A 461,373-nucleotide genomic window follows, 5' to 3' on the forward strand; every position below is an offset into this window, starting at 1 on the left:
GTTTTATTTCGCATCCGAGATCGGGGCGCTTCTGGCGTTGCCGGGAATGACGGCCGAGATCGATCCGGTGGCGCTGGATCAGATATTCACCTTCTGGTTCCCGTTGCCGCCGCGCACCGCCTTTCGCGGCATTCACGAATTGCCGCCCGGTCATCTGATGATCCTGCGCGATGGCGCGTCCACGGTACGGCGCTGGTGGCAACTTTCCTATCCTGACGGCAAGGACGCAGCACCGCCGGCAAGCCTTGGCGCGCAGGTGGAAGAGCTGACGGCGCTTCTGGCCGACGCAACGCGGATCAGGCTTCGCGCCGATGTGCCTGTCGGCTCCTATCTGTCCGGCGGGCTCGATTCCTCCCTCGTTTCTGCCCTGGCTGCGCAAAGCGTTAGCCGAGGCCTGCGCACATTTTCGCTGGCCTTCGAAAGTGCGGAGCACGACGAAAGTATCTGGCAGAAAACAATGAGCCAGCATCTTGGCGTCGCATCCGAAACCACGGAGTGCTCAACTGCGGACATAGCGCAATACATGCCTGAGGTCATGGAGCACGTGCAGACGCCCATTCTTCGCACAGCACCGGTGCCGCTTTACCTGCTTTCCCGGCATGTGCGCGAACGGGGAATGAAGGTGGTGCTGACCGGTGAAGGTGCTGATGAGCTGTTCGCTGGCTACGATATTTTCCGCGAAGCGCGGGTACGGCGCTTTTGCAGCCGCCAGCCGCAATCGGCTCGCCGGCCGAAACTGTTCCAGCGGCTTTATCCCTACCTTCCGGGGCTGAAACAGCAGACGCCGGATTATCTGGCACGCTTCTTCTCCTTCGGCGCAGAAGCCACCGACGAACCGCTGTTTTCCCATCGGCCGCGCTTGCGCTCTACGGCGGCGGCGAAAATCTTCTTTTCAGCGGAATTGAAAGCGCAGCTTGGCGACTACGACGCTGCGGCCGATCTTGCCGCGCAGTTGCCGGAGGATTTCCGCCGCTGGCATCCGCTTCATCAGGCGCAGTACCTCGAGACAGCATTTCTCTTGCCCGGCTATATTCTGTCCAGTCAGGGAGACCGGGTCATGATGGCAAATGGAGTGGAAGGCCGGTTTCCGTTCCTCGATCCCCGTGTGGTGGACTTTGCCGCAGCGCTCCATCCCGAGGCGAAACTGCGCGGTCTGAAGGAAAAGTATATCCTCAAACAGGCTGCAGCCGAGCTGGTGCCCGATGCGATCTTATACCGACCCAAGCAGCCCTATCGCGCGCCCGACGCAGAAGCCTTCGCGGATGCCGGCTATCTCGAAACCGTACTTTCTACCGGTCAAGTGAGGACCACCGGCCTGTTCAATGCCCAGGCGGTGGAAAAGCTGACAACCAAGGTGCGGCAAAAACAGGCGACCGGCTTTCGCGACAACGCCGCCTTCGTCGGCATACTCTCGACCCAGCTTCTGCATGCTGCCACGACCCAGAATTCCACAATGTCATCGCAAAAAATCGAAGGAAGCTCCAAATGACCAATGAAAGCACCGGCATGAAAGCCGAAATTCGCGGTTTCATCATCGAAAACTTTCTGTTCGGTGACGAAAGCCGGCCGTTTGGCGACGATCTTTCGTTGATCGACAATGACATGGTCGATTCCACGGGAATCCTCGAATTGGTGAGCTTCATCGAGGAACGCTACGGCGTCCGCGTTGCCGACGGCGATATCGTACCGGCCAACCTCGATACGATCGACAACATCGCCGCTTTCATCGGTCGCAAGCAGACCGCCTGAAATTTCGGGAAGCGCCAATTGCGTATCGACCACTACCTGCATCGAAGTGCGGAGCGCCATGCCGGCAAGACGGCGCTGGTGGCCGGTGAGACGCGCCTGAGTTACGGCGAACTCAAGACGATGAGCGAGGCTTTCGCCACTGCTCTGATAGCGCGAGGCGCAAACCCGGGAGACCGTGTCGTCCTTGTGCTGGACAATGGCTGGCGCATGGCGGTTGCGGTTTTCGGTTGCTGGATGGCGGGCGCTGTTGCCTGCCCCATCAACCCATCGTCCAAGGCCGCACGCCTTTCGCAAATTCTGGACAGTTGTACGCCCTTTGCGGTGGTTGCCGAGGCCCGGCTGGAAAAGGTCGTTTCGGATGCGGCCGGTTCTTCTCCGTTGTTGCGCATCGTTTCCGGCGCGCCAAACCCAACGGCCGATGGTGTCGATTTTGACGCGATGCTCGAGGAACCGATAGGCGCGCTGCCGCAAAACCTGCTCGATACCGATCTGGCAGTAATCATCTATACATCTGGCTCCACCGGCGAGCCAAAGGGCGTGATGCTGGCGCATGATAACATGGATGCGGCCGTCCGTTCGATTACCTCGTATCTCGGCAATAGGCCGGAAGATATTCTGCTCGGCGTATTGCCGCTTTCGTTCGGATATGGCCTGAACCAGCTGCTTTCCAGCGTTTTCGTCGGCGGTACGCTGGTGATCGAGAAATCCTTCGCCTATCCGCATCTGATTTTCGAGCGTATCCGCGACGAGCGGATCACGGGCTTCGCGCTGGTGCCGACCATGCTGTCCATCATGATGCAGACGCGCGATCTGTCGCCGGCGCTGTTTGAAAGCCTGCGCTACGTCACCGCTGCCGCTGCACCCCTGTCGCCCACCCATAGCGACTGGCTGCGGACCTTTCTGCCGCATGTGCACCTGTTTTGCATGTATGGCCAGACGGAGTGTACCCGTATCAGCTTTCTGCCGCCGGAAGACCTCGACAGGAAACGCGGTTCTGTCGGCATCGCCATTCCGGGCACTGCCATCGCGGTGGTGAACGAGGACGGAGACAGCCTGTTGCCCGCAGAGGTCGGCGAACTCGTGGTCAGCGGGCCGCACGTCATGCGTGGTTATTGGCGCAACGAGGCTGCCACAGCGCGCGCGCTGCGCGTTGATGCCGCAACGGGCCGGACGCGTCTTCACACCGGCGACCTGTTTACCTGCGATGCCGAGGGTTATCTCACCTTCGTTGCCCGCAAGGACGATATCATCAAGTCGCGTGGCGAAAAGGTTGCGCCGCAGGCGGTCGAGGCCGTTCTGCAAGCCATGCCGGGCGTCTCGGACGCATTGGTCGTCGGCGTTGCGCATGAGGTTTTCGGTCAGGCGGTGAAGGCGATCGTGATCGCATCCGACGAGGCGATCACCGCAAAAGACGTCATGCGCTACTGCGCTCTGCACCTCGAAACCCACATGGTGCCAACACTGGTTGAATTTCGCGATTTCCTGCCGACGACGGATACCGGCAAGGTCAGTCGTCGCCTCGCTGCTCAAGATACGGAGAACAATCGATGACGAACAATGCACAAAGCCTGCCTTTCTCGCCGCTTGAACTTGATGCGGCGGCGGAGGTAGAGCGTATCGCCGAAAAAATCCGCCAGTCGCTTCGTTTCAACCTGCGCAAGCGTGGGCTGGTGCTCGGCATTTCCGGCGGTATCGATTCCAGCGTCTGCGCCGCACTTGCCGTTCACGCGCTCGGGGCAGCAAATGTTATTGGCCTGTTCATGCCGGAAAACGATTCCGACCCGGAAAGCCTGCGCTTGGGGCAGGCTTTGGCGACGAAGCTGGGTATGGACTGCGTGCTGGAAGATATCGGCCCTTCGCTTGCCGCCATGGGTTGTTATGAAAGGCGCGATGGCTTCATCCGCGAGGTTGTCCCTGAATACGGGCCTGGCTGGGCCTCGAAGATCGTCTTCGACAACGCCATGAGCACCGGCGCCTATAATATTTCCTCGCTGGTCGTCCGTTCGCCATCGGGCGAAACGCGCAAGGTTCGCCTCTCCGCAAAAGCCTATCTCGGCATCGTTGCGGCGACGAATATGAAGCAGCGCACGCGCAAGCAGTTCGAATATTATCACGCCGACCGCCTGAACTTCGCGGTGCTCGGAACCCCGAACCGCCTGGAGTATGACCAGGGCTTCTTCGTCAAGAACGGCGACGGCGCTGCCGACATCAAGCCGATCGCCCATCTTTACAAATCACAGGTCTATCAACTCGCGGCCCATCTCGGCGTCCCGCAGGAAATCCGCTCCCGCCCGCCGACAACGGACACCTATTCCATGCCGCAGACGCAGGAAGAGTTCTATTTCGCGCTTCCTTACGACAAGATGGATATCTGCCTCTACGGTCTGGAACACAGCATGCCTGCAACCGAGATCGCCACGGCGACCGGGTTGACGGAGGACAATGTCCGGTTCGTCTGGACCGATATCGCCGCCAAGCGAAAGGTTGCGCACTATCTGCACCACGCCCCTATCCATTTCCATGAGGGCGCTCAGGCGAAATCCTGAAATTGTTCCAAGCGGCGCCGGCCTGGGCGATCAGGCTGGCGTATGAAACAAACCTCGATATGAATATGTAGCCGCGCCCGCCAGCAGGAGAGCTGTGAAAGCGGTATGCGGGCGGCAATTACATTTGTTAGTCAAGGCGTTAGGATTGGCAGTGCTTCGCCACCATTCAGTCCGCTGCGAATTCGCACGCCAACAGGGTCTTGTCGCCAAGTGCCGCACCTTCGCGCGCCACAATGGAGACTTTTCCCGGCCCAGCCAGACCTTCAGGCGGCTGCTGGTCCTGCGGAAGCTGCCGGGCATAACCCTTGCTCGATGTACCCATCAGGTCTGAAGTTTCTGGTTTCAAATCATATTTCGCTGCCAGAGCATCGGCACGCTGGCCCTTGATCAAAACACCGACTGCACCATTGGCGAAGAAGACTTCGTCACTCTCAAACCCATCGCGGCCGATCTGGTTCGGAAGCTTATAGATAGCCGCACCCAAAGACGATGTGTCGGCCTTTGCAAGTTTTTCGGCGGCATCATAAATTTCGGTCGCCGATGTCATCGAATAGGGCGGATTGCACAGGGCCGCATCATAGAATGCGGGATCGATTTCGGCAGCCAAAGCGCTACCGGCATGAAGCGCAGTAATGGCTACGGACATTACGACGGTGCCGCGAAGGAAAGGTGTGAATGCAAACATTGGCGTCCCTTAGAATTTGCCTGTCGTCCGTTTGAAGAGATTGCGTCAGGCTTTGCCATTCCTTGGAGCACCATAATTCACGCCCTGTCGATATACGCGAAGCGTTTTCCCCAGCTCGCCAGAACAAAACTCGTCATCCGACCGCAAGGAAAGCGGGGCGGAAGACGGCATTTCCATAGCGGGAATGAAAATGCTCTGTTGTTGCTAGCCCGGCCGATTCAATACAGTTTGGCCGGCTTCGTGTTTGACAATCCGCAGCATGGGCTGCCCGCCCATCTCGGCGGATTCAAACCGGGCAAGAAGGTCGAATGAGGTTACGGCTTCGCCCGCCTTGAAGCACTTTCCGTGGACGGCGAGATGTCCAAGCCCAAATACGGCAAGAAGAGCCTCCGTCGGGTTATCCGACGACGTGTCGAAGAGCAAATTCGTTTGGCCGAAATGCTCGAGACCCGTAGTCCAGGCTCTGGTCGCGCCGTTCTCCCGGATCACGAAGGCGCCATAGGTAAGCATTGTTGCTGTCTGTTGCGGCTGATCCAGGTGACTGTTGGCGTAGCTCAGACAGTCGTCGAGATCGGTGCGGCCGACGATGAGGTCTAGATAATGCAACACAACGGCGCGCATCGGTGCAAGCTTGTGAATGCCGAGCAGGGTCATGGCGATCTCGTTATGTGCCACTGTGGGGTCGTCGTCATCCGCCACGATCATCAGTTTGAATTTCGCCTGATGGGTCGCACGGCACAGGTCATCATGCGCAGCTTTTGCATTGATGCAGAACGTGTTCGTCCAGTCGACTTCGACCCGCGCTACCGCAGGATAGTGAGCAGGAATTGCCAGCGTTCCCACCGCCTCGGGAATGCCAACGAAGACGCGGGTTCCGCCGCGAAAGCCGTCAAAGACGCCTTCGCTCTCCAGTTGCTCACATTCGTACCCTTCAAGGCCCCAGGCTTCGATCAGCGCCTCAGCCGACAGGGTGGGCAAATCGTCAAAATAGAGTGTTGCCGAAAAATATTGAACATTGTCGCTTGTCACTACGATAACCTCATATTTCCGCTGCACTAGTCCGGCCGTTTTCACAGGCGGCGATAGCCCATCTAGTCGATTTTTGCGACAATATGATTTGCGCCGTCGTCAGAGCGATTATTCACTGATGGCTCAGAACGGTAACCGTTCGAGATGATCCCGATGTGCCCATGTCAACACGACACAGTTCGCCCGTACAGGTCGACGATTGGCAAAAAACGGTCTGGTGGCTTTGCAGTCCCGCTTTATGCGGCAGCGCCAAGAAGTTCCGCCTGACGACGGATCGCAGTCTCGATCACATGCCACAGTGTTTCCGCAGCGGAGCGCATGCCGAGGATGGCAAGGCGGTCCGGCGCGCGCCGGATGACGAAAACGCTCATATGTTCCATGCCTGTGCGCGTGGCGGTCCCTTGCCCGAATACCGAGGGATCGAGGTTCACCAGCTTCTGCATGAGCGCGACAATCGGCGCCTCGCCTGCGTCGCTCTCGATTTCGAAGGCGACGAAGCCATCGGTCTGTTCCGTCACGGAACAGGAAGGGCAAAGGCTCGTGAGTTCTGCGGCGAAATCCGTTTCGGCCCGGTCTGCGGCCTCAATCAGCCATTGGCCCGGCCCCGTCCAAAAAGCTGAAACCGGGCCTTGCTGGACCCATTTTCCGGGACCCGGCAAGGTGAGGTCAAAGGGCACCGGTTCTTTGACGTTGCGGCGCAGGCTGAGCGATGCGAGGGCAAGCCCCGAATTTTCCTCAAGTCGCAACGTGCCATGGCGGGCGCGCCGCGAAGTTTGCGCGCCGAGTGCGGTTGTCGGCTTCAAATCAGGCACGGAGTCTCTCTCCCTCAGGGTCGATGAAATGGGGCGAGACCACACGCAATTCGACCGACTGTCCCTGCAAGGGGTTGGCCGCGACGATGATCTCTCCGATACGGTTTGCACCATCGGCAAGGAAACCAAGACCGATGCTGAAACCGAGGTTGGGCGAATAGCAGGCGGATGTGATCCAGCCTTGATCGGTCTCGGTATTCTGGCTGGCGCCGCGGGTAAACAGATGTGAACCTGACACCACAGGGTCCGTTGCCGCAAGCGGCTGCAGGCCGACGAGCACCCGGCTTTCGCCGACAAGCCCTTCGCGGCGAGTCATGACGGTACCAATCGCGTCTTTCTTGGCCGAAACCATCCTGCCCATGCCCAGCATCTGCGCCGTCGTCTGGCCGTTCAACTCGTTTCCGGCAGCATGGCCTTTTTCGATACGCATGACACCAAGCGCTTCCGTCCCGTAGGCGGTGGCTCCAAGATCCGCACCGATCTCCATCAGCCGGGACATCAGGGCATTACCGTAGCGGGCGGGGACTGCAATCTCGTAAGCAAGTTCCCCTGAAAACGAGATCCGGAACAGCCGTGCTCGCAATCCCCCGCAAACCGTCAGTTCGGCGCAGGCCATGAAGGGAAAGGCTGCGTTGGAAAGGTCGAAACCATCGACAATGCGTTCGATAAGGCGGCGGGCGTTCGGACCAGCGACTGCGAGCTGTGCCCAGGCATCCGTTGCCGAGATCAATTGCACATCCAATTCCGGCCACAGGCATTGGCGGGCGAATTCCATGTGACGATAGACCGGGCCGGCCTGGGCCGTGGTCGTGGTGACGATATAATGATCCTCACCCAGACGGGCACAGGTGCCGTCATCATAGGCGTGGCCGTCTTCCCGCAGCATCAGGCCGTAACGGACCATGCCGACCTTGAGGCTCTTCATTGCATTGCAGTAGAGACGGTCGAGAAATTCAGCCGCATCGGCGCCCTGAACATCCACCTTGCCAAGCGTCGTCACATCGCAGATGCCGACGCCCTTTCGGGTGGCCCGAACCTCGCGGTCGACGGATTGCCGCCAATGGGTCTCCCCGGCTTGAGGGAAATATTGGGCACGCATCCATTGACCGACTTCGACGAAAACGGCGCCATGTGCTTCAGCCCAGGCATGGCTGGGTGTCAGGCGGCGCGGACGGAAATGTGCGCCGGTGTCGCCGCCGCCGAGTACCGCCATCGAAACCGGCGTATAGGGAGGGCGAAAAATCGTCGTACCCGTATCCGGTATCGATTTGCCCGTCAGTTCGGACATGATTGCCAAAGCGGTGGCATTCGATGTCTTGCCCTGGTCAGTTGCCATACCAAGCGTGGTCCAGCGCTTGAGATGCTCGATGGGCCGCATGTTTTCCTGATGGGCGAGCTTGATGTCCTTGACCGTGACGTCGTTCTGGAAATCGACCCAGGCGCGCCCTTTCCCCGGCACATGCCACAGGGGCTTGATGCCGATTTGCGTATCCTCGGCCTCCGGCAGGGCTGGCCTGGATGCGGCAATCCCCATTTGCTCCAGAGCCGTTATGGCAGCGGATGCACCGGAGACCAGCGCCGCCCCTGTGCTGCCTTTGCCGGCCGCCGCCCCTGCAACGAGCATATGCGAGGGTACGTCGCCGGGCAGGAATGCCTGTAGCCCGTCATCCCATAACGGGCGACCGCGCTGGTACGATGTAAGATGAACATTGGGGTTCCAGCCCCCGGAGATACCAAGCGCACCGCAATCGATGGTTTCGTCATAGCCATCCTTGCGGACAGCGATGGAAACCAACCCCAGCCTGCCTTTGCTGCCGGTAACTGTCGCCCCCGCAATCAGGCGGTATTCCGCAAGCGCCCGCGCATCCGGGCGCGGATCGATGACTGCGGCGATCTCGACACCTTTCGCAGCCAGGTCGACAGCGGTCCGATGGCCGTCATCGTTATTGGTGAAGATTGCGACCCTGCCTGCCGTACTGACTGCCCAACGATTGGCATAGGCACGCAGCGAACCGGCAAGCATGATCCCCGGCCGGTCGTTATTTTTAAACGGGATATGCCTCTCTGTCGCCCCGGCGGCAAGCACCGTGCGCTTTGCAGTGATGCGCCAGAGGGACTGGCGTACGCCCTTTGGTGCGGCAAGATGGTCGGAAACCCGCTCGACCGCACCGAATATGCCATGGTCGAATGAGCCGAAAACCGTGGTGCGGCGCATGACGCGCAGGTTCGGCAGGGTTGAAAACTCCGCCTCTAGCGTTCCGATCCAGTCGGTTGCAGGGGCGCCGTCGAGCAGGTGGCTCTCTGCAAGCAGGCGACCTCCGAGGCGATTGTCCTCGTCCGCCAGAATAACCTTGGCACCGGCACGCGCCGCAGTCAGGGCAGCAGCCAGACCGGCGGCTCCGGCGCCGATGACCAGCAGATCGCAGTGAAGGAACCCCTTGTCGTAACTGTCGGGGTCCGGTTTCATCGACAGGCTTCCAAGTCCCGCAGCTTTGCGAATGGCGGGCTCATAGAGCTTTTCCCAGAATGCCTTCGGCCACATGAACGTTTTGTAGTAAAAGCCTGCGGTCAGGAAATCGGCAAACAGATCATTGATCGCAAGGGCATCGAAAGCCAGGGACGGCCAGCGGTTCTGGCTTTTCGCCTCCAGCCCGTCGAACAGTTCGACCGTCGTGGCGCGGGTATTCGGCTCCAGCCGCGATCCCGTGCGCAATTCGACCAGCGCATTCGGCTCTTCTGAGCCGGCAGAGATCACGCCTCTGGGGCGATGATATTTGAAGCTGCGCCCCATCAGGCGGACATCGTTTGCCAGAAGTGCCGAGGCGAGCGTGTCGCCGGGATGCCCCTGATAATTCTTTCCATCGAAGGTGAAATGCAGCACCTTGCTGCGGTCGATCAAGCCGTCCTTCAGTCTCATGCTTCATCTGCCTTCTGACGGAGCGCTACCTCGTTTGCGAGCTCCGCTCCGAGGATTTCATGGGTGACGGTGTTTCGCGTGACCACGAGCCAGCTGCGATCACCCTGTTCGTGAAACCACAGTTCCCGATGCAGGCCGGCGGGATTGTCACGCAGATAGACATAATCGTTGAAGTCTTTCGCAGCACTCTCGGCCATTCCGTCCGGGCGACGCAACAGGGCGGCATCGCCGAGATAGGTGAATTCCTGAGCGTCGCGCGGCCCGAGCAGTGGGTGAGGGATCAGCATTGTTCAAGCCTCAGTGAAGGTTCGGTTGGGCGCCGGCGCCCTTTTCGTCGATGACATAGCCCTTTTCGAACCGGTCGAGCCGGTAGGCCTTGGCCGTATCATGCGGGGTATCCGTGGCCAGCAGATGAGCGAATGCATAGCCGCTGGCCGGCGTCGCCTTGAAGCCGCCGTAACACCAGCCGGCATTGAGATAGAGGCCCTTCACCGGCGTGTGGTCGATGATCGGTGAACCGTCCATCGACATATCCATGATGCCGCCCCAGATGCGCAGCAGGCGCGCCCGGCCGATCATCGGCATCAGCGCCATGCCGCCCTCGGCGACATCTTCGATGACGGGCAGATTGCCGCGCTGGGCATAGGAATTATAGCCGTCGATATCACCACCGAAGACCAGGCCACCCTTGTCGGACTGGCTGACGTAGAAATGGCCTGCTCCGAAGGTTATGACGCCGGGTATGGTCGGCTTCAGCCCTTCCGAAACGAAGGCTTGCAGCACATGGCTTTCAATCGGCAGACGCATGCCCGCCATGGCCATGACGCGGCCGGTCGATCCCGCCACGGCGACGCCTACCTTTCCGGCACCGATGTAGCCACGGCTGGTTTCCACGCCCTTGATCGTTCCATCCTCGATGCGAAATCCCCGGACTTCGCAGTTCTGGATAAGATCGACCCCTGCCAGATCGGCGCCGCGCGCGTAACCCCAGGCAACGCCATCGTGGCGGGCAGTTCCAGCGCGGCGCTGGTAAAGGCCGCCCTTGATCGGAAAGCGTGCATTGTCGAAATTGAGAAACGGGATCATGGCGCGGAGATCGTCTTGCGCTAGCAGTTGCGCGTCCGCACCGGCCAGCAGCATGGCGTTGCCGCGACGGCGGTAGGCATCGCGCTGCGCGTCGGTGTGGAACAGGTTCACAATGCCGCGCTGGCTTACCATCGCATTGAAATTGAATTCCTGTTCAAGCCCTTCCCAGAGTTTCATTGAAAATTCGTAGAATGGCTCGTTTCCGGGCAGCAGATAGTTTGAGCGGATGATCGTGGTGTTGCGCCCAATGTTTCCCGATCCCAGCCAGCCTTTTTCCAGAACGGCGATCCGCGACTTGGAAAAGGTTTTGGCTAGATAGTAGGCCGTTGCAAGTCCATGACCGCCACCGCCAACAATGATGAAATCGTAATGAGGTTGCGGATCGGGGTTCCGCCACAGTGGGTGCCAGCCCTTGTGGCCGGTCAGGGCCTGTTTGAAAACCTGGAGAGCCGAATAGCGCAAATCTGTGTTCCTCGAAAACAGGGCGGTTGTCCAAGTTTATAGCGCGATACCGGACGATTTTTTTATCCGTGACGGACGCATTATTGTCCAATTTGGCCAATTCGGCTAAGCTTGTCCTGGGGATTGTCTTGGAGCAGGTCATGCACGCCGAAGGGTCGATGTCGATCGGGTTCATACTCATTGAGGGTTATGCGCTGATGTCGTTGGCTGCGGCGGTTGAGCCGCTGCGCGCGGCCAATCACCTTGCCGGCAAAACGCTCTACCATTGCCGGTTTTATTCGGCGAATGGCGGGTTTGGCGCATCCACGTCAGGCGGAGGTTTTGATACCGCGCCCGTTTCGCGGGCTTTGTCTGAGAAGCTGGATCTGGTCTTCATCGTCGCGGGCGGAAATCCCATGCTCTATGAAGATCCGGCACTTGTGCGAAACCTGCGCACGCTCAACCAGCGGGGTGTCAAGCTCGGAGGCATTTCCGGCGGCGCGGCGATCCTTGCCAAATCCGGTCTGATGACGGGCAGACGTTTTACCGTTCACTGGACCCACATCGATCCGCTTAGTGAATATGCCAGCGATCTCCTGATCGAGCGTGCGCTCTACGTCATCGATCGCGATCGTTACACTTGCGCGGGCGGCGTTGCCGCCATTGACATGATGGGGGCTTTTATTGCGAAAGACCATGGTTCTGCCTTCGCGCGCGATGTCAGCGAATGGTTCATACATCCGCGTTTGAGAACGGCCGATGAGCCTCAGTTGGGCCGCGCCGGCCAACGTTTCAACGTCCACCACCCGGTACTCGAAGCTGCCATTGAACTCATGGCGACCCATGTTGCGGATCCCCTGTCGCCGGAGCAGCTGGGCCAATTGTGCGGCAGCAGTATTCGCCAGCTCCACCGCCTGTTTTCCAGCCATTTCGACCAGTCCATGATGTCTTTTTACCGTGGTCTTCGGCTGGCAAAGGCGGATGAGCTGCTGCAGCAGACCTCGCTTTCGATCGTTGACGTGGCCTTGCTGACGGGGTTCTCGACCGCTGCCCATTTCACCCGTTGCTACACCCAGAAATACGCCGTCCCGCCCAGCAGAAGGCGTCGTGCCGGGAGAGATTTCGAGCAGCCGTCCGATGGTACCTGACGCCCTACCGGAACAGCGTGCGGTTTTTGCGGTGACACTTCGGCAAGGCAGTGCGTCATGCCTTTCGTGAAAGGGCCGTTTCGCGCTCCGCATCATGGATCAAGCCCATGATACCCTCGCTCATATCGGCATAGACGCCATTGTTTTCGACCACGCCTTTAACCCGATAGCGGTCCATGACAACAATGCGGTCGGCCACTGCCACCATCTCCGGCATGTCACTGGTAATGACGAGAATGGCGGTGCCGCTGTCTGCAAGCTCGCGCAGCAGATCGTGCAGATAGGCCTTGGTCTTGATGTCGATGCCAACAGAAGGTTCGTCTACGATCAGCAGCTTCACGTCGGCGGCAAGCCACTTGGCGACGCTGATCTTCTGCTGGTTGCCGCCGGAAAGATTACCCACGGTCTGGCTCAGGCTCGGCGTCTTCACCTCAAGTTTCTGCAGGAAAGGGGTGACCGCCGCACGGATGCGGCTGTCGGAAAGCACGCCGAATGCGTTTGAGAGCTTGCGCCAGATGGGAACGCCCGCATTGGCGAGAACGGAATGCTGGAGAATGAGGCCGTCACCCTTGCGGTCCTCGCTGACATAACCGACGCCGTATTCGTGGATGGCTTCGGCAACGGAGCGGATGCGGGCCGGGCGATCTTCGATCCGGACTTCGCCTTCCGTGACGGCGAATTTACCCATGATCGATTTTGCCAATTCGGTGCGCCCCGCGCCCACCAGCCCGTAAAGGCCGACGATTTCACCCTTGCGCACGGAAAGACTGACATCGCGATGGCCGATTGCGGTAGAGACACCTTTGAGTTCAAGCACCAGCGGATTGTGCTCGACCGCGCGTTTGCGCCAGCCACCGCCGCCTTCGGCACGGCCAATCATCAGGCGCACCAGGTCCTGGCGTCCGAGACCTTCCATAGACCGGCTTTCGCAGGCGTTTTCGCCATCTCGCAGAACCGTTACCCGGTCGCAGATATCCAGAACCTCTTCCAGCTTGTGGCTGACGAAGACAAGGCTTGCGCCATCATCGCGCAGGCGGCGCAGAATGCGGAAGAGGTTGTCCGTTTCGCTCGGGGTCAGCGATGTCGTGGGTTCGTCGAGCAAAAGAACCCGGCTTTGCAGGGAAAGCGCCTTCGCAATTTCCACGAGCTGCATTTGCGCGACGGAAAGCTCGGATACCGGCATCGCCGGATCGACTTCCAGATTGAGAGCCTGCAGCCAGCGGCGTGCGTCGCGGTTCAGCGCGGCGTAGTCGATGGGTTTGAGATAGTGCGCCCCAAGCTTTTCCATGTGGATATTCTCGGCAATCGAGAAGCGCGGGATGAGGTTGCGTTCCTGATGGACGACACCGATGCCGCGGGCAATGGCCTCGCGCGGGTTGCCGAAGCGTACTTCCTGCCCATCGACAAGGATCTGGCCGCTGCTCTGATGGTGGACGCCGGTAATGACCTTGATCAACGTCGATTTGCCGGCGCCGTTCTCACCCAGCAACGCGTGGATCGATCCCGGCTCCAGCGAAAGATTGACGCCCTTGAGCGCCCGAACGCCGGGAAACACTTTTTCGATGTTGCGCGCCTGAAAAACAGGTTGCTTGTCCATGATGTCAGGCCTTTCCTGTCTTTTTGCCGAGATGCGTTTCGCGCAGGCGGTTGATGCCGACGGCGGCGAGGATCATTGCGCCAAGCACCACCTGCACGAGGAACGGATCGATGGAGAACAGCACGAGTGCCTGCGTGATGATGGCGACGATGACGACGCCGAGCAGGGTCGCCCCGACGCTGACATGCCCGCCAGCCAGTACGGCACCGCCGATAACGGGTGCGGCAAAGGACAGGATGAGCCAGTCATCGCCAATGGAAGGCTGGCCGATCTGCAGGCGGGATACGAGCAGAATGCCGGCGACCGACGCCAGAAGGCCGGAAATGCCGTGCGCCACAATCATTGTCGTGCGGATCGAAATGCCGGAAAGCTCTGCCGCATGGCTGTTGCCGCCAATGGCAAGGATGAAGCGGCCTATCGGCTGGCGGCGCAGCATGAACCACAGCGCGAATGCGATGATGATGGTGGGTGCTGCGAGCCACGGAACTGGGCCGACGAGCAGCGCCGAGCCGAAGGCTTTCACCGATTCCGGCACGCCGTAGAACGGCTCCGCCCGGGTGATGCCAAGGTTGATACCCTTGTAGATCGACAGCGTCGCCAGTGTGATGACGAAGGCGGAAATGCCGGTGATGGCAATCAGCAGACCGTTGAGCATGCCGCAGACAACACCGATCAGCACCGCGGCAATGGCGGCCACCGGTGCCGGAAACCCCCAGACCTGCATCAGTCCCGCAAAGGAGATTGCCGCCAGTCCGCCGATTGCGCCCACGGACAGGTTCATCTGGCCAATGGCAATGATGATCATCTGGGAAAAGGCGATGAGCGCATTGACCGCAATTGCAAGAAGCAGAATCTGGATGTTGAAGGAAGAGAGGAAGTTGGGGCTGAAGCTGCGGATAAGCGCGATTGCCAGCGCCGTGACCAATAGGGGGCCGAACCAGTCGGTTCTGGCAAGGCGTAGAAGGGTGTTGTCGGTCTTCATCGTCCAGTCCTCAAGCCAGGTTGCGTCGGGCGAGATAGCTTCGCCGCGCCTTGTCCATCAAAACCGCTAGCAACAGCAGCAGGCCGAGAAATGTCTGGACCCAGAATTCACCGAGCTGAAGCAGCAGCAGGCCGCTGGTGAGCATGGTGACCAAAAGTGCGCCAAGACAGGTGCCGAGCACCGAAACTTTGCCGCCCTGCAAAAGCGTGCCACCGAGAACCGGGCCGAGAAAAGCTGGCAGAAGCCAGTCCTGCCCAAGCTGGCCTGCCATGGAAGGAATGGCGGCGCCCGTGCGCGTCACCAGCATCAGGGCGGCGAGTGCTGCAAGCAGGCCCGACAGCACGTGACAGGCAATGAAGATACGGTCGACCCGAATGCCGGAAAGTTCCGCCGCTTCCGGGCGCGCGCCTGCCGCCAGCATTTCGCGGCCAAGAACGGTGCGCCGGTAGAGAAAGGACAGGGCGAGCGCCGTTGCAAGCGTGACGAGAAGCAGCGGCGAGAAATAGGTCGCGAGCTTCATTTTTCCGAAGGCTGCGAAGATCGGCGGTAGGCCACGGTAGGCCTCGGCGCGCGTCAGGAAGATCATCACGCCGAAAAAGATGCTCATGGTGGCAAGCGTGATGATGAAGCTGTGCAGCCCCGTGCGGATGACGGTCCAGCCATTGACGAAACCGAGCGACGCGCCGGTGGAGAGACCGCCAATGAGGGCGAGCGGCCACGGCACGCCAAGCACCTCGATCAGATAACCACAGGCCATGGCCGCCGAGACGCCGATCGCTCCAACGGCAAGATTAAGGCCGCCGGTCACGATCACCGCCATCATCGACAGGCCGATCATGATGTTGATCGCGGCACTGCGACCAAGCGTGAACAGATTGAAAGGCGAAAGGAAGCCGCTGGCCGCGACGCCGAAAATGACGGCGAAGACGACGATCAGCAGAATGAGGCCGAATTCATTGGTCAGAAAAAAGCGGCCTTGCGAAAGGCTGGACCCCATTCGTCTGTCGCCCTCCTGCGAGCCCTTTGTGAGCAAAGTATCGTTCACGGTCATGAAACTGTCCCGGTATTGGTTCGCCCGAAGCGCCTGCGCGGGTCGCCTGGTCATTGCGCTGCCGCCTGAAAGAATATTTTCTGGCGGGGCAGATTGCAGGGCGCGGTCGTTTGCCGCCCGGCAATCGCTCGAGGCATGATTAGTTGCAGCTCAGATAGGTCGTATCGAAGTTGGTGAGCAGCTTTTTGGTCTCGGCGCGCATGGCATCGATGTAGTTGTCCACCTTGGCGGCATCGACATAGGCGGTGCCGGAATCGATGAACTTGGTCGTCAGCGCATTGGATTTGAACGGCGCATCTTCCTTCACCTTGCAGCCGGCCTGAAGTTTGCTCAGTGCAAACGCGCCGATATAACCCTGGCCATAGGGGTTCTGAAGCATCGTGCCGTCGACGAAACCGTCCTTGATCGCTTTCAGCACGACTTCGTCGTGGTCGATGCCGACCATGTGGATGCGCTTGTCGCCGATCTTGCGCAGTGCGTTGGAGGCAACGACCGCAGGAACCCAGGCTGTGGTCACGATGCCGTCCACTTCGGAAGCGTGGGCGGCCAGGTAGGCGCTGATCTTTTCTTCCGCCGGTTCCGGCGCGTCGATATCGGCGATGACCTGAACGACCTCGGCGCCGGCTTCGTCAGCTGCCTTTTTCACGGCATCGATACGAAGCTGGGTGTTGGGGTCAACAAGGAAGCCGGTGAAATGGGCGATGCGTTTTTTGCCCGTTCCCATCGCCTTGATCAGCTCCTTGGTGCCGAGATAAGCGGAATTACCGGTGTCGGTACCAAGGCAGAAGGCGGCGGGCGAGGGGTCCTTGAAGCATCCGGCGCCAGCAATCACATTCGCGCCGTTGCCGGTCAGTTCCTCTGCTGTCGAGACCGCGCCGACGGGATCGCCTGGGAAAATCAGGAAGCCGTTATAACCCTGGCTCAGAAGGCTTTCGAGAAGCTGGTTCTGCTGTGCCAGTTCCCACTTTTGCGGCACCTTATAGTCGGCGCCAGCCAGGCCGAAGTCCTTGGCCGCGTCCTTGCCGGCCTGTTCCCAGGCGGCGAAATAAGGGTGCGGACCGCCCGGAACGAGGGCGATCTTGCTGGCGTCCGCCGCCTGCGCGACACCGCACGCTCCCGCGCCGATGATTGCGGCAGCGACGAGGCTGCGCATGAAATACGTCATGTTTTTCTCCTCCATGAAACGGCCTGCTCCTTAAAAAAAGCGACTGGAACCTCCCTTAATCGCTCTTTCTCCCAACAGCCGACTTGCGTAAGCGCCATGGACACTAGTATACTTGTATCCAAGTAGCAATGAGATTTTCACGACCGCCTTTTGAAGGGGAGCGTTCATGACGAAAAACACCACTGCCGGTTTCACTGGGCGCGGCGCTCATCAAGAGGCCCCCGGCTCCGGAATCGAAAGCGTGGAGCTTGTGGTCAATCGTTATGGCTCGGTTGCCGATCAGGTTCATGCGGCGTTGCGTCAGGCGATCGTCGAGGTCCGCCTAGCGCCCGGGGCACCGATCAGTGAAAACTCGATCTGCCGTCAGTTTTCGGTGTCGCGCACCCCGGTGCGTGCCGCGATCCAGCGCCTGTCGGAAGAGGGTCTTGTGGACGTCTATCCGCAACTCGGCAGCTTTGTTGCGCCGATCAGGCTTGGCGAAATTCAGGACAGCCATTTTATCCGCCGTTCACTCGAAGTGGCTTTGCTGCGCGAAGTCGCGCCGAAGTGGACGAAAGAAATGAGCCGTACGATGCGCGACGTCATCGCCGAGCAGGAAAGAGTGATTGCCGCCAACGACGCATCCGGCTTCTTCCATGCCGACGAGGCGTTTCATCGCCTGCTTGGCACGTTTTCCGGTCGCGAAGGTGTCTGGCAGGCGATCCTTGCCGCCAAGGTGACCCTGTCGCGGTTCCATCGTTATTGGGCAAAGCCGGAACGATTGCCCGCCGTCATCGAAGAGCATCTGGCAGTCGTGGATGCTCTCGACCGTGGCGATGCCGAAGGTGCGGAAAAGGCGCTGGTGACGCATCTGGATATGGTTTTCGTGATCTACGAACAGTTGCCTGAAGAAGAGCGGAAGCATTTGTCCATTTGATAGTGGACGTGGAGGAGACAGAATGGAACTGAAACACAAGACGGCGCTCGTGACAGGCGCTTGTGGCGGCATCGGCCGTGCCGTGGTTGCGGCGCTGGTCGCGCAAGGGGCGAGGGTAATCGCCTTCGATCGCGACATCGAAGCTGTTGCGGCGCTTGCGGAGGGGTTTGGCGGTGCTTGTGATCCCGTCGCTGTCGATCTCGGCGATGCGACGGCGCTGCAGGCCGTCATGAAAGATGTCGCCAACCGTTTCGAGGTCATAGACATTCTCGTCAACAATGCCGGTGTGCTGTCGCCGCACAAGCTAGGAGCGACCACGCTTGATGACTGGCACAGGCTGATGGCCGTCAATCTCGATGCCGCCCTGCTGCTGACGCAGGCCGTCGTTCCCGCCATGAAGGAAAACCGCTGGGGGCGGCTGATCAACATCTCGTCCTATGCCTGGAAGTCCGGCGGCCTGACGGCGGGCACGGCCTATTCGGTCTCGAAATCGGCGCTGGTGGGCCTCACTTACTCGTCCGCTCGCGAACTTGCCCCTTTCGGCGTCACCGCCAATGCAGTCGCGCCGGCCTATGTGGTTTCGCCGATGATCATGGAGCAACTGTCAGAGGAAGACCGCCAGCGCCAGCTTGCAGCCATTCCGGTCGGGCGGTTCTGCCAGCCGGAAGAGGTGGCCCATACAGTAGGTTTCCTCGCCTCGCCGCTGTCCGGCTTCATGACCGGCACGGTCGTTGACATGAATGGCGGCCTGCAATTCGGCTGAGATACGGAGATAAATAACCATGACAGAACGCCTCTCGTCCCTTGCGTTGCAGCATCTGCCAAACGACGTCCTTTTGCCCGCCTATGATCGCAAAGCGGTGACACCGGGCATCGTGCATCTTGGCGTTGGCGCTTTTCACCGCGCCCATCAGGCCGTCTTCATCGATGATTGCCTGGCGCGGGGCGAAAGCGGCTGGGGCATTGTCGCTGCCTCGCTGCGCAGCCCCGATACTCGCGATGCCATCGCGCCGCAGGACAATCTCTATACATTCTGCCTGCGTGACGGTGAAAACGAAACGCTGCGGATTGTCGGTTCAATCCTCGAGACCATCGTCGCTCCTGAGGATCCGGAGCGGCTGCTGCAAGCCATGACCGATCCGCGGGTCAGAATCGTCACGTTGACGGTCACGGAAAAGGGTTACCTCGCCGATTTGTCGGCGGGCACGCTTCTTCGTGACCATCCCGATGTCGTTCATGATCTGGCGCATCCGCAAAAGCCGCGCTCCGCGCTCGGTTTTCTGCTGGAAGCGACAAGACGCCGGCGGGCCGCCGCGGCTGTGCCGCTGACTTTGCTCTCCTGCGACAATCTTCCGTCCAACGGTCGCATCCTGCACCGTCTTCTGGTGGAGATGGCTGGTCTCACCGATAATGATCTCGCTGCCTTCATCGCGGAAAATCTCTCCTGCCCCTGCGTCATGGTGGACCGCATCGTGCCCGCCACCACCGCAACTGACCGCGAGCGTGTGACGGCGCGTCTCGGCTGCGAGGATGCCTGGCCGGTAATTGCGGAACCCTACTTCCGCTGGGTAATCGAGGATCGCTTTCCGCACGGTCGCCCCGGCATCGAGCTGTCAGGTGCCGAAATCGTTGATGAGGTCGAGCCGTATGAGCATATGAAGCTCAGGATGCTGAATGGCGCTCACACCGCCATGGCCGCAATCGGTCAATGCAGCGGGCTTGAGACGATCTCCGATATCTATGCCGATGCGCGTGTACGCGGTTACGTCGACCGTTACTGGCGGGAGGTTGGTTCGACATTGAGCCCGGCCGTCAGTGGTCCGGATTACGTTGCCGGTCTGCGCCAGCGTTTCGCCAACCCCGCCCTTCGTCATCGCGCCGCCCAGATCGCCTCTGACGCTTCACAGAAAGTGCCGCAACGCATTCTCGCGCCGCTTGCGGAGCTGCGTGCCGCAGGCGCGCCGCATACGGCCGCTCTTTTTGCGGTTGCGATGTGGATACGGTCCTGCGCAGCGCTGAACGAGCGGGGAGAGGCAATTGTCATGGCCGATCCGGCATTTTCCGAATGGAGTGCACCCACCGGCAACGGCGAAGAGCAGGACGCGGTCATCGACCGGTTTTTAACATTCCGTCGCGTCTTCGGGCCTGAATGGCAGGCGGATGAGGCATTCGTAACGGCGCTTCGGGCGGCCTATCGCGACATCGTCCAATACGGCGCGCTCGGCGCCATCGAACGGCATTTTTCGGAGGAGTAGAATATGAAGGAAACCTGGCGCTGGTTCGGTGAATCGGACCCCATCACCTTGCAGCATGTGCGGCAGACCGGCGCCAGCGGCGTTGTAACGGCGCTGCACCAGATCCCCGACGGCACGGCGTGGCCGGCCGAAGAGATCGCCAAACGCAAGGCGATGATCGAGGCGGCCGGCTTGGAATGGAGTGTCTGCGAATCCATTCCGATGGAACAGTCCATCAAGCGCGGCGATGCCGATGCGCCGAAGGCGATTGCGCGCTGGAAAGATACACTCTCCCGTCTCGGTCACGCGGGCGTTCCCGTCGTCTGCTACAATTTCATGCCGGTGGTGGACTGGACACGCACGAACCTGCGCTGGCAGGCACGCAATACCGGATTGGCGCTGCGCTTCGAAATGGCGGATTTCGTCGCCTATGACGTCTTCATCCTGAAGCGTGTTCTTGCTGCTGAAAATTACGATCCTGCCCTCGTGGCGCGAGCCGAAAAGCGTTTTGCGCAAATGAGCGAAGATGACCAGTCGCTTCTCGAGCGTAACATCATCGCCGGCCTGCCGGGCGGCGCCCTGGTGCAGACGCGCGAATCCATCGCCGCTCTGATTGCTTCGTTCGATGGCATCGACAGCGCGACCATGCAGGGCAATCTTCTGGCCTTTCTGAGAGAGGTCGTGCCGGTGGCGGAAGAGGTGGGGGTGCATCTCGGCATCCACCCTGATGATCCACCGTTCTCCCTGTTCGGCCTGCCGCGCGTTGTCTCGACACCTGCAGATATTCGCGCCATCCTCTCGGCCGTTGAAAGCCCGAACAATGGCATCACCCTTTGTACCGGCTCATACGGCGCCCGTAGCGACAATGATCTTGTGGCGATGGCACGGGAGTTCGCGTCTCGCATCAATTTCGCCCATCTTCGGAATGTGACCGTTGAAGCGGATGGTTCCTTCTTTGAGGACGATCATCTGGATGGCGGAACGGACATGATTGGAGTCATCGAGGCATTGTTGCGCGAGGAGCGGGCCGCCGCCAAGGCTGGCCGCCGCACCAATATTCCAATGCGGCCTGACCACGGCCATCTGCTGGGTGATGACATCACCAAAAAGACCAATCCCGGATATTCCTACATTGGCCGCATGAAGGGGCTCGGCGAACTCCGCGGCGTCATCCGCACCATTGAGCGCCAGCTTCGCCGCGAGGAGGGTACCGCATGAAAACCCGCAAACTTGGTCGCACGGCGCTGTCGCTGAGCGAACTTTCCTTCGGCGCGGCCGGTATCGGTAATCTCTATCGCAGCGTCAGCCGCGAAGATGCGATGGAGACGTTGCAAGCCGCCTGGGACGCCGGCATCCGCTATTTCGATACCGCACCCTATTACGGGCAGGGCCTTTCCGAACGCCGCCTCGGGGATTTTCTTCAGGGGAAACCACGCGACGAATTCGTGCTGTCCACCAAGGTCGGGCGGATCCTGAAACCGGCTGAAGCGGGCGTGACACCAGATTACGGTTTTGTCGATGCACTGCCTTTCGTGGTGGAATACGACTACAGCTATGATGGCATCATGCGCTCGCATGAACTGAGCCTCGCCCGGCTTGGTCTCGGTTCAGTGGATATTCTCTATGTCCACGACCTGGAGGAGACCACGCTTGGGGAAGAGGCCTATCGCCATCATTTCAGGATATTCACCGAAAGCGGCATCGAGGCCCTGCACGAGTTGAAGGCGACAGGCCGGATCGGCGCGTTCGGTCTTGGCGTGAATGAGGTTCCGGCTTGTCTGAACCTCATGGAGATAGACGAGATCGACTGCATTCTTCTGGCGGGTCGTTATACGCTGCTCGACCGGTCGGCTGCAGCAAAGCTGCTGGGGCGTTGTGCGGAAACCGGCACCTCGCTCGTCATCGGCGGCGTCTTCAACTCTGGCATTCTTGCGACGGGGGCAAGGCCGGGTGCGACTTTCAACTATAGTGAAGCAGCAGCAGATGTCATGGAGCGGGTGCGCGCCATGGAGGTCCACGCTGCCGGGCACGGGGTTGCACTTGCGGCCGCTGCCCTGCATTTTCCGCTACAAAATGCCGATGTCGCAAGTGTCCTGATCGGCACCGCAAAACCGGACAGCCTTTTGCGCAACCTGTCTATTTTCGAAACGGCCGTGCCGGATGCCGCCTGGGCGGGTTTCGACGCGCTCGCCCTCGAAAATTAACTGCAACGACAGGGAGGAGGACGCCATGGATCTGATCGATACCCACCAGCATCTGATCTTGCGAGGCAAGCTCGGTTATGCCTGGACACGAGGGGAGCCCAGCCTTGCGGGAAGCTTCACCCAGGCTGATTACGCAGCGCTTGTCGAGGGATGTGGCGTAGTGGGTACGATCTTCATGGAAAGCGGGGTGGATGACGGCGACTATCAGGCTGAGGCTCGCCTCATCGCCAGCATGATCGGCGAGGGTGCCTTGCCGATGTTCGGCCAGATCGCCAGTTGCCGACCGGAAACGGATAATGGTTTCGAAGCCTGGCTGGAGGAGTGCCGCCACCTCAACGTGGTCGGTTTCCGGCGCATTCTCCACGTTATGCCCGACGACCTTAGCCGCGAGGAAAATTACCGACGAAACGTGCGCACGATTGGAAAGGCCGGATGGCCGGTCGATCTGTGTTTTCATTCCCGCCAGCTTGCCATTGCCGCCGAACTTGTCGGGGCCTGCCCCGATGTGCGCTTCATGCTCGACCATTGCGGCACGCCGGACATTGCCGGAAACGATTTTCGGGAGTGGAGTGGGCGTATGGCCGACTTGGCGACGCTGCCCAATCTCTTCGTCAAACTCTCCGGCATCACCGCCTATTGTGCACCGGGATGCGCGACGCTGGAAAGCGTGACACCCTATGTGGAAACCGTGCTCAACCTGTTCGGACCTGAGAGAATGGTCTGGGGCGGCGACTGGCCGGTGGTCGATCTCGGCTCGGGTCTACCGGAATGGATCGGTATGACGAGTGAGCTTCTTTCAACGCTCTCGCCCGACGAGCAGGCATCGATCGGCCACCGCAATGCCAGACTGTTTTATTTGGCGACATAGCTTGCAGCTTTTCATGCCGATTGTGCATTGCGTCGGCCGGATATGCCAAGAAGCGCGCCGGCGCGCGCTTCATACGCCTGTGCTTTACTCGGCTGGCTGCGCTACGGTTGTCGTCGCAGAGCGGTTGGTCTCTCCAGAAAGGCTGCGCTGACCGAGGCTGATAATGGTGACTGTCGACAGGGTGGCGGCAATCGATACCCAGAAGCCGTTGCTCGGGCCGAAATTATCGATCACCCAGCCGGAAATAAAGGCGCCGAGCGCCATGCCGATACCGATGCCGGTCATCACCCAGGTCACGCCTTCCGTCAGCATCGATTCCGGCACGCGGCGCTCGATCAGGCCAAATGCCGTGATGAAGATGGGAGAGATTGCAACGCCGCTGAGGAATACGGCGAAGGCAAGCAGGGAAACTGTCGTGCTTGCAAAGAGGAGCGGCAGCGCGGTGAGCGCAAGGACGCTGACGGCGATCAGCAATTGCCTTTGCAGCGGCATTTTGGGGTTGATCGCGCCCAGAAGCAGGCCGACGACAAACGAACCGATGGCATAGACGCCGATGACGAGGCTGGCAGCTTCCGGTTGACCGAGTTCTTTGGTGATGGCAACGGCACTTACCTCGGCTGTGGCGAAAGTCGAGCCTACGAAGATCAGGGCGACCGTGATGATCTGGACCGAACGCAGCCGGATAGCCGAATGTTGCCTGCTGCCACTTTCAACCGCGCGTACCTTGGGTTCGGTCGATCGTTGCAACAGGAAGGCAAAGGTACCGAGTGCCAGCGAGGCGGTGCTGATCATCATACCTGCTTCCGGAAAGAGTGAGACCGCGAGACCGACGGAGAGCGAGGCGCCGGCGATGTAGACAAGTTCGTCGGCGGCGGATTCAAACGCAAAAGCAGTGTTCAGCTCAGGCCGGTCACGGAAGATTTCCGTCCAGCGGGCGCGCATCATCGCGGGAATACTCGGCATGGCCGCGGCGAGGAAGGCCGAAAGAAAGAGCGTCCATGCAGGCCATCTCTGGTTGGTCGCGATAATCAGGATAGCAAAGGCGATGACCGATATGATGGTGGCCGGGACAAGGACGCTGCTCTGGCCCTTGCGGTCCACCAATCGGGAAATCTGCGGCGCAACCGCGGCATTGGTCAGCGCGAAGGTGGCCGAGACCGCACCGGCAAGCCAATATTCACCATGGGTCTGGGAAAGCATGGCGACGATGCCGATCGGTGCCATCGCAATCGGAAGACGGGCAAAGAAGCCTGCGGCGGAAAAGCCTTTGGCGCCCGGAGCCCGGAAAATTTCTCTATATGGATTAGACATCGGGATGCACCTTGTTTAGGGAGTACCCACCACAAACATACGTGGCGTATGCAAATGAAATAATTGCATACGTCGCGTATGTCAACTAGTATACGCGGCGTATGTAGAATTCGGAGAAAAAATGCGCAAACCTCGCAGTGAAATGATTGCCGAGACGCGGGCGAAGCTTCTGGTCGCTGGCCGCAAGGCATTTGGCAGCATCGGCTATGCCGAAGCTTCGATGGACGACTTCACTGCCGAAGCAGGGCTGACCCGCGGCGCGCTCTATCACCATTTTGGCGACAAGAAAGGCCTGCTGCTGGCGGTTGTGGGTGAGATCGACGCCGAGATGACGAAAAGGCTCTGTGACATCTCGTCTAGGGCCGCGACGCGTTGGGAGGGTTTCGTTGAGGAAAATGTCGGTTACATTCTCATGGCTCTGGAGCCGGAAATCCAGCGGATCATGTTCCGTGATGGGCCAGCCGTTCTCGGCGACCCTTCACGCTGGCCAAATGCCAACGGCTGTATCTCGGCCGTTGCGCGAAGTCTCGATGCGCTGAAGCAGGAAGGGACGATCGTCGACATTGATCCGGAGGCCTGTGCGCGTTTCATCAATGCGGCGAGCAGCAGTGCAGCCCAGTGGATCGCGAATTCCGACGACCCCGAAACGACCTCGAAACGCGCCGTCGACAGTTTCCGCACCTTTCTGGAAGGGCTGAGGATCACACGCTGATCCGCTTGTCGCCGGTTCTGCGTACACATCAGTGTCAATCTCGTTCCGGCTGAGTGGGTAACCCTGAGCCGGCGATATTCCCTGCAGCGCGCTGAGCGAATCGTGCTGTCTCTCTCCCCCGTAGACTCGTTAACGCGCCAGGGATGATAAGAAATTGCCGGCCCATCGATACAGTTTTTCCTCGTTGAAGAAAAACCGGCCGATCCGGCTGATTTCTGTTTACTTTTGTCGAAATTGCATCGCATCACGCTGTTTGAATTCGCTGTAAGGCCTTTCGCAAACTACGGAGGATGAGATGAAAGCACTGGTGCTGGAAGAAAAAGGAAAGCTCTCGCTCAGGGAGTTCGACATTCCCGGCAAGCTCGGACCCAAGGATGTGCGCATCCGTACCCATACCGTCGGGATTTGCGGCTCGGACGTCCATTATTACACCCATGGCAAAATCGGCCATTTCGTTGTGCATGCGCCGATGGTGCTGGGCCATGAAGCTTCCGGAACGGTAATCGAGACCGGTGCCGAGGTTGCGCATCTGAAGCCGGGTGATCGCGTCTGCATGGAGCCGGGCATTCCCGATCCGACCTCGCGCGCCTCCAAACTTGGCATTTACAATGTTGATCCGGCCGTCAGCTTCTGGGCAACGCCACCCATTCACGGTTGCCTGACACCGGAAGTCATTCATCCCGCCGCCTTTACATACAAGTTGCCCGACAACGTTTCCTTTGCCGAAGGCGCCATGGTGGAACCCTTCGCCATCGGGATGCAGGCAGCACTCAGGGCGCGTATTCAGCCCGGCGATGTTGCCATCGTGACGGGTGCCGGTCCGATCGGCATGATGGTTGCGCTGGCGGCGCTAGCCGGCGGTTGCGCAAAGGTTATCGTTGCCGATCTTGCCCAGCCGAAGCTGGATATCATCGCAGCCTATGACGGCATCGAGACCGTCAACATCCGCGAACGTGACCTGTCGCAGGCCGTGGCTGATGCGACGGATGGCTGGGGTTGCGATGTCGTTTTCGAATGCTCTGGCGCCGCACCCGCCGTGCTCGGTATGGCGAAACTCGCACGTCCCGGCGGCGCCATCGTCCTCGTCGGTATGCCGGTCGATCCGGTGCCGGTTGATATCGTCGGCTTGCAGGCAAAAGAGCTGCGGGTGGAGACGGTTTTCCGCTACGCCAATGTGTATGACCGTGCGGTCGCTCTCATCGCGTCCGGCAAGGTCGATCTGAAGCCGCTGATCTCCGCGACCATTCCCTTCGAAGACAGCATTGCCGGTTTTGACCGTGCGGTGGAGGCAAGGGAAACGGACGTGAAGCTGCAAATTCTGATGCCGCAATAATCCCTTCCGGCAAGCCGCCTGCCGATGCAGGGGCGTCAAAAACCCTTCGGAAAAGTATAAGCTCGACCTGCCGGTGATCGGCGGGTCGAGCTTTAAAAAATCATCACATCGATCTTTAAGATGCGCATTTTCTGGGCGTATGGCGTACAACTGCGCGAAAAAATGGGCGCAACCGCTGGCTTAGTTGTCGGACGATGCACGGCACTCTTCAATTTCTGACAAAAAACAGTCAAAAAAGTATCAGTAATTTCCCCGGTATGATGTGGAAGTAAACGTGCCGCAGGCCATATGCTCCCCATCAACGCCTGGGACGAGCCATAAAGAGGAATGGCTTTGCTCCGCGAATACGGCGGACGTGACCGATGGGAGGAAACATCGATGCAGCCCGATCTGGAACTGGTACATATCCGCAAGGGCGAATCCTTCGCCGCCTGGCGGCATGGCTATCCGTTCCGCACCGTGCGCTGGCATTACCATCCCGAATATGAAATTCATCTGGTCGTGGCGACGTCAGGCACGTTCTACATTGGCGATTTCGTCGGTCGCTTCGGCCCGGGCCAGCTAATCATGACTGGCCCAAATCTCCCTCAAAACTGGATCAGCGAGATCGAGCCGGACGAGATCGTTCCCACGCGCTCTCTCGTCATCCAGTTTCCGGAAGCTTTTATCGAGGATGCCTGCGCTTCCATGTCCGAGATGGAGGTAGTTCGCGCCCTTCTGGACCGCAGCCGCCGCGGCATTCTGTTCGACGATGAGACCAGCGATCGCGTTCGCCCGCTGATACTGCGTTTGATCGAGGCGCAGGGGTTGAAGCGTCTTGCGATTTTTTGGGAAATTCTCGATCTGCTGGTCAATGCGCCGGCGCCCGAGGTGCTGGCGAGCCTGAGCTACGAGCTGGACCTGACGGGCATCGGCGATAGCGGCATCAACCGCGCCTTGTCGCATCTGCGCCAGCACCTGACCGAACAGGTCGAGGAAATCGATCTGGCCGACATGGTTGGCCAGAGCCAGAGTGCCTTCTCCCGTGCCTTCAAGCGACATACGGGAACGACTTTGGTGCGCTATCGCAATCAGCTGCGCATCGATCTGGCCTGCCAGATGCTTCTGGTGGATCAGGACGTGAAGGTGGCGGAAGTCTGCTACGACGTGGGCTTTTCAAACCTTTCGAATTTCAACAGGCATTTCCTGAAGCTGAAGGGAATGTCGCCATCGAGGTTTCGTACGGTATTCGCGGCCCAGAAGGCAGCGGTCATGGCGGATTAAACCAAGATACATCGCGATTTTTCACCAATTCGGGCAGAGGACTGTCCGGAAACGGGCTCTTATTGCCCAGATTTTCCAAACGGGAGGAAGTTACTATGAGAATGAAATCCAAGTTCCTGATGGCATCGGCCGCACTTGCAATGATGGCCGCTCCGGCATTGGCACAGGACAAGCTGAAAATCGGCATGACGTTCCAGGAACTGAACAACCCCTATTTCGTGTCCATGCAGGAAGCGCTGAAGGAAGCCGCGGCAAGCATCGGCGCTGATGTTGTCGTCACCGACGCCGGCCACGATGTGGCAAAGCAGATTTCCGACGTGGAAGACATGCTGCAGCAGAAGATCGACATCCTGCTTCTGAACCCGACCGACAGCGCCGGCATCGAAGCCGCCGTGCACGCTGCCAAAGCTGCCGGCGTGATTGTCGTTGCTGTCGACGCCAACGCAAACGGCCCGGTCGACACCTTCGTCGGCTCGAAGAACCGTGACGCAGGCTACAAGTCTTGCAAGCATCTCGGTGATGCGCTCGGCGGCAAGGGTGAAGTCGCAATCCTCGACGGTATCCCGGTCGTGCCGATCCTGCAGCGCGTCGAAGGCTGCAAGGCAGCGCTTGCCGAATTTGCCGACATCAAGCTTGTCGACACGCAGAATGGTCGTCAGGACCGCTCCGTTGCGCTCGGCGTCGTTGAAAACATGATCCAGTCCCGTCCGAACCTCGCCGGTATCTTCTCGGTGAATGATGGCGGCGCAATGGGTGCCCTCGCTGCGATCCAGGGCTCCGGCAAGGACATCAAGCTGACCTCGGTTGATGGTGCTCCCGAAGCTGTGAAGGCAATTGCCGACGGCGGCCCTTTCATCGAAACGACCGCGCAGTTCCCGCGTGACCAGGTGCGCGTTGGCCTTGCCATGGCGCTTGCCCAGAAGTGGGGCGCCCGCGTCGTTCCGAAGGAAGTGCCGATCGACGTCATGGTCGTTGACAGCAAGAACGCCGGCGACTTCAGCTGGTAAGAATTCCTCCCCAGGTCCCGTCCCCGCCTCGTGTGGGGGCGGGACATGTCCCGACCATCGAGGAGGGTAAAATGCTGGAACTGAATGGAATAAGAAAAAGCTTCGGCAAGATCGAGGTCCTGCGCGGCGTTGACCTGCAGGCGCGCGCCGGCGAGGTGCATGCGCTTCTGGGAGAGAACGGCGCTGGCAAGTCGACATTGATGAAAATCCTGTGCGGCATTTTGCAGCCCTCGGAGGGCACGATCCGCATTGACGGAAAGGACCGCCGCTTCGCCAATTACGACGAGGCGATTGCCGCCGGTATCGGCATCGTGTTTCAGGAATTCAGCCTGATCCCCTATCTCGATGCGGTTGAAAACATGTTTCTGGCACGCGAAATCCGCGGACCGCTGCGCCTGCTGAACAAGCGCGCGATGCGTAAACGTGCCGCCGAAATCATGAGCCGTCTGGCCGTGGACGTTCCGCTCGATGTGCCGGTGCACCGCCTTTCCGTTGCCCAGCAGCAATTCGTGGAAATTGCCAAGGCGCTTTCACTCGATGCCCGTATTCTCGTTCTCGATGAGCCGACTGCGACGCTTACCCCGTCCGAGACCGAGCATCTCTTCAAGGTCATGCGCGAGCTGCGGCGTCAGGGTGTCGCTATCATCTTCATTTCCCATCATCTCGAGGAAATATTCGAGATCTGCGACCGCATCACCGTCCTGCGTGATGGCGAACTCATCGGCTCCTGCCTCACCTCTGACGTCGATAATGACCGTCTGGTGGAGATGATGGTCGGCCGGCGCATCGAGGCCAATTTTCCGCCCAAACCGAAGATCGATACAGCTGCGCGCAACGTGATCGAGGTCGAAGAGCTTCAACTGAAAAAAGGCGGGCCGGTCTCGCGCTTTACCCTGCGGCAGGGTGAGATACTCGGTTTTGCCGGGCTTGTCGGTTCCGGGCGCACGGAAACGGTGCTGGCCATGCTTGGCGCGCATTCCGCTTCGCGCCGCAAGATCAAGGTCGATGGCGTCGAGACCCGCTTTTCCGGCCCGGATGAGGCGCTGATGCGCGGCATTGGCCTGCTGCCGGAAAGCCGCAAGGAAGAGGGTCTGATCACCAGTTTCTCCATCCTGCAGAACATCTCCCTCAACAACTATCGCAAGTACCAGAAGGCTCACTGGTTTATCGACCTGAAAAAAGAGCTGGAGCACACGAAAAAGGCGATGGCGCAGGTTCAGGTCAAGGCACAGGGACCCTATGCCCGCGTGGACACGCTGTCCGGTGGAAACCAGCAGAAGATCGTTATCGCCCGCTGGCTGAACCATGACATGCGCGTCCTGATCTTCGACGAACCGACGCGCGGCATCGATGTCGGCGCGAAGGCGGAAATCTATGCGCTGATGCGCGAATTCGCAGCCAAGGGCTATTCGATCATCATGATCTCTTCGGAGCTGCCGGAAGTGATCGGCATGTCGGACCGCGTCTGCGTGTTCCGCTCCGGGGGCATCGTCGCCACCGTCGAGGGCGCAGACATCAATTCAGAAACAATAATGACAAACGCCACCACCGGGAGGGTTGAACATGTCGCTTGATGCAAATACCGGCATTGCCGAAAAGACGAGCGGTTTCGGCCTTGGCAGCATGCTGCGCTCGCCTCTCGCCCTGCCTCTGGCGGGCCTGATTGTCGTATCGATCCTGATGGGTCTTGCGAGCGACAATTTCTTCAGCGTGAACAACATCATGAACGTGCTGCGACAGGTTTCAGTCGTGGGCATTCTGGCCGTGGGCATGACATTCGTCATCCTCACAGGCGGCATCGACCTGTCGGTCGGCGCGGTCATGGCGCTTGTCGGCACGCTGTCTGCAGGCCTGATGGTGAATACCGGCCTGCCTGCGTCGCTCGCCTTGCCGGCCGGGCTGTTCATCGGACTTGGCATCGGTATCTTCAACGGAGCACTTGTCGCCTGGGGCAAGATGCCGGCCATCATCGTCACGCTTGCGACGATGGGAATGGCGCGCGGTCTCGGCCTCATCTACTCCGGCGGTTATCCCGTCAGCGGCATTCCGAGCTGGATTTCCTGGTTTGGCGTCGGCCGCGTTGGCGTCGTGCCGGTGCCTGTTATCATCATGGTGGTGATTTACGCCGTGGCCTGGGTGCTTTTGCAGCGTACGGCTTTCGGTCGTCACGTCTATGCACTCGGCGGCAACGAGCTGGCCGCGCGCCTCTCCGGCGTCAAGACCCGGCGCGTCAAGCTTGCCGTCTATGGTATCTCAGGCGTGACGGCAGCGCTTGCAGCTCTCATTCTGACCGGCCGGCTTATGAGCGGACAGCCCAATGCGGGTGTCGGTTTCGAGCTGGATGCCATTGCGGCCGTGGTTCTCGGCGGCACGGCGATTGCCGGCGGACGCGGGCTCATTCTTGGTACCCTTATCGGCGCGGTGCTGCTCGGCATCCTGAATAACGGCCTCAATCTCATGGGTATCAACCCTTATCTGCAGGATGTCATCAAGGGCGGCATCATTCTGCTCGCCATCTATATCGGGCGCGACTGGCGTTGAGCCCACACGTCATATCTTCAAAGAAGCAGGAGAATTAAATGTCTGAATTGCTGCAAGGCAAGATCGCGGTCATCACCGGCGCCGCGTCCGGTATTGGCCTCGCCACCACCGAGGCGCTACTGGAAAACGGTGCAACCGTCGTCATGGTCGACTGGAACGAGAAAGCCCTGAATGAACTTGTCGGTAAACTCGGCAAGCGCGCCATCGCGCAGGTCACGAACCTTCTGGATGCAGACAGCTGCAATGCCATGATCCCGGAAATCCTTGAGAAGGTCGATCACATCGATATTCTCTACTGCAACGCAGGCACTTATATTGGTGGCGATCTCACCGAAACCACGCCGGAAGCCATCGACAAGATGTTGAACCTCAACGTCAATGCCGTGATGAAGAATGTACAGGCCGTCGTGCCGCACATGTCGGAGCGCAAGACCGGCGACATCATCGTCACTTGCTCGATCGCCGGACATTTCCCGACCTATTGGGAGCCGGTCTATTCGGGTTCGAAATGGGCGATCACCAGCTTCGTGCAGGGCATGCGTCGCCAGATGATCCCGCATGGTGTGCGCGTCGCGCAGGTCTCTCCCGGCCCGGTCGTCTCGGCCCTTCTGGCAGACTGGCCGGAAGAAAATCTTCGCAAGGCCAAGGAATCGGGTAGCCTCATCGACGCGAGTGAAGTGGCCGATGCGGTGGTTTACATGCTGACCCGCAAGCGCACCGTCACCATCCGCGACATGCTGGTGCTGCCCACCAACTTCGACCGCGTTTAAACTACACTCCCAAGGAGTATCGCAAATGGCTTCCTACCTGATTGGCGTCGATGTCGGTACCGGCTCTGCCCGTGCCGGTGTCTTTGATGTGGCGGGCAGGCTTCTCGCCACCGCCAAGCGCCCGATCACGATGCATCGCGAAGACGGCGGCATAGCCGAACAATCGAGTGGTGAGGTTTGGAAAGCCGTTTGCGACAGCGTGCGGGAAAGTGTCTCGCGCGCCGGCATAGATCCCGCAGCCGTGGTTGGCATCGGTTTCGATGCCACCTGCTCGCTCGTGGTGCGCGGGCCTGAGGATGAGACCCTTCCGGTCGGCGCGCCGGATCATCCAGAGCGCGATATCATCGTCTGGATGGATCACCGCGCCGTCGAACAGGCGGAGCGGATCAATGCGGGCGAACATGCCGTTCTGAAATATGTCGGTGGCCGGATTTCCCCGGAAATGCAGACGCCCAAGCTGCTCTGGCTTCGCGAAAACAGGCCGGATATCTATGCGCGCGCCGAGCACTTCTTTGACCTGACGGACTTCCTGACCTGGAAAGCCTCAGGCGCGCTCGATCGTTCCGCGTGCACGGTTACCTGCAAGTGGACTTATCTCGCCCATGAGGAACGTTGGGATGCGGAATATTTCACCCGCATCGGGCTTGGCGATCTGGCGGAGCAGGGATTCCGCCGTATCGGTGAAAGCGTCGTTCATCCAGGCACGGCGCTGGGTAATGGTTTGACCGATGAAGCCGCAAAAGCCATGGGGCTGGTTGCTGGAACCGCCGTTGCCGCCGGTCTGATCGATGCGCATGCCGGGGGTGTCGGCACGGTGGCTGCGGGCGGCGACGCTTCGCGGTGCCTCGGTTACGTCTTTGGTACCTCTTCCTGTACCATGACAACCACCTCGGAGCCGGCTTTCGTGCCGGGTGTTTGGGGTCCCTATTATTCCGCCATGGTTCCCGGCGCATGGCTCAATGAAGGCGGCCAATCCGCCGCCGGTGCGGCCATTGATTATCTGGTGCAATTGCACCCGGCATTTTCAGAGGCAAAGGCGCTTTCCGAAAAAGAAGGCAAGTCATTACCTGCATGGCTTGCCGACCGTGCACTAGCTTTGGCCACGTCTGCTTCCGCTGCCGTGAAGATTGCCGAGAATTTTCACGTGGTGCCGGAGTTCCTCGGCAACCGCGCGCCCTTCGCCGATCCTCATGCCCGTGCCGTCATTGCCGGTTACGGCACCGAGACGGGGGTGGATTCGCTTGTCGCGCTTTACGTGGCGGGGCTTCTCGGCCTCGGTTACGGGCTTCGCCAGATCATCGAGACGCAGGCGCGTCATGGCGCTCCCGTGGAAACGATCAGTGTCAGCGGCGGCGCGGGCGCGCATCCGCTTGCCAGACAATTGCTGGCGGATGCGACGGGGCTTTCGGTTGAACTCACTGAATGCGAGGAGCCGGTGCTTCTGGGATCGGCGATGCTCGGCGCGGTTGCTGCCAAGGCCTATCCCGACCTGATTTCCGCAATGCCCGCCATGTCGCGTATTGCCAAATATTCGGCACCGGACGCTGCATTCAGCCAAGTGCACCAGTCACGCTACGACGCGTTTCTGGCACTGCAGAATGCGGCGCGCGCCATTCGTTCCGCAAACCATTCCTGAAGCGCCACAAGCTTCCATCGTCCGGCCGTTTTGGCCGCAAAATAAAGAGGATTCCATGCAGTTTTCCGGAAAATCCGTCATCATCACCGGCGCAGGCAAGGGCATCGGCCGTGCCTGCGCTATCCTGATGGCCGCGCGCGGTGCTGAGGTCGTGGCAATCAGCCGGACCCAGTCCGATCTCGACAGCCTGAAAAGCGAAATCGGCGGACGCTCGATCCGTGTCGATCTCGCAGATGTGGCGTCGACGCGGGCCGCGATGGTCGAGGCGGGTCCTTGCGATTTTCTCATCAACAGCGCCGGCATCAACGTGCTCGAAAGCGTGCTTGATATGAGCGACGAAGGTTATGAGGCTGTACTGGGCATCAATCTGCGTGCCGCGCTCGTCACCTGCCAGGAATTCGCCCGTGCCCGTGTCGCAAAGGGTGGCGGCGGCGCAATCGTCAACATCACGTCAATTGCCGGTCATCGCGGTTTTCAGGATCATCTCTGCTACGCGGCCTCGAAAGCGGGGCTTGAAGGCGCAACCCGCGTTCTTGCCAAGGAACTCGGGCCGCACGGCATCCGTGTCAACGCCGTGGCGCCGACCATCACGCTGACTGAACTGGCTGCCGAAGCATGGAACGATCCGGCCAAGAGCACACCAATGATGGTTCGCCATCCTCTGCAGCGCTTTGCCGAGGCCGAAGACGTGGCACAGAGCATCGCACTGCTTCTGTCAGATGATAGCAGCATGATTTCCGGCGCGGTGTTGCCTATCGATGGCGGGTTCCTCGCCGTCTGACGTTTAAGGGATGCGCGGGTGCAAATGCATCGCCGCGCATCCTGTTCCAGGACTGGATATCCGCTCAGGTCAGATCCGGATGTCTGCCAACCAGCTGGTTGCGTTTTGCCTGAAGAATTTCCTTCTGTTCTTCAAGTTTGAGCAATTCGTCGTCTATCTCATCGACGCTTTTCTCGATGTGCAGATATTGCTCTGCAAGAAGCGACTTCGCTTCCTTTCGGCTAGACGCATTCGGCGTGTCGCCATAAAGCGGCCGGTTGGCGGTTTCCTTGAGGAAAAATGTCGTCACAATGCCAAAGATGGCCGCGACCATGAGATAGTAGGCCGGCATATAGATATTTTCCGTTACCTCCACCAACCATGCGGTGAGTGTCGGCGTGAGCCCGGCAACGATGATCGAGATATTAAACGCGATAGCCAGCGCGCTGTAGCGGATGCGGGCCGGGAAAAGGGCCGGGAGGGTGGATGCCATGATCCCGATCAGGCAGTTGAGTGCGACCGCCAGGATGAGCAGGCCGAAGAAAATCTGAACAACCTGTCCGCTGGCGATGAGATGAAATGCCGGCAGTGAAAGAAACAGGATCGCCGTGCTGCCAACCGCCAGAAACGGCCTGCGTCCGATCCGGTCGCTCAAAAGCCCGATGGCGGGCTGGACGAACAGCATGCCAACCATAACCGCGATGATGATGAGGACGCCATGGTCCTCGCTGTAATTCAGCGTCTTCGACAGATATGTCGGCATGTAAGTGAGCAGCATGTAATAGGTGACGTTGGTCACGAGGACCATGCCTATGCATATTGCCAGCGAGCGGGAATGTTGGCTCACGATCTCGGCGATGGGAACCATGGGGCGCTCTTTCAGCGACTGCCGGTCTTCTTCTTCAGAGCGCTGCAGGCGTTCGGTGAAGGCTGGTGTTTCTTCTGCCGCGTGGCGCAGATAAAGCCCGATCAGCCCGAGGGGTGCCGCCAGAAAGAACGGAATGCGCCAGCCCCAGTCGAGGAACTTGTCTTCACCCATCGCGGTGCTGAGCAGCACGACGAGCCCCGCGCCAAGCACGAAGCCGGCGATGGAGCCGAAGTCGAGCCAGCTTCCAAGGTAACCGCGCTTCCGGTCAGGCGCGTATTCCGCCACGAAAATGGCCGCACCGGTATATTCGCCGCCAACGGAAAACCCTTGGGCAAGCTTGCATAACAGCAACAGAATGGGTGCCCATATGCCGATGGTGGCATAACCGGGGATGAGGCCGATACAGAAGGTGCTCGCGGCCATGATGATGATTGTCAGGGAGAGGACTTTTTGACGCCCGAATTTGTCGCCCATGGCGCCGAAAAATACGCCCCCCAATGGGCGGATGAGGAAGGGGACGGAGAAGGTTGCGAGCGCCGCCACCGTTTGAACGGCGGGTGACGCGTCAGGGAAGAAGACCTTGCCGACGGCATAGGCGACGAAGCCGTAAACGCCGAAGTCGAACCACTCCATCGCGTTACCGAGAGCGGCTGCCGTAACTGCTTTTTTGACCTTCTCGTCATCGATAACGGTGACGTCGTCGATGCTCAGCGGAGTGGCCTGTATCTGGTTGTTCAATCACTGTCCCCCTGAACTGCATTGCGCCCGAATTTTTTGAGCGCCAAGAAAATGCTTGATACGCTTAAGCGTTCCATCGGTCGGCAGAACAATCGGGCCTTAGCTCATCTCATGGGGAGTATGGGCGGGGTCGCCCGACAGGAGAAAAAAACGCCCGGCTGGTAGCCGGGCGTTTTTTAAAGATTAGTGGTGGTGCTCAGGCATTTCCTTGAGCTGATCCTTGGTCCACGAGGTAATCGCGTGGACATCGCCGTCTTCATCGCGCATGAAATCGAGATCGCTGAGCGGTACTGCGACGGGCTTTGCGCCGATGCCGAGAAAGCCGCCGACGTCGATGATCGCGGTGCTTGCCGCGCCGACGCCATGGACGTGATCGACCTTGCCGACCTTGTGGTCATCTGCGCCATAAACTGTTGCACCTTCCAGAACCGACGGGGTCAGTTCGGTTTCAACGAGGCGTACGTGATTGGCATGATCCATTTTTCTTCCTCCTGCTTGGGTTGCGATATGGAAACTCCCGCAGTGCAAAACCGTTCCATCGCGTCTGGGGATTTTGGGCTAAACCGGTTGTCTGAACGCTTAGGGGACTGGTATGAACTCCAGCGGACCGCCCGCCGCAAAATCACGCTTGAAAAGATTGAACACGTGTGCAATATGAACGCGTGTTCAATCTTTTGAGAGATGGTTATTCCGCATGGACCTGATGCCTTATCCGGATACGTTGGCAGCCCGTGCCGAACTGTGCCGCAGCGTTATTCTTTCCGCCGGGGAATTGGTGCTGAAAGGCTTTCAGGGCGAGGCGACACGCAGCTTCTCAATGAAGGGCCCGCAGGACTTTCTGACGGTGACGGATGCAGCCTCCGAAGCGCATATTCGCGGCGCGATCTCGACCTGCTTTCCTAAGGACAGTTTTTTCGGCGAGGAGGGCGGCGGTGTGATCGGTGATCGCGTCTGGGTCGTTGATCCCGTGGACGGCACCGCAAATTTCGCCCGCGGCATTCCGCACTTCTGCATCTCCATCGCCTATGTCGAAAACCGGCAAACCGAAATCGGCGCTATCTATAATCCGGCTCTGAATGAACTTTATTTCGCCCGACGCGGCGAGGGGGCAACGCGTAACGGGCAGCCGATCCAGGTTGCGCAGACGGAACGTTTCGATGCGGCCTCAATCGAAATGGGCTGGTCGACCCGCATCGCGAATGCCACCTATCTTGATGTCGTCAAGAACCTGCTCGATATGGGCACCAATGTGCGCCGCGCCGGTTCCGGTGCGCTGGCGCTTGCCTATGTGGCCGATGGCCGCTCCGATGCCTATCTCGAATTGCACATGAATTCATGGGATTGTCTTGCGGGACTGCTACTCGTCAGCGAAGCTGGCGGCGACGTCTGCCCTTTCCTGGAGATCGGTAGTCTTGAAGATGGCGGGCCGGTGCTGGCCGCAGCCAGCGGTGTTGCAAGCGGCGTCAGCCGGGCATCGAAGATACCTTTGGCAGAGCGGCAGCCTTCGGATCGGCAGCGGGCCGTATCGGCCTGAGTTTAGACGAGCGCCTGTCCGTGAAGGGTGCTTGGTGCATGTGGAGGAATGAGATGGATGGACCCGTTTATGCCCGGCCTGCGATCAGCCTGATTGCGGAAGGGCTCGGCCCGCGTAACGTTGCGCTCTATATCGGCGGCAGCGATGGTGCGAGCGACCTTGGGCTCCTTCACCGGCACGGCATTAACACCGTCGTCAACTGCGCCGTCAATCTGGATATCAATCTCGTGCAGGCGTCGGCGGAAGATGGCGACAGGTGCGCGGTGGGGTATGGCGATATCCGTTATTATAAGCTCGGTCTTATCGACGGCGAAGGCAGTCCGGACACGATGATGCTGGGGGCCTATTATATTCTCGACGGCGCATTGCGGCAGACCATGCCGAAACGCGAAACCTATCCGTTCCCCGATGGCGGCAATGTGCTCGTCAATTGCCGCAGCGGCCGCAGCCGCTCGGTATCGCTGGTCGCGCTTTTCCTGCACAAGCAGCAGCCGCATCTTTACCCTAACCTCGACGATGCACTGGCTGTGATCCGCACGAAGCGGGAATTGCGGCCGGACGAATGGTTCGAGACACCGAAACCGATGCTTTATGCTGCTGCCCGCCGCGCTTCCGACTGGATCGATATGGTCGAAGGCAGAAAGACTGTCCAACCATGCTGAAACGCACGCTTCCTTCCGTCGCCGTCATTGCCGACGCCCATTTCCATGACACGGCGGCCGATTTCGGTTTTCCCGGCATAGAGGTCGATGGAGAACGCATCACCATGCGTAGCTGGTCGGATACACGCGAATCCACCCGTGTTTTCAACGAAAGCGCCGATGCGCTGCATGCTGCACTCGAAGAAGTGCGGCAGCGGGGCATTCGCCATGTGGTGCTGCTTGGCGACTATACCGACGACGGCCAGCGCGCGACATCCGAAACGCTGAAGGGTATTCTGGAGCGTCATCGTGATACCCATGGCACCGCCTTTTATGCGCTGCCCGGCAACCACGATATTTTCGGCCCGCGTGGCCGACATCATACCAAGGAGTTTCTGACGGAGAACGGCAAATGCCTTTCCGTTTCAAGCGATGCGCGGCGGGCCGGTGATCGGGTGGTGATCAGCGACCGGATGTATTGCGAAGGCTACCCCGTTGGCCTTGGCCCGATGGCGGCTTTCGGATATTTCCGCCAGCCGGACTATCTGCATTGGGAAACACCGTTCGGGCTTTCCGATGCGACGGAAGATCGTCTCTACGAGGTGCGTTCCCCCGATGGCACCAATATCTACCGGCTGATGGACGCATCTTATCTGGTTGAGCCGGAGCCGGGCCTCTGGCTGCTCATGATCGACGCCAATATTTTCGAACCGCTTGACGGCACTTTCGAGACGGGTGAGGAAGCGGCTTTCACCGACAGTACCTCTGGCGGCTGGAATGCGCTTTTGCGCTGCAAGCCCTTCATCATCGACTGGATTGCCGATGTGCGCGAAAGAGCGCAGGCGCTCGGCAAGACTTTGCTCGGCTTTTCGCACTATCCGGCGCTCGATCCCTTCGATGGCGCAAGCGGTGCCGAAAGTGCGCTGTTCGGCGAAACCAACGTGGTGCGTCGCACGCCGCGCAAGGCGGTTGAGGATGCGCTGGTTGAGGCGGGGCTCCAAGTCCATTTCAGCGGACATCTGCATGTGGAAGGCGTAACCCGGCGTGGGGAAGGGGAAACCTCGCTCACCAATATCGCCGTGCCGTCTCTGGTTGCCTTTCCACCCGCCTTCAAGGTCGTTCATCCCCAGCAGCACGAGATTTCCGTCGAGACGGTGGAAATGGCCGCGCTGCCGATAAACCGCCGCATTTGCCGGGGGTATGCGCAGGAAATGGCACTTGCGGGCGAGGATGAGGACCGCGCATTTGCGGCCGGCAATTATGGTGATTTCCTGCTTGGCCACAAACGCGCGCTTATCAGGCATCGTTATTTCACCAAGGAGTGGCCAGCCGGGATCGTGTCGGCGATTGCGGATAAAACCATATCCGAGGTTATCGGCCTGCTTGGTGAAAAAAGCCTTGCCTCGCATGATGTCGGGCTTTCCTCCGATCTGCCGATGTTCGAGCTTATTGCTGACTGGTATTGCCTGCGTCAAAGCGCGGGTCTGGCGCTTGTCCATATCGCGCCTCAACGGCTTTCCCTTTACCGGATGCTGGCGAAGCGGTTCGGCCGTGAGCCCGATCACCACGACGGTTCGGTTAAGAGTTTTATCGAAATCTTCTTCGGTGCCCTTGGGCTGTTTCTCGACCGTGCCGAAGGCGGTTTGCGGCATCTGGAGCTCCGTCTCACACCGCAACTCCAATCCGTTGCGGTGTGATCCGTAGGTTTTTCGACGCAATCCGCGATGTCAACGGGGCAGTTCAACGTCCCCTCGGGGAAGAGTGGCGGCAAGCAGGACAGGCGAGGTGATCTAGTGGAATCGGTCGTTGTCAGCATCAATCTGTTCGGCGCGGTGGCGCTGCTGCTTTTCGGCCTTGGGCAGATCAAGGACGGAATGTCGCGTGCCTTCGGCGCCAAGCTTCGCATCGGGCTTGCCGCCGGTACACGGGGTGGGTTTCGCTCCTTCATCGCCGGTCTCGTGGCGACGATCGCCCTGCAGAGTTCGACAGCCACGGCGCTGATGGTTGCCTCCTTCGTTGAAAAAGACTTGATCGCACCGGCGATGGCGCAAATCGTGCTGCTCGGCGCGAATGTGGGTACTGCGACGACCGCGTGGATTGTCGCACTCGGTCTTGGCTGGCTGTCGCCGATGCTGATCCTTGCCGGTGTCATTCTATTGCGTGGAAAGTCGGTGCAGCGGCAGGGTGCGGGTGCCGCCCTTGCCGGTGTCGGCCTGATGCTGCTTTCCCTGCATCTTCTTTCTGCGGCGACGGATCCGATCCGGCAGTCGCCGGCGCTTAACCTCTTCATTTCCATGCTCGGCAATGCCTGGCCGGTCGCGTTGATCTTTTCCGCGGTGCTGGCCGTGCTGGCATCATCGAGCCTTGCCATCGTCGTCCTCATCCTGTCACTTGCGGCAAGCGGCGGCATTGAAACAAGCCTCGTTATCGTGCTGGTACTCGGCGCCAATCTCGGCGGCGCGGTTCCGCCGGTGCTTGCGACGTTGAAGGCGCCGGTCGCGGCGCGCCGGGTGGCGCTTGGCAACCTCATCGTCCGGACCACCGGCTGTGTCGCAGCCCTGCCTCTTGCCGGATACGGCGCGGCACTGCTCGACATGTCGCCTTTCTCGCACGCCAATCTAGCGGTCGATGCGCATCTCCTTTTCAATCTTGCTGTTGCTGCGATCGCATGGCCGCTATCGCCTTTGTTGCTGCGGATGACGACCGCGCTGCTGCCGGAAAAAGAGGGAGTCGAAAGCCGCCGCAGCTATCTCGACAGTCATGATCTGGGTCAACCGGTTGCGGCGCTTGCCGGTGCAAGCCGCGAGGTCATGCTGGTTGGTGACCTGATCGAGCGCATGCTGCGTCAGGCGAATGACGCCATGCGCGACAGCGATCTTTCCAAACTCAATGATATCAGTACGCTGGAAGGCCGGGTCGATAGTATCCAGCATGCCATCAAGGTCTATGTCTCAAAGGTGGGCCAGGACGGTTTGTGCCAGAAGGATCAGCGACGTGCGATGGATATCGTTGAATATGCCATCAATCTCGAACATATCGGCGATATCATCGAGAAGGGCATCCGCCCGGAAATCGCCAAGAAGATCAATCTTGGCCTCAGGTTTTCCGATGATGGCAAAAGCGAGCTGGAACGTCTATTCTCCATCACGCTCGACAATATCCGCATGGCGCAATCCGTTTTCGCCACCCGCAATGCCGACCTTGCCCGTCGGCTGGTGGAGGTGAAGGAAGACGTGCGCCGGCTGGAAAAACAGTCATCGGAGCGACATCTCCAGCGCCTGCGCGACGGCCTGACTGACAGCATCCAGACAAGCTCAGTGCATCTCGACATGCTGCGCGATCTGAAGCGCATCAACGCCCATATCGCCGCCGTCGCACATCCGATCCTCGATGAAAGCGGTCTCCTGATCGAAAGCCGGATCAAGCAGGCGGGTTGAAGCCATGCCAGTAAAACGGCGCTGTGGTTTTTGCCCGGGAGTGGGCTTCTAGCGCGCGGTGATCCTTTCGACCATCTCAACGGGCACGACCTGAAGCCGGGTCTCGGGCTCGTCGCTGTCGAGGGCGGTCAGGACCTTCTCGGTCAGCGCGTCAAAGGATTGGGCAACGGTCGTCAGCTGATAGCTTTTCCAGCCCGCCTGCGGAATATCGTCGAAACCGACAATCGACAGGTCTTCAGGAATTCGGCGGCCCATCTCTAGCCTTGCTGCATCCATGAAGCCGAGTGCCAGCAGATCGGTCACGCAGAAGGCGCCGTCTATTGTCTTGTCCGTCAGCAACTCGCAGCCTGCCTGATAGCCGCTGTCATAACTCGTCGGACCGCCCGACCATGGAACGACCTCGATACCCTCGATGCTCATGCGCTGGGTGAAAGCGCCGGCGCGGCGCAGCTGTGCCGGTGTCTGGCTGCCGCTGGAAACGACCGCGACCTTCCGGCATTTAGCCGCCACAAGCCGCATGGCGGCGAGATCGGCGCCGTGGGAATCGTCGCTCAGCACCATGTTCGTATCGGTCCGGTCGAGGCGCTGGTTGATGAGGATGAGGCGCACGCCATTGGCAATGCATTCGTCGACAATCGAGGCTGGCGGCTCGCCGGAGAGTACGACGATGGCCTGGGCGCGAAACTCGAAAAGCAGTTCGATCAGCGGCGCGATATCCTTGCGTGCATCGGCCGCATTCAGCAGCAGGCATTGCAAGCCGCGACGCAGAAGGCCGATGCTGAGGAGGTCGAGCTGTTTTGAAATAAACGGCGAGCTGAGATTGGCACCGACCACCCCGATGAGATTGGATCGGTCATTGTTGAGGCCCTGGGCCAGACGGTTGACGCGGTAGCCAAGCTCATGCGCGGCTTTCAACACCTTGCGCCGGACGGCCTTCGATACGCTGCCGCCGGGGGTGAATGTGCGCGAGACGGCGGAGCGCGAGACACCAGCCTTTTTCGCCACCTCTTCGGCCGTCACGAACCCTCTCGCCATTCAACTTCCCCGTTGCAAAACCTCATGTCTGATATCACAGGCCATAAGGGCCGACTATTCCAATCGAAATATTTCAGGTGCGAAGCGCTCTTGCTGATGGAAGGCGGTTCTCGCTTTCGCCGGCAAATATATCGTCCTTTCCATTTTCATTCTGCGGGAAAAAATGACTGCTTGTGCGTCGATAAGAAAATTTGCAAAACACGTTCAATAAAACCATTTAAAAACAATGGCATATATCAATGATCACGTGTGCATTTTTTCGTTGACAAAATGCCGTTTAGGATGGATCATGCATTCCAAGGTTAAGCGCTATATGGAATATTTATTCCACGTTTTGCTTGCCGGCGATGTTTCCGGGAGGAGCTGGATCATCGTTGCTCGCGGGCCTGATGTGCCCGCTGCTGAAGCATTGACGCATTGCTCATGTTCGACGCACGCGCCGCCTGTTCCGCAGGTTGCGCGCAGGCAGATGCTTGCCGGCGTGTCGGAGCAATGTTGCGGCCATATGGGGAGGAATAATGGCTCTTTTAAGCGAATCAACGAAGGCGGAGGCACTGGGGCGTCCCCCGGCGACCGCGCCTTCGGCATGGCAGGCCTGGCGATATCGCCTCAAGGTCGCGCTCAGGGAGCCGACGACGCTCATCGGCGTGCTGACGGCGTTACTTTTCACCTATCTGATCGTCGTTCCGATCATCTCTATCGTTCTGGATGCCGTCCGTGTCCAGTTCGGCCACGAACGGCGTCTTGGCAAGGATGTCGGTGACCTCACGCTCTATTATCTCGACAGGGCGTTCTTCTCGCCCGTCGCAACGGATCTTTTCTGGCATCCGCTCTTCAACACGCTCACCGTCGCTTTGGGGGCGATTGCGCTTTCGCTTGTTATCGGCACGGTGCTTGCCTGGCTTATCAGCCGCACGGACATGTTCGGTCGCCGCTGGTTCGCGACCGCGCTGATCGTGCCCTACATGCTGCCCGCATGGACCTTCGCTCTCGCCTGGACGACGCTGTTCAAGAACCGCACCGTTGGCGGCCAGCCCGGCTGGTTCGAGGCGATGGGCCTGACACCGCCGGACTGGGTGGCCTATGGGCGCTTCCCGATCACCATCATCCTTGCCCTGCATTATACACCTTTCGTTATCCTGCTGTTCGGCTCGGCGCTGCGCCGCTTCGACTCGCAGCTGGAGGATTCGGCCCGCATTCTCGGCGCTCATCGTTATCAGGTGGCTTTGCAGGTCATCCTGCCCTTGATGCGCCCGGCGCTGCTCTCTTCCATGGTGCTGATCTTTGCAAAGTGCCTCGGCGAATTCGGCGTACCCTATGTTCTCGGGCTTCCCGTGAAGTTCGAAGTCCTCTCGACATCGCTGTTCCGCAGCATCGCCTCGCGCCAGACCGGCGTTGCCGGTGTCGTTGCGGCCTCGATCATGCTCATCGGCATCATCACGCTGATGATCGATGCCCGCCTGGTTCGCGAAGCCCGCCGTTTCGTGACGATCGGCTCGAAGGGGTCGATGAACCGGCAAAGCCGCCTCGGCAAAATGCGTCTTCCGGCAACGGGCTTTGCGGCCGCTGTCTTCATTCTCAGCGTCGGCCTGCCTTTGCTGACCCTCGCTCTCTCGACCGTCATGAAGATGCCGGCCAAATTCACGTTCGACAATTTCACGCTCGATTACTGGATTGGCAGCAATCTCAACACGGTGGCCTTGCAGACCGGCGTTCTTTTAAGCCCCGATCTATGGGCAGCCGCGAAGAACACCATGATGATCGTTGGTCTTGCCTCGCTCACATCTGGCGTCCTCGGCCTTCTGGTCGGGTATGTCGTCATCCGCACGCCGGTGCGCGCCCTGTCGGTCTATCTGCGTCAGGTCACGTTCCTGCCCTATCTCGTGCCCGGCATCGCCTTTGCCGCCGCCTATCTCTCGCTCTTTGCGGTTCCGCGCGGGCCGATGCCGGCGCTCTACGGCACGGTGACGATCCTTATCCTCGCACTGATTGCCGACCAGATGCCCTATGCCTCGCGCGCCGGTATCTCGGCCATGACACAGCTTGGAAAGGACCCGGAAGAGGCAGCACAGATTGCCGGTGCCGGCTGGTTCCGCCGCATGGTCTCGATCGTCATCCCGATCCAGAAGGGATCGCTGGTGACGGGGGTTCTCCTGCCCTTCATCTCGGGCATCAAGGGCTTGAGCCTGTTCGTGATCCTCGCGGTGCCGAGCACGGATGTTCTGACCACCTATTCGCTGCGGCTGGTCGACTACCACTATACGCAGGCCGCAAACGCCGTGGTGCTGATCATCGCTGGCATTGCCTATTTCGGTACCCTGTTGGCCCAGAAGCTGACCCGCACAAATCTTGCAGAAGGACTTGGAAGCTGATGCCTACCATCAACCTGCGCGGGGCGCAGAAGAACTACGGCGTGAATTCCGCAAATGCGGTTTCCGATCTCGATCTTGAAATCCGCGACGGCGAATTCATGTGCCTGCTTGGCCCTTCCGGCTGCGGCAAGACCACGACGCTGCGCATGATCGCGGGTCTTGAAAACCTCTCCGGCGGTGAAATCCGTGTCGGCGACAGGGTGATAGATTCCGTCAATGACGGCATATTCGTGCCGCCGGAAAAGCGCGAAATGGGGCTCGTCTTCCAGAGCTACGCGCTCTGGCCACATCTGACCATCGAGCGCAACACCGATTTCGGCCTGCGCCTGCGCAAGCTGCCGAAAGCCGAGCGGGAGGCCCGCGTCGAGCGCGTCATGCAGGCGCTCGACATTGCCAAGTACCGCGACCGTTATCCGTCACAGCTTTCCGGTGGGCAGCAGCAGCGTGTGGCGCTGGCCCGCATGCTTGCCGTCAATCCCGGTGTGCTGCTTCTGGATGAGCCGCTGTCCAACCTCGATGCCCGGCTGCGGCTGGAAATGCGCGCCGAGCTGAAGCGGCTGCACAAGGAGTTCAAGACCACCATCGTCTTCGTGACGCATGACCAGTGGGAGGCAATGACACTTGCAACGACAATCGCCGTCATGAACGAGGGCACGCTCCAGCAGATGGGTACGCCGAACGATATCTACGACCGTCCGGCCAACCGCTTCGTCGCCGAATTCGTCGGCAGTCCGCCGATCAATATTCTGACCTTCGGCCAGCCCGGCGTGTCTGATATCGCCGACAATGCGGAGGCTTATTTTGCAACGCGCTATCCGCAGTTGCGCGGCATCGCCTCGGTCGGCATGCGGCCGGAGGCGATGGGTTACACGGCAAGGTCTGAGGATGTGCCGCAGGGCAGCCTTTTCGGTGAAATGACGGTGACCGGCGTGCTTCCGACGGGCGGCAGCTGGATTCTCGAATTGAGGAGCGAGAACCACACGCTGTTCCTGACAACCCATGCCCTGCCGCGCGTCGATAGTGGCGACCGTGTGTTTTTCCACGTGCCTCCCGACGCCCTGCATGTGTTCGACGCAAAAGGGCAACGGATTACGGAAGCGGACGCCGTGCTGAGGAGCAGTAGCTACAACTGACAACGACGAAAAGACTGACAATCGCTTGCTGAAGGAGGAGCAGTATGAAGCGGAAAATGACGGGCGGCCTTAGCCGTCTCCTGTGTGCAACGGCAATTCTGGCAACGTTTGGCGGCGTGGCGAAGGCGGGGGAGCCTTTCGACCTCAACGCCCTGATCGAGGCTGCCAAAAAGGAAAAGCCGATCACCGTCTATGACAGCACGGGCAAGATCGTGGAAATGGCGAAGAATTTCGCCAAGAAGTATGGCGTGGGCGCGGAGGGTGCGAAGGTAAAGGCAACAGCGCAGCTGGAGATGGTCATCCGCGAGGCGCGGGCCAACAATATTCAGGGTGACGTCTCGATCATAAGCGATGCCCCGGCGGCGATGGCACAGCTTATTCCAATGGGCTTTGTCGAAAGCTGGTTGCCGCCGGATCTCGCTGGCAATATTCCGCCAGAATATCAGGATCCGCTGACCGTCGTCACCAGCGCCAATGTCTGGGCCTACAATACCGAGCTTTTCGACAAATGCCCGGTTTCCAATATCTGGGAACTGACCGACCCGAAGTGGAAGGGTAAGGTGGCTATGCAGGATCCGCTCGGCAAGGCATCCTATGTCGACTGGTTCAACCAGATGGCTAAGCATGGCGATGGAGAGGTGAAGGCGGCCTATAAGGCGCTTTACGGCAAGGACCTCGAGACCGCAGAGTCAAGCGCGACAGCGGCCTGGGTCAAGGCACTTGCCGCCAACGCGCCGCTGCTGACCGATGCCGATGCAGCGGCGGCGGAAGCCGTTGGCACGCCTGGCCAGAAGCAGCCCTTCATGGGCCTCATCAGCTCGGCGAAGTTTCGCGATAATGCCGACAAGGGCATGAAACTCGGCCTCTGCAAGGAGCTGAAGCCGTGGATCGGCTGGCTTTATCCAGGTGTCGGCCTGATCACCAAGGGCACGGATAGCCCCAATGCTGCAAAGCTCTTCATTCACTACGTCATGACTGCTGAAGGCATCGCGCCGCAGGCGATCGACGGCAAGATGTCCACCAACAAAGACGTGAAACTGCCCGCCGACGAACCTTCGGGTATCGGCGCCGTGCTCGACCGCGTTCTGCCCTACAGCATGGCCAGCAGCCTGGAAGACTGGGATGCGCGCGAAACCTGGCAGGACTTCTGGCGCGTGAATTACAAGAAATAACGGGGGGACCGACACAGTGAATATCATGACCAAGAACCGATATGGTGGCGAGCGGCGGCGGCGGATGGCGGCTTCAGCTCTTTCCCTCATCTTCTCGCTGGCGCTTGGCGGTGCTGCCCACGCGCAGGACGCCTTTAATCTCGATGCGCTCATCGACGCCGCGAAGAAGGAAAAACCGATCACCGTTTATGCGGTGACCGGCAAGATCGTCGACACCGCACAGGCCTTCACCGCCAAATATGGCGTGCAGGCAAGCGGCAAGAAAGTGAACGAGGCAACTCAGGTCGAGTTGATGATCCGCGAACATCGCGCCGGCAATGTCGTCGGCGATGTCAGCGTCGCAACGGATGTCGCCTCCGCAATGGGGGAACTTCTGCCGGAAGGCATTGCCACCAGCTGGTCGCCACCGGATATGGAAAGCGATATTCCGCAAAAGCTGCGCGATCCGCTCGTGGTCGTTTCGGATCCGCATGTGTGGACCTACAATACCGAGAAATACGACAAATGCCCGGTCACCAACATCTGGCAGCTGACGGAGCCGCGTTGGAAGGGCAAGCTTGCCATGCTCGATCTCTTCGACAAGCCGCTTTATGCCGACTGGTTCAACCAGATCGAAACCCATCATGATGCCGATGTCGCCAAGGCCTATGAGGAGCTCTACGGCAAGAAGCTGGAAACGGGTGAAAAAAGCGCGACGGCTGCCTGGGTGAAGGCCTTTGCCGAGAACGCTCCCCTGCTGACGGACTCGAGCACAGTTGCCGATGCGGCGGGCGCTCCGGGACAGACCGATCCCTTTTTCGTCATCACCTCGGCGGCGAAATACCGCGATAATGAGGCCAAGGGGCTGAAGCTCGGTCTTTGCAGCGGTGTCAAACCGTTTTCCGGGTTCCTCTATCCCGGCTTCGGCCTGATTGCCGGGCAGACCAAAAGCCCGAATGCTGCAAAGCTCTTCCTTCACTATCTGATGACGGAAGAGGGCATCGCGCCGCAGACGGTCGATGGCAAAATCTCCGGCAACACGAAAATCGGTCTGCCGGCGGACGAACCATCGCGGGTAGCCGATCATCTCGACGAGTTGATGGCCTTTGATGCCGCAACGGCGGCCGACGACCTCGACAAGCGCGAAGGCTGGCAGGATTTCTGGCGTGTGAACTACAAAAAATAACGGCAGGGCAGGCGCGAGCCTGCCTTGCCTTTTCCTTGGGAGGGGAACGATGAGAAGAAGCAGATTTTTACCGATGACGGCGATAGCCATCGCCGTTGCAGGCTTATCCGCAATGGGGGCTGCAGCCGAAGAAACCTTCGATCTCGATGCGATCTTGGCGGCGGCGAAGCAGGAGAAGCCGATCAATATCTACGACAGCACCGGCAAGATCGTGGAGATGGCCGACAAGTTCAGCGCCAAATACGGGTTAAAGGCGACAGGCGTGAAGGTTTCCGCCAACAGCCAGCTGGAAATGATCATCCGTGAAAGCCAGTCCGGCAATGTGCAGGGCGACGTGGTGCTGATCACCGATGCGCCATCGGCGCTCGCGCAGCTTCTGCCGGCGGGTTTTGTCGAGAATTACCTGCCGGGCGACATGGTTGCGAAAATCCCGGCGCAGTTCCAGAACCCGCTGGCAATCTCCACCAACGCCAATGTCTGGGCTTACAATACGGAAGCCTATGATAAATGCCCGGTGACCAACATCTGGGAACTGACCGAGCCGAAATGGAAAGGCAAGGTCGCCATGGTCGATCCCTTGAGCAAGAGCACCTATACGGACTGGTTCAACCAGCTCGAAGCCCACGGCAACGAGAAGGTGGCGGCCGCCTACAAGGCGCATTTTGGCAAAGATATCGAAGAAGATGCGGCCGCAGCCTGGATCAAGGCGCTGGCGCAGAACGGCCCGCTTGCCACTGATGGCGATGACCCGGTGGCAGAGGCCGTCGGCGCACCCGGCCAGAAGCAGCCCTTCTTCGGCCTGCTCAGCTCTGCCAAGTTCCGCGACAATGCCGACAAGGGCTACAAGCTTGGCCTCTGCACTGGTCTCGATCCCTGGGTCGGCTGGACCTACATCAAGCTTGGGCTCATCGCCTCCAAGACCAAAAGTCCGAACATGGCGAAACTCTTCGTCCACTACATCCTGACGGAAGAGGGCATCGCACCACAGATGAAGGACGGCAAGCTGCCGACCAATATCGACATCAAGATGCCGGCTGACGAGCCGTCGGGGCTGATGAAGGTTGCCGACAGGCTGATGGGTTACGAGTCCGCCACCGGCCTCAACGATTTCGATCGTCGCGAGGAATGGCAGGATGTCTGGCGCGTCAACTACAGGAAATAATCCAGGCTGGCGCGGTCCTGCCGCGCCGGTCCCTCCTTTGCGAAAAAAATAGACTGGATATGCCGATGCAAAGCCCTTCTTCGACTGAAAACAAATCTGGAAATGAGGAGGCGCTTTCCCGCTCGGTGCGGCTGATGAAAATCGCCGAAGCGGCGGCGCGTGCCGTGCGCGATCCGCTGCTGGTGGCGTTCCGCTCTGATATGGCGGTGGATTACAAGGTCGATCTCCACGACATCGTCACCATTCACGACAAACGCGCCGAAGCCGCGATCCGCGCCGTCATTCTCGAACGGGAGCCGAATTCGGCGATCATGGGCGAAGAGGGTGGGCAGATCGGCAACGGCGAGGTGCAATGGTATGTCGATCCGATTGACGGCACGGCGAATTTTGCCCGTGGCCTTGCCTTCTGGTGCGTATCGATTGCCGCCGTCATCGGTGGGGAAGCCGTTGCCGGCGTGGTGTACGACCCCGTGACTGACCAGATGTTTTCCGCCGACCTCGAGGCTTCTTATCTCAACGGCGACAGGCTGCGCTCCCGCAGCGTTGCAGATGAAACCCGGGCGACGCTTATCACGGGCTATCCGGTCTCGCGTGATTTCCGGCTGGATGGGCGGGATGCGGCGCTTTCCAATTTCGGTGCGCTTGTCGAGACCTTCTCGACGCTGCGCCGGCCCGGCAGCGCTGCCCTCAGCATCGCGCATGTGGCGGCTGGCTGGACAGATGCTGCTGCGGGCTTCGGCGTCAACGCCTGGGATGTGGCAGCAGCCATCCTCATTCTCAAGAATGCCGGGGGAACATACGAGCCGCTGACCTTGGGGAAGGTGGCGGAGGGGTCGGCCGATTTTCTCTGCCCCGGCTATATCGCCACGGGCGAGGGGGCGAATTACCAGACATTGCAGCGGGTGGCGCGATCCATATCCGCAAGCCGCATAGCCAGGGCAGCGATCCCGCCAAGCCAGACGGCTGCAAACGCCTGAACAAGCAAGGACATGACGGCCGCCACATCGGCGCCGATGGAGACAAGACATGCCGCAACCGGAAAAGACCCTATCTCGCGAACAGGAAACCGGCGAATTGCCGAAGCTCAGCCGCATCTATGAGCGGCATCCTCTTTATGGCGTCGATCTCTTCATTTCAGGTAAGGAAGGCGCCAGCGATCTGAAGCTTCTGCGTGAAAACGGCATCACCACCGTCGTCAATTGCGCCGTCAATCTCGACTTCAACTTCGTGGAGCAGCCGCAGATCGTTTCCGATCATGAAGGCAGCGTCTATGGACCCGGCGAAATACGTTATTACAAGATCGGCCTGATCGACGGCGATGGAAATCCCGATACCCAGATGGTTGCGGCCCATTACATCCTGCGGGCGGCGCTCGAACAGATATTGCCCGACAAGCCGTCCTATCCCCGGCGCGAGCGCGGCAGCGTGTTGATCAATTGCCGCGGCGGCCGCTCGCGTTCCGTCGCCGTTGTTGCGCTCTTTCTGCATATGACGCTGCCGGTGGAATTCCCGACGCTCGACGATGCCATCAGCTTCGTACGCGTGAAGCGTGAGCTGCCTGAAAACGAATGGTACAAGGCGCCGAAACCGGTGCTTGCGGAAGCAGCCCGCCGCGCCGCCGGCTGGATTACCACGATCGATGCCGCCCACTAGAGCGGAGGACGGTTTTCACCGCTCGGCCGCTTCCTCGGTGATGCAAATGTGGAGACGTGCCGTGGCTTGCACGTCACGTCGCCATTTCGAAACGGGTTCGGGATTTTTCAGCTCACGCCTCGGGAAGCGTGGTGTTCCAGACCCGGACCTTTTCAATGTTTCTGTCCGAGCAGGAAACGATCTCGAACTCGAACCCGTCGCCGGAAACACGTTCGCCGATCTCGGGAAGGCGATTTAGCCGCCAGAGGATGTAGCCGGCGACGGTGGAGTAACGATCGTCCTCGTCCACCAGATCGATATCCAGCAGATAGGATACCCGTCTGACGTCGACAGCGCCGTCCAGCAGCCAGGAACCGTCCTCTGCCCGTTCCGAAATCTGCGATTCCTCGCCCTCATCCGGAAATTCGCCGGCGATAGCCTCGAGAATGTCGTTAGGCGTCGTTATTCCCTGAAGCGTGCCGTATTCGTCGACGATGACGGCCATCTGGAGCGGGGATTTGCGCAGCTGCTCCATGACCTGCAACGCGGTGGCGCTTTCATGCACGACGAGGGGTTGGCGCAGCGAGCGCTCTAGGTTCAATTTGCCGTCATGCAGAAGATCGCGCAGCAAGTCCCTTGTTGCGGCGACACCGAGGAACGAATCCAGCTTGCCCTGCGCGAGCATCAGGCGGGAATGGTCGAGTTCCAGCAGGCGGTTCCTTAGCGTATCGTGGTCGGCGTCGACATCGAGCCAGTCGATTTCCGTCCGTGGCGTCATGATTGATACAACGGGGCGCTCGGCAAGCGTAAGGACACCGCGGATCATGTCCTTTTCCTCGGATTTGAACAGGTCGCTTCGTGCCGCCTGTGCCGCGATGACCTCGGCTGTCTCGCCAAGGGAACGTTCTTCGCCGACACGACCGCCCAGAAGCCGCAGAATGGCATCGGACGTCCGCTCGCGCATATCACCGGCGGTGATGCGTTTTTCGCGATTGCGCCTGCCAATCTGGTTTGCCGCCTCGATGAGCACGGAAAAGCCGATTGCGGCATAGAGGTAACCCTTGGGAAGGTGGAATCCGAAGCCTTCGACGATCAGGCTGAAACCGATCATCAACAAGAAGCCGAGGCAGAGAATGACCACGGTGGGGTGTTTCGACACGAAGCTCATCAGCGGCTTCGATGCTGCCATCATCACGGCCATGGCCACGCAGACGGCGGTAATCATCACCCAGAGATTGTTGACCATGCCGACGGCGGTGATGACGCTGTCGAGCGAGAACACGGCATCAAGCACGACGATCTGCACGATCACCTGCCAGAAGACGGCATGGACGACCTTGCCCTGTTTTGGCTTATGCGCGCCCTCCAGCCGTTCGTGCAGTTCCATCGTTCCCTTGGCGAGCAGGAACGCACCACCGAGAATGAGGATGAGGTCGCGCCCGGAGAAGGAGAAGTCCGCGACCTGAAATAGCGGCCGCGTCAACGTCACGATCCATGAAATCGAAAACAGCAGCAGGATACGCATGACAAGCGCCAGCGACAGACCGACAATCCGCGCCTTGTGGCGTTGATGCGGCGGCAGCTTGTCGGCGAGGATCGCGATGAAAACGAGGTTGTCGATGCCGAGGACGACTTCGAGGACGATAAGGGTAACGAGGCCGATCCAGATATTTGGATCTGCGAGGAATTCCATGGTCAGGGGCCTTTATGGGAACGGGCGCGAACGCAAAAAACCCCGGACTGAACATCCGAGGTTGAAACCCGTTTCGTTGAAGAAAACAAGAAAGGACGAGGCTGGCTTCGCTTTACGCAAGCCAGCCTCGTTCGGTGTCGACTATCGTCGGTACTGTCGCCTTCGTCAGGCATATCGCGGAATTATCCCACTATCAGTCAATTCTTGTGCACGTGGCAGTAGCAGATTCCGGGCGGTCGGGGAAGCGTTTTGCGTGCATCATCCTTTGCGAGGCGGATTTGCAATCCTCCCTGCAAGGGCATTATCGCGTTTTTTCGCCGATATCCGAGGTGGTTCGCTTGTCAATGGCCTTGCCATCGAGGATGCCTCTCAGAACGTCGAGGCGCTCGTTGATAAGCCATCCATAGTAGTTTTCAACCGGCAGCAGGTTCTTTGCGCCTGCATCCACGGCCGTCCGCAGGCGTTCGGCGCGACGCCGGGGTTGGCCGACATTGTAGAGGGTGGCGGTGATGCCGGGATTGCCGGAAATGTCGAAGCCTTTTTCCCTGTAGGCATCGATGGAATCTCGAAGGATAGCGGCGATGTAGATGATGCTCCGGTCAGGATCCATGACGTCGCGGTAAATCTCTTTCGGCCTGTCGGCGGAGAGTTTCGGCAGACCACTGGTTCTGTTTACGAGATCGGTAACCTGCAGCGCCGTCAACGGGCTGATCTGGCCAAGACCAAAGGTCTGTCCGGCATAGAAGGGCTGGAAGAAGGCCCGCTGGAACGAAATCGCTTCATAGCTCACGCCATCGACGACCTTGCCGCGGAAACTTGCATCCCAAACGATATCGCGGCAGCTCCATTGCTCGGATGTCGTGGCAAGCGTCGCGCAGGAGCGGAATTCCGGACGCTCGAGAAACGTCTTCAGGGCAACGCCCTGATAGCTGAATTTTATATCGAGTTCCGCATAGGAAATGGCCTTGACGTAATATGTCTGCAGGCGGTCCACGGCGGTGACGTTGAAAGTGTGTTCGCCAACGATAGCGCCGACGATATGGATCGGGTCGATGCCATAGGCCGCTCCCGCCTTCCTGATCTTGCCAAGTAGACCGGGTTCACTGTTTAGAAGATCGACCGTCTTGCGGAATTTTTCCTCATAGGTCGTGGAAAACGCCCTGGTCCTGATCGCCGAGGCCTGAGGTATTTCCGGCTGTTGGGCGGAGCGGTTTCCGGGAGGTACGACGACCATCTGCTGCGCTGCGGCATTTGAGGGCAGGCAGGCCAGTGCCAGAATGACAGCGGCCGCGCGGGTGGTCTTCGCAAACAGGCTCATGCAGCGTTCTCTAATATGTGGATTACTATTGCGTGACGGCCTCTTCATAGGCAGGCCGCCCCGGCGTGGCAAGTTCCCGCTGCTCACTTTACCGTTGCTGACCGTTCAGATGCCGTGGCTACCCCGGCGTTATCCCAGTCAACGCCGCTCCTTGTCGGGACCATCGGGAGCGGAATTATCGGGTTCGTTAAAAGTCGAGCATTTTGTTTCATGTGAACTCAAATCGCCACCGGTAGGTCATGTCGTCAGGAGACGAACATGACCCATCTCATCAAATTGCTGCAAGCATGTTTCATTCTGGCCGTCGCGGGTTTCGCTGCGCCGGTACAGGCGTCTCCTTCGATGCAGACTGGCAAGTTCACGTCGCAGCCCATCGGGCATTACGATTTCTGCAAGCGGCATACGGATGAATGTCAGCCGGTCAAGGAAATGCCGCCGCTCAGTCTTACGCCTGATGTCTGGGCTACCCTTGTTTCGATCAACAGCGCAGTCAATATCGAAATCGACCAGCGTTCCGACATGGAAGTGTGGGGTTACGAGGACTATTGGGAGTATCCCTATAACGGCGCGGGAGACTGCGAGGACCTCACGCTGGAGAAACGGAAACGGCTTATGGATGCCGGTTTCCCGGTTTCCGATCTGCTGATCACCGTCGTCCGCGACGAAAAAGGCGATGGCCATGCCATCCTCACGGTAAGAACGGACCGCGGAGATTTCATCCTCGACAATATGAAATCGAAGATCTTTCGCTGGGACGAAACGCCCTATACCTATCTCAAGCGTCAATCCACGGAGCATGCCGGTCGATGGGTCGATATTGAAGGTTCCGGTTCGCCTGCCATCGCCGCCCGCGAGGTTGGCCGGGCCACCGCCACCTCCGCAACCACGCGCCGCAACATCCTCGACATCATCATGGGGCGCTGAAGCTTTCGCCTCGTGCGGATCGGAAAGCCCCGAAGGGCCGTCCGGTCCGGATATGCCCCATGGTTCGTTTCACCGGCCTCCGAGGCCGGCTCCGGTTTCTTCATCAAACAAATGCAGGTCGGTCGGGTTGATGTCGAGGCCGACGACTTCGCCGCTCCTGACCTCACTGCGTCCCTGTATAGCGATGACCACTTCGGTCGATGTGCCAAGGGTGAGGAAGGTGGCCGAACCTGTGGTTTCCACGGCCGAAACAGGTAACGTCAGCGCCGCGCCGGTTGCGGTTCGCGGCCGGATGTGTTCCGGCCTGATACCAACGATGACACGCTTGCCGGGCGATAAGGGAGCCGGGTTTTTGATGGACTGCTGCGGCTCGCCTTCACTGAAACGCAGCTGAAGCGCCGCGCCGTCCGGGCTGACCGTTGCCGGAATGAAATTCATTGCCGGTGAACCGATGAAGCCAGCAACAAAACGATTGACCGGGCGGTCGTATAATTCCAGTGGCGTGCCCTGCTGTTCGATCACGCCGTCGCGCATGACGACGACGTGATCCGCCATCGTCATCGCCTCTATCTGGTCATGGGTGACATAGACCGAGGTGGCGTGCAAGCGGTCGTGCAACGCTCGGATTTCCTTGCGCATGTGCACACGCAGGGCCGCGTCTAGATTGGAGAGCGGTTCGTCGAACAGGAATGCCTGCGGGTTGCGGATGATCGCGCGGCTCATCGCCACACGCTGGCGCTGCCCGCCGGAAAGTTCGCGCGGATAGCGCTTCATCAGCTTTGACAGGCCTGTGGTGGCTGCAACCTCCTCTGCCGCCTTGCGGGCCTCTGATTTTGCCACGCCGCGCATGCGCAGCGAGTAGGTCAGGTTCTCCTCCACCGTCATGTGCGGATAGAGCGCATAGGACTGGAACACCATCGCCACATCGCGCTTGCGCGGCGGCACACCGTTCATCAACGTGCCTGCAATGCGCATGTCGCCGCTCGATATGGTTTCCAGCCCCGCCAGCGAACGCAGCAAAGTGGACTTTCCGCAACCGGACGGGCCGACGAGGGCGACGAAGGTGCCCTTCTTGATGGAAAGATGGATGTTCTTCAGCGCGTGAAAGGCACCGTAATATTTGTTTACGCCGGAAAGTTCGATCTGAAGGGTCATTTTAACGCTCCCGATGTCAGGCCGGAAACGATGCGGCGCTGCAAGAGAATGAACAGGGCAAGAATGGGCGTCACATACATGGTCGCATAGGCCATGATGTTGTTCCATTCGCTGGTGTTGGGGCCCATGAAGGAATTGAGGCCGACACTGGCAGGCTGCAATTCAGCCGCCTGGATCATCGATTTCGAATAGACGAATTCCCCGAATGCCTGCATGAATATGAGAATGGCGCTGACGAGAATGCCGTTTCTGGCAAGCGGCAGCACGATATTGAAGAAGGCGCCGACGCGGGAATTGCCGTCCACAAGCGCTGCCTCTTCCAGCTCCTGCGGCACCGCCATGAAGGTTGCGCGCACCAGCACCACGAAGAAGGGCATGCTTTTCGCCGCAATGGCGAGAATGACCGACAGGCGGGGATAATCCAGCAGACCCACTTGCGAGAAGCCGACAAAGATCGGCGTAATCATCAGGGATGCCGGCAGAACCTGCAGCATGAGGATGAGGAAGAGGCCGATATCAACCCAGACGTTGCGATAGCGCGCCAGCACATAGGCGCAGCCAACGCCAAGCACGGTGATGAGCGCCACGGCACTTGAAGCGATGAGCACCGAATTCCACAGATAACGGCCCATATTGCGGCTTTCCCAGACATAGGCATAGGTCTGCCATTGCGGATCGGCCGGCCAGAAGCCCGGCGGGTTCGCAAACATCTCCGAGCCGCTTTTCAGCGAGGTCAGATACATCCAGTAGAGCGGAAAGAGATAGATGACGGCAAGCACGATGGCGATTGCCAGCATCAACCGGTTGCGGGTCGTGATACTCATCCGCGCACCTCATGCCGTGTCGAGCGCACATAAACGACGGAAGCCAGCATGACGAAAACGATCATGATGACGGAGATCGTCGCGCCCTTGCCGAAATCATATTGCCGGAACGAAAGATCCCAGGCCCAATATTGCGCCACGTTGGAACTGTTGTTGGGGCCGCCATCGGTGATGGCGGCGAAAAGATCGAACTGCTGAAGCGTGAAGATCAGGCCGAGCGAGATGATCGCGCCGATGGTGGAACGCATCATCGGCAGGGTGATGGTGTAAAAACGCTGCCAGGCGTTCGCGCCATCCAGCTCCGCCGCTTCGTAGAGATCGCCGGGGATGGAGGCGAGGCCGACAGAAAGAAGGATCATGTTGAACGAGGTGCCGAGCCAGATATTGGCGATGACCACGGCCCAGAGCGAAAAATTCGCGTCGGATCGCCAGAAGATATTGCCTGAGATCATGCCGCTTTCCCGCAGGAAGAAATTCAGCACGCCGAAATCGCCTGACAATATCCAGTTCCAGATCGCGCCGACGACGAGGCCGGGCATGACCCAGGAAACGAGGAACAGCCCGCGCAGCCAGGTGGCGCCGGGAAAGTTCACCCAGAAGAACAGCGCCAGACCGAAGCCGATGGCAAATTGCCCGGCAATCGAGGTGACGACAAAGGTGACGGTGTTGAAAAGGATCGGCAATGTTTCCGGTTGCCGGAACAGGTCGATATAATTCTTGAAGCCGACGAAGGGGCGCACGAAGGTGCCCAGGCTGAACATGTCGACTTCCTGAAAGCTCATGACGATGTTGTAGATGAGCGGCAGCCCCGCCATGACGAACAGGAAGCCCAAAGGAAAAGCGACAAGGATGAGGTCGAAACCACGACCGTCGCTGACGCTGGAAAACAATTTTTTCATGAAACATCCTCACAAGCTCCGATCGGGGCCGCCGCTGCATTAAGCAGCAGGCAGCCCCACCGGGAGGAACCCCTTGGATGGGGCCGGGTGAACCCGGCCGCCCGCCCAGACAGATCAGCCTTCGATCAGCTTTATCTTTTCAGCGGCCTGATCGAGTGCGGCCTTCGGCGTCATCTGACCCGACAGGGCGCCCTGGATAGCGTCCTGGATCGCCTTGGAAATCTTCGGCCATTCAGGCGAGGGACCGCGCGGCTGCGCATATTTGAGCTGCTCGATAAAGGTCTTGAGCGCTTCGTCCTTCAGCGCGTTGCCGGTGGGCGGAACGGGAATATCGGAACGCGCCGGCAATTGCCCGAAGTTCTTGAACATGTCCTTGTCCTGCGAGGCGAAAAATTCGATGGCCTTGAAGGCTTCGGCGGGATGTTTGCTCTTGGAGAAGATCGCCCAGTTATAGTCGCCCATGGCCGAAGACCGCGGCGCGTCCGGCGCCGGAACCGGCAGTAGCGTCACGCCCCAGTCGAACTTGGCGTCCTTGAGCATGCGGTCGATTTCCCAAGGACCGGAGATCGCCATGGCCGCGTTGCCGGCGTTGAAGGTGGCGGTGGAATCCCACTGGCTGCGCGTCAGCGTATCCGGCGAGGCCAGCTTTTCACTGAGAAGGGTCTTCCATGTTTCAAGCGCCTTCACCGCGCCATCGGTATTGATGTTTTTGTAGGTGGCACCGGCCATCTGCGCCCATGGCAGAAACTGGAAGGTGCCTTCCTCGTTGGCCTTGGCGCTGAAGCTGATGCCGTAAACACTCTTGGCGGGGTTGGTCAGCTTGCGGGCAGCTTCCACAAGCTCGTCCCAGGTCTGCGGCGGTTTTGCCGCATCGAGACCGGCTGCCTTGAACAGGTCCTTGTTGTAATAGAGTGCGATCGTATTCGTCGCCTTCGGAACGCCGAAATATTTGCCGTCCCAGGTTACGGATTTCAGCGGACCCGGAAAATAGTTTGCCGTCTTGATGACGTCCGACTTCGCAATCATATCCGTCACGTCAAGAAACGCGCCACGTGCGGCGAACATGGCGTGGTTTGGGTTGTCGATGGCGATGATATCGGGCGCGTTGCCGGTCGAGTAGGCGCGCATGGATTCGCTCACCACATCATCGAACTGCAATTGCCGGTATTCGATCTTGATGCCGTTATTGAGCCTGTTGAACTCGTTTACCAGGTTGGGTGCCGGCTGGATGTCCCTGTCCAGCGACCACAGGGTCAAGGTGACATCTTCCGCATGCGCCACCATCGCACCGGCGGATACGCCTGCCAGAACAAGCGCACCGGCGATCATGCATTTCGCGATACCCATAATAATCTCCTCCTCTTGGTTATCGTCTCTGCAATTACTGGAAGCCTTCTCCCAAAGGCTTCCATTCCTCAGGTGGGATCGACGACAAAATCGCCGCCCCGGCAATGTTTCAGATAGTTCAGGCCGTGTACCTGTCCCGTCATTTCCAGCGCGTCGCGATAGACGGGGTCATGCCAGCCTTCGATGTCGATCGAGCCGGACCAGCCGGCCAGGCGCAGTTCCGAAATAATGTCCGTCCAGTTGCTGTCGCCGAAGCCCGGCGTGCGCATGAAGACGAATTTTTCCTTGCCGAAAATCCCATGCTCACGAATGACATCCCAACGAATGGTCGCATCCTTGCCGTGCACGTGGAAAATCTTGTCCGCCCATTTGCGGATCTGCGGCAGCGGATCGATGAGATAAACCATCTGGTGGCAGGGTTCCCATTCGATGCCGATATTCTCGTCCGGCGTTTCGTTGAACATCAGTTCCCACGCATCCGGATTATGGGCGATGTTCCAGTCGCCGGTTTGCCAGTTGCCGTCCATGGCGCAATTTTCAAAGGCGATCTTCACGCCCTTGTCCCCTGCGCGTTTGGCAAGCTCGCTCCAGATTTCCTTGTAACGGGGCAAGCTCTCGGGCAGCGGCTTTCCGCGCAGGCGGCCGGTGAAACCGGCAACGCAGGTGGCACCGAAGTGATGAGCATTGTCGATGCAGTCTTTCCAGCCCTGCAAGGTCTGAAGGTCGATTTCCGTTTCCTCCAGCGGATTGCCGAACATGCCGAGCGTGCCGATGGTGATGTCGCGGTCACCGATCGCGTCAAGTGAACGCTTGCCAAGCTCGGCAAGGTCCTGGCCGTTGGTCGTCTGCCAGAAGAACGGTTCGAAGCTTTCGAAACCAAGATCGGCTATCTGCCCGATGCGTTCAGCCGCCTGTCCCTTGGTGGCGCTGACCATGGTGCCGATGCGTATGGATTTTGCCGGATTGCTCACGTCTGTCGGTCCTTATGCTGCGATGGAAACGCGCTGGCCGATGCGGGCGCTTTCAATCGCGCCGATCACCATTGCCAAGCTGTTGATGTTGTCGAAGGAGGCCGTTTCCGGCATCTGGCCGGTACGGATGGATTGAAGAAAAGAGAGTATGACGCTGGCGTGGCCGTGCGTATCCTTCTCGGAAATACTGTCGGAAACGTTTACGGTCTTGAATCCGCGTAGAAGACCCGGCTCTCCGCCGGCGACGGATGCGGAGAAATTGTCTTCGCCGTCCCAGAGGATCATGCCCTTGGAGCCAATCAGCCGCCAGCGGGCTTCCCAACTGGTTCTTTCGCCTTCCGCGCACCAGGAGCCGCGATAGGTGAAGACCACATCGTTGGAGAATTCGAATATGGCATTGGCGCTTGCCCCGTGGGCGTACCAGGAGCCTGCCGGATTTTTCTCCACGCAAAACACGGAGAGCGGCTTTTCATCGGCGACGAAACGCGCCGCATCGAAAGTGTGGATCGCCATGTCGAGAAGAAGAACGTTCTTCATCTCCTCGCGGAAACCGCCGAAATGGGGCCCGAGGAAAAAGTCGCAGTGAATGGCCGTCAAATCACCGATAATACCGTCTTCCACGGCCCGGCGCAGCCGTCGGATGCCGGAGATAAAACGCCGGTTTTGCACCACAGCATGAATTTTTCCGGCCTTTTCCGCCAGTTCCACCAGCTTTTCGGCTTCTTCCATCGAGGCCGCAAGCGGCTTTTCGCTGAGCACATGGCACCCGGCTGCAAGACCGGTTGCAACCACGGCATACCGTGCCTGCGGGACGACGACATCGAACAGGATGTCGGCTTTGGTCCGTGCGAGAACATCGCGGAGATCGACGCCGATGATGACGTCGGTGAGGGAGAATTCTTCGGCAAGCGCGCGTGCCGTGTCTTCGTTCAGATCGACGAAGCCGACGATCTTGATCGCGCCGAGAATGTCCGGCGTCGATTGAATGGCGCGCAGCCAGCCTTTGGCCATAGCTCCGCACCCGCATAAAACGGCATTGTATGTCATCTTCTCTCCCCGCTCTCTGGGCAAACTCCTCTTTGCGCAGAGCATCGTAAACGTTTACGACACTAGGATGATCATGTTAGATATGTCAATACCGTTATTGGGGACCCATATTTGGTACCCGGCTCAGGAGGGGGAGTGCATGAAAGGAATTCGTCAGCTTGCCGATTATCTGGAGATATCGATAGGCACCGTTTCCCGTGCCTTGAACGGCAAGCCCGACGTTAACGAGGAGACGCGGCGGCGTGTTCTGGAGGCGGCGGAAAAACTTGGCTATGTCGCAAACCAGTCAGGCCGCAGCCTCAGGCAGGGGACGACTAACGTCATCGGCCTGATGACCGGCAGCGACGCGCAGACGGTGGAGAACTCCGACAACTTCTTCATGGGAGTGACGGATGGTTTGCAAAGCGTGTTTTCCGCTCACAATCTCGATCTTATCGTTCTGCCGTGTCCGGGTGAGGAAGACCCGGACGAATATCTCAAGCGCATGGTGGCGCGCCGCATGGTGGATGCGATGATCATTTCCTCGACACGCCGTGTCGATAAGCGTGTCGATTTTTTAAAGCAGACCCGCTTGCCTTTCGTAACGCTCGGCCGCACCTCTTCCAGCGCCGATCATGCGTGGATCGATCTCGATTTCGAGGAGGTTGCGCGCAGTGCCGTCAACCGGCTCGCCGCTGCCGGTCATCGCACCATTGCGGTTGCCGCACCCGATAGCGACGTCAATCTCGGTTATGTTTTCATGGACGGGTACCGGCGCGGACTGGAGCAGAACGGCATTGCTTACGATCCTTCTCTGGTCATCCGGGCGAAATCGAGCGAGCAGGGCGGATATCACGCCGCCAGCGAGTGGCTACAGATGCGGCCGCGGCCAACCGCGCTTGTGCTGATCTATGAGTTGATGGCCCTTGGCCTTTATCGCCGTCTGGCGGAAGTGGGTCTGAAACCGGGACGGGATCTTGCGGTCATCGGTTTTCGTGATGGTCCACGCGGCCAGTTTCTCGAACCGCGATTGACCAGTTTCCGCATGTCCCTGCACGATCTCGGTGTAATGGTCGCGCAGACGCTTCTGTCTACCATGCCGGCCTATGCGCCGTTTTACCCAAATCAGGCGCGTTACTGCGTCTGGCCGATGCAGCTTGTCGCCGGAGAGAGCGACCCAGGCCCCGCATCTTTATAAGCGTGGCGTCAAAGCTTGTGGTCTCGAATGGTCGCAACGCCGAACGGATTGAATTTATATTCGTCCTCCTCATACCGCGTGTCATCGGACAGGTCGGCACGACGATCCTTCAAGGCCGCTTCAACCCCGTCGCGTGTCATTTGATCGGCGATATCGTCAATCAGCGCGGCGATCTTCAGCTGCTCGCTATTTGTTGAGGGCTGCTGCTGGTCTTTTCGGGTGAAGTGTATCTCCACGTCAGGCAATCCGACCAGATGAAAGCCGACGCTCCCCATTCCGTCGGCATCGCCGCCGATGGGCCGGCGCGCGAAGGCTAGACGGCAGGTTCTGGCGAATGCCAGGGCGTCGTTTGCGGTCGCGTTACGGCGCGACTGTTCGAAGAGTTCCTTCCACCGCTGCACGCCATGGGCAACGCCGGCGCTTTCACCCTTTACGGCAACTGCGCCACTATCGAGCATGTGGTGCACGAACATCAGGGCTTTACCGCAGGTCGCCACGGCTGTTTCCGCGGCCATTGACGGGCCAAGCACATAAAGAACCGAGCCGTGGCCTGCGACTGCCTCCTCGTCACTCTCCTGATAGGCGTCCGGCTCGACACGATCCCAGCAGACATCGAAGGAGCGTTCCATCCTGTCGTCCGGTTCATCCTGCGAATAATCCTCATCGAGACTGAAATCGCCGGCAAATTTATCGATAGCGGCGCGAGCGCTCTGCCGCAGCGCTGCCAGACCATTTTCCGGGCCAAGAAAACAAAGGACATGCCGGGGTTTGTATTCGGAGCGGGATTGGGCAACTGCCGGAAGGTTGCTCGCGGCCTTGCCGACAGACGGTCTTCCCAGCACAAGGCCACCTAAAAGCGCGAGAACGCCACGACGCTCTGAATTCATCCCATTCCCCCCACGGCTCCCCTAAACAGGATCGGGGACTTTTATACCGGTACGGGCAAGTCTGACCATATCAATTACATTGATCTATTTTTTGCAGGGCCCGACTTTTCGCAGGCGAACAGCAAAGCCTCAAGGTTGCGGCAACAACACGCCGACTGCGAATTCTTCGTCCGTTGTCGTGTGGCCAATCTGCGTTTTGCGATATTCGCTGGGGCTGAAGCCGCGCTCGGCACGAAGTGTGCGGGAAAGGTGTGGGGCGTCGCAAAACCCGGTGGCGAGCGCAATCTGGGTGATCGGGTCACGCGTGGTGCGCAGGAGGGAAAGGGCGCGGTCGAGCCGCAGCTCAAGATAGACCTTGGAGGGCGTTGCTTTCAGGTCTCCAAGGAAACGCCGTTCGAGGCTGCGTCGGCCAAGGCCGAGATCGCGCGCGAGTTCCAGCACGGTTCTCGGAACCTCGATGTTCTGCTGCATGCGCAGGATCGCCTTTCTGACCAGGGGATCGGTTGCCGTTCTGGTGCTCTGCTGGCCGGGCTGGGGTTTTTCGCCGCTGAGCGCACTGTCGATCATCATGATATTGAGGCTTTTGATGGCGGCCGACTGGCCGACATGGCGCTCCACAAGGAACGCCGCCAGATGCGCAGCACCATGGCCGCCCGAACAGGTCAGGCGGTTGCGATCTATGACGAAGAGCTGGTCGGAAACCATCTGCTCGGCGTCGAAACGGTCGAGAAAATCCTGATGGTGGAACCAGCTGACGCAGCAGCGATAACCATCCAGCAGGCCGGCTTCATGTAGAATGAAAACGCCGGTGCAGAGCCCGATAAGGGGAGTGCCCGCTGCCGCACGGTCTTTCAGGAACCGCAATGCCTCCGGCGGCAGGGCGCTGTGGTCGCTGATCAGTCCGCCGACAACAACAATATAGTCGTAATGCACGGCGTCGATGAGCCGCGTATCCGGTTGCACCTTCACACCACAGCTCGATTGCACATTGCCGAGGGTCGCCGACAGCACGGACCATTCGCACAGGATCGGCCGGGAACGATCAGCCTCATCGGCAGCAAGACGCAGCACATCGACGAAATTGGCGAAGGCCGACAGCGTGAACCGGTCGGCGAGCAGGAAGGCGACGCTGAGGCGTTTCTTGGCGCGATGAGAGCTCATGGCGCAAATATTCACGCAATCAGACGCGATTGTCCAGCCCGGCCGCTGTAAATCTCCGTAGGCTTTTGAATACCGAGAGTTCCAACCAGCAGGCCCGCTCATGACGCGTTTTAATGCCTTCAATCTCCTGCGGAATGCCCTGACCGGCCACAAGAACTGGGACGAGCAATGGCCCGACAGTCAGCCAAAAGCCGAATATGACGTGGTCATCGTTGGCGCCGGCGGCCATGGTCTGGGTGCGGCCTATTATCTGGCCAGCCAGCACGGTATCACCAATGTCGCTGTCATCGACAAGGGCTGGCTCGGCGGCGGCAATACCGGCCGCAACACGACCATCATCCGCTCCAACTATCTCTACGACGAAAGCGCGCGTCTTTACGATCACGCCGTCGATCTGTGGGAGAACTTGAGCCAGGAACTGAACTACAACGTCATGTATTCGCGGCGCGGGGTGCTGATGCTCGCCCATAATGTCCACGATGTGCAGAGCTTCAAGCGCCACATCCATTCCAACCGTTTGAACGGTGTCGACAATCGCTGGCTTACCCCGGAAGAATGCAAGGAATATTGTCCGCCGCTGAGCATATCGCCAAACGCCCGCTACCCGGTGATGGGCGGTGCGCTTCAGGAACGTGCCGGCACGGCGCGCCACGATGCGGTTGCCTGGGGTTATGCGCGCGGTGCTGCCGCCCGTGGCGTCGATATCATCCAGAATTGCCCGGTCACCGCCATTCGCCGCAACGCCGACGGGTCCGTCGCGGGTGTCGAGACGGCGCGAGGTTTCATCAAGGCAAAAAAAGTTGCGGTTTCCGCTGCCGGCCACACCTCGGTGGTCATGGATACCGCAGGCGTGCGCCTGCCGCTCGAAAGCTACCCGCTGCAGGCTCTGGTATCCGAGCCGATCAAGCCGATCTTCCCCTGCGTGGTCATGTCGAATGCGGTTCACGCCTATATCAGCCAGTCCGACAAGGGTGAGCTGGTGATCGGTTCCGGCACGGATCAATATACCTCTTATTCGCAGCGCGGCGGCCTGCCGCTGATCGAACATACGATCGCCGCCATCGTCGAAATCTTCCCGATCTTCAACCGCATGCGGATGCTGCGCAAATGGGGCGGCATTGTTGATGTCACGCCGGATCGCTCGGCCATTCTCGGCAAGACGCCGGTCGACGGGCTTTATGTGAATTGCGGCTGGGGCACGGGTGGTTTCAAGGCCACGCCGGGCGCTGCCCACACCTTCGCCTGGACCATCGCGAAAAACGAACCGCACCCGATCAACGCGCCTTTCACGCTGGAGCGTTTCCGCTCCGGCCGCCTAATCGACGAGGCCGCCGCCGCTGCCGTGGCGCACTGAGGAGCTAACCCATGCTGCTGATCCGTTGCCCCTATTGCCATGAAACGCTGCCCGAAGCCGAATTCACCTATGCCGGGCAGGCCCATGTCGTGCGCGCGGCCGACCCTTCATCTCAGAGTGATGAACAGTGGGAAGAATTCCTGTTCATCCGCGAAAACGCCAGGGGTCCGCATTTCGAGCGCTGGCGGCACCTGCATGGCTGCGGTCGCTTCTTCAATGCGGTGCGCGACACGGTGAGCGACCGTTTCCTGACGACCTATCGCGCAGGCGAGCCGCGTCCTGATCTCTCCTCCCTATCCAGCGCACCAGCCAGCTCCGAGGTGTCGAAATGAGTTCCTATCGCGTTCCCGGCCGTGGCCGGGTGGATGCCGCCCGCTCGGTAAGCTTCACCTTCGATGGGAAGACCTATCGCGGCGTAAAGGGGGATACGGTCGCCTCCGCGCTTCTCGCCAATGGCGTACATCTCATGGGCCGCTCGTTCAAATACCACCGCCCGCGCGGCCCTGTAGCGGCGGGTTCCGAGGAGCCGAATGCGCTGATCGGCACCCGCCGCGGCTCCGGCCGGTTCGAGCCAAATACCCGCGCCACGGTGCAGGAAATCTGGAGCGGGCTGGAAACCACGTCTCAGAACAAATATCCGAGCCTGAAATTCGATATCGGCGCAGTCAACGACATGGCCTATATGCTGTTTTCGGCGGGCTTTTACTACAAGACATTCATGTGGCCGAAGAGCTTCTGGAACAAGGTCTATGAGCCCTTCATCCGCGCGGCGGCCGGTCTCGGCGTCTCGCCCACGGAAGAAGACCCCGATACCTATGCCTCGCGCAACCTGCATTGCGACGTGCTGATCGTCGGCGCCGGTCCTGCGGGTCTGGCTGCGGCGCGCGCAGCGGCGGTCGATGGTCTCAAGGTCGTGCTAGTGGACGAAAATGCCGAAGCCGGCGGGACGCTGCTGTCCGAGCCGCAGGCGCAGATTGACGGCCAGCCAGCATGGAACTGGCTGGCGGACGAGTTGAAGGCGCTGAAGGAGCGCGGCGTCAGGGTCATGACCCGCACGACGGCGATTGCCTACTACCACCAGAACATGATCGGCCTTTGCGAAAAGCTGACCGACCATCTCGAAACCGTGACCAAGGACATGCCGCGTGAACGCCTGTGGCGGGTGCGGGCGCGCTATGTGGTGCTGGCGCAGGGGGCTCTCGAAAAACCGCTGGTCTTTCATGGCAACGACCGGCCGGGCGTGATGCTGGCGGGCTCCGCCCAGACCTATCTGAACCGCTATGGCGTCAAGGTCGGCAACAGGCCGGTGGTGGTGACGAGCCATGACAGCGCCTGGTATGCCGCCTTCGATCTTCATGGCGCAGGCGTGCGGGTGCAGGCCATCGTCGATACCCGTTCGAAGGTGCGCGAGGAACTGGTGAACGAGGCGCGCGCGCTCGGCATTCCGGTGCGGCTGTCGCATACCGTGACGGCGACTTCGGGCCGGTTGCGTGTGAAATCAGTCCGCGTCAATCCGGTGAATGGCTCCGCGGTCGGCGCGGGGCAGGAAATCGCCTGTGATGCGTTGCTGATGTCTGGCGGCTGGACGCCGTCGCTGCATCTGTTTTCCCACACGCAGGGCAAGATTGCGTGGGACGATCAGCGGACCACCTTCCTGCCGGCCATGACCAATGAGGATTGTGCAATTGCCGGCGCCGGGCGCGGGCTTTGGGGCATTGAAGCGGTGCTGAAGGATGGCGCCGAGCAGGGCCGGAAGATCGCTGCAGCCCTGGGCAAGACGGGCGATACCCGCGACTATGCGGTGGAGCACGACCGCACCGGCAGCGGCGTATCGCTGACGGAATTGCCGAGCGATCGCGATGCCGGCAAGGCCAAGGCCTTCGTCGATTACCAGAACGACGTGACCGCAAAGGATCTGCGGCTGGCCGTGCGCGAGGGCATGCGCTCCATCGAGCACGTCAAGCGCTACACCACCAACGGCATGGCGACCGATCAGGGCAAGATGTCCAATATCAACGGCCTCAACATCGCGGCGGAAGCGCTCGGCAAACGCCAGCCGGAAGTAGGCCTGACGACCTTCCGCCCACCCTATACGCCGACGACCTTCGGCGCTTTCGCCGGTTATCATCGCGGCCAGCATTTCGAGGTGACGCGCAAGACGCAGATCGACAGCTGGGCTGAGAAGCATGGCGCGGTTTACGAACCGGTCGGCCAATGGCGGCGCGCCTGGTACTTCCCCAAACCAGGTGAAGACATGGATGCTGCAGTCGGCCGCGAATGCCGGGCGGTGCGGCAAAGCCTCGGCATGTTCGACGCCTCGACGCTCGGCAAGATCGAGGTCGTCGGGCCGGATGCGGTCGAGTTCATGAACCGCATGTACACCAACCCGTGGTCGAAGCTCGCGCCGGGCCGCTGCCGTTACGGCCTGCTTCTGGGTGATGACGGCTTCATTCGCGACGACGGCGTCATCGGCCGCATGACCGAGGATCGCTTCCACGTCACCACCACCACCGGCGGTGCCGCGCGGGTGATGAACATGATGGAGGATTACCTCCAAACAGAATGGCCTGATCTCAACGTCTGGCTTACCTCCACCACCGAGCAATGGTCCACCATTGCGCTCAACGGCCAGAATGCGGCAAAGCTGCTCGCTCCGTTGGTCGAGGGCGTCGAGCTGACGGAAGAGGCTTTCCCGCATATGTCCTGCGCGGAATGCACGGTGGCCGGCATGCCGGCGCGGCTGTTCCGGGTGTCGTTCACCGGCGAGATCGGCTTCGAAGTCAACGTGCCCGCGCCGCTTGGCCGCAAGCTCTGGGAAATCCTGTGGGAGGCCGGCCAGCAATACGGCATCACCGCCTATGGCACGGAAACCATGCATGTGCTGCGTGCCGAAAAGGGTTACATCATCGTCGGCCAGGATACTGACGGCACGGTCACGCCCTATGATGCCGCGATGGGCTGGGCCGTGGGCAAGACCAAACCGGATTTCGTCGGCAAGCGTGGCCTCGCGCGCCCCGATCTCGTCGCCAAGGGCCGTCGTCACCTCGTCGGTCTTCTGACCGAAGACCGCTCGAAGCTGGAAGAGGGCGCGCAGATTGTCTTCGATCCGAAGCAGCCTATCCCGATGAAAATGGTCGGTCATGTCACCTCATCCTATCATTCGGATGCGGTTGGCCAGCCGATTGCGCTGGCGCTGGTCGAGGGCGGCCATGAGCGGATGGGAGAGACCGTCTATATTCCAATGCCCGAACGCACGATTGCCGCAAAAATCACCGGGATGGTCTTTGTCGATCCCGAAAACACCCGCCTGAAGATCTGACCAGGAGATGACAATGAATATGCGCGTTTCCTCCCCCGTTCCCGGCACGCTGGCCGAGAGCAAAGCAGCCCGGGTCAGCATATTGGCCGCGCAGGGGCGGCTGTCGCTGCGTGCGCGCGGCGATCTGGTGCCGCTCAATACAGCCCTTGGCCTGACCTTGCCCGACCGGATCGGCGCTCGCACTGCTGCAGGCGAAATCGAGGCCGTGCGCCTTGGCCCCGACGAATGGACGATCCTTGCTCCCGTTGGCGCGGTCGACGGGGTGATTGCGGCCTGCGCTGGCGTTTATGCCGGCCATCCGCATAGTCTCGTCGATATTTCCGGAAGGGAAGTGACGCTGGCGATCAAGGGGCCGCTCGCCGCCGAGCTTTTGACACTCGGCTGCGCCCGCGACATCGACACCATTCCGGTTGGCGAGGCCCGCAGAACGATTTTCGATGGCGTGACCGTGGTGCTGTGGCGCGATGCGCCGGATGGTTTCCGTATGGATATCTGGAACAGTTTCGCGCCGCATCTCGGCCATTTGCTTGAAACCGGCTGCAAGGAACTTGCCGCCGAAATCGCCTGATCCTTGAGGAGGAAACAATGCTCAACCGTCTGTCCCATAATGCCGTCTCGGATACGGTGATTGCCGACGCCATCGCCGAGGAACTCGATCGCCAGAAAACCCAGATTGAACTGATCGCTTCGGAAAACATCGTGTCCGCCGACGTTCTGGCGGCGCAAGGCTCCGTGCTGACCAACAAATATGCCGAAGGTTATCCCGGCAAACGCTATTATGGCGGTTGCGAATTCGTCGACAAGGTCGAGCAGGTCGCCATCGACCGGCTGAAGCAACTTTTCGGCGCGGAGTTCGCGAACGTTCAGCCACATTCCGGCGCGCAGGCCAATCAGGCGGTGTTTCTGGCACTTCTTCAGCCGGGCGACCGGATCATGGGGCTTTCGCTGGCCCATGGCGGCCACTTGACCCACGGTTCGCCGGTCACCATGTCGGGCAAGTGGTTCGATGTCGTCTCCTATGAGGTGGATGCAGAGACGCATCTGATCGATATGGAAAAGGTTCGGGCAAAGGCGATGGAAACCAGGCCGAAGCTGATCGTCGCAGGCGCCTCGGCCTATCCGCGCCAGATCGATTTCGAAGGCTTCCGCAAGATCGCCGACGAGGTTGGCGCATGGCTGATGGTCGACATGGCCCATTATGCCGGCCTGATCGCCGGCGGCAAATATCCAAACCCGGTGCCGCACGCCCATGTCGTCACCTCCACCACCCACAAGACCCTGCGCGGCCCTCGCGGCGGCGTGATTTTGACCAACGATGCCGATCTGGCAAAGAAGCTGAATTCGGCCGTCTTCCCCGGCAATCAGGGCGGCCCGCTGATGCATGTCATCGCCGCCAAGGCCGTTGCCTTCGGCGAGGCGCTGCGGCCGGACTTTGCCGACTACGCTGGTCAGGTCATCGCCAATGCACAGGCTCTGGCGCGAGTGCTGACGGATGGCGGTCTGGGGATCGTGTCTGGTGGAACCGACAGCCACATGGTTCTGGTCGATCTGCGTCCGAAGGGCGTTACCGGCAAGGTTGCCGAAATCGCTCTTGAGCGGGCAGGCCTCACCTGCAACAAGAACTCCATTCCCAACGACCCGGAAAAGCCCTTCGTCACCTCGGGCATCCGGCTCGGCAGTTCGGCCGGCACCACGCGCGGTTTTGGCGTGGCCGAATTCGAGCGGATCGGCGTGCTGATCCTGCGCGTCATCGACGCGCTGGCTGTCTGTGCCGAAGGCAATGCTGAGATTGAGGCGAACGTGCGGGCCGAGGTTGCAGCGCTGTGTGAGGCCTTCCCGATCTACGGCGCGTAACACGCTATTATCGGTCTCGTTAGCCATGATCGGGCAGGGCGGCATCACCGCCATTTTCCCGATCGCTGATCCATCAAGGGGAGCAGGATTTGACCAGCTATGTCATGAAAGTCTCGTGCCCGGCACGCAGCGGCATCGTTGCCGCCGTGTCCGGATATCTCGCGCGGTCCGGCTGCAACATCAACGACAGTTCGCAATTCACCGACCTGGAAACGGGCCGCTTTTTCATGCGGCTGAGCTTCGTTTCGGAGGAAGGGATGGAACCCGCTGCTCTCGTCGCAGGGTTCGCTTCCGTCGCCGCCGATTTCGACATGGAATACGATATCCATGATCTCTCGCGGAAAACGAAAGTCGTGATCATGGTTTCACGCTTCGGCCATTGCCTGAACGATCTACTCTATCGTTCCCACATTGGTGCATTGCCTGTGGAGATTGTCGCTGTCATCTCCAATCACCTCGAATACCAGAAGCAGGTGGTGAACGAGGATATTCCCTTTCACCACATTCGCGTCACGCCGGAGACGAAACCGGAAGCCGAGGCGGCCATACTGCAGGTGGTGCGCGATGCAGGCGCCGAACTTGTCGTGCTGGCGCGCTACATGCAGGTTCTGTCGGAACGGCTGTGCCAGGAAATGTCTGGCCGCATCATCAACATCCACCACTCCTTCCTGCCTTCCTTCAAGGGCGCAAACCCTTACAAGCAGGCCTATGAGCGCGGCGTGCGACTGATCGGCGCGACGGCCCACTACGTCACCGCTGATCTCGATGAAGGCCCGATCATCGAACAGGACACGATCCGCGTCACCCATGCCCAGAGCGGCATGGATTATGTGAGCCTCGGGAGGGACGTGGAAAGCCAGGTTCTGGCGCGCGCCATTCATGCCCATATCCATCACCGTGTCTTCCTCAACGGCAATAAGACCGTGGTGTTTCCCGCTTCGCCGGGCGAATATATGTCCGAACGAATGGGATAAGGTTGGGGCGCGGTTGCCGGAGGCCTATTCTTCCACCGGCCCCGTCCCGTCGCTTGCTTCGGGCTCCTGTGGCCGCGCGCTTCGTGTAGATGCGGGATAGGCGCCCGCCATGCTGGCGAACTGGATGTCGTTTTGCGCAAAGGCATCCTTTAACATCGAATAGGCCTTGCGGCGCACCATGGAGGATTGCCCGCCGGCGCGCAGCATCATGCCGAAACCAAGCGTCATGCCATATTCGCCGAATTGCTCGACGCCCTTCAGCTTGACGGTTTCGATCAGGAACGGTCCGAATTCCGGGTCTTCCTTCAGCGCCTTGCCGATCTCCTTGGTAATGGCCCGGACCTTGGCAATGTCAGTATCGAAGGCGACCGTGACGAGGAATTTGTCGATCGACCAGTCGCGGCTCATATTTTCGACGGCGCCGAGCGATCCGAACGGCACGGTGAAAATCGGGCCGCGATGGTGCCGCAGTTTGACCGAGCGGATGCTGAAGGATTCAACCGTGCCGCGGTAGGAACCGCTCTGGATGTATTCGCCGACGCGGAAGGCGTCGTCGATCATGTAGAACACGCCGCTGATGATATCCTTGACGAGCGTCTGCGAACCGAAACCGATGGCGATGCCGAAGATGCCGGCACTTGCGAGCAGCGGCCCGATATTGACGCCGAGTTCCGAAAGCGCCGTCATGACCGCAACCGCGGCGATGATGATGCCGAGCATGTTGCGCAGGATCGGCAGAATGGTCAAAAGCCGGTCATCTTGCGGCTGCCCCCCGCCCGGTTGGCCGCTCATCGAGTTGCCGACGGGTGTACTCAACTCCAGCCGCCGTGCGATCATCGACTTGATCGCGATCCAGAGGAGATCGGCAAGAAGCAGGATCAGCGCCCCGTGCAGGACGCCGACGACGATCGACGTCAGCAATGCGCCATCGGGCAGGGAATTCGGATGCGCGCGCACGAGGAAGATCAGCCACAGGATGGCAGTCCCGACGATTGCAAGCCGCACGCCTCGCTCGACCAGTACCGGGCGAAGATCGCTTTCCCCATAGGTGCCGATGTCGGTTGCCAGCTTTCGCGCCGCGATGCCAAGCGTCGAGGCAAGGCCGGGCAGAACCAGCGCATAAAGCCCGATCCAGAACAGGACCCCGGCGCCGGCGAGCCGCAACCCGAAGAGGATGATGAGGCCGAAGATAAGCGCGACATCGATTGACCTAGCCCGCTCCGAGCCGGGATCGCCGACCGGACGACGCCAGATCCAGATGCATGCGAGCAGGAACAGCAGGCCGACCATGGCGGAGGACAGAAGCCCAAGCGTGTCACGCGGGACATCGAGATTCTCGAGCGTCCTGAGCAACGCCCAGAAGACGCCGGCAAGGGTCAGGAGCCATGTCCAGCGGACGATCCAGAAATCGCGCCGGACATTGGCCTCGCGGCCAACGACCCGCCGCAGCAGGCCCGTGAAGGCAAAAAGCAGCGGCAACACGATGCTGGTTGCAAGCCAGGGCAGGAGAACGGCGCTCAGCAAAGGTGACCACTGGATGGCAAGGAACATGGCGGTGGCAGCAATGCCGTAGCCGAAGACGGGCAAAAGCCTCCGCGATACGACAGACGAGGCCTCCTTGCCGATATTCGCGCCGTTCCTGCGGGAGGCCTGCATCGCTATGATCCGGTTCGTGGCAATGCCGCCGGCAAGGCCCGCACCGAACAGGATGGATACGTGCAGCAAAAAGACGGCTGTACCATAGTTGCTGATCTCGTCGCAAAGCCTTCCCAGCGCCGCGATGATCTGCGTGGACATGCCGGGCAGATCCCTTGCGAGGCGGCCTAGGTGTTCGCGCCGCTTGCTTGCCCATTGGTCGAGATCGCTCAACTGGCTCTGCGGCGTCAGTTCTGGCGGCTGCTCTGTACCGGCCGCCGCAAGCTTCTGTGTGAGAAGGGCACGAACATCGTCCTGTCCCAGAAGCTGTATCAACTGGTCGACTTTCTGCTCTGTCGTCTGTTCCGTAGGAGCCGGTCTCGCTGGCGGCGGTAGTTCCTGCGCAGCTAGGCTCGCCGCGCCCAGTACGAAAACTGCGATGGCAGCCGCCATCACTCGGAAAAGGGAGGGAAGGGTGGTCATTGGTCCGCTCCACACCATCCAGGCAGATGCCGCGCATCGCGCGAGCGTGCCAGTTGCATCGCTTCCTCCACAGCGTCCTCGAAGGAATGTCGCAGCTTCTTGCCTCCCACCCGGCGGCGCAGGAAATCCGCCCAGAGGAATTCACTGAAGGGAGCGTCTATTTTGGCAAAACCGCCAGCGTCGCGAACCGCGCCGGCCAGCGCGCGGAAGGGATCGTCCTTTAGATCGACGATCCGTTTGGGAAGGTTTTCGATGGGATGGCGCACGCCATCCACGTCGAAAGGATAGACGAAGTTGCGATGGTCCATCACCGACCAGAATTCCTGCCGGTCGAGATGGGAAAGATCGGCAACGATACTGGTTAGTACATGTTTCACGCCTTCCTCATGCAAGGCTAAAGCGAGGTGGTGGTGGTCCACCAGATAAAGACGTTGTTTGTGACCAAGGACGACGGGTACCATATGGTGTCCGAGGAAGTCGGCTCCCTTTTCCTCACGGATGGCGGCCCATTGCCGCCGCTTGTCCTCCACCTCGCGCAGACCGACTGTCATCTGCGTTGGTTTGAGTGAGGTGATTTCAACCGGGGTCAGATGCGGTTCAAGATTGTGTGACATGGCTGTCCTCCCGATGCATGGCCGCCGTCACGGCATCATCGACACTGAAATTGCTGCGCGCCACCATGTCGGATCCGCCGCCAGCAAGCAGCAGATCCTGCACATGGTCGTGCATGCGCGCATAATAGACCACGATGCTGCTGCGCTGCATCGCTGCATCGAACTCCAGCAACGCATCAAGCGCGGTGGAATCCAGTTCTAATGTTTCCTCAAGGCTGACAATTGCGATGTGCAGTTCCGGCCGCGCAACGATGTATTTGGTAACGGCGGCAAGGATCGGTTCCGCATTGCCGAAGAAAAGCGGTTGTGCGGGCCGGAGAATAATCATGCCTGACACATCCTTCGCATCCGGGTGGCGTTCCATGTCGACAAAGTCGTGGCTATCGCCCAGCCGGCCAAGATGCATGACATGCGGTAGGGAAAGCCGGCGAACGAAGACGGCGAAGGAAAGGGCGACGGCGACAAGCATGCCGTTAAGCACACCGAAGGCAAGTACGCCGGCTGCGGCGGCAAGTGCCAGATAGGCGTCGTTGCCGAGCCGCCATAAACGGATGATCGGCGCGGGGTCGAGCGCATGCAGCAGCGCCACGGCGATCACGGCGGCAAGGACTGCTTCCGGGATGAAAGCGAACCAGCTGGCGGCGAGCAGGCTGAGGACGGCAAGGCCGATTGCGGCGATGGCAGAGGCAAGCCGGCTTTGCGGCCCAACCGCCTCGCTTGCTGCGCCTGCTGAAAAACCCGCACCAACCGGCATACCCTGCATGGCGGCGCTGGCGATATTGGCAAGCCCGAATGCTCTGAGTTCGCGATTGGAATCGACAATTTCGCCATGGCGAAGCGAAAAGCTTCGGATGGTGCCCCATGATTCCGCAAAGAGGATGAGGACGAGTGGCGGCGCGAAGCGGGCAACATGCGCGACATCATCAAGCGAGACCGAAAACGGGCCGGCCCATATGCCGGCAAGATCGATCTGGCCGACGACGGCGACGCCCCGACTTTGAAGGTTGAGCAGGGTCGAGATGGCAATGCCTGCCACGATGACGACGAGGCTGCCGGGAATGGCGGGGCGCCTGCGCAGGAGAAGCAGCACGGCGAGTGCCGCAACGCCGACGGCGATGCTTTCAAGGCTCCAGTCCTGCGGGCGGGAGAGAATTTGCAGGAGAATGGAAAACGGCTCGCCCGACTGCGCCTTTATCCCGAAGAGGCTCGGCAATTGCTTTATGGTGATCAGAATGGCGAGGCCGAAGGCAAAACCGCGCAGCACCGGGCGCGAGATCACACTCGACAGGGCGCCGAGCCGCGTGGCAGCCGCAAGCAGAAACAGCAGGCCCACCAGAGCGACCGTAATGGCAACGAGCAGCATCTTTTGCGCTGGTGTGACCGAGAGCGTCGCAAGCATTGCCGCCAGGATTGCGGCGGAGGAAGATGTGGGCGAGACGACCGCAAAACGGCTTTGGCCAAAAATGGCATAGACGATGCAGCCCATGATGGCGGCAAGGATGGCATGCTGGGCTGGAACGCCGGCAATCCCCGAATAGGCGATCGCTTCCGGTAACATCAGGCCGGCAATCGACAACCCCGCCACCACATCGCGCCGGTTGAGTGTCATGGGCATGGAATTGCAACCGCATGGGCGGTGATAAGGGCAAGGACAATTCCACCGGTTAAGATCACGATTCTCCACATGTTCCCGCGACGCGATGAAGGTTCACCCAATGCGCATACGAGTCAAAGTTTAAATAGCGCCCCCGAAATATTTCGGCTCTTCCGGATGTTGCTTAACGCTGGAGATCGTCCGGCAAGCAGGACGAGCGCCATTTCGGCCAGGCCGCTTCAGCCACCATACTGATCGTCCGTGACGTGCTCCATCCAGTCCACGACCTTGCCGTCTTTCACTTCCTGAAGCGCGATATGCGTCATGGCGACATCGGGTGCCGCCCCGTGCCAGTGCCTTTCGCCCGGTGCGAACCACACGGTATCGCCGGGGCGGATTTCTTCCACGGGGCCACCCTCGCGCTGCACCCTTCCAAACCCTGAAACCACGATCAGGGTCTGTCCGAGCGGGTGCGTGTGCCATGCGGTTCGCGCGCCTGGTTCGAAGGTGACCTGAGCGCCCTGAACCCGCTCTGCATCGAACGGGTTGAACAGAGGATCGATACGGACCGTGCCGGTAAACCATGCCTCGGGGCCTTTGGTTGAGGCCCGTGTTCCCGCGCGCAATATTTCCATGGTCATTCTCCTGACTGGTATCGTGTGGGGGGATTTGAAGCGGTAATGCCTCTCTTGTCCACTGGCGAGTGAAAATTCAGTCAGGCCGCATCGACCCTTGGTCACGGGTGACAGGAACCGGATCTCCGCTATGCCGAGACCCGGTTCCGCCTAAGCCAAAGCGTCAGCCGATCTGCGCGTTGTCGTCACGCTTGATGGCGATAACGGTGGAGCGCGGCAGCTTGCCTTCGCCATCCGGGAAGGGGGCGTCGGGGTGCTGGATGCCGACGAAGTGGGTACGCTTGTCGCCGGACCATGTCTGGCCGGTAACTTCGGAACCCTTCGGCGCGGTCAGGAAACGCTCGATACGGCCGGTGGCCGGATCGCCTGCCAGCATCTGGTTATTGCCCTGGCCGGCGAAGTTGCCCTCGTTGCTGTCCTCTCCGTCGGTCTGGATCCAGAGGAGACCGGTCGAATCGAACATCATGCCATCGGGCGAGTTAAACATGTTGCCTTCGTTGATGTTCGAAGAGCCGGCATAGGCATCCTTGTGAACGGTGGGGTTGCCGGCCATGCAGAACAGGTCCCATTTGAATCTGCCGTCCGCGTGATCGTCGTTTTCCGGGTACCAGCGCACGATCTGGCCGTATTCGTTCTTTTCGCGCGGGTTGGCAGCATTGATCGCCATGGCGTCGCCGCCAGCATTGGCGCGCAACTTGCCGTCTTTCATTTCGCCGCGACGGCTGTTGTTGGTAAGGGCGCAATAGGCTTCGATGGCGACCGGGTTGATGGCGACCCATTCCGGGCGGTCCATCGTTGTCGCGCCCACCTTGGAAGCGGCCTGACGCGTGAAGACGCAGATTTCATCGATCTTCATGCCTGTCGTCTCAGGCGTGAGAGCCAGCCATTCACCAGCGCCGTCGTCCGAGAACTTGGCGACGTAGAGAGTGCCTTCGTCTAGCAGTTTCGAGGTGTCGCCACCGGGCACGTAAATGCCGTTGGAGACGAATTTGTAGAGGAATTCGCCACGCTCGTCATCGCCCATGTAAACCACCACGCGGCCGTCACGCGCGATCACCACAGCGGCGTTTTCGTGCTTGATGCGGCCAAGGGCGGTGCGCTTTATCGGGGTGGAGGAGGCGTCCGAAGGATCGATCTCAACCACGTAACCGGCGCGGCGCGGCTCGTTGGGGTTCTTGGCGACATCGAAACGCGCATCGAACTTCTCATAGGCGTAACGGGTCTCGGCGACGATACCGTAGCGCTTGTAGTCATCCGGCAGCTTGAAGGTGGCATCAGTGGTGCCGAAATAGCCGTTGAAGTTTTCCTCGCAGGTGAGGTAGGTGCCCCAGGGCGTGCGGCCGGCGCCGCAATTGTTGAAGGTCCCCAGACAGTCGACACCCTTCGGATCTGCGGCGGTCTTGACGAGGTCCGAGCCTGCGGCCGGGCCGGAAAGCTTCATCGGGGTGTTGTGGTGAATACGGCGGTTGAACGGGCTGTCGAGAACGATTTCCCAGCCTCCGGTGCCTTCCGCAACTTCCATGACGGTGACGCCCTGCATGTTCTGCAGGATCTTGACGTCGTCGGCCGTTTTCGGGTTGCCCTTTTCGGCATGCGGCAGGTTGGTTTCGGGGTTTACATATTCATGGTTGACGGCGATCAGCTGGTGATTGCCGACCATGAACAGTTCCATGCCGTCAGTATTTTCGCCGAAGACCTTGTCGGAGTTTTCAACGCTGACACCCTTGGCAGGGTCGAGGTCGGGCACGTTGGAGAACAGCGGCTGGCCCCACTTGGCGACCGGCTTCCAGCTGTAGCCTTCCGGCACGTGAATGGTGTGGTCGGTCGCGGCAGCCACCGGCTTGAAGGGGAAACGGCCGGCTGCCGCTTCCTGCGCTTCCGCCGAGGTGCTGGTCATCAGGTTGCCGAGCGTGCCCATGGCTGCTGCGGCCGAACCGAAGGCAAGCACGCCACCGAGAAAGCCGCGGCGGGAAATCGCGGTCTCGACCACGCGGTCGAAATCGGTTTCGGCCGGCGGCGGGTTTTGCAGCTCGTCCCACGCATCCCAGGAAAGCTTGCTCGTATCGATGTCGGTCATATCGTATCTCCACCGTTGCATGTTTGGAATCATTCCAACACGGTGCGTACCGTTTCAGTGTTTCACACAAATGACGGGAATAACGACTTTAAATATGATCTTCACAGGAAAGGATTCTGTATTTTTCCCTTAATGCGGGAGAAGGATACGGGTGAGCAAAAAGCCTTCGAAGCGGCAGAAGTGGAAAGGAATGTCCGTTCCCTTGCGCCACTCGCCGCTGATGTCGGTCGTCAGCCGAAGGGATGCTGAACCGCACTCTTCATAGCCGGATAACTCCGCCGCCTCGAAAAAGAACGAACGTCTGACGGTCGGATAAAGCGCTTTGAACAGGCTTTCCTTGGCCGAAAAGATCAGCCCGGTCATGAAGGGATCGATGTCGTTTCCAAGACTGAGGCGTTCGTTTGCGGTCAGTACCTGCGGGGCAATATCGCGAGCTTCCTCCTCGCTCAGAAGCCTTTCGATATCGATGCCAATGCCGCAGAACCGCTCGGAAGAGCCGGCAAGCGCAATTGCCCGCTCGTGGCTGTGGGAAATCGCGCCGACCACGCCTTCGGGCCAGATAGGGGCGCGATCCTCTCCCATGCCGGGAAAGGCGGCGCGGCCGGTTAGACGGCGTATGGCTTCGGCAGCACATCTGCGCCCGGCGATAAATTCCGCCTTGCGTCTGGGCGCAGCGCGCAAAAGCTGCGGCGGCAAGGGAGGGACCTTGCCGCCGCGCCCTTCTTCGGCGCTGTAATGAAGGGTGACGCAATGACAATCGCATCTGTCGTCCGGCCAATGCCAGATGGCCTCGGGTGGATCGCCGGAAACAGCTTCGCCGTGAAACGCCGGCGCGTTGGCCATATCTGTCATCCTCATCACGCGGACCGATGCTCAGGCGGCAAGCGTGGCGCCGCCATCGACCACGATCTGCTGCATCGTCACATGGCCTGCCTGATCGGAGGCGAGGAACAGCACCGTGTCGGCGATGTCGTCCGGCCGCGCGATCTTGCCCAGCGGAATGCCGAGCTTGAACTGCTCGGGAAGACCGGCGACCAGTCGCTGTTTGCCGCTGGGATCGTTCAGCATGCCGGCCAGCATCGGCGTATCGGTGGAGCCGGGTGACACCACATTGCAGCGCACGCCATAGGGCGCGAGTTCAAGTGCTGCACAATGGCTGAGGCTGACGAGTGCGGCCTTGGAGGCACAATAGGCGAGCATGCCGATGCGCGGTACAACGGCGGCGTTGGAGGCGATGTTGACGATTGCCCCCCGCCGCTGCCGCTTGAAGACGCCGCTCCATTGCCGCAGCAGGTAGAACGGCCCCGCAGCATTGACATCCATGCAGGCGTTCCAGTCCTGCGGCGTCAGGCTTTCGCTGTCGCCGAGCCGGAGGATGCCGGCGGCGTTGACGAGAATGTCCAGCCCGCCCCATTCCTTCTCGATCGCCTTGCTCGCCGCCTCCACTGCCGCCGCGTCTGTGATGTCGAGCGTGATCTGGCGGAAGGTTGCATCGGTTGCATCGGCAATGAGGTCAAGGCCGATGACCTCGGCCCCTTCCTCGGTGAAACGCTCGGCGATGCGGCGGCCGATGCCCTGCGCGGCACCCGTCACCAGCACGCGCCGCCCGTTAAATCTGTTCTGCATCATCTTGTCCGTCCGCTCAGGCCGCGAGCCGCTTTTCTTCGATCAGCGCCCACCAGGCAGAAAGCGTCGGTACGCGGGCAAGCTCTTCGAAGCCCACGATGACGCCGCGTTCCTTCAGTTCGCCGGCAAGCTTCATCACCTGCAGCGAATCCAGCCCATAGAAGATCAGGTTCTCATCCGGGTCGATGTCGCTCTCGTCCTCCACCATTTGCAGGACGCGGGCCTTCAGCCATTCGCTGATATCGGTGGTCTCTCCCGCGCCGGCAAGGCTTTCAGTGTCGATCACCACGCCGCAGCGTGTTGCCACATATTGCAGCGCCATGCGGTGTTCGGCTTCGGAAAAATCGGCGACGGCATCACCCAGCATGAAGGGCTGAATATCCTTCATGAAGGCTTCAACAGCCGTCATCATGCAGCCGATATGGGCATAGACGCCGCCGATGATGATCTGGTCGCGGCCCCACCCCTTCATACGCTCGGCAAGGTCTGAACGCTGGAAGGCGCTGTAGCGCCATTTGGTCAGCACCACATCGTCGGGCGTCGGCGCAAGCTTGTCCACGACCTTCTGCAACTCCGGGTCGACCACGGTCAGGCCCGGTCCCCACATGTCGTTCAGAAGCGCGCGGTCGGCGGCAGGCTGATCGTGCGGCTGGGCGGTGTAGATGACCGGCACGCCGTTCTGAACCGCCCATGCCTTTACCTTTGCAAGATTGTCGATGAGGGTTGTCATCAACCTGCCGTCGGCCTCGTAGAACCGCAGGAAATAACGCTGCATGTCGTGGATGAGCAGCACGGCGCGCTTGGCGTCCGGCTGCCATTTGGTCTTGTTGGCCGGAAAGCTTGCTGCGACCGGCATCGGATAATCGGAAATGGTGGGGATCGTCATATTGACCTCGATAGTTTGGCGCATCGGCATGGGCGACACGCAATTTTCAAATGGTTGAGGCGTGCACGCTCCGTTACGCCGGGATTGGCGCTGCGAGCATGTCGCGCAGACGTTTCTTGTCGATCTTGCCGACGGCAGTAAGCGGCATGGTGTCGATGAAACGCACCCGATCCGGCAGCTTGTAATCCGCAACACCCAGACCAGAGAGATGCTGGCGGATGGTCGGTGCCTTGAGAGCGGGATTGCGGGAAACGACGAAGACGCAGCTTTTTTCACCGAGGAGTTCGTCCTGCATCGCCACCAGTGCGGCATGCGTCACATCCGGATGCCGCAGGATCAGGTTTTCCACCTCTTCCGATGCGACTTTCTCGCCGCCGCGATTGATCTGGTCTTTCACCCGGCCAACCACCCGCAGGTAACCTTCGGGCGTACGCTGAACGACATCGCCGGAATAATAAAAACCCTGGTTGTCGAAGACGCGCGCGCTGTGCTCGGCGGCGCGGTAATATCCGCGAAACGTATAGGGGCCGCGCGTCGCCAGCATGCCGGCTTCGCCTTCTGGAACGTCGTTGCCGTCCTCGTCAACGATGCGGATCTCGTCATCCGGGCTGATCGGCCGCCCTTGCGTGGTGAAGACAATATGGTCGGGATCACCGGCGCGGGTATAGTTCACCAGACCTTCCGCCATGCCGAAGACCTGCTGGAGGGCGCAACCCAGCACCTGCGGCACCTGACGCGCTAAAGCTTCAGCAAAGCTTGCGCCGCCGACCTGCAGCAGCTTGAGGGATTTCAGCCGTTCGCGATGGGCGGGCGCCACCTGTAACCACAGGGCCACGGCCGGCGGCACCAGAGGCACAATGTCGATGCCATGTTTTTCGATGAGGTCGAAGCAGGCAAGCGGCTCGGGATTGGCCGCCATTACCACGGTGCCGCCAGCGTGGAACACGCCAAGCGCACCCGGCGAACTCATGGGGTAATTATGCGCCACCGGAATGGCGCAGAGGAAACGGGTCTGCGGCGTCAGCTCGCAGATTTCCGCACTGGCCCGGGCGCTGTAGTCATAGTCGTTATGCGTGCGGGGGATCAGTTTCGGCGTTCCGGTGCTGCCGCCGGAAAGCTGGAACAATGCTACCTCATCGGCTGCCGAAGGGCCGTAATGCGGCGCATTTTCGGCGGGTGATGAGAGCCATTGTTCGAGGCTGCGCTGCGGTTCCGTCTCACCAAGCAGCAGCGTCACGGCAAGCCGCGGAGAGGTGAGCTTCAGCGCCTCCAGAAACGTGTCATTGGCAAAAAGCTCGTGGGAACGCGAGCCGATCACCAGCTTTGGCGCAATCTGTTCCGCATAGGAGGTCATTTCCAGCCGACGATGGCTGAAAAGCGCATTGACGGGTGCAGCGCCGATTTTCATCAGAGCGAAAAAGACGAGATAGAACTCCGCGATATTTGGTAATTGCACCAGTGCCGTATCGCCCCTGCCGATCCCGGCGGCAGCCAGATGCCCGGCAAGATTGGAAGATTGCCGGTCGAGATCGGCATAGGTGAAGCGGCGGTCGCCGCAGATCAGCGCGGTCGCGTCCGGCCGAAGTTCCACCTGCTGGGTGAGGATGTCGCTGAGCTGTCTGTCGATCCAGTAGCCGCGGTCGCGGTATCGGCGCGCCAGATCTTCGGGCCAGCGTTCAAATTCGATTGTCATGGTGTGTCCCTGGGAAAATTAGGCAGAAAGACCGCAGGCGTTCAGCATGGTCTTGAGCTTGGTCTGCACCTCGGCCCATTCGGATTCGGGTTCCGAGGCTTCAACGATGCCGGCGCCTGCGAACAGCCGCACGGTTTGCCGTTGCACGGTGCCGCAACGGATTGTCACCACCCACTCGCCGTTACCCTCGGCATCCGTCCAGCCGACCATGCCGGTGAACAGCCCACGCTCGAAAGGCTCGACGAAGCGAATAAGCCTGCGGGCACGCTCGGTGGGGAAACCGCAAACAGCAGGTGTGGGATGCAGCAGGCACGCGAGTTGCAGCGCATTGGTCTCGGGATCAGCAAGGCGACCCTCGATGCGCGTCGAAAGATGCCAGAGAGCGGCCGTGTTGATGAGGGAGGGCTTTTCGGGAACGTCGATTTCAGTGCAGCAAGGCGTAAGCAGCGAGCGTATATCCTCGATCACGAGGCTATGCTCGTAATGGTCTTTTTCCGAAGCCGAAAGCCGGTCTGCATTGGCCTTGTCCGCCACCGGGTCAGCCATGCGTTTTGCTGAGCCCGCGAGCGGGTTCGAGATGACTTTTTCACCCTGCTTGCGGATGAGGAGTTCGGGGCTCACGCCGATCAGATCGCCGCCATCGGGCAGCGGAATGCGGAACTGGTAACCCTCGCGGTTCTGTTTGGCGAGGCTGGCCAGCAATCTTTCGACATTGACCTCGGATGCGAAGGTCAGTTCGCGCATGACCGAAAGCACTGCCTTGCGGACATCGGAATGGCGGAAATTGACGATGGCATGCTCGACGGCGCGCTTGAAACCATTTTCATCGGGCAGGCTGTTTTGGCCGACAAGCGCTGGCATGGCCGAATCAGTCGAGATCGAAGCGGCACCCTTTGGATTCCACTCATGGTTGTTGGGGATATATAGGCAGGATGGCTCGTTGACGTCGAAGGGGATGGCGCCAATGGCGATGGGATTGTCCTGTCCGGCCCTGCGCGCCCTCTCAAAAGCGGCCTTTATCGCCTTCTGCAAAGGGCTTCCCGCGTCTTCGGCGCCATGGGCAGGAATCGTTATCCTTTCGCTAATGCCTCTGGCACGCAGTTCGCCCGAGCCAGAAGTGAACAGAAATTCTCTATCAAAATCAGTAATTTCGTCGGAATCGACGTCATTCGTCCTGAGTGCTCCCGTTTTCATGGGATGCCTCCTGTGCGAGTGGTTGACGGTGGCTTATACTTGATTATGATAATCATGTTTTGTCAATCGGTGCAAATTCACATGCTAAATTTAACCCCCATGCAGGTTGCCTACTGGGTTGGCCGAGAGGCGGACGGGATACTCGGAAAAGTTACGCCGCATCTCTATCTCGAGTTCGAAGGCAGGGGGCTGGAGGCGGAAAGACTGGCCGTCGCGGTCGAAAGGCTTTGCCGGCGTCACCCCATGCTCAGCCTCAGGATCGATGCGGAAGGGCGACAGACGGTGGACCCCGCCGGCCGGCCGCTCGGCCTCGACGTGGAGGACATGGCGTCTCTCAATGAGGAGGCGCTTGCGCACCGTCTTGCCACCAAACGTGAGGCGTGGAGCCATCGCCAGATCGATCTGCGCGTTGCCCCACCGGCGGCAGTATCGCTCAGCCTGCTGCCCGCAGGTCGCGCCAGGCTGCATTTGGATACCGACATGCTGGCCATCGATCCCGCCAGTATGCGTATCGTGCTGGAAGATCTCGCCCGCTTTTATGAAGCCGACGCGGACGAACTCGAGCCATTGGGGGATACACCACCATCGTTTTTCAGCTGGGCGGAAAGTCTTGCATCCGATCCGGAACTCAAAGCCCAGCGTGAAAGGGACCGGCTGTGGTGGCGGCAACATATTGCCGATATTCCGGAGGCACCGCCATTGCCGTTTTTGCCCGAGGACCCGTCACGCGCCGTTCACACCGATCGCCTTGCAGCAAGACTTTCTCCGGCTGAACGCAGCAGTCTGGAACGGATGGCGCGGCGCTGCGGCGTGACCACGTCGACCCTGTTGCTTGGTGTCTTTGCAATGGTGCTTTCGCAAGCGACGAATACGGAAAAGTTCCGGCTTTCCGTGCCGGCTTTCTGGCGCGCGCCGCTGGTGGAAGGGGTCGATGCCATCGTCGGCGAATTCTCCAATGTGCTCATGCTTGGCGTTGATATCCGGCCTGAGGAGAGCCTTGAGCGACTGCTTGGACGGCTGTTCGGAGAAATGAACGGGCTTCTGGCGCACCAGTCCTATCCCGGGGTCAGCGTCATGCGCGACCTTTCCCGCCTGCGCGGCGGTTTGCAGACCTCACCGGTTGTCTTTACCGCGGGTGTCGATTTGCCCGGGGGCGAGTTGTTTTCGGAAAATGTGGGGCGCGTGTTCGGCCCGATGATCCACACCGTCTCGCAGGGGCCTGGAGTTGCGCTGGATGCGCAGGTCGCAGCGCTCGATGGCGGGCTTTTGATCAACTGGGATGTGCGGCTCGATGCGCTGCCGGAAAGCTGGCTGCGAGCCCTGTTCGACGCCTATACCGCCCGTCTTCGCCACCTTGCCACCAGCCCTGATCTCGTTTCCGAGACCGTGGAGCGATTAGGCTTGCAAGCGCCTGAAGCGACAGTGCAGACAAAAGGAAAATCCATGGAACGGCCACTCTCAGCCTTGCAAAAGGCCTATCTGCTCGGTCGCGGCACCCATCTGCCGCTGAGCGGCGTGGCGATGCAGGAGTTCCGCGAATATCGCGGCAATATCGATCCGGCATTGCTTCGCTCGCGCCTCACCGCAATGGTCGAGCGGCATGAAAGCCTGCGCACCCACATCGATGAGCGGCGTCTGGTGCAGGTGGTCTCGAATGAGCCGAAGCTAAACCTTGATATTGTTGATCTTTCGCACCTGTCCGCTGCCGAAGCCGAACAGCGGATCGGCACCGTGCGGCAGGATTTCTCCCATGCCCATTTCGATCTTGCCGCTTCTCCCTGGCAGGTCACGGTCTTTCGTCTGCCGGAGGTTGCGGTGGGGGACAGCGTGGCGGTCTTCCTGCGCTTCGACGCCCTCATTCTCGACGGACGGGGAATAGCCAGCCTTGCGGCGGAACTCTTCGACGATGTCGTGCCGCCCGCATCAACCGTAGCAAACATCGCCGCGCAGCAGGATATCGCAGCGGCCCGCGCCGAAGATGCCGCCTATTGGGCGGAGAAACTTGAGGGTGCGGAAGTGCCCTCGCAACTGCCTTGGAAAGCCCCGCTCGAAACCATTGCCGTTTCGCGTTACAGCCGCCAGAGCCTGACCGTGGAAAAACAACGCTTTACCGCCTTTTCACGGATCGGCGCGAAAGAGCGGCTGTTCAAGAATTCTGCGCTGACGGCGGTAATCCTCGATGTGCTGTCGCTTTGGCTGAACGAAGGTGCCCTCGTCGTCGGCATTCCCGTCGCCCCGCAGGTGGAAGGCACCTTTGCCAATCGCTCGAGCTTCATCGCGCTCAAATGGGACGCGGCCAAGGGCGATTTTGCGGAGCGTGCCGCAGCTTTGCAAACGGATGTGCTTGAGGGCCTCAATCATCTGGCTTTTTCAGGGATCGATCTCAATCGCATCCTTCTCAACGCCAATCCCGGCGGGCTCGCCCTGCCTGTCGTCATCACCAACGGCCTCTCATGGCCGACGCTTTCGCAAGCTTCCACGCTTCGTTGGACGGACGGGCTGACCCAGACACCACAGGTGGCGTTGGATTTCCGGTTTTCGCAAAACCCGGATGGCGATCTCGTCCTCGATATCGATTATGCGGAGCAGGCGATCGATGCCGGAATGGTGGCTGGCATTCTCGGCGCCATAGAGCGTGCGATTACCGCGATCACCGCCAGCGGGACGTTTTCGATGAATTTCCGCGAGATCGTCGACCTGTCTCACTATCGGCTGAATGGCGACGAGCGGAACTTCGTCTGCCCGCCATTCCTGGAACGGATCGCCTCGCATCTTTTCGAAGGAGACGGATCGCGCACGGCCCTGATCAACGGCGAACGGCGCATCTCCTATCACGAACTTGGCGACGCGGTGGCGCGGGCGATGGCGGGCCTTAAGACGCGCGGCATTGGCCGGGGCGATGTCGTAGCGGTGTGCCTGCCGCGCAGCCCGGAGCACACGGCCGTCACGCTGGCCGCTGCACTTATCGGCGCCATTTGGGTGCCGATCGATGCGAGCTCGCCGGAAGATCGCCTGCACTATCTGCTGACCAATTGCCGCCCGGCCATCATCGTTGCCCATAGCGTTCCTGAAGGATTCGACGCTGTCGGTCCCGAGGAGCTTCTCGCAGCGCCAGCCGCCTCCGGCGTGCCCGTTAACGCGGCGGAACTGGCGGTACTTTCAGCAAGCGAAGCACCCGCTTATTACCTCTACACTTCCGGCACGACAGGCAAACCGAAATGCGTCGTGCTCTCTAACAGGGCCACGGCCAATGTCATCGACAGTACGCTTTCGGAATGGACGGTGACGGAGAATGACGTCTTTATCTCCGTTACGCCCTTGCACCACGACATGTCGGTCTTCGATGTATTCGGCGCGCTTGCCGCCGGTGCGACGCTGGTGCTGCCGGAACCCGGCGAGGAAAAGGATGCGGTCCGCTGGAACGAGTTGGTGGCCGAACACGGCGTTACGCTGTGGTGCTCGGTGCCGGCGATCCTTGAGATGCTCCTGTCCTGCCGTCGTGGCGACCAGCTCGGCTCGCTCCGGCTCGTTGCGCAGGGCGGTGATTACATCAAGCCCGTGGTCATCGAGGAGTTGCGCCGGCTGAAACCCGAGCTTCGGCTGATATCGCTGGGCGGGCCGACGGAAACGACCATCTGGAGCATCTGGCACGAGATCGTGGCAGCCGATACCACGGCGATACCCTATGGACACCCTCTACCCAGCAATCGATATTTCATCCTCAACGATCAGGGCGGCCATTGCCCGGCGGGCGTTGTCGGACGCATCCACACAGTGGGCGTGAATGTGGCGATCGGCTATCTTGAAGATGGTGCCATTACCCAGACGGATTTCGTCACGGTCAGCGATCCCGGTGGACATGCGGTGCGCGCCTTCCGCACCGGAGACCGGGGCCGTTACCGGCCGGATGGCAAGATCATGTTCGCCAGCCGCGTCAACGGTTACGTCAAGGTGCGCGGGGTGCGGGTCTCGCTGCCGGATGTGGAAAATGAACTTATCCGCCACCCCTCCATCCAGCGTGTACTGGTGGTGGATTACGGTGCCGAGCAAAAGGGGGAGGCTGCTATCGGCGTGCTTTATGTTCCGATGCCCGACCTTGAGCTTTCCACCGCCGATCTGCGCAATTTCGCCCGCAGGCATCTGCCGGAATCGCATGTGCCCGGCCGCTTTCTCAATGTGGCCGATCTGCCGCTCTCGGCTAATGGCAAGCCGGATCGCCGCCGCGCCCGCGAATTGCTGACGGCAGCGGAACCGGCAAAGGCACCTGCGGCTGCAACAATCAAAGTCGCCGATCAGGGTGATCGCCGGGTGCTGGATATCTATCTCGGCGTGCTGGGCAAAAACCCGGCAAATGTGGACACGAGCAGCGATCTGCTGGCGCTTGGCCTTTTGCCTTCGCATCTGAAAACCGTCTCGGCCGAAATTCGCAGCGCCTTCGGCGTGGAGCTTTCGCCGCAGCAACTCCTGCGTTGCCGAAACGCCAAACAGGTCAGTTCGCTTTTACCCGCTTCGGCGGCATGAGCCGCATCATTGCGGCCAAAATTACGGAAATAATTCAAGGAAAAACAGATGGCGCATATCGATCCTGCCGGCGGCTGGCTTCCCCTGACCCAGCCGCAACTCGATTTCTGGGAGGAGTTTTCCTTCCATCCCGACGAGCCGGTCTCTACCGTCGCCCATTACATCGAGCTTTCCGGTGCCGTGAACGAAGGCGCCCTGCTTGAGGCAATCAGGCGCACCGTGCGCGAATCGGAAGTTCTGTCGATCCGTTTTCGCGTCGGTGAGGATGGTGAGACGCCGCAGCAATGCTGCGATCCGCTCCACGCTCCGATGGTCGAGCTTGTCGATCTCAGTGCCCATCCCGCGCCTTTCGAGGAAGCGCTGCGGCGCATGAACGCGGATGTCGAGGCAAGGCTTGATCTTCGAACCGACAAGCTCTCCGCCCAGGTGCTTTACCGCATCGCCGACGATCGCTACCTCTGGTATATCCGAGCCCATCATATCGTCGTCGACGGTTATGGTTTGACGCTGGTGGAGCAGCGCTGCGGGCAGCTTTACGGACACTATTGCGGCAAGGGCGGGGCGGGTCCGGGTTTCCATCCTTTTCCCAGTTTTCTTGCCGAAGAGGACGCTTACCGGCAAAGCCGCCGTTTCGAAAAGGACCGCGAGTTCTGGACGGCCTATCTCGCGCCGCCGGTGGATCTGCCCGTGCTGGACAAGGATTGCGAGGATTACGGTGGCGGCGGCCTGCATGCCGATGCGGGATTGCCGGAAGGTTTCAGCACAAGACTGCAACAGATATCCAGCGCACTGGAGATAGGCTGGCCGGACGTGCTGGTGCTGCTTTCAGGCCTTTATCTTCACCGCGTATTGCCGCGCCCGGATCGCGATGTGCTGACGCTGTGGCTGCCCTTCATGAGCCGCTGGGGCAGTGTCGGCGCGCATATGCCCGCCATGCTCGTCAATATCCTGCCTTTCCATCTGACGATAGAACCGCAGGAGAGCCTTGGTAGCTTCCTTGCGCGCAATGCCGCCAATCTGCGCCGGCAACGCCTGCATGGCCGCTACCGCATCGAACAGATCGCCGCCGATCGCAACATATCAAAGGGCCGGCGGTTTTTCTTCTCACCGCTTATCAACGTCCTGCCCTTCAGCGCGCCGGTATTTGCAGGGCTTGCCGTTATCAGACACATTCTCGCCAATGGTCCAGGCGACGGGTTCAACCTGACCTTCCGTGGCGAGGATGACGGCAGTGATCTGAACCTGCATATCGACGCGGATTCCGCACTGACCGAAGCCGACGATTTCGCGCGTTACTGCGAGGAGTTGCCGCTGTTTCTGGATGCCATGCTGCGCGACGAGGCGCTGGCGGTTCCGGCCGGAGAGGTTTCCGCGGCGTTCCGTCTGGCGGTTTGAGAAGCCGGGTACTCTGCAAGAAGGCGACGGAAATCTCTCTGCCGTCACTCTGCATTTGGTCGGGAGTGACTGGGTGCGGATGTGATAAACCCGGCTCCGTTATGCAAAACCCTGCCTGATGGGGTGACATGCTCTCCTCCCACCCAACGTCATCCTTGGGCTTGTCCCAAGGATCCAGTCACGTCCAAATAAAACCAGACGTCGCAGATGCTGGCGACAGGCCCGAGCATGTCGGAAGAGAGCTTTCAGGACATTTGTCAAAAAGCAAAAACCCGGCGCCGCCACACGGAGCCGGGTTTATTGGGCAGCCTGGCCAGCACTCAGGCCAGCGTGGTCAGCACACGGCCCGAAGCGCCTGCTTCGGCGAAACGGCTGAAGACGCCGCTGGTGGTCGTGCGCAGCCGGTCGACATCCTCGGGGCCGTAACGGTCGGAGCGGTAGCTCATCAACACGCGGATGGAGCGTTCGCCACCAATCGTTTCTTCCATCACCTCGAATTGCAGCCCCAGCATGGATTCGTGCTTGTCGGGATCGATCTGGCGGAACTCGACGGCTTTGCCGTCCGGTCCTGTAAGAGTGCCGTTCAGCTTGTTCTTGGCGTGAATCTGGATGAATACCTCGAACAGATGATCTCGACCCGGTGTCATGCCAAGCGCCTCTTCGACGAGATCGATCGGGATTTCGCTGTGTTCAAGAGAGCCGTTGACCGTGTTCTTCACCGAGGAGATCAGTTCGCCGACAGTCATCTCCTCGCGGAAACGCACACGATGGGCAACGACCGTGGTGAAATAACCGATCGTATCGAAATAGCCGCTGTCGGTGCGCCCGGACGCCGATGTGCCGACCACCAAATCGCTCAACCCACCCAGATGTCGCAGCGATGCGGCGATGGCGGCATAAACGACGTTGAACAGGGAGGCGCTGTTCTGCTTGGCGATGGCGTAAAGTCCGTCGCTGACGTGTTTTTCCAGCTTGAACTCGATCCAGCCGCCCGCCGGCGCCTCGTCGTGTGCAGCATCTGTCGGCGTGCTGTTCTGTCCAGTGAGGACCAGGCCCTTCGGCGCGTCCCGCAGCATATCGGTCCAGTAGGCAAGGTGGTCGCCGTTGACGCCGGATGCCACCTGTTTTCTGGCGAATTCATGGAAGGGTGCGGGCTTGCTCGCAAAGACAGGGGCCTTGCCCGTGGCTCTTGCCCTATAGGCTTTGGTCAGCTCGTCCATCATCAGGTTCACCGACCATTCGTCCAGTACGATATGGTGGAAGAGGAAAGAGAGCACCTGGCCGCCGGTTTGCGGATTGCGCAGGAAACGCAGCCGCATCGGCAATTCACGGGCAAGGTCGAACCGCCAGGACGCTTCCGTGTGCCGGTCCACGCCTTCGCTTTCCTCGCTCGTCCAGAACCACTTGTAGCCGGGCAGGTCGTGCATCGGCACGATCTTTTGCAGAACCGTCCCATCTTCGACGTAAAAATGGGTTCGCAGGCCGGGATGACGCTCGATAATATCGAGGAATGCACATTCGAAAGCGCTCTCATCCACCGGATCGAGGAAATCGAGCGCGAAGGGGATGTTGAAAATCTCGCCGAAACCGAAGGCGGCATAGGCTTTCCAGAGCGACATCTGTGCCAGCGACAGCGGTGCCGTCAGCGAGCCGGTCGCGGTCGCTTCCGCCTGTGCAGGGGCGTCGGTTTCGAGACGCGTCGCCTGTTTTGCGAGCGATGCGGTGGTGGGATAGCTGAACAGGTCGTTGAAACGCAGCTCGATGCCGTGATTGCTCAAAAGGCGTCCGATGATGCGGGTCGCGATCAGCGAATGGCCGCCAAAATCGAAGAAATCGTCATCCGGTCCCATGTCTGGCGACGCAAGCGCTTCGCGGAATTCGGCAAGGATCGTTGCGGCAGTCTCGTCGTCGCTGGAGCGGGAGGCGGCGGGCAGGGATGCTGCAGCCTCCGGCCCTGCGGACGAGGTTTGATGCGTAATGCCGGAAAAATCCGCACCGCCTTCGAGATGGGCGATGAAACGCTCCAGCAGAAATGCCGTCGCATGCGGCGAGGCCTCCTTGCCGCCGGTCAGTTCCAGACGGATGTGGCCATCAACCGTGCTGCCGGCAGCGAGCGTCAGGCCAAGGCCGGACTGGAGAGAGGGGAGCGGCAGGCGCTCGAACCGGAGCCGCTCGACGGATGAGGTTTCAGCCGATGTTGCCAGCGTCTGAAGCGTGAAGGTGGCAACTTCGTCGTTGTGTTCGCCACGTCGGGCCAACCCAGCCAGAACGGCTTTTTCGGCCTCCTGCGGTGGCTGGCCACGTGAGATCGAGACGCGGGCGACCGCATCTGCCGGAAGCGGCAAGCCGGCCTCGCTCCCGGGTTGCAGGGGCAGGCGCAGGGTAACAGTGTCGAGATCGCCATTGGCCGCCAGAAAAAGCGCGAAACGGGCACCGGTGCGTGCCAGAAGCGCGTCCGTTGCGGCCGAACCGCCTAGCTCCAGCAGAGCGGCCGGAAGATAGACGCCGTGGCAGTGGCTCGCCGGCTTGGTCCCGTTATTTCGGAGAGAGACGACGGGCGTGCTGGAGGCCGGTCCTTGCAGCCAGGGGAGCGGAACTGGATTGACGATGGCGTTTTCGGTGATGAGTGGCGAAAGCGGCTTTGGTGCCTCGCCAGCATAGGCTGCGGCAATAGCGCCCAGCAAAATCTGCGGCGAGAGGGATTCGCCAAGCAGGCCATGCACCAGAAGCGCCAGCAGTACCTCTCCTTCGCTCAAGAGCACGATGGCCTGAAACGGCGGATCGATTTCCGCGTCGAACGGGCTTGCCTGAAGGTCGTGCAGAAGGGCCACCGCTTCGTCTTTCGATGCCGTCTGAAACAGTTGCACGAGAGATGCCGAAGGGGCCTCTACGCTCTTGGCAAGGGTGCCGTCTTCTCCAAAGGAAAACCGCACGCGCAGTTCGGGCCATGCCTCGCAAACCGTCTCCAGTGCCGATGTCAGGCGCAGAAGGTCGCTCTCGCCGCCGATGCGGTAGGTGAGAATATGCCGGAAGACCTGATCGGGGTCCTGAAACTGCTGGAACCAGACCCGCTCCTCATATTGGCTTGGCTGCGATCCGCTCCGTGGGGCTTCGTCCGCATTGTCGAAGGTTTGTTCGATGCGGCGCGCAAGCATGCGCGAATTATCTGCTGCCATGGTCCTCTCCTTGGAAGTATAATGTTGAGGTAGGTCGCGCTTGGCGGGAAAAGTTCCCTCTTGCGGGGATCAGCAGCCCGCGCGCGACTGCTCGATCAGCGCCTGCCAGGCGGCAAGCGTGGGCTGACGGGCGAGATCGTCATAGTGAAGTCGCGTGCCGGCGAGCTGCGAAAGCGGCGGGATCAGGCGCATGAGAGCGAGGGAATGAAGTCCGCAGCCGAACAGGTTGGCGTTCGGGCCGATATGTCCCACCTCATCGTCCAGAACCTTGGCAAGATGGGCTTTGAGTTCCGTCGTCGTCATGTCCGCCTCCAGCTTGCCAGCCGCCGCGATTGCCGGTTCATTCATCGAAATGATCGTGAACGCCGCTTGCCCCGCGCCGCCAGTAGCCGGAAGCGCGCGTCCATTTGGGGTTCGCGCCGTACTCGCCGATCAGGATGGCGCGCAGGTCTTTCGCCGCTTTCGATTCGCAGGCGACCCAGCTGAAGAAATCGCCCTCAGGCAGTTCAAGCGTACGCAGCGCCTCCGTCAGGGCGTCGTGATCGGCGCCGCCCGCGGCCTCCTGCGTTACCCAGATGATCGACGCGTCAGCTTTCGTGGCGAGGTCCAGGCGATCAGCCTCCGTCTCAACTTCGATCAGCGCTACGACGCGGGTGCCCTCGGGCATTTCTTCCAGTCGCCGTGCAAGGGCGGGAAGGCCGGTATCGTCGGCAATCAGCAGATGCCAGTCGAACGTGAAGGGAATGGTGAACGAGCCGCGCGGGCCTGCAATCCATGCCTTGTCACCCACCCTGGCGGATTTTGCCCAGTTGCTGGCGGGGCCATCATGGTGCGTGGCGAAATCGATGGCGAGTTCACCCTTCTCGGCATCGAAGCTGCGCGGCGTGTAATCGCGTGCGAGCGGGCGCGGCGCGCCTTCGGGAAATTCGAGGCCGTTCGGGCCGATCACCGGCAGGTTAGGTTCGGTTTCGCCGGGAAGCGGGAAGAACATCTTGACGTGGTCGTCAAAACCGAGACTGGCAAAGCCTTCAAGCTCAGGCCCGGTCAATACGATGCGCACCATGGACCGGCTGAGTTTTTCCACGCGGGCCACGTCAAGGCAGCGTAGCTTGACGGCGTAACGATGGCGTTTGGGGGTCCGGTCCGGAACGCCGGTTTCAATGCTTTGTGCAATGCTCATGTTGCTGTCTTCCCTGGGATATCGCCGATGGGGATCGGCAGTTTCGCTGTCCCGGATCGGCATGCCGGACAATCGCGCACCGGAGTTTTCGGGCGGGAGATCCGACGTCGTTGTGTCAAGATGCGCAAACCATAACAGGCGGTTCCGGCGGTCGCAATATAAGTTTCTTCAAAAACTCAAGTTTATGTCCGGCGCATGGTTTGCGCCGGAATTGCGCTTGTCGAAAAGGCGTTTAACGGCGGCCTGCCCAGCTTTCCACCGCGTCCAGCGTGTGCAGCGCGCTTGGGATGGACGGCGTCGTGACCCGGCTGGAATCGAGAAAGACGATCCGGCCGTCACGCGCCGGTTTGACGAAGCGTTCCCAGCCGGGAATGATCTTTTCAAGTGCGGCGCGCGTTCCGGCTTCGCCTCGGGCGGGGCTGTTATAGCTGTTCATCACCACCAGCAGATCCGGATTGAGCTTGCCAAAAGCCTCGGCACTGAGCGGCATCGTCAGGGTGGAACCCAGCCCACCCGACGAGGTTGCGTTGTCGATTTTCAGCCGTGCATAACCCAGATCCTCGAGCGCCTGCACCGCACCGGACATGTCGCCGACCGCGTTGATCTGGTCGGTCAGCAGAATTGCGAGATAGGTCTTGCCTTTTGCGTCTTCGCCGAGTGCTTTTTTGACGGTGGCGAGTTTCTCGTCATAGGTCTTCCGGCGCTCGGCAAAAGCGTCACTTCTGCCAACGAGACCCGAAAGATTCTCTTCGACGCTGAAGCCATAGGTGTGGCCAGTGCTTACCTTCTGCAGATAGACGGGCGCGATGGTGGAAAGCTGCTCGGCCTTGCCGCTGTCCATTTCCGTGGCGACGATCAGGTCAGGTTGCAGCGCTCTCAGCTTTTCGAGATCGATCTGACCCACCGCGCCGAAACCTTTCGGTTTCGTGCGGCCTTCACCGAGAACGGTGTCGATGAAATCAACGGCGGTTGCGAATTTGCCGTCGCTGTTGCGGCCATAGGCGCCTACCACGTTGGCGCCAAGATCCATCAGCGGCACGCCCAGCAGCGGTTCGTGCATGACGACAATGCGCTGCGGCTGCTCGGGGATGGAGACCGTGCGGCCGGCGGCATCGGTGACGGTTCGCTCTGCGGCAAGGCTGCTTCCGGCGGTCAGAAGTGCTGCAACGAGGATGGCAAATCGCATGGCATACCCTTTGTTCAATTTCTTCAGTGGCGGTTGGTTCTGCGCAGCGCCTGCAGGCGCAGCGTGAGGATGAAAAGCGGCACGCCGATCAGCGTCAGCGCAAGGCCTATCGGCATCGGCGTATCGGCCACCAGCCCACGCGAAAGCGTATCGGCGGTCACCACCAGAATGCCGCCCGTCAGCCCCGACAGGAAAAGTCTGGCGCGACCGACGGCGGGCGACACGAAGGTGGCGAGATGCGGGGCGATGACGCCGAGAAAGGTCAAGGGGCCGACAGCGGTGACGGAAGCGGAGCTGAGGATGACCGCAAAAACGATGACGAGCGGGCGCGAACGTTTGACCGTTTCGCCGAGCGCCATGGCCATCTCGTTACCGAGATCTAAAACCGCAAGCGCCCGGCCGATGAGGAAAATGCCCACAAGGCTGACCGCGAAAAGAGGCGCGAATATGAGGATGATCGGCCAGCTCGCCTGAAATAGCGAACCCGCCATCCAGTCTGCAAGCGACAGCGATGTTTCCGTTGGCGTGTAAAGCAAAAGCACTGATGAGACTGATGAAAGGGCGGATTCGATTGCGATGCCCATCAGCAGGATGGCGAGCCCGCTGGAACGTTCCCGCCCCACGAGCGCTATGAGCAGGAAAGCTACTGCAAGGCCGCCGCCGACGGCCGCAAGCGCCACCATGGTCTTGGGCGCCGTCGGCACCAGCACAAGGAGCAGCATGATGGTGGTCATTGATCCCTGGCTCAGACCGAACAGGCCGGGATCGGCAAGCGGATTGCGGGCGACCGATTGCAGCATGGCCCCGGCCAGCGCAACGCTCCATCCGGCCATAAAACCAAGCAGGATGCGCGGCAGCCGCACCGTCCACAGCGCATAGGCCTGGTCGTCGCTCAAATGCCCGCCGGTAACGCCGTGGAGAAGGTCAATGAGACCGGTCTGTGTATTTCCAAGACTAACGGAAATGGCGGCCAGCACCAACGCCAGTAGGATCAGTGCAAGGCCGGCCTTTAGGTTGCCGATGCCGATCTGCAGACCGCTCGGCAGCCGCAGGACCGCTTTGCCATCGGTGGCCAATTGCCTTTTCATGACAGCCCTCTTCATGACAGTTTATTGGCCGAAGGCGAAAGATAGAAGCGCTTGACGATGACGATGAAGACGAGGCCGCCAAGCAGGTCCATGAACAGTCCGGTATTGACCACATACGGCCTGAACAGGGTTTGCGCGCCCAGATCGGCCAGCACGCAGAGACTCGCCCCGACAAGGGATGAAGCGGGCAAAGCCAGCGTGAAATTCACCCCGACCAGCGGCCGCACCATGTGCGGAACGATGAGGCCGACGAAGCCTATGGGACCGCAGATGGCCACGGCCGAGCCAGAGGCCAGCATTGTGGCGAAAAGTGCGATCCGGGAAACGCGCGTGACGTTGACGCCGGCGGAGGCGGCTTTTTCCGCACCCAGCAGTACGAGCGTCAGCGGGCGGGCGACCGACCAGAGCATCACCATCGCAATGGCGCCAATCCACCAGAAGTCGGTGAGGCGCTCGGCATAGACGTGGTTGATATTGCCGCCGACCCAGCTCAGGAATTCGGCGCGACGTGTGGGGTTTGACAAAAGGAGGGCATTGGTGATGCCGATCAGCAGCATGGAGACAAGCGCACCGGACAGGATGAGCGACAGGCCGCGCGGATCGTTTGACCGCCCGGCCAGCCGGGCAACGAGGAAGCAGGCGCCAAAGCCGAAGCCAGCGCCGATAAGCGCGATGAGCCCCTGTATTTCGGGCGAGAAATCGAACACCAGCGCACCGGCGACCACAAAAAGCGTCGCACCGGCATTCAGGCCCAGGGTGGAGGGCGAGGCGAGAGGATTGCGGGCAAGCCCCTGCAGCACGCAGCCACTGACGGCCGTGGTGGCGCCGACATAGATCGCAATCAGTGAGCGCGGGATTTGCTGATAGAGGAGAACCGACTGTTCATAGGTTTCGGCTTCGCCATGCAGGAGCGTCGTCGCGATTTCGGCAAGTGGCAGGTCGCCAGTCATCAGCACGAAGTTGATGACGAGAACAACGGCCAGCAAGATCGCGGCGGCAAAGATCAGCATTATTTTAGATGTCATGCCGGAATGGCCTGTTCCTGCCGCTCCAGCCGCGGCACGCAGATGAGCCGCCCCTGCCGGGAAAATATGTCGGCCTCGAGATCAAAGACGTCGGCAACATTGGCTGATGTGACCGTATTCGCGACAGGCCCGGAGGCGAGAACCCGTCCGGCTTTCAGCATGATGACGTCATCGGCGAAGGTGGAGGCGAGGTTGAGATCATGCAGCACGACGATAACAGTTTTGCCGTGCCTGTCCGTCAGTTCGCGCACGAGGCTGAGGACGGCATATTGATATTTCATGTCGAGATGGTTGACCGGCTCGTCCATCAGGATCACCTCCGTGTCCTGAGCGAGCACCATGGCGATGAAGGCGCGCTGGCGCTGGCCGCCGGACAGCGTGTTGACCTGCGCCCTGGCCTTGTCTTCCAGCCCGACGGTCTTCAGCGCTTCGGCAAAAAGCGCCCGGTCGCGTTCGGATGGACCGCCGCCAAGCCCGTAACGTGCATAACCCGCAAGCTCGATCAATTCGCCAAGCGTCATATAGTCAGGGCAATGGCATTCCTGCGGCAGATAGGAGATGCGGCGGGCGAGTTCGCGGCGTCCGATCGCGCCGATCAGGCGGTCACCGAGTCTTATCCTGCCTGATGATAAAGGCACGAAACCCATGATGGTCTTCAACAGCGTCGACTTGCCACAGCCGTTGGGTCCGACCAGCGCTGTGACGCGGCTGGTTTGAAAGCGGGCAGACAGGCCCTGCAATACGGGGATGTGTCCGTAACTCGCATGAAGGTCCGTGGCATCAAGCACCGGATTACAACTCCTGTTATTCATAGGGCCATGCGGCGACTCGACGCACGTCCTACCTAAGCTGTTGAATTCACATATCGAACTTGCGAAAATCGGGTTCTGTACCGGCAAGCGCGACAGGCTGGTCTTGATGCGACACTAAACTATAGTAAAATTCTCCACAAATCGAAATTTGCCGATTCACATCGCGGATTTCGTGATGATTTTTTCATTCGAGGTGTTTCATGTCAGTCGCGCTCAAGCTTCACGTCGGCATGTCGCTGGCGCCAACCTGGCTCAGCGGCGAGGCATGGCGGCGTCAAGACAGCGGTATAGACGGGGTTTTCTCCAGCGATTATTTCGTCGATCTTGCAAAGCGCGCCGAGGCTGCGCATGTGGATTTTGTCTTCCGGCCCGACACGCTGTTTCTGCGCACTGAGGGGCTGGAGACCGGCGGCGGATTTGCGAGCATGGACCCGAACATGCTTCTGGCCGCCATCGCACGGGAGACCAGCCATGTCGGCCTGTTATCCACGGTTTCAACGACATTCCTGCCGCCTTATGTGGTTGCCCGCCAACTGCAATCGCTGAACTGGCTGAGCAATGGCCGGGCGGGATGGAACATCGTCACGGCGCTGGACGGCCACGAAAATTTCGGCCTGAAAGAAATGCCGTCGCCACAGGAGCGCTATGAACGCGCCGCCGAGTTCACGCAGGTAGTACAGCAGCTCTGGGCGAGCTTTCCCAACGAGGCGCTGAAGCTGGACAAAGAGAGCGGGCGTTTTGCCGATTCGTCGCTGGTCCAGCCAATCGCGCATGAAGGAAAGCACTTCAGCGTCAAAGGCCCGCTCAACCTGCCTGCCCATTCCAGCCGTATTCCACTGGTGCAGGCTGGAGCTTCCCCCGAGGGCCGCGATTTCGCAGCCTCTGTTGCGGATGCGGTCTTTGCCTCGACGCCGGATATGCAGGCGGCAATCGAGCTTCGGGCGGATTTACGGCAAAGAGCGGAGCGGCATGGGCGCTCACCGGATGTGGTAAAGCTGATGCCGGGTCTCAGTCTTTATCTGGCGGACACAAAGAACGAGGCGCTGGAGCTGTTTGCGGAGACCCACGCAAGGGCCAACCATGGCCGCATATTTGCATCCATTCAAAATCTGATGGGTCTTGACCTTTCCGACTGGTCGCTCACGCGGATCGTCACCCCTTCTGACTTCCCGCCGCCGCCCGAGACACCGAGAAGCCGCACCCATGCCAATCTGCTCCGCCGGCTGATCGAACGGGAAACGCTGAGCGTTGCCGAATTGTTGCGGCGACCGGAAGTGATGGGGTCGGGTCATTGGCAGATCATCGGCACGGTTGAGGATGCTTTTGAAAGCATCCGCGAATGGGTGGCGGCCGGCGCGATAGACGGCTTTGTCGCGGTGCCTGGCGGTTCGGTCGCGTCGATGCGGCTGGTGTTGGAGCGGCTGCTTCCGAGGCTCGGTGATGCCGGGCTCTTCCGCACCGCCTATTCCGGCAGCACCTTCGCCGACCACCTGGCCGGATAGGTTTACGAGCCGCCGGATTCTGCCGTCGCCTTTCCGGCCGCTTCAAGAAGCTGCTGAAAGTGCCGCTCGGTCTCGGCGGTCGCGAGGAAAGAAACGGTGGTGACGACGCAACAGATTTCGCCCTGCGCGTCGAAAACCGGGGCGGCCTTGCCGGTCAGGGCGGAGAACAGGTGTTCGTTGAGTTCCGCGCCGCCCGTCTCACGAATGGCGTGCAGGACTTTAGCGTCTGGGCGGGACCCGCGAAAGGCGGGCGGCTGCAGCTTGCGCACCGGCGCTGTCCTATCCGGTGGCAAATAAGCCTGAAAAACCAGCCCGCAGGCGCTGTTATCCAGCGGCAAAACATCCCCCAGCGCCACGGTGCTGATGGAGAAGCTGGCACTCCTGTGCCACTGCACCACGGTCGGGCCGCGATCGGTCCAGATCGCCACGCCGCAACTGGCGCCGATCTGCGAGGCCAGTGCTTTCATCTGTCGACCGGCGGTTTCAACCGGATTGATTCGTCTGAGCGCGCTGACGCCTATCGAGAGCGCGGTTGGGCCGAGGTCGTAGCTGCCGGTTGCAGGGTCCTGTGCCACCAGTCCCTCCCGCACGAGGCTTTGCAGGTAACGATGAGCTGTGGAACGGCCTGTGCCGGCGCGTTTGGCGAGTTCGCCGAGTGCAAGCGCCCCGTCCGATTTTGCCAGAAGGTCGAGAAAACGGGCAGCAATAGAGACCGACTGAATGAGGGCAGAGCGCTTCTCTCCGTCGTTTTCAGGCAGATTGTCCGGCTCGTCATCCATGGCGTCCAAGTCCTCTCCCCGATTTATGTCGTGAACATGCCTAGCGCATCCGACCGGAAATCGGAATCGATTTCTGAGCTATTTCAACGCCTTCCCCTTGAGGCGGGGAACTACACGACAACGGCCAGTCGATAAACTTTGTTGTAAATATGGCACATCCCGTTACGGAACCCTATTCGTCCACAATACGGAACGCATTCTCTATTGCGAAACGGATAACGCTTCCGTTACTTGAATATGACTTTGATACTCATGTTTATTAGGGGTGTGTTATGGGGTTTCGTTCTAGCGGCCGTTTGATGGGCGGGGTCAGCGTTTTGACGCTGGCCGCCCTGTTTGTGACGCCGGTTTTCGCCCAGGAGCAACAGGCCGAGGCCTCGGGAACGACCGTTCTCAAGCCGATTGTGGTGACCGGCGAAAAAGTCGCGCGCGACATGAAGAACACGGCGTCTTCCGTCTCGGTCAAATCCAGCGATGAACTGAAAAAGGAAAAGACCGGCGATCCAACCGTCTCAGACGCGATCAAGGACATTCCAAACGTTGTTTATACCGACAATGTCAGCGCCCCGATCATTCGCGGTCTCGACACGCAGGGCCCGAACACCGGAGCAACGGCGTTCTTCGCCGGCACCGTGCCGCGCGCCACCATCAATGTCGATGGTCACTATCTCGGTTATAACGAGTTCATCTATGGCGCGACGTCCATCTGGGATGTCGAAAGCATCGAGGTCTTCCGTGGGCCGCAGACCACATCGCAGGGCGCTAACGCCATTGCCGGCGCCATTCTCGTCAATACGAAGGACCCGACGTTTACGCCGGAAGCAAGCTATCAGGCCGAAATCGGGAATTATCACCAGAAGCGGGCGTCCTTTGCGGTCTCAGGCCCTTTGATCGAAGACGAGCTGGCGGCGCGTCTGGCAATCGATTATTCGGGTCGCGATACCTTTATCGATTACATCAATTCCGGTTTTGCCCACGCAGGCACCAACCAGGATTTCAAGGAATTCAACGCGCGTTTCAAGCTTCTGTGGGAACCGCCGGAAATTCCGGGCCTGACGACCAAGCTGACCTATTCCTATAACGCCGCCAACCGGCCGAGCCAGGAAGCGGCGTCGCGTCCTTTCGAGGATCTCAACCACGTCACCACCACCATGCCGAGCTGGAGCCAGAATACCCACACCGGTATTCTCGACATCAACTATGACTTTGAAAACGGCGTAAAACTCTTCAACCAGACGCAATTTTCCGCCTCAGACGCGCGCCGCAGGGTGGGTGTGGTCAATAATGGCGACGCCAATATCGATCAGAAGAATGTGTCCCACGAGACCCGTGTGACCTTCGGTGACCAGGAAGACGTTCTGAGTGGCGTCGCGGGCATCTATTACGCCCATACGCAGGCCGATGAAATTCTTTATCTTCTGAACCCGGCAAACAGAAGAACCCTTTCGACATTTGACGATACCAAGGACAATCTCGGCATTTTCAGCGAGTTGAGCTACCGTCTGACCGACCAGTGGACGCTTACCGGCGGCCTGCGTTACCAGACCGATCGTATTCAGCGCGCTGGCCGCTCCGTCTATTCCAACGTCGCGGTTGATTTTGACGAGACCTTTTCCGAATTGCTTCCCAAGGCCTCGCTTGCCTATGCGATCAATGATGACTGGACCGTTGGCGGCATGATCAGCCGTGGTTACAATCCCGGCGGCATATCGCTGAACATCTCGTCGGGCCAATGGTTGCCCTTCGAGAAGGAAACCATCTGGAACTACGAACTCTACACGCGCGCGAAGTTGCTGGATGACAGGCTGACGCTCAACAGCAACCTGTTCTACATGGATTACAAGAACGCCCAGTACAATATTCCGGTCGTTATCTCGTCAGGCATTACTCAATCCTACACCATCAATGCGCAGAAAGCGCATGCCTATGGTCTGGAAGTCGGCGCCGACTATCAGGTTCTCGACAATGTGACGCTGAAGGCAAGTGCCGGCGTGCTGAAGACCGAAATCGACCAGATTTCCAGCAATGCCAGCTATGCAGGCAATGAATTCGCGAAATCGCCTGGTTACATGTTCAGCATCGGGGCAAGCTGGGATGTGACCGACAAGTTCACCGTCTCGGGTCAGGTGCGTCATATCGACGGTTATTATTCCGACACGGCCAACACGGCTGCCTATGCGATCGACCCCTACACCATCGCCGATGTGCGTGCGAGCTACAAGTTCCAGGAGGAGATGGAGGTCTACGCTTACGTGAAGAACGTCTTCGACGAGCGTGCGCCGACCTATATGCAGCAGAACCGCGGCATTGGCGGCATCGAGGCCAGCATGACCGAACCGCGCATGTTCGGCATTGGTGTTAGAGGTACGTTCTAAGCGATTGCCTGACCCGGAAAAGTAAAAAAGCCTTCGAAGTGATTTTCGAAGGCCTTTTTTCATGAAGGAAATGATGCGGAGAAGGTCTTAGAAAAACGCCTGAATGCCCGTCTGCGCCCGGCCGAGGATAAGCGCGTGAACGTCGTGCGTGCCCTCGTAGGTGTTGACCGTTTCGAGGTTCTGGGCGTGGCGCATCACGTGGTACTCGATCTGGATGCCGTTGCCGCCGTGCATGTCGCGGGCCTGGCGGGCGATATCCAGCGCCTTGCCGCAATTGTTGCGCTTGATGATGGAGATCATTTCCGGCGCCATTTTGTGCTCGTCCATCAGGCGGCCGACGCGCAGCGATGCCTGGAGGCCGAGAGCGATCTCGGTCTGCATGTCGGCGAGCTTTTTCTGGTAAAGCTGCATGCCGGCCAGCGGCTTGCCGAACTGCTTGCGGTCGAGACCATATTGCAGGGCGCGGAACCAGCAATCTTCCGCAGCGCCCATCACTCCCCAGGAAATGCCGTAGCGGGCGCGGTTGAGGCAGCCGAACGGGCCTTTCAGGCCGGAAACATTCGGAAGCAGCGCATCTTCGCCCACTTCCACGCCATCCATGACGATCTCGCCTGTTATGGAGGCGCGCAGCGAAAGCTTGCCGCCGATCTTCGGTGCAGACAGACCCTTCATGCCTTTTTCCAGCACGAAGCCGCGAATCTGGTTGTCGTGGGCTTCGGATTTCGCCCAGACGACGAAGACATCGGCGATGGGCGCATTGGAAATCCACATTTTCGAACCACGCAGGCGATACCCGCCGGCGATCTTTTCGGCGCGGGTCTTCATTCCGCCCGGATCGGAGCCGGCATCCGGTTCGGTCAGGCCGAAACAGCCGATCAGCTCGCCGGAGACGAGGCCGGGCAGGTATTTCTTCTTCTGTTCGTCCGAGCCATAAGCGAAGATCGGATGGATGACGAGCGAGGACTGCACGCTCATCATCGAGCGATAACCGCTGTCGATACGCTCCACCTCGCGGGCCACGAGACCATAGGCCACGTAGCTGGCATTTGCGGCGCCATATTCTTCCGGCAGGGTGACGCCCAGAAGGCCGGTGCGGCCCATCAGGCGGAACAGTTCCGGTTCGGTGGTCTCAGAAAGATAGGCCTCGGACACACGCGGCATAAGTTCCGATTTGCCGAAGGCTGCGGCGGCGTCGCGGATCATCCGCTCGTCGTCGGTCAGTTGGTCTTCCAGCAGAAAAGGGTCCTGCCAATTGAATGCTGCGCGTTCGCTCACGTTATGCCTCCGGATTTGCTGGCCGGATTATTCGTGTTAGCCCCTGATGGCACAAGCCATGTTTACTCATTTTTGCATTACATATAGTAATGGCTCATGACGTCTCTCAGCCGCAAACTCCTGCCCTCCACCAGTGCGCTTGCCGCCTTTGATTCCGTTGCCCGGCTTGGCAGCTTTTCAGCCGCTGCCGATGAACTTGCCTTGACGCAAGGGGCGATCAGCCGTCAGGTTATGTCACTGGAAGAACAGCTTGGCGTGCGCCTGTTCGAGCGCGGCGCGCGTGGAGTGTCACTGACGACCGAGGGTGGCGCTTACGCGAAATCGATTGCCGCAGCCCTTGGCGAGATACGTGCCGCCTCGTTGCAGATCATGACCAAAACGCATGGCAATACGCTCAATCTAGCGATGCTGCCGACATTCGGCACCCGCTGGCTTCTGCCGCGCATTCCTGATTTCGTCTCCAGTCATCCGGAAATCACCATTAATTTCGCCACCCGCATCGGCCAGTTCGACTTCGAGCGTGAGCAACTGGATATGGCGATCCACATCGGGCAGGCGGATTGGCCGGGAGCGGAAAGCACCTTTCTGATGCATGAGATGGTTGCGCCGGTGTGCAGCCCCGAATTCCTGAAGGCGCATCCGGTCGAAAAAGGTGAGGATATTGCCGGCCTGCCTCTGCTGCACATGGCCTCGCGGCCGGGTGCCTGGAGCCACTGGTTCGAGAGCCTCGGCCATTCGCTTGCCTTGCCGCAGGGCATGCGGTTCGAGCAGTTTTCCAGCGTGGCGCAGGCCTGTATAGCCGGACTTGGCGTGGCTTTGATGCCGCTTTTCCTGATCGATAACGAACTGAAATCGCGGCAACTGGTGAAAGCCTACGATCATCAGGCCAAAAGCCCGAGTTCCTATTATGCGGTCGCGCCGCTATCCCGTGCCAACCACGTTCCAGTCGTGCTGTTTCGCGACTGGTTGGTACGGCAGGTGGAGGCCTATCGTGCGGCTGGCAATCTGCCACTGGAAAAATAAGCGCACTTTTTTCGGGCATTTAGAGTTCGTGCCTCGATTTTTGCCCGGTTTTGTCTCTGGCCGGACTCGACAGGGCGGTTTTGGTCGATTATCGTGATTAAACGTTTAATCAGCCCTTTCGGACCATCATGGCGTCTTCACGGCCTGCCACCAATCTGAGCGCGATAGCAGCGGCACTCGGCGTGTCAGTTGCAACCGTGTCCAATGCGCTGTCAGGCAAGGGCCGTGTTTCGCCGGAACTGGTGGAGCGCATCCGCAAGACCGCAAGCGAACTTGGTTATGTGCCGAGTTCGGCGGGCAGGGCGCTGCGCACCGGCAGGTCAGGAGTTCTCGGGCTGGTGCTGCCGGATATCGCCAATCCACTCTTCCCACAGATCGCGCAGGCCATCGAAAAGGCAGCCGTCAATGCCGGTTATGGTGTTTTGATCGCCGACTCCCGCGGCGAGATCGCCATGCAGACGGACGCCATCAACCGGCTGATCGAGCGTGGAGTGGATGGCATGGTCGTCGTTCCCCGCCGCGGCACGCGTATCGCGGATGTCGATTGCCCGGTGGCGGTGATCGACAGCCCCTCGACGCCCGGAAACACCGTAGCCGCTGACCACTGGGATGGCGGCCGGCAGATCGGCGAATATCTGGCAGCCCTCGGACACGACAAGGTGGTGCTGATCGGCAAGAACCGCGACTCAAATGTGCAGAACGACCGACTCGGCGGCATTCGCGATGGTCTGGGCAAGGCCTGCGTCACGGAAACGCTGTGGGTGGACGCCATTGAAAAGGCGGATGGTGCGGGTTGCCGTCTCGGCCTTACCGAAAAGGTGAGGGATGGTTTCACTGCCTTTGCTGCCGTATCCGACCTGCATGCGTTGCGCGCGCTCACTGAATTGCAGCGCGAGGGCATCGAGGTGCCGGAAGAGGCGAGTGTCACCGGCTTCGACGATCTGATTTTCTCCGCCGTTGTGACGCCGCCGCTGACGACGATGCGCATGGATATGCGCCGCATCGCCGATCTGGCCGTGGATGCGCTGTTGCGCGCGATCGATGGCGAGGCGGGCTTCGAAAACGGCATAGCTGCCGAGGTCACGGCAGAAATCTCGAAAGTACCGATGGCGCTGATCATGCGCGGCTCCACCGGCGAAAAAAAGCATGATGCGATTGAAGCCAAAAACACGACAGCAGGAGAACTCACACCATGAAAAAAATCATTCTTGCATCGGGCACCGCCCTGATGCTGACGATGGGTGCCGCGCAGGCGCAGGACAAGACGCTGACGATCTCGGTCTACGCCTTCGCGCAGGACGAATTCAAGGAACTGGTCTATACACCGTTCGAAAAGCAATGCGGCTGCAAGCTGGTCGTCGAGACCGGCAACAGCGTTGAGCGCCTCGCCAAGATGGAGGCCAACAAGGCCAATCCGGTGGTCGATCTCGCCATTGTTTCCATGGCGGATGCGCTTTCCGCCACCCGCAAGGACCTGATCCAGAAGATCGATGCCGCCAAGGTGCCGAATATCGGCAAGCTCTATGATATCGCCAAGGATCCGAATGGCGACGGCATGAGCGTTGGCGTCAATTTCTACGCCACGTCAATCGTTTACCGCACAGACAAGATGAAGATCGATAGCTGGGCCGATCTTTTGAAGGACGGTATCGTCGACCACGTCGCTTTCCCGAATGTCACTACCAATCAGGGCCCGCCGGCGCTTTACATGCTGGGCAAGGCCATCGGCAAGGATACGCCTGATCTTGCTGGCGCTATCGAAGCCGTGGGCGAAAAGAAGGACGATATCGTCACGTTCTACGTGAAATCGTCGCAGCTGGTGCAGCTCATGCAGCAGGAAGAAATCTGGGCCGCCCCCATCGGCCGCTTCTCCTGGGCGCCCTTTACCAAGCTCGATCTGCCGCTTGCCTGGGCAACCCCCAAGGAAGGCCAGACCGGCGGCATGAACGTGCTCGTGGTGCCAAAGGGCACGAAGAACGAAGATCTGGCGCTGCAGTTCATGGATTTCTGGCTCTCGACCGACGTTCAGAAGGCGCTGGCCGAAAAGCTCGTGGACAGCCCGACCAACAAGGAAGTCAAGGTGTCCGACGAGGTGGCGAACAATATCACCTATGGGGACGAAACCGCAAAAAGCCTGCAGCTCATTCCTTCCGCCGTGACGCTCGACAACCGTGACAAGTGGCTGTCGGAGTGGAACGCCAAGGTCGGTCAGTAAGTCCTTATCAAGGTTTGGAATGGGGCATTTAAAACGTCCGAAAGGGCGGCTCCATTCCCGGAAAAGCGGTTTGGTCGTCCCCTGACCGCTTTTCCACCTCTCAATTCCGCAAGCTGGCCCTGGCCGCTTGCAGTAACAATCGGCCGCAGGCCGTTCGGGGAATAAAGCGATGTTTCAGAACCGGGCCGAAGCGCTGGCGCTTGCCTTGCCCGCCGCTATTTTCGCGGCGGCGGTCTTTCTTGTGCCGGTCTTCATGCTCCTGTCGGAAGGCTTTCACACCACTGACGGCTGGACATTGTCCGCTTACGCCGATTTCTTCTCCGATCCGCTGAACAGGGCGGTTTTCCTGCGCACCCTGAAGCTTGGCGCGCTTGTCACCATCGTATCTGCGGTGGTGGGTTATGCGGCGGCTTTCGCCATCGTAAATCTGTCGCCGGGCGCGAAAGGACATGTCGTCAATCTGGTCGTCTTGCCGCTGATGATCTCGCCGGTTGCCCGCACCTATGCCTGGATCGTCATTCTCGGCAGAACCGGCATCGTCAACCAGGCGCTTCAGGCGGTAGGACTGAGCGATGCGCCGATCCGTATACTGTTTTCCGAAACGGCTGTTTTCATCGGCCTTCTGCAATTGTTCCTGCCATTGATGATCATTTCCCTCATCAGTGCGCTGGAGAATATGCCCAAGGATACGATCGCAGCCGCCCGCGTTCTCGGCGCAAACTGGCTGCAGGTGTTCTGGAAGGTCATCCTGCCGCTCACCAAGGAGGGGCTTGTTGTCGGCGGCACGCTGGTGTTCACCGGTTCGCTCACGGCCTATATCACGCCGGCCATTCTCGGCGGCTCCAAGGTGCTGATGCTGGAAACCCTGCTCTACCAGCAGGTGACGGTCTCCAACAATTTCGTCGCCGCCAGCGTCATCGCCTTCATCCTGATCGTCATGAGCTTTGCCGCCAATATCCTGCTGAAGCGCATCGCCACCGCAAAGAACAAGAAATGACCCGGCAGCTCTTCATTCCGCTCACGCTCCTGCTCGTTGTCGGCTTCCTGATCGGGCCGTTCCTCATCATCGTTGCGGCCTCATTTTCGGCCGGCGACACGCTCGCCTTTCCGCCGCAGGGCTTTTCACTGAAATGGATCGCGAAGGTCTTCACCGTCGAAAGTTTCCGTGAAAGCTTCGCGATGTCGATGTTCCTCGCCATCGGCGGCACATTCACGGCGCTCGTCCTCGGTATTCCCGCTTCCTACGCCATGTCGCGCTACAAGCTGCCCTTTGCGGAAACCGTGCGCACGATCGTTTCGGCGCCGATCATCGTGCCGGGTATCATCGTCGGTCTGGCGCTGCTGCGCTATTTCGTCGTGCCCTTCGGCATCGGCATCACGCTTGCCCTGTTTCTCGCGCACACGGCGCTCATCCTGCCCTATGCGGTACGGGTGGTTTCGGCCAGCCTCAACAATCTGCGTTCGGATATCGAGGAGGCGGCGGTGCTGCTCGGCTCGTCGCGGTTTGGCGCATTTTTCCGTGTGGTGCTGCCCAATATTCGCGGTGGTATCCTGTCGGCCTTCATCCTCGGTTTCGTGACGAGTTTCAATCAGGTGCCCGTGTCGCTGTTCCTGTCGGGTCCGGGCGTGCGCACGCTGCCCATCGACATGCTGGGCTACATGGAGATCGTTTTCGATCCGTCTGTCGCCGCACTCTCATCGCTGCTCGCCTTCCTTTCCATCGGCATCGTCTTCCTGGCCGAACGTTTTCTGGGGTTCTCCCGTTATGTCTGACGCAAATTACCTTTCGCTCCAAAAAGTCTCGCTCGCCTACGGCAACAGCATCGCCGTCAAGGATCTCGACCTCGATATCCGCAAGGGTGAACTTCTCGCACTGCTAGGTCCTTCCGGCTGTGGCAAGACCACCACGATGCGTGCCATTGCCGGGCTGATGCCGGTGGCGGGCGGGCGCATCGATCTCGACGGCGCCGATATCACCCGCGTCGCCGCCAACAAGCGCGCCGTGGGGCTGGTGTTTCAGTCCTATGCGCTGTTTCCGCACCTGACGGTTTACGAAAACGTCGCCTTCGGCCTCAAACTCAAGGGCATGAACGGCAAGGCGCTTGATGACAAGGTCGCCTCCGGCCTGAAGTCCGTGGGATTGTCGAACTTCGCATCGCGCAAGCCGGCCGAGCTTTCCGGCGGCCAGCAGCAGCGCGTGGCGCTGGCGCGCTCCATGGTCATGGAGCCGAAGGTGCTGCTGCTCGACGAGCCGCTCTCCAACCTTGATGCGCGCCTCAGGCTTGAAATGCGCACCGAATTGCAGCGCGTGCAGAAGGAAACCGGTGTGACGATGATCTTCGTCACCCATGACCAGATCGAGGCGCTCGCATTGGCCGACCGTATTGTCGTCATGAAGGGCGGCAAGATTGAGCAGATCGGTACACCGGAAGAGATCTACAATGCGCCGGTTTCCGCCTTCGTGGCGGATTTCGTCGGCTTTGAAAACATCTTCGCGCTGGAAGGCGGCGCGTTGAAAACCGAAAACGGCATAACACCGCTTACCGGACCAGTCCCTTCAGCATCTGGACTGGCCTGGCGGCCGCGCATGGTCACCCTTGGTTCAGGTCCTTTCCAGGGAACCGTGCGCGGCACATCCTTTGCCGGAAATACCCGTGAGTACCTGCTGGATACGCTGCTTGGTCCCATCAAGGCGGAGACCGACGCTGCGCTGACCGCCCATACGATCGGTGATACGCTCGCCTTCGACCTTCCGGTCGAAAAGGCGGCAAGCCTCAAGGTGTTTGGCTGATCATGGGTGTGTGGATCGATACTGATATGGGCTTTGACGATATCGCCGCCATCATGGTGGTGCAATCGGCAGGCCTTGCCATAGACGGCATTTCGCTGGTCTTCGGCAATGCGACGCTGGATGTTGTCTGCAGCAACGCCGCAGGCGCGGTCGCCGCCTTCGGCTGGTCCATGCCGCTCCATCAGGGCCGTGCCAAACCCGTCCTTGGCGCGCTCGAAACCGCACAATGCATTCTGGGTGACAGCGGCATTCCGACCGTCGGCCGTAGCCTGCCGGATGCCCCCGCTCTGCCGCAAAGCGACGCTTTCACTGCGCTGTGCGGCTGGCTTGAGGGGGCAGGCGAAAAGCGTATCCTCGCGCTCGGCCCGCTTACCAATATCGCCGCCCTTTGCCTTGCCCTGCCCGATCTTGCCGCGAAAATTTCCGATCTGACCTGGATGGGTGGCGGCGTGACGAGCGGCAACCACACCGCATCTGCCGAATTCAACGCCTTTGCCGATCCGGAAGCGCTGGCCATCGTGCTTTCCCACGGCCTGCCGCTGCGCATGGTCGATCTGGACGCCTGCCGCAAGGTCACCGCCTCGCCAGCCGATGTGCTGCCGATCCGAAATGCTGGCGGCAAAAACGCCGGCCTGATTGCCGACCTGCTGGAAGGTTTCATCGGCATCGCCACGAGACGCGGCAGACCGGCCATGGCGCTTTACGATCCCGTTGCCGCTGTCGGCTTCACCTCCGAGCTGCTTGGCTGGCGCCACACGCGGATCGATGTCGAGCTTCACGCGGCGTTAACGCGCGGGCGAACGGTGGTTGAGCCGCGTGCCGACAAGGTTGCCGCCTTCAACGCGCATTTCGCCGACACCGTGAATGCCGAAGCGGCAAAGGCTGCGGTTCTCGAGGCGTTGCGCCGCGAGGCTGCCCGATGAGTGCACAATCCCCGATACGCGAGCCGGTCGATCTCAACGACGATGCGCTGCGCGCCCGCGCGGTTGCCGCTGCGCGCGGCGATGCGGCTTTCGATGTTCTCATTACTGGCGGAACGCTGGTGGATGTGGTGACGGGGGAGCTTCGCGCCGCTGATATCGGCATTGTCGGTCCGCTAATCGCCAGCGTTCACGAACCGGCAAGCCGCAGCGATGCAGCGCAGCTCGTCGACGCGTCGGGCGCCTTTGTCTCGCCCGGCCTGATCGACACGCATATGCACATCGAAAGCTCGATGATAACGCCCGCTGCCTATGCGGCAGCAGTCGTTGCCCGCGGCGTCACCACTATCGTCTGGGACCCGCATGAATTCGGCAATGTCCATGGTGTCGAAGGGGTTCTCTGGGCGGCGAAATCCATCGAAAACCTGCCGCTGCGCGCCATTCTGCTTGCACCCTCCTCAGTGCCATCAGCACCGGGTCTGGAGCGCGGCGGCGCTGATTTCGATGCCGGAATTCTCGCTGATATCCTGTCGTGGCCGCAGATTGGCGGGGTTGCGGAAATCATGAACATGCGCGGCGTCATCGACCGCGATCCACGGATGAGCGGCATCGTACAGGCCGGTCTTGTCTCGGAAAAGCTGATCTGTGGCCATGCGCGCGGCCTGAAGGACGCCGATCTCAACGCCTTCATGGTGGCCGGTGTTTCTTCCGATCACGAGCTGGTCTCGGCTGAAGACCTGATGGCGAAGCTTCGGGCGGGGTTGACCATCGAGCTGCGCGGCTCGCACGATCATCTGCTGCCGGAATTTGTGGAGGCGCTGAATGCGCTCGGCCACCTGCCGCAGACGCTGACGCTCTGCACTGACGATGTTTTCCCGGACGATCTGTTGCGGGGCGGCGGGCTGGATGATGTGGTGCGCCGCCTTGTCCGTTATGGCCTGAAACCGGAATGGGCGCTGCGCGCCGCAACACTGAATGCTGCGCAAAGGCTTGGCCGTGCCGATCTCGGCCTCATCGCCGCCGGTCGCCGTGCCGATATCGTCGTTTTCGAGGATTTGAGTGGTTTTTCACCCCGTCATGTCTTGGCCGGTGGCAGGGCGGTTGCGGAAGCCGGGCATATGCTCGTCGACATTCCAGCCTGCGATGCGGCGGCGCTCGAAGGCTCGATGAAGCTGCCGCTGCGCGCAGCCGATGATTTCCGGGTTGCCTGCGAGGGCGCAAGGGTGCGCCTTGCCACCATCGACCGCCCACGCTTCACGCAATGGGGCGAGGCGGAAGCCGAGGTGAAGGATGGTTTCGTCGTTCCCCCCGAAGGCGCCACGATGATTTCCGTCACCCACCGCCACGGCAAGGCCGAGCCAGTTACCAGGACCGGCTTCCTTACCGGCTGGGGACGCTGGAACGGCGCCTTCGCCACCACCGTCTCGCATGACAGCCACAACCTCACTGTCTTCGGCGGTAATGCCGAAGACATGGCGCTGGCCGCCAATGCGGTGATTGCGACAGGCGGCGGCATGGCTGTCGCCTCTGAGGGTAAGGTGACCGCGCTTCTACCCCTGCCGCTCTCAGGCCTCGTTTCCGATGCGCCGCTTGAAGACGTAGCACAGGCTTTCGAGGAATTGCGCGCCGCTGTCGGCAAGGTGGTCGATTGGCAGCCACCCTATCTGGTCTTCAAAGCCTGCTTCGGCGCCACGCTCGCCTGCAACATCGGTCCTCACCAGACAGATATGGGCATTGCCGATGTGTTGACGGGACGGGTGATGGAAAGCCCGGTGCTTGCGGTGGTGGGGTAAACCAGGGTCGAGCGTTGCCAAAAAGCCGGCATATTGCTAAATCCAACCCCTGTTTACCTGTCGCTCTATATGGATGTTGAACATGGGTGCCTCGAAGTCATCAGATAAGTAAGCCGCAACGACGATATTTCGTTGTTGCGGCGTTCTGTCGAGCGATCCCTGTTTCTTCGGGCAGACGCCGCCAAATGTCCTCATTTGAGCGGATCAATTCTAATGTCTATTCCAACTCCCGTTTGGGGGAGATCGCTGTTGGCAGCAATGCTGCTGATGGCTCCCTTTGATATTCTCGCCTCGCTGGCCATGGATATTTACCTGCCGGTCGTCCCCATCATGCCGGAAGCCCTCGGCACGACACCGGTGGTGGTTCAACTCACGCTCACCGTTTACATGGTGATGCTCGGCCTTGGGCAAATCGTGTTTGGCCCCATCTCCGACCGCATCGGTCGCCGGCCCGTCTTGATCGGCGGTGCCCTGCTGTTCGTCGTGGCCTCGTTCTGCCTCGCAGCTGTGACAACGGCGAGCGCCTTTATCGTTTTCCGGTTCCTTCAGTCGGCTGGAGCGGCGGCGGCATTGGTCGCCACTTTCGCCACCGTTCGCGACGTCTATGCGGATCGTCCGGAAGCAACGACGATATACGGAACGTTCAGCTCCATTCTCGCATTCGTCCCGGCACTCGGTCCGATTGTCGGGGCGGTCATCGCCAATGAATTCGGCTGGCGTGCCATCTTCGTCACCCTGGGCGCGGCAGCTTTCATTGCGACGGTTGCCGCAGGGATGAACTGGAGCGAAACCCGACCGGCGACGGCAACGATGTCACGCCTATCGCCTTTGCGCATGTTGGGCAGTGGTCGCTTCTGGACCTATACGCTTGGGTTCAGCACTGCCATGGGAACGTTTTTCGTATTCTTCTCCACCGCTCCGCTCGTCATGATCGGCAGGGCAGGTCTCTCCGAGGTGGAGTTCAGCCTGGCTTTTGCAACCGTCGCAATCGCAATGATCGTTACCACCCGTTTTGCGAAGTTTTTCGTTGCCAGATGGGGTGTGCAGGGCAGTCTCGTGAGGGGCATGGCCCTGTTGTTCGTGGGGGCGTTTCTGTTCACTGCAGGTGAAGTCGGGGCGGTTCCGTCATTTTTGACGTTTATCGTACCGATGTGGGTCATGGCGGTCGGAATCGTTTTTACGGTTTCAGTCACCGCCAATGGCGCGCTGGAGGAGTTCGGGCACATGGCTGGAACAGCCGTCGCCTTCTATTTCTGCATTCAAAGTCTGTTTGTGGGAATAGCGGGCACCTTGGCTGTCGTCATTCTGCCGGGTGATGCGGCATGGCCGGTGATCGCCTATTCATCGATCATGGCCTGCCTTGTCCTGACGGCGCTATATTTGTTGAACCGCCGGAATATCTGAGCGAGAAAGCCGGGCAGCGCGTCTGCCGCTGCCCGGCTTTTCAGATTTGGGAATGCAAAAAGTGGCTTTCGGCCTTACTCCGCCGCCAGTTCCTGCTCCACCAGTGTTGCCCAGAAAGCGACGCCGGGAACGATTGCCGCGTCGTTGAAGTCGTAGGAGGTGTTGTGGTGCAGCGCGCCATCCACCGCGGGGCCGTTGCCGAGCCAGACGTAGCAGCCGGGGGCTTCGCCCGCGAAAAAGGCGAAGTCGTCGCCGGCGGTCGAGGGCGGGAAGGCGGTGCGGGATTTGTTGCCGAAGACGGTCTTGGCGGCTCGCAGCGCCCGTTTCGTCGCATCGGCATCGTTGATGACGGGCGGAATGCGGCGGATGAATTCATAGCTTGCCTCGATGCCGAACATCGCCGCCGTACCCTTGGCGAGCCTGCCGATTTCCGTTTCAAGCTGGCTGCGCACCTCAGGCGCGTAGGCGCGTGCGGTGCCGCCGATTTCGACGAGATCGGGAATGACGTTGAGCGCCTTGGGGTCACCCGCCTGCACCGAGCAGGCGCTGACGACGGCAGGTTGCAGCGGATCGACGACGCGGCCGACGATGCTTTGCAGCGAAGCGAGGAAGGTGCCCGCCGCCGTTACCGGATCGCGGCCGAGATGCGGCTTGGCGCCGTGGGTGCCGATGCCCCTGAAGGTGACGCGCCAGCTATCGGAAGAGGCAAGCTGCGGTCCTTCCACCACGGCCATTTCGTCAATGCCAAGCCCCGGCATGTTGTGCAGGCCATAAACTGCATCGCAGGGAAACAGGTCGAAAAGCCCGTCCTCAACCATTTTTTTCGCGCCGCCACGGCCTTCTTCGGCCGGCTGGAAGATGAAATGGACGGTGCCGGAAAAATCGCGGGTACTGGCGAGATAACGCGCAGCGCCCAGCAGCATGGCGGTGTGGCCGTCATGGCCGCAGGCATGCATCTTGCCGGGGAACTTCGATTTATAGGGCCGGTCGGGAATTTCCGGCATGGCCAGCGCATCCATGTCGGCGCGAAGACCGATACTGCGGGTGCCGTTGCCCACCTGCAGCGTGCCGACCACGCCGGTACCGCCAAGGCCGCGATGCACCTTCACTCCCGCCCTTTCGAGAAGATCGGCGACGATGGCGCTGGTTCTCTCCTCTTCAAAGCCCAGTTCCGGATGGGCGTGGAGATCGTGGCGAAGCTCCGTCAGGAATGGCAGGTCCTCGCCGATGCGGTCCAGCAGTCTCATGGGTAGCTTGTCCTTGAATATGGGGAAAACCCACGCCATAGGTGGGCTTGTCCGAATGCCTGTTGCTTTGTTTCCTTCTAGCTGAAAAACCCAATGAAATGAACCCGCCGCATGCCTGCGGTTGTCGAAATGCCTGATATGCCGAACGGGGATGGCGCGGATGAAAATCGCTTCCGCTTTTGCCGTCCCGCTTCTGAAAGGAAAACCGATGCCGCAATCCGCATCGCCCGCCGCATCATCCCCCGCCGCGCCGCATGAGTTCTGGCAGGATGTTCTTCCGCCCCGTTCGTTCGATACGACAGGCCCGCATTCGGCTTTCTTTCCGGCGGAGCTGGATGACGGGCGGCAGATCTGCCTGCCGATCCGGTCCTTGGCGGATGGCGAACATGCGCTCGCCTCGCTCATCGTCAATCAGGCCTCTTTTGACGTGCTGGAAGTGCTGGCCGCCGACCTGGCGGAAAAGCTTCGCCCCCTCAAGCCAGATGTCGTGATCGGCCTGCCGACTCTGGGGCTGACGCTTGCCGCAGCCGTTGCCCGTCACCTCGGCCATTCGCGATATGTGCCGCTCGGCACTTCGCGCAAATTCTGGTATCTGGAGGAACTGTCGGTGCCGATGTCCTCCATCACCACCAAGCAGGAAAAACGGCTTTACATCGATCCGCGCATGTTGCCCCTCATCGAGGGCAGGCGGGTGGCGCTGGTGGACGATGTCATCTCCAGCGGCAGCTCAATCATTTCAGGTCTTTCGCTTCTCGCCTCATCCGGCATCAAGCCGGTGGCAATCGGCGCTGCCATGCTGCAATCGGATCGCTGGGTGCAAAAAATCGCTGCTTTCGGGCCGGAATGGCCGGAGCGGGTGAGGGGTGTTTTCGCGACGCCGCTGCTGAAAAAAGCCGAAGGCGGCTGGCAGGCTTGACGTTGCGCAATTCCCGGCAAAAGGCAAGTGGTGATAATTTCATCGTTGCCTAATTTGCGTCTTGCGGAGCCGTGAGAGATCGTCCTAAGATCGTTTCTGACAGACTATAGCAGTCGGCGAAAAATGCGCCGTTTTGCTCTCGCGCGGTGTTATTCCGGCGTCTGCCCGCCCCCTTTGGTTTTGCCGCTTACTGGAATTTCTTGACATGCATGCAGTGTTCGACGGTCATAATGATGTGCTGCTTCGGTTGTGGCGCAACAGCAAGGCCGGTGGCGATCCGGTGGCTGAATTCAAGAACGGCACCCGCGAAGGCCATATCGACGGTCCGCGTGCACGTGCAGGCGGTCTCGGCGGCGGCATCTGCGCCATCTACATTCCTTCCGGCGATCTGGTCCTGCAGGAGCCGGACGCGCAGGGTCATTACGATACACCGCTTGCGGCGCCGCTCGAACGCCAGCCCTCGCTCGATATTGCGATGGAAAAGGCTGCGATCGCGCTCAGGCTTGACCGTGCCGGCGCCTGGCGCCTTTGCCGCTCGACGGCCGATATCCGCAAGGCCTTTGCCGAGGATATTTTCGCGGCCGTGCTGCACATGGAAGGCTGTGAGGCGATCGGTGCCGATCTCGATGCGCTTGAGGTTTTTTATGCCGCCGGCCTGCGCTCGCTCGGTCCGGTCTGGAGCCGGCACAATATTTTCGGTCACGGCGTTCCCTTCTCCTATCCAATGTCGCCCGATACCGCGCCCGGCCTTACCGATGCCGGTTTTGCGCTGGTCAAGGAGTGCAACCGGCTCGGCATTCTCATCGATCTCGCCCACATCACCGAAAAGGGCTTCTGGGATGTGGCGAAGACCACGAACCAGCCTTTGATCGCCAGCCATTCCAACGCACATGCGCTCACCCCCGTCGCCCGCAATCTTACTGACCGGCAGATGGATGCCATCAAGGAGAGCGGCGGTCTGGTGGGCCTCAACTACGCGGTCACCATGTTGCGGGCGGATGCGCGCGACATTGCCGACACGCCGCTTTCCGACATGGTGCGCCACATCGACTACATGGTGGAGCGTATGGGCGTCGATTGCGTGGCGCTCGGATCGGATTTCGACGGCGCGACGGTACCCGTTGGCGTTGCCGATGCCAGCGGCAACCACAATCTGGTTGCGGCGCTGAAATCGGCGGGCTACGGTGATGGAGAACTTGCTAAAATATGCCGGGAAAACTGGCTGCGCGTCCTATCCCAGGCCTGGCACGAGCCGGCCTGAAGGCAAATAAAAGCGAACTAAATCAATCTCATAACAAAAGGGGAGATCCTATGATCAAATCGCTCAACAAGTCCATGCGTATCCTCAGCACCAGCGCTGCTCTGTCGCTGATGATGCTGTCTGCGCCGCACGCTTTTGCCGCCACGCCGGCCGATACGCTGGTTGAAGGTTTCGCCATCGACGACATCATCACGCTCGATCCGGGTGAGGCATTCGAGCTGTCGGCAGCTGAAGTTACTGGCAACACCTACAGCAAGCTGGTTTCCATCGATCTCAACGACACCTCCAAGGTGATCGGCGATCTGGCCGAGAGCTGGACGACCTCTGAAGACGGTCTCACCTATACCTTCAAGCTGAAGACCGGCCTGAAATTCGCCTCCGGCAATCCGGTGACGGCAGATGATGTTGCCTTTTCCTTTGAACGTGCCATCAAGCTCGACAAGTCGCCAGCATTCCTTCTGACGCAGTTCGGTCTCAAGGGCGACAACGTCACTGAGAAGGCGAAAGCGACGGATGCCAACACCTTCGTACTGACGGTCGACAAGCCCTACGCACCAAGCTTCGTGCTGAACGTTCTGACCGCGACCGTTGCCGCAGTTGTCGACAAGAAGCTGGTAACCGAAAAGGCCAAGCCCGTCACGCCGAGCGCCGATTACAAATACGACACCGATTTCGGCAATGCGTTCCTGAAAACAGGTTATGCCGGTTCCGGCCCCTACAAGATCCTTGGCTGGAAGGCCAACGAAGCCGTCATTCTGGAGGCCAACCCCAACTATTACGGTGAGAAGCCGAAGTTGAAGCGCGTGGTCTATCGTCACATGAAGGAAAGCTCCGGCCAGCGCCTGGCGCTTGAAAACGGTGATATCGACGTTGCCCGCAACCTCGAGCCGGGTGATATGGAAGCCGTTTCCAAGAAGGAAGGCCTTGCCGTCACCTCCGCGCCCAAGGGCACCGTTTATTACTTCAGCCTCAACCAGAAGAACGAGAACCTGAAGAAGCCTGAGGTCGTCGAGGCCTTTAAATATCTCGTCGACTACGACGCGATCGGCGCGACGATCATCAAGGGCATCGGCGAAATCCACCAGACCTTCCTGCCAAAGGGCCAGCTCGGCGCGCTTGACGAGAACCCATACAAGCTCGACGTCGCCAAGGCCAAGGAACTGCTGGCGAAGGCTGGTCTGAAGGACGGCTTCACCGTGACCATGGATGTGCGCAACACGCAGCCGGTGACCGGCATTGCCGAAAGCGTACAGCAGACGCTGGCGCAGGCTGGCATCAAGCTGGAAATCATTCCCGGCGACGGCAAGCAGACGCTTACCAAGTATCGCGCCCGCACGCACGATATCTACATCGGCCAGTGGGGTTCGGACTATTTCGACCCGAACTCGAATGCCGAGACCTTCACGATCAACTACGACAACTCCGAAGAAGGCAAGAACAAGACGCTTGCCTGGCGTAACGCCTGGGACGTTCCGGAGTTGACGAAGGAAACGCAGTCGGCACTTCTGGAAAAGGATAATGCCAAGCGCGCCGCCATCTATCAGAACCTCCAGAAGGAAGTTCTCGAAAAAGGCCCGTTCGTCATCATCTTCCAGCAGACGGAAGTGGCGGGATACTCCGCGAAGCTCAAGGGCCTGAAGCTCGGCCCGAGCTTCGACACCAACTATGTCTATACGATCTCCAAGGAATGATCCGGAAGGATCGGTCTATTGAGCATCGTTGAAGCAAACAGCCGGGCGAGGCAGGGCAAACGCCGTGCCAACGCCCGCGCGAAGGCCATTCTCGGCTTCGCCGTCACCGTCATCACCACCTTTCTGGGGTTGATGGCGGTCACATTTTTCATTGGCCGCGTTGTGCCGATCGATCCCGCGCTAGCAATTGTCGGCGACCGCGCGCCTGCGCATGTGGTCGAGCGCGTGCGTGAGCAGCTCGGCCTCAACCTGCCGCTCTGGCAGCAGTTCTTCATCTATCTGAAGCAGGCGCTGTCGGGTGATTTCGGCATCTCAGTCCTCACCACCAACCCGGTGATGGAGGATATCAAGCGGGTTTTCCCGGCAACCATAGAGCTTGCCACGCTCGGCACCATCATCGGCGCCGTTTTTGGCATTCCGCTCGGCGTGCTTGCCGCGGTCAAGCGCGGCAGCTTTGCCGACCAGGTCGTGCGCGTCATCGGCCTTATCGGCTATTCCGTGCCGATTTTCTGGCTTGGCCTCCTGGCGCTCCTGGTGTTTTACGCCCGGTTGCAATGGGTCGCCTATCCCGGCCGGATGGATATCGTCTACGAATTCACCTTTACGCCGGTCACGGGTTTCTTCCTGATCGACGCGATCTGGCAACGGCAATGGGACGTATTGTGGGATCTGTTCCGCCACATCATCCTGCCCGCCTCGCTGCTCGGCTATTTTTCGCTGGCCTATATCAGCCGCATGACGCGTTCGTTCATGCTGAATGAGCTCGCCCAGGAATATATCGTTGCGGCGCGCGCCAAGGGGCTTTCGGAAACGCGCATCATCTGGTTTCACGCGCTGCGCAACGCGGCCGTGCCGCTGGTGACCGTGATTGCGCTATCTTACGCCGGTCTGCTGGAAGGTTCGGTGCTGACCGAAACCATCTTCGCGTGGCCGGGGCTCGGCCTCTACATCACCAATTCCCTGCAGAATGCGGATATGAATGCCGTTCTTGGCGGCACGATCGTGATCGGCGCCATCTTCGTCGGCATCAATCTCTTCTCCGATCTGCTTTACCGGACGCTCGACCCAAGGACGCGCAGCCGATGACGATTTCGACCGATACACTCAAACCCTACAGCCGCGAATGGCTGCTCTCCGACCGGCCTGCCTCGCGCAGGCAGGCACGGCTAGGCCGTGCCTATGTCATCTGGCGGCGCTTTTCGGAAAACCGGCTGGCGCTGCTTGGCCTCGGCATCATCATTGCGCTGCTGCTTGTCGCACTGTTCGCCAATGTGCTTGCACCACACGATCCGGTGCAGGGCGATCTGCGCAATGCCCGACTTCTGCCTCCGGGGACAGAAGGTTACCTGCTCGGCACTGACGATCAGGGGCGTGATATTCTCTCGCGCCTCATCCACGGTTCGCGGCTGACCCTGTTCGTCGTGCTGCTGGTGGCCATCATCGCCGCACCCATCGGACTCATCGTCGGCACCGTCTCGGGTTATGCCGGCGGCTGGGTGGATGCCGTTCTGATGCGCATCACCGATATTTTTCTGGCCTTTCCGAAGCTGGTTCTGGCGCTTGCGCTGGTGGCCGCACTTGGGCCGGGCATTGAAAACGCGGTGCTCGCCATCGCGGTCACCTCATGGCCGCCCTATGCGCGCATCGCGCGCGCCGAAACCATGACCTTCCGCAATTCCGATTTCATCGCGGCGGTCAAGCTCATGGGCGCGTCGCCGTTTCGCATCGTTCTGAAACACGTCATGCCACTTTGCATGTCGTCGCTCATCGTGCGTGTCACGCTCGATATGGCGGGCATCATCCTCACAGCAGCCGGTCTCGGCTTCCTTGGCCTCGGTGCACAGCCGCCGCTGCCGGAGTGGGGCGCGATGATTGCTTCCGGACGCCGTTTCATTCTCGACCAATGGTGGGTTGCCGCCATGCCGGGCATTGCGATCCTGATCGTCAGCCTCGGTTTCAACCTTCTGGGCGATGGCCTGCGCGATGCGCTGGACCCCAAGGAGGCGAACCAATGAGCGCGCCGCTTCTGACCGTCGAGAACCTGCGCGTTTCCTTTCCCACCCGCACCGGGCTGGTGGAGGCGGTGCGTGGCGTCTCGTTCACGCTAGGACGCGAACGCCTAGGCATCGTCGGCGAGTCCGGCTCCGGCAAATCGCAGACCGGCCGCGCCATCATGGGCCTGACGCCGAAAAGCGCTCGCATCGAGGCCGATGTGTTGCGCTTCGGCGATGTCGATCTTCTCAGTGCTTCGGCAAAGGAACGGCGGCTCATGCGCGGCAAGCGCCTGGCCATGATCCTGCAGGACCCGAAATATTCGTTGAACCCGGTCATGCCCATCGGCCGCCAGATCATGGAAACGCTGCGTACCCATGAAAGCATCGGTTCCGGCGAGGCGCGCCAACGCACGCTCGCCATGCTGGAGGCGGTGCAGATCCGCGATCCCGAGCGCGTGTTCGATCTTTACCCGCACGAGGTTTCCGGCGGAATGGGCCAACGCGTCATGATTGCCATGATGCTGGTCTGCGGCCCGGAACTTCTGATCGCCGATGAGCCGACTTCCGCGCTCGACGTGACGGTCCAGCTCGAAGTGCTCGATATTCTCGACAAGCTGGTTCGCGACCGCGGCATGGGGCTGATTTTCGTCAGCCACGATCTGCGGCTGGTGTCGTCTTTCTGCGACCGCGTTCTGGTCATGTATGCGGGCAAGGTCGTTGAGGAGCTCTCTTCTGCCAATCTTAAAGAGGCGAAGCATCCCTATACGCAGGGTCTTTTGAACTGCCTGCCGGAAATTGGCGGCCACCGGCATCCGCTGCCGGTTCTGGAACGCAAGGCGGAGTGGCGCGCATGAGCACGGTTCTTTCTATCAAAGACATGGTGGTCGATTTCGACGGATATATCGCGCTCGACAGCGTCAGCATCGATGTGGCCGAGGGTGAGTCCTTCGGTATCGTCGGCGAGTCCGGTTCCGGCAAGTCGACGCTGCTTCGGGCAATTGCCGGCCTCAACCATTTCGACGAAGGCTCGTTGATGGTGGCCGGTCGCTCCTATTCGGGCAAGCACCGCGACAAGAGCTTTTATAGCGATGTGCAGATGGTGTTTCAGGACCCTTACGGTTCCCTGCACCCTCGCCAGACAGTGGATGCGCTGCTGCTAGAACCACTCGTCATCCACGGTCTCGACAATCGCGAGCAACGCATCGCGCGTGCGCTTGATGAGGTGGGTCTCGGCACCGGTTTCCGCTTCCGCTATTCGCACCAGCTTTCCGGCGGTCAGCGGCAGCGTATTGCCATTGCCCGCGCGCTGATCGTCGAGCCGAAGATTCTGCTACTGGATGAGCCGACCTCGGCGCTCGACGCGTCCATTCAGGCGGAAATCCTCAATCTGCTGGAACAGGCCCGCAAGGACCGCAACCTCACCTTCGTTATGGTCAGCCACGATCTCGGCGTCATCAGCCACATGTGCGATCGCCTTGCGGTAATGAAAAGCGGCAAGGTGGTGGAAATGCTGGAGGCGGAAGCGCTGGAAAGCCGCGAGTTTACTGCGGATTATACCAGGCAGCTGCTGGTGGCGAGCGAGGGCTTCAAGCGCGCTTGAGCTGCCGCTATAGTCGGGTCAAGCCCGGCATGACGGACAGTGTCGGCCAAAACAGGGTATCCCGACCATGCAATTGCGCGCATTGATGTATTTCGACGAACTTGTCCGCACCAATTCCATGCGCGCCGCTGCCGAAAATCTGAATGTCGCGCCGACGGCAGTCAGCCGCCAGATCGAGAACCTCGAATATTATTTTGGCTCGCCTTTGGTGGAGCGTTCCAGCCGGGGCGTGAAGCTGACGGCGGCGGGGGAATTGCTGGCTGCCCGCGCCGGCAAGACGCTGCGCGAACTCGACCATGTGCACCAGCTGATCGATGACCTGAAGGGGCTTCAGCGCGGCCGGGTCACCGTTTATGCCAATGGCGCGACGGTTGCGAACCTTCTGGCGCCGGTGCTGGCGCAGTTCAGCCTCAAATATCCGCAGTTGCGCTTCGAGGTGCACATCACCAGCGCGCGCCAGGCGATGGAAGCACTGGGTGCAGCCGAAGCGGATCTGGTCGTCAGCCTTTTTGCGCCCAAGGTCTCCGGCGTGAAAGTGCGCTCGCGCACCCGTATCAGTTACGATGCTATCTTTCCGACCGGCCATGCGCTTGCCGCGCAGGCGGAAGTCTCGCTGAAAGAACTGGCCGGCCTGCCGCTTGCCCTGCCGGACAAGAGTTTCGCGGCGCGTCAGGCCTTCGATACACTGTTTGCCGATGCCGGTATCGAGCTTGATCCCGTCTTTATCACCAGTTCGCTGGAAATGCTGAAGGAACTGGTTCTGGGCCATGCCGCGGCCACGCTGTTGCCGGCCTTGTCGGTGGCGCGTGAAATTCGCAGCGGCCAGATGGTTGCTGTTCCGCTTTCCGGCAAGAAGGGCATCCACACCCAGATCGATCTCTGCGTGGCGCCCGACCGTCAACTATCCTTCGCCGCCTCTAAGCTTGCCGATTTCATCGAGCGTTTCATGCGCGAGGCGACAGCGGGGTAGGGGAATTCGTCAGCCTGGAGAATTGTCCATCCCGGTTGATTTCCATCCGTATTTCCGTGTAGCCATTTCAGCTACACGGAGCACACAAAAATCACGATTGTGTGTGCGCCTGCAACATGACACTCTTTTTGCAACGGGTGGTCTTCGAAAGGCAAAAATGCCTCGGCCGCCAGACAGGGGACAATGATGCCACGCACTTATTTTTCGCAGCCGCTGAAAGTTACGCGGCGCGCCGCGCTTGCGCTTGCACTGGGGACGGCGCTCTGGATGCCGCTTTCTATGACGGACGCCGCGGCCGCGCCGAAGACCGCCTTGACGCTGGGCATGACAGTGGAGCCGACTGGTCTCGACCCGACAATTGCGGCACCCGTCGCCATCGGTCAGGTCAGCTGGCAGAACATATTCGAAGGTCTCGTCACCATCGACCATGACGGCAAGGTGAAACCGCAGCTTGCCGAAAGCTGGGAAATTTCAGCCGATGGCAAGACCTATACGTTCAAGCTGCGCCAGGGTGTTACCTTCCACGACGGCGAGGCCTTCGATTCCTCTGTTGCGAAATTTTCGCTCGACCGGGCGCGCGGTGAAACGTCGGTAAACCCACAAAAACGCTTCTTCACCGCCATCGAGAGCATAGAAACGCCGGATGCCGCGACGCTGGTACTGAAGCTGAAGCAGCCGGCGGGCAGCCTGATCTACTGGCTCGGCTGGCCGGCCTCCGTCATGGTTGCGCCGAAGAGCGCTGACAATAACCGTACCACGCCCATCGGCACCGGCCCGTTCAAGTTCGTGAACTGGGCCAAGGGCGACAAGGTGGAATTGGAGAAGAACGCGGCCTATTGGGACAAGGCGGTGGCGGTGAAGCTTGAAAAGGCCACCTTCCGCTTCGTTTCCGATCCGCAGGCGCAGGCAGCGGCACTGAAATCCGGCGATATCGATGCCTTCCCGGAATTCGGCGCGCCGGAACTGATGACGTCCTTCGACGGCGATGCGCGTCTCGGTACCTTCGTCGGCAATACGGAACTCAAGGTCGTGGCTGGCATGAACAATGCCCGCAAACCCTTCAACGACAAGCGCGTGCGCCAGGCGCTGATGATGGCGGTGGACCGCGGCACGGTGATTGAAGGCGCATGGTCGGGTTACGGCACGGCCATCGGCAGCCACTACACGCCGAACGATCGCGGTTACATCGATACGACCGGTGTTCATTCTTACGATATAGACAAGGCAAAGGCGCTTCTTGCCGAAGCGGGTTACCCCGACGGTTTCAGCTTCACGATCAAGGCCCCGCAAATGGCCTATGCCCAGCGGACCTCGCAAATCCTCCAGGCGATGTTGGCCGAAATCGGTGTCACCATGACCATCGAGACCACGGAATTTCCGGCAAAATGGGTGGCGGATGTTTTGAAGGGCGCGGATTACGACATGACCATCGTCGCCCACGCTGAGCCGATGGATATCGATATCTACTCCCGTGATCCCTATTATTTCAACTATAAGAACCCTGCCTTCAACGAGGTCATCGCCAATGTTGAAAAAACGGCGGATGCGGCCGAGCAGGAAAAGCTGTACGGCGAAGCCCAGAAAATCCTCGCCGAAGATGTGCCGGCGCTGTTCTTGTTCGTGATGCCGAAACTCGGCGTCTGGGACAAGAAGTTGAAGGGGTTGTGGGAAAACGAACCCATTCCGTCCAATGTGCTGACGGATGTGCATTGGGAAGAGTGACGTTTGTTGTGAACGGTGAGGCGCATTCCTACCCACCACCTCATTCCTGTGCCTGTCACAGAAATCCAGCCAGCCCAAGTCGTTGGGCTGAAAGGAATCTTTCCGCCGTGCAGGCACGCTTCGGCTGGATCCCTGTGACAAGCACAGGGGTGAGGGAAGAGTGTGCGGGGATGACAATAAATCCATCCGCCACATCCCGAAACGAAACAACGCAAGGAAAGAATGCCAGATGTTAGCCGTTCTCGTCCGGCGCCTTGCAAGCCTCATCGTCACGTTGTTTGCGGTGTCGCTCATCATCTACATCATCATGGGGCTGTTGCCGGGTGATCCGGCGGCCATCATGCTCGGCACGTCGGCGAGCCCGGATACGCTTCTCGCGCTGCAAATGCAGATGGGTCTCGATCAGCCCTTGCCATTGCGTTACATCCACTGGCTTGCAGGCGTATTCCGGGGTGATCTCGGACAATCCTATACCTACGGCGTGCCGGTAGCGGGGCTTATTGTCGAGCGGCTTGCCGTCACCCTGCCGCTTGCGCTGCTCGCGGTCTGCCTGTCGGTCGCCATCGCCATTCCGCTCGGCGTCGCGGCAGCGAGAAGCCGAAACGGGCCGGTGGATTTCGCAGCCGGGCTGTTTTCCCATGTCGGCATTGCCGTTCCCGGTTTCTGGGTCGGGCTGCTGCTCATCATCGTCTTTTCCACCACGCTCGGCTGGATGCCATCAGGCGGTTTTCCCGGCTGGCGTCCGAGTTTTTCTGCCGGATTTATCGCGCTTGTGCTTCCAGCCATCGCGCTTGCGCTGTCGCAGGCAGGCGTCCTCACCCGCGTCTGCCGCTCGGCAGTACTTGAGGTAATGAACGAGGATTTCGTGCGCACCGCCCGCGCCAAGGGGCTGAGCGAGCGGGTAGCGCTGTGGCGACATGCGGTGCCGAACGCCATGATCCCCGTTGTCACCATGATCGGCCTGCAATTCACCTTCCTGATTGCCGGGGCAGTGCTGGTGGAGAATGTCTTCAACCTGCCGGGCCTCGGGCGGCTTGCCTATCAGGCGTTGACCCAGCGGGATATCGTCGTCATGCAGTCCGTCGTGCTGTTCTTCTCGGCGCTTGTCATCGTCATGAATTTTCTGGTCGATATCGCCTATCTCTTTATCGATCCAAGACTGCGGGCAGGTGCACGATGATGCGACTGATCCGCCGCCGCCCCGCTTTCGTCCTTGGCATCGCTGTCACTCTCTTTCTTGTCGCGGTTGCCCTGCTTTCGCTGGTCTGGACGCCGGTTTCTCCGACGAAGATACAGATTGCCCAGAAGCTGAAATCGCCCTTTGCCTATGGCGGGCTTGGCACCGACCATTTTGGCCGCGATGTGCTGTCCATGCTGATGGCGGGGGCATGGAATTCGCTCTCCACCTCCATCGCCGCCGTTGCCATCGGCGCGCTCATTGGCACGGCGCTTGGCGTATCGGTCGCGGCACTGCGCGGTTTCACCGAAACCCTGGTGATGCGCGCCTGCGATATCATCTTCGCCGTACCGCCGATTTTGTCGGCCATGATGCTCGGCGCGTTCATCGGTACGGGGCGGTTCACCGCCATCATCGCCATTGCCACCTTCATGGTGCCGGTCTTTGCGCGGCTGACGCTGGGTGCGGCCTTGCAGATATGGTCGCGGGAATATGTCACCGCCGCCACCAGCATCGGCCAGAACCGCGCCAAGATCACGCTGTTTCATATCGTGCCGAATATTTCCAACCAGATCATCGTGCAGGTGACCATCCAGCTCGGCCTTGCCATCCTTACCGAAGCGGGACTCTCATTCCTCGGTCTCGGCATGCCGCCGCCGGCTGCCACCTGGGGGCGGATGCTGGCCGATGCGCAGACCTATCTAGGTGCTGCACCCTGGCTTGCCATCACGCCCGGCCTTGCCATTGCGCTCGCGGTCTTCGGCCTCAATCTGCTTGGCGATGGCCTGCGCGACCTGCTGGACCCACGCGATACCAGCTGACCGCTTCAAGCCGATATCGCCCATATTATCTGTTTTCTGACGAGACGAAGCTTATGACCGATCTCATACACCTCAACACGCTCGAAATCCTGGCGCTTTACGGGCAAAAGAAGCTGTCGCCATCGGAATATTGGCAGGCGGTAGAGGCCCGTATCGACGCATTCGAGCCCACGGTGAACGCGCTTTACGCCTATGATCCCGAGGATGCCCGCAAGCAGGCGCTGGCCTCAACGACGCGCTGGCAAAAAGGTGAAACGCTCGGGCCCCTCGATGGGATTCCGGTGTCGCTGAAGGAATTGATCGCCACTAAAGGCCAGCCGGTTCCGCTTGGCACCAAAGCGGTGGAACTGGTGCCGGCCCTGGAAGACGCGCCGGTTGCGGCCCGCTGCCGCGAGGACGGCGCCATCATTTACGCCAAAACCACCTGCCCGGATTACGGCATGTTGTCATCGGGCCTTTCCAGTTTTCACAAGCTCAGCCGCAACCCGTGGGACCCGACACAGAACCCCGGCGGCTCCAGTGCCGGCGCGGCTTCTGCCGGTGCTGCGGGTTACGGCACCCTGCATATCGGCACGGATATTGGCGGCTCGGTGCGGCTACCGGCGGGGTGGACGGGGCTGTTCGGCTTCAAGCCCAGCCAGGGCCGCATACCCGTCGATCCCTATTATACCGGCCGCTGCGCCGGACCGATGACCCGCACCGTCGTCGACGCCGCCTATGCCATGGCCACGCTTTCCCGCCCGGACTGGCGCGACGGCACCGCGCTGCCGCCCAACAATATCAACTGGATGGACCTCGATATCGACGTAAAGGGCCTGAGGATCGGCCTGATGCTGGATGCCGGCTGCGGCTTGGCCCTGGACGATGAGGTGCGGGATGCTGTTGTGGCGTCCGCAAAGCTGTTCGAGGATGCAGGTGCCATCGTGGTCCCGGTCGAGCCGGTGCTGTCTCGGGACATGCTTGATGGGCTGGATGATTTCTGGCGGGCGAAATTCTGGGGCGATATGGCGGCGCTGAGTGACGAACGACGCGCGGCGATCCTTCCCTATATTCACGAATGGGCGCAGAAGGGCGCTGATGTTTCCGGCGCGCGGGCCGTTTTCGGTTTCAACCAGACCATGGAAATGCGCAAAGCCTGCGGGCGGTTGATGCAGTCGGTTGATGTGGTGATTTCACCCGTCAATCCCATCGTCTCCTATCCGGCCGACTGGGCCTCGCCCACCAACGACCCCGAGCGACCCTTCGAACATATCGCCTTCACCGTCCCTTGGAATATGTCGGAACAGCCAGCATCCTCGATCAATTGCGGTTTCTCGAAATCCGGGATGCCGATCGGCTTGCAGATCGTCGGCCCGCGTTACGCGGATCTGCTCGTGCTCAAGCTTTCCAAGGCCTTCGAGGATTGGGGCGGCGGTGTTCGGCGCTGGCCGGAGCCGCCCAAAGCGCGCTGATCGCGTCTTTATCGGCCCTGTAGTATAGCCATAATACCCGCTTCTCCACCCCTCCTGTTACGGTGCCCCGGGCATTCAAAACGGGAGGAGCAAGCATGCCGAAGAAGATTTTGATGATCACCGGCGATTTCGCCGAGGACTACGAGACCATGGTGCCGTTCCAGACGCTGCTTGCGGTTGGTCACACGGTGCATGCCGTCTGCCCCGGCAAGAAGGCTGGCCAGACGATCGCGACCGCGATCCATGATTTCGAGGGCGACCAGACCTATTCAGAAAAACGCGGCCATAATTTCGCGCTCAACGCAACTTTTGCCGATATCAAGGTCGCGGATTACGACGCGCTGGTCATTCCGGGTGGTCGCGCGCCGGAATATCTGCGGCTGAATGCGGATGTGCTTGCCGCCGTGAAGCATTTCTTCGAGGCTGACAAGCCGGTCGCGGCCGTCTGCCACGGTGCCCAATTGCTGGCGGCTGCGGGTGTCCTCAAGGGCCGCACCTGCTCGGCCTATCCGGCCTGCCGCCCCGAGGTGGAACTGGCGGGCGGTACCTATGCCGATATCGCCATCGATGTGGCGGTTACCGACGGCAAGCTGGTGACGGCGCCCGCATGGCCGGCGCATCCGGCATGGCTTTCGCAATTCATGGCGGTGCTCGGCAGATAAGGCCGGCGGAATGGGGCTTTTGCCGGTCCCGTTTCCCGTCTATCTTCTGCAGCTTGCTGAGGGAGGACACAATGTGCAAGCTTTTCATCAAGGCAGACCCGACGCTTTGGGAAAGCCATACCCGGTCTTTGCGGATCGATGGCATGGTCACCAGTGTCAGACTTGAAAACTTCTTCTGGACGACTCTGGACGAGATTTCACGCCGCGATGGCATGAACAGCGCGCAGCTCATTGCCAAGCTTTATAATGAATCGATCGATGCCGGGCATGATCTCGGCAACTTCACCTCGTTTCTACGAGTCTGCTGCGGGCGTTATCTGGCCTTGCAGCTTTCCGGCGATATTCCGGCGCGCAGCGACATTCCGATTGCTGCGCTGGATGCAGACAGCATTCTCGACGCGGAAAAGATGAATTATCACTGAGGTAAAGGGAAGGGCGCAGCCACCGCGCCCTTCGCCTCAGCTCTTAAGCGCCCTTGGATCAAGCGCATCGCGCACGGCATCGCCGATATAGTTGACGCTCAGAACCGTCAGCGAGATTGCCAGTCCAGGCCACAGCACGCGCGAGGGCGTCAGCTGCAGGAAGTTGGCGCCATCGAACAACAGTCGTCCCCAGGTCGGAAAGTCGGACGGAAAACCGAGGCCGAGGAAGGACAGCGCCGATTCCGTGATGATGGCCGAGGCGATGCCGAGCGTGGCTGAGACCATGATCGAACTCAACACATTCGGCAGGATATGGCGCAGGATAATGCGGTATTCGCGCATGCCGCTCGATTTCGCCGCCATGATAAACTCCTGGCTTTTGATCGTCAGCACGTCGCCGCGCACGATGCGTGCGGTATGCATCCAGCTGGTTACCCCGATCACGAAGACGATGAGGATGAAGATACCGGTTTCCGGCCCGAAGGCGGCACGCAGCGTATCACGGAACAGCATGAGAATGACGAGCAGCAGCGGCAGCAGCGGCAGGGCCAGGAACAGGTCCGTCAGCCGCATCAGCGGCCCGTCAAGCCTTCGGAAATAGCCTGACAGCACCCCCACCAGCGTGCCGAGAAACAGCGCCAGCAGCATGGCGGTGATGCCGACGGCAAGCGAGATGCGCCCGCCCGCCAGCACCTGCGCCAGCATGTCCTTGCCCAGATTGTCGGTGCCGAAGGGATGCGCCAGCGACGGCCACTGGTTGCGTTCCTTCACATTGATGGCATTGGGCGCGACAGTGTGGATATAGGGCCCGACATAGACCGCAAGCAAAATAAAGATGAAAACGAACAGGCCTGCCACGCCGCCCTTGTGGACCCGGAACTGTTTCCAGATATCGGCAAGTGCCGATTGCACAGGCGTGGCGGCAACGGCTGGTGCTGCGAGGGTGGCGTCAGTCATAGCGGATCCTCGGGTCGAGAATGCCGTAAAGCACGTCGGCAATCAGGTTGAAGAGCACGATAAGCACCGCGAAAATGAAGGTCAGCGTCTGCACCAGCGGAATATCCGCACCCTGAACGGCGGTGATCAGCAATTGGCCAAGCCCGTTCACACGGAAAATCTGTTCGGTAATGATGGCGCCGGAAAAGATCGTCGGCACGCCGAGTGCGATGACGGTGACGACGGGTATAAGGCTGTTGCGCAGGACGTGAACGAGCAGAACGGATTTTTCCTTCACGCCCTTGGCACGCGCGGTGCGTACATAGTCCTGATGGAGATTGTCCAGCATGGAGGCGCGCACGAAACGGCTGATCTGCGAGACGTTGTAGAGGGTCAGCACCAGAACCGGCATGAACATCTGTTTGATCTGTGCCACGAGGCTTCCCCAGTCAGTCACCTGCAGATTGGTGTCGTAGACGGAAGGGAACCATTGCAGATACGAGCTGAAGATGACGACCAGCAGCACGCCGGTGAAGAAGGTGGGAACCGAATAACCCACCATCGAGACGAAGGTGCCGATCTGATCGAAGATCGAATATTGTTTGTAGGCGGAAATGACGCCGATCGGGATCGCCAGAAGCGCGCCGAAGAGATAGGCAAGGCCGACGACCCAAAGCGTTTGCGGCATGCGCTGGATGACAAGATCGACCACCGGGCTGCGCGTTGCCCAGGACAGCACACGCATGCGGCTGCCGTCGCCGATCTGCCAGCCTGTCAGCTTCTCGAACAGGTTCAGCGGTTCATTGATGAAGAACTGCTGCAGCCACAGCATGTAACGGATGAAGAAGGGCTGGTCGAGACCGAGCGAGGCGCGGATCTGCTCGCGCACTTCGGGCGGAATGGTCAGCGGCAGGTCGCCGGTCGGATCATTCGGCGCCAGATCGAGTAGGGCGAAGATGACGAAGCTGATGACGAGCAACGTCGGTACGGCAAAGGCAAGCCGCCGGAGCGTAAAGGTAAACATCGGAAAGTCTCCAGACCGTCAGGGTCTCGCAAAACGAGCGCGGTCCCCCCGTCAGGGGCGACCGCGCATTTGCGGGTTACTTCTTGCGGGACCAGTCCGCGACGTTCCAGAGTTCCGAATCCCAGGCGTTCATGCGAACGCCTTCGAGTGTCAACGAATGCGAGGAGACGCTGCCGCGATGGATGAGCGGAATATGCGCGCCTTCTTCGGTCAGCATATCGTTCAGCTGCTTGGAAATCTCACCGCGCTTGGCAGGGTCTGCGGTCTTGGAGAGTTCGCCCACCAGCTTGTCGAATTCCGGGTTGCAATAACGCGGAATGTTCTGGCCCTGCCAGCCGTTAGCCGGAGCCGGGATCTTGTCGCATAGCCATTCCGCCAGATATTTTTCCGGGTCGGTACCGTCGAAATTGTTGGTGTACATTTCAACATCGGCGAAAAATTTCTGGAAGGTGTCGGGGCTTGCCGGATCGCCGCCGAAGAAGACGGAGGCGCTGACATTGCGCAGTTCGGAAGCAACGCCAATCTGCGACCACATGTCCTTCACCAGTTCCTGCGTGGCCTGGCGAACGGAGTTTGTGGAGGTCTGGTACAGGAAGGACAGTTTCACACCGTTCTTGGCGCGGATGCCGTCGGCGCCCTTTACCCAGCCCGCATCATCCAGCAGCTTGTTTGCGCCTTCCAGATTCTGTTTCAGGCACCAGCTGTCATTCTTGGTCGAAGCGACGGCTTCCGGAGCCGGCACGATATTGCAGGTCGGCTTGCCTGCCTCGCCGTAACCTGCCTCATCGATAATATCGCGGTCGATGGCAAGCGAGAGCGCGCGGCGCACGGCCGGGTCGGAAAGGGCCGGATGCGGGCCGCCTTCCTTGGTGGAGCGCTTGTCACCCAGCGCAGGATCGGCGTTGTACCAGTTGAGATTGATACGCTCGACCTGCGTGCCGAAGGCAGTTTCCAGCTTGCCCTTGCCGGCAGCTACCATGGTGGCCAGAATTTCCGGCTCCACCTGCATGTTCCAGGCGTAGTCGAATTCGCCGGTTTCAAGAACGGCGCGTGCAGCGGAAGCTGCATCGCCGCCGCCCTTCAGGGTAGCCGTGGCGAAGGCGGGCTTGGCCGGATCGCGATAATTGGGGTTGGCCACGAAGCTGATGACGTCGTTCGGCTTGAAATCCTTGACCACGAAGGGGCCGGTGCCGATGGGGCCGAAATTGGCGGATGTGCAGCCGGGAGCCGCAGCGCCGACGCATTTTTCAAACTGTTTCTTCTGGATGACAGGCGATTGTGCGCCAACAAATGCGGAATAGGGGTAGGGCTTCGGTTCGTTGAAGCTGATCTTGATGGTGTGGGCGTCGACCGCCTCGACGTTCTTCACGCCCTCATATTGTGCCGCCTGCGCGCAGCCGCCGTCCGGTGCGATGCAATATTTCCAGGTGAAGATGACGTCGTCAGCGGTAAAGGGCGTGCCATCAGACCATTTGACGTCGCTCTTCAGTTTCCACGTCATGCTGAGCAGATCTTTCGCGATGCCGCCATTGTCGACCGTCGGAATTTCGCTCACCAGCATCGGCACCAGCTCGCCTTTTTCGTCGTAGCGCGCCAGCGGCTCGATCACCATGGACGAGCTGTAGACTTCCTTCGTGCCAGCGGACAGATATGGGTTGAGTGTCGATACAGCCTGCCAGAAAAGAATTTTCAGTTCGCCGTCACTGCCACGCTCGGCATGGGCGGCAGAGCCTGCCATGGCCAAGGCCGCCACCGTGCTGGCAAAGAGAACGCTGCGCTTCTTCATTGTGATTTTCCCCTTTGAAGATTTTATCTGTTTGAATGTTTGACGCTTTTCCTCAACGTCATTTGCAAGTCTTTTGTTTTAAGTGTTTGACTTTGCTAACGAATATTCTTCCGTTCCCAGTGATGCTATTGTCAGTTTTTTTGAAATGCAAGCCCCAAACTCTGATTGATGAACAAAATTTGAGCCGATTGGCTTCGGGCCTATTTTTCACTCATCTAGCGAAATTCATACTTGCAAAAGCAGAAATTCCAAACGCAATATGCTTCCCGACAACCCGGCGGGGAACAAAAAAAGGAAAAATGGGAATGCCGATATTGAACCGTGTGGCCGAGATGCAGGAAGAAGTAGCCGGTTGGAGGCGCCACCTGCACGAGACGCCGGAGCTGCTCTACGACGTCTTCGAAACCTCGAAATTCGTGGCGGAGAAACTCAAATCCTTTGGATGCGATATCGTCGAAACCGGCATTGGCAAGACCGGCGTGGTGGGCATCATCAAGGGGCGGCACGGGGACGGCCCGACCATCGGTTTTCGCTCCGACATGGATGCGCTGCCGATCCTCGAAACCAGCGGCAAGCCTTGGGCTTCCAAGGTTCCGGGCAAGGCCCATTCGTGCGGCCATGACGGGCACACGGCCATGCTTTTGGGTGCGGCGCAATATCTGGCCGAGACCCGTAATTTCAAAGGGTCCGTGGCCGTCATCTTCCAGCCGGCTGAAGAGGGTGGCGCAGGGGCACTTGCCATGCTGAACGACGGCATGATGGAGAAATTCGGCATTTCCCAGGTCTATGGCATGCATAACGAGCCGGGCATTCCGGTCGGCAATTTCGCCATCCGCAAAGGTTCGACGATGGCGGCGGCGGATAGTTTCGAGATCGTCATTACCGGTAAGGGCAGCCATGCGGCGGCCCCCCATCTTTCCATCGATCCGGTTCTGACCTCGGCCTATATCATCATCGCCCTGCAATCCATCGTCTCGCGGGAAACGGACCCGTTGAAATCGCTGGTCGTCACCGTCGCCACTACCCACGGCGGCACAGCGGGCAATGTCATTCCCGGTTCGGTGACGCTGACCGGCACGGTGCGCACCCTGCTGCCGGAAACCCGCGATTTCGCCGAAAAACGGTTGAAGGAAGTGGCGACAGCCACCGCCATGGCGCATGGCGCGACGGCGGAGGTGAGATACGATCGCGGTTATCCCGTTACTTTCAACCACAATGACGAAACCGAATTCGCAACCAGCGTGGCGGCAGGTGTGGCAGGCGCAAACGCCGTCAACACCAATCCCAACCCGCATATGGGCGCGGAAGATTTTTCCTACATGCTGGAAGCACGCCCCGGCGCCTTCATCTTCATCGGTAACGGCGACACGGCCGGGCTGCACAATGCCGCCTATGACTTCAACGACGAGGCCCTGCCTTACGGCATCAGCTACTGGGTCTCGATGGCCGAAACCGCGCTTGCTGCGTAAGACATCCGGCGGCCTTCACGGCCGCCTTTCGCTTTTCAGGAGATCGGCATGCTTTTGGCGGCAACATCCATGGAACAGACCGGCGGTTCGGTAAGTCCGGTTCTTTCGGTTCAAAATCTGACCACGTCCTTCCGCGTTGATGGCGGCTGGAAATCGGTGGTCCGCAATATGAGTTTCGACATTGCGCCCCGCGAGACGGTGGCGATCGTTGGCGAAAGCGGCTCGGGCAAAAGCGTGACGTCGCTGTCGATCATGCGGCTTCTCGATAAGAAAACGAGCCGCATCGAGGGTAAGGTCATGCTCGGCGGGCGCGATTTGCTGGCACTTCCGGAAGAGGAGATGCGCAAGGTTCGTGGCAAGGACATTTCGATGATCTTCCAGGAGCCGATGACCAGCCTCAATCCGATCTTCCCGATCGGCAAGCAGATCGCCGAAGCGCTGACCGTGCACCAGGATATTTCCTCATCTGCTGCCAAGGCCGAAGTTGTCAGGCTTCTGGAAAAAGTCCGCATTCCCAATGCGAAGAACCGTTTCGACGACTATCCGCACCAGTTTTCCGGCGGCATGCGCCAGCGCGTGATGATTGCCATGGCGCTTGCGTCGAAGCCGAAGCTCCTGATTGCAGACGAGCCGACGACTGCGCTCGACGTGACCATTCAGGGCCAGATTCTCGACCTTATCAAGCAATTGCAGGAAGAGGAGGGCATGTCGGTCCTGTTCATCACCCATGATATGGGCGTGGTGGCGGAAGTGGCTGACCGCACCATCGTCATGTTCCGGGGCGACGTGGTGGAAACCGGCACGACGGACGATATCTTCCATCGCGGGAACCATCCCTATACGCGCGCCCTGCTTTCGGCGGTGCCGAAGCTCGGTTCGATGAAAGAGCGGGTGCTGCCCGCCCGCTTTCCGATCATCGATATCAAGACCGGCGAAAGCCAACCGGTCGAAGAGGTCAGGAACACGGTTTCCGGTGGTCGCACGCCCATTCTTTCGGTCCGGGACCTGACGACCCGCTTCGATATCCGCTCCGGTCTTCTCGGTCGCAAGTCCGGTGCCGTGCATGCGGTGGAGAAGGTCTCCTTCGATCTGGCTGAGGGCGAGACACTATCGCTGGTCGGTGAATCCGGCTGCGGCAAGTCCACCACCGGGCGGTCGATCACCCGGCTGATCGAACCGACCTCCGGTAACGTGACTCTCGACGGTTACGAGGTGATGAAACTCGACAAGACGACGCTGCGCACCATGCGCCGCAGCGTGCAGATGATCTTTCAGGACCCCTTCGCCAGTCTCGATCCGCGCATGAGCATCGGCACGGCGATCATGGAGCCCTTCATCGAACACCGGCTTGGACCGAAGGCGCAGGCGCGTGAAAAGGCGGCGGACCTGATGGAGAAGGTTGGCCTCAGCCCGGATATGATGCGGCGCTTCCCGCATGAGTTTTCCGGCGGCCAGCGCCAGCGCATCGCCATTGCCCGTTCGCTGATGCTTGACCCCAAGGTCATCGTTGCCGATGAAGCGGTGTCGGCGCTTGATGTCTCCATCAAGGCGCAGGTCTGTAACCTGCTGCTCGATCTGCAACAGAGCCTCAACCTCGCCTTCCTGTTCATTTCCCACGATATGGCTGTGGTGGAGCGTGTCAGCCATCGTGTCGCGGTGATGTATCTCGGCGAGATCGTCGAAATCGGCCCACGCGCCGCCGTCTTCGATAATCCGCAGCACCCCTATACGAAAAAGCTGATGTCCGCCGTTCCGGTGCCGGATCCGGCCCGGCGCCAGATCAGGCGCAACATAGCAACGGACGAGATCAAAAGCCCGATCCGTCCTGTGAACTATGTTCCGCCGCAACGCCATTACCGCGAGGTTTCGGCAGGGCATCTGGTGCAGGAAGCGGCTTGATATAGAGGAAACTGCGCAGGGATAGGTGCCTCTGTGTTCACGACGTCATCCTCGGTCTTGTGCCGAGGATCTGCCAATGTCTCGTAAATCGGTGCATTGCAGATGCTTGCGACAGGCCCGAGCATGACGGAGGAAATGTTTTGCATCTTCTTTAGAGGTGCCCGGTCCCGCCAAACGCTTCGCTCAGTCGCTGTGCCGTTTGACAGGCGGCCTGAAAAAATGCCAGCAAATGCTCGAGCATAATTCTTAGAGGGCGGCGGCATGGCCAGACGGAACGACGCACATGGACGGCTGGATGATGCGGCGCGTGCTGGTTGGCTTTATTATGTCGCGGGCCGCACGCAGGACGAGATCGCCGCTGCCATGGGCATATCCCGGCAATCGGCGCAGCGGCTGGTATCGCTGGCCGTTGCCGAGCGGTTGATCAAGGTCCGGCTCGATCATCCCATCGCCGCCTGTCTCGAAAAAGCGGAGCGGCTGAAGCAGAAATTCGACCTTAGATATATCGAGGTGGTGCCGAGCGATCCCGCTGGCGTTTCCTCCACGGTCGGCATTGCCGAGGCCGGCGCGGCGGAAATCGAGCGCTGGCTGAAAAATGCCGATCCCATCGTGCTTGCCATCGGCACCGGCCGTACGCTGAAGGCTGCTGTGGACCAACTGCCGCCGATGGAATGTCCGCAGCACCGCATCGTGTCACTGACAGGCAATATCGGGCCGGATGGATCGGCCGCCTATTACAACGTCATCTTCAGTATGGCCGATGCCATCAAGGCGCGGCATTTCCCGATGCCGCTGCCGGTTCTCTGCTCGTCTGCGGAAGAGCGGGAACTGCTGCACGACCAGTCCATGGTGCGCTCCACGCTGGCGCTGGGTGCAGCCGCCAATGTCACCTTCGTCGGCGTCGGCGAACTGGGAGAAAATGCACCGCTCTGCGTTGATGGTTTTCTCGGTGTCGACGAGATGAAGGCCCTGATGGCAAGCGGTGCGATCGGCGAAATCTGCGGCTGGATGTATGATGCCAACGGCCGCATTCTCGACCATTCCGTCAACGAGCGCGTCGCCTCCGTTCCCATTCCGTCCAGAGAGACCTGCACGGTCATCGGCATGGCGCAGGGCGCGCGCAAGAATGCCTCGATTCTCGCGGCACTGAGGGGTGGTCTTTTGAACGGCCTCATCACCGACGAAGCGACAAGTGAATATTTGCTCACACACTGAGCAAAAATTAATCCATTAAAATCAATAGTTTGATTTTTCCATGTGCGCCGCAGCACAGGATGTTGCTTGACTTTTTTCGGCTGCGGGTGAGTAAATGCCCCAGAGCAAAGCGAATGCTCATAAATTTCTTCTGGGAGGAAGATATGACATTGAAGACCATTTTGCTGGGCGCATGCTCGGCACTCGCCTTTCCGACCCTTGCTTCCGCCGAAACGCTGACCATCGCCACCGTCAACAACGGCGACATGATCCGCATGCAGGGTCTGACCTCCGACTTCACCACCAAGAACCCCGACATCAAGGTGGAATGGGTCACGCTTGAAGAAAACGTCCTGCGCGAGCGCGTGACGACCGATATCGCCACCAATGGCGGTCAGTACGACATCATGACCATCGGCAACTATGAAGTGCCGATCTGGGCCAAGCAGGGCTGGCTGCTGCCGCTCGAAAAGCTTGGCGACAAATACGACGTGGATGATATTCTGCCGGCGATCCGTGGTGGTCTTTCCAGCGAAGGCAAGCTTTATGCGGCGCCGTTCTACGGCGAATCCGCCATGATCATGTATCGCAAGGACCTGTTTGAAAAAGCCGGCCTGAAGATGCCTGAAAACCCGACCTGGGAATTCATCGGTGACGCTGCCCGCAAGATTACCGATCGCAAGGCGGATATCAACGGCATGTGCCTGCGCGGCAAGGCTGGCTGGGGCGAGAACATGGCCTTCATCAGCGCGCTCACCAACTCCTTTGGCGGCCGCTGGTTCGATGAGAACTGGAAGCCGCAGTTCGATCAGCCGGAATGGAAGAGTGCTCTTCAGTTCTACGTCGATCTGATGAAGGATGCCGGTCCGTCGGGTGCTTCCTCCAACGGCTTCAACGAAAACCTGACGCTGTTCCAGCAGGGCAAATGTGGCATGTGGATCGATGCCACGGTGGCTGCTTCCTTCGTTTCAAACCCGAAGGATTCGACCGTTGCCGACAAGGTCGGTTATGCGCTCTTCCCGACGCATGGCGAGCTGAAGAACCATGGCAACTGGTTGTGGTCCTGGAACCTTGCTATCCCGAAGAGCTCGCAGAAGGCGGATGCCGCCGAGAAGTTCATCTCCTGGGCAACAAGCAAGGAATATACCCAACTCGTCGCTGCCAAGGAAGGCTGGGCAAACGTGCCTCCGGGTACCCGCACCTCGCTTTACAAGAATGCTGACTATGAAAAAGCAGCCGCCTTCGCCAAGCCGACGCTTGCTGCGATGGATGCCGCCGATATCACCAAGCCGACCGTAAAGCCCGTGCCTTACACCGGCGGTCAGTTCGTGGCGATCCCTGAATTCCAGGCGCTCGGCACCACGGTCGGTCAGCTGTTCTCGGCGGTCGTTGCCGGCCAGTCCAGTGTCGACGATGCGCTTGCCAGCGCCCAGTCGACAGCGACGCGTGAAATGACCCGCGCCGGTTACATCAAGTAATCCTCCTGAAGATCGCTGTCCGGCGCCAATGCCGGGCAGCGAACCTTGGGGGCGCAAGCCGCGAGCTGCGCGGCGGCCTTTAAGCCTTTCAAATCAAAACTGGAATGAGCCGGTTCTTCCGGATATGCCGGGGGCATTTCGTGATGCCCGAGCCCATGGGGAGGTTAGTGCAATGGCAACACGAAACACGAGCGGTCTGGCGCGGGTTATGCTTGCGCCTTCGGTGCTGCTTTTGCTGGTGTGGATGATCGTGCCCCTGGCGATGACGCTGTGGTTTTCGTTCCAGAACTACAATCTGCTCAACCCTGCCAATGTCAGCTTTGCGGGCCTGTTCAATTACCAGTATTTCTATACCGATCCGGCCTTCTTCCAGTCGATCTTCAACACGCTTGCCATCGTCGGCGGCGTGCTTCTGATCACTGTCATCGGCGGTATTGCGATTGCGCTTCTGCTTGACCAGGACATCTTCGGTCAGGGCATTGTGCGCATCATGATCATCTCGCCCTTCTTCGTCATGCCGCCTGTTGCGGCGCTGGTGTGGAAGAACATGATCATGCATCCCGGTTACGGCGTGCTTGCCGATCTGTCGCGCTTCTTCGGCCTGCAGCCGGTCGACTGGTTCGCGCAGTTTCCGCTGCTCTCCATCATCATCATCGTCGCCTGGCAATGGCTGCCCTTTGCAACGCTGATCCTGCTCACCGCCCTGCAGTCGCTCGATGGCGAGCAGAAGGAAGCGGCCGAGATGGATGGCGCCAACTTCATCAACCGCTTCATCTACCTGACGCTGCCGCATCTTGCCCGCGCCATCACCGTCGTCATCCTCATCCAGACGATCTTCCTGCTCGGCGTTTACGCGGAAATCCTCGTCACCACCAATGGCGGCCCCGGCTACGCCTCGACCAACCTTGCCTTCCTCATCTATCGCACGGCGCTTCTGGGCTACGACGTCGGCGGCGCATCGGCCGGTGGCATCATCGCCGTCGTGCTCGCCAATATCGTCGCCATCTTCCTGATGCGCGCCGTCGGCAAGAACCTCGACCGTTAAGGAGAAGCGATCATGGCCCGCAAGACAACGACACGCGCAAAGATCGGCTTCACCATCGCGGCATGGGCCGTGGCGCTTTTGCTGTTCTTCCCGATCCTTTACGCCTTCCTCACGTCGATCAAGACCGAGCCGGAGGCGATCGCAGGCTTCAGCCTCATTCCCTCGGGCACGCTCGAAAACTACATCACCGTGCAGACCCAGCGCGATTACTTCAAGCCGTTCATGAACTCGGTCGTGCTGTCGCTCGGCTCGACGATCATCGCGCTCATGATCGCCATTCCCGCCGCCTGGGCCATGGCATTCTCGCCGACCAAACGCACCAAGGACATTTTGATGTGGATGCTCTCCACCAAGATGATGCCGGGGGTGGCGGTGCTGGTGCCGATCTACCTGATCTTCCGCAATGCCGGCCTGCTCGATACCCGCATTGGGCTGACCGTCATGCTCACCTTCATCAACCTGCCGATCGTGGTGTGGATGCTTTATACCTACTTCCGCGAAATCCCCGGCGAGATCCTGGAAGCAGCGCGCATGGATGGTGCCTCGCTCTGGAACGAGATCGTGCATGTACTGACACCAATGGCGGTTCCGGGTATTGCCTCGACGCTGCTCCTGAACGTCATTCTTGCCTGGAACGAATCTTTCTGGACCATCCGGCTGACGACCACCAATGCGGCACCGCTGACGGCCTTCATCGCCTCCTTCTCCTCACCGCAGGGGCTGTTCTGGGCCAAGCTCTCGGCCGCCTCGATGATGGCGATCGCCCCCATTCTCGTCATCGGCTGGTTCTCGCAGAAACAACTCGTGCGTGGCCTCACCTTTGGCGCCGTGAAATAAGGAACGACAATAATGGGCAGCATTTCCCTTCAGAACGTGTCCAAGCTCTTCGGCGAGGCAAAAGTCATCCCGTCGATCGATCTCGATATCCATGACGGCGAGTTCGTCGTCTTCGTCGGCCCGTCCGGCTGCGGCAAGTCAACGCTGCTGCGCCTGATTGCCGGGCTGGAAGACGTCTCCGGCGGCAGAATAGTCATCGACGGCAACGACGCCACCGAAAAGGCCCCGGCCGAGCGCGGCCTTGCCATGGTGTTCCAGTCCTATGCGCTTTATCCGCATATGAGCGTGCGCAACAACATCGCCTTCCCGCTGAAGATGGCCAAGCTCGACAAGGCCGTCATCGACAAGAAGGTCGACGATGCCGCCCGCATCCTCAACCTCACCGATTATCTCGAACGCCGGCCCTCGCAACTGTCCGGCGGCCAACGTCAGCGCGTGGCCATCGGCCGCGCCATCGTGCGCGAACCGAAGGCGTTCCTGTTTGACGAGCCGCTCTCCAACCTCGATGCGGCGCTGCGCGGCACCATGCGGCTGGAAATCTCCGAGCTGCACAACACGCTGAAGACGACGATGATCTACGTCACCCACGACCAGGTGGAAGCCATGACCATGGCCGACAAGATCGTTGTCCTCAACCGCGGCAATATCGAGCAGGTCGGCTCGCCGATGGAGCTTTACCGCTCGCCCGCCAACCTCTTCGTCGCCGGCTTCATCGGCTCGCCGCGCATGAACCTGGTGACCGGCGATTACGCCCGGCAAAAGGGTGCGACCACCGCCGGCGTGCGGCCCGAGCACCTGACGCTGTCGAAAGAAACCGGCCTGTGGCAGGGCAAGGTCACGGTTGCCGAACATCTCGGCTCCGACACCTTCCTCCACCTCGACGTCCCCGGCATCGGCCCCATCACCGCCAGAACCGACGGTGAATTCGAATGCAAACACGGCGATACCGTCTTCATCACACCAGATGATGCCAAAATCCACAGGTTCGATGACAAGGGCATCGCGATATGACGCGAAGACCGGAAGGCAAATCCGCGCTGCGTGCCGGGTACCTGTCATCCGGTCCTGGCACAAACAACGTTTCCCCTTCGAGGATCGTGACATGACATGCAAACTCTCCCTCGCCACGCTTGATGAAGCCAAAAAAACCGCGGCGATTCCGTCCTATTCCCGGGCCGATCTTTCCGCCGGAATCGTGCATTTCGGCGTCGGCAATTTCCACCGCGCCCATCAGGCGGTCTATCTGGACGACCTGTTCAACACCGGCGCGGACCACGACTTCGCCATCATTGGTGCGGGTGTACTGCCATCGGACGCGGTAATGCGCGAAAAACTTGCCGCACAGGATTTCCTGACCACGGTGGTAGAGCAGGACAATAATCGCACCGGTGCGCGCGTCACCGGGCCAATGATCGACATTCTGAAGGTTGGCGATACCCAAGGCATTATCGACACGCTCGCAGATCCGAAAATCCGAATTGTTTCGATGACGATTACCGAAGGCGGTTATTTCATCGATGCTTCCGGCTCCTTCAATCCGCAGCATCCCGCGATTGCCGAGGATGGCAGGAACCCGTCTTCCCCGAAAACCGTGTTCGGCCTTATCGTTGCCGGGCTGAAGGCGCGGCGCGACAAGGGGCTTTCACCCTTCACCGTCATGTCCTGCGACAACATTCCCCATAATGGCAAGGTCACCAAAAACGCGGTGGTCGGTCTCGCCGCCTTGTTCGATCCGGCCTTCGCCAACTGGATCGGCGACAACGTCGCTTTCCCCAATTCGATGGTCGACCGCATCACCCCCGCCACGGGAGAGCGCGAACGCAATATCGCCCGTGACGATTTCGGCATCGAGGACAATTGGCCGGTCTTCTGCGAAGAGTTCAAGCAATGGGTGATGGAGGATAATTTCCCGGCGGGCCGCCCGGCGCTCGAAACGGCGGGCGTTCAGTTCGTCAAGGATGTTGCGCCTTACGAGCACATGAAGATCCGCATCCTCAATGGCGGCCATGCGGCGATCGCCTATCCGGCAGCGCTGCTCGACATCCATTTCGTGCATGAGGCGATGGAGCATCCGCTGATCCGGGCGTTTCTGGCAAAGCTCGAAAAGGAAGAGATCATCCCGGTCATTCCGCCCGTACCCGATACCGATCTTGGCGAATATTTCGGCCTGATCGAACGGCGTTTCCTCAACCCGAAAATCGGCGATACCATTCCGCGCCTCGCGCAGGATGGCTCCAACCGCCAGCCGAAATTCATCCTGCCCTCCACCGCCGACCGTCTGGCGCGCGGTGAAGATATTGTCGGTCTGTCGCTGGTTTCAGCACTGTGGTGCCGTTATTTCTACGGCACCTCCGACAGCGGCAGGCAAATCACCTTCAACGACGCCAGCGCCGAGAGGCTACAGGCGGCAGCCACAAAGGCCAAGGACGACCCGATGGCCTTCCTTTCACTTGACGATATCTTCGGGGAGGTTGCCGAATCGGAGCTTTTCCGTAAACGCTTCTCTCATGCATTGACGACACTGTGGCACGAAGGCACGGCGAAGACCTTGCAGCTTTATCTGGATGACAAGCTGGCTGAAAAGTGACGTGAGATGCGAGACGGAACCGGACCTCTTCTGATTTTCGACTGCGACGGCGTTCTGGTCGACAGCGAGCCGGTCTCCATCTCGGTTCTTCTCGACATGCTCTCCCATCTTGGCGTGGAGATGGGGGAGGAAGAGGCCTACAACCGCTTTCTCGGTCGCAGCGTTGCCAGCATGACGACGACTTTGTTTGAGGAATACGGTATCGAGACCGACATCGATTTTCTCGAGCATATGCGCGCGACGCTGTTTGAGCGTTTCCGCACCGAGTTGCGTCCCATCGCCGGCATTGCCGAAACGCTGGACAGGCTGGTGGCCTTCAAACGCTGCGTTGCCTCCTCAAGTCAACCGGAACGCATCCGTTACTCGCTGGGGCTGACCGGTCTCATCGATAAATTTGAGCCGCATGTTTTCAGCGCCACCATGGTGAAGAACGGCAAGCCGGCACCCGACCTTTTCCTGCATGCGGCGAGGCTGATGGGCACTGATGCGCGTCAGTGCATCGTGATCGAGGACAGCCCGGCGGGCATTGCGGCGGCGAAGGCAGCCGGCATGGCGGTTTTTGCCTTCACCGGCGGCTCGCATGCGCGGTTTCCGGCATTTCGCGAAAAGATCGCGGAGCTCGGGGCCAATGCCACGTTTGACGCCATGGAAGATTTGGTTCAACTTGTCGGCGATTATATGGGGAAGGGCGGTTTTGACAGCCAGGTGGAACGTGACGCAGGCTGAAGGAAACCATGCCTGCCACCGCCCGGAGGTCGTTACGCGAGGGATGGAACTGAAGTCTTGATGCGTCAAAATCTCGTCGCTGTCGATGTCGGAACGGCGAGCGCCCGCGCCGGGATTTTCGACCCGACCGGCAGGCTTCTCGCCCGCTCAACCCATCCCATCCTGATGCAAAGGCCGCAGGAAAACCATGCCGAACACGATTCCACCGATATATGGAACGCCGTCTGCCTTGCGGTGAGAGCAGCGCTTGCCGACGCGGGTGTGTCACCCGACAGCATAGCCGCCATTGGTTTTGATGCTACCTGCTCGCTCGTTATCCGTGATGAGCGTGGGGAACCGGTTTCTGTCTCCGTCACGGGCAAAGACCGGTTCGACACCATAGTCTGGCTGGACCATCGGGCAATCGGCGAGGCCGACCGGCTGACGGCATCCGGCCACCGCGTGCTGGATTTCGCCGGTAAAAGCGTGTCACCGGAAATGCAGATGCCGAAGCTGATGTGGCTGAAGGCGAATTTGCCGGCAAGCTGGGCGCGCATGTCTTTCGCCTTCGATCTGGCGGATTTTCTGACATGGAAGGCAACCGGTTCCACCAAGCGTTCAAATTGCACGCAGACGGCGAAGTGGAATTTTCTGGCGCAGGAAAATCCCGGCTGGCAGGCGGATTATCTCAATCTTGCCGGGCTTGGCGATCTGAAACAGCGGGCAGGCCTGCCTGAAACGACCGTGATGCCGGGCACAGCCATCGGCCCGCTTTCGCCCGAGGCTGCCGCCGAACTCGGCCTTGACACCGGCTGTCAGGTGGCGGCGGGCATGATCGATGCTTACGCCGGCACGCTGGGTGCGCTTGGCGGATGCCTTTCTGATGATGTGGGTAAACATGTGGCGCTGATCGCCGGCACCTCCAGCTGCCTTGTCGCCATGTCCGAGCGGCAGATGCCAGGCCACAGCCTGTGGGGTCCCTATTGGCAGGCGGTGCTGCCCGGCCACTGGCTGGTGGAGGGCGGGCAATCTGCCACCGGCGCGCTGCTTGATCATATCGTGCGCATGCACGCGGCGGGCGGAGAGCCGGATACGGCGCTGCACGCCCGCATCGTTGCGCGGGTTACCGAATTGCGCGCGCTCGAGGGCGCGGCCTTTGCCGAACGGCTGCATGTACTGCCGGATTTCCACGGCAACCGCTCACCGCTCGCCGATCCGCATGCGGTGGGCGTCATAAGCGGGCTGACGCTCGATACATCCTTCGACAGTCTCTGCCGGCTCTACTGGCGCACTGCCGTGGCGATTGCGCTTGGCGCGCGCCATGTGCTCGATGCGATGGAGCGTTTCGGTTATGCCGTCGAAAGCCTGCACGTTACCGGCGGCCATGTGAAGAACCCGCTGTTGATGGAGCTTTACGCTGATGTGACCGGCAAGCGCATCGTCGTGCCTGCCACAGCCGACGCCGTTCTTCTCGGCACGGCAATGACGGCGGCAGCCGCCGGCGGTGTGCATGCGGGCCTTGCAGCGGCGGGTGCCGCCATGTATCCGGGCAATACGGAAATCCCAGGCAATCCGGCGCTCACACCGCTTTACGAGCGGGATTATCGCCGTTTTCTCGCCATGCACCGCCATCGCCAGGAGCTGGAAAGCCTCTGATCTTTGCCTACAACGGCAGGTAAGGTCGTGGCGGACGGGCGCGATCCGTTTCCTCCCGCCGAGGGTCAGATGCCAAGCGAGCGTTTCAGGCCGGTTAGGTTTTTCATGCGTGCCGTGCGCTGCTCGTCGGCTCCGGCAATCAGGCTGCAGAGGGTGAATTCCATCAGCGCAACGAGCTGCAGCAGGCCTTGTCCGCCGGTCTGGGTGTGCGGCATGGCAAGACAGATATCGGCGCTTTCCGGTCCCCATTCATAGAACCGGGTGGTGATCAACAGGGTTCTGTAGCCGCTCTTTCGCGCCGTCGCAGAAAGGCTCTGCAAGGGCGTGATGCTGCCGCCGCAATCCATGAGGATGAGAAGCGCTTCTGCGGGATCGAAGTCCCAAAGGGCGATATAGGCGGCGCTGTCGCTGCCGAGGAAGTGCACGCGTCTGCGATACTCCAGCAACCGCCCGTGAAAGTGCCTTCCGGTGCCAAGGCCCTCCGGTGACGTTGCCAGAAACACATCTGCCGCCGAAGCGATCTCGCTCATGGCGACGCGCCATATCGGCTGGTCCGTCATTTCGAAAGCAGCCTGAATGGCCTGGATCTGTTGGGAAAGGAGTTGCGAAAACGGATTGGACTTCTGATCGCCGCTTTCAACAATAGCGGGCTGGTCCACGCCCGCGGTCTCTTCGGCGTGGCGCAGATCGATGCGAATATCGCTGAATTGCCTGTATCCGAGCGAGCGCAGAAAACGGCCAACCGTCATCGGACTGAGACTGAGCTTGGCAGCCAGTGTCTGCGCCGTCTCAAACGGCAATTCGTCCAGATGCTCGATCAGATATTTGGCGATCTTGCGCTCTGAAGGCGTACCGGCCTTCATGGCACGGGTCAGATTCAACAGTAGCTGTTCCACCAACGCCTCATTCTTTTATATTTATGAACGATGATGCATCCGCGCGCCCGGGCGAGCGTGCGAACCGCGACTTGTCGGTGGGGGCGAGCTTTTCCGGCCTTGTCCTCCACCGGACCGGAATGCGAATTCTAATAGATAGATTATTATATTTTAGAGACGTCTTTTATTCAAGGGAAATTCCATCAGCGGTTTAATTCCTAACAGCGACGTCTTCATTCCTGTCTTGCGGAGCGGATGGGCGGCGCCTATCTCTCCTGAACGCCGGTTTAAAACGCGAGAGGCGTCACAGGAGTTCCGAATGATTTTTAATGCGGCGAGGCTTGCCTTCAGCAATCTTTTTGCCACCGAGACCCGGTCGGTGTTCTGGAAGGTTTTGGGGCAGACGCTTCTGGTGCTGGCAGCGCTGTGGTTCGCCATCCGCTCTGTCTTCATCTATTTCGCCTTGCCGTGGGTGGATACGCTGATCCCCAGCGTGCCTGACTGGGCGGGATGGCTGACTTTCGTTTTCGCCATCTTCGCCGGGATCGGGCTGGCCTTGGCGTTGGCCTTGCTGATCTCGCCGGTCACTGCCGTTATTGCCGGATTGTTTCTCGACGATGTCGCCGAAGTCGTGGAGAAAAAGACCTATCCCGATGATCCGCCGGGCAAGGCGATGCCCATCGGTGAGGCCGTGGTGTCATCGATCAAGTTCTTTGGCGTCGTCATTGCCGGCAACCTGATTGCGCTTTTGTTGCTGCTGGTGCCGGGCGTCAACCTCATCGCCTTTTTTCTGGTGAACGGTTATCTGCTGGGCCGGGAGTTCTTCGAATTTGCGGCCATGCGTTTCCGCTCGCCCGCTGACGCGCGGCTGTTCCGGCTGAAACACCGCACAACCGTGTTCATGGCCGGGCTGGTGATTGCAGCGTTCCTTGCAATCCCCTTCCTCAACCTTCTGACGCCGCTTTTTGCGGCTTCGATGATGGTGCATCTGCACAAGGCCGTCAGCCGGCGCGATCCGTCATTCGCCGCTGGCCGCACCGAACAATTGCGCGGGTAGTTCCACCAGCGGAGCTGGAATATCGAAGGTCTTTTCCGGTGACTTGCAAATATCGGCAATCACGCAGCGCTCGCATTCCGGTTTGCGCGCCTTGCAGCAATAACGCCCGTGCAGGATCAGCCAGTGATGGGCATGGAACAGATATTCTTCGGGAATGATGCGGACGAGCCGGTCTTCCACTTCATCCGGGGTTTTCCCCGGCGCAAGACAGAGCCGGTTGGCAATACGAAAAACATGGGTGTCCACGGCGAGTGTGGGCACACCGAAGGCCATCGACATCACCACATTGGCCGTCTTGCGGCCGACGCCGGGCAGGGTCACCAGCTCCTCGCGCGTCCTCGGCACCTCACCGCCGAAATTGTCGATCAGCATCTGTGACAAAGCGATAACGTTCTTGGCCTTGTTGCGGTAAAGCCCGATGGTCTTGATATGGCCGATCAGCTCCTCCTCGCCAAGTGCCAGCATTTTTTCCGGCGTATCGGCCACCTTGAACAGCGTCCGCGTCGCCCGGTTTACGCCCACATCGGTCGCCTGCGCCGAAAGCGCCACGGCCACCAGCAGGGTAAAGGGGTTGGTATGTTCCAGCTCGCCTTTCGGCTCCGGCCGCTGAATGGAGAAACGGCGGAAGATCTCGTTCAACTCGTTCTTCGAATAGATCGTCTTCACACGCGCCGGTCTGCGGGCGGATGTCGCATTTGACTTTTTCAATGTTTGGGTGCTGGATCGTTTTTTGGCGACTGTCATGACCTATCTATAGCCAGCCCGCCCTGAGGAAATCAACGTGGATACGCTCAACGATCAGCCGATTTTTGCGGCGGAACTCGTTCCGCACCGTTCGCTCGGAAGAAGGGGTTTCCGGCTGCTTCTCGCCTTGTCCGGGCTTGCCTGCTTCCTCCATGGCGGCTTTTTCCTCACCACTGGCGCATGGCCCGTCGGCCTGTTCCTCGGGCTGGATTTTCTGCTGCTTTATGTCGCCTTTCGCGCCAATTACCGGGCAGCGAAGGCGCGGGAAGAGGTGAGCGTCTCGCGCACCAGCCTGTCTATCCGCAAATTCTCCCCGACTGGCCGCGTCGTCGAGCATCGTTTCAACCCCTTCTGGGCCCGCTTCAGGGTTCAGCGGCACGAGGAAATCGGCATCGTCTCCATGCATGTAACGGGTGAAGGCAAGGCAACGGATATCGGCTCGTTTCTCAATCCGGATGACCGGGAAAGCTTCGCCAAGGCTTTCGGCGGTGCGTTGGCGACGGTGCGGCGGATGTGAGCGGATAATTCCGCTTAAAACCCGTCAATCGGCTCGAGGCCGGTATCTCGGCAGAAACTGAGTACGGCGCAAGAAACGGGTGGAGACCGACGCGCTTTGATGGTTTTCTGTGAGGCGTTAGGAGACATGCGATGAACGCCAATATCATGCTGAATGAAGACATCACCCCCATCGGTTCGGATTACGATACTGTGCGCGGGGTTATCGAGCTTTTGACGCTGGATTATCGCGACCAGCCCTCCCTTGAAGCCATCGCCGCAAGGCTCGGCCAGTCGCCGACGCAATTGCAGAAGACCTTCACCCGCTGGGCCGGTCTTTCCCCCAAGGCGTTTTTGCAGGCCGTAACGCTCGATCATGCCAAAAGGCTGTTGCGCGAAGAGGATCTGCCGCTGCTGGAAACCTCGATCGAGGTCGGCATGTCTGGGCCCGGCCGCCTGCACGATCTGTTCGTCACCCACGAGGCCATGTCTCCAGGCGAATGGAAGGCCAAGGGCGGTGGGTTGACGATCCGGTACGGTTTCCATGTTTCACCCTTCGGTCTTGCATTGGTCATGGTGACCGATCGCGGTCTTGCCGGCTGCGCTTTCGCCGATCCCGGCGAGGAAAGAGCCTGTTTCGAGGACATGGCAGGTCGCTGGCCGAATGCGGATTATGTCGAGGATCGTGAAGCCACCGCGCCCTATGCCGCACGTATTTTCGAACCGACGCTGTGGTCGGCGGACCGGCCATTGCGGGTCGTGCTGCTCGGCACGGATTTTCAGGTGCGGGTATGGGAAAGCCTTCTGAAAATTCCCATGGGCCGCGCCGTTACCTATTCGCACATCGCCTGCGATATCGGCCAGCCAACTGCCTCTCGTGCGGTCGGTGCAGCCGTTGGCGCGAACCCGGTCTCCTTCGTCGTTCCTTGCCATCGCGCTGTGGGAAAAAGCGGGGCGCTCACGGGTTATCACTGGGGCCTTACCCGCAAACGGGCGATGTTAGGATGGGAAACGGGGAAGGTGTGAGGCAGCTCTCCCTCATCCCTGTGACAAGCGCATGAATGAGGAACTGCCTGGGTCGCCTGTCGAGGCCTAAACCAGTTCCATCAACGCTCTGGCCGCCGCCTCGTCTGTAATCAGCGTATTGCACCCGATGCGCTTGATGGTGGCGCGGATGGCGATGGCGCGGTGGGCCCCGCCGGAGGCGAGCACGATGTGTTTGGCCTTGCGCAGCGTGTCTAGATCGATCGCCATGGCGCGCTCGTTGATCGGGTGATCGACGGAGCGGCCTTCCGCGTCGATGAAGTTGAACATGGTGTCGCAGACGCAGCCGGCATCGATGAGTTCCTGAAGCGTTTCCTTCGAAATGAAACCTTCCGAAAGCGAAGTGGAATGCGGGCCGATATCGCCGCAGGATACGATGGCGAGGTCGAGCGTTTCGGCCAGATCATAAAGCGTGGCAAGTCCGCATTTCTCAATCAGCGCCCGTTTGGTCTCGACGGAGTCCACCAGCAGCGGTGCAAGGAACATGTAACATTCCGCCCCAAGCGCGCTTGCCAGCCGCCAGGTGTAATCAAGCGGGTTTGTCTGGTGCACGGCGACGATACCGCCGAGCAGCGAGACGACCTTGCAGTTTTCCCGGCGCGGCGGGCGAAAGCTGGATAGCGAGGCGGTCATGGTGCGGCCCCAGCCGACGCCGATGGTGGCGTCGTTCGGCACCGCTTCGGAAAGGAATTGCCCGAGCGCCAGGCCAACGGCCTTGGCTGTGCCTTCGGCATTCGCCTTGCCGGGAGATGGGCCGGGGGAGGGAATGATCACCGCCTCATCCAGCCCATAAGCTGCCTCCAGCCTGCCGGCCAGTTCGACGAAATCCTCGATGCCCTCGTTGATCCAGATCTGTACTTCGGAGCGTTTCATCGCCTCGTCCAGAAGGCGTATGACGGTGGAGCGGCTGATGCCGAGCTTCTCGGCGACATCTTTCTGCGTCAAACCCTGATTATAGTAGAGCCATGCGGCACGCAGCCTCAGCGAAGCCGCTTCCGAATAGGCCGTATGGGTTTCTCTTCTCAGTTTCGCCACGGTTTTTGTCACTCTCTTTATGGGGCGGAGTATCGCAGGCATGAAACTTATGTCAATTGCGATGCGCAAATGTCTTGACTTTCGACCTTGCCGCTTGCGATAGTCGGAGCCGGACAAAACCGTGATTTCGGCCTTGGGCGCACCATGGTGCGGGAACGAAAAGACGGCTGTGCAAGTTTACAAGAGATCATGAAGGATCATTCGCCATGACGTCCAAACTCGAACAACTTCGCGCTATCACCACGGTCGTTGCCGATACCGGCGACATCGAGGCGGTTGCGCGCCTGAAGCCGGTGGATTGCACCACCAACCCCACCATCGTTCTGAAGGCGCTCGGCACCCCCGCTTTCGCGGATGCGGTGAAGGAAGCCGTTGCCTGGGGCAAGAAACAGGGCGGCCAGTCTGACGCTGTCGTTGCGGCCGTTGCCGACCGTCTTGCCATTTCCGTCGGTGCGGCCCTTGCAGGTCTGGTTCCCGGCCGCGTATCGACGGAAGTCGATGCCGACCTGTCCTTCGACACACAGGCCTCCATTACCAAGGCACGCCACATCATCGCCTCCTACAAGGAGCGCGGTATCGAGCGTGAACGCATCCTCATCAAGCTGGCTTCCACATGGGAAGGCATCAAGGCTGCGGAAGTCCTGCAGTCCGAGGGCATCGACTGCAACCTGACTCTGCTGTTCTCGCAGGCACAGGCCATCGCCTGCGCGGAAGCCAAAGCTTTCCTCATCTCGCCCTTCGTCGGCCGCATCCTCGACTGGTACAAGAAGTCGACCGGCGAGACCTACACTGCCGAGACCGATCCGGGCGTCGTTTCGGTGCGCAGCATCTACAATTATTACAAGGCCAATGGCATCGGCACCGTCGTCATGGGCGCATCGTTCCGTAATGTCGGCGAGATCGAAGCGCTTGCCGGTTGCGACCGCCTGACGATCAGCCCGGCGCTGCTGGAAGAGCTGGACAAGGACACCGGCACGCTTGAGCGCAAGCTTTCGCCCGACAATGTGAAGGCCGAGCCGCTGCAGTCGCTTGATGAAAAGGCGTTCCGCTGGGCAATGAACGAAGACGCGATGGCAACCGAGAAGCTCTCGGAAGGCATCCGCCTGTTCGCCAAGGATCTGGTAACGCTGCGCGAAATGGTCCGCAAGGAACTGACGCTGGCTGCCGCCTGATAACAAAAAGGGGAACCATCCCGGTCCCCTTTGCGTTTAAGATACAGAAATCTCCAGTCACTTTAAACGCGATCGGTCCCTGCCGGTCGCGTTTTTTTGTGCGTCTCAGATGGTTCCCTGACCCGTCGCCACTTCGGAAATGCGCCTTGCCGCATCGCGGATCAGTACCTCGCAGGCCTCGCGCGTCGGGGCCTTGCCGCCAAGCGGGGTGATATAGGGGCAGGTGATGACGGCAAGTGCGGTACCATCAAGTGTCAGCACGGGGGCGGAGATATTGCGCACGCCTGCGGTCTGCATGCTGTCCATAGATTCGAAACCATTCCTGCGAACTTCCGCCAGCCGCTCCTCAAGGTCTGAAGGCTCGGTTTCCCCGCCACCGCGCACCTGCTCGGTGATCATGATCTTGCGCTGTACCTCGTTCTGGAAGGCCAGCAGCACATGACCGGAGCCGGTCTGGAAGAGGCTCATCTGCGCGCCCACCCGCATGGACATCGCCCAATAGGTGGAGGACTCCTGTTGGGCGATGACGACAACACTGCCGCGGTCGTAAACGGCCAGATGACAGGCCTGCTCGGCGCTTGCGGAAAAATCGCGCATCACCGGGGCTGCAAAAGAGACCAGCCGGCGCACCGGCGCGTGAAAATGTGCGAGCCCGAACATTTTCAGCGTCAGCGAAAACCGGTCACCCTCCAGCCGCTGTACGTAACCACGGCGCACCAGGCGGTCCAGCATGCGGTAAAGCTCGTTCGGGGTTTTGCCTATGGCCTTGGCAATCTCGATCTGCGTCAGCCCGCCATCCGTGCGGGCGAGAAGCTCCAGAATGTCCAGACCCTTGTCGAGGGCGGGGGCACGATATCTTTCGCTGTCGTCTTCGGTCATCTTGCCTCGGTGGCGTTTTGCAGGATTGCCTGGCGGGAAATGCACTTTTTAAATACCGTTGCCGCACGCTGCCCTTTTGCGCAAGCCTGCTTGACGTTACATGAATACCGCGTTTACATATGAATTGTCGATCCATATTTGAGATCAATGAAATTCACTGGCGAAATTCAGCGGCTCGGCCACAGCGGGCGGGTGCGCCGTAGCGGGAGGCTATTCATGGTGCAGGATTTTAACGGGCGGACAGTGGTGATCACCGCAGCCGGCCAGGGTATCGGCCGTGCGACGGCGGAGCGATTCATATCGCTCGGTGCGCGCGTCATCGCCACTGATATCAACGAGCAGGCGCTCTCGACCCTGAAAGGTGCGGAAACGCGGGTTCTGAACGTGCTGGATGGCGACGGTGTGAAGGCTTTTGCTGCCGATATCGGCCATGCGGATGTTCTGTTCAACTGTGCCGGTTTCGTTCATTCCGGCACCATTCTCGATTGCGAGGAAAAGGACTGGGATTTCTCCTTCGACCTCAATGCCAAGGCCATGTACCGCACCTGCCGCGCCTTTCTGCCAGGCATGCTGGAAAAGGGTAAGGGCGCAATCGTCAACATGTCCTCCGTCGCATCCAGCGTGAAGGGCGTGCCGAACCGTTTCGCCTACACCGCCTCCAAGGCGGCGGTTGTCGGTCTGACCAAGGCAATTGCTGCTGATTTCGTCACCAAGGGTATTCGCTGCAACGCCATTTGCCCAGGCACAGTGGATAGCCCGTCCTTGCACGACCGCCTGCGCGCCACTGGCAATTACGAACAGGCCCTGGCCGACTTCATTGCCCGCCAGCCTATGGGCCGCATTGCCACGCCGGAAGAAATCGCCGCACTCGTCACCTATCTCGCTTCTGATGAGGCAGGTTTCACCACTGGCCAGATCCATGTGATCGACGGTGGCTGGACAGGCTGATAATTCTATACGGGAGAGAGGAGAAGGCGACCGGCCCAAAAGCCGGTCGCCTTTTTTATTACGCCACCACGCTTCCAGCGATCAGTGCAAGCACGAGGAAGACCAGGAAGATCACGACGGCGATAAAGAACAGGATACGGGCAATGCCCGACGCCGCTGCCGAAATGCCGGTAAAGCCGAATACGCCCGCGATCAACGAAATAACAAAGAAAATAAGAGCCCATTTCAGCATGGAGCTTCCCCTTTCGCTTAATTTTCATGAGTTTGCCGCTTGAGGGCAAGCTCATGAAAATGACGCGCAAAAGGGGAAAATGTTCCACGCGCCCGCAAAAATCGTTCTTTTACACCACCGTTTCATTGGCGGCGTCGATCCGGCGGGCCTTGAGGCTGGTGCGAATGAATGTCGCGACGAATGCCAGGCTCATGAACAGTACAATGGTCGGGGCTGGCGCGCTGTCGATCAGAAAGCTTAGCCATATTCCTGCAAGCGAAGAGAGAACCGCAACCGAGATGGCGACCAGGAGCATGGCGGAAAAGCGCCGCGCCAGCAGGAAGGCGATGGCGCCGGGGGTGACCAGCATTGCGACGGAGAGGATGATACCCACAGCCTTCAGCGCGCCGACCACGGCAAGCGACAAAACCATCAGCAAACCGTAATGCAGGATGCGAACGGGCAGGCCAATTGCCTTGGCATGCTGCGGATCGAAGGCATTGACCAGCAGGTCTTTGCGCAGCACCCCGAGAAACAGGGTGGCAAAAAGCGCGATCAGCCCGGTCTCCAGCATGTCTGAAGGCGCAATGCCCAGCATGTCGCCGAAGAGGATGTGATCCAGATGCATGTCGCTCTGCACCTTCACGTAAAGCACCAGCCCCAGCCCGAACATGCCGGAAAAGACGATGCCAAGCACCGTGTCTTCCTTGATGCGGCTGTTTTCCTTGATGAACCCGGTTCCGAGAGCGCAGATCATACCGGCGGTGAAGGCGCCGATGGAAAGGGGAATTCCGACAATGTAGGCAATCACCACGCCGGGCAGCACGGCGTGCGAAACCGCGTCCCCCATCAGCGACCAGCCCTTCAGCACCAGAAAACACGAGAGCATGGCCATCGGCACGGCAATCATCAGGGTGATGATGAAGGCATATTGCATGAAGGGCAGCTGAAACGGCAGGATGGCGAGTTCGAGATATTCGCTCATTGCGCTTCTCCCAGTGCCTTGCGGGCTTTGGCGCGCGAAGCGAGCAGCCCGTGTTTGGGTGCAAACACGAAAGCGGAAAGGAAGATCGCTGTTTGCAGCACGACGATAACGCCGCCGGTGGCGCCGTCGAGGAAGTAGCTGAGATAAGCGCCGACGAAGCTGGTGGTCGCGCCGATCACGAGGCTCATCAGGATCAGCCGCTCGAAACGGTCGGTCAGAAGATAGGCGGTCGCGCCTGGTGTCACCACCATGGCAACGACAAGGAAGGCGCCGACGGTTTGAAGGGCTGCAACCGTGGAGGCGGCAAGCAGGGTGAAGAAGATCACTTTCAGCACTTCCGGTTTCAGCCCCACTGTGCGCGCATGGTTCTCATCGAAGAACACCACCATGAAGTCGCGCCATTTCAACGCCAGTACTATGAGGCTGATGCCGCCGATCAGGGCAAGCTGGATCGTGTCTTCGGTGGTAATTGCCAGAATATTGCCAAGCACGATGGTCTGGATATTGATCGAGGTGGGCGACAGCGACACCATGAACAGCCCCAGCCCGAAGAACGAGGTGAAGATCAGGCCGATGATTGCGTCTTCCTTGAGCCGGGTTTTCTGATTGAGGAACAGCATCGAGCCAGCCGCAAGCCCGCCGGAAAGAAAGGCGCCGAGCGAAAAGGGCAGCCCCAGCATATAAGCGCCCGCAACGCCGGGAACGATGGCGTGCGAGAGCGCGTCGCCGATCAGCGACCAGCCCTTTAGCATAAGATAAGCGGACAGAAAGCCGCAGACGCCGCCCACAAGTGCGCTGACCCAGATGGCGTTCAGCATGTAGCCATAGGTGAAAGGCTCAAGAAGGCTGTTTATCATCGGCTTTTTCCTTCGGAGCCTGCGGATTTTGTCCGTTCTGGCCGTTCTTTCCGTAGATCACGAAAGGCCGCTCATCGTCGGTAATTACCTTCACCCGGCGAGGATCGGCATCATCATGCAGTTCGGCCCCGCCGAGAACGAAGTGGCGCAAGCTGCCGCCAAAGGCTTTTTGCAGGTTCTCTTCGTTAAAGGTGTCCGCTGTTTTGCCCGACGCCAGAACGGTACCCTTGACGAAGACGGCGCGATCGCAGAATTCCGGTACGCTACCGAGATTATGGGTGGAAACCAGCATGACGCGGCCCTCCTCACGCAGTGCCTTCAACAGCGCGACGATCTGTTCTTCCGTCGTCACGTCGACGCCGGTGAAGGGTTCATCCAGCAGGATAACCTGACCTTCCTGCGCCAGCGCGCGGGCCAGAAACACCCGCTTCTTCTGTCCGCCGGAAAGCTCGCCGATCTGCCGCTTGCGATAATCAAGCATATTGACGCGCGTCAGCGCTCTCTCGACCATCTCGTGATCGTGTTTCGACGGAATACGGAAGAAATTCATGTGGCCGTAACGGCCCATCATCACCACATCCTCAACCAGTACGGGAAAACTCCAGTCCACCTCTTCAGCTTGCGGCACATAGGCGACGAGGTTTTTTCTGAGTGCATCCTTCACGGGTAGGTCGAAAATAGAGACAGAACCGGTGGCCAACGGCACAAAACCCATGATTGCCTTGAAAATCGTGGACTTGCCCGCGCCGTTGACGCCGACAAGTGCAGTGATCGTACCGCGTGGAATGGAAAAGCTGGCATTTCTTAATGCGGTGTGGCCGTTGCGATAGGTCACTGTCGCATTTTGAACCGTCAGGCCGCCGCCGCTTTTTTTGCTGCCCATTCTCATGAAGACAGTCCTTTGGCGATGGTGCTGCTCGTCACGCGCAGCAGGTCGAGATAGGTCGGAACAGGGCCGTCGGCCTCGCTCAGCGAATCCACGTAGAGTATGCCGCCATAGGCCGCTCCGGTTTCCTTGGCCACCTGCCGGGCGGGATCGGCGGAAACCGTGCTTTCGCTGAAGATTACCTGAATATTATGTTCGCGCATGGCGTCGATCACGCCGCGCACCTGTTGCGGCGTACCCTGGCTGTCGGCATTGACCGGCCACAGGAACAGTTCCTTCAGCCCGAAATCCCGGGCGAGATAGGAGAACGCCCCTTCGCTCGTTACCAACCAGCGCTTGTTCTCAGGAAGCGCGGAAAGCTCATCGCGGATGGGCTGCACGGTGGCACGGATCTTGTCGGAATAGGCCTTGGCATTGGCGGCGTAAATCTCGGCGTGGGCGGGATCTATTCCAGCGAGTCCCTTGCGGATATTTTCCACATAGATCAAGGCGTTATCGGGTGACATCCAGGCGTGCGGGTTGGGTTTCCCCTGATACGCCCCGCCATTGATCGCCATCGGTTCGATGCCGTCGCTTACAGTCACATCAGGCACGCCTGAAAGATTGGCCAGAAACTTCTCGAACCACAATTCCAGATTGAGGCCGTTGCGCAGCACCAGATCAGCCTTGCGGGCCTTGAGAATGTCGCGAGGCGTCGGCTGGTAGTTGTGAATTTCAGCGCCTGGCTTGGTGATGCTCTCCACCTCTGCCGCATCGCCCGCCACATTGCGCGCCATATCGGCAATGATCGTGAAGGTGGTCACCACCTTCGGTTTTTCCTGCGCGACAGCCGCAGCAGGCAGGAAAAGCGAAAAAGCAAAAAGGGCATGGCGGATTTTATGGAGATTCACGTCTGTCACCGATTTTTGTTGCGATCAACTCGCAACACCATCCGTCATGGAAACACACTTGTCAACGCTATTGCAAATCATTCGCAATTTAGCGGATTTCAAAAATGTCTGAAAATGGTGCGCTTTTACCCGCTCGGCGCCGGGGGGATTAAACTTTTTTCAATGAGAAAGCGGCACTATCGCAAGGCTCGGACAACGAGGTCCCGAGCTTATCCCGCGTGTGTTCCTCATCCTTCGAGCCACGTTCCGGGGTGAGGGCGATAGGCGGGGTACTGAATGTCAGGATTTTGCGCGTGAAGGCTGTATTCGGACGAATGCGGTTTTCGCGCAAACTCGTTATGATCGGAGGCGGGATCCTGCTTTTGGCGGGTGCGACCGGTTCTGCTGCCGTGTTTATCGGCAGCGAGCGGCTGCTCGGGTCCACCTATGCCTCCGCGAACGGGCTTTCCTGTGACGCAGTCCAGACAGTCAACATCCGCAAGAACGGTTCCCTGTGGGTCCGCAAATTCATTCGTACTGACGGCGGCAACGGCACGGACCGGTTGAAAACGGCGCTGCGTGTCGCCAGGGCAGTTTACGACAAACAGAAGCCCGATCTGGTCCAGGTTTCCGTGCTGGATAAAAACGGCCCGCAATTGCGCTCGGAAATGCGCGGCCGCGCCATCGCGGCCCAGGTGGTCTTCATTGCCGACCCGGCGAAAATTCCCGAAGGCGCCGATGCCCAGCGTTATTCCGCCTTTTATTACGATGGTGCATCAAACGGCAGCGGCCAGTTTTACGGGCTGCGCATCGATCTGCCGCTGGAAGATGCCGAAGCAATGGCCGCAAGCCTGAACGATGCCGCCGACTGCGCAACCCCCGCTTCGGACGCCGCACCCGAAGGGCATGGCGGAAAAGCCGCAAAAGGCGCGGGCGGACACGGCGAAACCAAGGGCGAAGGCGGCGGCGGCCACGACGCTGCGCCGGCGCAAACGCATGAGGGCGGACCCGGTGCGGAAGCTCACGGCGAACCCGTAGCCGACGAAGAACTTCTGACCTCGACCCCGGAAGCCGATGGCGGCAGTATCTTCAGCATCAGCTATCTGAAATCACTGATCTTCGGAAAAGGCACTACGACCGCGCAGGCCGCAGAGGAAAAGCTTGCTGAAGGCGAGGTTGCGCCTGCGGAAGAGCCGGGCGTGGCAAAGGCGAAGGCGGGGCATTAGGAGCGTTTGAGCTCTTGCTGACACCTCGGAATTAAAACCATCTGAAAAATTGATACGGCTGTGCCGACGTTTGTAAAATATCGTCGCAGCGCCTTCTTTCGTGATGCCGGACCTGATCCGGCATCCAGCCTTTGCGCGTCTGCGCCATGAGACGATCTAGCAGGAAATTTTGCCACAGGGACCACAATGGTCGGTAAAGGTCGAGCGCATGGGGGCAAGGGCGGCCATGCGGCCGCCTTCGCTTGATTGTCCTTAGTCCGCCTTGTTGCGGCGGGCCGGGAAGAGGATGACGTCGCGGATCGAGGGGGCGTTGGTCAGGAGCATGATCAGGCGATCAACACCGATGCCGAGGCCGCCGGCGGGTGGCATGCCCTGATCGATGGCGTCGAGGAATTCGTCGTCCAGCTGCTTGTCCTTTTCACCGCGGGCATGGGCCTGCTCAAGCTGCTCCACCATGCGGCGGCGCTGCTCTTCGGGATCGTTGAGTTCGGAGAAGGCATTGCCCACTTCCCAGGCGTTGCAATAGCTCTCAAAACGCTCAACGAGGCGCGGTTCGCCCGGCACTTCCTTGGCGAAGGGCGAGATATCCTTCGGGAAATGCGTGACGTGGCTCGGCTGGATAAGCGTACCTTCGACCTTCTCTTCGAAGATGAAGGCAAGGCATTCGCCCCAGGTCCAGTCCTTCTCGACGGCGAAACCGGCAGCCTTGGCGGCGGCGCGGGCTTCCTCGTCAGTCTTGATCGCAAGGAAGTCAATGCCGGTCGCTTCCTTCACCGCATCAGGCATGGGCACGCGCTTGAACGGACCCTTGAAGGAAATTGTCTGGCCCTGGAATTCCACCTCGGTTGTGCCGTGCAGGGCAATCGCCAGCGTCTCGAACAGCCGTTCCACCAGACCCATGATGTCTTCGTAGTCGGCATAGGCCCAATAGCACTCCATCATGGTGAATTCAGGATTGTGCCTTGTGGAGACGCCTTCGTTGCGGAAGTTGCGGTTGATTTCGAACACCTTGTCGGAAAGGCCTGATACCAGCGTGCGCTTCAGGAACAGTTCCGGCGCGATGCGCAGATACATGTCCATCTTCAGCGTGTTGTGGAAGGTCTTGAACGGATCGGCCGTCGCACCGCCATAAACTGTCTGCAGCATCGGCGTTTCCACTTCGAGGAAGCCTTCGGCCTCCATGAAACGGCGAATGCCGGACAGAATCTTCGAGCGCTGCAAAAAGCGCAGCTTGGAGTCCTCGTTGGCGAGAATATCGAGATGGCGCTTGCGGTAACGCAGCTCAATATCGGAGACACCGTGCCATTTTTCCGGCATCGGCAGCAGCGACTTGGTGAGCATGGTGATTTCTTCGGCGTTGATCGTCAGCTCGCCGCGCTTGGTGCGGCGCACCTTGCCGGTTACGCCGATGATGTCGCCAATGTCGATCATCGGCAGAAGATTGCGCGCTGTTTCCGGCGTCGTATCTTTGTGAGAGAAAATCTGCACCTTGCCCGAGGCGTCATGGATATCCATGAACATGCCGGAATTGCGCGACGAATAAACGCGGCCCGCCACCGTTACCGTGTCGCCGGTTTCCGTGTCCGGTTCGATATCGGCATATTTTTCCGCCAGCTCCGCATTGGTCAGCGTGCGATGGAAATGCGCCGGATAGACATCGCCGATCTGCTCGCGCAGCAGCGCAAGTTTCTGGCGGCGCACTTCGGTGGCGTCGGAGGAGAGGGCGGTGGTTTCGGTTGTCTTGTCGTTCATTGTTCAATCCTGTTGCGGCGTTGCCGCGGCGACAATTGCCTCCCGTATCCCTCATTCCTGTGCTTGTCACAGGAATCCAGTGCGCCCAAGTCCTTGGCGCGGGAGACCTCAATTCATTCTTTCACGGCGCCGACGCGCCGTGGCTGGATTCCTGTGACAAGCGCAGGAATGAGGGGGGGATTTAAAACCCGCCCCGGCAGGCATCAAGCACCGCTGCCAACCATCGTGGCCACAACGGCAATAGCGACCTTCAGGCGCTGGCGCACCACGGAGCGGCCGAGCAGCGCCATCGAGTCAAACAGCGGCAGCGAGCGCGAGGAGCCGGAGACGGCGACGAAGAGCGGCGGCGTGACGACGCGCAGTTTCTTGCCCGTGCGTTCGGCAATGTCGCGCAGCTCGGCCTCGATGGCTTCAACGTTCCAATCAGGCATTTTTTCCAGATCGGTGGCAACCGTGGTGAGGATTTCGTGGATTTCCTCGGGCTTGCTTTTGAGACCGGCAAAGGAGGCGGGCGTCAGGCCAACGTCGCTCGAAAGCAGGAAGCCGGCAAGGTTTGGCAATTCGCCGAGCTTGGAAATGCGGCTCTGGGCAAGCTTCAGGCCTTCGGTCAGGCGGGAATTTTCCATCGCCCATTCCAGCGTGCGGGCAATGAAGTCCTCAGGCGTGAGCTTTTCGCGCAGCCAGCGGCCGTTCAGCCAGTCCAGCTTCTGGATATCGAATATGGCGCCGGCCTTGGAAAGTGCTTCCGGATCGAACTTCGCGGCCAGCTCTTCCATGGTCAGCAGCTCTTCGCCTTCGGCGATTTGGATGAAGAACAGGCCGAGGAAGTTCATCAGCGCTTCCGGCAGGTAGCCGAGCGCGGAATAATAGGAGATCGACGTCGGGTTCTTGCGCTTGGAAAGCTTCGACTTGTCGGCGTTGCGCATCAGCGAAAGATGCATGAACGTCGGCTGGTCCCAGCCGAAATAACGGTAAAGCAGGATGTGCTTGGGCACTGAAGCCAGCCACTCTTCGCCGCGCGCCACATGGGTGATCTTCATCAGATGGTCGTCGATGACGTTTGCCATGTGATAGGTCGGCATGCCGTCGGCCTTGATCAGCACCTGCATGTCAACCGAATCCCAGGGGATCGAGACATCGCCGTAAACGCCGTCATGGAAATCGCACGAACCTTCGGTCGGGATTTTCATGCGCACGACGTTGGCTTCGCCGGCGGCGACGCGGGTGGTCACTTCTTCAGCCTTCAGGTGGAGGCAGAGACCGTCATATTTTGGCGGCTTGCCAGCGGCGCGCTGCGCTTCGCGCATCTGCTCAAGCCGCTCGGGCGTGCAGAAACAACGGAAGGCATGGCCTTTTTCCAGCAATTCTTCGGCATAGGGCCAGTACATCGGCTTGCGCTCGGACTGGCGGTAGGGACCGTAGGGGCCACCGACGTCAGGGCCTTCCGACCAGGTGAGGCCGGTCCAGCGCAGCGCCTCCAGAACCTTCTGCTCATATTCCAGCGTCGAGCGGGTGGCGTCGGTATCCTCGATGCGCAGGATGAACTCACCGCCGTGTTTCTTGGCGAAGAGATAGTTGAACAGCGCGATGTAAGCGGTGCCGACATGCGGCTCGCCGGTGGGGGAAGGTGCGATGCGGACGCGAACGCCGGAAGTGGTCATGAAATTCACTCGTCGTGACGGGGTGGTGACATCGGGGCGGCTTCACCCTTCTATCACGAAGTTTTCGTTTGAATGCGGCGGGAAAGGGTGCGGAAAGGCGTGTTGAACGCACTTTTGCATATTTCCGTTCGGCATCGGCTTAGGCCATATTATGCCGCAGGCGTCAAGGAAATATGGCGCTTGCGCTGTCTTCGCCCGGACGTAAACCGCCCCTAATTCACCGGCCAGACATAAAGCAGCATCGGAATGCTGGCAATGACGATCATGATCGACAGCGGCAGTCCAAGGCGCGGATAATCGCTGAAACGATAACCGCCCGGACCCATGACCAGCGTGTTGCACTGGTGGCCGATGGGCGTGAGGAAATCGCAGCCGGCGCCAATCGCCACCGCCATCAGAAAGGCCTCCGGCCGAAAGCCGAGCGTGGTGGCGAAACCGGCGGCGATGGGTGCCATGACCAGCACGGTTGCAGCATTGTTGAGGAAGGGCGTTACCGCCATGGCAGTCAACAGGATCATGCCGAGTGCTGCGAAGGGCGGCAGTCCTTGTGCGGCATGGCCGAGCCAGGCGGCGATCAGCTCGCTGGCGCCGCTGGTGCGCAGACTGTCGCTGACGGGAATGAGGGCGGCGAGCATGACGAGGATCGGCCCGTCGATCGATTTATAGACTTCGGTCAGCGGTATCGCGCCGACGACGATCATCAGGAAGGCGGCGGCGAAAAAGGCGACGGATACCGGCACCAGCCCGCTGCCGGCGGCAATCATGGCCGCGGCAAGCACGATGACGGGCAAAAGCGCGCGGCGCTGCACCCCAAGCAGGATCTCCCGCTGCGCCAGGGGCAGCAGCGAAAATTCCTGCAATACCTGTGGCAGGTTCTTGCGGCTGCCCTGCAAGAGAATGACGTCGCCCGCCTGCAAGGTCAGGTCGGAGAGCCGCTGGTTGACGCGCTGGCCGCGACGGCTCACTGCAATCAGATTGACGCCGCGGGTGTAGGATAGCGCCAGTTCGCGCGCGGAAATCCCGTTGAGAACGGATTCGTTGCTGATAACCGCTTCCATGGAAATAAGGTCAGCGGTCTTCTGGCCGTTCTCGGTGAGCGGCTTGCCTGACAGCAGCAGCTTGGCCTGCGAGACGATGCGGTCGAGGCCCTCCGGGTTGCCTTCGAGAAGAATGGTGTCGCCCGGCTTCAGATTGACATCGGGGAAGGGGGAGATACGCCGGGGTCCGCGCAGGATCGTGCTGGCGATTACGTCGCCATCCGCCTGTTTCAACAGCTCCCGCAGCGGCTTGTCGGCGTAGGTGCTGTCGGCGGGAAGCGTCGCCTCGGCGGTATAGGCCGACTGGTCCAGAATATCCTCCATCGATGCCTGCTGGCGGTTGCGCACCGGCAGCAGGCGGTAACCGAAGGTCAGGAAGATGATGCCGATCACGGTCAGCCCGGCACCGACCGGGGTGAAATCGAACATCGAGAAGCTCTGCCCGGTCATTTCCTCACGCAGCCTGGAAACGACGATGTTGGGCGAGGTGCCGATCTGCGTCATGAGCCCGCCCAGAAGGGCAGCGAAGGCCATGGGCATCAGATAATAGGAAACAGGGCTGCCGGATTTGCGGGCGAACTGGAAAGCAACCGGCATCATGATGGCAAGCGCACCGATGTTCTTGATGAAGGCCGACATGATGGCGACGACGATCATCAGAAAGGCCAGTTGCAGGGTTTTGGAGTGCATCTCCGGGAAATATTTCTTGATCGTCATATCGACGACCCCTGAACGCGCCACGGCCGAACTGACGATCAGCGCGCTGCCGACGATGATGACGATATCGTCCGAGAAACCGGAGAACGCCTTGTCGAAAGGCACGACCCCAACCGCCACCGCCACCAGCAACGCGCTGCACGCGACCACATCATAGCGGAACCTGTCCCATATGAACGCGACCATCATGCCGGCGATCACGGTAAAGGCGAGGATCTGGTCGGTCGTCATGCTTGCTTATGCTTTCGAAGGAGAGACGGCGGGACGGACTCTTCCGGTAGGGATGTCGAAGAACGCGAGGCGGGGCATGCGGTTCCGACTGGCCGGCGCGTTCCACACGTTCGCGTCATACCGGCCTTGAGCCGGTATCAGCCGCCGCGCGTCGGCGCGGCGGAAAGTGTCCCTTCAGCCCAAGGGCTTGGGCTGAAGGGATGCCGGATCAAGTCCGGCATGACGGTCAGGGTAATCAGTGCGGTTTGGCCGCCTGTGCTTTCTTGCGCTGTCTGGCGTTACGCGCCAGCATGTTGAGCAGTTCCACCAGCGCCGAAAACGCCATGGCGGCATAGACGTAGCCCTTGGGAACATGGAAGCCCATGCCTTCGGCGATCAGGGTCGTGCCGATCATCATCAGGAAGGCGAGTGCCAGCATGACGATGGTGGGGTTGCGCTCGATGAAGTTGGCGAGCGGCGTTGCGGCGAGCAGCATCACGGCAACGGCAAAGATCACGGCCACGATCATGATCGGCAGATGCGGTGTCATGCCAACGGCGGTGATGATGCTGTCCACAGAGAACACGAGGTCGAGCAGCAGGATCTGGCCGATGGCGGCGCCGAAATTCATCGCAACCGGGCCGCCCACCATGTCTTCCTTGTGATCTTCAGGATCGACATTGTGGTGGATTTCCTTGGTGGCCTTCCACATCAGGAAGAGACCGCCGGCGATGAGGATCATGTCCTTCCACGAGAAGGCGTGGCCGAAGATTTCGAAGACCGGCGTGGTGAGCTGCACGATCCAGGCCACAGTGCCGAGAAGGCCGAGACGCATGATCAAGGCAAGCCCGATGCCGATCTTGCGGGCTTTTTCGCGCTGTTCAGGCGGAAGCTTGTTGGTGAGGATCGAGATGAAGATCAGGTTGTCGATGCCAAGCACGACCTCCATGACGATCAGGGTGACCAGCGCCACCCAGGCAGCGGGGTCGGACAGAAGAGGGAGAACGGACTCCATCAGGGAATTTTTCCTTTCAGCAACAAGGCCACCCGAAACATTCGGTTCGTGGAATTTATAGCGCAATACGCGAGAAACAAGGAGACCGCGCCTGTGATAGGCAAGATTTCATCGAAATTTCGCGCAAACCGCGTATCAGGCCCCGTGCCGTTGCCGGTCCGGTCGCCCGTTGCTGAATGTTTTCAGGCCTTGTCGGTTCCGTATGCCGCCATGAACACCATGATGGCGCTGTCGATCACTCGGTCCAGCTCCTCTTCGGGAACCGGGCCTTCGAGTTCTCCGAACAGGCGCAGCTTGAAGAAAGTGCCCGTGGAAAGCTCGATATATTGCCGGGCGGCAAGTTCGACGTCATCGACCTTGAGATGGCCGAGCGAGACCTGATGCTCGATGAAATCCTGAAGAACGGTGCGCACGTTGTTGGGTGCTGCGATGAAGAAACGCTGCGCCAGCTTCGGCATGCGGTCGATGACGCCGATCACCGAGCGCATGGCCGGTATCATTTCGGAGCAGATCATCTTGTTGGCGAAGGCCTTGCCGAACTGTTTCAGGCCGTCGCGCACCTCTTCGGTGCCGGCCAGAATGTTGCGCATGGAGGTCGCGAATTCCTGGCGGTGATGATCGACAAGGGCGGCGAACAGGTCTTCCTTGTTGGAGAAATAGACATAGATCGTTCCCTTGGAAACGCCGGCTTCCCGCGTGATGTCGTTCATGCTGGCGGCATCGAAGCCCTTGCGCTTGAACACGCGCCAGGCGCCGGCAACAATCTGCTCACGCTTGGCCGGGTCTTCGCCCGCAGCAAAACGCCCGGCGGGGTTTCCCGGACAGCCCGTTTCGGTTTCCGTCTCCATATCCATGTCTTCACCTGCCATCGTTACCGGTTCCTAGCACTGCAATGGCGTAAAAAAAATTAACCGAACGTCGAACCAATCAGTTCGATTACACTTGATATGTGTCAGGAAAGGGATTATGTCAATCGAACCGAACGGTTCAGTTCGAAAAACTTTCTTCAATTTATCACGGTACATCTCATGTCGGCCCAGAAGAATAGCGCGGTTCGCGCCGTCAACGATGCGGAAGAGGCGGACGTTTCCGCCAAGGCTGAGACCTCTCCGGCAAAGCCGGTGGAGGCCCCGCCGCAACAGCCGCCACAGACAATTGCCGCACCGAAGAAGAAGAAGCGTTCGCCGCTTCTGCCGATCTTTGCGATCGCCCTTCTCGCCGGCGCCGGCTGGTACGGTTATAACTGGTGGATCGACGGTCGCTTCATGGTTTCGACGGATGACGCCTACATTCAGGGTGATATCGCGGTCATCGCGCCCAAGGTTTCGGGTTACATCGCCAAGGTGAACGTTGTCGAAAACCAGGAAGTCAAGGCGGGTGATCCGCTGGTTACTCTGGATGACGGCGACTATCGCATCGCGCTTGAACAGGCCGACGCGCAGATCCGCACCGAGGAACTGTCGCTGAAGCGCATCGATGCGCAGATCATCGGCGGCGAGGCAGCGCAGGAACAGGCCGTTGCCCAGAAGGGCGCTCTGGATGCGGCCCTTCGCGGTGCGGAAATCACCCAGAAGCGCGCCACCGAATTGCAGGCGAAGGATGTCGGCACCGTTGCCGCTTCCGACAGCGCGCAGGTCGCGCTCGATCAGGCCAGGGCGAATGTCGTGGCCGGCGAGGCGGCGATCTCGTCCGCGAAAGCCAATGTCGAGCTTCTTCGCGCCCAGCGCGAGGAAGCCGAAAGCACCATCCGTTCGCTGCAACTTTCCAAGGACAAGGCGGCCCGCGATCTGGCCTTCACCGTGTTGAAAGCGCCTTATGACGGCGTTATCGGCAATCTGGCGGTGCAGACGGGCGATCTCGTTTCGGTCGGCAAGCGCCTTGCTTCGCTGGTGCCGTTGAACGAGCTTTATATCGACGCCAATTTCAAGGAAACGCAGCTGGCCCGCGTGGTGCCCGGTTCGAAGGTCCGCGTCCATGTGGATGCTTTCGACGACGAGACCATTGAGGGCACGGTCCAGTCGATATCGCCCGGTTCCGGTTCGGTCTTCTCGATGCTGCCGCCGGAAAACGCCACGGGTAACTTCACCAAGGTCATCCAGCGCGTACCGGTGCGTATCGTCTTCTCCAAGGAAGATCTCGCCAAGCACAATCTGCGTGCGGGCCTGAGCGTCGTCGTCGATGTGGATACCCGCACGGCGCCGGAAAACACGAAAACGGCGCACGTTAACCCATAGGCCAACCAGGGCGTCGTTGAGGGCAAGATCATGGCGGCTACGGTTGTCGGCACAGGCGGGGTATCTGTTCCCGTCGATCCACCCATGGACAAGCGCAGGCTCATCGCGTTCTTCGCGATGGTCTTCGGCATGTTCATGTCCATTCTCGATATTCAGATCGTCTCCGCCTCGCTTGCGGAAATCCAGGCAGGTCTCGGGGCGGGCTCCGACGAGATCGCCTGGGTGCAGACATCCTATCTGATCGCAGAAGTCATCATGATCCCTCTGTCGGGCACGCTGGCGCGCATCCTGTCCACGCGCGTACTGTTTGCCACCTGCGCCGCCGGCTTCACCCTGTCGAGCGCGCTCTGCGCCACCGCGACCAATATCGACCAGATGATCGTCTACCGGGCGATCCAGGGCTTTATCGGCGGCGGCATGATCCCGTCGGTCTTTGCGGCCGCCTTCACCATTTTCCCGCCCTCCAAGCGTTCGGTCGTCTCGCCGATCATCGGTCTCGTCGCCACGCTTGCGCCCACCATCGGTCCCACGGTCGGCGGTTATCTTTCCAATGCCTTCTCCTGGCACTGGCTGTTCCTAGTCAACATCATTCCCGGCATCATCGTCACCATCCTGACATGGAGCCTGATCGATTTCGACAAGCCTGAAACCTCGCTCTGGAAGAAGTTCGACTGGTGGGGGCTGATCTCCATGGCCGTCTTCCTCGGCTCTCTGGAATACGTGCTGGAAGAGGGCAACAACAAGGACTGGTTCAACGACGAGCATATCGTCATCGGTTCGGTGGCCATGGTCATCGGTGCGGTGGTGTTCTTCTGGCGTGCCTTCAAGGTGGACTTCCCCGTTGTGGACATCCGCGCCTTTGCGGACCGAAATTTCTCCATCGGCTCGCTGTTTTCCTTCGTGATGGGCATAGGGCTTTACGGGCTGACCTATCTCTACCCGCTCTATCTCGGTCGCGTGCGCGGTTACGATGCGCTGATGATCGGCGAGACCATGTTCGTTTCCGGTCTTGCCATGTTCTTCACCGCGCCGATTGCCGGCAAGGTGTCCACCAAGCTCGATCCGCGCATCATGATGGCCATCGGCTTCATCAGCTTCGGTTGCGGCACGTGGATCATGACGCATGTGACCACCGACTGGGATTTCTACGAGCTGCTGATTCCGCAGGTCCTGCGCGGTTTCGGACTGATGATGTGCATGGTGCCGATCAACAACATCGCGCTCGGCACGCTTCCGCCCGCGCGCATCCGCAATGCCTCGGGCCTGTTCAACCTCACCCGCAACCTCGGCGGCGCGGTTGGCCTTGCCGTCATCAACACCCTGCTGTCGCAACGCACCGACGATCATTATGTGCGGCTGGCGGAACATGTCAGCTATTCCAATCCACAGGCGCTGGAGTGGCTGAACAATGTCGGCGCGAACTATGATTCCTACGGGCTGGACGGTGCTTCCGTCGCGATCAAGAAGCTGGTCGGCATGGTCTCGCAGCAGGCGTGGATACTCGCCTTTGCGGATGTGTTCTTCGCGCTGACGCTGCTGTTCGGCAGCCTGATCTTCATGACCGTGCTGATCCAGAAACCCAAGGCAGCGCCGCCACCAGACGCGGCGCACTGAACAAAATCCCCTCCCATCCACCGCAGAGCTGGGGCCGTCGGAAATGACGGCCCCTTTTTTGTGTGCTTCGCGATACTTTTCCGTCATGCCGGTCTTGAGCCGGTATCCAGTAAGCCCAAGTCCTTGATCCAAGGCTAAAATGAAGAAAGTTGTTGGTCAGCCCTGATAATCTGCAGCCTGTTGATTTTATTGACGTGTCTAAATCCTTGGGAAAAGCCCAGGGATGACGCCGGGCAAAGGCGCGCACCCGTAGTTCAAAGGTAGAAATAAAGTGAAATCATCGTCTTGCTGAAAATGTGAGGTACGTACATCATTTTTCGGTTTACGACGGCGGCAAAGCTGGATATTCAAATGGCACGGGAGGAAACATGAAGCCGACAGTTCACGATATCGCCGAGCGGGCGGGTGTCAGCCTTTCCACCATCGACCGGGTGCTGAACATGCGCCCCGGCGTTCACGCCGCTACTCGAGCGCGGGTAGAGGCGGCGATTGCCGAGCTTGGTTATGTGCGCGATATCGCTGCCGCCAATTTGGCCAAGGGTCGCAATTATTCGCTGGTCTTCATCCTTCCCGGCAACGACAATTCCTTCATGGCGACGCTGCGAGCCGAAGTTCGTGCCGCAGCCGCCCGCGCCCATCTGGAGCGCACGGCGATCCGCGTTATCGAGGTGCCGCCTTTCAATGCCGCGGCACTGACGGAGGCGCTGGAAGTCGCGCGGCGGGAAAAGCCGTCGGGCGTCGCCTTCGTCGCCACCGATTCTGAGGATGTTGCCGAAGCCGCGGACCGGCTGGCTGAAGATGGTATCGCCACCGTCACGCTGGTTTCCGATCTCTCCGGTTCGCGCCGCGACCATTATGCCGGCGTCGACAACGTTGCGGCCGGGCGCACGGCGGCTAGCCTCATGGGGCGCTTCCTGTCCGGGCGCGGCGGCGATATTGCGGTCGTTGCCGGCTCCATGCTGGTGCGCGACCATCGCGAACGCCTAGACGGCTTCCGCTCCGTCATCGAAAGCGAATTTCCGGACTTGCGACTATTGCCGGTCCTCGAAGGTCGGGACGATCCCGTCACCGTCGAGGCGCTGGTCGCCAAGGCGCTTGCGAGCGACGCGCTGTCCGGCATCTACAGTCTCGGCGCCGGTAATCGCGGCCTCATCCGGGCGCTCAGGGCGTCATCGGGCGAAAGGTCGCCATCCGTCATCGCCCATGAGCTCACCGAAAACACGGCCAATGCGCTGCGGGAAGGCGTGCTCGATGCCGTGCTCAATCAGGATGCAGGTCATGAGGTGCGCAGCGCCATTCGCGTGTTGAAAGCGCGCGCGGATGGTCTCGCTGTCATCGCCGCGCAGGAGCGTATCCGTATCGACATATTCCTCAGGGACAATCTGCCCTGAGGAGAGCATTTCCAGGAAAAGTGGCCGCCGGTTTTCCGTCCGGAAATGCGGTGACCCTTAAAACCGCTGAAGTGGCGCAAGGAGCGCCGGAATGGAGAATTACATGTATCTCGGTCTCGATCTTGGAACATCCGGTGTCAAAGCCCTGCTGATGGACGGCGATCAGAAGATCGTCGGCTCGGCCAACGGCTCGCTGGAGGTCTCGCGTCCGCATCACGGCTGGTCGGAACAGGACCCGGCGGACTGGATTGTCGCCACGAAAACCGCAGTCGAAGGTCTGAAGCAGAAGTTTGCGAAGGAACTCGCTGCCGTGAAAGGTATTGGCCTTTCCGGCCAGATGCATGGCGCGACGCTGATAGACGCGAGCGGCAATGTGCTGCGGCCGTGCATTCTGTGGAACGACACGCGCTCCTATGCCGAGGCTGCCGAACTCGATGCCGATCCGCGCTTCCGCAAGATCACCGGCAACATCGTATTCCCAGGCTTTACCGCACCGAAACTGGCTTGGGTGGCGAAGAACGAACCTGAAATCTTCGCGAAGGTGGCCAAGGTACTGCTGCCGAAGGATTACCTGCGACTGTGGCTGACCGGTGAATATATCTCGGAAATGTCGGATTCCGCCGGCACATCGTGGCTGGATACCGGTGCGCGCAAATGGTCTGCCGATCTTCTGGCGGCGACCGGCCTTGAAGAAAAACACATGCCGTCGCTGGTTGAAGGCACCGAGGAGGCAGGTGTGCTGCGTGCCGAGCTCGCCTCGCAATGGGGCATTGCGGGCAAGGCCGTTGTGGCCGGCGGTGCGGGTGACAATGCCGCTTCCGCCTGCGGCATGGGCACGGTGAAAGAGGGCCACGCGTTCGTTTCGCTCGGCACTTCTGGCGTGTTGTTTGCCGCCAACGCCTCCTATCTGCCGAAGCCGGAAAGCGCCGTACACGCGTTCTGCCACGCGCTTCCCAACACATGGCACCAGATGGGCGTCATCCTGTCCGCTACCGATGCACTCAACTGGTATTCGCGCCTCACCGGCAAGTCCGCAGCCGAACTGACGGGTGAACTGGGCGACGAGCTTCTGGCGCCGAGCGGCGTCACTTTCGCACCCTATCTTTCCGGCGAGCGCACGCCGCATAACGATGCCGCCATTCGCGGCTCTTTCATTGGCCTTTCGCATGAAAGTGACCGCAGGGCGCTGACGCAGGCCGTGCTGGAAGGCGTGACTTTCGCCATCCGTGACAATCTCGAAGCGCTGAAGTCGGCCGGCACCTCCATTTCCCGCGTCACCGCCATCGGCGGCGGTTCGCGCTCGGCCTATTGGCTGGCCTCGATCGCGACTTCGCTCGGTGTGCCCGTGGATATTCCGGCCGAGGGCGATTTCGGCGCCGCTTTCGGCGCCGCCCGACTCGGTCTCATCGCTGCAACAGGTGCAGATCCGGTTGCAGTCTGCACGCAGCCGGAAACGGCGCGGACGATCGAGCCGGTGGTGGCGCTTGGCGATGCTTATGAGGAGGCTTACCAGCGGTATCACGCGCTTTATCCCGCCATTCGGTCGCTTTCGCATTGAGGTTTTGCGTGCGCCGTTCACCCCTCTCTGCCCTGCCGTGCATCTCCCCCACAATGGGGGAGATCGACAAGCGGCTAGGTCACGTCCTCCTGTGAGGTCGCGATCGAAGCGGTTGAGCGCAACTTGCTGATCTCCCTCCTGTGGGGGAGATGTCCGGCAGGACAGAGGGGGGTAAGCGGCCCGCGCAGACCTCGAATTTTTGAACACTACCTAAACCCACCCCAGAGGAGGAACCATCCAATGAGCACAGGCTTCTTCGGCGATATCGCCAAGATCAAATATGAAGGCCCCGACAGCACCAACCCGCTCGCCTTCCGCCACTACAACCCCGACGAGATCGTTGCCGGAAAGCGTATGGAAGATCACCTGCGCTTTGCCGTGGCTTACTGGCACACCTTCACCTGGCCGGGCGGCGACCCATTCGGTGGGCAGACGTTCCAGCGTCCGTGGTTTGAAGACACCATGCAGGCCGCCAAGCTGAAGGCCGATGTCGCCTTTGAATTCTTCTCGCTGCTCGGTTCGCCGTTCTATTGCTTCCACGACGCCGATGTGCGCCCGGAAGGCAGGAACTTTGCCGAAAGCACCAGGAACCTCAACGAGATCGTCGACTACTTCGCGCAGAAGCAGGCTGATACCGGCGTAAAGCTTCTGTGGGGCACGGCGAACCTGTTCTCCAACCGCCGCTTCATGTCGGGTGCCGCGACCAATCCGGACCCGGATGTCTTCGCATTCTCGGCTGCGACGGTGAAGACCTGCATGGATGCCACCAAGAAGCTCGGCGGCGCCAATTACGTGCTATGGGGCGGTCGTGAAGGTTACGAAACGCTGCTCAACACCGATCTTTCGCGCGAGCTGGACCAGCTCGGCCGCTTCCTCAATCTGGTTGTGGAATACAAATACAAGATCGGTTTCGAAGGCACGATCCTGATCGAGCCAAAGCCGCAGGAGCCGACCAAGCACCAGTACGACTACGACGTCGCAACCGTTTATGCGTTCCTGCAGAAGAACGGTCTCGAAAAGGAAGTGAAGGTCAATATCGAGCAGGGTCACGCCATCCTCGCCGGCCATTCCTTCGAACACGAACTGGCCATGGCCAATGCCTTCGGCATTTTCGGCTCGATCGACATGAACCGCAACGATTACCAGTCTGGCTGGGATACCGACCAGTTCCCCAACAACGTACCTGAAATGGCGCTAGCCTATTACCACGTGCTGGCCGGCGGCGGCTTCACCAATGGCGGCACCAACTTCGATTCCAAGCTGCGTCGCCAGTCGCTTGATCCGCAGGACCTGCTGATCGGCCATATCGGTGGCATGGATTGCTGCGCCCGCGGTCTGAAGGCGGCGGCGAAGATGATCGAGGACGGCGCGCTGTCGAAGCCGCTTTCGGAGCGTTACGCGAAGTGGGACGCACCTGAAGCCCAGAAGATGTTGCGCGGCGAGCTGAAGCTCGAAGAAATCGCAACGCTGGTCGAGCGCCAGGATATCAACCCCGAGCCGAAGTCCGGTCGTCAGGAATATCTGGAGAACGTCGTCAATCGTTACGTTTGACGGGCTGGTACGTTCACAAACAAAGGACGGGGGAGCATCCCCCGTCTAGAGGCTGGTTAAAGCCGCAAAACCTCTCCTCCGTCATCCTCGCGACATTCCCGAGGATGACGTCGTATCTGTGGTGTACGGCCCCCGTGCGGTCTCCGGGCCTGATGCTGCAGATAACATTCCATAAAGTGAGACTAAGAAGGTTGCGATAGCCGAATTAGGGGGCATGCTCGCCGTCTGCTGCCAAAGGCGAGAACAATTCCGCGCCACCCCTCCTTTCTTTCCAGTCACTTACCGCAAAACCTTTCCCCGCATGTCCCCACCCGTCCGTTTTGCAGCATCATTCCCCTGCAACCGGAACGGAAGGGCGATACGCGCGGCGCCTTTCGCGGACCGGCTGCCGGCATCGACAAGCGTGGTTCTGGCAAACCGCGTTCCGGAAAGGCGTCCCGCAATTGCCAGCAGCGGGAAGGGCCGATCCGGTAGGTGTCGTGAAAAGTCTGTCACCGATCGACCGGCATTCCGGTCAAACAAGGCGCGGCCCGGCAGATGCAAGACTTTCCACCACACTCAACTCCCATCCGCATTTGCCGGGCTGTCGTTTCTCCCGCCGCCGGGAAACCGTTGCGGCGACTTTCGTGTACCTAAAGCGCTTTGGATATCTTAACCGCGCTGCTGAAACGTTGCAGATTTTGCGTGCCTGCGGCTGTACCTCATTGCTGACTTGGTCTAAACCGCTCTCCATCTTTTGACGCTCGATGGATGACGAAAGGGCCTATCCGATGACCGATCACAAAGCGCTCGCAGCCCGTTTCCCCGGCGATTTCCTGTTCGGCGTGGCGACCGCCTCCTTCCAGATCGAGGGTGCCACCAAGGTTGACGGCCGCAAGCCATCCATCTGGGATGCCTTCTGCAACATGCCGGGACATGTCTTCGGGCGCCACAATGGCGACGTTGCCTGCGATCACTATAATCGCTGGGAGGATGATCTCGATCTCATAAAGGAAATGGGTGTCGAGGCCTATCGTTTCTCCATTGCCTGGCCGCGCATCATTCCCGATGGATTCGGCCCGATCAACGAGAAGGGGCTGGATTTCTACGACCGCCTCGTCGATGGCTGCAAGGCGCGCGGCATCAAGACCTATGCGACGCTTTACCATTGGGACCTGCCGCTGACACTGATGGGCGACGGCGGCTGGGCCTCGCGTTCCACCGCCCATGCCTTCCAGCGTTACGCCAAGACCGTCATGGCACGGCTGGGCGACCGGCTGGATGCGGTGGCGACCTTCAATGAGCCCTGGTGTGCGGTCTGGCTCAGCCATCTCTATGGCATTCATGCGCCGGGCGAGCGCAACATGGAAGCAGCCCTTGCGGCCATGCACCACATCAACCTTGCCCATGGTTTCGGCGTCGAGGCGTCCCGCCATGTTGCGCCCAAGGTGCCGGTCGGACTGGTGCTGAACGCCCATTCCGTCATCCCGGCCTCCAATAGCGACGCCGACCTGAAGGCAGCTGAACGGGCATTCCAGTTCCACAACGGCGCGTTTTTCGATCCGGTCTTCAAGGGCGAATATCCGGCCGAAATGATGGAGGCCCTGGGCAGCCGCATGCCGGTGGTGGAGGCGGAAGACCTGTCCATCATCAGCCAGAAGCTCGACTGGTGGGGCCTGAATTATTATACACCGATGCGCGTTGCCGACGACGCCACCGAAGGTGCGGAATTCCCTGCCACCAAACCAGCCCCGGCCGTCAGCGATGTCAAAACCGATATCGGCTGGGAAGTCTATGCGCCGGCGCTGCATTCCCTGGTGGAGACGCTCTACGAGCGCTACGAGCTGCCCGATTGCTACATCACCGAAAATGGCGCCTGCTACAATATGGGCGTCGAAAACGGCGAGGTGGATGATCAACCCCGTCTTGACTATTACGCCGAACATCTTGGTATCGTTGCTGATCTGGTGAAGGACGGTTACCCCATGCGGGGTTACTTCGCCTGGAGCCTGATGGACAATTTCGAATGGGCGGAAGGGTACCGCATGCGCTTTGGCCTTGTGCACGTGGATTACGAAACGCAGGTTCGTACGTTGAAGAACAGCGGCAAATGGTACAGCGCGCTGGCATCGGGTTTTCCGAAGGGGAACCACGGTGTGATGAAGGGGTGAGGCTTTCTCCCTCATTCCTGTGACAAGCACAGGGATGAGGGTGGAAAGGCTGGCTCGTGTGTGAACTTTACCTGCCGTATTCCTCACCAGGAAAGCACACGATCGCTCTCCCCAATAAAGTTCTTCCACCTTACTATCAGTTTTCCAAACTTTTTTGCCAGTTACCCGGCGGTGCCTGCTTGCGCCTGCCATCCTGTCTCCTATGTCAGGCAGGCTACGCAGACGTAGCGCCTGCTGCTGCCTCATCCGGAGCGGTGCGGGCTGGTCCTCCCAGGGAAAACGAACATGCTTATCGAAAAACTCAACTGGCGTTATGCCACCAAGAAAATGGATCCTTCCAAGACTGTTGCGGAAGACAAGGTCGAGCGCATCGTCGAAGCCGCCCGGCTGGCGCCGACTTCCAGCGGGTTGCAGCCGTTCGAAGTCATCGTCGTTTCCGATCCGGAAGTTCGCGCAAAGATCCGCGAGATCGCCTGGAACCAGGCGCAGGTGACTGAAGGCTCGCATCTTCTGGTGTTTGCGGCGTGGGATAACTACACGCAAGAGCGGATCAACCATATGTTCGATCTGGTCAACGAAGAGCGTGGCGTCAAGAACGAGGGCTGGGAAGCGTATCGTCAGAAGCTTCTCTCCTCCTATCCGCAGCGTGATGAGCAGGTGAATTTCGAACACGCAGCCCGTCAGGCCTATATTGGTTTCGGCATGGCGGTGGCGCAGGCTGCTTTCGAGGGTGTGGATTCCACACCGATGGAAGGTTTCGATCCGGCCAAGCTGGATGAAATCCTCGGCCTGCGTGAAAAGGGCCTGCGCTCCGTCACCATCCTGCCGCTCGGATACCGCGAGCCGGAAGGCGACTGGCTGGTGAACCTGAAGAAGGTCCGCCGCCCGCTTGAGGAATTCGTCAGCCGCGTCTGATTTCCACGCACTCGCGAAGTCTTGACTGCCGCAGGGCCGCACAGACGGCTTTGCGGTAGATTTTTTCTCTGATTTCAGATAATTGAAAAATCATCCCTGTTAAAAGATGGCGCCTGCGGGCAAGTATGCGCCATCGAATTGCCGATCCCCGGCATTTCTGAGTGAAAGCCTGACGAAATGACCCGGAAAATCAGCTGTCATCGAATGTGCCGGAAGGCTGCATGAAGAGAGCGGTTCAGCACCGCAACAGGATTTTTTGAGACCCGATCCGTCAAGAGTTTTCGCAGAGTTCCCAATGAGTTTTTCATCCAACGCGACATCGCTCGCGCGCGCACCGCAGACTGCCAAGGACGCGATGGTAACGTTTGAAGGCGTGACCAAGACCTTTGGCGGCAGCGATGGCAAGCCGGGCTTCGCAGCCCTCGCCGGCATTGACTATGTCGTGCCGAAGGGTTCCATCACCGGCATAATCGGCCGCTCTGGTGCCGGCAAATCCACCCTCATCCGCCTCGCCAACGGCCTTGAAAAACCGTCGTCCGGCCGGGTGGTCGTCGACAGCGTCGATGTTGCCGCCCTTGATGAGAAGAGTCTGAGGACCCTTCGCCGTTCCGTCGGCATGATCTTCCAGCACTTCAATCTTCTGTCGTCGCGCACCGCTTTCGACAATGTGGCGCTGCCGCTAGAAATTGCCGGTCTCGGTAAAAAAGAGATCGAAACGCGGGTAACGCCGCTGCTCGAACTCGTCGGCCTTTCCGACAAGGCGAAGCGTTATCCGGCGGAACTGTCGGGTGGGCAGAAGCAGCGTGTCGGCATCGCCCGAGCGCTTGCGACGCAACCCAAGCTGCTGTTGTCGGACGAGGCGACGTCCGCGCTCGATCCGGAGACGACCCAGTCCATCCTTGAACTCCTGAAGCGCATCAATGCCGAACTTGGGCTGACAGTGCTGCTCATCACCCACGAGATGGAGGTGGTGAAGACCATCGCCTCGCAGGTCGCCGTCATCGACAGGGGCCTGATCGTGGAGGAGGGGCGCACCTTCGATATTTTCACCGCGCCGAAACACGAGACGACCCGCAGCCTGCTGTCGTCCTCGGTCGGGGTTAAGCTGCCGCACTGGGTTACATCAGGGTTGAAGCCGGAAGCCGAGGAGGGTGACCGCGTTCTCGTGCGGCTGGTGTTCTTCGGCGAAACGGCATTCCAGCCGCTGACCGCGCGTCTTGTTGCGGAAATCGGTCCTGACGTGAACATCCTTGCCGGCACCATCGAGGAAATTTCCGGCGAACCATTCGGCTCGCTGGTTGTGTCCTATCCGGCCACGGCGGAAACCACCGCCCGCGCCGGCCGCTTTTATACTGAGACCGGTCTTCACACGGAGGCGCTCGGTTATGTCGCCTGATATGCTTTTCAACCTTCTGTCGAAGGGTCTTCTGCAGACGCTGCACATGGTCGCGGTCGCCGGCATCGTCGGCTCCATCATCGGCGTGCCGATGGGCGTTTTCCTTGCCACCAGCGGCAAAGGCGAACTCTTCCCCGCGCCGATGACGAACCGCATCCTCGGCCTTGTCGTCAATGCGGCGCGCTCCACGCCCTTCATCATTCTGGTGGTGGCGATCATTCCCTTCACGCGGCTGGTCGCTGGCACTTCCATCGGCACCAGTGCGGCCATCGTGCCGCTGACGGTTGCCACCGTGCCTTTCATCGCGCGGCTGGTGGAAGCGGCGATCCGCGAAGTCGACAAGGGCCTGATCGAAGCGGCCCGCGCCATGGGCGCAACACCGTTGCAGATCGTCACCAAGGTCCTGCTTGCGGAAGCAAAGCCGGGCATCACGCTGGCGCTTACCCTCACGCTCGTCAGCCTCATCGGTTATTCGGCCATGGTCGGTGCTGTCGGCGGCGGCGGGCTGGGTGATCTCGGCATTCGCTACGGCTACCAGCGCTTCATGCCTGACGTGATGCTGGTCGTGGTGCTGGTGCTGATCGTGCTCGTGCAACTCGTGCAGAGCGCCGGCGACCGGCTTGCCCGCAGCTTCGACAAGCGCACCCGCAAGAACTGATAAAACCGTTCAAGAACAACAAACCCAAGAACAACAAACCCAAGGAGACATCCATGAAGAAAATCATCCTCGCGGCTTCGCTCGCCGCTCTCTTTACCGCCGGTCAGGCGCTGGCCGAAACCATCAAGATTGGTGTTACACCTGCCGAGCACGCGCAGATCATGGAACAGGTCAAGAAGATCGCCGCCGCCAAGGGACTGGACATCGATATCGTCGAGTTCTCCGACTACGTCGTGCCGAACCAGGCACTGGCAGACGGTGAGCTTCAGGCCAACTCCTTCCAGCACCAGCCTTACCTCGACAACCAGATCGCTGACCGCAAGTTCGATCTCGTCAGCGTCGGCACCACCATCACCACCCCGATGGGCGTTTATTCGAAGAAGGTGAAGAGCCTTGACGAGCTGAAGGACGGCGCGACGGTCGGTATTCCGAACGACCCGACCAATGGCGGCCGTGCGCTTCTCGTTCTCGCTTCCAAGGGTGTGCTCAAGGTCAAGGAAGAAGCCGGTCTGAAGGTAACGCCTGCCGACATCACCGAAAACCCGAAGAACATCCAGATCGTCGAACTTGACGCTGCGCAGTTGCCGCGCTCGCTGGATGACACCGACGCGTCGGTCATCAACACCAATTATGCCACGGCAGCAGGCCTGAACCCCAAGAAGGACGCCATCGCCATCGAAAGCGAAAAGTCCCCTTACGCAAACGTCATCGCCGTTCGTGCGCAGGACAAGGACAAGCCGTGGGTGAAGACGCTGGTGGAATCCTACCACAGCCCGGAAGTGAAGGCCTTCATTCTGGAGAAGTTCAACGGCACGGTCATTCCATCCTGGTAATCAGGCCTGACACGATTGAAGTTGCAGCCTCTCCCGTTCGCGGGGGAGGTTTTTTGTTTGCGGGGCGAACGCATCCGCGGTTTTTATGAAAATCCCCCACCATTGTGGGGAGAATTTTTCTCTTTTTCACCCCTACTGTCGTTTTATACCCGTTGTTTTTTGTGGCGTCGCCACAATCCAACTTAACGGCTTTTGAATGTTTCCTTCGCAAGATGATGCTTTCGAAGGGGATTTTATGCGGATTGCGCCGCGAAACATTGGGGAATATTTGCCGGTCGGGCGTAGAACCGCCGTCGGCGTCGTATTGTCCACATTTGCGCTGGTGCTTCTCATTGTCACCGCGCTGGTCTTGTCTGCTCTGAGCCAGGTCAGGGAAAGGGCGAACTCGCTCGACAATGCCCGCTCGCGCGAGACAACGGCGGGCGCCCTTGTCACCTTCCGCGACCAGCTTGGCGCGACGCTGAACGACTACGCCGCCTGGGACGATGCTGCCGACTATGTCTACGCCCCCGACAGGTTCGACTGGGTGGCGAGCAATTATGGCGAGATGACGGTCAACAGCGATCTTTTCGATACCGCCGTCGTCCTCGACGAAGACGGCAAGGTCCGCATGGCCTACCAGAACGGCAAGCCGGTTGCCTGGAAGCCCCATGACTATTTCGCAGAAGGCCTCAAGGAGATGATCGAACGGGTGCGCTCCATGCGTCCCGGCATCGCGTCGCAGGTCACCGGTTTCGTGAAAACCCGCGACGGCGTCGCGGCTACGGGGGTCGCGCTGGTGCGGCTCAAATCCGGGGTCTTGCCTCCGGTTGGATCCGAGCGGCGATATCTGATTTTCGCCCGTCATCTCAAACAGGCGACGGTAGACAAGCTGGCCCGCAATTACGTCATCGATGGTCTGCAACTGCAATATGGCGACGGACCGGCGACCAACCATGTGGATGTCGTCAATCCGCTTGGTGATGTGCTGGCGCGGCTCGTCTGGCGCTCCCAGCTGCCGGGGGACGTGAGCTTCCATGAGGCCCGGCCGGTCGTCTTCACGGCACTCGGCATTGCCGGAACGTTCTTTCTCGTACTTCTCATCATCGGTTCGGCGACGCTCGACCGGCTGAAGGCCGACGAGGCGGCGGCGAGGGAAGAGGCGCTGCGCGATCGTCTGAGCGGGCTCAGCAACCGCGCCGGGCTGTTTTCCAAGCTGAACCGCATGGTGGGCAAGGCCCGCCACGACAAGACCGATATCAAGCTGCTTTACCTCGATCTTGATGGTTTCAAGGAGATCAACGATTCCTACGGTCACGCTGCCGGCGATCGGCTGATCAAGGGCGTTGCGGCGGCGCTCAGGGTGCTTGTGCCGGAAGATGCCGTGCTCGCGCGGCTCGGCGGCGACGAATTCGCCATCGCCATTCAGGGCAACGACGTGTGGTCGGAAGGCCGCAAGCTCTGCCAGGCGCTGCTCGAACTGTTCACCGAGCCGTTCAGCATCGGCGAGCGGGTGGCGAGCATCGGTTGCAGCATCGGCACTTCCGTCTCCAGAGCCGGTGATATCAACGGTGAGGAACTGCTGCGCCGCGCCGACATGGCCATGTATCAGGCCAAGGAAAACGGGCGTGGGCGTTATGTCGCCTACGAGCTGAAAATGGATGCGCTGCGCGAGGAAAAGCTGCAGCTTGAGGCCGATCTGCGTTATGCCATCCTGAATGACGAGATATCGGTGGTCTACCAGCCGGTCGTCAATGCCGCCACGCGCAGTATCACCGGGGTGGAGGCGCTTGCCCGCTGGCAAAGGCCGGGATACGGCTTCGTGCCCCCGGATATCTTCATCGCCGCTGCCGAAACCAGTGGCCTTATCGAGCGGCTCGGCCTGCTGGTGCTGCGCAAGGCCTGCGAGACGGCAGGTCAATGGCCCTCCATCAAGCTCTCGGTGAATATTTCACCCGTTCAGTTCCGCAATCCGGCCTTTTCCGGCAACGTGGCGGATATTCTCGCTGCCACGCAGACGCCAACCGCAAGGCTGCGGCTGGAAATGACCGAGGGCTATTTCATCCAGAATCCGGAGCGGGCAAGTGCGGCAATCGACAAGCTGAAACAGCTTGGCCTGCATATAGCGCTCGACGATTTCGGAGCCGGTTTCGCCAGCGTCGGATATCTGCGCCGCTTCGGTTTCGACCGCATGAAGATCGACCGGTCGCTGGTCATGGCCCTGGAACAGGGCGGGCGGTCGCTGGAAATGTTGCAGGCAACCGTGGCGCTTGCGAAATCTCTCGATATTCCGGTCACGGCGGAGGGCGTCGAGACAGAAGAACAGGCGGCTATCCTGCATCTGTGTGGCTGTGACGAATTGCAGGGCTACCTGTTCTCAAAACCCGTCGCCGCTGAAGAGATTACCGCCATGCTGGAGGAGCAGACGGCGCCGCTGTTTGCGCTTCGGGCAGGGGCAAAAGGGTGATCCACACTCCGTCACTCCGGACCTCATCCCGGGCCCAGAGCGATCAAGTCGTTAATCGCGTAAGAGCCTTTTCACCGTGAAGACGTGCCGTGGCTGGCCGCCGATCCGCTTTAGCGCCCCAGATGGCGCTCGCCGCGCTTCTTTGCCAGTTCGATCTGCAGCTGCCGGTCGCGGAACCGCTGGCGGTCCTCTTCTGTCCGGTCGTCGTAACAGCTAGGGCAGGACACACCTTCCTCGAACAACGGGGATTGGCGCACCTGCGATGTGATCGGGTTGCGGCAGGCGTGGCAAAGCTTGTGATCGCCTTCGGCAAGACCGTGGACGACGGAGACGCGCTCGTCAAACACGAAGCAGGCGCCTTCCCACAGGCTCTCTTCTTCCGGCACCTCTTCCAGATATTTCAGGATGCCGCCCTTGAGGTGATAGACCTCATCGAACCCCTGTTCCTTCATGAAGGCGGTCGCCTTTTCGCAGCGGATGCCGCCGGTACAATACATGGCGATCTTCGGCTTGTTGTGCAGGCCGGGATTGTTCTTTACCCAGTCGGGAAACTCGCGGAAGGTCTTGGTCTTCGGGTCCACCGCGCCCTTGAAGAGACCGATCGCGGTCTCGTAGTCGTTGCGGGTGTCGATGACGATGGTGTCCGGGTCGGAGATCAGCGAGTTCCAGTCGCGCGGATCGACATAGGTGCCGACAATGCGGTTGGGATCGATATCCGGCACGCCCATGGTGACGATCTCTTTCTTGAGCTTCACCTTCATGCGCACGAAGGGCATGTTCGATGCCCGGCTTTCCTTATGTTCCAGCGCCGTAAATTCCGGCTGCGCACGCAGGAAGGCAAGTATGGCGCGCACACCCGCATCGGGCCCGGCAATGGTGCCATTGATGCCTTCCGCCGCCAGAAGCAGCGTGCCCTTGACGCCGTTTTCCCGGCAAAGCTGAAACAGCTCGTCGCGCAGGCTTTCAAACCGCGGCAGGCGGGCGAAATGATAAAGCGCAGCCACAAGAAAATCGCCAGTGGGGTGAGGGGCGGCTTCCGGGCGGGGGAGAATGGTGGTGTCGGTCATGGGCGCTGAAATACAGCGGCGGCGGCCGCAAATCAATATTTATCCGCCGCTGCCGGTATTTTGAAAATCGTCAAATTCTCAGTCTCTTCGGGCTTTCCGGTCTACTTCGCCGCCCGCCGCCATAAAAGGCCGACGATGCGGCTCTCGGTTCTGGCGGATTCGGAGAAGACTTCGTTTGCCAGCTCAAGACCATCTCCGCGCAGCGCCTGCTGCCTCTGAATGATTGCATCGAGAAGCAGAGCCAGTCGCTCGCCATTGCCGAAACGCTCCGGTTCCTGGTCCGCAAAGGCTGCAAGGACCGAAAGATCGTGCTCGTGGCCAAGGATGTCGACCAGCCGCTTGGTGTCGGCCCGCTTGGCGCGCATGGCCGATGGCCAGAGGCGGCGCAGGAGGCCGAGATGCATCCAGTAGGCCTGGCCCGCCTTACGTAATTCGTGGAAATGTTCGACGTCGGCCTGCTCATGGCAGTCGGCAAGTGCTTTACGCGCCCTCTTCCTCTGCTTCGCCCACCCGGTCTTCACCAGCCTTGTCACATCCTTAAGCTCGTCCGGCAGCGACACTGCCTTCAGCTTCTTGCGTGCTTCCTCGCAGCCGGCGATGGCGGCCGCAATGGCCTCGTCGAGACCTGCCTCATGTTCGATGGCGTGGTCACGGCGCTTGCGCAGGACTGTCGCGATCGATCGCAGCGCCTTTCCTTGCGTCGTGGAGGCCGCGAAGGTCTCGAGATACTCCACCGTCTCCACGAGCGCCGTCGCTTCCCGCGCAAAAGCGAGCGAGCGGGCGATGTCGCGAAAGCGGGCGTTTTCCTCTTTGCTGAAATCGGGTGCTGCCCTGGCGACGAGGCGGTAGAGGGCGCGCAGCCGCTTGAACCGCTTGCGGGCATCGTGCACCGCCTCATGGCGCCCGGAAGGCTGGTCGCGAAGGCTGATTATCGCCTCTTCGATGAGTTCCAGTCCCGCGCGGCGGATTTCATCGTCGAACGGTTTGTTCGGGTCAATCCTGAAGGGCATCCGCCAAGTCTCCGTGGGGACAGTCCATGGCGAGCGACTGGTTGGAGAAGCGACGGTCGCCCGTTACCTCCTTGCCAAGCCAGGAGGGCAGATCGGGGTTGGCGTTCTCGTCGTCCATCTCTACCTCCGCCACGATCAGCCCCTTGTATTTACCCTCGAAAACATCGACTTCCCAAGTGAATCCACCGTGATCAACCGTGTGGCGCATCTTCTCGATCACCACGCCGGGGGCGCTGGCCATCAATTCTTCCGCGTCATTCAGTGGAATGGAATATTCATATTCATCACGGACGAGCGAACTCGCGCCGATCTTGATGGTCAGTGTCGCGTCAAGCCCGTTGACGATCCTGACCCGGACCGAACGATTTTCCAGCGAGGCGACATATGCCTGCCGGAAAGCCATGCTACGCGTCACTTCATTACGCCATTCATCGCCTGCAACCAGAAACTTCCGCTCGATTTCCTTGGCCATGCTGTCTCCGTAAACCGGTGCGCCAGATTATCGCATGAAGACGTCATAAAGAAGCGAATAGATTGAAGTATCTGGATAAAAATGGTCTTGCCATGCCTCGACATCAAGGCCGGGGCAGGCTAATCGATAAACCGGATTTCAATCGTTTCAATCGCGCAAGGGAGGCTTATCTTGGCCCAGGACTCCGAAAAACTGCTCTCCATCCTCAAGCTGCAGCCGGTCGTGCCGGTGCTGATCGTGGATGATGCTGCCTCCGCCGTGCCGCTCGCGCGCGCTCTGGTCGCAGGTGGCCTGAAGGCAATCGAGATCACCATGCGCACGCCGGCGGCACTCGATGCCATCCGTGCGGTTGCGGCGGAAGTGGAGGGCGCCCATGTCGGCGCCGGCACCATCCTCAACGCCAAAGATTTCGAGGCGGCCGCCGAAGCCGGTTCCACCTTCATCGTCAGCCCAGGCATCAACAAAAGCGTGCTGGAAGCTGCGCGCGCCTCCAACGTGCCGCTTCTTCCTGGGGCCGCCACGGCAAGCGAAGTCATGGCGCTGCGCGACGAAGGCTACAAGGTGCTGAAGTTCTTCCCGGCGGAACAGGCCGGTGGCGCGCCATACCTCAAGGCACTGTCCTCGCCGCTCGCCGGCACGGTGTTCTGCCCGACCGGCAGCGTCTCGCTGAAGAATGCCAATGACTATCTTTCCCTGCCGAACGTCGTCTGTGTCGGCGGTTCCTGGGTTGCTCCGCGCGAACTGGTGGCAACGGCTGACTGGGCCGGCATCACCAGGCTCGCCGCCGAAGCCGCAGCACTGCGCGGCTGATCTACTACTTCTTCAAGCCCGTTCACGAAGGCGTGAGCGGGTTTGTCATTTGTATTCGTGCCATGGCTCCCTATCTTCCCGTGTAGACTTTACCCTCACAGGAGATTTTGATGTTCGACGCCAAGAAGCTTCTTGAACAATTCCTCGGCTCACAGGTGCCGGGCCTTTCGGGAAGCGTCCGTGACAGAGCCGGGCAGGCCGCCGATATCGCCAAGAACAATCCGATGAAGGCCGGTGCGCTTGCCGCCGCCATTCTAGGCACCAAGACCGGCCGCAAGCTCGCCGGCAATGTCGCCACCATCGGCGGCGTAGCGGCCATCGCCGGTCTCGGTTATCTCGCCTACAAGAATTACAAATCCGGGCAGGCGCCTGAAGTAGCTCCAAAACCCGAGCCGGAGCTTCTCGCCCCGCCCGCCGATTCCGCCTTCCATCCGCAGTCCCCCGCCCTTTCCAACGATTTTGCGCTGAAACTCATCCAGGCGATGATTGCCGCTGCCAAGGCAGACGGCCATATCGACGAAAAAGAGCGCGCCAACATCATGGATAAGGTGCAGGTGTCCGGCCTCGACACTGAAGCCGAGCGGTTCCTCGAAAAGGAACTGGCCGATCCGCTGGATATCGACGCACTGGTGGCTGCTGCCCGCACAGAGGAGCAGAAGGTGGAAATCTACACCGCCTCGCGTCTTGCCATAGAGGCCGATACGCGGGCTGAGCGCGGTTATCTCGATCTGCTTGCCGGGCGGTTGGGATTGCCCGATGCGCTGGTCGATCATATCGAGTCGACGGTGGTGGCGGCGAAGGTTTGAGGTTAGAACAGGGGGGTGAACCACGCCCCCCTGCCGTATATGCACTGTTGTCATCCAGCCCCGCTTGGCCTAATCCTTCTCCCAGACAACGGGGAAGAGAATGCGCGATCTGAGTGATTTTAAGGGATGTCCGGCGCCGCAGCCGGTGACGCTGAAGGGCCGTTATGTGACGGCGGAAACGTTTGATCGCGACAGGCATCTTGCAAGGCTCTGGACTGCGCTTGGTGGTGAGGGGGTCAATGCGCTTCTCAAATATTTCCCGCAAAGCGGCTTTGCCGATGCTGCAGCCTTTGGTGACTGGCTTGTCAACGCGGGTGATAAACTCAACTGGGTGACATTGGTTTTCGTTGAAAATGCCACCGGTGACGTCGTGGGAATGGCAAGCTACATGCGGCCCGATCCCGCCAATGGCGTGGTCGAGGTCGGTTCGGTTGCCCATGGCGCCAGGATGAAGCGCTCGCCGCTTTCGACCGAAGCGCATTATCTGATGGCGAAACACGTTTTCGAGGATCTGGGTTACCGCCGCTACGAGTGGAAATGCCATAATCAAAACGAACCCTCCAAGATCACGGCGAAGCGTTACGGCTTCACCTTCGAGGGTGTGTTCCGCCAGCACATGATCTCCAAGGGTGCCAACCGCGATACGGCGTGGTTTTCCATGATCGACGGCGAATGGCCGTTGATTGGCAAGGCGTTTGAAATCTGGCTTTCGCCGGAGAATTTCACGGCCGATGGCGCGCAGAAGCGCAAGCTTGAGGATATCCGCGCGGAGCTCGCCCATGACTACGCCTGAAAAGAAGGCTGGCTCTGGCCGTAAAGACTGGTCGCCGGGCCTTGCCGCCGCTGGCATCATCCTTGGTTTTGGGCTGGTGTTTTACGTGATGCCGAAAATCATGCTGTGGCTGGGGGATTATTCGCCCTTTCTTGCCGCGGCTTTTGGCTCGGTGGTGGTGCTGTGCTTTTTCCTGCTGTTCTGGCTGCGCGCCCGCTACCAGCGCCGCCGCGACAGTCAGAACTGAAGCGACGCACCAAGCAGCATAAGGCCCATCAAAAGCACGAACAGCGCACCGGTAATCTCGATCGCGTGGCTGATGCCCGCTGCCCTGCGGCTTCCGGGGCCGGCGAAGCGCACGGCAAGCCCCTTGGCCGAGACGGCCATGATGGCAAGCAGCGATACGGTGATGGCGGTACCCAGCGACATGGCAAGCACGGAAAGCACGCCGCCGAGAAAAATCCCGTTCAAGAGCGCAAAGCTCATGACGATGATGGCACCGGAGCATGGCCGCAGGCCAACTGCGATGATCGCCGACCACGCTTCGTGCAGGCTGAAATTCTTGCCTTTGAGAAGCAGCGGATCGGGCGCGTGCGATTTTCCGCAGGAGACGCAAAGATCACCTGTGCCGCTATGGGCGTGGTCCGCGAAAACCGGCTTGCCCTGAAACCTGAGGCCCGTGCCCATGCCCGTGGTTCTGACTGCTGTTGCTTCCCCCGCAACCGCGAAGGCTGCAACCGGTACGCGCCGGATGCGCAGCGACCAGAGCTTGCGTAGCAGAAGCCAGGCGCCGAACAGCGCCACCATGGCAAAGCTGGCGATCTCCATTGCCTGCGTGGCTTTCGTCATGGTGATGGAGGTGCCGCGCAGCACGAGCCAGGCTGCGACAACGAGGCCGATGGCCATTGCGCCCTGAATGAGTGCTGAAATGAAGGAAATGAGAATGCCGCGTTTCAGCTGCGTTTCATTGGCGATCATATAGGAAGAGATGACAGCCTTGCCGTGGCCAGGACCGGCGGCATGAAAGACCCCGTATGCAAAGGAGAGGCCAACCAGCGATGCCATCGCCCAATTGTCTTCGCGCATGGCTTTCAGGGCACCGGTCAGCGCCCGGTAGAACATCTGCTGGTGCACGTTGATCCATTGCATCAGCGGCGCGAACGGCCCGCCAGGGGCAAAGGACGGCTCGGCCGAGCCTATGCCGAGCGGCGATTGCGCATGGGCAGCACCTGCCACAGCCAGCACGCAGATCGCGACGATGGTCAGGTGTCCGCAAAGGCGCCCGTTTCGGCTCAGCATGTCACCTCCAGCCGGGTGGCGAAGAGTTTGGTCATGTCGGTGCCGGTCGGGTCGTTGAAGAAGGCGTCGGTGAGCGAACTCTGGTTTTGTGAGATCACCTCGTCCGGGTCGGGACGCACGACATGGTGCTTGCAGGCGGCGAGATCCTTGCCGACGGTCGCCAGATCGCCGTCTTTCGCAAAATCGATCGCCGTATACATGGTCGGGTCCCACGCGCCGAAGCTGAGCTTGCCCTTGATGGAAAGCGGCGTGTTTGGCTTGACGGAAAAGAACATCAGGATCTGCTTGTCCTTGTAGTCCACATGAATGGTGTCGGGCTTTGCGAAATCCACCTGTTTTCCGTTGGCGGTAATGAAGGTGTAATAGGAATATTCGCCGAGCGATTCACGCACGGTGTTGCCGATTTCGGCCAGCTCATTCTTGTCCAGCTTCAGGTCGCCGTTCTTGTCGTAATCCATCACCACGCTTGCCGAGAACATCTCGTCGAAACGCCAGATGTTGCGCACCTCCGGGATGGTACCGTTCGGCCCCTCGACGATTTCCATGCGCGCTTCGGCGAAAATATGCGGATGTGCCGCGGCGGCAACGGGAATGGAGGTCAGGCCAGCCGCAAGGAGCAAAAGTCGTCTGTTCATTATCCGGTCTGTCCTGCCTTCGAATCTCGGAGCTGGATTCTAGCAGAAATTGGGACCGAATTTCGACCTGATATGCGCTTTGGTGATGTGGCTGCCCTATGTTTCAGAAGGTGCCGGTGAAACGCGAGGTGACGCTCGATCCGCTATAGGACAGGTCGGTGTCGCGCTCGCCATGCAGAAGGCGGTTGAATTCCACCTCCAGCTTGCTGTTCTTGCCGGTGTCGAAGGACAGTGTGGCCACCAGCCTTCGTTCGCTGGTGTCGTAATTGTAATAGATCCAGTCCTTGTGGACACGCTGCAGCGCCAGGTCCAGCCCCACCTTGTCGGTGAGCTTGCCTTTAACCACGAACTGCCAACGGCGGTGGAACTCGGCAATGGGATCATCAGGGTCGAAAAGCGCGTAATCCTGGGAGAAGCCAGCACCGAAGGCGATGCGGTCGGTAGCCTTCACCTCGGCTTCGGCCCTGAGATAGGGCCGGGTGCGCTTCACCTTGTCGCTGATATCGTCGCCGGAAATGGTCGTCAGGCCCCCTTCGGCCAGAACGGCGAAGCGTTCGGAGAACTTGTAACCGTAGGCAAGTGATCCCCGCAACGTGCTGGCCGGAAAACGCTCGTATTTCTCCTGCTGGCTTTCCGGCACGACAATGCGGTCATAAGCAATTGTCAGTCCGGCCTCGCCGCCGGCCAGCGGGCGCACATGTTCGGCCTTGAGCGACAAGAGCGCTTCATTGGCCTCCAGGCGGGTGGGCTCGAAATAGGCCGGACGAAAACGCGCCCTGCCTTTCATCAGGCTGGCAAAACCCGCCGTCAGCGTGTTCTTTCCGCCAAGAGCAAGGATGCCGAGCTGTGTCGATGCCTCCAGCTTGTGGTCCAGTCGCCGGTAACCGATGTCTTCTTCCGGCAGATGCAGGAAGATATCGCCGGCATCGCTGCGTGTGCCACGCAGTTCCACGGCCCATTCCAGCCGCTCCGACAGACGCCTGGTCAGCCCCAGGCTGGCAATGGTGTTGTGTTCATTGGCAAAACGGTAACGGGGGAGGCGAACCTCCTCATGCTCGAGCGAATAACGCAGTTCCGTGCCATCAAGCACGAACTTTCCGTTAAGCCCGAAGCCCGCGCGCAGCGAAATCGCCTTCAGCCGGTTGGTATCGCCGAAGTAATTGGTGTCGTAGCCGATGCCGGTTTTATAGGTTATATTGTGATCATCGGCGTTTTCCCCCGCCTGCGCACCGCAGGTGCAGGCAAGCCCAAGAACAAGCGCGATGTATCCTCCCAGCCGCATTTGCATCTCCGGTCTCTAATTAAGCAATATCTTATATTTGGATGGTTAATAAAGTTTCAGGGGCGATATATTGTCGAGGCCGGAATTCATGGTGTATTCCACGGAAATTCCAGGAGAATAGACCGGCGCCAATCGCGTAAAACTTGATTAAAATCACCAGTATTAAAGTTAATTGTTTATTGTAATATTAGGCTTTGCTTGAATTAGAATCCTCTAAATATACAGTTCGACTACGCCATGGGGCGTGATCAAACATAAGAGGAGAGAGAAATGATTGCCAAATTTGCTTGCATAGCCGCTGTTCTTACTGTCGCTTCCGTTGGTCAAGCCAATGCCGGTGGTCTGCTGGGCGGTATCCTGTCCGGAAACAGTAACAAGGGCGGCGCACTCGTCGTCGTGTCGCCAAGCATCGATCTGGGTGTCAGCGGTATCCTGTCCAATAACGGGATTCTGAACGGCAACAAGACCGGTATCCTGAATGGCCTTCTCAACGGCAACAAGACTTCCGTCGATGTCATCGACAACAAGAACGATGGCGGCAAAAAGCGTCGCCACTAATGGTGCAGACCGAAAATCGACAGGGATTTTCGGCGTGAACGATGCGCGCAGGATATAAGCCGAAAGCTGTCCTCCAGCTACGTGTGTATGACACACGGTGCTTCCGGAAATAACAAACGGCGCATCGCATGACTGCAAGGGGGCCTTCGGGCTCCCTTTTTTTTGTGTGGCCGCCAATGACTGCACACACAAAACTGCGGGATGGCCACTACTCATGAGGGTTTTGTGACGCGATCGCTGTCGTCATATGTCGGGACTCACGGTTCGGGATCATCCGCGTGAGTTCTGATTTATATTTGATAAATATTGGCAATATTAACGGGAATACGTTCTGCAAGGGCCTTTTTGTCCGTGCCGTTTACTCGATTTTAACCACGATGTTCTTCAATCTAGGGGTGCGTCAACCCCGTCATTACGCTGCGTTTCTGGTCGCGAAAACTCGCATCACGCAGGTGCCGGGATGGTATTTTCAAGGAGCTATCGCATGTTGAAACAATCTCTTCTCGCCCTCGGCCTGCTCGGCATTCTTTCTGACGCATCCGTTGCCGCCGACGCCGTCGGCGATATTCCAGCGGCACCGGTCGTCAACGATGTTGCGCCTGCCTTTTCCTGGGACGGTGTTTATGTCGGTGCCTCCGCCGGTTATGGCTGGAACCGCGTGAAGTCGACCACTTTCGGTGTCACCACGAAGCATGAATTTGACGGCGGCCGTTTTTCCGGTTTCGCTGGTTATAACGCTGAAGTGGCCCCCTCCATCATTCTGGGTGTCGAGGGCGATCTCGGTTATGCCTGGGGCGACAAGACCATCGTCACCAGCGAGGTTTCCGCAGGCCTGAACGGCTCCGCGCGTCTGCGCGCCGGTTATGCGATCGACCGGGCGCTGATCTACACCGCTGCCGGCTACACCGCGACGGACAGCGAAGTGAAGGCGCCCTTCGGTGAGGACAGCAAGGTGCTGCACGGCTGGACGGTCGGCGCGGGTGTAGACTATGCCTTTACCAACAACCTGTTTGGACGCGTCGAATATCGTTACAACGACTTCGGCAAGGCAACCTACCATACCGGTCCGATCACTTCGACCGGCGATGTCAGCGAACATGTCGTCAAGGTTGGCCTTGGCGTGAAGTTCTGACGGTTTTTCCGTCTTCGACAAGGGGCGGCGCAAGCGCTGCGACGCCCCGGTGCTTAAGGAAACAGGGGTGGTGTGCTTCGTGAGGAACGAAAACACACATCGCCTTCCGCTCGGGCTTGAACAGCATACCCTTTTGGTGTGATGGTGGCATCAATCCACTTCCCGCTGCCGATCTCCAGTCGATTCTCCCATGCTACAGAAAAACACCTCGCCGGGCGTTTTTGATCGTCAGGCCTATATGATTGCCGTGCTGGTCTTCATCGCCGGCGGCACCAATGCGGCTGTTGTGCCATTTATCGGTTTTTACATCATACAGGTCCTTGGTCACCCGCCGGCCACGCTTGGTCTCTACAGCGTGACGGCAATGGTTGCTTCGATCATCGCCAGCCGCACTTATGGCGAACGTGTCGATGCCGGTGTGCGGGTGCGGCCATTGCTGCTGCTCTCTGTGTTTGGTGCTTTTATCGCAGCGGCGGCGGCGACCTCCGGGCATCTGGCATTGCTCGTGGCGGTGACGGCAACGGGAATGGGGCTTTCCAACGCCGCCAGTACCCTGATTTTCAGTTATGGTCGCTATTATGGCCGGGTAAAAGCACTGGATGCACCTGCCTATAACGCCTTTCTGCGGACAATGGTGTCGCTGGCATGGATGCTGCTTCCGGCCGCCGCCTATCTGATCCTCGATCTTGCCGGTGCGCAGGCCGTGTTCATGAATGCCATGCTGATGGCGGCCATCTGGGGCGGTCTTGCCCTTGCCTTCGTGCCGCGCGGCCAGACGTGCCCGATGGAACGACGGAAAGAGGGCGACAACGATACGCGGCGCAACCTGCCATTGTTGATGGCGGCAGCGGCCAGCTTCTGCATGTCTTTCGCCCACGCCCTGTGCGCCTCGGCCCTGCCGGTATTTCTGGTGCGCGAGGTGGGCCTGCCGGATTACGTGCCGGGCCTGTCGCTCAGCGTCAAATGCGCGATGGAGGTTCTGCTGATCCTGCTTGCGCCAAGGATCATGCGCCGGGTCAGCGCCCGCATCCTTCTTTGCATCTCTGCGGTGATGGCAATCGTCGCCTTCAACGTCATAGCCTCGGTCCAGACCCTTCCGGCCATGTTGTTCGGAGCAGCACTTGAAGGGGCCTATTACGGGCTTTGCGCCGGCACGTGCCTCACCTTCGTGCAGGGCTTTGCGCGCGGACGCACCGCGCGGGCGACCGCGCTCTACATGAATTCCATTTTCCTTGCCGGGTTGTTTGCGGTGCCGCTTATGGGGTTTGTGTCGCAATATGCAAGCTTCGGTACGTCGATCAGACTTGCTTCGGTTGGTGCAGGGGCAGCCCTGCTGCTGCTGTTCCTGACGCGGCGTCAGGTCAGCGAATAGCGAGACAACGCCGAGGTTTCTGGCGCTGACACCTATCAGCCCTCATCCCTGTGCTTGTCACAGGAATCCAGTCGATGCGCGTCTGCGTCCGAAAAGAGCCCCTTTCAGCCCAAGGACTTGGGCTGGCTAGATTCCCGTGACGAGCAGAGGAATGAGGGCGGATATTGAGCCGTATCGAGCCATCCGTCGAAACCGGACGTGCGCCTGTTGCTGTCCTTACGCCGAAATATCGACAATGCCGCAGTCGCCTGCCTCGGAGGCAAATGCGAGCAGTTTGCCGGTGGCGCTCCAGTCCATGCCGGTAATGGCGCCCTTGCCGGGGCGGCGAAGCAGGGCTTCCTTGCCATCCGCAAGCCGCACGCCAAGGATCATGCCGTCAATGAAGCCAATGGCCAGCACATCTTCCAGCGGGTGAAAAGCGACATTGGTAGCCATGATGTTGGCGCGGCTGCCGAGTTCTTCGGGTGCCTTGCCCATCGGGCCGTCCTTGCCAGAAAACGGCCAGACGATCGCGGCCGGGGCACCTGATGAGGCGAGCCACTTGCCCTTTGCCGACCACGAAACGGATTTCACCTTGGCGGGATAACCCGTCATGCGCATATGGCGGGCTTCCATGCCGCCCTTGGTGGCCTCCATCTTCCAGCCATGCAGGGCGTTTTCCTGCATGGTGGTGACGAGGAACTTACCGTCAGGCGAGAAGGTGACGCCGGTATGGGCACCTTTCCATTCCAGATCGACCGGATCGCCTGCACTCGCCACCCAATGCAGCGTCACGCCGTTATAGCGTGCAACGGCAATGCGCAGGCCCTTGGGCGCGAAGGCTATTGCCTCCACCGTGCGTTCTTCCTTGAATTCCTTGACCGTGCCGTCCGAGAGGCGCACGAAGCTGGACTTGCCGACACCATAAGCGACCGCCTTCTGCGGTCCGCCCGCAACGACGCCCACCCATTTGCGCGGCACATTGGCGATCTCGCTGAGGCTGCCATCATGGCCAATGCGCAGCACGCGCCCGTCCTCGCCGCCGGAAAGCAGCGTGGCGCTATAGGGATCGCGGATGCAGGTCAGCAGACCCTCATGCGCCTCAGTGACCTTCTCGCCGCCATCCAGCCGGTGAATGGTGCCGGCGGCGGTGGCAAACAGCGGAATGTCGCCGAGAAAATGGGTCGAGACCACGTGGCCTTCGATATCAAGCGGGGCAACAGTCGGCATGGGGCATCGGTCTTTCGTCTATGTGTTTGTCATTGATGGATTTCGGTCGCAGACCAGGTCGGGAAGACCCGTTGGTGCGGTTTCAACCCGTGGCGTCAAGGTCGGTCCTCGGGTCATACCCGGGGATCACTCGACCATCCATATGCTGGCCGCAATGGCTCCTCGGGTCAAGCCCGAGGATGACGTCGAAAGTGAGGAAGGGCACCGAAAACACCAAGGGTGACACGGTGCCCCGTCAAGGATGTCAAGCCGTGGCAAGGCAGGCGTTGAAGCTCTTTTCCAGCTTTTCGCGGTCGAGTTCGCGGCCGATGAAGACAAGGCGGCTTTCGCGCTTTTCGCCTTCCTTCCACGGGCGCTGGTGATCGCCCTCGATGATCATGTGCACGCCCTGCACCACGTAACGTTCCGCATCGCCCTTGAATGCGATGATGCCCTTGAGGCGCAGGATGTTCGGGCCGTCCGTCTGGGTGACCTTCTGGATCCACGGGAAGAAGCGCTCAGGGTTCATTTCGCCGCCGCGCAGCGACACCGACTGCACCGTTACGTCATGAATCGGGGAGGCGGCGCCATGGTGGTGGTGATCGTGGCCGTGGTCATGATCGTGGTGCGCGTGATCATGGTCGTGATGATGGTGGTCATGGCCGTGATCGTGCCCATGATCATGGTGGTGGTGGTCGCAATCAGGACCGCATGCGTGATCCTCGTGGCCGTGCTCGAGGAAATGCGGATCGTTTTCGAGCGCACGTTCCAGATTGAAGGCGCCCTGGTCGAGAACGCGGGCGAGATCGACGCCGGAACGGGTGGTCTTGTAGATGCGCGCAGAGGGATTGATGGCGCGCACGATATCCTCGATGCGGGCGACTTCTTCCGGCGAAACGAGATCGGTCTTGTTGACGATAACGACATCGGCAAAAGCGATCTGGTCTTCGGCTTCGCGGCTGTCCTTCAGGCGCAGCGGCAGGTGCTTGGCATCGACAAGTGCGACCACCGCGTCAAGCTCGGTCTTGGCGCGCACGTCGTCATCCATGAAGAAGGTCTGGGCGACCGGAACGGGATCGGCAAGGCCAGTGGTCTCGACAATGATGCCGTCGAATCGGCCGGGCCGGCGCATCAGGCCTTCGACCACGCGGATGAGGTCGCCGCGCACCGTGCAGCAGACGCAGCCATTGTTCATTTCGTAGATTTCTTCGTCGGATTCGACGATCAGATCGTTGTCGATGCCGATCTCGCCGAATTCGTTGACGATGACAGCGTATTTCTTACCGTGGTTCTCGGACAGGATACGGTTGAGAAGCGTCGTCTTGCCGGCGCCTAGATATCCCGTCAGGACGGTGACTGGAATGGGCTTGGCTGGTGCTGTTTCGGTCATGGAAACCTCGCGTGGAGAAAGGCCGGTTGAGGCCTCAAGGAATAAGTGTCGACGTCCATATAGGCGCGACGTTCGGGCAGTTCAAAGGGATTCTGGCTGGTTTCGGCGCAGTTTTTCAAATTTTGTTATGAAATAACGTTATGTCAAAAGCGTGGACGTCTTCAAGCAGTTCGACAAGGCCCGAAACGGCATGGGAAATGATCCTTTCGCCTTTCTCGGCTGAGGCGGCGGCGGCGTTTCCGGCAACGCCATCCGGGTTCAGGTCGCCCATAAGCCAACCGAAAGCGTGTGGACCATAGGCACGCAGATGCCTGAAACGGCTGGCGAAATCGCTCTGGCGGGAGGGGAAGTTGGCGGCTTTTTCCATCGCCACCCGCTCCGGGCAAAGCGCCAGCATGACCGACGTCTCGATATCGCCACCATGGATATCGATCGCCTTGTCTTCAGGCTTCACGATATCCACCGGCACGCCGAAACGAGTCCAGCTGGTGGCGACCGCCAGCATACCGAAGCGGGCGCGCGCCTCGGTGGCGACGATGGTCATCAATGGCGAATTGCCGCCATGGGCGTTCAACATCACGAATTTGCGCACGCCTTTTTCATATTCGGCCTTAGCAATGCCGAGCCAGCGCTCAACGGCCTCATCGTAACGCAACGACTTCGTGCCCGGCACATTCATGTGCTCGATGGAATATCCAACGGGCTCCACCGGCAGGAAGGAGACCGGCAGACTGGCGGGCAAAACAGCAGCCAAACGGGAGACAATGCCCGCCGCAATCAGCGTGTCTGTCTCGAAGGGCAGGTGCGGCCCGTGCTGTTCGTGCGCACCGAGCGGCAGCACTGAAATTGCACCTGTTGCGCGAAGATGAGGGTCTGTTACGTTTTCGTCGTGATAATGCGTGTATGAGTTTGGCATCTGGCAGTCCGCGCGTGCATTCGGTAAGGATTTCCAGCAACATATATCGGTTCCGCCACAGGGTAAAAGGCACTCGCATATGAGCAAGGACAAAACTGGGCATAAGGACAAGGGCGCCAAAAAGGACAAGGGCACCAAGAAAGTAAAGGACGCCAAAAAGAGGGATGAGAATTTCAACCCTGAGGAACTGGCGCAATCCATCACCCAGGCCGCCCGTTCCATGCGCACGGCGCTGAGCCACAGCCTTGCCGAAAGCGGCCTTTATGCCGGGCAGGACGGCGTTATTCTGGCGTTGGCGCAGGAAGGCAGCCTCACGCCTGGGCAGATCGCCCAGAAACTTGGTGTCAAGGCGCCGACCATGACGCGAACCATCGGCCGCATGGAAGCCCAGGGCTTCGTGGAGCGCAGTGGCGATGACGAGGATGGCCGCGTAACACTGGTGAAACTGACGGAGACGGGCCTGAAAAGCGTCGAACATATCAACGTATCCATCGCAAATTGCGGTGCGCGGGCGATTGAGGGGCTTTCGGCCAAGGACATCAGGACGGTGGTTAAACTTCTCAAGGTGATCGATACCAACCTTCAATAATTTGTTGAGTTTTTAAAAAACCACTGTCTTTTTGTTGATATTCCTTAAACCGGTTGCGGATTTTGTTTAAATTGTTTAATTGCGATTTAAACAGAAACGTCTGTCAATGACATGGGTTTGGGGAGAAATGCCGTGGCACAAAAGATCAAACTGTCGACGATCGCCGAAAGCCTCGGTCTATCGACTGCCACCATCTCCCTTGCATTGCGCGACAGTCCGCTGGTCGCCTCTGACACTCGCGACAAGATCAAGGAACAGGCCCGGGCGCTCGGTTACATCTACAACCGCCGGGCCGCCAGCCTGCGCACTTCGCGCTCCGGCATTATCGGCGTGGTGTTCCACGATGTGATGAACCCGTTTTATGGGGAAATTCTCAAGGCCATCGAAACCGAGCTGGATCGCAGCCGCCAGACTTTCATTCTGTCCAACCATTATGATTCGGTTGAAAAACAGCGCACCTTCATCGAAACGCTGCTGCAACTTGGTTCTGATGGTATCATCATGTCGCCCGCCATCGGCACGCCGATCGAGGACATGACGCTGGCTGAGGAAAACGGCATGCCCGCCATTCTGGTGGCCCGCTCGCTCGAGGGCGTCGACATGCCGACCTATCGCGGCGACGACAGCTATGGCATTTCGCTTGCGACCAATCATCTGATCAGTCTTGGCCATCGCACCATCGCCATGGTTGGTGGTACCGACCAGACCTCGACCGGCCGCGATCGTTATCAGGGTTATGTCAACGCGCTGCGCAAGGCGGGAATCGAGGTCGATCCGAACCTGCGTATTCCCGGCCCACGCTCCAAGCAGGGCGGTTTCGAGGCCGCAGTGCATTTCCTGTCGCTGCCGCAGAAGCCCACCGCTGCCGTCTGCTGGAACGATCTGGTCGCCATCGGCCTGATGAACGGCATTTCGCGCGCCGGACTGGTGGCGGGCGTGGATATTTCCGTGACGGGTTACGACGATCTGGAGGAGGCGGCCATCGCCACGCCGGCGCTGACCACGGTGTCCAATGGACAGGCCGAGGTGGGGCGCCTTGCGGCGCGCGCGCTTCTGGATAGGCTGGCGGGCAGCCACGAGCCGGATGGCGTGCACCTCATCAAGCCGGAAATGCGCATCCGCCAGTCGACAGGGCCGGTGCGTCCGAGGGTTTGAGCAGCGTTTCCCTCTCTTTCGTCATTCCGGCCTTCAGCCTAAAGCCAGCCAGCTCAAGCCCTTGAGCTGGAAAGACTCTTTGCGCCCCGCCGACGCGCGCCTCAAGTGCGGCATGACGGAGGCGGGCGCGTAAAAAAACGGCATGAAACTTCCGTCTGCCCCCATAGCTTCCCCTTATTGCCCTTTTCACGGCCGCCGTTGTTTGAAAAGATCGCGGCCCAGAAGAGCGGGATGGCGAGTGGTTCGCCCATGAATCCGCTCTGACGATATCGGAATGCAATCAGGAGGAATATCCACCCATGTCTGACAGACAAGCCGTCGTTCTCGTTCCCGGCAAGATCAACCCGCGCGTGCTCGAACGCCTCGAAGGCAAAGTCGAGATCGTGACAGTGCCCGCCGGTGCTGAGCCGGTTCTGCCTGATGGTGCGGCTGAGCGCATTAATGCCATCGCCGTTTCAGGCGTCGTCAACGCCAAATGGATCGATGCGCTGCCGAAACTCGAGATCATCGCCAATTTCGGCGTCGGTTATGATGGCGTTGATGCCAAACATGCCGCCACGCGCGGTATCGTGGTGACCAATACGCCCGACGTGCTGAACGACGAAGTTGCGGACACGACGATTGCGCTGCTGATCAACACGGTTCGCCGTCTCTATCAGGCCGAAACCTGGCTGCGTGAGGGTAAATGGGTTGGCGAAGGGCCCTTCGCGCTTTCGCCGTTTTCCCTGCGCGGCCGCAAGGTCGGCCTGTTCGGTATGGGCCGCATTGGCCAGGAAATCGCCAAGCGGCTGGAGCCATTCAAGGTGGAGATCGGCTATCATACCCGCAGCAAGCGCGATGGCCTGCCCTATACCTATTACGGTTCGCTAAAGGAGATGGCGCAGGCTGTCGACACGCTGATCTGCATCGTGCCCGGCACCCCTGAAACGCACAAGGCGATCAACGCGGAAATCCTCTCGGCACTTGGTCCGCAGGGCGTGTTCATCAATGTCGGACGCGGCTCCAGCGTCGATGAGGATGCGCTTTTGCAGGCCCTCAAGAGCGGTGCGGTGGGTGCTGCCGGTCTCGATGTGTTCTACGCCGAACCGAAGGTGCCGGAAGCATTCCTGTCACTGCCGAACGTTTCCCTGCTGCCGCACGTCGCCTCTGCGTCCATCCCGACGCGCAACGCGATGGCCGATCTGGTGGCCGACAATATTCTCGGCTGGTTTAGGGATGGCAAGGTGCTGACGCCGGTGCCGGAAACGCCGGTTAAGGGATAACACCTCTCCGCCGTCATCCTCGGGCTTGTCCCGAGGATCCAACCACGTAGCGTTAAATCAATCGGTTGCAGATGCTCGGGACAGGCCCGGGCATGACGAAAGAGGCAAAGTTCCGCGCTAACCCCGCCTCCGCCTATTCCGCAATCTCACTCGTCGCGACCCATCGTCCCTCGGCGAAGGACCGGGCCATGGCATGAATGCTGCGCTCGATCTTCAGGCCTTCCTCGAAGTCGATGATATGCGCCGTCTTGCCCTCGATGGCCGCGATCAGTTCCCGGCACTCGATCACCTTCAGATCGTTGAAGCCGAGCCCGTGGCCGGGGGCGGGGATGAAGCGGTCATACGGCTTGTGGCGAGGGGCGGCGAGAACGGTTCTGAAACCCTGCTCCTCCGGGCGCCCGTCCGTGGTGTAGAGCTGGAATTCGTTCATCCGCTCCTGGTCGAAAAGGATCGAGCCGGTGGAGCCGTAAATCTGGATGGCGATACGGCCCTTGCGACCCCAGGCCGAGCGGTTGGCGATCAGCACCGCCGAAATGCCGCCTTCGAGCTTCAGAAGCACGCTGGCAAGATCATGCGTTTCCACAGCGCGCTCGCCGCCGCCACTTAGCGGCCGCGTCTCGTAAGGCTTCACCATATCGGTGATCGCGCTTTCGGCATGGCCGAAAAGGGAAAACAGAAGTGACAGCGGATGAACAGCGAAATCATCCAGCGCGCCATAGCCGGAGGAGGCTTCACTCTTCCAGTAGAAGGGCTGGGTGGCATCCGCCATGAAGTCCTCATCCATTTCCGCACGTACATGGTAGACATTGCCGATCGCGCCTTCGTCGATAAGGCGGCGCATATGGCGGATGACAGGGTTCTGGATGTAGTTGTAGCCCATGGCCGCCGCCTTGCCCGAACGGCGGGCCGCATCGCGCATCTTCACGGCATCCGTGAAGGCAGGCGCCATCGGCTTTTCGCACCAGACGTGTTTGCCGGCATCAAGGGCGGCAATCGCCATTTCGGGGTGAAAGGCATTGGGTGTGGTGACCGAGATCACATCGATTTCAGGGTCGGCAAGCAGATCGCGCCAGTCGCCGGTCGAGCGGGCGAAACCGAACTCGGCAGCTTTCTTCGCCGCAAGCTCGGGATTGACCTCTGCCAGTGTGACCAGTCGTGGACGCTCCACATCGCCGAAAACGCTGGTGACGTTGTTCCACGCCAAAGCGTGGCACTTGCCCATGTAACCCGTGCCAATAAGGCCAACGCCAAGAGCGGCCATGGTCTCTTCTCCCCTAAATCATTACGATGAAATCAATACGTTCGATTGCTTTTTTCTCTACGGCAATCGCGACGCGGACCTTCCTCGCCCCTCATTCCTGTGACAGGCACAGGGATGAGGAGGGTGCCGTGGACGCTGGCATGCCTCAGGGATTGTCGCGCTTGAAAATCCAGTCGTGATCGGGGTGGTTCTTGAAGCGCCATTTGCGCATCGGCCCGGCCATCACGTTCAGATAATACATCTCGTAGCCATAAGGCGCGCCGCAGGGGTGGTGTCCCTTGGGAACCAGCACGACATCGCCGTCCGCCACAGCCATGGTCTCGTCCAGCGATCCATCCTCGGTGAAAACGCGCTGGAAACCGAAACCCTGCGCCGGGTTGAGCCGGTGATAATACGTCTCTTCCAGATAGGTCATATCGGGGTAATTGTCTTCGTCATGCCGGTGCGGCGGATAGGACGACCAGTTGCCCGACGGGGTGAACACTTCCGTCACCAGGAGACTATCGGCGACATCGCGTTCTTCCATGGCGATGGGGAAAATGTAGCGCGTATTGGCGCCTTTGCCGCGCTCGGTCAGTTGCACGCCATCGGGACCGATCTGTTGCGCTTCGCGGCTACCTTTTTCACCCGGTGCGGTGCAGACACCGACGGTGCAATCCGTCGTGGCCGTCAGCGACCATTCGGAGCCGGCGGGGACATAAACGCAGTGCGGCGGCTTGCGCTCGAACACGTTCATGCGGTCGCCGAGTTCACCGAACTCCTTGCCCCCGGCGGAAATCTTCGCCTTGCCTTCGACAAGCACCAGAATGACTTCCGTATCGCCAGTCTTCTCGGCTGCGGTTTCACCGGGCTTCAGACGATAAAGGCCGAAACCGACATAACCCCAATCCGCGCTTTGGGGCGTGATGTCGTGCACCTTGCCGCTTGTCGCGACCGGCTTGCGCAGAAGTGAGGTCATGTTGGTGTTCCTTTTTGGTCAGTCGTTCAATTTTTCGGGCGGCTATTCCCGCGTTTCCCTCATCCCTGTGCTTGTCACAGGGATGAGGGAGTAAAGGGCCTCAAGCCGCCTGAGCCTTGTCCAGTCCGGCCTCACGCGCAAAAGCCTTCAGCGATTTCAGGCCGAGGCTCTGATATTCGAAGGGGTTGCGCACATCCGGGTCCTGTTCGGCCTCGATGACCAGCCATCCGCTGTAATTGTGCTCGGCGGCAATTTTCAGAACCGGCGGGAAGTTCACGCCGCCCTCGCTGTCACCCGGCACGGTGAACACACCGCGGCGAACGCCTTCGAGGAAGGAAAGCCGCTCGTTCCGAACCTGATCGGCAATCACCGGCCGCACGTTCTTGGCGTGGATATGGCCGACGCGGTGCATGTATTTCTGCGCGACGCGCACGGGATCTCCGCCGCCGAACAGGCAATGGCCGGTATCGAGCAGCAGATGGGTCTTCGGCCCGGTATGCTTCATCAGAAGATCGATTTCGTCTTCGCTCTCGACCACGGTTCCCATGTGGTGATGGTAGACGAGGGTGATGCCCTGTTCGGCAGCATAGGCCGCCAGCGCCTCCACACCCGCGCCGAACTTCGCCCAGTCCTCGGCCGCAAGGCGAGGACGGTCAACCAGCGCCGTGTCGTCGGCACCGTGAATGGCGTTCGAGGTCTCGCAGACGATGATGACTTTCGAGCCCATGGCTTTCAGCAGATCGAGCGCCGGCTGCATGGCCTTCTTTTCGGATTCGATGCTGTCGGTCAGAAGGTTCAGCGAATGCCAGCCGGAGACGAAGGAAAGGCTACGCGGCGCAAGCACACCCTTCAGGCCTTCCGGGTCAGTCGGGAACTTGTGGCCCTTCTCGATGCCGTCGAAGCCGATCTTGGCGGTTTCGTCGAGGCATTGTTCAAGGCTGATATGGGCGCCCAGCGTGCGGTCGTCGTCGTTGGACCAGGCAATCGGGTTGGTTCCGTAACGGATCATCTTACTGTCTTTCCTTGATATGGTTTTCGTAGCGCGCGCGCGCCGGTCCGATTTCGGCCCGGTCGGAAACTTCGGGTACCGCCACATCCCACCAGTGGCCACCGGCCTGCGGGGTCGGATAGGGGTCGGTATCGATGACGATGACAGTCGTGCGGCTGGATTCGCGAGCGGCCGCAAGCGCCGCTTCCAGCTCGGCGATGGTGGAAACCTTGCGCGCATCCGCGCCCATAGAGCCGGCATGGGCGACGAAGTCGATGGCGATGGGGTTGACGTTGGTGTGGGCGTAAAGGTTGTTGAACTCCGCGCCGCCGGTTTCCATTTGCAGCCGGTTGATGCAGCCGTAACCCCTGTTATCGGTGATGACGAGGGTGATCTTGACGCCCATGGCAACCGATGTCGCAAGCTCGGAATTCATCATCATGTAGGAGCCGTCGCCGACCATGACGATCACGTCCCGGTCCGGTTCCGCCATCTTGATGCCGAGGCCGCCGGCAACCTCATAGCCCATGCAGGAGAAGCCGTATTCCATGTGATAGGAAAGCGGCAGCTTGGATTTCCACAACTGGTGCAGCTCACCCGGCATGGTGCCCGCCGCGCACATGACGACGGTATTGTCGCGTGACTGGCGCTGTACGGCGCCGATCACCTGCATGTCGGTGGGCAGGCTGTTGGCATTGTCCTCACCCGGTGCTGCCGTATCGGCATCGGCCTTCTCGAACCATGCCGCCTTGAGCTTGGCATCCGGTGCCGTGAAGCGGTGGCTGCCAAGGGCGGCCGACAGTTTTTCGAGACCGATCTTCGCATCCGCCGTCAGGCTGATCGCATCATGCTTGGCGCTGTCATAGGGCTGCACGTTGAGGGCGAGGATCTTGCGGTCAGGGTTCTTGAACAGCGCCCAGGAACCGGTGGTAAAGTCCTGAAAGCGGGTGCCGACGCCGAACACCAGATCGGCTTTCTCGCTTATGATATTGGCGCTTTCGGCACCCGTGACGCCGACCGGGCCGAAATTGAGATCGTGATCCCACGCCAGTGCCGATTTGCCGGCCTGGGTTTCGACGACCGGGATGGAATGGGTTTCCGCAAAACGCTTCAGCGTTTCGGTGGCGCCGGAAAAATGCACACCGCCGCCGGCAACGATGACGGGGTTCTTCGCAGCCTTCAGCGCGGCGACGGCCTCTTCGAATTCCACCACATCCGGTTCCGGGCGGCGTTGCCGCCAGACGCGCTTTTCAAAGAAGCTGACGGGATAATCGTAAGCTTCCGCCTGCACGTCCTGGCAGAAAGCCAGCGTTACCGGGCCGCAATCGGCCGGGTCCGTCATGGTGCGCATGGCGCGGGGAAGGGCGGTCAGCAATTGTTCCGGGCGCATGATACGGTCGAAATAACGGCTAACTGGGCGGAAGCACTCATTCACCGTCATCGTGCCGTCGCCGAAATCCTCCAGCTGCTGGAGCACGGGGTCGGGACCGCGATTGGCGAAGACATCGCCGGGGATGAGAAGAACCGGCAGGCGGTTGACATGGGCGAGCGCTGCCGCTGTTACCATGTTGGCAGCACCGGGGCCGATGGAGGAGGTGACCGCCATTGCCCGCCGGCGACGCAGCTGCTTGGAATAGGCAATCGCCGCATGCGCCATGGATTGCTCGTTCTGGCCGCGATAGGTCGGCAGTTTCTCGCGAATGCCATAAAGCGCCTCGCCGATGCCGGCGACATTGCCATGGCCGAAGATGGCCCAGACACCGGCAATATAGGTCTCGCCATGCTCATTCATCTGCGCGGCGAGGTAACGAACCATAGCCTGCGCAGCCGTCAATCTGATTGTCTTCACGCTGCCTCTCCCTTTTTGGCGCGCGCCTCATCCCATATGCGGCACAGGCTGGTATAGCGCTGCGCCATGTCCTTCACCGCTTCCTCATCGGTGATCTTGCCACCGAGCCAACCCCGCGCGGCGTCGGCGAAAATCGTGCGGCCAACCGCGAAACCTTTGACCAGATCGAAACCGGCGGCAAGGCGGAAGCTCTCCTCCAGCTCGCTTTGCGGTGCGTCGAGACCAAGAACGACGATGCCGCGCACGTAAGGATCGTTGCGATGCACGGCGTCGCAGGCATTTTTCCAGGCGGCTCTGGTTTTCATCGGCTCCAGTTTCCACCAGTCGGGATAAACGCCGATCTCGTAGAAGCGTTCGATGATGCGCGCGGCGGTCAGATCGTCGGTCGGGCCGACCTTGGAGGGAATGACCTCGAGCAGCATTTCCAACCGGTTGCGGCGTGTCGCCTGGAACAGACGCATCACCGTCTCCTCCTGCGCGGCGCGCATTTCGTCGGTATCATCCGGGTGATAGAAGCACAGAACCTTGACGACATTTTCCAGCGGCCATTCGGAAAGCCCGCCGAAATCCTTGCCGAGTTCCGGTTCCAGCGTCAGCGGGCGCGAACCCGGCCATTCCACCGGCCTGCCGATCCACAGACCGGAGCCGCTGGCTGCGAAAAGCGCATCGCGTCCGAGGCGGCCATCGCAGAGAATGCCGTAACCCGCCTTGCCACCGGCGACCGTTTGCGCGGCCTCGAGGCAGAGCTTCTTGAAGGCGCCGATGCGCTCATGTTTAATGCCGAGTTCGTCGGCGATCGCTTCCAGTTGCATGCGATGGTCGAAGGCGAAGACGCGCATTGTGTCCCATTCGCCCTTGCGATTGGTTGACCAATGCACCTGTTCCAGCGCCTCGTCCTTGCGCAGCGCCTTGTTGCGGATGCCGGCCTTGAAGAAATATTGCAGCTCTTCCCAACTCGGATAGGCGGGCGTGCAGCCGTGGCGGGAAACGGCAAAGGCGCCACAGGCATTGGCGTATTTCAGCGTTGTCGGCCAGTCCTCGCCGCGCAGCCAGCCACGGAAAAGCCCGGCCATGAAACCATCGCCCGCGCCGAGAACATTGAAGACCTCGATCGGGAAACCTTCGCCCGTCTCGCCATCGTCCAGGCTTGCCGGAATTTCGCCGGCGAAAACCGAAGCACCCATCGGGCCACGCTTGCACACCAGCGTCGCGTTCGACACCTTGCGTACGGCGTTCAGTGCGGCCAGCGTATCGGTCGAGCCGCCGGCAATGTGGAATTCTTCTTCCGTGCCTACAATCAGATCGAAGAGATGCAGGGTGGATTGCAGCTTGGCGGTGACCTTCTGCGATTCCACGAAGCGGCTTTCGCCATCGCCATGGCCGGCAACACCCCAGAGATTGGGTCGATAGTCGATGTCGAGCGCTGTTTTCGCACCGTTTTCGCGGGCAAGTTTCAGCGCCTTCAGTACGGCCGCTTCCGTCTTCGGATGCGACAGATGCGTGCCGGTGGCGCAGACACAGCCTGCTTCGGCAATAAAGGCGGGATCGATGTCGTCTTCGCTGAGCGCCATGTCGGCACAGTTCTCGCGATAGAAAATCAGCGGAAACTGGTTCTGGTCGCGAATGCCGAGAAGCACCAGCGCCGTCAACCGCTCCGGGTCGGTTTTCACGCCGCGTACGTCCACGCCTTCGCGCACCAGCTGTTCACGGATGAAGCGGCCCATATGCTCGTCACCAACGCGGGTGATGACGGCACTGGCAAGGCCGAGCCGCGCAGCGCCGGCCGCAATATTGGTGGGGGAGCCGCCAATATATTTGGCAAAGGAGGCCATGTCCTCCAGCCGGCCGCCGACCTGTGAACCATAAAGGTCGACCGACGAGCGCCCGATCGTGATAAGGTCAAGTTTTTTCAAAAGCTTCCTCCTTCGGACCCCGCATTGAGGGAGCCTGATGTCAGTGGGCCTCCTCCGCCCACTTTCTGTCTCACCACCTTCGGGTGCATTCACGAGACGGACAATTATGGAATGCCCGTTTCATGAATTTGGATCATAAATTCTATTTTTTATGTTTTCAATAAAAATATTCAGGCTGTTTTGCGCGTTCCCACAGCGACAGCGAGTGTAATGGCGAGACAGAGCGTGGCGGAAAGCGAGCGGAATGCGCCAAAATCGATTTCCGTTACCGTGAGTAGCGTCGCGCCGGACTTGCGCAGCGGATTGACGGCCGAATCGGACATGGCGACGACCGGAATACCATTGGCGCGGGCCATTTCCGCCAGTTCCAGCGTTTCAGCCGAATAGGGGGAGAAGGTGATCGCAATCAGCGCGTCATCGCGGGAGATGGCGCTGAGGTTGCCGAGGCCACCGACGGCGCTGTGCAAAACCGCAGGTACCTTCATTTTCTCGAAGGCGTAAGCGAGGTAACTGGCAATGGGGAAGGAGCGCCGCAAACCGATGATATGCACGGTGCGCGCCTGTGCCAGCGCCGAGACCGCCTCGTCAAGCTGCCGTGTATCGACCGATTTCAGCAGCATTTCCAATGAAGAACGGCCAGCCTCCACGAACTCCGCCAACAGGCCCGACGCGCTCTCGTCGCCCTTTTCGCGCAGGTGGTCCAGCCGGGTCGCATAATCCGGCCAGCCGCCGACATAGGAATCGCGAAACAGGCGCTGCATCTCCGAAAAGCCGGAAAAACCCATGATCTGGCAAAAGCGCATGAATGCAGACGGCTGCACGCCGGCACCTTCTGCCATTTCGGCGACGGTGGAAACGGCAATGCGATCCTGATTGGACGCGACATAATCCGCACATTGACGTAATCGTTTCGGCAGGCCTTCCGCGACCTGAAGCAACCGCTCCTCAAAAGCCTTCACGGAGTCTGGCGCATCGATTGCCGTCATTGTCGTTCCTTTGTGCAGATTGAAATCGTGTGCACTTTAACTGCAATGGAATTTTTATTCCATTGTGTTTTTTACGAACGGATCATGAAGCGGGATCGGGGTTTGTTGCGGTGTGTGATCGGGTTAACTTTCATCATTCCGGCTCGAGGCCGGAACGATGAAGAGGGGGTGATTGACGCTTTTGGGTCAGTGCAATCCACCCACACCAAGATGCGTATCAACAATATCCGGGTTCGCCGCAAGATCGTCGGACGGTCCTGACCAGACGATGCGGCCGCGTTCCATGATGATGGCGTGGTCGGCGAAGTCGATGGCCATCTGGATGCGCTGTTCGATGAGAAGAATGGTCATTTCGCCCGATTGCGCGAGTTTCGAGAAGGCCGCCATCAGTTCCTCGCAGATAACAGGGGCGAGACCTTCGAGCGGTTCATCGAGAAGCAGCACCTGCGGCTGGCCGAGGATGGTGCGAGCGGTGGAAAGCATCTGCTGCTCGCCACCGGAGAGTTGCGAGCCGAGATTGCGGCGTCTTTCCTTCAGGCGCGGAAACAGCGTGTAGGCTTCCTCGATGGCTGATTTCGGCCGGCCCTTGAGGCCGACGAAGAGGTTTTCTTCGACTGTGAGTGTCGGAAAGACATCGCGGGTCTGCGGCACGTAACCGAGACCGGCGAGGGCGCGGGCAGCACTCGGCAGGGCGGTGATGTCCTGCTCGCCGAGATGGATATCACCGGCAAATCGTTTCGTCTGCCCGGCAAGCGTGGCAAACAGGCTCGTCTTGCCAACGCCGTTACGCCCGAGCACCGCGAAACGCGAACCGGCGGGAACGGAGAGCGACAGACCCTCGATGACACGGGTGGGGCCGTAACCGGCGGTCAGGTTGGCGATTTCAAGCGGCGCTGCGGGCATTGGCGTAACTTCCGAGATAGGCTTGGCGGACTTCTGCGTTGCTGGTGACTTCGCCAGGCGAACCGTCGAATATGACGGCGCCTGCGGCGAGCACGACCACACGTCTGGCGAAACGGAAGACCAGATCCATGTCGTGTTCGATCATCAATATGGCGAGGTCGGCGGGCAGGCGATCGAGCGCCTGTTCGATACGCGCCGTCTCCGTCGAGGGAACGCCGGCGGCAGGTTCATCAAGCAGCAGGATTTTGGGCCTGAGCGCCATGGCAAGCGCGATCTCGATCAGCCGCTGCTGGCCATAGGCGATTTCACGAACGCGGGTTTCGGCGATGGCAAGCAGGCCAAGCGTTCCGAGAATGTCGCGCGCCTCGCTCATCACCGTTGGCATGGCGCGGTAACGGCCGAAAATCCGGCCCGTTCTGCCTTCCCTTTGCAGAATGGCGAGTGCGACATGTTCCTCCGGCGTCATGTCCTGGAACAGCCGCGTCACCTGAAACGAGCGGACAAGTCCGCGCTTCACACGCTGACTGGCGCTGAGCCCCGTCACGTCTTCTCCGGCAATCCGCACGGTTCCGGCGGATGGCTTGATGTTTCCGGTAACGAGGTTGACGAATGTGGTCTTGCCGGCGCCGTTGGGGCCGATCAGCACGGTGCGATCGCCGGGCGAAAGCGACAGCGAGACATTGTTGGTAACGACGAGACCGCCGAAATTTTTCTGCAGGCCGGAAACTTCGAAAATAGCGCTCATTTGCGATCTCCCCGCAGGCGCGCGATGATCTGTTCGCCCGCGCCATAAAGGCCGCGTGGCGCAAACAGCACGACGGCGATCAGAAGCAGGCCGACGATTGTGAGCCAGTGGAACGGGTTAGCGGCGGAAACGACGTCCTCGAACCACATGAAGGTGACGGTGCCGATCAGCGCGCCATAAAGCGAGCCCGCGCCACCGAGAACCAGCATGACTAGCGCTTCGGCAGACAGCGTGAAGCTGAGGCTGTCGAGGCCGACCACCTGCGTGGAGATGGCGTTCAGCGCGCCGCCGATTCCGGCGACGATGCCTGATATCACGAACATCTTCAAAATCGTGCCATTGACCGAACCGCCCATGGCCTGAATGCGGATGCTGTCCTGCTTGACGCCGCGACACAGCATGCCGAAGGGCGAATTGACGACGACGCGAAGTGCCAGAAAAACAAGAAGCAGCAGGCAGACGCCGTAGATATAGGCGGTGCGGCCGTAAAGATCGAATTCGAAGGTGCCGAACAGCGCATCGGGCGAGACGCCGGCAAGCCCGTCGCTGCCGCCCGTCCAGTCCGACGCCTTGTTGGCCGCCTCATGGAAAAGATGGACGACGGCGATGGACAGCACCAGTTGCGGCAGGCCGTGCGCGCGCAACAGAATGGTGCCGGACAGCAATCCCGCGATGCCGCCCACTGCTGCGCCGATGAGGGTCATGAGAAGCGGGTCCGTGATACCGTAGTGGGCAGCGGCAATGCCGGCGGCATAGGCGCCAGCACCGAAAAGGGCCGCATGGCCAAGTGTCGCCACGCCGCAATAGCCGGTAACGAGATCGATGGAGAGCACGAGAAGCGCTATCGCGATGATGCGCGTCAACAGCGCCAGATTATCCGGAAACAGGAAGTAACCGGCGATGGCGGCGATGATGATGAGCAGCGGACCGCCAATCGCGCGCAGGGGCGAGCGGGCCTTCGGCGGTTTTGCCGTTTCAGTGAGGTCGTTCATGAGCACCGCCATCTCATTTCGCCCTTCCAAGAAGGCCGCGCGGAAACAGCGTGATGATCACGATGACCGCCAGATAGAAGAAGAATTCGCCATATTCGGGGGCAAGATACCGCCCGGTCGTATCGATGGCGCCAAGCAGCAGACAGGCGATCAGCGCGCCGGGGATCGAGCCTGCGCCGCCGACTGATACGACCACCAGGAAGGTGACCATGTAGCGCAGCGCATAATAGGGTTCGACCGGCAGCAATTCTGCGCCGATGACGCCGCCCATGGCCGCAAGGCCGACGGCGATGGCGAAGCTTACGGCATAGATGATTTCGGTGCGCACGCCGAGGGCTGCTGCCATGGCCGCATTGTCCACCGCTGCCCGCAGCTTGATGCCGAAGGCGGTCTTTTCGAACGTGAACCAAAGTGCCGCCGCCACCACGAGGCCAGCGACGATGGCGAAGATGCGGTGGGTGGCGATGGTGCGAAACCCGAGATCGGTGGGACCGGCCAGTTCCTGCGGCAGCGGAATGGTTTTGAGCGTTGGCCCGAACACGAAATTGGCGATGCCGATGATGCAGAAGGTGATGCCGATGGTCATCAGCACCTGCGTCAGTTCAGGTGCGCCGTAGATGCGCCGGTAGAGAAACCGTTCAAGCGGTATGGCGATCACGATGGTGCCGACAATCGCAACGAGGATTGCCGCCGCGTAACCAAGGCCGAGGCCATGGGCGGCATAGGAGGCGAGATACCCGCCGATCATGGCGAAGGCGCCGTGGGCGAGATTGACCACACGCATCAGCCCCATTGTCACGGATAGGCCGATGGAGATGATGAAAAGCACCATGCCATAGGCAAGCGCATCGACAAGGATGCTGAAGACCGTCTGCATGTTCGAAAGCTCCTCCCGATGCGTTTGCGCCCGTGCCGGAGCCGCCCGCAAAAGGCGGCGCCGGTCATTTCCGTCTCAATACTTACTTGGCGGCGGCAAGGCCCGGATCGCCCTGTTTTTCGAAAGTCTGGACTTCCTTGTTGTAATAATTGCCGTCATCGCCCTTGGAGACTTCGCGCAGATAGATGTTCTGCGTGATGTGGCGGCTCTGCGGATCGATGCTGACAGGGCCGCGCGGGCTTGTCCAGGAAAGGCCCTTCACCGCCTCGACAGCCTTTTCCGCATCCTGTTTGCCGCCGGTCGCCTCGATCATCTTGGTGATGACATACATGCCGTCAAACGCGCCGACCGCGGGGAAGGACAGTTCCTTCTGATTGCCAATGGCCTTGGTTGCGGCCTCCACGAAGGTCTTGTTTTCGGCTGAATCGTGGGAGACGGCATAGTGGAAGGTAGTCTGCATGCCGAGTGCTGCTTCGCCAAGGGCCGGCAGATCCGATTCCTGTGTAAGATCGCCCGGCGCGAAAAGCTTGATGCCTGATGATTTCAGGCCGTTGTCGTTGAAGGCCTTCACGAAGCCGAGCGTCGTCGGGCCGGAGGGCAGGAAGGCGAAGACGCCTTGTGCGCCGGAATCCTTCACGCGCTGCATGATGGGGCTGAAATCATTGGTGGAAAGCGGCATGCGAATGCTCTCCACAACTTCGCCGCCAGCGGCGGTGAAGGCTGCCTTGAAGGCGTTCTCCGCGTCAACGCCCGGGCCGTAATCGCTGACCAGCGAAATGACCTTCTTGACGCCGCCATCGAAAGCCACCTTGGCTATCGGCGTGGATGTCTGCCATGTCGTGAACGAGGTGCGCACCACATAGGGGCTTTTGGTAACGATGGCCGATGTGGCCGCATTCATGATGACCATGGGCACATTGCCCTGTTTCAGAAGCGGCGTAACCGCCATGGCGTCGGGCGTAAAATAGAAGCCGGCGAGATATTGCACGCCTTCCTTTACAACCAGCTCCTGCGCCAGCGCCTTGGATTGCGCCGGATCGGCCTGCGGCACATCGCGGTAGACGACTTCGACAGTGTCATTGCCCACCTTGTTGCCGTGAAGCGAAAACCAGGCGTCTATGCCGGCCTTGAAGTTCTTGCCCTGCAGCGCGAAGGGGCCGGAGAACGGGCCGACCACGCCGACCTTGATCGTCTCGGCATAGGCAACGGAACTGAAGCAGATGGCCGCGATTGCGGCGGTGATCCGTAATTTCATGATTTCCTCCCAATTGATCCGTGGCTCCCTCCACCGATCCAGCCAGTCAAACTGGTAAGTGCGATGGCCAAAGTAAAATGAAAAAAAGGGGGCAATAAATAACCTGATGGTTATGGATCGCCGCCTTATCCGGTTCTGCCCGATATTGGATCATACAATAGGGATAGTCTGGCGATTCTCAATTGCCGCAGCCGCTGCAGCCATCACGAATGGTCCCGTTTCAGCATGCTGCTTCCAAATGTCGCCGTTATGAAAAATGCCCTGCGCCACGGGGCCGGAAAATGACGATAATATGCGCGTAATCCCGGTGCCTTAACCAGTTCTAAGGGGATTGTCCGTAGTCTCCCGAAGCATATTTTGAATTTCATTTGGTGTCTTGATGGGCGAATACCAGAATAAAGCCGTTGATCTTATGCGGAATCGCGTTGGCGACAGTATACTCAACAACAAGATCGAGCGCCGCGAAGCTTTTCTCCGCAAGGCGCTGGCGCTGTATCACGTCATGGGCGGCGAGGCGGATGGCATGCGCGCCGCGGTGGAAGATGTTGTGCACCTGCCGAAGCCGAGCGTCGATGTCGCTGTTGGCGACGTGATGCATGAACTGGCAGCAATCGGTCACGTCGCCGATCTCGATATTATTCAGGCCGGATATAACAAACTCGATGCCGCCAATCTGCATATTTTGAGCAAGGGCAAGCGGCTTTTGCAGAAGCAGCAGGAAAAGAAGCTTGCCGCCACGGCTGAGAAGTAAGCCGTACAAGGCAACTGAGGGTGATGACAAAGCTCCCTCACACCCGGCGTCATCGCTGGATTGCCCCAAGGATCCAATCACGTCCAACTAGACCAAGACGTTGCAGCTGCTCCGGACAAGTCCAAGCATGACGGACGAGGGCTTCGGGACTTCGTCATCATTCTGAGGCCCCCAATCGGGGGCGCTTCAAAATCAGGCAACGTCCGCGACGAAAATATCCTGCCAGGCGTCGTAAGCGGAAAGAACCGTTTCCATCTGCGCCGTGTGGCCGGTGATGAAGTCATCGCCGTAGATCGTCTCATCAGGATATTCGGTAATCAGCGTCATCGGCACTGTGTGGCGGTCGTCGATGGACGACAGGCACGGGAAACCGTTGATGATGCGGAAACCGGTTTCACCGGCGTGAATCTCATAAAGCGCGATCTGGCGGTTGTTGTAATCCAGCAGGCCCGGAATGGCGCCGAGATGGCGGGTAACCCGGTCGAGCAGGGCTTCCGCCTGCTTTTCCCAATCCGCATGGTGGCGGATGATGAGGAAGAAACCCTTCGGCAGGGTCCACATGGCGAAATTGCGCGGCACATAACCGGAAAGCGGACGGGTCCATTCGTGCGAGGGATAACCGTGCAGGTTCACATGCAGGCTCGCGCCGCTCATCTCCTGCGCGCTGAAACGGATTGCCTTCTCGTTGAGATGGACGCCCGAATTTTCCCGCGTGCGATATTCGAGATCGTCGCCGAGCGCCGTGTACCGCGCCGCATGGTGCATGTGGCGTGGATTGTCGGCGCGCAGCCGCTGGTGCAGGGCATAACCATCGGGGTTTTCCAGCGGCGAAATGGTGAAATGCGCGCCCTGTCTTTCCGCAAGTTTGCAGGCGGCGCGGACGGCGCCAACGATGCCGGTGGTTTCATTGGGATGCTGGCCGCCGCTGATCATCACGGCGGCATCGCTGCCCGCGACATAACGGGCGGCAAGAACGCGGCCCGACCGCGAGCGGGCCTCGAACGCCTCGCCGTCGATCTCGGCAAGCATACGCGCGATCTGACCCGCCGCCACCGGTTCGCGGGCCTCGTCGATCCGCTGTTCGCCGCCATCCAGGAAAGCGGTGGTGAGTGCACGGGTCTCGATACGGACCGAAACGTCGCCGTTGCTTTTGACGACTTCCGGAACGATCTGGCCGGGTTTCAGGCCGCGGTCGCCCAGCGGCCGGCCGGACTTCTTCTGGAAGAATTCGAGGAGGGAGAAATAGAAATCCTCATGCAGCGCTTCACGCAGGCTGACCACCTCTTCCCCGACCGGCAGCGCCATGTCTTCGGACGGGTGCGTGACGCGGATGTTCAATTCCTCGAAATAGGGTTCTTCATCGCCCCAGCCGTGATTGGCAACGGCATTGATTGCCGCTTCGAAAAGCTGCTCGTAATCCGTCTCCAGCCGCTCGCCCGTAGCGTCACCGGCCGGACGGAACCAGCCGGTTGGCGAGACATTGGTTTCGCCGACGATATCGGTATGAACCCGGTTGGGAGCGAGAACCTTCAGGGTTTCCTTCTTGCCGTTGCGGCTCAGCGTAACGTCATAATGAAGGGCGTCGTCGTCGCGGGCGATAAAATCGATCTTCGCGTCGCCGGCTAGTGCCGCCAGCGGATAGGCCTCCAGCCGGAAACGATTGGCGGGTGCATTGGCGTGCACCGGGTAATGCACCTCGATGGCATCGACGCCACCAAGATTGATCTCTTCCAGAAAGGTGAAGAGAAGTGGCTTGTAGGCGCTGCGGATGCGGGCACTGACGCCTTTTTTCTTCAGCCTTTCTTCGGCCTCGCGGCGGCTTTTGGCGTCATCGAACGTCCATGCCTCGAAGGACTGGCCGGGCGCGGCATTGGCGAGAAGCACATCCAGAGTACGCTTGAAGGTCTGGTCGAAAATCTGGCTCATCACGATCACCTTGAGGTTCTGCCGGTGGGGTCGAGGCTGTCGCGCAGCCAGTCACCGAGAAGGTTGAGGCCAAGCACGGTCAGAAGGATGGCAAGACCGGGGAAGACGCTGACCCACCATGCCGTCTGCAGATAGGTGCGGCCATCCGCCAGCATGCCGCCCCAGCTCGGAATGGTCGGATCGACACCGAGGCCGAGGAAGGTGAGGCTGCTTTCCAGCAGGATGTTGTTGGCGACGTTGAGCGTCATCAGCACGATGACCGGGCCGATCAGGTTCGGCAGAAGGTGCTGGAGGATGATGCGCCAGTCCTTCACGCCAATGGCGCGGGCGGACAGGATGAATTCCCGTTCGCGCAGCGTCAGCACCGAGCCGCGCACCAGACGGGCATATTGTACCCATTGCGAGACGATCAGGAGGATGATGGTGTTGGTGAGGCTGCCGCCAACAATTGCGATGAAGGTGATCGCCAAGAGAATGAAGGGCATGGCGAGCTGGATATCGGCAAAGCGCATGACCAGCATGTCCCAGAAGCCGCGATAATAACCGGCGACCAGGCCGACGATCACGCCGAAGACCACGGCCCCGATGACCGAGGTGAAACCGACGAGCAGCGAAATCTTGCCGCCGGCCACGACACGGGCCAGTACGTCACGGCCGAGCGGATCGGTGCCGAGCGGATGGGCGGCGCTAGTGAAGGGCTTGGCAAGGCGCGCCATCAGGTCGATCTTTTCGGCACCGCCCGGAAACAGCACGTCGGAAAGAAGAACGGCAAGGCAGATGACGACGGTAAGCAGGGCGCCGAGGATGAATTCGAGATTGTTGAAGCGCGACAGGCGCGAGGTTTTGGCAGCCATCGTCAGTTACTCCGTGCGGATGCGCGGATCGACCAGCCCGTAGGCGATATCGACCAGAAGGTTGATGCCGACGATCATCAGCGACAGCACGGTGATGACGGCCTGAAGCACGGGATAGTCGCGCGCGCCCACCGCATCGAAGGCGAGCGTGCCGAGACCCGGCCAGTTGAAGACGCGCTCGATGACGACGATGCCGCCGAGAAGTCCGCCGAATTGCAGGCCGAAATAGGTAATCAGCGGAATGGCGCAGTTACGCAGCGTATGCTTGTAAAGCACCTTGTTTTCGCTGAGGCCCTTGGCGCGCGCCACCATGACATATTGCGAGCGCAGCGTATCGAGCATCGCCGTGCGCACCAGACGCACATTGGTAGCCGTCAGGATAACGCCCATGGTGACCGATGGCATGATGTAGCTTGCAAAGCCGCCCATGCCGCTTGGCGGCAGCCAGCCGAGCGTGATGGAGAAAAGCAGCACCAGCATGGTGGCCAGCCAGAAATTGGGGAAGGACAGGCCGACGAGCGAGAAGATACGGATCACCTGATCGGCCGTCTTGCCGCGCGAGGTCGCGGCCTTGATGCCGAGCGGAATGGAAAGCGCAATCGACACCGCCATGGAGATGAAGGCGAGAAGCAGCGTGGCGGGCAGGGCATCGGCGATGAGCCGCGATACCGGCGTGCTGCCGGTGAAGCTGCGGCCGAAATCGAGCGTAACCAGGCCTTTCAGGAAGCTGAAATATTGCACGAAGAACGGCCGGTCGGTTCCAAGCGCCGCACGAATGCGCGCCAGATCGTCTTCCGTCATGCTGCCGCCGCCCTGGAACATGGTGACAGCCGGATCGCCCGTCAGGCGGATGGCGAAGGAAACGAGAAGGGTGATGGCGATGACGACGAAAATCGCCTGCAGCAATCGCTTGATGAGGAAACCGGCCACGTTTTTTACCTTGAAGAGAGACCCGACCTTGCCCGCGGGATGGCGGGCAAGGCGCTTTTTGGGAGGATAAGCCTGATTATTCGACGGTGACGTCGGTCAGCTTCAGGCGGTTATCCGGCGGTGCCACGAAACCCTTGACCCGCTTGTTGATGCCGTAAATGGCATTGGTGTTGTAAAGCGGAATTTCCAGCGCGCGCTCGGCGGCATAGGCGCCGACTTGCTTGAGGATCTTTTCGCGCTCGGCTCGGTCAGTCAGCGGGCGCTGCGATTCCAGCAGCTTGTCCAGCTTCTCGTCCTTGTCGTAAGGATTCCACTTTTCACCCGAGTGGTACATGGAATAGGCTGTGTTGTCGTAATCGAAGGTCCAGCCGCCCCACTTCTGCTGGAACATGGCGCCGGTCTTGCCCTGCGGGATGATGTCGTTCAGGAGCACGTTGGTCTCATAGGGCTTGATGGTGGCGGTGATGCCGACCATGGACAGATAGCTGGAGATGACCTGCGCGACTTCGTTCATCGTCGCATCGTTGCCTCTGATATCGATCTGCAGTGCCGCACCCGGCTTGACGCCGGCTTCCGCGAGCAGCTTCTTTGCGCCTTCCGGATCATAAGGCAGCGGCTTCAGATCGGCGTCGTAACCGAAGGACAGCGCGCTCTGGAAGCTGGCGATTTCCGAGGCCTGACCGGCAAGGATCGACTTGACGATCGTGCCGCGATCAACGGCCATGATGATGGCCTTGCGCACCTTGGGATCAGCGGTGATGCCGTCACGAGTGTTGAAACGCAGCGCATCCACCGTCGGGCCTGGAACGCTGACGATCTCCAGCTTGGAATCGCCTTCGATGACCGGGATCATGCCGATCGGGATGGTGGGCGGAATGACGAGATCGACGCGGCCGGCCTGCAATTCGGCAACCGCAGTCGCCGGCTCGGCGATGAAGCGGAATTCCAGTTCGGAGAGCTTTGGTGCGCCGCCCCAGTAATCCGGGTTGGCTTCAAGCTTGATGTTGGTCTTCGGCGCATAGGAGACGAATTTGAACGCGCCGGTGCCGACCGGGTTGAGGTTGAAATTATCCTCACCCTTTTCCTGAATGTATTTCGGCGGCACGATCATGCCGCCATAACCGGCAAGCTTGGTCAGAAGCACCGGATCGGGCGCCTTGAGCTTCATGTCGACGGTGTAGTCGTCAATGACGTCGACGCTTTCGATGGCGACATAGTTGGAGCGCTGCGGGCCCTTGGCACCCTGTTCGCCGAGAAGGCGCTCGAAGGTGAACTTGACGGCGGCGGCGTTGAAGGGCTCGCCATTATGGAACTTGACGTTCTGGCGCAGCTTGAAGCGGATGCGCTTGCCTTCATCAAGCTCTTCCCAGGATTCGGCAAGGCCGGGCACAAGTTTCAGGTCCGGACCGCGATAGGTCAGGCCATCGAAGATGTTGGTGGCGACAGCTGCCCATTGCACCAGGAAGGTGTCGATCGGATCCCAGCTGCCGGGGTCCTGCGGGCTGGAAATGGTCATCTTGCCAGCGGCGAAAGCCGGCGCTGCGGTGAAGGCCGTGCCGGCCAGCGCAAGCGCGACGAACGTTGCCGTCATCCCCTTTTTGATTTTTGTCATCTACCTGTTCCTCTTCAGATGGTTACGGTTTTGGTTATTGTTCAGGCACTCTTCGCGATGAAGTGGCCTGGATTGATTTCCTCATGGGCGAGAATGGCGGGCTCATCGCCGACGCGGCGCACGGGATTGGGAATTTCGCCCTCGATCATGGCGATGCGGCGCTCGATCAGGGGATCGGCAACCGGCACTGCGGAAAGCAGCCGGCGCGTATAATCATGCGTGGGCGTTTCGAAGACCTGCTGGCGGCTGCCCATTTCCATGATCTGGCCGAGATAAAGCACCGCGACGCGGTGGCTCATCTTTTCCACCACCGCCATGTCATGGCTGATGAACAGGTAAGCAAGACCACGTTCCGCTTGCAAATCCATGAACAGATTGATGATCTGCGCCTGGATGGAGACATCGAGCGCCGACAGCGCTTCGTCGGCGATAATGAGCTTAGGATCGGAGGCGAGCGCGCGGGCAATGCAGACACGCTGCCGCTGGCCGCCCGAAAACTCGTGCGGATACCGCGATGCATGTTCCGAACTCAGACCCACCCGTTCCAGCAGCTCATCCACCCGGCGGCGCACCGCCTTGGCATCGTTGATCAGGCTGTGGGTGTTGATTGGTTCGGCGATCGAGAAGCCTACCGTCTTGCGCGGATCGAGCGAGGCGAAGGGGTCCTGGAAGATATATTGCACTTCCTGCCGCATGCGGAAACGTTCCGCCGCCGACATCTCAGAATAGCTGCGGCCGTTGAAGGATATTTCGCCTGATACCGCCGATTGCAGCTGCTGGATTGTGCGGCCGATGGTGGATTTGCCCGAACCGGATTCACCGACCAGCGCCAGTGTCTCCCCGGCGTGGATGTCGAAGCTGACCTTCTGCACGGCGCTGCAACGGTGCGTCGCCTTGCCGAACAGGTTCTTGCGAATATCGAAGCGAACGAACAGGTCGCGAACCGAAAGCAGCGGCTTCTCATCGTATTTTGCGGTGTTCTGCACCCGTTCCTCGCCCACCACGACCGGCTGGCCATCCTGCAGGACGGTGAGCGGAAGGCGCTTGGGAAACTCTTCGCCGGTCATGCTGCCGAGGCGCGGAACGGCGGAAAGCAGCGCCCGCGTATAGGGATGCTGCGGATTGGCGAAGATGTCCTTGACCGGGCCTTCCTCAACCTTCCTGCCTTTCCACATCACGACGACGTCATCGGCCATTTCCGCCACCACGCCCATGTCATGGGTGATGAAGACCATGCCCATGCCGAGCTTCTTTTGCAGGTCGCGCATGATGTTGAGGATCTGCGCCTGAATGGTGACATCAAGTGCCGTCGTCGGTTCGTCGGCGATCAGCAGCTTCGGCCGACAGGCAAGCGCCATGGCAATCATCACGCGCTGGCGCATGCCGCCGGAAAGCTGATGCGGATAACGGTGCAGAAGCTCGGCCGCATCCGGCAATCGCACCATGTCGAGCAACTTTTTTGCCTCGGCCATGGCCGCCGCCTTGCCCATTTTCTCGTGCAGGACAAGCACTTCGCAGATCTGGTCACCGATGGTGAAGACCGGGTTCAGCGACGTCATCGGCTCCTGGAAGATCATGGCGATCTCCTTGCCGCGGATCGACCGCATTTCCTTCTGCGATGCCTTCAGCAGATCCTTGCCTTCGAACATGATGCGACCGGCGGGGTAAGTCGCGCCCATCATATCCGCAAGACGCATGGTCGAGAGCGACGTGACCGATTTGCCCGATCCGGATTCGCCGACGATCGCCACCGTCCTGCCGGCTTCCACGGCAAAGGAAATATCGTCCACGACGCGGCTGTCGCCGAACTCAACGCTCAGGTTTTCAACCGAGAGGAGGGCGTTGCGGTTTGCGGCAGTCATGTCAGCGTCTCCGGCTTGGCATGCGCGGCAATGCCGGCGCGGCCATCTGAAATAGTGAGGGGGCAAGGGCGTGGGGCAGGCGCGCGGGATGAAACGCTGTGCCGGAGGATGGGAGTGTCAAAAAGAAAGCGCATGGCGTTTCAGGCGCGATGTAGATTGGCTGCTGCCGGTCGATACGGAAATTGCGACCTGGTCGAAGTGCTACGGGCGACCTCACCGGTGCCGGTAAAATGCCTGTTGCCAGTCTCAGAATCGATGATGCGCATGAACTTGTATTCCCCACCCCTTGTTTTACAAAAAAGCTAACAAAACAGGACAATCATGTCCAGAGTGTTGAACAATTTTTGTATACTGCTCTACAAATACGCAAGTGCATTTATTTTGGGCGCGGGTGTGCCGAAGGGCCGGACCCCGATTAAGGGATGTTTTTAGTCTGTATTGAGGATGTATCGATTTCAGTGGTTGTGGGTGCCGCTGCCCGTGATACAGGCCGGACGAAGACCATTGAAAAAGGATACCGGGTATGACGAATAGAACGGGTGCGGTCAGGCTATCCGGCTTCCTGCGTTGTGCATCGGTGCGGGATGTCCAACTTGTAGAAAGCCACCTACCCGATCACATTCGCCTGACCAGAGCGGAGCCGGGCTGTATTTCTTTTGAGGTATCGCAGACCGAAGACCCCCTGATCTGGAGGGTGGAAGAGCTTTTTGTGGACCGCGCTGCTTTCGATTTTCATCAGCAGCGCACGCGCGCATCTAAGTGGTTTGTTGCCACCTCCGCCATTCCACGGGACTATGAGATAGTGACGCTGGCGTAAATAAAGACAGGGGCCGCAGCGGCATTCCTGCTGGCTGCGACCTGTTTGGATTTTTGAAGCACCAGTGGACTGGTGTCTGCGCCTATTCCTTCGGCATGCCGATCGGTGGCGCAAGACGCCGCTGCGCAGCGATGCGGAAGGGGGCGTTCATCGCGCCATATCCGCCGTAGGCACGGCGCCTTTCGACGATTTCGAAGAAGAACCCTTCGCCGAAGGTGCGGCTGTAGATCTGGAAATATTCGCCGTTGTCGTCCCTGTCGTAGAGGATGCTTGCTTCCCGGAGTGCGTCGGAGAATTCCGGTTCCAGCCCGAAGCGGGCCTCCAGATCGTCATAATAATTGCGCGAGATCGGCAGGGCGTGAAAGCCGCGCGCATGCAGAGCCTTGGCGGTGGCGAAGATATCGTCCGTGGCGAACGCGATGTGCTGGATGCTGGTGCCGAAACCTTCCGCCAGAAATTTGCCGGCGAAGGTCTTTCGGTTGTCGGCGCCGTTCATGGTCAGGCGGAAACGCGGGGAGGGCACGCTTTCTATGGCCTGGCTGCGCACCAGACCGCCGGGATCGACCACATCCACCATCGGCGTGCGGCGCGTTGAAAACAGCGATGTGTAAAACAGAAGCCAGGTCAGCATTTCATCGTAATGCGTTGTTTGCGCAAGATGGTCGATGCGGGTCAGTCCGGTATTGCCTGCCGGTGCCGTCGCATCTACCGGTGCGAATTCATTGTCCCAGATGGAGGCGAGCGCCGTGGACCCGTCGAGGAAATAGATGACGCCATTGCCCACGCCCTGAATGGCTGGAACCGCGACTTCGCCGGATTTGCGCGGTTCGGCGAATGTCGGCGCGCCCAGCGCTGCCGCACGCGCAAGCGCTGCCTGCGCATCATCGACCTTCAGGCCGAATGCATAGGCATTGGTGCCGTGGATGGAGTAGGATGCACCGGCGAAACTCTCACCGGTACCGCCGGTATTGATGACGATGCGAATGTCGCCCTGCGTATAGAGATCGACATCGCGATTGCGGTGCCTCGCGGTTTTATCAAAACCGAGTGTGGCGAGCAGCGCTTCCAGATTGGCCTTTTCCTCCGGCGCCGTTGTGAACTCGACAAACTCCACGCCTTCCGTCTGCACCCGCTCAGGCATGGCGGGCGCCTCGATGCGGATGTCGGGCTCCAGACGGCGCACCTGATCCATGAGGTTGATGAGCGAACGATGGCCGTCCTCAGCCAGCAGGCGCGCCGAGCCACCGCGGAACTGGTCGTTGAAGATTTCGAGCGACAGCGGGCCGCTATAACCGGTTGCCGCGACAGCGCGCATGAAATCCACCACCGGCAGATCGCCTTCGCCGGGCATGTTGCGGAAATGGCGGCTCCAGTACAACAGGTCCATGTCTATCAGCGGTGCGTCGGCCAATTGCACGATGAAGATCTTGTCGCCGGGAATGGAGCGGATGGAGTTGGGATCGATCTTGCGCGACAGCGTGTGGAAGCTGTCGAGGATGATACCGACATTGGGGTGATCGGCGCGGCGCACCACTTCCCACGCATCGCGATGATCGCTGATGTGCCGGCCCCAGGCCAGGGCCTCGTAACCCACGCGAACACCATGCCTGGCCGCAAGTTCGCCAAGCTCATGGAAATCGGCGGCGGCGCGGTCTATGCCACCCAGCGACACCGGCGAGACATTCGAGCAGATCAGCATCAGATCGGTCCCGAGTTCGCCCATGATGTCGAATTTACGCCCTGCGCGCTCGAAGGCGCGGGCGCGGTGCGGTTCCGGCATGCCTTCGAAATCGCGGAACGGCTGGAAAAGCGTGATATCCAGCCCATGATCCGCCGCAAGGGCCTTCACCTCGCGCGGCGAGGCGTCGTAGGTCAGGAAATCGTTCTCGAAAATCTCCACACCCGTGAAGCCGGCCTTGGCAATGGCCGCCAGTTTCTCCGGGAATTCGCCGCTGATGGAGACGGTGGCGATGGAAGTACGCATTGGCACGCCCTGTTTGCCTGTGTCATAGCTCGCCATATTGCGTTCCTTTTCAGCGTTATGTACTAATTGGTTAATAATAGGGGTGCGGCGGCAAGCCGTATACCCTGCTGATGGATGGATCATGACAAAAAGCGCAACTTCGAACGGCACCAGCGAAACCCGGCAGGCGAAGCGCGATCCGGAAGGCGTGCGCCGAGACATTCTTTCCGTTGCGATGGAGGAGTTTTCGCAAAACGGCCTGTCGGGGGCGCGCATCGACGAGATCGCCGCCCGCACGCGCACGTCCAAGCGGATGATCTATTATTATTTTACCGACAAGGAAGGGCTTTACCAGCGCGTTCTTGAAGAAGCCTATGCCAAGGTGCGTGGCGGCGAGAGCGATCTGGAGCTGGATGGTCTGGAGCCGGTTGCGGCGCTCGAAAAGCTCTGTCGGTTCACCTTCGATCACCATCGCCGCAACCCGGCTTTCATCCGCATGGTGATGATCGAGAACATTCATCACGGCCGGCACATGCAATCGTCCGGAACGATCCGCCAGCTCAACCGGCCGGCCATCGATGCCCTGGAAAGCGTGCTGCTGCGCGGCCAGAAGAGCGGCATTTTCCGCAACGGCATCAACGCGCTGGAACTGCACTGGCAGATCAGCGCGCTGTCCTTTTTCAACGTCTCGAACGTCGCAACCTTCTCTTTCATCTTCGGCGACGGGCTGTTTACCGAGAAGGGTCAGCAAACATTGTCGCATCACGTCAGCGACATGGTGTTGCGATATGTGCTGAGCCCGGACCATATCACGAAGATCGGGAAAGACGGCCGATGAGGTGGCTGAGCGCCACCCCGTAACCTTCGATGCCGAGACCGGCGATCACGCCTTCGGCGCGCGTCGAGATATAGGAATGGTGGCGGAAGATCTCCCGTTTGTGGATGTTGGAAATGTGAACCTCGATCACTGGTGCCTCGAAGGTGTTGAGTGCATCGAGGATCGCCACCGAGGTATGGGTAAAGGCACCGGGATTGATGACGATGCCTGCCGATGTGCCGCGCGCCGCATGGATCCAGTCGATCAGCTCGTATTCCCGGTTGCTCTGGGCAAAGAATATCTCGTGGCCCGCCGCCTCGGCAATCGCGCGGCAATTGGCCTCCACATCGGCCATCGTTTCGTAGCCGTAGATTTCCGGCTGGCGTTGGCCGAGCAGGTTGAGGTTCGGTCCGTTAAGTATGGTGAAAAGGCTCACGCCACACCCTCTTTCGTGCAAATTTCGGTAAAATGTGCCGTCATGCGCTCGGCATCAGGTTCACGGCCGCAGAACAGCCGAAACGCGCCAACAGCCTGAAACACCGTCATGCCGCCGCCGGGCAGGGTGCGACAGCCTTTTTGGGCCGCCGTCGCAAGAAGCTCGGTCACCAGCGGCATATAAACGATATCGGCCACCCAGTGCCGTTGTTCAAGGAGGTCGGCCTTGACCGGCATGCCGGGATGGGCGGGCATGCCCATCGGTGTGGCGTGGATCAACCCATCCGCGAAGGGCAGGGAATCTGCCGGGTCTTTCACGGCAAAGGCGTGGCCTTCGCCAAAACGGGCGTTGAGTTCGGCAGCCAGATGATCTGCGCGGCTGAAATCGCGGTCGCAGATATCGAGATGGGTAATGCCGAGTTTCAGCGCCGCATGGGCCACCGCAACGCCTGCACCACCAGCACCGACCAGCAGCGCCCGGTCGCGTTTCGCATCCGGCAGGCCGCGCATGAAGCTTTCGTAAAATCCGTACCAGTCCGTATTGTGCCCAATGCGACGTCCGTCCTTGAAGACGACGGTGTTGACCGCGCCGAGCATGCGGGCATCATCAGACAATTCATGCAGGTGCGGAAGTACCGCCTGCTTGAATGGATGGGTAATGTTGGTGCCAGCAAAGCCGCGCGATTCCAGCTCATTGAGCAGATCGGGAAGCGCGCTTTCCGGCAGCTTGCGCGCCACGACATCGACAAGCTCATAGGAATAATCGAGGCCGTGGGCAGCCCCTTCGCGCATGTGCAGCGCGGGAGATTTGGAAAGCTGGATGTCGGCGCCAATCAGGCCGACCTTGAAGGATTTGGTGTCTGTCATGTTCAGGTCATCGCTCATCGAACGTGGTGGGAGAGGCGGGGGTCATCCCCGCCTGCCTGTCGGCTCCGGGTGAGCCTCAGTGATGGGCGAGAATTTCGCCGAGGAATGTGCGGGTACGCTGGTGCTTGGGATCGCGGAAGAACTCGTCCGGCGGGCCTTCCTCGATGATTTCGCCTTCCGACATGAAGACCACACGGTCGGCAACCTGCCGGGCAAAGCCCATTTCATGGGTCACGCAGATCATCGTCATGCCGTCGCGGGCAAGACCGATCATCGTGTCGAGCACTTCCTTGACCATTTCCGGATCAAGCGCCGAAGTCGGCTCATCGAACAGCATGGCTTTTGGCTCCATGCAGAGCGCGCGGGCAATCGCTGCGCGTTGCTGCTGGCCGCCGGAAAGCTGCGCCGGATATTTATCGGCCTGATTGAGAATGCGCACGCGCTCCAGATATTTGCGCGCGGTCGCTTCCGCATCGGCTTTCGACAGGCCCTTCACCCGCATGGGCGCCAGGGTGCAGTTTTCCATGATGGTCTTGTGCGGGAAGAGATTGAAGCTCTGGAACACCATGCCCACTTCACGGCGAACCGCATCGATGGCGCGGGTCGAATCCGAAAGCGTGGTTCCCTCGACCGTGATCTTGCCCTCCTGGATTTCTTCCAGATGGTTGATGCAGCGGATAAGGGTGGATTTTCCTGAACCCGACGGGCCGCAAAGAACGATTTTTTCGCCTTTGCGAACCGTCATGTTGACGCCTTTCAGCGCATGGAAGGCTCCATACCACTTTCCAACCCCTTCAAGGGCGATCAGCGGAGCCTGTGCGGCGGAGGATTGCGACATGGAACTTTCCTTCATGCTGGGAAGCAGCGTTAGTTAACGGTGTAGGGAATGTCAGGAAGCGAGGCCGGGAAGTCCGGAACCGGGCGCTTCATCCATTTGGCATAGACTTTTGCGAGCTCGCCATTGGCCTTGGCTTTGTCGAGCCAAGCGTTGAGTGCCTCGTTCCAGTCCTTTTCACCGGGGCGTGTGGCGGCGCTGTTGTAGAGGGTCACGAGGTCGAACTTTACCTCGTAATCCTTGCCGCCAGCGGCTGCGAGACGGTCACCATAAAACTGGTTGCCGCCGATTGCCTCGATCTGGCCCGACAGGATCGCCTGAATGGTGGCGGCGTCATCGTCGAAACGCAGAATTTTTGCCTTGGTACCGGCACCTGCGGTCAAAGCCGTGTCCATCGGACTGGATTTCGGCGCGCCGACGGTCATTCCCGTGAGATCGTCGAAGTTGGCGATCTTCTTGTCCTTGGTGGCATAGACCGACATGACGTTATGCGCGTAAGGCTGCGCATATTGTACGTTTTTCGCGCGTTCCGGCGTCATCCCCATCGACGCGAACAGGGCATCGACCTTTCCGGTGCGAAGCGACGGGATGCGGTTGGCGACTGCAAGCGGTACGAACTCCACTTTCAGTCCAAGATAGTCCGCAAACCCGCGGGCCAAATCCGCATCATAACCTTCCTGAACACCAGAGGAATTTATGAAGCCCCAGGGCGCGTTGTCGCCCTGAATGCCGATGATGATCTTGCCGCTGGACTTTGCTTCTTCAAGTGTTCTGGCTTCTGCGCCTGCGGGTGTGAGGATTGGCAGCAAAGCTGCTGCCAATCCGACGGCGATGGCTGTTCGCCAACGCGTCTGTCTGTTAAAGATTCCCATTGGTTACTCCTCCCAATCCAGCCTCTTCCGGTCTTCACTTCACTGTGAAAGGAATATCCGGCAGGCTTTCCGGGAAAGCGGGAACTTCGCGCTTCATCCACTTGTCGTAGATCTTGGCAAGCTGACCATCCGACTTGATCTTGTCGAGGAAGGCGTTGACGGTCTCGTTCCAGTCCTTTTCACCCGGACGGGTGCCGGCGCCGTTGTAAAGCGTCGTCAGGTCGAACTTCGGCTCGTATTTGCCGTTGGCAGCCTGATTGAGGCGGTCGCCATAAAACTGGTTGCCACCGACAACCTCGACCTGGCCGGAAATCAGCGCCTGAATGTTGGCGGCATCATCGTCAAAGCGCAGGATCTTGGCCTTGGAGCCTGCACCTGCCGTGATCGCCGTGTCCATGGCGCTGGACTTCGGAACGCCGACGGAGACGCCGGTCAGATCGTCATAGTTGCCGATCTTCTTGTCCTTGGGGCCGTAGACGGAAAGCACGTTACCGGCATAGGGCTTGGAATACTGGATGGTCTTGGCGCGCTCGGCGGTCATTCCCATGGTTGCGAACAGCAGGTCGACCTTGCCCGTCAGAAGGGCCGGAATGCGGTTTGCCACGGCAAGCGGTACGAATTCGACCTTGACGCCGAGATATTCGGCAAACGCCTTGCCGATATCGGCATCGAGGCCGTCCTGAACGCCGCTCGAATTGACGAAGCCCCATGGCGAATTGTCGCCCTGAATGCCGATTACGACCTTGCCCTTGGCCTTGGCCTCATCCACCGTGCCGGCGAAGGCGTCGACCGGTGCGATAAAGGGCAGGGCGACCGTTGCTGCGGCGAGCGCGAGCAGGGTGCGACGTGAGAATTTACCGTTGGATTTCATCTTTTGCTCCTCCTTACAAAGCTTGATGACATGTTGATGGGTATTAGCGGGAAGCGGCTTGCATCCGCTTTTCTACACTGGCGCCCCACAGGGAAAGCGGCCAGCAGATCAGGAAATACATGATGCCGACGATGGCAAAGACCGTCAGCGGACGGAACGTCTGGTTGGAGACGATCTGGCCGGCGCGGGACAGTTCGACGAAGCCGACAATGGCGGCAAGCGACGTGCCCTTGATGAGCTGCACCAGAAAACCGATGGTGGCGGGCAGCGAAATCTTGAAGGCCTGCGGCAGAACCACGTCCTTCATTCGCGACACGTAGTGCAGGCCAAGCGCGTTGGCGGCTTCGGTCTGACCCTTCGGCACAGCCTGGATGCCACCGCGCCAGATTTCACCCAGAAAGGCGCTGGCATGCAGGGTGAATGCGATGGCGACCGCAATCCAGGCATCCACATTCAGGCCCGCAAGCGCCACGCCGTAATAAACGACGAAAAGCTGCATCAGGAGCGGGGTGCCCTGGAAAATCGCGATGAAGCCGGTGCTGGCGCGCTGGATCGCCGGGGTTTCGGCAACGCGGCCAAGCGCGACGCAAAGGCCGAAAATGCCGCCGCCGATGAAGCCGATCAGTGTCAGCGCAAGGGTCCATTTCAGGCCCTGCAGCAGGAAGAACAATTCGTTGGAACCGATGGATGCCATTGTCTTTTCCTCACTTGACCGGATAGCTGAACGATGTGCGGGAGATAAGGGAAAATACCCCCATCATCAGCGAGGAAATGACCAGATAAAGCAGCGTGATCGAGAAATAGACCTCAAAGGAGCGGAAGGTGTCCGCTTCGATCTGCTGGGCCACCGAGGTCAGCTCGTAAGCCGCAATCGAGGTACAGACCGAAGTGGTCAGCGTCAGCATGATGAACTGGCTGGTGAGTGACGGATAGACTGCGCGAAGCGCCGGTTTCAGAATGATGTGCCGGAAGATCTGCGCCCGGTGCAGGCCAAGCGCCAATCCCGCCTCAACCTGGCCCTTGGGAATGGAATCGACGCCGCCGCGAATGATTTCAATGGCATAGGCGCCGCCGTTCAACGCAAGCGCAATGATGGCCGTGACCGTGGGGTTAAGCTTGATGCCGATTTGCGGCAGGGCGAAGAAGATGAAGAATATCTGCACCAGAAACGGCGTGTTGCGAATGGCTTCCACGAACCCGATGACCAGACCGCGCAGCAGCTTGAAGCGCGAGCGGCGGGCCACGACGCCGAGAACCCCGATGACGGTGGCAAGCGACATGCCGGCGATTGCAAGGCCGATCGTTGCAAGACAGGCCAGAAGCAGCTCGGGCAGACGGTCTATGACCGCCGAAAAATCGAGACTGTAAGACATATTTCCTCCCAACCCGTTCGGGTCCGAACAGACGTTTCGCCTTGTTCGCATCGCTTTGGAAAGCCTGTGGCTCCAAAGCCCTCCGTTTGTTTTTACCGTGCCGGGGAAGCTCCACACTTCTGTGCCAGCATAGCGTTAACCTGAATGTTTGTACCAGTTAGTTCAATTTTGTGTCAAGCGCCAACTCCGGTTAGAAACAGCTTAAAGATCACTTTTTCTTCATTCATCTTGTTCAAGAAAGTCGTTTTTTATCAACGACTAATGTGACTAATGGCAAGCGTTTTCATCGCACGCCCGCGCCATTCCCATCTCGCTGGCAAAAGCGCCCGAAGGCCGCTCAGTCCTCGCGAAAATCTGTCATTCCTTCTTTATTCTTCGCTTGCTCCCAGCCGGTCGATCTGCCCCGCGAGGCGCTCGGCGATCAGGAGTGAGGACCCCGTTGCCGTCACCATTTGCGGCAGCGACAGCCATTCGAGCATCCAGCCCGCGCCCGAACGTTCCTGTTCGTGAACGAGAGACTGGTGCAATGCCGAAATCTGCACGGCGTTGAAGCGTGCCAGCGTCACCAGCGTTTCCGCATTGACCGGGTTCTGCTTGTGCGGCATCGCCGAGGAACCACCCCCGCCGCTCATGCGAATTTCGGCGCCGACTTCGGCCAGAAGCGCGATATCCTGCCCGAACTTGCCAAGCGTGCCGGTGACGAGCGACAGCAGATTGGCAAGCTCGGCGATACCGTCGCGCTGGCTGTGCCACTGCGGCCTGTCAGAAAGGCCGAGGCGCTTTGCGAGATCGGCGCGGACAGTGCCGGCATTGTCGCCGAGCTTTTCCAGCGTGCCGGCCGCGCCGCCGAACTGGACGGCAAAACCGTGCTGCAAAAACGTGTCGATCCGAACCAGATGCCGTTCCAGCGGATCGATCCAGCTTGCCACCCTGTCGCCGACCGTGATGGCGATGGCGGCCTGCATGCGGGTATATCCCGTCAGCGGGTTGCTGCCATCGCGGGCCGCAATATCACCCAGCGTATCGATGAGGCGGCCGAGCCGTGCCGCGATGATTTCCGCTGCCGCCTTCAGCCGGAGCATCAGGCTGGTATCGATGACATCCTGGCTGGTGGCGCCGAAATGCAGCTTTTCCGCCGCAGTACCGGCAACCGCCGCCCGCATCTGCCGGACAAGTTCCGGCACCACAACGCCGTCCTTGGCGACGCCATGCCGAAGCGCGGTGGTATCGGCGGCAAAATCGGAAAGGCGGGAGACGATCGCATCCGCCGCATCCGCTTCAATGACGCCCGCCCCGGCTTGCGCCTGCGCCAGCGCCGTCTCGAAACGGATCATGGCATCGATATCCGCTCTGGCCGAAAACAGCTCAACGATTTCGCTGTCGCCAAAAAGGCCGGAGAGAAACGGATGTTCGAAGGGGGAAAGGCTCATCTCAGGTTACGGCTCCGCTCAGATATCAAAAAACACGGTTTCGCCCTCGCCCTGAAGGCGGATATCGAAACGATAGATGTTTCCTTCCTCCTTTTTGGCGACAAGGGTGGCGATGCGGCTTTTCTGCTCGACGCGGGCAAGGACCGGATCGGCGGCATTGGCCTCCTGCTCCTCGGGAAAATACATGCGGGTTTGCAGGCCGATATTGATACCGCGCGCCACGATCCAGAAAGTGATGTGCGGCGCCATCCACCGGCCGTCGCGGAAGGGCACCTTGCCGGGCTTGATGGTGTCGAATATGAATTCGCCGGTATCCATGTCGCCGGGCGAGCGGCCCCAGCCGGTGAAATTCGGATCCGCCTTGCCGCGTGTTTCGCTGGGGCTGTTGTAATAACCGTCCGTATCCGCCTGCCAGATTTCGATCAGGGCGTCTTTCAGCGGCATGCCAGCGCCGTCGTAGACCGTGCCACGCACGCTTATGCGTTCGCCGCGAGCCTTGTCGTTATAGAGCGCGCCGGAGCCCAGGTCCTTTTCGAACACGCCCTCGATGCCAACGAAATTGGGGGTGCAGCCGATATGGACATATGGACCTGCCGTCTGCGACGCTGATTCCTTGAGATAACCGAGCGGCTGGACCATGATCAGTTGCCTTCCTTGCGATTTTCGAAAAACGTGGAGCGGCGGCCGCGAAGCACGATGTCGAACTTGTATGCCAGCATGTCCATGGGAATGTTTGAATTCATATCCAGCGGCGCGATCAGCCGCTTGATCGCATCCTCGTCCGGGATGGTTTTGACGATCGGACATTTCCAGATCAGCGGATCGCCTTCGAAATACATCTGGGTTATCAGCCGCTGGGCAAAACCGTGGCCGAAGACCGAGAAGTGGATATGGGCAGGCCGCCAGTCGTTGACGCCGTTCGGCCAGGGGTAAGCGCCAGGCTGGATGGTCTTGAACCAGTAATAACCGTTCTCATCCGTGATCGTGCGGCCGACGCCGCCAAAATTCGGATCGATGGCGGCGAGATAGGTTTCCTTCTTGTGGCGATACCGCCCGCCGGCATTGGCCTGCCAGAATTCCACGAGCGCACCGTCCACGCCGCGGCCGCGCTCGTCCAGCACCCGGCCGTGGACCAGAATACGCGGGCCAATCGGCATTTCGCCAGGGCGGGCATAATTGAGGATCAGGTCGTTATCCAGCTCGTTCAGCAGGCTGTGGCCGAAAACCGGCCCGGTGATCTCGCTTTTGGTGCCTTCCAGCGAAATCAGGGCGCGCTGCGGAGAACGCAGGACAGAGGTCTTGTACCAGGGAGCATAGGCTAGCGGATGAATGTCGCGGTCGCGTGCGAAGAACGGCCCGGTTTCGGGCTTTGTATTACTCATTTCGTCTCCTCCTCGTCGCGGGAAGTATCGGCTTTCATGCCGGCCAGAGCAAGCTTGGCGGTCTTGAAAGCGTGGTTGGCGGCGGGAACGCCGGCATAGATTGCGACATGCAGCAGCGCTTCGCGAATATCCGCTTCGGTGGCGCCGGTATTGGCGGTGGCGCGCACATGCATGGCAAGTTCCTCGTCCTGACCGAGTGCGGCAAGCAAGGCGATGGTGACAATCGAGCGCTCGCGCTTCGTCCAGTGGTTACCGGACCACACCGTGCCCCAGGCCGCTTCGGTGATGAGCTGCTGAAACGGCTGATCGAACCCCGTCGTCACCGTCTGCGCGCGGTCAACATGCGCGTCACCGAGCACGGCGCGGCGCGTTTTCATGCCCTGCTCAAATCTCTCGTTCTTGTCGATATTGTCCGCCATCTGTCAGTGCTCCGGCAAGGTCTTCAGAAAATCACCGACCGCCTGCGCATAGGCGAGCGGTTGTTCAAGGCAAGGAATGTGGCCGCAGCGTGCAATGGTGGCGAGACGGCTTGCGGGAATGAGGTCCGCCAGCGATTGCACCAGTGCTGGCGGTGTCGACCCGTCTTCATCGCCCGCCACGCAGAGCGTCGGAACAGCGATGCGGCCCGCTTCGTGAGTGAAATCGGCATCGCGTATGGCGGCGCAGGTGCCGCTGTAACCGGCATCCGGCTGTTGGGAAAGCATGTTGCGTGCACCCGCATAAACCACGTTGTCCGGCTGGCGAAAGGCTGGTGTGAACCAGCGCTCCATCACCGGATCGATCAGCGAGGCAAGGCCGTCAGCGGCGATCTTGTCGATGCGCGCGTTCCACATCTCGGCGGTGCCGATCCTGTGGGCGGTATTGCTGAGCACAAGGGCACGCACGAGATCGGGACGCCGCGCATAAAGTCCCTGTGCAACCAGTCCACCGACCGACAGACCCCAGATGACCGCATTGTTGACGGAAAGATGATCGAGGATGGCAATCAGGTCGTCCGCGTGATCGTCTATCGAATAGGCAGGGCGGCCGATATCGGACAGGCCATGGCCACGTTTGTCGTGCAGGACGAAAGCATATTTGTCGCCAAGTTCCGCAATCACCGCATGCCAGATACGGAAATCGGTGCCAAGCGAATTGATAAAGGCGATGACCGGCTTGCCGCTTTCCAGTTCGTGCGCACGATAATGGATCGCGTTTTCGCCACAGCGCAGAAAATGCATGATGTACGTCCTCCTGTTGACGATATTGCAAGCACGTTCCGGTTAAGTAAAATGACATTATCGGTGAAAAATATAACCAATGGATTATATGTTCGATGGTCGAGCAGCGTATAAAGTTCCGGCATCTTCAGACCTTCGTGGAGGTGGCGCGCCAGAAAAGCGTCATTCGTGCGGCGGAAATCCTGCATGTCAGCCAGCCGGCGGTAACGAAAACCATCCGCGAACTCGAGGAGATTCTGGGCGTCTCGCTGTTCGACCGCGAGGGGCGCGGCATCCGCATCAGCCGCTATGGCGAGGTGTTCCTGCGCCATGCCGGGGCGACGATGACGGCACTTCGCCATGCGGTCGATTCCGTCTCGCAGGAGGCGGCGCGTGCCGGCCCGCCGGTTCGCGTCGGTGCCTTGCCGACCGTATCGGTGAGGATCATGCCGAAAGCCATGGCGGGATTTCTTTCGGAAAAAACCGGCAGCCCGGTCAAGATCGTCACCGGTGACAATGCCGTTCTTCTGGAGCAATTGCGCGTCGGCGATCTGGATCTCGTCGTCGGGCGCCTGGCTGCGCCGGAAAAGATGGCGGGCTTTTCCTTCGAGCATCTCTATTCCGAAAAGGTGCGGTTCGTCGTGCGCGCCGGCCATCCGCTGCTGTCGCCGGGCATTTCGGTTTTCGATCACCTGCACGAGTTCCCGGTATTGATCCCCACCCGCCAGTCGGTAATCGGTCCCATCGTCGAGCAGTTCCTGATCGCCAATGGGGTGCCGGCCTTGCCGATCCGCATCGAAACGGTATCGGATGCGTTTGGTCGCGCGTTCCTGCGCACCAGTGATGCCGTCTGGATCATTTCGGAAGGCGTGGTCGCAGGCGATGTGGCGGATGGAACTCTGGCGATCCTGCCGGTCGATACCGGCGATACCAGCGGTCCGGTCGGCTTGACGGTGCGGGCCGATACGCAGCCCTCACTGCCGCTGTCGCTACTGATACAGGCCATTCGCGAAGCTGCGCGCGAACTGCTCGACCCGAAGCCCGAAACTGTTTCCTAATAGGGAAGCCCGACATAGTTTTCCGCAAGCGCCGTGGAGGCCGCGCGGGAATTCACGAGGTAATCCAGCTCCGCTTCCTGGATGCGCTGGCCAAATTCGCCGGTATCGGGAAAGCGGTGCATCATTGTCGTCATCCACCAGGAAAAGCGCACGGCCTTCCAGACGCGAGATAGCGCTTTCTGCGAATAGGAATCGATGCCCGCTTCCGACCCTTCACGATAAAATTCGATGAGCGCCTCGCTGAGATAATGCACGTCGCTGGCAGCAAGGTTGAGGCCCTTGGCGCCGGTCGGCGGCACGATGTGGGCGGCGTCGCCCGCCAGAAACAACCGCCCGAAGCGCATCGGTTCGCACACGAAGGACCGAAGCGGTGCAATGGATTTTTCAAACGACGGTCCGGTCACCAGGGCATCGGCGTGGTTTTCCGGCAGGCGGCGGCGGATTTCATCCCAGAAGCGCTCATCGCTCCAGTCCTCCGTCCGGTCTTCCAGCGAACATTGCAGGTAATAGCGGCTGCGCGTGTGCGAGCGCATCGAACAGAGCGCAAAACCACTGGGATGGTTGGCATAGATGAGTTCGTGGCTGACGGGTGGCACTTCGGCCAGAATACCGAGCCAGCCGAAGGGGTATATTTTTTCGAATTCCTTGATCGAGCGCTCAGGCACGGATTTGCGGCTGATGCCGTGAAACCCATCGCATCCGGCAATAAAATCACAATCGATCCGGTGGCTTACGCCGTCTTTCTCATAGGTGACATAGGGGCTGGTACCATCGAAATCATGCGGCTCCACATTCGAGGCTTCATAGATTGTGGTGAGCCCCGCTTTTTCGCGGGCATACATCAGGTCGTGCGTCACCTCCGTCTGACCGTAGACCATTACACGTTTGCCGCCGGTCAGATCGAAGAGGTCGATACGGTGATCGCGCCCGTCAAAGGTCAGCGAGAAACCGTCATGCGGCAGACCTTCCTTGTGCAGGCGTTTGTCGGCGCCAACCTTTTCCAGAAGGTGCACTGTGCCTTCTTCCAGCACCCCGGCGCGGACCCGACCGAGGATGTAGTCCTTGCCGGCCCGGTCGAGAATGACGGTATCGATGCCTTCATTGGCAAGCAGCTGACCAAGCAGCAGACCCGAAGGGCCGGAGCCGATGATGGCGACCTTGGTGCGCATTATTTTCCTCCCGGAATTGTCTCCTGTCAGGAAATTGACCAAAGCGCGCGACAAGCTCAATGGACTTTCTGATCCGTAAATTGCACAATTCGACCATGATGCGGGGAGCTGGGGGTGACATGCGGGTTGCGGCGAATGAAGGCCTATATGGCGAGGAGACAGCGCAAGGAACCGCTTTCCGCTTTCATTGCGAGACGCTTTTTTCCAGAAGCAGCCTGCATCGCTTTGAAATCGGCCTGCACCGGCATGCCGCGTTCCTGCAAATCTTGTACATTTGGGGCGGCGAGGGCGATGCATTGCTGGATGGCCGCACCGAGGCTATCCTCCCACCGGTCGCCATTGTCGTGCCGCCGGGTTTCGAACACGGCTTTCGTTTTTCGCGCGATATTGGCGGGGTGATCGTCACCGTGCTGCCCGGCGCGCTTGCCGCATCCGTACAGGCGCTGCTGCTGCGGAATTTCCAGCAGCCCGTGTTGTTGCCGTTGCAGGATTTCTCCGAGGGCGAGCGATTGCGCAGGGATTTCGAACATATCTCCGCGGAGTATGAAAGCCACGAGATAGGCCGGGAGGCCATGATCGAAGGTCAGCTTGCCTCCGTGGCTGCACTTCTTGCACGAGCGGCGCGGCCTCTACTGGAGAGAACCGGGGAAGGTCCTGCGGAACAGCGCTTCGAACTCCTGCTGTCACTGATCGCCCGACATATTCGCGAGCCGCGCAAGGCGGCGTTTTATGCGCAGAAGCTCGGCCTTTCCGAGACCCATCTCAACCGTCTCGTCCGTTCCGTTTCCGGGCTCAGCCTGCAACGGCTTGTCGCCAGGCGACAGATCGAGATCGCCCAGCAGGAACTGATCTTCACCGTATCGACCGTGCAGATGATTGCGGAAGATCTCGGTTTTGCCGACCCGGCCTATTTCAACCGCTTCTTCAAGCGGGAAACAGGCATGACACCGCGGGCATGGCGATTGGCTGAACGGCGGAAAATGGGAGATGACGGCGCGGCTTCGGCCTGACCTCAGGCAAGCATTCTTCCCAGTTCACGCTGAACGGAAAGCAGTGCCGGCAGATAACGCTCCACCAGATCGTCCATCGACGCTACCGAGGCGGCAAGCCCGACATTGAGTGCTGCGACCGTCTGCCCGCGCACGGTTTTCACCGGCACGGCAATGGAGCGAAGGCCGATCTCCACCTCCTGATCGATCAGGGCATAACCACGATTGCGGGTCGCCTCGAGTTCGTCGAGCAGGGCGTCGATACCGGTCATCGTCTTCTCCGTCCGTGCCACCAGCCGCGAGTGTTCCAGGATCTCGCGCTGCCGTTCCGGTGTAAGGGCTGAGAGGAGAACGCGGCCCATGGACGTGCAATAGGCGGGCAGGCGCGAGCCGGGCATGAGGGCGATGGACATGACCCGCTGCTGGGCGGCGCGCGCCACGTAGACGATTTCGGTATCGTCCAGAATGGAGACTGATGTGCTGTGGCCGATCTCTTCCGAAAGACGGTCGAGAAGGGGCTGGACGATGCGCGGCAGCGGCATGGTGGCAAGACAGCCGGTTCCAAGCCGCAGAACCTTGGGCGTCACAGTGAAGAACTTGCCGTCATAGGCGGCGTAACCCATTTCCGACAGTGTCAGCAGACAGCGCCGCGTGGTGGCGCGGTCAAGGCCTGCGATGTCAGCGGCATCTGATATGGACAGGCGTGGACGCTCGGCACTGAACGCCTCGATCACCTTCAGCCCCTTGGCGAGACCGCCCATCATATCTCTTTCATTGACGGCCATGTCACGCTCCATTTGTGCGATATACGAACAAAAATCATATAACGCACAAAATTGTTGCCGTCGAGGCGGATTCGGATTTAGCTCTGCGCCAAGCAGCCTTGCGAGTTCCCATTGCTGGGCTGGATGGAGGATTGATATGGACAAGACAATCAAAAGCGCGGCTGATGCCATTTCCGGTATTGGCAACGGCGCGACGGTGATGATCGGCGGTTTTGGTGGCTCCGGCGCGCCCATCGAGCTGATCCACGCCCTGATCGACAAGGGACCGAAAAACCTGACGGTCATCAACAACAACGCCGGCAATGGCCGTATCGGCATTGCCGCAATGATCGATGCGGGCATGGTCAAGAAGATGATCTGCTCGTTTCCGCGCTCTTCCGATCCGCGCGCTTTCACCGACAGATATCTGGCCGGCGAAATCGAGCTGGAACTTGTGCCGCAGGGCACGCTTGCCGAGCGTATCCGTGCCGGTGGCGCCGGCATTCCGGCATTCTACACCCCGACTGCCTTTGGCACGGAGCTTGCCAATGGCAAGCCGATCGCCGAATTCGACGGCCGGTCGTATGTTCAGGAACGCTGGCTGAAGGCGGATTTCGCCATCGTCAAGGCTGAGCTTGGCGATACCTACGGCAATCTCACCTACAACAAGGCGGGGCGCAATTTTAACCCGCTGATGTGCATGGCGGCAGCCACCACCATCGCCCAGGTCTCGAAGATCGTCGCTGCCGGCGAGATCGACCCCGAGCATGTCGTCACGCCAGGCATTTTCGTCAACGGCGTCGTGGAAATCGCCAATCCGCAACAGGAAGAAATTCTCATTCGCGCGGGAGTAGCCTACGCATGACCCAGCCAATCAACACTCGCGACGATATCAAGCTTTCCAACGCCCAGATCGCCTGGCGCGCGGCGCAGGACATCGAGGATGGCGCTTACGTCAATCTCGGTATCGGTTTTCCCGAAATGGTCGCCCGTTACCAGCCGCCCGGCCGTCAGGCTATCTTCCACACCGAAAACGGCATCCTGAATTTCGGCGAAGCGCCGCCGGAAGGTGAAGAGGACTGGAACCTCATCAATGCTGGCAAGAAGGCCGTGACGCTGAAGCCGGGTGCCTCCTTCTTCCACCATGCCGACAGCTTCGCCATGGTGCGCGGCGGGCATCTGGATGTGGCGATCCTCGGCGCCTATCAAGTGGCGCAGAATGGTGATCTCGCCAATTGGCGCGTTGGCTCCAAGGGCGTGCCCGCCGTTGGCGGCGCCATGGATCTGGTGCATGGCGCCAAGCAGGTTTTCGTCATCACCGAACATGTGACGAAGAACGGCGAGCCGAAGCTTGTCGAAAAATGCGCCTTTCCGCTGACCGGCGTCGGCTGCATCACCCGCATCTACACCAGCCATGCGGTGATTGACGTCGTGGATGGCCGTTTCGTTTTGCGCGAACAGCTGGCGGCGATGAGCTTCGATGAATTGCAGGCCATGACCGGCGCGCCTCTCCATGTCGATGGCGAAGTCGCCGATCTTGTCGCCCCGGAACTTTGAGGAACAACCGATGACCGATGCATTCATCTGCGACTATATCCGCACACCGATCGGCCGTTTCGGCGGTGCATTGTCTTCAGTGCGGGCTGACGATCTCGGTGCTGTGCCCTTGCGGGCGCTTGTCGAGCGTAACCCGTCCGTGGATTGGGAAGCCGTTGAGGACGTGATCTTTGGCTGCGCTAACCAGGCGGGCGAAGATAACCGCAATGTTGCCCGCATGTCGCTGCTGCTGGCCGGCCTGCCGGTTTCGGTGACCGGAACCACGATCAACCGGTTGTGCGGTTCGGGCATGGACGCTGTCATCGCCGCTGCCCGTGCCGTCAAATCCGGCGAGGCGGAATTGATGATCGCAGGCGGCGTGGAAAGCATGAGCCGCGCGCCCTTCGTGCTGCCCAAGGCCGAAAGCGCCTTTTCACGCAACGCCGAAATCTACGACACGACCATCGGCTGGCGTTTCGTCAACCCGCTGATGAAGGCGCAATATGGCGTCGATTCCATGCCGGAGACCGGTGATAACGTCGCCGTCGATTATCAGGTCTCCCGCGAAGATCAGGACGCCTTTGCCGTTCGCAGCCAGCAAAAGGCAGCCAACGCGCTGGCCAATGGCCGCCTAGATAAGGAAATCGTCTCGGTCACGATCCCGCAGCGCAAGGGCGATCCGCTGGTGGTGTCTAAAGACGAACATCCGCGCGCGACGAGCCTTGAAGCTCTTGCAAAGCTGAAGCCTGTCAACAAGCGCGACGGCGCGACAGTGACGGCGGGCAATGCATCCGGCGTCAATGACGGTGCGGCGGCCCTCATCATCGCTTCGGCTGAAGCCGCAAAGAAATACGGCCTGACGCCGATTGCCCGCATTCTCGGCGGAGCAACTGCCGGCGTTCCGCCGCGCGTCATGGGCATCGGCCCTGCGCCTGCCTCAGCCAAGCTTCTGGCGCGTCTCGGCCTGAAACAGGAAGAGCTTGACGTGATCGAGCTGAACGAAGCCTTCGCTAGCCAGGGTCTCGCAACGCTTCGCCAGCTCGGCATTGCCGATGACGATGCGCGGGTGAATGCAAATGGCGGCGCGATTGCGCTTGGGCATCCGCTTGGGATGTCCGGTGCGCGCATTGCCGGCACCGCAGCACTCGAGCTTTCTCTGACCGGCAAGCGTTATGCGCTTTCGACCATGTGCATCGGCGTCGGGCAGGGCATTGCCGTGGCGCTCGATCGGGTCTGACGGGACCGCGGCATTCGGTTCTGTTGAACGGTCCGGATGCCGCTGCCGCCGTGTCTTCACCTATGTCGGCAGGTGCTCAGGAACTCCACGCATGATTTTCTCGCGGTGGTGCATTCCAACTCCCCTCATTCCTGTGCTTGTCACAGGAATCCAGCCGACGCGCGTCTGCGCGGCGGAGGGAGCCTTTTCGGCCCAAGGATTTGGGCTGGCTGGATCTCTGTGACAAGCACTAAGATGAGGGACGTGGAAAAGCAGGCCTCGCACCAGACACCCCAGCCATCAATATTTATGCCGCGTGCTATGGCACCCCTCGCCGAAATCTCGGTTTGCGTTGGATTCTATCATGATCCGTGACATGTTTTGCGGGGTATGACAGGATTCTTTCCGTGTAAGGGGTGTCTTCATGAAGCGTCCGACAATCACAGATGTTGCAAACGCCGCCGGCGTCAGCGTTGCGACTGTCGACAGGGTATTGAATGGTCGCCTGCCGGTGCGGGAGGAAACCTCGCGGCGGGTGTTCGAGGCGGCGGAAAAGATCGGTTTCCATGCCACCAACATCATCCGCCAGCGCATGCTGGCCGATCTGCCGTCCTATAATCTCGGAATCATTCTGCGGAAAGAACGGCACTCCTTTTACCAGGCATTTGCCGATGAGCTGGAGCTTGCGGCGCGTAACGTGAGGGATCGCCATCTGAACCTGCGCATCGAATTTGCGCAATCGGGCGAGCCGAGCGAGCTTGCGGCCCTTCTGACGGCCATGAAAGGTCGGGTGCAGGCCGTTGCGGCCACCGGGCCTGACCATCATGACGTTACGGCGGCCGTTGAGGCGCTGAAGGCGAAGGGTATTCCCACCTTTTCGCTGCTTTCCGATTTCGCGCAGGGTGTGCGGGAGGCCTATCTTGGCGCGAATAACATGAAGGTCGGGCGCACTGCGGCCTGGATGATCTCGCGGCTGGCGCGCAGCAAGGGCAAGGTGCTGCTATTGCTCGGTGGCCACCGTTTTCACGGTCATTCGCTGCGGGAAACCGGCTTTCGCAGCTATATCAGGGAATATGCGCCGGAATTCGAGGTGATGGACGCGCTGATCACGTTGGAAACGCGGCGGCTGACCTACGAGCTTGTCATGGACACCATCGCCAAACACCAAGATCTCGTCGGCATCTATTGCATCGGCGGCGGCATGGAAGGTGTGATCGAGGCCTTGCAGCAGGAGAACCGCCAGGAAACCATCGTCTGCCTCGTCAACGAGTTGACGCCGGAATCCCGTCAGGCGCTGCTTGAGCGGCGTATTACCGGCGTGTTCCAGACACCGCTTCGCGAACTATGCACGGACCTCGTTGCCACGATGGTTCACACCATCGAACACGGCATGGCGGAAACGCCGGGACAGAGATTTGTGCCCGCTCATCTATGGGTTCCTGAGAGCCTTTGATCGTTTGATAGATTCTATCATAAATGCCGCGTCTATTTCTATCAGCCATGATGGTTTTGCCCGCCGAAGACGCGTTGACGCCGGCCCCGGACTAGGATCATGTTGCCGGCATGTGGAGCGGGCAGGAGGCTGATCCACGACAATAACGATGTTTCAAGGTTGCCAAACGCCGCAGATTTCCATCTTCGGCGACGGGTATCCTTTTGCCGGCGATCGGCTGTGGCGCGATGCACTTGCGGCTGTGCAACCGGTTTCTTTTCAAGAGTTTCGGAGGAGGATGACATGAAAAGACATTTTGCGATTGCGGCTCTGGCCACCATGCTGGCGACCACGGCTTCGGCTCAGACCATCGGCGTTTCGATGGCCCTGTTCGACGACAATTTTCTGACCGTGCTGCGTAACGGCATGATCGACTATTCGAAGGGCATGAACGGTGTCTCGCTGCAGATCGAGGACGCCCAGAACGATGTCGGCAAACAATTGAGCCAGGTGCAGAACTTTGTCGCGGCAGGCGTCGACGCCATCATCGTCAATCCCGTCGATACGGATGCGACGGTGGCGCTTTCGCAGGCGGCTGCCGCAGCCGGCATTCCGCTTGTCTACGTCAACCGCCAGCCGGTCAATCTCGACAACCTGCCGGACAAGCAGGCCTTCGTCGCTTCCGATGAAAAACAGTCGGGAACCTTGCAGACGCAGGAAGTCTGCCGGCTTCTGAAGGCTGCCGGCAAGACGGAAGCCAAGGCCGTGGTGATGATGGGCGAGCTCTCCAACCAGGCAGCGCGCATGCGGACTGAGGACATCAAGGAGGTCGTCGCCACTCCGGATTGCAGCTTCATCAAGCTCGTTGAGGAGCAATCAGCCAACTGGTCGCGCACGCAGGGGTCGGACCTGATGACCAACTGGCTCTCGGCTGGCGTTGAGTTCGATGCGGTGATTTCCAACAATGACGAGATGGCGATAGGCGCGATCCAGTCGCTGAAGGCGACCGGCCGGCCGATGGACGGCGTCATCATCGCGGGCATCGACGCGACCCAGGATGCACTTGCCGCGATGGCGGCGGGCGAACTGGATGTCAGTGTTTTCCAGAATGCCGCCGGCCAGGGCAAGGGCGCGGTGGATGCCGCGCTGAAACTCGCCAAGGGCGAGACGATCGACAAGAAGGTCTTCGTGCCCTTCGAACTCGTCACGCCCGCCAACCTCAAGGATTATCAGGCGAAGAACTGACTTCGGCATTCACTGGGAAAGCCAGGAATAAACCAAGGGGCCGCTCATGGACAAGCAGGCCCAAGGCCGCGGTCTCTTCTCCCGGACCGCGGCCTAACCTGTCCGCAACGACCTCAACAGATACCGACGACAAGGAAGCGTAAATGCGCATCGCCATCGACCCGTTCATGCACCGCCATCTCAGCCTCGAAGCCCTTCCCGCCAAAGTTAGGGAGCTCGGCTACGACTGGATCGAGCTCAGCCCGCGCGCCGATTTCCTCGAATGGTTCAAGGCGCCACGCGTGTTTCCCGAAAGAATCCGCTCGTTCAAGAAGGCGCTGGCGGCCGAAAACGTCAAGATTGCCTCGCTGCTGCCGATGTATCGCTGGGCCTCCAATGACGAGACCGAGCGGCAGGCGGCAGTGAAGCACTGGAAACGCGCCATCGAGATCGCCGTCGAACTGGAGGTCGATACGATGAACTCGGAATTCGGACGGGGTCCACACCCCGACAAGGGTTCATGCTATTGCTGCCATACCGGCTCGATGATCGAAGCCTGCGAGGACGCCTGGTGGCGCTCGATGGAAGAGCTTGTGCCGATCTTTGAACGTGAGGGCATCCAGCTCAATGTCGAACCGCATCCGGAAGACTGGTGCGAGACGCTGCAGCCAGCGCTCGACATCATCCGCACCGTCAATTCGAAGAATGTGAAGTTTCTCTATTGCGCCCCGCACACCTTCTATTTCGGCGACGACACCAAGGCGATGCTGCGCGAGGCAAAAGATGTTCTTGCCCACGTTCATGTCGGCGACACCTTCAATCACAAGGCAAGCTCCGGCCTGCGTTATATCCTCAATCCGCCCGGGACCCAGGCGCGTGTGCATCAGCATCTCAACATCGGCCAGGGTGAGGTGCCGTGGGACGACTTCTTCGGCACGCTTTCCGAAATCGGCTTCGACGGCATCATGACCTCCTGTGTTTTCGCGTGGGAGGACAGGGCCGATGAATCGGGCAGGTTCATGTGCGCCGAGATCAACAACTATATCGAAAAGTACCGCAAGTGAGGTTTTTCCCATGACTGTGAGAATTGGTGTCATCGGCACCGGCGCGATTGGCCGTGACCATGCCCGCCGCATCAACAAGGTCCTCGGAGGCGCAAAGGTCGTGGCGCTGAGTGACGTCAACCCTGCATCCGCCGAGGCGGTGAAGAACGACATTGCTCCGGACGCCGTCATTTTCGCCACCGGCGAGGAACTGATTGCATCGCCCGATGTGGACGCGGTGCTCATCACCTCCTGGGGTGCAACGCATGAGCAATATGTGCTGGCGGCCATTGCCGCCGGCAAGCCCTGCTTTTGCGAAAAGCCGCTGGCGACAACGGCGGAAGGGGCAAAGCGCATCGTTGACGCCGAGGTGGCGCAGGGCAAGCGGCTGGTTCAGGTGGGCTTCATGCGCCGTTATGACGCCGGTTATGTGGCGTTGAAACAGGCCGTCGACACCAAGATCGGCGCGCCGATCATGGTGCACGCCGCCCATCGCAATCCGGCGGTTCCGGAGCAATATGTGACTGCTATGGCCATCCACGACACGATGATCCACGAGATCGACGTGCTGCGCTGGCTGCTCGACGATGATTATGTTTCGGCGCGGGTCCTCTTTCCCCGCTCGGCGGCCAGAAGCCATGCGCGGCTGAAGGATCCGCAGATCGTCATTCTGGAGACCGCCAGGGGCACGATCATCGACATCGAAATTTTCGTCAATTGCCATTATGGCTATGATATTCAGTGCCAGGTGGTGGGAGAGGATGGCATCGCCAGCCTGCCAGAACCGATGTCCGTCCAGACCCGCCTTGGCGCCAAGGTGCAGAACGATATACTGACAGACTGGAAGGATCGCTTTATCGCGAGCTATGATGTCGAGCTGCAGGATTTCATCCATGCGGCGGCGAAGGGGACTGCGGCCGGACCGAATTCCTGGGACGGTTACGTGGCCGCCATCACATCCGATGCCTGCGTCGCCGCGCAGGAAACCGGTGGCGCTGCGGTCGCCATCGACCTTCCCGCGCGTCCTGCCCTTTATAAGTGAGGATATCTCATGCGTTTTGCCATCAACCACATCACCGCACCAAAACTCTCCCTCGAGGACTTCTTCGCGACAGCGCGCAATCTTGGCCTTAGCGAAGTCGAAATCCGCAACGACCTGCCTGACATCGTCGGCACGGTGGACCCGGCTGCCGTGAAGGCTGCGGCCGAAAAGGCCGGTGTGACGATCATCTCCATCAACGCGCTATACCCATTCAACGTCTGGTCGGGTGATCTGCCAAAAAGGGCAGTCGTGATGGCTGATTACGCCGCCGCAAGTGGCGCGAAGGCGCTTGTCATGTGCCCGCTCAACGAGGGCCGACAGGTACCCTTCGACGATCTCGTGGCCGCGCTGAAGGCCATGAAGCCCATCCTTGAGGAACGTGGGCTGACCGGCCTTGTCGAACCACTCGGTTTCCCCGTCTCGTCGCTGCGCACCAAGGCTGAGGCCGTCAAGGCCATCGACGCGGCAGATGGAGGCGATGTCTACAGGCTGGTGCACGACACTTTCCATCATCATCTGGCAGGAGAGACGGTGTTTTTCCCCGAACGCACCGGCCTCGTCCACATATCAGGCGTGACAGACCCCGCTGTCTCCGTCGCCGACATGCTGGACGCCCACCGCGTTTTGGTGGATAGCGACGACCGGCTGGAGAATTTTGCCCAGATCAGGACGCTGGAGGCCGCTGGCTACAAGGGGCCTTACAGCTTCGAGCCTTTCGCGGCTGAGGTGCATGAGTTGAAAGACCCGGCTGCTGCCGTCAGAGACAGTATCGACCATATCTCCCAGGCGCTATGACCGCCTCACCGCCTGCGGTTTGCTGCAGGCGGTGCTTGCGTTCGAATACAGGCTGATTGGTAGAAAACACAGAGAAATCAATTCCGCTTTTACGGATGATGCTGTAATCTTTGCGTGACAAAATAGAGCAGCAATCGGGCTCGGGTATTCTTGAAATCAACTGCTTTGTGCCGGTTTCTTGCCCGCCCCATCCTTAAAAGAGTGGGTGAATTTCCCTTTTATGAAAATAGACAGGAAAACGACGCTTAAGGATGTGGCGCAGCAGGCGAATGTTTCGCTCAGCACCGCTTCGCACGCCCTTAACGGCACGGCCCCCTTGACCACGCTGGTGCGCGAGCGGGTGCTGGAAGCGGCCCGTTCGCTCGGTTATCTCGAAAACCGCCGACAGAAGGCGACGATTGCGACCCTGCGCGTGGTGTTGCTGGCAATGACCAACGATGCGGCTCCGCAAAGTGATCTCAACATGGTCAGCTGGACGATGCTGAACGGCTTCCGGCGCGAATGTGAACGGCGCGGCATTCGCATCGTTCCCTTCGTCAGCGCCACAAGCCGGCTTGACCCTGTCGCGGTGGTGCAGGCGGCGGATGCCGACAATGTGGATGGCATCGTGGTGTTGAACGATGACCGGTCGCAACTGGTTCAGGCGCTTTCGGCGCTCGGCAAACCGGTGGTGCTGATTAATGGCGAGGACCCGGCCATGATCGTCGATACGGTAACGGCCGAGAACCGTTTCGGCGCCCGCCTCGGCATCGAGCACCTGCTTTCCCTTGGGCATCGCAATATTCTGCACATTACCTGGAAGGGGCGCACGACGATCCGCCGCCGTTACGACGGCTATAGCGACGCATTTCTTGCGGCGGGGTTTCCGGTGCCTGCGGATATGGTCATTGAGGTGGAGAGTTATGAACCCCAATGGGGCGAAACCGCCATTCGTCGCCTGCTGGCCGAGGAGCGCCCGCTCAGAAATGCAACGGCGATTTTCTGCGCGGCCGACAATCTGGCACTCGGCTGTCTGAAAGCACTGACAGAAGCCGGTGTCCGGGTTCCCGATGACGTTTCGGTATTGGGTTTTGACGATATCATGCCGGCGGCCTTCAGTGCGCCGCCGCTCAGCACCATTCAATTGCCCGCCGACAGGCTGGGTGGTGCGGCACTTTCCCTGCTGGAGCAGCGGCTTGTCGCCGCCGACCCGACCCGGCCTGCGCACCGGCTGGAACTTGGCTGTCGACTTGTGCTGAGGGGCAGCATCGCACCGCCCCCCAAGTGATACCGAGCTTTTACTTCATGCCCGTCCCAGCAATGCCTGTCGTGATATAGCGTTGCAGGAACAGGAACACGACGGTAACCGGCGCCAGGCTGAGGAAGGTCATGGCAAGAATATAGTGCCATTGCACCGAGAACTCGCCCTGGAAAGCGTTCAGGCCCACCTGCAGTGTGAAGTTCTCGCGGCTGCTGAGGACGATCAACGGCCAGAGGAAGTCGTTCCAGCGCCACAGCACCGAGAAGATTGCGAGAACCGCTAGTGCAGGTGCCGTCAGCGGCAGGATGATGCGCCAGAAGATGCGGAATTCGCTGGCCGCATCGACGCGTGCGGCTTCGATCAGTTCGTCCGGGATCGTCAGCATGTATTGCCTGAGCAGGAACACGCCGGTTGGCGTCGCGACGGTGGGAATGATGACACCCCAGAGATTGTCGACGAGGCCGACACCGACGATAACAAGATAGGCTGGCACCATGACGACGGTAAGAGGGATCATCAGCGTGGAGATGATCAGCACGAAAATCGCCTTCTCGCCGCGGAAGCGGTATTTCGAGAGAGCAAACGCCGCCATGGCGTTGACGATCAAGGTTAAAACGGTCGCGACAACGGTGACGAAGACCGAGTTTTTCAGGAAAGTCAGGAAGTTGAACTGGGTCAAGGGATCGGTGAAATTCTGCGTCGCGATCGTCAGTTTCTGGACGGGCGACATTTCGCGTGTGTCGACGCTGACCGGCGGGCCGGGATTGGCCGGATCCACCATCTGCGCCTTGATGCCAACGCGCCGGACCATGGCCATCTCCCGCTCCATGCCGTCGATGGTGACGGTCCAGAGGCTGAGCGGCCTGTCATAACCTGGAACTTCCACCTGCACGGCGGCGCGCGGCAGAAGGCTCGGCGGAAACCGTGTGATCTCGGCTTCCGGCTTCAGCGAGGACATGGCGGCCCAGACAACGGGTATGAGCACCGCGAGCGTTCCGCCAATGAGCCACACCCAGGAGAGAATATCGGTGAGACCGATCCTGCCGGGGCGGCGGGTTCGCGTCAGGAAAGTGACTGCGTTCATATTGCCGGACATGATCAGGACTCCATCTTTTTGCCGAGGCGCAGTTGCACGAGCGTCAGCGCGAGAAGAACAAGGCCCATCAGAACCGATGCGGCGGATGCGAGGCCGAAGAGCCTGAGATCGCTGCCAAAGGCCATCTGGTAGATATATTGCACCACGAACGTGTTGGCCGTGCCCGGACCGCCGCCATTGGTCAAAACCCAGGCTTCATCAAATATTTGCACTGAGCGGATCATCAAAAGGATCAGTACGACGAGAAGGTTGGGAGCCAGCAGCGGCAGGGTGATGCGCAGCAATGTGCGTCGGGGCGAAGCGGCGTCGATTGCGGCTGCTTCATAAAGGTCTTTGGGAATGGCCTGCAGCCCTGCCAGCAGGATGAGCGTGTAAAAGCCCATGTGGAACCAGACGGATACGACCACGACGAAGAAGCGCGACCAGCCGACATCCAGCAGGAAGATTTCCGGCGGCACGCCGAGCATCTGGAAGAAGGCGTTCAGCAGTCCGTTGCGGTCAAGAAACCATTTCCAGATGAGGCCGATGACGACAGGTGACAGCAGCACGGGATAAAAGAACATGGCGCGGAAGAAGCCGCGCGCGGCAATCGCCCTGTTAAGAATGAGGGCCGTGACCAGCGCGACGAACAGCGTGGCGACAACGTTGAAGCCGACAAACCAGAGCGTGTTCCAGATCGCTGTCCAGAACAGCGATTCCCGGCAGCTTCCGGGGTCCATATAGCTCTGGCAATCGAGTAGCTTGCCGAAATTCTCCAGACCGACAAACGGGCGGTCTGTGATCAGCAGCTCGGTGCCGCCGGTAAAGGCGTAACCGACGGCGATGGCAATCGGCAGGAAGGTGAAGATGCCGAAGAGAACGAGGTTCGGCATCAGGAAAATATAGGGCATGCGTCTTTTGCCGATCAGCCGCTCTATGAGGTTGAGCGGCACTTCGGCGATTGCCATCACGGCGTCGAGTACGCGGTCGGACAGTCTCGCAAGCGTCGGATTGGCCATGCTAATCTCTCCCGTGGCTGTCAAGGCGCGGCAGCGCCAGTTCGGTTTCGGGGTCGAAGACATGCACCCTTTCGCGCGCCGGCATGATGTTCAGAACTGAGCCTGAAGCGGGTGCGAAGTGGCCAGCCTGGTGAACGATGATCTGCTCTTTCTGACCCTGAAGATTGCCGTAGAGATAGGTCTCGGTGCCGAGGCTCTCGTGATACTGCACTTCGAAGGGCAGGCCCTTTTCCTGCGTGATGACAAAATGCGAGGGGCGGATGCCCGCCAGAACTGCCTGTCCGGGGGTAGCCACGGCGGGATCGACGAGGCAGGGCAGGGACACGCCGTATCCGGTGTCGATTGCGAAACCGCCGTCGCTGCCAGCGACGAATGTGCCCTTTAGTATGTTCATGCGCGGTGAACCGAGGAAGCCGGCGACGAAGAGGTTACGCGGATTGTCGAAAAGCTCGAGCGGGCTGCCTACCTGTTCGATGCGGCCTGCACGCAGCACCACGATCTTGTCGGCCATGGTCATGGCTTCCACCTGATCGTGGGTCACATAGATCATCGTCGTCTTGATATCGCGATGCAGCCTTGTGATTTCGGCGCGGGTCTGCACGCGCAGCGCCGCATCGAGGTTCGACAGCGGCTCGTCAAACAGGAAAATGTCAGGCTCGCGCACGATGGCACGGCCGATGGCAACGCGCTGGCGCTGGCCGCCGGAAAGCTGTTTCGGCTTGCGGTCGAGATAGGGTTCGATGGCCAGCATGCGCGCCGCCTCGTTGATGCGGCTTTCGATTTCCGCCCGCTTGAAACGCAGGTTTTCAAGGCCGAAGGCGAGGTTCTTGCGCACACTCATATGTGGATAGAGCGCATAGGACTGGAAGACCATGGCGATCTTGCGCTCGGCCGGCGAGAGCGCGCTGACGTCGCGTCCGCCAATGCCGATGGTGCCTGACGTCACATCCTCAAGGCCGGCGATGATGCGCAGCAGCGTGGATTTTCCGCAGCCGGAAGGACCGACGAAAACGACGAATTCCCCGTTCTCGATCTGAAGATCGATATTATGCAGGACATGAACGGCACCGAATGCCTTGTTGAGGTTTTCCAGCTTTAGACTTCCCATTACCTGCTCCCTTCGGGCAAGGTCGTCTCTGCGACGATCTCTTTTGCATTCCAGCCCTCGGGTAAGGGCATCGTTCTTCCAATGGCAACGTCGCGCGCAGAAAATCCGTGAACGCCGGACAGATAGACCGCAGGCATGCCGCCGGGGTAATCTTCAAGTCCGACGATCCTGCCGTCGGCGCTGCGTGTCCAGGCATTGGCGCGGCCGGCAGCCTCCGGACTTGGCGCAATGTCCGCATTGGTAGGGCGAAGATCATATTGCAGGCCGGTGCCGAGTTTGCCGGGCTGCTGCGACAGCGAAATGCGCGCGAGCGTGACATTGTGGATGCCGGCGCTCGAGGTGGCGACGAGGTTTATCGCCCCTTCCATCGAGCCGCTCAGGTCTTCCACCACAAGGTTTTCAACCTTACCGGCCTGACGTTCCGGCCGGCGGTCTACCACGGTGACAGTCACGGCTTCGCCCGATCCCCAGAACCCGCCCGGCGTTTCGTGGCACTCCGCCTCGATCCGCGAAAAGCGGATATTGCGCATGGCGCCGCCATCGCGGGAGAAAAGGCCGATGCCGCGATTGGATGCGATGACTTTGCAGTCCTCGAACGCCACATCGGTGAAATCGCCGAAGGATTCCGTGCCGAGCTTCAAGGCGCAGCTCATGCTTGAGACAGTGCAGCGGCGAACCGTGATATCGGCGCAGGCGCCAACAGCCTTGCCATCCGGTCCGGCGCTGGTCTTCAGGCAGATACCGTCATCGGCGGTGGAGATGGAGCAATCCTCGATCAGTGCGCGCCGGCAGGCATCCAGCACGATGCCGTCGGTGTTGGGCAGGCGGCGATCGTTTTCGACACGGATGTTGCGGAAACTCAGATCTTCGCAATCGACCATGTGCAGGGTCCACATTGGCGAACCGCTGACGACGAGGTTTTCAAGGCGAACGTCGCGGCAGGATTCCAGAACCATGACACGCGGCCTCTTTTTCGCGGGCACATAGGTTCCCATGGCTTCGTCGTCACCGATGATGAAGTTCTCACCGCCAGCCTCGATACGGCCGGGGCCGGTGACGGCGATGTTGCTCGCGCCCTTTGCGACGATCATGCCGCGATCGGAATCCTCGGCGATGACAGAAACGGACGTATGGGCAAAGGCGTCGTAGTCGGAAATCGGCGCAAGCACCGCGTCTTGTGCAAGGTGAAGTTCCACGTCGCTTCTAAGATGAAGGCCGCCGCTGACATGCCGTCCGGCCAAGAGCGACACGACGCCGCCGCCTGCAGCCGATGCTGTATCTATTGCCTGCTGGATATCGGCAGTGGCGTCACGTTCCTCGGCGGCTATGGTGATATTGGTGTGAGCACTCATGATGCCTGCGGCCTCTTCAGAAAGACGTCGATCAGCAGCAGCATCGTCAGCGCCTGCCCATAGGGTGTCGGCAAATTGGGAATGCGGCGGTAGAAATCGAGGTCGTGGCCCATGGGCGTTCCGTCCGACACACCGTGCACGACGCCTTCATCATCGATATTGCCCAGCACCGCCTTCAGCGCCCGCTCGGCATGGGCGCGGTTTTCTTCGCCGAGAATACCTGCCTCGATGCCGCGCAGAATGCCATAGGCGATGCCAGCGGTTGCCGACGTCTCGACCGGCGAAGTCGGATCGTCGAGGAGCGTGTGGAACATGCCATCCTCGCGCTGATACTGGCGCAGCGAACGCACCTGGCTTGCAAGCACATTGGCGAGGAAACGTTTGTCCTTTTCGGCAAGCGTCGGCACCAGTTCGAAGAGTTCGGGGATTGCAACGGTGATCCACGAATTGCCGCGCGCCCAGAAGGCATGCGCAAAATTGTGGCGTCCGATGAAGGTCCAGCCGTGATACCACAGCCCGGTCACGGGGTCTGACAGGTAACGCGCATGGATCATGAACTGGTAGACTGCCTCATCGATCCAGTCCTGGCGTTTGCAGACCACACCGGCGCGGGCAAGGAACAGACAAGCCATGAACAGCGTGTCGTCCCAGAGTTCACCCTCGTTAAGCCGTTCCTTGACCACGTGCTGGAAGCCGCCATCTTCGGTTTTCGGCAATTTGTGCACAAGCCAGTCGGCCCAGTCTTCCACCAGCGCCCGGAAATCCGGCCGGTCGACATGTTCGGTGAGGATGACGAGCGGCAGCATTGGCGCGGAACTGTTGATCTGGCGTGGCGGCAGGCCACGATCGATCTGCCAGCCGTACCAGGTCACGAGATCGTCCAGAGCTTTCTGGTCGTTCGCGGCAAGTGCCCGGCGCAGGAAGCCGTAAAGGCCAACGCCCACTTCCCAATCCCATTCATCGAACTGGATCTTGCCGTCGGAACTGCCGCTTGCCAGGCCTTCCTGTATGCCCTTGAGGCGGCTGAAGGCGGCGGCGACGCTGTCGATCGTCGTTCTGAGAGTGTCTTTCTCGATGCTTTGCTGGTTCATCTGGTCATTCCGCTTAGGAGTAAAATGGCTGTGCCACGCCGTTGCCTGCGGCGGTTTTGGCACTGTCGAAGGTGATCTGTGGCTGTGGCTGCTCGTGGTCGAAGGCCATGGCTTGCCCGCCGATGGTGAAGTTGCCGTCCCAGTTGAGGGAGAGTTCGGGGCCACCGGGCGGTGTGACAGACAGCAGGCGCCTGTCGGCGTCGAACATGACCTGCGTGGCGAGAATTCTTTCGCGGAAGTGCGCGAATGCGTTCGTATCTCCGCAGCCGATAATGCCGAGCCAGCCAGCGCGGCGGCCAGGTGATCTGATCTCGCGGTCGGCGGTGGCGCCTGCTGTTACAGGTTCAAGCCCATTGGTCGCATAAAGTGCTGCAAAGCCGCGGCCCGCGCGGGTGATGAGCCAGTTACCCTTCGTCACCACCTCGTCCAGCCCGTCGCGACCGAGATAGGCATGGGTCCAATCATTGCGGTGATCATCCGTATCGAAGACCATCATGGCGATATCCCGGTGCTGCGCCACGCGCGGCAGGATGCCGCTGCCGGCCCAATAAGAGGGGCGCTGTGTGCCCCAGGGGTCGTCTTCGCCCGGATGGTTGACCCACAGCCGCGCCATCGGATGGCCGGCAAGCTTGATGTCCATGACGTGCTGCTGGTGGCCCTTGCGACCTGTCTTGTGGTCCACCACAGTGGAAAGCTGGGCTGCTTCGTTCTTGAAAAGCACGAGTTTGCCCGGCTCCAGTCCCTGCGCATAACGCGCCTCCACCATGCGGCCGCCTGTCAGTTGCGACAGGGCGGTAAGATGCGGTGGCGGCAGGTAATCTCCACAGCAGAACATCGGCAGCGAGGCGACGCCATTGTTGAGCCAGCCCTGACCGAAGGCAACTTGCGCAAAAGGTGCAAGTTCCGTCAGCGGCCCGGCGCGCAGCTCCTTGTCATAGGCTCTGCCCTGGGAACCGGAGGGAACGCCACCAAGCGTATGCAGAGCGATCATTTCGAAAATGAGATCGAGCTGGTGGCGGGCGCGGGCGGCAAGTTCCGGTTCGGCCCAATGTTCGATGGCGAGAAGGCCGATGAAATCCACGGGATAATAGGCGGCCGAATTCCATTCGGCGAGACCATGCGCCTCGACGCTGTCGAACCAGCGCTGCAGCCGCTCAGTGGCGAGTGCCGCCTGTTCTCTGCCCGTGCGCCCGGAGGCGCTGAAGATGGCGTCCGGCAGATAGTCTCCCGCGAGCAGCTGGCTGGTATGGAAGCACAGAACGTGGTTTTCGCTCCAGAACCACATGACGTCGTTGCCGGGTTCGTCCACCCAGTATCGATAGGAGAGAATAGAAGAGTGGATCCGCTCAAGCATCTGAGGGGGAAGCTGGTCACCATAGGCGCGCACCAGCCAGAGAAGCGGCACCAGCACGAAATCTGAACAATCCTCACGCCGGTCGATGGACCGCAGCGTTGCGTCGACGATGCCGGAAATCGTCTTCATGTCACCGCTGCCGGTAGCGACCATGGCCAGCGCGCGGCCGATGCGCCATGCACCAAAGCGGGCGCTGAAGGACAATGCCGCTTTCTTTCGCCCGGCAATATCGGTGGCGGCCGGTTGTGGCGCCATATCGCCCATGAAGGCTGCGTCGATGACGCGCGTTACCGTTCCGGCACCTGAACCGATGGTGATCCTGACGCCATGATATCCGTCCGAAATGCCTGCCGTCTCGGGGATCGTCAGGGTCGATTGCCCGGCTTTCAGCACGGTATCGACCTCGGCAAGGGCGGCGCGCTCGTGGCCGTGGCTTTTCACCGCAATGTGGACGGGAAGGTCGCTGGCAGGTGCTGCCCCGAAAACCAGCTCGAGGGCCGCGCCGGAAAAAACGTCGCGTGCGGGGCGAACATCGCGCACCAGTGCGGCAAGACGTTTCGTTTCTTCCCGGTCGAGCGGCACCGGCAGCACGACGGTGAGCGGCGTGGCGTCCGTAACCTCAAGCTCGAAGAACCAGATGATGTCACGTTCCGCCAGATCTTCGCAAAGCAGCAGCACTTCGTTATCGCCGGCCGCAAGTTCGAGCGTGATATCGCGGCTGCTTTCGACATTGCGGATAAAGGGCTCAAAGCGGACCTGCTCCACGCCGCCCACCCAGATGCGCACGCCGCCGCAGGTGCGCAGCCGGAAATGCGCCTGTCTTGTGGTGTCGCTGCGGAACGTGCCCTTCAGCCAGCGCTGCACATGGGTCGGAACGTGCCAGAAACCGGTGAATTCAACGCGTCGGTTGGAACCCGGCAGGTTGAGGTGCGAAACCGTAAAGCTGGAGTCGGGCGCGATGTCGCGGCCGATCATCGTCTGTTGAAAGGCTTTGCGGCACGGCAGGTCGCCAACATCCACAAAGCCGTTGATGAAGCGATAATTGACCCGGTCGTCCGCCGGTGCCGCAATTCCCGGAAATGAGGTTTCCACCAGATCCGAGACGATCCAGGCGGTAACCGTTTCGCCTGGCGGCACGGTATATGTGGGCTGCGACATGCCCGTCGCCAATGGTCCATCCGTCATAATGGATCGCCTCCCGTCGATCTTTATGAAATTATTTTCACAAATCTATTTTCGCTTTGTTGCGGCGATTTGTGCGATTTAGCCGAAACAAACAGCTTGACGTTTATTCTGTCAAGTCGCAAAACAAGCGAAATCGAATTAAGACGAGGAGCTTCAATTCGATTTGTGAAAAGTTTTTCATTGGGAGGATGAGCATGCTGAAACTGTTTTCGGGCGTCAGCGCCCTCGTATTGGCCTCTATCGCCGGCCTTTCGGTCGCAGAGGCCGAGACAAGAACGATCACGTTCCTTTTTACGGATGACGACCAGGGTTATGTGCAGCGCATGTCTGAACTCAGCAAGGAGTTCGAGGCGGCCAATCCGGGCGTGAAGATCAACTTCGTGTCTTCCGGTTATGATGCCGTTTCCAAGCAGCTGCCGGTACAGCTAGCGGTGGGCGAGGGGCCGGATGTTGCCAAGATCACCGACTGGCAGCTCGCTTCCTACTATCTCGACATGCGCCCCTACATGAAGGATGCGGATGGCTTTGCCAAACTGCACGGTTCGAGCCTTGCCCAGCTTCGTTTGCCTGGTGTCAACGATCCGCAGTCGATCAACGGTTACATGGCCTCGCAGACGCTGAACCTGCCCTTCGTCAACAAGACGCTGTTCGAGCAGGCGGGTGAACCCTTGCCCGGCCCGACCGCGAAATTGAGCGACATTGTCGAGGCGTCCGCGCGCGTTGCCAAGTCGACCGGCGTGCAGATTCCCTTCACCATGGACCGCTCCGGCCACCGCTTCTCCGGCGGCGCCTTCGCTTATGGTGCGACCTATGTGAAGGACGGCAAGTTCAGCTTCCCCGACGACGCGGCGAAAAAATACATCTCCGACATCTACTCATGGACGCAGAACGGCAGCTTCCCAAAGGAAATGTGGGGTGCTGCGGGTGGCTCGCAATACAAGAACATGGGCGATGAATTCGTCAACGGCAATGTCGTGACCTATCTGGCCGGCAACTGGATGGTCAATCCGTTCCAGAACAAGATCGGTGACAGCTTCGAATGGACCGCGATCAACGCCCCCTGCGGCGATGCCGGTTGCTATGCCATGCCCGGCGGCACGGCGATTGTCGGCTTCAAGCGCACCAAATATCCCGAAGATGTCGCCCATTTCGTCGAATTTCTCGGCTCTGAAAAGGTGCAGCGGGAAATCGCCGAAAATTACGTGATCCTGACGGGCGCCGAAATCGTCGATCCGCAATACAAGCTGAAGAGCGAAAACGCCAAGGCGGCGATGAAGGTCTTTCTGGACAACAAGAAGAATGTGCCGCAGGCCGCCCGCGAATTCGAGCACGCCAAGGGTGGCACTGCCATGTATCAGCAGATCGTCCAGCGCATGAGCCAGCTCATCGTTGGCGAACTGACGCTCGACCAGACCTACAAGGTCTTGGAAGACGATGTCGCCAAGATCAATGAGGCCGTTGCGGTCAAGAAATGATGAGCGCCCGTTCTTTCATCACGAAATAACGATGCTCTCGATCTGCCCGGAGTTATGCTCCGGGCATACGTCACCGCTTGTTCGCCGGCTGTCGTGGCATATGCGATCTGACTTAATCAGCAAGTCGAAAAAAAACTGCAATACGCCCGGCATAAAAGCTGACGGCGAGGCGCGCCGGAAGCTGCGTGCGCGCTTCGTCACGCGTCATCCGCTGAAATCATAGGATTCGTCATGGCTAAACTGAAGATGTCGTCTTTTCCGTTCGCGCGGTCGGCCTTGCTTGCCTCCGTCGCATTGCTGGTTCTTGTCCCGAACGCACGGGCATTCGAGCGCACTCAACCCGCAGGTCAGGGTTTTGCCATTACGGTACCCGAACCCGCAGCAAGATATCCGCTGCCGCTTTCCGACACCTATCGCAACCAGACTGGCAAGAGTGCCAAGGGCGAAGACGTCCGTGCCTATGACGACCGCGACAATCCCGTCATCGAAATCCTCTCGGGTTTTAATCGCATCTGGACGCTGGGCGATGAAAAATGGGCGGATGGCGGCGCCAATGGCGACGGTCCTGCCGATTTCAGCCATGTGAGGGCCGTCAATCCCGCTGTGTGGCAGGAAAACATGCGTTACGTGCTTTCCGTAACCGGTGAGAACCGCACCCCCGCCGCGGCCTTGAACGCCTATATGAAAGACCGTCGCTCGCAGGGTTACAGCATGATCGACGGCATGGGGCCGCTTGCTCCGTGGTATCGCGAAGGCGCGGGCGCGACGACGACCATCAACCACACCCTGGCGGATTTCGACCCGAACGAGGTCATCACGCGCAAGGAAGAGGACAAGGGCACCGAGGCTGGAGCGGCCGATTCCGAGTTGAAGGATGTCGTGGCCCTCATGAAGGTAATGCGTGGCCCGGAAGGCACGACGTCGCCAGCGAAATATTTCTATTCCACGCCGCGCCCATGGCGCATGAATGCCAAGGGCGAGGTGATAGAGACAGGCACCGAGACCATCGGCGACCGCAAGTTTGAAACTTACGAAACCGATCCCGGCGTCATTGTGCCCGCGCTCAAATATGCGCGCGAGAACCGTGGACGCGGCAAGGATGGCGGCTTTCCGAGCGGTCACACCAATGCCGCCTATCTCGCTGCCATCACTTATGCTTACGTTGTGCCGGAGCGGTTTTCCGAATTGCTGACTGCCGCTTCCGAGCTCGGCGAAAGCCGTATCGTTGCAGGGATGCATTCGCCAGTCGACGTGATCGGCGGCCGCATTACGGCCACCGCGATAGCCGCCGCTATTCTGCAGGATCCGAAAAATGCCGATCTCAAGAAGACCGCGCATGATGAATTGCAGGCCTATTTTGCCAAACGCTTACCAGCGGGACAGTCCCTGATCGACTTTGCCCATAGCGCGAAACCGGATCTAGACCCTTTTGCCGATGCGGCGACCAACGAGGCTGATTATCGCCGGCGTATGACCATGTCCTTCAGCCGCGACAAAACCGTTGGCGATGCGCCCATGGTGGTGCCGAAGGGTGCCGAGGTTCTGCTGGAGACACGCCTGCCTTATCTCGATGCCGCGCAACGCCGCGCCGTCCTGTTCTCCACCGGTATCGAGGCCGGTTATCCGCTGCTTGACGACAGCAATGGCTGGGGCCGGATTAATCTGGTGGCCGCCGCTGCCGGTTACGGTGCCTTTAACGGCGATGTCGACGTGACGATGGATGCTGCAGCCGGCGGGTTCAATGCGGCTGACCGCTGGACGAACGATATTGCCGGGGCAGGGCGTCTCGTCAAATCAGGCAGTGGTGCGCTCACGCTCACCGGCGCCAACAGCTATAGCGGCGGCACCGTCTTGCAGGACGGAACGCTTGTGGCATCCTCCACCAACGCGCTTGGTACAGGCGGCGTGCTTGTCTCCGGCGGAACGCTTTTGCTGAACGGCGACAGTGACATCGTCATTGGCGGCGATTATGCCCAGACGGGCGGCACGCTGGCGCTTGATCCGCAAAAGGCTCCGCTGCGGGTCAAGGGCAACGCGACGCTTGATGGCGCAACCCTGCGGCTCGCCTTCGATGGGGCCGCACCCGCTGTCGGCACGCGCTTCAACGTCATCGCCGCAGACGGCCTGACTGGCACCTTCGCTGCGATCGACGCGGGCAATGTGAAGGTGCGGCCGGTTTATACCGGCTCGTCGCTGTCCGTGGTGGTCGAATAGGCTGCGTGGCCAAGGTTTTGCGGGCGCGGTCTAATCGCCGCGCCCGGCCGGCCCGGTTACAGGAAATAACGTAGCCTGAGCGGCAGCAGGGTGGCGCCGAGTGCCGAGGAATCGCCTTCTGTCTCGCTGAGCACCAGTTTTGCTTCCTGCGGGCCGATGCCGTAACGGTGTTCGCGTTGCGAGGGCATGTGTACACGTTCGATCATCATCCGGCCGAGTGCGCGCGGCAATTGTCCACCAAAGACGATCGCCTGTGGATCGAGAACCGCAATCAGGCTCGCCACCAGCCGGTCCACCTGCGGCATGGTCCGCTCAAGCCATTCCTCGACGCCCGGCCAGGCAGGGTCAAAATGCTGATAGAGCGCTTCGATCGAATCTATCTCGCTCCCGTGTTTCTGCAGCGTCGCGATCAGATATTGCAGCGCCGGCCGCCTGTCGGCTTCATCCGGGTTGAAGATGCCGCTGAATTCACCGGCATTGCCGTGAAAACCGTAGAATGGCTGACCTCCCAGAATGAGACCGCCGCCGAAACCATAGTTGAAGGATAGATAGGCGAAGGTCTGGCACCACAGTCCCACACCGCGAAGGCTTTCGCCGATCGCGCCGGTGGTTGCGTTGTTTTCCAGCCAGACCGGTAGACGGAATTTCTCTTCAAGGATCGGTTTCAGGTCCATCAGCGACCAGTCGCGCAATGGTTCCGGCGCGTTGAACGCCCGATCTTCCGACACGAAAAATCCCGACATGGAAAAGCCGAGGCCGAGCAGGCGTTCGCGCGGGATGCCGTGGTCCGCCAGCAACCGGTCCAGAGCGAGCGACAGTGCGGCAAGCGTCATTTCGCGATCGCTGGGAAGCATCCGCAATTTTTCTTCGACAACCACCATGCAGCGGAAATCGGCGATGCAGATCACCACGGAGTCAGTGTTGATGGAAATTCCGAGCGAATAGGCCGCCTCAGGCACCAGTTCAATGGTCGGGCTCGGCTGGCCACGCGTTCCTTTAAGCGGTGCGCCGGTACGCAAAAGGCCGCGTTCCAGCAGGCCTTCGATCAACCGATGCACGGATTGCTGCGTCAGGTTCGTGTGACCGGTAATTGTTGCACGGGCAATGGGGCCGTGGCGGCGCACGATATCGAGAATGAGGCGCTCATTCTCGCTGGCAAGCGGCTGGCGGTCGAAGGTCTGGCGCGGTGTCTTATCTGTTGTCATGGCCTTGGATAGCGGCTGCACAAGGCCTTCGCAACTCGGGCCGCGCACCGGGGACGGCATTTTTCACTGGACTGTCATAAATAATACACTTAGAGTGTAGTAATAAGAAGCCGGTCAATAACGGATCCCCAGGAGGAACCATTCAATGAGCATGAAATTTATTGCGATCGCCGCGCTTGCGCTGGCGACGACGGTAGCGCCTTGCCTTGCGGCGGATACCAACATGAAGAACCTCGACTTCGATCTGTCGAAGGTCACGCGAGAAAATTTCTATGACATCGTCGTTCCCGCTGCCAAAGCGGAAGGCACGGTGACGATGTACAATTTCGCCGGCAGTTTCGCGGATACGTGGAAAGAACTGATCACCCGGTTCGAGGCCAAATATGGCATCAAGGTCACCTATAGCGACGTAAAGGGTGATCAGGCGAACCAGCAGCTCATCGCCGTGCAGGCGGCTGGGCAGGATTCACCCGTCGACGCCTATTTCGCTGGCGGCGGCGGCTATCCGCTTTTGTCTTCCAAGGGCGTCGTCGGCAATATTCCGCTGACGAAGATCTTGCCCAACATGGCCAATTACAATCCGGAACTGGCCGAGACCGTTTTCGGCAAGGCGCATGGCGGCAGCTTCCCTCTTGTGCATCTCAACCAGACCGCACTCGGCTATGATTCCGCCTTCGTGAAAGCCGAAGACGTGCCGAAGAGCTTCGACGATCTTCTCGTTTGGGCTGAAAAGAACCCGAAGCGCCTTGGCGTCACCCTGCCAGCCAAGGGCGGCTCCGGCGGCGGCTTCATCTATTCGGTGGCGCTCAATTATCTCACCGGCGACTGCCGCAAGCAGCTCACAGACTATAATCAGACGCTGCAGCAGGCCGAAGACTGGGCAATGACGTCCGAGTGCCTTACGCCGGTCTGGGATTATTACCGTCGTCTTCTTGCCGTGGCTGAACTGACAAACGGCAACGCCGACACGCTTAACCTGATCAACAACCAGCAGCTCTACATGGGCACCGTCTGGGAAGACCAGGTCATGAGCTTCCTCGGGACCAAGCAGTTGCCGGAGAGCTTCCGCGTCACGCTGCTGGAAAAAGGCCAGGTCGGCTCGGGCGATGCCATTTTCGTGCCGGCAAATGCCAAGAACGTCGCCTCCGCCCTGCTTCTCATCGATATGGCGATGAGCAAGGAGTTCCAGCTCTGGAAGCTGGAGAACAAGGCTTCGCGGTCTCCGCGGGCGGATGTCACCAACGACCTGATGCCCAAAGCCGTACAGGAGCATGTTCTGCCGCAAAGCGTTTATCCGCGCCTGTCGGTTCCCGCGTTCTGGGACATGTCGACGGCCCTTGCCGAAGCGCTCGATGAAAAAGTGCTCAACCAGTAACACCTTCCCGGATCGACCGGACCGTGGGGCTGGAAACCGCCAAACGGTCCGGGAGCCTTGGTCGCAACCATGAGGGAGCCTCGCCATGAGTGAACTCGAGATCAGCAATATCAGCAAGGATTACGGTTTGAGCCGGGCGCTTCATCCCGTGTCGATCACTGTCGAGCGGGGCGAATTCGTCACCATTCTCGGCCCCTCGGGCTGCGGCAAGTCCACGCTTTTGCGCATCCTCACCGGCATCAGCCAGTCTTCGGGAGGCGAAATCCGGCTGGGCGGCAAGCGTATCGATCAGGCGCCGCCGGAAGCGCGCGACATCGCCATGGTTTTTCAGTCCTATGCGCTTTTCCCACATATGTCGGTTGCCAAAAACCTTGGCTTCGGCCTGAAGATGAAGAAGGTCCCGAAGGACGAGCGCGCGCGCCGCATCGCCCATGCGCTTGAAATCTGTAATCTTGCCGGCCTGGTGGACCGCATGCCGCGGCAATTGTCCGGCGGGCAGCAGCAGCGCGTGGCGCTGGCGCGCGCCATTGTCATGCAGCCAAGCCTCTTGCTGTTCGACGAGCCGCTCTCGAACCTCGACGCCAAGCTTCGCGACACGCTGCGCCATGAACTGACTGAACTTCACCGCCGGATCGGCGCGACCAGCCTTTATGTGACACATGATCAGGCCGAGGCTATGGCGATGTCGGACCGGATCGTGGTGATGAATGCCGGCCGCGTCGTTGAAGTGGGAACACCGCTCGAACTTTACCGTGCGCCCAAACACGCCTTTACCGCCGGTTTTCTGGGTCAGACCAACCTTTTGCCGGTTTTGGCTGAGGGTAGGCAGGCGCAATTGCCCTGGGGGCAGTCCGTAACGCTGGATGCGACTGCTGCCGGCCCCGCACAGATTTCGGTTCGCCCGGAAAACATCCACATCAGCGCCGACGAGGCGGGCGCCGGCACGGTCTCTGCCGTTTCCTTCATGGGCGCCAATGCGCTCTATACGGTCGAAATCGGCGGCCACCAGATCAAGATCAGCCAGTCCGGTGCGGAAAATCTTATCGATGCGGGACGCAGGGTCGCCTTGCGTTTTCCCGGATCGGTGCATTTGCTCGATGACGGGCAGGCAGGGGAGGCGGCGTGATGCGCGGGGTGCTTCGCGACAGGCGCGCCCAGCTGCTGGTCCTGCTTGCGCCGGGGGTGGGTTATTTGCTGATCTTCTTCGGCGGTCCGCTGCTTTCGGCACTGATCGGCAGCTTCAGGCAGGACGATGGCAGCTTCACGCTGATGTTCTACGAGCGGATCTTCACACGTCCGTCGATGATCCGCGGCCTGACGACGTCCATCTATTACGGTGTCATGCCGGTGATGGTGTCGCTTGCGGCTTCGGTGCCGCTGGCGCTTCTGATCCGCAAGAGCTTTCTCGGCCGCAAGCTGTTCAGCGGCCTTTACAAGCTGCCGATGGCGGTGCCGGGCATCATCGTCGGCCTGATGGTGATCGTCGTTTTCGAAAGGGGCGGTTTTCTCGACCGGCTGGTCGCGCCGCTCGGGCGTGAATTGCCCAAACTCGTGCGTGACGACTGGGGCATTGGCGTCATTCTCGCCAGTGTCTGGAAGCAGATACCCTTCATGACGCTGATCATCACCAGTGCCTTTGCCGCCATTCCGGAGGACATCCGTTACGCGTCGCGCACGCTCGGCGCCTCGAGGCTGAAGACCTTTCTATTCGTCGAAGTTCCGCTTGCCATGCCCGGCATCACCGCCGCCATCCTTCTTACCTTCATCGGCTCCATGGGCTCCTACGCCATTCCCGATATTGTCGGTCCGCCTACTGCCCGGCCGCTTTCGGTTCTCATGGTCACGGAGTTCAATCAGGGGCGGTTCAATCAGGTCTATGCCATGGGCATGGTGCTGAGCCTCTTCGCGGTCTCCGTCCTGCTTCTGTATTACTCCCTGACATCCCGCATCGGCCCCGGCCAAACCCGAGGAGACGCATAATGAGCGCCATTGCCCTCGAACCCGTCACCATGACACGCCGCCGCACCTTCACGCCGGACGACCGGATTTTCGTCTCCATCGGGCTCTTTACCGCGCTGGCGCTCGCTATCGCCGTGCCTCTGGCGCTGATGTTCCTGTGGAGCATTGCCGATGGATGGACGCCGCCTCTGGTAGTGCCGAAGGATTACACCACCACGCGCTGGGCGAGCATTCTTGGCGATGCAAGCCTCATTCAGGCCGCCGTCAACAGCATCCTCATCGCCATCGTCGTGACTTTCTCGACGGCCGCGATCGCACTGCCGACTGCTTGGGCCATGGCCCGTTTTCCCTTCCGGCTGAAACGGCTGGTGGAGATCTTCATTCTGGCCCCCATCATCATTCCGGGGCTGGTCGTCGCTGTCGGGATCGGCCAGGTGTTTCTTCTTTTCGGTCTCGCTTATTCGGTGACCGGGGTCATCCTTGTGCAGATCGTCGGCACGCTGCCGCTGATGATACGGCTGATGACGGCGACGCTAGAAACCATTCCCGACGACCTGATCCATGCCGCCCGTTCGCTCGGCGCGGGAACGGTCGGCATCGTCATCCACATCATCCTGCCGCTTGCGGTGCCCGGCCTTCTGGCCGGTGGCCTGATGTCCTTCATCGGCAGCTTCGAGGAATTCGACAAGTCCTTCATCGTCGGTGCGCCTGTCGTGCAGACGCTGCCGATCAAGCTCTACATGTATCTCGACCCCTATTCGATGCAGATCCCGCTCGCCTCCATCGTCTCCTTCATCCTGCTTCTTCCCGCACTCGTCGTTTTCATCATCGCCGGCCGCATTCTGCGTGACGACCTGATGGCGGCGGGCATGGGGAAAATCTGATCCGGGCAACCCAACTCCGGTAAACGCAACATCCGAAAGTGAAAAAAATGCCTCAAACCCTTGCAGCCCAACGAAAAGTCTCCAATCCGTGCAACGTTCTCGCCCTCTGCTCGCGCGACAATCCCGCGATCCTTACCATCGCCCATCGTGGGTTCTGGACCGCGACCGCTGAAAATTCGCTGGCTTCGGTTCGCGCAGCGGTCGCTGCCGGGATCGAGATGATCGAGATCGACACGCAGGCGACGGCCGATGGCCGGCTGGTCGTCATTCACGACGAGACGCTCGACCGCACGACGACGGGGCGGGGGACAGTGAGCGAACTGGCCTTTGATGTCGTCCGTTCCGCACGGCTGAAGGCAGGTGCTGGCGGCGATGCAGCCGATGTGACGGAGGAATGCGTACCGACGCTGGAAGAATTGCTGGAAGAGGCGCGTGGCAAAATCACCGTCAATATCGATACCAAGTTCACCCGTGACCTGCCGCAGGTCATGGAAACCGTACTGCGCCTCGGCGTCGCGGATCAGGTTCTGGTGAAAACCGATATCGATCCTGAAGCCGAGCATTTCGATGTGCTGGATACCGACTGGTTCGGCAAAATTCCGCATATGCCGATGTTTCCGGTGAGAAAGGGCAAGTTTGCCGAGGATCTGCGCCGCATCGAAGCGTTGCGCGCGCCGATGATAGAGGTAAAATTTACCGATATCGCTGATCTGGTCGAAGGCCGCGCCGAAATGGAGCGTCAGAATATCCGCCTCTGGATTAACACGCTCGACGTTTCCCATTGCCTCGATCTCAACGACACGCGCGCACTTTCCGATGCAGAAGGTGTGTGGGGCGCACTGGCGCAGGTCGGCGTCGGTGCAATCCAGACGGATGAAGTCGAGGCCTTCACGGGCTGGCTGAAGGCTGATGCAGGCGAGACGGGCAGGTCATGGACACGATGAACCAGCGCCTCGAGCGTGCAGCCGGCATCATAGAGGAGGCGATGGGGCTTGCCCTTCGCTTTTTCGAAGCGCGCGGCAGCATCGCCACCCGCACCAAGGGTTTTCAGGACTTCGTCTCGGAAGCGGATACCGCGGTTGAAAGGCTGGTGCGCGACCGGCTGGCGGCGGCATTTCCGGGTGAAACCGTTCTCGGCGAGGAGATGGGCGGGATCGCAGATGACGCCTATTGGATCATCGATCCCATCGACGGCACCGCAAACTTCCTTCGCGGCTCACCACTCTGGGGCATCTCGCTGGGCTTCGTGCGCAACGGCGTCCCGGAAATCGGGGTCGTCGCCATGCCAGTCTTCCAGGAGATCTATTCGGCTGCCGAAGGAACAGGGTTGTTGCTGAACGGCAAGCCGCTTGCGCGCGATGTTCCATTTAAGGAAGTGCAGGTGATGTCGCTCGGTGACAGCGCGTCTGCCGATGCCGCGGAGGTGGCGGCGCTCAATGTCGGCTTGAGGCATGCGGGCTGGGTGGTGGAATCCATCCGTTCGACCTCGATTTCACTGGTTTTTGCAGCGCGCGGCATCTTTGATGGCCATCTGCAAAAACTGACGACCATGTGGGACATCGCCGGTGGCGTTGTCCTGGCACGGGAGGCGGGTCTTGACGTTCGGATTGGAACGCGCGGCGAAACCGGCATTCCCTGGGTTGCCGCCGCAACGCCTGAATTGATGGCCGCGACGGAAACTCTCTGGCCGGAGATCGCGGAATTGGTGCCGGCCGAACTTGCCTGAAATTCCCATAAAAATCGGTGCCGGGTGAGAGATCCAGACACTTGGCGCCTTCCACCGGCAACTGGACCGAAAAGCCTCTGACGACTGGTGGTTATGCCCAACCCTTCAGCGCCCGGCCGGAATAATAGCTGGGCGTTGTGGCGCGGTAGATCGGTATGCTGGCGGCACCGAGATGGGGCAGGTCGCTCATCATCGATTTGCGTATTTCAGGTGGCTCGACGAAAAAGTCTTCGCCGAGCATTTCCAGCGAGCCGATGCGCTGCACGATGTGTTCAAGAACCCAGTCAGGTAGCGATCCGCCAAAAATGATGGCGCCGGGATCCATCGTCCGGGCAACCGTCAGCGCCAGCAGACGAAGCTGGTCGGTCGCCCTTTCCAGCCAGGCAACCACGGCGGGGTGGTCGCAATAGCTTTCATCAATATCCTTCAAACGCCGGATGCCCACTCCGTGGGCGGCCAGCGTGTCGCAAAGGTCCTGTCCAGAGGGACGTGGATGGGATTTGGGAAACAGGCCGCCAAACTCGCCGGCATTGCCGTTCGTGCCGCGATAGAGATGGCGCTGAACCACAACGGCGCCGCCTATGCCGTATGTCAGCCAGATCATCGCAAAATTGCGGATGCTTCGACCAGCTCCGTAATACAGCTCCGAGAGGATGACGGTATTGCCGTCATTTTCGTGAAAGACCGGGAAATCGAAATAGGGCTGGAAGTCCTTGTCCACGTCGATGTCGCGCCAGCTCTCGAACTGCTTGATGCGAAAGACATGGCCTCGATCACGCTTGAAGTGGCCTGGAAAGCTGATGCCGCAGCCTAGCACATCCTTCTTTTTGATCTTGGCCTTTTCAACCACCTGTCGGGCGGCCGTCTCGGCCATCTCCATGATATGCTCGAAACTGTGTCCCTCAAGCTCGGACCTGATTTCCTGCCTGATCGTGCCGTTGAGATCGGCCAGGCAGACACGCAGATCGTCCGGGTTGAAATAGACCCCGAGCGTGAAAAGTCCGTTCGGATTGATCTCGATGGCAGTGGATGGCTTCCCCCGTTTGCCGTCGCTGCGCGCTTCCTCGGCTTCCAGGATCAGGCCGGATTCCAGAAGATTGGCCGTCAGGCGGGTGAGGGTCGGTGCGGAAACATCCATCTCGCGCGCCAGTTCGATGCGCGACATACCTCCCTTGCCGCGCAGGATTTCGAGCAGACGCCGTTCATTGTAGCCGAGGTCGATCAACCAGGTCTCCCACGAGAAGTTAAGTCGGATGATTAGCGCAATTTCAGTGGCTGTGCACCTTGTTTTCCGGAACGTCCTGACTTTTCAGGTTCGAAGATTAAGCGCGGCTGTCTTCAAATGTTGAGTTTTTTCAGACGGATATTGGATTTTTGTATTCAAGATAAATTGCAGCTTGACTAATTAATTTACGTAAAGAAAATAAATAGCAGACGGCGGGTAGCGACACGCAAAATCAATAAGAAATTATGTCGTACTGCCTTGCCAGTCAGGGAACAAAAAAACGGAGCACCCTTTATGCGTCAATCATGCACTATTTTCGCGCGCCTTGTTGCTGGCGCAACTTTCCTTGCCAGTGCGGCTTTTGCCCATGCGGAAGGTACCGTCGTGGTCTATTCGGCAGCGCCGCAGCAGCTCATGGATGAGTTGCTGCCCATGTTTGAAAAGAAGACCGGCACCAAGGTCGAGCTTGTCAAAGCCGGGTCCGGCGAGCTGATGAACCGCATCAAGGCGGAAAGCGGCAAGGCGGCTGGCGACGTGATCTGGAGCGTTGATGGCACCGTCATCGACTTTTCCGCCGACCTGTTCGAACCTTACAAGCCTGTCGAGGCAGCATCGATCAACCCTGCCTTTTCGCCGAGCACCAACTGGGTTCCTTTTACCGCAGTCGTTACGGCCTTCATCGTCAACAAGGAAGCGCTGAAAGGTGCGCCGGTTCCGACATCCTGGGCCGATCTTGCCAAGCCTGAATACAAGGGCCTGATTTCCTCGGCCCGTGCCGATCAGTCCGGCTCCGCCTATATCCAGATGGCGACGGTTTTGCAGGATTTCGACAGTGAGGAGAAGGGTTGGGAAGTTTATACCGGCATTCTCGGCAACTCCGTTCTTTCCACCTCTTCAGGCGCTGTTCCGCGTTTCGTCAATGATGGCGAGCAGGCGGTTGGTATCACGCTCGAAGACGCCGCCCTGCGCTACAAGCTTGGCAGCGCCCCGGTAGAGATCGTCTATCCGAAAGAAGGCACGGCAATCGCGCCTGACGGCATGGCGCTCGTCAAGGGTGCGCCGAACGCCGAAAACGGCAAGGCCTTCATCGATTTCATCGTCTCCAAGGAAGCGCAGGAAGTCGTGGTGAAAGCCGGTCGTCGCTCGGTCAGAACCGATGTTCCTGCCAATTCGGCGCTCGTTCCGCTGTCCGATGTTCCGGATGCGAAATACGACTTCAAGTGGGCTGCGGACAACCGCTCGCGTCTGATGGAAAAGTGGAACGAGATCCTGCTCGGCGTCCAGTAAGAACATTGCCGGGGGCGGTGCGTCAGGCAACCGTCCCCTGCTTACCTCTTTCACAACAGCATTTTCGTTCCGTCCACCGTGGTCGTGTGCCGCGCAGGATATGTCATGGAGCAGCACATGGCCGCCGTAGAAATTACCAGCATCAAGAAAAGTTACCGGGATGTCGTTGCCCTCTCCGACATCAACATCTCCATTCCCTCCGGATCGTTTTTTACGCTTCTTGGACCCAGCGGTTGTGGCAAGACGACCCTTTTGCGCACGATTGCCGGTTTTCACCAGCAGGATAGCGGCAGCATCAGCATCGAAAGACAGGCGATCGAACATGTGCCCGCCCATAAGCGCGATGTCGGCATGGTCTTTCAGGATTATGCGGTGTTTCCGCATATTTCGGTGTTTGACAACATTGCCTTCGGTCTGAAACAGCGCAAGGCGTCTTCAGCCGAGATCCGCGAACGGGTCGGCAAGATTCTCGATGTCGTGCAGCTCGCTCCCTATGCCAAGCGTATGCCTCACGAACTCTCCGGCGGCCAGCAGCAGCGTGTGGGTCTTGCGCGCGCACTCGTCATCAACCCGAAAGTGCTGTTGATGGACGAGCCGCTGTCCAACCTCGATGCCAAACTTCGCGTGGACCTGCGCCGGGAACTGCGTGAAATCCAGCAGGCCATGAACATCACCACCGTCTATGTCACGCATGATCAGGAAGAGGCGCTTGCCATGTCCGATCTGGTTTGCGTCATGTATGGCGGCGTCATTCAGCAGGCGGCACCACCCTGGGAAGTCTATAACAATCCCGCTAACCGCTTCGTCGCGTCGTTCGTGGGCGCAAACAACTTCCTGACGCTTGACCGTGCAGGCGGACAGACATCCATTTCCGGCCACAAGGTCGCATTGCCGCAGGCGGGTGCGATTTCCCCGCAGCGGAAGATCGTCGCCGCCATCCGCCCGGAGGCGATTTCTGTCGGTCCTGCCGCGATCGATGGTGACGAGCGCATCGAACTGCCCGTGACCATAAGACTGGTCAGTTTCACGGGGCGTGAGATGAACGTTGCAGCCGTTCTCTCGTCGGGCGAGGAAATCGAGGCGATCACCAAGCCATCGCCTGAGATCATTGCACTGCAGCCCAACCAGAAGACCACTTTCTCCTGGCGCGCGGCCGATGCGAAGCTGTTCGGCGAGGGCGTAACCGGGGAGCGCCTGTCATGACGGATATGACTGCGACTGCAACTCCCGGCGGTTTCCGCCTGCGACTGCCAGGTTTTTGGACAAGCGTGACGGTATTTGCCGTCATCCTGCTGGCGATCTTCCTGATCCTGCCGATTTTCAGCGTCTTCTTCATCAGTTTCTTCGATGCCAAAACCGGTGCGTTCGGTCTCAGCAACTATGCGGAAGTGTTCACACGGCGTTTTTATACCGTCGCACTCTGGAATACGCTTCTCATCGGTGTGCTGGGCATGCTGGGCGCCTGCCTTCTCGGTATTCCGCTTGCCTTTTGCACCTCCCGTTATCGCATCAAGGGGCGCACTTTTATTGCCACCTTCGCGGTTCTGGTTCTGTGCGCACCGCCGTTCATTGGTGCTTATGCCTGGATTATGCTGTTCGGTGCCAACGGTGCTGTCACCAATCTCTTGTCCTTCGCCGGCATTTCATTGCCGACGATCTACGGGATCCCGGGTATCGTGATGGTCTTCAGCCTGAAGTTCTTTCCCTACATCTTCCTGATGACGGAGAACGCGCTGAACACCATCAACAAGTCCTATGAGGACGCGGCGGAAAATCTCGGCTGCACGGCGTTCGAGCGTTTCCGCAAGATCACCTTGCCGCTGGTCTTTCCGGCAGTCAGCACCGGCGCGATCATCTGCTTCGTGCTGTCCATCGCCGACTTCGGAACGCCGGCAATCCTCGGCAAGGGCATCAGAACGCTTTCGACCATCGCCTATGCACAATACACCTCCGAAATGGCCGGTACGCCGACCATGGCGGTTACGATTTCCATGGTGATGATTGCAATTTCGATGGCGGCACTTCTGTTGCAGCGGCACATTCTTGCCAAGCGCCGCTACGCCAGTTCATTGACCAACAGGCCGGTAAAGCAGTCCATGCGCCCGTTGAAGTCGTTCATCGTGCACGGCTTCTGCTATCTGGTCGTCTTCATCGCCATGCTTCCGTCGCTCACGGTCATCTACACCTCGTTCCTCGCAACCAGCGGTCCCGTCTTCACCGGCGGCTTCGGGTTGGACAGCTATGCCCGTATCCTTCGTGATTCACCGCAGGCGATTGCCAACAGTTTCACGTTTGCACTGGCTGCCGTGGTACTGATTGCGATCGTTTCCGGCCTGCTGTCGTTCATCGTGGTGCGACGCGACAATGCGGTCTCCGGCTCGCTCGATCTTCTGCTGATGGTGCCTTACCTCATTCCCGGCGTTGTCATGGCGATCGGCTACGTCACGACGTTCCGCTATCCACCCTTTGATATCACTGGGACGGCGCTCATCATCATCGTCCTGGTGTTTATCCGCCGGCTGCCTTACGGCGTCCGCTCCACGACATCGATCCTCAGGCAGATCAAACCGTCCATCGAGGAGGCTGCGGTCAATCTCGGGGCTTCGCCGGCAAAGACCTTCGTGTCGGTGACGGTGCCGCTGATGCTGCCCGGTCTCATCATCGGTTCGCTGATGAGCTTCATAACGGCTATCAACGAGCTGTCCTCGACGCTGATCCTCTACACGGCACGAACGATTACCATGCCGGTTCTCATCTATGTTCAGGTGATTGACGGCGAGTTTGGCACGGCTGCGGCGCTTTCAACCGTCCTTCTGGTCAGCACCGGACTTTGCGTCTTCATCGTGTTCCGCCTCTCGGAAGACAAAGAAGCCTCTTTCGTCTGAAACCATACCAGCCCTCACCAAAAGCCTGCAGTAGCGGCGACATACGTGTCGCCGCCAGCCTCCCTCTGCCCAGCCTCCCTCTGCAAGGAATACACGACGATGAATATCGCGAGCTTTTCGCAATCGAAATACAAGAACGCCGCAACGCCCGGGGACGATGTGGCACTGATCATACCGGGACGGGTTCTGGCCGTTTTTGACGGTGCGACCGACCCGACCGGTGCAAGTTACGGCGGCTTGAGCTCGGGCCGTATCGCAGCACTCGCTGCCGCAAATGCCGTGGCGAAAATGGGCCTCGATGGCACGCTGGAAAAAATTGCCGCGCCCAAGCTTTTTCAGAACATCAGCGATATCTTGAAGCAGGAGGCCGAGCGCATCAATGCCAGCCATCCACCGTCGACAACCCTGGCAATTGTTGCCGACCTGGGAGACAGTTTCCGCCTGCTTCTGGCTGGCGATTCCGGTGTGCGTATCAACGGCTCCCGGTTGCTGCAGCATGCCAAGCTTATAGACAAGGTAAGTACATCGGCGCGCATCCTTGTCTTCAAACAGCTTTTTGCCGCTTTGAGGGATGGTGATGCAGCCGAGGCACGCACGCGTGCGACCATCTTTTCCGGCCTGCGTTCCGCTGTCGAAAACGGCATCATGACTGCGCAGGAGGCGAAGAATGTTGTCATTGCCGCAGCCCACATGAGCGGTCTTGAGAGCGATATCGAAGCAGTCGAGGAATTTCTGATGGGAGGAATTCGCGTCCAGCCGCAATTCGCAAACAGGCAGGGACACGTACTGGGATACGCCTCGGTCAATGGCGGAACGGTCATAGAAGAGGGGACGGTCGATCTTAGCATCGCCAAGGACACGCTTGTGAGCCTTGAAATCTTTTCCGACGGTTATCTGTCTCTGCCGGCTGGAACCGATGTCGCTGACTGGGAAGCGGAATTTGCCCGCGTCGAGACGGCAGATTTTCACAAGATCAACGAGTACCCGTCGGTGAAGGGGTCAACATCGAGCGAATTCAGCGACGACAGGACCGTGGTGTGCATGAAGGCGCGGTGAAGAGATATCCGCGCCGAAAAGTATTTCGAAGCTGTCCGTCTTTCGAAGTGACAACCGCGAAAATTCCACCGCTCGTTGGCAGTGTTTGTCGTCCGCTATCGCCCCCAATTCGAAAGGCCTTGCCCTTGAAGGCGAAGAAAGACGCTGCGCACATGAGATCATGGGAAGGTAAGTCTATGGTTTAGCTAACGGCTTACCTCCGTACCTAGATAGTTGCGTTCACTCCAGAGCAAGGGTTTGCGCAGCGGATCGAAGCTCGCTTCGATGATCGATCCAACAAACAGGATGTGGTCGGCGGCATCAATGGAGCCGACGAGTTCGCAATCCATCGAGAGCAGCGCGTCAGCAAGCCTTGAGCTTCCCGACGGCCAGACATCCCAGTGGCCGACGGAAAACCGGTCCGGCAGGTTTCCTTTTCCGGCGAACACATCGGCGATCTCCTCCTGCCCTCTGGACAGCGTCGTGACTGAAAAGCGCCGGCTTGCTGCGACAAGATCGACCATACGGCTGCTGGCATCGATGGAGATCATTAGAAGCGGCGGTTCGGCGCTGAGCGGCATGAAGGACGTGATCGTACGTCCGATCCGCTCGCCCGCATGGGAGGCCGTGGCCACGGCCACGGTGAAGACGAGGCTCGCCATAGCGTCCTTGAATTCACGCGGCGAGATTGTCGGAGAGGGGGGTGCTTTCAGCGGGACATGCGCGTGATTGACCACACCACCATCGATCAGCATGAAATTATGAGACATGCAGTGCCGGGCTAACCGCCCGCTCCCGGGTTCTTCGAAAAAATGGAAAACTTGGCCGCAGCACCATTCATGATGTCGGCATCATCAGGCGGCGTTCTTTTCTGGTGCACGCGCGGCCAGATGCCGGAATAGTGGCGGTTGAGGTCAAGCCAGACATGCAGACCCGCCTCGGTATCCGGCCGGATTGCCGCGGCCGGACATTCGTGCTCGCAGATGCCGCAATCGATACATTGATCCGGGTGAATGACGAGCATGTTCTCGCCTGCATAAAAACATTCGACCGGGCAGACTTCCACGCAGTCCATGTATTTGCAGGCGATACAGTTTTCGGTGACGACATAGGACATGGGGATGCTCGCATGGAGTTGCAGCCGGACGGCGGCTGTCCGGCTGCGCCTGACCCGGTCGCCCCCATGGCAGCGAGACCGGTCGGCTCGGTGGGGCTCAAATCAGAGGCGGGCGGCCACTGCCTGCCAGTTCACCAGATTGTCGAGGAAGTTCTCAATATAGGCCGGACGCTTGTTGCGGAAATCGATGTAATAGCTGTGTTCCCACACGTCGCAGCCGAGAATCGCCTTCTGGCCGAAGCACAGCGGGTTAACGCCGTTTTCCGTGCGGGTGATCTTCAGTGTGCCATCGGTATCCGCCACCAGCCACGCCCAGCCCGAGCCGAATTGCGAAGCGCCAGCGAGGGCAAAATTCTGCTTGAACAGCGCCACCGAGCCGAAAGACTGCGTCAGCGCATCTTCCAGCACCTTGGGAATCGCATGTTTTTGTGGCCCCATGATTTCCCAGAAGAGATTGTGGTTCCAGTGCTGGGAGGCATTGTTGAAGATGCCGGACTGCGCGACCGCACCTTTTTCATAGGTGGCGCGCACGATCTCCTCGAGGCTGCTGTTTTCCCATTCGGTGCCTGATATCGCCTTGTTGAGATTGTCGACATAGGCCTTGTGATGAAGATCATGATGGAACTTCAGCGTCTCCTCGGACATGCCAGAAGGGGCGAGCGCATCATGGGCATAGGGGAGGTCGGGAAGCTGGAAAGCCATGGGGTATTCCTTTGTCACTGTTTGCTCAAGAGCATGGAAAAAGCCTTGCGAAAACAAGGTGACAATACTTCTAGGACCTCAATCACAGTTGAGGTCAAGCGGTTTTTCGGGGGATAAATCCACGAACTGGCGGGCTTATGAAACATGCGCCACGATGGCGCGGATTATCGCTCGTCGACGTTCACCGCGGCGACCCATTCTTCGAGTGCCCTGCGAATTGCCGAGTTCGCATCTTCCCCGCGGACGAATGCCCACCATGTATGTGCGCCTTGCCACAAGGCGGCCATCTGCCAGCCAAGCCGTTCCTCTCTAGCCTTGTCGTGGGTAAGGCGGCAGCCAAGCGCCTGGGCGAGGGTGTGTCCCCAGAGTGCTCCTCTCGCGCGCAGCTTCGGATTGCGAATGTCTTCTCTCAGCAGCAGCAACCCGTCACTGGCGTTTTGTTCTGCGGCTTCGGGGGGCATGAGGCGCATGAGAAGGGATATGGCGCCCTGCGGCGTCAATGGTTCCTCCTCATCGGCTGTTTCCGTTTCCGCCTGCAGCTTGTCCCAGGCGCGCAGAAGCACGGTTTCGACAAGGTCTTCGCGCTTGCCGTAACGCTGCACCAGGGTTGCCGCAGATAGGCCGCAGGCCTTTGCGGCTGCGGCAAAAGTCAGCCCGTCGGGGCCTGTCTGCAACATGAGGGGCAGCAGGACATCCAGCACCTGATCATCTGAAATCGACTTGTGTCTTGGCATGACATATATATAAACGTATATTCATTAATAAATCAAGGAGGATAATATGGCGGTCATTCGCGGATATATCGCGGCGAGTCTGGACGGGCGGATCGTTTCTGGAGACGGCTCCTTGGACTGGCTCTACAAATATGATGATATGGACCTCGGCGAACACGATTATCGCCTTTTCCTGAAAGGAATTCGAACGGTGGTCATGGGGCGGGCGACCTATGATTTCATCGCCGGTGAACAGGCGCCCTGGGCTTACGGAGATCAACGCGTTATCGTCGTCACCTCAAGGCCGATCGAGGGCCCCAAGGGACCTCTGGAGGCGCGCAGCGATGTGGGCTCGTTGATCGAGGAATTGCGCGCACTCGATGATGGCGATGTCTGGATGCTGGGCGGCGGAAAGCTGCAGATGGCCTTTCTGGAGCGTGATGCACTGGATGAGATCGAGATTTATGTCATCCCGGAAATCCTTGGCTCAGGTGAGCCCCTTTTTCCGCTCACCGGGCATCGGGCCAGTCCCACTCTCGTGAGCGCAACGGCAATCGAAAAGGGCTGCGTTCGATTGCACTACCGCTTCTCGTGATGCTCTCGGGTTCATGATGTTAGTGAGGTGGCGAGGAATGGTCGATACAGACCGTGCCAGCTGCTCCCGGCCTAACTGCGCGGTTTCCGCCGTCAAAGCCCGAGAAACTTAAAAGGCTTGGTGTCCTTCAAGCTGTCATTCGCCATCCCCGAATAAATCTGCATCTGATTGGGGCCCAGGTCGAGTTTCTTGACCTTACCCGTCTCTTTCGAAAGGTCGAGTTTTGTCATGTCGATCCAGAAGATGTTCGGCGTCAATGCGGATTCGAAGAAATAGAGCTTGCGCTTGTGGTCTATCACCGTGCGCCAGCGGGTAGAGGAAATATTCGGCTGGTCCGGCGTGGTGATACCGTAGGGAACGGAAACATTGCGGATGACGCTAAAGACGCTGGCTATCGCCTCGACCGGATTTTCGCTCTTGGGGATGGCATTGGCGTAGAATGAAGCCCGGGCGAACCGGTCCGCGGCGCGATTGGTGCCCGGCAGCATGACGGTGCCGCCGATCTGCTTCCAATATTCGTTGAGCGCCAGCTGGTGATCGAAGGTCGGCGAATTGGTCATGACCTGATATTGACGACCGTGGTGGATGACCTGCTTGCCGTCAATATATTCGATGATCGCACTGTCACCGGTCGCATCCGAAAGGGAAAGGTGTAAGGTCGCCAGACGTTCTTCGCCGGGAACATTGTCGGTGACAATGGTGAAAGGGTTCTTCTCGAGCGCGCTGACGGCCTCGTCCACCGTTGCGAAATTATCGAGCGCATATTGCGCCCAGGCGGCGATGGAGAGGCCCGGCGATTTCCCGTCATAAGCGGGATAGCTCGACTCGACCAGCCAGAGAACATTTGCAGCAAGGCCTGCCTCATTCATGCCGTCTGTCGTCGAAATATCGTAACCTGAAGCAATGACGCTGCCGTATTTCGAGGTCCATTTGACCGAATTCGGCCCGGCCTCGCCGGCGCGTTCCATGCCGCGCGGGAATACCCAGATGTTGGTTCCGACATCCGTCTTCCAATCCATCGACCGGGCCGTCATCACCTGATCATTTTCGCCCAGATAGACGAAGCGCGTGCAGGCTTCGGCCACAGATGTCGTCAGTGTGGCGACAGACAATATCGCGGCGGTGCAGGCGGAAAAAATCGGCAAGGTCTTCAGGTGCATGGAAAAGCCTCCGGTGTTCGCGGCACAAGATGCAGCGTATGATAGAAAATCGGACTTGTTGCCGGAAGTCAAATAGGCTTAGCTGCGGACGATTGTCGGGGGGGGAAGGCATTGCTAAAATTACCAATTTTTTCGGCCCTTATGGCTTTTTCCGCAACCGCAGCCACAGCTGCGGACGACGTTGTTGCCACACCCGCGCCGGTTGATGTGGCACCAGACTGGGCATTTCAGGCGACGGGTTATCTCTGGGCGACCGGCTTGAATGGCAACGTGTCGCCGTTCCAACGTGCCCCGACCCTCCATGTGGAGAAATCCTTTTCAGATGTCATGGATGATCTCAATTTCGGTGGGTTTCTCAACATCTGGGGACGTTACGACCGTTTCGTTCTTTCCGGCGATTTAATGTATGTCGATACCACCGACAGCAAGGCAGCCGGTCCGCTGCCTGCGCTGCAAATTCCAGGTTTGCCAACCTTGCCTGCCGGTGCCGCCATTGATGCGACTGTCGACACACAGGAATTCATGGCAACACTGCAGGCGGGTTATCGTCTTATCGACGCGGACGGATTTTCTCTCGACGCGCTTGCCGGCGGGCGCTTCTGGCATATTTCCAATGACGTTGCGGTTACTGCCAGCCACCCACTGATCGGCAGCGTTTCCGCCAGTCATAGGGAGAGTTTCGGCTGGGTGGACCCCGTCATCGGCGCGCGCGCATTTTTCAGCCTCACGGACAAGCTGTCCGTTCAGGGGCAGGTGGATATCGGCGGTTTCGGCGCGGGTTCCGATCTCACCTGGTCAGCACTCGCGACGGTGAACTACATCTTTACCGACACATTGTCGGTCTCGGCAGGCTATAAGGTGCTCGACGTTGATTACTCGCGCGATGGTTATGTCTTCGATTCACGGCTGAGTGGACCGGTTGTCGGGTTGACGTACCGGTTCTAGTCACTGTTGTCGCGAGTCTCATCGCCTTTTCACACCCATCCCAGAAACAATTTTAGTTTCTCCTTAACTTTGGTCTTCATCTCGGTCTTGCAGGGAGATGCGCATTGCAGTAACTTCTGGTTGTTATTTGACTCGAAGAACCAAAGGGCATGAAATTGGCGGGTCGCGCTTAAAATTCACGGATGAAAAATAATATCCATGCCATGGTGTTGGCAGGATTGATTATTTCGTGAATTTCTAATGTGTACGGTTCTTTCAGAAAATGACTAAAGACTATCGTCTCGTAAAGAAAGTTACTACTTTAACGCTTCTTGGATCAGATGAACTGATCTATGTACCCGGTAGGGGATCGACAGCAAGGACAGCTGCAGAGTGAAGCATGGGCGGCATTGCCGCGACAAACTTCATTTCAAATGCAGGCCTCCGAAATATGCCACTTGCTGCTTTCATTCCTGGTTTCCGACGGCTAGTCTCTCCTGACTTTTGTCTCGCAATTGTGCCGGCCGCTCAAATCTCAGCCAATTCCCCGAGGAGCGCGGCGAATGGTTTCAAGCGAACCTTTGCCATTGCGATTTTTGCAAACCTGCTCGCGTCAGGGCAGGCAACTGCACAGTCGCCCGCCGATGATTTTTCCCGCCGGCAGGACCAGCAACAGCAGTTGCAGCGGCTTGAAAACCTGAAACAGATAACTCCTGATGGCGTCGCTGGTCGTGAGAGCCGAGCGCCAGGAGGCGGCGCGAAGTCCGCTGGTCCATGCTTCAATATCTCGCGTGTAGAGATAGAAGGTGCTGCAAGTCTGTCCGCCATTGCGGTCGGAAAAGTCACGAAGCGCTACGACAATCGCTGCGTCGGCGTTGCGGATATTACCACGTTGCTCAAGGCCATCACCGACCTTTATCTGGACAAGGGATTTGTGACTTCGCGCGCTTATGTTCCCCCACAGGATATTGCCGGAACAAGATTGCTGCGGCTGGTCGTCGTCGAGGGTAGGATCTCGGATATCTACCTTAATGGCCACCCGGTCGCGAGAAACGGCGCATTCGCGACGGCTTTTCCCGGCGTGAAGGGTGAGGTCGCCAATATTCGCGATATTGAACAGGGGCTGGACCAGATCAACCGCCTGTCATCGAACGACGCGAAAACCTCCATGTTGCCGGGCAAAGAGGACGGCACGTCCATCCTCAACGTCGAGAACAAGCCGCGCAAGCGCTGGTACGCGAGCATTTCCAACAACAACCTCGGTCAAGAGAGTACCGGTTACTCCCAGACCAATGTTTCCGTCGGCTTCGACGACCTGTTGGGCATCAATGATCAGTTGGGGTTCTCCTACGGTCGGAGCGGCCCGGATTATCCTTGGGACGACGATGGCCGCGGGCACAGCAACAGCTATTCGGTTAATACAAGCATACCTTATGGATACTGGACGTTTTCAACAAATGGCTCCTGGTACGAATATAACAGCACCATTCCCGGCAATTTTGGGCCGATCGAAACCTCGGGCAATTCCGGTCAGGTTGGATTTGGCATAGATCGCGTCATTCTGCGCGACAAGGATTCTATCACGACGCTCAGAGGCGGTCTCACCTACAAGCAGACCGACAACTTTCTTCTCGGCAATCGAATTGAGGTGGGAAGCCGTCGATACACGATTGGCAGTCTGGGCTTGTCGCGTTCACAGAGAATTCTGGGTGGCGTCATCGCTCTCGATTTTGCCCTTGATAAGGGTCTTGATCTCTTCGACGCCGTGGAGGCCGGAGAGCCGGGGGCGGGCACGGCGGATCCCCGGTTTTTGAAATTCAACACTACCGTCAGCGCGACGCGGCCGTTCGAGGCGGCTGGCCAGCGGTTCGAATTAACGACGCTCCTCAATGCCCAATATTCGCCCGATAACATGTTTGGCGCAGAACAGATCGGGCTTGGTGGCTCCAGCAATGTACGGGGCTCAAGGGAAAGCGTCATATTCGGTAACAACGGATTTTTCAGCCGCAACGAACTGGTTTGGCGGACAATGCCATGGGAGGGCACAAGTCTGGCGCCCGTTCTGGGCGAATTACGCCCCTACATGGCCCTCGATTATGGCCGCGTGTTCTCGCAGCATCGCTTCGATTTTCCAGACGGCTATCTCGCGAGTTGGACCGTTGGTGCGAAACTCGTTGGCGGAAACATCAGTGCCGATTTCGGCTACTCCCAGGCATTTTCCAGCAGCGTCAGTCACGGACGCGGCAATCTCATTTTCGCCAGCGTGACGGCACGCTGGTAGGCTTCAAAAGAGAATATTATGGTCAGATCTTCTTTTCACGCCCCCAAATTGTCTGTCGTATTCGCGCTGGTGGCGACTGCCAGTGTCGTTTCCGGCTGCGGTGGCCGGGCAGCGCATCCGGTTGCCTCGACAAACCCTGCCGACAGCGCTTTCGATTGCGCCGGCATCAAGCGCGAATTCGAGGCTAACGAACGGCAGGTCCTGGCAACGGTGAAAGAACGATCCGATGCGCAGGGTAAAAACGTCGTCCTCGGTGCGACAGGTGTTCTTCTGTTTTGGCCGGCTCTTTTCTTTATGGATCCGAAATCGCCAGAGAAACTGGAGATCGACGCATTGCGTAACCGCAATCAGGTCCTTGGCGAGATTGCCAAAAGCAAAAAATGCCCGGCCCCGCAGTCGAAGCTGGCGGATGTCTACAAGAAACTCGACGCCAAGCCGTCCCAGGCCGACACGAGCAGAAAAGACCGCTAAGCCCCAAATTCCGTCTGCCACGAGAGGCGAACAACAATGACATCACAGTTTAAGCGTCTTCCACGCAAAACAACCGACCTCGCATTGTTCGCCAATGCCGGGACGCTGGCTCAAAAAATCATTGCCACCGTTGTCAGTTTTACGCTCGTGCTTCAGCCAGTGCTTCTTCACGCACAGGACATATCGCCGGAAGTTGGAGGATCTTTTGCAAATCGCCCCGGGATAGGGGCTGCTCCGAACGGCGTGCCGCTCATCGATATCGTCGGACCCAACAGCCAGGGTCTGTCGCACAACAAATACAACAATTTCAACGTCGGCACGCCGGGCGTTATTCTCAACAACTACAATGGTGAGATCGGTACGTCGAAGCTGGGTGCCGCGACACCTGGCAATCCAAACCTTCAAGGCAGGGGTGCTGCCACGGTCATCCTCAATGAGGTGACGTCGCAAAATCGCAGTTCTCTCGTCGGGCCGACCGAAGTGTTCGGCGGCCGCGCCGACGTCATTATCGCCAATCCGAACGGAATCACCTGCGACGGCTGCGGTTTCATCAACACGCCACGCGCCACGCTGACGACGGGTGTGCCTGACATCGGCGCTGATGGACGTCTCAATGGCTTCACGGTCAATAGCGGAGACGTCACGTTTGGTCCGAAGGGCGCGAATTTTGCGACAGGGGACGGGAGAGTCGATCTGTTCGATATCGTATCCCGCACCATCCATATTGACGGTACGATTTATGGCGAGGATTTGCGCCTGACGGCCGGCAAGAGCAAGTTCGATTATGCCACGGGGGATGCAACTCCACTTGATGCGACCTCCGGAACACCTGAATACGCAATCGACGGTTCAGCACTCGGGGCCATGCAGGCCGGCCGTATCAAGATGGTCGTCACGGAAAAGGGCGCTGGCGTTCGCATGCGCGGAGACATGGCCGCCAATGCCGGGGAGCTCTCGCTGTCGGCCGACGGCAAAATCTCGATCGGCAATGCCTCTGGCAATAACGGTGTGAACATTTCCTCTAAGGGAAGTGTTTCAACTGGTCGTCTGACCTCGAAAAAGTCGGTGTCGGTTAAGGCGGGCAAGGACACCAAGGTCGCTTCGATCGGTGCTGAAGAGGATATTCTGATCAATGGTGGGGCCGGCTTCATAGATGTCGCCGGTACTCTCGGGACCAGTGGTGCAGTCAACCTTCTGGCAGATGGGCGTATTGCCTTGGCCGACGCGTCGGCTACCGGACCCGTTTCGCTGTGGTCCGGGGCTGGCTCCATTGCCATCAGCGGCACGGCCCAGTCTGGCACGGCGATGTCGCTAACGGCGGCTTCAGGCGCGATCACAGCGGGCTCGCTGCTTTCGAAAGGCGATTTGGCGCTGCTTTCCGGCCTTCATCTCGGGATTTCCGGGCTCGTGCTTGCAGAAGGGAATTTGCAGGCTTCGGCTGGCAGCGACATCCGCTATGACAGTCTGGAGGCAAACGGAGACGTTTTGCTGTCTTCGACAAATGGTGTCATCAGCTTCGATAAACGCACGGCCGCCGGGGGCGACATCAGGATCAGGCAGCAAAATGCCGACCTTTCCAATAACAGGAGCAGACTTGCCACATCCGGCACGCTCTACATCGATGCCAATAATATTAATCTCACCAACAGCACGCTAACGTCAGGTGGCATTGATCTCACCTCATCTGGAACGACAGATCTGACGGGTGCGCGGCTCAATGCTGTCACCGCGAGCAGCACAGCTCGTTCCGTTCAGGGGTCAGGTGACATCGCGATCCAAGCGGGTAGCCTCACTGCAAATGACGTCACCAATATTCTTGCGGCCCATAATCTGACGCTGTCGCTTTCGCAACTTGCCAACGCCGGTCAGTTGGCTGCTGGCAATGATCTTACCCTCAATATCGCTGGCAACCTCACCAACACCGCCACGGGGCTCATCTATGCCGGTAACGACGCGGCACTTTTCGTGGGCGGCGTGCTTGCCAATGATCAGGGGGCGATTGTCGCAGGTCGTGACCTCACAATTGCTGGAAGTGCTTCTGGCGCGCGCAACGCTGCTACGGTCAACAGTTCAGGTCTAATTTCCGCTAGTCGCAATATCTCGATCCTGACGGCAAATCTGCGTAACGAGAAAAGCGTGGCTCCGACCTATACGAGCCAGCAAATCTCAAACGCACTCGTGTCGGCTTATGACACCTATTATGCACGCGAATGTGGAGATTGTTCATCTCCCGTCTCTTTTGCTGGCAAGCAGTTCGTCATTGGTGCGCCCATTCGCCATGTCTATCGTGATGTGACTGAAGACCGTCTCACATCGGCTGGTAGCCCCGCAGCGACAATCGAGGCGGGCAATACGCTTTTTGTCGATACCGTCGATCTTACCAATGCCTATAGCAACATCGAAGCCGGCTCCGGCATGACACTTGTTGGCTCCGGCACGCTGAACAATCTCGGTTTGCAATTGCAGCGTACCACTTCGCTCAATTGCAACCAACAAGGCGGCTGCCAGTATTTTCCCGATGTCATCTATGAGTGGCAGGAAACGAAGACAACGGGCGATACTGGAGGCCACGAGAGCTCATGGCAGGTCTCTATGCCTGGTCCCAGTCCCTTTGGAACGGGGGATGCGTCAAAGGATATCGGGCCGGGACGGACCGTGGAAAGTGTCGAGGCGATCGGCGGTGTTCCCGCGGAGATCCGCTCTGGCGGAGCGCTGAGCATTACCGGTTTTGGTGCCGTTAACAATACCGCCGCAGCAGGTACGATCGCCGACCATGTCGCTGTGGCAGCGCCTGCGCCTTCGAGCGATCCCACCGGATTGCTCGCTGGCATGACCGCAAGCGGTGCGCTGTTCACACTCGGCTCCGTTGCAACCCCGCAGTCCGGTGGCTTTGGCGGCACCATTCCCGGTCAGACGTTCCTCTATGAAACGCGTGCCGCCTTCCTCGATGTCTCGAAATTCTACGGATCGAGCTATTTCCTTGGCCGCATCGGCTACCAGCCGGACCGGCAGATCCAGTTCCTTGGGGACGCCTATTTCGAGAACCAATATATTGAGCAGCAGCTCAGACTGGCGACGGGTTCCGGCTTTACCGGGCAGGATTCGATCGCTCAGATAAAGCAGCTCCTTGATAACGGCGCTGCCTATCTGGGAGCGCAGCAGCGCCCGCTTGGCGAACCGCTGTCGGCTGAGGAGATCGCCAGCCTCACCGAATCCGTCGTCGTATATGAGTGGCAGACGGTGCACGGTACGACCGTTCTTGCGCCGGTACTACATCTCGCCGCCAATGACAGGGAAAGATTGAATTCTGCGGGCGCGCTGATCGCCGGCAATCAGGTGACAATCGATACTGGCCTGCTTGCAACATCAGGCATGATTGCATCGGCTGGTGATCTGACTGTTTCCGGTTCGTCGATCGCGGCGATCGGCGGCACCTTCACGGCGGGTGGCAATGCCTCGCTGAAGGGGAACGAGAGCATTCTGCTGGCCAATGCGAAGGTGAATGCAGGTGGCAATCTCGGCCTGACGTCGAATGGAGACATCAATATCTCCGTGACTGAAAGGTCGACAACCAGCACATTGCGCGACAAGCGGAGTTCGACGACGGTTGTCAGAACCACCAGCCAGGGTTCCGAGATCACCGCGGGCGGTTCGGTCTCAGCCAATGCAGGCGGCAACCTCAACGTCATCGGCAGCACGATTGCCGCCGATGGAACCGTTGGCTTGAAAGCGACCGGTGATGTGACGATCGCCGAAGCTGTCGACACTACCACGATTGACTACGCCTATAAGAAAAAGGGCGGTCTGTTCGGCGGAAGCAAACAGACGACGAGCCACACGGAAACGCAGACCGTCGTCGGATCATCGGTCAGCGGCGGGAAGGGCGTGGCCATTACTTCGGGTGGAGATACCGTCCTCTCGGCCTCGACGGTGACTGCCGGCGATGAGACCAACAAAGCCGATATTAACGTCAGCGCAGGTGGAGATCTGCTGATCGCGTCGGGCAAGAATACGGCGGAGTTCGAGCAGAGTTCATCAGCCAAGGGTTTCCTCTCCAAGAAAAGCTCCACGCAGTACAACTACGACGAAGCGACAGTCGGCTCCGAGCTTTCCGCGTCTGGCAACATCAAACTGGATGCTGGCGGCAACGCTGTCATCGCCGGCTCGAACATAACGGCAGGCGATGCGATCAGCGTCGCGGGTGACAGCGTCGCCGTGATCGGGGCCGAGGAGCAGCATGCGCTGGAAAGCAGCAGCAAGAAATCCGGTCTGTTTGCGGGGTTTGGCGGTGGCTTCCTTTCGCTCTGGGGCAAGGAGCAGAAAGAAAAGAGCCAGTCGTCTACCCTCAACGTTGGCTCCGCGCTCAGCGCTGGAACCGATGTCACGCTCACGGCACGCGAGAACGACGTGAATGTCATCGGCTCGTCCACCATGGCAGGGCGTGACATTGCGCTGGAGGCTGCCCGTGATGTCAATATCACTCCCGGGGCAGAAAGTGCCTCGTCACAGGAGAAGGAAAAACGCTCGGGCTTCGGTATCAGCGTCTCCTCCGGCGGTGGCGGCTTCTCGGTGGGTCTCGGAGTACAGAAGACCAAAGACAGTAAGGAGCAGCAGACCAACACGAACGCGGTCTCTGTTCTCACTGCCGGTCGTGACCTCCTTGTTTCCGCAGGAAACAACGTCAATCTGCAGGCGGCAACAGCCTCCGTCGGACGTGACGTCGACCTCTTTGCCGGGAATGACATCAATCTCCTCTCGGCCAAAGACCGCACCAATTATCAGGAGATGCACGAGAAAACCTTTGCCGGAGTTACGGTTTCCGTGTCCAGCCAGGTTGGCAAGGCCGCCCAGAGCATCATGAGCTCGGCCGAACGGCTGTCGGACGGCGGTGGGGTCAACGCCATCACAAATACCGCCATTGCCGGCCTTGGTTTCTATCAGGCCTATAAGGATCTGCAGGGCGTCTCGTCAGACCTTTCCGCGGGCAAGGGCCTGTCCTTCAACGTGGGTATCAATGCCGGCGTCAGCCACCAGGAGAATAGCGCTTCTTCTTCATTCTCCACGCCTGTCGTCACCGATATTCGTGCTGGTCGCTCCATCAACATCGAGGCAGAAAACGGTAATATAACAAGCGAGGGAGCACAGATCCTCGCCGGCTACGGGAAGGACGGCCTGCCGGTCATCTCTTCCGATGAGCTGACCGGCGACATCTTCCTGTCCGCAGAGAATGGTGACATCAATCTCAACGCGGCCAAAGGCACATCTGACGCGGCAAGTTCAAACAAGTCCTGGAGTGCAAGCGCCGGCATCAATATGGGCTGCACGACGTCGGGCGGCTGCAATGCCAGTGTCGGTGTCAACGGTTCTTACGGCAAGGGCGGTTCCACCACCTCCGCAACCAGCCATACCAATACACATGTCAACGGCACTGGCGATGTGACCATTGTCACCAATGATCTGGCGCTCAAGGGCGCGACCGTCGCCGGCAACTCGGTCACCGCCGAGGTCAGAAACCTGACGATCGAAAGCCAGGTGAATACGGCCACGGCAAAGGCGGATCAGCTCAATGCGTCTGGCCAGATCGGCTTTGGAAACACTGGCGTCTCCGGCTCCACGCAGAAGGCCAAAGGCGATGCGGCGGTCGTTACCGAGCAATCCGGCATCCACGCCGGAACGGGTGGCATCGATCTTAACATTGAGCAGCACACTTCCCTTGTCGGTGGAGTAATTACCAGCGAGGCTGGCTCCGGACGCAACAACCTCTCTACTGGCACTCTTGACGCCACCGACATCGATACGCATTCAAGCTGGAAAGCCGAAACCTATGGCGGCTCGATTGGTACTGGCGGCCTCTCCATCGCACCGCCGGTCAAGGCTGGCGAGAGCGAGACCGGCAAGGCCTATTCGGCGATCGGCGGCAACATCCCGATCACCATTACCGATCAGGACAACCAGAAGCAGGACATTGGCACGATCCGGCGCGATACCGCCAATACCAACACCTCACTACCCGGTTTGCCAGATCTCGAACACATTCTGCGTCAGCAATACAAAACGCAGGCCGATCTCCAGGAAGCGCAGAAGACAATGGCTGGTTTGGCCGGCGATATTGCTTCCAGTTTCTACAACAACGCGACGACTCAGGCCGAACGTGATCTTTGGGATGAAGGTGGTGCAGGTCGAGCCCTACTTCACGCCATCGGAGGCGGTATCCTTGGCGGCGTCAATGGATGGGAAGGGGCGCTCAGGGGTGCGCTTGGCGGTACCGCATCGGCGCTCATGGCGCCAGCCATTGCGGACCTAGTCAAGGGCATGCTCAAGGACAGCAGTATGTCCGATCAGGACAAGCAGATACTTGCCACGTTGATCGGCGCAAGTTTGAGCGCCGGGGTCGGCGCGGCAGTGGGCGGCGGAGAAGGCGCGGCATACGGAGCTGCGGAATATCAGTACAATTATCTATATCACAATGAACAACTGGCCCGGGAAAAAGCGAAGGAGCAGCTTGCAAAATGCGAGGCGGCAAACACCTGTACAGACACCCAAATCGCAGCGCTGCAGGAGCAGATTGGATATTGGGATCAGCTTGATACGCACCGCGATACGGTTCTTGCGGATTCCTGTAATGCTAACCGGACAAGTCCGGCCTGCGTTGCCACCATCACCGATGCGCTGAAAGCTGTCGAGTATCTGCGTGACCCTGCCAACCCCATGGACCCTTCATCCATGGTTCCGGGCGGCTATGCCGACATGGAAAGGCGGCTGGTCAATGGAGGCTTCGGTGGCTTGTCGAGTCAGGATCTCGCCGCAGCCGTCTACGCCGAACGTCTTCAGACCATCGAGTTGCTGGCGCAATATCCGGATTCCGTCCAGGCGGCTCTCAAGGGTTTTGTTAATCAGTCAATTGTCAACGCAGCCATCGCTGTTCTCACATTTGGCATTGCTGAAAAGCTTGGAGCTACGGGGCCGAAGGGCAACGCTGGTCAAATCTCTGGTGAGGCTACAAATAACCAAAACGGCACGACATCAGGTACATCCGCTGCAAGCAACGCAAATGCCCAGGCTGCGCTGAAGGCTAAATTGTCAGGCTTGCAGAAAGCACAACAGTCAGCTGTCGTCACAAAAACGCTGCCTGATGGTAGAGTTCGTTACTATACGCAGGAAGTTCAAGCGCGAACTGACGGCCCCACGCGCGGTGCATCGTTTGTCACGGAGTATAATCCCTCCACAGGCTCAACAAGGCAGTGGATGGAAAGCTACGATCATTCAGGGAAAGTCATTCGAGTTCATCCCAAGAGCATTGATGGGAGACCGGTAAACGCACAACATTATCCTCCAACGGGGGCAGAACTGGAAGGATGGAAATGACACTGGCACCTGGCGAATTAGCTGTAATGTTTGAGAGGGAACTGCTTGGTGGTTTCAATCCGACGAGAGTTTCGAGACTAGCAACCCGCATTTATCAGCAACATGGCTTGGAACTTACACCGAAAATGGACGGCATAATCCTCACATTAATGGCAATGGAGGAGGGGCCAGAGTTTGAACTAAGTGAAACCGAATTTTTAAGCCTAATCAAAGAGGTTAAATCATTGTAGTAAAAACCATCGGAGATTTCGTCCCATTTCAACCAACACGGAAACACTTGGGCCGAGGAGCAGGAAGTCGACCTCCGTGCAGTCGGCTCGTGCCAGCGTGATTAATTACGACGGCACGCGAAAACGGTGTGGAATCATTTCTAGAAACCCAATCGGAAAACTGAGCGAATGAAATCGATCGGTAGCGCAGTTGAAGAACGGTGTAAAACGGAGCTTCAGGAAGGGGCTCGTTATCTTCTGGAAGACGGAGGCGATCCCGGAGTGCTGGATTTGCTTCGTCGAGAAATCGGAGCCGTTAAAAGCGCTTATTATTTGAGTGGTTACGAGCTTCAAGACTATCGCACCTGTAATTTGCAGGTGAACGGCATGACTGTTTGCCATATAGAAATTTCTGGAAAACAGATCGACGTCTTTGATAAGATAAGTATTTCTGAATACAAAATGGGTCTGAAAAGCAATGCCAAATTAAATTGCAAGTCGCGCTAAATATGGCTGCATCCCGATGAGTTTTTGTCAGTTAAATTATCTAATAGCATACGGAACAGCATTAAAATTTCCTTGGTAGTCCGCCATATTCAGTTGAAAAATGGTGAAGTAATATGCGAGCTAACTTTTTTCGACTCGAAGCGAGGCGGTTGTTGGAAATGGAACGTCTGATACTAGCAGAATTTCCACCTAGCATGAGATGCTATTACGAAATGACCGCGCTGGAACCACCGTTCGGCTTTTGAGGCGAAAGTGGCGTTTGCCCCACCAATGTTGTGCGTATTTAGGTAGGATACCGCGAGATGGCAGACAATCTGCGAGATATATCAGTTTGGTGCCAGAAATTCGTTCCGGCGCACGACTTGCCGAAAGGTTGGGAGCTCGCCCGGAGGCGCGACTGGGACAAACAGGAGAGGGCGCAGTCGACGCGTCGGAAGGTTTTGCCTGGGGCGTTTGTACTGGGGCAGTTGCAGCGGGAGGATCCATGTAGTGATCGTGCCCGTGTAACGTTAACCGCTCGGTTCAGATCAGAGCCGGTTGCCCCCAGGATCGAATGTGCATCGTCGAAGACGGCAGGCATTTGCTTGGTGGCTACCAAAAATCGGAGTTTCAAAGAACTTTGCAATGGCCCATACAGGATACCGTCCAGAAACGGAGCAGACATGAAGACCAGCCTTGAACATTTGCCAGAACGAAAGCAACGCGAGCTCGCGCGCGTCGTCGGAATTATTCAGGAAGAGTTTGCTGATCTGGTGGAGCGCTCGAAGTCGGACGCCAAGAAGGATGGACGGATTTTCAAAATCATTCTGTTCGGTTCTTACGCGCGCGGCACCTGGGTGGATGAACCGCATACGTCGAAAGGCTATCGCTCGGATTTCGATATCCTCGTCATCGTCAGCAACAAGGAACTTGCCGATCCCAAATACTGGGACAAGACAACAGACCGGCTGATGTGGGACAAGGAGATCGAGACGCCCGTGGGCCTCATCGTGCACGGCGCTCGCGAAATCAGTAATTTCCTAAATGATGGCCAATACTTCTTCGTTGATCTCGCCCGCGAAGGTGTTGTTCTTTACGAATTCGACGATCGGCCGCTCGCAGAGGCGAAACAACTCAGCCCTGCCGATGCACTCAGGGTGGCAGAAGATCATTTTTTGCGGCACTTCCCGGATGCGCGAGATTTCGCTGATGTGGCAAAATATCTCGTTGCGAAAGGTAACCTGCACCTAGCGGCCTTCAATCTCCATCAGGCAGTGGAGAGCGCCTACAACTGCTACCTCCTGACACTGACAAACTATTCGCCTGCGTCGCACAATCTCCAATTCCTGCGTGGACTTTCCGAAGGTCGTGATCACCGTTTGATTGACATCTGGCCGCGCGATCGTCAGCGATTTACCACATGGTACAACATCCTGAATGAGGCCTACGTCAAGGCACGCTATTCGAAGCGTTTCGAGGTTTCCGAAGAGGCGCTCACCTGGCTTCAGGAGCGGACCGCGGAACTTCACAAGCTGGTTGAGACGCTCTGCCGCGAGCACATCGAAAAGCTCGAACAGGCCGCGAACGCCAGCGACTGAGCTTCACCCGTAGCACAAACTCGTTTGAGCTCAGGTCGCAGCCACCGCAGGGTGATGAACCACAGGGTACAACCTATTCTTTCAATCCTGTTCATCGTCTCGTTTTGGTCGGCATGGGTGGCCGTCATTTCCTCGAGCAAACAGGTTTCGGTCGCGGCTCGCTTGTCTACATCACCCAGGTTTCTTAACGCTGCTGGCGCTTGCCGCGATAAGCGTCCGCAGACGCGCTGTAGACTGGTAACCCAGTGGTGCCGACGCCACTCGTATAGTGAAGATGAACCGAAATGAAGTCCACGGGATGCGGCTTATGGACCTGCCTCGGTTCGAAACAAGACCTTTGGCGTCGATGACATAGGCCGTCATGATCCTTATGCGCCCAGGCGCGCTTTTTCGGGGAGGCGGATCGAAGTCGCTGATAAGATTAGCATTCCCGTAAGCAAGGCCAAATGAAAATTCGAGTCGCGCTAGATATGGTTGCGTCCCGATGAGTTTTGCAGCCAATCTGGCTTCATATTTGGTGGGGCAGATGTTGCGGTGAATGTTGGCTAGATTTGGCCAACTGAGCTTGTTGACCTAGAGGTATTCGATCTTCCCGGATTTGCGACGTATCGTTTTTGACCGCGAGGTTGGAGCAACGGCGTAATGACCTTGACAGAGCACCCTAGGAGTCTAGAGGGGGTCTCATGTTCATTTTGGGAGTGTAGACATGAAATCGCTGGCAGCCGTTTCGGCTTTTGTGGGCAAAACCTTTGCGGTCTGGGTCATCTTGTTTGCCGTGCTCGGCTTTTATTTTCCAGATACGTTCAAGCAGATTGGGCCGTGGATCGTCACGCTTTTGTCGATCATCATGTTCGGCATGGGGCTCACACTTTCGGTCGACGATTTTCGTGAAGTCGTAAAGCGCCCGGTCGATGTCACCATCGGGGTGCTCGGCCAGTTCCTCATCATGCCGCTGCTTGCGGTCCTGCTGACCCGGATCATTCCCATGCCGCCGGAAGTGGCAGCAGGCGTGATCCTAGTTGGCTGCTGCCCGGGAGGGACATCCTCCAATGTCATGACATATTTGTCGAAGGGCGACGTCGCCCTCTCCGTCGCCTGCACGTCAGTGACGACGCTTGCTGCTCCTCTGGTGACGCCCTTCCTCGTTTGGTTGTTTGCCAGCCAGTTCCTGCCGGTCGATGGTTGGGCAATGTTCCTGAGCATCGTCAAGGTCGTGCTGGTTCCCTTGGCCCTTGGTGCTGCCTTGCAGAAGCTTTTGCCAGGTGTCGTCAAGGCGGCCGTGCCGGCTTTGCCGCTCGTGAGCGTCATCGGTATCGTTTTGATCGTCTCGGCGGTTGTCGGCGCATCGAAGGGCGCGATCGTGCAGTCCGGCCTGATGATCTTTGCGGTCGTGGTTCTTCATAATGGGCTCGGTTATCTGCTCGGCTATTTCGCGGCAAAGGCGACCGGCCTCTCACTCACCAAGCGCAAGGCAATCGCCATCGAGGTGGGCATGCAGAACTCCGGTCTCGGTGCCGCTCTTGCGACAGCGTATTTCTCGCCTCTCGCAGCTGTGCCCAGCGCCATCTTCAGCGTCTGGCACAATATCTCCGGCGCGTTGCTGGCCAACTGGTTTTCGGGCCGCGTGGACACGACGGCGACGACGAAAGCCGGATAGGATCGCCGGACGAAGATTGGCCGACGGGATATGAAGCAGCCCGAAAGGGGTTCTTCGAAACATGACGCCTTAGATCCGTAACGTCTCGACCAAAATCGTCATCGACGCGGAAGCACTATTCGCGTCGATGGCCGAAGGCGACGATCAAGAACATGAAAGTGTGAAAGCCCCGACCGCTTTCATATCGATATAGGTTTCGGCGGCAAGGTCGCTTGTTATCGCACCACAAAGACTGCCGGTGGTGACGATCTGTCCGCGCTTCAGCGTTCCATTCCTATTGAGCTTGGAATTGGCGAAAGCGACGAGCGGGGCGAGCGGATCGATATTTGGGTGTTTCACCACCGCATCGAAACGAAGCTCTGTACCTTCGGTCACCGTCAGATGCGGCAGATCCCCGGTATTTTCGGCTAAGGTATTAATGATTGCCGCGTCGATTTCCGGCCCGAGAACAAACCCGCGATTGGCAAGGCGATCCGCCAGAAAGAGCGGGAAGGGGACCTGGTTCTTTTCCACCAACCGGTAGCCGAGCAGCTCGACGCCGAGGTGAACGGCGTCGATATGTGTCAATATATCGGCCCTGCTTAGCGGGGTTGCGGTTGCCGCGGGTATATCGGAGGCGAGGGTGAAACAGATTTCCACCTCGATGCCTTCAACGTCTCTTCCCGTAAAAGACGCGACGTTATCCTCATCGACGCCATAACAATCGACCATCGGCGCAGCGACCGCGTTCCCGTCCGGCCGGATCGCCAGCTTCCAGCCTCCCACTGTTTTACCGGAAACTTCAACGAAAGCTCGTTGAACGGCAATGGCTTCCTCAAGGCCGTCTGGAACGAGGCCATCCGCCTGGATTGTCGCCAGCGCAATTTTGCTGCTGTTCAAGCCTGCTTTCACAAGGCCCTGGGCCAGTTTTTCGATCGCCGTCATTCCAGTCATCATCCCTCATTCTGTCTATTGGCCGAATGCTGTCACGATTTGGCGCTGCTTGCCAAGGCCATCAATGCCAAGTTCGACGACATCTCCGGCTTTCAGGAAGACCGGCGGCCTCATTCCAAGGCCGACGCCCGGTGGTGTGCCGGTCGTGACTCCATTGGCCGCCGCGCTCGATCTGGAAGGCGCGCTCCGAAACGTCGTGACAGACGCAATAACCGGCGACGACGGAAAGCGCGTCCTTTTCGCTGACATTGTAGGCGGGCTCGCCGATTACGAAGGCGATTTCCACTTCCCAGTCGGTTTTTTCCGAATCCTTCAGCAGCACGATCGGATCATTCGGCCCGGAAATGCAGGAGGTGTGTTTGTTGAACAGCACCGGCTCCTCCGGGATCGGCGTGTTGGTTTCGAGTGCGTGGTCGCTGTAATTCAGGCCGACTGCCACGAAATTTCCGACTGCGCCGACACAGGCGCCGATCCTGACATCTGGTGACACGATGGGAAGTGATGAGAGGTCGATTTTGCCAAGGTCAGCCAGAGAACGGCGCGAAAGCGTCTGACCGGTGATGTCGGTGATAACGGAAGAGAGATCGCGGATATTTCCATCGGCATCGATTGCTGCCGGCCTTTCATGACCGGATGGGCCACAACGGAGAAGTTTCATGCTGTTTTCCTTATGCTGCCGATTGCTGAAGGGCGTTTTCGCCCAGCGAAAATTCGAGCCGGTAAAGCCCGCTTTCCACCGACCCCGTCAGCTCCTGTTTCGACAGTTTATGTGCCAACGCGTCGCTGGCATTCGTTACGGAAAGGGCGGAGCCGCCTTCGATGAGGATGATCCAGTTGGGCACGCCCACCTGCCGACCCTTTCGCTCTGCTGTCGCAAGGCTGCTTGCGCCATTGTCCGCAATGCACAGGTGCACGCCGCTGACGCCGTTCAGTTTGCCGATCTCGGTCAGCGCTTGTGATAGCGCATATCGCAACGCTGCCTTCCGCCCATCGGCGGCATCAAACCGGAAGGTGGCGATAAAGCCGCCGTCACCACATGCATGGGAGTATTCGGTGTTGCACACGCCGCGCGTCGTGTTGCGAAAGTCGGCGGTCGATTTTTTAGTCCAGGGCGTGGGGCTGTTCAGCCGCTCCAGGTAGGGCTGGCCAACCAGCACCTGTGCGTCCGCCGCTTCGTAGAGCGTGAAATATTCCGGCGTGCCCTGTTCGGCGACATAGCGGCGTCCGCGCAGGAAGCCGGGGATCGTCACGCGTTCCGGAATATGCTCGCGATTATGCCATTCGATGAAGTTTTCGCGGCCTTCCGGCAAGATGTCGTTCCAGATGGCGACGACGGCTTTTCCCAAAAGAGACATAGGTTACCTCAATATGTTGCACGACCGCCGGACAGGTCAAAAACCGCGCCGGTCGAAAAACTGCATTCGGAAGAAGAGAGCCAGGCCACCATACTGGCGACCTCGGCGGGTTCGAGAAATCGGCGCATCGGGATGCGCGAGAGAATATCGTCCAGCCGTTCCTTCGGCGCGTCGATGCTCATCGCCGTCAAGGAAGCGGCGGGTGTGATGGCGTTGACAAGGATGTCCGATGTCGCCAGTTCCTTGCCGAGGCTTTTCGTCAGCGCCACCAACCCCGCCTTGGCGGCGCTGTAGGCGGCGGCCTGATGCATGCCCTCTTTTGCCTGGATCGAAGCGACATTGACGATGCGGCCGGCGCGGCTCCTCTTCGCCGTCTCGATCATCAGCGGTACGAGGGCACGGCAGACAAGAAACGAACCGATGAGATTGACGTCGATGATCCGACGGAATTCCTCCACCGGAATTTTCCAAAGCGGCGCGACATTGCCGACAATGCCGGCATTGTTGACAAGAATATCGAGCCTGCCGAGTTGGGTGCGCAACTCGGCGGTAGCCACGTCGATGCTTTTAGGTTCGGTAATGTCGACACCGGATGACGGAAGGCCGGCAAACTGGTGTTGTTTTACGCAGGCTGGCAGGTCCCAATGGACGACCGTCGCTCCGCAGTCGCGAAGGCGCTGGCTGATGGCGGTGCCAAAGCCGCCCGCAGCGCCGGTAACAACCGCCACCTTGCCCTCTAAATCATAATATGTGGACATGTTTTAAACCATTGTTCCGCGTGCCAGCCCGGCGGCATCCGCCGGACTGGGAGCATCCGTGCTTATTTGGCGATCAGGCCGTTGGTGAAGAAGGCGTTTGCCGGCATATCGGTCTTGATGTCCTGATATTCCTTCATCAGGTCGAGTGTCTGCTGCCAGTCGGCAACAGCCATTTCTCCGAGCGGTGCGGAGGGGGCCGTGGGCGACGGCAGAAGCTTGAGCGAGATTTCAAGCTGCTCTTTGAGGAGTTTCGGATCGCCGGTAGGCTTTTCCTTGACCGCTGCCGCAACCGCCGCATCAGGATCGGCCTTGGCCGCTTCGATGGATTTCAGCGATGCCGCGACGAAACGTTTGACGAGGTCCCCATTGTTGTCGATGAGCTTCGTGTTGGTGACGATGGTCAGGCCCTGCGTGTTCACACCGAGTTCCGCAAAGGAAAACACCTTCTGTTGCAGGCCTTTGGAATTCAGAACCACCACCTGGTTTTCAAGCCCGCCGAGGATGCCTGCTGCGCGATCCTGCATGATGGCGATGATCTTGCCGGGGCCATCCACATTCAGAATGTTGACCTTGGAGGAGTCGACGCCGTTTTTCTTCCAGATGGCTGGCAAGAGGGCGAGAGATGCTTCGCCGGCACTGGCGGCGACCGTCTTTCCTTCCACGTCCTTTATGGAGTTCACGCCGGAATCCGCCCGGAACGTCATCGCATAAGGCGAGGTATTGAGCAGGCCAAGCACGGATTTGACAGGCGCGCCTTTCGAAGCGCCGGCAATCACGCTGCCGCCATCGGCAATGCCGAACATATCGCCGCCGGTTGCGACGGATTGCACGGTGCGTGCCGAACCCTGACCTTCGCCGATTTGCAGATCAATGCCGGCATCCTTGTAGAAGCCTTTTTCCGCGCCGTAATAAAAGATGGTGTGGACGCCACTCAAAAGGAAATTGAGGCGGAGCGTCACCTTGTCTTCGGCTGCGGCCGATTGCACACCCGCCAGGCCGACGGTAAGGGCAAGCACGCCGCCCGCCAGTGTTTTCTTCATTGTATTAAACATTTTATCCTCCCTTTTTAATTAAAGTCCTGGTTCAGGTCGTGCTCTTGCCCACGGTGAAATCATCTCGGCGCTGGGAAACATGCCAGGGGATGGCAAAGCGCTCGATCAATTCCACAATCCCGTAGAGAAGCAGGCCAAGCAGGCTCAGCACGATGATGACGGCGAAGGTCATGCTGGTGTTCATGTTGCCGTTGTAATTTAGAAGCAGATATCCGAGCCCGTTATCGGAGGCGACGAACTCCGCCACCACGGCTGCAGTGGCCGAAAGTGCGGCAGCGACCTTAAATCCCGCAAAAAGGGAGGGCAGGGCGCCCGGCAGTTCCACTTTCCAGAAAATCGTCAGGCGTCCGGCCCGATAGCTTTTGGCGAGATCGTAGACCTCCGGCTCGATGGATTTGAAGGCCACGATGGAGTTGACGACGATCGGGAAAAAGGAAAGCAGGAAGACCAGCAGGATTTTGGACGGCAGGCCGAAGCCGACCCAGATGATGAAAAGCGGTGCGATGGCGATCTTCGGGATGATTTGCAGGATTACCAGCAGCGGGTAAAATATCGCCTCGAAGGCACGCGAATAGACCACCAGAAGCGCAAGAAGCGTTCCCATGGCCACCGCCACCAGAAAGCCCAGCACCATCGGTTGTAGCGTATAAAGCGATGCCGTGAACACGATCGGTATATTGTTAAAAAGGTCCGCAAACACTCTGCTCGGGGCCGGCAGAATATATTCCGGCACCTTGAGCGCTCTCACCGCAATCTCCCACACGACCCCTGCGCCCACGAGACTGGCCATCGTGTGGACTTGGCCTTTGACGGCCCCCATGACTTTCGAAAACATGTTTCCTCCCGAAATTGCCCGGCCGTTCACCGCGCAATTTTTGATATTGGAACAATGTTCCATATGGACTGATGTTTCGTCAAGTGGTAATTCAGGCAGGACAAGAGAATTGGAATGCAGCGGGAGGAGTGCATGTTGCAGAAGAAGACCGAAAGGAAGACCTATGAGGCGGGCGTTTTGCTGGAGGGTGTCAGTAAATATTTCGGGCACCCGGATGCGCCGGTCGTGGCGCTGGAAAAGCTCGACCTGACGATTGGCGACGGGGAGTTCGTGGCAATTGTCGGCCCTTCCGGCTGCGGCAAATCAACGATGATGCGGCTGATCTCACGGCTTTCGCACGCCAGCACCGGAAAGATTTCCCTTTTTGGCGATGTTTCAAATAACCCGCCGCCCGGCATGAGCATCGTTTTCCAGAATCACGTGCTTCTGGCCTGGAGAACGATTATCGATAATGTGCTGTTCCCGGCCGAAATGACCGGCAGAAACCGTGAGGAACTGAGACCCCACGCATTGGCGCTTCTTCAATCCGTCGGCCTGAAAGACTTTGCCAACCGGTATCCGCACGAACTATCCGGCGGCATGAAACAGCGCGCATCCATTGCGCGTGCGCTTCTGCTTCAGCCCAGGCTTTTGCTGATGGATGAGCCTTTCGGTGCGTTGGATGCGCTGACGCGCGAACAGATGCGTATCGACCTTGAAGCGCTCTGGCTGAAAAATCGTATGACGGTGGTGTTCATCACCCATTCCATCGACGAGGCGGTTCTTCTGGCGGACCGCGTCATAGTCATGACGCCGCGGCCGGGCCGAATTGAAAAAGTGCTGGAGATCGACATGCCGCGTCCGCGTGGACTGGCGGCACGGCGCGAGCCGGAATTTATCGAAAAATCCGAGGAGATCACCGAGATATTCCTATCGCGCGGCATTCTGCAGCCCCATGCCTGAACCGGCGGCGTCTCCTTGGTTTTCGTTGAAGCCAAAGACGCCGCAACAGCCTATTTTCGCATCGCCTTGGGGTTCCCTCCCGATAGTGGCCGTGCACGTCGACCGGAGAGTGAGATGGAAAAGACGATCAATGTACCAAGCGGCGGTGTCGAGCGGACGATCGCCATGCTGGAGCTTCTTGCCTTGGCCGAGGAGCCGCTGAAGCTTTCCGATGTCGCACACCAGCTCGATATTCCCAAAAGCGCTTGCCACCGTATCCTGACATCGCTCATCGACAACGGCTGGGCGTGGCAGAGCCCGGAAAGCGATTGTTATGCGTTGACCATGCGCATGGCGCTGGTGGGTCAGAAACAGCTGGCGCGTCTGCAGGTATCGGATCTGCGCCAGCCGATCCTCGACGATCTTGCGGAGCGCACCCGTGAACTCGTTCGCCTGACCGCCGTGCAGAACAACACTCTCGTGTGGGTCGGCTCGGCGCGCGGCCGCCGTTCCGGTCTGGTATTCGAGCCCGATATGAGCGCCGGCATCGTTCCGTACGCTACGGCGAACGGCAAGATATGGCTGGCCAGCCTCGAAAGGGAGCGGGCGCTCAGGATTGCGCTCGAGGCCGGACTTGGCCAACCCGGCCAGCAGGCTGCCAACGCCATCAACACGATTGAAGCGCTCAACAAGGAACTGGACGCTGTTTCTCGCCTCGGTTACGGCCGTGCGGTTGGCGAAGCCGAGGAAGGGGTAGGGGCAATCGCAGTTGCCATCCGTCAGGATAAGGAAGTTGTCGGCACCATGAGCGTTGCCGCGCCGCTCACGCGGTTGACCGATGAGCGTGTGGCGGAAATTCTGCCGCTTCTGGTGAGGGCAGCGAGCGATATGGAAATCGCCTGGAAATCGCCTGGTAATCGGCGTCAACCGGCCGAAAGCACGTGATATCACGGGGATGTTCAATAAGGATCGGGCGGCAATGCCGCCCGATAAATGGTTGACTTAGGCTACGTCCGCATCGAACTGGATGCTGTGCAGGCGCTTATAGAGACCATCGGTTGCGAGCAGCTCGCGACGGCTTCCTTGCTCGACAACCTGACCATTATCCATCACGACAATCTTGTCGGCGCGGTTAATCGTGGAGAGCCGGTGGGCAATGACAATCGAGGTCTTGTTGAACGTCAACCGCTCAAGCGCGTCCCGAACAAGCGCTTCGGATTCCGAATCGAGCGCGCTCGTTGCTTCGTCGAGGATCAATATGTCCGCATCTCTCAGCATGGCGCGGGCGATGGCAACACGCTGACGCTGGCCACCGGACAGGCCGGAGCCGTTTTCGCCAAGCTTGCTGTCATAACCATTAGGCATGTTCATGATGAAATCATGCGCATTAGCCGCTCTTGCCGCAGCAATGATTTCCTCATCGGTAGCGTTGTCGCGACCGACGGAAATGTTATGCTTCACCGTTCCCGAGAAAAGGAAGGTTTCCTGGCCGACGTAAGAAACATGCTCGCGCAGGCTGGCGAAGGACACATCGCGCAAATCCATTCCGTTGATCTCGACGGAACCGCTTTGTGGATCGTAAAGACGCATCATGAGGTTGATGATCGTTGACTTGCCACTACCGGAAGGGCCGACAAGGGCCGTCATCTTTCCACCCTCGAACAGGACGCTGACATCCTTCAGAACCGGCTGGTTAGAAACATATTCGAAGCTGACGTTCTTGAGCTCCACATTGCCGCTTGCCTTGGGGAGCGGCAAAGCGTCGGTCTTTTCCGTGAGCGTGAGAGGTGCATCGAGCACCTCAAACATCATGCGTACACCGATCATCCCACCTTCTATCTGGACTCGCATACGGGCAAGACGCTTGGCTGGCTCATAGGCGAGAAGCAGGGCAGTAATGAAGGCCATCAAGTCGCCCGGCGATCCGCCTTTTTCGAGAACGGTATAACCGGACACGGCGATGACGGCGGCAATGGCGAGACCGGACAGCGTCTCCATGATCGGGCTTGTTGCCGCTTCAAGCTTTGCAATGCCATTGGCGCGATGCTCAACGTCGGACACAGCCTTGTTCATGCGCTGGCGCATCAGATTTTCGAGAGAGAACGCCTTGATGACGCGAACGCCAATGCTGGTCTCTTGTACGACATTGACTATCTCGCCCAGCGAAGCAAGTTCCGCCTCCATGATTTTTCGAACGCGACGCAGTACGAGACGAACGCTGAAAATCGCGATCGGACCAATAATCATGGAAATCGCGCTCAGAAGAAAATTCTGCGCGAACATTACTACGATCAGCCCAAGAAGGGAGAAAAGATCGCGAACAAAAGAGGTCACGATAGTGTCGATGACGTTGCGCGCCGATTGAGCATTGTATGTTACACGGACTAGCAACTCCGAGGATGGCAAATTCTGAAAGAAGGATACACCTTGTTTCAAAAGCCGATCGTAGATTTTTCGCTGCTGCTCGGCAACGATGCTGTTGCCCGCCTTGCTGAGATAATAACTCTGCACAAAAGTCGCGAGACCTTTTATTATAAAAATCGCCGCTACTGCAAAAGCGATCTCGAGAACAACATCGAAGCCTTTCTTCAGATAGACACTATTGACAATGTCACGCATTATCCAGGCACTGAGAGAAGTCATGCCTGCGACGACGATCATCGCTGCGATCGCAGCCGAATACCACCCAACGTGTTTTTTGAAGTTCTCTTTGAAAAGCCGAGTCAACAGCTTCTTGTCGGCTGCCGACAGAAAGGATCCTATCAAGTTTGTATTCCTCAGTTTGTTCGCGCAGCTTGGCTAGGTCTTATAGATATGCCTAAAAGCGAACGATGTCCGGAAAATCGTTCAGCACACCGTCTATCTTGACTCGGTCAGATATAAATTACCGCATCGGACGGAACCCCGGATAGTTGAGCTCAGTGGGTCTCCATAGTGTCGGCAGCCTGATAATGTTATAGTGCGCGCCTGTCAACTATGAAACCCTTCTGTATAACGGTGGACTATGAAGTTGCACGTCTGGGCTTGTGAGCCAGTTTATGGTTTCTTTCGTCCTTGGGCGGTTGCCGCTTCTGCTTTTGCTTTTGGTTTTGCTGCAACATGTCGCGCGTTCCTGAGCTCAGCAGTGCAAGTGCACTGCAAGGTCTGAACCGCGCCGGGTTTGCCGGTGGCTCCAACTTCTGAGAAAGTGGATCCGATATGAGGAAGACAACAAACCAATTTCCACCGGAAGTCCGCGCCCGTGCGGTGCGGATGGTTTTGGATCGCCAAGGCGAATATTCCTCGCGATGGGCGGCGGTTTCCTAGATCGCCGCCAAGATCGGCTGCACGGCGCAGACGCTTAATGAATGGGTGAAGAAGGCGGAAGTGGACGATGGTTTCCGGCCCGGACTCCCAAACCACGTGGCCCAGAAGATGAAGGCTCTGGAGCGGGAGAACCTCGAGCTTTGGCAGGCCAATGAGATACTGCGCAAAGCGTCCGCTTATTTCGCGACTAGCCGAAGCTGGCTTCTACAAAGCCGTCCGAGTGAAAGCGTTCAACGCCATGCTAACGGGCTCGCTGGTGGGGCTCGCTATCAACTCCTTAGCATCTCAACCCAGATCAGCAACCAGATCCGTGGGCTGATGAAGACGTTCGGTCTTTTCGTCCCTAAAGGAACAGGTCGGGTTTTTGATGGCAATGTGAGGGAACTCTTGGATGATAATAACGGCCTGGCACGGATCATTTTGCCGCTGCTCGATGCGTGGCGCGACATTCGCAAGCGCGTGGCCGATCTCGATCGCCAGTTGCTCGCTGCGGCGAGGGACAGCAGGGCTACCAAGCCATTGACGACAATTCCGGGCGTCGGTACCGTCACGGCCGTTTCATACGTCGCTGCGATCGGCTCGGCATCACCGAAGCACCGCTAGTTCCTCCTGAAAAAAGCGCCTTGACGGGAGAGGAGCGATTAGGCAACCAAACCGTCTTCGGCAAAGCCGGGGCGGTTCAAACTTCTGTTTCGCCGAGTCTGTGTGGATGAGGTCCGCTAGGGTTGTTCTGTCGAAAACGGCTGAACACAAGAAAATTGTTGATGCATTTTTGACAACAATGATTTGACAACGACAAGATCCGGAGACGATGGTACAGGTTCGTCCACGGTTAATAGCGCGTTGCACGCGTACACTTTTTGCATAGAAGCTGAGAATGAAGAAAATTCTTTATCGTATTCCCTTTCACAAGGATGGGAGACCACGTAACTGGTTGAAGGCGTTGCTTGCTAATAATCAGAAAGAGGTCCGCAGCCTGTGGCGTAGAGTTGTTTATAAGCGAAACGGTTCCGTACGGGCACGATATCATTCTTGGTTGGCGGATACGTCTGTCGTAACGAATCCAGCCATGGTTGAAACTGTGGAGAACTATCTCGACAAAAGATGGTCGGCACTGCGGCCGCTAGTGACATTCCCAGAAACGCATGCTGAATACCGCATAAACTTGGTCACCGATAGCATCAGAGAATCAAGCCTTTTTGGAGGGGTTGGAACTGCATTGTTGTTGGCCGTTCTGTTGGCGGAAAAATCCCAAGCGCCTCTAAGAATCATTACTCGCCTAGAGCCTCCGGACAGCCTTAGTCTTGCTGCACTTCTCAAGGCAAACGATATTGAATTTTCAGGACGAGTGGAGTTTCAGTTTGCTCCCCATTACGGGAGCAGAGAACTGCCAGTTTGTCATCTCGATCTTTTCATATCTACGTCTTGGTGGACAACTAGGTGTTTGTTGAACACTGTGCCGCATGACCGCATCGTTTATCTTCTTCAGGAGGACGAGCGGATGTTCTATCCAATGGGCGATGATCAAGTTGCATGTGGATTGACGCTTGCGGAACCAGTGAAGCTTGTTGTGGTGAATACTAAACTTCTCCACGCCTCTCTAACAGATGAAGTCAGCGGTATTCCCGGTCTTTTAGACCGTAGCGTGTTTTTCGAACCTGCTTTTAGCGCTCGCCAGCGGAATTGGAGCGGTGCACCAGATAAAAGGCAATTATTCTTCTATGCTCGACCAAACAACCTTCGGAACTTGTATCTAACAGGGCTTCGGTTGATTGAAGATGCTGTGTCAGAAGGGATCCTCAATCCAGAGGAATGGAAGGTGCATCTTGTAGGTCACGACCTCCCGAAGCTAGAGTTTTCTTCTAACCTAGAGGTGGAGTATCACAAGCCTATGCATTGGGAGCAATATCTCGAGTTTTTGCGGGGGATGGATGCAGGTATCAGTTTAATGCATACGCCTCATCCTTCGTATCCTCCATTAGATCTGGCCTCTATGGGTATACCCGTATTAACTAATGCAGCATTCAGTAAGCGTCATCTCAGCAACTACTCAAACAACATAATCTGTGCAGAACTTAACAATGCATGTCTTATCCGTGGACTCTCCGAGCTTGTCGCCCGGGCCAACGATCTCGAATTGTGTAGAAAAAACGTCTCGAGCGACAATATTTGCCGGAGCTGGCGCCAGGCCTTGAGCGCCGTAGTTGAGCAATTAAACAGCATAATTGAACGTTGACGCCTATGTACACTGATCTTGTTACTGAGCAAATCGCTTACCGAGCACCGTGGGATGACGAGCCGTTTGATTCCCGTGCCAGAGTCTTAAAACAACATTCGCACATCCGAGTCGCGTACCTTTATGAAAGGCCGGACACCAGCACCTTTCGATATCGAGTGTTCAACATGGTTGAGGCAATTCGCGAACTTGACCCGTGCGAGATCGTGGCGAGTTGGTTCTCGCTTGATGAGATCGACTCGTTGATGTCGCTCCTACCAAGAATCCAAGTCCTAGTTTTGGCGCGGGTGAGATACGGAAAATCGGTAGGCGAGCTTATGGCCCGTGCGCAAGCATTTAACGTGCGAATTCTGGCGGACTTTGATGACTTAGTGTTCGACACTAGCTATGCCCATTTAGTGCTAGCAAACAACGATCAACCGACGGAAAATGACGCTCACATAAACTCCTGGTACGCATATGTCGGTAGACTCCAGGCAACTGCTGCACTATGTGACGGCGGCATCACGACAAATGAGTTTTTGGCACCGAAACTTGCCAAAGCGTGTGGCGGTCCAGTTAGTATTGTACCAAATTTCTTAAACAAGAGGCAGCAAGAATTTTCGAAAATACTGCTTGAAAAGAAGCGCGCTAAAAACTTTCGCGGAAGCGGGACGGTCAAGATCGGATATTTTAGTGGCTCACCGACGCATAATAGGGACTTCCAGATCGCCGTCCAAGCACTTTGCCGGCTCTTAAAGGAAGATCGCGACGTCACAGTTCGTATAGTCGGCTTTATGGAGAGTTTCAGGGAGTTGTCTCAGTTCTCCGAACGGGTTGAGGTGATTGAGTTGCAAGATTGGCTCAACCTCCAGGCGCGTATAGCAGAAGTTGATGTAAATATCGCGCCACTACAGCTAAATGATTTCACTAATTGTAAGAGCGAATTAAAGTATTTTGAGGCGGCGGTGGTTGGAACTTTTAGCTGTTTGTCGCGAAGCTATACGTTCGCTCATGCTGTGAGTGATCCCCAAGATGCACTGATTGTAGACGATTGGCGGTGGCATGAAGCTCTTAGCACGGCTGTCGACCTTGTCAGAACCCCACAGGTTTATGGTCAACGCGTTGAGAAGGCTGCTGAGCGTGCCTACTCACGGTATGGTTGGGATTGTAATACGGATAAAATATTGGCTGCATTAGAGATATAGGATGTTCTGTCGCGACAAAATATGCCAGTAAAGCCCGCCGAGACGTGCCGGTGCGGAGTAGGGCGCGTAAAATCCATCACAAGATGCAGGCAAAAAATGATTGCAATAGACACGGATATAGATTCACCAAACTACATACCATTGACTGCCTGGCTTCGCCATGGCCCATTTGCAATGTGGTTGGTCCGCACGATGAAGCCTAGGCGAATTGTTGAGCTGGGTACACATTACGGTTTTTCATATTTCAGTTTTTGCCAAGCAGTGGCGTCTCATAAGTTAATGACTGACTGTTTCGCTGTGGATACCTGGGCGGGTGACGAGCACGCTGGATACTACGACGATAGTGTTTACTTGGCAGTGGTCGAGGAAAATATAAAATTCGCGGGATTTAGTACATTACTAAGGAAGACCTTTGCTGAGGCGCTCGATGATGTTGAGGATAACTCAGTAGATATTCTCCACGTCGACGGGAGGCATTTTTACGATGACGTGAAAGAGGATTTTACTTCTTGGACACGAAAGCTCTCTGACCGCGCCGTAGTTTTATTTCATGACACTGAGGTTAGAGAACGTGATTTCGGAGTGTGGCGTTATTGGGCGGAACTAACTCTTGAGAGACCCGCGATTAATTTTCGTTTTGAACACGGGCTAGGGGTGCTTTTTTGGGGCGAGAGCGTTCCCGATGAATTACAGCCATTTGTTGGGCTGATCGAGAAGGAACCTTCGCGCACGTTCATTGAGAACTATTTTAAAATCGCTGGAGACGCTTTTTCAGAAAAAATACGTCTCGACGAGCAATTGGACACCCTACGTTTACAGCTTTCAAGTGAACTTTCAACCTCACAGGAACTTCGCAGGACTAACAATGTTCTGATTGAGGAATTGGAAGAAAAAAACAAAGAATTAGTCATTGCTGCGAGCAGGTTAGAAGCAGTGAAGTATATTTTGAATGTTGAGAGAAAAAGTCCGCTTATTGGGTTAAAAAGCCACATAGCGTATGTTGTGTTAACGCGGATCGCGAGGATTTCTTCTTCGACTTTTCCAAAATTTAGCGAAAGGTTGTCTCGAAGCGCTGCAAAGCGTGACCCAAGTCGTGACCCTTTCCGTGGCGTGCAGCTGAGGTCAAGGACTGAAATGTTGGGTGAATAGATTTGGTTTCAGCCAAGCGTCGATCGTGAGCGATGGGGTGACGCTCCCACTCAACGGCATCCTCGTGCCAGAATGGTTGTGTTGGAACCATTAGAAGGGAGAGCGTGCATGGAAAAGGTTAGCATAATCGGCCTGGATTTGGCCAAAAGCATAACTCAAGTTCACGCAGCAAGCGCGGATGGCTCGGTGCTTTTTCGGCGAAAGATTTCGAGCAAGAAATTGCTTGCGTTCATATCCGGTGCCGATTCCGATGAAGCCGCCCCTTTGTTCCGAGATAATTGCGCCCCCGGATTCCGGGATGATCTCGCCCCCTTGAGGCTGGGGTCCTGCTGGTCTTGATTGTTGTCAGCTGTTCGTCGTTAGGAGTCAACATTTCCGGGTTTGATTTCGCCGCAAGCTTTCCCCGGACAGGTCGATACGGTGTGCGTTGTGAACAAGGCGATCGAGGATGGCATCAGCGTAGGTTGGATTGCCGATGACCTCATGCCAGGCCGATACCGGAAGTTGACTTGTGATGATGGTCGAGCGGCGTCCGTAACGATCTTCGAGGATTTCCAGCAGATCATGGGTGAGCGTCCGGTGAGCTGTTTTTGCTGATCGGGCAAATCAGGCGATGTTCTGGCATGCGAACCAGCATTAGTGCTAATGACCTGCCACGGCTCGTCCTCCTGTGATGAGGATCGGCTCGGTCTGTCCGAGCAACCCTCGGAAGTCCAGTGTAGGACGAGCCACCCCAGGCGAGAAGAAGTACATACGGTCTTACGTTATTTCCGTATAATAAGACCAGCCTTGACAAGCGGGGCAATAAGCCTCCTGACATGTTCGAACGGAAGTTTGATCAACTGAGCTATCTCAAATAGGGTTTTTTGCCCGTCACAAAATGAGATTGCATTCATCATGTCCCTAACGCTGTCTCCAGACCCGGCAACAGATAGATCGGGGTAGAGTCGGCGTTTACCTAGTTGCGGCTCACCAAGAGTTGTGATGAGAGGGACAAAGTCTTCTTCAAGGATTTCAATCGATGCACGCAGTGCTTGGTATCCCCCAGCAAGGCCTGCAGCGGTCACAACCTCTCCAAGCGTGTCCTTTGAGGTATGATACTCGGGATATTCGCCGTATTTTGATCGCATGATCGAAGTCACCGGCAGGTCAACCCCTGGGGCGCAATACTGCCGCTCATCGCTGCCTCGATCAAGCCATGAATATCGCTTATAGGATGGGTCAATATGTTCAAGCACGTGCTGTGCAATTATATCGACTTTCGTGCCCCCGTCCCGCGAAGGGAGGAAGGAGTAGCATCGATCATCGCCGATGCAGGTGACATTGAAACCAGCAATTACCCTCTTCTTCAAAACATCGATGTTCCGGCTTAAATACACGATTGAGCCGATGGTTTCCGGTACAAAGACAAATCTGAAGCTGTAGCGTCTGTCAGCTTTCTCAATGATCGCCTTAGCGAGTGCAGCGGTTACGACTGGTCCTGAGAGCTCGTTGTTCGCCATCGACGGATGGCAAATATATGTTGAGATAAAAATCTCGTATTTGCTTTCTCCGGGGATAATAAGTTCACCATAGTTCAATTCGCCCGGAGCTAGATCCGCGTCAATCTTTACTCGGTAGCTACCATCCTTAAACTGCAGTCGCTGTTCATGAGAGAGGCAAAAACCCCATCTCCGCTTATAATAAGACGTTACATAAGGGATAGCTTCGGGATAATTAGGAAGAGAGTAAAGGTGCTGTTGTAGTTCGTCTAACGGCAACTGCATGTCTACCGGCTCCGAATACCCTAGCAGGTGAAGATTATTGTTCGCGAAATCGACCACGCGGGTGCCACTTCGGTCTTCGATATATGCCTCTCTTACATTCCATTCATCAGGAACTATCCAATCGAAGGCTGCAGTTCCGGAAGGAACGCTCTCAATCGTCAATCCAGGCAACTCTCTTTGCAAGATTGACAGTGTGCTTCGAACGCCGCTCCCTGTAATAGATCGATTGATAGGCCATAGCTCCGAAGCAAGATTGAAACACCAAATACCAACATTCTGGATGTTTCTAAACGGGCCTAAATCAATCGGTTTCATAGAGGTAATCCTTCGCCTTGCCCGCATTAATCACTTCCGCCGTTGCTTCATATATCGCGTTGGCAGATGCAATTCTTAATCCAGTCCCCTGCTTCTCACGATCGCCGCGGTATATCCCTTTTTGCCAGAGGAGGCTTCCCATCCGATTAACACTTGTTTTCACCCCCTGCTCGGTCCTCCGGACAAATATCGAATATCGACGTCTCGACTCTATGCCGTCAACGTCTGTGTATCGACCATCAAAGTTTTTGTGCGCGCGGTACTCTACCCCGCACATTTCCTCGACATGATGATAGAAGGTCATCGAATGCTGATCAGGTAGATCGAGAACTGCGATGTCAGCATCCAAGCGCCTCAACATCGCGAAAGGCGAATCGGACCCGTAACCCGAAAAATTATCGATCCCCTCGAATAGAGTTGCTTTTGCTCCTATCGCTACAAATGAGTAAACCGGATGCCCGGTCCTGACCCCGCCATTTCTATGGCGTGCAGCTTCAGTGACGTTACCCATTTGGCTCGGAGTTGAGCGGATGTCGAAGGGCACTCCTCTCGTGAACTCGAAATTAAATAACGGGAGCAGGAGCGTTCCTTCTGAGCCTAAGCGCTCTAGAAACAAGTCAAGAAACTTCTCCGGCCGCATTTTCGTGTGACGATAGAATCTGGCGTATGAGCTGTGTAAGAGCACCGTACTCCCAGGTGCGATATTTGAAAAATCCATCGATAATACCACATTTCCCTGAAACTAGTGGACTATTAGCAAGCACCCAAGTGAGCATCAACACTTGTCAATCATTTTCCGTGGCATCTGGCCCGAAGCTTGTCTGCGACAACGCCCAACACTCGCTCCGAGCGTTTTGTTTGGTTGGCGTCTTCCGGCGATCTCCATCATAGCCTGCTATCTGAGTAGTTCATATTGTCTGTTCAATCGCTGACCCGAGCTATATAGTTGCGAATCGAGATAGAAATAACTTTGAAGAGGTCCTTCCGTGGATAGCCTTCAGAACGAATGAACTTCATATGCCATTTGAAGAGCTAGCTGACCGTGCGGACCTTTGGTCGAACTCATCAACTCTGGGACACATCATGAATAGTGATTATCAAGAATTGCGCTGTCTCTCATGGATTCAAATAAAGGCATAAAATGCGCTGGCCGATAATTCCTTTTGAGGCCAAAAGTTGAGTATCAATGATATTATCAAAGAGAAATCGAAGTGAATCCATGCTAACAGGACAATCAATTCTAATCACCGGGGGAACCGGTTCCTTCGGAAACACCTTTCTTCCGATGACATTAAATCGCTTCAACCCGCGAAGGGTCATAGTCTATTCGCGTGATGAAATGAAACAGTGGGACATGGCTAAAAAATTCCAAGGCGACGATCGTGTACGTTTTTTCATCGGCGACGTGCGGGATCGTGATCGGCTACATCGTGCCTTAGATGGCGTAGATTATGTTGTCCATGCCGCAGCGACAAAAATCGTTCCCACAGCGGAATATAATCCATTCGAGTGCGTCAAAACGAACATCAATGGAGCAATGAATCTAATAGATGCGTGTATAGATCGAGGCGTAAAAAAAGTCGTTGCTCTTTCAACAGATAAAGCGAGCAGTCCTGTGAACCTTTATGGCGCGACGAAGCTTGCGTCTGACAAATTGTTCGTCGCTGGAAATTCTTATGTTGGTGGGCATGGGACATCTTTTTCAGTCGTTCGATATGGCAACGTACTTGGCTCACGGGGTTCAGTTATACCTTTCTTCTTGAGCGTGAAAAAAAATGGTGTTCTGCCTATCACTGACGCACGGATGACGCGCTTTATGATCACCCTCGAGCAGGGCGTTGAACTGGTTTGGCATGCCTTCCAAGATATGGAAGGTGGTGAAATATACGTGAAAAAAATCCCCTCTATGAAGGTGGTAGACCTAGCGCGCGCAGTTGCTCCCGACGCAAAACACGAATTCGTCGGGGTTCGCCCTGGGGAAAAGGTTCATGAGCAGATGATAAGCCCAGAAGACTCATTTTATACCTACGAGTATCCGGAGCATTTTAAGATTTTACCGTCGATCAATAATTGGGGCAACAGTAAAGAGCGCATAAAAAATGGAATAAAGGTCTCGGAAGGGTTCAGTTACACCAGTGATAATAATGTAGAGTGGATGGATGTGACGACTCTTCAAAGGTGGATTTATAACAACAAAGATAAGATCGGCAGTATATGACATTCATCCCCTATGGCAGGCAAGATATTCAAGAGAGCGATATTGATGCTGTTGTCGAAGTTCTAAAGTCTGACTTTCTCACGCAGGGGCCTACTGTGCCGTCATTTGAGGGAAAAATCGCACAATACTGCGACGTTTCCCATGCGATTGCTGTAAATAGCGCTACTTCCGCTCTTCATATAGCATGCCTTGCCTTAGGACTGGGCCCAGGAGATACGCTCTGGACAACGCCCATAACTTTTGTTGCGTCCGCAAATTGCGCCCTCTACTGCGGCGCCAAAGTTGATTTCGTTGACATCGATAACGACAGCTATAATCTTTCTCCTGAAGCTCTGGAGGTGAAACTAATCAGCGCGGCGAAGAAACGCTGCCTACCAAAAATCGTTGTGGCAGTTCATCTCTGCGGACAACCCTGCGATCTAAAAGCAATTCACAGACTGTCTCAAAAATATGGCTTCTCTGTCATAGAGGATGCATCACATGCCATAGGCGCACGATATGAAGGTGAACCTATAGGAAGCTGCCGATATAGCGATATTGCTGTATTTAGTTTTCATCCCGTCAAAATTATCACTTCTGCCGAAGGTGGCATGGCGGTCACCAACAATTCTGAGTTGGCAACAAAAATGCGGCTGCTACGAAGTCATGGGATCACGCGCGAACCAACGTTGATGACGCATGAGCCCGACGGCCCTTGGTACTACCAGCAGATCGAACTTGGCTTTAATTACCGCATGACTGATTTACAAGCGGCACTGGGATTAAGTCAAATGACGCGGCTGGACACTTATGTAGAGAAGCGCCATCAGCTAGCAGCAAGATACGACACGAAGCTAAAAGCCTTACCACTAGTGTTGCCCGCCCAGCGCCAAGACGTCATTTCTGCGCTGCATCTATACGTAGTACGTCTGAGAGTGGAAGAAATAGAGGTTAGTCAACAAGTTGTCTTCAAAAGGATGTTGGGCAGCGGCGTGGGAGTTAATCTGCACTATATTCCAATACACCTTCAACCTTACTACAAGAGAATGGGTTTTCGCAAGGGTGACTTCCCTGTTTCGGAATCTTACTACGCTGAGGCTATGTCTATTCCGATTTATCCTTCTATGAGCGTGGATGAGCAAGATGGCGTGATCGGCGCGTTAACCGAGGCTATACGATGAGGGTAGCGATCATACCGGCTCGAGCGGGCAGTAAAAGGATACCCAAGAAAAACATTCGGCCTTTTTTTGGCCGCCCGATGATCGCTTGGTCTATAGACGCGGCTTTGGAAAGCCATTGCTTCGATCGCGTAATCGTTTCGACCGATGATGATCAAATTGCTGAGATTGCGCGCGCGGAAGGAGCGGAGACACCATTTTGTCGGCCGCCCGAGCTTTCGGACGACGTTGCTGGAACAATGCCTGTTATCGCTCACGCGCTTAATTGGGTCATAGCGCAGGGCTCACACGTGGAGTATGCATGTTGCGTGTACGCAGCCGCACCATTCATTCGGGCCTCGGCTATTATTGATGGGTGGAATTTACTTCAGCGGGAGGGGTGCGAATATGTATTTACAGCGACAACATTTCCTTCACCAATTCAACGCGCAATGCGGATTACCAGTCTTGGCCGAGTGGAGATGCTTTACCCTGAATATAGCTCAACCCGCTCCCAGTGTTTAGAGGAGGCTTATCACGATGCTGGCCAATTATATTGGGGCAAGGCAGAGGCATGGCTAGATCAAAAGCCAATTTTTTCGACGTATTCAGCACCGCTCGTCTTGCCTAGATATCGGGTGCAAGACATCGATACGTTTGAGGACTGGGAACGTGCTGAGCGAATGTTCGAAGCGATAAAGGGGTGATTGCCATAAGCGGCGCTATAAGAGTAACGTTCCGCGTGGACGCTTCGCTAGAGATCGGAACAGGTCATGTGGTTCGCTGCCTTACCCTAGCTGAAAGCTTAAGACTAAATGGAAGCGAAGTCCAATTTATATCGCGAGAATTAACGGGCAATCTCTGTGATCTGATTGAGGCACATGGATATAAACTTCATCGATTGCCTAAGCCAAGTTTGGAAGGAAAAAATAATACAGGATTTCCGCCGCACGCGGCTTGGCTCGGCGTGCCGTGGACGGAAGATGCCCGGCAAACCCAAGCATTTCTTGGTGATGCTGACGCGCCAAATTGGATCATAGTGGATCACTATGCACTAGATTACCGTTGGGAGGAAAGGCTTCGCGCCGGTGGGTGTAAGATGTTGGTCATTGATGATCTTGCTGACCGCCAACACTCTTGCGATGCTTTGTTGGACCAGAATCTTCGGTGCAACATGAAGGAACGATACGTGGGCAAAGTGCCGGATAGCTGCGATCTACTGCTTGGGCCTATGTATGCTTTACTCCAAAGCGATTACGCTCGTCTCCGCTCTCAGTGTTTACGAAAGGAAGGCGCCGTTCGAAGAGTTCTCGTCTCATTTGGTGGGGTCGATAAGGATTGTCTGACTGAGAAAGTACTGTTTGCCCTTGCTCAACTCAACATCCCGACGATCGAAATAGATGTCGTTCTGCCAGCGTCATCGCCCCAGTTCGAGCGGATTGCTCAATTTGTAGTCAACAAACCCGACATTCGTGTGCATGATCGAGTTCCGAGCCTGGCAGGCTTAATGTTAACGGCCGACCTAGCAATTGGGGCGGGAGGAACCACGAACTGGGAACGAATGTGTTTTGGATTGCGCGGAGTTGTCATCACAGTTGCAGACAATCAGAAACCAACTGCTAAAGAGCTTGCATCGAGTGGATTTATTTTATGGTTGGGGGACACTGCAGATGTCAATGAAATGGTACTTATGCAAACGTTAAAAAGGATTCTGAACGAAAAAATTGACGGTAGTTTGTCGGAGAGACTGATGGCCACTGTTGATGGTCAAGGAGTAAAGCGTGTAACAGATTTGCTTCTAAGCAGCGGAGCTGCGCCAACCTAATCAAAATACAAGTGGCGGGGGCTTAATTCGAAGCTTTGAATCCGTGAACGGTACTTTTTGAATGTAGTATGCGTTTGCGAAAATTTTGCTTGTATAAAACGCAGCAACTGAGTTGCGATCTTGGATCTTGTTCAAGACAACGACGATGGATGAGAGAATGTATATCGGAAACAGGCAAATTGGGGCAAATGTAGCTCCCTTTATTATTGCTGAAATGTCAGGAAATCATAATCAATCTTTGGACCGCGCTCTCCAAATTGTGGATGCGGCTGCGGCAACGGGTGCCGATGCAGTAAAACTGCAAACCTACACCCCAGATACTATTACCCTGAACATCAGAACTGACGACTTCAAAATTTCTGACGAAAAAAGCCTTTGGAAAGGTCGAAACTTGCATGACCTTTACAGAGATGCGCATACACCGTGGGAATGGCACAAGCCGATCATGGAGCGCGCTCGTTCACATGGTATGATTTGTTTTAGTAGTCCGTTCGACGAAACTGCAGTCGACTTTCTTGAAGACCTTGATGTGCCGGCGTATAAAATAGCTTCGTTCGAAAATATACACATTCCTCTTTTAAAGAAAGTTGCGTCGACGCGAAAGCCAATAATCGTATCAACAGGGATGGCAAGTATTGCTGAGATTGACGAAGTAGTAGAGACTGTGCGCGAGAATAATGGAGGCGATATAGTCTTATTAAAATGTACAAGTACGTATCCGGCGACCCCCAAAGACAGCAACATACTCACAATTCCTCATATGAAAAGCCTTTTTCGTTGCGAAATTGGTTTATCTGATCACACCATGGGGGTTGGAGTTGCGGTAGCCGCGATCGCTCACGGCGCGACGGTGATTGAGAAACACTTTACGTTGTCTCGTGCTGAAGGAGGCGTTGACAGCACTTTTTCACTTGAACCGCAAGAGATGACCAATCTAGTTGTTGAGGCCCAGCGTGCGTGGCAATCTTTAGGGGAAATTAGCTATGGACCAACCGCTGCGGAGGAGAAATCACTTGCTTTTCGGCGGTCGATATACGTCGCCAAGGACATCGCCGCTGGTGAGATACTTACGCATGAAAACCTACGAATAGTCCGCCCGGCTTTTGGACTTGCTCCTAAGCATTACGATTTATTGATAGGGCGACAGGCAATTCGTGATACTAAAGCCGGCACACCGGCGACTTGGGGCCTGATAATGTAACGGCTAGTTTTAGGCATCAGTCGACTGATGCCATTTTACCTCCCACTCATTCCTGGTGATTCCCAGCAGGACAACATCGTATTTTTGTCCGTGGCGAATGACATGTTCACGCCGAACGCCTTCAACTTCAAATCCAAATCGCTTGTGCAGTTTCACGACTTTTTCGTTATATGAAATCACCTCGCAATTTAATTTATCGATTTCGAAATTTGCGAAAATCATTGAGATAAAGCTGTACTCGAGTGACGCACCTAATCCTTGGCCTTTTAGTTTTTCGGAAACGAAAAATGCCCAGTCCGCCCTTCTATGAAGCTTACTTATGTTGGAAAGCCCAGCGCCACCGATCAATTCGCCGTGCCTGGAAACACCGAAAAACTCCATACTTGTCGAGTTACGCACTTTCTGCGCCCAAGCAAGATGTTCATCGACGCATATCACGTGATCTGTATACATGTTTTGGCGTACGAACGGTTGATTCCGAATTTCGAGCAGATCTAGGAGGTTTCCCTCGCTAAGGGCCGCAAGGGAGATAAATTGCAGATCCTTTTCTAGCCTACTTAATCCGATCCTCATTTAGATAAATCTCCACTTCGCATCAACCCATCGAGACGTCGAAAGCCGCCCAGGTATTTATTAAGTTGTTTGCAGGCACGCCAATTACGGGCATTATCTAGCTATTAAGTTTTGAGAAGCGCGTTTCTTCCAAGTACCATCTGTGGTTCAGATTAACGAGCATCTCATAATGATCTTGGTTGATGCACTGCTTGATTTGGCCAACCACAAAATCGACGTTACCAACTTGCATATGCTCAGCATCTAGCGATGTGTAATCCCGTATGGCAAAGTCTCTTGCTACCAAAGCTGGTATTCCTCGTCCGATACCTTCCAGTAATGCGCTTGATCCCATCGAAACGGAAGTGAACACCATATTAGATAAATTGAGTTCGCGAGTTGTTTCACTCGTAAAAAGAAAGCTATTATTTGGCGGAAGAAATTTTGCTAGCCAGTCTGCGTCTTCCCAATAGTTTTTAGGTTTTATGTGAAGCTGAAAGCACTCAGGAAGCTGCGATAGCGCCAAAAAATAGCTTCGTAGAGCTTTTTCGTGAGCTTTACAATCAAGAGTTGGCATTCTGTTGAGCTGATGTGCGCCAGCGAAGAAAATAACGTTGACGGATTTCCCAACTTGGTACCGGTTTGTGCGACAAGGATACTCTAGCATAAGCTCAGAATTTACGTCTACGATCTGTGGGCTAACTGCAGCAGACCACGCTCTCTTCGCACTTTCTGTTACCACCATGACGCGGTTTATCATGTCACTATTTTGATAATTTACCTGGCATGCGTTTGACGAATGCGGCCATATATTCACGGTACCACCAGAGAGGGTAACGGCGTTGTTAATAAGTGCACTCTCAAAAAAAATGTGATCACAAACGTGAGCCTCTTTAATTTCGCTTGCGGCTACAGCTTCGCAGGCGTTTTGCCACGCGGTTATAGACAACGGCGCTAGGAATCGTAAAAAACAATCGGTCAACTTGGGAACATTGCCCTTACTAGTGTAGATTACATAGTCTTGATGGTCTGTTGCGCGTTCGAACTGAATGGATATTTCCGTTGGATTATCGTCCTCGCGCCAAAGATATAAATCGTCCCCGGTGGATGGATTAGTGGAATTCCCAAGTATTCCGGTCTCACCGATCAGTCCTAAAACCTTTGCGGGGTCGCGTATCCCAATTGAAGAAAACACGTTGCTAAACCTTTTTCGCTGATCGATCGACGTCACACGGGAAGACCACCAGTTCGGATCCGCAACAAACTGCAACTTTGCCCCATTATTGAAAAAAGTCTCGCCGAAATCCGGAGAACGAGAAGTCAGGAAGACCTTGGCCCCACGGCGCTTTAATTCGACAGCCAAAATAAGGGGTTCAAGTTCATTGTAGGCCCAGTGTCGCAGACAGGTGACCTTAGGATGATTGATAGGAATAAGGATGGGTGTGTGACCAAATTTTTTATAGATAAATCTAGCAAGGTGCCTCAATGGTAATATCGTACATATTTCGGTCCAGACTACGAACAGCCAAGCCATTGAGAGAGCTGTGGACTCTTGTGCTTGATTTGAAGCGCGCTTTGCAAGCCGTTGAGAGAGCCTGTTGGAGAGATTCAGAGCAATATCCGTTCCTCGCGAAGGGTTAAATGAGCCGACTCTGAATTCTGACTCCTCATACAGTGAATCCACCATGGCTCTGTCGAGAAACAGTATTTTGTTGTTCTGTTTTTCTGGGAAAAATTTATTTTTAAATAATATTATTTTCAAATCATCATTCGGAACCGACTTACCTAACTCAAAGGCGAGGTCATTTTTTTTTGTGAATTTTATTATACGCTCTAGTTCAGAAAAAAATTTCATAGGAGCGGCGCCTCTGCATCTTCTGGAACAAGTGTTCCCTTATTCTAATTCCGGAGCATCCCTTGATTTCCTCGATAAACAAGAAAGCTCAGCGGACGAACTGGTTTTTGACCATCGCTGATCCGACCGAAAAATACGGAGGATTGGTGCAGATACTCTAATGGGTTTTGGCCTTAAGATGCAACTGGGTGGACACGATAGTCAGCCGTTTGAAGCCAAGCCGGAAAATCCAGTATCCCCTTTACAGACGCTCGATAGGCGGCAAATCAGCAATTCGCTTAGCGGTGACCTGCCACTGAACTTTCATCCAGTGGCGATTAGAGCCCCGGCGGTTTTGAATACGCCAAGTGGCGCGGTGTGAGCAACCGGCGGAAACGCGAAGCTTTCATTTTGCGCAGCGTTGGAGCCGGTTGCGGCGATGGACCCGGCATAGTCGGCCGGGGTCTGATATCCGAGCGATGAGTGCGGCCGGAAATTGTTGTAATCTTCGGCCCATTCAGCGATGGCGCTTCGGGCATGATCGAGGCCGAAGAACAGGCTTTCGTTGAGCAATTCGTCACGCATTCGCCCGTTGATGGGGAAGACGGCCCCGCTCCGAACCGGTTGGTCGTATAGTGACGAGCCAACTCAAACAGGAGCCTTTGATATGATTGCCAGCACAATAGGCCTCGATCTGGCCAAGCATAACTTTCACGTCCATGCGGTGGATGCCGGGGGCTCAGTGGTTAAAACCGCCGCGCTCCGCCGAAGCGAGATGATCAAGTTCTTTCAGGATGCCAAGCCATGCCTTGTTGGTATGGAAGCTTGCGCCACAGCGCATCATTGGGCTCGCGAGTTGATGAAGCTCGGCCACGAAGTTAGATTAATCCCTCCTTCGTACGTTAAGCCGTATGTGCGGCGTGGCGCGAAGAATGACGCCGCCGACGCCGCAGCCATCTGTGAGGCTGTCCGTCGGCCTCACATGCGCTTCGTTCCGATCAAATCCGAATCCAACCAGGCCTTCCTGATGCTACACCGAGCTCGAGGCCTGCTGGTAAGACAACGGACCATGACAGTATGCGCAATCCGCGCTCACCTTGCTGAATTTGGAATCACCTTTGGTCAAGGTCGACAACGCATCGAGACCATAATGCCTTCGATAGAGGACGTCGCATCCTCGTTGCCAGAACAAGCTCGGTTCGCATTGAAAAGCCTGATCCGCATGGTTGGGGAGTTGAACACGCAGATAGAGGGAATTGAGACAAAGCTGGCAGAGATCGGTCGTTCACATCCAGTCTCAAACCTTCTGTCGTCGATCCCAGGTGTTGGTCCAATTACATCTACAGCCATCGCGGCGACCGTTCCGGACGCGAGGATGTTCCGCTCTGGCCGAGAGTTTGCCGCCTGGCTGGGCCTGACACCACGTCAAAACTCCAGCGGGGGCACAACTCGATTGGGCGGAATCACTAAGCAGGGGGATGCGTACCTACGTCATCTGCTTGTGATCGGTGCCAGGAACATCGTCCGATATCCAAAGGCTCGAGCGAAGGTCGATGGAGCTTGGATCGACGCTTTACTGCAACGACGGCGTCCTATGATCGTGGCCGTCGCCGTGGCCAACAAGCTTGCTCGGATCATCTGGGCGATGATGACAAGTGGAGAGATGTTCAGAGAGGCACACGCTAAGACAACGTAAGGCAGCAACCCAAAATCCAGATGGCGTAAGGTGCAGAAGCAAAAGATGGTCATTCAGCGGAGCTGAGGATCGAGCCTGCCCGGAGAGCTTTAAGCGCCCATTCAAGCGCGACCCGTTGATGAGGCCTCGATCCGCGTACTCCATCAGGGCCAGCGACCATAGTATCGGTCGCATCTAAAGGCCGTATACATGAACGCACCCGAATGATGACCTAAACTTGCAGAAAGCCTCTTGCGCCCGCGGGGCCGTCTATACATGAAGCTCTCGACATAGCCGTTTTGCATGGGCTTTCCCGGCGCGATGTAATGCCACTCGACCTTGTGATCCTTCGACCAGGCAAGGATGGCATTCGAGGTGAGTTCGGTGCCGTTATCGGAGACAATCATTCCGGGCTTGCCGCGTCGTTCGATCAGCATCGTCAGCTCCCGTGCGACACGGCGGCCGGAGATTGAGGTGTCTGGAATTGCTGCCAGGCATTCACGCGTCACATCATCGACGATGTTGAGCACCCGAAACCTCCGTCCGCAGGCGAACTGGTCGTGGACGAAATCCAGCGACCAGCGGGCGTTTGCCTTCGCTTCGACCAGGATCGGAGCACGCGTGCCGACAGCACGGCGTCGGGCCTTCCGCTTGCGTACTGAAAGCCCTTCCTCGCGATACAGCCGATAGATGCGATTGACGCCGGACGGCTCTCCCTCCCGCCGAAGCAGGACGAACAGTCGACGGCAGCCGAAACGCCGTCGCTCATTAGCCAACTCGCGCAGCCTTGCTCGCAACTCGGTCTCCACCGGTCGGTTCGACCGGTAACGGATCGTCTTGCGATCGGCAGATATGATCTGGCAGGCCCGCCGTTCCGAAAGCCCCATGACGGTCTTCAGGTGCGTGACGGCTTCACGCTTGGCGGCGGGCCCTACCATTTTTTTTGGAGAAGCTCGCGGAGTGCGGCCGCATCAAGCATCTGTTCGGCGAGCAGCTTCTTCAGCCTGGCGTTCTCGTCCTCAAGCGCCTTCAGCCGCTTCGCCTCAGAGACCTCCATGCCGCCGTATTTGGCTTTCCAGTTGTAAAACGTTGCTTCTGAAATTCCATGCCTGCGGCAAAGGTCGGCCACCTTCGCGCCAGCCTCCTGCTCCTTCAACACCGCAATAATCTGCTCTTCCGTAAATCGCTGCTTCTTCATGCGTCCGTCCTTTAATGGGCCGGACTCTAATCCATTCTGGAGGAAATTCGCAGTGGCAGGTCAGCGGGGCTCCTATTTATCAATAGGTATCAGATCTTTCTCGAAACCTTGGTCAACGAGAAACTCGACAACTTCCGGTATACTCCCGTCAGCAGTCGCATCTTTGATAATTTGAGTTTTTACAAAAGGAAATCCTCTTTTGATTAACTCTCTCCAACAGTGAATTGAAGGATTATGACGCCAATTCCCAACGTTGCCGTCAGTCTCAAAGAGAGGACCACATTTTAGTCCCGCATGGATTAATTTGGTCGTCATCCCGATTTCATACAACGCGATAATGCGGCCTTTATCTTGCCATGCGAGAACAGAATCCCAGAAGCTGCGGACTGTTTGAGAATTCAAAGCTTTTTGGTTGAGATGAATAAAATAGCTCTGCAGGTGACGTCTGCCGATTGTGCTATCAGTCAGTCCAGTAACATCGTAGGGAGAGGCAGATAGTTGGTTGAAAAGCTGTTTCAGTGAAGGCTGTTTAGGTATCATGCTGTCATTGGCAAAAAGTAGGGTTTTTGCCTGCCAAATCTCGGGGCGTTTCCGCAGCGCGGCTGCCCAGAGGGCGAAATCATGGCCGTCATTTGCGCGAGCGGCGAAGCCATCACAGTACTCCTGTCCAGGGTCTTTGCCATCCTTTGGAGGCGTGAGGCTCACGCCAAGACCATAAATGTGAAACCCCTCCTCCTTGAGTGCCCGCATGTAAGCCAGCGCGTGAGGCGCAAACCGACCATCCTCTCGGAGTAATCCGACGAATAAACAGCAGTTCTTGTCCGCTGGATTCGCGAGTGGGCGATGCTCCACCCATGTGGCTTGCACGACGGAGTGGCCAATAATCTGGTCGCCAGCATTCAAAGGCATGGAACTTGTTGCGAAACCTGCTTTCTCAACGATGGCTGGTATGAGCTTAAGTAATGTGTGGGAGTCATAGACGCCACTATCGACATCGGCAGGCTCGATATTCATCGTTTTCAACCAAATAAGCGCAGATTTGCGCACTAGACACACTGCCGGAAAAGAAGGACGGTTTTTTATCTCTACTAAATCGAGATTCATGAGTTGCGCGAGTCGCCTAGTCTTTCTCTCGTTTTTCTTTCCGCTTCGACTACTGTCGTCGACGTCCCAAGTCAAAAGCCCAATTCCAGGATTTCTTTGCATAAAACGCCAAGCGGGGCCTAGTTGAGAGTGGACTTTACCAAAACGTTGCTGGAGTAAATATTGAATAGCGGATCGACTCGCTTCAGAAAATTTCTTTTCATTCGCCAGAAAAACGAATTCACTATCGCTGCTATTAATTTCGGCAAGAAGGTCTCTCAGCACGGTAGCGGAAAAGAAACCGTCCTTTACCGGGGTGAGTGGCAAAGAACTGTCAACTCCTTTGGCCAGTCGAAAGTTATGAAATGCCAGCCGTTCTATATTGGAGGCGGCTTGAGTCATAAACCGTCCTAAAGTTATTTCACGTAGCTGTACTCCCGTAGAGGTTCGGACGTCCGGCCAATAAGTACCACGTTTGCGTCGTAGGTCGTCGAGAATCTCTCTTAACTTTATCCCGATGAACCGACATTTCCTGTTTCTCGGGATATTGAATACGTGAATAGGAAAGGTGGATGTAAATTTGAACGTATTGCTTCCATTGATAGTTCTTACCAAGAAATAGGATTTTGTTTTTTGTAAGTTAAGTAAGTACGCTTCTTTTTTTCCGCCGGCGTCGATTTCTACAGCGCACAGACCGATATCTTGCGACTGTACAACAAAATAGTGTTTATTTATTGTCGATATCATAATTTGTTTTGTAAACATCAATATTCTTGTCTTGCTCCGATCGCTCTTGTTCTATCGTCTATTTGTTCGCTGCGGTTTTAAGTGAAGCGTGGTATTTTCTTCATGTCGCCTCGCGATATGTGCTGATGATACCACGGATGAATCCTAGGGCTTTAGCGCGACGCCGAGGTGAACAAAGCATTGCAGGCGAAAGAAACAAAAATACGGCTTGGCAGAGTGCCGACAAAAACGGGAAAGGTCGCCTGTGCTTTTTTCCTGTATAAATTCTCGATCTAGCCATATGGTAAGCTTTGAAACGAGCAATTTCGGGTGAGCGACCTGACGAGTATCCGCTACTATGCACTATGAGTGCATCCCGAATAAACATAAGCGGCCCAATTTTCGCGAGCCTGAGAGAAAGATCATCGTCCTCATGGTAAAGGAAGATGTTTGGGTCGAATCCTTTGGCATCGTTAAATATCGCTCTCGAAACGAAAATCGCTGCTCCGCTCAATATAAAAACAGGCCTGTCTTGAGTAGGCCAACCCCGGGGCATATATTGCCGGCGTGTTAGGAGCCAAGAGCGCCGTTTAAAGTATGGTGTAGAGTCACCATTGGCAATTCGAGGATTGAAGGCAGAAGCAGCCGGGTAGCGTTCGGCCGCGATTAGCAAAGCCTCGATCGCGCCCTTAGCTAACCTTGCATCTGGATTTAGAAACAACAACCAAGGTGTGGTTGCGGCCTCTGCTCCAGCGTTACATCCCCGACCAAACCCTTCATTTTTATCAAGTTTTATGACACGTATGTTGGGATTCTCATGGAAATCATGAAGCCGACTATTCCCGCCGTTATCCACGAGTATAACAGGTGTTAGCTCAGGAACGGACGCAATCATTCCGTGGACAACTTCCTCGCTTCTATAGCAGACCGAAATTACAGTTACATCTGCCGGGGATAAATTTGGCACTCTCAAATTAACTCCACCATCGATGTTGTTCCGTTCCGCCGTGTGGGCTGTGTTGCTGCGACTTTGTAGCCTGCTTGCTTGACAATAGCGGAAAAGGCACGTTCCAAACCATGTTGGAGCGTGCCCTTCTTAGCTCCGTTTTCAGGCTGGAAATCTTTGATGCCTATGTTGGCACGCTCAAGCAGGTTGAATGCTGCCGGACGAAACCAAAACATCGTTCCCACGAAGAATTGCGTTTCCTGAGGGTCGAACGTCACGTCCGATCGTTTAAATATGTCGCGCATGTGGCCCAATTCGTTCTTTATGTATTGCGATACAGGTTTCCCTTCAAGCGGCAAACTCAAGTTTCGTGGGCCGACAAGGCCAAGTTCGGGATCTTCGGAAAAGGATTTTAGTATATGTGTGCCGGCACCATTTGCTAAAAGACAGGCAAGAGTATAGCGTCGGATTCGGTGTCCGGAGATAGTTTCGTTGCCATTCTTTCGGGACAGCTTACCGTGAATTTTGCAAACGGCGTCATAGTTCTCGAAAACTCCCTGCTTCAAAAGCTCCATAAACGGACCGACATCCCGGCCGCGATTTTCCATATGGATGATCTTGGCGTTTGGAAATGTTGTAAGTACGTCGTGCCGAAAATTAAAATTTTCCGCCGTAACGCTGACGATGACGTCCAAGTGTATAGCATTTTGAAGAAGGGTGGACTTAATTTCGGGCCATGTTTCCATGTAGTGTAGATGAACATAAACACAGGCTCGCACAGGTGGATGTGACAAAGCGTTTTGACAAAAGCCTGCTAGCGGCCATCCCGCATCTAGCCAATCCCACCCATTCTTCTGTTTCGATAGATCATCAAGTCCATATAAACGCAGAGCGCGATATTCCACATTGGCGAATGCCGCTGATTCTGCCGCCTGTTGATCACCAGAAAGACAAAGAAGCTTCTCTCCGGGGCCGAAATTTTGAAGTCTATGGCGCTGAATAGCTGCCCACGCTTTTTGTAGTGAAAAGAATTTCCGGGAAACAGGGATAAAGTCGATACTTGTTTCCCCTTCGATGGGCTTGTTAGCTAGAAAACGAACATTTCCGGCCTCGACGGGTTTCTTTAAATCCAGGGCGTAGTGCAGCTGGCCGTTGCTTAAATCCAGTCTGCAACACCTTTCGGCATCATCCGCATCGAGAAGTTCAATCGCTCGGACTTCAGGATCAATGCTCTGAAACGAGAGTTTGTAATACCCTGGTTCAAGAGAAACTTCCTTCACTTGAGGCATCTGACAGTCCATCTCAAAGTACGGTTAGTCAAACAAGAACGGACGGAACGGAATGCGTCCGAACGTTTTGGCGATCTTTACCTGGATAAGCATGTTTCGACAGTCATGCTCATGATGGAGCCCAGTTGGGTGGGTAGGGAGCGCGCCCTCTTTGTGGTTTGATGCAGCGAAAGCAGATCATACATTCGCAAGTTTACGCAAATAAACGCCATAATCGCCCTTGCCCGCTTTTTCGGCGATCTCGACAAAGTGCGCATTGGAAATGAAGCCTTTGCTCAGAGCAATCTCTTCTGGACACGCTATCTTGAAGCCCTGACGCTTCTCCAGCGTGCGCACAAATTCGCCAGCTTCGAGGAGGCTTTCGGGTGTGCCCGTGTCAAGCCAGGCGTAGCCGCGGCCCATGATTGACACCTTCAATTTGCCCCGGTCGAGATAAATCCGATTTACATCGGTGATCTCATATTCGCCGCGTGCCGAGGGCTTGAGATCGGCGACAATGTCCACCACATCGGCGTCATAGAAATATAACCCGGTAACAGCCCAGTTCGACTTCGGCTGTACCGGTTTTTCCTCGATAGAAAGTGCCCGCATTTCGCTATCGAAATCGACGACGCCATAACGCTCGGGATCGTTCACATGATATGCGAAAACCGTCGCTCCATCGTTGACGCTCGTGCCGGCCTGCAGAAGTTCCGGTAGTCCGTGACCATAATAGATGTTGTCACCCAGAATAAGGCAGGATGGCGAACCCGCCACGAAGTCCGCACCGATCATATAGGCCTGCGCTAGCCCATCAGGGCTCGGCTGGACCGCATATTCAATGGAAAGACCCCACTTTGAGCCATCGCCCAGGAGGGACTGGAATAGCGGCATGTCATGGGGTGTAGAGATAATGAGAATCTCGCGGATGCCGGCCAGCATCAGCGTGGTCAGCGGATAATAAATCATCGGCTTGTCATAGACCGGTAGAATCTGCTTTGAGACCGCCAATGTCATAGGATGCAAACGCGTACCGCTGCCTCCGGCCAGAATGATGCCCTTCATGGCGTTTCCTTTTTGATCTGCGCAAGAGCGGCGACAACCGCGCGCGTTGATGTCTGCCATTCCGGCAATCTTATTCCATAAACTTCTTCCAGCTTGCTGCAATCAAGCCGGGAGTTTGCCGGGCGTCGAGCCGGGGTAGGGTATTGTGCGGTCGTGATGTCATTGACAATCATCGACTTTCCGCCGCTTTCCGCAGAAAATGCGAATATCTGTTTGGCAAAATCCGCCCAGTTCGTTACACCTGTTCCGGTCATGTGAAAAACGCCGCGAAGATGTGGGGCTGGATCCGTCGCGAGTTTTCTCGCGATCGACACAATCCCGGCGGCGATGTCATTTGCGGAGGTGGGGCATCCAAACTGGTCCGCAACCACATTGATCTCGTCGCGGCTCTCGCTTAGCCGCAACATGGTTTTTACGAAATTGCTGCCATATTCCGAATAGACCCATGCCGTTCGCAAAATGGCGTAGTTGCCGGTGTTTTCAGAAACGGCATGTTCGCCTTCGAGCTTCGAGCGACCGTAAACGGAAGCCGGTCCTGTGGGATCGTTCTCGACGTATGCGGTTGCCTTGGTGCCATCGAACACATAATCGGTGGAGATATGAATGACGGGAACACCGACGTCATTTGCGGCTAGTGCGACGGCTTTTGCGCCGTCCCGATTGACGGCGAAAGCGATGTCCGGTTCGCTTTCCGCTTTATCGACGGCGGTGTAGGCAGCGGCCGATACCACGACATCGGGCTTTGCGTCACGCAGCGCTTTTAAAATAGTGTCGGATCGAACAAGGTCAACTTCCGGCCGACCCAGAGTAACTATCTCCAGATCTGGTCCGGCAAGTGCCTGAAGGGCACTGACGACCTGTCCTTTTTTTCCGGTGACTGCCAGCCGCATCCGCTTTAGTCCTTCGTCAGAACGCCGAGGCGCTCACCTGAGTAGACGCCTTGACGCAGCGGCTCCCACCACCACTCATTGTCGAGGTACCATTCAATGGTTTTGCGGATGCCAGTCGCAAAATTTTCCTGTGCTTTCCAACCCAGTTCCGTTTCGAGTTTTGTTGCGTCGATAGCGTAACGGGCGTCGTGACCAGGGCGATCCGTGACATATTTGATAAGCTCGGCATAAGGCTTCGACTGCGGGCGCAGTTCGTCCAGAATGGAACAGATGCAATTCACCACATCGATGTTCTTCTGTTCGTTTCTGCCGCCGACATTGTACTTTTCGCCGACAAGTCCCGTCTGGACAATGAGCCACAAAGCGCGGGCGTGATCTTCCACATATAGCCAGTCGCGGATGTTGGCGCCGTTTCCATAGACCGGCAGCGGCTTGCCTTCCAGGGCGTTTAGGATGATCAGGGGAATGAGTTTTTCCGGGAAGTGAAATGGCCCGTAATTATTGGAGCAGTTGGAAATCACGACCGGAAGGCCATAGGTCCGCTGCCATGCCGTGGCGAGATGGTCGCTTGCGGCTTTCGAAGCGGAATAGGGCGACGAAGGATCGTAGGGCGTTGTTTCTTCGAAGAGGCCATGCTCTCCGAGTGAACCGTAAACCTCGTCGGTCGAGACGTGAAGCACGCGGAAGGCTGATTTTGCGTCTTCGGCAAGGCCGTTCCAATATTGCCGTGCTGCTTCCAGCATCGTGAAAGTGCCATTGATATTGGTCTGAATAAAATCAGCCGCGCCCGTGATGGAGCGGTCGACATGGCTTTCGGCTGCCAGATGCATCACATAGTCCGGCTGAAATGTCGCGAAAGCGTCATTCATTGCGGCACGGTCGCATATATCCGCCTGAAGAAAGCGGTGGTTTGGCGCGTTTTCGATAGGCTTCAGTGAAGCCAGATTTCCCGCGTAGGTCAGCTTGTCGACTGTTAGAACATCCGCGCCGACTTCGCTTACGAGATAGCGCACAAGGGCCGACCCGATAAATCCGGCGCCGCCGGTGACTAGAACGCGCATCATCAGTTTCCAGTTTTTTGATAGGTGAAATATTCAGGCAATTCGGACAGAGACGGCTGTTTGGCGTCCTTGTCTGAAAGCACGCAACTGTCCATCTTTGGCCAGTCGATGCCTATGGCCGGATCATCCCATTTCACACCGCGATCATGGGCGGCGCTGTAGGGAGCTGTCACCTTGTAGGAGATAACGGTGTCGTCAACCAGCGTCATGAAACCATGGGCAAAGCCTGCCGGGATCCACAGCTGCTCGCCGTTCTCCGGTGAAAGCTCAACGGCTGCCCATTGTCCAAAAGTGGGTGATCCGGTTCTGATATCGACCGCAACGTCCAATAGTCGTCCACGAATGCAGCGAACGAGTTTGCCCTGTGCAAAGGGTGGCGTCTGGAAGTGAAGGCCACGAACAGTTCCGGCCTGTGCGGATAGAGATTCATTGTCCTGCACGAATTCGACATCCGAGACATTCTCGCGAAACCATTCCCGTTTGAAAACTTCGCTGAAGTAACCCCTGCTGTCGCCAAACCGAGCCGGAATTATCTTTTTTACGTCTGAAATCGAGAATGCTTCTACCTGCACTTCGTGGATCCTGTCTGGTCTACCTGCGTAGGATGATATGACTTCATCGCTACGGACAGTCAATAACGCTTTATCGGTCCACCACACAAGAGTCTCTTGCTCTGCAGCAGAGAGTATAGCGGAAAACGTGCCGGGTCTGTATCTCGCCCAAGACTATGTCCGTTTATGCGGCCTGATCGATGTCCTCAGTTCCACCAGTCTTTCCAGTGTCTCAAGGCTTCGATCGGGGCGGGCAGCGGAGAGGGCGAGCGCCATGGTTTCCATGGCAATGAAGGATGGGGCGTGTAGCGCTACCCCTTCGTTCTTTGCACGGGGCAGCAGGAGATAAGCGTTGGCGTGTTTTTTGAGCACGCTGTCTTCCTGGCCGAGCAGCATGATAATCGGGATGTCGAGGCGACCGGCCTCAGCGATTGCGGTTTGGGCTTCGCGGTGGGCGCGGCCGTGCAGGAGCATGATGAGGACGTGGCCGTTTTCAAGGTCGAGCAATTGTTCGGCAAGCGTGATGCCGGTGGCGTTCAGCGCATAGGAGCGAACGCCGGAGCGCTGGAACAGCCGGGCGGCGTAGGTGGCGATAATGCCGGAGGCTCCGATGCCGAGGACGCCGATGCCGCGTGCATCCGCTAGAAGACGCACGGCGGCGGCCATGGCGTCGCGGTTTTCCACAGTGGCCAGCATTTCCAGCGCGGTTTTCTGGTTCTCGAGAACGAAGTCGATTGCCGCGTCGCAGTTACCCAATATGGATTTCGTGGTAGCAGCCAATTTTTCAACCGGCGAATCCGTCACGCCGAGATAGGCCTCCAGAGTTTCCTTGAGGTCGACCAGCCCCTGAAACCCAAGCGCCTGAATGGCGCGAATGACCGTCGCATCGGAGGTATTGGTCTCAAAGCCGATCTCCAGCGCCGATTTACAGAGAACGGCATGGCGGTGGCCGTCTATATATTCGGCAACGGCAAGCAGCCCTGGCGAAAGACGGTCGCGCCGCTTGCGCAATTGCTCACCGAAACGGTCTGTATGCCTAGGCCTTGATGTACGGGTTTCGCCAGTCGTCATGGGACTTTCCGTGAAGGTGAGTTTCTTACTCTTCTTCACGGACTAGCAGGGCGCCAAGCTGGCAGGCAAGTGCTTTTGTCGCCGCGATCGTTCCCTTCACTTTTCAGCCGTCGGCCTTTTCGTCAGGTGCGACTGGATGGCGGAGACCATGAGGCTGAGAGCGGCATAGGAGTTGGAGATTGCCTCTTCCCGCGGCAGAAGGATGTAGCGACCGTTGCGGCAGGCCTGCAGAAAATTGCAGAAACCCGGCATTACAGCTTCCATCATGTCGATTTCGGCCTGCGGAGAAGCGCCGGTATCGGAACGATACGGATCGAAAATAAAGTCGGCGTCGAGTTCCGGCAAGCGCTCGGCGCTGATCTCGATGCGCTCGCCGTCTGGAATATTGTCGATGATGGCTGGGAAACGAAAACCGGCATCTCGCAGCACCCGGCCGAGCGCACGATACGTATGGTAGACGCTGATCTTGCCATTTAGTGGCTGGAACACCGAGACAGTGCTCGCGCCGGTATCGACCGAGGCCTTCAGCGCTTCGATCTGCGCCCGGTAGCGTCGGTCCAGAACGGCAAGTCGCGCCTGCGTGCCGGTCAGTTCAGCCAGCACCCTGTAGATATGCGGCGCGCCGTCCTTCGTATTGTCGATGGCGACGGTCGGGGCAATCTGTTCCAGTTTTTCGATAGGGGTGGGGCGGTCCGGTTCGGTCAGGATGAGATCGGGCTTGAGGGCGACTATCGCTTCCAGATCGGCGTTGATGGAGCCGATATAGGCAATGTCGCTATTGTCGAAATCGACACCGGTCAGAATGGCGCTGGAGCGCAGGTAGGGTTTGCCGTCTCCACCCATGCGGCCATGGCTACCCACTGGTATCACACCCAATTCTATCAGCGGGATGGTGAGATCGATGTCGTGCAGGGCGACGATACGTTTCGGCTGTAAGGGGACAGACACGGTGCGGCCGAGGTCGTCGGTAAAGGTCCGGCTGCCCTCCGCGTGAGCAACGCATACCCCCAGAAGAAGTCCGGCGGTTGAAACGAAAGCGAGAATGGTATTGCGCATGAAAGACCTATAGGCGGTGCCGGTGAAACCAAAGAAGGGTAAGAAGCGTGGGGGCGCCCACGGCCGAAAGAACGAGCCCGGTCGGCAATTCCAGCGGTGAAAAAGCGGTTCGGGCAATCGTATCGGCAATTGCAACCAGCGTCGCTCCTGCCAGACCCGCGCCCATAACAAGCCCGGTATGGGAGCTGCCCGGCAGCAAAAGTCGGGCGATATGCGGGCCGATCAGGCCGACAAAACCGATGCTGCCGATAAAGGAGATACAGGACGCGGTGAGAACGACCGCAAGGATGACATGCAGCGCTGATAGCCAGCGGGTGTGAACGCCGAGTGCCGCTGCATTATTGTCGCCGAGCGCCTGAACATCGGCGGCACGGGCGGTGAGGAGAACAAGACAAAGGGTGATGGCCAGGATGGCTGAAAGGATGGAGACGGCGCTCCAGGATGCGCCTTGCAGGTTTCCTACCATCCAGATCATCGCCGTCTGCAAATTGCGGATATCAAGCGATGCCATAAGGATAAGCAGCAAAGCTGATAAAAACCATGAGAAGCCGATACCCGTCAGAACGAAGCGCAGCCGTGAGGTGACACCGGAAAGCGAAAAGACGATTGCAGCACTCGCCATCCCACCGGCGATACCGGCCAGGGGGCGGAATATCACCGGCAGGGATGGCAACAAAAACAGGCAGCCCAGCACCGCGAGCAACGCGCCTTCGCGCACGCCGAGCAGACCCGGGTCGGCAAGGCTGTTGCGTGTGGTCGCTTGCATGATGGCACCGGCAACGCCCAGCATGGCGCCGGAGACCATGGCAAGCGCCAGGCGCGAAAAGCGAAAGTCGAGAACCATCACGGCGTCATTCGAGGCGGGATCATTATTTCCAGCGGTCAATAAAGACCACAGGGAGGAGGCCGGGATATATTGGCTGCCGGCGGTGAGCGACCAGACGGCGACAAGCGTAAGGCAAAGGGTAAGCGTCACCATAATAGCCAGCCGCTGCGGCAAGAGGCGAATTGAAAAATGCGCCAGTCTGATGACCCTGTAACGGTTCATTTCAGCACCCTGCGCACCAACCAGAGAAAGACCGGGGCCCCGACAAGGCCGGTCATTGCCCCAGTCGGCAGTTCCTTTGGCGCAAGGATCAGGCGGGCGGCGAGATCGGCGGCGATCAGTAAAACCGCGCCGCCGAGCGCGGCTATGGGAATGGCAAGCAGAAGCCGCCCCGTTCTTAGCCGCGACACGAGTGGCGGCACCACCAGACCGACGAAACCGATAGGCCCGGTGACGGCTATGGCCGCGCCACAGAACAGCGATATTGCGGCAAGCGCCAAGATTCGGGTCGAGCGGACAGGTACGCCAAGCGTTGTGGCGGTGGTGTCACCCAAAGCGAGCAGATCGAGTCGCGGCGCGACGACAAATGCAAGGAGAAGTGCGATAATGGCGGCAGGCAGGGCGGCGGCGACGGCTGCCATCGAAATGCCTGCCGTATCGCCAACCAGCCAGAAGCGCATCTGCTGTAATGTTTCCTCGTTGAGAATGAGGATGGCGGAGGTAAGGGTTCCGGCAAGCGTCGACAGCGAGATGCCGCAAAAGACGAGTTTTGCTGGCGTCAGACCCTGCCGTCCGGCGGACGCGAGCAGAAGGACGAGCCAGAAGCTGATGCCTGCGCCGGTGGCCGCCAGCACAGGGCGCAAGGCCGGCGTTGCGATTAACCCCAGCGGCGTCACGGTCGCCGCGACGACGGCGAGGCTCGCGCCCGCATTTAACCCCAGAATATGCGGCTCGCCCAGCGGGTTTCGAAGCAGGGTCTGCAACAGAAGCCCTGCCACTCCAAGGCAGGCGCCGGCTTGCAGCGCCGCAAGCAGACGCGGAAGCCGCAGACGCAGCAAAACCTGCTGGTCGAAATTGCGGGCGTCGTAGGAAAATATCAGGTCGTTCAGAACATGTGGGGCAATGGCGCGCGGGCCAGAGCCAATATGTGCCAGAATCAGAAGCAGCATGGCCAGAAGCATAAGCAGTGTTGCCACAAGCGCGCGGCCATAGGCCTGTTCCTGCATGGCGGGCTTGCTGTAGCTCATCCTGGCGAACATCATGCCGCGCCAGTCCGTCCGGGCAGGGGAAGGAAAACCGGCCTCGCCGTGACCGGATGCGTCAGCTGGGCGACAGGCATGTCGAAAACGTCCGAGATGATTTGGGCATCGCACAGCGTCGCTGTTTCCAGCCGGTGCCGCAGCCGTCCATCCTTTAGAAAAATCAGGTGATCGGCATATTGCAGGGCGAGATTGATATCATGCAGCACGGCAACGATCGTGCGGTTGTGGTTGGTGACGAGGCCAGCCAGCATATCCAGCACCTCTATCTGGTGGTGCAGATCCAGAAATGTCGTCGGTTCGTCCAGCAGGATGACATCTGTCTGCTGCGCAAGCGCCATGGCGATCCACGCGCGCTGGCGCTGGCCGCCGGAGAGGCTGTCGATTGCTCTTTCGGCAAGGCCTGACATGCCGGTCACGGAAAGTGCCTCGTCCACTGCGTCCGCGTCTTCCTCGCTCCACTGCTTCAAAAATCCCTGATGCGGGTAGCGGCCACGGGAGACGAGATCGAAGACCGAAAGCCCTTCCGGCGTGTGGTTCTGCTGTGCCAGCATGCCAAGCCGCTTCGCCACTTCCCGTGTGGGATGATGAAATATGTCGCGGCCGTCGAGAAGGATATGGCCGCCTGCCGGGCGGTGCAGGCGGGCAAGTGCGGAGAGAAGCGTCGATTTTCCCGACCCGTTCGGACCGAGCAGAACGGTGAATCGGTTCGGGGCAACGTCTATGGACACGTCGGCAAGCACGGGCGTGTCGCCATAGGCAAACTCAATTGCCTTGGCCGCAAGACGTATGTCCGCGCGTCTATTTTTGCCACCGTCGTCCAAGATCTTCCCCGTTTGAATGAGCCGCCACCAGAATTATTGATGACTGTAGTAGTCAAGTATACAGCTTTCGAAAAGCCGGTTTTTACGCGGTGATTTGCACAAAAAGCGACGATCTGGGCCTCGAATCAGAACTGTGGAGGCATGAGGGAGCGCGCATTCGCCAGATGTTTCGCCGGTGACAAGCCGAATTAAAGTTGACTACTACATTCATCAATTGAAAGAGCGGTGCATCATCGTCGCGATGACGTAAGGGGCAGCCGGGGACAAGACAGATGCATGACGGTTCGATGATCATTCAGGTAGGCTCGCGAGCGCTGTTGGCGTTGCTTCTGGCCGGAGTTGCCCTGCCTGCTTTTGCGCAGGAGAATACGGCACCGAAGAAAAATGCCGACGAGACGACCGTGCTTGAGACGATAACCGTTAATGCCGACGTCAAAAAAGGCGCGCGCGGTTATCAGCCGATAACCACGGGCACTGCGACGCGCACCGAGACGCCGATCCTCGATATTCCGCAATCGGTTAACGTCGTGACCAATGAAGTGCTTCGCGACCAGCAGGCGCGCTCGCTGGATGATGCTCTCGCCAATGTCAGTGGCGTTACCCAGTCAAACACGCTGGGCGGCACGCAGGATGCCGTTATCCGCCGTGGTTTTGGTGACAACCGCGACGGCTCGATCCTCATCAACGGGCTAAAGACCGCATTGCCGCATTCCTTCAACGATATGGCGGAGCGAGTGGAAGTGCTGAAAGGGCCAGCCTCCACGCTCTACGGCATTCTCGATCCGGGCGGCATGGTGAATGTCGTGACGAAGAAGCCCGAGGATACTTTCTCTGCCGAAGCCTATTCGCGCTTCTCAGCCTTTGGGGCGGGCAAGTATGGTGCATCCGGCGGTTTCGATGTGACCGGACCTATTGCGGGAACGGATTTTTCCTATCGCCTGATCGGTCAGGGGGAGAACAGCGACTACTGGCGCAATTTTGGTGAGAAGAAGAACTGGCTGATCGCACCCTCGCTAAAATGGAGCGGCGAGGATACCGACATTACGGTTTCCTATATGCATGAGGATTACAGCGTGCCCTTCGATCGCGGCACGATCTTCGATCCGGCGACAGGAAAGGCAATCAATGTCAGCCGACGTCTCAGGCTGGACGAGGCCTATAACATCACCGATGGCAAATCCGATCTGGCGAGTATCTCAATAGACCGCCAATTGTCCGAAGACTGGAAACTGTCGCTGAACTACGCCTATAGCCAAAACGAATATTCCGACAACCAGGCCCGCGTGATGGGTTACAATTCCCGCACGGGGCAGGTGACGCGGCGCGCTGACGCCACGCAATATTCCACCATCTACAACCACGCGGCCCGCGCTGACCTGACCGGTGAGGCTGATATTGGTGGCCTGCGCAACGATCTGCTGTTCGGCATGTCCTACGATTACAGCGACACGCTGCGCACCAACATGTTGCGATGCGCAAATTCCTCGAATTTCAACATTAACAATCCCGTTTACGGCAGGTTGCCGGCGTGCACGACGGTCAGGGCCGTCGACAGCGACCAGACGGAGGAGCTTTCCACTGCTTCGATCTATATGCAGGACGCCGTGCATCTGGGCGATCAATGGATCGCTGTCGGCGGTTTGCGCTACCAGTATTACGACATCTATGCCGGCAAAGGCCGCCCCTTCGTCGTCAACACCCAGAACAATGGCGGCGAACTCATCCCCAATGCTGGTCTCGTCTACAAGATCACGCCGAATGCATCCCTTTATGCCAATGTGGCGAAAACCTTCCGCCCGCAATCCTCGATCGGAGCCTATTATGGCGGGCTCGATCCGGAGGAGGGCATTTCCTATGAGGTGGGCGCCAAGTTCGACCTGTTCACCGGTTTGAATGCCAATATTGCTTTGTTTAATGCCCGCAAGCGCAATGTCGCCTATTCGGAGGATGTAGGCGGTGTGTCGACGGTGAAGGCCGCCGGTCTCGTTCGCTCGCGCGGGGTGGAGGTGGATATTGCCGGCAACCTTACCGATAGTCTCGATCTAATCGCAAGTTATGCCTATACGGACGCTCTCGTTCTCGAAGATTCCACCTATGCCGGCAAGCGCTTGCCGAATGTCGCGCGTCACACCGGCTCGCTGTTTCTTGCCTATGATGTCGGTGAGGTCGGGCCGAACGGCAACACGCTGCGGATCGGCGGAGGAGTGCGGGCCGTCGGCCAGCGTGCCGGCATCAACGACAATTCCTATGACCTGCCGGGTTATGCCGTGTTCGACGCCTTTGCGACCTATACGCTTCAGCTGGAGAAACCGGTGACCCTACAGCTCAATCTGAAGAACATCTTCGACAAAAGCTATTATACCTCATCCATTGGCTCCACCAGCTACGCCAATGCTGTCGGCGAGCCCTTCAACGTCAGCCTCACGGCCAGCGTGAAATTCTAAGGGTACAGGCGGCGCAATCCATCTGGGTCTTGCCGCTGCTGATGAAAGCAGACTCGTGCGTTTCTTGCATGTCTGCGCTGCATTAAAGCCTATTTAATATGCGGCAAAACCGGGTATCTTGTTTTCATCGAAGCGATGCACCTCCTCCCGCAAAGCTTCGGATTGAGATGACCCTATCCTCCTCCCAAGGGTTGTCTTGTGAACAATGGCACTCCTCCTCCCAGCCGTTGTTCGAAATTTCGGAAAGCCTGCCGCACCTCCTCCCGCGGCAGGCTTTTTCGTTTTCGGGACAGGGGCATCACAGGCCAAGCGCGAGCTGCGCTTCCTCTTCACTCTCTTCGGTGCTCAGCGAGGAAAGGGTAATCCCCAACAGCCTTACCGGACGTTTGAATGGAAAGACGGAGGCAAGCAGGCTCTCTGACATCTCCTGGATCGTTGCGAGGTCAGACACGGCTCCCGACACTGTTTTGCTGCGTGTCGCCTGGCTGAAATCCGAATATTTGATTTTCACGGTCACCGTCTTTCCCGTGATGTCGTGGGCCTCGCAATAACGCCATACTTTCTGAGCCAAAGGGCCAAGCTCCGCCTTCGCCAGATTGAGATCGTCGATATCCTCGGCGAATGTGTCTTCTGCACCGACAGATTTGCGGATGCGATCGGGCTTGACCTGTCGTTCATCGATACCGCGGGCGATGTTGTAGAAGTAAGGGCCGGACTTCCCGAAATGCTGTTGCAGAAAACCGAGTGATTTCGACTTGAGATCGAGCCCTGTTTCGATGCCGTGCCGTTTCATCCGCTCGGCCGTGGCGGGTCCTACGCCATGGAATTTCTTGACGGCCAGGGCTTCAACAAAGCCAGGCCCATTCTTCGGCGTAATGACGGCCTGGCCATTCGGTTTGTTCAGGTCGCTTGCCATCTTGGCCAGAAACTTGTTGTAGGAGATGCCGGCAGATGCATTGAGGCTGGTGACCGCCTTGATTTTTGCGCGGATCTCCAGCGCAATTTCGGTGGCGATCTCCATGCCTTTCAGGTTTTCGGTGACATCGAGATAGGCTTCGTCGAGCGATAGCGGCTCGATCAGAGGGGTATATTCGGCAAATATCTCGCGTATCTGTTGCGACACCTGCCGGTATACCTCGAAGCGTGGCGGTACGAAGATCAGATCCGGGCATTTCCGTTTGGCAGTGACGGACGGCATGGCTGAATGGACGCCGAAGGTTCTCGCCTCGTAACTCGCCGCAGCCACCACGCCTCGTGCGGCCGATCCGCCGACGGCGACCGGCAGGCCGCGAAGTGCGGGGTTGTCGCGTTGCTCCACCGATGCATAAAAGGCATCCATGTCGATATGGATGATCTTTCGAACAGCCGTGTTATCCATCGTTCCAGCCTGTACGATCTTCCCTATTTCCACATCGCCCGCATCCGCGCGCCTACATCGATGCGGATCTGCTGCGCGCTGCGCTCGGAGGCTGCGGCCGAAACCAGGGGCCAGGTGGCGGTTTCAAAGAACTGCAGCAAAGTTGCCGGTATGAAGCGGGTTCTAGCGGCATAGACATGCCGGTCGCCCTGCGCGTTCTGGCCATGGGTGAAGAACCGTTGCGGGGTTATCAGTGACAGGCTGTCCTTGGCGCGCGTCATGGCGACATAGAGCAGCCGGCGTTCCTCCTCGACTTCATGCGTGGAGCCGACACCCAGATCGGAGGGTATGCAGCCATCGACCACGTTCAGGATAAAGACGGAACGCCACTCCTGGCCTTTTGCCGAATGAATGGTTGAAAGCGTCAGATAATCCTCATCGAGCAGCGGCACGCCTGCCTGATCGCTGGTGGCATCCGGCGGATCGAGCGTCAGTTCGGTGAGGAAGCGTTCGCGGGAAGGATAGCCGCCGGCAATCTGCTCGAGTTGCAGCAAATCGGCCTTCCGCGTCTCGGCATCCTCATGGATGCGTTCGAGGTGGGGCTCATACCAGAGCCGCGCCTGCTCGATATCTGATGGCCAGCCGCCGTGCAATTTTCGCATGTTCGCCAGCAACTGCACGAAGGATACCCAGTCATCACCGGTTTTGGGTGGCGGCGGAATTTCGGCTAGGGCGAGCAGAGGTTCAGGATCCGCCGCAATCTTATCGAGAATATTGCCGGCTTTCTTCGGCCCGATACCCGGCAGCATCTGAAGTAGCCTGAAACCTGCGACGCGGTCACGCGGGTTTTGCGCGAAACGCAATACCGCCAGCATGTCCTTTACATGGGCACTGTCGAGAAACTTCAGGCCGCCAAATTTGACGAAGGGAATATTGCGGCGTGTAAGTTCAACTTCAAGCGGCCCGCTATGACTGGAGGTGCGAAACAGCACGGCCTGTTGCTTCAGCGTCATGCCGGTCTCACGATTGGCCAGCACCTGGTCGATAATGAAGTTCGCCTGCTCGGTTTCGCTTTTTACTGTCACGAGCTTCGGTCGCTCGAGCGACTGTCGTTCGGTCCAGAGGTTTTTGGTGAATCGCTCACGGGCAAGGTCGATGACACCATTGGCGGCAGCCAGTATCGGCTGTGTCGAGCGATAGTTGCGATCAAGGGTGATAATATCGGCAGCCGGGCTGAACGATGCCGGAAAATCAAGGATATTGCGCACCGTTGCTGCCCGGAACGAATAGATCGACTGGGCATCGTCACCTACCACGGTCAACCCGCGACCGCCCGGCTTCAGTGCCATCAGCACCGCGGCCTGCAGCCGGTTGGTATCCTGATATTCGTCGACCATAACGTGGTCGAAACGATTGCCGATATCGCCTGCAAGGTCGGGATCGCTGACCATCTGGGCCCAGTAGAGCAGAAGGTCGTCGTAATCGAGAACGTTCTGGGCCTGCTTGGCCTCCACATAGGCGGCGAATAATTGCTTGAGCTCTTCTTCCCAGCTGGACACCCATGGATAGTGCTGGCGCAGGATTTCTTTCAGCGGCGTTTGTGAATTGACGGCGCGCGAATAGATCGCAAGGCAGGTGCCCTTTGTCGGAAAACGGCTCTCGGTCTTGGAGAAACCCAGTTCGTGACGGGCAAGGTTCATCAGATCAGCGCTGTCTTCGCGGTCGTGGATCGTGAAATCCACGTCCAGTCCAATCTGTTCCGCATAGATTCGCAAGAGGCGCGCGCCGATCCCGTGAAACGTGCCGGACCAGGCCATCGCATCCGTGAGGGCTCCGGCGTTAGCGCCGATGACCTGCTTGCAGATACGCTCGACACGACGCGACATTTCGGAGGCGGCACGCCGTGAAAACGTCATCAGCAGGATACGGCGAGGATCGGCGCCATTGACGATCAGATGCGCCACCCGGTGCGCCAGCGTATTGGTCTTGCCGGAACCGGCACCGGCGATAATCAGCAACGGTCCAGCCGTGTGTCCGCCTGAAGGCCCAACGCCATGTTCCACGGCCTTGCGTTGCTGCTCGTTCAGTTTGTCCAGATAGGCAACCGCCATGCCTGCATCCTTGATATTTGCCTATCCGCACGACGACGGCATTTTTCAAAAGCACTCTTGTTGCAATGATTAGCAAAAACTCAAACAGCAGGCTAGAACAAATAATGAACGAATGTCTATGCCCTCCACACTGCGGTGGACAAACCTGGCTGATCGATATTCGCAGCCTCAATCGGGTTCCGCATGGCGTGTCGACCGGCATGCTTTTCAAACCACTGAACCAACCCGGCGGCTGATGAGTTCACCAGTCGCGTCTTGGAAGACGTGTTTGTTGGGAGGACAAAAGCATGAAGCATCTGAAACTATGCCTGATCGCTGTTGCGGCACTGGCCACATCGACATTTGCGTTTGCCGAGCAGAAGGCCATGAGGTCTGACGCCACGATCGCGTCGAATATCAATTATCTGCTTTATACGCCCAAAGACTATGCCGGTTCGGACAAAACCTATCCTCTCGTGGTCTGGCTGCATGGCGGCGATCAGGGCGGGAGCGACGTCGAAAAGCTGCGCCGCAGCGGTCTGCCAAAATTGATCGAAGGGGGTCGTGATTTTCCTTTCATGGTGTTTTCGCCACAAAATCCGAGCGAGGAACTGCTTTATCCGATCGAACGTGTCGCAAGCGTCCTGGCTTCCGTTGTGGCGGATCATCGGGTGGACCGCAGCCGTATCTATCTGATTGGATATAGCCGGGGAGGGTTCGGCGCCTGGTCAATGGCCGAGCAGTTTCCACAAACTTTTGCTGCGGTCGTCCCAATTGCCGGTGGCGGCATCCGCCATTACCTCAACCGCACCAATGAAAAGACAGCCTTCTGGGCCTTTCACGGCTCAAGGGACGAGGTGATTCCTTTGTCCGATACTGTTGTCCTCGTCCAGCGTCTCCAGGAACTGAAACGCAACGTGCGGCTGACGGTTTTTGAAGATACGAACCATGAAGAGGTGGAGGCAAAAGTGCTCGGCGATGAGGCGATGTGGACCTGGCTTCTCCAGCAAAAGCTTGCAGACGCAAAGACGCCTTCGGCACCCTGAACCCGCAGCGGGTACCGTTTACCGCTGGTATGGAAGCCCATAACCCAGCTCGGCCGCCATAAGGCCGGGCTGGCCGCCTCATAAGCCTTCGTCAAAACATCTCTCCGCAAGCGTATCTTTCGCCTCTTGACACAGAGTAGGGAAGTCGTGCTAATACGCATTAACAGCTAATACGTATTAGCAATCAACGAGTGTCGGGGAGGGCATTGCGTGACCAGCCATAAACGCCTTACTCAGAACGATATTGCGAAGCTTGCCGGCGTCAGTCAGGCAACAGTATCGCTTGTTTTGAACGGCGCGCCGACCGCGATTGCACGTATCCCGGCTGAAACACGCGAACGCGTACAGGCGGTCATTCGCAAGACGGGTTATGTCGCGGACCCGATCGCGCGCCGCATGGCCAAGGGGCTCAACCGCATCCTCGGCGTCTTCACCTACGAGCCTGCTTTTCCAAGCGCACAGGCGGACTTCTTTACGCCGTTCCTGTTGGGCATCGAGGAAGAGGCGCAACAGCAGGCGTACGATCTTCTGCTGCTGACCAGTGCCGGCGTCGGCAACAACCGCAAGATTTTTTCCGAGGGCAACAGGCTCCGGATCGCCGATGGCTGCCTGGTCCTGGGCCGTGAATTCGACCGCAAGGAGCTTACCCGGCTGGTCTCGGAAGATTATCCATTCGTGGCGATCGGCCGACGCGACGATGCTGGCGGGCCCGTGCCCTATGTTGGCGGCGACTATGCCGCGGGCACACGGCAGCTTGTTGAAGATGCCATGATGCTCGGGCATTCCAAACTCGCCTATATCGGCCCTGCGGGTCCGGCGGAATCGATTGCCGACCGCTGGCGAGGTTTCAGTGATGCGCTCGGCACGGCGGCGACGCTTGCATTGCACATAAAGGCGGTAAACCGGCCTGCCGAAAAGATCCTCGATGCAATCATCGAAAGCGGCGCGACGGTGGCATTTTTCATAGAACTGGCGGATGCGGTGCGCGTCGAGACTTTGGCACGGGAGCGCGGAATTGGGGTGCCCGACGTGTTTTCGATGGTCGTGCTTGGCAGCCATATTCGTGCCGGCCGCAGCCCGGTGCGTTTCACATCCTATGAAATTCCCCGTGAAGAGATGGGCCGGCAGGCGACTGCAATGCTGGTGAACCGCATCGAGACCGGCAGCCCGGGAAGTCAAATTCTACTCAAGTGCCAACCCGTCAAGGGTGAAACATTGGGTCCGGCTCCAGTGGCCTCCCCAGATAAGTCCCCAGTCAACAAAACGGATGAGACGACGTGAAAGAGATGCAAGCAGACATTCTTGTGGTCGGTGGTGGCCTTGGCGGCGTGGCGGCGGCGCTCGGTGCCGCACGCGCCGGAAAGCGCGTGATCATGACCGAGGAATATGACTGGATCGGCGGTCAGTTGACCAGCCAGGCCGTGCCATCGGACGAACATAGCTGGGTCGAGCAGTTCGGTATCACCCGCTCTTATCGCGCACTACGCAACGGCGTGCGCCAATATTACCGCGACCATTATCCGTTGACGGAAGGCGCCCGCTCCTGGAGTGACCTCAATCCGGGTGGCGGCTGGGTCAGCCGCATCTGCGCCGAGCCGCGCGTGAGCCTTGCGGTGATGGAAAGCATGCTTATGCCCCATATCGGTGCCGACCGGCTGACGGTGCTCAAGCCCTATCGGCCGGTTGCTGCCGATGTGGACGGCGATAGGGTCCGCGCGATCACCGTGCGGCATCGCGACAGCGGAGCGGAGATCGTCATTTCCGCCGACTACATTCTTGATGCCACCGAGCTTGGCGATCTGTTGCCGATGACGGGCACGGAATATGCCAAGGGGTTCGAGGCGCAATCGGACACGGGTGAGCCCAGTGCGCCGGCCAGCGCCCAGCCTGATAATGTGCAGGCCGTGTCGATCTGCTTTGCAATCGATCATGTCGACGGCGATCAGACGATCGACAAGCCTGATAATTACGACTACTGGCGCAAGTACGAGCCGCATTTCTGGGGTGGGCCGATGCTCGGTTTCACCGCGCCGCATCCGCGCACGCTGGAACACACGACCCGCTCCTTCACGCCCAATCCGGACGACGATCCGTTGCTGGTTGATGCCGACCAGCGCAAGGGCGGTGGCGATGAAAACCTCTGGATTTTCCGTCGCATCGCGGCACGCAAGAACTTTGCGCCAGGTTTTTATAAATCCGACATCTGCCTCGTGAACTGGCCGATGATCGACTACATGGACGGCACCATCATCGATGTGTCGGAAGAAGAAAAGGCGCGGCATCTGAAGGCGGCGGCCGAACTTTCCTATTCGGTGTTTTACTGGTTGCAGACCGAAGCGCCGCGCCTTGATGGCGGACAGGGCTTTCGCGGCCTGCGCCTCAGAGGCGATATTACCGGCACCGAACACGGCCTTGCCATGGCGCCGTATATCCGGGAAAGCCGCCGCATCAAGCCGGTCACGCGCATCGTCGAACAGGATCTTTCCTACACGGTTCGAGGTGACAGGGGGGCTGTCCGCTATCGCGACAGCATCGGCATCGGCATGTACCGCATCGATCTGCACCCATCGACCGGTGGCGACAACTATATAGATGTGCCTTCCTGCCCGTTCGAGATTCCGCTTGGCGCACTCATACCCGAGCGCGTGAAGAACCTCATTCCGGCGGGCAAGAACATCGGCACGACGCATATCACCAATGGCTGCTACCGCCTGCATCCAGTCGAATGGAATATCGGCGAAGTGGCTGGAATGCTGGCGGCCTATTGCCTGGAAAAAGGTCTCACACCGCATCAGGTGCAGGAAGACGATGACCATCTTCATGCCTTCCAGACGGCGCTAACCCGCGAAGGCATTGAAATACGCTGGCCGGATATCGCGGCCTATTAGGACGGCGGACTGTCGTTTGATCGAACCCATCTTTGGAGGAGGACTGGGAATGAATAGTCATTGGAAAATGCAAACCACGGCCTGCGCGCTGGCCCTTATCGGCTCGTTTGCGCTGGCAGGGGCAGCGGCGGCGCAGGATGCGGCGGTCAAGCTGCGCATGACGATCTGGAGTGCCAACGAGGCGCATCTAAAGCTGTTCAACGACATCGCAGCCGGCTTCAAAAAGGACCATCCAAATGTCAGCGTGACCTATGAGTCCCTGCCTTTCGACACCTATACCACTGCGTTGACGACCCAGATCGCCGGTGGCAACGCCCCTGACATGGCCTGGATTTTCGAGACCTCGGCCTATGATTTCGTGAAGTCAGGCGCGCTATATCCGCTTACCGACACGCTGAAGGCCGCACAGGGTTACAATCTCGACGAAGTCAGCGCCGGGGCCACGGAACGCTGGTCGCAGGACGGAAAGCTCTTCGCCTATCCGTTCTCGACCTCGCCCTTTGCGGTCTTCGTCAACAATGATCTCATCAAGGCTGCAGGTGCAAAGACGCCGGCGGAGATGATCGCTGCCGGCGAATGGACCTGGGAAAACGCCATCGCGACCGCCTCGGCGGTCGCGAAATCCGGCAAGGGCGGGCTTGTCGTCCGCGACTTCAATTACCAGAGCTGGCAATATCTGACCTCCGTGTGGAACGGCTGGGGCGCATCGCCCTGGAGCGCGGATGGCGCAACCTGCACCATGTCGGAAAAGCCGATGGCGGATGCGGTGTCGTTCATCCATGATGCCATCTTCAGCAAGAGGGCCATGCCCGGCCCCGGCGAGACGGTCGATTTCTTCGCCGGTAATGCCGCGATGACCATTACCCAGATCAGCCGGGCCTCGCTTTTGCCGAAGGACAAGCCTTTCGGCTGGGACCTCGTGCCGCTGCCAAAGGGACCTGCCGGTGAATACGCGCTGATCGGACAGGCCGGCATCGGCGTCATGCAGTCCGGCAAGAATGCGCAGACGGCGGCCGAATTCGTTGCTTACATGACCAATCCGGAAAATTCGGCAAAGCTCAGCCAGTTCTTCCCCTCGGCGCGCAAGTCGCTGTTGAATGCGGAGGTGTTGAAAAAAACCAATCCGTTGCTCAGCCAGGAACAGATCGAAAAGGTCGTCATATCAGGCATCGCCACGGGCAAGGTCATGCCCGGCCACACCGGCTTTGCCCAGATCCAGCAGATCGTGCGCTCAAACCTCGACGCGGTCTGGCGGCCGGAGGCCGATGTCGCGGGAGCGCTTCAAAAAATCTGCGGCCAGATCGCGCCGCTCCTGAAGCGCTGAGGAGAAAGCCATGGCTGTCGCGCAGGAGATTACCCGTCCCCGGCATCGCCCTGCATCGGCGTTCTGGACCATCGCGCGGCGCGACAGTCTTGCTGGCTTTCTGTTCATCGCCCCGCAACTGATCGGGATCATCATCTTCGTGCTGATCCCGCTGGGGCTAGTGTTCTGGTATTCGCTGCATGAGTGGAACGTGCTCGCCAATACCTTCACCTATACCGGTGCGCAGAACTACCGGATGCTCATCGAAGATGGCAATCTTCTGGAGGTGCTGGGCGCGACCGGGATATTCTCAGCCGGCCTCGTCGTGTTCAACATGTCGCTGGCGCTGCTGCTTGCCGTGCTGCTCAACCAGAAGCTTGCCGGCATAGCGATATTCAGAACGCTGTTCTTCTCGCCCGTCGTCGTGTCTCTGGTTGCCTGGACGATCGTCTGGGGTTTCCTGCTGCAGAAGAACGGCGGCATCAACGGCATGTTGCTGATGGTCGGCATCGAAGGCCCCAACTGGCTGCGCGAGGAGACGACAGCGATGATTTCGGTCATCGTCGTACAGGTCTTCAAGAATGTCGGGCTCAACATGATCCTGTTCCTGGCGGCACTTCAGGGCGTGCCGAAGGAACTCTACGAGGCCGCCCGCATCGACGGCGCGCCAGCCTTCAAACAGTTCCGTCGCATCACCCTGCCGCTGATCAGCCCGACGATCCTGTTGACCTCGATCATCACCATTGTCGGCTCGTTACAGGTTTTTGCTCAGATTGCGGTTTTGACCCAGGGCGGGCCGGGTCTGTCGACCACGGTGCTGGTCTACTACCTCTATCAGCAGGCCTTCCAGTTCCATTTCTTCGGTTACGGCTCGACGCTGTCCATCCTGCTGTTTCTGATCGTTGCCGTGCTGACCTTTGCCCAGTGGCAGATGCGCAAGAGGATCGTCTTTTATGAAAGCTGACCTTTCCCCCCGCATGCAGGTGGCGCTCTACGGGTTGCTGTGCGTGCTGCTTGTCCCCTTCGTCTTTCCAACCTGGTGGATGGTTACCTCGTCCATCAAGCCCATAAGCGACATCTTCGCCTTCCCACCGCAGCTCATACCGCAGAGCCACGACTGGACGACCTATGCGAAGGTGTTCGAGTTGCAGCCCTTCGTGCGGCAATATTGGAACTCCGCCTACATTGCCGCTGTGGTGACGATCGGCACGATGATCATCTCCTCAATGGCAGGCTATGCCTTCGCACGGATCCGGTTTCCGGGCGCCAATGTGATCTTCATGATCGTGCTGCTTGGCCTGCTGATCCCGTCCGAAGTGACGATCGTGCCGCTCTTCCAGATGTTCCTGAAGGCAGGCATGGTCAACACCCACTGGCCGCTGATCCTAGTGCCGATTTTCGGGGCGCCAAGCGTGTTTGCCACCTTCGTCATGCGGCAGTTTTTTGTGACGCTGCCGGGGGAACTGGAGGAGGCGGCACGCGTCGACGGTCTTGGACGTTTCAAGATATTTCGCAAGATTGCCTTGCCCTTGGCAAAGCCGGCGCTTGCTTCGGTCGCGATCTTTACGTTCCTGCATTCCTGGAACCTGTTCCTCGAACCCATCGTCTTTCTCTCCAGCGCCGAGATGTTCACGCTGCCGCAGGCGCTGACGCAATATACCGACGCCTATGGCGGGCCGATGTGGAACATCCAGCTTGCCGCAGCGACGCTGACTGCGCTGCCCGTGCTCATCGTCTTCGTGATTGCCCAGAAGCAGTTTGTCGAAGGCCTCGCCCATACCGGCCTCAAGGGCTGAAGAACCGGAAACCGATTGATGGCTCACGTTACTCTCTCCGACATCCGCAAAAACTATGGCGCGGTCAAAACCATTCACGGCATCGATCTAGCCATTATGGACGGCGAGTTTGTTGTGCTTGTCGGGCCTTCCGGCTGCGGCAAGTCGACCCTTTTGCGGATGATAGCCGGTCTCGAAACGATTACCGGCGGTGAGCTCAGGATTGGCGAACGGGTCGTCAACGATCTCGATCCCAAGGACCGCGATATTGCCATGGTATTCCAGTCCTATGCCCTATATCCGCATATGACGGTGGCCAGCAATATGGGCTTTTCGCTGGAGCACCGCGGTTCCAGCAAGCAGGAAATTGCTGAAAAGGTGAACTGGGCAGCGGATATTCTTGGCCTTGCGCAACTGCTCGACCGTTATCCGCGCCAGCTTTCCGGCGGCCAGCGCCAGCGTGTTGCGATGGGCCGGGCCATTGTTCGCAATCCGCAGGTGTTCCTGTTCGATGAGCCCCTGTCCAACCTTGATGCGAAGTTGCGCGTCGTCATGCGCGGCGAGATCAAGGCGCTGCACCAGAAGCTGAAGACCACCACGATCTATGTGACGCACGACCAGGTCGAGGCGATGACGATGGCCGACAGGGTCGTGGTTCTCAATGGCGGCAGGGTCGAGCAGATCGGCACGCCGCTCGAACTTTACGACCGCCCGGCAAATCAGTTCGTTGCGGGCTTCATCGGTTCGCCATCGATGAACTTCCTGACAGGCGCGATAACTGAAAGAGGTTTTGAAACGGCAGGTATCGTGTTGCCCTTGCCAGTTTCCGCGGCCGGCTTCGTCGGCAAACAGGCCGTTTACAGCATCCGCCCGGAACACTTCCTGCTTGATGCCGGCGGCGTGCCTGCCGAGATAATGCTGGTTGAACCATTAGGATCGGAAACGCAGGTCACCATGAAACTCGGCGGTTCCAAGGTGCTCGGCGTCTTTCGGGAACGTATAGGGCAGGCAGTCGGCGACAGCATCATGGTCTCGCCGACGCTTAACTGCGTTCATCTGTTTTCGAGTGAAGACGGAGCACGGCTGAACTGATCACGAGGCCCTCTGCCTCTTGCGCGGGCCGAGGGCCTGATCAGATACTGGACTGCCAGGGAAAACCTCGCAGTCCAGCTGTTCCAATGGCTCACCCCATGACGGCTTTCAAAGAAAGCTGCTTTCGAAGAGTTCGCCTGAATAGGCCGCGTGGGTGATGCCCGCTTCAAGATCGGCCTTGGTCAACTCATCGACGAAGACACCATTCTGCATGACCAGAACGCGGTCGCACATATGGGCTATAACCGACAGGTCGTGGCTGACGAGAACGAAGGTGAGGTTCTGCTCGTCGCGCTGATCGGCCAGCAGGTTCAGGATTTCCGCCTGAATGGAGACGTCGAGAGCGGATGTCGGCTCGTCGAGAAGCAGGATCGGCGGCTCGAGGATAAGCGCGCGGGCGATCGCAACACGCTGACGCTGGCCTCCGGACAGTTCGTGCGGGAAGCGCTCGGCAAAATGCGCGGGCAGGCCAACCTGCTGCAGCGTGGCCGGAACCTTCGACCAGCCGTCACCAAGCCCCATGGAGCGGATCGGTTCGGCAAGAGCCCGGCCGATGCGGTGGCGCGGGTGCAGGGAACCATAGGGGTCCTGGAACACCATCTGCGCAAGCTTCAGCTCGTCGCGGCTACGCACTTTGCCTACAGGCTTGCCTTCGAAAGAGATCGATCCGGTCCAGCCGGATTCCAGGCCGGCAAGCGATCGCAGCAATGTCGACTTGCCGCAACCGCTTTCGCCAACGATGCCGAGTGTCTCGCCTCGGCTGACCCGAAAGCTGACGTCGCGCACGACGTGATTGCGGGTTTCCTTCGTGCCGTAGACGACATCCAGCTTGTCTACCGTGATCATCGCATCACCTCCGCATCGATTGCCTGGCGATCCAGCACCTTGAGGCGCCGGACCGGATTGCGGGGATCGGGCATGGCCGCGATCAGGCCCCGTGTATAGGGGTGTTGCGCATCTTCGAGCTTGGAAAGCGTCTCCACGACGCGTCCGCCATACATGACCAGCACGCGTTCGCAAAAGGCCGCGACCATGCGGATATCGTGACTGATGAGGATGAGGCCCGAATTGTTTTCGCGCACCATCTCGTCCAGAAGCAGAAGGACATCCTTGCGGACGCTGACATCGAGTGCTGAGGTCGGTTCGTCGGCGATGACCAGCTTGGGTTTGGCAAGCAGCATCATGGCGATCATCACGCGCTGTCCCATGCCGCCTGAAATCTGGTGGGGATAAAGCCCCATCACGCGGTCAGGATCGTTGATGCGCACGCGCAGCAGCATGTCGCGCGCGGCATTTCTGGCGGCCTTGCCCTTGAGGGCCAGATGCAGCTCGGCCGCTTCCGCCACCTGCTTTCCGATCGGCAGGACCGGATTGAGGGAATAACGCGGGTCCTGCATGATGAGCGCCATCTCGCTGCCGCGGATCGCACCCATCTGGCGCTCGGATTTTTCAAGCAGCGGTTCGGAGAGGAAATCCATCCGTTCTGCCGTCACCGTGGCGCTCTTGGGCAGAAGGCGCATGGCGGCACGACCGGTTGTGGACTTTCCGGACCCGGATTCGCCGACGATACCGACACGCTCGCGTCCAACGTCGAAGTTGACATTGGAGACGGCGGGGATGGCGTTGCGGCCAAAGCGAACGTTAAGATCGCGGACCGAAAGAATGGGAGAGCTATCAGGAACGGGCATGACGCGGATCCAGTAGGTCGCGCAGCGTATCGCCAGCGATGTTGAAGGCAAGGCTCGTCAAAAGGATCGCGATGCCGGGCATGACGGCGACCCACCAGTAATCGAGCATGAATTTACGGCCGCTGGAAATCATCGCCCCCCATTCGGGAAGCGGCGGCTGCGCGCCAAGACCGAGGAAGCCAAGCGAGGCGGCCGTCAGGATGATACCGGCCATATTCAACGTCAGTCTGACGATGACCGAAGGAATGCACATCGGCGCGATATAAAGAAACAGGATGCGCATCGGCGAGGCCCCGTAGAGGCGTGCGGCCGCAACATAGTCGGTGTTGCGCACGACCAGCGCTTCGGCCCGCGCCAGACGCGCGATGGGCGGCCAGGCGGTCAGCGAGATCGCGATGATTGCGGTGCCGAGACCGGCTCCCATTGCAGCAGCAAAGGCAAGTGCCAGAACGAGCGAAGGGAAGGAAAGGACAATATCGGTCGCGCGCATCAGAATGGCGTCGGTTCTGCCGCCGAAGAAACCGGCCATGACACCGATTGCAAGGCCGATAGGGCCGACGATGACCGAGACCGACAAGACGGTCTGGATCGTGATGCGGGTGCCATAGACGAGGCGGCTGAAAATGTCTCGGCCAAATTCGTCGGTTCCCGCCAGATGCGCCCAGCTGGGAGGCTGAAGCGCATTGTCGAGCACCTGGCGCACCGGATCATATGGCGCAATCAGGGGAGCGAAAATGGCAACCACGACCAGAATGGCGAGAATGGCAAAGCCGAACATTCCAAGCGGCTCGTCGCCAAGCTTCCGCAGCGTCCGCGCCGTCGTTGTGGATATCCGAGACAACGCGCTGCGGCTCCGCACGGGAGTGTTCTGAGTTATATCGGTCATCGAGCGACCTCCCGTGTCCGCGGGTCAAGCGTGGTGTAGGCCACGTCTGCGAGGAAGTTGAGCATCATGAAGATGAAGCCGATGACGATCGTGGCTGCGAGGATCGCATTCATGTCACCAATAAGCAGTGCATTCGTCATGTATTGTCCGATGCCGGGCCAGGAAAAGACGATTTCGGTCACAACGGCGCCTTCCAGCAGGTTGCCATAGGAGATGGCGAGAACGGTGATCAGCTGCACCGCGATATTCGGCAGTACATGGCGGGTTACGGTGCGCGCCGGGCTGACGCCTTTCGCACGCGCCGCAATCACGTAATCCTGGCTAAGCTGTTCGAGGGTGAAGGCGCGGGTCATGCGGGTAATGTAGGCCATTGCCATATAGGCAAGGATGATCGCCGGCAGCATGATATGCGCGAGCGCATTCCAGAAAATCTCTGTCTCACCTGCGAGAAGAGTGTCGACCAGCATCAGCCCTGTTCTCGGCTCCACGAGGCCTTCGTAAAAGACGTCCACGCGACCGGGCCCGGCGACAAGGTTGAGATTCGCATAAAAAATCACGAGCCCGACGATACCGAACCAGAATACGGGTATCGAATGCCCCACCAGCGCAAAGACACGTGCGAACTTGTCGATGAACGTGTCGCGAAACAGGGCCGCGGCGAGACCGAGCGGGACGCCGATGACGGTGGAGATGATGATTGCCAGCGTTGCAAGCTCAAGCGTCGCCGGGAAGGCTTGCGCCAGGTCCCGCGTTACCGGGTTTCCGGTCAGGATAGCTATACCGAAATCGCCGTGCAGCAGGCCGCGGAGATAGATGAAAAACTGCTGGTAGAGAGGGAGATCAAGCCCAAGCCGAGCCCGCATGGCTTCATAGGCCTTGGGATCTGCAAGCTCACCGACGATTGCCCCGACCGGATCGGTCGGCATCACCCGGCCAATGATGAAGGTGATGCAGAGCAGGATGAAGAGGCTGACGACAAGTTGCAGGAAGCGATGTCCAAGCCCGCGCAATGAAATTTCAGTCATCGCAAATCGCACTTCCACGAGAAAACGCTGTCAGCGATGCCACTTTTTGAACGGCTCGCCGCAGACGAGCAATTCTACCCTGCAAAAACTTTTGATGGTACTTCATCCCAACTCCTCCCTGAGCTAACATGAAAACATATGACGTAACGCCACGTCATCATATGAGTAACGAAGGGATTCGTTTTCTGCAAGAGGGAAGAGTGGCATGATGGGCGATAGGGAAAAGCCGCGGGAGCGGCGGGCACAACAGATCATCGATAATCTCAGTGCAGAAATTCGCAGTGGAAAACTGAAGAACGGCGATCAGCTTCCCACGGAACCGCAGCTTGAGCGCACCTACGGCGTGAGCCGCACAGTGGTTCGCGAGGCGATCGCGGATCTGCGCTCTTCCGGCTATGTCATTCCCATCCATGGCAAGGGCGTGTTCGTCAGCAATGTCAGCGAGTGGGCGGGTGTGAAGCTGACGCAATCCGAAGTTGGCACAATTGCAGAAACGCTGGAAATGCTTGAGTTTCGGCTCGCAACCGAAGGCGAAGCAGCGGCAATTGCCGCCTATCGCCGCACAGCCCAGCAGGAAGCGGCAATTTCCGCAGCCCATCGGAAAATGGGCCGGGCCATCGATGCGGGCGAAAGCACCGTCAGTGCCGATTACGAGTTTCACACGGCCATTGCGATAGCGACCAACAACCGGTTCTATCTCGAGGCACTGCGCCAGTTCGGGTCACGCTCGATACCGCGCGGTCAGTTTCCAACCCTGCCGGAGACGGGCGACGCGGATTATCTGCGCAAAGTGCAGGCCGAGCATGAGGCAATCCTGCGCGCCATCGTAGAGCAGGATCCGGATGCCGCGCGGAAAGCCATGCGCGATCATATGCTTGCGAGCCAGCGTCGATACAGGTTGCTTTCCGAGGCGCAATAGCATCTCGACACTCATCTTATTTCGTGCGATGTCATATGATGACTAGCATGGAGTGAGGAGAGAATCGATGTATGTCGGCACCCAGGTGACAGCGCGCGATGACGAGGATTTCAAGGTTTGGGCGCAGCTTGGCGTCAAGAATATCAACGCCGATCCGCCTGGTGCACCCGCAAGCTGGACCTTTGAGGATTTTGAGCGCCACCGTGACAAGGTCGAGAGCTTTGGCCTCGTGCTCGACATGGTGCAATTGCCGTTGCCATCAAGGCCGATCGAACAGGCATCGTTTCCCGATATCCTGCTTGCCGGGCCAGAACGCGACCGGCAGATCGATGCCGTCTGCAGAATGATTGAGGATATCGCCAGGGCCGGCATCCCGGCGGCGAAATATAACCTCAATCTCATCGGCATCCCGCGTACTGAAATGGAGCGCGGGCGTGGTGGTTCGCTCAATGAAGCCTGGCGATGGGACAAGGCGGACCATGATGCGGCTCCGGGCCTTGCCGGTGTTCTATCCGAGGACGAAAACTGGGAACGCATCGACTATTTCCTCGAACGCGTGGTGCCGGTTGCCGAAAGCAACAAGGTCCGGCTCGCCTGCCATCCGCATGACCCCTACACCCCGCCCGGCTACAAGGGTGTCACCCGGGTGCTCGGCACCGTCGAGGGCTTGAAGAAATTCGTGCAGATGCGGGAAAGCCCTTATCACGGACTGAATTTCTGCCAGGGATCGATCGGCGAGATGCTCGACAATCCGCGCGAGGAGATCGACGAGATCATCCGCTGGTTTGGCAGCCGCGACAAGATATTCAATGTCCATTTCCGCAACATCAGCGGCGGCAAGCTGTCTTTCATGGAAACGTTTCCCGACGAGGGTGACATGGACATGGTCCGTTCGCTGAAGCTCTACCATGAACTCGGCTATCGCTACATGATCATGCCCGATCATGTGCCGACGATTGCGGGCCGCGATCCCGTCGGTGTCGCCTTTGCGTTTTGCTACGGCTACATCGCCGCGCTCATCGAGGCGCTTAATAACAACCATCTTTGACTGTTTCAGGCCGGTTGGCGCACGTGGCGCTGCCGGCTTGCAATTACCGATCTGTAGGAGGAGCAGGTATGAAAAAATCAATGATCCGTCTCGCATTCACCACCGTTCTGGGCGCCATGTTGGTGCAGGCGTCGCCGGTGGCGGCCAAGACCCCCAACGACCAGCTCGTCGTCGGGACGTCGCTTGCCCAGGTGCTGTCGCTAGACCCCCATCAGGCTACCGAAGCGAAAGCCAACGAAATCATGGCCAATCTTTACGATCGGCTGATCTCGGTTGATGGCTCGGGAAAGGTTTCGCCGCAGCTGGCAGAGCGCTGGGAGACAGATGACAAGGGCATCACGTTTCATCTTCGCGCCGCCAACTTTGCGTCGGGCAATCCCGTTACCTCCGCAGATGTGGTTTATTCGTTCAGCCGCCTTTTGAAGATGAATCAGGCGGCGGCCGCCAACCTCAAGCGCGTCGGTTACAACGCGGAAAATGTCGACAAGCTGGTGAGCGCCCCGGACGAAAAGACGGTCCGCATCGAACTGTCAGGGCAAACGACATCCGAACTGCTGCTCTATCGTCTGGCGATGGTCATTGCCAGCGTTGTCGACAGCAAGGAGCTCAAGTCCCATGAAGTTGACGGCGACTGGGGCAATGCGTGGCTGAGAACAAATTCCGCCGGTTCAGGCCCCTTCACCCTCAATCGCTGGTCGCCGAACGAAATCATCATTCTTGAGGCCAACAAGGACTATGTAGCCGGCAGCCCGAAAATGCGCCGCGTGATCGTGCGGCATGTACCGGAAAGCCAGGTGGAGCGCCTGATGCTGGAGCGAGGCGACATCGACATTGCCAGCGCGCTGACGGCATCCGACCTTGCGACCTTCAACAACAAGGAAGGTTTTCAGATCCAGCGCGTGCCGACGGGTGGTTTCTACGTCCTGTCCATGAATGCTGGCAAGGAGCCTCTTTCCAACCCCAAGGTTCGCGAAGCGATTGCTTACGGCATCGACTACAAGGGAATGGAAAAGACCATCATGGGCCCCTATGGCAGGGCGCGCACCGTTCCTGTTCCGGAGAATTTCGAATATGCCATTCCAAGCCCCGACTGGAAGCTTGATGTCGAGAAAGCGAAATCTCTCCTGAAGGAAGCCGGTTATGAGAATGGCTTCACGCTTAATCTGAAGACAATTGCCCAAACGCCGCGCATCGATCTTGCTACGGCCATCCAGGCATCGCTCAGCCAGGTCGGTATCAAGGTGAACATTCAGCAGGGTAACGGTTCGGACGTGATTGCCGCTCACCGTGCGCGGGACTTCGATCTGCTCATTCCGCAGACGGGCGCATATATGCCCAACGTCCTCGGCTCGATGGAGCAGTTCTCCAGTAACCCCGACAACTCGCTTGCTGCCAACAATGCCGGCAATTTCGTCTGGCGCTCTGCCTGGGACATTCCGGAACTGACGGCTCTGACCGCAAAGGCTTCCCTTGAGCCCGATGCCAAGAAACGTGGGGAAATCTACACCCAGATGCAGGAAATGTTCGTCGCGCAGAAGCCAGCGGTTCTGCCTCTCTTCGAGAGATACGAGCCGATCGTTTTGACGTCGCGCGTCAAGGATTATGTCGGTCACCCAAGCCAGACGACGCGACTGGAAAACGTGACGAAGCAGTGACTGCGAACCACTAGACGGAAAACATGTGACGGGCGGTGAATTTACCGCCCGTTTTTTTGTGGGTCCCCCGACTGCTTGCCAATTAAGACAGGGCCGCCGTGCGAACTATTACGCCCGCATCCTTGAATTCTTGGGGTTTTCGCGATGGCTTTAGCGGGTTAGACCGTGCAGCGATCGACCCTTTCCCAGAGCGGGATTCCCAAACCCCGCTCGCTCACATTCCACTAAATGCGTTGGCACCATGAGCTTCCCACAGATAAAACTTCCCGCAAGGCCGCTCAGTTTGAAGCGCGGTGTCATTTCGGTACCGGCGGCTTATTATTTTTCCATTCCCGTGCTGCTGGTGATTACAGTGGTCCTGCTCGTGGCCGAAGGCCCGGGTGTGTTGCGCGACTATCAGATCAGCCGCGACCCGCTGGAGATCGAAAGCGGCGATATCAACGGCAGTTGCAAGACCCGCAAGGCGATCTTCACGAATTGCGAAGCGGAGCTTTCCTACGACCATGGCGGTGTGAGCTACAAGAAGGATGTCGAGGTCATGTTCGTCGATTTCCATTCAGGTGACTATGAAACTGGTCTGGTCATTTCGGCGAAGAATCCCGAACTTGCAACGATTTCACTTGGCCTCGATATGCTCTGGAACCGGATCATAACCCTGGGCGTGTTTGTTGCCCTGCTCGGTTTCGGCTGTTTCGCACTGCTGCTTACACTTATCCGCACCTTGCGGGCTCGTCTGCGTCTGCGGCACCCGGCGCCATTGACTGTTATTCCGGTGGCGCTGACGGCGGTCGCCGAAAAACGCAGCCGTCTCTTCGTGACCTATGCCGATACGGTCAGGGAAGGGAAGACGAAGAGGCAATCCTTTACCTACCTGGAGAGAGGGCGAATCCCGGTCGTCGTCGGCCACACCGGCAAACACGATGTCGCACTGGCGGTCTGGCACGGTGAAACCCCGCTGCCCGTTCTGCTTGACGATCAGCTGGAGCGAATTGACCTATCGGAACAGGAAAGAGCGGAAGCACTTGCTTCGCTCGAACCGGTGCTTGCGAACCGTGGGCAGGAGGGTGTACCCGCCCCCGGCGCGGCGGTGACAAAAGCCCCGAGCCTTGCGCGACGGCTGGCAACGTTCGTTGCAATTGTCGCCTTTATCGTCGTTGCAACCTTGGGGTACTGGCTGTGGTACGTCACCAGCGCGCCTTCGCAATTCAACTCTCCGGGCATGGACCTCAACAACATGATGCCCGCGGCGCTCAACGAGTGGGGCTGCGCGCGTCTGCAGGAGCGTTTTGCTGATGGTCCGGCACCTTTCGGTTGTGCCGGGGACGATTTTCGAAGCTGGAAATAAAGGCTTTCCCTCTTGGCGTATATTGGGCCGGTCGCAAGAGCTTGATGGGCTGGCGCGTCGGCCCGGCGTCTCCTGGCTCATTGTCGGTGAGATCGATCAATTATCCAAAGTTGCATTAGAGATTTATAAATAAACCAACTCCATAGTGCGATCGTGGGCGGTTCTCGAGGCTGGGAGAGTGCATCATGTTCACGGTTCTGGAATGCGTTGCGGTACAACACGATCATGCGATCGTGCAGCTTGCAGCGGTTATTTGCCTGCTTGGCATGCATGCTTTCTTCCATTTGTTGTTGCGTGCGGAAGAAAGCCCGGCTGGCCGCAAGCCTTACTGGGTGCTGGTTGCCGCCTTTGCAGCGGGGCTCAGCGTCTGGGCCACGCATTTCGTTGCCATGCTTGCTTATAAGGGTTCAGTCCCGATCGGCTTTGATTTCCAGTTCACGGCGCTGTCGGCGGTTCTGGCCGTTCTGGGGTTCTGGCTGGCGCTTAGGGCGCGCTCGCAGGCGAGCTACAGTCCCGTTATCGTCGGAACGCTGGTTACCCTTTCGGTTGCCGTCATGCATTTCGTCGGCATGGCGGGCATGGATGTGGCCGCTACGATCAGCTATCGCTGGGGCCCCGTTTTGGGCGGCTTTGCCGTTGCCTGGGTATTTTTTCTGCTGGCCTTTTTCCTGTTCCTTCGTTCCGCCGCATGGAAACGCATCGTCATTCCGGCCGGATGTTCGATCGTGGCAATCTGCGCTTTGCATTTCACCGCCATGTCGGCCACGATCCTGTCGCCGGATCCGTCCGTCGCTGGCCCGGATCCCGACAATCTCGCCAGAGTGATCATGATTGCTGCCGTTTCGGGCGTGACTTTCCTGGTCCTCGCAGCCACTGCCACCGCCGCTCTCGTTGACCGTTACCTTGTCGATCTCAAGGGGCTTGTGGATGCGACGCTGGATGGTCTTGCCGTGGTCCGTGATGGCCGCATTGTTGAGCTGAATACCCGTTTTGCCGGGCTTGTCGGCAGCGATGAGGCATCGCTGATGGGTAAAAATCCCGATGATCTCTTCAAGGCCATGGACGGACAGCCCACCTATCTGCCGCGCCTCGCGCCGGTTGAGGCAATCCGCGAACGCACCGACCGGCCGCAGGTGTTCGAGCTTGCCGTGCGCACCATCGAGTATCGCGGCCATCCTTGCGAAGTGCTGGCCATTCGCGACCTGACGGAAAAGCGGGAGGCGCAAAGAGAGATCGAATATCTGGCCCGCCACGATGTGCTGACCGGCCTTTCGAACCGCACCATGTTCCAGACGCGGCTGCACCAGCAGATCGAACATTGCGACGCGGAGGATGAGTTTGCCTTGCTGGCGCTCGATCTCGACCGGTTCAAGGCGGTCAACGACATTTTCGGCCATGCCGAGGGCGACCGGGTGCTGAAAAAAGTTGCGACCATCCTCGATGAATGCGCAAGGCCGGGAGATATCGTCGCCCGTCTTGGCGGCGATGAATTCGTTATCCTGACTGCCCGGCACACCAAATCGGAGGAGGCACGTCTGCTTGCCGAGACAATCCTTGCCATGTTCGGGTTGAAAATGAATGCGGCCAACGACCCGACCGCTGTCGGCGTCAGCATCGGCATCGCCGTCTTTCCGCGGGACGGGAACAGCAACGAAAGCATCTTGCACGCCGCTGATCTGGCGCTCTACCGCGCCAAGATGGGTGGGCGCGGAATATTGTCCTTTTATGATCCCCTGATGGATCAGGAGGCCCGCGAGCGCCGCCAGCTCGAAACTGATCTGCGGCTCGCCATCAACCGCAACGAATTGGTGTTGAACTATCAACCTGTCCTTTCCGTCGAATGTGGTCAGGTCGTCGGTTATGAGGCGCTGGTACGCTGGCAGCATCCGACACGGGGTGTCGTACCTCCGGATGTCTTCATTCCGATTGCAGAGGAAAGCGGGATCATCATCTCGCTCGGCGAATGGGTGCTGCGCGAGGCCTGCCGCCAGGCGAGCACCTGGGCGCCGCACCTCAAAATCGCAGTCAATGTTTCACCATTGCAGTTTTCGCTCGCAAATCTCGGCCATGTCGTCTGCACGGTCCTCATGCAGTCCGGCCTTTCGCCGAACCGGCTGGAACTCGAGATCACCGAAGCCGCGTTGCTGAAGGACCGCAAGGCGACGCTGATCATCCTCAACCAGTTGAAGGCGCTGGGTGTGGCCATCGTCATGGATGATTTCGGCACCGGCTATTCATCGCTCAGCAACTTGCAGAGCTTCCCCTTCGACAAGATCAAGATCGACCGCAGCTTCATCGCCGCCATGAGCGAGGATGATAATGCCCGCGCCATCGTGCGCGCGGTGATCGGCCTCGGTCGCAGCCTCGATCTGCCAGTGACGGCGGAGGGTATCGAAACCGACGCGCAATATCGCATGGTTGTCGATGAAGGTTGCGCGCAGGCGCAGGGTTATCTCTTCGGCAGGCCGGATGTGGCTCCTGCCGCGGCGGCAAGCACTGGCAAGCGGAAGAAACATTCCGTCTGAAAGAGGAGTGCGGCGGCGTGATGCCGTCGTAATTCCATTCTCCTACGCCAATGGAACGAGAGCGAACGCAGATCGTTAGGATTGTGTGTGGTGCGTCCGTGTCGCCACCGCCGCAGCCGGCGGCAGACGACAGCCCTGACCTTCCGATGATGAATTCGCTGGTCATGAGACGCACCAAGGATGGAATCTATCTCTGGGAGAAACCAATGACAGACCGCCTTGAGCCGCAGGACCCGCGCAACCAGTATCCGCGCCCGCCCTTTTCAACGCCGACTCAGGAAATGCCGGGGCTGGTCACGAACATGATGCCTTTCCCTGATCATGGTGAAAAGACCTATCGCGGCAGCGGCAAGCTTGCCGGGCGCAAGGCGCTCATAACCGGCGGTGATTCCGGCATCGGTCGCGCCGTGGCAATCGCCTTTGCGCGAGAGGGTGCAGATATCGCGATATCCTATCTGCCGGAGGAAGAATCGGACGCCGAAGAGGTGGTAGCACTTATCGAAGCGGAAGGCCGCGTTGCGGTCGCCTTACCCGGAGATATTACCGATGAGGCATGGTGCCGCCAACTGGTTGAAAAAGCGTTAGGTGATCTCAACGGCCTCGATATTCTGGTGATCAATGCCGCAAGACAACAATATCGCGAGGGTATCGCCGAGCTGTCGACTGAAGATTTCGACCGCACGATGAAGACCAATCTCTACGCGCTGCACTGGATTGCGCAGGCCGCCGTCCCTTATCTGCAGCGCGGATCGTCGGTAATCACCACCGCATCTATACAGGCCTATGAGCCGTCTCCCATTCTTCTTGATTATGCCACTACGAAAGCCGGCATCGTTGCCTATACGAAAGCGCTCGCCAAACAGCTTATCGAAAAGGGCGTTCGGGCAAATGTCGTCGCGCCTGGTCCGTTCTGGACGGTTTTGCAGCCAAGCGGCGGGCAGCCGGACGAAAAGGTCAGGAATTTCGGTAAGGACAGCGATTTTGGCCGTCCAGGCCAGCCTGTGGAACTGGCACCGGTCTATGTGCTGCTGGCTTCGCAGGATGGCAGCTTCATCAATGGCGAGGTCTATGGTGTGACCGGAGGCCGGGGCATTGCCTGATCGGCTTTGAGGACTTGACATGAAACGACAGACAGAACGTTCAGACAGAGATGTGAAGCCCTTCGATGTCCGCGACCGGCTGATACTGGCGCTTTATGCGCAGCTGAAGGCCGAGCGGCAAACGCGCGAGGCGATGGAAAGGGTCATCCGCAATGGCGGGCTTTCGCCAGAGGTGCTGGAGGCAATGGCATCCGACCCTGTGCCGGTGTTGGCGGAGGCGGACGTTCCCGCTATCGAGCGTATCCTTGCTGCGGACCGGGGCAGAGGCCAATCCTCTCAAGACGACCATGGGCGGCGATCATGAACCGAAGAGCGAGCTGGAAGGGTCATCTGACATTCGGCGATTTCAACTGTGAAATCGGTCTCTATTCCGCGCTCACTTCATCGGAAAAGATCTCCTTCAACATCGTCAACCGAAAGACCGGCCATCGCGTCGAACGGCAATATGTCGATAGCGATACCGGCGACGCTGTCGACCGCGAGGATCAGGTCAAGGGATATGAACTCGACAATGGCGACCATATCGTCATCGAGGGAGATGAGATCGCAACGTTGATGCCAGAAAACGACAAGGTCATCCGCATCAGGCATTTTCTGAGCCACGACGAGATCGACAAGCTCTATTTCGATAAATCCTATTATCTGGCGCCGACGCAGGAAGGTGGCGAAGAGGCTTTGACGCTGCTGGCAAAAGCCATGGACGACGAGAAGGTCTCGGCACTTGGGGAAGCGGTACTCTTTCGCCGAAACCGCGTGCTGTTGATCCGTCCAAGCGGCAAGGCGCTCGTGGCGACGACCTTGAATTTCGGCTACGAGGTTCGCTCGCAAACCACCGTTTTCAAGTCCATTCCCGATATTCAGTTCGATGAAGAGATGCTTGAACTCGCCGGTCACATCATCGGGAAACGGGCAGGCACATTCGATCCGGCGGAATATACCGATCGTTACAATGATGCGCTGGCGGAACTGGTGAAGGCGAAGATCGAGGGCAGGGAAATCAGCAAACAGCCGCCGCGCAAGCAAGATAACATCATCGACTTGAAGGAGGCTTTGCGCCGCAGCGCCGGTGACGGCGACAGCGGAAAATCTACCGCTAGTGCGGGGCGCAAATCCTCCCGGAAAGCGAGCTGATCCATGGGTTTGCAGAGCTATAACGCCAAGCGCAGTTTCGACAAGACGCCGGAGCCGAAGGGCGACAAGGTCGATGCGCAGGGATCGAGTTTCGTCATACAGAAGCACGATGCCCGCCGACTGCATTACGATTTCCGGCTGGAGATGGACGGCGTCCTTAAAAGCTGGGCGGTAACCCGCGGGCCGAGCCTTGACCCGGAGGACAAGCGCCTTGCGGTGCATGTCGAGGACCACCCTCTAAGCTACGGCGACTTCGAAGGCGTAATCCCGAAAGGTCAATATGGCGGCGGCACCGTGATTGTTTGGGATCGTGGTGTCTGGCGCGCGATTGGCGACGCCAAGAAAGGCTACCGCAAAGGCCATCTCGAATTCGAACTGGAGGGCGAAAAGCTTAAAGGCCGCTGGCATCTTGTACGTATGCATGGAAAGCCCGGTGAAAGCCGTGAAAACTGGCTGCTGATCAAGGGCGACGACGAAGAGGCAAGGCATGATGGTGGCCCCGATATTCTGGAGGAGCGGCCGGAATCCGTGAAGACTGGCCGAAGTGTTGAAGAAGTTGCCGCCAAGCCGAAAGACACCTGGAATTCGAAGCCCGTATCGAAAAAGAGCGTTAGTTCTTCCTCGGGCAAAAAACAGGCGCATGCCCTGCCGAAAGGTGCCCGCAAACAGGCGCTGCCATCCTTCGTGCCGCCGGCACTTGCGACGCTGAAACCCAAGCCACCGGAAGGCTCCCGCTGGCTGCATGAGATCAAGTTCGACGGCTATCGCCTGCAGGTCCGTATCGACCACGGCAAACTCCAGCTTCTGACCCGTAGCGGACTGTACTGGACCGAAAAGTTCGGCGATGCCGTGGCGGGAGCGCTCAAGTCGCTGCCGGCAGAAACACTGATGATCGACGGCGAAATCGTGGTGGAACGTGACAGCGGCGCCTCGGATTTCTCAGCCTTGCAACAGGACTTGAGCGAAGGGCGCAGCGACCGCTTCGTTTTTTATGCCTTCGATCTCCTGTATCTGGATGGCACGGATTTGCGCGGGGCAGCGCTGACCGATCGCAAGGCATTACTGGAAAAGCTTCTGCCCGCCAGCAACCCGCATCTTCGCTACAGCGAACATTTCGAGGAAAGCGGCGGGCTTGTTCTCGATCATGCCTGCCGCCTCAGCCTCGAGGGCGTCATCTCGAAGGTCAAGGACAGCAAATACGTCTCGGGCCGCAAGGGAAATTGGGTGAAATCCAAGTGCTCGATGCGGCAGGAGTTCGTCATCGGCGGCTACACGCTGTCATCCGCGTCGGACCATGCCATCGGCTCACTGGCGCTCGGCGTTTATGAGGAAGGCAAGCTGCGTCATGTCGGCCGCGTCGGTACCGGCTATACCGCTGACATTGCCGAAATGCTGCTTGGCCGCCTGAAACCGCTCGGTATCGATGATAGTCCTTTCGGCGAAAAGCTCACGGCACTTGCGCGCCGCGACCTCTATTTCGTCAAGCCGGAACTGGTTGCAGAAGTGGAGTTTCGTGCCTGGTCCGGAGATGGCAATCTGCGCCATGCATCATTCCGCGGCTTGCGGGAAGACAAGCCGGCGGGCGAAATCGAACGCGAGGATAAAGCAGTGTCGGAACAAGGGACGCCGCAGTCAAAGATCAAGTTCACCCATCCGGAACGGCTTTATTGGCCGGACGATGGCGTGACCAAGGAAGGGCTTGCCGATTATTACACGCAGGTCTGGCGCTATATGGCCCCCTTTGTCGTCAACCGGCCTCTGGCGCTGCTGCGTTGTCCTGAAGGGATCGATGGTCAGCGTTTTTTCCAGAAACACGCCTGGCGCGGTGTGAACAAGGCGATAGAACAGATCAAGGATCCGAAGGACAAGGGCGGGGAACCACTGATCAGGATTACGGATTTCGATGGCATGATGGCCCTGGTCCAGTCCGCTGCGCTTGAAATTCACCCATGGGGGGCGACAACCGCGAACTGGGAAAAGCCTGACATGATCACCATGGATATAGACCCCGGCGAGGACGTGTCATGGCAGGATGTAATCGATGCGGCACTGGAACTGAAGCGGCGTTTCGAAGATGCCGGTCTGGCCGCTTTCGTGAAAACCTCCGGCGGCAAGGGGTTGCATGTCGTGACACCCTTGAAACCGGAAGCGGGATGGCCGGCCTTGAAGGCCTTTGCAAAGACCATGGCGGATGACATGGCCAAGGCGGAGCCGGAGAAATATCTTGCGGTGGCAACCAAAGCGAAACGCCAGGGCCGCATCTTCCTCGACTATCTGCGTAATGGCAGGGGCAATACGGCTGTTGCGCCCTATTCGACACGTGCCCGACCGGGAGCCGCCATTTCAGCGCCAATCGAATGGACGGAACTCTCAGATGAGATAGGTCCGGCACACTTCACGGTCAGCAATATCGGCGCGCGCCTTTCTGCCCTGAAGAAGGATCCATGGGACGGCTTTTTCGCTGCCGCGCGACCCCTGCCGAAAAAGGCCCGATGAGCGTCAGCCTTTCTTGTCCGAGGCAAGGCTTTTCTTCAAGGCATCCATGATGTTGATGACATTGCCGCCGGTCCGGGTTTTCGTGCCGGTCTTCTTTTCCGGGGAAGAGACGGTCTTGCTCTTGGTTTTTAGCAAAGCGCTGATCTTTTTCTGGATCGGATCCTGCACCAGCGCCGGTTTCCATCCCGTCATCTGTTTGCCGATGCGTTTTTCCATCGCGTCCAGCAGCGGCTTTTCGAATTTCATCTTCGGATCCAGCGCGTCGATGCTTTCGCGCACTTCCTCGCCATAGTGCAGGGTCCACAGAATGATGCCCTTGCCTGACGGTTCCAGCAGAACCGCTCTTTCGCGGCGATAGAGAACAAGCCGCGCAATGCCGACAACGCCGTTTGCCCGCATGGCTTCCCGGATCACGCTGAAGGCTTCTGTGCCGATCTTGTCTTCCGGGCGCAGGAAGTGCGGCCGGTCGTACCATATCCAGTCGATAGAACCTGTGGGTACGAAGGTCTGGATGTCGATGGTGCGGGTGCTTTCGAGCGCGACCGCATCGATCTCGTCATCCTCCAGCAACACATAATCGTCTTCGGCGCGGGGAAACCCCTTTACCTGGTTCTTTGCGGCCACCGGCTTGTGGGTAACGCTGTCGACATAGCGGCTTTCGACGCGATTGCCGGTTTTGCGGTTGAGGACGTGGAAGCGGTATTTGTTGCTTTCGGTCGTGGCAGGAGTCAGCGAAACTGCGGCCGTCACCAGCGACAGCTTCAGATAGCCCTTCCAGAAAGCCTGCCGTGCCATGATCCGCGATCCGCCTTGTCGCCTGTTGTCTCCCGGATCAACAACCACAGGGTGGCTTTTGTTCCGGGAGCTTTGGCAGAGAGGGCGGGTCTCTGTCTCAGCCGAACAGCGATGTAAGACCATAGACAGATGCGGATATCAGGGCAGCGGCCGGCATGGTCACGACCCAGGCAATGACGATATTGCCCGCAAGGCCCCAGCGCACCGCCGAGACGCGACGCGCGGCACCGACGCCGATAATGGCGCCGGTGATCGTGTGGGTGGTGGACACCGGAATGCCGAGCCACGTCGCGCCGAAAAGTGTCAGCGCACCGCCGGTTTCGGCGCAGAACCCCTGCATCGGGTTCAGCCTGGTGATTTTCGACCCCATAGTGTGCACGATGCGCCAGCCGCCGAAAAGCGTACCGAGCGCCATGGCCGACTGGCACGAGATCACCACCCAGAACGGCACGTAGAAGCTCTCTCCAAGATGCCCCTGGCTGAACAGCAGCACAGCGATGATGCCCATGGTCTTCTGTGCGTCATTGCCGCCGTGGCCGAGCGAATAGAGCGAGGCGGAAATGAACTGCATGATGCGGAAGGTACGATCCACGGCGAAGGGCGTCTGGCGGACGAACAGCCAGGAGACGGCAAGCACCAGCAGCAGTGCCAGGAAAAAGCCGATGGCCGGCGACATGAAGATCGCGCCCACGGTTTTCAGAAGACCCGACCAGACGATGGAATTGAAACCGACCTTCGCAAAGCCCGCACCGACGAGACCGCCGATCAAGGCATGTGACGAGCTGGAGGGAATGCCGAAAATCCAGGTGACGATGTTCCAGACGATGGCGCCCATCAATGCCGCGAAGATGACCTGCGGGGAAACGATGGCCGGATCGATGATGCCGGTGCCGAGCGTTTCGGCCACATGCAGGCCGAAGAACAGGAAGGCGATGAAATTGAAGAAGGCCGCCCATGCCACCGCATATTGCGGGCGCAATACACGGGTGGAGACGATGGTGGCGATGGAATTTGCGGCGTCGTGGAGACCGTTCAGAAAATCGAAGAACAGCGCGATGGCGATAAGGCCGACAAGCAGCGGCAGTGCAAGCGCGACATCCATCAGACGTTCTCGATAACGATGCCGCTGATCTCGTTCGCCACGTCCTCGAAGCGGTCGACGACCTTTTCGAGTTCGCCGTAGATCTCGCTGCCGATCATATAGGCCATGGCATTGCCGGTCGCACCATGGCGCCGGAAGAGGTCCTTCAGGCCCTGGTCATGAAGCTCGTCGGAGCGCCCTTCGACGCGGGTAACCTCTTCGGCAATCACCGACAGCCGCTGGGCATTGGTGCCAACCTTTTCCAGAAGCGGAATGGCTTCGGCGACGAGGGTTGCCGCACGCACGATCTCGTGGCCCATCTCGCGCATCAGCGGGTCGAATTCGGTTTGCTCGAACAGCCGGATCGTCTTGACGGTCTTGTGCATCATGTCGATGGCGTCATCCATGGACTGGATGAGGTCCTTGATATCGCCACGATCAAAGGGCGTTATGAAGCTGCGGCGCACCGCAAGCAGAACGTCGCGGGTAATATCATCCGCCTGGTCTTCGAGGGCGACGATAAGGTCGCAGTTTTTCTCGACGTCGACGCCGCTGAGAAGGTGGTCCAGAGCTGCGGCGGCTTTGACGACCGTTTCCGAATGTTTGCTAAACATGTCGAAGAAACGGTCCTCGCGCGGCATCAGCTTGCGAAAAATGCTCATCATGCGAATTGGCCCTCAATGGCGCTTTATTAGTTGTGGGGGGTGATTGTCATAAAACTGTCATAAATGCACGCGGGGCATTGATGCAACCCGGAAAATCGGCAGTATCAACGGATATGAAATCCATGAAGAAAAGCCGGAAAGCCCGTCCGGCGCGTTCCCTGACATTGCTTCAGCAACTTGCTGCTGTTCCTGAAAAGCTGTTCACCGGCTCTTTCCGGCAGCAATATGCCGCCTTATGCTTCCGTTATACCGGAAGCGGCGAAGAGATCGAAATCCTCGTCGTCACCTCCCGCACCAGCGCACGCTGGATCATTCCGCGCGGCTGGCCGATGAAACGCAAGAAGCCGCATGAGGCTGCCGCGATCGAGGCGTGGGAGGAAGCGGGCGTTCGCGGCCGCGTGAGGAAGGACGCCGTTGGCCGCTACACCTATCTCAAGATGCTCGACAATGGCGATGTCGTTCCCTGCGTTGTCGATGTCTTCCAGATCGAGATCACCGGGGAGGAAACGAGTTTCAAGGAGCGCGGCGAACGCCTTCTGGAATGGGTTCGCCCGGACGAGGCAGCAAGGCGCGTCCGGGAAATCGAACTGAAATCGCTTCTGGTCGACTTCCGCCCGAGGGGGAAGAGGAAACGCCTGACCGAAGAAAAGTCCTGACGGCAGACGTCACCAGCGAACCTAGGATGGTGAAGATGGACGTTTGGTCGATCCGGTCTCCCCCATCTCGTCCGATGCCTTCGGTAGCAGGCGGGCGAAACGCCGGGTGATGCTGTCGATGTAAGACAGGATTGTCGGCACCACGATCAGGGTGAGCAGGGTGGAGCTGATGAGGCCGCCGATCACTGCGTGCGCCATTGGCGCGCGCTGCGCCCCGCCACCGCCAACAGCCAGCCCGAGCGGGATCATGCCGAAGATCATTGCAAGCGTCGTCATGATGATCGGGCGGAAGCGGATGATGCCGGCGCTCGCCAGCGCTTCGTTGAGCGGAAGTCCACGCTTCCTTTCGCGGTTGGCAAAATCGACAAGCAGGATGCCGTTCTTTGTAACGAGGCCCATCAGCATGATGAAGCCGATCAGCGAGAACATGTTGATCGTGCTGCCGGCAACCAAGAGCCCGACGAGGACGCCGATGAGAGACAGCGGCAGCGACGCCATGATCGCGAGCGGTTGCAGAAAGCTGCCGAATTGCGAGGCGAGCACGATGTAGATGAAGATGACCGCCATTGCGAGCGCGGTTACCATGTGGCCAACCGTCTCCTCCATGGTTTCGGCGTCGCCGCCGAAACGGATACGGTAGCCGTCCGGCAGGTCGCGGGCGGCGGTAAGGGTTTTCAACACATCTGTCACTTCGCCAAGCGCTCGTCCGGATATGTTGGCCGAAACCAGCACCTCGCGGCGATTGTCGATGCGGCGGATTTCGGCGGGTACTTCCACGGTGGTGATATCGGCGACCTGATCCAGACGTACCAACAGGGGCGAGCCGTTGGATGCCGTGCGGCTGGTGGCGATCATCAACTCGCTGATCCTCGCCGTGTCGGCACGCCGCTCGCCGGGCAGGCGCACGACGATGTCGTAGCTGTTACCGCCCGCATCCGTCCATTTCGACACGTCCTCACCGGCGATGAGCGGCGAGAGCGCTGAGGCAAGGTCGGATCGGGAAATGCCGAGATCGCTTGCCGCCTCGCGTTTCAGGCGTACCGAAAGGATGGAGGTCACGTCGCGGGTGCTTGAGGTCACATCCACGAGGCCGGGGATTTTTTTCATGTCTTCCATCAGACCGTCGGCGATCTTTTCGAGGATCGCCCGGTCGTCGCCAAGAATGCTGAGCTGGACGGGGCTTTCGCCACCGCCGAGGCCGTTTTGCAGGATCGCGACCTCTATGCCCGATATGGCCGACAGGCGTTTGCGGATCGGATCGGCCAGCGTGACCGGAGTTCGGGTGCGCATCTCCAGCGGCACCAGTCCCACCAGAACGGCGGCGCGATGTTTACCGACGGTGCCGCCGGTATTGACGGTGGAATAGAGCATCTCGACTTCCGGGAATTCCTGGAGTGCCTTCTCGACCTGCCGCACCTTCGCCGTGGTGTAATCCAGCGAGGAGCCGACCGGTGCCGTGACGTTGATCTGGAAGCGGCCTTCATCCGTATTCGGGACGAATTCCGCACCGACCAACGGCACCATGAGCAGGCTGCCGACAAAAATGCCTGATGTGACGAGCAGGGTGACGAGCCGGTGGTGCAATGTCCAGCCGATCACGTGCCGATACTGATCGGCGAGCCATTCGAAGCCGTGATCGAAACGGGCGATTAGCCGGCCTACCGGCCCGCGCCGGGCGTTGGGTTGCGCATCCGGATCGTACCAGACGCTCGACAGCATCGGATCGAGCGTGAACGCGACGAAAAGCGAGATCAGCACGGCAGCTGAAACGGTGATGCCGAATTCGTAGAAGAACCGGCCGACGATGCCGTCCATGAAAGCGACGGGCAGGAAGACCGCCGCGATTGTCGCCGTTGTCGCGATAACCGCAAGTCCTATTTCGTTCGTGCCGTCGAGTGCTGCGCGGATATGGGATTTCCCCATGTGAAGGTGACGGGTGATGTTTTCGCGCACGACGATGGCGTCATCCACCAGAATGCCGATGGAAAGCGTCAGCGCCAGGAGACTCAGTGTATTGAGCGTGAAGCCCATAACATCAATGACCGCCAGCGTGCCGATGATCGCAATCGGCAGTGTCAGTCCGGTGATGACGGTGCTGCGCCAGGAATTGAGGAACAGGAAGACGATGGCCACGGCAAGTGCCGCCCCTTCTATCAACGTCGTCTGCACCTGCGTGACGGATTCCCGGATGGGAATGGATGTGTCCGTAATGACTCGCAATTGCACGTTTTGCGGAACAAGGTCGGCATTGAGGGCGTCCAGGCGCTTTCTCACATCCGCGACAACCTGAACCGTGTTGGCATCCTGAACCTTGACGATGTCGATCGCCAGCGCAGTCTGGCCATTATAGAGGGCACGGTTTTCTGGGTCGGCAGCCCCTTCGGAGAGTGCGGCGATGTCGCGAAGATAAATGGCTGCGCCACCGCGCCGGGCGACGACCATGTCCAGCAGCGCCTGCGGTTCGGCGATGCGGCCCTGCACCTGGATCGTGCGTTCGGAAACGGTATCGACAAGGCTTCCAGCCGGGCTGTTGCTATTGCCGGTGCGTAGCGCGCTCACCACCTCGTTGATGCCGATCCCAAGCGCGCGCATGCGGGTGTCGTCGATCACAATGTCGATCTGCCGCTTGCGGGCGCCAACCAGCGTTGCCTGCCCCACGCCGGGAACAGTCGTCAGTTGCCGCACCACCTTCTGGTCGGCAAGGGTGGTGAGTGCGGGTACGTCGAGCGACGTCGAGCTTATCGCCACCGACAGGATAGGCTCGGCGGCGGGATCGAACCTGGATATGACCGGCTTTTTGGCCTCTTGCGGGAAATTCGCGTCGATGGCGGCGATCTTGTCGCGCACGTCCTGTGCCGCGGTCGCGCTCTTAACCTCGAGCTTGAATTTTGCGACGACGACAGAGCGTCCCTCGTAGGAGGTTGACGTGATCTCGTCCAGACCGCCGATGGCGTTCAGCGCATCCTCGACCGGGCGCGTCAATTCTGTCTCCACCGTTTCCGGCGTGGCGCCCGGATAAGCGGTGGACACCACGACGACCGGAACGTCGACATTGGGGTAGAGGTCGAGCCCCAGCCGCTGCAACGAGAAAAGACCCATGACCAGAAGCGCCACCATCATCATGGTGGCGAAAACAGGGTGGGAGACGGATATGCGGGTCAGAAACATCTCAGCCTGCCTTGTCGACGGTAACGGCCATGTCGGGCTGCAATTCGGGAAGCGGTGCGGTCAGGATCGTTTCGCCGTCCTCTAGACCGGCGCCTATCTCGATCAGGCTGCCATCGTTCCAGCGCGATCCCACAGCCACCGTCTGGCGGCGAAGGTGGCCGTTCAGGACTTTAAGGATGTGATAGCCGGTTTCGTCTTTCCGAAGCGCGATTGCAGGAACGACAAGCGCATCGTTTTTTTCGCGCACGAGGATGGACCCGCTGGCGAACATTCCTCCCCACAGCCGGCCGTCGCGGTTGGCAAGCCGCAGATAGACGGCGACAAAGCGCGTCCCGTCTTCGGCAACCGGGCTGATGCGCTCAACGGTGCTTCTGAGAGGCTGGCCGCCGATGCCGTCAATATCGAGTTCGGCGGTCTGGCCAACGGCGACACGTGGGATGTCGCGCGTGGCAACGAGAACCTTCGCCTCAAGCATGCTTGTATCGACCAGCGTCATGAGTTCACCATCGGCACTGACGCGGGAGCCGGTTTCTGCCTGCCGGCGAGTAATGGTGCCATCAAAAGGCGCGCGGATTTCGGCATTGCGAAGGGCAAGGCGGGCGATATCCACCTGCGCCGAAAGGCTCTGAAGCCTTGCTGTTTTCACAACGACATCGCTCTTCGCCTTGTCGAGCTGTTCAGCCGATGCGATGTTTTTTGAAGCTAGCTGTTCGGTTCGGGTGAGGGCCTGCATCGCCAGTGTCAGTTCGGCCTCGGCCGCATCCCGGTCGCTCTGCCGCAGCAGGAGAGTCGATTGCAGTTCCTCGGTTTCGAACCGTACCAGCAGGTCGCCCGCCCGCACCGCCTGTCCGTCCCGGACATTCATATCCAGAATTTTTCCAGCCTCGCGGGCGCGGATCACGACACGGCTGACCGGCTGAAGTTCGCCACTGATGCTGAGCCGCTCCGCCATCGCTCGTGCGCCGATCCTTGCGATTTCCGCAGCCGTCAGTTCGAACGGGATACCGGCCGGGCTCATCGAGGTTGACGCCATGATCCCCTTCACGCGCTCGTTCGCATCGACGCTTCCGCGCGCCGGATCAAGAGCCGTGACGACGAGAGCGCAGCCCGCAAGCGCGATCCCCGCCTTGATCGTTCTTTTCACCCACATAACATAATCCTTCCAGGCAAAACTCATCCTGTGACCGCCGATCGAGCGGTCATGTCGCCTGTCTTGCAGGCTGATGGCTTCTGGATAAGTGTTGATAATTGCAGCAGCATTACCCGCCCGCATCTTCTGCGCCGCAATACTGCCGCAACCTTTCTGGCAGACAAGGAGGGGGCGAAGGGACGGTGGCAAATGAGACTTCTGTTGATTGAGGACGAAAAGGAAATGGCGGATGCGCTGTCAACGACGCTCGGCAAGCAGGGGATCGTCATCGACCATACGATGCGGCTCGGCGATGCGATGGAGCTGGCGCGCCAGCATGTCTATGATGCCATTCTGCTCGACCGTCGTCTGCCGGACGGGGAGGGGCTGACCTTCATTCCAAAGCTGCGCCGCGCCGGTATCGATACGCCGATCATTTTATTGACGGCGATGAACGAACCGGAGGAGCGGATCGAGGGGCTGAATGGCGGCGCCGACGACTATCTCGGCAAGCCGTTTCTCGTCGGCGAACTGCTGGCGCGGCTGCGCGCGGTTTTGAGAAGGCCGGCAAGCATCGCCCCGTCGCAGATCGCTGCAGGCCGCATCGTGATCGATCCGCTTCATCTCAGCGTCACGATCAACTCGCTTCCCTTTGATCTGCCAAGGCGCGAGCTGATGGTCCTCATCACGCTGGCGAAACGAAAAGGCAAATCCGTGCTGCGCTCGACGCTTGAGGCCGCCGTCTACAATTACGAGGAGGAAATCCAGTCCAATGCGCTCGATGCGCATATATCGCGACTGCGCAAACGCCTCCTTGACGCTTCGGCCGGGGTCAGCGTGCATAATATTCGCGGCATCGGTTATCTGCTCAGGGAAGACACATGAAAGTGCAGGGCAAGTCCAATCCGTCCTTGTGGTGGCAATTGAGCTGGCAGCTCAGCATTGTCGTCTCCTCCATGATCGCGGTCGTCATCGTCGGGCTTTGCGTTTACGGGGTGATGAAGCTCTCTCCCAATATCGGGCTCTGGAACGATTTGTCGGCGACGCTTGACGAGTCTCTTTCGCTTGATCCGCAAAAGGGTCTGGTCGTTACCGAGGGGCCGGCATTACGCGCCTTGAAGGCGAAGAATGAAACGTTGTGGTTCGTGGTCTCGACACCTGACGGTCACGCGGCGACCTTCGGAACCGTACCGGCTGTTTATGCCGAACTGGCGCGCTACGTTCATCTGATGACGGACGCCGATATTCGCGGCGGCAGCGGCATATCCGAGGTTGCTTCGGCTGAAAGTATCGAGACGACGTCGGGACCCGTCAGGATCATGTTCGGCGGAACCTCTAATGCACGAGCGTCGTTTCTGACGCTTCTTGCCGGCACCTATCCGATTTATGTCCCCCTGCTGGCGGTTCTTTTGCCTGCGGTGTTTTTCTCCGTGCCGCACATTGTGCGCCGGGCGCTTGCCGGCCTGAGTTCCGTCGTCAGAAAAGCACCGGAGATCGACCCGCGACGACCGGGTTCGAAGCTTCCTGTCGAAGATGTGCCGCGCGAAGTTGTTCCGTTGATCGTTTCCTTCAACAGCGTTCTCGAGCGGCTCGAAGAGCAGTTCCAGGCGCGGCAACGTTTTCTGATCGATGCCGCGCACGAATTGAGGACGCCGATTGCAATCATGCAGACCCGGATAGAGGGCCTGCCCGGACCGGACCAGCAGCGCCTGATGGAGGATGTCGCGCGGCTCGGTGAAACCGCCGAACAGCTTCTGGCCTTTGAGCGAAACGATCAGGTGAACGACCGGCGCGAGGTGGTGGACCTGGTCGATATCGCCAAAACGGTGGTGGCAGAGCTCGCGCCGCTTGCGCTTTCGGCAGGTTACGACATCTCCTTCGAAACGCAGATCGAAAAATACGACATGCAAGGCAACCCCTTCGCCCTGCCGCGCGCCATCAGCAATATCGTGCGCAACGCTATCGACCATGGTGGAAACAAGGGGCTGATCCATGTTTCGGTTCTCGCAAACGGCGAAATCGCGATTTCCGACGAGGGGCAGGGCATACCCGAGGACCAGCAGGAGCGGATATTCGAACCTTTCTATCGGGTCACGCCGAAAAGCACGGGTGCCGGACTTGGCCTCAGCCTCGTCAAGAAGATCGTCGCCAATCATAACGGCCGTATCGTGCTGGAAAGCAACCCCTCTGGAAGCACGTTCCGGGTTCGATTCTGATAGCGCTTTGCGCGCTGTAGACCGGTCGCGGCGATTGTAATGCTGCCGCAACGTTCGCGGTCATAATGTGTGGGCACGGGATCAACCGTGCCAACCGGAGTACTCACAGTGACGCACCCACCGGATCGTTTTCTTCCGGATTGCCGGCGAGAAGACGGCGCGTAGAAAGCGCGTCGCCGGCCCGGAACCTCGCGCAATGCCGTAGCGCCAATAATCGCAGCAGAGCACCAATCCGATTTCATATTCGGTTCATCCTGGGCGCGCACAGTCCCGGCCAAATCACTCCACGCCCCAGTCCAAACAGTCATACTCCCCGGAATTTTACGATGTCGCATACTGAAATCGCCGCATTCGCTGCGGAAAAAAACTCGGCGAAACCCGAGCCGGTCATCGCTGCGCAAACCATGACTGGCGATGGGCTGGAACTCCTCCGTTTTCCCCTGGCCTGGAGCGTTGCGACCTTCGTTATGCGCGCCCACTGGAAACGGGGGCTTCCTTTTCTGGATGCGTTTTTTGGCTCATCCGCTTGTAACCCTGCGGTGGTGGCGGTTTCTGTCCCGGTTCTCGGCGACGCAAAAACTGCCACCGCCGCATGACGAGCTTCTTCAGAAACCCCTGTCGAAATTCCTCGTCGGCAAAATCTCCTATGGAAGACGGTTGGATTTTCTCATGAAGAATTTCGTCATCGCCGGCGGTTGTTTTTCCAGAGAGGTTATGGCTGCGCTCTGGAGTGGAAAAACGATCGAAATCGGCACCATAGGCGGTCGTGCTGACGAATATCGCTGCACGCTTGCTCTTGCGGATTTATGTGGCGGCCGCCACGAAGGCGCTCTCGCGGTTCGGCTGATCAGAACCCGTGACGACGTCACCTTGTGGACGACGAAGTTTATCTTCGTGACGCAGGATGGGGGCGGGTACAGGACGATTGCCGTTGGCGGCATGCAGGGGCCACGCGCTGCAAAGCAGGAGATGGTGGCAGTAACGCGCGACCTTGCGGGTCTTCGCCCGAAGGATGCCGTTTTGATGCTGCTGCAAGGTCTAATAGAGACGGAAGCGGGTTCCTATTTCGCAGTCTCCCACGCCCGACATCCGATCAATTATCGTCGCGCGCGGCGGCAGAAAATGTTGCTTTCCGACATAGACGCATTCTGGCGGGAACGTTCCGCCGAGCCGGACGACGTGTTCGGTTTTCAGGTGCCGGTTTCAAGCCTCGAGGGCGCGGACAAACGCAGCAAGATGAAGCTTGCCTTCTTTGCCATGGCCGGCCGGCTTTGCGAGGGTAAAGCTGGGAGTGCTGCGAAGAGTTGAGGCCGCAGATCCGAGTTGGCCCTCGACACCGTCATGCCGCTGCATCGGCAACACGGCCGAGTTTTTGCAGGCCGCATTCGCGGACGATCTCGGCAATGTGGGTAAACTGCGCCGAGAGCGGATTGCTCTTGCGCCACACCATGCCGATGGTGCGGGATGGTCTTGGCTCTGCCAGCCGAAATACCGAGACGGTGGATTGCCGCGTTTCCATATCGACAGCCATCTGCGGAATGAGCGTGACGCCGATGCCGGCGCCGACCATCTGGACCAGTGTCGAGAGCGAACTGCCCTCCATCAGCACGCGCGGCGGCGCGTTCGTTGTACTACAGAAAGACAGTGCTTGATTGCGGAAACAATGGCCTTCCTCGAGCAGCAGCAGGCGCATCTCACCGAGCTTGCCAGCGCTTGGCACCGGCATCCCGGCATCCTCCATCGGCCGCACCAGAATGAATTCCTCGGAAAACAGCGGAACCTCTTCCAGCGACGCTTCAGACACCGGAAGCGCGACGATTGCCATGTCCAGCCGGGCTTCCAGGAGGTCCTCGATCAGTTTCTGTGTCACCGCCTCGCGCGGACGCGTTTCCAATCCCGGATAATGCCGGGTGAGCGTCTTGATGACCTGCGGTAAAAGATAGGGCGCGACCGTTGGAATGACGCCGATGCGCAGGCGGCCGCTGAGCGGGCCGTGCCTTGCCCTCGCCAAATCCTGCAATTCATCCACCGAACGCAGGATCAGGCGGGTGCGTTCGGCGAATTCATCGCCGAGAGCGGTCAGCCTGATCTGGCGGCTGCCCCGTTCGACGAGCGGCGCGCCAATCAGCTCTTCCAGTTCCCTGATCTGTAGCGAAAGTGCTGGCTGGGAAATGGCGCATGCCTCCGCCGCCCGCCCGAAATGGCCGATCTTCGCCAAGGCGTCGAAATAACGCAGGTGTTTCATCGATAGTCCAATCATAAGCTGAGCATATCGCAGCCTTTAGAATATACAATTGGAAATTATGGAACCCGGCTGTTAGTCATCGTCATGACAGAAAGAGGATGTAGCTGTTCGGTATCACCAGCGTCACTGCGCGGTTTCCGTAAGAATGACCTGCTGTGGGCTGTGGTTCCAACATGCTGCGCATGTCGAATTGACTATGTCGTTTAATTACTAAACCCATCGGAGGGCGAAATGGACGCAACTTCAAAACCGGCTGGCAAGTGTCCCGTCATGCATGGAGGCAATACGGCCTCCGGTAAATCGGTTACCGAATGGTGGCCGAACGCGCTGAACCTCGATATCCTGCATCAGCACGACACCAAGACCAATCCGCTCGGCACCTCCTTCAATTACCGCGAAGCGCTAAAGACGCTCGACGTGGAAGCCCTGAAGGCTGATCTGCGCGCCCTGATGACGGAAAGCCAGGACTGGTGGCCGGCCGACTGGGGCAGCTATGTGGGCATGATGGCCCGCGTGACCTGGCATGCAGCCGGTTCCTACCGCGTGACGGACGGACGCGGCGGTGCCAACACCGGCAACCAGCGCTTTGCACCGCTCAATTCCTGGCCTGATAATGTGAACACCGATAAGGGCCGCCGCCTGCTGTGGCCGATCAAGAAGAAATACGGCAACAAGATTTCCTGGGCCGATCTCATCGCGCTTGCCGGAACGATCGCTTATGATGTCGCGGGTCTGAAGACGTTCGGTTTCGCCTTCGGCCGCGAGGATATCTGGGCTCCCGAAAAAGACACCTATTGGGGTGACGAAAAGGAATGGCTGGCACCGAGCGATGGTCGTTACGGTGACGTGACCAAGCCCGAGACGCTGGAAAATCCGCTTGCCGCCGTGCAGATGGGTCTCATCTACGTCAATCCGGAAGGCGTCAACGGCAAGTCCGATCCGCTTGCGACAGCCGCGCAGATGCGCGAAACCTTTGCCCGCATGGGCATGGATGACGAAGAAACCGTTGCGCTCACCGCAGGCGGCCACACCATCGGCAAGTCGCACGGCAATGGCAGCGCCGCCAACCTCAGCCCCGATCCGGAAGCAGCAGGCCCCGAATTTCAGGGCCTCGGCTGGATCAACACCAAGGGTCGCGGCATCGGCCGTGACACCGTTGTGTCCGGTATTGAAGGTGCCTGGACAAGCGAACCGACCAAGTGGGACAACGGCTTCTTCGACATGCTGTTCAAGCATGAGTGGACATTGACGCACAGCCCGGCTGGCGCGTCCCAGTGGGCGCCGATCACCATTGCCGAAGAGGACAAGCCTGTTGACGTCGAGGATCCCTCGATCCGCACCATCCCGATGATGACCGATGCCGACATGGCCCTGAAGGTCGATCCGATCTACCGCGAGATTTCGCTGAAGTTCAAGGATGACCAGGACCACTTCTCCGAGGTCTTTGCCCGCGCATGGTTCAAGCTGACCCACCGCGACATGGGCCCGAAGTCCCGCTACTTCGGCCCGGATGTTCCCGCAGAAGACCTGATCTGGCAGGATCCCATCCCGGCAGGTTCCACGAGCTACGATGTCGCTGCCGTAAAGGCAAAGATCGCCGCTTCCGGTCTGGCGGTCGCCGATCTGGTCTCGACCGCATGGGACAGCGCCCGTACCTTCCGTGGCTCGGACAAGCGCGGCGGCGCCAATGGTGCGCGCATCCGCCTTGCCCCGCAGAAGGACTGGGAAGGCAACGAGCCCGCCCGTTTGGCCCATGTGCTTTCGGTGCTGGAGCCGATTGCCCGTGAAACCGGCGCCAGCATCGCTGATGTCATTGTTCTCGCCGGCAACCACGGTGTTGAGCAGGCGGCGAAATCAGCCGGCTTCGATGTCGCCGTGCCTTTTGCACCCGGTCGTGGCGATGCCTCAGCCGAGCAGACTGATGCAGACAGCTTTGCCCCGCTCGAGCCGCTGGCGGATGGTTTCCGCAACTGGGTGAAGAAGGACTATGTCGTCAGCCCTGAAGAACTGCTGCTGGACCGCGCTCAGCTTCTGGGCCTCACGGCGCCGGAACTGACAGTTCTCATCGGTGGCCTGCGCGTCATTGGCGCCAATTACGGCGGCGCAGCGCATGGTGTGTTCACGCAGACCCCAGGTGCTCTCACCACCGATTTCTTCACAACGCTGACGGATATGGCCTTTTCCTGGGTTCCGACCGGCGGCAATCTCTATGAGATTCGCGATCGCAAGTCCGGAGCAACCCGATATACGGCGACCCGCGTGGACCTCGTTATCGGCTCCAACTCCATCCTGCGTGCCTATGCGGAAGTTTACGCGCAGGACGACAACAAGGAAAAGTTCGTGCGTGATTTCGTCGCCGCCTGGACGAAGGTCATGAACGCCGACCGTTTTGACCTTGTCTGATAAGGCTGACTAGTCCAAAAAGCCCCTCCCTGAGCGATCAGGGAGGGGCAATTTTCTATCTGCGGTCTGAGGATGGAACCGGTTTTCCGGGTGATGGCTTTTCGCCACTATCCCCCGGCGCCTTGCCGCCCTTTTCATTCTCATGCGCATCCGGCCCAGCGACGATGACGCCGCGGCCCTGCTCTTCGCGCTTCTTGTCGGCGAAATCGCCGGGTTCCTTTTTGTCGTTCATAGTGATCTCCCTTCGTGATTTCATTTGTCTGGAGATCAAACGGCTGGTCGGGGCAGAGGTTCCAAGGCTCACATTGGAGCGGGATCGTCTGCCAGCACAGCAATGTTTTGCATTACAACCATCTTTGCTATTAACATGAATTGATAAGTCATGTTATTGCGGCCTCATATGGTGGAGCGTGCGGCGCCGTTATCCTGACGCGCATGTCTTACATGGCTTCAACCTCGGCTCGACAACTGAACGGTACCCGCATTGAGTTTCTGGCACTCCATGACCTGGCACACGGAAGGGATCAGCGTCACTGCGCCGGTCAAATGGCGCCAGCTGGACGGGCTCGTCAGCGCCTTCTGGGAGGCAGAGAGCCAGATGGGCGCGAAGGGTTATTACCTGGCCGCCGATCCACGTATCATGATATTTTTCAACGATGTCTCGTCGCGCATCAGCATTTCCAACCGCGACGGCGAGTTCACGCAGCACTCCCGCCCCATGACGCGGGCGGTCTATGTGCCGGCCGGTGTGCCGATGTGGACGAGCAGCAATGCTACGCACAGGTTTTCGCACCTCAATCTGCATATCCACAAGGACCGTCTGCTGCGTTTCCTGTCGCCATCGGTCGGCAGTTCGGCGGCGATGACAGCCTTGCGCCGCCCGGTCGAGATACAGGATATCGGTTCGGTCGAAACACTGGCTGGACTGCTTGTCGATGAACTCGCCGAGCCTTCGAAACATGCGGTATATGCGGAAAGCCTTGTTGGCAGCATCGTTGCCGGTCTTCTCGATATTCCCGGATCTTTGCCGGAACAGGTAAATGGCAGGCTGACGCAGGCGCAGATGAACAAGCTGCTTGCCCGTGTCGAAAGCCGCGGTGACGACCGCATGACGGTTGCAGAAATGGCCGACATCGTCGGGCTTTCGGAAAGCTGGTTCGCAACGGTGTTCCGCCAGACAACGGGCAAGACGCCGCTGCAATGGCAATTGGAGCGGCGGATAAGCCTTGCCCAGAAACTGCTGCTGGAAGGTGATCTTACCGTGGCCGATATCGCCGCCCAGCTCGGCTTTTCCGATCAGGCCCATTTGACCAAAGCCTTCCGCCAGTCCGTGGGCAATACGCCAGCCGCCTGGCGGCGCATGCACAGGCTGCTTTGAATGGTCGCCTTGCCGTTTACGCGGAGCGGGTTCGGCGCATGCCTTGAGCTTCGTTCCACGTCACCCCAGGGGATGACGTGGAACGTTAGGATGGTTACGTAGTATGTTGAAAAGTAGGGATATACTTACCCTCACCACGTCTTGCGCAGCGTAGCTGAGAACGCTCGGCCGGGGTTGTAGAAGTCTGCGCCGAAACCGCCATAAGAGACGTGCTTCTCGTTGAAGAGGTTGGAAACATTCACCTCTAGCGAGGTGGTTTCCTGGATTTTGTAGCTGAACGCTGCGTCCATGGTCACGCTGCTGCCGGTCGAAACCTTGTTCGCGTCATCAAAATAATACGAGCCGGTGAAGCGTCCGCCGAGCCCGAAGGTCATGTCGCCGCGTTTGTCGTTGCCGGCCAGCGTGTAGTTTACCCAAAGCGAGGCCTGATGTTCAGGCACGAATTGCGGGCGGTTGCCGACATTGCCAGCGATGCCGTTTTCGGTGATTTCCGCGTTGAGATAGGAATAGGCCGCCGTCAGGCTCAGCTCGTCGGTAACCTCCGCCTTGGCCTCGAGGTCGAGACCGCGCACGCGCACCTCGCCGATGGTGGTGGGCAGGCTGGTGATCGGGCTGGTGACGGTAATATTGTTTTTCGTGAGGTCGTAGATCGATGCCGTGAACAGGGCAGGGAAGGCATCCGGGCGATACTTCACGCCAAGCTCGATCTGCTCGCCGCGTTCGGGCTCGACGGTCAGGCCCGAGGCCGGCACCACGGATTCGGCGTAGCTGATATAGGGCGCGATCTCGTTCGTGACCTTGTAAGACACGCCGATGCGCTTTGTCAGTTCGCTGATGTCGCCGCTTGCCGTCGTGCCGTTCAGCCTGTTGGTCTGGTCGGTGTCGATCCAGTCATTGCGCAGACCGGCGCTGACGGTCAGCCTGTCGAAGAAGGTCAGGTCCTGCTGGAGGTAGAGTGCCCTTGTCTTTTGATCCGTCAACGAGCTGGCGTAGAGCGGCACCGAAGCGGGCGCACCGGTATAGACCGGGTTCAGCCAGTTGATGCCTGGCGCAGAACCGAAGTAGCTTTTGCTGCCGGACGAGTAGTCGTTATAAAAAACGCCGACAAGGCTGCGGCTTTCGACGCTTTCGAACGTCGCGTCATATTGCAGCCGGGTGTCGATCAGGAAATTCTCGGTTTCGGTCTCGTTGCCGAAATAGGAACGGTTGGCGATGGTCGAGCCATTGGTCGGTGTGGACGAGATATACGCATAACCGAAATCGGTATTTGCCTTGCTGTAGCGCGCGTTCGAACTCAGCGTCAGGCCAGAGCCGAAATCATGGTCGAACATCACGCTCAGCGAATTGCGGTTGGTGCCGCGGTAATTATAGTCCGGTTCACCGAAGAAACGGCTCCTGTCGAAATGCGAGCCGACCGGATGGCCGCCGCCGCCGGGAACGCCGTCCTTGTTGAGATGATCGTAAACGACGGTGAGGCTGGTGGCATCGGTGGGCCGCCATGTCAGGCCGCCCATGAAGAATTTTTCATCGTCGCGGGAATAGTCATATTCCGCGTCGGCATTTCTGAGCTTGCCGGTCAGGCGGTATGACAGGGTATCGTCGCTGGTGATATTGTCGCCGAAATCGAAGCCGGTTTCAGCGCGGCTATAGGAACCGCCTGTCACATAGGCCTCACCAAAGCGGCTGCGTTTGGGAACCTTGGTCGAGTAGTTCACCGAACCGCCGGGATCGGATACGCCAAAGGTCGTGGAATTGCCGCCCTTCAGGACTTCCACGCGCTCATAGGCATAGGTCTCTTCGCGCAGCGCGCCGAAGGGACGGCCGAGCGTCAGCCCGTCTCGATAGGTGTAGGCGTCGAAACCGCGAATCTTGAAATAGTCGAAACGGTCGTCCGAGCCGTAGAAATCCGTGGTCACACCTGCCGTATATTGCAAGGCTTCTTCCACGGTCTGCACACCACGCTGCTGCATTTCCTTGGCGGTGATGACGGAAACGGCGGCCGGCGTATCGAGAATGTCGGTTGCCATCTTGCTGCCGCTTGTCGTGCGGGTGGCGACGATCGACTTCTGGTCATTGTCACCGCTGTCGATGGTGATGCGCTCGAGAACCGTGCTTCCGCCCGTATTGGCGGCCTCCTGCGCCAGCGAACGAGCGGGCAGTACCGTCACAAGCGCCGTGCAGGCAAGAAGGGCTGCCTGCCCATAGCGCAGTCGCGCGGTCCTGCGGTTGACGCCATTCATTTCAGTGTTCATTGCTAAATTCCAGAAGTTGATGCCCCAATCGCCGCTTCCACGGCCCGCTCTCGAAGCGCCCAATAACTTGAGAAAGTTTGTCCGGTATTGTAACTTTTTGCGGTTTTGTACAAAACCCCGGAAATTTCACCACTGTTGTGGCGGCATTTCCTCACCGGGGTTGACGGGGGCATGTGAAGCTGAGAGTTCAAGTCCACTTTTGAACCGTTGAGAGCTTCGCCCATGCTTTTCCTGTTTCGCTGCCTCGCGCCGGCATTCGTGTTTTTTCTGTGGATGATCGTGCCGACCATTGCCTCGGCGGAAGAGGCGACGCGCTATCCCGTCGTCATCAAACACGCCTTCGGCACGACCACGATTGCGAGGAAGCCTCAGCGTGTCGCGACCGTCGCCTGGGCAAACCACGAAGTGCCGCTGGCGCTCGGCATCGTGCCCGTCGGTTTTGCCGCTGCCAATTTCGGCGATGATGACGGTGATGGATTGCTGCCGTGGGTGGCGAAGCAGCTTTCTGAAATGGGTGCTGCAAAGCCTGTTCTGTTCGACGAGGGTGATGGTATCGATTTCGAGGCCGTGGCGGCAACGCAGCCGGATGTCATCCTCGCCGCCTATTCCGGCCTCAGCCAGTCCGACTACGATACGCTAAGCCAGATCGCACCGGTCGTTGCCTATCCCGTGTCACCGTGGGCAACCGACTGGCGCGAGATGATCCGGCTGAACAGTGCCGGGCTTGGCATGGCGCCGGAAGGTGAGGCGCTGATCAAACGCATCGAAGGTGAGATCGCGCAGGTGGTTGCCGGCCATCCGCAGCTGAAAGGCAAGTCTGCGATGTTCGTCACCCATCTCGACGCCACCAATCTCAGTGTCGTCAATTTTTATACCGCCAATGACAGCCGGGTGAAATTTTTCACCGATCTTGGGCTTACCTTGCCGAAGAGCGTGGCGGAGGCGACGAAACCGGGGCAATTTGCCGCCGGCGTCAGCGCCGAGCGAGTCGATGCCTTCGACGATGTCGATATCGTCGTGACCTATGGCAGCCAGCCATTGCTCAAGGCGATGCGGGCCGATCCGCTGCTTGCCCGCATGCCCGCCGTTGCCGATGACGCCATCGTCATGCTGGGGCGTGATCCGCTCGGCACCGCATCCAATCCCACACCGCTGTCGATTTCCTGGGTTATGAAGGATTACGCCGATCTTCTGGCGAAAGCAGCGGATAAGTCCTCTGGTAAAGCGAAATGACAATGGAAGGGCCTTCCAGAGGTCCGGCCGTGCTGCCAGGTGGCCGCTCCAACCGCATGCGGACCGCATGGCTCAGCGCCGTGCTGGCGCTTCTGGCGCTGCTATGTGCGCTTTCCGTGGCGATTGGCACCCGTGACGTCACGTTCGCTGACATCACGGCAGCGCTTGCCGGTCGCGTCGAGACGGTGGCGGAAGCGGCTGTCGCGGTTCGCCTGCCGCGAACGCTGCTTGCCCTGCTGTCTGGGGCAGCGCTCGGGCTCGCTGGCGCCATCATGCAGGGCGTTACGCGCAATCCGCTTGCCGATCCCGGTATTCTTGGCGTCAATATGGGCGCATCACTTGCCGTCGTTATCGCCATCGTCTGGTTCGGCATTGCCTCGGCGCAGGCCTTTATCATCACGGCGATTGTCGGGGCGGGTGCAGCTGCGGTTTTCGTTTATGTCGTCGGCTCGCTCGGACGCGGTGGGGCCACGCCGCTGAAACTCGCTCTGGCCGGTGCCGCCACCTCTGTCGCCTTCTCCTCACTCGTCATTGCCGTCGTGCTGCCGCGCAGCGATATTGCCGGCGGCATCCGTTCCTGGCAGATCGGCGGTGTCGGTGGTGCGACCTTTGACCGGATTGAGACCGTGCTGCCGTTTCTCGCCGCCGGTTTTGCCATCAGCCTTCTTTCGGCACGCAAGCTGAATTCTCTGGCGCTTGGTGATGAGTTGGCCGCCGGTCTTGGCGAGAATGTCGTAGTCGCGAGAGCTATCGCATCCTTTGGATCTATCCTCCTCTGCGGTGCGGCGACTGCCATCTGCGGGCCAATCGGTTTCGTTGGGTTGGTCGTTCCGCATCTCTGCCGCCTGCTCGTTGGCGTCGACAATCGCTGGCTTCTGCCATTTTCCGCGCTCGGCGGCGCCTGTCTGCTGCTTGCGGCCGATATTGTCGGGCGCATCGTGGCGCGGCCATCCGAACTCGATGTCGGTATCGTCACCGCCGTTGTCGGCGCACCTTTCTTCATCTGGATCGTCAGACGTCAGCGGGTACGCGAACTGTGAACATGCACACGTCCGTCATGGAAACATTGGTTTCCAATCGTCACGACCGCCAGCGCCGGCGTCGCTTTGTCATTGCAGCCCTTTCAGCTCTTTTGATCGCGGTTTTCGTATTGACGCTGGTGCTGGGACAATCCTTCACGCCGCCCGGTGACGTCCTGCGGGTGCTGCTCGGAGAGGACATTGCCGGGGTCACTTTCACGGTCGGGCAGTTGCGCCTGCCACGCGCGTTGCTCTCCGTTCTCGCGGGTCTGAGCTTCGGGCTGGGTGGTGTCGCCTTCCAGATCATGCTGCGCAACCCGCTTGCCAGCCCTGACATTATCGGCATCAGTTCCGGCGCAAGCGTGGCAGCGGTGTTTGCCATCGTCGTCCTGCATCTGAGTGGACCGCTCGTTTCGGTTTTCGCCGTCGTCGCCGGGCTTGGCGTCGCATTGCTGGTCTATCTGCTGTCCTTCCGCAACGGCGTTGCCGGAACGCGGCTGATCCTTGTCGGCATCGGCGTTTCGGCCATGCTCGAAAGTTTCATCGCCTATATCCTGTCCGTTGCTCCGGCCTGGACGCTGCAGGAGGCGATGCGCTGGCTGACGGGCAGCGTCAACGGCGCAAAACTTGCCCAGACGCTGCCGCTCTTCGTTGCGCTCATCCTCTTTGGCGGCCTGCTGCTCAGTCGCGCGCGCGATCTCGAGGCATTGAGGCTTGGCGATGATACGGCCGCGGCGCTTGGGGTCCGGGTGGGGAGAACGCGCATTATCGTGATTATCGCCGCCGTCGGCATGATCGCCTTTGCCACGGCAGTTTCGGGGCCGATTGCTTTCGTCGCCTTTCTGTCCGGGCCGATTGCCGCGCGTATCGTTGGCAGCAATGGGTCGCTGCTCATTCCGGCTGCGCTGGTTGGGGCAGCCCTGGTGCTGGTGGGCGATTATTGCGGCCAGTTCCTGCTGCCGGGCCGTTACCCGGTCGGCGTCGTCACCGGCGCGCTCGGCGCGCCCTATCTGATCTACCTTATCGTGCGGGTGAACCGCAGCGGAGGCTCTTTATGACCAGCCACTCCCTTTCCGTGAACCGTCTTTCGGCCGGATACGGTGAAAGCCTCATCATCGAAGGGCTGGATCTTGTCGTTCCGCGCGGACGGATCACCGTCATCGTCGGTGCCAATGCCTGCGGCAAGTCCACGCTTCTTCGCAGCATGTCGCGGCTTATCTCTCCCCGCGCCGGTCAGGTCCTGCTCGACGGAAAGTCGATCCACCGTCTTCCCTCGCGCGAACTTGCAAGACGGATGGGTCTTTTGCCGCAGTCACCGATTGCGCCCGAGGGCATTGTCGTTGCCGATCTGGTCAGCCGCGGCCGTCACCCGCATCACGGCCTTTTCGCGCGGTGGTCGCGCCAGGATGATGAGGCCGTGGCCGCAGCCCTCGTCGCCACCGATACGGTCGAACTTGCCGAGCGGCCTGTGGACGAACTCTCCGGCGGGCAACGGCAACGCGTATGGATCGCCATGGCGCTTGCCCAGGAGACCGAGATATTGCTGCTCGACGAACCCACCACCTTCCTCGACATCAGCCATCAGGTGGAAGTGCTGGATCTTCTGACGGACCTCAACCATGCCCGTCAGACCACCATCGTCATGGTGCTGCACGATCTCAATCTCGCGGCGCGCTACGCTGATCATCTGGTCGCCATGACCGGTGGAAAGCTGCATATCTGCGGCACGCCGGAGGAGGTGCTGACGGAAGAAAACGTGCGGCACGTCTTCGGCATAGAAAGCCGTGTCATCGAAGACCCGACGTCGGGCAAACCAATGATGCTGCCGATCGGGCGGCACAGGACGGCGGCGCAACGGCCGCAATAATCCATCTATTTTTGCGGTGACCGTCTGCGTCCACGGGTGGTGGTTTTAACCGGAACGCTCGCGCCGTACTCGTTCCACCATGCCATCAATGCCTCCATGGTCGGGCCAAGTCCTTTCGCCTTTGCCGTAATTTCATATTCCACGCGTGGCGGAACCTCTGCAAAGACGGTGCGAGAGACCAGTCCATCGGCCTCGAGCTCACGCAATTGGGAGGTCAACATGTGCTGTGTGATGCCGGGAATGGCTTTGCGCAGCTCGTTGAAACGATAGATCCGCTGGTTGAGAAGCCACATGATTTCGAGCTTCCACTTGCCGGAAAGCAGCGCGAAAGCGCGACGCATTTCCTCGTGCATGTTAATGGTTTCACCGCCATTAGTCTGGTTTTCCATACTTACCACGCCAAATTCATCCTACTTGCGCATATTCATTCAATAGCACATTTTCCATGTGAACGCCGGATCATGAGCCGCAAGCTGTTCCGGAACAACGAAAATATTGAACAAATCAAGCTGCCGAAGACATTCGGCGGCAATGGATATCCCATGTCTTCATTCTACATCTACTGGGTCGCAACAACCCTTCTCGTCCTGCTCTATCTGGCGTCGGCAGTCACCTACGTCGTCAAATCCGACTGGGTGAGGGAGACGATAACCGGCTTCGGTTACCCTGCCTACCTCGTGCCTCTTCTGACGGCGGTGAAGATCGCCGCCGTCATCGCCATCCTTGCGCGGTTCAACGTCGCCATCAGCGATCTGGCGTATGCGGGGGTACTGTTTCACCTGCTGCTGTCCGGCCTTGCACATATCGGCGTCCGCAAACCTGCCGGCGCACTGCCTGCCGCCATCGGCCTCGGGCTGCTCGTCGTTTCCTTCGCCATGCAGAACGCTGCACGCGAAGTCCCATCCCCCTATGCCCTTACACGGCAGCTCTGACGCATCCATCACGAAAGGAAATCAAAATGGGAAAACTGACCGGAAAAGTAGCCATCGTGGCGGGCGCAGGCAGAGGGATTGGCCGTGCGACGGCAGAACTCTTTGCAAGGGAGGGCGCCAAGGTCGTGGTATTGTCCTTGACGCCTGCAAATGTGAACGCGGTCGTCAGTCAGATACAATCCAGTGGTGGCACCGCGCTCGGCATCGTCTGTGATCTTGGCGATGGCCAACAGATCACCCGGGCTGTGGCTGAGGCAGCGAATGCATTTGGCGGCATCGACATTCTCGTGAACGTCGCGTTCGACCCGACTGTCGTGCACTCCCCGATCCTCGAGCTGACAGTCGAGCAATTGCAACGAAACCTCGATATGGGGCCGATCGCCTATCTTCGCACAATGCAGGCTTGTTATCCGTACTTGAAGGCCAGTGGCGAGGGCCGGATCATTAATTTCGCGTCGCTGGCCGGTATTCTCGGCATGTCGCCGTATGGACCTTACAACCTTGCCAAGGAGGCCGTCCGCGCCCTGACGAGATCTGCTGCGCGCGAATGGGGTCCTGACAATATCACCGTGAACAACCTGCTTCCCGTTGCCGACACCTGGGGTGCGGGCGTCGACGCTCCTGCTCCCACGAATGCCCTTGGTCGTTACGGTTCCCCTGAAGAGGATGTCGCTCCGGTGGCTCTCTTCCTCGCAAGCAGCGATTCGAGGTTCATTACAGGATCGAGCCTGACCCCCGACGGCGGCCAGATTATCGACAGCGCCCGCTAACGCCCCGTTGGAGTGCCGGGCAAACAGGCCGGCACTTCGCTCCATTGTCTCTTCTGCCGCTCCTGATTTGCACCTGCCGGGCAGAACTCAAGGCCATGCGGCATAGGACGGCTGTGCTACGTTCTGTATGCGCACCGCCGTTCGCCGGAAACGGCCGGGAGACGTGCCTTCATTGCGGGTGAAGAAGCGGTTGAAATACCCAGGATCCTGAAATCCCAATCGAAACGCAATTTCAGCAACTTGCAGTGAAGAGTTAAGAAGAAGGTCACGCGCTTCGGAAAGCAGTTCGCGGTGAATATAGGCCTGTGGTGAAAGCCCCGTTGCCTTGCGCACCACAAATCCAAGACGTTCACGGTTGACGCCGAGTTGACCCGCATAGTCTTCCACGCCCCATTGGTCGCGTTTGTGCTGACTGACAAGTAGCACAAACCGCTCCGTAAGGCTGCCTGCGGTGGAAGCCGCGCCCGCGACGTCGGCCATGGCATGCTGGCAGATGCGGATAAGGGTGACGGATAACAGGCTGGCGATGATCGTATCCGATCCTGTCGATGACCGGAAATTCTCATCCGCGATGGTGTCGAGATAACCCGCCAGTTCTAGGCTGTCTTTTTCAGCCAGCGTCCGGGTCAGAACGCGCTGCAATGTGCTGCGCACCATGATTGCGCTCGTTCCGGTTGGCATGGCATGCGCAAGGCCGATTTCGGTCGTTTTCAGCAGTGATCCGCGGCTTCCGGCATTCAGCCGCAGGCGGCCGGCGGGGCCGGAGGCAGGCAGCCAGGCCAGCCCCGGCGCGGTAACCACAAGTGTCTTTTCGCCCTGAATGATCTCCGCTTCACCGGCTGAGACGAGGACAAGATGGGCTGCGCCCTGTTCCAGCTTGAACTCCGACACGCGCAGGGACGAAGTCAGTATGCGCGCCGTCGTTTCGATCCTGTTAGCAGCTATCTGGCCGTGATGCGGCATTCACCCTCCAAAAGTACAATAATGCATTACATTAGTGCATTTTATATGCGCCTGTCGTTGCTAAACTTCCATCAGCGCAGGGAAGCCTTGAGGAGAATGGCAATCCCGCTACTGCGCCGTTGGAGGAAAATCATGAATGGTATGAAGCGCAGAACGCTGTCCTGCCTTGCGCTGGCGCAACAGGGTGTTCGCGGAAGCTCTGCCCTTGTCGATCGCGATTATCTGCTGGAGGCCGGAAGGATCACAGGGGCGGGGACGGCAGCAGCCCTTTCCTCCCGTCCCTCCGTGCAACGGGCGGGTTTCGGCGGTGCCGCCGCCACTATTTTCTGAATTCAGGAGGAAGACTATGCAGACTGTCAATCTTTTCATCGGTGGCGACCATTGCCCAGCCGCAAACGGCAAGCGTTTCGAGCGCAACAATCCGATCACCGGGGACCTGGCAACCAGTGCGGCGGCGGCAACGCCTGAGGATGCCACACGTGCGGCCGATGCCGCAGCCGCAGCCTTTCCCGTCTGGTCGGCAACGCCGCCCGGCGAACGCCGTCGCCTGCTTCTTGCCGCGGCGCAGGCGCTCCGCGATGCCGGGCCGCAGATTACGCTGGCGATGAAAGAGGAGATTGGCGCGACGGATGCCTGGGCCGGTTTCAACGTGATGCTGGCCAGCGACATGCTGGTCGAGGCGGCCAGCCTTACGACCCAGATAAAGGGCGAAATCATTCCCTCCAACCGCCCGGGAACCACGGCGATGGCACTTCGCCAGCCGGCGGGCGTGGTTCTGTCCATCGCGCCATGGAATGCACCGGTCATTCTCGGCGTACGCTCCATCGCCACGCCACTTGCCTGTGGCAACACCGTGGTGATGAAGACCTCGGAGCTTTGCCCGCGCACCCATGCGCTGATCATCGAGGCCGTCGCTTCGGCAGGTCTGCCGAAAGGTGTGCTGAACGCCGTCTCCAATGCGCCGGAAGATGCGGCGAAAATCGTTGAAACACTGATCGCCCATCCGGCTGTCAGAAGGGTGAATTTCACCGGTTCGACCCGCGTCGGTCGTGTCATTGCGGAAACGGCGGGCCGTTACCTGAAGCCAGCGCTTCTGGAGCTTGGCGGCAAGGCACCCTTCATAGTGCTTGATGATGCCGATATCGATGCAGCAGTGGCTGCGGCCGCCTTTGGCGCTTACATGAACCAGGGCCAGATCTGCATGTCGACGGAACGCATCATCGTACTCGACAGCGTTGCCGACACCTTTGTCGGGGCCTTTGCCAAAAAAGCGGCGAGCCTGAAGGCGGGAGACCCTCGCGAGGGAAAAATGCCGCTTGGCTCCTTGGTCAGCGCCGAGGCCGCGTCCCGCATCCGGGCGCTGGTGGATGACGCCGTTGCCAAAGGCGCACGCCTTGTGGCCGGCGGAGGCGGCAATGGTACCATGCTGGATGCGCTTGCCGTCGATGGCGTGACCTCTGCGATGCGGCTCTATTCCGAAGAAAGCTTCGGCCCGGTCGTTTCCATCATTCGCGCCGGCAGCGTCGATGAGGCAGTCAGTATCGCCAACGAAACCGAGTTTGGTCTTTCCGCAGCTATTTTCGGCAGGGATCAGGCAAAAGCACTCGCGGTAGCCGGACGCATCGAAAGCGGCATTTGCCACATCAACGGACCCACCGTTCACGACGAGGCGCAGATGCCGTTCGGTGGAGTGAAGGCCTCCGGTTACGGCCGTTTTGGCGGCACGGCGGGCATTGCGGAATTCACCGAACTGCGATGGGTCACGCTGCAGGACGGACCGTTGCATTACCCGATTTAAGCCGGAAGCATCACCGGCTGGCTGGTCACGTCAACGCTTCTCGTCGATCAGCCAGCCGGTGAGTTTTCTGACCGCACTGTCGCTGCTTTTCGGCCTCAGCAACCAGTAGCCGCGACCCGGCGCATCCAGACTCGGGCCTGCGGTCACCAGGACGCCTGCCTCGACCAGCGGATCGACCAGTCCCGCCCAACCGAGGGCAAAACCCTGTTCGCCGATCGTTGCCTGAACCACCATGGTGTAATTGTTGAAACTGATGTCTCCGCTTTCGTTTTCCGCGCCCCTCAGCACGCCGAAATGCTTGAAATAGGACGCCCAGTCGAACCAGTGCGCCTGTGAGGTATTTTCGAGGTGGATGAGTTTCAGCCGCGAAAAATCAGCCACGGTTTCGGGTGCCGACTGCTCCGCCAAAAGCGCCGGCGAGCAGACGGGCGTGACCTTCTCCGAAAGCAGCAGCACCGCGCCGTCGCCGGCATCCTGCCGCGTGCCGAAGATGATCATCACGTCGCTGTCGTGTTTGCCCTGTCCGAGCGGATCCTGCGTGGCGACGATCTGGATGTTGATGTCAGGATTGAGCGCGCGAAAACCATGCATGCGCGGGATGAGCCAGAGAGAGGAGAAGGCATAGTCCGTGTGCAGGCGGATTGTCTGCCGCTCCTCCGTTCTGCGAAGTTGCTGGGCCAGAAGATCGATGGCATCGACATTGCGCGAGACGATCTCGAACAGCTTTAGCCCCTCGGCCGTCAACTCGATGCCGCGATGTTTACGCCGCACCAGTGCAACGCCCAGATCGTCTTCCAGCCGGCGGATCTGATAGCTGACAGCTGGCTGGGTCAGCCGCAGGGACGCCGCCGCTGCCGTCAGGCTGCCGCGCCGGGCGACCTCGGTAAAAATGCGCATCCATCCAAGATCGAGCGGCCGCTCTGTCATAGAAATTCCTTATATCAGTCATCGAAAAATACCCGCTTCACAGGCAAAAACAATGTGGTGTTCAATAAACTGGACTAATAAAAGGGGAGCCGCAATGAAAACCGTTTCTCGCATGCACCGCATCGCCGCCGGACTGTTTTTGTCCGTGGCGGCCTTCTCCACCCCGCTTTATGCCGCCGATGATGCGGCCTGCAAGACCATCCGCCTCAGCGATCCCGGCTGGACCGACATCACCGCCACCAATGGCGTCACCTCGGTTCTGCTCGATGCTTTGGGGTATGAGGCTGACGTCAAGACGCTGTCGGTACCGATCGGCTATCAGGCCATGAAAAACGGCGAGATCGACGTTTTTCTCGGCAACTGGATGCCCGCCCAGAAATCCTTCGTTGACGACCTCAATGCCGCCAAGGCGGCCGACGTGATGACGAAAAACCTCGAAGGCGCCAAGTTCACCCTGGCAGTGCCTTCCTATATGGCCGAAAAGGGCGTGAAGGATTTTTCGGATCTTGCCAAACACGCTGACGAATTTGAAAGCAAGATTTACGGCATCGAGCCGGGCGCACCCGCCAACCAGAACATTCAGAAGATTATCGATGCCAATGATTTCGGCCTGAAGGGCTGGCAGCTTGTCGAATCCGGCGAGCAGGCGATGCTGGCGCAGGTGGAACGGGCCGGAAAAGACAAAAAGGCGGTCGTCTTCCTAGCATGGGCGCCGCACCCGATGAACGAGAAGATCGATATCGCCTATCTCTCCGGCGGTGACGCCTATTTCGGCCCGAATTTCGGTGGCGCCGAGGTCTATACACTTGCCCGTACCGGCTGGCCGCAGCAATGCCCGAATGCGGCGACGCTTTTCAAGAACCTTAAATTCGATATCGGCATGGAAAATGCCCTGATGGGTTCCATTCTCGGTGGCGAGGATTCCAAGGCGGCGGCAGCGACGTGGCTGAAAGCCAATCCGACATCGCTGGATGGCTGGCTGCAGGGCGTTACCACGCTGGATGGCAAGCCGGGTGCGGATGCCGTCAAAGGCAAGCTTGGCCTCTGAGACTGTAGGGTGAAATGCCGCGTCCCAATATCCTGATCCTGATGGCCGACCAGTTCAACGGGACGTTTTTTCCCGATGGCCCGGCCGACTTTCTTCATGCGCCACATCTGAAAGCGTTGGCGGAGCGGTCTGTCCGTTTCGCCAATACCTATACGGCAAGTCCGCTTTGCGCGCCGGCCCGGGCTTCGTTCATGTCCGGTCAATTGCCCAGCCGGACGCGGGTTTACGATAATGCCGCCGAATTCGCGTCGGATATTCCGACCTATGCGCATCACCTGCGGGCAGCTGGTTATTACACCGGCCTTTCCGGAAAGATGCATTTTGTCGGACCGGACCAGCTGCACGGCTTCGAAGAGCGTCTGACGACGGATATTTATCCGGCGGATTTCGGCTGGACGCCTGATTATACCAAGCCGGGCGAGCGGATCGACTGGTGGTATCACAATCTCGGTTCGGTCACCGGCGCGGGCGTTGCCGAAATCACCAATCAGATGGAATATGACGATGAGGTTGCCTATCACGCAACCCGCAAGCTCTACGATCTGTCGCGCCGGCTCGATGACCGACCGTGGTGCCTGACCGTCAGCTTCACACATCCGCATGACCCGTATGTGGCACGGCGGAAATTCTGGGATCTCTATGAGGATTGCTCGGCACTCGATCCGCAGATAGGGGCGCTTCCCTTCGAGGAGCAGGATCCGCATTCAAAACGGTTGCTGGAAGCCTGTGATCATCAGGCCTTCGATATTTCACCCGACGAGATACGCCGGGCGCGGCGCGGTTATTTCGCCAATATCTCCTATATCGACGAGAAGGTCGGCGAAATTCTCGACGTATTGAAGGCGACGCGGATGGAGGAGGACACGATCATCCTGTTCCTCTCCGACCATGGCGATATGCTGGGCGAGCGCGGCCTGTGGTTCAAGATGTGCTTTTTCGAGGGTTCGGCCCGCGTGCCCTTGATGATCGCAGCACCCGGCTGGAAACCGGCGCTTATCGACGCGCCGGTTTCGACGCTGGATGTCACACCGACGCTGTGCGGTCTGGCAGGCCTGGATATTACCTCACTGAAACGCTGGACGGATGGCGAAGACCTTGCGGCTTTGGCTGCGGGAACAGGCGAGCGCGGGCCAGTGCCGATGGAATATGCCGCCGAAGGTTCGATCGCGCCACTCGTCGCCATCAGGGATGGCCGTTACAAGCTCTCGGTCTGCGAAGCGGATCCGCCGTTGCTCTACGACCTCGAGACGGATCCTGAAGAGCAGATAAACCTTGCCGGCAATCCTGAATTCGCTGATGTGCTGTCATCGCTTTCGGCTGAAATCGGCCGACGCTGGCAGCTGCCCGTTTTCGACGCATCGGTGCGGGAAAGTCAGGCGCGGCGCTGGGTGGTCTACAAGGCGCTGCGAAACGGCGCCTATTTCCCGTGGGATTATCAGCCATTGCAGAAAGCCTCGGAACGCTACATGCGCAACCACATGGACTTGAACGTGCTGGAGGAAAACCAGCGTTTTCCACGCGGGGAATAACGCTGGCAGGGATTATGCGGCGGCGGTCGTTCTCGGCGCGCCGCCCGTGGCCTGCACGGCAAGGCTACCCGCCGCGACGCCTGCCTCAAGGCATTGCTTCTCGTCCGCCTGCCGAAGCCAGGCATCGATGAAACCGGCATTGAAGGCATCACCCGCGCCCGTCGTGTCGACGACGGGTACCTTCTTCGCCGCCGCATGGTGTAGGCCTGTCTGCGAGGACACCCAGGCGCCCTCTGCCCCGCCTTTCAGGGCGACGACAGGAAACGACCCCGACAAGGCTCTGGTCGCCGACTCAGGGTCAGAATGGCCTGTGATCGCCTCGGCTTCTTCGAGGTTGGGCAAAAACACGTCGACGCCATCGCACGCCTTGAGCAGGCCTTTGTCATAAATCAGCGAGGCATCCCAACTGGGATCGAGCGAGACGGATAGTCCGCTGTCCCTGGCGCGGGCGACGAGATCGGGGATTTCGTGCAGTGTGGCGAATTCTGCGATGTGCAGATGGCAGGCCCCGTTCCACGAAAATGCGGCATCAAGGGTCGATGGCCGGGCGATACCGGCGCGCCGTGTCAAAAACGCCCTGTCATGGCCAACCACCGTCGCGACGGTGACCTGCGGGCCCGCATCTGCCGAGTGTTCCAGAAATTGCAGGTCTACACCGCTTTGCTGCATTTTCTCGCCGATGGCGCGTGAGAAGGTGTCGGTGCCGAGCCTTGCCAGCAGCGTGGCCGTGCGGCCAATATGGGCGAAATGCGCAGCCGCAATGAAAGCCCCGCCACCGGCGGCGATTTCCATGTCGCTGGCAAACAGCTCCCGGCCGAGCACCGGCAATTCGTCAAGCCCGGTGAAAATGAGGTCGCAATAGATCCGGCCGATACTGATGACCGCTGACTTTTCCGTGTCTGTCGTCATCATGCGCGGCCCAGAAGCTTTTCCGTCTTGGCATCGAAAAGATAGAGCGCGCCTGCCTGCGCCTCGCATTGCAAGCGGCTACCCACCTGGGGAATGGCCTTGCCCCTTGCTGTCGCGATGACCGAGGTCGTGGGCGTGTCCAGATGAACCAGCGTTTCCGGGCCGAGCGGCTCCACGGCTGTCACTGTTCCCTCCAGCGAGAAGGACCCTTGAGTTGTCTCGCCTTCTCCAACCAGCAGATCATGGGGGCGAATGCCAATCAGCAGATCGCCATCGGCAGACTGTGTAACGCTGTTCGTCGTTCTTTTGCCCCGCAGCAGGTTCATCGACGGGCTGCCGATGAAACGCGCAGTGAAGACGTCCACCGGCGTCTCGTAAAGTTCCGAGGGCGTGCCGACCTGCAGGATATGGCCGTCCTTCATCACGACAATCCGGTCGGCCATGGTCATGGCTTCCACCTGATCGTGAGTGACGTAGACGGTGGTTGTCTTAAGACGTTGGTGCAAGCGCTTGATTTCAATGCGCATCTGCGATCTCAACTGGGCGTCGAGATTGGAGAGCGGCTCATCGAAAAGGAAGGCTGAGGGATCGCGCACCATGGCGCGGCCGATGGCGACGCGCTGTCTCTGTCCGCCGGACAAAGCCGCGGGCCGACGGTCTAGCAATGCCTCAAGTCCGAGCACCCGACCGGCCTCTTCGATACGCCGGTTCTTTTCCGCCTTGTCGAGCTTTGAGGTATAGAGCCCGAAGCCGATGTTCTGGCGAACCGTCATATGCGGGTAGATCGCATAGTTCTGGAAGACCATGGCGATGTTGCGCTGTTTCGGTTCTTTCTCGTTGACGACGTTTCCGGCAATTTTCAGCGTTCCGCCCGAAATCTCTTCCAGACCCGCGATCATTCTGAGTGTCGTGGATTTGCCGCAGCCGGAAGGGCCAACGAATACGACGAATTCGCCGTCTTCAATGGCAAGGTCGATGCCTTTGACTGCCTCCACCTTGCCGTAGCGCTTTACGAGTTGATTGAGTTCGATTGTCGCCATTATCGCGCTCCCGTCAGGGCGGTAAATTTCTCTGCAAGCTCAGCGGCTTTTGTCGCTGCGTAGTCGGCGGATCGCTGTGCTTCTGCTTCAAACGCAGCAAGTTTATCGCGATAGGCCGCAATCGCCTCGCGCATCGGCTCCGGGGCAGGGCCGCCGAAGCGGCTGCGCACGGCGACAAAGTGCTCAGGCGAGACGATCTGCCTGAACTTTTCCTCATCGACACTGGTCTCGCGTCCTGCCAGTTCCTCGAACGCCTTGCGGAACGGCTGGTAACCGTCGTTCGGCAGGTCACCCTTCAGCGCGACAACGCTTTTGGCGACGGTTGCGGCAATTTCATGGGCCTGGCGGAATGACAGGTCTTCGATGCGGACAAGAGAATCTGCCAGTTCCGTGATGGTGATGCAGGAACGGCGAATATTCTGGTCGACCCTTTCCGGATCGATACTGATCTTGCCGACGAGGCTGGCAAGGAGATCGAGCACCCGGCCGGCAGAGGCGAAGGCTTCGTAACCCATGCCCTGGGTTTCGCCCTCGCTGTCGTTCATGTCGGTGAAGGGCGTGTTGTGCATCACGTCGAGCATGGTCCTTGCCCGCCCGAATGTCTGGCTAGCAAGGTGGCGCATATGTTCGATCGGGACCGGGTTTCGTTTCTGCGGCATGATCGACGAAATCTGCACCAGCGAATTCGGTACGTAGATCTGCCCGACTTCGAAACTCGTCCAGAACTGGAAGTCCTGAATGAGCCTGCCGAGATGTAGAAACATCAATTCGATGGCGCCATAGGTCGCTGTCGTATAGTCGACGGCGGCGATGCAGGAATAGGAATTGCGCAAGGGTGCCGCAAAGCCGAGAAGTTCGGCGACACGTGCCCGGTCGATGGGAAAGCCGGACGTGGTGATGGCCGCAGCGCCCATGGGTGAGAGATCGACGATGCGCCGGGCCTCAGTGAAGCGGTCAATATCCCGGATCAGCACTTCGATGGCGGCGGAAAGATAGTGGCCGAAGGTGGTGGGCTGGGCCGGTTGTCCGTGCGTATAGGCGACGATCAACGTCTTCTCATTGCGCTCGGCGGCGTCGATCAGGGCGGCCAGCAGAAGCCGCGCCTTGGCAGTGAGCGTGTCGATCTTGTCTTTCAGGCCGATTTTGAAAAGCGTGTGATCGATGTCGTTGCGCGAGCGTGCGGTGTGCAGGCGGCCTGCCACATCGACACCGATGCGGGCTTTCAGCTCCTTTTCGATCAGGAAGAAGAAATCCTCGACCTCGCCGGTATAGACCAGCTCCGATGGATTGATGGTCCTGTCGATGTCATCAAGCGCTTCGGCGATTTTTGCTGCCGTGTCCGCATCGAGAATGCCGGTCTCGCGCAGCATGACCAGATGGGCGCGGTCGATGCGGCGGAAACCGTCGACATGGTGGTTCTTGGCGCCATCGAAAAGCGGACGCAGCACGGTTTCCTTGTAAACTGGGTCGGGAAACTTGCTGGTATCCGACAGGCGCGGGTTCATATCGGCCATGATGTTATCCTTTCAGGCCTGCCAGCATCACACCGCGAACGATGTAGCGTTGCAGGACGATGAAGACGATAAGGGTTGGGATGGTCGCAATGGCAGCGCCGGTCATGATCATTTCCCACTGGATCTGTTGTTCCACCGCAAAGCTCGATAGGCCGACGGGCAGCGTGTACAGCTCCTTGCTGGTAGTCACGATCAGGGGCCAGAAGAATGCTGTCCAGTTGCCGAGGAAGGTGAAGATTGCAAGCGCCGAAAGGGCAGGCGTCACCAGCGGCAGGGCTACCTTCCACCAGATCTGGAATTCGTTCAGCCCGTCGACACGCGCTGCCTCCAGGAAGTCGTTCGGAACCGTCTCAAAGAACTGCTTCATCAGGAAGGTGCCGAAGGCCGTCATCATTCCCGGGAACATGATGCCCCAGTAGCTGTCGAGCCAGCCAAGCTGGCTGGACATCAGATACCAGGGGATAACAAGCATTTCGGTCGGGATCATCAGCGTGGAAAGGATCGCGAGGAAGATGAAGTAGCGACCGCGAAACTCGAATTTGGCCAGCGTATAACCGACCAGACTGTCGAAGAAGCAGTTGGAGACGGTGACGATGACCGCAACGAACATCGAGTTGAAGAACCAGCGGAGAAAACGGCCGTCGGCCATGACAGTCATGTAATTCGCAAGCGTCGGTGCTGCGGGAATGAGCCTGAGATCATAGACCTGATCCGCGGTCTTGAACGAGGTCGAAAACATGAAGAGCAGCGGCGAAATCATGATCAGGCCGCCGATGAACAGCAGCGTCCAGGCAAGGATGCGGCCGGGGCGGACGCGGGCGTGGGAGAGTGGCAACGCTTCGCTCATTTCTTTTCCCTCAGAACCCAGAGCTGGACCAGCGACACGACAAGAAGAATGGTGAACAGGACAACCGTCTGCGCGGCGGCATAACCCATCGCATAGGAGTTGAACGCGGTCTGGTAGATCATCAGCACCAGCGGTTTGGTTGAGCCGAGCGGTCCGCCCGGATCGTTGGTGGTCATGTTGTAGACCTGATCGAAAATGCGCAGGAAACCGATTGAGGAGAAGACGACCAGGAAAACGGTAGTTGGTTTCAGGAGCGGCAGCGTGATCTTTCGAAGGATCGCCCATTCGCCAAGTCCGTCGATGCGCGCGGCCTCATAAAATGTCGTCGGAATGGAGCGCAGGCCCGCCATGAAGATGATGATCTGGAAACCAAGCCCCGCCCAGATGGACGTCACCATGACCGAATAAAGCGCCTGATCGGTAGAACGGATGAACGGCTGTTGCGGAATTCCGATCATGCCAAGCACGTCGTTGATGATGCCGATCGGCGGCGGCTGATAGAACCAGCGCCAGACCCATGCCATTGCCGCTGCCGTCGTCAGATAGGGCAGGAAATAAAGCGCGCGGATGAAACCGTGCAGGATGCGCACCCGATCCAGATAAAAGGCGATGACGAAAGCCAGAACCAGACTGATGGGCGTGCCGACGATGAGATAGGTGAAGGTGTTCTTGAAAACCTTCCAGAATTGCGGATCCTTGAACAGCTTGACGTAATTGGCAACGCCGATGAACTTTGCCGGGCGCAGCAGGTCCCAGTTGGTGAAGGACAACCAGAAGGCCTGCAACGTCGGGTAAAAACGGATGATGCTGTAAAACAGGATCGGGATAGCAAGAAAGCTCCAGATCCACACAAGCCGTTTCGTGCGCATGGAAAAGCGATCCCCGAAGGAGCCGCCGGGGCGGCCGGATGCCGCCCCCTGTTGATCGATCGCTGTCATGATTGGACCTGCGGTTTTACGGTTTGGCCGCGTCGATGATTTCCTGCTCGGCGCTGGCGGCCTGCTTGATGGACTCCTCGACGGATTGACCCTCGAGCAAAATCCGGTTCGTCATGTCGATGGCGTTCTGCCGCTGGGCTGCCTCATCCATGAACCGTGTCGTATGGGCGTATTCGAGACCCTTCAGGAACGGTGCATAGATCGGGTCTTTCAGGTTCTCCTCGGTCAACGCCGCAGATCGCCGCGCCGGCAACTCGCCAACCGTCTTCAGCCAGATCGCCATGGCTTCCGGTGAGGAGATGTAAGCGAGGAATTTCTTCGACGCTTCCAGTTCTTCACCGGTTGTCTTGGCGCCGATGCCATTGGCGAAATAGCTGGCATAGTTGGAGCGGATATTCTTGTCATTGGTGGGAAGCTCGGTCACGCCCCACTCGAAGTCCTTGATGGTTCTGAAAGATCCAAGCCTGAACGTGCCGTCGATGGTCATGCCTGCCTTGCCCGCACGGAAGGCAGCCTGGCCTTCGTCCATAAAGCCCACCTGACCGATCTTCTTTTCAAGCTGCAGGCTCGTATAGAACTTCAGCGCCTGGATGCCCGCCTCGCTGTCATAGGTGACTTTCTGGTCGTTGTCGGTGTAGGGCTCGCCGCCATATTGGCGGATAAGAACTTCGCGCCACCATTGGTGGTCCTGACCGCCCATATCGAGCGTGGAGCCTGCAACGGTCAGGTTTCCGGCGGCATCGTGCTTGGCGATCTTTTCCGCCGCGGCAACAAATTCGTCCAGCGTCTTCGGCGGATTGGCGGCATCAAGACCGGCTTCCGTGAAGAGCTTCTTGTTGTAGAAAAGTGCGAGCGAGCGAACCGCCGTCGGCAGGCCGTAATAATCGTCGCCGCGCTTCATGGCGCCGACGATGGGGAAAAATTCGCTTTCGATCTTGTCATGCGGGAAAGCGTCTGTCGGCAGCGGCTGCAAGATACCGCCGGCTGCAAACTTGTCGAGCCAGCCGTAGAAGAGCTGCATCACGTCAGGGCCTTTACCGGACATGTTGGCGGCAATCACTCGCGTCTGGTAGTCGGCATAAGGGAAGGTCACCTGTTTGACGGTGATATCCGGATTGGCCTTCTGAAACTCGGCGATAAGCTCGTCCATCGCTTTGACGCGTGTGTCGAAGACATATTGCCAATATTCGATTTCAACCGCCTGCGCGGCGTTGAATGCAAATGTGCTGAAACCGGCGACCAAGCCGGCGAACAAAGTTGCCCTGCGCATGTAAGCCTCCATTTTCTCCGCCCGGTCTTCCGGATGCGGAGTGATCGTTCCCTTTATCCGCGCTTTCGCGCGCGCTCATCGATTTGCCGGTAGCGGGGTTTTTACGCGTTCCGCCCCTTGCAATTCTGACCCCCGGTCGCTCTCTACGGTTCTCTGAAGGCGAGCATTTGTCAATAACATAATTTACTTGAATTATTATATTGCGCTTATCCTCACTTCGACGCTATGAATTTTCTAACGGACGGGAAGTTGAAGAGATGACGGTGCACACGGTGGATACCTATCCCGTAGCAATCGGAAAAAATCCTGAGCGCAGCCGCGAACACAACAGGCGAGTCGTACTCGACATCGTCAGGCGGCACGGCTCGCTTGGTCGCGCCCAGTTAGCCAAGATCACGCATCTCACACCCCAGGCGGTCGCCAATATCGTCGATGAACTGGTGGGCGAGGGACTCCTGAAAGAGCTTGGTCGCCGGCGCACCGGCAGGGGCCAGCCGCCGATACAGTTTGCTGTCAACCCGGATGGTGGCGCAACGATCGGGGTTGAGATTGCCGCAGACCATATGGTCACCGTCGGTCTTGATCTGGCCGGCGTGTTGCGCACGCAGCGCGTTACCCCGCTCAAGGACACCACGCCGGACGCTATACTCAAAACCTTTGCGGCGGAACATGCAGCGGTTGCGAAGAATGTCGGGTGCAGGCTGCTTGGCACCGGCGTCGTCATGCCCGGGCCTTTCGAGATTGACGGCATGACCTCGGTCGGTCCGACGACGCTTTCCGGCTGGGTGGGTATCGATGCCCGCCAGATGCTGAGCGATGCCTGCGGCCAACAGGTCGTAGTGGAAAACGATGCGACGGCCGCTGCCGTCGGCGAGCGCCTGTTCGGCGCAGGGCTGGCTATCCCGAATTTCTGCATGATCTATTTCGGCGTCGGCATTGGTCTCGGCATCATCCAGGATGGTTCGCCCTATCGCGGCGCTTTCGGCAACGCCGGCGAAATCGGCCATGTGACCGTCTCGCCCAAGGGAAGGCCTTGCCCGTCTTGCGGGCAAAGAGGTTGCCTGGAGGCCTATGCTTCAGTCTATGTGCTCAAGGAAAAGCTCGTCTGCGCCGGTGTTGCGGACACGGAGCTTGATGATCTTGAAGCCCTGTTCAGCGCGGGCAATCCGGTCGTGATGGAATGGATCGACGAGGCAGCCGTCCATCTGGCGCCCATGGTGGCGATGCTCGAGAACATTCTCGATCCGCAGACGGTCATTCTCGGCGGTGCGCTGCCTGAAAACATCATCAGCGAGATCATTGCGCGGATGGGGCATCTGCCGACTTCGGTTGCAAGCCGGCGGCAAAGAGAGTTGCCGCGCGTCATCCACGGCAAGTCCGGACAGTTGACGGCGGCGCTTGGTGCTGCCGCCTTGCCGCTGTTCGACATTGTCACACCAAAACTCGAGACGTCCCTGGGCGCCGCAGCGCAGGTGCCCGGCTGAATATTGGAGGAGACCGCCCATGCTTAACCCCCGGGAGCGCATCGAACGGCAGATGGCCGATCCATGGCTCGTGCGTCTGCACCGTAGACTGAGCGCACTGAAATCCACTGTCACCGTCATGCACACCGGTGCGCACCCGGACGACGAGCAGAACGGGCTTCTCGCCTATTTCCGGATGGAACTGGGCATGCGGATCATCATCGCCTGCTCGACGCGCGGTGAAGGCGGGCAGAATGCGCTCGGGCCGGAGCGGCTGGGCGCGCTTGGCGTCATCCGGTCGCGGGAGCTGGAGGAGGCGGCCCGCATCATCGATGCGGACATAAGCTGGCTCGGCCATGGCCCGGCGGATATGATCCACGACTTCGGCTTCTCCAAGGATGGCGACCAGACCTTCGGTCGATGGGGGCAGCAGCGCATCGTTGAGCGGCTGGTGCGCGCCTATCGTAAGGAACGGCCTGATATCGTTATTCCGACATTTCTCGATGTGCCGGGACAACACGGGCATCACCGCGCCATGACGCGCGCGGCGAAAAGCGCAATCGCGCTGGCGGCTGATCCTGCCGCCTATCCCGAGCATTTCTCCGAGGGGCTGAAGCCGTGGAAGGTGGCCAAATATTATCTTCCTGCATGGTCTGGTGGTGGTGACACCTATGACGACGAGGTGCCTCCGCCGGAAACGACGCTGACAGTCAATGCGGTGGGCAAGGAGCGGGCAACCGGCGCGCAATATGACCGCATCGGCGAATGGTCGCGTTATTATCATGCCTCACAGGGAATGGGGCATTGGCCGAAGCGGGCGCAGGAAGCATGGCCACTGCATCTCGAGCTCTCCAACGTCGCGGGCGTTGAGGAAAGCTCGATCCTAGAAAGCCTGCCGTCGTCGCTGGCTGATCTCTCGGCTGTTCCGGGTCTTACCGCCGATTTGGCAAAGGCGCTGGTTGCGGCCGAACAGGCAATCACTGACGCAATCGATGCCTTTCCCGACACGCAGCGGATCACGGCCTCACTTCTGACGGCGGCAGCCCTTTTGCAAGAGGTTGACGAGGCCGCAGCGCAGGACTTCAGGGAGTTGCATGGGCACCGGATCGCGCGCAAACAGGCGCAGGTCGATGCCGCTATCCTGACAGCGCTCGATCTTTTCGAGCGGGCCTATGCCGAGCCAGCCGAGATCGTTCCGGGTGGGACGTCATCTCTCTATGTGGAACTCGCGGGAAAGGCGGCTGAATTTGACGTCGAGGTTACCCCCGTCCTTCCGGCTGGCGTATCGTCTTCGGTTCAGTCGCGTGGCCAGACAATGGTCTTCTCACTTGCCGCCGATCAGGACGCGGCCGTTTCCGGGCTTTACCAGCCCGACTGGAAAGCCTCAGGCGGCAATGGTCATGCCTCGGTGCGCCTGTCCGTAATGATTGGAGGCAGGGAGGTTTCGGCCGCTTTCGATCTGGAGGAGCCGTTTTTCGTGACGCCGGCGCAGTCGCTGACGATTTCGCCCGATGCGCTTCTGGTTCCACTTGGACAGGGGCAGGATTCCCATGTTTTTCAGGCACACATAAAGGGTGCCGATGCACCGCTGTCTTTCAGGAGTACGGGTGGCTGGAACCTGCGCAAGACCGGCAATGACTGGATGGCCGAACGTACCGGTGAGGCAGCGGTTGGCCTTGCCCAGATCGAAGCGCTTGTCGGTTCGCAACCTGCCTTCCAGATCACGCCCATCGCATATCCGCATATCGGCCGGGCGCGGTTTCTGGCGCCCTCCGCTCTAAAAATCCTCTCGCTCGATCTCAAGCTGCCCGAGGGCGCGCGCGTCGGTTATGTCGGCGGCGGTGCCGACCGGGTCGGGTCATGGCTTTCGCGCATGGGTCTTGATGTCACAGAACTCGATGCGCAGGCGCTTGGCGGTGATCTCTCGTCCTTCACGACAATCGTTGTCGGCATCTTCGCTTTCGGCATTCGCAAGGATCTGGCTGCGGCAACCGAAAGGCTTCACCGCTTCGTCGAAGAAGGCGGCCATCTTGTCACGCTCTATCACCGTCCAACCGACGGATGGAATCCCGAGACGACGCCCGTCAGGCGGCTTGAGATCGGTAAGCCTTCCCTGCGTTGGCGGGTGACGGACCCTAATGCGGAGGTGACGGTGCTATTGCCCGATCATCCATTGCTTGTCGGGCCCAACACGATCGGTGCTGCCGACTGGACGGGCTGGGACAAGGAGCGCGGGCTCTATTTCGCTGCGCGCTGGGATGATGCTTATGAACCCCTGCTCGCCATGCACGATGTCGATGAACAGCCTCTGAAAGGGGCGCTGGTCTCGGCGGCCATTGGCAGGGGCCGGCATACGCATACAAGCCTCGTGCTGCACCACCAGATGGACAAGCTGGTGCCGGGGGCATTCCGCCTCATGGCAAACCTTGTGCAACCCGCGTGAATGGCCAGGACCAGATTGAAAAACAGGAAAACCCGCGCGAAAACGATGCTCGCGCGGGCATCGGCTGGCTGCTTATGGATATGGCCCTCGTTTCGGGTGGAATGACAGCCCTCGTCAAGGCGCAGGGTGTGACCTATCCGGCATTCCAGCTTGTCTTCATAAGGGCGATGATCGGCCTGATCTTCATCCTGCCGCTTATCTGGCGACACCGGGGGGAAATGGCGCGCGTCAAATATCCCTGGCGCAACCTTTTCCGAATCTGCTGCAACGCCATTGCACTCACCAGCAACTTCGTCGCCATCACCCTCTTGCCGCTCGCCACCGTCAATGCTGTCGGCTTCTCACGCCCGCTGGTGACGATGGCCATGGCGGTTGTCTTTCTCGGTGAAAAGGTAAGCCGATATCGCTGGGTCGGCGCTTGCCTCGCATTTGTTGGCGTTCTTGTGGTCATCGGGCCGGGCGGCGCGGAGATTAACGCAGGCGTGCTCGTCGTCCTCGTCTCCGTCGTGTTCGGCGCGCTTGCGGTGATCCAGACCCGGGCGCTGCGGCAGGAAAACACCACTGTCATGATGGTGTTCTACACGGTGGGTCTTGCCGTCATTACCGCCGTTCCGGCGATCTGGACGTGGAAACCGGTCATGCCGCTCGACTGGGGGGCGCTGCTCGCCATCGGCCTGCTTGCGCAAATGGGGCAATATTGCTTCCTGCGGGCCTATCGCATCGCTGACGCCAGTGTTCTGGCGCCAGTTGGATATCTGTCGATTTTGTTCGTGACCGCTGTGGGATACTTCCTGTTTGACGAGGTGCCTGAAGCCCGTGTTGTTCTTGGCATTGCCATCATTCTCGTCTCCTTGCAGGCAACCGCCTTTGCGGAATATCTTTTGAGGAAGTTGCGCGGCCGGCGGTGAAAGGTGCCGCTTTTATCTTTGACGCGCCAGAACGCTCAGCCGGATCCAGCCCAGTGTCGCGCGCTTGAAGCGATCGTAAAACGAACGGGCAAAGCGCACATATCGCATGATCCATGCGAACCAGGCGTAGGTGAGGAGCTTCTCCCGACCGGCGTGGTAAATGCGCTCGACAATCAGGAACGTGGCGAGGTGAGCGAGGATCGTCAGCGCAATTCCTGTTTTGACGGTGCCGTGCGCGATGAGGAGCAGGCCGATGATTTTCATCGGTTCGGCGATGGCAAATGGCACCGCCAGCAAAAGAAGAATGGCAAGACGCGGTAGTCCGCCAATCCGGCTTTCCAGTTTCCTGATGAATGTCAGTCTGGATATTGCCTTGATGATCGGCCGATAGAGCGGGCGAAAAATGCCGTCGAGGATCAGGGCAAACACGATGATTGCCCGAAGCGGAAAGATGAGGATCTTCCTGATTTTGTTGTTCACCTCATTCGGTCTCCAAAAGGGGCTGTATGGCCAATTCTTAATCGCCTGAAACGTGGCAAAACGAAGTTGTTTTTTACGATCTGCTCTGCTGAACGCTCGCATACATGCCGGTGGTGCGGAATTCGCTTGGATTGATGCCATATAGCCTGCGGAAGACCTTCGAGAAATAGTTCGGGTCTTCGAAGCCGCATAGCACGGATACCTCCTTGATGGGGATGTTTTCGGCTGTGGTGAGAAGCTTGGCTGCCCGTCTCAACCGTCGCTGCAATACAAATTCGGCCGGTGGCAGGCCTTCGCTTGCCGTGAAGATGCGGGAAAAATGCGCACGGCTGAGGCCGGCGACGGCGGCAAGATCGCTGACGGAAAGACGCTCTCCGAGATGCCCGTCTATATAGCTCAGCACCTGCTGCATGGTGCGATATTCACCGCCAAAGGAGGGATGCGAGCCGAACACGTCGTCATAAAGCGTCATCGCCGCTTCATAGGCGACGGCGGAGGCCGCCCCTGGTGTTTCCGCGCCGTTGACGAGGCGCGAGCAACAATGGGCGAGATGATCGACGGTTTCCTGTTGCAGCTTGAGGATAGGCCCGGTGACGGCAAGAATATTGCGGTGAATGCGCAAGGCCTCCTCGCCATTCATGGAGATCCAGAAGAACTCCCATTGCTTTCCCGCTTCCAGCCAGTAGCGATGATTGTGCGGGATGAGCAGGAGGAGGGTTTCGCCCGGCTTCACCACGTAATGACGGTTTTCGTAACGAAGGTTTCCCTGTCCGCCAATGCAATATTGCAGCACAGTGAATGGTGTCTGTCCGCGCTTTCGTCCGTCCCAGTCATAATTGCCACTGCTGCGGATTTCATAGCCGCTGCTGGTGGGCATTGTGTGCAGGGTCTGGCGGCCGCGGGGCAGCGAGACGGTCCGCATCCCGGGCCCCTGATCGATCAAATCTTGCAGCACAAAATTACCCATGAAAGCATAATCCTTCTCTGGTTCCGCTCGTCATTATACGCATAATCCCGAACCGAGGAGACAGCCAGTACGATATTGTTGCGGAGAATTTTTCAGGAGTGCCGGTTTTCCGGGGTTCTTACAGGTATATTCTCGCATCGCCTTATTATGATCGTTTGGCCCGTTTCACCCGTTCGATTTGCAACAGAGGTGGCGTTATGAGTTTCAAAATCGCTATAATCGGCGCCGGAAGCGTCGGATTCACGAAAAAACTGTTCACCGATCTTTTGTGCGTGCCGGAGTTTCGCGACATCGAGGTCGCGCTGACGGATATCAGCCAGCACAATCTGGATATGATCAGGGCGATCCTCGACAAGGTCGTGGAGGCCAACGGTTTTCCGGTGAAAGTGACAGCGCATACCGATCGCCGTCGCGCGCTTGAGGGTGCGAAATACATCATAAGCTGTGTGCGGGTCGGCGGTCTGGAAGCCTATGCGGACGACATCCGTATTCCGCTGAAATACGGGATCGACCAGTGCGTCGGTGACACCATCTGCGCCGGCGGCATTCTCTACGGCCAGCGTAACATTCCGGTCATTCTGGATTTCTGCAAGGATATCCGCGAGGTCGCCGCACCCGGTGCCAAGTTCCTGAATTACGCCAACCCCATGGCCATGAATACATGGGCAGCCATCGAATACGGCAAGGTGGATACGGTTGGTCTTTGCCACGGTGTGCAGCACGGTGCGGAGCAGATCGCTGAAATTCTCGGCGCAAAATACCCGTCCGAACTTGATTACATCTGCTCGGGCATCAACCACCAGACATGGTTCATCGATCTAAGGCTGAATGGCCGCAAGATAGGCAAAGAAGAGCTGGTCGCCGCTTTCGAGGCGCATCCGGTTTTCTCACAGCAGGAAAAGCTGCGCATCGACGTGCTTAAGCGCTTCGGTGTCTATTCGACGGAGAGCAACGGCCATCTGTCCGAATATCTGCCATGGTACCGCAAGCGCCCGGATGAAATCGCTCGCTGGATCGATATGTCGGACTGGATTCACGGCGAAACCGGCGGTTATCTGCGCCACTCCACCGAGACGCGGAACTGGTTCGAAACGGAATTCCCGCAGTTCCTGGCGTCCGCCGCCAAGCCCATCGAACCGGAGAAGCGCTCCAACGAACATGCGAGCCACATTCTGGAAGCGCTTGAAACCGGGCGTGTCTATCGCGGCCACTTCAACGTCAAGAACAATGGCGTCATAACCAACCTTCCTTCTGATGCGATCATTGAGTCGCCCGGTTTCGTGGATCGTTTCGGCATCAACATGGTCTCGGGTATCACGCTGCCGGAAGCCTGCGCGGCGACCTGCATGGCGTCTATCAACGTGCAGCGCATGTCGGTACATGCGGCGGTCAGCGGCGATATCGATCTTCTGAAGCTTGCCGTGCTGCATGACCCGCTAGTCGGCGCCGTCGCCACTCCGGAGGAGGTCTGGCAGATGGTGGACGAGATGGTCGTCGCACAGGCGCGCTGGCTGCCGCAATATGCGGAGGCCGTGCCTGATGCCAAGGAGCGGCTTGCGAAATCCACCGTCAAGACCCGCGACTGGGCGGGTGCGGCGCGCCGCAATGTGCGCTCAATCGAGGAACTACGGGCCGAGAAATCGGCGCTGAAAAAGGCCGTTTGAAGGAAAAGGCATGGGAACAGGCCGGTGGTGAAAAGGGAGTTCGCCGCCGTGGCTATCGCGACAACAGAGGGTGGGCGGTCGAAGAGCTGCCATTTGGGAGGAATGACGATGCAACTTCAACGCAAGATCGGTATCATCTCGGCATTGGGTCTTGGTGTTTCGATGATCGCACTCAGTGCGAACGCCTTCGAAACCACCACGCCGCCGGAGCCGCCGCAGTTTCCGGCCGAAGGCAAGATCGATTATGTGGCGCGCGACTCGATCCTGGAGTTCAAGGCCCTGCCTGATTACAGCGAGCCGGACTGGATCACCGAAAAATTCGAGAAGACTGGCAAGCTGCCGCCCTTGAAGGAACGCTTGCCTGAGGAGCCGCTGGTCTACAAGACCGGCAACATGGTGGATGGCATCGGCGTTTATGGCGATACGATGCGCCATGTGATCGGCGGACGGCCCGAAGGCTGGAACTACATTGCCGGCCAGAGCCAGGGCTGGGGCGGCATCGATATTGCGCTTTCCGAATGCCTGACGCGCACAGCGCCGCTGTTTCAGGTGAATGCCAAGGACACCGAACCGCTGCCCAATCTCGCCAAAGGCTGGGAATGGTCGCAGGATGGCCACAAGCTGACGATGCATCTGGTCAAGGGTGCCAAATGGTCTGACGGTGTGCCGTTCAACGCCGATGACGTCATGTTCTACTGGGAAGACGCGGTTCTCGATCCCAACGTGTCGCCACTCGGCGGCGGCGCGTCGCCTGAAGCCTTCGGCGAAGGCACCACGCTCAAAAAGATAGATGACTATACGGTGGAGTGGACTTTCAAGACCGCTTTCCCGAAGCAATATCTCTATACCATGGCTTATCCGAGCTTCTGCCCCGGACCGGCGCATATTCTGAAACCACAGCACCCGAAATATTCCAAGAACACCTATAACCAGTTCAAGAACGCCTTTCCGCCGGAATATATGAACATGCCTGTCATGGGTGGTTGGGTGCCGGTGGAATATCGCCCCGACGACATCATCGTGCTCAGGCGCAATCCATACTACTGGAAGGTCGACGAGAAGGGCCAGCAGCTGCCTTATCTCAACGAGCTTCACTACAAGCTCTCCACCTGGGCCGATCGCGATGTGCAGGCTGTGGCGGGATCGGGCGATTTCTCCAATCTCGAACAGCCGGAAAATTTCGTCGCTTCGCTGAAACGCGCAGCTGACCCGAATGCGCCGGCTCGCCTTGCCTTCGGGCCGCGCCTGATCGGCTATAACCTGCAGATGAACTTTTCCGCCAATGGCTGGGGCAATCCGGACGAGCGCGGGCAGGCCATTCGCGAGCTCAACCGCAACGAGGTGTTCCGTCAGGCGGTGACCTCGGCCCTCGACCGCAAGGCAATCGGCGACTCGCTCGTCAAGGGCCCGTTCACGGCGATCTATCCGGGTGGCATTTCTTCGGGCACCGGTTTTTACGATCGCAATTCCACGGTCTATTACCCCTTCAACCTTAAGGAAGCGAAAGCCGCCCTTGCATCAATTGGCCTGAAGGACACCGACGGCGACGGCTTCTTGAACTTCCCGAAGGAGACACTGGGCGGACGAAACGTCGAGATCATTCTTCTGGTCAATAACGGCTACACGACCGACAAGAGCATCGCGGAAGGCCTTGTCGGGCAAATGGCGAAACTTGGCCTTCGCCTCGTCATCAACAGCCTTGATTCCAACCAGCGCGATGCGGCCCATTATGGCGGTCAGTTCGACTGGCTGGTGCGCCGCAACTCCACCGAGCTTTCGTCCGTGGTGCAGAATACCGAGCAGTTGGCACCCGTTGGCCCGCGCACCAGCTGGAACCATCGCGCACCTGAAGGCAAGGAACTGGATCTGATGCCGTTCGAAAAGGAGATGGCCGATATCGTGCGCAAATTCATCTCCTCGCAGGACAATGCCGAGCGGGCGGAACTGATGAAGCAATATCAGAAGGTCTACACGCAGAACCTCTACACGATCGGGCTTACCGAATATCCCGGCGCGCTCATCGTGAACAAGCGGTTCTCGAATGTGCCGCAGGGCACGCCGATCTTCATGTTCAACTGGGCTGAAGACGCCATCATCCGCGAACGCCTTTGGGTCGCGGCCGACAAGCAGGGCAAATACGAGCTTTTCCCCGAGCAGCTTCCCGGCAAGCCGGGTGAGGGCGGCCCGATCAACTAGAACTCCTCCCGGAGAAAACCCGGTACCGGTCGCGCGTGAAGCGCGGCCGGAGACACACGGACTAGCCAAGCGGAGGATACCCGTTCGATGCTGAGATTCCTGACAATACGCATAGGCTCCGCCATTCCGGTGCTGCTTATCCTGAGCGTGGTGACATTCGCCATCATTCAGGCGCCACCCGGCGACTATGCCGACTACATCCGCTCGCAATTGATGAACCAGGGCGGCGCGTCCTTCGAACAGGCGGAAGCGCAGGCGCAGGCCTACCGCATCGAACACGGTCTCGATAAGCCGATCGTCGTGCAATATTTCAACTGGATCGGCGGTATCATCACACGCGGCGATTTCGGCTACAGCTTCTATTACAACAAGCCGGTTGCCGATGTGGTCGGCGAACGCCTGCCGCGCACCATCGCACTCGCCCTTGTCTGCCACATTCTTTCATCGCTTCTCGGCATCGGTTTCGGCATCTGGGCTGCCACCAGACAATATTCCTGGATCGATAATCTGCTTTCGACCGTCGCCTTCCTCGGCATGACCATTCCGCGCTTCCTGATGGCGCTGATCCTCGTCTACCTGATGGTGTTTCATTTCGACGTGTCGGAAATCGGCAGCTTCTTTTCGCCGCAATATGGCGGTGCGCCATGGTCATGGGGGAAGTTCGTCGATCTCGTCAGCCATGTCTGGCCGGTGGTTGCCATCGCCGTTTTCGGTGGACTTGCCTATAATATGCGGGTGATGCGCGGCAATCTGCTGGATACGCTGAACGCCCAATATGTGGAGACGGCGCGCGCCAAGGGCCTTTCGGAAGGCGCGGTCATCATGCGCCACGCCGTACCGAACGCCGTGCATCCGCTCATTATGTATCAGGGCGTCGTGCTGCCCTACATGCTGAGCGGCGAAATCGAAACTGCGATCATCTTTGCGCTGCCGACCGTCGGTCCCGCCATCGTCGGGTCCATGGCGGTCGGCGATGTCTATGTCACCGCAACCTTCATGATGGTGCTGGCCGCCACGCTCATCATCGGCAACATCATCGCCGACATGCTGCTCGCCATGCTCGACCCGCGTGTGCGCGAATTCGGGAGGGCTTGAGATGGTGGCCGTTGACGAACTCAAGAATGAATCGGCTGCCGCAGCGAAGCCCGAGCGGGGTGTTCAGGGTAACGAGACCTATCTCGCTCTGGTGTGGCGGCGCCTCAGACGCTCTTTCACCGGCATGGTGGGGCTGGTGCTGGTGGTGCTGTTGATCACGATCTCAGTCTTCGCCGATTTCTTCGCGCCGATGAACCCGCTTGAAACCAATGACAGTTTCTCCCCGCCGCAGGTGGTGCGGTTCTCCGACAAGGACGGCAATATCAGCCTGTTCCCTCGGGTCTATGCCACCGCTGAAACGGACGAGCTCGATCCGGTGACCTTCCAGCCTATCGTCGGCCCGGATTACGACAATCCGCTTTATCTCGGCTTTTTCGTGAAAGGCGCGGAATATCGGCTGTTCGGCCTCATCCCGGCAAACCGGCACTTCTTCGGCACCACGGACGGGCAGCCGGTGCATTTTCTCGGAACCGACAAGTTCGGACGCGATGTGCTGTCACGGGCCATTTATGGATCGCGCATCTCGCTTGCCATCGCGCTCAGTGTCGTCACCATCGTTACCGTCATCGGCACCAGCGTCGGGTTGATCTCAGGATATTTCGGCGGGCCGCTGGATGCCTGGGTGCAGCGTTTCGTGGAAGTGGTTCTGGCCTTTCCACAATTGCCGCTCTATCTCGCCTTGACGTCGCTTATCCCGGTCACTGCCCCGACGACTGTTTTCCTCCTCTTCGTGGTCGGCGTCATGTCAGCGCTCGGCTGGGCGCAAATGTCTCGCGAGGTGCGCGGCAAGACGCTGGCGCTGGCGCGTATCGATTATGTCCGCGCCGCGATTGCCGTCGGCGCCACCGACCGGCGCATTATCTTCCAGCACATCCTGCCGAATGTGATGAGCCATGTAATCGTTGCCGTCACGCTGCATATTCCAAGCGTCGTGCTGCTCGAATCCTTCCTTGGCTTTCTCGGTTTCGCGGTCAAGCCGCCGCTGATCTCCTGGGGGCTGATGCTTCAGGATACGGCCACCTATTCAGTCATTGGTTCCTATCCATGGATCCTTGCGCCGGTCGGCTTTGTGCTGGTCACCGTTTTTGCCTTCAACGCGCTGGGCGATGGCCTTCGCGATGCTGTCGATCCCTATTGAGAGGAGCGTAACATGGTTGCTGCACAGAACACCTACGCCCCTGCCATCCGCTTCGATGCTGATAATCGAAACGACCAGGCCATCATCGATGCACGCAATATTGCCGTGACTTTCAAGGTTGAGCACGGCACGGTGGAGGCAGTGAAGGACATTTCCTTCCAGCTTTACCGGGGGGAGACGATCGCCATCGTTGGCGAATCCGGTTCGGGAAAATCGGTGACCGCCCGCACCATCATGGGGCTTTTGACGAAGCGGGCCTCGGTTTCGAAAACCGCGACCGTGCGCTTCAACGGCGACGACATCCTGAAATTTTCAAGCCGCCAGCGGCGGGCGTTGCGCGGCAACCGTATCTCGATGATCTTTCAGGAGCCGATGAGTTCGCTGAACCCGATCTATACGATCGGCAGTCAGATCGTCGAGGCGATCCGCGTCCACTCGAAGCTGAGCAGGAAGCAGGCCGAAGCGAGGGCGCTCGATCTTTTGCGGCAGGTGCAGATTCCGGAACCCGAGGCGCGGCTGAAGCAATATCCGCACCAGCTTTCAGGCGGTCAACGGCAGCGTGTCATGATCGCCATGGCGCTCTCCAACGATCCGGATGTGCTGATCGCCGACGAACCCACCACAGCACTGGATGTGACAGTACAGGCGCAGATCCTCAACCTCATACGCGATCTGCAGAAGAAGCGCGGCATGGCCGTGGTGCTCATCACCCATGACCTGACGATCGTGAAGCAGTTTTCCGATTACGTCTACGTCATGCAGCATGGCGAGATGCGTGAGCACAACACCACTGAGCGGCTGTTTGCAGCGCCGAACCACCCCTATACCCGAAAGCTGCTTGCTTCCGAGCCGCATGGCACCGCCAAACCATTGCCGGAAAATTCCGGTGTGCTGCTGACGGCGAATGGCGTGCGGGTGTCGTTCATGATGCGCTACGGTGGCCTGTTCAAGCCGGAATTGAAGGAACTTGTTGCCGTCGACGATCTTGGTCTTACCCTCAAGCGCCATGAAACGCTGGGAATTGTCGGCGAATCCGGGTCTGGCAAAACGACCTTTGGCCAATCCCTGTTGCGGCTGAACGAGCCGGTGGCCGGAGAGGTGATTTTCGATGGCGAGAGGGTCGACGGCCGCTCCCGGTCTCAAATGCGGCCTCTGCGCTCTCGCATGCAGGTCGTCTTTCAGGACCCTTTCGCCTCGCTCAATCCACGCATGACCATCGGCCAGATCATCGAGGAAGGGCTGGTTATCAACGGGCTTGGTAAAACCAAGGCCGAAAGGCTGGAGCGGGTGCGCGACGCGCTGGAAGCGGCAGGCATGCCCGGCAACATCCTCTCGCGTTTCCCGCACGAGTTCTCAGGCGGCCAGCGCCAGCGCATCGCCATCGCGCGTGCAGTCGCGCTGGAGCCGGAATTCATCCTGCTCGATGAGCCGACCTCGGCGCTCGACCTTTCCGTTCAGGCGCAGATCATAGACCTGCTGCGCAAGCTGCAGGACGAGCGGGGCTTGAGCTACCTGTTCATCTCGCACGACCTGAAGGTCGTTCGGGCTCTCTGCCACCGCGTCATCGTCATGCAGCGCGGCAGGATCGTGGAGGAAGGCCCCGTCGAGGAGGTGCTGAACCGCCCGAAAACCGAATACACCCAGCGGCTCGTCCGGGCCGCCTTTGAAATCGCATAGTTCAAGATGCCGGAGGCAAATATGGCACGAGATCCCAAGATCACATTTATCGGCGCAGGTTCCACGGTGTTCATGAAGAACATCATCGGCGACGTGCTGCAACGTCCGGCCCTTTCCGGCGCAACGATCGCGCTGATGGACATCAACCGCGAAAGGCTGGAAGAAAGCGCCATCGTCGTCAACAAGCTGATTTCGACGCTCGGGGCAAAGGCGAAAGCCGAGACTTTTACAGACCAGAAAAAGGCGCTCGCCGGTGCCGATTTCGTCGTCGTCGCCTTCCAGATCGGCGGATACGAGCCCTGCACAGTCACCGATTTCGAGGTGCCGCGTAAATATGGCCTGCGCCAGACCATTGCCGATACGCTTGGTGTCGGCGGCATCATGCGGGGCCTGCGCACCGTGCCGCATCTGTGGAAGATTTGCGAGGATATGCTCGCCGTCTGCCCCAATGCGATCATGCTGCAATATGTCAACCCGATGGCGATCAACACCTGGGCGATTGCGGAGAAATACCCGACAATCCGGCAGGTCGGCCTTTGCCATTCGGTGCAGGGCACGGCCATGGAACTCGCCCATGACCTCGATATTCCCTACGAGGAAATCCGCTATCGTTCGGCCGGCATCAACCACATGGCGTTTTTCCTGGAATTCGAGCACCGCCAGCCTGATGGCAGCTACAAGAACCTCTATCCCGATCTCGTACGAGGCTATCGCGAAGGCCGTGCGCCGAAGCCCGGCTGGAACCCGCGCTGCCCCAACAAGGTGCGGTACGAGATGCTGACGCGTCTCGGCTACTTCGTTACCGAAAGTTCCGAGCATTTCGCCGAATACACACCCTATTTCATCAAGGAGGGGCGCGAGGACCTGATCGAGAAATTCGGTATTCCGCTCGATGAATATCCCAAGCGCTGCATCGAGCAGATCGAGCGCTGGAAGGGGCAGGCGGCGGCCTATCGCTCAGCCGAAAAGATCGAGGTCAAGCAATCCAAGGAATATGCCTCCTCCATCATCAACTCGGTCTGGACCGGCGAACCGTCTGTCATCTACGGCAACCAGCGCAACAATGGCTGCATCACCTCGCTGCCATCAGATTGCGCGGCGGAAGTGCCCTGCCTTGTCGATCATAACGGCGTGCAACCAACCTTCATCGGGGAATTGCCCCCGCAGCTGACCGCGCTGATGCGCACAAACATCAACGTGCAGGAGCTGACGGTGCGGGCGCTGATGAGCGAAAACCGTGAGCATATCTTCCACGCGGCGATGATGGACCCGCATACGGCAGCGGAACTCGATCTCGACCAGATCTGGTCGCTGGTGGACGATCTTCTTGTCGCGCACCGGGACTGGTTGCCGGAATGGACGCAGGTGGAGATGAAGCGGGCGCGGGCGGTGTAAGGAACGCAACGGCTGCGTTGACGGCAGGCTGGCGCACCTTGCGTGGCGTTCGCCGGTTGTCATTCCGCTATAGATTTAACGTCATCCTCGGGCTCGTCCCGAGGAACCAACCACCTAGCAGAAAATGATAGCTAGCAGATGCTCGGGACAGGGCCGAGCATGACGAAGTGGGTTTTAGTCCTTCATCCACTTGACGTGTGTCAAAGCCTCGAAGCGCTCCCTCACCTAAACAGTCCCTAGCAACCTGTCTTCTCGCTCCAATATGGGAAATATCAGGTGGGATTTATGAACGTAAAGGTGGCTGGCTTCTTCGGTTTTATCGTATTACGGTTGAAACTCGAAGGGTTCATGGGGAAGACGGATGTCTAAAAATGGCTTGCTCATTGGTCTGGCGGTTGGGGTTATTGCCGTTGCTGCCTATTTCGCCTGGTCGAAGTTGACGGCAGAGGGTCTGCCCTCCGGTTTCGTTTCCAGTAACGGCCGGATCGAGGCGGTCGAGATCGATATTTCCACCAAAACCGCCGGCCGTCTTCAGGACATCATGGCGCGCGAAGGCGATTTCGTGAAGGCAGGGCAGGTGCTTGCCCAGATGGATACTGCCCAGCTGGAGGCCAAAAAGCGTCAGGCGGAAGCGCAGCTTCGTCGCGCAAAGATCGCAATCGATACCGCCCATAGCCTCGTTGCCCAGCGGGAGGCGGAAAAGACCTCGGCGCTTGCGGTGGTGGAACAGCGCAAGGCCCAGCTTGATTCGGCGTCCAAGACCTATGCGCGCTCAAGACAGCTGTTGACCGGCAATGCCGTGTCGCAGCAGATCGTCGATGACAGTGAGGCGGCAGAACAGTCCGCCCGCGCCACTCTTGCCTCGGCGCAGGCCTCGCTTGCCGCCTCTGATGCGGCAATCAACGCCGCCAAGGCACAGATCGTCGATGCGGAAGCGGCTGTCGATGCCGCGCAGGCCGATATTGAGAGCATCGAGACAGACATAGCCGATGCGACGCTGAAATCACCCCGCGACGGCCGTGTGCAATATCGCATCGCCCAGCCCGGCGAGGTGCTTTCCGCCGGCGGGCGGGTTCTCAACCTCGTCGATCTCGGTGACGTCTACATGACGTTCTTCCTGCCCACGGCTGAGGCTGGCCGTACATCCATGGGCTCGGATGTGCGCCTGATACTGGACGCAGCGCCGCAATATACCATTCCCGCCAAGGTTTCCTTCGTCGCCGATGTGGCGCAATTCACGCCAAAGACGGTGGAAACCGAGGAGGAGCGCCAGAAGCTTACCTTCCGGGTGCGGGCGCAAATTCCGCAGGAGCTGCTGCAGAAATATATTCAGTATGTCAAAACCGGTCTTCCCGGCATGGCCTATGTCCGGCTTGATCCGCAGGCCGTCTGGCCGGAGAATCTCGAACGCAATCTTGTGAAGTGAGAGTGGCCGCGATGGTCACACCCTCCGCGACGAATACTAAAAATCCCGGCGCGCCAGTCGCGCGGTTGACGGATGTACGGCTGGCGTTTGGCAGCACGGTTGCGCTTGCCGATATATCGGTCGAAATTCCCGCCGGACGGATGATCGGCCTTATCGGGCCTGACGGTGTCGGCAAGTCCAGCCTCCTCTCTCTGGTTTCCGGCGCCCGGGCCATACAGAAAGGCAAGGTGGAGGTCCTCGGCGGCGATATGTCCGATCCGCGCCACCGCGAGGATACTTGCCCGCGCATCGCCTATATGCCGCAGGGCCTCGGCAAGAACCTCTATCCAACCCTCTCGGTCTTCGAAAATATCGACTTTTTTGGCAGGCTGTTCGGGCAGGACGGCAGGGAGAGAAAGGCACGCATTGCCGAGTTGCTGAAGAGCACCGGCCTTGAACCTTTTGCCGACCGGCCGGCAATGAAGCTTTCCGGCGGCATGAAGCAGAAGCTCGGGCTCTGCTGTGCGCTGATCCACGATCCTGACCTGCTCATTCTCGATGAGCCGACGACGGGTGTCGATCCGCTGTCGCGCCGGCAATTCTGGGAGCTGATCGATTCCATCCGCGCCGGTCGTCCGGGTATGAGCGTGATTGTCGCTACGGCCTATATGGAAGAGGCCGCCGGTTTCGACTGGCTGGTCGCCATGGATGGCGGCAAAATTCTTGCCACCGGCTCGCCCACCGAGTTGCTCTACCGCACCTCCGCCGCCAATCTCGATGCAGCCTTCATCGCGCTTCTTCCGGAAGAAAAGCGTAAGGGTTACCACGAGGTGAATATCGCGCCGCGCACGGTGACCGGCGAGGGCGATTATGCCATTGAGGCCTCGCATCTGAGCATGCGTTTCGGTGATTTTACCGCCGTCGACAATGTCAGCTTCAAAATTCCGTGTGGCGAGATTTTCGGTTTTCTCGGCTCGAACGGCTGCGGGAAATCCACCACCATGAAGATGCTGACCGGTCTTCTGGCCGCCAGTGAAGGCGAGGCGAAGCTATTCGGCCACGAGGTGGATGCCAGCGACATGGCGATCCGCCACCGCGTCGGCTACATGAGCCAGGCCTTTTCGCTCTATTCCGAACTCACGGTGCGACAGAACCTCGATCTTCACGCGCGGCTGTTCAAGCTGCCGGAAGCGACCATTCAGCCGCGCATCGCCGAGATGGCAGAGCGCTTTGATCTCGGCACGGTCATGGACACGCTGCCGGACGACCTACCGCTCGGCATCCGGCAAAGACTGTCGCTTGCGGTGGCGATGATCCATTCTCCTGACATTCTCATCCTCGATGAGCCGACCTCAGGCGTCGATCCCGTGGCGCGGGACGGGTTCTGGCAAATCCTAGCCGATCTCTCCCGCAACGATAATGTCACCATCTTCATCTCCACCCATTTCATGAATGAGGCGGAGCGTTGCGATCGGATTTCGCTGATGCATGCCGGCAAGGTGTTGATAAGCGATACGCCTGACGCGATCACCAAAAGCCGTAATGCCGCAACGCTGGAAGAGGCTTTCGTCGCCTATCTCGAGGATGCCTCGGGTGTCAAAAAGGCGGAACCTTCAATAGCGCCCGCTCCGGCAACGGAGGTGGTCCCGACGCAGCATGTTGCACCAGCCCGCAAACGGTTTTTCGATGTCAGGCGCATGTTCAGCTATACGCGCCGCGAGGCGCTGGAACTGCAACGCGATCCCATTCGCGGCACTTTAGCGGTTCTTGGCAGCGTCATCCTGATGTTCGTGATCGGATACGGCATCAATCTCGATGTTGAGGACCTGACCTTCGCGGTACTGGACCGCGACGATTCCACCATCAGCCGCGATTATGTGCTCGATATAGCCGGTTCCCGTTACTTCATCGAGAAAATGCCGATCCGCGACTATGCGGATATGGACCGGCGCATGCGTGACGGGGAACTCAGCCTTTCCATTGAAATTCCACCCGGTTTCGGCCGCGATGTGCTGCGCGGCAAGACGGTGGAGGTCGGCGCTTGGATCGATGGCGCCATGCCGCAACGGGCAGAAACCGTGCGCGGTTACGTGCAGGGCATGCACCAGACATGGTTGGCGCGCAAGGCGAGCGAAATCTATGGCAATGCAGCGACGCAAAGCAGCTTCAGCATCGAAACGCGCTATCGTTACAACCCCGATGTCAAGAGCCTCGTCGCCATGGTGCCGGCGGTCATTCCGCTGCTGCTGATGCTCATTCCCGCCATGCTGGCGGCGCTCAGCGTCGTTCGGGAAAAAGAACTTGGCTCGATCGTCAATCTTTACGTGACGCCGACCACGCGGCTGGAGTTCCTGATCGGCAAACAGCTTCCTTATGTGGCGCTCGGCATGCTCAATTTCCTGCTCTTGACGGCATTTGCGATCTTCATCTTCCGGGTGCCGTTTACCGGGAGTTATCTCGCTTACGCGACGGGCGCTTTACTCTTCGTCATCATCGCCACATCCATCGGGCTCGTCATGTCTTCCTTCATGAAGAGCCAGATCGCGGCGATCTTCGGCACGGCCCTGTTGACGCTCATTCCGGCCACACAATACTCGGGCATGATCGATCCCGTTTCGTCGCTGCAGGGGGCGGGGGCCTTTATCGGCAATATCTATCCCGCCACCTATTTCATGACGATCTCACGCGGCACCTTCTCCAAGGGGCTGGATTTCGACGGTCTTTCGGGTTCCTTTCTGCCGCTTCTCATCGCCATTCCGCTGCTGCTCATCGCTGGTGCTACTCTTTTGAGGAAACAGGCGTCATGAGTTTGTTTTCATCCAACATCTTCCAGCTCGGCATCAAGGAACTGCGCGGGCTTGCGCGTGATGGCATGTTGTTGCTGCTGATCGTTTACGCTTTCACGCTGCAAATCTACACCGGTTCCAGCGCGTTGCCCGAAACCCTAAACAACGCCGCCATCGCCATTGTTGATGAGGATCAGTCGCCGCTTTCCGGTCGCATCAGCACGGCGTTTTATCCGCCCTATTTCGCGCCGCCGAAGCAGATTTCCATTGCTGAAATGGACAAGCGCATGGATGCAGGGCTCGACACCTTTGCGCTCAACATTCCGCCGGATTTCCAGCGTCAGCTAATGGCCGGGCAGTACCCTGCCATCCAGCTCAATATCGATGCCACTCGCATGAGCCAGGCCTTCAGCGGCGGCGGTTACGTGCAGAACATCGTGACGAGCGAAGTTGAGGAATATGTCAACCGCTATCGCGGCGCGACGACGGTGCCAGTCGATCTGACGCTGCGTTCTCGTTTCAACCCTGAACTGGACAAATCCTGGTTCGGCTCGATCAACAATATCATCACCGCCATCACCATGCTGTCGATCGTGCTGACGGGCGCGGCGCTCATTCGCGAGCGTGAACATGGAACGGTCGAGCATCTGCTGGTCATGCCGGTCACGCCGCTGGAAATCATGCTCAGCAAGGTCTGGTCCATGGGCCTTGTCGTGTTGGTGGCCTCGGCATTTTCCCTTTTCGTTGTCGTCAAGGGGCTGCTCGCTATTCCCATCGAAGGCTCGCTCTCCCTTTTCCTACTTGGAACGGCGTTGCAGCTCTTTGCGATGACCTCGATGGGTATTTTCCTGGCAACAGTGGCGGGTTCCATGCCGCAATTCGGCATGTTGCTGATCTTGTTCCTGCTGCCGCTGCAGGTGCTGTCCGGCGCCATGACGCCGCGCGAAAGCATGCCGGATATCATCCAGTACCTCATGCTGCTCGCACCCAACACTCATTTCGTAATTCTGGCGCAATCGGTGCTTTTCAGGGGGGCGGGGCTGGATGTGGTCTGGCCGCAATTGCTGGCGCTGCTTGCGATAGGCTCTGCACTCTTCATTTTTGCGCTTCGCCGCTTCCGGCGGTTCCTGCGCTGACCGGCGGACATTAGCCCGTTTTCCAGCATTTGCGAACGAGTTGAATTAATTGTGTTCGGTAACGGTATGTTCGCCCTCCGGGAATATGCCTATGAGGACGGTTGGGTAAAAGAGGGCTTTGTTGAGGAGTAGCAAATGAATATCGCAGGACGTCTGTCACTCACGGCCATGATCGCACTGGCCACGACACCATCCCTCGCATCGGAGGATATGGCTTCGCAGACGAGTGAAGCGATATTTGGTTTCGGTGGTGTTTTAACGAAAGAAGACATGTTGAAAAGCGCTGCCCTCGTTCCCGTGGAATACGAAAAGAATGCCATTCTGGGTGGCGGTTATCAGTTCTATCCCTATCGCATCGGCAATGTGAAGCTGGGCGGTGAAATCGGCGTTGCCGTCAGGTTTGGCAAGGGGTTCACCGGTGAAGTCTGGGCAGGGCCTGTCGCGCGTTATGACAAGATCAGGCTCGGGGAACGGTTGTTCGTTTCGCCGAGTTTCACGGCGGGTCTGAGCCTCGTCTCGGATGCGCAGCCGGGGCGGGAGAGGCAAGAAGAAATCAAGGACAACGGCAACGCCAATGTCCTGTTTTACCTCGGCCCGGAAATCAACGTTTCCTTCAGCGAAGAATCCTCGACGGAGTTCTTCTGGCGGCTTCACCACCGTTCCGGCGGCGGCAAGACGCTGGGCAATATGAAGGGCGCGACGAATGCCAATGTGTTTGGCGTTCGCTACAAGTTCTGACGACGTGGTGTCGGTAGTGGCCCCCGATATGACTGAATTTACGCCATACTTCTGTTTTTCCGCGCCCCTCGGAGGATGACCCTTGCACTCAGCGCATGGGTGGCCTGCCTTATTCTGTCTGTTCTTTGGTCCCGACAAGGCGCATATAAGGGACATCAAAGGACGCCGGAACGAAACGTTACTGACGTCGCCAACACCTTGAAAGGGTAATGTCATGAACGTAGCACGCAGCTTTAATAACTGGCGCAAGTATCGTCAGACCGTCAACGAACTGGGCCGCATGAGCAGCCGCGAACTGCACGATCTCGGTATCGACCGTAGCCAGATCAACAGCGTCGCCCGCGCCGCCGTCGGCAAGTAATCAGGCAGCTATTGCCGCTTTTGAATGACTAAACGCCCGCTTCGCGGGCGTTTTTGTTTTTGGCGAACCGTCGACGCTTGTGTCTCCCACGGGGCATGCCGTGCAAAGGCGAAAATCAGCCTGTTGCATTGATGTTTCGGGTTGGAAAAATCGCCATGCGTTTGATGCATGTCTGAGGTGCAAGCTTGTGTCTGTGAAATGCAGAAAAAAATGATATCTTCAAATCATCGAAACGGATGTACCTCCTCCCACATTCTTTCGGTAATGCGGGTGATCCTACTCCTCCTCCCAAGGATTGCCCCGGGGACAGCGGTTTCCTCCTCCCATATCGCTGTTCAATCTTTCAAGAAGCCTGCCGCACCTCCTCCCGCGGCAGGCTTTTTTGTTTTCAGCGCCGGGCGCCGTTTTCAGGCAACCCGCTTTTTATCTCCACGAGAATGGTTCAGTCGAAAGCCATCATGCCGATGGGCGTAACGGCACGGGTGCCCGCGCGCTTGGCAAGTGCGTAGGAAAGGCACTGTTCCACGGCGTCCTGCGGCACAGGTTTTACGATAACGCCTGCGCCGATACCGAGATTGACCACCACTTCCGGATTTGCCGTCATGAAGATCACCACGACGCCGTGATCCTGCGAAAGCCGCCTCCCGATCTCCGGGCCGGTCTGGCCGTCGGCGAGATTGACGTCGACAAAGGCAATATCTGCGCGGCTGCCGAGTGCCACGGCCTGATCCAGCCGGTTGGCGATGCCGATGACGTCAGCTTCCTCTTCCGCCTGCATAATGGAATCTTCGATATCCATGGCGATGAGAAATTCGTCCTCCACGATCAGCACACGCGGTTGTTCCGTGCGGAAACCCGGTTCGTTTTGCAGGATGTATGCGGACATATGACTGCCTCCATTCCATGCGCTTTAGCGCGGTCGGAAGGCAAACACCTGCCGAAGCAACTCGTTCCAAAGTGAGATAAACATGGTGAATACAGTGTAAACGGACCGGCTTTTCGGCTATCACCTCTAGATAGCGAAGCAGTTGATTCGGTTTGGTTTTCATCCGGGGAAGGGGTCGGAGACAGTCGCCGTAGCGCATCTTTCGCCCCTGGAGCACAAGCCTTTAGCCGCAAGCGGGGCAAAGGCTTGCATGCAAATTCAAAGCGTTACAGCGTCCTTCACGCGCCAGGAAGGAAATGCAGGAACGTTGCCGATCATTCGCGTGCCGCGGTTAAAAAACGGCGCGAGACCCTATGAGTTTAGAAAGAGAATAAGACGATGACCCAGTCTCCGCGCGCTCCAATCGCCCGCAATACGCCCAATATCGCTGTTATCGGCGTCGGTGGCGGCGGCGGAAACGCGATCAACAACATGATCGACGAGGGCATCGGCGGCGTTGATTTCATCGCCGCCAACACGGATGCGCAGGCGCTGAAGAAAACCAACGCGCCAAGGCTCGTGCAACTCAGCTCCGAACTTACAGGCGGGCTGGGTGCCGGGGCTGATCCGGAGGTTGGCCGGCAGGCGGCAATCGATTCGCTTGACGAGATCATGGATCACCTCAACGGTTACGACATGTGCTTCATCACCGCCGGTATGGGCGGCGGTACCGGCACCGGTGCTGCGCCCGTCATCGCGGAAGCGTGCCGTGCGAAGAATATCTTGACCGTCGGTGTCGTCACCCTGCCGTTCAGCTTCGAGGGCGCGCGCCGCATGCGTGCTGCCGAATATGGTTTCGCCAATCTGCTTAATACCGCCGATACCGTCATCGTCATTCCCAACCAGAACCTGCTGCGTATTGCGGATGCCGGCACGACCTTTGAAAGTGCCCTGAAGACGGCGGACAAGGTCCTGTCCCTCGGCGTGCGCTGCATTACCGATCTCATCCTGCGCGAAGGCCTGGTCAATCTCGACTTCGCCGATGTGCGTTACGTCATGAAGAATGGCGGACGCGCGCTTATGGGCACGGCGCAGGCCAAGGGTCCAAAACGCGCTTCGGAAGCGGCAGCAGCCGCCATCGCCAACCCGCTGCTCGGTGAACCGTCGCTGAAGGAGGCCCGCGGCGCGCTTGTGTCGATTTCCGGCGGCAACGACCTGACGCTTTACGAGATCGACGAGGCGATGACGCTTGTGCGCGAGGCAGTCAGCGAAGAGACTGATGTGGTGATGGGCGCGTCCTTCGATCCGACGCTGGACGGCGCTTTTAAGATTTCCGTCGTGGCCACCGGCCTGCGTAACTGAGGTCCCTACCTCGAAGCGGTGCTTTGTAAAAAAGCAGCGATGTCACAAATTGAATTATTGAAGCCGTCGCGGGTAATTTTCGTGACGGCTTTTTGTTGTTTTTGAACAATTATTCCGCCATTCGAGGGGCAGGTGCTGCAACGCGGCGTTGATATGGAAAAAATATAATAGTACTCTTTATGTCGACAAGAGGGATTTGGTTATGACGGATATAATTGCTTCTGCCGAGCGTAAGCGTGGCTCCGGCGTGAAGATGGTCTACGATCTGCTGCGCGACGAGATTCTCGATCTGGTTCTGCCACCGGGTAGTCCAATCGATGAGGTGCAGCTTGCCGAGCGGTTCAAGATGTCGCGCACGCCCATTCGCGAAGCCCTGGTGCGGCTCTCGGGCGAGGGGCTGATCGATACGCTGCCGAACCGTTCGACCATGGTGTCGAACATCGATTTCCTCAATATGCATACCTATTTCGATGCGCTGGTGCTGATGTACCGGGTGACGACCCAGCTTGCTGCCCAATATCACCGTCCGGAAGATCTGGCCGGCATCCGCGCCCATAATGCGGAATTTGCCATTGCGGTGGAAGAGCAGGACGCGCTGGCGATGATTTCCACCAATGCCGCCCTGCACCTTTCCATCGCCGAAGCCGGGCGCAACCCCTATTTCACCAGTCTGTTCAAGCGTCTGCTGGATGAGGGACGGCGCATCTTGCGGCTGTATTACCAGTCCTATGATGATCGCCTGCCGAAACGTTTCGTCGACGATCACGATGCGATCATCGCGGCGATCGCCGCGCGCGACACCGTTCTGTCCGAGAAACTGGCCCGCGAGCATGCCGAACAGATCGTGCAGCAGGTGCAGAAACTACTGGTGCGCAATGAGCGGCTGGAAATAAATCTGTAGCTTGTCGATTTCTTGTCGACAAATAAAATACAAGATTGTAATGTCCTTGTTGAAAGGGTGGCGCGGAGGTGCGTCCATTCCCGAAAAACTGTCCCTTAGGAGCTAGTAATGACGGCCAGCATTTTTTCCGGCGTGATTCCCGCCTTGATGACCCCCTGCAAAGATGATCGCACTCCCGATTTCGACGCGCTTGTCCGCAAGGGCAAAGAGCTGATCGCCGATGGCATGTCTGCCGTCGTGTATTGCGGTTCCATGGGCGACTGGCCACTTCTTTCCGATGAGCAGCGCATGGAAGGCGTGGAACGTCTGGTAAAAGAAGGCATTCCGGTCATCGTCGGCACCGGCGCGGTCAACACCGCATCTGCCGTTGCGCACGCCGCCCATGCCCAGAAGGTTGGCGCAAAGGGCCTGATGGTCATTCCGCGTGTTCTTTCGCGCGGCTCGGTCATCGCTGCCCAGAAGGCGCATTTCAAGGCCATCCTTGCGGCCGCTCCCGAAACGCCCGCTGTCATCTACAACAGCCCCTATTACGGTTTCGCCACCCGCGCCGATCTCTTCTTCGCGCTGCGTGCGGAACACAAGAACCTCGTGGGCTTCAAGGAATTCGGTGGTCCGGCGGATATGCGTTACGCTGCTGAAAACATCACGAGCCGCGATGATGAAGTCACCCTGATGATCGGCGTCGATACTGCCGTTGTCCACGGCTTCGTCAATTGCGGTGCAACCGGCGCGATCACGGGCATCGGCAATGTCCTGCCGAAGGAAGTCATCCATCTCTGCAAGCTGTCGCAGGCCGCCGCCAAGGGCGATGCGGACGCCCGCGCCCGCGCGCTGGAACTGGAGCAGGCGCTCGCCGTCCTCTCCTCCTTCGATGAAGGCCCGGATCTGGTTCTCTACTTCAAGCACATGATGGTGCTGAAGGGCGACAAGGAATATACGCTGCACTTCAACGAGACCGATGCCCTCAGCGACAGCCAGCGCGGTTATGTCGAGGCGCAGTTCAAGCTGTTCAACAGCTGGTACGCCGACTGGAGCAAGCTTCCGGGTGCGGTTCAGGCCTGCAAGGCTGCCTGATTACTTTCTGCAGTGAAAAAGGCCCGCATTTGCGGGCCTTTTTTGTTTTATAAGGTTCGATAGCTATCCTTCGTCATGCCTGATTGGGTTCGGCATGACGAAGGACTGATGTCAGGAGACGGCGTCCATCCCCCGTTCCAGCAGCCGGTCGAGACCGGCGATTTCGGCGGCGGTCAAGGTAATGCCTTCGCTTTCCGATTTGGCGCGTGCAGTGAAGCGGCGGCCGGAGGGCAGGCGGGCACCCTGGCCGATAATGGCGTCGAACAGGATTTCCGCCCGCTGGAAAGGATCGCCCGGGCGGCCCTTGGCGAAGGCTTCCGGGGAAAAGGCGACGATCAGCTCGCCATGGAAGGGCGCAAGCGTTGTGGTGCCGAGATACTCCAGTACTTCAGGGCTGGTCAGGTCACCGATCATGATACCCGCGAGAAGCTCGATCATGGTGCCGATGGCCGAACCCTTGTGGCCGCCGAACGGAAGCATGGCGCCGGCAAGCGCAGCCTCCGGGTCGGTCGTCGGGTTTCCGTCGGCATCCACGGCCCAGCCTTCAGGCAAAGATTTGCCCGCGCGATGGTGCAGTTCTATCTCGCCGCGCGCCGCAACAGATGTCGCGAAATCAAAGACATAGGGTGAAGTGTTCTTACGGGGCCAACCGAAGGCGAAGGGGTTGGTGCCGAGCAGCGGCTTGGTTCCGCCAGTGGGGGCGACGGTGGAATAGCTTGGGCACATGACCAGACCCGCTAGACCGTTCGCTGTCAGCCCCTCGACTTCCGGCCAGAGCGCCGAGAAATGCGTACAGTCATTGATGACGAGCGCGGCGATGCCGGTGCGTTTCGCCCGCTCCACCAGAACAGGCAGGCCAAGCTCGAAAGCGGGGTTGGCAAAACCGCCATTGGCGCTGACTTTCACGATCGCTGTGCCGTCGTCTGCGGCCACCTCCGGCATCGCATCGGGCTTAACCTTGCCTGCCTTAACGGTGCGCAGGGCGCCTTCGATGCGGTAGATGCCGTGCGATTTGCAGGCGTCGCGCTCACCGGCAACAATAACCCGCGCAAGCGCTCCCGCCTGCACGGCATTGAGCCCCGCCTTGCGGAAAATAGCTTCGACCCGCTGAAAAAGCCCGTCGATGGTCAATGTGGTGTTGTCGCTCATCATAATCCTCCGATATTGGGCTCGCACATTTTGAATACATAAAGTATACAACGGTCATTCTATTGCAACTTGTCTTTTCGGCATTCTGCGTCCGGTGCCCATTCCTGCCACAAGCGCCGGGATGAGAGTAGGGCGGAACTGCCCAACCAGGGCGTCATTTTCACGTGCTCTTCGGTCCCGAATTGCAAGCTCGCTGCCGTAGCACTGTTCGCTGCTGCAAAAATTCTTTTTGTATACTCATTGTATTTTTATGTTGATTTATCGCCTCCATGGGGAAATAGTGACCTCGCCTTCAATGGCAGAGCAATTCTGGGAGCAAATCAACAATGAAAAAATCGGTCATCGTCGCCGGCCTGCTGGCCGCCACTTTCGCTATTACTCCGGCCAAGGCCGACAAGCTTGACGACATCATTTCGTCCGGTACGCTGCGCTGTGCGGTCGTGCTCGACTTCCCGCCCATGGGCGCGCGTGATGACGCCAACAACCCGATCGGCTTCGATGTCGATTATTGCAACGATCTCGCCAAGGCGCTCGGCGTCACGGCTGAAATCGTCGAGACACCTTTCCCGGAACGTATTCCGGCGCTGATGTCCGGCCGCGTCGATGTTGGCGTTGCCTCCACGTCCGATACGCTTGAGCGCGCCAAGACGGTTGGCATGACCGTGCCTTACTTCGCCTTCGAGATGGCAGTCACCGCCAACGACAAGTCCGGCGTCAAGTCCTTTGAGGACATGAAGGGCAAGACCGTCGGCGCGACTGCCGGTACGTTTGAAGCCATTGCGCTCGAAAAGACCGTCAAGGAATGGGGCGTAGGCGAGTTCCGTCCTTACCAGACGCAGGCCGATGTGTTCCTCGCGCTCAGCCAGGGCCAGATCGACGCCACCGTTTCGACCTCGACCGTTGCACAGGCCAACGTCAAGACCGGCAAATTTGCCGGTATCTCGGTGGTCGGCAAGGCACCTTATGACATCGATTATGTCGCTCTCTTCACCAACCGCGATGAATATGGCTTCATCAATTACCTGAACCTGTTCATCAACCAGCAGGTTCGCACCGGCCGTTACGCCGAACTTTACGGAAAATGGGTTGGCGGCGAAGTTCCTTCGCTCACCGTCAACGGCGTCTATCGCTGATCGGAACTTTTCCCAAACGGCGCGGTCGGATCGATCGCGCCGTTGATCGTTTCTGAAAAGGTGAGACGGTTATGTTCAATTATACATTCCACTGGAATCAGGCGCTGAAGGCTTTGCCGCAGTTGCTGGACGGTGCGCTGGTGACGCTGCAGATCGCGGTCCTGTCGATGGTGATCGGTCTTTCCTGCGCCATCGTGCTAACCCTGTTCCGGCTTTCCGGTAACCGGATATTGGGTGCCATTGCCGCCGTCTGGGTGGAAATCGCCCGCAACACGCCGGCGCTGTTCCAGATTTACATGGCCCATTTCGGCCTTGGCAATTTCGGCATTCATCTCAGCCCCTATACGGCACTTCTGGCCGGCATCGCCTTCAACAATGCGGGCTATCTTGCGGAGAACTTCCGTGGAGCGCTGAAGGCGATACCGGATACGCAAACGCGCTCCGGCCGTTCGCTCGGCATGACGTCGATGCAGACCTTCCGCCTCATCATCATGCCGCAGATGCTGCGCGTCGCCTTCCTGCCTGCCACCAACCAGATGGTCTGGGCAATCCTGATGACCTCGCTCGGTGTCACCGTCGGCATGAATACGGATCTTGCCGGTGTCACGCAGGCCTTGAACGCCCGTTCGTTCCGCACCTTCGAATTCTTCGCGCTTGCCGCGGTCATCTATTACGTGATCGCCAAGATCGTCACGCTTGCCGCCAGATTGCTGGCCGCTCGTCTGTTTCGTTACTGAGAGAGGTGCGCCATGTTTGAAACCGCTCTCACCTGGAGTGATCTTGCCTTCCTTGCCAAGGGCGCGGGGATGACGCTTGCCGTCACCGCCGTTGCCGTGACGGCTGGCACCCTCATGGGTATCATCTTCGGTGTCATCCGCTTCCAGCTCGGGGCCTATTGGTCGCTGCCGCTGACCTTCGTGCTGGATGTTTTCCGCTCCGTGCCGCTCCTCATCCAGCTGGTGCTTGGCAATGCCTTCCAGTCGATCGCCAAGCTCGGCTGGCCGCCATTTACCACCTCATGCGTGGTTCTGTCGCTTTATACGGCGGCCTACTGCACCGAGATCGTGCGTGGCGGCATCGAAGCGGTGCCGTCGAACACGCGCCGTGCCTGCCGTTCGCTCGGCATGACCTGGTCGCAGGACATGCGCTACATCGTGCTGCCGCTTGCAACTCGCGTGTCGTTGCCCGCCTGGATCGGCCTGACACTTGGCGTCATGAAGGATTCGGCGCTCGTGCTGTGGCTCGGACTTATCGAGCTTCTGCGTGCCTCGCAGATCCTCGTCACCCGCCTGCAGGAACCGCTGACCATTCTCATGATCTGCGGCGCCATCTATTTCCTTATCAGCTTCCCCATCGCCCGTTTCGGCGGGTATCTCGAAAGACGGTGGTCCCCCAATGATTGAGATCGAAAACGTCCGCAAATCCTTCGGCCCGCTGGAGGTTCTGAAAGGGATCAACCTGACGGTCAACAACGGCGAGGTCGTCACTATCATCGGTGGTTCCGGCTCCGGCAAGTCGACGCTGCTGACCTGCATCAACGGCCTGGAGCCGATCGATAGCGGCAAGATCGTCATCGACGGCACCGAGGTTCATGCCAAATCGACCGACCTCAACAAGCTGCGTCGCAAGGTCGGCATCGTCTTCCAGCAATGGAATGCCTTTCCGCATCTGACGGTGCTTGAAAACGTCATGCTGGCGCCGCGCAAGGTGCTTGGCATTTCGAAAGAGCAGGCCGAGGAAATCGCGGTCAAGCAACTGACCCATGTCGGTCTTGCCGAAAAGCTGAAGGTCTATCCGAACCGCATGTCTGGCGGTCAGCAGCAGCGTATGGCTATTGCCCGCGCTCTTGCCATGTCGCCGGAATATATGCTGTTCGACGAAGTCACCTCAGCGCTCGATCCGATGCTGGTGGGCGAAGTGCTCGATACGCTGAAAATGCTGGCCGACGAGGGCATGACGATGATCTGCGTCACCCATGAAATGGCCTTCGCCCGCGATGTGTCGAACCGTGTCGCCTTTTTCCATCAGGGCGTGATGGCGGAAATCGGCACGCCGGATCAGCTTTTCGGCGCGCCGCAGCACCCCGAGACGCAGAAATTCCTGTCGAGCGTGCGGTAATGCCTGCAAACAATGTCATCGTCATAGGGGCCGGCGTTGTCGGCCTCTCGGCAGCTATTGCCGCGCAGGGACGCGGCCTTTCGGTCACGGTTATCGATCGCGAAGGCCCGGCGGCCGGCGCTTCCGCCGGTAACGCCGGTGCCTTCGCCTTCACCGATATCCTGCCGCTCGCATCCCCCGGCATTCTCTGGAAAGCGCCGAAGTGGCTTCTCGACCCGCTCGGGCCTCTCAGCGTACCGCCTGCCTATGCGCTGAAAATTGCACCATGGATGTTCCGGTTCTGGCGCGCCTGTGCCGCCTCGAAGGTTGAACATTCCACCACTGCCCAGACGGCGCTGATGGACCTGTCGAAATCTGAACTTGAGCCGTTTCTCAGGAGAACCGACACGATTGCCATGCTGCGCAAGGAGGGCAATCTCCAGGTCTATGAAAGCGAAGCCGAATTCGAAGGCTCGCTTGCCGGCTGGAAGGCGCGCGAGCGTCATGGCATCGAGTTCCGGCACCTGAATGCCGAGCAGATGGCCGAGATACAGCCGGGCATCGCACCGCGTTTCACCTGCGGCACCTTCACGCCCGGCTGGCATTCCATCGCCGACCCAAAGCTCTATACGCTGGCTCTAGCCGAGCATTTCCGCAGCATCGGCGGTCGTATCGAACGTCTCGACATCGCAGCGCTCAGGCCGCTGGAAGACGGTGTGGAAGTGGTGAGCCATGACGGGCGCACCCGCAAGGCCGGCAAGGTGGTATTGGCGGCGGGCGCATTTTCGCATCGCATTGCCCGTTCGCTTGGGGAAAAAATTCCGCTCGAAACGGAACGGGGCTATAATACTACCCTGCCTTCAGGCGCCTTCGATCTGCGCACGCAGGTGACCTTCGGTGGCCATGGTTTCGTCGTGACGCGGCTTTCGACCGGCATTCGCGTCGGCGGTGCAGTGGAGCTGGGCGGGCTCGAGCTTCCGGCCAATTTCGCCCGCTCCGAGGCGCTTCTCGCCAAGGCGGCAAGTTTTCTGCCAGGCCTGAAAACCGAAGGCGGCAAACAATGGATGGGTTTTCGCCCGTCGCTGCCCGACAGCCTGCCCGCGATTGGTGCGGCGCGCCACACGGCGCGGGTGGTCTATGCCTTCGGCCACGGCCATCTGGGGCTGACGCAATCGGCCGGCACGGCCCGCATCGTCGCCGATCTACTGACGGGGCAAAAACCCGCCATCGATACAAGGGCATTTTCGCCACAACGTTTCTAGAGGATTTTGGCTTTTCTCCGAAACGCAAAAATTCTCTAGTTTTTTTACGCATTTTCCAGACGTAAAACCGCTACGCACTTTTACTGGAAATGCTTTTGGGGAGATTTTCGATGTCTTCTTCCGGTTCGACAACAGCCGTTCCTCAGGCGCGCAGCATCCTGCCGGGCGCGGCTGAAGGCGTGGTGATCGCCACGACAGAGGCGCTGAGTTTCTGGGGCGGTGTCGATCCCGCCACAGGCAAGGTGATTGACGTGCACCACCCGCTGCACGGCGTCTGTCTCACCGGCGGTGTGCTGTTCATGCCGTCAAGCCGTGGCTCCTGCACCGGTTCTGGCGTTTTGCTCGATCTCATCCTGACTGGCCGCGCACCCTCAGCGCTTGTCTTCTGCGAGGCCGAAGACGTGCTGACGCTCGGCGCGCTGATCGCTGCGGAAATGTTCGGCAAGCCTTTGCCGGTTCTGCGCCTGGACGCGGAGAATTTCGCGCGGTTCTCTCAAGCCTCTCATGTGCGTATCGATGAAAATACCATTGAGGCTGATGACGTTTCCCTCGCGATCGCGCCGCCTGCGACGACGCATCTCGATCTCAAGAATGACGACAGGGCAATGCTCGAGGGCCGCGATGGCATCGCCGTGCAGCAGGCAATGCGCATCATTGTCGCCATGGCCGCCCAGCAGGGGGCATCAGCGCTCGTCGATGTCACGCAGGGTCATATTGACGGCTGCATTTATGCCAGCCCCGCCAATCTCACCTTTGCGGAGAAGATGGCGGAGATGGGCGCAAGCGTGCGCGTGCCGACGACTATGAACGCCATCTCGGTGGACAAGGCGCATTGGCGCGCGCAGGGCGTGCCGGAGGATTTCGGCGATCCCGCCGCAAGGCTGGCGGATGCCTATGTACGCATGGGTTGTCGCCCCACCTTCACCTGTTCGCCATATCTGCTCGACAGCGCGCCGCAGGCCGGCGACATGATCGCCTGGGCCGAATCGAATGCCGTGATTTTCGCAAATACGGTTCTCGGCGCACGCACGGCTAAACATCCGGATTTTCTCGATCTCTGCATTGCCTTGACGGGCAGGGCGCCATTGTCCGGCGTCTATCTTGAGGAAAACCGCCGACCGCAACGCATTGTCGATGTCGCTTTGCCTGAGGATATCAATGACGCCTTCTGGCCGCTCATCGGTTATCTCGCTGGCAAGGCAGCCCCCGATTGCATTCCGCTTCTGCGCGGTCTTGGTGCAGCAAAGCCTTCGCGGGATGATCTGAAGGCGCTCTGCGCCGCTTTCGGCACCACGTCTGCGGCTCCCATGCTGCATATCGGTGGCGTCACCCCGGAAGCGAGACTGGAGCCGGTCGAAACGGCGGAAACCGTCACAGTTTCGCTTGCTGATATGGCCGCAGGCTGGTCGCTTCTGAATGAAGGACCAGAGGATGTGCAACTGGTTGCCATCGGCAGCCCGCATGCCTCGCTGGAGGAATGCCGCGCGCTGGCGTCCGCCTTCAACGGACGCAGGCGTCATGCAAATGTTGCCGTCATCGTCACTGCCGGACAGCAGGTCATCGACGCAGCAGAACGGGACGGCACCCTGCAAAGCCTGCATGACAGTGGCGTCCAGGTACTGCCTGATCTGTGCTGGTGCTCGATTTCCGAACCGGTCTTTCCGACCAGGACGCGCGCGCTGATGACCAATTCGGGCAAGTACGCCCACTACGGTCCTGGCCTCAGCGGCCGCGCGGTGCGTTTCGGCAGCCTTGCCGACTGTGTTGAAAGCGCACTGACCGGCCGTGCTATTTCCCGCCTTCCATCCTGGCTTTCCTGAGGAGCACTAAATGCGCAGTATCAAGACAGTTCACGTCATCTCCGCCCATGCGGAAGGCGAGGTGGGTGATGTGATCGTAGGCGGCGTCAGGCCGCCGCCCGGCGAGACGATCTGGGAACAGAGCCGTTTCATCGCCCGCGATGAGACCCTGCGCAATTTCGTGCTCAACGAGCCGCGCGGTGGCGTGTTCCGCCACGTCAATCTTCTGGTGCCGCCAAAACATCCTGACGCGGATGCCGCCTTCATTATCATGGAGCCGGAAGATACCCCGCCCATGTCGGGCTCCAACTCCATCTGCGTTTCCACCGTGCTTCTGGATGGCGGTATCGTGCCAATGCAGGAGCCGGAAACCCATATGCTGCTTGAAGCGCCGGGCGGGCTTGTGAAGGTGCGTGCCGAATGCCGCAATGGCAAGGCCGAACGCATTTTCGTGCAGAACCTGCCGAGCTTTGCCGCGAAGCTCGATGTAGAACTCGAGGTCGAGGGTCTCGGTACGTTGAAGGTGGATACGGCCTATGGCGGCGACAGTTTCGTCATCGTCGACGCCGAGGCGATGGGCTTCAGCCTGAAGCCGAATGAAGCGCACGAGATTGCCCGTCTCGGCGTGCGCATCACCAATGCCGCCAACAAGGCTCTGGGTTTCGAGCATCCCGAAAACCCCGATTGGCGTCATTTTTCCTTCTGCCTGTTTGCGGGCAAGGTGGAGCGCACGGTTGAGGGCCTGCGGGCAGGTGCCGCCGTCGCCATCCAGCCTGGCAAGGTGGATCGCTCACCGACCGGTACGGCGCTTTCGGCCCGCATGGCGGTGCTGCATGCACGCGGTGAGATGAAAGAAGGCCAGACGCTGACGGCCGTGTCGCTCATCGGCTCCACCTTTACCGGTCGCATTCTGGGAACGACAACGGTGGGCGACCGCCCGGCCATCCTGCCGGAAATTTCCGGCCGCGGCTGGATCACCGGCATTCACCAGCACATGCTCGATCCTTCCGATCCATGGCCGGAAGGATATCGTCTGACGGACACTTGGGGCGCTCGATAAGGACGATACACCGTACTTACCTCATCCCTGTGACCAGCACAGGGATGAGGGAGGAAACTCCTCACCCGCCCACCCGCTTCGTTGTCTCCCTGACGATCAACTCGAACCCGACATCCACCCGCGCACCTTCGGGAACGGCAGCGCCTTTATCCGCTTCCAATATGGAAAGCAGCAATTCGCCCGCTTTTCGGCCGATCATCTGGGCGTCTACACGGATCGTTGAAATCGCTGGATAACATTGCCGGCCGATGTCGAAATCGCCGAAGCCGAGGATGGAAATCTTTTCGGGCACATGAATGCCGCGACGATGACACTCCATCAGTGCGCCGACGGCGGAAATATCGGAGACCGCGAAAATACCTTCGACATCCGGCGCCTTCGCCAGCAATGAGCCGAGCGTTTTGGCCCCATGGTCGTAGGAGACTGGGGCGCTGCCCTCGCGGATGATGAGGTCGTCGGCAATCCCGGCTTCGCGAAGTGCAGCACCAAAACCGAGCAGACGGCTTTCGCCGCGCCAGTCCTTTACATCGCCATCCGCACGCGATCCCAGTGCGCCAATTCTCTTAAATCCAAGCGATATTAAATATTTGGCGGCGTTTCTTCCCACTTCATAGTTGGAAAAGCCGACCGCGTGGTCGATGGGATGTTCGGGAACGTCCCAGATTTCGACAATCGGGATGCCGGCGCGCATCAAAACTTCGCTCGCCATCTTGGTATGCACCGTTCCGGCAACGACTATGGCGTCGGGCCGGCGCTCCATCATGGTGCGGATGACGCGCTCCTCCTCCTGGAGATCGTACATGGTATAGCCGATCAGCAGTTGATAGTCGGCGGAGCGCAGAGCATTGGCGAGCCCCTGTGCGCTGTCGGCGAAGTTGGAGTTGGTGAGCGTCGGCAAGATGGCTGTGATGAAATTGGTGCGCCGGGAAGACAGCGAACCGGCGATTCTATCTGGAACATAGCCCAGCTTCTCGATGGCCTTCATCACCTTCTGGCGCGTGTCCTCAGACACCAGCGCCGGATCGGCCAGCACCCGCGAAACGGTCATCTTGGAGACGCCCGCGAGTTTCGAGACGTCGCTCATGGTTGCTTTTTTTGACGTGACTAACGCTGCGGCCAAGGGCGTGCGCTCCACCAAAGCATGTCTCCCTGAATTAGAACCGGTTCAGGACAAGACATACACGAAGATATCAAGGGAAAGCACGCCGCATGATTGCAGATCGGTGCGGCGTGCACCGGATTTATGCGATGCGACGGTAGACGAGGTGATAGAAACGCCCGTCGCACATGCTCATCATCTCGTCCGTCAGCACCCGGCCTTCCAGTCTGACCGGCGAAACCAGCGCTTCTTCCACAGCCTCAATCGACGGATAGTCGATTTCCTGCACCATAATGATGGCCGCCGCGTCCGGGTCCGTACGCTCGGTGCGCATGACGCGCACGGCCTGCGCGTTCGGCATGCGTTTCCAGACCGGCAGAAGCTTTTCCTCGACAATGCGGAAAAACTCCTCCTCCCGACCGGCGTGGATCTTGCCTTCAAAAATTGCCGAGCGTGTATACATGGTTCCCTCCCGAATGAATGCCCGATGCAACAGTTCTGTAGATCGGACTTGCAATGATACCGATAACATGCATTATTGATCCTGCCAAGAACGCGAAATGGTGTCGACCAGAGGAAAATCGATAACCAGCCAGAATCATTGAATTTCATAAGGAATTCTAACAGTTTTGGATCTTCGCGTATTCTTGGGAGGAGTTTTTTGCAAATCGGGTTGAAATGTTATCGAGAACATTTTTCGGTTTGCGCAAAGGCCGCTGTTCCCGTGCGGACGGCAAATAAAGGGTTGGAGGAGAAACCATGAGCATTTCCAGATTCTTGAAGAACATGACCGTCGCAGTCGGTGTTGCCGCAGCAACGCTAGCCGCCACCACCTCGGCCCATGCCGTCTCGCTCAGCGAGATCACCGCGCGCGGCAAGGTCAAGATCGGCGTTCTCACCGGCGCGCCGCCGATGGGTATGGTGGACGAGAAGGGCAATCCTTCCGGTTACGACGTTGATGTCGCCAATCTGATCGGCTCTTACCTGTCGCTGCCGGTCGAACTGGTGCCGCTGACGCCGCCGGCCCGTATTCCGGCGCTCCAGACCGGCAAGGTCGATTTCCTTGTCGCGACGCTCGCCCCGACCGGTGAACGCGCCAAGACCGTCATGTTCACGCAGCCCTACAGCGCCTTCAACATGGACATCATCTCCGGCAAGGACCAGAAATTCGAAAATCTCGACAGCCTCAAGGGCAAGCGTGTTTCGGTCAATCGCGGTTCCTCGCAGGAAACCGCGCTGCGCAAGGCCAATGTCGAAGGTCTCGAAATCGTCGTCTACGAAGACGATTCCACCAGCGCCCAAGCTCTGCTTGCCGGTCAGGTGGATGCCGTCGCCCTGCCGTCTACTGTTGGTGAGGCGATCATCAAGCAGCGTCCGGAAGCCGGTCTGCAGGTCGGGTTCACCTTCTTCCAGCAGGGCAATTCCATGGCGACGAAGATTGAGGATTTCGAGCTGCGTCAGTGGCTGAACACCTCCATCTATCTCATGAAGATGTCGGGCGATCTCGACCGCATCTCGGTGAAGTGGACCGGCCGTCCGCTGCCGCAACTGCCTAGCTTCTGATTGAGCCATTCAACGCGCCCGCCGGGAGAAATTCCGGCGGGCCGGGAAATGTCCACGGAGTGACGCATGTCCTATACATTTCAATTCGGCGCACTTGCCCAATATCAGAACGAATTGTTGAGCGGCATATGGCTGACGATCAAGCTATCGGTCCTCTCCATCGTGCTCGGTTGCGCGTTCGGCATTCTTTTAGCCTCGCTGCGTTCCATCAATGGCGGCATCGTCCGCATCATCGTGGACGGCTATGTCGAGGTGATCCGTAACACGCCATTTCTGGTGCAGCTTTTCATCGTCTATTTCGGTCTGCCGGGGCTCGGCTTTCGCGTTGGAGCCGATACGGCAGCTCTGATCGGCATGACGATCAATCTTGCCGCCTACTCCACGGAAATCATCCGCGCCGGCATCGAGGCGGTCCACAAGTCGCAGATCGAGGCGGGCGAGGCTCTGGGCTTCACCAAATATCAGATCTATCGTCACGTCATCATCGTGCCTGCCATCGCCAAGGTCTATCCTTCGCTGTGCTCCCAGTTCGTGCTGATGATGCTGGCATCGAGCATATGTTCGGCCATCTCCACCCATGAGCTTGCGGCCGCCGCTGCCTTCGTGGAATCGCAGACCTATCGCTCCTTCGAGGTCTATATCGTCGTCACGCTCATCTATCTTGCGCTGGCGCTCAGCCTGCGGCTCATCCTTGCCCTTGTCGGCATGTGGCTGTTCGGCCGCCGCGTGGCGCGCAAGACGATGACCGCCTTGCCGGAGGTGCAGTCATGACACTCAGAACTTTCGGCTGGAACGAGTTCGGCTTCCTGCTCACCGCCCTGCAATGGACCGTGCTTCTGACGATCATTGCGCTCATAGGCGGCGGCCTCGTCGGTTTCTTCGTGGCGCTGGCCCGCACCTCGGATCTGAAGGCGCTGCGTATCGCTGCCGGCACCTATATCCAGGTCATCCAGGGTATTCCGGTGCTGATGATCCTGTTCCTGTCCTATTACGGCCTAAGCCTTGCCGGACTTGAACTGCCACCACTGATTGCCGCCGGCGCATCGATGACGATCTATACGTCGGGTTATCTCGCCGAAATCTGGCGCGGCTGCATCCAGGCGGTGCCGAAGCAGCAATGGGAAGCGTCCGAGTCGCTGGCTCTCACCCGTGCCCAGCAATATCGCTACGTCATCCTGCCGCAGGCGATCCGCATTTCCCTGCCGCCGACCGTCGGTTTTGCCGTTCAGGTCGTCAAGAATACGTCCATCGCATCGATCATCGGTTTCGTCGAACTGGCGAGAGCGGGGCAGCTTATCAACAATGCCACGTTCCAGCCGTTCCGCGTCTTCGTCGCGGTGGCCGTGCTTTATTTCATCGTCTGCTACCCGTTGTCCCAGCTGTCTCGTTGGCTGGAAAGGAGGCTTCATGCCGGAAGTAATCGTTGAAAACGTTCACAAGAGCTTTGGCGCTCTGGAAGTCCTCAAAGGCGTGTCGCTGACGGTCGGCCGTGGTGAAGTTTTCGCCCTCATCGGCCGCTCCGGCTCGGGCAAGAGCACGCTGCTGCGCTGCATGAACGGGTTGGAGAAGATCAATTCGGGCCGCATCGAAATCGCCGGCCATGCGCTGGGCGGAGATGCCACTGCGCTGCGCAAGCTGCGCACCGATGTCGGTATCGTGTTCCAGAGCTACAATCTTTTCCCGCATCTGACGGTCGGCGAAAACATCATGCTCGCTCCGCGCATCGTCAAGGACGTGGCAAAGTCGGAAACGAAGGAAATTGCCCGCGAGGTTCTGCAACTCGTCGGCCTGTCGGAGAAATTCGATTCCTATCCCGACCAGCTTTCCGGCGGCCAGCAGCAGCGCGTGGCGATTGCCCGTTCGCTTGCCATGCGGCCGAAGGTGATGCTGTTCGACGAGGTGACCTCTGCACTCGATCCCGAACTGACGGAGGAAGTGCTGACGGTCATGGAAAACCTCGCCAAGGGTGGCATGACCATGATCCTTGTTACCCATGAAATGGCCTTTGCACGCCGTGTGGCGACCGAAACCATCTTCATGCACAAGGGTAAGATCTGGGAACAGGGCCGCTCGGCAGAACTCTTCGCCAATCCGCAAACACCGGAACTCCGGCAATTCGTCAAGGCCGATGTGAAATAGCGCCTGATCCACAAGGACATATCCATGACTACTGAAATCGTACAACTGTGCCCGCTGATCCCGGCACTGGAACAAGAACTCGCGCAGCGCTTCACTGTTCATCGCCTGTTTGAGGCGGCAGACAAGGTGGCATTCCTTTCTGAAAAGGGTGCTGCAATCCGCGGCGTCGTCACCGGTGGCCATATCGGCCTGCCGGCGGATATCGGCGCCGCACTCCCCAATCTCGAGATCGTCGCCATCAACGGCGTCGGTTTCGACAAGGTGGATTTGGCGGAAGCCAAGCGACGCGGTTTCCGCGTTTCCAACACACCGGATGTTCTGACGGCGGATGTCGCTGACCTCGCGCTCGGTCTTGTTCTGGCGCAAGCGCGCAAGCTGCCGCAGGCTGACCAGCATGTGCGCACGGGGCAGTGGCTGAAGGGTGATATGGGCCTTTCCACCCGTGTGGCCGGCCGCCGCTACGGCATTTTTGGCCTTGGCCGCATCGGTCAGGCTATCGCCAAAAGGCTGGAAGGCTTTGATGCGCGCATTTCCTACACCGCCAGAAACCGTCGCGACGTTCCCTATGATTATCACGACAGCATCGAGGCTCTGGCCGCCAATTGCGACGTGCTGATCATCGCCGCCGCCGCCACCGCCGAAACGCGCCATATCGTCAACGCGGATGTGCTGAAGGCTCTCGGTCCCCAGGGTGTGCTCGTCAACGTGGCGCGTGGTTCGCTTGTGGATGAAAAGGCACTGGTCGAGGCGCTTTCGAGTGGCACGATCGGTGGCGCAGCGCTTGACGTCTTTGAGGATGAGCCACGTGTGCCGGAGGCGCTTTTCGCCTTCGAAAACGTCACGCTCGCGCCGCATGTCGGCAGCGGCACGCACCAGACCCGGCGCGCCATGGCCGATCTGGTTCTCGCCAATCTCGACGCGCATTTTGCCGGTAAAGAGCTCCCCACACCTGTCGTGTGATGGATAAGCAATTGACGGTTGCAGTCAAACGCTGCAGCCGTTGCAGCTCATGAGCTTGACTACGAAGTCCTGCAGCTCACGGTTCAGTGCTATGAAGTATTGAATGGGAAAAGCTTGTTTCACGGCGCAGATGCGCCGTGGCTCAATGCCAGCTCAAGGCTGGCATGTTGCAGGAGAGGTTTTGCCTTTGCCGACAATCTGATCGCGCGGTATTTGTCGCGCCATTTCGCTTCAATCCCCCGCCGCCGTTCATATTTATATAATATGTATAATCCTACTATTCTGCTTCCTTATACAGTAACGAGGCGGATAGTTGCGTTCCAAAGGCCAGAAGTCACGCTTGCAGAACCGGCCGCCGCGGACGAAGTCCGATGCGCCGCCATCCGACCGGCATGCGCTGCTTGAAGCGATGATCGATCATGTGCCGGATTTCATCTACGCCAAGGACCTGGAAGGCCGCTTTCTCTTCGCCAACCGTGCCATCGTCACCGAAAACGGCTTCGACACAGTCGAGGAACTGATCGGTCTCACCGATTACGATATTAACGGCGATGCGGCGCAGCGTGCCGGCATTCCAGAGACCGAGGCGCGGGTGATGCGCACGGGAGAGCCGGATCTCGGTTTTGAGGAACGCGCAATGCGCGGCGATATCGACCGCTGGCTGATGATGTCGCGCGTGCCGCTTAAGGACAAGAACGGCGCGATCATCGGTGTGGTTGGTGCATCCAGGGATATTACCCAGAAGAAAGCCTCGGAGCGACTGCTTCAGGCGCAGGCGCATATTCTCGAAATGATTGTTGGGGCGGCGCGTATCGAGGATTTTCTCGAAGAATTCGTGAAAGCCATCGAAAACCTCGCTACGGGTCTTGCCTGCGCTGTTCGCGTATTCGATGCCGCGGCCGGCGAACCCTCGGTCTATGCCTCACCGGCGCTTTCACAGCATGCGGGGGTGACAGCACTCATCTCCAGCGTCAGCGATCCCGAAAGCCTGACCTATCCCGCCGGTAATGTGGCCTTCAGTTTCGATATTCCCGCCAGCGAAGGCAATGCGCACGGTTTCGTCTGGTGCATGTTGGCGGGCCGCAAACCGGATGCGGGGCTTCTGGAGTTCATCGCCGCCGCCGCGCGCATGGCGGGTCTTGCGATCGATCGCAAACGGGCGGCGGAACATATCGCGTTTCTTGCCGATCACGACATGCTGACACGGCTGCCCAATCGCCGCTTTCTGGATACGAGATTGCCGGAGATACTGGCAGCATCGGCAAAAGCGAAGCGGCATGTCGGCATCGGCTTTCTTGATCTCGATAATTTCAAGCAGATCAACGATACGCTCGGCCACAGCGTTGGCGATGCTTTGTTGTCCAAAACGGCTGAGCGCATCTCGCGCAGTCTCGGTCGAAACGATCTGGTGCTACGGGTGGGTGGGGATGAGTTCGTCATCATTCTGCATAAGCAGAAGGACGATTTCGAAAGCCGCCTGCAACATATCCGGGCTGCGGTCTCGCAGCCGCTGCGCCTCGGCAACTACGATATCAAGGTCACATGCAGCATTGGCATGGCATTTTTCCCGGAGCACGGGGAAACCACGGCGGAAATTGTCGCTGCGGCCGATCTTGCGATGTATGAGGCCAAGCATAGCGGGCGAGATGGCATTGCAACCTTCACGCCGCGCATGGCGGATGATCTGAGGAAGAAGTTCACCCGTATCGAGGAATTGCGCAAGGCGGTGGAAAGGGACGAGTTCGTTCTACACTATCAGCCGCAGGTCGACCTTCTGACCGGTCGCATCAGCGGCGTGGAGGCGCTGGTGCGCTGGCAGCACCCGGCGGAAGGTCTGCTCGGCCCCGCGGAATTCATCGGCCTTGCGGAAGAAACCGGCCTGATCGTGGAACTTGGGGAAAGCGTTCTGAAGAAAGCCTGCCTTCAGGCGCAGGCATGGTGCAATGCCGGGCTGCCGCCCGTCAAAATGGCGGTTAATATTTCACCCAGGCAATTTCAGGGCGGCCTTGTGGAGCAGATCAGGTCTGCGCTCACGCAATCCGGCCTTGCACCGTCTCTGTTGGAAATTGAGATCACCGAAACCCTCATCATTCAGGATGTGGAAACATCCGTGCGGATCATGCGCGTCATCAAGGAGATGGGCGTCAGCCTGGCACTGGATGATTTCGGCATCGGTTATTCCTGTCTCGGCATGCTCAAGACCTTCCCCCTGTCGTGCATGAAGATAGATCGGTCGTTCCTCACCCATCTGCCGGAAAAAACCAAGGACAGCGCCATCGTCTCCATCATGATCCAGCTTGCGGGGTCTCTGGGCATCGATGTCATTGCCGAAGGCGTCGAGACCTGCGAGCAGGCAGCGTTTCTGCGCGCTGCCGGTTGCCCCTATGGGCAGGGTTATTACTTCAGCCGCCCGGTGCAGGCGGATGCGATCGAGGCAATGTTGGGGACTATGATGACTTTCCCCGCTGGTCTATCGAACGACATGCAATAATTCCCACCTCGGTGGCCTGCCTCTAACCGGATTCGCCGGGCGCGAATTGGCGGAAGGCACGTTGCGCTGTCTTTGCCGCATGGTGGCGTCGGGAGGGAGTGCGGCTATATCACCCTTCTTGCGACCCCACGCGGCATTAAAAGCCCGCATCCCCTCATCTTCATCCATGAAACTTGATGCCTTTCCCAAGCGATTGCGGGATTGGCCGCAGGTTTGTTCTAGTATTATAATTCAAAAATATTAGAAATAATTTGCGCTATAGCTAAGTAATAAATATCGAAATCACCAAATAAAACATTTATATATTATATATTAAACTATTAATTTGTTGTAATTTTACTACGTGATTTGAATGTATTCTATAAGTGTATTTGTATTCTTTAGATTTGAATTGCGAGTCTCCCGTAATTTCTGCCATTTGCTGAATCAGCGCAGAGAAGCGGGCGGCAGGGAAAAGACCAGCCCTCGGTTTTGCGCATTCGTTGAAAAATTTTTTGACTGGAGATTAAAAATGAACATCAAGAGCCTCCTCATCGGCTCCGCTGCCGCTCTCGCAGCAGTATCCGGCGCACAGGCCGCTGACGCTATCGTCGCTGCCGAACCCGAGCCCATGGAATATGTTCGCGTCTGCGACGCCTTCGGCACCGGCTTCTTCTACATCCCCGGCACCGAAACTTGCCTGAAGTTCGACGGTTATGTCCGTTTTCAGACCGACTTTGGTCGCGACAAGTCCGGTCGATCTGATTGGGACACCTTCACGCGCGCCCAGTTCAATATTGATACTCGCACCGACACCGAACTCGGCGCTTTGCGTGGATATATTGGTTTCCAAGGTAACGCCGATAGGGGCGCTAACTCGGTCTCGTCGACTGATGGTTCGTCAGTTTTCGTAGATCAAGCGTTCATTGAGCTTGCTGGTATCAAAGTCGGTAAGTTCACTAGTTGGTGGGATGACGGTCTTTCTGGTGAGACAGACGTGCTCTCCACAAATGCGAAATTTAATTCCGCTCGTTACATATATGATGCAGGCTCTTTCTGGGCCGGCGTCTCCGGAGATGAACTGGAAGGTACAAGAACCCAGTTCGGCCGTCTCACAGGAGGAACGGTAACAAGCGGGATAACCGGTAAGGTCTACAGTGTAAGAGCGAGGGAGAGCGACAATAACTTCGGTATTGCTGGAGGTCTGGGCGCGAAATTTGGAGCCGCGACGCTTCAACTCATAGGCGGCTACGATACCAAACTCGAAGAAGGTGCTCTTCGTCTGATCGCAACTGCTGATATCGGTCCTGGTAAACTGGGTCTTGCAGGCGTTTGGGCTTCCGGCGCGAATGCATACTACGCTGAGTCTGAATGGGCAGTAGCGGCGGAATATGCTATTGCAGCCTCTGAGAAACTTACAATTACGCCAAGCATTCAATATTCCGGCAACATGGCCAGAACGGGCACCGCTCTGACAGGTTATAGCACAGACGTGTCGGGTGGCGATTTGACTGAGTCCTACAAGGTTACGAATTCGTGGGGCAATGTTGACGAGTGGCGCGCTGGCGTGACTGTAGACTACAAGATCACGGACGGCTTCTCTGCGAAGGTGGGAGCAACTTATGTTGACCGCGATTTCGTCGCCGAACAATGGACAGGTCTCGTTCGACTTCAGCGCGGCTTCTAATAAATCAAAAAAAGCCTAAACCGGGTTAGATAACTCAGATCCACCCCGCTCTCGAGCGGGTGAGTGACTAAATCCAGTCAAAGTTCCTGACATGAAAGTCAGGTTTGCTCCCCGGAACCCTCCAGGCCGGGGAGTTTTTGTTTTGACGAAAGACCGAACGACTTTTTGTCAACAATGTCATTGCTGGCAATTGAAAGCGCGTGACGCGTCGACCAGCTTCTAGGCCGCATTTCCATACTACCGGCCAAGCACCGCGGCGGGCGGCTGGGGAGGGTGCACTGGCTCTTCGAAGGTTCGCAGCAAACGGCCCCAGCCCGGATCATGCATATGCGCTTCAAGACCCGCGCGGGCGGCAAGTGCCAGTGCCTCTTCCTGTCCAAAGGAGAGAGCCGCATCGACGTCGGTCGTCAGAACACGGCCGTTTTCCATCAGCATCTTGCCATCGACGAAAACGGTATCGACGTCGCTTCCCAGAACCTGATGCACGAGACGGTGCACCGGCATCCACATCGGCATCAGATGTGGCTTGCGCATGTCGATGACGACGACATCGGCCTTTTTGCCAATTTCGAGCGAGCCGATTTCATCTTCCATGCCGATGGCATGGGCGGCGTCGATGGTAATCATTTCGAATATCTTGCCCGGCGGCAACAGGTAGCGATCGTGATTGTGCAGCAGGTGTTGCGTGAACTGTGCAAGTCGGGCGGTCTGGAGCATATCGAAGTGACGGCTGGGTGCCGCGCCATCGGTGGTGATGGCGACTCGAATCCCCTTGGACATCATTTCCATGATCGGCGTTGAGCGGCCCGGCGGGGCGTGGGTCACGCGCGTGCCGGTTTCCGCCAGAATGTCGATCTCTTCATGCGAGATGCCCCAGCAATGCTGGAGGTGGATATCCGGGCCGAGAAGCGCATTTTCCTTATCCTGAAACGCCATGCGGATTTGCCCCGCAAATGCATCCGAATGTAGCCTGACGCCCATTTTCCGGGCCGTCTCGCGTATTCGGCGCGCCTGCATGCGGTCGTTTTCCGTTAGTTTCACCGCCTGGTCGGGGCTTGAAGCGTTGGAGGGTTCCACCGAGGGAACGATGGTAAAGGGTGTCAGAAAAACACTGATGCGTCCGTCTGCCGTTCCGTTCAGGGCGTCGATCGTGGCTTCGCTGCCTTCGATCATTTCCTCGAAGCTTACATTTCGGCGCTCCGGAGAGCCGCTTTCCCATCGGGTCACCGGATGCGGCCAGGGCAGGCCGGAAGGTCCAACGCAGATGATTTCACGAAGCCCGATCTCGTCATAAGCGCGGGCGTGGTTGATGGCAAAGACGGGGTCGTCGGCGCGTGGCATCGAGGTGATGATGCTGGCACCTGTCGTCACGCCGGCGCGAAGCCGCTCGATGCCGGATACCAGGCCGTCCGCATACCAGTAATCGCGTGTGACGTAGTGATAGTAGGTCGGCGTCACGACCTTCATCCACATGGCGTTGGTGTCGGCCGCAATGCTGCGGATCAGCGCGTGCCCTGCATGGCCATGGGCGTCAATGAGGCCGGGAATGATGAGTTTTCCCCGGCAATCTATGATCTGTTTGTCGCTGTGACGTGGCGCCAGCTCCGCTGCTGTACCGATGTCGACAATACGGTCGCCCTGAATGGCAAGGCCACAATCCTCGATGATGCGTCTTTCGCGATCCACCGTCACCATCGTGCCGTGCAGCAGCAGAAAATTCCCCATTTCGTCCTCTCCCTCATTGAAGTGCAGCTTGTATCCAGAACCTGGCGATTTTGGATACGATAATTGTCAACAATATTATTGACAATACGCCTGTGCGAAACAATACTCCGCCTTGTCCGGCCGGTAGGTCTGCCGGCTATCCAATGATTTATAAAAAGGGGGGATCAAATGTCCCGAATTAGAAGTTTCGTTCTGGCCGCCATGGCCGCCGCCGCCATTGCCGTTCCCGCAAACGCAGAAACCTTGCGTTGGGGCGGCCGCGCGGATCTTTACTCGCTTGATCCGTATTCGGTGCCTTCCACCTCCAACCTCGCCTTTCTCAATCATATCTATGAAGGGCTGGTGCGTTACGGGCCGGACTTCAAGATTGAGCCGGCGCTTGCGACGGAGTGGAAACTTGTTGATGAAAAAACATGGCGTTTCACCCTGCGCAAAGGTGTGAAGTTCCACGACGGTGCTGAGTTTACCGCTGACGATGTCGTTGCATCTTTCACGCGCGCTTCGGATGCCACCTCGCCATTGCGCGGCAATATTCCGGTTTTCGCCGGCGTGAAGAAGGTCGATGATTACACCGTCGATCTGAACGTCACCGCGCCCACCTCGCTTTTCCTCAACGACATCACAAATATCTTCATCTTCAATGCCAAGTGGTTGAAAGATAACAACAGCGAAAAGCCGACCGACTTCGCTTCCAAGGTCGATGGCTACACGACGATGCACACCAACGGCACCGGCCCGTTCAAGCTTGAGAGCCGCGTTCCCGATAGCAAAACGGTTCTTGTCGCGAACGATTCCTGGTGGGATCAGAAAAAACACAATCTCGATCGCATCGAATTCGTGCCGATTGCCTCGGCCGCAACCCGCGTTGCAGCTTTGCTCTCCGGCGAAATCGACCTGATCGATTCCGCGCCGATCCAGGATCTGCCGCGTCTGGAATCCTCGCCCAACATCACGGTGAAGAAGCGCACCGAGCTGCGCACGCTGTTCATCGGCTTCAATCGCCGCGAAAAGCTGGAAGACGGCAAGCCTAACCCGTTCAACGATCTTCGCGTTCGCCAGGCATTCGAGGCGTCGATCGATCGTGATCTCATCAACAAGAAGGTCATGCGCGATCTTGCAAGACCGTCCGGCTCGCTTATTGCGCCTGAGATTGCGGGTTACGCCAAGTCGCTTGATACCTACCAGCCTGCCGATCCGGCAAAGGCGCAGAAGCTGCTTGCCGATGCAGGTATGAAGAACCTTGCATTCACCTATACCTGCATGAATGACGAAAGCATCAACGAGGAAGACATCTGCTCCGGCGTTGCCAACATGCTCAAACGCGGCGGTTTCCAGCCGACAATCGACATCGCCCCGCGTTCGGTACAGTCTCCCAAGCGCAATGGTGGCAAGGCCGATGTCTTCAACCTCAGCTGGGCGAACGAGCCCACGCTCGATGCCTTCTCGTTCCTGTCGCAGATCCTGTCGACCCGCAAGGGCGCGATGGGCGTATCCAACTATGGCGGCTGGTCTAACCCCGAGATCGACAAGCTGGTGGATCAGGCAGCACACGAGCAGGACAATAACAAGCGTCTCGCGCTTGAAGAAGCTGCATTGAAAATAGCCAAGGACGAGACGATGCTTGTTCCGCTGCACCAGCAGCCAATCGCCTGGGCCATGCTCGGAAAGGTCAAGAGCGTTGATTTCCGCGCCGACAACAAGCCGCGCCACTGGCTGACTCAGGTCGGCAAGTAATCCGGAATATCAGGGAGGCATTGGGCATTTCGCTGAACGCCTCCCTGAATGCTCCGCTGCCGGTGCAATTGTTGACAATGTTACGGGCGCATGCGGCCCGTACCCCGTCTCTTGCAAAAATGGGCAAACCTGCCTGCCTTTTGGCCACGGGTTTGCATCCGAGAGGTTACAATGCTGGTTTTCATCATCAAGCGTATGGGAAATGCCATTCTGGTCATGCTTTCCGTCGCGCTTATTGCATTTCTCATTTTCAGGCTTGCCGGAGACCCCGTCGAGTTGATGGTGGGGGAGCAGACGTCGCAGGAAGATCGCGCCGCCTTGCGTGAGCGTCTTGGTCTTAACGACAGTCTGCCAACGCAATATCTGCGGTTTGTCAAAGATGCCGCCCAGGGCAATTTCGGCGTTTCCTATCGCAACGGCCAGCAGGTGCTGCCGCTGATCGCGGAGCGGTTTCCGGCCACGCTGGAACTGGTTCTGGTGGCCACGATCATATCACTTGTCGTCGGCCTGCCGCTTGGGGTGCTGACGGCGATCAGGCGCGGAAAGTGGTATACGGAGGGCCTGCAATTCCTGTCGATTGTCGGCGTCTCGCTGCCAAGTTTCGTTGTCGGCATTCTGCTTATTCTCGTCTTTTCGGTCAGCCTCGGCTGGGCGCCGGCCTTTGGTCGCGGTGATGTCGTGCAGCTCGGCTGGTGGTCCACCGGCCTGCTCACCTCATCGGGGCGTGCCGCACTCATTCTGCCTGCCATCGCGCTCTCGCTTTACCAGATCACGCTTGTCATGCGTCTGGTCCGCGCCGAGATGCTGGAGGTGCTGCGGTCCGATTTCGTGAAGTTCGCCCGTGCACGCGGCATTCCCCGCTGGCGCATTTATTTCCGCCATGCGCTGCGCAACTGTCTTATGCCTGTTGTGACGCTGACGACGATGAATGTCGGTTCGCTCATCGCTTTTGCGCTCATCACGGAGACAGTGTTTCAGTGGCCGGGCATGGGCATGCTGTTCATACAGGCGGTGACGTTTCTCGATATCCCCGTCATGGCGGCCTATCTCTGCATCATTTCCTTCATCTTCGTTGTCCTCAACACGTTCGTCGACATTGCCTATGCGGTGATCGATCCGCGTCTGCGCACTGCGCGCTAACCGAAGGGAGCCGGTTTCATGGCCACAGACCTTCCGCAAACGGCAAAACCTGCCCGCCCGTCGCTCATCAAGCGCATACGCAACAGCGATCTCTACTGGTCGTTCAGCCACAGCAAATCGGCCAAGATCAGCGCGCTGATCCTTGCAGTCCTCATCCTCGCCGCCGTTTTCGCGCCCCTGATCGCACCGCAGAACCCTTATGACGGCGCGTCGCTCGACATGTGGAAGGCCGAACTGCCGCCGGTGTGGCAGGAGGGCGGCGAATGGCCCTTTCTGCTCGGCACGGATACGCAAGGGCGCGACATGCTCTCCGCTATCCTCTACGGCACGCGCATATCGATCGTGATCGGTGTTGCCTCGGTAGCACTTTCCCTGGTCATCGGCATGACTGCCGGGCTTGTGGCCGGTTATTTTGGCGGTTTTGCCGATAATCTCCTGATGCGCATCGGCGATATCACGCTCTCCATTCCGACAATTCTGGTGGCAATTCTCGTCTCCACGGTCGTCAGACAGATGCTTCCGGACAATCTTCGCGAGGTCGGCGCATCTGCCGTGCTCATTCTCGCCATCGCGCTTTCCGCCTGGGTGCAATATGCGCGCACCGTGCGTGCCCAGGCGATTGTCGAAACCGGCAAGGACTATGTGCAGGCGGCGAAGCTGATCGGCGTTCCCGCGCGCCGCATCATGGCAAACCATATTCTGCCCAATACTCTGACGCCGATCATGGTTGCCGCCACGCTCAACTTCGGCATGGCGATCCTGACCGAAGCGACGTTGTCGTTCCTCGGCATCGGCATGCCACCCAGCCAGCCGTCGCTCGGAACGCTGATCCGCATCGGCAACCAGTTCCTGTTTTCCGGTTCCTGGTGGATCGTGTTGTTTCCCGTTTTCCAGCTCTGCCTGCTCGTCGTCACCGTCAACCTTCTGGGTGACTGGCTGCGCGATGCGCTCAATCCGAAACTGAGGTGAGTTCCATGTACGATCTTCTGCTCCGCAACGTCAGGCCCATGGCGGGCGACACCTGCGATATTCTGGTAAGACAGGGAAAGATTGCCGGTTTTGGAAAGTTCGAGGCCGAACCCGGCATGGCGGTCGAGGATGGCAACGGTGCAATCGTCGCGCCCGGTCTCATCGATGCACACACCCATCTCGACAAGACGACATGGGGCATGCCCTGGCATGAGAACAACCGTGCCGCCATCCTGCGCGGACGGATCGATTTCGAGCGCGAGAACCGCACCCAGATCGGTATCGATCCGCACCGCCAGTCCATGCGCCACGCCATCGGCCTTGCTGCAAACGGCGGCACGCATATCCGCAGCCATGTGGATATCGATCCGACCCACGGCCTGAAGCTTGTCGAAGGCATATGGGAAACACGTGAGAAGCTGAAAGGCATCATCGACATCGAGGTCGTTGCCTTCCCGCAGTCCGGCGTCATGGTCATGCCCGGCACGGTGGAGTTGCTGGACGAGGCCCTGAAACAGGGATGCGAAGTCCTTGGCGGCATCGATCCCTGCGGCATCGATCGCGATCCCAAAGGTCAGCTCGATATCCTCTTTCAACTCGCGGTCAGGCACGGCGTGCCGATCGACATTCACCTGCATGAGGCTGCCGATCTCGGCGCCTTCACGATGGAGCTGATCTTCGAGCGTATTCGTGCCAATGGCATGGAAGGCAAGGTCGCAATCAGCCACGCCTTTGCGCTGGGCATGAATGATTACATCAGGGTCGGCAAGCTGATCGATGAAATCGCCCGGCTCGATGTGGCGATCCTGACGACGGGCGCGCCCTCGGCAACCGTGCCGTCGATCATGCGGCTGAAGGAAGCCGGCGTTCGCGTTGGCGGCGGTTGTGACGGCATTCGCGATACCTGGGGACCCTGGGGTCAGCCGGATATGCTCGACCGGGCCAAGATCATCGGCATGAAGAACGGCTTGCGCTCGGATATCGAGCTTGCGCATGTCCTCCATGTCGTCTCGCAGGGCGGTGCCGATGTCATGGGCCTCAAGGATTACGGTCTTGAGGTTGGCTGTGACGCAGACTTCACGCTGCTGACCGGCGAAACATTGGCCCATGCCGTTGTCGATGTCGCGCCGCGGCCGCTGGTCGTAAAGGGCGGACGCGTGACCGCCAGAGGCGGCAAGGCGGTGGTGGAGGCACCATGATGAGCAATCCGATACAGTCTATCGCTCTCGGTGAACGGCCCTCCGGTCGCACGCTGCTCACCGCAAGCTGGGTGGTCGGTCATAAGGACGGGTCTCACCGGCTGTTGAAAAACGGCGAAGTGGTTTTCGAGAACGGCGAAATCCTTTTTGTCGGCCATGGCTTTCCGGGCGAGGTCGCGTGGCGCGTCGATTTCGGCAATGCCCTGATCAGCCCCGGCCTGATCGACCTCGATGCGCTTTCCGATTTCGATACGACTATTTTGGGGATCGACAATCACCCCGGCTGGGCGAAGGGCCGTGTATGGCCGCGCTCCTATGTCGAGGCCGGTCCTTACGAGATGTATTCCGAGGAGGAGCTTGCCTTCCAGAAACGTTTCGCCTTTGGCCAGCTTCTCCTCAACGGCATCACCACGGCGGCACCCATTGCCTCGCTGTTTTATCGTGAATGGGGAGAAACGGTCGCTGAATTCGAGGCTGCGGCCGATGCTGCCGGCGAACTTGGTCTCCGGGTCTATCTCAGCCCCGCCTTCCGCTCCGGCGGCATGGTGCTGGAAGAGCCGGGGCGCATGGTGCCCGTGTTCGACGAGGGACGCGGTCTTCAGGGGCTGAAAGAAGCCGTGTCGTTCATCGAACGGCAGACCGGAAGGCACGGTGATCTCGTCCGCGGCCTTCTCGCACCTGATAGGGTTGAAACATCGACGCTCACCCTGCTGGAAAGAACCGATGCGGCCGCCCGTGACCTCGGCTGCAAATTCCGGCTGCATATGGCGCAGGGCACCATGGAAGTTGACACGGTTCGCAAGCTGCATGGCTCGACTGCACCGGTGTGGCTCGCCAAGGCAGGCCTGCTTAGCGACCGCCTTATCGCGCCGCACGCCACCAATGCGACGCAGGAAGATCTGGCGCTCTATGCGGAAAATGGCGTGTCCATCGTCAACTGTCCGCTGGTGTCGGCCAGAAGCGGCAGTACGCTGTCGTCCTTCTCCGCGTGCCGGCAGCTTGGAATAAACATTGCGATGGGCACCGATACGGCGCCCGCCGACATGCTGATGAACCTGCTTGTCGGTCTCATCACCTGCCGCATCAATGACGGTGCTCCAGATAAGGTCCGCTCGGCCGATCTGTTCGACGCCGCCACGCTCGGCGGCGCTCGGGCGCTGGGTCGCTCCGATCTCGGGCATCTTTCCAAGGGTGCGCGCGCCGATATCGTGGTCTTCGATCTGGATGACACGGTCATGGCACCGAGCCTCGATCCGATCACGACGATTGTCACTGGCGGTTCGGGCAAAATCACGCGCGCCGTGTTTGTCGATGGCCGTCTCTCCATGCGGGAAAGACAGGTCGCGAGCATCGACATGGCGAGCGCCCGCATTCAGGCGCAGGCACAGTTCGATGGGCTGATCGCGAAATATCCCGAGCGAAGCTGGGCCAATCCGCCCGTTTCGGAAATCTTCCCCCCGAGCTACCCGGTGGAGGTGAATACCAATGGATGACATGAACCAGTCGGTTATCGATGTCCGCAATTTGAAAGTCGAGTTTCCCGGCCGCCGGGGAACGGTGACGGCACTTTCGGATATCAGCCTTTCCATCCGCCCCGGCGAAATCCTCGGTGTGGTCGGGGAGTCCGGTGCCGGAAAATCCATGACCGGCCTTGCGATACAGGGTTTGCTCGAAAAACCGGGCCGCATCGCGGATGGCGAAATATGGCTTGGGTCGCGTCGTATCGATCAACTCGATGACAGGGCGATGGAAAGCATCCGTGGCCGGGAAATCGGCGCGATCTTTCAGGATCCGCTCACCTCACTCAATCCGCTGTTCACGGTTGGCGCGCAGCTCGTGGAGACGATCCGCCAGCATCTGCCACTTTCGAAAAGGGATGCAAAGGCACGCGCAGTCCAGCTTTTGCGTGATGTCGGTATCCCATCTCCGGAAGAGCGCGTCGATCACCATCCGCATCAATTCTCCGGTGGTATGCGCCAGCGCGTCGTCATAGCGCTCGCACTTGCGGCGTCGCCGAAACTGATCATCGCCGATGAACCGACGACGGCGCTTGACGTGTCGATCCAGGCGCAGATCATCTCGCTGCTGCGCAAGCTCTGCAAGGAAAAGCAGACGGCTGTCATGCTGGTCACCCATGATATGGGCGTCATCGCCGAAGCGGCCGATCGCGTTGCCGTGCTTTATGCTGGCAGGTTGATAGAGGTGGGGCCGGTCGAACAGGTTCTCCATGCGCCGAGGCACCCCTATACGCAGGGCCTGATGGCCTCCATTCCTTCGCTCGGCGCGCGAGTGGAACGGCTCAACCAGATCGACGGTGCCATGCCGCGTCTCGACGCCATCCCGCCCGGATGCGCCTTCAATCCGCGCTGCGGGTTCTCAGGACCGCGTTGTCTTCGCGAGCGGCCGGAACTGGAAGCGGTGGGTGATGGCGCCAGCGCTTGCTGGATGAATGCAGGAGGTACAGCATGAACACGCCCGTTCAAAGAACACCCGCATTGACGGTCAAGGGCCTCACCAAGACCTTCGATGTCTCTGCCCCATGGCTCAACCGGATCATTGAGCGCAAGCCCCGGCAATTCGTCCAGGCCGTAAACGACATCGATTTTACGGTTCCGGCGGGCGGCTGTCTCAGCATCGTAGGGGAAAGCGGCTGCGGCAAGTCCACGGTTGCCCGTCTGGTGACCGGGCTGTTCCGGCCAAGCGCGGGTGATTTCCACTTCGCCAAGGGTCGCAAGGATACACCGCTTTCGGCGCAGATGATCTTTCAGGATCCCTATGCCTCGCTCAATCCGCGCTGGCGGGTGAAGAATATCATTGCCGAACCCATCCGCGAACTGAAACTTCGTGCGACCCGGGCCGAGACCATGGAACGGGTGGAGGAACTGTTGCTGACGGTTGGTCTGTCTGCTTCGGACGGCGAAAAGTTTCCGCACGAATTTTCAGGCGGCCAGCGTCAGCGCATCTCCATTGCCCGCGCTTTGGCAAGTGAGCCCGAGTTTCTGGTCTGTGACGAGCCGACATCGGCACTCGATGTATCGGTGCAGGCGCAGGTGCTGAACCTGATGCGACGCCTTCAGGACGAGTTGGGGCTGACCTATCTGTTCATCAGCCACGACATGAGCGTGGTTCGCCACATGTCGGATCGCATCGCGGTCATGTATCTTGGCCGCATTGTGGAGGAGGGCGACACGGAGGAGCTGTTCGCCCGCCCGCGTCACCCCTATACCCAGCTTCTGCTGCAGACCATTCCCAATATCGACGCGCCGCGCCGTGACCGGGAACTGGTTGCCGGTGAAGTTCCAAGCCCGCTCAAACCGCCATCGGGATGCACGTTTCATCCGCGTTGCCCGCTTGCAACGGCGCGCTGTTCGGCGGAGGTGCCAAAGGTGCGCACGCTTGTCGGCGGCACACGTGTCGCCTGCCATCTGGTGGCGGACGAAGAAGAGCGGGTTGTGAAGGAAAGAGAACTCGTCTGACCGTCGGGTCAGGCGAGTGCGGCGCGCAGATCGTGGGAAAGGTCGCGGATTTCGCTGAGATCGAGTTCCGCTTCCACATGTTCCAGATGGTGGGTCATCAGATGCGTGGCTTTCGCCGGGTCGTTATTGGCAATCGCATCGACGATTTCCGCATGCTCGTCCGGTCCGCAATTGAAGCGGTCGGTGTTGCGGTAAACGGCGGTGATGAGGGAGGAACGCGAAATGAGGTCGCGCATGGTGGTGAACAGGAAATCGGAACCGGCCGTTTCCGCAAGCAGCAGATGGAACCCGCCGGAGAGCTTGATGATATCTGTGGTGATGTTGTGAGCATTGGCCACGCGCTCCTTGGCGACATGGTCGCGAAGCCGTTTCAGATCGGCCTTGGTGGCCGATTTGCACAGACGTTCAACGACACATTGCTCCACGGTACGGCGCACGAAGAACACGTCTCTGGCTTCTTCGACCGATGGTTTCGAAACGAAGGCGCCGCGATTGGGAACGATAGTGACGAGACCGTCGCGCTCCAGAACGGACAGGGCCTGACGGATACGTGCACGGCTGACACTAAAAATTGTCGCCAGTTGTTCTTCCTTCAGCTGCACGCCGGGACGCAGCCGCCGCTCAGCGATGGACAGCCAGACTTTCTCGACAATTTGCTGTGTGGACTGGCCGTTCTGCTCGGTCATTTTGTTCGCTCTCCATTAGGGTTAGAAAAGCGTGATGCCGCCGAAAAAGTCAACTGTTTCAACAGGGTTTTGGTTGCATAATTGTCAACAATATGAAACAATATTGTATACTATAAACGGGAAAACGTCATGGAATTCGACTTCACCACGCTTGAGCCACAGAGCCGCTATCGGTTGCTGACGAATTTTATTGGTCCACGGCCGATAGCGCTTGTCACGACCCGCTCGGAAGCGGGCCACAACAATGCAGCGCCGATGAGCTTTTTCAACGTCTTCTCCCATGATCCGCCCATCGTTGTTCTCGGAATCCAGCCGCGTCTGAATGGCGAGGAGAAGGACACGATGGCCAATATTCGCCGCACCGGCGAGTTTGTCGTCAACATGGTCGATATGACTATTTCCGAACATATGCTTGTCTGCGGCCTCGGTTTCGACAGCGAGGTCGACGAACTTTCCATGGCGCAGCTGACGCCGACGCCCTGCAACAAGATCGATGCAAGCTTTGCAGCGGAATCGCCCTGCGCCTTCGAGTGCCGGGTGGAGCGTCTGATCGATTATCCGCGGCGGACGCTGGTGCTGGGGGAGGTCGTGCACATGCATGTCCACAGGGACTGCCTCGACAAGGAGGGGCATTATGTCGATCCGGACCGATACCAGCCGATCGCACGCCTCCATGCCGACAATTACATTACCTCGGATCGCCAGTTCGTCTTGAAGGCGCCCCCGATTACCGACTTCATCAAGCCAGATGGCAAGTGACAGTCCCGAAAGGCTGACCTGAATGCATATTCGTCTCATCAACCCAAACTCAACCGCCTCAATGACGGCGCAGGCGCTCGAGAGCGCCTTGCGCGTCAGGCAGGCGGATACGAAGATTTCCGCTGCAAATCCTGTCGATACGCCGGTCAGTATTGAAGGCGGGGCCGATGAGGCGCTGGCTGTTCCCGGCATGCTGGAGGAAATTCGCAAGGGCGAGCGGCTGGGCGTCGATGCCTATGTCATTGCCTGCTTTGATGATCCGGGCCTGCATGCGGCGCGTGAAGTTGCGCGTGGTCCCGTGATCGGCATCTGCCAGGCCGGCATTCAGGTTGCGATGACGATCAGCCGCCGCTTTTCCATCATCACAACGCTGCCGCGCTCCATCCCCATTATCGAAGATCTCGTCGATAGCTACGGTGCACAGCGGCATTGCCGCAGGGTTCGTGCCATCAATCTGCCGGTGCTGGGTCTTGAAGAGGATCCGCTTGCAGCCGAGGCGATGTTGATCCGTGAAATCGAAGCGGCCAAGAAAGAAGATGCGGCAGAAGCCATCATCCTCGGTTGCGCCGGCATGTCCGCACTGTGCGACAGGCTGCGCGAGGCAACCGGCGTCCCTGTCATCGATGGTGTCACGGCCGCCGTCAAGCTGGCCGAAGCCCTGGTGGGCGCGGGTTACGTGACATCCAAGGTCAATGCCTATGATTATCCGCGGGTGAAGGAAACCAAGCTCGTCGCCTGACCGGGAAAGGCGGGTGCGGCAAAGCGCCTCCACGGCGTTTGCGACAAAGCTCGCCTCGCTCTAGTGTCTGCTTTCGCGCCGGTCCGCAGAATGGCCGCGCGGGATGGGAGGCAGGATGATCGACAAGCTGGAGTTTTTCATTGCACTTGCGCGCGCGGAGCATTTCGGGCGGGCCGCGGAGGAGTGCGGCATCTCGCAGCCGACGCTGTCTGCGGCCATCCGGCAACTGGAAGATCAGCTCGGTGTCGTGCTCGTCGTGCGCGCGGCCCGATATCAGGGCCTGACGCCGGAGGGGCAGCGGGTTCTCGAATGGGCAAGGCGTATCGTTGCCGATACACGTACCATGCGGGAGGAAATGCGGGCTGCGCGCAAAGGTCTCGCCGGCCATATCCGGCTTGCCGTCATCCCCACCGCTCTCGCCATGGTGCCCAGGCTCACCGAACCCTTTCAGGCGCGCCACCCGGCAGTCACGTTTTCCGTCACCTCCCGCACGTCGTTGCAGGTTCTCAGCCAGATCGAAAATCTCGAAATCGACGCGGGAATCACCTATCTCGACAACGAACCTCTGGGCCGGGTAACGACGGTTCCGCTTTACTCGGAGCGATATCACCTGATTGCGGCAGCAGGCACGCCCCTTGCCGATCAAGAGAGCGTGACCTGGAAGCAGGTTTCTGGTCTTCGGCTTTGCCTATTGACTTCCGACATGCAAAACCGCCGCATTATCAACAAGCACATGGCCGAAGCGGGTGTTGAAGCGAAACCCACGCTCGAGTCCAATTCGATGATTGTACTGTTTTCCCATATCCGAACCGGACAATGGGCTTCAATTATGCCGCGTAACATCGCGGAATCGTTTGGTTTTCCAAAGCAGATCCGAATGATCCCGATTGTCGAGCCCGATGCCGAGCATCTTGTCGGCCTCATCGCTACCTATCGTGAACCGCATACGCCACTCGTTTCCGCACTGCTGCATGAGGCCCGATTGCGCGTCGCGGCCTCCGCTTTTGATAGAAATTTCCTATCGACTGACGGAAAGACGATATTGACCTGATCTTGCTCCGCTCGCCATTCTTTCGCCATCAGGCAGCGCGGCGCGCCGGACAAGGATGTGGAGGTCCTCCGGTTCAAACGCCCGCCACCTGTCGGTTTGGGAGGACTGGCTCATGAATATTCGTGCTGTCGCCGCAGATGAGGCGACGCGTGTGCAGGCTATCATTGACGACTGTCTGCATATGGAAGGGCCAATGCTGCCCATCCTGCACAGGGTGCAGGAAGAATTCGGCTATGTGCCTGATAGCGTCAAACAGGTGATCGCCCTGGCCCTCAACGTATCGCGTGCCGAAGTGCATGGTGTTGTGAGCTTCTATCCCGATTTTCGCGACCATCCCCGCGGGCGCCATGTGCTGAAGCTCTGTCGGGCCGAGGCTTGCCAGTCGATGGGCTGCGAGTCTCTTGCCGACACCATCAAGGGGAAACTTGGTCTCGACTGGCACCAGACGGCAAAGGATGGCTCGGTCACACTCGAGCCGGTCTTCTGTCTCGGACTCTGCGCCCAGGCACCCGCGCTGATGCTGGATGGCGAGGTTCATGCCAGAGTGGATGAGCACTGTCTTGGCGACATTCTGGCGGAGGTGCGTCGATGAGCGTGACCGTTTTTGTGCCTTGCGATTCCGCAGCACTCGCCGTTGGTGCCGACCGCGTTGCCGAAGCAATCCAGGGTGAGGCCGCGGCCCGCAATCTTGATATTCGCCTTGTCCGCAACGGTTCGCGCGGCCTGCTCTGGCTTGAAGTGCTGGTAGAGGTCGACACCCATCATGGCCGCGTTGCTTATGGTCCGGTCAAAGCTTCTGATGTTTCCGGGCTGTTCGATGCGGATTTTCTTCATGGCGGCGATCATGCGCTCTGTCTTGGGCTGACCGAAGAAATCCCTTTCCTGAAGAATCAGACGCGCCTGACGTTTGCGCGCTGCGGCGTGACCGATCCGCTTTCGCTGGAAGACTACCGTGCCAACAAGGGCATGAAGGGGCTGGAGAGAGCCGTTGCACTCACCCCCGCGGAGATCGTCAAACAGGTCACCGATAGCGGCCTTCGCGGACGGGGTGGCGCCGGTTTTCCGACCGGTATCAAGTGGAAAACCGTGGCGGATGCCACCGCTGATCAGAAATACATTGTCTGCAATGCGGATGAGGGCGACAGCGGCACCTTTGCCGACCGCATGATCATGGAAGGCGATCCCTTTGTTCTTATTGAGGGCATGGCCATTGCCGGCCTCGCGGTTGGTGCAACGAAGGGCTACATCTACACCCGCTCCGAATATCCCCATGCCGTTAGGACGATGGAAAAAGCCATCGACATTGCCCTGCGAGAAGGGGTGATCGGCGCGTCTGTGCTGGGTTCGGGTCGCGCGTTCGATCTCGAGGTGCGCATGGGCGCCGGAGCCTATGTATGCGGTGAGGAAACCTCGCTTCTCAACAGTCTCGAAGGCAAGCGCGGCACGGTGCGCGCCAAGCCGCCGCTTCCCGCCCTGCAGGGGCTGTTCGGCAAGCCGACGGTAGTCAACAATGTCATTTCTCTTTCTTCGATCCCTGTGATCATGGATCGCGGCGCGGCGTTCTACCGGGATTTCGGCATTGGTCGTTCGCACGGCACAATCCCGATCCAGCTTGCCGGAAACATCAGACATGGCGGGCTTTACGAGACCGCTTTCGGTCTGCCGCTCGGGCAATTGGTCAACGAGATCGGCGGCGGTACCATTACTGGCCGGCCGGTCAAGGCGGTTCAGGTCGGCGGCCCATTGGGCGCTTATTTCCCGGTGTCGCTGTTTGATACGCTGTTCGACTACGAGGCATTTACCGCCGCTGGCGGCCTGATCGGTCATGCCGGCATTGTCGTCTTTGACGACACCGCCGATATGCTGCGCCAGGCGCGTTTTGCCCTGGAATTCTGTGCCGTCGAAAGTTGCGGAAAGTGTACGCCATGCCGGATCGGTTCGACACGCGGTGTCGAGACGGTGGACAAGATTTCCCTTGGAATAGAAGCAGAGCGAAATACGGCGCTGCTTGAGGATCTCTGCGAAACCATGAAGTTCGGTTCGCTCTGCGCGCTAGGCGGATTCACGCCTTATCCCGTGATGAGCGCGCTCAGGCACTTCCCGCAGGATTTTGCACCCATCCCACGTGTCGAAGCGGCGGAGTGAGACCATGGCCCTTATATCTGAAATCGACTACGGAACACCAAAATCCACCTCGACAGAGATGGTCACGCTAACGATAGACGGCCGCGAGATCACCGTGCCGGCGGGAACGTCCATCATGCGTGCTTCGAGAGAAGCGGGCATCGATGTTCCCAAACTCTGCGCCACCGATATGGTCGATGCCTTCGGTTCCTGTCGCCTCTGTCTCATCGAGGTGGAGGGCCGCAATGGCACCCCCGCCTCCTGCACCACGCCAGTGGCGGCCGGTCTTGTCGTCCACACCCAGACGGAACGCCTGAAGCAGATCCGCAAGGGTGTGATGGAGCTTTATATCTCCGACCATCCGCTCGACTGTCTCACCTGCGCCGCAAATGGCGATTGCGAATTGCAGGATATGGCCGGCGCCGTCGGCCTGCGTGACGTGCGTTACGGCTATGATGGCGACAACCATGTGAAGGCCCGTGCCGGCGATGGCGACCTCAACGCCAACTGGATGCCAAAGGACGAGAGCAACCCGTATTTCACCTACGATCCGTCGAAGTGCATCGTCTGTTCCCGCTGCGTGCGCGCCTGTGAGGAAGTGCAGGGAACGTTCGCATTGACGATCGAAGGGCGCGGCTTTGAAAGCCGTGTTTCGCCCGGCGCCCACGAGGCATTTCTTGATTCCGAATGCGTTTCCTGCGGCGCCTGCGTGCAGGCCTGTCCGACGGCGACGCTGACTGAAAAATCGGTGATCGACATCGGCCAGCCCGAACATTCGCTGGTCACCACCTGCGCTTATTGCGGTGTCGGCTGTTCGTTCAAGGCGGAAATGCGTGGCGAAGAGCTGGTTCGCATGGTGCCGTGGAAGGACGGTCAGGCAAACCGTGGCCATTCCTGCGTCAAGGGTCGCTTCG

The 461,373-nt window shown here is 58.8% G+C and carries 394 protein-coding genes and 6 pseudogenes (2 of these 400 running past the window's edge); 229 read left to right on the top strand and 171 right to left on the bottom strand.

Annotated features, from left to right (window positions below):
• The 4 genes in view from asnB to nadE are tightly spaced (at most 18 nt apart) and all read left to right on the top strand, a layout consistent with a single transcriptional unit that may run on beyond the window.
• Positions 1-1,489, top strand: partial view of an asparagine synthase (glutamine-hydrolyzing) gene (gene asnB / locus G6L97_RS20520; RefSeq protein ID WP_013762221.1) — the 3' portion only. The gene continues 464 nt to the left of window position 1, outside the view; only the last 1,489 of its 1,953 coding nucleotides appear in the window; the start codon falls outside the window, past its left edge; it ends in the stop codon at positions 1,487-1,489.
• Entirely contained in the window at positions 1,486-1,749 is a 264-nt protein-coding gene (locus G6L97_RS20525) for an acyl carrier protein (protein WP_003518245.1), read from the top strand. The genes asnB and G6L97_RS20525 overlap by 4 nt, the downstream gene beginning before the upstream one ends.
• 18 nt (positions 1,750-1,767) lie before the next feature.
• Positions 1,768-3,300: a class I adenylate-forming enzyme family protein gene (locus G6L97_RS20530; protein WP_013762222.1), complete on the top strand. Its 1,533-nt coding sequence runs from the start codon at positions 1,768-1,770 to the stop codon at positions 3,298-3,300.
• Positions 3,297-4,295 (top strand): NAD(+) synthase, encoded by a 999-nt coding sequence (gene nadE, locus G6L97_RS20535; protein WP_013762223.1) that lies wholly within the window; start codon positions 3,297-3,299, stop codon positions 4,293-4,295. The genes G6L97_RS20530 and nadE overlap by 4 nt, the downstream gene beginning before the upstream one ends.
• 166 nt (positions 4,296-4,461) lie before the next feature.
• Here nadE and G6L97_RS20540 read toward each other — a convergent pair whose 3' ends face one another.
• The 6 genes from G6L97_RS20540 to G6L97_RS20565 form a co-directional block, all read right to left on the bottom strand.
• Positions 4,462-4,980, bottom strand: coding sequence for a hypothetical protein (locus G6L97_RS20540; protein ID WP_013762224.1), 519 nt, complete (start codon positions 4,978-4,980; stop codon positions 4,462-4,464).
• Between the two features lie 204 nt (positions 4,981-5,184).
• Complete coding sequence (locus tag G6L97_RS20545) at positions 5,185-6,009, bottom strand: hypothetical protein (protein WP_013762225.1); 825 nt, start codon at positions 6,007-6,009, stop codon at positions 5,185-5,187.
• A 236-nt stretch (positions 6,010-6,245) separates the two neighbouring features.
• Complete coding sequence (locus tag G6L97_RS20550; protein WP_013762226.1) at positions 6,246-6,821, bottom strand: sarcosine oxidase subunit gamma; 576 nt, start codon at positions 6,819-6,821, stop codon at positions 6,246-6,248.
• Complete coding sequence (locus G6L97_RS20555) at positions 6,814-9,738, bottom strand: sarcosine oxidase subunit alpha family protein (protein WP_065687435.1); 2,925 nt, start codon at positions 9,736-9,738, stop codon at positions 6,814-6,816. The genes G6L97_RS20550 and G6L97_RS20555 overlap by 8 nt, the downstream gene beginning before the upstream one ends.
• A complete protein-coding gene (locus G6L97_RS20560; protein WP_003518230.1) occupies positions 9,735-10,025 on the bottom strand; it encodes a sarcosine oxidase subunit delta in 291 nt (96 codons plus the stop codon). Before G6L97_RS20560 ends, G6L97_RS20555 begins: the two co-directional genes overlap by 4 nt.
• A gap of 10 nt (positions 10,026-10,035) precedes the next feature.
• Positions 10,036-11,286, bottom strand: coding sequence for a sarcosine oxidase subunit beta family protein (locus G6L97_RS20565; protein ID WP_013762228.1), 1,251 nt, complete (start codon positions 11,284-11,286; stop codon positions 10,036-10,038).
• A gap of 140 nt (positions 11,287-11,426) precedes the next feature.
• Between G6L97_RS20565 and G6L97_RS20570 the strand changes: the two genes are divergently transcribed.
• Complete coding sequence (locus G6L97_RS20570) at positions 11,427-12,413, top strand: GlxA family transcriptional regulator (RefSeq protein ID WP_025595125.1); 987 nt, start codon at positions 11,427-11,429, stop codon at positions 12,411-12,413.
• A gap of 55 nt (positions 12,414-12,468) precedes the next feature.
• Here the strand turns inward: G6L97_RS20570 and G6L97_RS20575 are convergent, their stop codons facing one another.
• From G6L97_RS20575 to G6L97_RS20590, 4 genes are all read right to left on the bottom strand, one after another.
• Entirely contained in the window at positions 12,469-14,010 is a 1,542-nt protein-coding gene (locus tag G6L97_RS20575; protein ID WP_174003660.1) for a sugar ABC transporter ATP-binding protein, read from the bottom strand.
• Positions 14,011-14,014: 4 nt separating this feature from the next.
• Positions 14,015-14,992 carry an ABC transporter permease gene (locus G6L97_RS20580; protein ID WP_013762231.1) on the bottom strand — a complete coding sequence of 326 codons (978 nt, stop codon included), beginning with the start codon at positions 14,990-14,992 and terminating at the stop codon, positions 14,015-14,017.
• A 10-nt stretch (positions 14,993-15,002) separates the two neighbouring features.
• Entirely contained in the window at positions 15,003-16,043 is a 1,041-nt protein-coding gene (locus G6L97_RS20585; protein WP_013762232.1) for an ABC transporter permease, read from the bottom strand.
• Between the two features lie 139 nt (positions 16,044-16,182).
• Positions 16,183-17,223: a sugar ABC transporter substrate-binding protein gene (locus G6L97_RS20590; protein WP_003518216.1), complete on the bottom strand. Its 1,041-nt coding sequence runs from the start codon at positions 17,221-17,223 to the stop codon at positions 16,183-16,185.
• Positions 17,224-17,374: 151 nt separating this feature from the next.
• On the opposite strand from G6L97_RS20590, the gene G6L97_RS20595 reads away from it, so the two are divergent.
• The 6 genes from G6L97_RS20595 to G6L97_RS20620 are packed head-to-tail and all read left to right on the top strand — an operon-like array spanning position 17,375 to position 23,430.
• Positions 17,375-18,124: a GntR family transcriptional regulator gene (locus G6L97_RS20595; protein WP_003518215.1), complete on the top strand. Its 750-nt coding sequence runs from the start codon at positions 17,375-17,377 to the stop codon at positions 18,122-18,124.
• A gap of 22 nt (positions 18,125-18,146) precedes the next feature.
• Complete coding sequence (locus G6L97_RS20600; protein WP_003518213.1) at positions 18,147-18,887, top strand: SDR family NAD(P)-dependent oxidoreductase; 741 nt, start codon at positions 18,147-18,149, stop codon at positions 18,885-18,887.
• A 19-nt stretch (positions 18,888-18,906) separates the two neighbouring features.
• Entirely contained in the window at positions 18,907-20,379 is a 1,473-nt protein-coding gene (locus G6L97_RS20605) for a mannitol dehydrogenase family protein (RefSeq protein WP_013762233.1), read from the top strand.
• A gap of 3 nt (positions 20,380-20,382) precedes the next feature.
• Positions 20,383-21,576, top strand: coding sequence for a mannonate dehydratase (uxuA, locus tag G6L97_RS20610; RefSeq protein ID WP_013762234.1), 1,194 nt, complete (start codon positions 20,383-20,385; stop codon positions 21,574-21,576).
• Positions 21,573-22,562: an aldo/keto reductase gene (locus G6L97_RS20615; protein WP_065687434.1), complete on the top strand. Its 990-nt coding sequence runs from the start codon at positions 21,573-21,575 to the stop codon at positions 22,560-22,562. The genes uxuA and G6L97_RS20615 overlap by 4 nt, the downstream gene beginning before the upstream one ends.
• Before the next feature lie 25 nt (positions 22,563-22,587).
• Positions 22,588-23,430, top strand: coding sequence for an amidohydrolase family protein (locus G6L97_RS20620; protein ID WP_013762236.1), 843 nt, complete (start codon positions 22,588-22,590; stop codon positions 23,428-23,430).
• 84 nt (positions 23,431-23,514) lie between these two features.
• Here G6L97_RS20620 and G6L97_RS20625 read toward each other — a convergent pair whose 3' ends face one another.
• Positions 23,515-24,741 (bottom strand): MFS transporter, encoded by a 1,227-nt coding sequence (locus G6L97_RS20625; RefSeq protein WP_013762237.1) that lies wholly within the window; start codon positions 24,739-24,741, stop codon positions 23,515-23,517.
• A 121-nt stretch (positions 24,742-24,862) separates the two neighbouring features.
• On the opposite strand from G6L97_RS20625, the gene G6L97_RS20630 reads away from it, so the two are divergent.
• The 9 genes from G6L97_RS20630 to G6L97_RS20670 all read left to right on the top strand — a co-directional run bounded on the left by G6L97_RS20630 (position 24,863) and on the right by G6L97_RS20670 (position 34,784).
• Entirely contained in the window at positions 24,863-25,453 is a 591-nt protein-coding gene (locus G6L97_RS20630; protein ID WP_003518207.1) for a TetR/AcrR family transcriptional regulator, read from the top strand.
• Between the two features lie 295 nt (positions 25,454-25,748).
• On the top strand, positions 25,749-26,786 hold the full coding sequence (locus G6L97_RS20635; RefSeq protein ID WP_013762238.1) for an NAD(P)-dependent alcohol dehydrogenase: 1,038 nt from the start codon (positions 25,749-25,751) through the stop codon (positions 26,784-26,786).
• Between the two features lie 378 nt (positions 26,787-27,164).
• Positions 27,165-28,049 carry an AraC family transcriptional regulator gene (locus G6L97_RS20640; RefSeq protein WP_003518205.1) on the top strand — a complete coding sequence of 295 codons (885 nt, stop codon included), beginning with the start codon at positions 27,165-27,167 and terminating at the stop codon, positions 28,047-28,049.
• Positions 28,050-28,144: 95 nt separating this feature from the next.
• Positions 28,145-29,056 carry an ABC transporter substrate-binding protein gene (locus G6L97_RS20645; RefSeq protein WP_013762239.1) on the top strand — a complete coding sequence of 304 codons (912 nt, stop codon included), beginning with the start codon at positions 28,145-28,147 and terminating at the stop codon, positions 29,054-29,056.
• A 71-nt stretch (positions 29,057-29,127) separates the two neighbouring features.
• Positions 29,128-30,630 carry a sugar ABC transporter ATP-binding protein gene (locus G6L97_RS20650; protein ID WP_013762240.1) on the top strand — a complete coding sequence of 501 codons (1,503 nt, stop codon included), beginning with the start codon at positions 29,128-29,130 and terminating at the stop codon, positions 30,628-30,630.
• On the top strand, positions 30,620-31,597 hold the full coding sequence (locus G6L97_RS20655) for an ABC transporter permease (protein ID WP_003518202.1): 978 nt from the start codon (positions 30,620-30,622) through the stop codon (positions 31,595-31,597). Before G6L97_RS20650 ends, G6L97_RS20655 begins: the two co-directional genes overlap by 11 nt.
• Before the next feature lie 38 nt (positions 31,598-31,635).
• Positions 31,636-32,367 carry an SDR family oxidoreductase gene (locus tag G6L97_RS20660; protein ID WP_013762241.1) on the top strand — a complete coding sequence of 244 codons (732 nt, stop codon included), beginning with the start codon at positions 31,636-31,638 and terminating at the stop codon, positions 32,365-32,367.
• Positions 32,368-32,392: 25 nt separating this feature from the next.
• Entirely contained in the window at positions 32,393-34,003 is a 1,611-nt protein-coding gene (locus G6L97_RS20665; RefSeq protein WP_013762242.1) for an FGGY-family carbohydrate kinase, read from the top strand.
• Between the two features lie 55 nt (positions 34,004-34,058).
• Positions 34,059-34,784 carry an SDR family oxidoreductase gene (locus tag G6L97_RS20670; RefSeq protein WP_013762243.1) on the top strand — a complete coding sequence of 242 codons (726 nt, stop codon included), beginning with the start codon at positions 34,059-34,061 and terminating at the stop codon, positions 34,782-34,784.
• 64 nt (positions 34,785-34,848) lie between these two features.
• On the opposite strand, the gene proP is transcribed toward G6L97_RS20670, so the two are convergent.
• Together proP and G6L97_RS20680 are read right to left on the bottom strand one after the other, a co-directional pair.
• Positions 34,849-36,369, bottom strand: coding sequence for a glycine betaine/L-proline transporter ProP (gene proP, locus G6L97_RS20675; RefSeq protein WP_013762244.1), 1,521 nt, complete (start codon positions 36,367-36,369; stop codon positions 34,849-34,851).
• A gap of 183 nt (positions 36,370-36,552) precedes the next feature.
• A complete protein-coding gene (locus G6L97_RS20680) occupies positions 36,553-36,849 on the bottom strand; it encodes a PRC-barrel domain-containing protein (protein ID WP_003518197.1) in 297 nt (98 codons plus the stop codon).
• Positions 36,850-37,063: 214 nt separating this feature from the next.
• Between G6L97_RS20680 and G6L97_RS20685 the strand changes: the two genes are divergently transcribed.
• The 4 genes from G6L97_RS20685 to G6L97_RS20700 all read left to right on the top strand — a co-directional run bounded on the left by G6L97_RS20685 (position 37,064) and on the right by G6L97_RS20700 (position 41,981).
• Entirely contained in the window at positions 37,064-37,903 is an 840-nt protein-coding gene (locus G6L97_RS20685) for an inositol monophosphatase family protein (RefSeq protein ID WP_065687433.1), read from the top strand.
• 53 nt (positions 37,904-37,956) lie between these two features.
• The gene (locus G6L97_RS20690) at positions 37,957-38,565 is read left to right on the top strand and encodes a dual specificity protein phosphatase family protein (protein ID WP_035200106.1); all 609 of its coding nucleotides are present in this window, start codon (positions 37,957-37,959) and stop codon (positions 38,563-38,565) included.
• Positions 38,559-40,241, top strand: a complete 1,683-nt coding sequence (locus G6L97_RS20695; protein ID WP_035200108.1) for a metallophosphoesterase family protein — start codon at positions 38,559-38,561, stop codon at positions 40,239-40,241. Before G6L97_RS20690 ends, G6L97_RS20695 begins: the two co-directional genes overlap by 7 nt.
• Before the next feature lie 96 nt (positions 40,242-40,337).
• Positions 40,338-41,981, top strand: a complete 1,644-nt coding sequence (locus tag G6L97_RS20700) for a Na/Pi cotransporter family protein (RefSeq protein WP_035200110.1) — start codon at positions 40,338-40,340, stop codon at positions 41,979-41,981.
• 48 nt (positions 41,982-42,029) lie between these two features.
• Here G6L97_RS20700 and G6L97_RS20705 read toward each other — a convergent pair whose 3' ends face one another.
• A complete protein-coding gene (locus G6L97_RS20705; protein WP_003518188.1) occupies positions 42,030-43,016 on the bottom strand; it encodes a LacI family DNA-binding transcriptional regulator in 987 nt (328 codons plus the stop codon).
• A gap of 518 nt (positions 43,017-43,534) precedes the next feature.
• On the opposite strand from G6L97_RS20705, the gene G6L97_RS20710 reads away from it, so the two are divergent.
• The 7 genes from G6L97_RS20710 (at position 43,535) to G6L97_RS20740 (ending at position 51,673) form a co-directional block, all read left to right on the top strand.
• On the top strand, positions 43,535-45,388 hold the full coding sequence (locus G6L97_RS20710; protein ID WP_003518186.1) for an ABC transporter permease: 1,854 nt from the start codon (positions 43,535-43,537) through the stop codon (positions 45,386-45,388).
• Complete coding sequence (locus G6L97_RS20715) at positions 45,388-46,521, top strand: ABC transporter ATP-binding protein (RefSeq protein WP_003518184.1); 1,134 nt, start codon at positions 45,388-45,390, stop codon at positions 46,519-46,521. Before G6L97_RS20710 ends, G6L97_RS20715 begins: the two co-directional genes overlap by 1 nt.
• 44 nt (positions 46,522-46,565) lie before the next feature.
• Positions 46,566-47,693, top strand: a complete 1,128-nt coding sequence (locus G6L97_RS20720; RefSeq protein WP_065687432.1) for an ABC transporter substrate-binding protein — start codon at positions 46,566-46,568, stop codon at positions 47,691-47,693.
• Positions 47,694-47,757: 64 nt separating this feature from the next.
• Positions 47,758-48,858: an ABC transporter substrate-binding protein gene (locus tag G6L97_RS20725; RefSeq protein WP_035200113.1), complete on the top strand. Its 1,101-nt coding sequence runs from the start codon at positions 47,758-47,760 to the stop codon at positions 48,856-48,858.
• Between the two features lie 73 nt (positions 48,859-48,931).
• Complete coding sequence (locus G6L97_RS20730) at positions 48,932-50,020, top strand: ABC transporter substrate-binding protein (protein WP_065687431.1); 1,089 nt, start codon at positions 48,932-48,934, stop codon at positions 50,018-50,020.
• 59 nt (positions 50,021-50,079) lie between these two features.
• On the top strand, positions 50,080-50,997 hold the full coding sequence (locus tag G6L97_RS20735; protein ID WP_065687430.1) for an inositol monophosphatase family protein: 918 nt from the start codon (positions 50,080-50,082) through the stop codon (positions 50,995-50,997).
• 49 nt (positions 50,998-51,046) lie between these two features.
• Positions 51,047-51,673 carry a dual specificity protein phosphatase family protein gene (locus G6L97_RS20740; RefSeq protein ID WP_013762253.1) on the top strand — a complete coding sequence of 209 codons (627 nt, stop codon included), beginning with the start codon at positions 51,047-51,049 and terminating at the stop codon, positions 51,671-51,673.
• A gap of 112 nt (positions 51,674-51,785) precedes the next feature.
• Here the strand turns inward: G6L97_RS20740 and G6L97_RS20745 are convergent, their stop codons facing one another.
• Complete coding sequence (locus G6L97_RS20745) at positions 51,786-53,345, bottom strand: TerC family protein (RefSeq protein ID WP_065687429.1); 1,560 nt, start codon at positions 53,343-53,345, stop codon at positions 51,786-51,788.
• Between the two features lie 301 nt (positions 53,346-53,646).
• The gene (locus tag G6L97_RS20750; protein ID WP_003518169.1) at positions 53,647-54,663 is read right to left on the bottom strand and encodes a DUF1402 family protein; all 1,017 of its coding nucleotides are present in this window, start codon (positions 54,661-54,663) and stop codon (positions 53,647-53,649) included.
• 258 nt (positions 54,664-54,921) lie between these two features.
• Between G6L97_RS20750 and G6L97_RS20755 the strand changes: the two genes are divergently transcribed.
• Positions 54,922-55,587, top strand: a complete 666-nt coding sequence (locus G6L97_RS20755; RefSeq protein ID WP_065658463.1) for a transglutaminase-like cysteine peptidase — start codon at positions 54,922-54,924, stop codon at positions 55,585-55,587.
• 69 nt (positions 55,588-55,656) lie between these two features.
• On the opposite strand, the gene G6L97_RS20760 is transcribed toward G6L97_RS20755, so the two are convergent.
• The 6 genes from G6L97_RS20760 to G6L97_RS20785 form a co-directional block, all read right to left on the bottom strand.
• Positions 55,657-56,742 carry an ABC transporter ATP-binding protein gene (locus G6L97_RS20760; RefSeq protein ID WP_025595105.1) on the bottom strand — a complete coding sequence of 362 codons (1,086 nt, stop codon included), beginning with the start codon at positions 56,740-56,742 and terminating at the stop codon, positions 55,657-55,659.
• Complete coding sequence (locus G6L97_RS20765; RefSeq protein WP_003518166.1) at positions 56,739-57,566, bottom strand: carbohydrate ABC transporter permease; 828 nt, start codon at positions 57,564-57,566, stop codon at positions 56,739-56,741. The genes G6L97_RS20760 and G6L97_RS20765 overlap by 4 nt, the downstream gene beginning before the upstream one ends.
• Positions 57,563-58,465 carry a carbohydrate ABC transporter permease gene (locus G6L97_RS20770; RefSeq protein WP_003518164.1) on the bottom strand — a complete coding sequence of 301 codons (903 nt, stop codon included), beginning with the start codon at positions 58,463-58,465 and terminating at the stop codon, positions 57,563-57,565. The genes G6L97_RS20765 and G6L97_RS20770 overlap by 4 nt, the downstream gene beginning before the upstream one ends.
• A 114-nt stretch (positions 58,466-58,579) precedes the next feature.
• Positions 58,580-59,812, bottom strand: a complete 1,233-nt coding sequence (locus G6L97_RS20775) for an ABC transporter substrate-binding protein (protein ID WP_065687428.1) — start codon at positions 59,810-59,812, stop codon at positions 58,580-58,582.
• Positions 59,813-59,880: 68 nt separating this feature from the next.
• Positions 59,881-60,783 (bottom strand): sugar phosphate isomerase/epimerase family protein, encoded by a 903-nt coding sequence (locus G6L97_RS20780; RefSeq protein ID WP_065687427.1) that lies wholly within the window; start codon positions 60,781-60,783, stop codon positions 59,881-59,883.
• 12 nt (positions 60,784-60,795) lie between these two features.
• Positions 60,796-61,830 carry a Gfo/Idh/MocA family protein gene (locus tag G6L97_RS20785; RefSeq protein WP_065687426.1) on the bottom strand — a complete coding sequence of 345 codons (1,035 nt, stop codon included), beginning with the start codon at positions 61,828-61,830 and terminating at the stop codon, positions 60,796-60,798.
• 139 nt (positions 61,831-61,969) lie between these two features.
• Between G6L97_RS20785 and G6L97_RS20790 the strand changes: the two genes are divergently transcribed.
• On the top strand, positions 61,970-63,007 hold the full coding sequence (locus G6L97_RS20790) for a LacI family DNA-binding transcriptional regulator (RefSeq protein ID WP_174003662.1): 1,038 nt from the start codon (positions 61,970-61,972) through the stop codon (positions 63,005-63,007).
• 8 nt (positions 63,008-63,015) lie between these two features.
• Here the strand turns inward: G6L97_RS20790 and G6L97_RS20795 are convergent, their stop codons facing one another.
• A complete protein-coding gene (locus tag G6L97_RS20795) occupies positions 63,016-63,894 on the bottom strand; it encodes a hypothetical protein (protein WP_065687425.1) in 879 nt (292 codons plus the stop codon).
• Positions 63,895-64,023: 129 nt separating this feature from the next.
• On the bottom strand, positions 64,024-65,055 hold the full coding sequence (locus G6L97_RS20800; protein ID WP_019566906.1) for a GlxA family transcriptional regulator: 1,032 nt from the start codon (positions 65,053-65,055) through the stop codon (positions 64,024-64,026).
• 100 nt (positions 65,056-65,155) lie between these two features.
• On the opposite strand from G6L97_RS20800, the gene G6L97_RS20805 reads away from it, so the two are divergent.
• The 6 genes from G6L97_RS20805 (at position 65,156) to purU (ending at position 72,556) form a co-directional block, all read left to right on the top strand.
• Positions 65,156-66,409: a sarcosine oxidase subunit beta family protein gene (locus tag G6L97_RS20805; RefSeq protein ID WP_003518155.1), complete on the top strand. Its 1,254-nt coding sequence runs from the start codon at positions 65,156-65,158 to the stop codon at positions 66,407-66,409.
• Between the two features lie 11 nt (positions 66,410-66,420).
• On the top strand, positions 66,421-66,741 hold the full coding sequence (locus G6L97_RS20810) for a sarcosine oxidase subunit delta (RefSeq protein WP_019566908.1): 321 nt from the start codon (positions 66,421-66,423) through the stop codon (positions 66,739-66,741).
• Entirely contained in the window at positions 66,738-69,728 is a 2,991-nt protein-coding gene (locus G6L97_RS20815; protein ID WP_174003664.1) for a sarcosine oxidase subunit alpha, read from the top strand. The genes G6L97_RS20810 and G6L97_RS20815 overlap by 4 nt, the downstream gene beginning before the upstream one ends.
• A 13-nt stretch (positions 69,729-69,741) precedes the next feature.
• Entirely contained in the window at positions 69,742-70,296 is a 555-nt protein-coding gene (gene soxG / locus G6L97_RS20820) for a sarcosine oxidase subunit gamma family protein (RefSeq protein WP_065687423.1), read from the top strand.
• A gap of 17 nt (positions 70,297-70,313) precedes the next feature.
• The gene (gene glyA / locus G6L97_RS20825; RefSeq protein WP_013762267.1) at positions 70,314-71,582 is read left to right on the top strand and encodes a serine hydroxymethyltransferase; all 1,269 of its coding nucleotides are present in this window, start codon (positions 70,314-70,316) and stop codon (positions 71,580-71,582) included.
• A gap of 89 nt (positions 71,583-71,671) precedes the next feature.
• The gene (gene purU / locus G6L97_RS20830) at positions 71,672-72,556 is read left to right on the top strand and encodes a formyltetrahydrofolate deformylase (protein ID WP_013762268.1); all 885 of its coding nucleotides are present in this window, start codon (positions 71,672-71,674) and stop codon (positions 72,554-72,556) included.
• Between the two features lie 24 nt (positions 72,557-72,580).
• Here the strand turns inward: purU and G6L97_RS20835 are convergent, their stop codons facing one another.
• The 10 genes from G6L97_RS20835 to G6L97_RS20880 all read right to left on the bottom strand — a co-directional run bounded on the left by G6L97_RS20835 (position 72,581) and on the right by G6L97_RS20880 (position 84,993).
• Complete coding sequence (locus tag G6L97_RS20835) at positions 72,581-74,674, bottom strand: mechanosensitive ion channel family protein (RefSeq protein WP_013762269.1); 2,094 nt, start codon at positions 74,672-74,674, stop codon at positions 72,581-72,583.
• The gene (locus G6L97_RS20840; RefSeq protein ID WP_013762270.1) at positions 74,671-75,288 is read right to left on the bottom strand and encodes a ParB-like protein; all 618 of its coding nucleotides are present in this window, start codon (positions 75,286-75,288) and stop codon (positions 74,671-74,673) included. Before G6L97_RS20840 ends, G6L97_RS20835 begins: the two co-directional genes overlap by 4 nt.
• Positions 75,272-76,903: a SulP family inorganic anion transporter gene (locus tag G6L97_RS20845; protein ID WP_407655361.1), complete on the bottom strand. Its 1,632-nt coding sequence runs from the start codon at positions 76,901-76,903 to the stop codon at positions 75,272-75,274. The genes G6L97_RS20840 and G6L97_RS20845 overlap by 17 nt, the downstream gene beginning before the upstream one ends.
• Positions 76,904-77,121: 218 nt before the next feature.
• On the bottom strand, positions 77,122-77,517 hold the full coding sequence (locus G6L97_RS20850; protein WP_003518141.1) for a (R)-mandelonitrile lyase: 396 nt from the start codon (positions 77,515-77,517) through the stop codon (positions 77,122-77,124).
• 163 nt (positions 77,518-77,680) lie between these two features.
• Positions 77,681-79,594, bottom strand: coding sequence for a PhoX family protein (locus tag G6L97_RS20855; protein WP_013762272.1), 1,914 nt, complete (start codon positions 79,592-79,594; stop codon positions 77,681-77,683).
• Between the two features lie 129 nt (positions 79,595-79,723).
• On the bottom strand, positions 79,724-80,437 hold the full coding sequence (locus G6L97_RS20860) for a 4'-phosphopantetheinyl transferase family protein (protein ID WP_013762273.1): 714 nt from the start codon (positions 80,435-80,437) through the stop codon (positions 79,724-79,726).
• A 30-nt stretch (positions 80,438-80,467) separates the two neighbouring features.
• Positions 80,468-81,223 carry a 2,3-dihydro-2,3-dihydroxybenzoate dehydrogenase gene (gene dhbA / locus G6L97_RS20865; RefSeq protein WP_013762274.1) on the bottom strand — a complete coding sequence of 252 codons (756 nt, stop codon included), beginning with the start codon at positions 81,221-81,223 and terminating at the stop codon, positions 80,468-80,470.
• 13 nt (positions 81,224-81,236) lie between these two features.
• Complete coding sequence (locus G6L97_RS20870; protein ID WP_013762275.1) at positions 81,237-82,106, bottom strand: isochorismatase; 870 nt, start codon at positions 82,104-82,106, stop codon at positions 81,237-81,239.
• 73 nt (positions 82,107-82,179) lie between these two features.
• On the bottom strand, positions 82,180-83,799 hold the full coding sequence (locus tag G6L97_RS20875; protein ID WP_065687422.1) for a (2,3-dihydroxybenzoyl)adenylate synthase: 1,620 nt from the start codon (positions 83,797-83,799) through the stop codon (positions 82,180-82,182).
• 18 nt (positions 83,800-83,817) lie between these two features.
• Positions 83,818-84,993 carry an isochorismate synthase gene (locus G6L97_RS20880; protein WP_013762277.1) on the bottom strand — a complete coding sequence of 392 codons (1,176 nt, stop codon included), beginning with the start codon at positions 84,991-84,993 and terminating at the stop codon, positions 83,818-83,820.
• An 81-nt stretch (positions 84,994-85,074) separates the two neighbouring features.
• On the opposite strand from G6L97_RS20880, the gene G6L97_RS20885 reads away from it, so the two are divergent.
• Complete coding sequence (locus tag G6L97_RS20885) at positions 85,075-89,514, top strand: amino acid adenylation domain-containing protein (RefSeq protein WP_081308431.1); 4,440 nt, start codon at positions 85,075-85,077, stop codon at positions 89,512-89,514.
• Between the two features lie 48 nt (positions 89,515-89,562).
• Positions 89,563-90,909 (top strand): condensation domain-containing protein, encoded by a 1,347-nt coding sequence (locus G6L97_RS20890; RefSeq protein WP_174003666.1) that lies wholly within the window; start codon positions 89,563-89,565, stop codon positions 90,907-90,909.
• A gap of 320 nt (positions 90,910-91,229) precedes the next feature.
• Here the strand turns inward: G6L97_RS20890 and G6L97_RS20895 are convergent, their stop codons facing one another.
• From G6L97_RS20895 to G6L97_RS20925, 7 genes are all read right to left on the bottom strand, one after another.
• Entirely contained in the window at positions 91,230-94,085 is a 2,856-nt protein-coding gene (locus G6L97_RS20895) for a condensation domain-containing protein (RefSeq protein WP_065687420.1), read from the bottom strand.
• Positions 94,086-94,154: 69 nt separating this feature from the next.
• Positions 94,155-94,433 (bottom strand): phosphopantetheine-binding protein, encoded by a 279-nt coding sequence (locus G6L97_RS20900; RefSeq protein ID WP_013762281.1) that lies wholly within the window; start codon positions 94,431-94,433, stop codon positions 94,155-94,157.
• The gene (locus tag G6L97_RS20905) at positions 94,426-95,265 is read right to left on the bottom strand and encodes a siderophore-interacting protein (RefSeq protein ID WP_013762282.1); all 840 of its coding nucleotides are present in this window, start codon (positions 95,263-95,265) and stop codon (positions 94,426-94,428) included. Before G6L97_RS20905 ends, G6L97_RS20900 begins: the two co-directional genes overlap by 8 nt.
• Positions 95,266-95,497: 232 nt before the next feature.
• Complete coding sequence (locus G6L97_RS20910; protein ID WP_035200139.1) at positions 95,498-96,451, bottom strand: ABC transporter substrate-binding protein; 954 nt, start codon at positions 96,449-96,451, stop codon at positions 95,498-95,500.
• 23 nt (positions 96,452-96,474) lie between these two features.
• Complete coding sequence (locus G6L97_RS20915; protein WP_035200140.1) at positions 96,475-97,539, bottom strand: FecCD family ABC transporter permease; 1,065 nt, start codon at positions 97,537-97,539, stop codon at positions 96,475-96,477.
• Between the two features lie 11 nt (positions 97,540-97,550).
• Positions 97,551-98,564 carry a FecCD family ABC transporter permease gene (locus tag G6L97_RS20920; protein ID WP_013762285.1) on the bottom strand — a complete coding sequence of 338 codons (1,014 nt, stop codon included), beginning with the start codon at positions 98,562-98,564 and terminating at the stop codon, positions 97,551-97,553.
• Complete coding sequence (locus tag G6L97_RS20925) at positions 98,561-99,376, bottom strand: ABC transporter ATP-binding protein (RefSeq protein ID WP_013762286.1); 816 nt, start codon at positions 99,374-99,376, stop codon at positions 98,561-98,563. The genes G6L97_RS20920 and G6L97_RS20925 overlap by 4 nt, the downstream gene beginning before the upstream one ends.
• A 200-nt stretch (positions 99,377-99,576) precedes the next feature.
• Here G6L97_RS20925 and G6L97_RS20930 point away from each other — a divergent pair, with 200 nt between their 5' ends.
• Positions 99,577-100,878, top strand: coding sequence for an NtaA/DmoA family FMN-dependent monooxygenase (locus G6L97_RS20930; RefSeq protein ID WP_013762287.1), 1,302 nt, complete (start codon positions 99,577-99,579; stop codon positions 100,876-100,878).
• Positions 100,879-100,880: 2 nt separating this feature from the next.
• Here G6L97_RS20930 and G6L97_RS20935 read toward each other — a convergent pair whose 3' ends face one another.
• Entirely contained in the window at positions 100,881-101,657 is a 777-nt protein-coding gene (locus G6L97_RS20935; protein ID WP_013762288.1) for an IclR family transcriptional regulator, read from the bottom strand.
• Positions 101,658-101,929: 272 nt separating this feature from the next.
• Here G6L97_RS20935 and G6L97_RS20940 point away from each other — a divergent pair, with 272 nt between their 5' ends.
• A complete protein-coding gene (locus G6L97_RS20940) occupies positions 101,930-104,032 on the top strand; it encodes a TonB-dependent receptor (RefSeq protein ID WP_013762289.1) in 2,103 nt (700 codons plus the stop codon).
• Positions 104,033-104,119: 87 nt separating this feature from the next.
• Here the strand turns inward: G6L97_RS20940 and G6L97_RS20945 are convergent, their stop codons facing one another.
• A complete protein-coding gene (locus tag G6L97_RS20945) occupies positions 104,120-105,307 on the bottom strand; it encodes an acyl-CoA dehydrogenase (protein WP_003518112.1) in 1,188 nt (395 codons plus the stop codon).
• 96 nt (positions 105,308-105,403) lie between these two features.
• On the opposite strand from G6L97_RS20945, the gene G6L97_RS20950 reads away from it, so the two are divergent.
• The 9 genes from G6L97_RS20950 (at position 105,404) to cml (ending at position 115,453) form a co-directional block, all read left to right on the top strand.
• Positions 105,404-106,330, top strand: coding sequence for a LysR family transcriptional regulator (locus G6L97_RS20950; protein WP_003518111.1), 927 nt, complete (start codon positions 105,404-105,406; stop codon positions 106,328-106,330).
• A 128-nt stretch (positions 106,331-106,458) separates the two neighbouring features.
• Positions 106,459-107,526, top strand: a complete 1,068-nt coding sequence (locus G6L97_RS20955) for a LacI family DNA-binding transcriptional regulator (protein ID WP_003518110.1) — start codon at positions 106,459-106,461, stop codon at positions 107,524-107,526.
• Positions 107,523-108,545: an ABC transporter substrate-binding protein gene (locus G6L97_RS20960; RefSeq protein WP_003504736.1), complete on the top strand. Its 1,023-nt coding sequence runs from the start codon at positions 107,523-107,525 to the stop codon at positions 108,543-108,545. Before G6L97_RS20955 ends, G6L97_RS20960 begins: the two co-directional genes overlap by 4 nt.
• Positions 108,546-108,714: 169 nt before the next feature.
• Positions 108,715-109,542 carry an ABC transporter permease gene (locus tag G6L97_RS20965; protein ID WP_065687419.1) on the top strand — a complete coding sequence of 276 codons (828 nt, stop codon included), beginning with the start codon at positions 108,715-108,717 and terminating at the stop codon, positions 109,540-109,542.
• Complete coding sequence (locus tag G6L97_RS20970) at positions 109,539-110,318, top strand: ABC transporter permease (protein WP_003504740.1); 780 nt, start codon at positions 109,539-109,541, stop codon at positions 110,316-110,318. The genes G6L97_RS20965 and G6L97_RS20970 overlap by 4 nt, the downstream gene beginning before the upstream one ends.
• Positions 110,311-111,336, top strand: a complete 1,026-nt coding sequence (locus G6L97_RS20975) for an ABC transporter ATP-binding protein (RefSeq protein ID WP_035200151.1) — start codon at positions 110,311-110,313, stop codon at positions 111,334-111,336. Before G6L97_RS20970 ends, G6L97_RS20975 begins: the two co-directional genes overlap by 8 nt.
• A gap of 2 nt (positions 111,337-111,338) precedes the next feature.
• On the top strand, positions 111,339-112,259 hold the full coding sequence (locus tag G6L97_RS20980) for a nucleoside hydrolase (RefSeq protein WP_065687418.1): 921 nt from the start codon (positions 111,339-111,341) through the stop codon (positions 112,257-112,259).
• Positions 112,256-114,049, top strand: coding sequence for an adenine deaminase (locus tag G6L97_RS20985; RefSeq protein WP_065687417.1), 1,794 nt, complete (start codon positions 112,256-112,258; stop codon positions 114,047-114,049). Before G6L97_RS20980 ends, G6L97_RS20985 begins: the two co-directional genes overlap by 4 nt.
• A gap of 213 nt (positions 114,050-114,262) precedes the next feature.
• The gene (gene cml, locus G6L97_RS20990; RefSeq protein ID WP_035200154.1) at positions 114,263-115,453 is read left to right on the top strand and encodes a CmlA/FloR family chloramphenicol efflux MFS transporter; all 1,191 of its coding nucleotides are present in this window, start codon (positions 114,263-114,265) and stop codon (positions 115,451-115,453) included.
• Between the two features lie 74 nt (positions 115,454-115,527).
• On the opposite strand, the gene G6L97_RS20995 is transcribed toward cml, so the two are convergent.
• Entirely contained in the window at positions 115,528-116,700 is a 1,173-nt protein-coding gene (locus G6L97_RS20995) for a M20 aminoacylase family protein (protein ID WP_003518103.1), read from the bottom strand.
• 208 nt (positions 116,701-116,908) lie between these two features.
• Between G6L97_RS20995 and G6L97_RS21000 the strand changes: the two genes are divergently transcribed.
• From G6L97_RS21000 to G6L97_RS21065, 14 genes are all read left to right on the top strand, one after another.
• Complete coding sequence (locus G6L97_RS21000; RefSeq protein WP_065687468.1) at positions 116,909-117,616, top strand: phosphoribosyltransferase; 708 nt, start codon at positions 116,909-116,911, stop codon at positions 117,614-117,616.
• Positions 117,617-117,821: 205 nt separating this feature from the next.
• Positions 117,822-118,877, top strand: coding sequence for a dipeptidase (locus G6L97_RS21005; protein WP_003518101.1), 1,056 nt, complete (start codon positions 117,822-117,824; stop codon positions 118,875-118,877).
• A 50-nt stretch (positions 118,878-118,927) separates the two neighbouring features.
• Positions 118,928-120,568 carry an ABC transporter substrate-binding protein gene (locus G6L97_RS21010; RefSeq protein ID WP_003518100.1) on the top strand — a complete coding sequence of 547 codons (1,641 nt, stop codon included), beginning with the start codon at positions 118,928-118,930 and terminating at the stop codon, positions 120,566-120,568.
• Between the two features lie 18 nt (positions 120,569-120,586).
• Positions 120,587-121,654: an ABC transporter permease gene (locus G6L97_RS21015; protein ID WP_003518099.1), complete on the top strand. Its 1,068-nt coding sequence runs from the start codon at positions 120,587-120,589 to the stop codon at positions 121,652-121,654.
• Positions 121,651-122,583, top strand: a complete 933-nt coding sequence (gene nikC / locus G6L97_RS21020; protein WP_003518097.1) for a nickel transporter permease — start codon at positions 121,651-121,653, stop codon at positions 122,581-122,583. The genes G6L97_RS21015 and nikC overlap by 4 nt, the downstream gene beginning before the upstream one ends.
• Positions 122,580-123,416, top strand: coding sequence for an ABC transporter ATP-binding protein (locus tag G6L97_RS21025; RefSeq protein ID WP_035200158.1), 837 nt, complete (start codon positions 122,580-122,582; stop codon positions 123,414-123,416). The genes nikC and G6L97_RS21025 overlap by 4 nt, the downstream gene beginning before the upstream one ends.
• Complete coding sequence (locus G6L97_RS21030) at positions 123,413-124,162, top strand: ABC transporter ATP-binding protein (protein WP_025595069.1); 750 nt, start codon at positions 123,413-123,415, stop codon at positions 124,160-124,162. The genes G6L97_RS21025 and G6L97_RS21030 overlap by 4 nt, the downstream gene beginning before the upstream one ends.
• Before the next feature lie 67 nt (positions 124,163-124,229).
• Complete coding sequence (locus tag G6L97_RS21035; RefSeq protein WP_025595068.1) at positions 124,230-125,132, top strand: LysR family transcriptional regulator; 903 nt, start codon at positions 124,230-124,232, stop codon at positions 125,130-125,132.
• 186 nt (positions 125,133-125,318) lie between these two features.
• Complete coding sequence (locus G6L97_RS21040; protein ID WP_025595067.1) at positions 125,319-126,854, top strand: ABC transporter substrate-binding protein; 1,536 nt, start codon at positions 125,319-125,321, stop codon at positions 126,852-126,854.
• Between the two features lie 229 nt (positions 126,855-127,083).
• Positions 127,084-128,034, top strand: coding sequence for an ABC transporter permease (locus G6L97_RS21045; protein WP_065687416.1), 951 nt, complete (start codon positions 127,084-127,086; stop codon positions 128,032-128,034).
• Positions 128,031-128,852 (top strand): ABC transporter permease, encoded by an 822-nt coding sequence (locus G6L97_RS21050; protein ID WP_035200162.1) that lies wholly within the window; start codon positions 128,031-128,033, stop codon positions 128,850-128,852. Before G6L97_RS21045 ends, G6L97_RS21050 begins: the two co-directional genes overlap by 4 nt.
• A 53-nt stretch (positions 128,853-128,905) precedes the next feature.
• Positions 128,906-130,303, top strand: coding sequence for an amidase (locus tag G6L97_RS21055; protein ID WP_035200163.1), 1,398 nt, complete (start codon positions 128,906-128,908; stop codon positions 130,301-130,303).
• 95 nt (positions 130,304-130,398) lie between these two features.
• Positions 130,399-130,965 (top strand): DJ-1/PfpI family protein, encoded by a 567-nt coding sequence (locus G6L97_RS21060; RefSeq protein ID WP_065687415.1) that lies wholly within the window; start codon positions 130,399-130,401, stop codon positions 130,963-130,965.
• Positions 130,966-131,036: 71 nt separating this feature from the next.
• Positions 131,037-131,387 carry a ribbon-helix-helix domain-containing protein gene (locus tag G6L97_RS21065; RefSeq protein WP_003518088.1) on the top strand — a complete coding sequence of 117 codons (351 nt, stop codon included), beginning with the start codon at positions 131,037-131,039 and terminating at the stop codon, positions 131,385-131,387.
• A 36-nt stretch (positions 131,388-131,423) separates the two neighbouring features.
• Here the strand turns inward: G6L97_RS21065 and G6L97_RS21070 are convergent, their stop codons facing one another.
• From G6L97_RS21070 to G6L97_RS21080, 3 genes are all read right to left on the bottom strand, one after another.
• A complete protein-coding gene (locus G6L97_RS21070; RefSeq protein ID WP_013762302.1) occupies positions 131,424-132,344 on the bottom strand; it encodes an ABC transporter permease in 921 nt (306 codons plus the stop codon).
• The gene (locus tag G6L97_RS21075) at positions 132,337-133,347 is read right to left on the bottom strand and encodes an ABC transporter permease (protein WP_003518086.1); all 1,011 of its coding nucleotides are present in this window, start codon (positions 133,345-133,347) and stop codon (positions 132,337-132,339) included. The genes G6L97_RS21070 and G6L97_RS21075 overlap by 8 nt, the downstream gene beginning before the upstream one ends.
• A gap of 76 nt (positions 133,348-133,423) precedes the next feature.
• Positions 133,424-135,133: a peptide ABC transporter substrate-binding protein gene (locus G6L97_RS21080; RefSeq protein WP_065687414.1), complete on the bottom strand. Its 1,710-nt coding sequence runs from the start codon at positions 135,131-135,133 to the stop codon at positions 133,424-133,426.
• Between the two features lie 305 nt (positions 135,134-135,438).
• Between G6L97_RS21080 and G6L97_RS21085 the strand changes: the two genes are divergently transcribed.
• The 10 genes from G6L97_RS21085 to G6L97_RS21130 all read left to right on the top strand — a co-directional run bounded on the left by G6L97_RS21085 (position 135,439) and on the right by G6L97_RS21130 (position 148,003).
• Entirely contained in the window at positions 135,439-136,602 is a 1,164-nt protein-coding gene (locus G6L97_RS21085) for a M20 aminoacylase family protein (RefSeq protein WP_065687413.1), read from the top strand.
• A 48-nt stretch (positions 136,603-136,650) separates the two neighbouring features.
• Positions 136,651-138,501 (top strand): ABC transporter ATP-binding protein, encoded by a 1,851-nt coding sequence (locus tag G6L97_RS21090; RefSeq protein ID WP_065687412.1) that lies wholly within the window; start codon positions 136,651-136,653, stop codon positions 138,499-138,501.
• A gap of 261 nt (positions 138,502-138,762) precedes the next feature.
• On the top strand, positions 138,763-139,716 hold the full coding sequence (locus G6L97_RS21095; protein WP_003518080.1) for a sugar-binding transcriptional regulator: 954 nt from the start codon (positions 138,763-138,765) through the stop codon (positions 139,714-139,716).
• A 143-nt stretch (positions 139,717-139,859) separates the two neighbouring features.
• A complete protein-coding gene (locus tag G6L97_RS21100; RefSeq protein ID WP_174003668.1) occupies positions 139,860-141,173 on the top strand; it encodes an ABC transporter substrate-binding protein in 1,314 nt (437 codons plus the stop codon).
• Between the two features lie 172 nt (positions 141,174-141,345).
• Positions 141,346-142,218, top strand: a complete 873-nt coding sequence (locus G6L97_RS21105; RefSeq protein WP_013761441.1) for a carbohydrate ABC transporter permease — start codon at positions 141,346-141,348, stop codon at positions 142,216-142,218.
• A 12-nt stretch (positions 142,219-142,230) separates the two neighbouring features.
• On the top strand, positions 142,231-143,055 hold the full coding sequence (locus tag G6L97_RS21110) for a carbohydrate ABC transporter permease (RefSeq protein WP_003510506.1): 825 nt from the start codon (positions 142,231-142,233) through the stop codon (positions 143,053-143,055).
• A gap of 12 nt (positions 143,056-143,067) precedes the next feature.
• Entirely contained in the window at positions 143,068-144,066 is a 999-nt protein-coding gene (locus G6L97_RS21115; RefSeq protein WP_013761442.1) for an ABC transporter ATP-binding protein, read from the top strand.
• A gap of 91 nt (positions 144,067-144,157) precedes the next feature.
• The gene (locus G6L97_RS21120; protein ID WP_065688477.1) at positions 144,158-145,642 is read left to right on the top strand and encodes a mannitol dehydrogenase family protein; all 1,485 of its coding nucleotides are present in this window, start codon (positions 144,158-144,160) and stop codon (positions 145,640-145,642) included.
• A 6-nt stretch (positions 145,643-145,648) separates the two neighbouring features.
• On the top strand, positions 145,649-146,368 hold the full coding sequence (locus G6L97_RS21125; RefSeq protein ID WP_065688478.1) for an HAD family hydrolase: 720 nt from the start codon (positions 145,649-145,651) through the stop codon (positions 146,366-146,368).
• A gap of 60 nt (positions 146,369-146,428) precedes the next feature.
• Entirely contained in the window at positions 146,429-148,003 is a 1,575-nt protein-coding gene (locus tag G6L97_RS21130) for an FGGY-family carbohydrate kinase (protein ID WP_013762308.1), read from the top strand.
• Between the two features lie 65 nt (positions 148,004-148,068).
• Here the strand turns inward: G6L97_RS21130 and G6L97_RS21135 are convergent, their stop codons facing one another.
• Positions 148,069-148,902 (bottom strand): MurR/RpiR family transcriptional regulator, encoded by an 834-nt coding sequence (locus G6L97_RS21135; protein ID WP_025595058.1) that lies wholly within the window; start codon positions 148,900-148,902, stop codon positions 148,069-148,071.
• Positions 148,903-149,197: 295 nt separating this feature from the next.
• On the opposite strand from G6L97_RS21135, the gene G6L97_RS21140 reads away from it, so the two are divergent.
• Positions 149,198-149,935, top strand: coding sequence for a sulfate transporter family protein (locus tag G6L97_RS21140; RefSeq protein ID WP_065688479.1), 738 nt, complete (start codon positions 149,198-149,200; stop codon positions 149,933-149,935).
• On the opposite strand, the gene nth is transcribed toward G6L97_RS21140, so the two are convergent.
• Positions 149,897-150,679, bottom strand: a complete 783-nt coding sequence (gene nth / locus G6L97_RS21145) for an endonuclease III (RefSeq protein ID WP_065688480.1) — start codon at positions 150,677-150,679, stop codon at positions 149,897-149,899. The genes G6L97_RS21140 and nth overlap by 39 nt on opposite strands.
• A gap of 37 nt (positions 150,680-150,716) precedes the next feature.
• Here nth and G6L97_RS21150 point away from each other — a divergent pair, with 37 nt between their 5' ends.
• Both G6L97_RS21150 and G6L97_RS21155 read left to right on the top strand, forming a co-directional pair.
• On the top strand, positions 150,717-151,196 hold the full coding sequence (locus G6L97_RS21150; protein ID WP_013762311.1) for a DUF2244 domain-containing protein: 480 nt from the start codon (positions 150,717-150,719) through the stop codon (positions 151,194-151,196).
• A gap of 131 nt (positions 151,197-151,327) precedes the next feature.
• Positions 151,328-152,200 (top strand): methylated-DNA--[protein]-cysteine S-methyltransferase, encoded by an 873-nt coding sequence (locus tag G6L97_RS21155; protein ID WP_003516183.1) that lies wholly within the window; start codon positions 151,328-151,330, stop codon positions 152,198-152,200.
• Positions 152,201-152,266: 66 nt separating this feature from the next.
• Here G6L97_RS21155 and G6L97_RS21160 read toward each other — a convergent pair whose 3' ends face one another.
• A complete protein-coding gene (locus tag G6L97_RS21160) occupies positions 152,267-153,253 on the bottom strand; it encodes a sugar-binding transcriptional regulator (RefSeq protein ID WP_003516185.1) in 987 nt (328 codons plus the stop codon).
• A gap of 206 nt (positions 153,254-153,459) precedes the next feature.
• Here G6L97_RS21160 and tal point away from each other — a divergent pair, with 206 nt between their 5' ends.
• A complete protein-coding gene (tal, locus tag G6L97_RS21165) occupies positions 153,460-154,425 on the top strand; it encodes a transaldolase (protein WP_013762313.1) in 966 nt (321 codons plus the stop codon).
• Between the two features lie 105 nt (positions 154,426-154,530).
• On the opposite strand, the gene G6L97_RS21170 is transcribed toward tal, so the two are convergent.
• The gene (locus G6L97_RS21170; RefSeq protein WP_003516189.1) at positions 154,531-155,304 is read right to left on the bottom strand and encodes an IclR family transcriptional regulator; all 774 of its coding nucleotides are present in this window, start codon (positions 155,302-155,304) and stop codon (positions 154,531-154,533) included.
• Positions 155,305-155,520: 216 nt separating this feature from the next.
• On the opposite strand from G6L97_RS21170, the gene G6L97_RS21175 reads away from it, so the two are divergent.
• A complete protein-coding gene (locus tag G6L97_RS21175; protein WP_013762314.1) occupies positions 155,521-156,252 on the top strand; it encodes an SDR family oxidoreductase in 732 nt (243 codons plus the stop codon).
• A 58-nt stretch (positions 156,253-156,310) separates the two neighbouring features.
• On the opposite strand, the gene G6L97_RS21180 is transcribed toward G6L97_RS21175, so the two are convergent.
• From G6L97_RS21180 to G6L97_RS21200, 5 genes are all read right to left on the bottom strand, one after another.
• The gene (locus G6L97_RS21180; protein ID WP_003516193.1) at positions 156,311-156,484 is read right to left on the bottom strand and encodes a DUF1328 domain-containing protein; all 174 of its coding nucleotides are present in this window, start codon (positions 156,482-156,484) and stop codon (positions 156,311-156,313) included.
• A 109-nt stretch (positions 156,485-156,593) separates the two neighbouring features.
• A complete protein-coding gene (locus G6L97_RS21185; RefSeq protein WP_065688481.1) occupies positions 156,594-157,448 on the bottom strand; it encodes a metal ABC transporter permease in 855 nt (284 codons plus the stop codon).
• Positions 157,445-158,305: a metal ABC transporter permease gene (locus tag G6L97_RS21190; protein ID WP_003516197.1), complete on the bottom strand. Its 861-nt coding sequence runs from the start codon at positions 158,303-158,305 to the stop codon at positions 157,445-157,447. Before G6L97_RS21190 ends, G6L97_RS21185 begins: the two co-directional genes overlap by 4 nt.
• Positions 158,286-159,194 (bottom strand): manganese/iron ABC transporter ATP-binding protein, encoded by a 909-nt coding sequence (locus tag G6L97_RS21195; RefSeq protein ID WP_003516199.1) that lies wholly within the window; start codon positions 159,192-159,194, stop codon positions 158,286-158,288. Before G6L97_RS21195 ends, G6L97_RS21190 begins: the two co-directional genes overlap by 20 nt.
• Complete coding sequence (locus G6L97_RS21200) at positions 159,191-160,081, bottom strand: metal ABC transporter substrate-binding protein (protein WP_013762318.1); 891 nt, start codon at positions 160,079-160,081, stop codon at positions 159,191-159,193. Before G6L97_RS21200 ends, G6L97_RS21195 begins: the two co-directional genes overlap by 4 nt.
• Positions 160,082-160,395: 314 nt before the next feature.
• Here G6L97_RS21200 and G6L97_RS21205 point away from each other — a divergent pair, with 314 nt between their 5' ends.
• Positions 160,396-161,286: a hypothetical protein gene (locus tag G6L97_RS21205; RefSeq protein WP_162632993.1), complete on the top strand. Its 891-nt coding sequence runs from the start codon at positions 160,396-160,398 to the stop codon at positions 161,284-161,286.
• A gap of 252 nt (positions 161,287-161,538) precedes the next feature.
• Here the strand turns inward: G6L97_RS21205 and lysS are convergent, their stop codons facing one another.
• From lysS to G6L97_RS21230, 5 genes are all read right to left on the bottom strand, one after another.
• Positions 161,539-163,038, bottom strand: coding sequence for a lysine--tRNA ligase (lysS, locus tag G6L97_RS21210; RefSeq protein WP_013762320.1), 1,500 nt, complete (start codon positions 163,036-163,038; stop codon positions 161,539-161,541).
• 203 nt (positions 163,039-163,241) lie between these two features.
• The gene (gltX, locus tag G6L97_RS21215) at positions 163,242-164,699 is read right to left on the bottom strand and encodes a glutamate--tRNA ligase (RefSeq protein ID WP_013762321.1); all 1,458 of its coding nucleotides are present in this window, start codon (positions 164,697-164,699) and stop codon (positions 163,242-163,244) included.
• A 212-nt stretch (positions 164,700-164,911) separates the two neighbouring features.
• Complete coding sequence (locus G6L97_RS21220; protein ID WP_025595053.1) at positions 164,912-166,684, bottom strand: SLC13 family permease; 1,773 nt, start codon at positions 166,682-166,684, stop codon at positions 164,912-164,914.
• 235 nt (positions 166,685-166,919) lie between these two features.
• Positions 166,920-167,678, bottom strand: coding sequence for a TerC family protein (locus G6L97_RS21225; protein WP_003516210.1), 759 nt, complete (start codon positions 167,676-167,678; stop codon positions 166,920-166,922).
• Positions 167,679-167,860: 182 nt separating this feature from the next.
• Positions 167,861-168,547 carry a TetR/AcrR family transcriptional regulator gene (locus G6L97_RS21230; RefSeq protein ID WP_003516212.1) on the bottom strand — a complete coding sequence of 229 codons (687 nt, stop codon included), beginning with the start codon at positions 168,545-168,547 and terminating at the stop codon, positions 167,861-167,863.
• A gap of 159 nt (positions 168,548-168,706) precedes the next feature.
• On the opposite strand from G6L97_RS21230, the gene G6L97_RS21235 reads away from it, so the two are divergent.
• From G6L97_RS21235 to G6L97_RS21285, 11 genes are all read left to right on the top strand, one after another.
• Positions 168,707-169,912 (top strand): HlyD family secretion protein, encoded by a 1,206-nt coding sequence (locus G6L97_RS21235; protein WP_019566960.1) that lies wholly within the window; start codon positions 168,707-168,709, stop codon positions 169,910-169,912.
• Positions 169,913-169,942: 30 nt separating this feature from the next.
• A complete protein-coding gene (locus tag G6L97_RS21240; protein WP_013762324.1) occupies positions 169,943-171,526 on the top strand; it encodes a DHA2 family efflux MFS transporter permease subunit in 1,584 nt (527 codons plus the stop codon).
• A 368-nt stretch (positions 171,527-171,894) separates the two neighbouring features.
• On the top strand, positions 171,895-172,917 hold the full coding sequence (locus G6L97_RS21245) for a LacI family DNA-binding transcriptional regulator (protein WP_174003675.1): 1,023 nt from the start codon (positions 171,895-171,897) through the stop codon (positions 172,915-172,917).
• Between the two features lie 103 nt (positions 172,918-173,020).
• On the top strand, positions 173,021-174,475 hold the full coding sequence (xylB, locus tag G6L97_RS21250; protein ID WP_174003865.1) for a xylulokinase: 1,455 nt from the start codon (positions 173,021-173,023) through the stop codon (positions 174,473-174,475).
• Between the two features lie 240 nt (positions 174,476-174,715).
• Positions 174,716-176,026, top strand: coding sequence for a xylose isomerase (gene xylA, locus G6L97_RS21255; protein ID WP_174003677.1), 1,311 nt, complete (start codon positions 174,716-174,718; stop codon positions 176,024-176,026).
• Positions 176,027-176,796: 770 nt separating this feature from the next.
• The gene (locus G6L97_RS21260; protein WP_025595048.1) at positions 176,797-178,176 is read left to right on the top strand and encodes a GH1 family beta-glucosidase; all 1,380 of its coding nucleotides are present in this window, start codon (positions 176,797-176,799) and stop codon (positions 178,174-178,176) included.
• 285 nt (positions 178,177-178,461) lie between these two features.
• Entirely contained in the window at positions 178,462-179,091 is a 630-nt protein-coding gene (locus tag G6L97_RS21265) for an NAD(P)H-dependent oxidoreductase (protein WP_025595047.1), read from the top strand.
• Positions 179,092-179,386: 295 nt separating this feature from the next.
• Positions 179,387-180,487: a methionine ABC transporter ATP-binding protein gene (locus tag G6L97_RS21270; RefSeq protein WP_174003679.1), complete on the top strand. Its 1,101-nt coding sequence runs from the start codon at positions 179,387-179,389 to the stop codon at positions 180,485-180,487.
• Positions 180,477-181,145 (top strand): methionine ABC transporter permease, encoded by a 669-nt coding sequence (locus tag G6L97_RS21275; protein ID WP_003516230.1) that lies wholly within the window; start codon positions 180,477-180,479, stop codon positions 181,143-181,145. Before G6L97_RS21270 ends, G6L97_RS21275 begins: the two co-directional genes overlap by 11 nt.
• Before the next feature lie 53 nt (positions 181,146-181,198).
• Positions 181,199-181,978: a MetQ/NlpA family ABC transporter substrate-binding protein gene (locus G6L97_RS21280; RefSeq protein WP_003516232.1), complete on the top strand. Its 780-nt coding sequence runs from the start codon at positions 181,199-181,201 to the stop codon at positions 181,976-181,978.
• A gap of 196 nt (positions 181,979-182,174) precedes the next feature.
• Complete coding sequence (locus tag G6L97_RS21285; RefSeq protein ID WP_003516234.1) at positions 182,175-184,424, top strand: bifunctional diguanylate cyclase/phosphodiesterase; 2,250 nt, start codon at positions 182,175-182,177, stop codon at positions 184,422-184,424.
• A 110-nt stretch (positions 184,425-184,534) separates the two neighbouring features.
• On the opposite strand, the gene trhO is transcribed toward G6L97_RS21285, so the two are convergent.
• The 3 genes from trhO to G6L97_RS21300 all read right to left on the bottom strand — a co-directional run bounded on the left by trhO (position 184,535) and on the right by G6L97_RS21300 (position 186,973).
• Positions 184,535-185,491, bottom strand: coding sequence for an oxygen-dependent tRNA uridine(34) hydroxylase TrhO (gene trhO, locus G6L97_RS21290; RefSeq protein WP_060642667.1), 957 nt, complete (start codon positions 185,489-185,491; stop codon positions 184,535-184,537).
• A gap of 101 nt (positions 185,492-185,592) precedes the next feature.
• Positions 185,593-186,501: a CHAD domain-containing protein gene (locus G6L97_RS21295; protein WP_060642666.1), complete on the bottom strand. Its 909-nt coding sequence runs from the start codon at positions 186,499-186,501 to the stop codon at positions 185,593-185,595.
• Complete coding sequence (locus G6L97_RS21300) at positions 186,485-186,973, bottom strand: CYTH domain-containing protein (RefSeq protein ID WP_003516240.1); 489 nt, start codon at positions 186,971-186,973, stop codon at positions 186,485-186,487. Before G6L97_RS21300 ends, G6L97_RS21295 begins: the two co-directional genes overlap by 17 nt.
• 171 nt (positions 186,974-187,144) lie before the next feature.
• Between G6L97_RS21300 and G6L97_RS21305 the strand changes: the two genes are divergently transcribed.
• From G6L97_RS21305 to G6L97_RS21320, 4 genes are all read left to right on the top strand, one after another.
• Complete coding sequence (locus G6L97_RS21305; protein ID WP_003516242.1) at positions 187,145-187,783, top strand: 2-dehydro-3-deoxy-phosphogluconate aldolase; 639 nt, start codon at positions 187,145-187,147, stop codon at positions 187,781-187,783.
• A 110-nt stretch (positions 187,784-187,893) separates the two neighbouring features.
• Positions 187,894-188,589 (top strand): tellurite resistance TerB family protein, encoded by a 696-nt coding sequence (locus tag G6L97_RS21310; RefSeq protein ID WP_003516244.1) that lies wholly within the window; start codon positions 187,894-187,896, stop codon positions 188,587-188,589.
• A gap of 100 nt (positions 188,590-188,689) precedes the next feature.
• Positions 188,690-189,382, top strand: coding sequence for a GNAT family N-acetyltransferase (locus G6L97_RS21315; RefSeq protein ID WP_174003681.1), 693 nt, complete (start codon positions 188,690-188,692; stop codon positions 189,380-189,382).
• The gene (locus tag G6L97_RS21320) at positions 189,369-189,608 is read left to right on the top strand and encodes a hypothetical protein (protein WP_003516247.1); all 240 of its coding nucleotides are present in this window, start codon (positions 189,369-189,371) and stop codon (positions 189,606-189,608) included. Before G6L97_RS21315 ends, G6L97_RS21320 begins: the two co-directional genes overlap by 14 nt.
• On the opposite strand, the gene G6L97_RS21325 is transcribed toward G6L97_RS21320, so the two are convergent.
• The 3 genes from G6L97_RS21325 to G6L97_RS21335 all read right to left on the bottom strand — a co-directional run bounded on the left by G6L97_RS21325 (position 189,599) and on the right by G6L97_RS21335 (position 192,577).
• Positions 189,599-190,660 (bottom strand): nickel/cobalt transporter, encoded by a 1,062-nt coding sequence (locus tag G6L97_RS21325; RefSeq protein ID WP_174003683.1) that lies wholly within the window; start codon positions 190,658-190,660, stop codon positions 189,599-189,601. The two genes, G6L97_RS21320 and G6L97_RS21325, sit on opposite strands and share 10 nt — an antisense overlap.
• Complete coding sequence (locus G6L97_RS21330; RefSeq protein WP_174003685.1) at positions 190,654-191,295, bottom strand: DUF1007 family protein; 642 nt, start codon at positions 191,293-191,295, stop codon at positions 190,654-190,656. Before G6L97_RS21330 ends, G6L97_RS21325 begins: the two co-directional genes overlap by 7 nt.
• 103 nt (positions 191,296-191,398) lie before the next feature.
• Complete coding sequence (locus tag G6L97_RS21335) at positions 191,399-192,577, bottom strand: hypothetical protein (RefSeq protein ID WP_112675342.1); 1,179 nt, start codon at positions 192,575-192,577, stop codon at positions 191,399-191,401.
• Between the two features lie 270 nt (positions 192,578-192,847).
• Between G6L97_RS21335 and G6L97_RS21340 the strand changes: the two genes are divergently transcribed.
• The 3 genes from G6L97_RS21340 (at position 192,848) to G6L97_RS21350 (ending at position 195,639) form a co-directional block, all read left to right on the top strand.
• Entirely contained in the window at positions 192,848-193,135 is a 288-nt protein-coding gene (locus G6L97_RS21340) for a hypothetical protein (RefSeq protein ID WP_004430950.1), read from the top strand.
• Positions 193,136-193,619: 484 nt separating this feature from the next.
• Complete coding sequence (locus G6L97_RS21345; RefSeq protein WP_004430952.1) at positions 193,620-194,267, top strand: outer membrane protein; 648 nt, start codon at positions 193,620-193,622, stop codon at positions 194,265-194,267.
• Between the two features lie 190 nt (positions 194,268-194,457).
• Positions 194,458-195,639 (top strand): MFS transporter, encoded by a 1,182-nt coding sequence (locus G6L97_RS21350; protein ID WP_013762339.1) that lies wholly within the window; start codon positions 194,458-194,460, stop codon positions 195,637-195,639.
• Between the two features lie 216 nt (positions 195,640-195,855).
• Here G6L97_RS21350 and G6L97_RS21355 read toward each other — a convergent pair whose 3' ends face one another.
• The 3 genes from G6L97_RS21355 to G6L97_RS21365 form a co-directional block, all read right to left on the bottom strand.
• Positions 195,856-196,848 carry a WD40 repeat domain-containing protein gene (locus tag G6L97_RS21355; RefSeq protein ID WP_013762340.1) on the bottom strand — a complete coding sequence of 331 codons (993 nt, stop codon included), beginning with the start codon at positions 196,846-196,848 and terminating at the stop codon, positions 195,856-195,858.
• A gap of 244 nt (positions 196,849-197,092) precedes the next feature.
• Positions 197,093-198,217: a CobW family GTP-binding protein gene (locus G6L97_RS21360; RefSeq protein WP_004430957.1), complete on the bottom strand. Its 1,125-nt coding sequence runs from the start codon at positions 198,215-198,217 to the stop codon at positions 197,093-197,095.
• A 115-nt stretch (positions 198,218-198,332) separates the two neighbouring features.
• A complete protein-coding gene (locus tag G6L97_RS21365; RefSeq protein WP_060642662.1) occupies positions 198,333-199,133 on the bottom strand; it encodes a creatininase family protein in 801 nt (266 codons plus the stop codon).
• Between the two features lie 79 nt (positions 199,134-199,212).
• Between G6L97_RS21365 and G6L97_RS21370 the strand changes: the two genes are divergently transcribed.
• The 3 genes from G6L97_RS21370 (at position 199,213) to G6L97_RS21380 (ending at position 202,139) form a co-directional block, all read left to right on the top strand.
• Positions 199,213-199,722 (top strand): MarR family winged helix-turn-helix transcriptional regulator, encoded by a 510-nt coding sequence (locus tag G6L97_RS21370; protein ID WP_004430960.1) that lies wholly within the window; start codon positions 199,213-199,215, stop codon positions 199,720-199,722.
• 132 nt (positions 199,723-199,854) lie between these two features.
• Complete coding sequence (locus G6L97_RS21375) at positions 199,855-200,877, top strand: LacI family DNA-binding transcriptional regulator (protein ID WP_004430963.1); 1,023 nt, start codon at positions 199,855-199,857, stop codon at positions 200,875-200,877.
• Positions 200,878-201,176: 299 nt separating this feature from the next.
• Positions 201,177-202,139 (top strand): 2-hydroxyacid dehydrogenase, encoded by a 963-nt coding sequence (locus tag G6L97_RS21380; RefSeq protein WP_013762344.1) that lies wholly within the window; start codon positions 201,177-201,179, stop codon positions 202,137-202,139.
• Positions 202,140-202,272: 133 nt separating this feature from the next.
• Here the strand turns inward: G6L97_RS21380 and G6L97_RS21385 are convergent, their stop codons facing one another.
• From G6L97_RS21385 to G6L97_RS21435, 11 genes are all read right to left on the bottom strand, one after another.
• Positions 202,273-203,400, bottom strand: a complete 1,128-nt coding sequence (locus tag G6L97_RS21385) for a Gfo/Idh/MocA family protein (RefSeq protein WP_174003687.1) — start codon at positions 203,398-203,400, stop codon at positions 202,273-202,275.
• Positions 203,401-203,545: 145 nt separating this feature from the next.
• Complete coding sequence (gene iolB / locus G6L97_RS21390; RefSeq protein ID WP_013762346.1) at positions 203,546-204,358, bottom strand: 5-deoxy-glucuronate isomerase; 813 nt, start codon at positions 204,356-204,358, stop codon at positions 203,546-203,548.
• 100 nt (positions 204,359-204,458) lie between these two features.
• Positions 204,459-205,367, bottom strand: coding sequence for a myo-inosose-2 dehydratase (gene iolE, locus G6L97_RS21395; RefSeq protein ID WP_038495044.1), 909 nt, complete (start codon positions 205,365-205,367; stop codon positions 204,459-204,461).
• 1 nt (position 205,368) lies between these two features.
• The gene (gene iolD / locus G6L97_RS21400) at positions 205,369-207,195 is read right to left on the bottom strand and encodes a 3D-(3,5/4)-trihydroxycyclohexane-1,2-dione acylhydrolase (decyclizing) (protein ID WP_174003689.1); all 1,827 of its coding nucleotides are present in this window, start codon (positions 207,193-207,195) and stop codon (positions 205,369-205,371) included.
• Complete coding sequence (locus G6L97_RS21405; RefSeq protein ID WP_019566984.1) at positions 207,192-209,108, bottom strand: bifunctional 5-dehydro-2-deoxygluconokinase/5-dehydro-2-deoxyphosphogluconate aldolase; 1,917 nt, start codon at positions 209,106-209,108, stop codon at positions 207,192-207,194. Before G6L97_RS21405 ends, iolD begins: the two co-directional genes overlap by 4 nt.
• Before the next feature lie 170 nt (positions 209,109-209,278).
• The gene (locus G6L97_RS21410) at positions 209,279-210,094 is read right to left on the bottom strand and encodes a MurR/RpiR family transcriptional regulator (protein ID WP_004430982.1); all 816 of its coding nucleotides are present in this window, start codon (positions 210,092-210,094) and stop codon (positions 209,279-209,281) included.
• 186 nt (positions 210,095-210,280) lie between these two features.
• Positions 210,281-210,997: an ABC transporter ATP-binding protein gene (locus G6L97_RS21415; protein WP_013762350.1), complete on the bottom strand. Its 717-nt coding sequence runs from the start codon at positions 210,995-210,997 to the stop codon at positions 210,281-210,283.
• Positions 210,978-211,742 (bottom strand): ABC transporter ATP-binding protein, encoded by a 765-nt coding sequence (locus G6L97_RS21420; protein ID WP_013762351.1) that lies wholly within the window; start codon positions 211,740-211,742, stop codon positions 210,978-210,980. Before G6L97_RS21420 ends, G6L97_RS21415 begins: the two co-directional genes overlap by 20 nt.
• Positions 211,739-212,746: a branched-chain amino acid ABC transporter permease gene (locus tag G6L97_RS21425; RefSeq protein ID WP_025595027.1), complete on the bottom strand. Its 1,008-nt coding sequence runs from the start codon at positions 212,744-212,746 to the stop codon at positions 211,739-211,741. The genes G6L97_RS21420 and G6L97_RS21425 overlap by 4 nt, the downstream gene beginning before the upstream one ends.
• Position 212,747: 1 nt before the next feature.
• Positions 212,748-213,611, bottom strand: a complete 864-nt coding sequence (locus tag G6L97_RS21430) for a branched-chain amino acid ABC transporter permease (protein WP_013762353.1) — start codon at positions 213,609-213,611, stop codon at positions 212,748-212,750.
• Positions 213,612-213,693: 82 nt separating this feature from the next.
• Complete coding sequence (locus G6L97_RS21435) at positions 213,694-214,866, bottom strand: ABC transporter substrate-binding protein (protein WP_025595026.1); 1,173 nt, start codon at positions 214,864-214,866, stop codon at positions 213,694-213,696.
• A 379-nt stretch (positions 214,867-215,245) separates the two neighbouring features.
• Here G6L97_RS21435 and G6L97_RS21440 point away from each other — a divergent pair, with 379 nt between their 5' ends.
• Positions 215,246-215,617, top strand: coding sequence for a hypothetical protein (locus tag G6L97_RS21440; protein ID WP_019566989.1), 372 nt, complete (start codon positions 215,246-215,248; stop codon positions 215,615-215,617).
• 192 nt (positions 215,618-215,809) lie between these two features.
• Here the strand turns inward: G6L97_RS21440 and G6L97_RS21445 are convergent, their stop codons facing one another.
• The 5 genes from G6L97_RS21445 to G6L97_RS21465 form a co-directional block, all read right to left on the bottom strand.
• The gene (locus G6L97_RS21445) at positions 215,810-217,543 is read right to left on the bottom strand and encodes a M14 family metallopeptidase (protein ID WP_060642793.1); all 1,734 of its coding nucleotides are present in this window, start codon (positions 217,541-217,543) and stop codon (positions 215,810-215,812) included.
• Between the two features lie 5 nt (positions 217,544-217,548).
• Positions 217,549-218,397: an ABC transporter permease gene (locus G6L97_RS21450; RefSeq protein ID WP_004430999.1), complete on the bottom strand. Its 849-nt coding sequence runs from the start codon at positions 218,395-218,397 to the stop codon at positions 217,549-217,551.
• A gap of 6 nt (positions 218,398-218,403) precedes the next feature.
• On the bottom strand, positions 218,404-219,327 hold the full coding sequence (locus G6L97_RS21455) for an ABC transporter permease (protein ID WP_174003691.1): 924 nt from the start codon (positions 219,325-219,327) through the stop codon (positions 218,404-218,406).
• A gap of 76 nt (positions 219,328-219,403) precedes the next feature.
• Complete coding sequence (locus G6L97_RS21460) at positions 219,404-220,939, bottom strand: ABC transporter substrate-binding protein (protein ID WP_004431003.1); 1,536 nt, start codon at positions 220,937-220,939, stop codon at positions 219,404-219,406.
• 41 nt (positions 220,940-220,980) lie between these two features.
• Positions 220,981-222,801, bottom strand: a complete 1,821-nt coding sequence (locus G6L97_RS21465; protein ID WP_060642658.1) for an ABC transporter ATP-binding protein — start codon at positions 222,799-222,801, stop codon at positions 220,981-220,983.
• Positions 222,802-223,324: 523 nt separating this feature from the next.
• On the opposite strand from G6L97_RS21465, the gene G6L97_RS21470 reads away from it, so the two are divergent.
• On the top strand, positions 223,325-223,618 hold the full coding sequence (locus G6L97_RS21470) for a putative quinol monooxygenase (protein WP_174003693.1): 294 nt from the start codon (positions 223,325-223,327) through the stop codon (positions 223,616-223,618).
• Between the two features lie 82 nt (positions 223,619-223,700).
• On the opposite strand, the gene G6L97_RS21475 is transcribed toward G6L97_RS21470, so the two are convergent.
• Positions 223,701-225,602 carry a bifunctional sugar phosphate isomerase/epimerase/4-hydroxyphenylpyruvate dioxygenase family protein gene (locus G6L97_RS21475; RefSeq protein WP_174003867.1) on the bottom strand — a complete coding sequence of 634 codons (1,902 nt, stop codon included), beginning with the start codon at positions 225,600-225,602 and terminating at the stop codon, positions 223,701-223,703.
• A 121-nt stretch (positions 225,603-225,723) separates the two neighbouring features.
• Between G6L97_RS21475 and G6L97_RS21480 the strand changes: the two genes are divergently transcribed.
• Entirely contained in the window at positions 225,724-226,419 is a 696-nt protein-coding gene (locus G6L97_RS21480) for a TetR/AcrR family transcriptional regulator (RefSeq protein WP_004431011.1), read from the top strand.
• On the opposite strand, the gene aroQ is transcribed toward G6L97_RS21480, so the two are convergent.
• The 12 genes from aroQ to pcaD all read right to left on the bottom strand — a co-directional run bounded on the left by aroQ (position 226,391) and on the right by pcaD (position 235,683).
• Positions 226,391-226,834: a type II 3-dehydroquinate dehydratase gene (gene aroQ / locus G6L97_RS21485; RefSeq protein ID WP_004431014.1), complete on the bottom strand. Its 444-nt coding sequence runs from the start codon at positions 226,832-226,834 to the stop codon at positions 226,391-226,393. The genes G6L97_RS21480 and aroQ overlap by 29 nt on opposite strands.
• Complete coding sequence (locus tag G6L97_RS21490; protein WP_019566995.1) at positions 226,831-227,718, bottom strand: shikimate dehydrogenase; 888 nt, start codon at positions 227,716-227,718, stop codon at positions 226,831-226,833. The genes aroQ and G6L97_RS21490 overlap by 4 nt, the downstream gene beginning before the upstream one ends.
• 58 nt (positions 227,719-227,776) lie before the next feature.
• Positions 227,777-228,538, bottom strand: coding sequence for an amino acid ABC transporter ATP-binding protein (locus G6L97_RS21495; RefSeq protein ID WP_004431018.1), 762 nt, complete (start codon positions 228,536-228,538; stop codon positions 227,777-227,779).
• A 29-nt stretch (positions 228,539-228,567) separates the two neighbouring features.
• The gene (locus tag G6L97_RS21500) at positions 228,568-229,407 is read right to left on the bottom strand and encodes a transporter substrate-binding domain-containing protein (RefSeq protein WP_004431020.1); all 840 of its coding nucleotides are present in this window, start codon (positions 229,405-229,407) and stop codon (positions 228,568-228,570) included.
• A gap of 34 nt (positions 229,408-229,441) precedes the next feature.
• Positions 229,442-230,278 carry a transporter substrate-binding domain-containing protein gene (locus tag G6L97_RS21505; protein WP_004431022.1) on the bottom strand — a complete coding sequence of 279 codons (837 nt, stop codon included), beginning with the start codon at positions 230,276-230,278 and terminating at the stop codon, positions 229,442-229,444.
• 43 nt (positions 230,279-230,321) lie between these two features.
• Positions 230,322-230,972 (bottom strand): amino acid ABC transporter permease, encoded by a 651-nt coding sequence (locus G6L97_RS21510; protein WP_004431025.1) that lies wholly within the window; start codon positions 230,970-230,972, stop codon positions 230,322-230,324.
• A gap of 10 nt (positions 230,973-230,982) precedes the next feature.
• Positions 230,983-231,651, bottom strand: coding sequence for an amino acid ABC transporter permease (locus G6L97_RS21515; protein ID WP_004431026.1), 669 nt, complete (start codon positions 231,649-231,651; stop codon positions 230,983-230,985).
• 368 nt (positions 231,652-232,019) lie between these two features.
• A complete protein-coding gene (locus G6L97_RS21520) occupies positions 232,020-233,081 on the bottom strand; it encodes a 3-carboxy-cis,cis-muconate cycloisomerase (RefSeq protein WP_019566998.1) in 1,062 nt (353 codons plus the stop codon).
• Positions 233,082-233,099: 18 nt separating this feature from the next.
• Positions 233,100-233,720, bottom strand: coding sequence for a protocatechuate 3,4-dioxygenase subunit alpha (gene pcaG, locus G6L97_RS21525; RefSeq protein WP_025595017.1), 621 nt, complete (start codon positions 233,718-233,720; stop codon positions 233,100-233,102).
• Between the two features lie 2 nt (positions 233,721-233,722).
• The gene (gene pcaH / locus G6L97_RS21530; protein ID WP_060642656.1) at positions 233,723-234,463 is read right to left on the bottom strand and encodes a protocatechuate 3,4-dioxygenase subunit beta; all 741 of its coding nucleotides are present in this window, start codon (positions 234,461-234,463) and stop codon (positions 233,723-233,725) included.
• Positions 234,460-234,882, bottom strand: a complete 423-nt coding sequence (gene pcaC / locus G6L97_RS21535; protein WP_112286088.1) for a 4-carboxymuconolactone decarboxylase — start codon at positions 234,880-234,882, stop codon at positions 234,460-234,462. Before pcaC ends, pcaH begins: the two co-directional genes overlap by 4 nt.
• Positions 234,883-234,885: 3 nt before the next feature.
• The gene (pcaD, locus tag G6L97_RS21540) at positions 234,886-235,683 is read right to left on the bottom strand and encodes a 3-oxoadipate enol-lactonase (RefSeq protein WP_112959397.1); all 798 of its coding nucleotides are present in this window, start codon (positions 235,681-235,683) and stop codon (positions 234,886-234,888) included.
• A gap of 95 nt (positions 235,684-235,778) precedes the next feature.
• Here pcaD and pcaQ point away from each other — a divergent pair, with 95 nt between their 5' ends.
• The gene (gene pcaQ, locus G6L97_RS21545) at positions 235,779-236,720 is read left to right on the top strand and encodes a pca operon transcription factor PcaQ (RefSeq protein ID WP_019567002.1); all 942 of its coding nucleotides are present in this window, start codon (positions 235,779-235,781) and stop codon (positions 236,718-236,720) included.
• Here the strand turns inward: pcaQ and pobA are convergent.
• Entirely contained in the window at positions 236,717-237,889 is a 1,173-nt protein-coding gene (gene pobA / locus G6L97_RS21550; RefSeq protein WP_112959398.1) for a 4-hydroxybenzoate 3-monooxygenase, read from the bottom strand. The two genes, pcaQ and pobA, sit on opposite strands and share 4 nt — an antisense overlap.
• 119 nt (positions 237,890-238,008) lie before the next feature.
• Between pobA and G6L97_RS21555 the strand changes: the two genes are divergently transcribed.
• The gene (locus G6L97_RS21555) at positions 238,009-238,899 is read left to right on the top strand and encodes a helix-turn-helix domain-containing protein (protein WP_174003869.1); all 891 of its coding nucleotides are present in this window, start codon (positions 238,009-238,011) and stop codon (positions 238,897-238,899) included.
• Positions 238,900-238,901: 2 nt separating this feature from the next.
• Here the strand turns inward: G6L97_RS21555 and G6L97_RS21560 are convergent, their stop codons facing one another.
• The gene (locus G6L97_RS21560; RefSeq protein ID WP_112959399.1) at positions 238,902-239,663 is read right to left on the bottom strand and encodes an IclR family transcriptional regulator; all 762 of its coding nucleotides are present in this window, start codon (positions 239,661-239,663) and stop codon (positions 238,902-238,904) included.
• 136 nt (positions 239,664-239,799) lie between these two features.
• Here G6L97_RS21560 and G6L97_RS21565 point away from each other — a divergent pair, with 136 nt between their 5' ends.
• The 9 genes from G6L97_RS21565 (at position 239,800) to G6L97_RS21605 (ending at position 249,197) form a co-directional block, all read left to right on the top strand.
• Positions 239,800-240,507 (top strand): 3-oxoacid CoA-transferase subunit A, encoded by a 708-nt coding sequence (locus G6L97_RS21565; RefSeq protein WP_112286085.1) that lies wholly within the window; start codon positions 239,800-239,802, stop codon positions 240,505-240,507.
• On the top strand, positions 240,504-241,199 hold the full coding sequence (locus G6L97_RS21570; RefSeq protein WP_174003695.1) for a CoA transferase subunit B: 696 nt from the start codon (positions 240,504-240,506) through the stop codon (positions 241,197-241,199). Before G6L97_RS21565 ends, G6L97_RS21570 begins: the two co-directional genes overlap by 4 nt.
• A 10-nt stretch (positions 241,200-241,209) precedes the next feature.
• The gene (gene pcaF / locus G6L97_RS21575; protein WP_174003697.1) at positions 241,210-242,415 is read left to right on the top strand and encodes a 3-oxoadipyl-CoA thiolase; all 1,206 of its coding nucleotides are present in this window, start codon (positions 241,210-241,212) and stop codon (positions 242,413-242,415) included.
• Positions 242,416-242,818: 403 nt separating this feature from the next.
• Positions 242,819-243,847 (top strand): LacI family DNA-binding transcriptional regulator, encoded by a 1,029-nt coding sequence (locus G6L97_RS21580; RefSeq protein WP_112154177.1) that lies wholly within the window; start codon positions 242,819-242,821, stop codon positions 243,845-243,847.
• Between the two features lie 282 nt (positions 243,848-244,129).
• Positions 244,130-245,071, top strand: a complete 942-nt coding sequence (locus G6L97_RS21585; protein ID WP_013762379.1) for a sugar ABC transporter substrate-binding protein — start codon at positions 244,130-244,132, stop codon at positions 245,069-245,071.
• A gap of 143 nt (positions 245,072-245,214) precedes the next feature.
• Positions 245,215-246,114: a sugar phosphate isomerase/epimerase family protein gene (locus G6L97_RS21590; protein ID WP_112959401.1), complete on the top strand. Its 900-nt coding sequence runs from the start codon at positions 245,215-245,217 to the stop codon at positions 246,112-246,114.
• Positions 246,115-246,124: 10 nt separating this feature from the next.
• On the top strand, positions 246,125-247,135 hold the full coding sequence (locus tag G6L97_RS21595) for a Gfo/Idh/MocA family protein (RefSeq protein ID WP_112959402.1): 1,011 nt from the start codon (positions 246,125-246,127) through the stop codon (positions 247,133-247,135).
• A 9-nt stretch (positions 247,136-247,144) separates the two neighbouring features.
• Positions 247,145-247,930, top strand: a complete 786-nt coding sequence (locus tag G6L97_RS21600) for a TIM barrel protein (RefSeq protein WP_112959403.1) — start codon at positions 247,145-247,147, stop codon at positions 247,928-247,930.
• 220 nt (positions 247,931-248,150) lie between these two features.
• Positions 248,151-249,197: a LacI family DNA-binding transcriptional regulator gene (locus G6L97_RS21605; RefSeq protein WP_174003699.1), complete on the top strand. Its 1,047-nt coding sequence runs from the start codon at positions 248,151-248,153 to the stop codon at positions 249,195-249,197.
• A gap of 10 nt (positions 249,198-249,207) precedes the next feature.
• Here G6L97_RS21605 and G6L97_RS21610 read toward each other — a convergent pair whose 3' ends face one another.
• From G6L97_RS21610 to G6L97_RS21635, 6 genes are read right to left on the bottom strand one after another with little or no spacing between them, the layout of a single operon-like run.
• Positions 249,208-250,254, bottom strand: a complete 1,047-nt coding sequence (locus G6L97_RS21610; RefSeq protein WP_004431060.1) for a carbohydrate ABC transporter permease — start codon at positions 250,252-250,254, stop codon at positions 249,208-249,210.
• 14 nt (positions 250,255-250,268) lie between these two features.
• Positions 250,269-251,264 carry a carbohydrate ABC transporter permease gene (locus G6L97_RS21615; protein ID WP_004431062.1) on the bottom strand — a complete coding sequence of 332 codons (996 nt, stop codon included), beginning with the start codon at positions 251,262-251,264 and terminating at the stop codon, positions 250,269-250,271.
• Position 251,265: 1 nt separating this feature from the next.
• Positions 251,266-252,372, bottom strand: a complete 1,107-nt coding sequence (locus G6L97_RS21620; RefSeq protein WP_174003701.1) for an ABC transporter ATP-binding protein — start codon at positions 252,370-252,372, stop codon at positions 251,266-251,268.
• Positions 252,372-253,724 (bottom strand): polygalacturonase PglB, encoded by a 1,353-nt coding sequence (gene pglB, locus G6L97_RS21625; protein ID WP_174003703.1) that lies wholly within the window; start codon positions 253,722-253,724, stop codon positions 252,372-252,374. The genes G6L97_RS21620 and pglB overlap by 1 nt, the downstream gene beginning before the upstream one ends.
• Positions 253,721-254,815, bottom strand: a complete 1,095-nt coding sequence (bglB, locus tag G6L97_RS21630; protein WP_013762386.1) for a beta-galactosidase BglB — start codon at positions 254,813-254,815, stop codon at positions 253,721-253,723. Before bglB ends, pglB begins: the two co-directional genes overlap by 4 nt.
• Before the next feature lie 13 nt (positions 254,816-254,828).
• Positions 254,829-257,354, bottom strand: a complete 2,526-nt coding sequence (locus G6L97_RS21635) for a hypothetical protein (RefSeq protein WP_174003705.1) — start codon at positions 257,352-257,354, stop codon at positions 254,829-254,831.
• Positions 257,355-257,548: 194 nt separating this feature from the next.
• On the opposite strand from G6L97_RS21635, the gene G6L97_RS21640 reads away from it, so the two are divergent.
• Together G6L97_RS21640 and G6L97_RS21645 are read left to right on the top strand one after the other, a co-directional pair.
• Entirely contained in the window at positions 257,549-258,829 is a 1,281-nt protein-coding gene (locus tag G6L97_RS21640) for an ABC transporter substrate-binding protein (RefSeq protein ID WP_174003706.1), read from the top strand.
• Positions 258,830-259,060: 231 nt separating this feature from the next.
• Positions 259,061-261,043 carry a phosphatase PAP2 family protein gene (locus tag G6L97_RS21645; RefSeq protein WP_174003708.1) on the top strand — a complete coding sequence of 661 codons (1,983 nt, stop codon included), beginning with the start codon at positions 259,061-259,063 and terminating at the stop codon, positions 261,041-261,043.
• 56 nt (positions 261,044-261,099) lie between these two features.
• Here the strand turns inward: G6L97_RS21645 and G6L97_RS21650 are convergent, their stop codons facing one another.
• Entirely contained in the window at positions 261,100-262,248 is a 1,149-nt protein-coding gene (locus G6L97_RS21650; RefSeq protein ID WP_174003710.1) for an ROK family transcriptional regulator, read from the bottom strand.
• Positions 262,249-262,393: 145 nt separating this feature from the next.
• Between G6L97_RS21650 and G6L97_RS21655 the strand changes: the two genes are divergently transcribed.
• The 6 genes from G6L97_RS21655 to G6L97_RS21680 all read left to right on the top strand — a co-directional run bounded on the left by G6L97_RS21655 (position 262,394) and on the right by G6L97_RS21680 (position 268,192).
• The gene (locus tag G6L97_RS21655; RefSeq protein WP_065660248.1) at positions 262,394-263,623 is read left to right on the top strand and encodes an ABC transporter substrate-binding protein; all 1,230 of its coding nucleotides are present in this window, start codon (positions 262,394-262,396) and stop codon (positions 263,621-263,623) included.
• 85 nt (positions 263,624-263,708) lie between these two features.
• Positions 263,709-264,749, top strand: a complete 1,041-nt coding sequence (locus G6L97_RS21660) for an ABC transporter ATP-binding protein (protein WP_174003712.1) — start codon at positions 263,709-263,711, stop codon at positions 264,747-264,749.
• Entirely contained in the window at positions 264,749-265,603 is an 855-nt protein-coding gene (locus tag G6L97_RS21665) for an ABC transporter permease (RefSeq protein ID WP_174003714.1), read from the top strand. Before G6L97_RS21660 ends, G6L97_RS21665 begins: the two co-directional genes overlap by 1 nt.
• Entirely contained in the window at positions 265,603-266,466 is an 864-nt protein-coding gene (locus G6L97_RS21670) for an ABC transporter permease (RefSeq protein ID WP_111788528.1), read from the top strand. The genes G6L97_RS21665 and G6L97_RS21670 overlap by 1 nt, the downstream gene beginning before the upstream one ends.
• A 47-nt stretch (positions 266,467-266,513) precedes the next feature.
• Positions 266,514-267,410 carry a glycerophosphodiester phosphodiesterase family protein gene (locus tag G6L97_RS21675; RefSeq protein ID WP_174003716.1) on the top strand — a complete coding sequence of 299 codons (897 nt, stop codon included), beginning with the start codon at positions 266,514-266,516 and terminating at the stop codon, positions 267,408-267,410.
• Positions 267,398-268,192, top strand: coding sequence for an inositol monophosphatase family protein (locus G6L97_RS21680; protein WP_162248397.1), 795 nt, complete (start codon positions 267,398-267,400; stop codon positions 268,190-268,192). The genes G6L97_RS21675 and G6L97_RS21680 overlap by 13 nt, the downstream gene beginning before the upstream one ends.
• A gap of 91 nt (positions 268,193-268,283) precedes the next feature.
• On the opposite strand, the gene G6L97_RS21685 is transcribed toward G6L97_RS21680, so the two are convergent.
• The gene (locus G6L97_RS21685; RefSeq protein WP_004431088.1) at positions 268,284-269,417 is read right to left on the bottom strand and encodes an ROK family transcriptional regulator; all 1,134 of its coding nucleotides are present in this window, start codon (positions 269,415-269,417) and stop codon (positions 268,284-268,286) included.
• A gap of 294 nt (positions 269,418-269,711) precedes the next feature.
• Here G6L97_RS21685 and G6L97_RS21690 point away from each other — a divergent pair, with 294 nt between their 5' ends.
• The 4 genes from G6L97_RS21690 to G6L97_RS21705 all read left to right on the top strand — a co-directional run bounded on the left by G6L97_RS21690 (position 269,712) and on the right by G6L97_RS21705 (position 274,645).
• The gene (locus G6L97_RS21690) at positions 269,712-270,704 is read left to right on the top strand and encodes an ABC transporter substrate-binding protein (protein ID WP_174003718.1); all 993 of its coding nucleotides are present in this window, start codon (positions 269,712-269,714) and stop codon (positions 270,702-270,704) included.
• Between the two features lie 117 nt (positions 270,705-270,821).
• A complete protein-coding gene (locus G6L97_RS21695) occupies positions 270,822-271,907 on the top strand; it encodes an ABC transporter ATP-binding protein (RefSeq protein WP_060642787.1) in 1,086 nt (361 codons plus the stop codon).
• The gene (locus G6L97_RS21700; RefSeq protein ID WP_035200257.1) at positions 271,904-273,589 is read left to right on the top strand and encodes an ABC transporter permease; all 1,686 of its coding nucleotides are present in this window, start codon (positions 271,904-271,906) and stop codon (positions 273,587-273,589) included. Before G6L97_RS21695 ends, G6L97_RS21700 begins: the two co-directional genes overlap by 4 nt.
• A 99-nt stretch (positions 273,590-273,688) precedes the next feature.
• Positions 273,689-274,645 (top strand): hypothetical protein, encoded by a 957-nt coding sequence (locus tag G6L97_RS21705; protein WP_060642641.1) that lies wholly within the window; start codon positions 273,689-273,691, stop codon positions 274,643-274,645.
• Between the two features lie 185 nt (positions 274,646-274,830).
• Here G6L97_RS21705 and G6L97_RS21710 read toward each other — a convergent pair whose 3' ends face one another.
• The 4 genes from G6L97_RS21710 to G6L97_RS21725 form a co-directional block, all read right to left on the bottom strand.
• Entirely contained in the window at positions 274,831-275,394 is a 564-nt protein-coding gene (locus G6L97_RS21710) for a flavin reductase family protein (protein ID WP_060642640.1), read from the bottom strand.
• An 11-nt stretch (positions 275,395-275,405) separates the two neighbouring features.
• Positions 275,406-275,741 (bottom strand): ferredoxin FdxA, encoded by a 336-nt coding sequence (gene fdxA, locus G6L97_RS21715; RefSeq protein ID WP_060642639.1) that lies wholly within the window; start codon positions 275,739-275,741, stop codon positions 275,406-275,408.
• Between the two features lie 102 nt (positions 275,742-275,843).
• Positions 275,844-276,443 carry a superoxide dismutase gene (locus tag G6L97_RS21720; protein WP_060642638.1) on the bottom strand — a complete coding sequence of 200 codons (600 nt, stop codon included), beginning with the start codon at positions 276,441-276,443 and terminating at the stop codon, positions 275,844-275,846.
• Between the two features lie 164 nt (positions 276,444-276,607).
• Entirely contained in the window at positions 276,608-277,177 is a 570-nt protein-coding gene (locus G6L97_RS21725; RefSeq protein ID WP_112949150.1) for a TetR/AcrR family transcriptional regulator, read from the bottom strand.
• Between the two features lie 46 nt (positions 277,178-277,223).
• Between G6L97_RS21725 and G6L97_RS21730 the strand changes: the two genes are divergently transcribed.
• Positions 277,224-277,751 (top strand): dihydrofolate reductase family protein, encoded by a 528-nt coding sequence (locus tag G6L97_RS21730; RefSeq protein ID WP_019567030.1) that lies wholly within the window; start codon positions 277,224-277,226, stop codon positions 277,749-277,751.
• 92 nt (positions 277,752-277,843) lie between these two features.
• Here the strand turns inward: G6L97_RS21730 and G6L97_RS21735 are convergent, their stop codons facing one another.
• A complete protein-coding gene (locus tag G6L97_RS21735; RefSeq protein ID WP_060642636.1) occupies positions 277,844-278,911 on the bottom strand; it encodes a linear amide C-N hydrolase in 1,068 nt (355 codons plus the stop codon).
• Positions 278,912-279,052: 141 nt separating this feature from the next.
• Between G6L97_RS21735 and G6L97_RS21740 the strand changes: the two genes are divergently transcribed.
• The 8 genes from G6L97_RS21740 to G6L97_RS21775 all read left to right on the top strand — a co-directional run bounded on the left by G6L97_RS21740 (position 279,053) and on the right by G6L97_RS21775 (position 293,902).
• Positions 279,053-279,856, top strand: a complete 804-nt coding sequence (locus G6L97_RS21740) for a hypothetical protein (protein WP_060642635.1) — start codon at positions 279,053-279,055, stop codon at positions 279,854-279,856.
• A 379-nt stretch (positions 279,857-280,235) separates the two neighbouring features.
• Positions 280,236-282,116 carry a ShlB/FhaC/HecB family hemolysin secretion/activation protein gene (locus G6L97_RS21745; RefSeq protein WP_060642634.1) on the top strand — a complete coding sequence of 627 codons (1,881 nt, stop codon included), beginning with the start codon at positions 280,236-280,238 and terminating at the stop codon, positions 282,114-282,116.
• 18 nt (positions 282,117-282,134) lie between these two features.
• Positions 282,135-282,587 carry a hypothetical protein gene (locus G6L97_RS21750; protein ID WP_035200264.1) on the top strand — a complete coding sequence of 151 codons (453 nt, stop codon included), beginning with the start codon at positions 282,135-282,137 and terminating at the stop codon, positions 282,585-282,587.
• 36 nt (positions 282,588-282,623) lie between these two features.
• Complete coding sequence (locus G6L97_RS21755; RefSeq protein WP_174003720.1) at positions 282,624-289,952, top strand: hemagglutinin repeat-containing protein; 7,329 nt, start codon at positions 282,624-282,626, stop codon at positions 289,950-289,952.
• The gene (locus G6L97_RS21760) at positions 289,949-290,182 is read left to right on the top strand and encodes a hypothetical protein (protein WP_060642631.1); all 234 of its coding nucleotides are present in this window, start codon (positions 289,949-289,951) and stop codon (positions 290,180-290,182) included. The genes G6L97_RS21755 and G6L97_RS21760 overlap by 4 nt, the downstream gene beginning before the upstream one ends.
• A gap of 168 nt (positions 290,183-290,350) precedes the next feature.
• Complete coding sequence (locus G6L97_RS21765; protein ID WP_060642630.1) at positions 290,351-290,668, top strand: hypothetical protein; 318 nt, start codon at positions 290,351-290,353, stop codon at positions 290,666-290,668.
• Positions 290,669-291,330: 662 nt separating this feature from the next.
• Positions 291,331-292,245 carry a nucleotidyltransferase and HEPN domain-containing protein gene (locus tag G6L97_RS21770; protein WP_174003871.1) on the top strand — a complete coding sequence of 305 codons (915 nt, stop codon included), beginning with the start codon at positions 291,331-291,333 and terminating at the stop codon, positions 292,243-292,245.
• 706 nt (positions 292,246-292,951) lie between these two features.
• Positions 292,952-293,902: a bile acid:sodium symporter family protein gene (locus G6L97_RS21775; RefSeq protein ID WP_065703333.1), complete on the top strand. Its 951-nt coding sequence runs from the start codon at positions 292,952-292,954 to the stop codon at positions 293,900-293,902.
• Positions 293,903-294,046: 144 nt separating this feature from the next.
• Here G6L97_RS21775 and G6L97_RS21780 read toward each other — a convergent pair whose 3' ends face one another.
• The 6 genes and pseudogenes from G6L97_RS21780 to G6L97_RS21805 all read right to left on the bottom strand — a co-directional run bounded on the left by G6L97_RS21780 (position 294,047) and on the right by G6L97_RS21805 (position 298,835).
• On the bottom strand, positions 294,047-294,826 hold the full coding sequence (locus G6L97_RS21780; RefSeq protein WP_060642627.1) for a hypothetical protein: 780 nt from the start codon (positions 294,824-294,826) through the stop codon (positions 294,047-294,049).
• Between the two features lie 24 nt (positions 294,827-294,850).
• Positions 294,851-295,493 (bottom strand): annotated as a pseudogene (locus G6L97_RS21785) (fumarylacetoacetate hydrolase family protein).
• A gap of 10 nt (positions 295,494-295,503) precedes the next feature.
• Positions 295,504-296,190: a DUF4286 family protein gene (locus G6L97_RS21790; RefSeq protein ID WP_174003722.1), complete on the bottom strand. Its 687-nt coding sequence runs from the start codon at positions 296,188-296,190 to the stop codon at positions 295,504-295,506.
• Positions 296,191-296,198: 8 nt separating this feature from the next.
• Complete coding sequence (locus tag G6L97_RS21795) at positions 296,199-296,948, bottom strand: SDR family NAD(P)-dependent oxidoreductase (protein WP_174003724.1); 750 nt, start codon at positions 296,946-296,948, stop codon at positions 296,199-296,201.
• A 62-nt stretch (positions 296,949-297,010) separates the two neighbouring features.
• On the bottom strand, positions 297,011-298,000 hold the full coding sequence (locus G6L97_RS21800; RefSeq protein WP_112161273.1) for an ABC transporter substrate-binding protein: 990 nt from the start codon (positions 297,998-298,000) through the stop codon (positions 297,011-297,013).
• 31 nt (positions 298,001-298,031) lie between these two features.
• A complete protein-coding gene (locus G6L97_RS21805) occupies positions 298,032-298,835 on the bottom strand; it encodes an ABC transporter permease (protein ID WP_174003726.1) in 804 nt (267 codons plus the stop codon).
• 132 nt (positions 298,836-298,967) lie between these two features.
• Here G6L97_RS21805 and G6L97_RS21810 point away from each other — a divergent pair, with 132 nt between their 5' ends.
• Complete coding sequence (locus G6L97_RS21810; RefSeq protein ID WP_174003728.1) at positions 298,968-299,777, top strand: ABC transporter ATP-binding protein; 810 nt, start codon at positions 298,968-298,970, stop codon at positions 299,775-299,777.
• A gap of 114 nt (positions 299,778-299,891) precedes the next feature.
• Positions 299,892-300,701 (top strand): IclR family transcriptional regulator, encoded by an 810-nt coding sequence (locus tag G6L97_RS21815; protein ID WP_174003730.1) that lies wholly within the window; start codon positions 299,892-299,894, stop codon positions 300,699-300,701.
• 57 nt (positions 300,702-300,758) lie between these two features.
• On the opposite strand, the gene G6L97_RS21820 is transcribed toward G6L97_RS21815, so the two are convergent.
• A complete protein-coding gene (locus tag G6L97_RS21820) occupies positions 300,759-302,522 on the bottom strand; it encodes an ABC transporter ATP-binding protein (RefSeq protein ID WP_174003732.1) in 1,764 nt (587 codons plus the stop codon).
• Between the two features lie 432 nt (positions 302,523-302,954).
• Between G6L97_RS21820 and G6L97_RS21825 the strand changes: the two are divergent.
• The 5 genes and pseudogenes from G6L97_RS21825 to G6L97_RS21840 all read left to right on the top strand — a co-directional run.
• Positions 302,955-303,245: pseudogene (locus tag G6L97_RS21825) on the top strand (transposase); the annotation flags it as partial.
• Positions 303,241-303,638 (top strand): annotated as a pseudogene (locus tag G6L97_RS28310) (IS110 family transposase); the annotation flags it as partial. The pseudogenes G6L97_RS21825 and G6L97_RS28310, both read left to right, overlap by 5 nt.
• Positions 303,639-303,939: 301 nt before the next feature.
• Positions 303,940-305,298, top strand: coding sequence for a rhamnosyltransferase WsaF family glycosyltransferase (locus tag G6L97_RS21830; protein ID WP_174003734.1), 1,359 nt, complete (start codon positions 303,940-303,942; stop codon positions 305,296-305,298).
• 167 nt (positions 305,299-305,465) lie between these two features.
• Complete coding sequence (locus G6L97_RS21835; protein WP_174003736.1) at positions 305,466-306,485, top strand: glycosyltransferase family protein; 1,020 nt, start codon at positions 305,466-305,468, stop codon at positions 306,483-306,485.
• 96 nt (positions 306,486-306,581) lie between these two features.
• Entirely contained in the window at positions 306,582-307,634 is a 1,053-nt protein-coding gene (locus tag G6L97_RS21840) for a class I SAM-dependent methyltransferase (protein ID WP_174003738.1), read from the top strand.
• A gap of 366 nt (positions 307,635-308,000) precedes the next feature.
• On the opposite strand, the pseudogene istB reads toward G6L97_RS21840, so the two are convergent.
• From istB to G6L97_RS21855, 3 genes and pseudogenes are all read right to left on the bottom strand, one after another.
• Positions 308,001-308,198: pseudogene (gene istB, locus G6L97_RS21845) on the bottom strand (IS21-like element ISRel16 family helper ATPase IstB); the annotation flags it as partial.
• Positions 308,199-308,398: 200 nt separating this feature from the next.
• Positions 308,399-309,715, bottom strand: coding sequence for a DUF4910 domain-containing protein (locus G6L97_RS21850; protein ID WP_174003740.1), 1,317 nt, complete (start codon positions 309,713-309,715; stop codon positions 308,399-308,401).
• Positions 309,702-310,433 carry an AAC(3) family N-acetyltransferase gene (locus G6L97_RS21855; RefSeq protein ID WP_174003742.1) on the bottom strand — a complete coding sequence of 244 codons (732 nt, stop codon included), beginning with the start codon at positions 310,431-310,433 and terminating at the stop codon, positions 309,702-309,704. Before G6L97_RS21855 ends, G6L97_RS21850 begins: the two co-directional genes overlap by 14 nt.
• 501 nt (positions 310,434-310,934) lie before the next feature.
• Between G6L97_RS21855 and pseB the strand changes: the two genes are divergently transcribed.
• The 5 genes from pseB to pseI all read left to right on the top strand — a co-directional run bounded on the left by pseB (position 310,935) and on the right by pseI (position 316,095).
• Positions 310,935-311,933 (top strand): UDP-N-acetylglucosamine 4,6-dehydratase (inverting), encoded by a 999-nt coding sequence (gene pseB, locus G6L97_RS21860; RefSeq protein ID WP_174003744.1) that lies wholly within the window; start codon positions 310,935-310,937, stop codon positions 311,931-311,933.
• Complete coding sequence (gene pseC / locus G6L97_RS21865; RefSeq protein WP_174003746.1) at positions 311,930-313,093, top strand: UDP-4-amino-4,6-dideoxy-N-acetyl-beta-L-altrosamine transaminase; 1,164 nt, start codon at positions 311,930-311,932, stop codon at positions 313,091-313,093. The genes pseB and pseC overlap by 4 nt, the downstream gene beginning before the upstream one ends.
• Positions 313,090-313,776, top strand: a complete 687-nt coding sequence (gene pseF, locus G6L97_RS21870; protein WP_174003748.1) for a pseudaminic acid cytidylyltransferase — start codon at positions 313,090-313,092, stop codon at positions 313,774-313,776. Before pseC ends, pseF begins: the two co-directional genes overlap by 4 nt.
• Positions 313,773-314,894 (top strand): UDP-2,4-diacetamido-2,4,6-trideoxy-beta-L-altropyranose hydrolase, encoded by a 1,122-nt coding sequence (gene pseG / locus G6L97_RS21875; protein WP_272438504.1) that lies wholly within the window; start codon positions 313,773-313,775, stop codon positions 314,892-314,894. Before pseF ends, pseG begins: the two co-directional genes overlap by 4 nt.
• Positions 314,895-315,051: 157 nt before the next feature.
• The gene (gene pseI, locus G6L97_RS21880) at positions 315,052-316,095 is read left to right on the top strand and encodes a pseudaminic acid synthase (RefSeq protein ID WP_174003752.1); all 1,044 of its coding nucleotides are present in this window, start codon (positions 315,052-315,054) and stop codon (positions 316,093-316,095) included.
• Positions 316,096-316,104: 9 nt separating this feature from the next.
• Here the strand turns inward: pseI and pseH are convergent, their stop codons facing one another.
• The 3 genes and pseudogenes from pseH to G6L97_RS21895 all read right to left on the bottom strand — a co-directional run.
• Positions 316,105-316,668, bottom strand: coding sequence for a UDP-4-amino-4,6-dideoxy-N-acetyl-beta-L-altrosamine N-acetyltransferase (gene pseH / locus G6L97_RS21885; RefSeq protein WP_174003754.1), 564 nt, complete (start codon positions 316,666-316,668; stop codon positions 316,105-316,107).
• A gap of 97 nt (positions 316,669-316,765) precedes the next feature.
• Positions 316,766-318,502, bottom strand: a complete 1,737-nt coding sequence (locus G6L97_RS21890; RefSeq protein WP_174003756.1) for a hypothetical protein — start codon at positions 318,500-318,502, stop codon at positions 316,766-316,768.
• A 303-nt stretch (positions 318,503-318,805) separates the two neighbouring features.
• Positions 318,806-319,087 (bottom strand): annotated as a pseudogene (locus tag G6L97_RS21895) (integrase core domain-containing protein); the annotation flags it as partial.
• Between the two features lie 61 nt (positions 319,088-319,148).
• Here G6L97_RS21895 and G6L97_RS21900 point away from each other — a divergent pair.
• Positions 319,149-320,177: an IS110 family RNA-guided transposase gene (locus tag G6L97_RS21900; protein ID WP_013636930.1), complete on the top strand. Its 1,029-nt coding sequence runs from the start codon at positions 319,149-319,151 to the stop codon at positions 320,175-320,177.
• A 257-nt stretch (positions 320,178-320,434) separates the two neighbouring features.
• Here G6L97_RS21900 and G6L97_RS21905 read toward each other — a convergent pair.
• From G6L97_RS21905 to G6L97_RS21965, 13 genes and pseudogenes are all read right to left on the bottom strand, one after another.
• Positions 320,435-321,354, bottom strand: a pseudogene (locus G6L97_RS21905) (IS3 family transposase); the annotation flags it as partial.
• Positions 321,355-321,426: 72 nt separating this feature from the next.
• The gene (locus G6L97_RS21910; RefSeq protein WP_174003758.1) at positions 321,427-323,202 is read right to left on the bottom strand and encodes a rhamnan synthesis F family protein; all 1,776 of its coding nucleotides are present in this window, start codon (positions 323,200-323,202) and stop codon (positions 321,427-321,429) included.
• A gap of 82 nt (positions 323,203-323,284) precedes the next feature.
• Positions 323,285-324,130 (bottom strand): glycosyltransferase family 2 protein, encoded by an 846-nt coding sequence (locus G6L97_RS21915; protein ID WP_174003760.1) that lies wholly within the window; start codon positions 324,128-324,130, stop codon positions 323,285-323,287.
• Positions 324,131-324,132: 2 nt separating this feature from the next.
• The gene (locus G6L97_RS21920) at positions 324,133-325,398 is read right to left on the bottom strand and encodes a rhamnan synthesis F family protein (RefSeq protein WP_174003762.1); all 1,266 of its coding nucleotides are present in this window, start codon (positions 325,396-325,398) and stop codon (positions 324,133-324,135) included.
• Positions 325,399-325,575: 177 nt separating this feature from the next.
• Positions 325,576-326,442: a glucose-1-phosphate thymidylyltransferase RfbA gene (rfbA, locus tag G6L97_RS21925; protein ID WP_174003764.1), complete on the bottom strand. Its 867-nt coding sequence runs from the start codon at positions 326,440-326,442 to the stop codon at positions 325,576-325,578.
• Positions 326,439-327,332, bottom strand: coding sequence for a dTDP-4-dehydrorhamnose reductase (gene rfbD / locus G6L97_RS21930; RefSeq protein WP_174003766.1), 894 nt, complete (start codon positions 327,330-327,332; stop codon positions 326,439-326,441). Before rfbD ends, rfbA begins: the two co-directional genes overlap by 4 nt.
• Positions 327,333-327,337: 5 nt before the next feature.
• Positions 327,338-328,393, bottom strand: a complete 1,056-nt coding sequence (rfbB, locus tag G6L97_RS21935; protein WP_174003873.1) for a dTDP-glucose 4,6-dehydratase — start codon at positions 328,391-328,393, stop codon at positions 327,338-327,340.
• A gap of 2 nt (positions 328,394-328,395) precedes the next feature.
• Complete coding sequence (rfbC, locus tag G6L97_RS21940; protein WP_407655364.1) at positions 328,396-328,965, bottom strand: dTDP-4-dehydrorhamnose 3,5-epimerase; 570 nt, start codon at positions 328,963-328,965, stop codon at positions 328,396-328,398.
• 153 nt (positions 328,966-329,118) lie between these two features.
• Positions 329,119-330,015 (bottom strand): MurR/RpiR family transcriptional regulator, encoded by an 897-nt coding sequence (locus G6L97_RS21945; protein WP_174003768.1) that lies wholly within the window; start codon positions 330,013-330,015, stop codon positions 329,119-329,121.
• Positions 330,016-330,111: 96 nt separating this feature from the next.
• Entirely contained in the window at positions 330,112-331,071 is a 960-nt protein-coding gene (locus tag G6L97_RS21950; RefSeq protein ID WP_174003769.1) for an ABC transporter substrate-binding protein, read from the bottom strand.
• Between the two features lie 7 nt (positions 331,072-331,078).
• A complete protein-coding gene (locus tag G6L97_RS21955; RefSeq protein WP_174003770.1) occupies positions 331,079-332,119 on the bottom strand; it encodes a FecCD family ABC transporter permease in 1,041 nt (346 codons plus the stop codon).
• Complete coding sequence (locus G6L97_RS21960; RefSeq protein ID WP_174003772.1) at positions 332,116-333,159, bottom strand: FecCD family ABC transporter permease; 1,044 nt, start codon at positions 333,157-333,159, stop codon at positions 332,116-332,118. The genes G6L97_RS21955 and G6L97_RS21960 overlap by 4 nt, the downstream gene beginning before the upstream one ends.
• A complete protein-coding gene (locus G6L97_RS21965; RefSeq protein WP_174003774.1) occupies positions 333,156-333,980 on the bottom strand; it encodes an ABC transporter ATP-binding protein in 825 nt (274 codons plus the stop codon). Before G6L97_RS21965 ends, G6L97_RS21960 begins: the two co-directional genes overlap by 4 nt.
• Positions 333,981-334,252: 272 nt before the next feature.
• On the opposite strand from G6L97_RS21965, the gene G6L97_RS21970 reads away from it, so the two are divergent.
• Positions 334,253-336,424, top strand: coding sequence for a TonB-dependent siderophore receptor (locus G6L97_RS21970; protein ID WP_174003776.1), 2,172 nt, complete (start codon positions 334,253-334,255; stop codon positions 336,422-336,424).
• A gap of 298 nt (positions 336,425-336,722) precedes the next feature.
• Here the strand turns inward: G6L97_RS21970 and dinB are convergent, their stop codons facing one another.
• Together dinB and G6L97_RS21980 are read right to left on the bottom strand one after the other, a co-directional pair.
• Entirely contained in the window at positions 336,723-337,802 is a 1,080-nt protein-coding gene (gene dinB / locus G6L97_RS21975) for a DNA polymerase IV (protein ID WP_035200330.1), read from the bottom strand.
• 23 nt (positions 337,803-337,825) lie between these two features.
• The gene (locus G6L97_RS21980; protein WP_174003779.1) at positions 337,826-339,892 is read right to left on the bottom strand and encodes an ATP-dependent helicase; all 2,067 of its coding nucleotides are present in this window, start codon (positions 339,890-339,892) and stop codon (positions 337,826-337,828) included.
• Positions 339,893-340,179: 287 nt separating this feature from the next.
• Here G6L97_RS21980 and G6L97_RS21985 point away from each other — a divergent pair, with 287 nt between their 5' ends.
• From G6L97_RS21985 to G6L97_RS22015, 7 genes are all read left to right on the top strand, one after another.
• Positions 340,180-340,917: a carboxylesterase family protein gene (locus G6L97_RS21985; protein ID WP_174003781.1), complete on the top strand. Its 738-nt coding sequence runs from the start codon at positions 340,180-340,182 to the stop codon at positions 340,915-340,917.
• Between the two features lie 210 nt (positions 340,918-341,127).
• A complete protein-coding gene (locus tag G6L97_RS21990) occupies positions 341,128-342,198 on the top strand; it encodes a LacI family DNA-binding transcriptional regulator (RefSeq protein WP_025594973.1) in 1,071 nt (356 codons plus the stop codon).
• Positions 342,199-342,203: 5 nt separating this feature from the next.
• A complete protein-coding gene (locus G6L97_RS21995; RefSeq protein WP_035200336.1) occupies positions 342,204-343,805 on the top strand; it encodes an FAD-dependent oxidoreductase in 1,602 nt (533 codons plus the stop codon).
• Positions 343,806-343,854: 49 nt separating this feature from the next.
• Complete coding sequence (locus G6L97_RS22000; RefSeq protein WP_035200339.1) at positions 343,855-345,129, top strand: ABC transporter substrate-binding protein; 1,275 nt, start codon at positions 343,855-343,857, stop codon at positions 345,127-345,129.
• Positions 345,130-345,139: 10 nt separating this feature from the next.
• Positions 345,140-346,072 carry a carbohydrate ABC transporter permease gene (locus G6L97_RS22005; protein WP_035200341.1) on the top strand — a complete coding sequence of 311 codons (933 nt, stop codon included), beginning with the start codon at positions 345,140-345,142 and terminating at the stop codon, positions 346,070-346,072.
• Complete coding sequence (locus tag G6L97_RS22010; protein WP_035200343.1) at positions 346,062-346,904, top strand: carbohydrate ABC transporter permease; 843 nt, start codon at positions 346,062-346,064, stop codon at positions 346,902-346,904. The genes G6L97_RS22005 and G6L97_RS22010 overlap by 11 nt, the downstream gene beginning before the upstream one ends.
• 18 nt (positions 346,905-346,922) lie before the next feature.
• Complete coding sequence (locus G6L97_RS22015) at positions 346,923-347,975, top strand: ABC transporter ATP-binding protein (protein ID WP_035200345.1); 1,053 nt, start codon at positions 346,923-346,925, stop codon at positions 347,973-347,975.
• Positions 347,976-348,083: 108 nt separating this feature from the next.
• Here the strand turns inward: G6L97_RS22015 and G6L97_RS22020 are convergent, their stop codons facing one another.
• The 4 genes from G6L97_RS22020 to G6L97_RS22035 are packed head-to-tail and all read right to left on the bottom strand — an operon-like array spanning position 348,084 to position 351,574.
• The gene (locus tag G6L97_RS22020) at positions 348,084-348,821 is read right to left on the bottom strand and encodes an ABC transporter ATP-binding protein (protein WP_035200346.1); all 738 of its coding nucleotides are present in this window, start codon (positions 348,819-348,821) and stop codon (positions 348,084-348,086) included.
• Positions 348,818-349,663 (bottom strand): ABC transporter ATP-binding protein, encoded by an 846-nt coding sequence (locus G6L97_RS22025; RefSeq protein WP_025594967.1) that lies wholly within the window; start codon positions 349,661-349,663, stop codon positions 348,818-348,820. Before G6L97_RS22025 ends, G6L97_RS22020 begins: the two co-directional genes overlap by 4 nt.
• Positions 349,650-350,549 carry an ABC transporter permease gene (locus G6L97_RS22030; protein WP_013761140.1) on the bottom strand — a complete coding sequence of 300 codons (900 nt, stop codon included), beginning with the start codon at positions 350,547-350,549 and terminating at the stop codon, positions 349,650-349,652. Before G6L97_RS22030 ends, G6L97_RS22025 begins: the two co-directional genes overlap by 14 nt.
• Positions 350,546-351,574, bottom strand: a complete 1,029-nt coding sequence (locus tag G6L97_RS22035) for an ABC transporter permease (RefSeq protein ID WP_004431168.1) — start codon at positions 351,572-351,574, stop codon at positions 350,546-350,548. The genes G6L97_RS22030 and G6L97_RS22035 overlap by 4 nt, the downstream gene beginning before the upstream one ends.
• 205 nt (positions 351,575-351,779) lie before the next feature.
• Here G6L97_RS22035 and G6L97_RS22040 point away from each other — a divergent pair, with 205 nt between their 5' ends.
• The 9 genes from G6L97_RS22040 (at position 351,780) to ligD (ending at position 363,793) form a co-directional block, all read left to right on the top strand.
• Positions 351,780-352,493 (top strand): FadR/GntR family transcriptional regulator, encoded by a 714-nt coding sequence (locus G6L97_RS22040; RefSeq protein ID WP_004431172.1) that lies wholly within the window; start codon positions 351,780-351,782, stop codon positions 352,491-352,493.
• A 67-nt stretch (positions 352,494-352,560) separates the two neighbouring features.
• The gene (locus tag G6L97_RS22045; RefSeq protein WP_013761138.1) at positions 352,561-353,541 is read left to right on the top strand and encodes a mannonate dehydratase; all 981 of its coding nucleotides are present in this window, start codon (positions 352,561-352,563) and stop codon (positions 353,539-353,541) included.
• 116 nt (positions 353,542-353,657) lie between these two features.
• Positions 353,658-355,196, top strand: coding sequence for an ABC transporter substrate-binding protein (locus G6L97_RS22050; protein WP_370953851.1), 1,539 nt, complete (start codon positions 353,658-353,660; stop codon positions 355,194-355,196).
• 241 nt (positions 355,197-355,437) lie between these two features.
• The gene (locus G6L97_RS22055) at positions 355,438-356,541 is read left to right on the top strand and encodes a hypothetical protein (RefSeq protein WP_112157276.1); all 1,104 of its coding nucleotides are present in this window, start codon (positions 355,438-355,440) and stop codon (positions 356,539-356,541) included.
• A gap of 185 nt (positions 356,542-356,726) precedes the next feature.
• Positions 356,727-359,066: a bifunctional diguanylate cyclase/phosphodiesterase gene (locus G6L97_RS22060; protein ID WP_174003783.1), complete on the top strand. Its 2,340-nt coding sequence runs from the start codon at positions 356,727-356,729 to the stop codon at positions 359,064-359,066.
• A gap of 206 nt (positions 359,067-359,272) precedes the next feature.
• Entirely contained in the window at positions 359,273-360,166 is an 894-nt protein-coding gene (locus G6L97_RS22065) for an SDR family oxidoreductase (RefSeq protein ID WP_174003785.1), read from the top strand.
• Between the two features lie 19 nt (positions 360,167-360,185).
• Complete coding sequence (locus tag G6L97_RS22070) at positions 360,186-360,470, top strand: hypothetical protein (protein WP_174003787.1); 285 nt, start codon at positions 360,186-360,188, stop codon at positions 360,468-360,470.
• The gene (gene ku / locus G6L97_RS22075) at positions 360,467-361,297 is read left to right on the top strand and encodes a non-homologous end joining protein Ku (RefSeq protein ID WP_112200581.1); all 831 of its coding nucleotides are present in this window, start codon (positions 360,467-360,469) and stop codon (positions 361,295-361,297) included. Before G6L97_RS22070 ends, ku (G6L97_RS22075) begins: the two co-directional genes overlap by 4 nt.
• Before the next feature lie 3 nt (positions 361,298-361,300).
• The gene (ligD, locus tag G6L97_RS22080; RefSeq protein ID WP_174003789.1) at positions 361,301-363,793 is read left to right on the top strand and encodes a DNA ligase D; all 2,493 of its coding nucleotides are present in this window, start codon (positions 361,301-361,303) and stop codon (positions 363,791-363,793) included.
• Between the two features lie 3 nt (positions 363,794-363,796).
• On the opposite strand, the gene ku (G6L97_RS22085) is transcribed toward ligD, so the two are convergent.
• The 3 genes from ku (G6L97_RS22085) to G6L97_RS22095 all read right to left on the bottom strand — a co-directional run bounded on the left by ku (G6L97_RS22085) (position 363,797) and on the right by G6L97_RS22095 (position 366,334).
• The gene (ku, locus tag G6L97_RS22085; protein WP_112192438.1) at positions 363,797-364,588 is read right to left on the bottom strand and encodes a non-homologous end joining protein Ku; all 792 of its coding nucleotides are present in this window, start codon (positions 364,586-364,588) and stop codon (positions 363,797-363,799) included.
• Positions 364,589-364,685: 97 nt separating this feature from the next.
• Positions 364,686-365,690, bottom strand: a complete 1,005-nt coding sequence (locus G6L97_RS22090) for an inorganic phosphate transporter (protein ID WP_004431194.1) — start codon at positions 365,688-365,690, stop codon at positions 364,686-364,688.
• A complete protein-coding gene (locus G6L97_RS22095) occupies positions 365,690-366,334 on the bottom strand; it encodes a DUF47 domain-containing protein (protein WP_174003791.1) in 645 nt (214 codons plus the stop codon). The genes G6L97_RS22090 and G6L97_RS22095 overlap by 1 nt, the downstream gene beginning before the upstream one ends.
• A 113-nt stretch (positions 366,335-366,447) precedes the next feature.
• On the opposite strand from G6L97_RS22095, the gene G6L97_RS22100 reads away from it, so the two are divergent.
• Entirely contained in the window at positions 366,448-366,990 is a 543-nt protein-coding gene (locus G6L97_RS22100) for an NUDIX hydrolase (RefSeq protein ID WP_019566666.1), read from the top strand.
• 21 nt (positions 366,991-367,011) lie between these two features.
• Here G6L97_RS22100 and G6L97_RS22105 read toward each other — a convergent pair whose 3' ends face one another.
• Positions 367,012-370,158: an efflux RND transporter permease subunit gene (locus G6L97_RS22105; protein WP_112200578.1), complete on the bottom strand. Its 3,147-nt coding sequence runs from the start codon at positions 370,156-370,158 to the stop codon at positions 367,012-367,014.
• 1 nt (position 370,159) lies between these two features.
• Positions 370,160-371,308 (bottom strand): efflux RND transporter periplasmic adaptor subunit, encoded by a 1,149-nt coding sequence (locus G6L97_RS22110; RefSeq protein WP_174003793.1) that lies wholly within the window; start codon positions 371,306-371,308, stop codon positions 370,160-370,162.
• A gap of 189 nt (positions 371,309-371,497) precedes the next feature.
• Here G6L97_RS22110 and G6L97_RS22115 point away from each other — a divergent pair, with 189 nt between their 5' ends.
• From G6L97_RS22115 to G6L97_RS22130, 4 genes are all read left to right on the top strand, one after another.
• Positions 371,498-372,172 carry a response regulator transcription factor gene (locus G6L97_RS22115; RefSeq protein ID WP_004431205.1) on the top strand — a complete coding sequence of 225 codons (675 nt, stop codon included), beginning with the start codon at positions 371,498-371,500 and terminating at the stop codon, positions 372,170-372,172.
• A complete protein-coding gene (locus G6L97_RS22120) occupies positions 372,169-373,503 on the top strand; it encodes a sensor histidine kinase (protein WP_174003795.1) in 1,335 nt (444 codons plus the stop codon). The genes G6L97_RS22115 and G6L97_RS22120 overlap by 4 nt, the downstream gene beginning before the upstream one ends.
• A 326-nt stretch (positions 373,504-373,829) precedes the next feature.
• A complete protein-coding gene (locus G6L97_RS22125; RefSeq protein ID WP_236773651.1) occupies positions 373,830-374,099 on the top strand; it encodes a hypothetical protein in 270 nt (89 codons plus the stop codon).
• Positions 374,008-374,811 carry a DUF535 family protein gene (locus G6L97_RS22130; protein WP_013761124.1) on the top strand — a complete coding sequence of 268 codons (804 nt, stop codon included), beginning with the start codon at positions 374,008-374,010 and terminating at the stop codon, positions 374,809-374,811. The genes G6L97_RS22125 and G6L97_RS22130 overlap by 92 nt, the downstream gene beginning before the upstream one ends.
• A gap of 31 nt (positions 374,812-374,842) precedes the next feature.
• On the opposite strand, the gene G6L97_RS22135 is transcribed toward G6L97_RS22130, so the two are convergent.
• Positions 374,843-375,763, bottom strand: coding sequence for a hydrogen peroxide-inducible genes activator (locus G6L97_RS22135; RefSeq protein WP_013761123.1), 921 nt, complete (start codon positions 375,761-375,763; stop codon positions 374,843-374,845).
• Between the two features lie 216 nt (positions 375,764-375,979).
• Here G6L97_RS22135 and katG point away from each other — a divergent pair, with 216 nt between their 5' ends.
• Complete coding sequence (gene katG / locus G6L97_RS22140; RefSeq protein WP_060642599.1) at positions 375,980-378,151, top strand: catalase/peroxidase HPI; 2,172 nt, start codon at positions 375,980-375,982, stop codon at positions 378,149-378,151.
• Positions 378,152-378,206: 55 nt separating this feature from the next.
• Here katG and G6L97_RS22145 read toward each other — a convergent pair whose 3' ends face one another.
• Positions 378,207-378,383, bottom strand: coding sequence for a hypothetical protein (locus G6L97_RS22145; RefSeq protein WP_004431216.1), 177 nt, complete (start codon positions 378,381-378,383; stop codon positions 378,207-378,209).
• 252 nt (positions 378,384-378,635) lie between these two features.
• On the opposite strand from G6L97_RS22145, the gene G6L97_RS22150 reads away from it, so the two are divergent.
• Entirely contained in the window at positions 378,636-379,529 is an 894-nt protein-coding gene (locus G6L97_RS22150) for a helix-turn-helix domain-containing protein (RefSeq protein ID WP_211384276.1), read from the top strand.
• A gap of 131 nt (positions 379,530-379,660) precedes the next feature.
• Here G6L97_RS22150 and G6L97_RS22155 read toward each other — a convergent pair whose 3' ends face one another.
• Positions 379,661-381,781, bottom strand: coding sequence for a TonB-dependent siderophore receptor (locus tag G6L97_RS22155; RefSeq protein ID WP_065705631.1), 2,121 nt, complete (start codon positions 381,779-381,781; stop codon positions 379,661-379,663).
• Positions 381,782-382,003: 222 nt separating this feature from the next.
• Here G6L97_RS22155 and G6L97_RS22160 point away from each other — a divergent pair, with 222 nt between their 5' ends.
• The 4 genes from G6L97_RS22160 to G6L97_RS22175 are packed head-to-tail and all read left to right on the top strand — an operon-like array spanning position 382,004 to position 385,900.
• The gene (locus G6L97_RS22160) at positions 382,004-383,014 is read left to right on the top strand and encodes an iron-siderophore ABC transporter substrate-binding protein (protein WP_174003798.1); all 1,011 of its coding nucleotides are present in this window, start codon (positions 382,004-382,006) and stop codon (positions 383,012-383,014) included.
• Positions 383,011-384,054 carry a FecCD family ABC transporter permease gene (locus tag G6L97_RS22165; RefSeq protein ID WP_035200369.1) on the top strand — a complete coding sequence of 348 codons (1,044 nt, stop codon included), beginning with the start codon at positions 383,011-383,013 and terminating at the stop codon, positions 384,052-384,054. The genes G6L97_RS22160 and G6L97_RS22165 overlap by 4 nt, the downstream gene beginning before the upstream one ends.
• Positions 384,055-384,056: 2 nt before the next feature.
• On the top strand, positions 384,057-385,091 hold the full coding sequence (locus G6L97_RS22170; protein WP_035200371.1) for a FecCD family ABC transporter permease: 1,035 nt from the start codon (positions 384,057-384,059) through the stop codon (positions 385,089-385,091).
• Positions 385,088-385,900, top strand: coding sequence for an ABC transporter ATP-binding protein (locus G6L97_RS22175; RefSeq protein WP_035200373.1), 813 nt, complete (start codon positions 385,088-385,090; stop codon positions 385,898-385,900). The genes G6L97_RS22170 and G6L97_RS22175 overlap by 4 nt, the downstream gene beginning before the upstream one ends.
• Positions 385,901-385,905: 5 nt before the next feature.
• On the opposite strand, the gene G6L97_RS22180 is transcribed toward G6L97_RS22175, so the two are convergent.
• Positions 385,906-386,289, bottom strand: a complete 384-nt coding sequence (locus G6L97_RS22180) for a winged helix-turn-helix transcriptional regulator (protein WP_035200376.1) — start codon at positions 386,287-386,289, stop codon at positions 385,906-385,908.
• 153 nt (positions 386,290-386,442) lie between these two features.
• On the opposite strand from G6L97_RS22180, the gene G6L97_RS22185 reads away from it, so the two are divergent.
• Together G6L97_RS22185 and G6L97_RS22190 are read left to right on the top strand one after the other, a co-directional pair.
• Positions 386,443-386,832 carry a DoxX family protein gene (locus tag G6L97_RS22185; protein WP_173994418.1) on the top strand — a complete coding sequence of 130 codons (390 nt, stop codon included), beginning with the start codon at positions 386,443-386,445 and terminating at the stop codon, positions 386,830-386,832.
• Positions 386,833-386,858: 26 nt separating this feature from the next.
• Entirely contained in the window at positions 386,859-387,602 is a 744-nt protein-coding gene (locus G6L97_RS22190) for an SDR family NAD(P)-dependent oxidoreductase (RefSeq protein WP_013761113.1), read from the top strand.
• Positions 387,603-387,689: 87 nt separating this feature from the next.
• Here G6L97_RS22190 and G6L97_RS22195 read toward each other — a convergent pair whose 3' ends face one another.
• Complete coding sequence (locus G6L97_RS22195; protein WP_035200379.1) at positions 387,690-388,565, bottom strand: helix-turn-helix transcriptional regulator; 876 nt, start codon at positions 388,563-388,565, stop codon at positions 387,690-387,692.
• A 132-nt stretch (positions 388,566-388,697) separates the two neighbouring features.
• Between G6L97_RS22195 and G6L97_RS22200 the strand changes: the two genes are divergently transcribed.
• Positions 388,698-388,895 (top strand): hypothetical protein, encoded by a 198-nt coding sequence (locus tag G6L97_RS22200; RefSeq protein WP_065705625.1) that lies wholly within the window; start codon positions 388,698-388,700, stop codon positions 388,893-388,895.
• 16 nt (positions 388,896-388,911) lie between these two features.
• Positions 388,912-390,363, top strand: a complete 1,452-nt coding sequence (locus G6L97_RS22205) for an aldehyde dehydrogenase (protein ID WP_065705623.1) — start codon at positions 388,912-388,914, stop codon at positions 390,361-390,363.
• 30 nt (positions 390,364-390,393) lie between these two features.
• Here G6L97_RS22205 and G6L97_RS22210 read toward each other — a convergent pair whose 3' ends face one another.
• Positions 390,394-391,290 carry a choline sulfate utilization transcriptional regulator gene (locus G6L97_RS22210; RefSeq protein ID WP_004431240.1) on the bottom strand — a complete coding sequence of 299 codons (897 nt, stop codon included), beginning with the start codon at positions 391,288-391,290 and terminating at the stop codon, positions 390,394-390,396.
• A gap of 94 nt (positions 391,291-391,384) precedes the next feature.
• Between G6L97_RS22210 and choX the strand changes: the two genes are divergently transcribed.
• Both choX and betC read left to right on the top strand, forming a co-directional pair.
• Positions 391,385-392,338: a choline ABC transporter substrate-binding protein gene (gene choX / locus G6L97_RS22215; protein ID WP_065705621.1), complete on the top strand. Its 954-nt coding sequence runs from the start codon at positions 391,385-391,387 to the stop codon at positions 392,336-392,338.
• A gap of 14 nt (positions 392,339-392,352) precedes the next feature.
• Complete coding sequence (betC, locus tag G6L97_RS22220) at positions 392,353-393,867, top strand: choline-sulfatase (RefSeq protein WP_174003800.1); 1,515 nt, start codon at positions 392,353-392,355, stop codon at positions 393,865-393,867.
• A gap of 12 nt (positions 393,868-393,879) precedes the next feature.
• Here the strand turns inward: betC and G6L97_RS22225 are convergent, their stop codons facing one another.
• From G6L97_RS22225 to G6L97_RS22250, 6 genes are read right to left on the bottom strand one after another with little or no spacing between them, the layout of a single operon-like run.
• Positions 393,880-394,779, bottom strand: coding sequence for a carbohydrate kinase family protein (locus tag G6L97_RS22225; RefSeq protein WP_174003802.1), 900 nt, complete (start codon positions 394,777-394,779; stop codon positions 393,880-393,882).
• On the bottom strand, positions 394,776-395,816 hold the full coding sequence (locus G6L97_RS22230) for an ABC transporter ATP-binding protein (protein WP_004431247.1): 1,041 nt from the start codon (positions 395,814-395,816) through the stop codon (positions 394,776-394,778). Before G6L97_RS22230 ends, G6L97_RS22225 begins: the two co-directional genes overlap by 4 nt.
• Positions 395,816-397,330: an argininosuccinate lyase gene (argH, locus tag G6L97_RS22235; RefSeq protein ID WP_035200392.1), complete on the bottom strand. Its 1,515-nt coding sequence runs from the start codon at positions 397,328-397,330 to the stop codon at positions 395,816-395,818. Before argH ends, G6L97_RS22230 begins: the two co-directional genes overlap by 1 nt.
• A gap of 4 nt (positions 397,331-397,334) precedes the next feature.
• Entirely contained in the window at positions 397,335-398,177 is an 843-nt protein-coding gene (locus G6L97_RS22240; protein ID WP_019566689.1) for a carbohydrate ABC transporter permease, read from the bottom strand.
• Positions 398,174-399,115, bottom strand: a complete 942-nt coding sequence (locus G6L97_RS22245; protein ID WP_004431252.1) for a carbohydrate ABC transporter permease — start codon at positions 399,113-399,115, stop codon at positions 398,174-398,176. Before G6L97_RS22245 ends, G6L97_RS22240 begins: the two co-directional genes overlap by 4 nt.
• Before the next feature lie 16 nt (positions 399,116-399,131).
• The gene (locus tag G6L97_RS22250; RefSeq protein ID WP_174003804.1) at positions 399,132-400,397 is read right to left on the bottom strand and encodes an extracellular solute-binding protein; all 1,266 of its coding nucleotides are present in this window, start codon (positions 400,395-400,397) and stop codon (positions 399,132-399,134) included.
• Positions 400,398-400,642: 245 nt separating this feature from the next.
• On the opposite strand from G6L97_RS22250, the gene G6L97_RS22255 reads away from it, so the two are divergent.
• From G6L97_RS22255 to G6L97_RS22265, 3 genes are read left to right on the top strand one after another with little or no spacing between them, the layout of a single operon-like run.
• Complete coding sequence (locus tag G6L97_RS22255; protein ID WP_013761100.1) at positions 400,643-401,869, top strand: ROK family transcriptional regulator; 1,227 nt, start codon at positions 400,643-400,645, stop codon at positions 401,867-401,869.
• A 19-nt stretch (positions 401,870-401,888) separates the two neighbouring features.
• The gene (locus G6L97_RS22260) at positions 401,889-404,291 is read left to right on the top strand and encodes a PIG-L family deacetylase (protein WP_174003806.1); all 2,403 of its coding nucleotides are present in this window, start codon (positions 401,889-401,891) and stop codon (positions 404,289-404,291) included.
• Positions 404,288-405,199, top strand: a complete 912-nt coding sequence (locus G6L97_RS22265; protein ID WP_174003808.1) for a DMT family transporter — start codon at positions 404,288-404,290, stop codon at positions 405,197-405,199. The genes G6L97_RS22260 and G6L97_RS22265 overlap by 4 nt, the downstream gene beginning before the upstream one ends.
• 12 nt (positions 405,200-405,211) lie before the next feature.
• Here the strand turns inward: G6L97_RS22265 and G6L97_RS22270 are convergent, their stop codons facing one another.
• Both G6L97_RS22270 and G6L97_RS22275 read right to left on the bottom strand, forming a co-directional pair.
• Positions 405,212-405,679, bottom strand: a complete 468-nt coding sequence (locus G6L97_RS22270) for a hypothetical protein (protein ID WP_035200397.1) — start codon at positions 405,677-405,679, stop codon at positions 405,212-405,214.
• 73 nt (positions 405,680-405,752) lie between these two features.
• Complete coding sequence (locus tag G6L97_RS22275; RefSeq protein WP_004431265.1) at positions 405,753-406,646, bottom strand: AraC family transcriptional regulator; 894 nt, start codon at positions 406,644-406,646, stop codon at positions 405,753-405,755.
• A 197-nt stretch (positions 406,647-406,843) separates the two neighbouring features.
• Here G6L97_RS22275 and melA (G6L97_RS22280) point away from each other — a divergent pair, with 197 nt between their 5' ends.
• The 11 genes from melA (G6L97_RS22280) (at position 406,844) to G6L97_RS22330 (ending at position 422,237) form a co-directional block, all read left to right on the top strand.
• Entirely contained in the window at positions 406,844-408,310 is a 1,467-nt protein-coding gene (melA, locus tag G6L97_RS22280; protein ID WP_174003810.1) for an alpha-glucosidase/alpha-galactosidase, read from the top strand.
• Positions 408,311-408,418: 108 nt separating this feature from the next.
• Positions 408,419-410,506 carry an ABC transporter substrate-binding protein gene (locus G6L97_RS22285; protein WP_112236128.1) on the top strand — a complete coding sequence of 696 codons (2,088 nt, stop codon included), beginning with the start codon at positions 408,419-408,421 and terminating at the stop codon, positions 410,504-410,506.
• 87 nt (positions 410,507-410,593) lie between these two features.
• On the top strand, positions 410,594-411,601 hold the full coding sequence (locus G6L97_RS22290) for an ABC transporter permease (RefSeq protein WP_004431273.1): 1,008 nt from the start codon (positions 410,594-410,596) through the stop codon (positions 411,599-411,601).
• 1 nt (position 411,602) lies between these two features.
• On the top strand, positions 411,603-412,739 hold the full coding sequence (locus G6L97_RS22295; RefSeq protein WP_013761093.1) for an ABC transporter permease: 1,137 nt from the start codon (positions 411,603-411,605) through the stop codon (positions 412,737-412,739).
• A gap of 12 nt (positions 412,740-412,751) precedes the next feature.
• Positions 412,752-414,416 (top strand): ABC transporter ATP-binding protein, encoded by a 1,665-nt coding sequence (locus G6L97_RS22300; protein WP_035200401.1) that lies wholly within the window; start codon positions 412,752-412,754, stop codon positions 414,414-414,416.
• 21 nt (positions 414,417-414,437) lie between these two features.
• Complete coding sequence (gene melA, locus G6L97_RS22305; protein ID WP_035200672.1) at positions 414,438-415,811, top strand: alpha-glucosidase/alpha-galactosidase; 1,374 nt, start codon at positions 414,438-414,440, stop codon at positions 415,809-415,811.
• Between the two features lie 361 nt (positions 415,812-416,172).
• A complete protein-coding gene (locus G6L97_RS22310) occupies positions 416,173-417,237 on the top strand; it encodes an HlyD family secretion protein (RefSeq protein WP_174003812.1) in 1,065 nt (354 codons plus the stop codon).
• 11 nt (positions 417,238-417,248) lie between these two features.
• Positions 417,249-420,023 (top strand): ribosome-associated ATPase/putative transporter RbbA, encoded by a 2,775-nt coding sequence (gene rbbA, locus G6L97_RS22315; RefSeq protein WP_076845614.1) that lies wholly within the window; start codon positions 417,249-417,251, stop codon positions 420,021-420,023.
• Positions 420,020-421,138 carry an ABC transporter permease gene (locus G6L97_RS22320; RefSeq protein WP_065705613.1) on the top strand — a complete coding sequence of 373 codons (1,119 nt, stop codon included), beginning with the start codon at positions 420,020-420,022 and terminating at the stop codon, positions 421,136-421,138. The genes rbbA and G6L97_RS22320 overlap by 4 nt, the downstream gene beginning before the upstream one ends.
• 135 nt (positions 421,139-421,273) lie before the next feature.
• Positions 421,274-421,876: a hypothetical protein gene (locus G6L97_RS22325; RefSeq protein WP_004431289.1), complete on the top strand. Its 603-nt coding sequence runs from the start codon at positions 421,274-421,276 to the stop codon at positions 421,874-421,876.
• 214 nt (positions 421,877-422,090) lie between these two features.
• On the top strand, positions 422,091-422,237 hold the full coding sequence (locus tag G6L97_RS22330) for a DUF1127 domain-containing protein (RefSeq protein WP_004431290.1): 147 nt from the start codon (positions 422,091-422,093) through the stop codon (positions 422,235-422,237).
• Positions 422,238-422,679: 442 nt separating this feature from the next.
• Here G6L97_RS22330 and G6L97_RS22335 read toward each other — a convergent pair whose 3' ends face one another.
• Positions 422,680-423,123, bottom strand: coding sequence for a response regulator (locus tag G6L97_RS22335; RefSeq protein ID WP_004431292.1), 444 nt, complete (start codon positions 423,121-423,123; stop codon positions 422,680-422,682).
• A 378-nt stretch (positions 423,124-423,501) separates the two neighbouring features.
• Here G6L97_RS22335 and ftsZ point away from each other — a divergent pair, with 378 nt between their 5' ends.
• The 3 genes from ftsZ to G6L97_RS22350 all read left to right on the top strand — a co-directional run bounded on the left by ftsZ (position 423,502) and on the right by G6L97_RS22350 (position 426,439).
• A complete protein-coding gene (ftsZ, locus tag G6L97_RS22340) occupies positions 423,502-424,464 on the top strand; it encodes a cell division protein FtsZ (protein ID WP_019566702.1) in 963 nt (320 codons plus the stop codon).
• Positions 424,465-424,666: 202 nt separating this feature from the next.
• Positions 424,667-425,365, top strand: coding sequence for a GntR family transcriptional regulator (locus G6L97_RS22345; RefSeq protein ID WP_004431295.1), 699 nt, complete (start codon positions 424,667-424,669; stop codon positions 425,363-425,365).
• Between the two features lie 108 nt (positions 425,366-425,473).
• On the top strand, positions 425,474-426,439 hold the full coding sequence (locus G6L97_RS22350; protein ID WP_174003814.1) for a dihydrodipicolinate synthase family protein: 966 nt from the start codon (positions 425,474-425,476) through the stop codon (positions 426,437-426,439).
• Positions 426,440-426,550: 111 nt separating this feature from the next.
• On the opposite strand, the gene G6L97_RS22355 is transcribed toward G6L97_RS22350, so the two are convergent.
• Positions 426,551-427,588: an Ldh family oxidoreductase gene (locus G6L97_RS22355; RefSeq protein ID WP_174003816.1), complete on the bottom strand. Its 1,038-nt coding sequence runs from the start codon at positions 427,586-427,588 to the stop codon at positions 426,551-426,553.
• Between the two features lie 326 nt (positions 427,589-427,914).
• On the opposite strand from G6L97_RS22355, the gene G6L97_RS22360 reads away from it, so the two are divergent.
• The 7 genes from G6L97_RS22360 (at position 427,915) to G6L97_RS22390 (ending at position 434,939) form a co-directional block, all read left to right on the top strand.
• Entirely contained in the window at positions 427,915-428,721 is an 807-nt protein-coding gene (locus G6L97_RS22360) for an ABC transporter substrate-binding protein (protein WP_013761084.1), read from the top strand.
• Between the two features lie 71 nt (positions 428,722-428,792).
• On the top strand, positions 428,793-429,458 hold the full coding sequence (locus tag G6L97_RS22365; RefSeq protein WP_111809841.1) for an amino acid ABC transporter permease: 666 nt from the start codon (positions 428,793-428,795) through the stop codon (positions 429,456-429,458).
• Between the two features lie 12 nt (positions 429,459-429,470).
• Positions 429,471-430,124 carry an amino acid ABC transporter permease gene (locus G6L97_RS22370; RefSeq protein ID WP_004431304.1) on the top strand — a complete coding sequence of 218 codons (654 nt, stop codon included), beginning with the start codon at positions 429,471-429,473 and terminating at the stop codon, positions 430,122-430,124.
• Positions 430,117-430,839, top strand: a complete 723-nt coding sequence (locus G6L97_RS22375; RefSeq protein WP_004431309.1) for an amino acid ABC transporter ATP-binding protein — start codon at positions 430,117-430,119, stop codon at positions 430,837-430,839. Before G6L97_RS22370 ends, G6L97_RS22375 begins: the two co-directional genes overlap by 8 nt.
• On the top strand, positions 430,839-432,080 hold the full coding sequence (locus tag G6L97_RS22380) for an NAD(P)/FAD-dependent oxidoreductase (protein ID WP_174003818.1): 1,242 nt from the start codon (positions 430,839-430,841) through the stop codon (positions 432,078-432,080). The genes G6L97_RS22375 and G6L97_RS22380 overlap by 1 nt, the downstream gene beginning before the upstream one ends.
• A 110-nt stretch (positions 432,081-432,190) precedes the next feature.
• On the top strand, positions 432,191-433,900 hold the full coding sequence (gene lhpI, locus G6L97_RS22385; RefSeq protein WP_035200406.1) for a cis-3-hydroxy-L-proline dehydratase: 1,710 nt from the start codon (positions 432,191-432,193) through the stop codon (positions 433,898-433,900).
• A 10-nt stretch (positions 433,901-433,910) separates the two neighbouring features.
• A complete protein-coding gene (locus tag G6L97_RS22390) occupies positions 433,911-434,939 on the top strand; it encodes a trans-3-hydroxy-L-proline dehydratase (RefSeq protein ID WP_035200407.1) in 1,029 nt (342 codons plus the stop codon).
• 61 nt (positions 434,940-435,000) lie between these two features.
• On the opposite strand, the gene G6L97_RS22395 is transcribed toward G6L97_RS22390, so the two are convergent.
• Positions 435,001-436,023 carry a LacI family DNA-binding transcriptional regulator gene (locus tag G6L97_RS22395; RefSeq protein WP_174003820.1) on the bottom strand — a complete coding sequence of 341 codons (1,023 nt, stop codon included), beginning with the start codon at positions 436,021-436,023 and terminating at the stop codon, positions 435,001-435,003.
• 157 nt (positions 436,024-436,180) lie between these two features.
• The gene (locus G6L97_RS22400) at positions 436,181-436,501 is read right to left on the bottom strand and encodes a hypothetical protein (RefSeq protein ID WP_004431319.1); all 321 of its coding nucleotides are present in this window, start codon (positions 436,499-436,501) and stop codon (positions 436,181-436,183) included.
• A gap of 296 nt (positions 436,502-436,797) precedes the next feature.
• Here G6L97_RS22400 and G6L97_RS22405 point away from each other — a divergent pair, with 296 nt between their 5' ends.
• The 7 genes from G6L97_RS22405 (at position 436,798) to G6L97_RS22435 (ending at position 444,857) form a co-directional block, all read left to right on the top strand.
• Entirely contained in the window at positions 436,798-437,601 is an 804-nt protein-coding gene (locus tag G6L97_RS22405) for a transporter substrate-binding domain-containing protein (RefSeq protein ID WP_004431321.1), read from the top strand.
• A gap of 66 nt (positions 437,602-437,667) precedes the next feature.
• On the top strand, positions 437,668-438,372 hold the full coding sequence (locus G6L97_RS22410) for an amino acid ABC transporter permease (protein WP_004431329.1): 705 nt from the start codon (positions 437,668-437,670) through the stop codon (positions 438,370-438,372).
• The gene (locus G6L97_RS22415; protein ID WP_003505666.1) at positions 438,369-439,028 is read left to right on the top strand and encodes an amino acid ABC transporter permease; all 660 of its coding nucleotides are present in this window, start codon (positions 438,369-438,371) and stop codon (positions 439,026-439,028) included. Before G6L97_RS22410 ends, G6L97_RS22415 begins: the two co-directional genes overlap by 4 nt.
• Positions 439,009-439,740: an amino acid ABC transporter ATP-binding protein gene (locus G6L97_RS22420; RefSeq protein ID WP_111801915.1), complete on the top strand. Its 732-nt coding sequence runs from the start codon at positions 439,009-439,011 to the stop codon at positions 439,738-439,740. The genes G6L97_RS22415 and G6L97_RS22420 overlap by 20 nt, the downstream gene beginning before the upstream one ends.
• A gap of 24 nt (positions 439,741-439,764) precedes the next feature.
• Entirely contained in the window at positions 439,765-440,700 is a 936-nt protein-coding gene (locus tag G6L97_RS22425; RefSeq protein ID WP_111799987.1) for a 2-hydroxyacid dehydrogenase, read from the top strand.
• A 340-nt stretch (positions 440,701-441,040) separates the two neighbouring features.
• Positions 441,041-443,191: a putative bifunctional diguanylate cyclase/phosphodiesterase gene (locus G6L97_RS22430; RefSeq protein WP_174003877.1), complete on the top strand. Its 2,151-nt coding sequence runs from the start codon at positions 441,041-441,043 to the stop codon at positions 443,189-443,191.
• A 511-nt stretch (positions 443,192-443,702) separates the two neighbouring features.
• On the top strand, positions 443,703-444,857 hold the full coding sequence (locus G6L97_RS22435; RefSeq protein ID WP_174003822.1) for a porin: 1,155 nt from the start codon (positions 443,703-443,705) through the stop codon (positions 444,855-444,857).
• Positions 444,858-445,094: 237 nt separating this feature from the next.
• On the opposite strand, the gene G6L97_RS22440 is transcribed toward G6L97_RS22435, so the two are convergent.
• The gene (locus G6L97_RS22440; protein WP_174003824.1) at positions 445,095-446,582 is read right to left on the bottom strand and encodes an amidohydrolase family protein; all 1,488 of its coding nucleotides are present in this window, start codon (positions 446,580-446,582) and stop codon (positions 445,095-445,097) included.
• A 168-nt stretch (positions 446,583-446,750) separates the two neighbouring features.
• Here G6L97_RS22440 and G6L97_RS22445 point away from each other — a divergent pair, with 168 nt between their 5' ends.
• From G6L97_RS22445 to G6L97_RS22475, 7 genes are all read left to right on the top strand, one after another.
• Positions 446,751-448,316: an ABC transporter substrate-binding protein gene (locus G6L97_RS22445; protein ID WP_035200413.1), complete on the top strand. Its 1,566-nt coding sequence runs from the start codon at positions 446,751-446,753 to the stop codon at positions 448,314-448,316.
• Positions 448,317-448,487: 171 nt separating this feature from the next.
• On the top strand, positions 448,488-449,456 hold the full coding sequence (locus G6L97_RS22450; protein ID WP_004431345.1) for an ABC transporter permease: 969 nt from the start codon (positions 448,488-448,490) through the stop codon (positions 449,454-449,456).
• Between the two features lie 18 nt (positions 449,457-449,474).
• Entirely contained in the window at positions 449,475-450,425 is a 951-nt protein-coding gene (locus tag G6L97_RS22455) for an ABC transporter permease (protein ID WP_142851423.1), read from the top strand.
• A 5-nt stretch (positions 450,426-450,430) separates the two neighbouring features.
• Positions 450,431-451,624, top strand: coding sequence for an amidohydrolase family protein (locus G6L97_RS22460; protein WP_013761070.1), 1,194 nt, complete (start codon positions 450,431-450,433; stop codon positions 451,622-451,624).
• Positions 451,624-453,117 (top strand): amidohydrolase family protein, encoded by a 1,494-nt coding sequence (locus tag G6L97_RS22465; RefSeq protein WP_174003826.1) that lies wholly within the window; start codon positions 451,624-451,626, stop codon positions 453,115-453,117. Before G6L97_RS22460 ends, G6L97_RS22465 begins: the two co-directional genes overlap by 1 nt.
• Positions 453,110-454,093 carry an ABC transporter ATP-binding protein gene (locus tag G6L97_RS22470; protein WP_004431353.1) on the top strand — a complete coding sequence of 328 codons (984 nt, stop codon included), beginning with the start codon at positions 453,110-453,112 and terminating at the stop codon, positions 454,091-454,093. The genes G6L97_RS22465 and G6L97_RS22470 overlap by 8 nt, the downstream gene beginning before the upstream one ends.
• A complete protein-coding gene (locus G6L97_RS22475) occupies positions 454,090-455,100 on the top strand; it encodes an ABC transporter ATP-binding protein (protein WP_013761068.1) in 1,011 nt (336 codons plus the stop codon). Before G6L97_RS22470 ends, G6L97_RS22475 begins: the two co-directional genes overlap by 4 nt.
• 8 nt (positions 455,101-455,108) lie before the next feature.
• On the opposite strand, the gene G6L97_RS22480 is transcribed toward G6L97_RS22475, so the two are convergent.
• Entirely contained in the window at positions 455,109-455,786 is a 678-nt protein-coding gene (locus tag G6L97_RS22480) for a GntR family transcriptional regulator (protein ID WP_004431355.1), read from the bottom strand.
• A gap of 129 nt (positions 455,787-455,915) precedes the next feature.
• Between G6L97_RS22480 and G6L97_RS22485 the strand changes: the two genes are divergently transcribed.
• From G6L97_RS22485 to fdhF, 6 genes are all read left to right on the top strand, one after another.
• Complete coding sequence (locus tag G6L97_RS22485; protein ID WP_004431356.1) at positions 455,916-456,545, top strand: flavin reductase family protein; 630 nt, start codon at positions 455,916-455,918, stop codon at positions 456,543-456,545.
• 22 nt (positions 456,546-456,567) lie between these two features.
• On the top strand, positions 456,568-457,284 hold the full coding sequence (locus G6L97_RS22490; RefSeq protein WP_013761066.1) for an aspartate/glutamate racemase family protein: 717 nt from the start codon (positions 456,568-456,570) through the stop codon (positions 457,282-457,284).
• 115 nt (positions 457,285-457,399) lie between these two features.
• Complete coding sequence (locus G6L97_RS22495) at positions 457,400-458,335, top strand: LysR family transcriptional regulator (RefSeq protein WP_004431358.1); 936 nt, start codon at positions 457,400-457,402, stop codon at positions 458,333-458,335.
• Positions 458,336-458,447: 112 nt separating this feature from the next.
• Positions 458,448-458,927 (top strand): formate dehydrogenase subunit gamma, encoded by a 480-nt coding sequence (locus G6L97_RS22500; RefSeq protein ID WP_174003828.1) that lies wholly within the window; start codon positions 458,448-458,450, stop codon positions 458,925-458,927.
• Positions 458,924-460,480, top strand: a complete 1,557-nt coding sequence (locus G6L97_RS22505; protein WP_174003830.1) for a formate dehydrogenase beta subunit — start codon at positions 458,924-458,926, stop codon at positions 460,478-460,480. Before G6L97_RS22500 ends, G6L97_RS22505 begins: the two co-directional genes overlap by 4 nt.
• A gap of 4 nt (positions 460,481-460,484) precedes the next feature.
• Positions 460,485-461,373 carry the 5' end (the start) of a formate dehydrogenase subunit alpha gene (gene fdhF, locus G6L97_RS22510; protein ID WP_065660325.1) on the top strand. The gene runs 1,994 nt beyond the window's last position, so the window shows 889 of its 2,883 coding nt (coding positions 1-889); it begins with the start codon at positions 460,485-460,487; its stop codon lies off the right edge, out of view.

Origin of the sequence: Agrobacterium tumefaciens, assembly GCF_013318015.2 — a bacterium.
GTDB lineage: Bacteria > Pseudomonadota > Alphaproteobacteria > Rhizobiales > Rhizobiaceae > Agrobacterium > Agrobacterium tumefaciens.

Excerpts from the sequence above, each read along its gene's own strand:
- G6L97_RS20720 (WP_065687432.1), top strand. The coding sequence starts at position 46,566 with ATGAAGCGGAAAATGACGGGCGGCCTTAGCCGTCTCCTGTGTGCAACG.
- G6L97_RS22240 (WP_019566689.1), bottom strand. The coding sequence starts at position 398,177 with ATGAGCGAAGCGTTGCCACTCTCCCACGCCCGCGTCCGCCCCGGCCGC.
- G6L97_RS21815 (WP_174003730.1), top strand. The coding sequence starts at position 299,892 with ATGGAAAAGACGATCAATGTACCAAGCGGCGGTGTCGAGCGGACGATC.
- G6L97_RS21225 (WP_003516210.1), bottom strand. The coding sequence starts at position 167,678 with ATGGAGTCCGTTCTCCCTCTTCTGTCCGACCCCGCTGCCTGGGTGGCG.
- G6L97_RS21620 (WP_174003701.1), bottom strand. The coding sequence starts at position 252,372 with ATGGGAAGTCTAAAGCTGGAAAACCTCAACAAGGCATTCGGTGCCGTT.
- G6L97_RS21510 (WP_004431025.1), bottom strand. The coding sequence starts at position 230,972 with ATGGCATCCATCGGTTCCAACGAATTGTTCTTCCTGCTGCAGGGCCTG.
- G6L97_RS21470 (WP_174003693.1), top strand. The coding sequence starts at position 223,325 with ATGACGAATAGAACGGGTGCGGTCAGGCTATCCGGCTTCCTGCGTTGT.
- G6L97_RS20635 (WP_013762238.1), top strand. The coding sequence starts at position 25,749 with ATGAAAGCACTGGTGCTGGAAGAAAAAGGAAAGCTCTCGCTCAGGGAG.
- G6L97_RS21780 (WP_060642627.1), bottom strand. The coding sequence starts at position 294,826 with ATGACGGCGATCGAAAAACTGGCCCAGGGCCTTGTGAAAGCAGGCTTG.
- G6L97_RS20940 (WP_013762289.1), top strand. The coding sequence starts at position 101,930 with ATGGGGTTTCGTTCTAGCGGCCGTTTGATGGGCGGGGTCAGCGTTTTG.
- G6L97_RS22345 (WP_004431295.1), top strand. The coding sequence starts at position 424,667 with ATGACGGATATAATTGCTTCTGCCGAGCGTAAGCGTGGCTCCGGCGTG.
- G6L97_RS21690 (WP_174003718.1), top strand. The coding sequence starts at position 269,712 with ATGCGTCAATCATGCACTATTTTCGCGCGCCTTGTTGCTGGCGCAACT.
- G6L97_RS21960 (WP_174003772.1), bottom strand. The coding sequence starts at position 333,159 with ATGATGTTCGCCAGGATGAGCTACAGCAAGCCCGCCATGCAGGAACAG.
- G6L97_RS20930 (WP_013762287.1), top strand. The coding sequence starts at position 99,577 with ATGTCAGTCGCGCTCAAGCTTCACGTCGGCATGTCGCTGGCGCCAACC.
- G6L97_RS21005 (WP_003518101.1), top strand. The coding sequence starts at position 117,822 with ATGCATGCAGTGTTCGACGGTCATAATGATGTGCTGCTTCGGTTGTGG.
- G6L97_RS21280 (WP_003516232.1), top strand. The coding sequence starts at position 181,199 with ATGAAGAAAATCATCCTCGCGGCTTCGCTCGCCGCTCTCTTTACCGCC.
- G6L97_RS21710 (WP_060642640.1), bottom strand. The coding sequence starts at position 275,394 with ATGTCTCATAATTTCATGCTGATCGATGGTGGTGTGGTCAATCACGCG.
- G6L97_RS22035 (WP_004431168.1), bottom strand. The coding sequence starts at position 351,574 with ATGACTGAAATTTCATTGCGCGGGCTTGGACATCGCTTCCTGCAACTT.
- G6L97_RS20595 (WP_003518215.1), top strand. The coding sequence starts at position 17,375 with ATGACGAAAAACACCACTGCCGGTTTCACTGGGCGCGGCGCTCATCAA.
- G6L97_RS22330 (WP_004431290.1), top strand. The coding sequence starts at position 422,091 with ATGAACGTAGCACGCAGCTTTAATAACTGGCGCAAGTATCGTCAGACC.
- G6L97_RS20910 (WP_035200139.1), bottom strand. The coding sequence starts at position 96,451 with ATGCGATTTGCCATCCTCGTTGCAGCACTTCTGACCGCCGGAAGCAGC.
- G6L97_RS20645 (WP_013762239.1), top strand. The coding sequence starts at position 28,145 with ATGAGAATGAAATCCAAGTTCCTGATGGCATCGGCCGCACTTGCAATG.
- G6L97_RS22105 (WP_112200578.1), bottom strand. The coding sequence starts at position 370,158 with ATGTTTCTGACCCGCATATCCGTCTCCCACCCTGTTTTCGCCACCATG.
- G6L97_RS21345 (WP_004430952.1), top strand. The coding sequence starts at position 193,620 with ATGTTGAAACAATCTCTTCTCGCCCTCGGCCTGCTCGGCATTCTTTCT.
- G6L97_RS21580 (WP_112154177.1), top strand. The coding sequence starts at position 242,819 with ATGAAGCGTCCGACAATCACAGATGTTGCAAACGCCGCCGGCGTCAGC.
- G6L97_RS21450 (WP_004430999.1), bottom strand. The coding sequence starts at position 218,397 with ATGGCTGCCAAAACCTCGCGCCTGTCGCGCTTCAACAATCTCGAATTC.
- G6L97_RS21000 (WP_065687468.1), top strand. The coding sequence starts at position 116,909 with ATGCCGCAATCCGCATCGCCCGCCGCATCATCCCCCGCCGCGCCGCAT.
- G6L97_RS21500 (WP_004431020.1), bottom strand. The coding sequence starts at position 229,407 with ATGGGAATCTTTAACAGACAGACGCGTTGGCGAACAGCCATCGCCGTC.
- G6L97_RS21985 (WP_174003781.1), top strand. The coding sequence starts at position 340,180 with ATGAAGCATCTGAAACTATGCCTGATCGCTGTTGCGGCACTGGCCACA.
- G6L97_RS21360 (WP_004430957.1), bottom strand. The coding sequence starts at position 198,217 with ATGACCGAAACAGCACCAGCCAAGCCCATTCCAGTCACCGTCCTGACG.
- G6L97_RS21075 (WP_003518086.1), bottom strand. The coding sequence starts at position 133,347 with ATGTTTACCTTTACGCTCCGGCGGCTTGCCTTTGCCGTACCGACGTTG.
- G6L97_RS21840 (WP_174003738.1), top strand. The coding sequence starts at position 306,582 with ATGATTGCAATAGACACGGATATAGATTCACCAAACTACATACCATTG.
- G6L97_RS21365 (WP_060642662.1), bottom strand. The coding sequence starts at position 199,133 with ATGCCAAACTCATACACGCATTATCACGACGAAAACGTAACAGACCCT.
- G6L97_RS20975 (WP_035200151.1), top strand. The coding sequence starts at position 110,311 with ATGTCTGACGCAAATTACCTTTCGCTCCAAAAAGTCTCGCTCGCCTAC.
- G6L97_RS21040 (WP_025595067.1), top strand. The coding sequence starts at position 125,319 with ATGCCACGCACTTATTTTTCGCAGCCGCTGAAAGTTACGCGGCGCGCC.
- G6L97_RS22130 (WP_013761124.1), top strand. The coding sequence starts at position 374,008 with ATGCGTTTTTTGGCTCATCCGCTTGTAACCCTGCGGTGGTGGCGGTTT.
- G6L97_RS21370 (WP_004430960.1), top strand. The coding sequence starts at position 199,213 with ATGAGCAAGGACAAAACTGGGCATAAGGACAAGGGCGCCAAAAAGGAC.
- G6L97_RS22295 (WP_013761093.1), top strand. The coding sequence starts at position 411,603 with ATGGTGGCCGTTGACGAACTCAAGAATGAATCGGCTGCCGCAGCGAAG.
- G6L97_RS21970 (WP_174003776.1), top strand. The coding sequence starts at position 334,253 with ATGCATGACGGTTCGATGATCATTCAGGTAGGCTCGCGAGCGCTGTTG.
- G6L97_RS21910 (WP_174003758.1), bottom strand. The coding sequence starts at position 323,202 with ATGTTTACAAAACAAATTATGATATCGACAATAAATAAACACTATTTT.
- G6L97_RS22145 (WP_004431216.1), bottom strand. The coding sequence starts at position 378,383 with ATGAACGACAAAAAGGAACCCGGCGATTTCGCCGACAAGAAGCGCGAA.
- glyA (WP_013762267.1), top strand. The coding sequence starts at position 70,314 with ATGCTCAACCGTCTGTCCCATAATGCCGTCTCGGATACGGTGATTGCC.
- G6L97_RS22065 (WP_174003785.1), top strand. The coding sequence starts at position 359,273 with ATGACAGACCGCCTTGAGCCGCAGGACCCGCGCAACCAGTATCCGCGC.
- G6L97_RS21585 (WP_013762379.1), top strand. The coding sequence starts at position 244,130 with ATGAAAAGACATTTTGCGATTGCGGCTCTGGCCACCATGCTGGCGACC.
- G6L97_RS20685 (WP_065687433.1), top strand. The coding sequence starts at position 37,064 with ATGGACCTGATGCCTTATCCGGATACGTTGGCAGCCCGTGCCGAACTG.
- pglB (WP_174003703.1), bottom strand. The coding sequence starts at position 253,724 with ATGAGTGCTCACACCAATATCACCATAGCCGCCGAGGAACGTGACGCC.
- G6L97_RS22300 (WP_035200401.1), top strand. The coding sequence starts at position 412,752 with ATGGTTGCTGCACAGAACACCTACGCCCCTGCCATCCGCTTCGATGCT.
- G6L97_RS22115 (WP_004431205.1), top strand. The coding sequence starts at position 371,498 with ATGAGACTTCTGTTGATTGAGGACGAAAAGGAAATGGCGGATGCGCTG.
- G6L97_RS20630 (WP_003518207.1), top strand. The coding sequence starts at position 24,863 with ATGCGCAAACCTCGCAGTGAAATGATTGCCGAGACGCGGGCGAAGCTT.
- nadE (WP_013762223.1), top strand. The coding sequence starts at position 3,297 with ATGACGAACAATGCACAAAGCCTGCCTTTCTCGCCGCTTGAACTTGAT.
- G6L97_RS21310 (WP_003516244.1), top strand. The coding sequence starts at position 187,894 with ATGTTCGACGCCAAGAAGCTTCTTGAACAATTCCTCGGCTCACAGGTG.
- G6L97_RS20730 (WP_065687431.1), top strand. The coding sequence starts at position 48,932 with ATGACGGCGATAGCCATCGCCGTTGCAGGCTTATCCGCAATGGGGGCT.
- G6L97_RS21460 (WP_004431003.1), bottom strand. The coding sequence starts at position 220,939 with ATGACAAAAATCAAAAAGGGGATGACGGCAACGTTCGTCGCGCTTGCG.
- G6L97_RS20760 (WP_025595105.1), bottom strand. The coding sequence starts at position 56,742 with ATGACCCTTCAGATCGAACTTTCCGGCGTAAACAAATATTACGGTGCC.
- G6L97_RS21095 (WP_003518080.1), top strand. The coding sequence starts at position 138,763 with ATGGCCAGACGGAACGACGCACATGGACGGCTGGATGATGCGGCGCGT.
- G6L97_RS21205 (WP_162632993.1), top strand. The coding sequence starts at position 160,396 with ATGCGGTTTTCGCGCAAACTCGTTATGATCGGAGGCGGGATCCTGCTT.
- G6L97_RS22475 (WP_013761068.1), top strand. The coding sequence starts at position 454,090 with ATGAACACGCCCGTTCAAAGAACACCCGCATTGACGGTCAAGGGCCTC.
- G6L97_RS22320 (WP_065705613.1), top strand. The coding sequence starts at position 420,020 with ATGAGTTTGTTTTCATCCAACATCTTCCAGCTCGGCATCAAGGAACTG.
- G6L97_RS20615 (WP_065687434.1), top strand. The coding sequence starts at position 21,573 with ATGAAAACCCGCAAACTTGGTCGCACGGCGCTGTCGCTGAGCGAACTT.
- G6L97_RS21440 (WP_019566989.1), top strand. The coding sequence starts at position 215,246 with ATGGGCGAATACCAGAATAAAGCCGTTGATCTTATGCGGAATCGCGTT.
- G6L97_RS22290 (WP_004431273.1), top strand. The coding sequence starts at position 410,594 with ATGCTGAGATTCCTGACAATACGCATAGGCTCCGCCATTCCGGTGCTG.
- G6L97_RS21320 (WP_003516247.1), top strand. The coding sequence starts at position 189,369 with ATGACTACGCCTGAAAAGAAGGCTGGCTCTGGCCGTAAAGACTGGTCG.
- G6L97_RS21635 (WP_174003705.1), bottom strand. The coding sequence starts at position 257,354 with ATGACGGATGGACCATTGGCGACGGGCATGTCGCAGCCCACATATACC.
- pcaD (WP_112959397.1), bottom strand. The coding sequence starts at position 235,683 with ATGCATTTTCTGCGCTGTGGCGAAAACGCGATCCATTATCGTGCGCAC.
- G6L97_RS20650 (WP_013762240.1), top strand. The coding sequence starts at position 29,128 with ATGCTGGAACTGAATGGAATAAGAAAAAGCTTCGGCAAGATCGAGGTC.
- G6L97_RS22440 (WP_174003824.1), bottom strand. The coding sequence starts at position 446,582 with ATGGGGAATTTTCTGCTGCTGCACGGCACGATGGTGACGGTGGATCGC.
- G6L97_RS22285 (WP_112236128.1), top strand. The coding sequence starts at position 408,419 with ATGCAACTTCAACGCAAGATCGGTATCATCTCGGCATTGGGTCTTGGT.
- G6L97_RS21120 (WP_065688477.1), top strand. The coding sequence starts at position 144,158 with ATGACATGCAAACTCTCCCTCGCCACGCTTGATGAAGCCAAAAAAACC.
- G6L97_RS21070 (WP_013762302.1), bottom strand. The coding sequence starts at position 132,344 with ATGACTGACGCCACCCTCGCAGCACCAGCCGTTGCCGCCACGCCTGTG.
- G6L97_RS21480 (WP_004431011.1), top strand. The coding sequence starts at position 225,724 with ATGACAAAAAGCGCAACTTCGAACGGCACCAGCGAAACCCGGCAGGCG.
- G6L97_RS21595 (WP_112959402.1), top strand. The coding sequence starts at position 246,125 with ATGACTGTGAGAATTGGTGTCATCGGCACCGGCGCGATTGGCCGTGAC.
- pcaG (WP_025595017.1), bottom strand. The coding sequence starts at position 233,720 with ATGGTCCAGCCGCTCGGTTATCTCAAGGAATCAGCGTCGCAGACGGCA.
- G6L97_RS21180 (WP_003516193.1), bottom strand. The coding sequence starts at position 156,484 with ATGCTGAAATGGGCTCTTATTTTCTTTGTTATTTCGTTGATCGCGGGC.
- G6L97_RS21105 (WP_013761441.1), top strand. The coding sequence starts at position 141,346 with ATGGCAACACGAAACACGAGCGGTCTGGCGCGGGTTATGCTTGCGCCT.
- rfbD (WP_174003766.1), bottom strand. The coding sequence starts at position 327,332 with ATGCGGCTGGCAGTCACCGGAAAAAAAGGACAGGTCGTCAGTGCCCTT.
- G6L97_RS21030 (WP_025595069.1), top strand. The coding sequence starts at position 123,413 with ATGAGCACGGTTCTTTCTATCAAAGACATGGTGGTCGATTTCGACGGA.
- G6L97_RS20890 (WP_174003666.1), top strand. The coding sequence starts at position 89,563 with ATGGCGCATATCGATCCTGCCGGCGGCTGGCTTCCCCTGACCCAGCCG.
- G6L97_RS20815 (WP_174003664.1), top strand. The coding sequence starts at position 66,738 with ATGAGTTCCTATCGCGTTCCCGGCCGTGGCCGGGTGGATGCCGCCCGC.
- G6L97_RS22245 (WP_004431252.1), bottom strand. The coding sequence starts at position 399,115 with ATGACAGCGATCGATCAACAGGGGGCGGCATCCGGCCGCCCCGGCGGC.
- G6L97_RS20680 (WP_003518197.1), bottom strand. The coding sequence starts at position 36,849 with ATGGATCATGCCAATCACGTACGCCTCGTTGAAACCGAACTGACCCCG.
- betC (WP_174003800.1), top strand. The coding sequence starts at position 392,353 with ATGCCGCGTCCCAATATCCTGATCCTGATGGCCGACCAGTTCAACGGG.
- G6L97_RS20850 (WP_003518141.1), bottom strand. The coding sequence starts at position 77,517 with ATGGAAATATTGCGCGCGGGAACACGGGCCTCAACCAAAGGCCCCGAG.
- G6L97_RS20950 (WP_003518111.1), top strand. The coding sequence starts at position 105,404 with ATGACGTCTCTCAGCCGCAAACTCCTGCCCTCCACCAGTGCGCTTGCC.
- G6L97_RS22450 (WP_004431345.1), top strand. The coding sequence starts at position 448,488 with ATGCTGGTTTTCATCATCAAGCGTATGGGAAATGCCATTCTGGTCATG.
- G6L97_RS22460 (WP_013761070.1), top strand. The coding sequence starts at position 450,431 with ATGTACGATCTTCTGCTCCGCAACGTCAGGCCCATGGCGGGCGACACC.
- lhpI (WP_035200406.1), top strand. The coding sequence starts at position 432,191 with ATGTCTTCTTCCGGTTCGACAACAGCCGTTCCTCAGGCGCGCAGCATC.
- G6L97_RS21700 (WP_035200257.1), top strand. The coding sequence starts at position 271,904 with ATGACGGATATGACTGCGACTGCAACTCCCGGCGGTTTCCGCCTGCGA.
- G6L97_RS22045 (WP_013761138.1), top strand. The coding sequence starts at position 352,561 with ATGTATGTCGGCACCCAGGTGACAGCGCGCGATGACGAGGATTTCAAG.
- G6L97_RS21045 (WP_065687416.1), top strand. The coding sequence starts at position 127,084 with ATGTTAGCCGTTCTCGTCCGGCGCCTTGCAAGCCTCATCGTCACGTTG.
- choX (WP_065705621.1), top strand. The coding sequence starts at position 391,385 with ATGAAAACCGTTTCTCGCATGCACCGCATCGCCGCCGGACTGTTTTTG.
- G6L97_RS22480 (WP_004431355.1), bottom strand. The coding sequence starts at position 455,786 with ATGACCGAGCAGAACGGCCAGTCCACACAGCAAATTGTCGAGAAAGTC.
- G6L97_RS21430 (WP_013762353.1), bottom strand. The coding sequence starts at position 213,611 with ATGCAGACGGTCTTCAGCATCCTTGTCGATGCGCTTGCCTATGGCATG.
- G6L97_RS20920 (WP_013762285.1), bottom strand. The coding sequence starts at position 98,564 with ATGACATCTAAAATAATGCTGATCTTTGCCGCCGCGATCTTGCTGGCC.
- G6L97_RS21995 (WP_035200336.1), top strand. The coding sequence starts at position 342,204 with ATGCAAGCAGACATTCTTGTGGTCGGTGGTGGCCTTGGCGGCGTGGCG.
- ligD (WP_174003789.1), top strand. The coding sequence starts at position 361,301 with ATGGGTTTGCAGAGCTATAACGCCAAGCGCAGTTTCGACAAGACGCCG.
- G6L97_RS21380 (WP_013762344.1), top strand. The coding sequence starts at position 201,177 with ATGTCTGACAGACAAGCCGTCGTTCTCGTTCCCGGCAAGATCAACCCG.
- G6L97_RS21570 (WP_174003695.1), top strand. The coding sequence starts at position 240,504 with ATGACCCAGCCAATCAACACTCGCGACGATATCAAGCTTTCCAACGCC.
- G6L97_RS22020 (WP_035200346.1), bottom strand. The coding sequence starts at position 348,821 with ATGATCACGGTAGACAAGCTGGATGTCGTCTACGGCACGAAGGAAACC.
- G6L97_RS21325 (WP_174003683.1), bottom strand. The coding sequence starts at position 190,660 with ATGCTGAGCCGAAACGGGCGCCTTTGCGGACACCTGACCATCGTCGCG.
- G6L97_RS22070 (WP_174003787.1), top strand. The coding sequence starts at position 360,186 with ATGAAACGACAGACAGAACGTTCAGACAGAGATGTGAAGCCCTTCGAT.
- G6L97_RS21565 (WP_112286085.1), top strand. The coding sequence starts at position 239,800 with ATGGACAAGACAATCAAAAGCGCGGCTGATGCCATTTCCGGTATTGGC.
- G6L97_RS22210 (WP_004431240.1), bottom strand. The coding sequence starts at position 391,290 with ATGACAGAGCGGCCGCTCGATCTTGGATGGATGCGCATTTTTACCGAG.
- G6L97_RS22030 (WP_013761140.1), bottom strand. The coding sequence starts at position 350,549 with ATGACCGATATAACTCAGAACACTCCCGTGCGGAGCCGCAGCGCGTTG.
- G6L97_RS20540 (WP_013762224.1), bottom strand. The coding sequence starts at position 4,980 with ATGTTTGCATTCACACCTTTCCTTCGCGGCACCGTCGTAATGTCCGTA.
- G6L97_RS21705 (WP_060642641.1), top strand. The coding sequence starts at position 273,689 with ATGAATATCGCGAGCTTTTCGCAATCGAAATACAAGAACGCCGCAACG.
- G6L97_RS21670 (WP_111788528.1), top strand. The coding sequence starts at position 265,603 with ATGAGCGCCATTGCCCTCGAACCCGTCACCATGACACGCCGCCGCACC.
- G6L97_RS21855 (WP_174003742.1), bottom strand. The coding sequence starts at position 310,433 with ATGGATTTTTCAAATATCGCACCTGGGAGTACGGTGCTCTTACACAGC.
- katG (WP_060642599.1), top strand. The coding sequence starts at position 375,980 with ATGGACGCAACTTCAAAACCGGCTGGCAAGTGTCCCGTCATGCATGGA.
- G6L97_RS21265 (WP_025595047.1), top strand. The coding sequence starts at position 178,462 with ATGCTTATCGAAAAACTCAACTGGCGTTATGCCACCAAGAAAATGGAT.
- G6L97_RS22370 (WP_004431304.1), top strand. The coding sequence starts at position 429,471 with ATGTTTGAAACCGCTCTCACCTGGAGTGATCTTGCCTTCCTTGCCAAG.
- G6L97_RS21445 (WP_060642793.1), bottom strand. The coding sequence starts at position 217,543 with ATGAGCCAGATTTTCGACCAGACCTTCAAGCGTACTCTGGATGTGCTT.
- G6L97_RS22015 (WP_035200345.1), top strand. The coding sequence starts at position 346,923 with ATGGCTCACGTTACTCTCTCCGACATCCGCAAAAACTATGGCGCGGTC.
- G6L97_RS21730 (WP_019567030.1), top strand. The coding sequence starts at position 277,224 with ATGGCGGTCATTCGCGGATATATCGCGGCGAGTCTGGACGGGCGGATC.
- G6L97_RS21415 (WP_013762350.1), bottom strand. The coding sequence starts at position 210,997 with ATGCCCGCAGCGCCGCTTGAAATCGCCAACCTGACCGCCGGTTACGGC.
- G6L97_RS22250 (WP_174003804.1), bottom strand. The coding sequence starts at position 400,397 with ATGGAGGCTTACATGCGCAGGGCAACTTTGTTCGCCGGCTTGGTCGCC.
- G6L97_RS20580 (WP_013762231.1), bottom strand. The coding sequence starts at position 14,992 with ATGAAGACCGACAACACCCTTCTACGCCTTGCCAGAACCGACTGGTTC.
- G6L97_RS21195 (WP_003516199.1), bottom strand. The coding sequence starts at position 159,194 with ATGAGAATGGGCAGCAAAAAAAGCGGCGGCGGCCTGACGGTTCAAAAT.
- rbbA (WP_076845614.1), top strand. The coding sequence starts at position 417,249 with ATGGTCACACCCTCCGCGACGAATACTAAAAATCCCGGCGCGCCAGTC.
- G6L97_RS20775 (WP_065687428.1), bottom strand. The coding sequence starts at position 59,812 with ATGGGTATCGCGAAATGCATGATCGCCGGTGCGCTTGTTCTGGCAGGC.
- G6L97_RS22465 (WP_174003826.1), top strand. The coding sequence starts at position 451,624 with ATGAGCAATCCGATACAGTCTATCGCTCTCGGTGAACGGCCCTCCGGT.
- G6L97_RS22455 (WP_142851423.1), top strand. The coding sequence starts at position 449,475 with ATGGCCACAGACCTTCCGCAAACGGCAAAACCTGCCCGCCCGTCGCTC.
- G6L97_RS21740 (WP_060642635.1), top strand. The coding sequence starts at position 279,053 with ATGGCTTTTTCCGCAACCGCAGCCACAGCTGCGGACGACGTTGTTGCC.
- G6L97_RS21275 (WP_003516230.1), top strand. The coding sequence starts at position 180,477 with ATGTCGCCTGATATGCTTTTCAACCTTCTGTCGAAGGGTCTTCTGCAG.
- pseB (WP_174003744.1), top strand. The coding sequence starts at position 310,935 with ATGCTAACAGGACAATCAATTCTAATCACCGGGGGAACCGGTTCCTTC.
- G6L97_RS21245 (WP_174003675.1), top strand. The coding sequence starts at position 171,895 with ATGAAGCCGACAGTTCACGATATCGCCGAGCGGGCGGGTGTCAGCCTT.
- G6L97_RS21775 (WP_065703333.1), top strand. The coding sequence starts at position 292,952 with ATGAAATCGCTGGCAGCCGTTTCGGCTTTTGTGGGCAAAACCTTTGCG.
- G6L97_RS20590 (WP_003518216.1), bottom strand. The coding sequence starts at position 17,223 with ATGGAGGAGAAAAACATGACGTATTTCATGCGCAGCCTCGTCGCTGCC.
- argH (WP_035200392.1), bottom strand. The coding sequence starts at position 397,330 with ATGGCCGATATGAACCCGCGCCTGTCGGATACCAGCAAGTTTCCCGAC.
- G6L97_RS21695 (WP_060642787.1), top strand. The coding sequence starts at position 270,822 with ATGGCCGCCGTAGAAATTACCAGCATCAAGAAAAGTTACCGGGATGTC.
- G6L97_RS21765 (WP_060642630.1), top strand. The coding sequence starts at position 290,351 with ATGAAATCGATCGGTAGCGCAGTTGAAGAACGGTGTAAAACGGAGCTT.
- G6L97_RS22380 (WP_174003818.1), top strand. The coding sequence starts at position 430,839 with ATGCCTGCAAACAATGTCATCGTCATAGGGGCCGGCGTTGTCGGCCTC.
- G6L97_RS21650 (WP_174003710.1), bottom strand. The coding sequence starts at position 262,248 with ATGACAACAGATAAGACACCGCGCCAGACCTTCGACCGCCAGCCGCTT.
- G6L97_RS22005 (WP_035200341.1), top strand. The coding sequence starts at position 345,140 with ATGGCTGTCGCGCAGGAGATTACCCGTCCCCGGCATCGCCCTGCATCG.
- G6L97_RS20805 (WP_003518155.1), top strand. The coding sequence starts at position 65,156 with ATGACGCGTTTTAATGCCTTCAATCTCCTGCGGAATGCCCTGACCGGC.
- G6L97_RS22165 (WP_035200369.1), top strand. The coding sequence starts at position 383,011 with ATGACAATGGAAGGGCCTTCCAGAGGTCCGGCCGTGCTGCCAGGTGGC.
- G6L97_RS22395 (WP_174003820.1), bottom strand. The coding sequence starts at position 436,023 with ATGAGCGACGTCTCGAAACTCGCGGGCGTCTCCAAGATGACCGTTTCG.
- G6L97_RS22375 (WP_004431309.1), top strand. The coding sequence starts at position 430,117 with ATGATTGAGATCGAAAACGTCCGCAAATCCTTCGGCCCGCTGGAGGTT.
- G6L97_RS20790 (WP_174003662.1), top strand. The coding sequence starts at position 61,970 with ATGAAAGGAATTCGTCAGCTTGCCGATTATCTGGAGATATCGATAGGC.
- G6L97_RS21410 (WP_004430982.1), bottom strand. The coding sequence starts at position 210,094 with ATGACGGCAATCGATGCGCCAGACTCCGTGAAGGCTTTTGAGGAGCGG.
- G6L97_RS22425 (WP_111799987.1), top strand. The coding sequence starts at position 439,765 with ATGACTACTGAAATCGTACAACTGTGCCCGCTGATCCCGGCACTGGAA.
- G6L97_RS21185 (WP_065688481.1), bottom strand. The coding sequence starts at position 157,448 with ATGAGCGAATATCTCGAACTCGCCATCCTGCCGTTTCAGCTGCCCTTC.
- G6L97_RS20670 (WP_013762243.1), top strand. The coding sequence starts at position 34,059 with ATGCAGTTTTCCGGAAAATCCGTCATCATCACCGGCGCAGGCAAGGGC.
- G6L97_RS22310 (WP_174003812.1), top strand. The coding sequence starts at position 416,173 with ATGTCTAAAAATGGCTTGCTCATTGGTCTGGCGGTTGGGGTTATTGCC.
- G6L97_RS21755 (WP_174003720.1), top strand. The coding sequence starts at position 282,624 with ATGACATCACAGTTTAAGCGTCTTCCACGCAAAACAACCGACCTCGCA.
- G6L97_RS20705 (WP_003518188.1), bottom strand. The coding sequence starts at position 43,016 with ATGGCGAGAGGGTTCGTGACGGCCGAAGAGGTGGCGAAAAAGGCTGGT.
- G6L97_RS21050 (WP_035200162.1), top strand. The coding sequence starts at position 128,031 with ATGATGCGACTGATCCGCCGCCGCCCCGCTTTCGTCCTTGGCATCGCT.
- G6L97_RS20965 (WP_065687419.1), top strand. The coding sequence starts at position 108,715 with ATGTTTCAGAACCGGGCCGAAGCGCTGGCGCTTGCCTTGCCCGCCGCT.
- G6L97_RS20980 (WP_065687418.1), top strand. The coding sequence starts at position 111,339 with ATGGGTGTGTGGATCGATACTGATATGGGCTTTGACGATATCGCCGCC.
- G6L97_RS21235 (WP_019566960.1), top strand. The coding sequence starts at position 168,707 with ATGTCGGCCCAGAAGAATAGCGCGGTTCGCGCCGTCAACGATGCGGAA.
- pcaF (WP_174003697.1), top strand. The coding sequence starts at position 241,210 with ATGACCGATGCATTCATCTGCGACTATATCCGCACACCGATCGGCCGT.
- G6L97_RS22160 (WP_174003798.1), top strand. The coding sequence starts at position 382,004 with ATGCTTTTCCTGTTTCGCTGCCTCGCGCCGGCATTCGTGTTTTTTCTG.
- G6L97_RS20765 (WP_003518166.1), bottom strand. The coding sequence starts at position 57,566 with ATGAGTATCACGACCCGCAACCGGTTGATGCTGGCAATCGCCATCGTG.
- G6L97_RS20800 (WP_019566906.1), bottom strand. The coding sequence starts at position 65,055 with ATGAGCTCTCATCGCGCCAAGAAACGCCTCAGCGTCGCCTTCCTGCTC.
- G6L97_RS20985 (WP_065687417.1), top strand. The coding sequence starts at position 112,256 with ATGAGTGCACAATCCCCGATACGCGAGCCGGTCGATCTCAACGACGAT.
- G6L97_RS22100 (WP_019566666.1), top strand. The coding sequence starts at position 366,448 with ATGAAATCCATGAAGAAAAGCCGGAAAGCCCGTCCGGCGCGTTCCCTG.
- G6L97_RS22485 (WP_004431356.1), top strand. The coding sequence starts at position 455,916 with ATGGAATTCGACTTCACCACGCTTGAGCCACAGAGCCGCTATCGGTTG.
- G6L97_RS21555 (WP_174003869.1), top strand. The coding sequence starts at position 238,009 with ATGCGGGTTGCGGCGAATGAAGGCCTATATGGCGAGGAGACAGCGCAA.
- G6L97_RS21795 (WP_174003724.1), bottom strand. The coding sequence starts at position 296,948 with ATGTCCACATATTATGATTTAGAGGGCAAGGTGGCGGTTGTTACCGGC.
- G6L97_RS20895 (WP_065687420.1), bottom strand. The coding sequence starts at position 94,085 with ATGGCAGCAGATAATTCGCGCATGCTTGCGCGCCGCATCGAACAAACC.
- G6L97_RS20795 (WP_065687425.1), bottom strand. The coding sequence starts at position 63,894 with ATGAATTCAGAGCGTCGTGGCGTTCTCGCGCTTTTAGGTGGCCTTGTG.
- G6L97_RS20560 (WP_003518230.1), bottom strand. The coding sequence starts at position 10,025 with ATGCTGATCCCTCACCCACTGCTCGGGCCGCGCGACGCTCAGGAATTC.
- G6L97_RS21115 (WP_013761442.1), top strand. The coding sequence starts at position 143,068 with ATGGGCAGCATTTCCCTTCAGAACGTGTCCAAGCTCTTCGGCGAGGCA.
- G6L97_RS20835 (WP_013762269.1), bottom strand. The coding sequence starts at position 74,674 with ATGACCACCCTTCCCTCCCTTTTCCGAGTGATGGCGGCTGCCATCGCA.
- G6L97_RS21330 (WP_174003685.1), bottom strand. The coding sequence starts at position 191,295 with ATGAACAGACGACTTTTGCTCCTTGCGGCTGGCCTGACCTCCATTCCC.
- G6L97_RS21950 (WP_174003769.1), bottom strand. The coding sequence starts at position 331,071 with ATGCGCAATACCATTCTCGCTTTCGTTTCAACCGCCGGACTTCTTCTG.
- G6L97_RS22405 (WP_004431321.1), top strand. The coding sequence starts at position 436,798 with ATGAGCATTTCCAGATTCTTGAAGAACATGACCGTCGCAGTCGGTGTT.
- G6L97_RS20770 (WP_003518164.1), bottom strand. The coding sequence starts at position 58,465 with ATGAAAAAATTGTTTTCCAGCGTCAGCGACGGTCGTGGTTTCGACCTC.
- G6L97_RS21725 (WP_112949150.1), bottom strand. The coding sequence starts at position 277,177 with ATGCCAAGACACAAGTCGATTTCAGATGATCAGGTGCTGGATGTCCTG.
- pseC (WP_174003746.1), top strand. The coding sequence starts at position 311,930 with ATGACATTCATCCCCTATGGCAGGCAAGATATTCAAGAGAGCGATATT.
- G6L97_RS21850 (WP_174003740.1), bottom strand. The coding sequence starts at position 309,715 with ATGAAACCGATTGATTTAGGCCCGTTTAGAAACATCCAGAATGTTGGT.
- G6L97_RS20715 (WP_003518184.1), top strand. The coding sequence starts at position 45,388 with ATGCCTACCATCAACCTGCGCGGGGCGCAGAAGAACTACGGCGTGAAT.
- G6L97_RS20625 (WP_013762237.1), bottom strand. The coding sequence starts at position 24,741 with ATGTCTAATCCATATAGAGAAATTTTCCGGGCTCCGGGCGCCAAAGGC.
- G6L97_RS20745 (WP_065687429.1), bottom strand. The coding sequence starts at position 53,345 with ATGGAATTCCTCGCAGATCCAAATATCTGGATCGGCCTCGTTACCCTT.
- G6L97_RS20750 (WP_003518169.1), bottom strand. The coding sequence starts at position 54,663 with ATGAGCCTGTTTGCGAAGACCACCCGCGCGGCCGCTGTCATTCTGGCA.
- ku (WP_112200581.1), top strand. The coding sequence starts at position 360,467 with ATGAACCGAAGAGCGAGCTGGAAGGGTCATCTGACATTCGGCGATTTC.
- G6L97_RS22000 (WP_035200339.1), top strand. The coding sequence starts at position 343,855 with ATGAATAGTCATTGGAAAATGCAAACCACGGCCTGCGCGCTGGCCCTT.
- G6L97_RS21285 (WP_003516234.1), top strand. The coding sequence starts at position 182,175 with ATGTTTCCTTCGCAAGATGATGCTTTCGAAGGGGATTTTATGCGGATT.
- G6L97_RS21610 (WP_004431060.1), bottom strand. The coding sequence starts at position 250,254 with ATGAACGCAGTCACTTTCCTGACGCGAACCCGCCGCCCCGGCAGGATC.
- G6L97_RS22155 (WP_065705631.1), bottom strand. The coding sequence starts at position 381,781 with ATGAACACTGAAATGAATGGCGTCAACCGCAGGACCGCGCGACTGCGC.
- G6L97_RS21335 (WP_112675342.1), bottom strand. The coding sequence starts at position 192,577 with ATGCGGCTGGGAGGATACATCGCGCTTGTTCTTGGGCTTGCCTGCACC.
- G6L97_RS22125 (WP_236773651.1), top strand. The coding sequence starts at position 373,830 with ATGTCGCATACTGAAATCGCCGCATTCGCTGCGGAAAAAAACTCGGCG.
- soxG (WP_065687423.1), top strand. The coding sequence starts at position 69,742 with ATGAATATGCGCGTTTCCTCCCCCGTTCCCGGCACGCTGGCCGAGAGC.
- G6L97_RS21505 (WP_004431022.1), bottom strand. The coding sequence starts at position 230,278 with ATGAAATCCAACGGTAAATTCTCACGTCGCACCCTGCTCGCGCTCGCC.
- G6L97_RS21720 (WP_060642638.1), bottom strand. The coding sequence starts at position 276,443 with ATGGCTTTCCAGCTTCCCGACCTCCCCTATGCCCATGATGCGCTCGCC.
- G6L97_RS21475 (WP_174003867.1), bottom strand. The coding sequence starts at position 225,602 with ATGCGTACTTCCATCGCCACCGTCTCCATCAGCGGCGAATTCCCGGAG.
- G6L97_RS20955 (WP_003518110.1), top strand. The coding sequence starts at position 106,459 with ATGGCGTCTTCACGGCCTGCCACCAATCTGAGCGCGATAGCAGCGGCA.
- cml (WP_035200154.1), top strand. The coding sequence starts at position 114,263 with ATGTCTATTCCAACTCCCGTTTGGGGGAGATCGCTGTTGGCAGCAATG.
- G6L97_RS21920 (WP_174003762.1), bottom strand. The coding sequence starts at position 325,398 with ATGCCTCAAGTGAAGGAAGTTTCTCTTGAACCAGGGTATTACAAACTC.
- G6L97_RS22230 (WP_004431247.1), bottom strand. The coding sequence starts at position 395,816 with ATGGCGACAATCGAACTCAATCAACTCGTAAAGCGCTACGGCAAGGTG.
- iolB (WP_013762346.1), bottom strand. The coding sequence starts at position 204,358 with ATGACCTCACTTCTGCGCAAGCCGGTCGCGACAAGCGGCAAGGTGCAC.
- G6L97_RS22040 (WP_004431172.1), top strand. The coding sequence starts at position 351,780 with ATGATGGGCGATAGGGAAAAGCCGCGGGAGCGGCGGGCACAACAGATC.
- nth (WP_065688480.1), bottom strand. The coding sequence starts at position 150,679 with ATGACAGTCGCCAAAAAACGATCCAGCACCCAAACATTGAAAAAGTCA.
- G6L97_RS21060 (WP_065687415.1), top strand. The coding sequence starts at position 130,399 with ATGCCGAAGAAGATTTTGATGATCACCGGCGATTTCGCCGAGGACTAC.
- G6L97_RS22275 (WP_004431265.1), bottom strand. The coding sequence starts at position 406,646 with ATGGGTAATTTTGTGCTGCAAGATTTGATCGATCAGGGGCCCGGGATG.
- G6L97_RS21240 (WP_013762324.1), top strand. The coding sequence starts at position 169,943 with ATGGCGGCTACGGTTGTCGGCACAGGCGGGGTATCTGTTCCCGTCGAT.
- G6L97_RS21770 (WP_174003871.1), top strand. The coding sequence starts at position 291,331 with ATGAAGACCAGCCTTGAACATTTGCCAGAACGAAAGCAACGCGAGCTC.
- G6L97_RS21355 (WP_013762340.1), bottom strand. The coding sequence starts at position 196,848 with ATGCCGACTGTTGCCCCGCTTGATATCGAAGGCCACGTGGTCTCGACC.
- G6L97_RS20725 (WP_035200113.1), top strand. The coding sequence starts at position 47,758 with ATGGCGGCTTCAGCTCTTTCCCTCATCTTCTCGCTGGCGCTTGGCGGT.
- G6L97_RS22025 (WP_025594967.1), bottom strand. The coding sequence starts at position 349,663 with ATGCCCGTTCCTGATAGCTCTCCCATTCTTTCGGTCCGCGATCTTAAC.
- G6L97_RS22400 (WP_004431319.1), bottom strand. The coding sequence starts at position 436,501 with ATGTATACACGCTCGGCAATTTTTGAAGGCAAGATCCACGCCGGTCGG.
- G6L97_RS21080 (WP_065687414.1), bottom strand. The coding sequence starts at position 135,133 with ATGAAGAAGCGCAGCGTTCTCTTTGCCAGCACGGTGGCGGCCTTGGCC.
- G6L97_RS22200 (WP_065705625.1), top strand. The coding sequence starts at position 388,698 with ATGAATGGTATGAAGCGCAGAACGCTGTCCTGCCTTGCGCTGGCGCAA.
- G6L97_RS21220 (WP_025595053.1), bottom strand. The coding sequence starts at position 166,684 with ATGACGACCGACCAGATCCTCGCCTTTACCGTGATCGCCGGCATGATG.
- G6L97_RS21385 (WP_174003687.1), bottom strand. The coding sequence starts at position 203,400 with ATGGCCGCTCTTGGCGTTGGCCTTATTGGCACGGGTTACATGGGCAAG.
- G6L97_RS21140 (WP_065688479.1), top strand. The coding sequence starts at position 149,198 with ATGATTTTTAATGCGGCGAGGCTTGCCTTCAGCAATCTTTTTGCCACC.
- G6L97_RS22500 (WP_174003828.1), top strand. The coding sequence starts at position 458,448 with ATGAATATTCGTGCTGTCGCCGCAGATGAGGCGACGCGTGTGCAGGCT.
- G6L97_RS21830 (WP_174003734.1), top strand. The coding sequence starts at position 303,940 with ATGAAGAAAATTCTTTATCGTATTCCCTTTCACAAGGATGGGAGACCA.
- G6L97_RS22185 (WP_173994418.1), top strand. The coding sequence starts at position 386,443 with ATGTCTTCATTCTACATCTACTGGGTCGCAACAACCCTTCTCGTCCTG.
- G6L97_RS22010 (WP_035200343.1), top strand. The coding sequence starts at position 346,062 with ATGAAAGCTGACCTTTCCCCCCGCATGCAGGTGGCGCTCTACGGGTTG.
- G6L97_RS22255 (WP_013761100.1), top strand. The coding sequence starts at position 400,643 with ATGACGGTGCACACGGTGGATACCTATCCCGTAGCAATCGGAAAAAAT.
- G6L97_RS21945 (WP_174003768.1), bottom strand. The coding sequence starts at position 330,015 with ATGACGACTGGCGAAACCCGTACATCAAGGCCTAGGCATACAGACCGT.
- G6L97_RS22410 (WP_004431329.1), top strand. The coding sequence starts at position 437,668 with ATGTCCTATACATTTCAATTCGGCGCACTTGCCCAATATCAGAACGAA.
- xylA (WP_174003677.1), top strand. The coding sequence starts at position 174,716 with ATGAGCACAGGCTTCTTCGGCGATATCGCCAAGATCAAATATGAAGGC.
- G6L97_RS21590 (WP_112959401.1), top strand. The coding sequence starts at position 245,215 with ATGCGCATCGCCATCGACCCGTTCATGCACCGCCATCTCAGCCTCGAA.
- G6L97_RS21190 (WP_003516197.1), bottom strand. The coding sequence starts at position 158,305 with ATGATAAACAGCCTTCTTGAGCCTTTCACCTATGGCTACATGCTGAAC.
- G6L97_RS20900 (WP_013762281.1), bottom strand. The coding sequence starts at position 94,433 with ATGAATGAACCGGCAATCGCGGCGGCTGGCAAGCTGGAGGCGGACATG.
- G6L97_RS20810 (WP_019566908.1), top strand. The coding sequence starts at position 66,421 with ATGCTGCTGATCCGTTGCCCCTATTGCCATGAAACGCTGCCCGAAGCC.
- G6L97_RS22350 (WP_174003814.1), top strand. The coding sequence starts at position 425,474 with ATGACGGCCAGCATTTTTTCCGGCGTGATTCCCGCCTTGATGACCCCC.
- G6L97_RS21735 (WP_060642636.1), bottom strand. The coding sequence starts at position 278,911 with ATGCACCTGAAGACCTTGCCGATTTTTTCCGCCTGCACCGCCGCGATA.
- pobA (WP_112959398.1), bottom strand. The coding sequence starts at position 237,889 with ATGCGCACCAAGGTCGCCATCATCGGCTCCGGCCCTTCGGGTCTGCTG.
- G6L97_RS20620 (WP_013762236.1), top strand. The coding sequence starts at position 22,588 with ATGGATCTGATCGATACCCACCAGCATCTGATCTTGCGAGGCAAGCTC.
- G6L97_RS21760 (WP_060642631.1), top strand. The coding sequence starts at position 289,949 with ATGACACTGGCACCTGGCGAATTAGCTGTAATGTTTGAGAGGGAACTG.
- G6L97_RS21175 (WP_013762314.1), top strand. The coding sequence starts at position 155,521 with ATGGTGCAGGATTTTAACGGGCGGACAGTGGTGATCACCGCAGCCGGC.
- G6L97_RS21980 (WP_174003779.1), bottom strand. The coding sequence starts at position 339,892 with ATGGCGGTTGCCTATCTGGACAAACTGAACGAGCAGCAACGCAAGGCC.
- G6L97_RS20855 (WP_013762272.1), bottom strand. The coding sequence starts at position 79,594 with ATGACCGACATCGATACGAGCAAGCTTTCCTGGGATGCGTGGGACGAG.
- nikC (WP_003518097.1), top strand. The coding sequence starts at position 121,651 with ATGACGATTTCGACCGATACACTCAAACCCTACAGCCGCGAATGGCTG.
- G6L97_RS22170 (WP_035200371.1), top strand. The coding sequence starts at position 384,057 with ATGCACACGTCCGTCATGGAAACATTGGTTTCCAATCGTCACGACCGC.
- pseI (WP_174003752.1), top strand. The coding sequence starts at position 315,052 with ATGTATATCGGAAACAGGCAAATTGGGGCAAATGTAGCTCCCTTTATT.
- G6L97_RS20585 (WP_013762232.1), bottom strand. The coding sequence starts at position 16,043 with ATGACCGTGAACGATACTTTGCTCACAAAGGGCTCGCAGGAGGGCGAC.
- G6L97_RS22360 (WP_013761084.1), top strand. The coding sequence starts at position 427,915 with ATGAAAAAATCGGTCATCGTCGCCGGCCTGCTGGCCGCCACTTTCGCT.
- pseF (WP_174003748.1), top strand. The coding sequence starts at position 313,090 with ATGAGGGTAGCGATCATACCGGCTCGAGCGGGCAGTAAAAGGATACCC.
- G6L97_RS22090 (WP_004431194.1), bottom strand. The coding sequence starts at position 365,690 with ATGGATGTCGCGCTTGCACTGCCGCTGCTTGTCGGCCTTATCGCCATC.
- G6L97_RS21955 (WP_174003770.1), bottom strand. The coding sequence starts at position 332,119 with ATGAACCGTTACAGGGTCATCAGACTGGCGCATTTTTCAATTCGCCTC.
- G6L97_RS22325 (WP_004431289.1), top strand. The coding sequence starts at position 421,274 with ATGAATATCGCAGGACGTCTGTCACTCACGGCCATGATCGCACTGGCC.
- G6L97_RS21110 (WP_003510506.1), top strand. The coding sequence starts at position 142,231 with ATGGCCCGCAAGACAACGACACGCGCAAAGATCGGCTTCACCATCGCG.
- dhbA (WP_013762274.1), bottom strand. The coding sequence starts at position 81,223 with ATGATGCAGAACAGATTTAACGGGCGGCGCGTGCTGGTGACGGGTGCC.
- G6L97_RS21090 (WP_065687412.1), top strand. The coding sequence starts at position 136,651 with ATGCTTTTGGCGGCAACATCCATGGAACAGACCGGCGGTTCGGTAAGT.
- bglB (WP_013762386.1), bottom strand. The coding sequence starts at position 254,815 with ATGAACCAGCAAAGCATCGAGAAAGACACTCTCAGAACGACGATCGAC.
- G6L97_RS20755 (WP_065658463.1), top strand. The coding sequence starts at position 54,922 with ATGACCCATCTCATCAAATTGCTGCAAGCATGTTTCATTCTGGCCGTC.
- G6L97_RS20935 (WP_013762288.1), bottom strand. The coding sequence starts at position 101,657 with ATGGATGACGAGCCGGACAATCTGCCTGAAAACGACGGAGAGAAGCGC.
- G6L97_RS22415 (WP_003505666.1), top strand. The coding sequence starts at position 438,369 with ATGACACTCAGAACTTTCGGCTGGAACGAGTTCGGCTTCCTGCTCACC.
- G6L97_RS21660 (WP_174003712.1), top strand. The coding sequence starts at position 263,709 with ATGAGTGAACTCGAGATCAGCAATATCAGCAAGGATTACGGTTTGAGC.
- G6L97_RS22050 (WP_370953851.1), top strand. The coding sequence starts at position 353,658 with ATGTTGGTGCAGGCGTCGCCGGTGGCGGCCAAGACCCCCAACGACCAG.
- G6L97_RS21790 (WP_174003722.1), bottom strand. The coding sequence starts at position 296,190 with ATGTCTCTTTTGGGAAAAGCCGTCGTCGCCATCTGGAACGACATCTTG.
- pcaQ (WP_019567002.1), top strand. The coding sequence starts at position 235,779 with ATGGTCGAGCAGCGTATAAAGTTCCGGCATCTTCAGACCTTCGTGGAG.
- G6L97_RS20605 (WP_013762233.1), top strand. The coding sequence starts at position 18,907 with ATGACAGAACGCCTCTCGTCCCTTGCGTTGCAGCATCTGCCAAACGAC.
- G6L97_RS21680 (WP_162248397.1), top strand. The coding sequence starts at position 267,398 with ATGGACACGATGAACCAGCGCCTCGAGCGTGCAGCCGGCATCATAGAG.
- G6L97_RS21155 (WP_003516183.1), top strand. The coding sequence starts at position 151,328 with ATGAACGCCAATATCATGCTGAATGAAGACATCACCCCCATCGGTTCG.
- G6L97_RS20925 (WP_013762286.1), bottom strand. The coding sequence starts at position 99,376 with ATGAATAACAGGAGTTGTAATCCGGTGCTTGATGCCACGGACCTTCAT.
- G6L97_RS21065 (WP_003518088.1), top strand. The coding sequence starts at position 131,037 with ATGTGCAAGCTTTTCATCAAGGCAGACCCGACGCTTTGGGAAAGCCAT.
- G6L97_RS20640 (WP_003518205.1), top strand. The coding sequence starts at position 27,165 with ATGCAGCCCGATCTGGAACTGGTACATATCCGCAAGGGCGAATCCTTC.
- G6L97_RS20960 (WP_003504736.1), top strand. The coding sequence starts at position 107,523 with ATGAAAAAAATCATTCTTGCATCGGGCACCGCCCTGATGCTGACGATG.
- G6L97_RS20710 (WP_003518186.1), top strand. The coding sequence starts at position 43,535 with ATGGCTCTTTTAAGCGAATCAACGAAGGCGGAGGCACTGGGGCGTCCC.
- G6L97_RS22390 (WP_035200407.1), top strand. The coding sequence starts at position 433,911 with ATGCGCAGTATCAAGACAGTTCACGTCATCTCCGCCCATGCGGAAGGC.
- G6L97_RS21835 (WP_174003736.1), top strand. The coding sequence starts at position 305,466 with ATGGTTGAGGCAATTCGCGAACTTGACCCGTGCGAGATCGTGGCGAGT.
- G6L97_RS20880 (WP_013762277.1), bottom strand. The coding sequence starts at position 84,993 with ATGAAAACGGGAGCACTCAGGACGAATGACGTCGATTCCGACGAAATT.
- pcaH (WP_060642656.1), bottom strand. The coding sequence starts at position 234,463 with ATGAGTAATACAAAGCCCGAAACCGGGCCGTTCTTCGCACGCGACCGC.
- G6L97_RS21495 (WP_004431018.1), bottom strand. The coding sequence starts at position 228,538 with ATGTCGCAATCCTCCGCCGCACAGGCTCCGCTGATCGCCCTTGAAGGG.
- G6L97_RS21600 (WP_112959403.1), top strand. The coding sequence starts at position 247,145 with ATGCGTTTTGCCATCAACCACATCACCGCACCAAAACTCTCCCTCGAG.
- G6L97_RS20875 (WP_065687422.1), bottom strand. The coding sequence starts at position 83,799 with ATGACAATCGAATTTGAACGCTGGCCCGAAGATCTGGCGCGCCGATAC.
- G6L97_RS22060 (WP_174003783.1), top strand. The coding sequence starts at position 356,727 with ATGTTCACGGTTCTGGAATGCGTTGCGGTACAACACGATCATGCGATC.
- G6L97_RS22260 (WP_174003806.1), top strand. The coding sequence starts at position 401,889 with ATGCTTAACCCCCGGGAGCGCATCGAACGGCAGATGGCCGATCCATGG.
- G6L97_RS22180 (WP_035200376.1), bottom strand. The coding sequence starts at position 386,289 with ATGGAAAACCAGACTAATGGCGGTGAAACCATTAACATGCACGAGGAA.
- G6L97_RS22495 (WP_004431358.1), top strand. The coding sequence starts at position 457,400 with ATGATCGACAAGCTGGAGTTTTTCATTGCACTTGCGCGCGCGGAGCAT.
- rfbB (WP_174003873.1), bottom strand. The coding sequence starts at position 328,393 with ATGCGCGTTCTAGTCACCGGCGGCGCCGGATTTATCGGGTCGGCCCTT.
- G6L97_RS21085 (WP_065687413.1), top strand. The coding sequence starts at position 135,439 with ATGCCGATATTGAACCGTGTGGCCGAGATGCAGGAAGAAGTAGCCGGT.
- G6L97_RS21350 (WP_013762339.1), top strand. The coding sequence starts at position 194,458 with ATGCTACAGAAAAACACCTCGCCGGGCGTTTTTGATCGTCAGGCCTAT.
- melA (WP_035200672.1), top strand. The coding sequence starts at position 414,438 with ATGGCACGAGATCCCAAGATCACATTTATCGGCGCAGGTTCCACGGTG.
- G6L97_RS20665 (WP_013762242.1), top strand. The coding sequence starts at position 32,393 with ATGGCTTCCTACCTGATTGGCGTCGATGTCGGTACCGGCTCTGCCCGT.
- G6L97_RS21270 (WP_174003679.1), top strand. The coding sequence starts at position 179,387 with ATGAGTTTTTCATCCAACGCGACATCGCTCGCGCGCGCACCGCAGACT.
- G6L97_RS21260 (WP_025595048.1), top strand. The coding sequence starts at position 176,797 with ATGACCGATCACAAAGCGCTCGCAGCCCGTTTCCCCGGCGATTTCCTG.
- G6L97_RS21230 (WP_003516212.1), bottom strand. The coding sequence starts at position 168,547 with ATGGCAGGTGAAGACATGGATATGGAGACGGAAACCGAAACGGGCTGT.
- G6L97_RS21425 (WP_025595027.1), bottom strand. The coding sequence starts at position 212,746 with ATGGCGGTGCTCATGAACGACCTCACTGAAACGGCAAAACCGCCGAAG.
- G6L97_RS22420 (WP_111801915.1), top strand. The coding sequence starts at position 439,009 with ATGCCGGAAGTAATCGTTGAAAACGTTCACAAGAGCTTTGGCGCTCTG.
- G6L97_RS21315 (WP_174003681.1), top strand. The coding sequence starts at position 188,690 with ATGCGCGATCTGAGTGATTTTAAGGGATGTCCGGCGCCGCAGCCGGTG.
- G6L97_RS21520 (WP_019566998.1), bottom strand. The coding sequence starts at position 233,081 with ATGAGCCTTTCCCCCTTCGAACATCCGTTTCTCTCCGGCCTTTTTGGC.
- G6L97_RS21420 (WP_013762351.1), bottom strand. The coding sequence starts at position 211,742 with ATGAGCGCTATTTTCGAAGTTTCCGGCCTGCAGAAAAATTTCGGCGGT.
- G6L97_RS21125 (WP_065688478.1), top strand. The coding sequence starts at position 145,649 with ATGCGAGACGGAACCGGACCTCTTCTGATTTTCGACTGCGACGGCGTT.
- G6L97_RS21745 (WP_060642634.1), top strand. The coding sequence starts at position 280,236 with ATGGGCGGCATTGCCGCGACAAACTTCATTTCAAATGCAGGCCTCCGA.
- G6L97_RS22195 (WP_035200379.1), bottom strand. The coding sequence starts at position 388,565 with ATGCCGCATCACGGCCAGATAGCTGCTAACAGGATCGAAACGACGGCG.
- G6L97_RS20525 (WP_003518245.1), top strand. The coding sequence starts at position 1,486 with ATGACCAATGAAAGCACCGGCATGAAAGCCGAAATTCGCGGTTTCATC.
- G6L97_RS21805 (WP_174003726.1), bottom strand. The coding sequence starts at position 298,835 with ATGTTTTCGAAAGTCATGGGGGCCGTCAAAGGCCAAGTCCACACGATG.
- G6L97_RS21900 (WP_013636930.1), top strand. The coding sequence starts at position 319,149 with ATGATTGCCAGCACAATAGGCCTCGATCTGGCCAAGCATAACTTTCAC.
- G6L97_RS21675 (WP_174003716.1), top strand. The coding sequence starts at position 266,514 with ATGCCTCAAACCCTTGCAGCCCAACGAAAAGTCTCCAATCCGTGCAAC.
- pseH (WP_174003754.1), bottom strand. The coding sequence starts at position 316,668 with ATGAGGATCGGATTAAGTAGGCTAGAAAAGGATCTGCAATTTATCTCC.
- G6L97_RS21890 (WP_174003756.1), bottom strand. The coding sequence starts at position 318,502 with ATGAAATTTTTTTCTGAACTAGAGCGTATAATAAAATTCACAAAAAAA.
- G6L97_RS22355 (WP_174003816.1), bottom strand. The coding sequence starts at position 427,588 with ATGAGCGACAACACCACATTGACCATCGACGGGCTTTTTCAGCGGGTC.
- G6L97_RS20860 (WP_013762273.1), bottom strand. The coding sequence starts at position 80,437 with ATGGCCAACGCGCCGGCGTTTCACGGCGAAGCTGTTTCCGGCGATCCA.
- G6L97_RS20655 (WP_003518202.1), top strand. The coding sequence starts at position 30,620 with ATGTCGCTTGATGCAAATACCGGCATTGCCGAAAAGACGAGCGGTTTC.
- G6L97_RS21300 (WP_003516240.1), bottom strand. The coding sequence starts at position 186,973 with ATGGCCAAGGAAATCGAGCGGAAGTTTCTGGTTGCAGGCGATGAATGG.
- G6L97_RS21640 (WP_174003706.1), top strand. The coding sequence starts at position 257,549 with ATGCTGAAACTGTTTTCGGGCGTCAGCGCCCTCGTATTGGCCTCTATC.
- G6L97_RS22335 (WP_004431292.1), bottom strand. The coding sequence starts at position 423,123 with ATGTCCGCATACATCCTGCAAAACGAACCGGGTTTCCGCACGGAACAA.
- G6L97_RS21465 (WP_060642658.1), bottom strand. The coding sequence starts at position 222,801 with ATGACTGCCGCAAACCGCAACGCCCTCCTCTCGGTTGAAAACCTGAGC.
- dinB (WP_035200330.1), bottom strand. The coding sequence starts at position 337,802 with ATGGATAACACGGCTGTTCGAAAGATCATCCATATCGACATGGATGCC.
- G6L97_RS20785 (WP_065687426.1), bottom strand. The coding sequence starts at position 61,830 with ATGACATACAATGCCGTTTTATGCGGGTGCGGAGCTATGGCCAAAGGC.
- G6L97_RS22490 (WP_013761066.1), top strand. The coding sequence starts at position 456,568 with ATGCATATTCGTCTCATCAACCCAAACTCAACCGCCTCAATGACGGCG.
- rfbA (WP_174003764.1), bottom strand. The coding sequence starts at position 326,442 with ATGAAGGGCATCATTCTGGCCGGAGGCAGCGGTACGCGTTTGCATCCT.
- G6L97_RS20600 (WP_003518213.1), top strand. The coding sequence starts at position 18,147 with ATGGAACTGAAACACAAGACGGCGCTCGTGACAGGCGCTTGTGGCGGC.
- lysS (WP_013762320.1), bottom strand. The coding sequence starts at position 163,038 with ATGAACGACAAGACAACCGAAACCACCGCCCTCTCCTCCGACGCCACC.
- G6L97_RS20695 (WP_035200108.1), top strand. The coding sequence starts at position 38,559 with ATGCTGAAACGCACGCTTCCTTCCGTCGCCGTCATTGCCGACGCCCAT.
- trhO (WP_060642667.1), bottom strand. The coding sequence starts at position 185,491 with ATGACCGACACCACCATTCTCCCCCGCCCGGAAGCCGCCCCTCACCCC.
- G6L97_RS20740 (WP_013762253.1), top strand. The coding sequence starts at position 51,047 with ATGCCGCAACCGGAAAAGACCCTATCTCGCGAACAGGAAACCGGCGAA.
- gltX (WP_013762321.1), bottom strand. The coding sequence starts at position 164,699 with ATGACCACTTCCGGCGTTCGCGTCCGCATCGCACCTTCCCCCACCGGC.
- G6L97_RS20885 (WP_081308431.1), top strand. The coding sequence starts at position 85,075 with ATGCTAAATTTAACCCCCATGCAGGTTGCCTACTGGGTTGGCCGAGAG.
- G6L97_RS20915 (WP_035200140.1), bottom strand. The coding sequence starts at position 97,539 with ATGAAAAGGCAATTGGCCACCGATGGCAAAGCGGTCCTGCGGCTGCCG.
- G6L97_RS22470 (WP_004431353.1), top strand. The coding sequence starts at position 453,110 with ATGGATGACATGAACCAGTCGGTTATCGATGTCCGCAATTTGAAAGTC.
- G6L97_RS21025 (WP_035200158.1), top strand. The coding sequence starts at position 122,580 with ATGAGCGCGCCGCTTCTGACCGTCGAGAACCTGCGCGTTTCCTTTCCC.
- G6L97_RS22205 (WP_065705623.1), top strand. The coding sequence starts at position 388,912 with ATGCAGACTGTCAATCTTTTCATCGGTGGCGACCATTGCCCAGCCGCA.
- G6L97_RS21665 (WP_174003714.1), top strand. The coding sequence starts at position 264,749 with ATGCGCGGGGTGCTTCGCGACAGGCGCGCCCAGCTGCTGGTCCTGCTT.
- G6L97_RS20840 (WP_013762270.1), bottom strand. The coding sequence starts at position 75,288 with ATGTCACACAATCTTGAACCGCATCTGACCCCGGTTGAAATCACCTCA.
- G6L97_RS20660 (WP_013762241.1), top strand. The coding sequence starts at position 31,636 with ATGTCTGAATTGCTGCAAGGCAAGATCGCGGTCATCACCGGCGCCGCG.
- G6L97_RS22095 (WP_174003791.1), bottom strand. The coding sequence starts at position 366,334 with ATGATGAGCATTTTTCGCAAGCTGATGCCGCGCGAGGACCGTTTCTTC.
- G6L97_RS21035 (WP_025595068.1), top strand. The coding sequence starts at position 124,230 with ATGCAATTGCGCGCATTGATGTATTTCGACGAACTTGTCCGCACCAAT.
- G6L97_RS20575 (WP_174003660.1), bottom strand. The coding sequence starts at position 14,010 with ATGGACAAGCAACCTGTTTTTCAGGCGCGCAACATCGAAAAAGTGTTT.
- G6L97_RS21170 (WP_003516189.1), bottom strand. The coding sequence starts at position 155,304 with ATGACCGAAGACGACAGCGAAAGATATCGTGCCCCCGCCCTCGACAAG.
- G6L97_RS21055 (WP_035200163.1), top strand. The coding sequence starts at position 128,906 with ATGACCGATCTCATACACCTCAACACGCTCGAAATCCTGGCGCTTTAC.
- G6L97_RS20690 (WP_035200106.1), top strand. The coding sequence starts at position 37,957 with ATGGATGGACCCGTTTATGCCCGGCCTGCGATCAGCCTGATTGCGGAA.
- G6L97_RS22055 (WP_112157276.1), top strand. The coding sequence starts at position 355,438 with ATGAGCTTCCCACAGATAAAACTTCCCGCAAGGCCGCTCAGTTTGAAG.
- G6L97_RS21800 (WP_112161273.1), bottom strand. The coding sequence starts at position 298,000 with ATGTTTAATACAATGAAGAAAACACTGGCGGGCGGCGTGCTTGCCCTT.
- G6L97_RS20845 (WP_407655361.1), bottom strand. The coding sequence starts at position 76,903 with ATGCCCATGACACTCAACCGGCGCGATGTGGTGGCGGGGTTGTCGATT.
- uxuA (WP_013762234.1), top strand. The coding sequence starts at position 20,383 with ATGAAGGAAACCTGGCGCTGGTTCGGTGAATCGGACCCCATCACCTTG.
- G6L97_RS21645 (WP_174003708.1), top strand. The coding sequence starts at position 259,061 with ATGGCTAAACTGAAGATGTCGTCTTTTCCGTTCGCGCGGTCGGCCTTG.
- G6L97_RS20970 (WP_003504740.1), top strand. The coding sequence starts at position 109,539 with ATGACCCGGCAGCTCTTCATTCCGCTCACGCTCCTGCTCGTTGTCGGC.
- G6L97_RS21605 (WP_174003699.1), top strand. The coding sequence starts at position 248,151 with ATGAAAATAGACAGGAAAACGACGCTTAAGGATGTGGCGCAGCAGGCG.
- G6L97_RS21100 (WP_174003668.1), top strand. The coding sequence starts at position 139,860 with ATGACATTGAAGACCATTTTGCTGGGCGCATGCTCGGCACTCGCCTTT.
- G6L97_RS22135 (WP_013761123.1), bottom strand. The coding sequence starts at position 375,763 with ATGATTGGACTATCGATGAAACACCTGCGTTATTTCGACGCCTTGGCG.
- xylB (WP_174003865.1), top strand. The coding sequence starts at position 173,021 with ATGTATCTCGGTCTCGATCTTGGAACATCCGGTGTCAAAGCCCTGCTG.
- melA (WP_174003810.1), top strand. The coding sequence starts at position 406,844 with ATGAGTTTCAAAATCGCTATAATCGGCGCCGGAAGCGTCGGATTCACG.
- G6L97_RS21615 (WP_004431062.1), bottom strand. The coding sequence starts at position 251,264 with ATGGCCAATCCGACGCTTGCGAGACTGTCCGACCGCGTACTCGACGCC.
- G6L97_RS20735 (WP_065687430.1), top strand. The coding sequence starts at position 50,080 with ATGCCGATGCAAAGCCCTTCTTCGACTGAAAACAAATCTGGAAATGAG.
- G6L97_RS21130 (WP_013762308.1), top strand. The coding sequence starts at position 146,429 with ATGCGTCAAAATCTCGTCGCTGTCGATGTCGGAACGGCGAGCGCCCGC.
- pcaC (WP_112286088.1), bottom strand. The coding sequence starts at position 234,882 with ATGGCGGACAATATCGACAAGAACGAGAGATTTGAGCAGGGCATGAAA.
- G6L97_RS20570 (WP_025595125.1), top strand. The coding sequence starts at position 11,427 with ATGCACGCCGAAGGGTCGATGTCGATCGGGTTCATACTCATTGAGGGT.
- G6L97_RS22505 (WP_174003830.1), top strand. The coding sequence starts at position 458,924 with ATGAGCGTGACCGTTTTTGTGCCTTGCGATTCCGCAGCACTCGCCGTT.
- G6L97_RS20555 (WP_065687435.1), bottom strand. The coding sequence starts at position 9,738 with ATGAGACTGAAGGACGGCTTGATCGACCGCAGCAAGGTGCTGCATTTC.
- G6L97_RS21750 (WP_035200264.1), top strand. The coding sequence starts at position 282,135 with ATGGTCAGATCTTCTTTTCACGCCCCCAAATTGTCTGTCGTATTCGCG.
- G6L97_RS21515 (WP_004431026.1), bottom strand. The coding sequence starts at position 231,651 with ATGTCTTACAGTCTCGATTTTTCGGCGGTCATAGACCGTCTGCCCGAG.
- G6L97_RS21560 (WP_112959399.1), bottom strand. The coding sequence starts at position 239,663 with ATGGCCGTCAATGAAAGAGATATGATGGGCGGTCTCGCCAAGGGGCTG.
- G6L97_RS22365 (WP_111809841.1), top strand. The coding sequence starts at position 428,793 with ATGTTCAATTATACATTCCACTGGAATCAGGCGCTGAAGGCTTTGCCG.
- G6L97_RS21435 (WP_025595026.1), bottom strand. The coding sequence starts at position 214,866 with ATGAAATTACGGATCACCGCCGCAATCGCGGCCATCTGCTTCAGTTCC.
- G6L97_RS20995 (WP_003518103.1), bottom strand. The coding sequence starts at position 116,700 with ATGAGACTGCTGGACCGCATCGGCGAGGACCTGCCATTCCTGACGGAG.
- G6L97_RS22435 (WP_174003822.1), top strand. The coding sequence starts at position 443,703 with ATGAACATCAAGAGCCTCCTCATCGGCTCCGCTGCCGCTCTCGCAGCA.
- G6L97_RS20870 (WP_013762275.1), bottom strand. The coding sequence starts at position 82,106 with ATGACGATCCCCACCATTTCCGATTATCCGATGCCGGTCGCAGCAAGC.
- G6L97_RS22190 (WP_013761113.1), top strand. The coding sequence starts at position 386,859 with ATGGGAAAACTGACCGGAAAAGTAGCCATCGTGGCGGGCGCAGGCAGA.
- G6L97_RS22225 (WP_174003802.1), bottom strand. The coding sequence starts at position 394,779 with ATGATGACGACAGACACGGAAAAGTCAGCGGTCATCAGTATCGGCCGG.
- G6L97_RS21010 (WP_003518100.1), top strand. The coding sequence starts at position 118,928 with ATGATCAAATCGCTCAACAAGTCCATGCGTATCCTCAGCACCAGCGCT.
- fdxA (WP_060642639.1), bottom strand. The coding sequence starts at position 275,741 with ATGTCCTATGTCGTCACCGAAAACTGTATCGCCTGCAAATACATGGAC.
- ftsZ (WP_019566702.1), top strand. The coding sequence starts at position 423,502 with ATGACCCAGTCTCCGCGCGCTCCAATCGCCCGCAATACGCCCAATATC.
- G6L97_RS22445 (WP_035200413.1), top strand. The coding sequence starts at position 446,751 with ATGTCCCGAATTAGAAGTTTCGTTCTGGCCGCCATGGCCGCCGCCGCC.
- G6L97_RS21295 (WP_060642666.1), bottom strand. The coding sequence starts at position 186,501 with ATGCCCTTCAGGATTGACCCGAACAAACCGTTCGACGATGAAATCCGC.
- iolE (WP_038495044.1), bottom strand. The coding sequence starts at position 205,367 with ATGATCCGTTACGGAACCAACCCGATTGCCTGGTCCAACGACGACGAC.
- G6L97_RS21810 (WP_174003728.1), top strand. The coding sequence starts at position 298,968 with ATGTTGCAGAAGAAGACCGAAAGGAAGACCTATGAGGCGGGCGTTTTG.
- G6L97_RS21340 (WP_004430950.1), top strand. The coding sequence starts at position 192,848 with ATGATTGCCAAATTTGCTTGCATAGCCGCTGTTCTTACTGTCGCTTCC.
- G6L97_RS22110 (WP_174003793.1), bottom strand. The coding sequence starts at position 371,308 with ATGTGGGTGAAAAGAACGATCAAGGCGGGGATCGCGCTTGCGGGCTGC.
- tal (WP_013762313.1), top strand. The coding sequence starts at position 153,460 with ATGACGTCCAAACTCGAACAACTTCGCGCTATCACCACGGTCGTTGCC.
- G6L97_RS21490 (WP_019566995.1), bottom strand. The coding sequence starts at position 227,718 with ATGAGCGATGACCTGAACATGACAGACACCAAATCCTTCAAGGTCGGC.
- ku (WP_112192438.1), bottom strand. The coding sequence starts at position 364,588 with ATGGCACGGCAGGCTTTCTGGAAGGGCTATCTGAAGCTGTCGCTGGTG.
- G6L97_RS22175 (WP_035200373.1), top strand. The coding sequence starts at position 385,088 with ATGACCAGCCACTCCCTTTCCGTGAACCGTCTTTCGGCCGGATACGGT.
- G6L97_RS21655 (WP_065660248.1), top strand. The coding sequence starts at position 262,394 with ATGAGCATGAAATTTATTGCGATCGCCGCGCTTGCGCTGGCGACGACG.
- G6L97_RS20905 (WP_013762282.1), bottom strand. The coding sequence starts at position 95,265 with ATGAGCATTGCACAAAGCATTGAAACCGGCGTTCCGGACCGGACCCCC.
- G6L97_RS22120 (WP_174003795.1), top strand. The coding sequence starts at position 372,169 with ATGAAAGTGCAGGGCAAGTCCAATCCGTCCTTGTGGTGGCAATTGAGC.